Below are 456,063 nucleotides of genomic sequence, written 5' to 3'. Positions count from 1 at the left end.
GTGTTCGCCGCACTCGCAGTCACCCGACACCTGACCGAGACTTCCGGCTACTCGATCAAACGCATCATCACCGCGCTACGCCCAGTCCGGGATGTCATGATCCGGATCCGCGGCCAGCACGTCATGGCCGAAACACCGCTCGAGGGCGACGCCGCCGACATCGTCGCCAAGCTCCGAGAGTCAGCAGGGCACTAAAGTGGCACGAGTCAGGTCAGGGCGATATGCACGCTGCGAACCACAGCCACGTCCACAAGATGTATCTGCACCCGGCGGAGGACGGAGACCAGACGGCAACGAGTCTCGTGGCTTGGTCAGCGCGCAAGCTCGCCGCCGGCGCACGATGATGAGCCGCGACACCATCCGGCGCGCGGCCGCAAAGAGAATCACAGGTATCCGACGACTCCTTCCCGCAGGCGCTGCGACGACGGGATCTACTGCCGCCGGCCGCGCATCGGGGACTGTCCGGTAAGACGGCCATGCCGATCACCACCGAGGTCACGGCCACCGGGACGTGATAGGCGGCGTCGAAGATCGCCCGCAGCTTCGGCAGCGCCGAGCGGGCGGCCGGAGCCCCCAGATGCCGACGGCGACAGCCATCGCCGAGGCGATCAGCGTGGCCTGGATCGACACCGGGATGCTGCTCGACGCCGTGGTCACCACCGGTGATGCACCGGCCGGCCCCGTGCATGATCTTCCGTGCGATGGAGCGCTGCGGCACGCACGACGTCTCCGCGATGCTGGCCGCCGGCGAGACCGCGGTCGGCGTCCTCACCGGACAGACCCGGCCTCGACACGCTGACCGCGCAGCATCCGGACCATGTGCTCGCGAGTATCGCCGAGATCTCCGGCATCCTCGGTACCGCCCATAGCGGCCGATTACGCCGGGCGGCGCCCGTACCGGGACCGGGGTGGCGGCGCGCCACCAGTGTGAAGATTCGATGACTTGATTCTGGGCGGGCGGGCGAGGCAGGCTAACCAAGAAGATGGAGTGGAGTGGTGTCAGTGAATAGGTTCAACGAGGAGTACGCCAAGGGAGCGGCGCAGCGTGGTGCGGCTGCTCGCGAAGCTGACAGGCAGGATGTGCGGTTCCATCGAAGGTGCGAAGAAGTCGTTAGGGAGTTCGAGCAGGACCTTCAACATGCGGCCGAGTTCCTAAGTGTGCAGCGAGTTCCAGCCGACACCACGGTGGCCGACGTCAGCATATCGTTCGCGCGCCAGCGCGCCCGCTTCGGTTCAAGTCGACAATTTGAACTGAGAATCAGCTCAGAAAGCGAAGTGGTGCCGGCCTGGACGCTTGGATTCACGGCTAGCGCAAGTTTCGTCGGTAAGAGCGGGGTAGCCCCGTGGCGTCTGGCAAAGGACGGATCGCTTTGGCTGCCAGAATTTCTTGGTGCACTTCGTTCTTCGCGTGCCGGAGGACACGGCCTACAAGTCGACTGCCAGAACCTAGGGGAGGGGTCAATCCTGGAGCAGGAATTCCAAGGAGCAGGGCGGGTGCCTGATACTGAAGTCCGAGTCAAATCCAGTGTGTCTGAGGATGTCTTTTCCATAAATAGGGGCGGTGGGGCAACCGGCGCTAGTCCCGATCGTACATATGGCGTTGCCTATCATCAGTTCGACGTTGCTACTCTATCCAAGGCGCTGGTTCCGGTCACTTTGCGCCTTCACGACCCGTACGTTGAATGCGTCCTCGCGCGCTCCGATCATCTCCTAGCCTCGTGGAACCACCGCCGTCCTGTATACGGAGGCTCGGACGCGGTCAATTCTGGTCCGACTGCATATATGAAGCGGGGCTTGCCGGCGGTCCTATTTGAAATTTATGATCGTCCCACTCAGCGAACAAATCGCGCACCGAATTGGTTTGATCCAAAGACTGACCTATCCAGCAAGGACACTAGGGAAGTACTGCGCGATTGGGTGTTCCGCCTCGCGGCGACCACCAAGGTCTCCTACCCAGATAGCTAATTGCACTGACTCAGGAGAATCCGGAGTGCCAGCGGCCAGCTGGCGTGGGGCTGGCCCAGTGTCTCGCGTCGTTAATTATTGTTCTGTTCGGGGTTGCGAGAAATGCGTTTTGGCGAATTCTCCGGCCCCGGCACTGGAACTGCGTGAGGGCGATGATGTGGAGCTTGATCGATTGCTGCGATCGACCTGGACGCCGACTAGCTTGGCGAGGAGGGCCCCGATCGTGGCGCTGGCTGCTGACGGGCGGGCGAACTCGCATATCAGCGAAGTCGTCGGGTGTCGATCCCGACGGTCCGCAAGTGGCGAAACCGGTACCTGCACGACGGGATGGCCGGCCTGCTCGATGCTGATCGGCCCGGACGGCCCCGGCAGCACATCGATCACGCCAGCATCGTGTCGGCCAGGTTGATGCCGCCGCCGAAAAAGTACGGGGTCACGCACTTGTCCTCACGGCTGCTCGCCGGTCATCTCGGGGTCGGCAACGCCACGATCGCACGCGCGTGGCGCGAGAGCCCAACCGAAAACTAGCTAACGACACGCGACACTAGATGATTGATTGCCGGTGTCAGTGGTCGTAGGCGGGCAGTGAAAATCGGCTATGGCACCGATGTTGTCCTGATGGCAGATCGCGGCGACGAGATCAGCCGATCCCGTTGTGCCGGTGAGAATGTCGTGCAGGCTAACCGCACTCGATCTACTCGAAAATAAGTTCTACTAAACTATTGTATTCACAACATAGTGTGCGCTATCCTGAGGTAGGAGAAGAACTATCCGCCATCGGCAGGAAAGGGGCCGCGATGAGCGACGACACGTTCGACGCCCGCGGCGTCTTGGCCGGCCTGTCGCCCGCCGAGCTGGTCGCGGTGAGCGTGGCGGTCGAGGAATCGCTGGCCGGAGCGCCGTGGGGCGCGCTGTCCGAGGACGGGCTGCTGGATCTACTCGAATCGCGGGAGCGGGCCCGCCGCACTGGTGTCGGGGTGGATGCGGCGCTGCTTGTGGAGATCTCCGACCGCGGCGCCTGCCAGCGGGCGGGTTACAGCACCGTGCACCAGTTGCTCACCCAGGGCCTGCGTATCGGGGAGGGCGAGTCCCGGAGGCGCCGGGTGGTGGCGGCCTCGATCGGCCGGTTCACCGCGATGACCGGTGAGCGTCTGGATCCGAAGTTCCCGGCGACCGCGGCCGCGGTCGCCGACGGGGCGATCGGTGAGACGCACGTGTCGGTGATCGAGGAGGTGATGGACAAGATCCCGTCCGCTGTCGACCCCGCCGAGCGGGCGAAGGCCGAGGCCATGCTCGCCGACGCCGCCCGCACCCTCAACCCGGGCGGGGTGCTGATGGTCGGCAACCGGATCCTGGCACACCTCGACCCCGACGGCACCCTCACCGACGATCAGGACCGGGCCGAGCAAGCCAAATTCCGGCTCTGCGCCCAGGACCGCCAGTTGATGACCGCGGTCCAGGCCCGGATGACACCACAACTGCGCGCGGAGTTCGAGGTCGTGTTCACCGGATGGGCCGCCCCCGGCATGAACAACCCCGACGATCCCGACTCCCCCTACGGCGCCGCCGATCAGCCCGGCCTGGACCCGGCCGTGCTGGCTGCCGCGGCCGAACGCGATGACCGGCTGCTGGGCCGCCGCCAGCACGACGCTCTCCTCGCACTGTTGGCGTGGGCCAACGCCCAGTTCTCCTTCGCCAAGCCCGACAGTCTGCGGAATCAGATCGTGGTCACCGTGACCGATGAGGACCTGGCCCGCCACGCCGGGATCGCCTGGACCACCACCGGCACCCGCATCCCCGTATCGGACCTGGTGACGATCGCCGCGAACGCCGTCCCGTACCTGGCCGTGTTCGCCAAGGCCACCGGGCAGCCCCTCTACCTCGGCCGCGCCCACCGCCTCGCCTCCCGCGCACAACGACTCACCCTGTTCGCCCGCGACCGCGGCTGCACTGCCCCGGGCTGCACCCGCCCGTTCGCCCAATGCGAGATGCACCACATGCCCGACTGGCAGCACGGCGGACCCACCGACGCCGACCACCTCGGCGGCGCCTGCGGCACACATAACCGCTGGAACGGCACACAACCCGGGGACTGGGAATCCACCGTCCTCACCGACGGCCCCGACAAAGGCCGCGTCGGCTGGCGCCCCGCCGGCCGAGCCGGACCGTGGATCGTCAACCCCCTGTTCCACCCCGACAAACTCCGCACCGGACCGGACCTCCCGGCCGAAGACCGCTCCCCGCCACCGACGGTCAACCACCGCCTCGGCGACACCGACCCGCCCGGAGCCGAGCCCGACTCCGAATCCAGGGTCGAACGCCTCCTCGGCAAGCATCTGGCGGCCTGACCACCACCACGGTGGCCCGGCCGCCGGACGTGCGCGTTCACCGGCAGCGACCCGGCCGGCAAACCGCGATCCCGAGCGCCGCCTCCGCTACCTTGTTGATGGTCCTCATCGAGGACCGTGATCACCAGGCCAGGTATGATTCCTGCTCCTGTCTCGCGCATGATCCGGGGCTGCCATGTCGATCGTCGACACCGGGAAATCAATCATCTAGTCTCGTACCCGAAATATCACCCGGTAGTCCCACAGGGGGGAACATCCCATGACCGCAGATTCGTCCACCGCCGTCGCCAACCGCAATCTCGCCACCGTCGCGGCGATCCTCGGCATCGCCTCGGTCGCGCTGTTCTGGATCCCGATCGTCGCGCCGTTCGTCGGGCTGGTGGCGATCGTCCTCGGCTTCCTCAGCCGGGAGAAGATCACCCGGTCCGGCCAGAGCACGTACCTCGGCGCGGCACACATCGCGATCGTCACCGGGATCATCGGGGTGATCATCGGGGTCGTGCTGGTGGCGCTCAGCTTCGGATTCGGTCCCGCCTGACCGGCGGGCCCGGTCAGGCGACGAAGTCGTCCCAGCCGGTCGAGAGGTACTCGAGGAACGCCGGGCCGACGGATTCGTCGCACAGGCGCTGCGCCGAGACCGGCTGCGGGTCGGAGACGAACCCCGGATCGGCGAGTGCGCGGGCCGCGAAATCGTGGTGGATGATCGCCGCGGTCCCGATCAGCGCGAAGTCGGCGCACCGCGCGGTGATCGCGGCCGCGTCGGCGGCGGACAGGATCTTGCCCGCCGCGCCGAGCCGCACGTCGCCCCGCGGCAGCCGCGTGAAATGCGACAGCAGGGTGGTGCGGGCGTACTCGGGCTCGGCGGGCGCCTTGAAGGCGTCCCAGAGCGACAGGTCCAGATAGTCGATCCGGGCCGCGCCGAGCACGTCGCGGGCCAGCGCGACGGCGTCGCCGAGCGGAATCCCGTAGCGCTCGGGCGACAGCCGCAGACCGAGCTGGAAGTCGGGACCGGTGGCGCCGCGGACGGCGTCGATCACCTCGAGAATCACCCGGCGCCGGTTCTCGGCGCTTCCGCCGTAGCGATCGGTGCGCTGGTTGTTGCGCGCGTCCAGGAACTGGGCGAGCAGGTAGCCGTGCGCACCGTGGATCTCGGCACCGTCGAAACCGGCGCGTTCGGCCAGGGCGGCGGCCGCGGCGAAGTCGGCCACCACCTGCTCGACTCCGCCGGTGGTCAAGGCGGTGGCGCCCTTGGCGGGGTCATCCCACGGCGCGACGACCGGGCCGAGCGCACCGTCGGCGCGACGGCCGCCGTGCTGCAGCTGGATCGACGACACCGCGCCGGTCGCCCGGATGCCGTCGGCGAGCCGGGTCAGGCCCGCCAAATGCTGCGGGCCGGCGGCACCGAGCTGTCCGGGGAAGGTGTGGCCGTCGTCGCGGACATAGGCCGCGCAGGTCATCACCAGGCCGAAGCCGCCCTCGCCGCGACGCACCAGCCAGGCGTACTCGTCGTCGGACAGCACCCCGTCGGGTCCGCTCTGCAGATTGGTGAGCGGTGCCAGGGCGAGGCGGTCACGCCAGGCCGGTCCGTGGGCGAAGGTCAGCGGGTCGTCGAGGCTCACTCGACGCCGATGGTGACTTCGGTGGACTTGATCAGCACGGTCGCCGGCTGGCCGACGGCCAGGCCGAGGTCCTCCGCGGCGTCCTTGGTGATCGAGGAGGTGATGATCTGGTCGCCGCCGTCGAGGCGGACCTTGACGGTCGCCATCACCGCGCCGAGATTCACCTCGACGATGGTGCCGGTCAGCTGATTGCGGGTGGACAGTCGCATGGTGTTCTCCCTACGAGTCGGACTCGGTGCGCTGGTTCTCGCTGCCCAGCTTGCTGAGCAGCCCGGCGACGTCGAGACCGGTGGTGCCCCGGATCAGTTCCAGGCTGCTGGCCAGACCCGAGCCCGCGCTGCGGGTGAGCGGGCTGACATCGTCGCCGATCAGCGTGATCGACGCATCGGCGAGCGGTTCGGCTCCGGCCCGGACGATCTCCGGCAGCTTGCCGAGGACCAGTTCCAGCTGACCGACCGAGTCGAGCTTGCCGAGGGCCTCGGCGCGCTTCTCCAGGGCGTCGGCCTCGGCCTCACCGGTGATCCGGATGCCCTCGGCGCGGGCCTCGGCCTCGGCGACGATCTCCGCCTTGCGGGCGGCGGCGCGCTGCTGCGCGGCGTACAGCTCGGCCTCAGCCGGGCGGCGCACCTCGGCGTCGAGCTGGGTGTCGCGCAGGCGGGCCTGCTGCTCGGCGACCTCGTTGTCCTTCTCCACCTGGATGCGGCGGCGCTCGGCCTCGACCAGCGGGCGGACCGAATCGGCCTCGGCGGCGGCGCGGTCGGTCGCCTGGCGCGCGGCCTCGCGCTGGATGTCGAGTTCCCGCTGCTGCTCGATGATGGCCTGCTCGTTGGCGATACGGCTCTGCTCGGCGACCCGGTGCGCCTCGGCCCGCGACTGCGCGGCGACCGCCGCCTGATCCGAGCGCTCCTTCGCCGCCAGGTCGCTGAAGTACTGGCCGTCGGAGTCCTGAACGTCGTTGATGGAGAAGCTGTCGAGCAGCAGACCCTGATTGCCCAGGATCTCCTTGATGGACTGCGCCACCTGGTCCACCAGCGCCTGGCGGTCGACCAGGATGCTCTTGGCGGTCATGGTGCCGACGATCGAGCGCAGCTCACCGGACAGCTGCTCGGTGACCAGCGCCTTGACGCGGTTCAGGTCGTCGCCGAAACGCGGGCCCGCCTTGAGGATGGCCTCCGGCGTGTCGCCGACCTTCACCACGGCCACGCCGCGCACCTTGAGCTCGATGCCGTCGTTGGCCGGGGTCGAGGTGTCCAGGTCGGCCTTGATCGACGACAGCTGCACGCGGGTGGCGCGCTGCACCACCGGCAGCACGAACGTGCCGGTGCCGCGGTAGACCTTGCCCTGGTGCCCCTTGCCGGTACCGGTGACGATGAACGCCTCCTCGGCGCCCGGCACCCGGTAGCGGGAGAGCAGCAGCAGAACGATGAGGACCAGGAGAACGACCGCGACGATCATGGCGATCAGGATCGTGGACATGGTGGTGGGTGTTCCTTTCGTCAGGAAACGGTGTCGTCGCTAGTACGCGTCGAAATCGGAATAGGGGAGCTGCTCCACGAAGTAGGCGTCGCGGTCGTCCATCTTCCCGACGACGCGGACCTTCGCGTTGTGCGGGAAGTCGCCGTCGGCGGTCACCGTGACGTGCTGGGAACCGAGCGCTGTGGCGACCTCGGCGGTGCCGAAGCGGCCCCGGGTGACCGGCTCCACGATGCGCGCCGAGTTGCCGATGATGTCCACCTCGGGCAGTTCTTCGCCGGCCCGCCACAGCCACCGGGTGATCACCCCGGCCGCCACGGACAGCACCAGCCCGGCCAGCGCTCCGGTCAGGAGTGACACCCCCGTGGACGTGTCGCCGAAGACCAGGAGCCCTCCGGCCAGGAGACCGAAGCCGGTCGCGAACGGCATGGCGATCGACATGCAGCCGATCCCGGAATCGCCGAGGTCGAAGCCGACATGACCGAGGTCGGCGCCGATGAGGGAGATGAGAGTGAGGACCAGGCCGACGCCGCCGATGGTCAGCAGGATGATTCCGAGCACGTGACCTTCCCGTCGTCGTCGCCAGTGGTTCGTTGTCGCCTGCCGTCATTGTCCCATAGGCCGCGATAGCGCCCGGCACAGCGCCGGGCGGCTACGCTGTGGCGCATGAGGCGCCGCCTGACCGCCGGACGGTCGATCCTGCTCACACTGCTCGTCGTGACCGGTCTGCTGGCGAGCGCCTGCGGTTCCGGCGGCGACACCCAGGACCGGGGCAGCGGATCGGTGACGCCGATCGGCGAGTTCACCAGCCGGCAGGGTCTGCTGCGCCAGTACTTCCTGGTCTCGCCGAAGCTCACCGATCAGCAGATCGTCACCATCGCCACGCGGCTGCACGACGACCATCCGGAGGCGTGGCTCTGGCTGATGGACGACGACGCACAGATGCCGCAGCTCCTCAAGGCACTGCCGGCCACCGAACGAGGCGACCTGTCCACCTACCCGAGCCTCTGGGTGGACCAGCACACCGTCGCGCACTCGGTGATCACCGTCGGCGGCGGACCACGCCAGTGGGTGCTGTTCGCCGGGGCCGGGACCGGCACCGAGCTGGTCACCCTGCCTCGCTGAACCGCCCCGGGCCCGCTCCGGCGAGCTACCCGGGCCGCACGAAGTCCGCGCGCGCGGCGGTCACCGCCGCTCGTGTCTGGCAGCCCGCGGCGTGATCGTTCACCAGGCCCATCGCCTGCATGAACGCGAACGCCGTGGTCGGCCCCACGAAGCGCCAGCCCCGCTTCTTCAGGTCCTTGGCCATCGCGATCGACGACGGCGAAGTGCTCATCGTCTGCGGAGTCGCGACCTCACCGGCGGGCAGTTCGAAGCGCCAGAAGTACGCGGCCAGCGAGCCGGCCTCCTCGGCCAGGTCGATGGCCCGCCCGGCGTTGTTGATCACCGCCTCGATCTTCCCGCGGTGCCGGACGATGCCCGCGTCGCCGAGGAGGCGCGTGACGTCGTCGTCGGTGAACCGGGCGACCCGCTCCGGATCGAAGCCGGCGAAGGCCTCCCGGAACGCCGGCCGTTTGTTCAGGATGGTGCGCCAGCTCAGCCCGGACTGGAAGCCCTCGAGGCTGACCTTCTCGAACAGCCGGCGGTCGTCGGCGACGGGAAAGCCCCACTCGGTGTCGTGGTATTCGAGCATGCCCGGCCCGTCGGCGGCCCAGCCGCATCGGTGGTCGCCGTCCGGTGCGATGTAGAGGTCCATGATGCCTCACCCGCCTCTCCGCTATTCGTTCGTGTGTTCGACTATAGAGCGTCCCTGCGACAACCCCGGACGGCGCGCCGCATCCCTGGTACGGATGGAACCGTGACCGACATCGAGTACGACCCCCGTGACCTGATCGCCCAGACCTCCATCGGTATCCTCGCCACCCTCAAACGGAACGGATTCCCGCAGCTCTCGCCGGTGACCGCGGTCTACCACCGCGACGCGGACACCATTCTGATCTCGATGACCGACGGCCGGGCCAAGGCCCGGAATCTCCGCCGCGAACCGAAGGCGGCGATCGAGTTCACCAGCCCCGACGGCTACACCTGGGCGACCGCGGAGGGGCCCGTCGAACTGCTCGGACCGGCCACCGATCCGGACGCGCCCGAGGTCGACGCGCTCGTCGAGTACTACCGACTCGGAGCGGGGGAGCACCCGGACTGGGCCGAGTTCCGCCAGGCGATGGTCGACGACCGTCGCGTCCTCGCGGTGATCCACGTCGACCGCGTGTACGGCGAAAAGCTGCGCTGACCAAGCCCCGGATCCGGCGGCGGCACCGCCGGTCACGGCTCGAAGCGGTAGCCCATGCCCGGTTCGGTCAGCAGATGCCGGGGACGGGACGGGTCCTCCTCGAGTTTTCGCCGCAGCCCCGCGAGGTAGACGCGCAGGTAGTTCGTCTGCTCGATGTACGCCGGACCCCACACGGCGGTCAGGATCTCGCGCTGGGTCACCAGCCGGCCGGAATGCCGGACCAGCAGTTCCAGGACGCCCCATTCGGTGGGGGTCAACCGGACCGGCGCGCCGCCGCGGGTGACTCGCTTGGCCACCAGGTCGATCGAGACGTCGCCGGCCTCGACGACCGGTGACGGCGTCGGTGCGGCGACCACCGCGCTGCCCCGGCGGATCGCCGCCCGCAGCCGGGCGACGAACTCCTCCATCCCGAACGGCTTGGTCACGTAGTCGTCGGCGCCCGCGTCGAGCGCCGAGACCTTGTCCGACGCGTCGCTGCGCGCCGACAGCACGATCACCGGGACCGCCGTCCAGCCGCGGAGGCCGGCCAGGACCTCGAATCCGTCCATGTCGGGAAGGCCGAGATCGAGGACGACCGCGTCGGGCGCCGATCGCGCGGCCGCCTTCAGCGCACCGGCTCCGGTATCGGCGGTGATCACGTCGAATCCACGGGCACGCAGATTGATCCGGAGCGCCCGCAGCAACTGTGGTTCGTCGTCGACGACGAGGACGCGCCCCACGTCGGCAGGTGCGGATGTCACGTCGCCTCCTCGTCGGCCGCGTCGGCCGGTGCGTCCGATCCGACCGGCAGCTCGACGATCATCGTCGTCCCGCCGCCCGGTGTCCCGGTCGCTTCGAGGGTGCCACCGACCGCGGACACGAAGCCTGCGGCGACAGCCAGTCCGAGCCCGACCCCGGAGCCCGGGGAGCGCTGATCCCCGAACTGGTGGAACGGCTGAAAGACGCGGCCGGCGGCCGGCATTCCCGGGCCATGATCGATCACCGCCAGCCGGCAGCGGATGCCGCCGTCGCGCTCGGCCACCGTCGACGTGCGCAGTTCGACCGGGCCGGCGGTGTGTCCCAGCGCGTTCGCGACGAGATTTGCGAGGACCCGTTCCAGGAGTCCGGCGTCGGTGCGGGCCCACGCGCAGCCGAACCGCACCTGCGCGATGCGGTCGGCCCGGTCCGCCGCCGCGATGACCCGGTGCACGACCTCCGGCAGGTAGGTCCGCCGCAGCACCGGATGGACGACACCGGCCGCGAGGCGAGAGGAGTCCAGGAGATTGCCGACGAGCGCGGTGAGCTGGTCGACGGACTCCTCGGTCGTCGCGAGCAACTCCGCGGTGTCGTCCGGACCGAACGTGAGATCGGGGCTGCGCAGGCTGCTCACCGCGGCTTTCGCCGCGGCGAGCGGGGTGCGCAGGTCGTGACTCACGGCGGTCAGCAGGGCCCGCCGCAGTTCATCGGTGCGGGCGAGCTCGTCCGCGTCGGCGGCCTCCGCGGTAAGGCGGTCGCGCTCCAGCGCCGCCGCCACCTGGCTGGCGACCGCGCCGAGCACGCGGCGTTCCCGCGGACCCGTCTCCGGTCCGCGAAGCAACAGTGCGTAGGTCCCGCCGGAGGCCTCACAGACGGTGGTGGCCTCGTCGCTCGAGCGCGGTGGCGCCGTCCCGACGGACGCCTGCACCACGAGTTCACCGGCGACCGCCCGTGCGGCGGCGACCGACTCCTGCTGATAGACGTCGCGGACCCGGCCGAGCAGGTCGGTCACGCCCGCACCGTCGAGCACGGCCCCGGAGAACATCGACAGCAGTTCGGCGTCGCGGCCGGCCAGCGCGGCCTCCCGGCGCCGCACCGTCGCCGAATCGACCAGGCCCGCGACCGCGATCGCGACGACGATCATCACGATGATGGTGATCAGGTTGTCCGGGCTCGACACGGTCAGCGTGTACCGCGGCCCGGTGTAGAGGAAGTTCAGGAGCAGACCCGAGACGACGGCCGACAACGCGGCCGGGCCGATGCCGCCGAGCAGGGCGACAGCCAGCACACCGACGAGGAACAGCGACGACTTGCTCGACAAGCCGAGGTGCGCATCCAGCGGCACCAGAAACGCGGCGACCAGCGCCGGAACGACCAGGGCGAACACCCAGCTCAACGGGCGATGCAGGCGCGTGTGCCGGATGTCGAGGGGCGACCTGGACGACTCGGAGTGGGTCACCATGTGAACGTCGATGCGTCCGCTGTCGCGCACCACCCCGGCGGCGACACCCTCGTCGAGCAGCCGTCGCCAGCGGGAGCGCCGGGACGTCCCGAGGACCAGCTGGGTGGCGTTGACCGCCCGCGCGTAGTCGAGCAGCGTCACCGGAACGTCGTCTCCGACGACCGTGGTGAACCTCGCGCCGCAGTCGTGCGAGAGGCGGCGCAGCGCATCGGGATCGACGACCGGGTCGGCCAGGCCGTCGCCGCGGACCACCCGCACGACCAGCAGTTCCGCGCTGGCCCGCGAGGCGATGCGGCGGGCCCGGCGAATCAGGTCCGAGGATTCCGGCCCGCCGGTCACCGCGACCACGACACGCTCGCGGGCCTCCCACGTGTCGGTGATGGCATTGGCCGCCCGGTAGTCGGCGAGCTTCTCGTCGACCCGGTCGGCCAGCCAGAGCAGAGCCAGCTCACGCAGGGCGGTGAGATTGCCCTGCCGGAAGAAGTTCGCGAGCGCGCCCTCCGCGCGGACCGGTCCGTACACCTTCCCCTCGGCCAGCCTGCGGCGGAGGGCGGCCGGCTCGATGTCGACCAGCTCGATCTGGTCGGCGCGCCGCACCACGACGTCCGGCACGGTCTCGCGCTGCGGCGCTCCGGTGATCTCGGCGACCACATCGTTGAGGCTTTCCAGATGCTGGATGTTCACCGTCGACAGGACGTCGATCCCGGCGTCGAGAAGCACGTCGATGTCCTGCCACCGCTTGCCGTTGCGCAGGCCCGGCGCATTCGTGTGCGCGAGTTCGTCGACCAGGACGACGGCGGGCCGCCGGGCCAGGACGGCGTCGAGATCGAGTTCCTCCAGGACGGTGCCGCGGTACCGCATGCGGCGCCGCGGCACGGCCTCGAGGCCCTCGGCCATCGCGGCGGTCGCCGGGCGGCCGTGCGATTCGACGATGCCGACCACGACGTCGACGCCCTCGGCGCGCAGGGTCTGCGCGCGTTCGAGCATCTCGAAGGTCTTACCGACGCCCGGGGCGCAGCCGAGGAAGACCTCGAACTGACCCCGGGTCACCGGATCGTCGTCCATTCGCCGAGCCTATCGGGCGCCGGTCCGGCCATGCTGCGCCGCGCAGTCCGGCACGCGGTGCCCGAGCGCCAGATTGACCCCGAGCACGTCGACCCGCGCCTCCCCGAGGAAGCCCCACTGGCGCCCGCGGGTGTGCCGGTCGATGATCTCCTGGACGCGGCGCGGGTCCATCCGGAGGACACGGGCCAGACGCGGCACCTGGAGCGCGGCGTACGCCGGTGAGATGTCCGGGTCGAGTCCGGACCCGGATCCGGTCACCGCATCGGCGGGCACGCGCGACGGGTCCACACCCTCCCGGCGGGCGATCGCGGCGCGACGCTGGAGAATCGTCGTGCGCAAGCGGGTGCTGTTGGTCCCGAGGTTGCTCGGTCCCGAGGCCGACGGATCGACGGACGGGCGGCCGTGGAGATAGCCGTCCGGGACTCCGGCCGGCGGTTGCGGATCGACGCCGATGAGCGACGACCCGGCGGGACAGCCGGCGGAGTCGTGGAGGACGGAGCCCTCGGCGGTGTGGGCCGTCGCCCGGGACAGCACCCAGACCGACGCCGGATAGGCGAGCCCGAGCACCGCGGTGAACATCACGAGCACGATCGCGCCCGCACCGAGTTGCCGGACGAATCCGCGCAGGAGGTTCTTCATCGTCGATCACCCCATTCCCGGAAGCAGACGGACCACGAGGTCGATGAGCGCGATGCCGACGAACGGTGTCACGACCCCGCCGAGACCGAAGACGAGCAGATTGCGCCCCAGCAGCCGCGACGCCGACCCGGCCCGGTATCGCACACCGCGCAGCGACAGCGGGATCAGCGCCACGATGATCAGGGCGTTGAAGATCACCGCCGAGGTGATCGCGGAGGCCGCCGAATGCAGGTGCATGACGTTCAGGGCGCCGAGTTGCGGGTAGACGGCGGCGAACAGGGCGGGCAGGATTGCGAAGTACTTGGCGAGATCGTTGGCCAGCGAGAAGGTGGTCAGCGCGCCGCGGGTGATCAGCAGTTGCTTCCCGATCGCGACCACCTCGATGAGTTTGGTCGGATCCGAGTCGAGGTCGACCATGTTGCCTGCCTCTTTCGCGGCCGCGGTGCCGGTGTTCATCGCGACCCCGACGTCGGCCTGGGCCAGGGCCGGCGCGTCGTTGGTGCCGTCGCCGGTCATCGCCACCAGCCTGCCGTGGGCCTGTTCGGCGCGGATCAGCGCGAGCTTGTCCTCTGGGGTGGCCTGGGCGACGAAGTCGTCGACCCCGGCGGTCGCGGCGATCGCCCGCGCGGTGAGCGGGTTGTCGCCGGTGATCATCACCGTGCGGATGCCCATGGCGCGCAACTGCGCGAACCGCTCGGCCATCCCGGGTTTGACGACGTCGGACAGTTCGATCACGCCGAGTACCCGGGCCGGCCGTCCGGCGGGTGCCGCGCCGACGATCAGCGGGGTGCCGCCGGCCTGCGAGATCGTGGTGACCGTGGCGCCGATCTCGGGATCGATCTCACCGCCGGTGCTCTCCACCCACCGCTGCACGGCGTCGGCGGCGCCTTTCCGCAGTTCCTGCGGGTCGGTCCCGGCCACATCCATGCCGCTCATCCGGGTGGTCGCGGTGAACGGCACCACCCGGTAGCGCGGATCCGCCCCGGACCGGGCCGCGGCGAGTTCGTCGGCGGGCAGCGGGATCACCTCGTAGCGCTCCACGGCGAGGTCGAGGATGCTGCGGCCCTCGGGGGTGTCGTCGGCGAGACTGCACCGGTAGGCGAGGCGCGCGAGGTCGGCGGCCTCGACTCCGGGCGCCGGGTGCAGGGCCGTCGCTCGGCGGTTGCCGAAGGTGATGGTGCCGGTCTTGTCCATCAGGAGCGTGTCGATGTCCCCGGCGGCTTCCACGGCGCGGCCGCTCATCGCGAGCACGTTGCGCTGCACCAGCCGGTCCATGCCCGCGATGCCGATGGCCGACAGCAGGGCGCCGATCGTGGTCGGGATCAGGCAGACCAGGAGCGCGATGAGTTTCAGCGGGTCGGCCGCCGCGCCGGTGTACTGCTGCATGGCGCCGGTGGCGACCACGGCCAGGAGGAAGACGAGGGTGAGCGCGGTCAGCAGGATCTGCAGGGCGATCTCGTTCGGTGTCTTCTGCCGGGCCGAACCCTCGACCAGGGTGATCATCCGGTCGACGAACGTCTGCCCGGGCTCAGCGGTGATCCGCACGACGATCCGGTCCGACAGCACCACGGTGCCGCCGGTGACCGCCGACCGGTCGCCCCCGGATTCGCGCACGACCGGCGCCGACTCGCCGGTGATCGCCGATTCGTCGACGGTGGCGATGCCTTCGACGACATCACCGTCGCCCGCGATCACCTCGCCGGCCTCGACGACGATCCGGTCGCCGACGCGGAGCTGCGAGCCGGGAACGTCGACGAGGCCGCCGTCGTCGCCGAGCAGGCGGGCGACGGTGTCGCGTTTCACCTTGCGCAGACTGTCCGCCTGCGCGCGGCCGCGGCCTTCCGCGACGGCCTCGGCCAGCCCGGCGAAGATCACCGTGAACCAGAGCCAGGCGACCACCAGCCACGCGAAGACGCCGGGATGCCAGAGGGCGAGCGCGGTGGCGATCGTCGCCCCGAGATACACGACGAACATCACCGGGTTGCGCGCTTGCTCCCGGGGAGTCAGCTTGGTCAGCGCCTGGGGCAGCGCCGCGGCCAGTTGCCGCGTGTCGAAGGTGCCGCGCCGGACCAGACCGGTCTCGGTGGCGTCATCGAGGTGGTTCACAGCATCGCCTCCGCGATCGGGCCCAGCGTCAGCGCCGGGAAGAAGGTGAGTCCGGCGACCAGCACGGTGGTGCCGAGCAGCAGCGCCCCGAAGAGGACGCCGTGCGTGGGCAGGATCCCGCTGTCGGCGTCGGCCGGTGCGTGCGCGGTGCCGGCGAGGGCCGCCCCGCCGGAGGCGACGACCGGAGCGTCCGCGGCCCCCGATTCGCCGCCGCGCGGACGCTGGTTCGCCAGCGATCCGGCCAGGGCCAGCACCAGGATGATCGACAGGAAGCGTCCGAAGAACATGGCGAGGCCGAGGGACAGCTGGAACCAGTCGCTGGTGACCGTCAATCCACCGAAGGCGCTGCCGTTGTTGTTGGCCGCCGACGCGTACGCGTACAGGACCTGGCTGAAACCGTGGATGGCCTCGGGCGTCCCGGGCGGCCCCGGATCGATCATGGCCCCGGTGGTCGACGACAGGATGATCGCGATCGACGTGCCGGTCAGCACCAGCACCGGCATCACGAGGACGTACAGCATCGCCAGGGTGATCTCGCGCCGGGTCACCTTCTTCCCGAGGAATTCCGGGGTCCGGCCGACCAGGAGCCCGCCGATGAACACGGTGATCAGAGCGAGGACGAGGATCCCGTACAGACCGGAACCGACCCCGCCGGGAGCGACCTCGCCGAGCAGCATGTTCGCCAGTGCGGCACCACCGGTGCCGGCCGCGAGGCTGTCGTGGGCGGCGTTGACGGCGCCCGTGGAGGTGCCGGTGGTACTGACCGCGAACAGCGCCGTGCCCGGGATCCCGAAACGCAGCTCGGTGCCCTCGAGGTTCGCCCCGGCCGCCGCCGAGGCCAGTCCGGTCGGGCGCGTCTGCAGGGACCAGGCGACCGCCAGCATCGATCCCCAGATCACCGCCATGACCGCCAGCAGGGTGAGGCCCTGGCGGCGGTCGCCGACCAGTGTGCTGTAGGTGCGCGTCAGGCACACCGGGATCAGCAGCAGGGCGGCGATCTGAACGACGTTGGTCAGCGGGGTCGGATTGGAGAACGGGTGCGCCGAATTCGCGGCGAGCGTCCCGCCGCCGTTGGTACCCAGCACCTTGATCGCCTCCTGGCCGGCGAACGGGCCGATCGGACTGTGCACGGCGCGGCCGTCGAGCACCGTGTAGTCGACGCTCGAGTGCCACGACTGCACGGCGCCCTGCGCGACCAGGACCAGCGCGATCAGTACCGCGAGCGGCACGAGGACACGGAGGGTGCCGCGAACCAGGTCGACCCAGAAGTTGCCCAGCACCCCCGTCCGTGACCGCGCGATCAGGCCGCGGATCAGGGCGACCGCGACCGCCATGCCGACCGCCGCGGACAGGAAGTTCGCGACCGTCAGACCGAGCAGCTGCGTCAGATTGCCCATCGTCGTCTCCGGCGAGTACGACTGCCAGTTGGTGTTGGTGACGAACGAGATCGCGGTGTTCAGCGCCATCGCCGGCGGGATTCCGGGCTTGTGCCCGTTGCCGCCGAGCACACCCTGCCATCGCTGCAGCGCGTAGAGGAGAAGGATCGAGACAAGCGAGAACGCGAGAACGCTGCCCGCGTAGGCCCGCCAGGTCTGACCGGATGCCGGGTCGACGCGGGCGAGTCGGTAGAGGATCCGTTCGGGCGCGGAGTGCCGGCGCGAGCGGTAGACGGCGGCCATGTAGTCGCCGAGCGGCACATAGGCCACGGCGAGCACCATCAGGACCGCGGCCACTTGGAGGAGACCGGCGACGGTGTCGTTCATCGTCAGAACCGGTTCGGGCTGATGAGCGCCACCAGCAGATAGCCTGCGGTGCCCGCGGCGGCCAGCAGCAAGGCGACCGTCACGAAGCCGGCGGCGGTCACCGGCCGGACCCGTCGTCGAGTCCGCGTATCGCGAGCAGACACCCGCCCATCGCCGCCAGTGCGACGACGATCATCACCACATCCGCCATCTCGTCGTGACCTCCTGCGCGGAGGCACGGTGCCGCCGCCGATCAGTCACGCTCGTCGCCGGAGAGGCGGTGCGCCAGGGGTCTTAACGGGATCCATACGCCCGTCGACCGCTCTTTGACACACTCCTGTCACCGACGATCCTGTCACGGGCGGTTACAGTCAGACGGGGCGTGTTCTCCGCCACAGTGCGGTCACGGCCCGACCCGACAATCCCGAGAGGAACCCCATGAGGAAGCTCACCTACCGTCGCACGGCCCTCGTCGCCGGTCTCGCCGTTCTGACCCTGACGGCCGCGGGCTGCAGCAGCGACAAGAAGGACGACGCATCGGCGACCACGACCGCCTCGGTCACCGCCACCTCGGCGGCGGAGAGCCCGGCGGCGTCCGACACGAGCGCGTCGGCGGCGACGTCGACCTCCGCGGCGGCCGATTCGGTGACGCTCACCGGGGAGCGCGACGTCGAGGTGACCCTCACCGGCCCGATCGCGGTCAAGTACTCGTCGGCGACGGAGGCCCAGAAGAAGGACCTCGGCAAGCCGCTGACAGGTGACCACAACGCCGAGAAGCGCGACAGCGGCGTGGTGTTCCAGCAGTTCCAGGGCGGTGTGATCACCGCGAAGAACGACGACCCGGGCACCCCGGCGTACATCACCTGGGGCAAGATCCGGGATGCCTGGAACGTCGAGCGCGACGCCGAGGGCGTACCGGTGAAGACCGGTGGCTCCAACGGTTCGGCCGGGCCGCTCGGCATCGCCACCAGCGACGAGCAGACCGAGGGCCACCTGAAGGTCTCGACCTTCGAGCACGGCAAGGTCACCTACGACACCAAGACCGGCAAGGTCACCGTGGTGGTCAACGGCAAGGACGTGCCCAGCGGCCTGTAGCCCTACTGCCCGTAGAGGCCGGTCACGGTGTCGATGAGGGCGGCGAGACCTTTCGGTCGGGCGTCGCGCCACCAGGCCAGCCGCACAGAGATCCGCGGGCCGTCCTTCACCGGCCGGTAGACGACGCCCGGCCGCGGATGATGCTCGGCGGTCGCCTCGGCCGTCGTGCCGACCCCGCGGCCGGCGGCGATCGCGTCGAGCCAGGTGTCGACGTCCGCCGATTCGACGATGGTCGGCGCCCGCCCGTGTCCGAGCCAGAGGGCCTCTGTGGTGGTGCCGACGCGCGAGTCGGTGATGACGGTGCGCTCGGCGATCTCGGCCATGCGCAGTTGCCGTCGGCGGGTCCATTCGGGGTCGTCGGCGGCGAACGCAGCCAGGCGCCGTTCCAGGCCGACGACGACCGATTCGAAGCGGCGGTCGTCGACCTCGCGGCGCACCACGGCGACGTCGCACAGGCCTTCGGCGAGGCCGGCGGTCGGTGAGTTGTACCGGACCAGTTCGAGGGCGATGGTCGGCTGCTCCCGCGCCCACCGGCGTTGCAGGGGAGTGGTGTGCCGGCCGAGCGCGGCCCACGCGTAGCCGAGGCGGAGCACCGAGTGCCGGGTCTGCAGGAACTCGTCGAACCGGGTGGCCTCGGCGAGGACCCGCCGGGCCTGCGGAAGCATCTGCCGGCCGATGACCGTCGGCTCGCACCCGCGCGGGATGCGGCGCAGCAGCTGGGCGCCGACACCGCGCTCGAGCGCGGCGATGGTGCGCGAGACCGCGGCCTGTGAGACGTGCAGTTCGGCGGCCGCCTCGGTGAAGGATCCGAGCTCGGCGGCGGTCACGAACACGCGCAGTTCCCGCAACGTCCAATCCATAACCTAAGTGTATGGCAGCGACGATATATGCACTAGGAGAATCGCCTCGATGCTTCTAGCGTGAGCCACATGAGCCAGTCCACCGAGGTCGCCGCCGCAGACTCCACATCGTCCGGACCAGCGCCCGCGGACGCCTCCGGGCGGGCCGTCGGCATCGCGATGATGCTGACCAGCGCCGCGTCCAACCAGTCCGGAGCGGCCGTCGGCGCCCTCGCGTTTCCGGCGATCGGCCCGGTCGGTGTGGTGGCGGTGCGCCAGATGCTCACCGCACTGGTGCTGGTTCCCCTGGTCCGGCCGCGTTTCCGGACCTTGACGCGCGCTCAGTGGCGGCCGGTCCTCGGCCTCGGCCTGGTCTTCGCGGTGATGAATCTGTCTCTCTACGCGTCGATCGACCGGATCGGCCTCGGCCTCGCGGTGACCCTCGAATTCCTGGGGCCGCTGACGGTCGCCGTCGCCGGATCGCGCCGGGCCCTCGACCTCGGGTGCGCCGGCCTAGCCGCCGTCGGAGTGCTGGTGCTGACCAGCCCGGGGCCCACCACCGACGTCCTGGGCATCGCGCTGGCGCTGGTCGCGGCGGCGGCCTGGGGGTCGTACATCCTGCTGAACCGCTCGCTCGGCAGGCAGCTCCCCGGCCTGCACGGCACCGCGCTGGCCAGCGCGGTGACCGCCGGCCTGTGGCTGCCGGTCGCGGTCGTCTGGTTCGTCCACCGGCCGCCGACCCTGCATGCGGTCCTGCTCGCCGCAGCGTGCGGGGTGCTGGCCTCGATCATCCCGTACGCCGTCGACGCACTCGCTCTGCGCCGCGTCCCGACGTCGATGTTCGGCACGTTCACCTCGATCAATCCGGTGTTCGCCGCGCTCGCCGGATGGCTCGTGCTGGGGCAGGCCCTCGCGCTGCACGAATGGGTCGGGATCGTGCTCATCGTCGTCAGCAACGCGGCCGTGTCGGCCACCTCCGGAGTCACTCGCCGAGTTCCCGGATCGGCCGGGCGGGCACCCCGCCCACGATCGTCCTCGGCGGCACGTCGCGGGTGACGACGGCCCCCGCGGCGACGCCTGTAGGGCTACAGCGGCAGGTGATACGGGCGTAGCATCGGAGGCCCGAGCGGAGAGGACCAGACGATGTCCGCACACCTGCGCCACACAGCCCTGCGTACCGTGTCGATCGCCGCAGCCGTCGGCGCCGCCGCGATGTTCGGCGTCGCCGGTCCGGCGTCCGCCGACGTCAAACCCGGTACCTACACCTCCACGACGTCGTCGTCGGGCGTGATCCTGCTCCAGCGGGACGCGCGCGTCGAGGGCCACGACCTGGTGCTGATCGGGCGCTACCCGATTCATCCGACGCGCACCGGTGGCTACGTCGACCTGTTCCCGGGCCATCGGGTGATCCTGATCAGCGACGGCCACGGCGGATACCACGGCCCAGCGTATCTCGGCGGTGCGGTGATCGGCTCGATCACCCTGACCCCGCACCGCCGCTGACCGACGGCCTACACTGAGCGCCCGGCCGGGCGGGCGAGCGGCTGACCGCCCCGCGAAGGTCAGCGCCGATCCGGCGGTTCTCTCGTGGCTCTCCGGATCCGTAAGCTCACGGGCAGAATGTCGTACTCCACCTGGCTGGCTCTGTTGTCAGCGTGCCTGCTGATCAGCTTCACCCCCGGCGCCGGCGCGGTGAACACCATGAACAACGCCCTGCGCGTCGGGATCCGCCGGGCCATCTGGGGGATCCTCGGGCAACAGACCGCGTTGCTCATCCAGCTGGTGATCGTCGCGGCCGGGCTGGGCCTGGTGATCGCCGGTTCGCCGACCGCGTTCGCGGTGATCCGCTACTGCGGCGCGGCGTACCTGATGTACCTGGGTGTCCGGCAGATCCTCGACGGCCGCCGGCCGGCCGCCGAGGTCGACTTCAAGGCGGGCCCGGCCACGCCGCGGTCGATGTTCGTACGCGGGATGTGGGTCAACCTGCTCAACCCGAAGGCGATCGTCTTCCTGCTGGCGTTCATCCCCGGCTTCGTCCGGCCCGAACGCGACCTGCTGCTGCAATACACCATCATCGGCCTGACGATCGTGGTGGTCGACGTGCTGGTGATGTGGCTGTTCTTCGCCGTGGTGGGGAAGTCGTTCGCGCGCTTCGCCTCCACCGACTCCGGGCGGCGCGTCCTGGGCTGGATCTTCGGACTGCTGTTCATCGGCGTCGGCATCCTGCTGGTCGTGGTGTGACTAGGCCACCAGAGCGCGCCGTGCCGAGCGAGGCCACCAAGGCGTGATCATGCCGCCCCTTCGACCTGTACTGGCGGATCTGGACCGTGCTGGCGAATCTGGACGGTGCGGTTCAAGTAGCGCCAGTACGGTCCAGATCCGGCGGGTTCACGGAAGAACGCCAGCGGCGCCGACCTCGGCTCCACGGCACGACAGGGCACGCGCCAGCGCATCGTCACCCGAATCGCACAGACGCACAGGTCATCGCGCGATGACCTACTGCCGTCGGCGAGCCTCGGCCAGCGACTCGAACAGCCCCGACCACAGCGCCGGGGGAGTCGTAGGCTCGTGTGCATGACGACCTCGCAGCACGACGGTCTTGGCGCAGCCGACATCATCGCGTTCCTGGCGACGACCGAGCCCGAACGCGCACGGGAGTTCTACCGGGCGACACTCGGGCTACGACTGGTATCCGATGACGGTTTCGCGCTCGTCTTCGACGCCGCCGGCACCATGCTGCGGATTCAGAAGGTCGACGAGCACCGGCCGCCGCCGTTCACGGCGCTCGGCTGGCGGGTCGACGACATCGCCGAGACCGTCGCGGCACTCTCGGCCCGGGGCGTCGAAATGGCCCGCTATCCGGGCCTCGATCAGGACGGGTCCGGGATCTGGAACGCTCCCGGTGGCGCCCAGGTCGCGTGGTTTCACGACCCGGACGGCAACACCCTGAGCCTCACCGAGTTCCCCGGCCCGGACCGGTCGTGACCGCCGGGCGACGCAGCGTGTTCAGTGTGCGCGATCTCGCCTACCGCGAGCGCGAGTCATTCGCGCGGTTCCTGCGCGAGTTGCCGGCGGGGGACTGGCGGAGGCCGTCGCTCTGCGCCGGATGGACCGTCCACGACGTCGTCGCCCATGTGCTGAGTTTCGAGGAGCTGACGACGCCCGCGGTGTTGCGGCGCTTCGGGCGGCATCGGTTCCGGCTGTCGGACGTCAACGACGCCGGCGTGGCCGAGTATCGAGACTGGGAGCCGGACCGGCTGATCGCACGCATGGAGTCGCACCTGGACCCGCGGGGCCTGACCACCGGATTCGGGTGCCGCGTCGCCCTGCTGGACGCGATGATCCACCAGCAGGACATCCGGCGGGCCCTGTCACGACCCCGGGAGATCCCGGCCGATCGGCTGATTCCGGCACTCGGCTTCGCGCGCTTCGCACCCCCCGATCGGCGCCCACCGCCGGGTCCTCGGCTTGTCGTTCCGGGCCACCGACGTGGCGTGGAGCGCCGGATTCGGGCCGGAGGTCCGCGGACCCGGCGAGGCGATCGTCATGGCCGTCGCCGGCCGCACGACAGCGCTCGACGAGTTGACCGGCGCCGGCGTGGACCGGCTGCGGCGCCGGTGCTGAGCCCCCGGGGATGCCGGCACCGAGCCCCGTTACCTTCTAGGTAGCTCTTCACCGAGGAGCTGCGGTCGCCAGGTCCGGTATGACTGAGCGCCCCTGTCTCACGCATGATCCGGGGGGTGATGTCGCCGGACGTGGTGGACGTCGATGAATCGCTGATAGGGACAGGACCACTCTTCGAGCAAGGTCTCTTCGTAACGTGGGTGCCGAACATTGACGTCAGATCGGCGACCGCCCGATTCAACACCGAATCGAGGTCGATCGACATGACCGAGTACGCCGTCTATTGCGGCATTGACGTGGGAAAATCCGGGCACTACGCCATCGGGCTCGACCCGCAAGGCGCACGCATCTACGACAAGGTCCTCCCCAACGACGAAGCCCGACTCAGAGCCGTCTTCGCGGCATTGGCCAAACGCGGTGAACTGCTCGTGATCGTCGATCAGCCCAACACCATCGGGGCCCTGCCGGTCACCGTCGCCCGGGCCTGCGGGCACACCGTCGCCTACCTTCCCGGCCTGACGATGCGCCGCGCCGCCGACCTCTACCCCGGCCAAGCCAAAACCGATGCCCGCGACGCCTTCGTCATCGCTGACGTCGCACGCACGATGCCGCACACCTTGCGCCGGGTCGACCTGGGTGATGACACGTTGGCCGAGCTCGACGTGATCGTCGGCTACGACGACGACCTGGCCGCTGAAGCGACCCGCACCAGCAACCGCATCCGCGGCCTGCTCACCGGCCTTCACCCGGCCCTCGAACGCGTGCTGGGCGAGAACATCACCCACCCCGCAGTCCTGGAAATCCTCTCCCGATTCGGTGGACCAGTCGGGATTCGCACCGCCGGCCGACGCCGCGTGAGCACCGTGGCAAAGAAGCACGCACCCCGGATCGGAACCCGTCTGACCGACGAGATCTTCGCCGCCCTCGACGAACAAACGGTCGTCGTCCCCGGAACCACCGCCGCCGAAGCAGTGCTGCCCAAACTCGCCGAATCATTGAAAGTGACTCTGCGGCAACGCCATTCACTCGAAACCACGATCGAGGAGATGTTCGCCGCGCACCCTCTTGCCGCGGTCCTGACCTCGATGCCAGGCATCGGCGTCAGGACCGGCGCCCGCATCCTCCTCGAAGTCGGCGACGCCAGCGCCTTCCCCTCCGCCGGGCACCTCGCCGCCTACGCAGCGATCGCCCCCATCTCCCGAATCTCGGGTACCTCCATCAAGGGCGAGCACCCCGCACGCGCCGGGAACCGCAAGCTGAAACGAGCCCTGTTCCTCTCCGCGTTCGCCGCCCTGCACGACCCGACCAGCCGCACCTACTACGACCGCAAACGCGCCGAAGGCAAGAAACACAACGCCGCACTCATCTGCCTCGCCCGCCGCCGCTGCGACGTCCTCTACGCCATGATCAAGAACCGCGAACCCTACCGAGCACCCGTACCCGCCGCGGCTTGACAAGTGTCATAGGGACACCCCCCGGGGATCAGCGCACCGCCGCTACGCCTTGGCGGCGGTGACGGCGGCGACCAACTGCTGCACGCACTCCTCCGCGGCCGGCTCGGTGCCGAGGCCGACGAAGAACGACCCCGGCGAATTGTTGTCGCCGGGGAATCCGGTGATCGAAATGCCGGGCTCGGAATGGCCGGTGAGCTGCTGCAACCGTGAGCCCTCCGAGATCGACGCCTCGCGCAACGGGAGAGTCAGTGCGCTCACGCCGCGCTTCGCACCGGCGGTCACGATCACCAGGTCGGCGCCGCCGAGCACCATGTAGACGTCGCTCTCCGGATCCTTGTCGGCGCGGTTGCGCAGATTCACGCTGTGCGTCGCCCAGACGGGTGAGTCGACGGCGATCGTCAGCTGGTTCGCCTCACCGCACGACGTGACGGCGTTCAGGATCTCCGGCGGCAGCGCCGAGAGGCTCATGCGGGCGGTGCTGCGGCGATACATCGGCTTCATGCGCTGATCGTAAACGGCTGGATCACTCCTGGTCGGGGCCTCCGCTCCGGTCGGAACGTTCGAGTGAGTCCAGGGCGCGGAGCGGAACCCCGACCCACAGCCAGGTGAGGACCACAGAGGCGACGATCCCCGCGGCGGCGGCCGCCCACCACGACGCGGTGGCCGCGCGCACGACCAGCGTCGCCGAACCGGCGAGAGCGAGCGCGAGGGCGCCGAGACCGACCATCGTCTCCCGATGCGTCACCGCGACCACCCGCCGCAGACTGTGCCGCCGGAACAACATCCGGTGCAGGGCGATCGGGGCGAGCAGAAACGCGACGGCGAGCAGTGCGGCACCGACGGTCACCAGGTAGACGGCGACCCCGGCGTCGTCCAAGACGTCGAACCTCGATTGGAAGGGCACGATCAGGAGGAATCCGGCGAGCACCTGCACCCCGGTCTGCAGGACCCGCAATTCCTGGATCAGCACCGACCAGTTGCGGTCGAGCCGCTGCGTCGCGGTCTCGCCGCGCGCCTGCTCGTCCCATTCGCGTTCGGCGCGGTCGCCGGGATCGGGACGCGCACGGAGCCGCCGCACCGTCGAGCGCAGACCCATCGAGCACCACCGACTTCCGTACGACTACCCGTCCGAGGATAGTCACGCATTCCGCGATTCCCTCGGGGAGCGGAGCCGACCCGTGCAACCCTCCGCATCCCGCGACGCCGAGCGCACCGGTCCGTAGCGTCGGCCCCACATGTTCGGCGACCGAGGGAGAATCCGATGCGCGCAGCCCGCTACTACGACCGAAACGACATCCGCATCGAGGACATCGACGAACCGGTTCTCCAGCCGGGCAGCGTGGCGATCGACGTGGCCTGGTGCGGGATCTGCGGCACCGATCTCCACGAATATCTCGAGGGCCCGATCTTCATCCCGCCGGCCGGTCACCCGCACCCGATCTCCGGTGAGGACGCCCCGGTGACCATCGGCCACGAGTTCTCCGGCACCGTCACGGCCCTCGGCCCGGGCGTCGACGACCTCGCGGTCGGCGACAGCGTCGTGGTGGAGCCGTACATCGTCGGCGAAGACGTCGACACCGGTCCCGGCCAGAACTACCAGCTGAGCAAGGACATGAACTTCATCGGTCTCGGCGGCCGCGGTGGGGGACTATCGGAGAAGATCGTCGTCGAACGACGCTGGGTGCACCCGGTCGGCGACATTCCGCTCGATCAGGCCGCGCTCATCGAACCGCTGTCGGTCGGGCATCACGCATTCGTGCGGTCCGGGGCCGCGGCCGGCCAGACGGCGATCATCGGCGGCGCCGGGCCGATCGGGCTGCTGACGGCCGCCGTGCTCAAGGCAGAGGGCTTGACGGTCTACATCTCCGAACTCTCCGATGCGCGCAAGGCGAAGGCCCGCGAGACCGGTGTCGCCGATGAGGTGTTCGACCCGCGCGACGGCGACGTCGCCGAGAAGGTGCGGGCCCTCACCGGCGGCCGCGGCGCCGACGTCGGCTTCGAATGCAGCTCCGTGCCGGTGGTCCTCGACATGCTGATCGACGCCGTGAAGCCGGGTGGTGTGATCGTCAACGTATCCATCTGGGGCCACAAGCCGCCCGTCGACATGCCGAGTCTCGTCCTGAAGGAGATCGATCTGCGCGGCACCATCGGCTACGCGAACGACCATCCGGCGACGATCGCCCTGGTACAGAGCGGCCGGATCGACCTCGCGCCGTTCATCACCGGTCGCATCACGCTCGACGAACTGGTCTCGAAGGGTTACGACCAGCTGATCAACAACAACGAAGAGCACGTCAAGATCATCGTGGACCCGCACGCCTGACCCGGCGGCCGCCACCGGCCGGCGAACCCTTCTGATAGATTGACCTAACTGTCAATCAATTAGAATCGAGGTCCGCGATGCGAGTGATGGTTCTCGGTGGGGCGGGGGAGGTCGGCGCCGCCATCGTCGCCGCACTGGCTGACGATGCGGAGATCGACCGGATCGTCGTCGCCGATCGCGACCTCGACGGCGCACGCCGCGCGGCGGCCCCGGCACGATCGCGGGCGGTCGTCGTCGGTCTAGATCTGACCGACGACGACGCCCTGCGCGGAGCGCTCGACGGTGTCGACGTGGTGGCCAACGCCGCCGGGCCGTTCTACCGGTTCGGCCCGGCCGTGCTGCGCGCGGCGATCGCCACCGGCACGGACTACGTCGACGTCTGCGACGACCCCCATCCGACACTGGCCATGCTCGGCCTGACCGATGCGGCCCGCGACGCGGGTGTGACGGCGCTGATCGGCATGGGCGCCAGCCCCGGCGTCGCGAATCTCCTCGGACTGCTGGCCGGACGAGACCTCACCACCGTCACCGGCCTCGTCACGGGATGGAACATCGGTGCCGCGCACTCGGAGAACCACGGCGGCACCTCCGCGGCGCTGCGCCACGGCATCCACGAGATCGCCGGGTCGATCCCGTGCCTGTACGACGGCACGATCACCGAGCGGCCCGCCCTGCAACCGGTCCACCTCGACTATCCGGGCATCGGGCCGGTGCGCGGCCTGTCGTTCGGGCACCCGGAGGCGGTCACCGGCCATCTCGCGTTTCCAGCACTCCGCACCAACATCAACGTCGCGGTCTGCGACCGGCTGACCAGCGGGGGACTGCGCGCACTGCGGGCCGCCGTCCGCCGCTGCCGGATGTCTCCGGAGGCCGCCGCCAAGGTGGCGGGCCGGCTGCAACGTCTCGTCCCGACCGAACCCGCCCAGCTCCTGCGGCGCGGCACGCCGCCGCCGATCTTCGCTGTCGCCACCGGACTGCGCGACGGCCGCGCCGACACGGTCGCGGTGGGACTGGCCCAGGTGCCCGGCTTCGACATGCCGACCAACACGGCGGTTCCGCTGGCGACCGCGATCCCGCTCGTGCACGCGGCGAACAAGCCGGGCGTCCACGTGCCGGAGACACTGCTCGACCCCGAGCAGTTCTTCACTCGCTACGCCCGGCGGTGCATCGGACAGCCTTCCGCGTCGGCGGTCGCGGTGACGACACGGGCGTCCGCGTCCGCCGCGGAGAACCGCGCGGCGCTGTCGGCGTCGCTCTTGACCGCCGCGCTCGCCGGGGCCGCGCCATCGTCGTCCGGACGGGCGATCGGGTAATCTCCGCACCATGTCGGCTGCTCACCGGCCCGTGGGCCGTCCGGACAAGACCGACGAGCGGACGGCTCAGATCCTGGCCGCGATGGCGGGGGTCGTCGCCCGCGACGGACTCACCGGCGCGACGATCTCGAAAGTCGCCGAGGCCGCCGGCTTACGGCGAACGCTCGTTCTGCACTATTTCGGCAATCGGGACCGGCTGGTCGACGCCTTCCTCACCCAGACCGTCGCCGCGTACGGTACCGCGATGGTCAACATCGACCGTCTCACCACCGCACAGCTCATCGACGCGGCGTTCGAACCGGGCATCTATCACAGCGACCTGGACCTGGCGGTCTGGCTCGATCTCGTCGCGCTGGCCGCCCGCGACCCCGCGGTGCGCGACCGGCTGCACCGGCTGTGGCGGGAGAGCTGGCTCCCGGCGATCGCCGGCCGGATCGTCGCTCAGATCCCGGGTACCGATGCGGCGCGGGCACACAGTGTGGCCTACGCGCTGGTCGCCGTCTTCGAAGGGCACTGGTCCCTCGTCGCCCAGGGGGTGCCGACCGCCACCGACACGGCCGCGGCGAAGTCGGCGGCCCACGCGCTCATCGGGACGCTGGCCCGGTGAGCGGGCGGTAGCGGAGAGCGACCGCGCCCGAGCCGAACTCGCGGCGATCCACGAGTTCCAGACGAAGACGCTCGCGCAGGCCGTCCAGCAGCGTCGGCCCGTGCCCGGCGACCACCGGCTGCACCACGAACTCGTACTCGTCGATCAGTCCCAGATCCGCCAGCGCCCGGGGGAGCGTCACACCGCCCACCCACAGGCAGGCGCCCGGTTCCCGCTTGAGCTGGTGCACCGCCTGCCCGACATCGCCGCGCACCAGTTCCGCGTTCCAGTCGACGGTGTCCAGCGTGCTCGAGACGACGTACTTTCTCGCCCGGTCGATGGCCTCGGCGAACGGCACTTCCCACTCGTCCATCCAGTCGGGCCACGTCCCGGAGGCGGGTCGCCGCCACGCCGACGCCATCATCTCGTAGGTCACCCGGCCGAACAGCAGCGCATCGGCTCGCCCCATCTCGGCGGTCCAGTAGCGCATCGACTCCTCATCCGGCGGAAGTCCCGCCTCGTGGTGGCAGCAGCCGTCGAGCGTGACGTTGATCGAGTAGCGAAGCGGTCTCATCCTCCCTACTCAACACCGGTCCGCGCCGGTGAGACCGGAGATCAGGCGACGTGCTCGGCCACCGTGGTGGTCTCGCCGATGGTCGCGGGCGCCGGCGTCATGGTCGCCATGAAGCCCAGGGCGTCGCGACGACCGTGCGCGGCGAGGCGGCGGCGCCCGCCGGGAAGGACACCGATCCCGGACTTCACCAGGTTCCTCGGCACGGCGATCGCGTGGTACCAGGGCAGTGTTCTCGTCGGAAGTCCCAGCGTCGCCATCGCCGACGGCCCCAGGAAGCCCGCACTGATCGACAGATGCTGGGACCGCGCGATCCGGCGCCGCAGTTCCTGGAAGTGCGGGTACCGCCACTGCAGCGGGTCGTCCGCCATCGGCTGCGCGAGCCGCTTGCTGGTCTCGTCCGGTGTGGCCAGCGCGGCCGAGGTGTGCATGAGCAGCCGGAGGGCGTCGTGGAAGTCGGTGGGCAGCAGATCGTCGCGCACGCCGATCAGCCATCCCACATAGCGGGTGAGGTGGGCGATGGCCTGGTATTCGGACGGGCGGTTGATGAGGCCCAGGCCGATGCCGCCGACACTCGGCGCGACGAGGGCGCCCACGATGGTGGCCGCCATGTCGGTCTGATTGATGGGCAGGCCCCACTGCGCGTCGTCCCAGTCGGGCATGGCTTCGACGTGCCTGCGCACCATGGAGTGGATCAACCGCACGCGGATCGTCGACCGATAGCCGGGACCGAACTTGTCGAGGCCGCCGGGCGCGATCACGTCCATCGCCCACTGGGACGTCTCGGCGAACCGGGTGTTCGAGCCCTTCTCCAGGGCGCCGGTGCGCAGCAGCGTCTGGTTGAAGCCGGCGAACTGGTAGCCGCCCAGCAATGCGACGTCGCGCGCGATGTAGAGCCCGTCGGCACCGCCGGACCGCATGGTGGCCGCCGCGATTCGCAATCGTTCGGGCTCCACCCAGTCGGGGGTGGCTTCGAGGCCGGTGAACAGGTCGTGCAGCGGGGCGGGGGCGTCGGGCACCGAGTCGATGCCGTGCGCCAGTGCCTGCTCGAACAGCGGCCGGACGCTCTTGGAACCCTCCGCGGTCATCCAGTCGACAAAGCTGTCCATCAGCGGGTCGCCCACCATGAGCAGTTCGCCGAGCCGCTGGAACTCCGCGGCGTCGGGTCCGGAGATGCCGAGCATGCGGCCGACCACGGCGATACCGATCGGTACCGGCCGCGGCGCGGCGGGATGGCGTCGGGGAATGGGCTGCGTCATGTCTCGAAACTACCTCCGAAACCCACAGAATGGAACAGTCTTAGGTATTTGTTTCAACATGGCCGGGGGATCTGTCGGTGGCGAACGCTAGGGTGCCGTCACCGGCGCACGACGGCACCGGTGACCGTGAATACACCGAGTGGGGGATGCGATGGCCGGCAAGGGGAAAGAGTCCAACGACGGTTGCTTCGGCGTGGTCGGGATCTTCATCCTGCTCGCGATCCTCTTCGCGATCCCCAAGACGGTGTGGCTCATCATCGGAGTGGCGGCCCTGGCCGGCCTCGTCGCCTGGATAGCGGTGCGCATGCACCGAGCCTCGGTGGCGGACCGGGAGGCTCGGGCTCTCGCCGCGGAGAAGGAACGCCGAGAACGCATGCGCGACGACCGCCGCCGCCTGCTGGAGGACGTCGGCCGGAAGAACGTCGGCCGCATCGATGCGGCCGCCGCGGCGATCCAGAGGGTGAACCAGTCGGAGGCGGCCCGGGAGGGCTGGCTCGGCGACACGGACTTCTCGGCTGACCTCAGCGCCGTCACCGACGCCTTCCGGCAAGCTCGAGTCCTCCGGCGGACCGCCGACGAACTGAAGGCGCTCGACTACCAGAACGAGGACGACCGGCGACTCCTGGCCGACGCCGAATCCGGCGCCGACCGGCTCGAAAGCGGAGCGAACGAGCGCGTCGAACTGATCCGCGGATGCGCCACCGAGGCCGCGCGAATCGACGAATCACTCCGGCAGGAGCGCACGGATGCCCAGACCGCGGAGCAGCGGGCGCAACTGCACGCGCGGCTCAACGGCCTGCTCTACGGCATCGACGCGACACCGGCCACCGCGCGGACCGAATCGGCCGCGGACCGCGTGATGGCCCGAGTCCGCGGATACCAGGAGATCAGGCAGCAGATCCAGGCCGCCCGCGACCGGGAGCCCGGCTGACACCGCGGCCGGGTGCGATCAATCCGGGATAGCCGACATGTCCGGCACGACGATGCCGAAGATGTCGCCGATCATCGCCAGACCGGCAGCCTGGATCGCGCTCGAATCGACCTCGCCGGCGACGCCCGGCAGACTCCTGGTCGCCGTCGCGTTCGCCACCACCGTCGGCCGGTAGCCGAGGCTGAAGGCGCCGCGGGCGGTCGAGTTGATGCACACGTGCGTCATGAAGCCGGCGAGCACCAGATCCTCCACGCCGAGCGCTTTCAGCTGGGCGTCGAGATCGGTCGCGACGAAGGAGTTCGGGTAGTTCTTCACGATCACCGGCTCGTCACCCTGCGGCGCCACGCGGTCGACGATTTGGCCGATCTCGGCCTTGACGTCGTACGGGCTGCCCTCGCCGGCGTCGTGCATGATGTGCACCACCGGAATACCCACCGCCCGCGCCCGCCCGAGCAGTTCGGCCGCGGCGTCGATCGCCGGTTCGACCTCGTCGAGCCGCATCACGCCGCGCGTGTACGTGTTCTGCAGATCGACCATGACCAGAGCGGACTTGCCGAGCGGCGCGGGGACGTCGGGCATGCCGGTGAGAGTGCGGAGAGTGGCGAGTTCGGACACGGAGACTCCTTCTCGGAGGACGAGCGGAAATACTGCGGAAGCCCGACTGTAACCGCGGTCACGTTGCAGGCGGGTTGCACGACGACGCCACCGTCCGCCGAGTCGGGGTACGTGACCTAGCTTCTCCATGCCGATCGACGCAGCAGTCGTGCGCCGTTGAGTGCCACGATCACGGTTGAGCCCTCGTGTCCCGCGACGGCGAGTGGGAGCGGCAGGGTAGCGACAAGGTCCCAGCCCACCAGGACCGCGATCACGGCGGCCGCGATGCAGAGATTCGCCACAACGTAGCGATGCGCGCGCGTGGAGAGCCGGACCAAGCAGCTCACGGCCGACAAGTCGTCGCGCACGACGACGACGTCGGCCGTGTCGATCGCCAGATCGGAGCCGCGCCGACCCATCGCGACACCCGTGCCGGCGACCGCGAGCGCGGGAGCATCGTTGACTCCGTCTCCGACGAGCAGGACATGCTCGCCACGTCGTCCCAGATCACTGACGATCACCGCCTTGTCTTCCGGAAGAAGGCCGGCGTGCACGTCGGCGATGCCTGTTTCGTCGGCGACCGATCGCGCGGCGGACTCGTTGTCCCCGGTCAGCAGCAGCACTCCATGGGGCGCGAGGGCACGCATTTCGCGGACCACGGTGGCGGCGCCTGGACGGACCCGATCGACCAGCGTGATGGTTCCGGCCCTCTCCCCGTCGACCCGGACGACGACGACAGTTCCGGTGGTCGCGGAGCCCTCGTCGGCGCGTTCGACGGTCACCCGGCGCCCGTCGACCACGCCGGTGACGCCCCTGCCCGGCATCGCCTGGAAGTCCACGGCCGCCGGCGACCCGACACATGCCGCGACGGCGGCGTGCGCGATCGCCCGGCCCAGCGGGTGTTCGCTATAGGCTTCCACGGCGGCGGCCTTCGCGATGACCGCAGACTCGGTCCACGTGGACTCGGTCGTGACGCCGACGACCTCGGGGACGCCCTCGGTGAGCGTTCCCGTCTTGTCGAAGGCGACGACGCTCGTGCGCGCCATCGCTTCCATCGCGGCGGCAGATTTGACGAGAACCCCGTGGCGGCCGGCGTTGGCGATCGACGCGAGCAGCGGCGGCATCGTCGACAGCACGACCGCGCAGGGTGAAGCCACGATCATGAAGACGATCGCCCGCAGTAGTGCGTCCGCGAACGACTGCTCGAAGAGCACCATGGGAACCAGCAGCACCAGCAGAGTCGCGACAACGACCCCGAAAGAATAGGCTTGTTCGACCTTTTCGATGAACAGTTGAGTCTTCGCCGTCGTGCCGGATGCCTCGTCCACGAGAGCCACGATCCGGGCGACGACGGACTCGGAGGCCGGTCTGGTCACCTCGACGACGAGCGCGCCCGTGCCGTTCACGGTGCCCGAGAGCACCTCGTCGCCGGTCCGGCGAACGACCGGCGCGAACTCTCCGGTGACCGCCTGCTGGTCGACCTCGCTGACGCCGTCGATCACGGTACCGTCGGCACCGATCCGCTCACCTGGACGGATGAGGATTCGTTGACCCGGCTCGAGATCCTTGGTCTCGACGACGCGAACAGTCCCATCCGCGGCCACCAGACCCGCTTGTTCCGGTGCGAGATCGAGCAGCGAGTTCACCGAATCAGCAGTGCGTTGAGTGACGACCACCTCCAACGCGCCGGACGTCGCGAAGATCACGATGAGGAGCGCGCCGTCGAAGACTTGCCCGATCGAGGCGGCCGCGACGGCGGCCACGATCATGAGCAGATCCACGTCGAGGGTCTTGTCCTGAAACGCGGCCCGCACCCCGGAGAGCGCGGGTTTCCAGCCGCCGATGAGATAGCAGGCCAGGTAGGCCGTCCACCACACGGCCACCGGAGCGGCCACGGATTGGAAGAACCATCCGGCCAGGAAGAGCGCCAGTGCAGATGTCGCCCAGCGCACCTCCGCGAGCTGTAACCCGGCACGCCAGAAGGGAGGTGGCGGCACGGCACGAGTCATGCTCGGCCCGGCGCTCCGAAACCTCCCGGGACGGTGTCGTCTCGCTCGCCGGCGCGAGAGGACGGATCGTCGTGCTTCCGTCCCGGCGCGTCCGGACCGGCACTGCCGTGCGCCGGTTCCAGGTCGAGGGCATGCTCGGCCTGGAACACCGCTTGGGCGACCAGTTCGCGGGCGTGATCGTCGATCAGCTCATAGAACATCCGCGTTCCGTCCGGCCGGACGCCGACGATCCGGCCCCAGCGGAGCTTGGCCAAATGCTGAGAGGTAGTGGTCGGCGACTTGCCGATGAGCTCTGCCAGGTGATTGACCGACAGCTCACCGCAGTCGCGAAGTGCCAGGATGATGCGAATCCGGGTCGGGTCCGACAGCAGCCTGAAGACCTCGGCGGCCAGGTCCACATACGGACTGTCGGCATTGAACCTGCATGCCCTCTTATCTTCACGCATACGTAGATTATTAGACAGAAGACGAGCTGCGATCAAGTCTCATGGTTCACGATTCCCTGAGTTCAGAATTGAATGTACTATTGGTCTCATGGACGTAGCCGTCAGCCATGGCGCATTGACCCGGTTCGGGCATGCGCTGTCCGATCCGACTCGGACCGGGGTGTTGTTGGCGTTGCGCGAGGGCCCCGGGTATCCGGCTGTCCTCGCCGAGCGGCTCGGCGTGTCGCGACAGATCCTGTCGAATCACCTGGCGTGTCTTCGCGGCTGCGGATTGGTGGTGGCGGTTCAGGAAGGGCGACGCAGTCGTTATGAGCTCGCCGATCCGCGAATCGGGAGCGCGCTCGATGATCTGCTGGGGCTGGTCCTGGCCGTCGATCCGGCGTGCTGTGATGACGCAGAGACTCAAGGGTGTTGTTGATGCGTCCTCTCGGCGGACGCGCTGGCGCAGCGAGACACCTGCCGGCTGCCGCCGGTGCACGCGGACCGGCCGTGACGGGGAGGTTCGATGGCTGACCTCTGTTGCGGGTCGCCGGACGACCCGGCGACGACCGTCACCGACGACCTTCCGGGCCGCGACCTGAGCGCACTGTGGCACGTACGCGAATTGCGGTACGCGGCCGCGGCCGTGCTGCTGCTGGGCCTGGGATGGATGCTCGGTCACAGTGGTCTGCGAGGCGTACCGACTGCGCTGGAAGTGTCGGCCGCGGTCGTGGCCGGCGTGTCGTTCGTTCCTGGCGCGATCGCGGACTTGATTCGCCACCGTCGCATCGGTGTCGGGTTGTTGATGACGATCGCAGCGGTCGGTGCGATCGCCCTGGGACAGTTCGTTGAAGCGGCGTTGCTCGGCATCCTGTTCTCGATCGCGGAGGGACTGGAGCATTTCGCCGTCGCGAAGGCACAGAGAGCGTTGCGGTCGTTGCTGGCGCTGGTGCCACCATCGGTGACGGTTGTGCGCGGAGACCGAGAAGTCGCCGTGCCGCCGAGCGAACTGGTCCTCAGCGATGTCATGCTGCTCCGTCCGGGCGAGCGTGCGGCCACCGACGGCGTCATCCGTCGCGGGCGCACCAGCCTGGACCTCTCGGCGATCACGGGGGAGTCGGTTCCCGTCGAGGTCGGGCCCGGCGATGACGTGCATGCCGGCGCGATCAATGGCGGAGGCGCCCTCGAAGTCGAGGTCACCGCACTGGCATCGGACAGCTCCCTGGCACGGATCGTGCACATCGTCGAGCAGGCCCAGGAACGCAAAGGCGCGGCCCAGCGCATGGCGGACACGGTCGCACGCCCATTGGTTCCGGCGATCCTCGCGCTCGCTGTCGTCCTGTGCGGTGTCGGGGCGACGCTGGGGGACCCGCTGGTGTGGGTTGAACGGGCACTGGTCGTGCTCGTCGCGGCATCGCCGTGCGCGTTGGCGATCGCCGTTCCGTTGACCGTCGTCGCCGCTGTGGGTGCGGCCAGCAGGCACGGGGCGCTCGTCAAGGGCGGTGCCGCGCTCGAACGGCTCGGTCGTGTGCGGGTGATCGGGCTCGATAAGACCGGAACCTTGACTCGCAACGCTCCTCAAGTCATCGAGATCGTGACCGCCCGCGTTCGTGAGTCGGAGGTCCTGTGTGCCGCCGCCGCACTCGAAGTGCGCAGTGAACACCCGCTCGCTCGGGCGATCGTTGCCGCGGCGCCGGAAGCCATCCCGGCCGCCGACGATGTTCTCGCGATTCCAGGTCGGGGCGTCACCGGCACCGTCGGCGGCTGTCCGACGAAGCTGGGCAGGCCCGGATGGATCGAACCGGGGCGATTCGCCGACGACGTGGTCCGGCTGCAATCCGCCGGCGCGACCGTCGTGTTGATCGAACAACGGGGCGCGGTGATCGGGGCGATCGCGGTGCGTGATGAGATTCGTCCCGAGGCTGCGGAAGCGATCGCGGGCATCACCGATCTCGGGATCGATACGGTCATGCTGACCGGCGACAACGCGCGCACGGCGGCGGCCATCGGCGAACAAGCCGGAATCGTCGAGATCCATGCCGAGCTGAGTCCCGAGGACAAGGCGGCGTTGATCACCCGAATCGGGGATGGTCGTACCAGTGCGATGGTCGGCGACGGCATCAACGACGCACCCGCGCTGGCGACCGCCGACGTCGGAATAGCGATGGGCGCCATGGGCACCGACATCGCGATCGAAACGGCCGATATCGCACTCATGGGCCAGGACCTACGGCACCTTCCACAGATCCTGGCGCACGCCCGCCGCGCTCGAACCATCATGATGCAGAACCTCGTACTCGCCATGCTGATCATCGGTGTTCTGATTCCACTCGCCGCAGCAGGCATCCTCGGCTTGGCAACCGTGGTCCTGATCCATGAGGCCGCCGAAGTGCTGGTGATCGTGAACGCGCTCCGCGCAGCCCGAACCGAAACAGGCCCAGGCCTGACCAGCACTCCGGTACACAGCGGCGGTACGCAGGTCAGTTCCGCTGGACAGCAGATCCCGTAGCGACGATCCCGTGGATACGCCCGGGCACAGGGCCGAGATCATCGAGACGTGTTGCCGGCGTCAGTCGTGTTGTTCGAGGAGTTCGATGGCGAGCCTGCGTGTGCGGTCGGCGATGTCGTCTCGGATCAGGCGCATACGCTCGATTCCGTGGACTCCGCGGAGGGACGGCTCGTCGGTGTCCCAGTTCACCACGGCTGCGCCGCGATGGTCGACGACCGCTTGGCGCCCGAGCGTGACGATCAGGTCGACGCGGTCGAGGAGTTGCGGGTCGATCGGCTTGGGTGTCTGGCCGGCGATGTCGATGCCGGATTCGGCAAGCACTTGCGCGGAGAGTGCGTTGATGACTGTTCCGGGTTCGGTGCCTGCGGAGTGGACTTCGACGACGTCGCCGGTGGCGTGCTTCATGAGCGCGGCGGCCATCTGCGATTTGCCGGCGTTCTTGACACAGACGAAGAGGACGGAGGGCGTCATGACGGGCTCCTCTCGGTGCGTGTCGAGGCGGCTTGGCCGGGCGGGAATCGGCGCCGGATGGCGAGGGAGACGTAGACGAGGGCGACGAGGACCGGTACTTCGATGAGGGGGCCGACGACTCCGGCGAGGGCTTGACCGGAGGTGGCGCCGTAGGTGCCGATCGCGACGGCGATCGCCAGTTCGAAGTTGTTGCCCGCCGCGGTGAAGGCCAGCGTCGTGGTACGCGGGTATCCCAGGCACAGCGCCGCGCCGAGGAGGTACCCGCCGGCCCACATGACGGCGAAGTAGATCAGCAGCGGCAGCGCGATACGCACGACGTCGCCCGGTCGGGACGTGATCTGGTCGCCTTGCAGAGCAAAGAGCACTGCGATGGTGAACAGCAGCCCGTAGAGGGCCAAGGGGGCGATCTTAGGCAGGAAGGCGGACTCGTACCAGTGGCGACCGCGGGTCCGTTCGCCGATCCGGCGGGAGAGGTATCCCCCGAGCAGCGGGATACCGAGAAAGACGAGGACGGACTTGGCGATCTGCCATGGCGAGGCCTCGATCGTGGTCTGGTCCAGACCGAGCCAGCCGGGCAGCACTGACAGGTAGAACCAGCCGAGGGCGGCGAACATGATCACCTGGAAGAGCGAGTTGAGGGCGACCAGGACGGCGGCGGCCTCGCGGTCGCCGCAGGCCAGGTCGTTCCAGATGATGACCATGGCGATACAGCGCGCGAGTCCCACGATGATCAGTCCGGTACGGTACTCAGGCAGGTCCGGCAGGAGCAGCCAGGCCAGGGCGAACATGAGGGCCGGTCCGATGATCCAGTTGAGGGCCAGCGAGGAGGCCAGGAGCCTGCGGTCCGCGGTGACGGTGTCAAGGCGGTCGTAGCGGACCTTGGCCAGTACCGGGTACATCATGATCAGCAGGCCGAGGGCGATCGGCACCGAGATGCCGTCGACTTCGATCGCTTCGAGGCCGGTGTCCAGTCCGGGGACGAACCGGCCCAGGAGCACGCCGGCGACCATGGCTGCACCGATCCAGACCGGAAGGAATCGGTCGAGCGTGGAGAGCCTTCCACTGACCGTCGATGTCTGGGGCTCAGCGCTCATGAGGCGGCGTCGCTGGTCTGGGGGAGCAGGCTCGCGGCCACGGTGTGCAGCGCGTCGGGAACGACGCGGTAGTACACCCAGGAGGCCCGCCGCTGTGAGACCAGCAGACCCGCATCACGCAGCACTTTGAGGTGATGAGAGATCGTCGGCTGCGAGACGTCTACGGCCGGGGCGATGTCGCACACGCACGCCTCGCCACCGTCGTGGCCGGCGATCAGACTCAGCAGCTGAAGCCGAACGGGATCGGCGAGCGCCTTGAACACTGCCGCCAGATCGCGGGCTTCCTCGGGTGTCAGCGGCTCACGGATCCGTGGCGAGCAACGCACCACGTCGGCGACGTTCACCGATTGATTCGACATCCATCTATATTGATAAATATCGAATCAGCCGTCAATTCGGGATGTGCGCCGAGGTCGCGCGGATCAGCCGGCCGTCGGCGTGCAGCACGGGGCCGCGGCCGATCCGGAGTCGTTACCGCAGCAGCCTTCGTCGGCCAGGAGCGGCGGCACCTGGCCGAACTCCTCGGCGTCGGCGAGGACGGTGTAGATCTCCCAGGGTTCGCCGTCGGGAGCGGTGACCCACACCTTGTCCTGGGCGGCGAAGCAGCAGGTGGTGTTGATCTGCTCCTCGGTGAACATGCCCGCTCCGGAGAGTCTGCCGATCTCGGCATGCACGGTCTGGCTGGAGTCGACCTCGATGCCAAGATGGTTCAGGCTCCCGCCCTGGCCCGCGTTCTGGATCAGCACCAGTTTCAGCGCAGGCTCTTCGAGGGCGAAGTTGGCATAGCCGGGCTTGATCTTCGCCGGGGTTGCGTTCAGCAGGGTGCTGTAGAAGCCGATCGCCGCCTCGAGGTCATCGACGTTCAGGGCGAGTTGAATGCGGGACATGACCCATCCTCCAATAATTCGACGTATGTCGAAGTGCTTCGACGGGTCCGTTCTAGTCCATATTTCGATATATGTCAAAGTATTGGTAGGGTGTGTTCATGCCGAGGTCGTTGCCCGTGGTGGATGTGAGTGCCCCGATCTGTTGTTCGCCGATCGGGGCCGGCCCAGTGAGCGAGGTTGACGCGCTGGCGCTGGCGCTGCGGCTGAAGGCACTGGCGGATCCGGTGCGGATCCGGTTACTGTCGCTGCTGATGAGCGCCGGTAGTGACCAGATCAGTGCCGGCGCCTTGGCGGAGTCGGTGGGGGTGTCGGCGGCAACGGCGTCGCACCATCTGGCGCAGTTGCGCAACACCGGCCTGGTTGCCTCACAGCGACAGGGGGTGCACGTGTTCTATCAGGCCGAGAGGGCCAACCTCGAGGCGTTGCGGACGGTCTTGGCGACGTGCTGCTGAACAGCGGAAAGGCGTGGCGCCGGCGGACGACCCCGCGGGCGTGGCGAGCCCAGTCGAGCCCAGGTTTCGGCCGCGTCTTCGGCGCATCGGGCGGCGACTCGGTAGCTGCATCCCAGAACGTCGAGGTCCGGGCCTTCGCAGTAGGTGCATGATCGTGTCGACGAATACCCGGGTTCCGGGAAGAGTCAGACGGAGGTCGAGGTGGTACACGAGGCAACCCTAGTTGACATAATGTATCTTATCGGCATCGTTATCTATCGAGTTCGCAAACAGGTGAATACTCGAGATCATTGGTAAAACGCCAGAACCAGCGGGAACGCGGATTGTTCGCCTCCCGCGGCATGACGCAGCTGCACGGTTCCGTCCGATCTACGTGCAGACATGACAAGATAATTCATCTGATGCATGGAAAGGTCGCGGGATGAGGTGCGATGCACCGTGAGTTCGCCGGGTCTCCCGTCTGACATCACCTGGCGCGAGCGCGCAATATGTCACTGTGACGATTCTGCACGTCTGAGTGGATTCAGTTCTTCTGCAGCATGTATGGACCACTGCCTCCTTACTGGTTGCTCGATACAGCGTGGCCCCGAATCGTTGTCGGCGCCGGCGCGGGTCTGCCCCACTGATATTTGCCGAAACTCTATTCATTGGATGAATAGAGGCGTATGGTGCTGGATTATGAGTGGTGAACACCCACTGCCTGGTAGCGCCCCGTTACGACTCGTCTCGTCTGGCGCCGAGTTGCTTCGTCCCGAAGAGCAGATCTGGACAGAGATGCTCGAGGGTTGGAAATCGGCGCTGATGGCACGCACGTTGGGTACATCCACGATCTATGGCTACCTGCGAGTCCTTCAGGATTTTCAGGCAGTCTCTGGCGACTACCCGTGGCGATGGATGCCGCAGGACGTCGACGAGTACGTCACCACGCTGAACGCACGCAATGGCGGGACGGCCGCCAAGTCAACCATTCGCGCCTATCTGATGGTGGTCAGGGGCTTCTGTAGCTTTCTCTGCGAGCCGGTCTACCGGTGGCCAGACCTGTGCGCCCAGGTCTTCGGCGAATACCCGTCGCAGATCTGCTTCGCCTACAATCTTCCGGTCCATGTCTCTGACAACGAGGCGGAGCCAGAACGGAGAGCGTTCTCCCGCAATGAAGTTCAGACCCTGTTCGACTACTTCGACGACGAAGTTGAGCGTCTCTACGCGAAGAACAACAAGGCCTGGCTGACCACGCTGCGCGATTCCTGCATCGCAAAGGTTGCTTACGGCTACGGCCTTCGTCGTCAAGAACTCCTACGACTGCAGATCCATGACTTCGGACCGAATCCACATGTGCCGCAATATAAGGCCTTTGGTGCTGTCTACGTCCGGTACGGCAAAGGGTCGCGTGGCTCCGCACACAAGCGACGTACTGTCTTGACGGTTCCCCTGATGGACTGGGGTCCGGATGTGTTTGAGGCGTGGGTGGGCGCAGAAGGATGCCGACAACTCATGGGACATGCGGCGGACTCGCCCTGGCTGTGGCCGTCAGAACGCGGTGACCAGTTGACCTTGAACTCGTACGCCACTCGATTCACAGGCCATCGTCGACGTGCCGGTTTGCCAGATGGTCTGTCGCTTCACGGGTTTCGCCGGTCGTACGTCACGCACTTGATCGAGGACGGCTACGATCCGCTGTTCGTGCAACAACAGGTGGGCCACGAGCATTCATCCACCACGGCGCTCTACACCCAGGTGAGTTCGGACTACCGACAGAAGACCCTGCAGCGCATGATCCGCGAGCGACTCGCATCCGCGGCTGTCCCCTACGGCGAAAGCAACCAGGCATGAACGTTCAGAAGCGCGTCGATTTCCATTGGAACCTGCGAAAACTCATGGCCGACCGCAATCTGTGGAAGTCGACCGAACTGGTCACCCTCCTTCGGAGCCGCGGTATCACTCTCTCTCAACCTCAGGCGTACCGATTGATGACGGGCAAACCGGAACGCATCAACAGCCGGGTCTTCGCCGCGCTGTGTGACATCCTCGACTGCTCCCCCGCCGAATTGTTCGAGCCCGTCGTGGTGATGCAAGGTAGGGCAACCGGAACCGCACCCGACATTCTGCCGGCAGGAGAAGCCCGACCGAAGAAGGCTCCCGGGGTTCGTCGCGTTCGCGTGGTCGATTCCGACGACGGCCCACGAGATACCTAGGCCCGCGGTGATGATAGATGATGGCACGCCGGAAGCCCGCACCCGAACCTGACCGGTACGAGCCGTGCGAACGATGCGGTGAGGCCTATCTCACCGCCGCGTGGTGGCAGGACACCCCAATCTGCTGCTATTGCTACAACCAAGCCAAACGCGTTGTCGGGCAATGTGTTGAATGCGCACACTCAGGAATTGTCCCGGGACGCACACCGACCGGCCAATACCTGTGCCGCACCTGTAGCGGCATCCAACTCAACGTCGATTGCGTCGAATGCGGAGCCGAGGCCGAGCTCTACCGTCGCGGTCATTGCTGGCGCTGCGAGCTCGCCCATCAAGTCGACGAACTCCTCACCAACCCGCACACCGGTGTCGTCAATCCGCAACTGGCCGGCCTCGCAGCTGCGCTTAAACAGATGCCTCGCGCCAACAGCGGGGTCACGTGGCTGCGAAACCCAACTGTTCGCGCCGTGCTCCAACAGATCGCCGCCGCCGACACTGTGGACCAGCGACTGCTGGCAGCGCTACCGGTGAACCGTTCGTCCGTGCACATTCGCGCCCTCCTCGATGAGCACGGCATCGATGGCGCCCGAGTGGATTTCCGGACCAGGTTCACCGCGTGGGCCGACAGCAAGCTCGCGACGCTCACCAACCCTGACAATCAGCTCGTGATCCGCAGCTACATTCGGTGGCATGTGTCAAGACGATTCGACGACAAGTGCACCAACGGAACGTTTCTCGCCGCCAAGCAGGGAGTGACCGTTGCAATCGACTTCCTCAACTTCCTCGACATGCTGCAGATATCGGTCACCGACGTCGATCAAAGTCAGGTCGATACGTTCGTCGCGTCCGGCACCGAAACCAACCGGCTATTGAGCCGATTTCTCCCGTGGGTAGTCGCCACGTATCGATTGCCCCCGCTGACGATCGCGCCTCACCAACGCGGCACGACACGAGCCCTGACCGAAACCATGCAAGTCGAACAACTCACACGGCTCTTTGCCAACGACGCGCTGACTCCGCGCGATCGCCTGGCCGCTGCGCTGATCGTGGTGTTCGGGCAGCCCACTCACAAAGTCGCCGCATTGCGATGGGATCAGATCAACCGCGAGGAGACCTGCACCATCACCCTCGGAAAGCACCCAATCGTATTGGAGTCGCCATTGGATCGGCTCGTCGCCGAGGTCGCCGAGGCGACAACCAACCGGCAGACCGCCGCGCATAGCGAATCGGTGTGGGTCTTCCCCGGTTATCAGCCTGGGAACCATCTCAACGAAAGTCACCTGAGGCGCCGCCTCAAGGCACTCGGATTTCCCTCGCTCACAACGCGTCTCGGTACCTGGCAAACCATCACCCAGACCTCACCGCCTCCTGTCCTTGCAGACGCACTCGGCATCCACACACAGACGGCGATCAATCATGCACTCCGCGGATCGAGTCAGTTTGGCGCATACGTTGCAGCACGAAACGGCCAACGCGAGCAATGACTGTCGGTCGATCAGGCGCTGCGCAACTGCAGGATGGCGATTTCAGGCGGCGCACCCACTCGGACGGGCGGTCCCCAGGCGCCGGCCCCATAGGTGGTGAACACGGTGGTGTCCTTGTAGAAGTCGAGTCCGGTGACTGCGGTGTCGGCGGCAGCAGCGGCGGCGTAACGCAGCGGCCACATCTGCCCGCCGTGCGTGTGTCCGGATACCTGGAGATCGACGTCGTGGGCTGCTGCCTCCCGGACGTGGTTGGGTTGATGCGCCAGTAGCAGGGTGAATCGATCGTCGGGTCGACCGGCGACCGCGGCGTCAAGGTCGGGTTCGTACGGGGCGGAATTGCTGAGGTCATGCACTCCAGCGACATCGATGGTGGCTGCCCCGCGTCGGATCTCCACGCTTGAGTTGTTGATGGTGGTGATACCCAGCGAACGCCACTCGTCCATCCAGGCGCCGACGTCGTCGGAGATCTGTTCGTGGTTGCCTGAGACACCGAAGACACCCAACGGCGCTCGCAGATCAGCGAGTGGCTGCAGGTCTGATCCGACATGCTCGATGGTTTCGTCTGACAGGTCACCGACGATCGCGATGAGGTCGGGGCGCTCGGCGTTGACCATGTCGACGATCGTGCGTGTGAACGCCTCCCCGCGGGCGGGTCCCAGGTGCAAATCGCTGACGACGGCCACGCGTAGACCGTCGAACTCGGCGGGCAGCCGTTTCAACGTCACCGACTCCTGATTGACCCGCACCGACGCGGCCTCACCCACGCCGTAGAGCGTGGTGCCCACCGCCACAATCACCTTTACGTTGGAGTACGTCCGGGGCGGTCGCCTCGGACGTTCGTCCGCGGTTCGGGGCGTGGCTCGACAATCACCTGTTGTCGCTGGTGGCTTGGCGTGGAAGGTCACCCCGGACCGTGACGGGTCGTTTCGGCCGCTGATTGAGATGTGTTCGCGAACTTGTCGCTGTGTAAAGGTGTGCCGGCGAAACCACCCTGACGAGCCAACCGCACACGGAAGGACAGTATGGACGAAAAGATCTGGGTAGGAATTGATGTCGGTCGGCATGCGCATCACGCCGCCGCGGTCGATGAGGCGGGAACGGTGCTGTGGTCTCGGCGGCTTCCCAACGATCAACCGGCGATCGAAGCGCTCATGGACCGGGTCGCCGACATGAAATTCGTGGTGTGGGCGATCGACATGACCGCACCGGAATCGGCGCTGCTGAGGGGTGTGCTGGCTGCGCGGCGCCAGCAGATCCGCTACGTGCCCGGCCGGGTCGTGCACAGCATGACCGGTGCGTTCGCGGGTGAGGGCAAGACCGATGCCCGCGATGCGGTCGTGATCGCCCAGACAGCCCGCCTACGTGGCGATCTCGCCACCGTCTCGGCGCCCGACGACGTCGCGATCGAACTCGACCTGCTGACCGGACATCGCAACGACCTCGTCGCTGAACGTACGCGAGGCATCAACCGCCTGCGCGGCCTGCTGACCCGCATCTTCCCTGCACTAGAACGGTGTTTCGACTACTCGACACTGACCGGTCTAACGTTCCTCACCCGCTTCGCCACGCCATCTGCGATCGCTGCGGTCTCTGACGACGAGATCTACGACCACCTGCGCAGTCACGGCGTCCGCCGACCCACGATCCCGAAGATGATCGACAAAGCCCGTGCCGCGGCGGCCGCGCAGACCGTCACCCTGCCTGGCGAGGCGACCACAGCCCTACTGGTGCAACACGCGGCTACCTCGTTGGTCATGCTGACCCGTCAGATCGCCGACCTGGATAAGCAGATCACCGAGGTGTTCCGCCGCCACCGTCACGCACGGATTCTCGAATCCGTGCCAGGCATCGGCACCCGAAGCGGCGCTGAGCTCGTCGCGATCACCGGCGGCGACCTCACTTCGTTCGGCTCGCCCGCCAGACTCGCCGCCTACGCCGGTCTTGCTCCGGTACCGCACGACTCCGGTAACCGCCGGGGAGCCTTGCGTAGACCCCAGCGTTACCACAGAGGACTTCGCAAGGTGTTCTACATGGCCGCACTCAACAGCTCGCAACGCGACGGCCCGTCCCGCGAGTTCTACCAGCGCAAACGACGTGAGAAGCGTTCCCACGTCCACGCTCTCATCGCTCTCGCTAGACGTCTGGTTGACGTGGTCTGGGCACTGATCCGCGACGGTAGGGTGTGGTTGCCGCGGCCGACCGTCGAGCGGGTGTCAGTCGATGAGGTGGGCGCGATGGCTGGATGACTGGCGGGGCCGGTCAGATCTCGGCACGTGCGTGCGTACTAGCGGGACACTGGATGCGTGTCGGTTCGGGTACTCGGCCACCAGCTTGCTCTGCCGACAAGTGTGGCGATGGTCGGCACAACGATGGTGCGGACGATGAAGGTGTCGAGCAGCAGGCCGATGCCGATGATGAGTCCGACCTGGGTCATGATCGAGATGGATCCGGCCATGAGTCCGAACATGCTGGCAGCGAAGATGAGGCCGGCCGAGGTGATGACTGATCCGGTGTTGGTGACGGTTCTCAGGACGCCGATGCGGATGTTGTTTTGGGATTCTTCGCGTAGGCGAGAGATAAGAAGCATGTTGTAGTCGGCGCCGACCGCGACGAGGACTATGAAGGCCAGTAGTGGTACGGGCCAGGCGATATCGGTTTTGAGGATGTGTTGAAAGATCAGGACACCGATACCCAGTGCCGCGGTGTAGTTGAGTATGACGGTGCCCAGAAGGTATAGCGGCGCGATGAGTGCTCGGAGTAGGAGTATCAGGATCAGGCCGACGATGGTGAGGGTGGCCAACGCTAGGAGTCGGAAGTCTTCGGTGAGTAGACGTTGCAGATCGGCGTTGATGGCGGGGAACCCGGCTATCGCGATGTTGGAGTCCTGCAGGGTTGTGTTCGGTCTGGCGGCGAGTGCGACATCGGTGATTGTGTCGGCCAGTTGCATGGCCTCGGTGCTGTAGGGGTCGAAGCTGGTTTGTATTGCGTAGCGCACGGTATGGCCGTCGGGCGAGACGAACTGGCGAGCGACGTCGACGAAACGGCGGTCTGCGTTGGCCTGAGGTGGGAGGTAGAAGCCGGTTGCTGAGTTTGTTCCGGCGGTCTCGCGGGCGGAGGTTTGTAGTTGTGTGGCTAGCGCGGCCATCCCGGCGAGTTGTTGAAGGTTGCTGTCGATCAGCGCGGATACACCGGCGGCGAGTTGGCGTGATCCCGCCGCGAGTTGACTGATACCTGTTTGCAGTTGGGTGAGCTTGCCGGGAAGGTCTTGGCTGCTGATGCTTCCCAGCGTGGAGCCCAGTGAGTTGACGGTGGAAGTGAGTTGGTCGGTGACTGTTGAGATCGGTGTATCCAGCTGCGCGAGTTGTGTTGACAGCGTGGCGATCTGGTCGAGGGTCCCGTTGCTCAGTAGGGCGTCGAGATTGCGGGTCTGCGCGCGCAGAGCTGCGCACTGCGGGACTTGGGTGCACCAGGGCGCATTATCGAGGATGGGCAGGATCGAGGTCACTGTTGCCAGGGCTGCAGATGTTTGGCGGGTGAGCGCGGCCAGCTGTGGGGCATTCTGAGAAGCGCGATCGAGCGCTGGTGCAGATGCGGCGAGTTGGCGGAGTATCGGCTGGTACTGCTGAATTTGCTGCCCTGCTGTGCTTGCCTGATCGAGGATGCCGGCCAGGGGGGCCAAGTTGGTGCGTACCTGGGTGTCGAGCTGAGTAAGCCCGTCGGCGAGTTGGAATGCGCCGGTACGGAGCTGTTCGAGGTCACCTCGGCGGTTCTGGCCATCGTCGACCGCACCCGCCAGCCGGTCCCCGATCTGACCGTTCTGCCAGGACAGCTCGGCTTGCTCGAGCTTGTCCCCGGTGGGACGGGTAACACCGATGACTCGAGTCACTCCGGGGATCTGGGATACACGTGAGGCCATTTGCTCAAGATCGGCCAGCCCGCTGGCAGTACGGAGATCGATCGGTGCATCTACAACGAGGAACTCAGTGATAGTGACGTCTTGAGGGAAATGACGGTCGAGCAACGCGTAGCCTTCGTTGCTGTCGGTTGTCGCGGGCTGCCCCTCACGATCGTCGAAGGTGATCTGGATGCCCATCGCGAAGACGCTAAGCACGATTAGCCCGACCAGGGTTAGTGCCAGCAGAGGCACAGGACGCCGCACGACGAGCACGGCGACGCGATTCCAGTACTTTCGGGTCAGATCTCGTCTGGGTGCGCCCCAGCCGAATCGCGCCGCCCACAGCAACACCGGTGGTAGCAGGGTGACCGTGGCGAGGAATCCGATGAGGATGGCGATCGCGCATGCCGGACCCAAGGTGGAGAACACGCTCAGCTGACCAAACACCATCGCCAAAAAGGCCAGCGCCACCGTGGCAGCTGAAGCCAGGATGACCCGTCCGATAGTTGCTGTCGCGTCCACGAGCGCAACCTCAGTGGTAGCGTCCTGGCGTAGCCGTTCGTGATAGCGACTGATGAAAAAGACTGAGTAGTCGACCCCGGCTCCGAGCAGGATGACGGTCATGAACGCGACGGTGAACTGCGATACCGGCATACCGAGTTCGCCGAGTGCGGACAAGACCCCGCGGCCCACGCCGAGGCTGACACCGATCACCAACAACGGCACCAGCGCGGTGAACAGCGATCGGTAAACGATCAACAGAATGATCGCGATAAGCGCCACCGTCGCCACAGTGATCACGACTAAATCGCTTTCAGCACTGACGATCTGGTCACTGAAAGTGGCCGTCGGCCCGGTGACATGGACAGTGGTGTCCGTACCGTCAAACACGCGCTGCGCGGTTTGGCGCACGGTCTCCACAGCATGCGTGGCCGTTGGCCCTCCCAAAGTTCCGGTGACCCCGACAGGCAAGTACCAGGCTTGCCCGTCCTCACTCAAGGCCTGGCCGGCCGTCGTCGGATCGGAGAGCAAATCCCGCACTGACTGCACATCGTCGAAATTTTCGCGCAACTGCAGAACGAGCATGTCGTAGCGTTCCCGCGCCACGTCGGTGAACCCGTTCGGGTTCTCCATGGTCACGAAAACAGTGGTCTTGGCGCCCTTCTCACCGAACGCACCACCCATCTGATCGAGTGCTTGAAACGATGGAACCCCAGCAGGGATCGGATCAACAGACTGCTGCCGCACCACCGTCTCCAGCTGGGGAAACAGTATCGCCAAGACGATACCCACAGCCACCCACGCCCCGATGACGAGGAATCTGTGCGCCAAGGTGAACCGTGCCAACCGCCCCAATGTCGTGCTGTACTCGCTGCGTTCCGCCAACCGGCGCGCCGCCAAGCGCCCACCACTTGGACGTTGGACCACCATACGCAGCACCTCACCCTCGACCCAGCCCGTCTACGAAACCGACGGTATCGTTACGGTACTAGTGTCGCGTGGCGTTAATTAGTTTCCTGTTCCGGGGTTGAGAGAATGGGTTATGGCGAATTCTCCGGCCCCGGCACTGGAATTGCGTGAGGGCGATGATGTTGAGCTTGATCGGTTGCTGCGATCGACCTCGACGCCGGCTGGCGTGGTGAGGCGGGCGCGGATCGTGGCGCTGGCCGCTGAGGGGTGGGCGAACTCGCATATCAGCGACGTCGTCGGGGTGTCGATCCCGACGGTCCGCAAGTGGCGGTACCGGTACCTGCACGACGGGATGGCCGGCTTGCTCGATGCTGATCGGCCCGGCCGGCCCCGGCATATCGATCACGCCGACATCGTGTCGGCCACGTTGATGCCGCCTCCGAAGAAGTACGGGGTCACGCACTGGTCCTCACGGTTGCTCGCCGCCCATCTCGGGGTCGGGAACGCCACGATCGCACGCGCGTGGCGCGAGTACGGTGTGCAGCCGTGGCGGTCGGGAACCTTCAAGTTCTCCACCGACCCGGAGCTGGCCGGGAAGGTCACCGACGTCGTCGGCCTGTATCTGGAACCGCCGGAGAACGCGATCGTGCTGTGCGTCGACGAGAAGTCGCAGATCCAGGCCCTGGACCGGACCGCGCCGATGCTGCCGATACGGCCCGGGCAGATCGAACGCCGCACTCATGACTACAAGCGGCACGGCACGACCACGTTGTTCGCCGCCCTGGACATCGCGACCGGCCAAGTGACCGGCGCAGTCAAGCCACGGCATCGTCACCAGGAGTTCCTGTCGTTCCTGCGACAGATCGACCGCACCTACCCCGGCCAGGAACTGCACCTGGTGATGGACAACTACGCCACCCACAAGAAGGCCGAAGTCCGCGACTGGCTCGTCCAGCACCCGAACATGCACGTGCACTTCACCCCGACCTCCGGATCCTGGCTCAACCTCGTCGAGGTCTGGTTCGGCATCATCGACCGGCAAGCGATCCGCCGTGGCGTATTCACCTCAGTCAAAGACCTCAACGCGAAGATCCGGGCATTCATCAGCGGCTGGAACGACCGCAAACACCCCTTCGTCTGGACCAAGACCGCCGACGACATCCTGAAGAAAGCCCAACCGAAAACTAACTAAAGACACGCGGCACTAGCAGTACCATAGATGGGGGAGGAGGTCAGGAGGTTTGGTGTCGCCGGTGGGCCATGAGGAAATCGTCGACAAGCTGTTCGAGATCGCCAACGGTCATCGACCGAATGCCCGTGAGCTTGGCAAAGACAAGGGGGCCCGCCAGTTGAGTGACTGCCATGGTCAAATCGAGGTCGCCGAGCTCCGCCGTGGCCACGTCACTCGTCAAAACTCGATCGAATGGTTCTCGATACTGCTCGACGACTCGACGACGCAGTGGCGCGAGCGCGTTCTGATCCCCGTCGGATTGCCCGGATTGCCGGGGCTGCTCGGGAAGCATTGCCAACCATGCCAGCGTCGTCAACTGCAGCGGTGCCTGCTCAATAAGCTCAGCCTGCCGCTGCATCAGCTTCAGCAGGTCATCACGGATCGACGTCGTCGTCTCGGGGGTCTCGGCCTGAGGCAACAATCGCTCGAAGGCAGCCGCCACCAGATCTGTGGAGCTCTCGAAGTGACGATACAAGGTGGTGCGAGCAACACGAGACAGTCGAGTGACCGCCTCCACGGTAACGGCTTCGACCCCGCCACTGTTCAGCAAGGTCACCGCAGCATCCAACAAACGCTGACGCGACCGAACCCGCCTCGGGTCAACATCGTCGGAATCGATGGTTTCCACCTGGCCACTCCCTATATAGCCAAAATCACGAACCCCTGACTGCACAACAATACCGTCGGTAACAGAGCGAAACTGCCAGTGGCGGTACCGATTGAAGGCTCAGAAAGGTCACTTATGAGGGGCGACAAACCACTACCAGCACACGCACCATGGTGCATGGGATGCGGCGAAGACAACCCCAATGGCCTGCACCTCGAGGTACACCTGCACGGCGACCACGTCTACGCCGACCTGCAATTCGACGAGCGCCACTCAGGAGCCCCGGGACTCGCCCACGGCGGAGCCATCTCAGCGGCATGCGATGACATCATGGGTTTCACCCTGTGGATCGCCGAGACACCCGCAGTCACCCGAACCCTCACCGTGGAGTATCGACGCCCGGTCCCACTGCACACCCCCGTGCACATCACCGCCTCCCTCGTCGACGAAACCGACCGCGCGCTCTTCATCGAAGCCAACGGTACTGTCGGCGACACAACCTATTTCGCCGCAGAAGCGGTCTTCGTAAAGGTCGACTTGAGTCATTTTCTTCGTCACGGAGACTGGGGCGCCACAGCAGACCTCATCACCAGATTCTTTCAGGCCGACTAGCTGTACTGACCCGACAGGTTGGGTACGCGGTCGGCGGGTGAGTTGCCTCGGAGTGCGGTGTGGCCGCGTTCGTGATTGTAGATGCGAAGGAACTCGGGGAAGGCCGCGACGCGTTCGGTTTCACTGAGGTAGGGACGGGCGTAGGCCCATTCCTCCTGCAGGGTCCGGTTGAATCGTTCGACCTTGCCGTTGGTTTGCGGCCGGTACGGTCTGGTCCACTTGTGCTTGATCTTGTTGTCGTGCAACAAGTCCCGAAATATGCGGGACCGGTAACACGACCCGTTGTCGGTCATCACTCGCGCGGTGGTGACACCGATCGAGGCGAAGTGCGCCAACGCCCGAGTCATGAACGCGGTCGCGGTTTCCTTCTTCTCATCAGCGAGGATCTCGGAGTAGGCGTAGCGGGAGTGGTCGTCGACGGCGTGATGCAGATACGCGTACCCCAGGTTGGGGCGGCCAGCAACTTTGCGGGTTCGTCCAGGCTCGCGGTGGGCACTGGAGTTGCGGGTGCCCTGGGCGCGGCCGTGTACGCGATGTCCACCGCCGTCGGGGATTCTGCCGAGCTTTTTGATGTCGACGTGGATCAAGTCTCCGGGCGCTTGGTGTTCGTACCGGCGAATCTCGCGTCTGCGGGCACGTACCGGCGCCCCGGTTGCCGGGTCGATCCACGACAGTCGTAGGCAGCCGTAGCGGGTGAGGATGCGGTGCACCGTGGAGACGTTCAACCCCAGGTGGTATCCGATCCGGGCTGGCCCCCAGCGGCGGGAGACGCGTAACCCGACGACCCGGCGTTCCCGGCGCCGGCTGGTGCGATGCGGACACGATCGGGGCCGGCTGGACCGATCACCCATTCCGGCCGGCCCGTGGTCGCGGTAGCGATCCGCCCATCGCTTGGCCGTGGTGACTGACACGTTGAACCGGTCAGCTGCGCGGCGCAGTGGCCACCGGTCGTCCACAACACACCGAGCCAGACGCAACCGGCCAGTCGGGGACAGCGGTGAATTACGGTGGGACATGAAGACCTCCGGGTTGAGGAGCGGTTCTTAGACAGCTCCACACCTCACTCGGAGGTCTTCCCTATGTCACGTCGACTCGCCGAACTCTGTACCTAACGTTCCGGGTCAGTACAACTAGCGACCGCCAGGCACGCCACCAAGCAGAAGAGTCGCCCCGCATCCACCAGCTGGCCCATCCTTGCGCACCCGCATTGAGATCCATGCCCGCTGTGACGATCTGAAGGAAGCGTCGGCGCCCAGCCGGAGTCGGCCTCCCCCACGCACGGCCGGCAAGGCGCAGCGCTGCGAGGCCGATACCGATCGCCGCCAGACCCAGCAGCAGGTAGAAGACGGCCGCCAACCACGTCATCCCGACGAACCCGACCGGTCGGATTCCGGCGGGCGGTATCACGGTCCCCACCCCGACGGCGACGAGTGCCATCACCCAACCCAGTCCGAGGACGACGTCGATGGTGAGTGCCGATCGGCCATGCACCCCGGTGGCCCGGACGAGCCGACGATGAAGCAGGTAGTGAACCAGTCCGAGGACAACCGCGGCGATGGCGAGCTGCACCATCAGGGTTGACCGCTCGCCGATACCGCAACTGCCTCAGCATCGTTCGCAGGTTGGGCCAGCTTGCGGATGGCGGTGCCTTCCACGTCGACGTTCGGCAGGATCCGGTCGAGCCATGACGGCAGCTTCCATGCCCGTTCGCCGAGCAGCGTGATCACCGCTGGTACGACGATCATGCGAATGATGAAGGCGTCGAAGAAGACTGCTGCGGCCAGTGAGAAGCCCATCATTCTTGCGAAGGTGTCGGGTGCGAGCATGAATGCGACGAACACCGAGATCATGACGACCGCTGCCGAGGTAACCACTCGCGCGCCGTGCTGGTAGCCGATGATGATCGAGTCTTTCGGGGACCTGCCGTGCACGTACTCTTCGCGCATCCGCGTCACGAGGAAAACTTGATAGTCCATCGCCAACCCGAAGACGACACCGACCAGGAAGATCGGAATGAACGAGTTGAGGGGGCCGGGATGCTCGATGAGGCCGAAGTGGCCCTCCTGGAAAATGAACACGGCCGCCCCGAACGTGGCGCACACCGAGAACAAGAACCCCAGTGTTGCGATCAGCGGCACGAGTATCGAGCGGAACACGATCATCAGAATGATGAACGCCAGTCCGACGACCAGGACCAGGAACGGTATGAGCGACGAACTCAGTTTCGAGGAGATGTCGGACATGATGGCGGTCTGGCCGCCCACATGAATCTCCGCGCCGCCGGGCGCCGACGATCCGATGCCTCGGATCTGTTCCATCAGATGATGGGTGGCCTCACCACTGGGCGACTGCTCGGGAGTGACGGTGATCAGTGCCGCGGTGGCACCTTCCTGGTTTTGAGCGGGATTGGGGCCGTTGCCGATCCACTGAATCTGGTTGGGGTTGGCCACGTCGGCGAATGTGGCTATCTGGGCGACCACAGTGTCGGCCGCCGGTGCGATGTCTCCGCCGTCGGCGTCGCTGACGGTCACGAGGAGCGGACCATTGATACCTTCACCGAAGCCGCGTTTGAGTAGTTGGGTGGCGGCGTATTCGCTGTTGGTGGTGGTGTCCAGGCCGAGTTGCAGATTGGACATCGGTATCGCGGCGATAGCGAGCAGCGCCAGGCCGGCCACAGCTGTCGGCCATGGGTGGCGGGTGATGACGCGGGCCACGCGCAGGCCGTTGGACGGCTGGTCGTCGGTTTCATCGCCGTGCCGAATGCCGGGGATCCGAGGAGTGAAGGCGAAGCGGCCGAACACCCCGAGCAAGGCGGGTATCAACGTGATGGCGCCGAGGACCGCTATCAGGATAGCCACCGCGGCGGCGAGACCCATCTGTGTGACGAAGGGGATGCCGACGATCGACAGAGCGGCCACAGCGATCATCACGGTGAGCCCGGCGAACATCACCGCCGACCCAGCCGTGCCAACCGCTCTGCCCACCGCGAGTTCTCGATCATTACCTTGGTTGAGTTCGGTTCGGTACCGCGACACGATGAACAAGGCGTAGTCGATCGACACGGCGATACCGAGCATGGTGATGATCGCTGTAGCACTGGATTGGATGTCGAATACGGCCGCGCTCAGTGTGAGCAGCAGAATGCTGATGCCGACACCGACGATGGCAGTCAAGATCGGTATGAATGCCGCAACCAGAGCGCCGAACGCGACGATCATCACCACGAATGCGACTGCGAATCCGAGCAATTCGGCGGCACCGCCGGCTTCCATCACTTGCATCAGCGAGCCCGTGCCCTCAACAACGAGGCCGTCACCGCGGTGCTCGGCAAGTAGCGCTTCGAACTGATCCTTGTCGTCGGCGGTCAGATCATCGGCAGGGATGTTCTGGCGGACCTGGATCAGGCCGACCTTGCCGTCGTCGCCGAGGACGGTGGCTGCCATCTCGGGTCGAGCTTGCGCCACTGTGACCGGGTTCGCGATCGACTCGGGATCGATCACCCTGGGTAGTGTTCGGGCCTGCTCGACCAGTGCATCGATCTGTTGGGTGTGATTGGCCAGTCCGTCGTCGGCAGCGACCAGGATGCTTGTCGATGCCTTGCTCTGCTGCTCGTTGGCTGCCGGAAAGTCTTCCCGCAGAATCGTCATGGCCCGATCCGAGTCGGTTCCGGGCAGTTCGAAGCTACTGGAGAACTTGGGCTGAATGGCGCCCATGAGAGCACCTAGTGCGACCAATGCCGCCAACCAGGTGGCGACGAACCACCACTTGTTTCGGAAAGCGAAGCGGCCCAAGCGGTATAGAGCCAGTGACATGGTGATGCCTTTCGAAGATCGCTGTCAGATGCGTGGTCGCTACAGACCGGGAGCCGCGGGCGCCGACTGGCCCCGCGCCTTTCCGTGTCTCGGAAGAAACATTGCGGGAATGAAGATGACGGCGGTCAGCGCGAACGCCACCCAGAACGCGAACCCGAACGCGTCGGACAGCAGAGGGCTGACGGTCGACATCGCCTCGGGTGGCACGGAACTGATCTGGTCGGTGCCACCGCCCGACGGCGCGATGCCGTGATCGGTGAGGTTGTGGGTGAAACGCTGGGTCAGTGCTGTCACGAGCAGTGCGCTGCCCAACGATGCGCCGACCTGCTGAATGGCCGACAAGGTCGGCGCCGCCCGTGACACCACGTGCTCAGGGAGGTTGGTATAGGCCGCAGCGATCGTCGGCATCATCACCGCGCCGAGACCCATTCCGCGCACGAACAGTGCCACGCTCAGCCACACGTAGGAGGTGTCGGCGGCCACCTGGGTGAATGGCAAGGTACCGATCAACGCCAGTGTTACGCCCACGGGCACAACCCATCCGGCACCGATTCGGTCGGTGAGCCGGCCGCCGATCACCATCGCGACGATCGCGCCCAGGCCTTGGGGTGCAAGTAGCAGACCTGCGGCGAGCGCCCCCTCCCCACGTGCGGTCTGGTAGTACAGCGGCAGGAGCAGCATGCCGCCGAACATCCCGATCGCGACGAGGAAAACCGCGATCGTCCCGCTCGCGAAGAGGCGGTCCTTGAGTAGGCGGACGTCAATGATGGATGACGGACCCTTGGACAGACTGTGCCAGGTGTAGAGAGCAAGACCGGCCGCGCCGCCGGCGAGCCATGCCCACACCGTCCAGTCTCCGAATCCTCCTCGGGAACTGGCCAGGGACAGTCCGTAGAGCAGGCACACCAGGCTCCCGGACAGTAGAGCGAGGCCGCGGTAGTCGAGCCGTCCGGCATCGTCGAGGGAGCCGCCGGACGGCAGTTTCCAAACGGCGAGTGCGACAGCGAGAATGCCGACCGGAACGTTGACCAGGAAGATCCAGTGCCAACTGGTGTACTCGATGAGAGCGCCGCCGATCACCGGCCCGAATACCGGACCCAGGAGCATGGGGACGCCGATGATGCTCATGGCACGTCCGAGGCGTTGGGGGCCGGCAGCTTTGGCGATGATGGCCTGGCCGCCTGGTAGCAGCATGCCGCCGCCGAGACCCTGAATGATCCGGAAGACGATCAGTGCCTCGATCGACCACGCCGTGGCACACAGAGCCGAGCCGATCGTAAACATCGTGACGGCGGCGATCCAAGTTGCCTTCGGCCCGAAGCGGTCCATCGCCCATCCGGTGATCGGTATGACCAGGGCGACGGCAAGGAGGTAGCCGGTGACCACCCATTGCGTGGTCGACAGCGTCGCATCGAGTTCTTGACTCAATGAGTCCAGGGCGACGTTCACGATCGTGGTGTCGAGGACCACCATGATCATGCCCGCCACGATGACGAGGCCGGTGACTATGACGCTGCGGTCGAGTTTGTCGGCAGACATGGGCGACGGATTGGTCATCTGCAGGTCTCCTGAGGTTCGGTGCAATCACGCGAAAATTGCGGCGGCACCGTCGAATGCCGCGACAAAGTGGTCAGCAAGGCTGGTAGTCGGATCGTCGACGAACGCCTTGAGTGAGATGTCAAACAGCGACAGTGTTGCGGTTGCCGCTGCCCGCGCCTGGAGCTCACTGAGCTGCCCATTGCCCCTCTCCTGTAGGGCCACCGCCAGGAAGTCGGCGAAACGCGCGAACTTGTCGTGCAATGCCTTGTGAAGGCGGGCGTCTGAGGCGATCAGCCGGTGGAGTCGGTCGAGTTCGTCCGGTTTGAAGTTCTTGCTGTCGAGCAGTGCGGTGATCACGCCCTTGATGTCGGTCGACATTCGTCCGGTCGGCCCCCCGGCGCGAAATTCTTTGAGCCGCTCCGGATCTGGGGCGGTCGGAGCCCCTAGAACGGCGTCCATCTTTCCTTCAACGTAGTTGAACAACGTCCGTCGGGATACGCCCGCGCACTTGGCGAGGTCATCCATTGTGAAGCCGTCGAGACCACGCTCCTCGGCCAGATCCAGGGCGCACTGCGTAATGCGCGTAGCGGTCTGTTCGCGGTTGCTCGTCATTGCACTGTTCGACACAAGTGCAAGTCTTGCACTATAATAGTCAAAGTGCAAGCAATGTCGCGGTCACCAATTCACGTGGTGCCACGTGCGGGCGACAATCCTCGCCGGTGAGGCCGATCATCGTCGGTCCCAGTTTGCGCAGCCAGAGACATCAGTCCGATGACCTCGGACAACAGGAAAAGGAGATCGTTATGCGAATCGCAGTACTAGGCGCAACAGGCCGAACCGGAAGCGAGTTCGTCACCCAAGCCCTCGCCGCCGGACACGAGGTGGTCGCCTACGTGCGCCGGCCGGACGCGATGGACACACAATCGAATCTGACCGTCGTCGGTGGGCAACTCGACGACGCCGCCACACTGACCGAAGCCCTCCGGGGATGTGACGCAGTAGTGCTCACCTTGGGCCCGAAGGTTACCGAGTCCAGCAAACCCTTGATGCAGATCGCCGTGCCTACCGTCATCGACGCAGCAGAGAGTGCTGGTGTGCAACGGATTATCGTGATGTCTGCACTCGGCGTCGGAGACACATTCGCAAACACCCGCTACCCATACCGTCTCGGTTGCCGCACGTTCCTGGCCGGAAACTTCCGAGATCACAAGACCGGCGAGGACCAGCTCGTCGACAGCGGCCTGGACTGGACCACCGTGCATCCCGGACCACTGGCCGACGGCCCAGGGACACCGAACCCGCTCATCGTTGATGCATCTACCGGCTACCAGATGCCCCGTGCCCCGCGGACGAAACGAGCCGACGTCGCGGCCGCGATCCTGCGCATGCTCGACGATCCCACCACGGTCGGCAAACAGATGCTGATGACCTCCGCCACGCAGGTCGCGTGACCGCACGCGTACGAAACCACGCTCAACCCTCGGTCAGGCGACGACCACCCAGGTTAGCTCCGCCTCCACCCACTCGTGCAGGAGTCAACCCATGTCCCACCATCCCGATCCCCTCCCCAGTCCGGCGCCTGAGGCCCCACCCGACACCTCAGTCAGACGCACCCTCTCGATCGCGGCCGGAATGACCGCAATCATCGCGATCATCGTCCTGGCATTCTCATGGCCGGCGCTCACGGCCGACCCGCAAGGAATCTCCATCGCCGTCACCGGACCCCAACAAGCGGTATCAACCGTCGAGCAACAACTGTCCTCGAGTGGTGAGATCTACGACGTCACCGTCGTCGATGATCGAGACGCCGTGGTGGCCGGCATCGAATCTCGCGACTACATGGGCGGGATCGTCCTCGGTGCGCAGCCCGAGGTGCTCACCGCATCGGCCAATGGTGCGGTCAATGAGGTTGTCGCGCAACTGGCGACCCCATTGGAGTCGGCGCTCGCTCAACAGTCTGGGGTCCCACCGGGCGGTGAACCCACAGTGACCCTCACCGACGTTGCACCGTTCTCCGACGAAGACCCCAATGGCGCGCTGCTGAACTCGGCGTTCTTCCCGATGCTCTTCGGCGGCATCATCGGCGGCGTCCTCATCTCGACTGTCATCGTCGGAGCGAGGCGACGCATCCTCGCAGTGACGACGTACGCCATCGTCGGCGGAATCGTCCTCGCCAGCATCCTGCAACTCTGGTTCGGGTCGATCCAGGGCAACTACTTACTCAACGTCGGCGCCTTCGCCGTGGCCATCGCCGCTATCGCCGCACCGATGATCGGCTGCGTTGCGCTGATCGGCCGCGCTGGTACTGCAATCGGCCCGGTCGTGATGATGCTGTTCGCCAACCCCATCTCGGGAAGCGCGTTGCCGTCACAGTTCCTCCCCGGAGCATGGGGCGAAATCGGACAGTGGTTCCCACCCGGTGCATCGGCGACGCTGGTCCGTGAACTGTCGTACTTCCCCCAGGCCGACACGACGTCATCGTGGCTGGTACTCGCCGGGTGGATCGTCGGTGGCGTGATCCTCACCGCCGTGGGACACCGCCGATCGGTCAGCGCCCCGCCCAAACCAACTGCCAGCGATGACGGCTACACGAAACCGGTCCCTGCCCTTTCGTCCTGAGGGCAGGTTTCGGAGCCTGCCTCAGCTGGTTTGGACTCGAGACAAAGTGATACGAGTGGTTACCAGTATTCCGTGTGATCACCGCCCTCAAGGCCCAAGCGCTCAGCTGGCGAATCTCGGCACAGCCGGCATCGTCACGATGAGCAGGCCGACCAGGATCACCACCAGGCCACCTTCGACGAGCGCGACGAGAACCGTGCGGACAAATGTCCCTTCCGCGCTGATCGTCTTGTTCCGGAACGTAGGAATCAGACAGAACGGCAACACCGCGAACACCGCGATGCATACCCACACCCTCGGCCCTCCGGGCCCACTCCCTTACATTTCGTCACTGTGACGTTACGTGGGGCGGTCCCTTTTCGGCTGCGGGCAACTTCCGCACGACACCCGGGGCTCCGACTCTCCGGAGGTCGGGTGCGGCCGCCGGCCGGCTGGATCAATCGACTTCTCATACGCCACGAATAGTGTGGTAAGTCTACCCTATGCAAATCTCTCTGAAGTCGGCGCCGCATGGTCTCCTTGTCACCGGGCTCGTCGCCACGGCGCTGTCCCTCAGTGCCGGGTCGGCACACGCCGACACCGCGTTCACCGAGGACTTCAACGGTGCCGCCGGGGCCGCCCCGAACTGCGCCACCTGGAACTACGAGACCGGTGGCGGCGGCTGGGGCAACAACGAGAAGCAGACCTACACCAACTCCCGCCAGAACTCCCGCCTCGACGGCCAGGGCAACCTGCTGATCCAAGCGCGGAACGACGGCGGGAACTGGACGTCAGCGCGGCTGAACACATTCGACAAGTTCACCTTCACCTACGGCACGCTGACGGCGCGGATGAAGATGCCGATGGGCAAGGGCCTGCACACCGGATTCTGGCTGCTCGGTACCGACATCTACAGCGCGGGCTTTCCGCAGAGCGGCGAGGTCGACATCGCCGAGCACATCACCGGCAGCGACTTCGTGCACGTGGGGATCCACGGTCCGACGTCGACCGGCGGCCTGAGCACCGGCTCGCTGGACCTGAGTGCGCTCGGCGGCATCTTTGCGCCGCTCGCCGGCCGGTACCAGAACGGATCCGACGTCAAGAACATCGATCCGTCGCAGTTTCACACCTACGGCGTCACCAAGACCTCGTCGAAGATCAGCTTCCTCTTCGACGGCGCACCGTTCCACACGATCACCAAGTCGTCACTGAGCGCCGATCAGAAGTGGGTGTTCGACAAGCCCGTCTTCATGATCCTGAACCTCGCCGTCGGCGGTGACTGGCCCGGTCCGGTCGACGGTGACACCGCGAACGATGCGACCGTCACCGTCGACTGGATCAAGTACACCCCGTAGGCGAGCGGGCAGAATGTTCGTCAGCGTCGGCGGCTTCCCCGTCCGCCGGCCCGCACGGAACGAGGCAACGATGAACCGCAGCGCACCCGCTCCCTTGCTCACCGCACTGGCGACCGCCGACGGCACCCCCGCGGTGACCGTCGGCGACGACACGCTCACGCGCGCCGAGCTCGCCGGTGCCGCCGCGGCGGTGGCGGATCGGGTCCGCGGAGCAGCGGCCGTCGCCGTCGATGCCACACCGTCACTGGACACCGTCATCGCATTCACCGGCTGCCTCGCCGCCGGAGTCCCCGCGGTCCCCCTGCCGCCGGATTCCGGTCCGGCCGAGCGTCATCACATCCTCACCGATTCCGGCGCGGAGCTGCTCCTCGGCCGGCCCGCCGACGGTGAGGCGATCCCCGCGGTGCCGGTCGACCCGGCGGCCCGCTCCGACGCGTCGTGGCCCGAACCCGATCCCGGATCGACGGCGCTGATCATGTACACCTCCGGCACCACGGGCGCGCCGAAGGGTGTCGTCCTGTCCCGGTCGGCCGTCGCCGCCGGGCTGGACGGACTCGGCGAGGCGTGGCAGTGGACCGCCGACGACACGCTCGTGCACGGGCTCCCACTGTTCCACGTCCACGGCCTGGTCCTCGGCGTGTTCGGCGCGCTGCGGCACGGCTCGCCCCTGGTGCACACCGTGCGGCCGACTCCCGAGGGTTACGCGCGGGCCCGCGGCACCCTCTACTTCGGCGTGCCGACCGTCTGGTCCCGAATCACGGCCGACGAGGCCGGTGCCCGAGCGCTCGCCGGCGCCCGGCTGCTCGTCTCGGGCAGCGCCCCGCTTCCGGTCCCCGTCTTCGAGCGCCTGCGCGACCTGACCGGTCACCCGCCGGTCGAGCGCTACGGCATGAGCGAAACCCTCATCACCATCAGCACCCGGGCCGACGGCGAACGCCGCCCGGGTTGGGTCGGCCTCCCGATCCGCGGCGTGCAGACGCGGCTGGTCGACGACGCCGGTGCGCCCGCGACGCACGACGGCGACGCCCTGGGCCATCTCCAGATCCGCGGCGACACCCTGTTCGACGGGTATCTGAACAACCCCGCCAAGACCGCGGCCGAGTTCGCCGCCGACGGCTGGTTCAACACCGGCGACATGGCCGCGATCGACCCCGGCGGCTTCCATCGCATCGCCGGCCGCACCTCGGTCGACATGATCAAGTCCGGCGGGTTCCGGATCGGCGCGGGCGAGGTGGAACATGCGCTCCTCGCACATCCGGCGGTCGCCGAGGTGGCCGTGGTCGGACTGCCCGACGCCGATCTCGGGCAACGCATCGTCGCCTTCGTGGTCGGCGATCCGGTCGGCGAGCAGGTGCTGTCCGATTTCGTCGCCGCCACGCTGTCGGTCCACAAGCGTCCGCGGGAGATCCGGATGGTGCCGTCGCTCCCCCGCAACGCGATGGGGAAGGTCACCAAGAAGACGCTGATCGGTGAGGGCTGAGCCTCCCCGCCCCTCGCTTACGTCTGCGCCACCCGATCACGCGACCGGGCGGCGTGCGCGGCCACCTTGCTCCGGTTGCCGCAGAGTTCCATGCTGCACCAGCGGCGGCTCCGGCTCCGCGAGGTGTCGACGAACATCAGCACGCAGGTGACGTGATTGGCGCAGCGCCGGATCCGGCCGGCCGCGTCACCGGTGAGCAGCGCCGCCGCGGCGTCGGCCAGGAGCCACGGAAGCCACCGCGTATCCCGGGACAGGTCGATCACCGTCTCGCGGGTCAGGGCGCCGCCGGATGCCCGCCGCAGCCGCGTGCCCGGCGCAGCCACCAGCGCGTCGTTCAGCACGTCCAGTTCGGCGTTCGGCACCGGATCGCCGGCCGCCACCGCGCCGACGACCGCCTTCACCGCCGTCCGCAGCCCGATCACCTGTGCGTACACCGCCGGGCTGATCTCCACCGGAGTGCCGAATCGGGCCGCGAGTCCGGACGCGCCCACCCATGCGGCGAGTGCGCCGGGGCCGTCGAGCAGGTCGGCCGGCGCGCCGCCGATCACCATCACTGTGTTCACCAGGTCCAGCGCCGGGTCACCCGCGAGAAAGACGAATTCCGGATTCCCCTGTCGATCCATTCCTAACCCGCTATACGTTGTTAAGACGGTTAGTCGCCCGCCCGATCTCAGGAGCCATCATGCCACTGCACACCGGCCACATCGGCCTCAATGTCACCGATCTCGATCGTTCGATCGCCTTCTACACCGGCGTCCTCGGCTTCGAGGTGCTCGGCCGGTCCGACGAGGACGGCCAGAAGTTCGCCTTCCTCGGCGACCCGAACGTCGCCTCCGAGGTCTTCCTCGACAAGCTCGCGATCACGCTCTGGGAGCAGAGCGACGGCCGCTTCTCGACCGGGAATCCGGGTCTGCACCATCTGGCCCTGCACGTCGATTCGGTCGACGAGGTCGAGCGGCTGCGGGCCCGCGTGCAGGACGCGGGTGCCGAACTGCTGTACGACGGCGAGATCATTCCGCACAGTGACGCGTTCTCGTCCGGCGGCTTCTTCTTCCTCGATCCCGACGGCCTGCGGCTGGAGGTCTGCGCTCCGGACGGGGTGCCGACCGCCGATGCCGTCGCCGGTGCGACACCCTCCTGTGGCTTCTTCGACTGAGCGGGCGGCCGTCTTCCACGACGGCGAACTCGACGTTCAGCGGCGCGCGGGGCTGACGGCGGAGGCCGCCCGCCTCGCGCGGATGCTGGAGCAGGACGCGTTCAGCCCCGGCATGACGCGGTTCGCCGCGGCGCGGACCTCGGTCTTCCTCACCGCACGCGACGACGCGGGCACCCTGTGGACGACGGTCGTCGTCGGTGATCCGGGCTTCTGCCGGGCCGAGGATTCGGTACTCGCGGTCGGCGCCGCACCGCTCCCGGGCGACCCGCTGCACGCCCTCGCGGCCGGACAGCCGATCGGGGTCCTGCTCATCGATTTCGCCGCGCGCCGGCGACTCCGCGTCAACGGCACGCTCGTGAACTCCGGTGACGGCCTGCGAATCGCCGTCGCCCAGGCGTACGGCAACTGCCCGAAGTACATCCATCGCGAGCTCGCCGAACCCGGCCCGGCCGATGCGCCGCTGCGGTACACCCGGTCCGCCGCCCTCGACGGACGCCAGCGGGACGTCGTCACCGGCGCGGGCACGTTCATCCTCGGCACCACGCACCCGACCGGCGGCCTGGACACCTCGCACCGCGGCGGCGACCCCGGCTTCCTCCGGGCCGACGGCGACGGCCTCTGGTGGCCCGACTACCCGGGAAACAACGTGTTCAACAGTCTCGGCAACATCGCCGTCGACCCGGCCGCCGCGCTGCTCGTCGTCGACGGCGCCGGGTCGCGGCTGCACCTGACCGGCACCGCGTCCCTCGACTGGTCGTCGCCGGCCCTCGCCGACGACGAGACGCCCGCCGCGCGATCGGTGCGTTTCACCCCGGCAGCGTGCGTCGGCGGTGAGCCGGAACCGTCCTAGATCTGGACATTCTCCGCGGACACGTCCGCCGCACCGCGCCCGGCGCCGGACGATGATCGGACCGTCGTCTACCCGCGGAAGGAAGTCATGTCCCACTACCACAACCCCGAGGACTGGTCGCATATCAAGAAGCTCGGGGCCCACAGCCCCGAGTCCTTCGCCAGCTTCCTCGCCTTCGATGAGGCGGCCCTGCGCGGCAAGGACAACGCCATTCCACCGAAGTACCGCGAGCTCATCGCGATCGCGGTCGCGCTGACCACCCAGTGCCCGTACTGCATCGAGGCGCACAGCAAGGCCGCGCAGCAGGCCGGAGCCACCGAGAAGGAGGTCGCCGAGACCGTCATGATCGCGACGGCGCTGCGCGCCGGTGGCGGACTCACCCACGGCCTCCAGGCACTCAAATTCTTCGAGAAGGCCGCCGACAACGACTGATCCGCCACCCGGGAGCCGCGGCTCGTCCGGTTCAGGACCGGACGAGCCGGGCGATCGCCTCGTTGGCCTCTTTCAGCTTCTCCTGGGCGGCCGCGTCGCCGAGCTTGGCGGCGTCCAGCACGCAGTGGCCGAGGTGATCGGACAGCAGGCCGGTGGCCACCCCCTGCAGGGCCCGGGTCACCGCGCTGATCTGGGTGAGGATGTCGATGCAGTACTGCTCTTCCTCGATCATCCGGGTGATGCCGCGGGCCTGACCCTCGATGCGCTTCATCCGGTTGATGTACGCGGCCTTTTCGGAGATGTAGCCGTGATGGCTCTCCGGGTGGGCGCTCTGCTCGGCGGCGTCGGTCATGACGCCGATTCTTCCACGCCGCGGAAGCCGCGCAGCCGCAAACTGTTACCGACCACGAACACGCTGGAGAACGCCATCGCGGCACCGGCCAGCATCGGGTTGAGCATGCCGAACGCGGCGATCGGGATCGCGGCGACGTTGTACGCGAACGCCCAGAACAGATTGCCCTTGATGGTCCGCAGCGTCCGGCGCGACAGCCTGATCGCGTCGACCGCGCCACGCAGGTCACCGCGCACCAGAGTGATGTCCGACGCCTCGATCGCCACATCGGTTCCGGTGCCCATCGCGAGACCGAGGTCGGCCTGGGCCAGCGCGGGGGCGTCGTTCACACCGTCGCCGACCATCGCGACCACTTTGCCGTCGGCCTGCAGGCCCGCGATCACGTCCACCTTGTCGCGGGGCAGCACCTCGGCGATCACCCGCTCGATGCCGACCTCGGCGGCGATCTGCCGGGCGACGGCTTCGTTGTCGCCGGTCAGCAGGATCGGTTCCAGTCCGAGCCCGCGCAGTCCGGCGATCGCCTCGGCGCTCGTCGGCTTCACGGTGTCGGCGACCACCAGGATGCCGCCCGGCCGTCCGTCCCACCCGGCGGCGACCACCGTCTTGCCCTGGGCCTCGAACTCCGCCTTGGCCGCGGCGATCGCCGGACTCAGCGACAGGCCCCGCTCGGCCAGCAGCCGCTCCCGGCCGACCACCACGTCGTGCCCGTCGACGATGCCGCGCACACCCAGGCCCTCCACATTGGCGAAGTCCGCCACGGCGGGCAGCGCACCGGTCTTCCCGGCCGCGCCCGCCGCGATCGCCTGCGCGATCGGATGCTCGGACGCGCCCTCCAGCGCCCCGGCGATCCGCAGCAGGTCATCGCGGTTCACGCCAGGCTCGGCGACGGCGTCGACCAGGGTCATCGCGCCGGTCGTCACGGTGCCGGTCTTGTCGAGCACGACGGTGTCGATGCGGTGGGTCGATTCGAGCACCTCGGGACCCTTGATCAGGATTCCCAGCTGGGCGCCCCGGCCGGTCCCGACCAGCAGCGCCGTCGGCGTCGCCAGTCCGAGCGCGCACGGGCAGGCGATCACCAGCACGGAGACGGCCGCGGTGAACGCGGCGGCGGCCGGGAACCCGGCACCGAGCCAGGCGCCCAGGGTGATCACCGCGAGAGCGATCACGATCGGCACGAAGACCCCGGAGATCCGGTCGGCCAGGCGCTGGACGTCGGCCTTCCCGGTCTGCGCGTCCTCGACCATCTTCGCCATCTGCGCGAGCTGGGTGTCGGCGCCGACGCGGGTCGCGCGCACCACCAGGCGCCCGCTCTGATTGACCGTCGCCCCGGTGACCGGGTCGCCGGGGCCCACCTCGACCGGGACCGATTCGCCGGTCAGCATCGACTGATCGATCGCCGACCGGCCGTCGGCCACCTCGCCGTCGGTGGCGATCTTCTCCCCCGGCCGGACCACGAACTCGTCGCCGGCGCGCAGCTCATCGATCGGGATCCGCACCTCGGCGCCGTCGCGCAGCACCGCGACGTCTTTCGCGCCGAGTTCCAGCAATGCCCGTAGCGCCGCCCCGGCCCGCCGCTTGGACTTCTTCTCGAAATAGCGTCCGAGCAGCAGGAACGTCGTGACGCCCGCCGCGGCTTCCAGATAGATGTTTCCGGCGCCGTCCGACGGCGCGACGGTGAACTCGAACGGGTGCGTCATCCCGGGGGTGCCCGCGGTACCGAAGAACAGCGCGTACAGCGACCAGAGGAAGGCCGCGCCGGTGCCCATCGTGATGAGCGTGTCCATGGTCGCCGCGCCGTGCCGCAGATTGATCCACGTGGCCCGGTGGAACGGCCAGGCTCCCCAGACCACCACCGGGGCGGCGAGCGTCAGCGACAGCCACTGCCAGTACTCGAATTGCAGCGCGGGGATCATCGCCATGGCGATCACCGGCACGGTGAGCACGGTCGAGACGATCACCCGCCGGCGCAGGGAGGCCAGTTCGGCGTCCGCGGGCATCGCCTCGCCGGAGTCCTCCGGGGCCGTCGTCTTCGGTGCCGGCAGTGTCGCCGAATAGCCGGCGCTGCGAACCTCGCTGATCAGCCGGTCAGGGTCGTAGCCGTCGGGCATCTCCACCGCCGCCTTCTCGGTGGCGTAGTTGACCGTGGCGCTGATGCCGTCGAGCTTGTTGAGCTTGCGTTCGATCCGGTTCGCGCACGACGCGCAGGTCATGCCGTCGATGTCGAGTTCGAGCGTCGTCATGGTGTTCTCCTCCTCGCGTGTCGTCACGCCGCGTCGACCACGAAGGCCGCCGTGTGGACCGCGCCGTCGAGCTGGAAGTCCAGGTACAGCAGGTACCGGCCCGCGGTCGGCGCCGAGGCGCTGAACGCGATCTCGGGTCCACCGGTCGCTCCCGGTCCCGGGGTGTCGCCGTGCGGGTGCACGTGCAGGTAGGCGAGGTCGCCCTCGCGCAGCGCCACCAGGTGCCCGAAGGCGCCGAGGTACGGCTGCAGCGTGGTGACCGGTGTGCCGTCACGGGTGACGGTCGCGGTGAGGGTGCCCTGGTGGCCGACCGGCAGATCGCCGGTCAGGGTCACCGTCAGGCCGTCGACCTGGGCGATCCGGCTCGGCTCACCGCGCCACGGGGTGACCTCGCCGGCGACGGTCACCGTGCGGCTCAAGGTCAGCGGCGACGTGTCGTGCCCGCCCGGGACGAAGTCGGCGAACACCCGATAGGTGCCGGCCGCATCCCAGGTCCACGGGAGACTCCACACGCCGGTGGCCGCGTCGAGCGACGGATGTACGTGGCGGAACCGCGCGCCGTCGCTGCGCACGACGATCAGATGCAGGTCCTGCTCGTGCTCGGTGGCGTACGACGTCAGCGGCGTACCGCGGGGGTCGTCGATCCGGAAGCTCAAGGTGCCCGGCTCCCCCACGTGGCCCGGCGCCGACACCGGCCCGAGTATGTAGCCGTCGGCACTGAGCGAGGTGCCCGCGACGGGCGCCGTGGCAGGCGGCGCGCCGTGGTCGTCGTGGTCGTCATGCGTTCCGGGTGACCGGCTCGAATCGGTCCACGCCCGCACGACGCTGTCGGGCACCGCGACGCGCGCGATGCCGAAGGCCACACCGAACGCGACCAGCAGCGCGGCCCCGAAGAGCGCGAGCCGGGTCGGCGCGTTCATCGGTCACGCACCGCCGAGTACCCGGCCTCCTGGACGGCGGCCAGCACGGCGGCGTCGTCGACGTCGCCGGTCACGACCAGCTTGCCGGTCGACGCGCTCACGTCGATCCCCTGCACGCCCGGCACCTCGCCGACCTCTTCGCGGACCGAGGCCTCGCAGTGACCGCAGGTCATTCCGGCGACGGTGTACTCGCTGGTGCTCATGATCGTCCTCTCGTCGTACCCATAGGGGGTATACAAGAGTCAACGGTATACCCCCGCGTGGTATTCCACCAAGGGGCTGAAGCGGATAGCCGACCGACGCCCGGTACGAATCAGCCCATGGCGAGGCGACGCCGAATCGAATCGCGGGCCGGCGCTCAGGGCCGGCGAGTCAGCTCGCGTGGGGTGCTGCGGCCCCTGCACCCGCGCCACCGAAGCCCGACCGCACGACCAATTCGTCGTCGAGTTCTTCGATCGGCAGAACATCGACCGCGAAGCGGTCGCGCAACATCTGCGCGATCCGGTCGAGGTATCCGTGAGCGTTCGGCCCGTTGGCCGTCACCTTGACCGGGTACTCCTCGCCAAGCGGCGCCGGCCAGCCGGATCGTCGTGCGTCCGCCCACGTGAGATCGTCCGGATCATCGCCGAACTGTCCGATCGCAGCGTTCACCTCGTCGGCGGTCACTCCTTTGCCGACGTGATAGGAAACTTCGCTATACCCCACAGCGCCAGCCTACCGCGATGTCCCCACCACTGGAATCACCTACGATCGCCGCGAATTCGCACATCCGGGCCCCGAAAGCCGAGACGGACTCAGCGATCGCGCGCACCACTTGGTCCGCGGTCGCGTCGGTTTGTCGCGTATCGACAAGCCCTCGCCGGCACTTCTCCGAGAGGTCGTCGACCCGGTTAATGAACGTCTTGTGATTGAATCGCGCGACCCCGCGCCCCACACCGGGATGCAGCGTCTTGAACTCCACCGGAACCAAAGTCGGCAGAACCACTGCGTCCGGCGCGCGTCGCCTCTTGAACTCACGTACGGACAGCACGTCGATGCCCCGTGTCCGCAGCCAGCGCGCAATCTCCATCTCGTGCGCCTCGAAGTGTCGCCACCGTTCGTCGGCGGTGTCCGGTGCGATAGCGTTCCGCGCGATCAACTGCTCGGAAGCAAGGATTCGCGCCGGATCGGCCCGCATGCCGCCGCGCTGGGCGATCACCAGCAGGTCGACCGGCAACACCCATTCCTGATCCATCGCCCACGCCGGGGTCCCGTACATGTATCACCGCTGCCGCCGCCGTCAGAACGGATCCGAGATCACGGTGTCGATGATCCGCGGTGACGAGTCGCCCGGATCGCACCACGGGCGGCCGCCCTCGAAGGCCAGCCGCCCGTCGGCCACGCCGCGGCCGATCCCGAGCAACAGCTCGATCACCGGCGCGAGGTCGTCCACCTCGGGTGACGGCGCGCAGAACTCGCCGCCCAGCGGCAGCGGGAACATCCCGATGTCGGTGACGGTCGATTCCGACCAGACCGCCGGACTCCACGGCGAGTCGGCGCACAGGTACTCCGACAGCACGTGCACGATCAGCAGGTCCGGCTCGACGTCGTTCGCGTGGATCCCGTCGCCGTCGATCGCGGCCGTCCACCAGGCGAGACCGTTGACCGGCGCGCAGCCGAGCGGACCGGCGCGACCGAGCGTCGTCTCCCCGAGGGGCGCGCCGAAGATCAGCAGTCCCCGCGGCCCCAGCGCCGCGAGATCGCCCGGGGCCGCCGGCCGCGGCGCGCCGGCCCGGATCGCGACCGTGACGTCGCCGGACAGCCAGGTCGGCGCGGCGCCGACGACCGCTGCCCGCACGGCGGCGAGCATCGCGTCCACCTGCCCGGCGCCCGGCCCCCGCACCTGCGGCATCACCTGCTGGATGCGGCGGTAGCCGCCGGCCAGCTCGTCCCGGATGCGCTCGGTCTCCCTCGGTGCCCAGCGCTCTGTATCTCCCCCGTTGTGTGTCATGCGCAGGACGCTAATCCGGCCGCGACGAACCCGCCACCACGTTGTCCACAGCTGTGGACAACGTACTTGCACGCCGCGGCCGCGGGGAGTACATAGACTCGGGCGGGTGAGTGCACGCGCGGGAATCATCGTCACCGGTACCGAGGTCCTCAGCGGCCAGATCACCGACCGGAACGGACCGTGGGTCGCCGCGCGCCTGCTCGACCTGGGCGTCGACGTCGCCCACCTCGGTGTCTGCGGCGACCGGCCGCACGACATGACCGCCCAGCTGGCCTTCCTCGCCGGGCAGGGCGTCGACCTGATCATCACGACCGGCGGGCTCGGACCCACCGCCGACGACCTCACGGTGGCCACCGTCGCCGAGTTCTGCGGTCGCCCGCTGCACGTCGACGACGACCTGGAGCGCGCGATCGCCGGGATCATCCGGCGCTGGCGCCGGGTGCCCGACGACGAGGAACTCCCGTCGTCGCTGATCGCCGCCGTGATCAAACAGGCCCAGGTCCCCGACGGCGCCACGCCGATCGCCCCGACCGGTACCGCACCGGGGATCGCGATTCCGGCGACCGGCGATCTGCCGCCGGTCCTCATCCTGCCCGGGCCGCCGCGCGAGCTGCGGGCCATGTGGCCGGACGCGCTCGCCACCGCCCCGGTCGCCGGGGTGCTCGCCCGCCGGATCGACGTGGTGCACCAGAGCATCCGCGCCTACGGCCTCTCCGAACCCGACCTCGCGCAGACCCTGCGCCGTGCGGAGACCGAACTCCCCGGGCTGTCCGCCCTCGAGGTCACCACCTGCATGCGCGACGGCGAACTGGAGATCGACAGCCGTTTCGGCCGCGCCGACGCCGACCGCTACGACGCACTGAAAGCCTTACTGCGCCAAGCGCATCCGCAGGAGATCTACTCCCCCGACGGCGCCTCGCTCGACGACGTGCTCGCCGGGCTGCTCGACGGCTGGACCATCGCGACCGCCGAGTCGTGCACGGGTGGGATGGTCGCGGCGCGGCTCACCGATCGCGCCGGATCGTCGTCGTACATGCTCGGCGGCGTCGTGTCGTACGCCAACGAGGTCAAGAGCGGCGTCCTCGGCGTGCCGACGGCGCTGATCGACGAGTTCGGCGCGGTCAGCGAGCCGGTCGCCGCCGCGATGGCGGAGGGCGCCCGCCGGGTGACCGGTGCCGGGATCGCGATCTCCACCAGCGGGATCGCCGGACCGGGCGGCGCGGCTCCCGGCAAGCCGGTCGGCACCGTCTGCTTCGGCCTGGCGATCGACGGCCGCCCGACGACGACGGCGACCCGCCACTTCCACGGCGGTCGCGCGATGGTCCGCACCCTCGCCACCGTCTACGCGCTGCACCTGGTGCGCCGCGCACTCGGCTGAGCCCGGAGCCGCCGGAACAGGCGTCAGAAGCCCCCGGCGACGCGCACTCGGGTGCGGCCGGTCACCGCACCGGCCAGGATCTCCCGGATCGAACCGGGCAGCACCGACACGTCGACCTCGCTTGTCAGCAGGTCGAGGTGCCGCGGCCGCAGGTCGGTGCCGAGCCGGGCCCAGAGCGCCCGGCGGCGTTCGATCGGCTGCTGCACCGAGTCGATTCCGGCCAGCGTCACCCCGCGCAGGATGAACGGGTGCACCGTCGTCGGCAGGTCGGCGCTGCCGGCCAGCCCGGACGCGGCCACGATACCCTCGTACCGCAGCCCGGACAGCACGTACGCGAGCGTGGTGCCGCCGACGCAGTCGACGGCGGCCGCCCACCGGGTCTTGCCGAGCGGCCGGACGCGCTCGCCCTCCGCCGGGATCCGGCCGATGATCTCGGCCGCTCCGAGTTCACGCAGCAGGTCGTGCGCGCTCTCCTTACCGGTGGAGGCGACCACCTCGTACCCGGCCGCGGCCAGCAGATCGACGCTGACACTGCCGACGCCACCGCTGGCACCGGTCACCAGGATCGGGCCGTCGTCGGGCGAGATGCCGTGCGCCACCAGGCGTTCCACGCTCATCGCGGCGGTGTACCCGGCGGTCCCGATGGTCGCCGCCTCGGCCGCGGTCAGGCCGTTCAGCTTCACCACGAGGCCGGCCGGAAGTCGCGCCGCCTCCGCGTAGCCGCCGTGCCGGCCGGTGCCGATGTCATGCCCGTGCGCGACCACCACGTCGCCCACCGCGAAGTCCGGAGACGACGACGCGCGCACCGTCCCGGCCAGATCGATGCCGGGGATCAGCGGATAGTCCCGCGCCACACCGGCCTTCGGCGTCACCGCCAGCGCATCCTTGAAATTGACGCCGGAGTATTCGACGGCGATCTCCACCTCGCCCTCGCCGAGGAAGGTCTCGTCGACCACCTCCGCCGCCAGGTCGATGTTGCCGGACTCGTCCTGCCGCGCCACGAGCGCATTCACCTCACCCATGACCGGAGCCTATCGCAGGCGGCGCGGCCGGGCTCAGCCCGCGAGCGAACCCAGCCACAGCCCGAGTGCCGCCACGCCCACGGTCGCGACGAAGGTCCCGAACAGGTTGACCGACGCCGCCCGCAGGCGAGCATCCCTGGCCAGGGCGACCGTCTCGAACATCGCGGTGCTGAACGTCGTGTAGCCGCCGCAGAAGCCGACACCGATCACCGTCCGCCAGCCGGCCGGCTCCCCGCCGAACACCACCAGCCCGGTCACCAGCCCGAGCAGCAGGCTGCCCAGCACGTTGATGGAGAAGGTGCCCCACGGGAATCCGGCGGCCACCCGCGCCTTCACCACGGTGTCCTGCATGAACCGCGCCACCGCGCCCAGCCCGCCGAAGACGGCGACGCCGAGTGTCATCCAGAGCGTCATCGGGCCCCTCCCAGCGCTGCGCGGGCGACGTTCGCCGTCCACAGTCCGAATGCCATCACGGCCAGTCCGGCGGCGAGGCTCGCCGCGGCGTAGGCCGCCGCGACGCCCGCGCTGCCGCCGTGCGTCAGCATGCCGATCTCCACCGCGAAACTGCTGTAGGTGGTGAACGCTCCGGTGAAACCGGTTCCGCAGAACAGTCGTGCGCGGCGGCGCATCCCGGTGTCGGGACCGGCCAGGACGAGCGACTCGAGCAGCAGTCCGAGGATGAACGCGCCCACGATGTTCACCGTGAACGTCGCCCACGGAAACGCCCCGGATGTGGCGGGCAGTGCGAGCTCGACGCCGTAGCGGGCGAGCGCGCCGACCATGCCGCCGACGAAGACCAGACCGATCGCCGGTCCCTGACCGGCCAGCGCCGAGGCGCGCGCGCTCACCGGCCGCCACCGGAGGCCGGATGCTGCGGGACGACGACCACCGGCCGTCGCTGATCCCGGCACAGCGCCACCGCGACCGAGCCGTCGACCAGTTCACGCAGGTCCTGCCAGAATCCCCGGCGCCGCGTGCCCACGATCAGCACCGCGGCATCGACCTTGTCGGCCAGCGCGGCCAGGACCCGGTCGGGCGCTCCGACGAGATAGTGGAAGTCCCACGGGATCCCGGATTCGGAGAGGCGGCGGTCGAGGTCGTCGCGCAGCTGCCGTTCCCAGTCCTCGCGCAGCGCACTCGCCGAGTCCGGATCGATCGGCTCCTCGTGCCCGGTGCCGTCGACGCTGATCCGCGACGGATCGACGTAGACGAAGTGCACCCGGGTAGCCCGACAGACCTGCGCCCATTCCACCGCGGTGTCGACCACCGCGGGCGGCTGGCCGGGCACCACCCCCACCACCAGATCACGACCCGACATCGCCATGAGAATCTCCTTCGCCTCGATCGGTGGACAGGCTCCCGCCCACCGATGCATCGATCGGTCAGCAGGAAGCCATCAGCCGTTCCGGCGGTTCGAGCCCAGGGACTCCGGCGGGATCCATCGCCGGTTTCCAGAGTAACCGATCACACACGAAGGATTTCCTTTGCGATTCGATTACTTAGGTGCCCTAAGCACATAATGGGTCAATGACTTCCACACACCTCGACGGGCCCGCTCTCGACGAGCCCGATCCGCACTACAAGTGGATCGCCCTGTCCAACACCACCCTCGGCATGCTGATCGCGACGATCAACTCCTCCATCGTGCTGATCGCACTGCCCGACATCTTCAAGGGCATCCACCTCAATCCCCTGCTTCCGGAGAACACCAGCTACCTGCTCTGGATGATGATGGGCTTCCTGGTGGTCACCGCCGTCCTGGTGGTGAGCTTCGGCCGGCTCGGCGACATGTTCGGCCGCGCCCGCATGTACAACCTCGGTTTCGCGGTGTTCACCGTGTCGTCGATCTTCCTCGCCATCACCTGGTTCGACGGCTCCGAGGCGGCGCTGTGGCTGATCTTCTGGCGCATCGTGCAGGGCGTCGGCGGCGCGTTCCTGATGGCGAACTCGTCGGCGATCCTCACCGATGCCTTCCCGGCCAATCAGCGCGGCCTGGCGATGGGCATCAACGGTGTCGCCGCGATCGCCGGTTCGTTCCTCGGCCTGCTCATCGGCGGTGTCCTGGCCCCCATCCAGTGGCACTACATCTTCCTCGTCTCGGTGCCGTTCGGCGTGGTCGGCACCGTCTGGGCCTACCTCAAGCTCCGCGACACCGGCGTCCGCACCCGCGCGAAGATGGACTGGTGGGGCAACATCACCTTCGCCGTCGGCCTGATCGCCGTGCTCGTCGCCCTGACCTACGGCATCCAGCCCTACGGTGACTCCGACATGGGCTGGACCAACCCGTGGGTCCTCGCCGCGCTCATCGGCGGTCTCGCGGTGCTGGCGGTCTTCGTGGTGATCGAGTCCCGGGTCGAGAGCCCGCTGTTCAAACTCTCGCTGTTCAAGAACCGGTCGTTCGCGTTCGGCAACGCCGCCAACCTGATGGCGTCGATCGGCCGCGGCGGCCTGCAGTTCATCCTGATCATCTGGCTGCAGGGCATCTGGCTGCCGCAGCACGGGTACGACTACTCGCAGACCCCGCTGTGGGCCGGTATCTACATGGTGCCGATGACGATCGGCTTCCTGATCAGCGCGCCGCTCTCCGGCGCCCTGTCCGACCGGCTCGGCACCAGGTGGTTCACCACCCTGGGCATGCTGCTCACGGCGGGCACCTTCGTCGCGCTGATCGCCATTCCGGTCGACTTCACCTACTGGGTGTTCGCGGTGATCCTGCTGATCAACGGCATCGGCATGGGCCTGTTCGCGTCGCCGAACCGCGCCGAGGTGATGAACTCGCTGCCCGCCGACTCGCGCGGCTCCGGCGCCGGCATGATGACGACCTTCCAGAACGCCTCGATGGTGCTCTCGATCGGCATCTTCTTCTCACTGATGATCGCCGGCCTGGCCACGCATCTGCCCACGGCGATGTACTCCGGTCTCACCTCGAACGGCATGCCGGCCGACGCCGCGCACGCCATCGCGAATCTGCCGACCGTCGGTATCCTCTTCGCCGCGTTCCTCGGCTACAACCCGATCGAGATGGTCGGCGGCCCGGCGCTCCAGCAGCTGCCGCAGGCCTCGGTCGATCACCTCACCGGGCTCGACTTCTTCCCGCACCTGATCTCCGATCCGTTCGCCGACGGCCTGTCCGCGGCGTTCACCTTCGCGGTCGTGTGCTGCGTGCTCGGCGCGATCTTCTCGCTGTTCACCGGCGGGCGCCCGAAGGCCACGGAGTCGGCGGTTGCCCTCGGCACCGATGACGCGCCGGAGAGCATCGGCGAGGAGCTCGCCGCGGTGGCCGCGCAGGCCACCGGCGAGGCCCCCTCGGAAGTCGTGCGGCAGTAGCAGCGACAGCCGGTCAGCGCACGCGACACCCGGCACCGAAGCGACAGCTGCGACCGTCGCTTCGGCGCCGGGTGTCGCGCTCGTCGGCCGGGTGTCGCTTCCGCGCGCGGCTACGGCCCGCCGACCAGCCGCGGCACGACGCGCACCAGCACCACCATTCCGATCAGCTCGACCAGCGTCTGCAACACGGTGACGCCCGCGGCGGTGGCCGCCAGTCCGCCCGGGAGCGCCAGCGCCAGCGGCAGGACCACCAGCGAGTTCCGGGTGACACCGGAGAACAGCACCGACCGGCGCTGCGGCACCGTCAGGCCCAGCCGCCTGCCCCCGAACACACCGAGCGCGGCGCCGAGCGCCGTCATCGCCACCAGGAACAGCGCGTACACCCCGGCGACCGGGGCCAGCGTGCCCAGCCGGCCGGCCAGACGCGGCACCTGGGACGCCACCACGACGAACAGCACCGCCGCCATCAACGGCACCATCGCCGCGGTCGCCACCCGCTCCACCCGCCGCCCCGCACCGCCGGACGACGACCACCACTGCGTCAGCCAGGCGAGGAGCAGCGGCACGACGATCAGTCCGGCGAACGCTTCCAGGAACGGGCCGGCGGCGACGACGTCGCCCACGCCCCCGCCGAGGAAGAGCCACAGATACACCGGCAGCAGCGCCATCTGGACGATCAGCAGTACCGGCGTCGCCGCCAGGAGCCGCGCGGCGTCACCGCCGGCCAGCCCGGCGAACACGATCACATAGTCCACACACGGGCACAGCAACACCATCAGCACGCCGATTCGCACGGCCATCTCGTCGGGCACCAATCCGAACAGCGCGGCGACCACGAGCGGCGCCACCAGGAAGTCGGTCACCAGGACCGCGGCCAGGAAGCGTCCGCCGCGCAGCGCGTCGAGCAGCCGGGCCGCCGGGACCTGCAGAAAAGTGACGTACAGCAGCGCGCCCAGCAGCGGTGTCGCCGCCGGGCCGAGGCCCGAGAACACCTGCGGCGCAAGCAGTCCCGCGGCGAGCGCCGCGGCGATCGCGCCCAGGTACGCGACCACCTGGAATCGCTCGAGCACGGGCACGACCCACACGGTAGCCCAGTGTCGCCACGCCCGATTCGCCCGGCGTGTCAGGATAGCCGGCATGTGCTTCAGTGCGACTGCCAGCTTTGTCGGTGCGGGTGTGATCGGTGCGACGGGTGTGGCCACCTTGACGCTGGTGAAAGACAAGCGCCAGCTACCGTTCGCCGCCCTTCCCCTCCTCTTCGCCATCCACCAGGCGCTCGAAGGCTGGACCTGGCTGGAACTCGGGCACGACACCGACGCGCAGTTGTCCGGCTGGGGCGTCCACCTGTGGGTGCTCTTCGCCTGGGCCATCCTGCCGATCTTCATTCCGTGGTCGGTCTGGCTCATGGAGCCGGACCGGCGACGACGGACCTGGCTGATCGCACCGATGGTGGTCGGCGCGATCACCTTCGCGTACATGGTCTACCTGTCGGTGCAGCCGGAGGTCAGCGTCGAGGTGATCGACAGCAACCTCGACTACCACCTCGGCACCCCCTTCAGCGCCGCCTACATGGCCGTCCCGTACGTGTTCGCGACCTGTTTCGCGCCGATGATGAGTTCGTTCCGGTGGGTCATCGCCCTCGGGGTGGGCAACCTGATCGGCATGAGCGTCGCCGCCGCGCTCAAGGCCGCCGACTACTCGTCGATCTGGTGCACCATCGCCGCGTTCCTGAGCCTGATCGTCTTCGGCCACTACCTCAGCCAGTACACCGGCAAAGCCGCGGGAAAGCCTGTCGGCCACGGCCCCGCGACCGCGTCGGCATAGAAGCGCATTTCGACACGTTCCTCGGCTAGCGCCTCGTCACGGCTCAATGGGCTACGCACCGGGCCCCCGCTAGCCCGTTGAGCCGGTGAGGAACCCTTCGACAAGCTCAGGATGAACTTCGTGACGAACCGTGTCGAAACGCCCCTCTAGCAGTGGGTTCGGTCAGCCCGCCGACGACACGTACTCCGCCAGGTGCCGGCCGGTCAGGGTCGAACCATCGGCGACCAGATCCGCCGGCGCCCCGGTGAACACGACACGCCCGCCCTCGACGCCGGCGCCGGGGCCCAGGTCGACGATCCAGTCCGCGTGCGCCATCACGGCCTGGTGATGCTCGATCACGATCACCGACTTGCCGGAGTCGACGAGGCGGTCGAGCATGCGCAGCAGCTGGTCGACGTCGGCCAGGTGCAGACCGGTGGTCGGCTCGTCGAGCACGTAGACCTCGGCCTTGTCGGCCATCGCGGTCGCCAGTTTGATGCGCTGGCGTTCGCCGCCGGACAACGTGGTCAGCGGCTGGCCGAGCGTCAGATAGCCGAGGCCGACGTCGAGCAGCCGGTCCAGGATCTTCGACGCCGCCGGAGTACGCGCCCCACCGGTGGCGAAGAAGTCCCGCGCCTCGTCGACCGGCATCGCGAGCACCTCGGCGATGTTCCGCGGGCCGCCCGGCGACTCCTCGTCGCCCAGCAGGTACTCGAGGACCTCCGGCCGGAACCGCTTGCCCTCGCATTCCTCGCACGGTGAGGCCACCCCGGCCATCGTCACCAGGTCGGTGTAGATCACGCCGTTACCGCTGCACACCGGGCAGGCGCCCTCCGAGTTCGCGCTGAACAGGGCCGGTTTCACCCCGTTCGCCTTCGCGAACGCCTTGCGGATCGGGTCGAGCAGCCCGGTGTAGGTGGCCGGGTTGCTGCGGCGGGAGCCGCGGATCGCGGTCTGGTCGATCGCGATCACCTCGTCCCGCGGCGACACCGAACCGTGGATCAGTGAACTCTTCCCGGACCCGGCCACCCCGGTGATGGCCACCAGCACCCCGAGCGGGAGGTCGACGTCCACGTCGTGCAGGTTGTGCGACGACGCGCCGCGGATCTGAAGGGTCCCCGACGGCGCACGCACCGCATCCTTCAGCGCGGCGCGGTCGTGGAGATGCTGTCCGGTGAGCGTGCCGGACGCCGCGAGCCCCACGAAGTCACCCTCGTAGCAGACCTCGCCGCCGCCCGATCCGGCCCGCGGTCCCAGATCGACCACGTGGTCGGCGATCGCGATCACCTCGGGCTTGTGCTCGACGACGAGCACGGTGTTGCCCTTGTCACGGAGCCGTCGCAGCAGGTCGTTCATCCGCGAGATGTCGTGCGGGTGCAGGCCGACGGTGGGCTCGTCGAACACGTAGGTGACGTCCGTGAGCGCCGATCCGAGATGCCGGATCATCTTGACGCGCTGGCCTTCGCCGCCGGACAGGGTACCGGTCGGCCGCTCCAGCGTGAGATAGCCGAGCCCGATCTCGACGAACGAGTCGAGGGTGGCACGCAGATTCTCCAGCAGCGGCGCCACCCGGGCGTCGTCGAGCCCGGCGACCCAGTCGCGCAGGTCGACGATCGGCATCCGGCAGGCGTCGGCGATGCTGATGCCGGCCACCAGGCTGGTGCGGGCGTGTTCGGCCAGGCGGGTGCCGTCGCACTCCGGGCAGACGGTCTGCGTCACGGCACGCTCGATGAACGCCCGGATGTGCGGCGCCGCCGCGTCGATGTCCTTGCTCAGCATCGACTTCTGGATGCGCGGCAGGATGCCCTCATAGGTGATGTTGATGCCGTCGACCTTGATCCGCGTCGCCTCCTTGTGCAGGAGCGCGTCCCGTTCCTTCGCGGTGAAGTCCTTGATCGGCTTGTCCGGATCGAAGAAACCGCTGCCGCCGTACACGCGGCCGTACCAGCCGTCCGGGGTGATACCGGGCACCTTGATCGCGCCGCCGGAGAACGACAGGTTCTCGTCGTAGATCTCGGAGAGATCGATGTCGGCGACGGTCCCCATCCCCTCGCAGCGCGGGCACATGCCGCCGAGACTCTCGAAGGTCTTCTTCACCGCCTTCTTGCCCGCCACCTTGATCGCGCCGCCGCCGCTGACCGTCGGCACGTTGAACGAGAACGCGGTCGATGGCCCCACGTGCGGCGCGCCCAGCCGGCTGAACAGGATCCGCAGCATCGCGTTGGCGTCGGTGATGGTGCCGACCGTCGAGCGCGGATTTCCGCCGATCCGCTCCTGGTCGACGATGATCGCGGTGGTGATGCCGTCGAGCACGTCGACGTCGGGGCGGGCCAGTGCCGGCATGAACCCCTGGACGAAGGTGCTGTAGGTCTCGTTGATCAGGCGCTGGCTCTCCGCGGCGACGGTGCCGAACACCAGCGAACTCTTCCCCGAGCCGGACAGCCCGGTGAACACGGTGAGTCGCCGCTTGGGCAGGTCGACGTCGACGTCCTTCAGGTTGTTGACGCGCGCGCCGCGCACCCGGATCAGGTCGTGACTGTCGGCCGGTGCGGCCGGGGCGGAATCGTCGATGCGGCGGGGCGACACGGCAGAGGGCATGGCAGTCATTGTTCCCTATCGCACAGGCGCGATACTGGACCGCGTGAACAAGCTCCGGCGCACCTCGTGAAGACGACGCATGCGCGCGAACGCGTCGCCTCCGTCGTCACCGGCCTGCAGGGGACGCTCCTCTTCGCGATCGCCGCGAATCTGGGCCGCGCCAACATCACCGACCGGGCGATGACGCTGGCCGGGCAGGCGTTCACCTCGATCCTGCCGGTGATGATCGTGATGACCTCCATCCCGGTGTCCGGCCCGATCGAGCACGCGATGGACCGCATCACCATCCAGTGGCTCGAGCTCGACCCGAACCAGCCGCTGACCGCGGGCCCGGCCACCGCGTCGTTCGGTGTCCTCGGCGCATTGATGACGATCATCGGCGCCACGTCGTTCTCCCGCGCCCTCGACCGGATGTACGCCGAGGCGTGGGGCATCCCGAAGCTCGGCATCGCGGGCTGGTGGCGGTGGCCGCTGGTGATCGGCGCCATCGTCGCCGGCATCACCGTCGAGGTCTTCCTGGTGCGCAGCTGGCCGTACAGCTCGGCGATGGTGTTCGAGACGATCCTCAGCGCACTGCTGTGGGCGCCGGTGTGGGCGGCGATCACCCGCCTGCTCACCGCCGGCCGGATCCCGGGCCAGGCGGTCCTGGCGACCGGTGGTGCGATCGGCGTCGCCGTGTCGCTCTACTTCCTGGCCACCCAGATCGGGTTCTCCCGCATCCTGGCGAACGCCGAGACCCGATTCAGCACGCTCGGCGTGGTCTTCGTGGTGATCGGCTGGCTGTTCGTGTACTCGTGGATCGTCGTCGGCGCCGTGGTGGTGACGCAGACCGTGATGACCTGGCGCGATCAGCTCGCCCGGAACAGCGCCTCGTGAATCGCGTGGTCGATCTCGCCCTTGCTCTGCGCGTCGACGTTGGCGGCCACGCCGAAGACGATGGTGCGCGGACTGGTACCGGCGATCAGCACCGTGAAGTCGTCGGAGGTGATCGGGCCGCGCGTCACCGGTACCGAACCGACGAGCGTCACGGTCTTCGCGGAGCTGTTCTCGATGGATCCGTCGCGGGTGTCGTTGATGATCGGCGTCCGGGCGTTGGTGTTGGAGTAGCCGGGCGTGTCCAGTAGGCAGCCGGCGAACTTCTTGGCGATGTCGCCGAGGTCGCCGGTGAAGTCGTCCGGCAGGGTGCCGACGGTCAGCTGAGCCTGCCACTGCTGCCCCACCGGCCGGGACACCACGATGCCCTGGGCATCGGTGAAGAAGGGCAGCACACTTCCCGGATCGGGCGACCAGCCGGCCGGCAGTGCCGCCGCCGGAATCCGGATCGGGCCCGTTTCGAGATTCGCTTCGGTCGTCGACCGGGTGGTCGGCGTCCCGAGGGCGCACTGCGTCGGCACACCGTTCACGACCACCGGATCGGCCGTGGTGCTCGGCGGGGTGCTGAGCTCCGGCGACGAGGTGATCACCGGGGCGCTCGACGAGGCGGTGTCGTGACCCCCGCTTTTGCCGCCCAGCGCCACCACCAGCACCACCGCGATCACCACGATCAGCGCGACGCCGCCCAGGATCGCGGCGAGCGCACCGGCGCCGAGTCCCCCGATGACGCCCTTCTTCTTTCCGGCGGGCGGAAGCCCGCCGCCGTACGGGGCGCCGGTGACGCCGTACACCGGCGGATAGCCGCCACCGCCGGCGGCCGGATAGCCGGCCGGTCCCTGCTGCGTGTACGGCGCGGTCTGCGGCGGGATCGCACCGTAGGGGTTCGACGCCTGCGGGTTCGAGGTGTGGGGATTCGACGCCTGCGGATTCGAGGCGTACGGATTCGACGCGTAGGGGTTCGCGGCGGGTGCGGCGGGTGCCGACGGCACGGTCAGCGACGGCACCGTGATCCCGCCGGAACCGACGGTGGGCACGTCGTTGGCGGGCGGCGCGGGCGCGAACGCCTCCGGGGCCGGTTCGGTGCCGGTCAGCGCCACGTGCAGCGCGCGGGCGAAATCGACGGGCGAGTCGTACCGTTCGGCGGCCGGCCGCGCGGCCCGCGCCAGCACCTCGTCGACGGCCGCCGGGATCTCGGGCCGCATGGTGGTGACGCGCGCCCCGATCGGCTCCCCGCCGATCAGCAGGAACGCCGCGAAGTCGGCGAGGGCGCCCTGATCGGCCCGTTCAGCGAGACCGGGCACGTGGCCGGACGGCGGCAACGCCAGTCCGCCGATCGCGTAGCGCCGTCCCGCTCCACCGCCGTCGACGACGAAGACCTGGGCGGGATCGAGCGTGCTGACCACGAGCCCGCGGGCCCGCGCCTGCTCGAGCGCACCGGCGACGGCGACGACCGCGGCCGCCGCGTCGGCCGGGGCGAACGCCCCGGACTGGCGGACGAGCGCCGCGGCGGTCGGGGCGGCCAGGTATTCCGAGGCGACCCAGAGGCGGCCCTGCTCGTCGCCGTATCCGCGGATCGCCACCACCGACGGATGGCCGAGTGAAGCCGCCTTCTCCGCGGTATCGAAGAACGCGCGGCGGTAGGCGGGATCGGCGCCCCGCGACTCGGGAAGCAGCAGCAGGCTGTCTTCCGCGGCAGCCTGCGCCGCCTTGACGAGGTAGCTCTCACCGGCCTCGGATACCCCGAGCGATCCCACGACGCGCAACCCAGCAAAGTCCTGTCCGGTACGAAGCATGGGCCCACACTATCGGCCCGGCCGCCGATCCGATGTGCGCGAGTGGCCGATTCGGCTCCGCGGCCGGGCCGCCGACCCCTAGTGTTTGAACCCACGGGGCGAGCGAAAGGCGCCATGCAGACCATCAATACGGTGACGGGACCGATCGACGCGGAGGAACTCGGACGGACTCTCGCTCACGAACACGTCTTCGTCGTGAACGAGGACTACCGGCTGAACTTTCTTCCCGAGTGGGACGAAGACGCGGAGGTCGCGAACGCGATCTCCGTCCTCGGCGAACTCAAGGCGCTCGGGATCGACAGCCTCCTGGACGCGTCGGTCGCCGGGATGGGCCGCAATGTGGCGCGGGTCCGGCGGGTCGCCGAGCAGGTGGAACTGAACATCCCGGTCGCCACCGGCCTGTTCACCTACAACGACCTGCCGTTGCAGCTGCACTACACCGGTCCGGGACTCGGCTTCGACGCCGCCGAGCCGCTGGTCGAGGCCTTCGTGCGGGATCTGACCGAGGGCATCCCGCACAGCGGCGGCGCCAAGGCCGCCTTCCTGGTGTGCGTCATCGAGGCCGAGGGCCTCACCCCCGGCGTCGAGCGGATCATGCGAGCGGTGGGCCAGGCGAGCGTCGCCACCGGCGCACCGGTGGTCGTGCACACCAATCCGCACACCCGGTCCGGGCTCATCGCCCAGCGTGTCCTCGGCGAGGAGGGCGTCGATCTGCGCCGCGTGATGCTCGCGCATTCCGGCGACACCGGCGACCTCGAGTATCTCCGCAGGCTCGCATCGGCCGGCTCGATCATCGGCCTCGACCGCTTCGGCGTCGACGTGCTGCTCCCCCACGAGGTCCGGATGGCGACGCTGCTGGCGCTGGTCGGCGAGGGCTACGCCGACCGGATCGCGCTGTCGCAGAGCGCATTCTGTTTCAGCGACTGGTTCGACCCCGCCAAACAGCCGAAGGTGACGCCGAACTGGAACTACCGGCAGATCAGCGAGCGGGTGGTCCCCACCCTCATCGGTGAGGGCATCGCGCCGTCGACCATCGACACCATGCTGGTCGACGTGCCGCGCCGATTCCTCGCCGGGGATCCGGATCCGGGACTTCCGGCCCCGATTTCGCTGATTTCTGGACTTAGTACAGAAAGCTAGGCAGCATGGGGTCATGACCGATCACCGCCCCGCCACGACGACGGCGCTCACCGCGTCGATCCGCCAGGCCGGCCTGCGGGTGACGCGGCCCCGGCTCGCGGTGCTGCAAGCCGTCGACGCTCACCCGCACGCCGTCACCGAGGCGATCCTCGGTGAGGTCCGCGAGCAATTGCCCGAGGTGTCCCGGCAGGCCGTGTACGACGTGCTGCGCGCGCTGACCGACGCCGGCCTGCTCCGCCGTATCCAGCCCACCGGGCATGTGGCGCGCTACGAGACCCGCATCGGCGACAACCATCACCATCTGGTGTGCCGCGACTGCGGTGACGTCCGCGACGTCGACTGCGCGGTCGGCGACGCACCGTGCCTGGAGGCCGCGCAGACGCACGGCTACCTCATCGACGAGGCCGAGGTGGTCTATTGGGGCCTCTGCCCCGACTGCGCCCGGCGCTCGTCCACCCCCGCCGAACTCCCACAGACCCCCTGACCCGTCCAGCCCAATCCACCGCAGACAACCGAATCCTCGGTCCATCGAAAGGAAACCCCGTGTCCGACGAACAGCCCCTCGCCGAAGTCGATGACAGCAAGGCCGGATGCCCGATTCACCAGCTCAAGCCGCCGACGGAGGGCGGCGGCAACCGTGACTGGTGGCCCAATCAGCTCAACCTCAAACTCCTCGCCGAGAACCCGGCCGAGGGCGACCCGTATCCGAGTGACTTCGACTACGGCGCCGCCTTCGAGACCATCGACCTCGACGAGCTCAAGGCCGATCTGGTCGCTCTGATGCGCGACTCGAAGTCGTGGTGGCCGGCCGACTACGGCAACTACGGCCCGTTCTTCGTGCGCATGGCCTGGCACGCCGCCGGCACCTACCGGATCGCCGACGGCCGCGGCGGTGCCGGACACGGCATGCAGCGCTTCGCCCCGCTCAACAGCTGGCCGGACAACGCCAGCCTGGACAAGGCCCGCCGCCTGCTGTGGCCGCTGAAGCAGAAGTACGGCGCCAAGCTGTCCTGGGGCGACCTCATCATCTTCGCCGGCACCTTCGCCATGGAGTCGATGGGCCTGAAGGTCTTCGGCTTCGCCGGCGGCCGCACCGAGAAGTGGGAGCCCGAGGAGGTCTACTGGGGCCCGGAGACCACCTGGCTCGACGATGAGCGCTACACCGGGGACCGCGACCTCGACAACCCGCTCGCCGCGGTGCAGATGGGCCTGATCTACGTCAACCCGGAGGGCCCCAACGGGAACCCCGACCCGCTGAAGGCCGCGATCGACATCCGCGAGACCTTCGGCCGGATGGCGATGAACGACGAGGAGACCGTCGCCCTGATCGCCGGCGGACACACCTTCGGCAAGACCCACGGCAACGGCGACGCCGAGGTCCTCGGCCCCGAGCCCGAGGGCGCGCCGCTGGAGAACATGGGCCTGGGCTGGAAGAACCCGACCCGCACCGGAGTCGGCACCGACGCCGTCACCTCGGGGCTGGAGGGCGCCTGGAACAGCACCCCGACCACGTGGGACAACAACTTCTTCTGGACGCTCTTCGGCTACGAGTGGGAGCTCGGCAAGAGCCCGGCCGGCGCCCAGCAGTGGCATCCCAAGGACAACGCCGGCGCGACCAGCGTGCCCGACGCCGGTGACCCCGCCAAGAAGCACCAGCCGATGATGCTGACCACCGACCTGGCGCTGCGCTTCGACCCGATCTACGAGCCGATCTCCCGCCACTTCCTGGAGAATCCGCGCGACTTCGAGGACGCCTACGCCCGCGCCTGGTTCAAGCTCACCCACCGCGACATGGGCCCGGTCTCCCGCTACCGCGGCGCCCTGGTCCCGGACGAGACGCTGATCTGGCAGGACCCGGTGCCGCCGGTCGACTTCGACCTGATCGACGACGGCGATGCCAAGGCCCTCAAGAAGGCCATCCTGGACTCCGGGCTCACTCCCGCCCAGCTGATCAAGGCCGCGTGGGCCTCGGCGGCGTCGTACCGCAACAGCGACAAGCGCGGCGGCGCCAACGGCGGCCGCGTCCGGCTGGAGCCGCAGCGCAACTGGACGGTCAACGAGCCCGAAGAACTGGCGCACACCCTCGAGGTGCTGGAAGGCATCACCGACAAGTTCAACTCGTCGACCGAGGGTCTGATCGGCCACCTGCGCCACGGCGACAAGAAGGTCTCCTTCGCCGACGTCGTGGTCCTGGCCGGCAACGCCGCGATCGAGGAAGCGGCCCGCGCCGGCGGCTACGACCTGACCGTGCCGTTCACCCCGGGCCGCACCGACGCCACCCAGGAGCAGACCGACGTCGAGTCGTTCCACGCCATGGAGCCCCGCTGGGACGGCTTCCGCAACTGGGTGTCCGACGACGCCGTCGTACCGGCGGAGTACCTGCTGGTCGACCGTGCTCAGCTGCTCGGCCTGAACGCCCCGCAGATGACCGCGCTGATCGGCGGCCTGCGCGTGCTCGGCGCCAACCACGGCGACTCCGAGCTGGGCGTGTTCACCGACCGGCCGGGCGTCCTGTCGCAGGACTTCTTCACCAATCTCCTGGACATGGAGATCGAGTGGAAGCCCACGGACGACGGCACCTACGTCGGCTCCGACCGCGCCTCGGGCGAGAAGAAGTGGACGGCCAGCCGCGTGGATCTGGCCTTCGGCTCCAACGCGCAGTTGCGGGCCCTGGCCGAGGTCTACGGCCAGAGCGATTCGGGCCGCAAGTTCGTTGACGACTTCGCCGCCGCCTGGGCCAAGGTGATGGACAACGACCGCTTCGAGCTGCGTCGCTGACCTGGCGAAACTCCCGATGACGGGCCCGGCTCCGCACACCGCGGAGCCGGGCCCCGTCGTCTGCCGACGCCGCGATTCTCGGTTTTGCGGCAGTTGTTACATAGGGTAGCCAATGCTAATTTCTCGCCATGACTCTCGATTCGGACGTCGCCGAGGCCGGTGAACAGCCCGCCGGGGACGACGCCCCGGCCGCACGTACACGGCCGGCGTCCGCACCGAAGAGACGAACGCGCAAATCCCCGGCACGTAAGCCGGTGCGGCGGGCGCTCATCCTCGCGCACCGCTGGCTGTCGCTCGTCCTGGGGCTGGTGCTCGTCGTGATCTGCACCTCGGGTGCCCTGCTCGTGTACGAGCCGGAGATCGACCGCGCCACGTATGCCGAGCAGTTCCACGCCACCGACTCGCCGAACCCGGTCACCTTCCAGCAGGCCATCGACGCCGTCCACCGCGCCGACCCCGGCTTCGCCCCCGCGTATGTCAGCGAGAAGGGCGGCGTCTACATCCTGAACTCGTCGGACTCCTCCGGCGGCGCCTACTTCGTCGACGCCGGCACCGGGCGGGTCAACGGCCGGGCGAACCTCCAGCACGGGCCGATGGGCTTCCTCACCAATCTGCACGACTGCGGGCTCACCTGCGAGGGCTACACGGGCTACGCGGCCTGGCTCAACAGGCCGTCACCGGTCGCCGGCACCACCGCGTTCGCGGGAATGACCTGGGGCGCGGTGATCCTGGCGCTGACCGGCGCGCTGCTGGTCTTCCTGGCCGTCTCCGGCGTCGTCGTCTGGTTCCCGGGGCTGACGAAGTGGCGCCACGGCTTTCGCGTCCGCCTCGGCAAGGGCCGGTTCGCCCGCGACTACGACCTGCACAACGTCATCGGCATCGTCGCCGCCGTCCCGCTGTTGATCTGGGGCCTGACCGGGATGAACTTCGAGATCCCGACGCTGTCGCACCTGTGGTACTCGGCGACCGGCGGCGTCGATCCGGGTGACGACCAGTACTCGATGGACGGAGACGGCTCCGGGCCCGCGATCACCCTCGACGACGCGATCGGCGTGGCACAGGCGCGGTACCCGGGGGCCCGGATCACCTGGATCAGCCTGCCGTCCGAGGGATCGGAATACTATTCGGTCGACGTCCTGGACGGCGACACCGACCTCTGGCGCGGCAGCGCGACCTACCACGGAAACCGGAGCATCGGCGTCGACGCGCACGATCCGACGATCGTCAAAGTGTTCTCCGGGCCGCCGAAGACCGTGTCCAACACGATCATCGACCAGTGGGCGCAGCCGACCCTGCACTACGGGCAGTCCGTCAACGGCTGGTGGCGGGCCCTCTGGTTCCTCTTCGGTCTGACCCCGCTCGCGCTGATGATCACCGGGCTCAGCACCTGGCAGTTCCGCACCGCGACCAAACGCCGCCGCAAGCGCGCGGCCGCCCAGCGCCACGCGCAGTGAACCGCACCGCCGGCGCCCTGGTCTGCGGCGTGATCCTCGCCTGCGCGGTGTGGTCGCTGATCCGCGCGCTGCGGCGGGAACCGCCGCGCTGGCCGGACGCGGCGACGGCGCTGATCATCGTGGCCGCGCTGTCGTGGCTGGCCACCGGCTTCTTCGCCTGGGTGCGGCACACCGCCGAGCCGGCGCGCCCGGAGGTCTTCACCGGCTACGCGCTGACCGCGGCGGCCCTGGTCGCCGTCGGGGTCCCGGCCTCGGCGCGCGCCGGCGGACGTCTCGCCGACCTCGCCCGGTTCGCCGTCCTGCTCCTCACCGCCTTCACCTGCTGGCGGGCCGAACAGGTCTGGCTCTTCACCCGCACCTGATCTACTGCTAGCATTGCAGTCATCGACTGCAGAGCGTCACGGGGAGGGATCATGGCCACACTCACCATCCGGGGTTTCGATGACGACCTGCATGCCAAGCTGCGTGTACGAGCCGCACAGCACGGCCGCTCCATGGAAGCGGAAGTGCGCGCCATCCTCGAGGACGACCTGACTCGCTCACCGAAGCGCTCCGGCCTGGGCAGCCGGATCCATGCACGATTCGCCGAACTCGGCGACTTCGAGACCTCCCGAGCCACCGACGCGCCGCGGGCGGCAGACCTCGAATGATCGTCCTCGACACGAACGTCTTGTCGGAGTTGTTCCGCCCGGAACCAGATCGGCACGTCCTCGAATGGCTCGACGATCAAGACGCCGCGGATACCGCGACCACCGCGGTGACCTCGGCCGAGCTGCTCTACGGTGCCGCCCGGCTACCCGCGGGCCGCCGGCGGACGGCCCTCGCCGCCGCGATCACGGCAGTGCTCGACGAAGATCTCGCCGGACGGATCCTTCCGTTCGACTCCGTCGCCGCGGTCCACTACGCCGAGATCGTCACCGAACGCGAACGACTCGGCCTTCCGATCGGCGCCGCGGACGCCCAGATAGCGGCGATCTGCGCGGCGGAAGACGCCACTCTCGCCACCCGGAACATCAAGGATTTTCAGAACATCGGTATCGACCTCATCAATCCCTGGACCGTCTGAACTCGGTCGATATCGGACAGCGGTCCCGGCCGGCCCGGCGGCTTTGTAGATTGAGATCCATGAAACTCGGTCTGCAACTTGGGTACTGGGGTGCGCAGCCCCCGCACAATCACGCCGAACTGGTCGACGCCGCGGAAACGGCCGGCTTCGACGCGATCTTCACCGCCGAAGCCTGGGGCTCGGACGCCTACACGCCGCTCGCGTGGTGGGGCAGCCGGACGCAGCGTCTCCGGCTCGGCACATCGGTGTTGCAGATGTCGGCCCGCACCCCCACCTCGTGCGCGATGGCGGCGCTGACCCTCGACCACCTGTCCGGCGGGCGGCACATCGTCGGTCTCGGCGTCTCCGGCCCGCAGGTCGTGGAGGGCTGGTACGGCCAGTCGTTCGCACGGCCGCTGGCCCGCACCCGCGAGTACATCGACATCATGCGCCAGGTCTGGGCGCGGCAGGCGCCGGTCACGTCCGACGGCGACCACTACCCGCTTCCCTACCGTGGCGAGAAGGCGACCGGCCTGGGCAAGCCGCTCAAGCCGATCGTTCACCCGCTGCGCGCCGACATCCCGGTCTACCTCGGCGCCGAGGGACCCAAGAACATCGCCCTGGCGGCGGAGATCGCCGACGGCTGGCTGCCGCTCTTCTACACCCCGCGGATGGCCGACACCTACAACGAATGGCTCGACGAGGGCTTCGCCCGGGCCGGCGCCCGCCGGACCCGCGAGACCTTCGAGATCTGCGCGACCGCCCAGATCGTCCTCACCGACGACACGGCCGCCGCCTACGCCGGGATCAAACCCTTCCTGGCGCTCTACATGGGCGGCATGGGCAGCGAGGACACCAACTTCCACGCCGAGGTCTACCGGCGCATGGGCTACGCCGAGGTGGTCGACGAGGTGACGGCCCTGTTCCGCGCCGGCCGCAAGGACGAGGCCGCTGCGATCATCCCCGACGAGGTGGTCGACGATTCGGCGATCGTCGGCGACGAAGCGCACGTTCGTGCGCAGATCGCCCGCTGGGAGGCCGCCGGCGTGACCACCATGCTGGTCTCCCCCGGCTCGATCGCGGAGGTGGAACGCCTGGCCGCGCTCGTCGCCGAATGATCCGGGCGGCCGGGGTCGCGACCGGGTGAACCCCCGCCCGTCAAGGTGAACGAAAAGTGAACACGCGGGCAACGCAGCTTGACTTGACCTTGCCGGATGGTTACAAAAGGGAGGACAGTAAACGATCAAAGGAGGAGGACGATATGCGCAATCGCACCAGTCCCGATCTGTCGTCGAGGGTGCGTGGCATCACGCGCCGCCTGAATCAGCGTATGCACATGAGCGCCGCCGACCGGCTGAACATGCAGGTCGCGCACACGCCCGTCGCCGTTCTCGGCAGCGCGGGACGCCGTTCCTGATACGCCCCACATGTAGCGAGAGCCCCGGCCGCCGGCCGGGGCTCTCGTGCATCTAGCGGCGCCGTGACCTGGTCAGATGCCACGCACCGCACGAGCATTCGTAGCAACTCAGCGTCGGTGGGCGGCGTGCACCCGCGGAGAGGGCCAGGATCGCGCCGGTGACGGCGGCCAGCGAAGGATAGGCGATCTTCTCCGGGGTCGGACAGATCGGCGGCTCGTAGTTCACCGGGCGTTCCCGCTTGCGGCGCGGGGCGTGGCGGGCGGCCGTCGCGCGCTCGATCTCGGCGTAGAAGGCCTCGAGCTCGTCGTCGCCGAACCCGCCGTTCACGTCCCGGCGAGCCCGGTGTGATCAGTGTCATATCGCGGGATCACGCGATACACCTTCAGGTCTTTCGGGACACCCTTCGCCTTGAACCGCCGGCGCTTGACCGCGTAGTTCTCGACACCGGCGAGTTCCAGCGTCGGCCCGCTGGCGTACACCTCCCCGGCGCCGGCCGCGGCGCAGACCCGGGCCGCGATGTTGACGTCGACGCCGAGGAAATCGTCGCCGACGGCCCGCGGTGTACCGGTGTGCACCCCGGCGCGCAGCGCGGGCCGGTACGACTCGACCTGGATCGCACTGACCGCGTCGGTGGCCTCGTGGGCCGCCTCGATGGCCTCGGCGCCGTCGGCGAAGACCGCCATCATGCCGTCGCCGAGCGTCTTGACCACCTGACCGCAGTGCGCGACGACCACGCGCTCGCACACGTCGTTCACCTCTTGCATCAGCCGCAGGACCTGATCGTCGCCCGCGTTCAGTGCCCACCGCGAGAAGTCGACCAGATCGGTGAACAGGATCGTCACCTCGGTCGGCTCGGCGGGATCGGGCGCGCGCCGCCCGCTCAGCGCCTGCCAGACGCCCACCGTCGCCAGGCCGAGTTCGCGCACCGCGCTCGGCCGGTCGGCGTTGACGTCCTCCACCGCCCGCGCGAGCCGGTCCAGCGTCGTCGAGTGTCCACGCGCGACCTGCTCGGGCGGCACCAGTTTCCGGGCGAACTGCGCGGCCCGCACCATCGGGGCACTCGCGTCGGTCCGGGCCAGCAGCACCCCGGCCCGCTGCAGCGGCGTGGCGGCCGGCTCGCGGGCGGGGACCACGGCATCGCCGGGAACATTCGCATCGCGGTCCGCGGGTGGGTTCACACGACTCACTGTAGTTCAGGACCCGGCGCGATCACCGGAGACGCTCGGCCTCCCGGGCCAGCCGCACCAGCTCGGCGGACATCTGTGCGACGACGGCCGGCTCCTCGCCTTCGCGCAGCGCCGTGTCCAGGTCTTCGGCGGCGCAGCGCAGCGCGAACATCCGGTCGCCGAGCGCGGTGACCTCGTCGGGCGAGAGGATCAGCGCGTCGCCGGGAATAGCCGTGCCCTCGGTGAGCGTTCTCTGTTCGTAGGCGCGCTGCCGGCACGAGCGCTTGCAGTACTTGCGGCGTCGTCCGGTCGCGGAGTCGACCATCTCCCGTCCGCACCACGCGCACGCGTACGGACGGCGGCGGCCGGATCGCTCGGCGGTTTCGGTCACGGGTGCGACCCTACCGCGCGCCTGCCCGGATCGTTCCGGACGCGTAAGATGGTTCTGTTGACCTGAAGTAAGAAGAAACCCTGACCATGAGAGAAATGGGGCTACATGGCTGATCGAGTACTCCGCGGAAGCCGTTTGGGCGCGGTGAGCTACGAGACCGACCGCGATCACGACCTCGCACCCCGCCGCATCGTCCAGTACCGCACCGACAACGGCGAGATCTTCGACATTCCGTTCGCCGACGATGCCGAGGTGCCCGGCACCTGGCCGTGCAAGAACGGTATGGAGGGCACCATCCTCGAGGGCGCCGAGCCGGAGGAGAAGAAGGTGAAGCCCCCGCGCACGCACTGGGACATGCTGCTCGAGCGCCGCTCCGAGGAGGAGCTGGAGGTCCTGCTCACCGAGCGCCTGGATCTGCTGAAGACGCGCCGCCGCGGCGGCACCGCCTAGCTGTACTTCCCCGTGAGGTTGTGAACGCGGGCTGAGGGGACGAGGCCACCGATCCCGGTGTGGGGTCGGTGGTGATTGTAGTGGTGCAGCCAGTGCTGGTAGGCCGCTGCGCGTTCGGTGTCACTGGTGTACGGGGCGGCGTAGGCCCATTCGGCGGCCAGCGTCCGGTTGAAGCGTTCGACTTTCCCGTTGGTCTGGGGCCGGTACGGCCTGGTCCGCTTGTGCTTGATACTCGGGCCCAGGGCCGCGGCGAACACACGCGAGCGGTAGCAGGATCCGTTATCGGTCATCACCGCGGTCACGGTGACTCCGATCTCGGCGAAGAACGCGTTGGCCCGTTCCCAGAACCCTGCCGCGGTCTCCTTACGTTCGTCATCGAGGATCTCCGAATACGCCACGCGCGAGTGGTCATCGACGGCGTGGTGCAGGTACCGGTAGCCCCGCGATCCTGCTGCGCCGCCGCGGGCAGCCTGGTCACGGTGCCGCCCGGCTCTGAGGTCCTGGGCCGAGCCGCGTCCATGGACCCGCCATCCGCCGCCGTCAGGGATTCGGCCGAGTTTCTTGATGTCGACATGGACCAGCCGGCCGGGACGGTCGACTTCGTACCTCTTGGGCGTGGGCCGGCGCACCGGCAGCCCGGTGGCCTGGTCCAGGTGCGCCAGCGGCGGCATCCGGTATCGAGTCAGGACTCTGCCCACGGTCGAACGCGGAAGCCGCAGGTGGTAGGCGATGCGGTGTGGTCCCCAGCGGCGGGTGAACCGCAGGCCGATGATCCTCCGCTCGGTTCGCCGGTCCAGACGCGCCGGACAGGTCCTGGGACGGGAACTACGGTCGGTCAGCTCCTGGCCGGCGCGGTACCGGTCGGCCCACCGCTTGGCCGTGGCCGGGGAGACCTGGAACCGTTGCGCGGCCCGCCGCAGCGGCCAACCGTCCTCGACGATCAGCACCGCCAGGCGTCGTCTGCCCTCCGGCGTCAAGGGTGCGTTAGCGTGGACCATGAAGACCTCCGTGGCTTGATGTCAGTGTGGTAACCCACATCCTGCCCGGAGGTCTTCACTTCACCTCAGATGTTCACAACGTGTCGGGGAAGTACACCTAGCGCGACAGACGGCATGACGACTGGCGGCTCCGGAATGATTCCGGAGCCGCCAGTCGTGGTCGGGCGAAGGCTCGGTGTCGGCCGGCGGGGATGCGACGGCGGGCCGCTACTTCCGGAAGCGTGCGGTGCGGCCCTGCCAGCCCCAGCGGGCGACGTTGATGAATGACTCGGCGATCACGCCGCCGTCCATCTTCGACTCGCCGATCTCCCGCTCGGTGAAGGTGATCGGCACCTCCCGGACGGTGAATCCGTGTTGCAGGGCGCGCCAGGCGAGGTCGATCTGGAAGCAGTAGCCGGCGGACTCGACGTCGTCGAGCCCGATGGCCCGCAGCACCTCGGCGCGGTACGCACGGTAGCCGGCGGTGATGTCGCGGATCGAACTGCCCAGGGCGAGTCGGGCATAGGTGTTGGCGCCCTTGGACAGGATCTCGCGGCGCTTGGGCCAGTTGACCAGTTCACCACCGGGCACGTACCGCGAGCCGATCACCAGGTCGGCGCCACCGTTGATGCCGTCCAGCAGCCGCGACAGCTGTTCCGGGGCGTGGCTGCCGTCGGCGTCCATTTCGACGATCACCGGGTAGTCGCGGTCCAGACCCCAGGCGAATCCGGCCAGGTAGGCCTTGCCGAGGCCGTCCTTCACGGTCCGGTGCATGACGTGGATGCGACCGGCCGCGTCCTCGGCCGCGGCGCCGGGAGCCTGCGAGCGGGCCGCATCCTCGGCCGCGAGCTTCTCGGCGATCTCACCGGTGCCGTCCGGGCTGGAATCGTCGACCACCAGGACATGGATGTCGGGCAGGGCGCCGAGGAGCCGCCCGACGATGATCGGCAGGTTGTCCTTCTCGTTGAACGTCGGGATCACGACGAGGCCGCCGGCACCCTGTGGGCCGACGATCTGCTCCGTACTCGTCATGCTTGTCCCCTCGTCTTCCTATCCGGCAACGTATAGAACCTAGTCGGTCTGGCCAGCGCGGACAAAAATCCGGCGAGTGTGGCAAGCAGGGCAATCACCTGAGGCCAGACACCGAGACGCACCGCGAGCGTCTCCCCGGTGCGCAGCGGCAGGGCCGCCTGCAGGATCGCCGGGGTGAAGATCTCACTGTTGGTCAGCACCCGCCCGTCCGGGGCGATGAGGGCGCTGACGCCGCTGGTCGCGGCGACGGCGACGGCGCGATCGGTCTCGACCGCCCGGACCTGTGACATCGCGAGTTGCTGGTAGGTCATGTGGGTCTTGCCGAAGGTCGCGTTGTTGGTCGGCACGAACAGCAGTTGCGCGCCCTCGCGCACCGCCCGGCGCGGCGACCGGTCGAAGGCCACCTCCCAGCACGTCGATACCCCGAGGAGCACGCGGCCGTCGTTCGTCTGCACGGGCAGCACCGACCGTCCGGTGCCGGCCCGGAAGTTGCCGGCCATGTCGGCGTACGACGAGAACATCGAGAAGAAGCTCCGCCACGGCAGGTACTCCCCGAACGGCTGGACGATGTGCTTGTCGTATCGGGCCGACGGCGCCGGCGCGCCGAGACCGCCGGGTTCGACGCCCCAGACCAGCACCGAGTTGGTGGGCCGGTCATCGTCGCCGACCAGGAGCGTGCCGAAGACGATCGGCACGCCGGTGGCGCTCACGGCGGCGCGGATCTCCCGGGCGGCGTCGGGGTTGTCCAGTGGCGAGATGTCCGACGCGTTCTCCGGCCACAGCACCACCTGCGGGCGCGGGCGTCGTCCGGCGTCGACATCCTCGGCCAGCTTCAGGGTCTCGCGGAAGTGGTTGTCGAGAACGGCACGTCGTTGTTCGTTGAACTCCAGACCGAGGCGCGGCACGTTGCCCTGGATCGCCGCCACCTCGAGTGTCTTGCCGCCGGTGGGCGACGGCGCCGTGCCCAGCGCGGTCCCGGCGAGCGCGAGCGGCACGAGCGCGCAGGCCACCGCGGCGGGGGCGATACGACGACCGGCCAGGGCGATCACCACGGCCGCGACGCCCGCACCGGTCAGCGCCAGGATGAACGACAACCCGGGCACCCCGAACCAGCGCGCGAAGGGCAGGAAGAAGCCCTCGGTCTGACTGAAAGCGGCGGCGCCCCAAGGGAATCCGCCGAAGGGGAACGACGATCGCAGCCACTCCACGGCGGTCCAGCACAGCGCGAACCAGAGCGGCGCGGCGACCGACAGTTCCGAGCCGGTGCCGGCCGAACCGAAGGTCCAGCGCGGGCCGCGGCGGCGCATGGTGACCGTCGCGATCGCGCCGAACAGCGCGAGATAGCCGGCGCACACCACCGCCAGCGCGATCCACGGCAGCGCGCCGACGTAGACGCCGATCCACGGCAGCAGCGGCAGGAAGAAGCCCAGCCCGAACACGAATCCGGTGAGCGCGCCCAGCTTCGGCCCCGGGCGGCCCAGCGTCAGGCAGGCGTAGAGCAGCCCCAGGCCGACCGGTGCGAGCAGCCAGAGCCCGATCGGCGGGAACGCCAGGTACAGCAGCACTCCGGCCCCGGCGGCGACGAGTTCCCGCAGCCAGAACGACCGGTCCCTCACCGGCCGCTCACCGTCTCGGGCTCGTCCCGCGAGTAGATCACCGTGCCGGCGACCGCGGTCATCACGCACTGCGGAAGGCGAGCGCCGGGCGCGACGTCCGGCAGGGCCGGCACTCGCGACCGCGGATCGGTGGACCACCGCTGCACCCCGGCGTGTGAGGCCGCCACCACCAGCTCGTCGACCTCCCACACCGCGTAGTGGGCGGGCGCGCCGGGGACCAGCGTGCCGGTGACCCCGTCGTTCACGCCGCCCGCGCGCCAGCCGCCGCGGGTGGCCGCCGCGAAGGCGGCGCGCGGCGAGATCGCGCTGGTGGGCTGATGATGGTGTGCCGCCGCGCGCACGGTGGCCCACGGATCGATCGGACAGACCGGCGCATCGCTGGAGAGCGCCAGTGTCACACCGGCTTTCGCGATCGCGGCGAAGTCGTTGAGCCGTGTGCCACGGTCACCCAGCCGCTGCTCGTACAGCTGCCCCGGGCCACCCCAGGCGGCGTCGAACAGCGGTTGCATGCTGGCGACGACGCCGCAGCGCGCGAACAGTTCGGCCTGCTCGGGCGTCACCATCTCGGCGTGCTCCAGACGGTGCGCGCAGCGCGCGAGGGCCGGGGTGCCGAGTTCGTCGGCCAGTTCGGCCATGGCGGTGGCGACCAGCGCCGCGGCCTCGTCACCGATCACGTGGAACCCGGCCTGGATCCCGGCCTCGGTGGTGGCGCGCAGGTGGGCGCGGATCTCCTCGAGCGTGAGGTATTCGACGCCGCGGGTCGCCGGATCGTCGGTGTACGGCTCGCTCAGCAGCGCGGTGTGCGAACCGAGGGCACCGTCGACGAACAGGTCGCCGCCGATGGCGTCGGCACCGGTCTCGGCGACGAGTGCGCGGGCCTCCTCGGCGGTGCCGGTGAGCTGACCCCAGTAGCGGCGGACCAGCACGGGGTGGTCGAGGCCGGCGAGGGACCGGAAGTCGTCGAGGCCGCTGATGTCCGGGCCGCCGTTCTCGTGCACGGCCACCACCCCGTGGGCGGCGGCGTGGTCGAGGGCGCGCACTTGGGCGCGGCGACGTCCCTCGGGACTGATCAGCGCGCGGGCGGCGCGCCGCACCCGGTGGTGGGCGTCGGCGATCAGCGGGGCCTGCGGGTCGTATCCGGGCTCGCCGGCGAGGCCGTCGACCCGCTCCCGCAGGGCCGAGGACGCCGCTGCCGAGTGCTCGTCGATCCGGGCCAGATAGACCGCCCGCGGTCCGGCGACGGCATCCAGGTCGGCGGTCGACGGCGCTTGATCCTCGCCCGGTCCGGCATCGACCCAGGCCGACGCGTCCCAGCCGAAGCCCCAGATCACGTCGTCCCCGCTGACGGCCACGTACGACGCCAGTTCCCGCAGGCACTCCGATCGGCTGCGCACCGCGGACAGGTCGAGCCCGCCCAGCGCGAGACCGGTGTCGGTGAGGTGGACGTGGGAGTCGACGAATCCGGGGCTGACGAACCGTCCCCGCAGGTCCACCACCTCGGCGTCCGGGTGCAGGGCCCGTCCGACGTCGTCGCTGCCGACCCAGACGATGGTGCCGTCGGTGATCGCCATCGCGGTGGCGTCCGGCACCGCGGGCGAGGAATAGACGAGGCCGCCGAGGAGGAGCTGCGTGGTCACCCCGTCAGTCTTCCAGAGCCTCAGAACTCCTTGGCGGGCGGCAGCGCGGGTAGGTCGTGGCGGATGGTGCCGTCGGGATTGCGGACCGTCATGTCGACGATCACGCTGCCCTCGGCGCGGCCGTCGTCCACGACGGTGCCGTCGACGTAGCCGTTGGGGGTCATCCCGGCGATCGTGACGCGCTGCGCGAAGACGGTCGCGCGGCGCGTCGCGGCGGCGGCGACCACCGGCCGCAGACGCCGGCGAATCGGCGGGGCCAGCAGGATGAGACCGAGGAGGGTGCTGACCACGCCCGGGAGGATGGTCAGCAGCGCGGCGCCGGCGAAGAGCGCCGAGTCGGTCAGCGTCCGGCCGGGGCCGGCGCCTTCGGGTGCCGGGGTGCGGGCGGCAGTGATGATCTCCCGGGCGCGGCGCCCGAGCACGGCGAAACCGACGGCTCCGGCGGCGATGGTGATGACGATGGCCCAGGCCCACCCGAGGAAGTGCCCCATCGCCCAGAACGCGGCGATCTCCACCACGAGGTACCCGAGAAACATCCAGCGCTTCATACTCCGACCTTCCCACGCGAGACGCGCGTGTGCGACTGCTTACCTCTACAACGCACGACGGCCCGGATTTGCTCCCGAGACCCGGGCGAGGGCCCGCGACGGCCCGCCGGCACCGGGCGGTAGCGTCGCCACCGCGCCGTCGACGAGGGGCGCGGAACGATGGAGAGCGAACGAATGCGGGCATCGAGTGACCTGATGCGGCCGGTGTCGGCCGGCGTGGTGTCGGCGCTGGTGGCGTTCACGAGTTCGTTCGTCGTCGTCCTCGCCGGACTCACCGCGGTCGGGGCCGACCACGACCAGGCGGCGAGCGGCCTGCTCGCCGTGAGCGTCCTCATGGGCGCGGGGTCCATCGTGCTCGCCGGGTGGACCCGGACGCCGATCACCGTCGCCTGGTCGACGCCGGGGGCCGCGCTGCTGGCGGCCACCGGCGCCGTCCACGGCGGCTGGCCGGCCGCGGTCGGGGCTTTCCTGCTCACGGGCGTGCTCATCGTGCTCACCGGCGTCGTGCCGTGGCTGGGTGAACTGATCGTCCGCATTCCCACCTCGATCGCGCAGGCGATGCTCGCCGGGATCCTCTTTCAGCTCTGCCTCGGGCCGATCACCGGCCTCGCCGAGAACCCCGCCGCGGTCGCGCCGGTGATCGTCGTCTGGCTGCTGGCCCTGCGATTCTTGCCCCGGTGGGCCGCGCCACTGGCGTTTCTCGCCGCGGCCGTCGTGATCGGCGTGCACCTCGCGGTATCGGGAGACGCGGTGACAGCCGCCTCCCTGGTGCCGCGGCTGGAGATCACCGCGCCGCGGTTCACGCTCGCCGCCGCGATCGGGATCGCGCTGCCGCTCTATCTGGTGACAATGGCATCGCAGAACGTGCCCGGCGTCGCGGTGATGAAGGGATTCGGCTACGACGTGCCCTGGCGACGGTCGATGGTGATCACCGGGATCGGCACCGTCGCCGGTGCGCCGGCCGGCGGGCACGCCGTCAATCTCGCCGCGATCAGCGCCGCACTCGCGGCCGGACCGGAGGCGGGCCCCGACCGGTCGAAGCGCTGGATCGCGAGCGTGACCTCGGGCGTCGTCATGATCGCGCTCGGTGTCGGCTCGGCCGCGGTCGGCACGCTCATGGCGCTGGCACCGGCCGGTGTGGTCGCCGCCGTCGCCGGACTCGCCCTGATCGGCACGCTCGCCGCCTCGCTGCGTGCCGCACTCGCCGAGGCCGGTGAGCAGACCCCGGCGGTCGTCACCTTCGCGACCGCCGCCTCCGGTGTCACGATGCTGGGCGTCAGCGCCGCCTTCTGGGCGCTCCTCGCCGGTCTCGCCGTCCGCGCGGTCCTGCGCTCCTGCCGGCGCGACCCTCCATGACGATCGAGCCTCCATGACGATCGAGCCTCCATGACGATCGAGCCTCCATGACGATCGAGCCTCCATGACGATCGAGCCTCCATGACGATCGAGCGGAGTCGAGATCACCCCCTGACAGGCGGGTGGTCTCGACTCCGCTCGATCGTCATGACGGCGATCCGACCGGCACGACCGATGACTCGACCGACTGCCCGTCCCGCGCGACGGCTACTCCTCGCGCCGGCCCTCGATCTCACCCTCGGCGTCGAGGTAGACGCGGCGGAGCTGGTCCAGGAGCTCGGCGGGCGGGGCGTGCCACATCTCGCGCTCGGCCGCCTCCAGCAGGCGTTCGGCGATACCGTGCAGGGCCCACGGGTTGGACTGCTCCAGGAACTCCCGGTTGGTCTCGTCGAGCACGTACTGCTCGGTGAGCTTCTCGTACATCCAGTCGGCGACGACGTCGGTGGTGGCGTCGTACCCGAAGAGATAGTCGACGGTGGCGGCCATCTCGAAGGCACCCTTGTACCCGTGCTTGCGCATCGCGGAGAGCCAGCGCGGGTTCACGACGCGCGCCCGGAACACGCGCGCGGTCTCCTCGGACAGCGTGCGGGTGCGGACGGTGTCCGGCCGGGTCGAGTCGCCGATGTACGCCTCCGGTGACTCCCCGGTCAGCGATCGGACGGTGGCGACCATGCCGCCGTGGAACTGGAAGTAGTCGTCGGAGTCGGCGATGTCGTGCTCGCGGGTGTCGGTGTTCTTCGCGGCGACCGCGATCCGGCGATAGGCCGCGCGCATGTCGTCGACGGCCGGCACGCCGTCCAGGTCGCGCCCGTAGGCGTAGCCGCCCCACTCGGTGTACACCGCGGCGAGGTCGTCGTCGGTCCGCCACTGCTTCGAGTCGATGAGCTGCAACAGGCCCGCGCCGTAGGTGCCGGGTCGCGAACCGAAGACGCGGGTGGTGGCACGACGCGCATCACCGTGCTCGGCCAGCGCCGCCCGGGCGTGCGCGGCGACGTAGTTCTGCGCGTCCGGCTCGTCGGCGTCGGCCGCGAGCGCCACGGCATCGTCGAGCATGGTGACGACGTGCGCGAAGGCGTCCCGGAAGAACCCGGAGATGCGGATCGTGACGTCGATCCGCGGACGGCCCAGTTCTGCCAGCGGAATCAGTTCCAGGCCGGTGACGCGGCGCGAGGCCTCGTCCCAGACCGGCGTGACGCCGAGCAGCGCGAGCACCTCGCCGATGTCATCGCCGCTGGTCCGCATGGCGCTGGTCCCCCACACCGACAGACCGACCGACTTCGGGTACTCACCGTGATCGGCGACGTACCGCTCCACCAGCGAGTCCGCCAGGGCGCGGCCGGTCTCGGCGGCGAGCTGCGACGGCACCGCCTTCGGGTCCACCGAGTAGAAGTTGCGGCCGGTGGGCAGCACGTTGATGAGACCGCGCAGCGGCGACCCGCTCGGCCCGGCCGGGATGAAGCCGCCGTTCAGGGCGCGGCGCACCCGGTCGATCTCGCACGACGTCGCGCGCAGCCGCGGCACCACCTCCTCGCCGGCGAACCGAAGGATGTCCCCGACCGCGTCCGGATGCCCTTGCGCAGCGACGGAAATCGCCTCCGGCGCCCAGTCCCCTGCCGCGCACGTCGTCACCAGCTCGCGCGCGATCCCCTCGATCCGGTCCACCTCGCGGCGCTCGCCGGCCTCCTCGTCGAGCCCCAGCGCCTCACGCAGACCGGGCAGCGTACGGCTACCTCCCCACAGCTGCCGGGCACGCAGCATCGCGAGCACCAGGTCGATCTCCATCTCGGCGTCCGGCGCCTGGCCGAGCACGTGCAGGCCGTCGCGGATCGCGGCGTCCTTGATCTCGCAGAGCCAGCCGTCGACGTGCAGCAGCATGTCGTCGAAGACGTCCTCCTCGGGGCGCTCGGTGAGGCCGAGATCGTGATCCATCTTCGCGGCGGTGAGCAGCGTCCAGATCTGCTGGCGGATCGCCGGGAGCTTGGCCGGGTCGAGCGCGGTGATGTTGGCGTGCTCGTCGAGCAGCTGTTCCAGGCGGTTGATGTCGCCGTAGGTCTCGGCCCGGGCCATCGGCGGGATCAGGTGGTCGACCAGGACGGCGTGCGCGCGGCGCTTGGCCTGGGTGCCCTCACCCGGGTCGTTCACCAGGAACGGGTAGATCAGCGGCAGGTCGCCGAGCGCGGCGTCGGTGCCGCAGTCGGCGGACATCGCCAGATTCTTGCCGGGCAGCCATTCCAGGTTGCCGTGCTTGCCGATGTGCACGATCGCGTCGGCGCCGAAGCCCCACCCGTCGGTCTCGGCTCGTGAAGCCAGCCAGCGGTAGCTGGCCAGGTAGTGGTGGCTCGGCGGCAGATCGGGGTCGTGATAGATCGCGACGGGATTCTCGCCGAAACCGCGCGGCGGCTGCACCAGCAGGACGACGTTGCCGAAAACCATTGCGGCGATGACGATCTCGCCGTCCTTGTCGTGTGTGCGATCGACGAACAACTCCCCGGGCGGCGGGCCCCAATGCTCCACGACGTCGCCGCGCAGGCCCTCGGGCAGCCGCTGGAACCAGGCCGTGTAGTCGGCGGCACTCACCCGGATCGGGTTCGCCGCCAGGGCGTCCTCGGTGAGCCAGTCGGCGTCCTGGCCGCCCTGGTCGATGAGGGCGTGCATGAGCGCATCGGGGTCGTCGTCGGCCGGGGTGCCGCCCAGGCCGGGGATCGCGCCGTCGCCGAGGACGTACCCGGCCGCGCCGAGCGACCGGAGCAGGTGGATCAGTGAGCGCGGGGTGTCCAGACCGACCGCGTTGCCGATCCGGGCGTGCTTGGTCGGGTACGCCGACAGCAGCAGGGCGACCCGCTTGTCCGCCGCCGCGAGGTGCCGCAGCCGGGCGTGCGCCACCGCGATCCCGGCCACGCGGGCGCAGCGCTCGGCGTCGGGCGCGTAGTACGGGAGCCCGTTGTCGTCGAATTCCTTGAACGAGAACGGCACGGTGATGATGCGGCCGTCGAATTCCGGGACCGCCACCTGGCTGGCGACGTCGAGCGGCGACATGCCGTCGTCGCTGGCCGCCCAATCCTCCCGCGATGAGGTGAGGCACAGGCCCTGCAGGATCGGAATGTCAAGGGCGGCAAGACGTTCCACGTTCCATGCCTCGTCATCGCCGCCCGCGCCGGCGGTCGCCGGGGTGGTGCCGCCGGCCGCGAGCACGGTGACGACGAGCGCATCGAATGAGCCGAGACGCTCGATCAGGTCGTCCGGCGCGGCCCGCAGCGAGGCGCAGAAGATCCCCTCGGCACGCGCCCCCGCGTGCTCCAGCGCGCCGCAGAGCGCATCGATGTACTCGGTGTTGCCCGCGAGATGCTGGGCACGGTAGTAGAGCACGCCGATGCGCGGCGTCCCTTCGACAAGCTCAGGGAGCGGAACGGACGGCTCAGAGAGCGGAACGGCGGCGCGGTCCAGCGCGCCCCAGTTCGGCGTCTCGACCGGCGGCTCGAATCCCAGACCGGTGAGCAGCACCGTGTCGGACAAGAAACCCGCCACCTGTTTCAGGTTCTCCCGGCCACCGGCGACGAAGTAGCTGTGCGCCTGCGCGGCGACACCGGCCGGGACCGTGGAGAGCGACATCAGATCGGGGTCCGGGTTCAGCTCGCCGGACAGCACGACCACCGGTGCCGAGCCGGCCAGCACCGCGTCGAGTCCTTCCTCCCAGGCGCGACGGCCGCCGAGGAGGCGGACCACCACGAGATCGGCGCCCTCGATCAGGCCGGGGACCTCATCGAGCAGCAGCCGCGACGGGTTGGCCACCCGATAGTCGGCGCCGCTGGTGGCGGCGGTGCGCAGGTCGGTGTCCGAGGTGGACAGCAGCGTGATCACGGGCGTGGGCCTACTCCCTGCCGGGTGGCGCGCCCGGCGTCGACGGTTCGACGGCCGCCCGGGACGGGCGGGCCGCTGACCGGCGCGGGTCTGACTCGGCCCGGCGTCGGCGCCGGGCCACACAGTGGCGCGACCGCGCCGGACTCGCACCGGCTTCCGCGTCGATCGCTTGCCCGGTCAGCTTATCCACCGGACGTGATTGCCCGCCGATCGTGTCCCAACTGTGGAGTAGGAATCGCGTCGGAGCCTCGTGACCTGGGAGAACACCCACCGTGCGGACCCGACTCCACCGAATACGCCACGGTACGGTCAACCGTGCGCGTCGCCGGGGCGCTCCCATGCGTTCTACGCTGGTGAAGTGAGCAGACCCGCCGACCGTTGCCCCGGGGTCTTCGCGACGCACGCGGCGGCCGACGGCCACATCGCCCGGCTCCGGCTCTCCGGCGGCCGCATTCTGCCGGATCGACTCGAAGCCCTGGCCACGGCGGCCGAGCGGTTCGGCGACGGACACCTCGAACTCACCGGCCGTGCGAACGTGCAGGTCCGCGGTATCGCCGAGGCGGATGTCCCGGCCTTCGCCGAGGCGATGGTCGCCGCCGGTCTGGCCGGCAGCGCCGCCCACGACAGGGTGCGCAACATCGTCGTCTCCCCGTTCACCGGCCGTCTCGGCGGGACCGGCGAACTCTGGGCCGTGGCCGACCGCCTGTCCGCGGCGCTCGCCGACGCGGACGAGACCACCGCACTCTCCGGACGCTTCTGGTTCGGCCTCGACGACGGCCGCGGCGACGTCCTGCGCCGCACCCCGGACGTCGTCGGCGTCTGGGACGGCGCCGACGGCGCCGAGTTGGTGGTCGCCGGGCGACGAACCGGCCGCGTCGTACCGCTGGCGGGCGCCGCCGAGGCGATGCTCGACGTCGCCCGGCAGTTCCTGGCCTGCCGCGACGACGAGTGGCGGATCGCCGACCTGCCGGAACAGGCGCGGGAATCGCTGCACCGCGATCTCGCCGCCTGGGGCGCCTCGGGCGCGGCCCCGGTGTCCGGCGACTCGGTACCCGGGCCGCGCGTCGGCTGGTTCGGCCAGGACGACGGCCGGGTACTGCTCGGAACGGTGACCCCGTTCGGCCGGCTGTCGGCGCGCCAGGCCCAGTTCGCCGCGGCCATCGGTTCCACGCTCATCGTCACGCCCGACCGCGAACTGCTGATCACCGACCTCACCGAGGGAGTGGCCGAGACCGTCGTCCGGGTCCTGGCACCGATGGGTTTCGTGTTCGACGCGGCCTCACCGTGGACCCGGGCCAGTGCCTGCACCGGTTCGCCCGGCTGCGCCCGCAGCGGCGCCGACGTCCGGCGGCTCCTCGCCGACCGGATCGAGGCCGGCGCCGGGTTCGATGAGCCGGAGCACTGGGTCGGCTGCCCGCGGCGGTGCGGCAGTCCCCCGGGCGCGACGGTCCGCGTGCTCGGCGGGCAGTAGGCTGAGTCCCGCCATGAGCGACTATCTGCGAGACGGGGCGGCCATCTACCGCCAGTCCTTTGCCACCATCCGGGCCGAGTCCGACCTATCGCGGTTTCCCGCCGACCTGGAACCGGTGGTCGTGCGGATGATCCACGCCAGCGGCCAGACCGATCTCACCGATGACGTGGTCGCCTCACCGGGCGTCGTCGCCGCGGCGCGGGCCGCGCTCGCCGCGGGCGGACCGATCCTGTGCGACGCGAACATGGTGGCCTCCGGCATCACCCGGAAACGACTGCCCGCCGACAACCCGGTGCGCTGCCATCTGGGCGAGCCCGGCCTGGCCGATCTCGCCGCACGCATGGGCACGACGAGAACCGCTGCGGCGCTGGAGTTCTGGCGCGACGACCTGGCGCGCTCGGTGGTCGCGATCGGCAACGCCCCCACCGCTCTCTTCGCACTGCTCGACCTGATCGACGACGGCTGGCCGCGTCCCGCCGCGATCATCGGCGCCCCGGTCGGCTTCGTCGGCGCCGCCGAGTCGTGCGCGGCGCTGGCCGCCCGCACCGACCTGGAATTCCTCACCGTGACCGGGCGCCGCGGCGGCTCGGCGATCACCGCGGCCGCGATCAACGCGCTCGCCAGCCCGGCGGAGTGACGCCGGTGAGCACGCCCGGACGGCTGTACGGCGTCGGACTCGGCCCGGGCGACCCCGAGCTCGTCACCGTCAAGGCCGCGCGCCTCATCTCCGCGGCTCCGGTGGTCGCCTATCACTGTGCGCGCCACGGTAATTCGATCGCACGGTCGGTCGCGGACCCGTATCTGCGCGATGGGCAGATCGAAGAGCGGCTGATGTATCCGCTCACCGTGGAGACCACCGACCACCCCGGCGGCTACGCCGGCGCGATGGCCGACTTCTATACCGAGAGCGCCGAACTGCTCGCCGGGCATCTCGCCGCCGGGCGCGACGTGGTGCTGCTCGCCGAGGGCGACCCGCTGTTCTTCTCGTCGTACATGCACATGCACAAGCGGCTGGCCGACCGGTTCGACGCCGAGATCGTGCCCGGGGTGACGTCCGTCAGCGGCGCGTCGGCCGCCCTGGGGATTCCGCTGGTCGAGGGCGAAGAGACGCTGACCGTGCTCCCCGGCACCGCCGAGCACGACGAGCTGGTGACCCACATCCGCTCGGGCGAGGCGCTGGCGGTGATGAAGCTGGGGCGCACCTTCGGCAAGGTCCGCGACGCCCTCGCCCAGGCCGGGCGGCTCGACGAGGCCTGGTACGTCGAGCGCGCCTCCACCGCGCGCCAGCGCGTCGAGCGGGTGATCGACGTCGACCCGGAGTCGGTGCCGTACTTCTCGCTCGTCGTGGTCCCGGGCCGCCGGAACAATCCGCTGGCCGGTTCGGTCCTTTCGACACGCTCCTCGGCTAACGCCTCGGACCGGCTCAAGGAGCTTGGACAGCCCCCCACCCCGCCGGACCAGCCGCTAGACCAACCCGCCCCGCCGGACGAGCCGCTAGACCAGCCCGCCCCGCCGGACGAGCTGCGTGGACAGCCCGTTGAACCCGGCGAGCCGCTACAACAGCCCGCACCGCCGAAGCAGCTCCGACAACAGCCCTCACCGCCGGACCAGCTGCGTGAACAGCCCGCCCCTCCGGACCAGCCACGACAACAGCCCGCCCCGCTACAACGGCCCGCACCGCCGGACGAGTTGCCTGGACAGCCCGTTGAGCCGGACGAGCCGCTAGGCGAAGTCCGTGTCGAAACGACCCTCACGACCGGGGAACCGTCTCGCACGACCGGCCAGGTGACCGTCGTCGGTCTCGGTCCCGGCCCGTCCGACCAGACGACGCCCCAGGTCACCGCCGCACTCGCCGAGGCCACCGACCTGGTCGGCTACACGACCTACCTGAAACGCCTCACCCCGCACCCCGGGCAGCGGGTGCACGCCACCGACAACCGGGTCGAGGTCGAGCGCGCCGCGTTCGCGCTGGACCTCGCCGCGCGCGGCGCGCGGGTCGCCGTCGTCTCCTCGGGCGACCCCGGGGTCTTCGCGATGGCCACCGCCGTCGCCGAGGTCGCCGCGGAACCGGCCTGGCGGCATGTGCCCGTCCGGGTGCTGCCCGGAGTGAGCGCCGCCCAGGCCGTCGCCGCCGCGGTGGGCGCTCCCCTCGGGCACGACTTCGCCGTCTTCTCCCTCTCCGACCTGCTCAAACCCTGGTCGGTGATCGAGCAGCGGATCCGCGCGGCGATCGCCGCCGACCTCGTCTTCGCGGTCTACAACCCGGCGTCGAGCAAACGCACCGAGCAGATCCTCGCCTTCCAGGCCTTGCTCGACGCCCTCGTCCCGCCCGGCCGGGTGCTGATCCAGGGCCGCGACGTCGGCGGCCCCGGCGAGCGCCTGCGCCTGCTGACCGTCGCCGAGTTCGACCCGTCGACCGTGGACATGCGGACCCTGCTAATCGTGGGCTCGTCGCAGACCCGGATCGTCCGGCGCCCCGGCGGTGACCTGGCCTATACGCCGCGGAGCTATCCGGACCACGCCTGATCGCTCCCAGCTCTGCGTGTCGCCGAGGTGTGTCACGCGGGCCGCGGGCGCTCAGTCGGCAGTGACCAGCCAGTCCAGCACCGCGGCGACGGAATCGCGGCGCTCGAGCCCCACCGGTTCGGCCGGCCGGTCGACCATCACGACCTCGAGGCCGGCCTCGGCGGCGGCGGTCAGCTTGGCCCGGGTGAGTTCTCCCCCGCTGTTCTTGGTGACCAGGAGCGTGATCGCGTGGCCGGCGAGTAGGGCGCGCTCGTCGTCCAGGCCATAGGGGCCGCGCGCGGCCAGGATCTCATGGTGCGGGGGCAGCGGGCCGGACGGCGGGTCGACGACGCGGATCAGGAACCACGCGCCGTCGACCGCCGCGAACGCGTGAGCGTCCTGTCTGCCGGTCGTCAGGAACACGCGGCCGCCGCGGTCGGCGACGACACGGGCCGCCGCGGCGATGTCGGGGACGCGGGTCCAGCGGTCACCGGGGCCGGGCGTCCACTCCGGGCGGGCCAGCCGGAGTAGCGGCGTGCCGGTGCGCTCACCGGCTGCGACGGCGTTGGCGGTGATCCGCGCCGCGAAAGGGTGGGTGGCGTCGACGACGGCGCGGATGTGGTTGGCGCGCAACCAGTTCGCGAGACCGTCGACGCCGCCGAAGCCGCCGATCCGGACCTCGCCGAGCGGGAGTCGTGGGTTCTGGACTCGTCCGGCCAGCGAGCTGATCACCGGGATGTCTTGTGCCACCAGAGACTTCGCCAGGGCGCGCGCTTCGGCTGTGCCACCGAGAATGAGCACTCGTCTGGGGGTCGTTTCGACACGGTTCGTCACTTCGTTCCTCACCGGCTCAACGGGCTGTTTGGGATGTTTGGGCCGGCGGGGCGGACTGTTGGGGACGTTTCGACCGAGTCGTTGCTTCGTTTCTCACCGGCGACACGGCTCGTCACGCATCGCGGCGGAGTTTGCTCATGCGGGCGTGGGAGTAGAGGTAGCTGTCGGTGATGTCCGACGACGCCGGGTCGAGGACGCGGCCGACGAAGATCACCGCGGTCTTGGTGATGCCCGCGTCCGCCAGCGCCGCGGCCAGCCCCGACAGTGGCGCCCGCACCACCTGCTCGTCGTCGCGCGAGGCGAAAGCGACTGTGGCCGTTGGGCAATCAGCACCGTAGTGCGGGGTGAGCGTGTCGACGATCGCCTCGGCGCGATGGGCCGCGAGGTGCAGGGCCAGCGTGACGCCGCTGCGCGCGAGGGAGGCGAGGTCCTCCCCCGGCGGCATGTCGGTGGAGAGCGTCGACACCCGGGTGATCAGCAGGCTCTGCCCGACACCCGGCACCGTGAGTTCGGTGTCGAGAGCCGCCGCGGCGGCGGCGAACGCCGGCACGCCCGGCACCAGCTCGTACGCGATGCCGAGTTCGCGGAGCCGTCGCTGCTGCTCGGTGAGCGCGGAGTAGATCGAGAGATCCCCGGAGTGCAGTCGGGCGACGTCGTGTCCGGCGGCATCGGCGTCGGCCAGGTGCGCGACGATCTGGTCGAGCGGCATCCGCGCGGTGTCGACGGTGACCGCTCCCGCGGGCAGCAGGTCCAGGAGCTCGGCCGGAACCAGCGAGCCCGCATACAGGCAGGTCCCGCAGCGCGCGAGCAGGCGTGCGCCGCGCACGGTGATCAGATCCGCCGCGCCGGGCCCGGCGCCGATGAAGTACACGGTCACCGGGTCACCACCCACTGCACCACCGGCAGCGACGGCCGCCAGGTGGTCATCGTGCCCAGCGCGCCGGCCCGTTCCAGACTCAGCCGGATCAGCTCGCCGCCGTACTCGGCGTGCGCGGCGACCAGAAGCCGCTCGGTCTCCAGGGTCACCGCGTTCGCGACCAGGCGGCCGCCGGATTCGAGTGCCGCCCAGCAGCTTTCGAGGACATCGGCGTCGAGGCCGCCCCCGGCGAAGATCGTGTCCGGGTCGGGCGCGCCGCCGAGGGCGCCCGGTACCGAACCCGCGATCGTGAGGCGGTCGGCGACGCCGTGCTCGCGGGCGTTGAGCTCGATGCGCGCGGCCCGTACCAGGTCGGCTTCGAAGGCGGTCGCCCGCCCGGACCGGGTCTGCCGCAGCCATTCGATCGCGATGCTGCCCGAACCGGCGCCGATGTCCCAGAGCATCTGGCCCTCGGCGGGAGCGAGTGCGCACACCGTCAGGGCTCGGATCGGTTGTTTGGTCAGCTGGCCGTCGTGCGCGTAGTCGGCGTCCGGGCGCCCCGGCGCGTTCGACAGCGCGGGCCCCGCGCACTCGAGTGCCACGATGTTGAGGGCCGGTATGTCACCGACGTCCCAGCTGTGGGCGTGACCGGTGACGATCGACTCGTCCACCCCGCCCAGGTCACCGAGGACCGTCATCGACGACGACCCGAAACCCTTGCGCCGCAGCAGATCCGCGATCAGGCCGGGCGAATCCGCACCCCGCGAGAGCACCAGCAGGCGGGCCCCGTCGGTCAGCGCGGGGATCAGCACCTCCGGGTCTCCGGTGACGAGGCTGCGCACGCCCGTCCGGGCCAGATCCCAGCCGAGCCGGGCCGCCGCCAGGGACACCGATGACGACGATCCGAACACCGTGACGTTCTCCGGTCCGACGCGCCGCACCACGCTCGCCGCGAGCCCGTGAAACATCGGATCACCGCTGGCGAGGAGGTGCACGGTGTCGTCACCGTCGCCGGCGATGAGCCGGTCCAGGTGCTCCGACATCGGCGACGCCCACGGAATCGTCTGCGCCGCAAGACGATCCGGCAGCAGCGCCAGCTGGCGCCCGGATCCGTAGATCGTCTCGGCGCTCTCCAGCTCGGCCTGCGCGTGATGGCTCAAACCGTCCCAGCCGTCCGCGCCGATCCCGACCACCACGAAGTGTGTCATCGCGGCAGCCTCCGCCAGATCGCGCGCGGCAGCAGCCGCATGACGAAGAAGACCGGCCGCAGCCGCCCCGGGATCCAGACCTCGCCGCGGCCCTTGCGGTAGGCGGTGGCGACGGCGTCCGCCACCTGGCCGGCGGTGACCGACATCGGCGCGGGTTCGACGCCCGTCGCCATCAGCTCGGCGGTCATGTTCCCGATCACGAAGCCCGGGCGGGCCAGCAGGACGTGCACGTTGCTGCCGGACAACGCGTCGGCGAGGCCGCTCGCGAAGCCATCGAGCCCGGCCTTGGTGGAGCCGTAGACGTAGTTGGCGCGTCGTACCCGCACCCCGGCCACCGAGGAGAAGACGATCACCGTGGAGTCCCCGGGCTGCGCGCGCAGTGCGTTGACCAGCAGCGTGATGACGCTGATCTGCGCGTAGTAGTCGGTGTGGGCGATCGCCAGCGCGTGCTGGACGTCGGTCTCGGCGCGCCGGGCGTCGCCGAGGATCCCGAAGGCCACGATCGCGATCTCGATCGGTCCGTACGTGTCCGCCAGGGAGCGCACCAGCGCCGGGTGCGAGGCCACGTCGTCGGCGTCGAACGCGACGGTGCTCACCCCGGTCGCACCGGCGGCCCGCAGCGCCTCGCACTCGGCGGCGAGGTCGTCGGGCCGGCGCGCGGCCAGGATCACCTTCTTGCCCGCAGCGAGGCGCGCCGCGGTGGCCACCCCGATCTCACTGCGCCCGCCGAACACCACGATCGTTCCCACCCGTGCAGTATTTCAGGCTTCGGCTCGGGCTCCTACTCGCCCGGTGGTTCCTGAGCGGAGTCGAAGGGTGGTTCCTGAGCGGAGTCGAAGGGTGGTTCCTGAGCGGAGTCGAAGGGCTCAGCCGCCGAAAGGAGTCACTACAGTCGAGGCATGGCGCGCACCGTTGACGATCTGAGCCCCGAAGCCCACACCCTCCTGCACGACTACCACCTCGCCTCGCTCACCACGCTGCGCGCCGACGGCACCCCGCACGTGGTGGCGGTCGGCCTCACATTCGACGGCGCGACCGGGACGGCGCGGATCATCACGTTCGACGGCAGCCAGAAGGTGCGCAACGCCGAGCGCGGCGGGTACGCGGCACTGACGCACGTCGACGGTCCCCGGTGGCTCACCCTGGAGGGGCCGGCGCGGGTCCGGCGCGAGCCGGAGCAGGTGCGCGACGCCGAGCGCCGGTACGCGGAGCGTTACCGAGAGCCGAGGCCGAATCCGAGACGCGTGGTGATCGAGGTCGACGTGGCCCGGGTGCTCGGCTCGGCGGGGATGTTCACAGCCGGGTGAGCCCGTGCGGGCGGGTGTTCAGCGACTCGGCGCCGTCGTCGGTGATCACGACGATGTCCTCGATCCGGGCGCCCCACTGCCCCGGGAAGTAGATCCCCGGTTCCACCGAGAACGCCATACCCGGGCGAAGCACCAGGTCGTTGCCCTCGACGATGTAGGGCTCCTCGTGCACGGACAGGCCGATGCCGTGTCCGGTGCGGTGGATGAAGTTCCCGGCCAGGCCCGCTTCCGCCAGGACCGATCGCGCGGCGGCATCGATGCTCTCCGCGGTCGCGCCGGGGCGCGCGGCCGCCACCGCCGCGGCCTGTGCCCGCTCGAGCACGGCGACGGCCGCGCCGATCTGGCCGGGCGGCTCGCCGAAGCAGTAGGTCCGGGTGCTGTCGGAGTTGTAGCCCGCGCCGACCGGGCCGCCGATGTCGATCACCACGATGTCGTCGGGTCCGATCAGCCGCGGCGACTGCTCGTGGTGCGGGTCGGCGCCGTTCGGGCCGGAGCCGACGATCACGAATTCGGCCTCGTGGTGGCCCTCGGCGACGATCGCGGCGGCGATGTCGGCGGCCACCGCCGCCTCGGTCCGGCCGGGCCGCAGCCACTCGCCCATCCGGGCGTGCACCCGGTCGATGGCGGCACCGGCGGCGCGCAGCTCGGCGATCTCGGCGTCGTCCTTGATCATCCGCATCTCACGCAGCACCGGCGTCGCGAGCCGGATGGGTACGCTAGTGCGCTCGCCCAGCGGGATCACGTGCAGCGCGGGGAGGGCGTCGGAGACGGCGAGCGCGGCGTCATCGCCGAGCCCGTCGAGCGCGAGGGCGTACGGGTCGTCGCCGTCGACCCAGTCGTGCACCGCGAGTCGCAGGTCGCCGATCGCCGAATCGCGCAGCGTCGCCAGCTCCATCCGCGGTGCGATGAGCCGGGGCGGAGACGACGCCGGGATCACCAGGGCGGTGAGCCGCTCGAAGGTGTCGGCGACCGCCCCGGTCAGGTACCGCAGGTCCGGGCCGGTGCCGACGACGAGCGCGTCCAGCCCGGCGTTCACGGTCAGCTCCGCGGCGCGGGCCAGCCGTCGCGCGTAGACGTCGGAATCGAATCGGGAGGCGGGACCGTGAGCCATGGCCCCACAGTATCGGTCGCCCCGCGCCGGATATGGCCCCGCGCCGGATGTGACACAGTGTGGCCATGGGAAAGCTGATGCTGCTCGACGGTGCGAGCCTGTGGTTCCGCTCCTTCTACGCGCTCCCGGAGAAGATGACCTCCCCCGACGGACGGCCGGTCAACGCGGTGCGCGGCTTTCTCGACACCATCGCCGCACTGGTGACGGCGCACCAGCCGACGCGCCTGGTGGTGTGTCTCGACCTGGACTGGCGCCCGGCGTTCCGGACCGACCTGATCCCGTCGTACAAGGCGCACCGGGTCGCGGAGGGCGGAGACGGGCTCGCCGAGGAGGTGCCCGACACGCTGACGCCGCAGGTCGACATGATCCTCGACGTGCTGCGCTGCGCGGGTCTGGAGACCGGCGGTGCGGCCGGCTGCGAGGCCGACGACGTGATCGGCACTCTCACGTTCGGCGAGGCGGTCGACGACGTGCTGGTCGTGAGCGGCGACCGCGACCTGTTGCAGGTGGTGGCCGACGACCCGGTCGCCGTGCGTGTCCTGTACGTCGGCCGGGGCCTGGCGAAAGCCGAACTGATGGGCCCGGAGGAACTGGCCGGCAAATACGCGCTGCCGGTCGCGCGTGCCGGGGCGGCGTACGCCGAGATGGCGATTCTGCGCGGCGACCCGTCCGACGGGCTGCCCGGGGTGAAGGGCATCGGCGACAAGACCGCGGCGAAGCTCATCACCCAGTTCGGGTCACTCGACGCACTGGAATCCGCTGCGCGGCAAGGTGATATGCCGATCTCTCCGCGTATCGCCGGTGCCCTCGACGACGCCGCGGACTACCTGGGCGCGGCGCGCACCGTGGTCGCGGTGCGCACCGACGCGCCCGTCGCCTTCGGCCGCGGCGACGACCTGCTGCCCGCCGCACCCGAGGACGCCGCCGGCCTGGACGCGCTGGTCGCCGAGTTGGGCATCGACGCCAGCGTCGGGCGGCTGTCGGCGGCCCTCGGCTGGGCCTGAGCGGCCGGTCGAGGGGTGCGTTTCGACACGGACTCGCCTAACGGATCGTCCGGCTCAACGGGCTAGACGACTGCTCGTCGGGCGGGACGGCTGCTGGAGACAATCCCCGACAGCCCGCCCCGCCGACCCGAGACGAACCACCAGGCGTCGGGTCCGCGTTAGTTCGCGGGCTTGGAGACCTCGTAGGTGCCGTCGTTGTCGGTGACGCGAACGGTGACCAGTTTGTTCTGGCCGCCGACGGAGACCGAGCAGGTGAAGGTCTCGCCCTTGCGTACCTTCTTGCCGGACGGGCAGCTCACGTCCTTCACGTCGTCCAGGCCGTAGCCCGACGCCGAGTTCTTGTCGGTGAGCACCTGGTGGACGCCCCTCTGCAAGGCGTCCTGCGAGAGCGTCTTGGTCCCCCAACCGGGCCACACGAACGCCGACAGCGCCACCAGGGCCGCGACGATGACGATCACGACCGCCAGCACGATCCACAGCACCTTGCGGGACCGCCGCTTCGGGGCGGGCGCCGCCGATTCGGTGCCGGTGTCGCCGGGAGCGGCCGCCGGGTTCTCCAGCGCCTGCGTTCCGTAGTCGCCCACGGCGGCCGGCACGACCGAGGTCTGACCGTCGATCGGGCCGTACTCGTGTGCTCCGGTCGAGACGATCGCGGTCTGGCCATCGGCCGGCTCCGGCGCCCGTCGGCGGCCCGGACGCGGCTCGCCGTACTGCGGTGCCGGCCCCTGCGCGGGCGGCCCCTGTGGCGGCGGTCCCTGCGGCGGGTAACCGGGAGGGACGGGGGGACCACCGTGGCGGCCCGGCACCTGCGGCGGCGCACCGTACTGGGGCCCGGTCGGCGGACGCTGACCGGGCGCCGGTGCACCGTACGGTGCCGGCCCGGGCGCGGGCCGCTGCCCGGGCGGCGGGCCGTATGCGGGCGGACCGTATCCGGGACCCGGTCGCGGCGGGCCCGGCTGCGGCGGCGGACCGGGCTGCGGCTGTCCGTGCCGGGGAGGGCCGGGCGGCCGGCCCCAGGGGGACGGCTGCTGGGGGTCGTTCGGGGTGGTCACGGCCGTCACACTACCGCAGGCGGTCAGTCGAGATCGGCAGCCACGACGCCGCGCCGCAGACTCTTCGCGGCGCGGCGGGCCACCGCGGCCAGCGGGTCGTCCGGCCCGACGCTGCTGCGGATCTGCTCGAGCAGATCGATCACCTGCCGGTTCCAGCGAACGAAGTCGCCCGGCGACAGCAGGTTGCCGCCGGCCGCCGCGGCGGTCAGCGCCTCCTGCAGCGACCGGCCGTGCGCCCACGCGGAGACGGGCCCGCAGAATCCGGTGTCCGGCTCGCGCGTGGTCAGCGTCTCCGAACCGCCCGAGTGCCGGGCCTGCACCTCGTTGGTGGCCGCCCAGACCTCGAGGGTGGCGGTCAGCGCATCGCGCAGTTTCGGGTTGCCCGGCATCGCGTCCACACCGCCGCCGTAGGCATCGCGCCGCGATTGATAGACCATCGCCGACACCACCGCCGCCAGTTCCGGTGCGCTCAGCCCGTGCCAGATCCCGGCGCGGATGCACTCGGCGACCAGCAGGTCGGTCTCGGCGTAGATGCGGCGCAGCACATCACCGGTCGGCGTCACCCGCAGGCCGCCGCGCCCGTCGGACTCCAGGTACCCGAGCTCGCGCAGCACCGCGGTGACCACGTCGAAGTCCTCTTCCAGACGGGACTTCCGCTCGGTGATCGACCGCTCCAGGCTCTCCACGTCGCGCAGCTGCCGGTTGCGCCGCTCCCCCAGTCGCAGCAACTCGTCCACGCCGCCGCGCACCTTCCCCTTCGCTCCGGCCGCCGCGTGCAGCGGGTGCGCCCGCAGTGCGGCGCGCAGGGCCACCAGTTCCGGATCGACGCCCTTCTCCTTGGTCCGCTTCCCGGCGCGGCCGACCGGGCGTGCGATACCGCTCGCCTGCAGCGCCTGCGCCAGCCGGTGCCGGCCGCGTCCGGTCCGGGTGTCCATGTCTCGTGGGATGCGCAGGTGCCCGAGCACCTCGGGCGGGTTCACGAAGTCGTCGGCGCCGACCCGCGTGGTCCAGCCGTCGTCGACCAGCACCAGCGGCCTCGGATCGTTCCGCTGCTGCGCCGGATCGACGACGACGGCCAGTCCACGGTGGCGGCGGACACTGACCGCGATCACCTGCCCGCGTTTGAGCGCGGCGAGGTCGTCGGCCACCGCCGACTCCTCCTCGACGCGGCGCGCGAAACGCACCTCGCGCTCGCAGCGGCGGATGTCCTCGCGCAGCGTGAGGTACCCCAGGAGGCCGGCGTACCGGTCGGTGGGCGCGTCGGGATCGGGGCCGTCGAGGGCGATCCCCGGATCCAGGCCGGCCTTCTCGGCGAGAGCGACCAGTTCCTGATCGAGGCCGCGCAGGCGCCGTCGTGCGTGATCGAGTTGCCGCGCCTGCCCGACCAGGGTGCGGTCGGTCTGGAACTGCGCGAAGGAGCGGCGCAGCAGATCGCGCGAGCCGTCGACGCCGAGGCGGTCGATCAGGTTGAGCACCATGTTGTATTCCGGTGCGAACGAACTGCGCAGCGGGAAGGTGCGCGCGCCGGCGAGTCCGGCGACCCGGTCCGGGATCACCTCGGGCGACCACAGCACCACGGCGTGCCCCTCGACGTCGATGCCGCGGCGGCCGGCCCGCCCGGTGAGCTGCGTGTACTCGCCGGGAGTCAGGTCGACGTGGGCCTCGCCGTTGTACTTGACCAGCCGTTCCAGGACCACCGACCGGGCAGGCATGTTGATGCCGAGCGCCAGCGTCTCGGTCGCGAAGACGATGCGGGTGAGGCCACGAACGAAGAGTTCCTCGACCGCTTGCCGGAACATCGGGAGCATGCCGGCGTGGTGGGCGGCGAACCCGCGGCGCAGTCCGGCCCACCAGTCGTCGACGCCCAGCACCGCGGCGTCGCCCGGGGCGAGGTCGGCGAGATGCCGCTGCACGATCTCGTCGACGAGAGCGACCTCGTCGGGTTCCAGCAGGTTCAGGTCGCTGCGCAGACACTGGGTGAACGCCGTCTCGCAGCCCTTTCGGGAGAAGATGAAGTCGATCGCGGGCAGCAGGCCGTCGTCGTCGAGGAGCCGGATCAGCTTGGGCCGGGGCAGGCCCGAACCGCCGCGGCGCCGCCGGTCGACGCGTCCGCGGTAGCGGCCCACCGGGTCGTCGCCGGAATCCGGTTCGGCCAGGGCCCGCTGCTTGATGTAGCGGGTCAGCTCCGGGTTCACCTGGCGGCGGCCCCCGCCCGAATCTCCTCTGCCGGACTCGCGCGGATCGAAGAGCTCGAACATCCGGCTGCCGACCAGCATGTGCTGGTGCAGTGGCACCGGCCGGTGCTCGTCGACGATCACCTCGGTGTCGCCGCGCACGGTGGTGATCCAGTCGCCGAACTCCTCGGCGTTGCTCACCGTCGCCGACAACGACACCACCGCGACGTCGGGATCGAGGCCGAGGATCACCTCCTCCCAGACGGCGCCGCGGAAGCGATCGGCCAGGAAGTGCACCTCGTCCATCACCACGAACGACAGCCCGGTCAGCGCGGGCGAGTTCGCGTAGATCATGTTGCGCAACACCTCGGTGGTCATCACCACCACCGGGGCCGACGAATTGATCGAGTTGTCGCCGGTCAGCAGACCGACGTGTTCGGCACCGTGGACGTCGAGCAGATCGTGGTACTTCTGATTGCTCAGCGCCTTGATCGGCGTGGTGTAGAAACACTTGCCGCCGCGTGCGAGCGCGAGAAACACGGCGAACTCCCCGACCACCGTCTTACCCGCGCCCGTCGGGGCACACACCAGAACGCCGCGGTCGTCCTCGAGGGCCGCGCAGGCGTCACGCTGGAAGTCATCGAGCGGAAAAGAGAGGGTGTCGGCGAACCGCCGCAGCTGGGTGCTCATCCCCTCCAGGATGCCACGGCGTCAGAGCACCTCGTCGTACATACCGGTGCGGCGCGCGCCCCGGGCGATCGGTGCGGGCGCGGCGATCGGGGCCGGAGCCTCGATGCGGGTCGCCCGATCGCCGGAATCGGCGGGTCCGTCGATCGGGGAGGCCTCGTCGTCGCCCACCTGCAGCCATTCCGGACGCTTGCGGCCCTTCCGCTTGTCGTGGATGCGGGCGAACTGGATCGCGAACTCCAGCAGCACCGACAGCGCGAGCGCCAGCGCGGTCATGGTGAACGGGTCGCCGCTGGGGGTGGCGACGGCGGCGAACACGAACATCCCGAAGATCAGCCCGCGCCGCCACTTCTTGAGGCGCTCGTACCCCAGCACCCCGGTCAGGTTCAGCGCCACGATCAGCAGCGGCAGCTCGAAGCTGACACCGAAGATCAGCAGCAGATGCAGCATGAATCCGAAGTACTGGTCACCGGCGAGCGCCGTGACCTGCACCTCGTTGCCGACGGTGAGCAGGAACTCGAAGGCCTTGGCGACCACGAAGTAGGCCAGCACCGCCCCGGCGACGAACAGCACCGAGGCCAGCGAGACGAACCACGCGGCGTACCGGCGTTCGTGCTTGTGCAGCGCCGGGGTGATGAACCGCCACAACTCGAACAGCCAGACCGGGCAGGCCAGCACGATGCCGGCGGTCAGCGCCACCTGGAGGCGCAGCATGAACTGGTCGAACGGACCGGTGGCGAGCAGACGGCACTCGTCGCCGGGGGTGATCGACGCCCGCGACGACGCGGGCAGGTCGCAGTAGGGGCCGCGCAGGAGTTCGCCGAGGGACTCGATGCGCCAGACACCGTGCGTGTACCAGAAGAAGCCGACGATCGTGGTGACGAGGATCGCCAGGATCGAGACCACCAGGCGATAACGGAGTTCGTAAAGGTGCTCGGCCAACGGCATCGAGCCGTCGGGATTGACCTTGCTACGCCGCCGTCTCGGATCCAGACGGCGCAGCAGTGCGGGGGCGGGCACTCAGGAGTCGGCGCGTTCTTGCGCCGACCGGGACACCGGATCGGCCGCGGTCTCGGCGGGGTGCTGCTCGGACGACGGGAGTTCGCGCGGGGCCTCGGGCTTCGGCGCGGGCGCGGTCTCGGACGGCTTGTCGTCCTTCTGCATCTCGCTCATCTCGGATTTGAGGATGCGCATCGAGCGGCCCAGTCCGCGCGCGGCGTCAGGGAGCTTCTTCGAGCCGAAGATCAGTATCAGCGCGATGATGATGACGATCCAGTGCCAGGGCTGCATTGCACCCACAGGGTCTACCTCCGCATAGTCCCGGGATTCAGCGGTCGGATCCCGGATTCCTGGGTTCCATGCTACCCGAACCGGGACCGGTGCCCGGCGGCGGCGGAAACCGGCCCGGCGGGTACCCGCCGGGCGGCGGCCCCGGCGGCGGGTACTGGCCGGGCTGCGGCCACGTGGGCGGGACCGGCGGTGGGGCCGACGTGCGGTTCGATCGGACGATCACCACGACGACCGCCGCGATGATCCCGAAGAACAGCACGGCGACACCGAACAGGATGATCACGTGCCACGGCTGGATTGCGCCCATCGGAGTCCTTCTATCGCGGGTAACGGTCTCGGGCCGCCGCGGCGGAGGCGGCGACCAGTTCGCGCACCCGGCGGCTGCCCGCGTCGCCGGAGACCAGGCGCACCCGGCCGCCGAAGCTCTGCAGCAGGCGGGCGAGCCATTCGTCGGACGCGTAGGTGAGTTCGGCGAGCAGCGGCGCACCGGGATCGTCCGATGGATCACTCAGCGGGCGCGCCTGGTAGTACTCGGCCACCCAGAAGGCATCCGGATCGATCTCGATCCGGGCGACGGGCATGGTCTCGTCGTGCACCGGGAGGGCGATCGGCTGGGCCGTCTCGTCGGCGGGCGGGCGGGCCGGTTCGTCGAGCACGGCGGCCTCGCGCACCCGGTCGAACCGGAAGAGACGCCGGCCGTCCGACTCGCGGCACCACGCATCGAGGTAGCTGTGGCCGTCGATCACCTCGACGCGGATCGGGTCGACGACGCGCTCGGTCACCGTGTCGCGACTGTAGGTGTAGTACCGCAGCGCCAGCGCCCGGCGGCGGGCGACGGCCTCGCGGATGGTCGACGACGACGGCAGCTCCCCGGGCCCGGCACCGTCGTCGGCGACCACCGTCCGCGACGCCCCGGCCGCCTCCTCCACCTTGGCGATCGCCCGCCGCACCGCATCGGGGTCGAGGGCGCCCCGGGCGTCGAGCAGCATGCGCAGCGCCACCAGCAGCACGTTCGCCTCGGTACCGGTGAGCCGCAGCGGCCGGTCCATGCCGGCGGTGAAGACGACGTTGACGTAGCCGTCCCAGAACTGGATGTCGATCAGGTCGCCGCCGGCGTGCCCGGGCAGGCCGCAGACGAAGAGCTGGTTGAGATCGGATTCCAGCTGATCCTGGGTGAGTCCGAGTTCGGCGGCGGCCACCGACAGCTCGATGCCGGGGCGGGCCTGGAAGTACGGGACCATCGCCAGCAGGCGGGAGAAGCGGCTCGGGGCGGCGGTCATCGCGGATCTCCTTCGTGGGCCGGGGCGAACGCCGCGGTGAGCGCGTCCAGTTCGGCGACCACCGCCGCGCGCAGGTCGGGCGGATCGAGGACGACGACGTCGCGCCCCGCCGCCAGCACCGTCCGGATCAGCCACGACCGTGACCTGATCGCGACGGTCGCCTCCTGCCCGGGTTCACCGCCCCATTCGCGGTCGACGACGTCGGTGGCGTCGCGCCGCAGATCCCAGGCGCGACCCTCCGCGAGCCACACCCGGGCGGTCGACGGCTCGCCCGCCGAAGCGCGGTCGACGGCCGCGGCGACCAGCGCCGACAGGTCGGTGCCCTCCGGCGCCGTCACCTCGCCGGCGCCGCCGATCGCCCGCACATCGGAGATCCGGGACACCCGGAAGGTCCGGGTCGCGTCGCGGTCGCGGTCGTACCCGACCACGTACCAGCGGCCCGAGTTGGTCACCACTCCCCACGGTTCCAGCGTCCGCTCGCTCGCCGTCGGGCCCGAGCGGTGGGTGAAGGTCACGGCCCGGCCGTCGCCGACCGCGGCCAGCAGCGCGCGCACCGCGCGCTCGTCGCCCATGGACCGGCCGCCGCCGGTCTGGCCGAAGCCGAGTTCCTCGGGCGGGGTGACGTCGATGCCCGCGGCCTTCAGTTTCAGCACCGCGGTCTGCGATTCGACGGCCACGTCCGGGTCGTGCCAGAGCGCGGCGGCCGCGGCGATCACCGCGGCCTCGTCCTCGGTGAGGCTGATGTCCCGCAGGGCGTAGTGCTCGGGCAGGATCCGGTATCCCTCGTCGCCACCCATCGGCGGGTACCCGGTCTCCACCGGGATGCCGAGCGCGCGCAACTCGTTCTTGTCCCGTTCGAGCATCCGCTTGAACGACTCCGGCGACTGCTCGGTGTCCTTGTAGCCGACGATGTTGGTGCGCAGATATTCGGCGGTCACGAACGTCTTCGCCGACATCAGGCAGATGACGAGATTGAGCAGACGCTCGTTCTTGGAAGTGGCCACCCGCCGATTCTATGCGTCACATGGCGGCGATCAGGCGTTCGACGCGCTCGTCGACGTTCCGGAACGGGTCCTTGCACAGGACGGTGCGCTGCGCCTGGTCGTTCAGCTTCAGGTGCACCCAGTCGACGGTGAAATCGCGCTCGGCCGCCTGCGCGGCGGTGATGAATTCGCCGCGCAGTTTGGCCCGGGTGGTCTGCGGCGGCAGGTCGACGGCCTCGTCGATCGCCTCGTCGGTGGTGACCCGCGCCGCCAGCCCCTTGCGGGTGAGCAGGTCGAACACGCCGCGGCCGCGCCGGATGTCGTGATACGCGAGGTCGAGCTGGGCCAGCTTCGGGTGCGACAGGTCGAAGCCGTAGCGGTCCTGGTAGCGCTGAATCAGCTTGCGCTTGATCACCCAGTCGATCTCGGTGTCGACGCCGCTGAAGTCGCCGGATTCGACGGCGTCGAGTACCCGGCCCCACAGGTCGACGACCTGGTCCATCACCGGGTCGGGGGTGCGCTGGGCCAGGTGAACGACGGCCCGGGCGTGGTATTCGCGCTGAATCGACAGCGCGGTGGCGGTCCGCCCGCCGGCCAGCCGGATCTCCCGGCGCCCGGTCGTGTCGTGGCTGATGTCACGGATGGCCCGGATCGGATTGTCGAGCGCGAAGTCGCGGAAACTGATCCCCGACTCGATCATCTCCAGCACCAGCAGCGCCGAGCCGACCTTGAGCATGGTGGTGGTCTCGGACATGTTGGAGTCGCCGACGATCACGTGCAGGCGGCGGTACTTCTCGGCGTCGGCGTGCGGCTCGTCGCGGGTGTTGATGATCGGCCGCGAGCGGGTGGTCGCCGACGAGACGCCCTCCCAGACGTGATCGGCGCGCTGGGAGAGGCAGAACTTCGACTCGTGCCCGACGCTCAGGATCTTGCCCGCGCCGCAGATCAGCTGCCGGGTCACCAGGAACGGCAGCAGGACGTCGGAGACGCGGCCGAACTCGCCGGTGCGGGAGACCAGGTAGTTCTCGTGGCAGCCGTAGGAGTTGCCTGCCGAGTCGGTGTTGTTCTTGAACAGGTAGATGTCGCCGCCGATGCCCTCGTCGGCGAGCCGCTGCTCGGCGTCGATCAGCAGGTCTTCCAGGATCCGTTCCCCGGCGCGGTCGTGGGTCACCAGCTGACGCACCGAATCGCATTCGGCGGTCGCGTACTCCGGGTGCGAGCCCACATCGAGGTAGAGCCGGGATCCGTTGGGCAGGAACACGTTCGACGACCGGCCCCACGCGACGACGCGCCGGAACAGGTAGCGGGCCACCTCGTCCGGGCTCAGCCGGCGCTGCCCCTCGAAAGTGCAGGTGACCCCGAATTCGGTTTCGATTCCCATGATCCGGCGTTCCATGGCGCTCACTCCTGTTCCAACAGTTCGGTGACCCGCGCATCGGTCAGCCGTACGAAGGCGCGACGGGGCCGGGCGCGATCGAGGATCGCGACCTCGAGTTCTTGCGGCGACGGCGCGGCGGGCGCACTCTCCTTGTCGGCGGCGTCGCGCGCGGCCAAGGCCGAGACGGCGATCGACAGCGCCTGCGGCAGCGGCAGATCCGGCTCGTAGCGGTCCTTCATCGCGGCCACGATGGGCTCGGTGGTGCCGCCCATGACCAGGAAGGTACTCTCGTCGACGATCGAACCGTCGTACGCGATGCGGTATAGCTGCGACGGCGTGGCCGCGCCCGGGCGGGCCACCTCCGCCACGCACAGCTCCACCTCGTACGGCTTGGGCTGTTCGGTGAAGACGGTGCCGAGCGTCGTCGCGTAGGCGGTCGCGAGGGAGAGACCGCTGACGTCGGCGCGGTCGTAGCTGTAGCCGCGCAGGTCGGCCAGCTGGATCCCGGCGCGCCGCAGCGACTCGAATTCGTTGTACTTGCCGACCGCGGCGAAGCCGATACGGTCGTAGATCTCGCTCACCTTACGCAACGCGGACGACGGATTGTGCGCGACGAACAGGACGCCGCCGGCACAGGTCAGCGCGATCACGCTGCGGCCCCGCGCGATGCCCTTCCGGGCGAGTTCCGAACGATCGCGCATGATCTGTTCGGCGCTGGCGTAGTACGGGAAGGTCATCGCGCCTGCTCCTCGTCGGCGGCATCCGTGCGGTGATCGGCGCTGCGGCGCGCGATGACGGCCTGCGCGGCGGCGGCGATCTCGGGCTCACCGATCTCGACGGCGCCGGAGGTCTCCACCCGGACCGCGGTCGGGAAGATCCGCCGGATCAAGTCCGGTCCCCCGGTCGCGGAGTCGTCGTCGGCGGCGTCGTAGAGCGCTTCGGTGGCCAGCGCCAGCGCCTCGGACGCGGTGACTCCGGGCCGATAAAGCTTCTTGAGCGACGATCGGGCGAACACCGAACCGGAACCGATCGCGTCGTAGCCGGCGTGTTCCTCGTGCCGGGCACCGGCGACGTCGAACGTGAAGATCCGTCCAGGCGCGGCCGGATCGGCGCCCGGATCGACACCGACCAGCAGCGGCAGCGCGGCGAGGCCCTGCATGGCGGCACTCAGGTTGCTACGCACCATGGTCGCCAGCCGCGACACCTTGCCGTCGAGGGTGAGCGGTACGCCCTCGATCTTCTCGTAGTGCTCGAGTTCGACGGTGAAGAGTTTGACCAGCTCGAACGCGATGCCCGCGGTGCCGGCGATCCCGGCGGCCGAGTGGTCGTCGGTGACGAAGACCTTCTGGACGTCGCGCGTGGCGATCAGGTTGCCCATCGTCGAACGACGGTCGCCGGCCAGGACTACCCCGCCGGGGTACGCGACGGCGACGATCGTCGTGCCGTGCGGAATCGCGTCACTCACTCCCTGCGCCGGTCCGATCGCTCCCTGCGCCGGTCCGATCGCTCCCGGAGCGCCCCCGATCGCTCCCTGAGCCTGTCGAAGGGACCCCGGCAGCCGATCGGGCGCCGCGGCACGGAGGAATTCGCTGAACGACGAGATGTCGGGTCCCGCCGACGAGCCGGGACGCCCCGTCACTGGCCGCCCTTCTGGACGTAGGCGCGGACGAAGTCCTCGGCGTTCTCCTCCAGCACGTCGTCGATCTCGTCGAGCAAGTCATCGGTCTCGCCGGCGAGCTTCTCGCGGCGCTCCTGACCGGCGGCCCCACCGCCGATCGCGTCGTCGTCTCCGCCGCCTCCGCCGCGCTTGGTCTGCTCCTGCGCCATCGCCTGTCCTCCTTCGCGAGTTCCCCTGTGCGTCTACCCTACTGGCCGCACCGGACCGGCCGCGGCAATCGGTCGCCCGCGCCTCAGATGTAGCCGGTGAACGGCCGCTTCACCACGGCGCTCTGCACCCAGTCGATCATCGTCACGAAGTCGAAGACCGGGAGGCCGACGGCCCGCTGCACGGCGTACGACGTCGGCGGGAACAGCGTGCATTCGAGGAGGAACGCGCCGATGTCCGGGTCGTCGTCGACCATCTGCCGGGCGACGGCGACGATCTCCCGCTCGAGCTTCTTCGGGTTGTAGCCGCCGCTGTCGACGAGGATCTCGTCGTTCAGCTCCGGAATGTCGGAGATGCGGCCGCCGGCGATCACCAGCCGCGACAGGTCGGTGATTCCGGAGTGCGCCAGCGCCGCCGAGTCGGGCAGCACCTCGCCGTCGGCGCAGATGATCGCGACCTTCTTGCGCGGCGGCAGGCTGTTCAGGATCAGCGGGAGCTGCATCAGGCTGGACAGGAAGCAGGGCACGTCCACCGCGTCGCGGATCTGCGGCTGATAGTTGGCGAAGTATCCGCAGGCGCCGATGATGGCGCGGCAGCCCTGCGCTTCGAGTTCCCGCGCCGCCTCGATCAGCTCGGTCAGCACCGCATCGTTGGCCTGGGTGCCGACCACATTGGCGATGCTGGCGGCGCCGACCGGCCGGTAGTGCACCGGATAGGCGAAGCTGGTGGCGTTCTCGACGCTGCCCGGCGGGAAGGTGTAGCCGGCGACGCCGAACAGCAGGATCCCGATCGCGACGCCGCCGAAAGCGCGGCCCGGTCTGTTCGGCACCACCTCGTCGGCGTATTCCGAACTCGGCACATACATCGGCTCCGACAACGACAGTCCTTCCCTCACGCTCCGACCGATGCGAATGCTAGTCAGCGGTGGGCGGCTACCGGCCGGTTCGGCGTCAGCTGGTCAGCGCGGCGACCAGTTCCTCCGCGGACGACGCCGCGTCGAGCAGATCGCCCACCATCTCCTTGGTGCCGCGCAGCGGTTCGAGCGTGGGGATGCGGATCAGCGAGTCGCCGCCGAGATCGAAGATCACCGAATCCCAGCTGGCCGCGGCCACGTCGGCGCCGAAGCGGCTGACGCACTGGCCGCGGAAGTACGCGCGAGTGTCCTCCGGCGGATGAGTGATGGCGTGGCGGACCTGATCCTCGGTGATCAGCCGCCGCATCGAACCGCGGGCGACGAGGCGGTTGTAGAGGCCCTTGTCGAGCCGGACGTCGGAGTACTGCAGGTCGATCAGCTGCAGCCGCGACGCACCCCAGGTAAGGCCCTCACGCTGGCGGAAGCCCTCGAGGAGACGGAGCTTGGCCGGCCAGTCGAGGATCTCGGCGCACTCCATCGGGTCGCGTTCCAGCTTGTCGAGCACGTCCGCCCAGGTCTCGATGACGTGCCGGGCCCGCTCGTCGTCGGCATGGTGCTTGTCGTGGAAGGCGCTGACCCGCGCCAGGTATTCCCGCTGCAGGGCCAGTCCGGTGAGCTCGCGGCCGTCGGCCAGCGCGACCGTCGCGGTCAGCGTCGGGTCGTGGCTGATGGTGTGTACCGCCTGGACCGGCCAGGCCAGGGACAGGTCCGCGAGGTTGACCCCGGCCTCGATCAGGTCGAGCACCAGCGCGGTGGTGCCCACCTTGAGATAGGTGGCGGTCTCGGCGAGGTTGGCGTCGCCGATGATCACGTGCAGGCGGCGGTACTTGTCCGGCTCGGCGTGCGGCTCGTCGCGGGTGTTGATGATGCCGCGCTTGAGGGTGGTCTCCAGCCCGACCTCCACCTCGATGTAGTCGGCGCGCTGACTCAGCTGATACCCGGCCTCCTCCCCCGCCTGCCCGATCCCGACCCGGCCCGATCCGCAGATCACCTGACGCGAGGCGAAGAACGGCATCAGGCCGGTGACGATCGCATCGAACGACGTCCGCCGGTCCATCAGGTAGTTCTCGTGGGTGCCGTACGACGCACCCTTGCCGTCGATGTTGTTCTTGTACAGCTGCAGCTTCGGTGCGCCGGGCACGCTCGCGACGTACCGGGCGGCCTCCTCCATCACCCGTTCACCGGCCTTGTCCCAGATCACCGCGTCGAGCGGGTCGCGGACCTCGGGCGCGGAGTATTCGGGATGCGCGTGGTCGACGTAGAGGCGCGCACCGTTGGTGAGGATCATGTTCGCGGCGCCGATCTCGTCGGCGTCGATGATCGGCGCCGGTCCGCGGTGTCCGCCGAGGTCGTAGCCGCGGGCGTCGCGCATCGGCGACTCGACGTCGTAGTCCCAGCGGGTGCGATGTTCGCGCCGCGGCACCTTGGCCGCGGCCGCGTAGGCGAGCACCGCCTGCGTCGAGGTCATGATCGGGTTGGCGGTCCGGTCTCCGGGTGCTGAGATTCCGTACTCCACCTCGGTGCCGATGATGCGATCCATGCGTCCCAGCCTAAGCGGTGGCGTCCGCCGTCGACCATCGGCGTCGCCGAGATCCGGATGCTCGCGGTCGGCCGGCTAATGCACCTGGAATCGGGCTTCGTTTCGGCAACCTCCTCGCCCCATGGGGCTCGGAGGTGCTCAACCGGCGACATAAGAGCACTCGCACGTGCTCAACGGGCGACACGAACCCGCTCGCAGGTGCTCAACGGGCGAGACAGAAAGCACTCGGAGGTGCTCGGCCGGCTGCCCGGTCAGTGCTTCTTGAGACGCAGGCGGCTGTAGATGAACCCGAGGAGCAGGATGCTCATCAGGGCCAGCACTCCGTAGGAGATCAGCGCGTGTGCGAGCGTCGGCTCCCACATCGAGTACAGGATCGGCGCGTTCGGGTCGCCCGCGTTCTTCTCCGACGGCCTGACCTGCGGTGCGTACGCCGTCGCCGGGAGGTTCACCGCCTGCGCGCCGTTCGCGTATCCCCAATAGCTCGGGAAGATCCATGACAGCTGCTTGGCACCCTGCGCGGCGATCGGGAACAGGCCGCCGCAGAACACCAGCTGCACCATCACCACGATCACCAGCGGCGGCATCGTCTGTTCGTTGGAGCGGACCGCCGCCGAGATCGCGAGGCCGATCAGCGCGCTCACCACGGCCAGCGCCGCGACCGCGAGGAAGAGCGTCAGCGCGGGCGGGATCGACGGCGGATCCTGGCCGGGCGGAGTGATGTCCTCGGCGGTCGGCATGGCCCGCACGCCGTAGCAGAGCCCCACCATGATGGCGGCCTGCACGACGGCCAGCACGCCGAAGACCAGCACCTTCGCCGACAGGTAGGCGCCCGGGCGCAGACCGACCGCGCGTTCCCGCTCGAAGATCGCCCGCTCGCCGACCAGGTCGCGCACGGTCAGCGCCGCACCCATGAACGCCGCGCCGATGATCAGCACCACCAGGATCTGCAGCGGTTCCGTCGGGTCCTTCGGCGGCGCCCCAGGCGTACCGCCGCCCGGCATCTGCGCTCGCAGGCCGAAGCCCTCGCCACCGGGAATCACCATCGTCAGCAGACCGAGGACGATCGGCAGGAGGATCAGGAACACCAGATAGCCGCGGTCGGCGAAGATCAGCCGCCACTGCCGCCGGGACACGGTGCTGAGCTGCCGGCCCGACGACGCCTGCGATACCACGACCGGCGGCCCGGCGGGCGGTGGCGCCTGCGGCGCCGTCTGGTGCGGATGCCGCTGCCGGTAGTTCGCCCAGACCTGGTCCGGATGCGCGGTGACGGTCTCGAAGATCTCCGCCCAGTCGTCGGTGCCGAGTTCGGCCTTCTTGAGCTTGGGGTCGCCGCAGTAGGCGGTCTTGCCGCCCGGTGCCAGGAGCAGCACCTGATCGCAGATCTCCAGGTGGGCCACCGAGTGGGTCACCACCAGCACCACGCGGCCGGCGTCGGCCAGGTCGCGGAGCGTCTTCATCACCTGGCGGTCGAGCGCCGGGTCGAGTCCGGAGGTGGGCTCGTCGAGGATCAGCAGCGACGGGCCGGTCAGCAGCTCCATCGCGACCGACGCACGCTTGCGCTGGCCGCCGGACAGCTTGTCGATGCGGGTCTGCGCGTGCTCGGTGAGCGAGAGCTCGGCGAGCACGCCGTCGATCACCTGGTCGCGGTCATGCGTCGAGAGATCGGCGGGCAGCCGCAGTTCGGCGGCGTAGCGCAACGCCTGGCGGACGGTCAGTTTGCTGTGCAGGACGTCGTCCTGCGGCACCATGCCGATACGGTTGCGGAGCGCTTCGTACTCGTCGTGCACGCCGCGGCCCTCGAACGACACCCGGCCGACCGTCGGGCTGTTGAGGCCGGCGGCGATCTTCGACATCGTCGACTTGCCCGCGCCGGACGGGCCGATGATCGCGGTGAGCGTGCCCGGACCGGCCTGGAACGAGATGTCGTTGAGCAGCACCTTGCCGCCCTCGACGGTCAGGCCGATGCCGTCGACCTCCAGGCCGCCGCTGACCATCGCCTTGGCGCGGCCGCGGATCAGGTTGCCCTCGGAGACGACGAAGTCGCTGTTACCGATCGTGACGACGTCGCCCTCGCGCAGCGGCTGGCGGCGGATGCGCTGGCCGTTGACGAAGGTGCCGTTGACGCTGCCCAGATCCTCGATGAGCAGGCCCTGGCCGTTCGCCGTCAGCCGGGCGTGACGGCGTGAGGCGAGGACGTCGGAGACGACGATGTCGTTCTCCGGGGTGCGGCCGATGGACTTGACGCCGGACAGCGCGATCGACTCGCGGCCGCCGCGCAGGTCACCGGGGACCTCGAAGATCGCCGACGCGTTGTTGTGCAGGGCGGCCAGGTGCGGGGCGTCGGGCAGCTTCCCGAAGGCCGGGGCGGCCGGGCGCATGCCGCCGGCCGGTCGTACCGGAGGATGCGGCGGCTGGGGCGCCGGAGGCTGCGAAGGCTGGGGTGTGGTGGCCGGCGGCCGCTGCTGCGCCGGGACCGGACGCGACGGCGGCTGTGCGGGCATCGGCTGCGACGGCGGTTGCGCGGGCATCGGCCGGGACGGCGGCGCCTGCTGAGCCGGGGTGGGCCGCGACGGCATACCCGGCGGCTGGGCCGGCATCGGCCGGGACGCCGGCGGCTGCTGCGCGGGAACGGGCCGAGACGGGGCGGCGGCCGGCGCCGGGGTGATCTCGACGACGGGCCCGAGCGCCGCGTCGCCGACCCGGATCACGACGGGGCCGCGGATCGCGAGCCGCGTGACCTTCGCCCCGCCGGAGAAGAAGCCGTTGGTGCTGCCACGATCGGCGACGATCCAGCCGTCCGGGCCCCACTCGAAGCCGAGATGGGTCCGCGAGACCAGCGGATTGTTGAGGGTGACCGTATTGTCCGGGGTCCGGCCCAGGGTCGCCGGCGAAGCGGTGACCACCTGGACCGGCCCGGAGTCGATACGGACGTGCAGTGGCGTCGGTCCTGGGCGATTCATCACCGATCACCCTAAGGCACGAACCGCCTAAAGGTACTGACCGGTGTTCGACTCGGTGTCGATCGCCCGCGACGCACCGTTGTTCTTGCCGGTGACCAGGGTCCGGATGTACACGATCCGCTCCCCCTTCTTGCCGGAGATCCGCGCCCAGTCGTCGGGGTTGGTGGTGTTCGGCAGGTCCTCGTTCTCGGCGAACTCGTCGAGGATGGAGTCGAGGAAGTGCCCGATCCGCAGGCCGCCGCGGCCGGTCTCCAGCTGTTCCTTGATGGCGAACTTCTTGGCCCGGTCCACGACGTTCTGGATCATCGCGCCGGAGTTGAAGTCCTTGAAGTACATGACCTCCTTGTCGCCGTTGGCGTAGGTCACCTCCAGGAACCGGTTGTCGTCGGTCTCGTCGTACATCCGCTCGACGACCCGCTCGATCATCGCGGAGACGCAGGCCTTGGCGTCGCCGCCGAATTCGGCGAGATCGTCCGGGTGGATCGGCAGCTCGGTGGTCAGGTACTTGGAGAAGATGTCGATCGCCGACTCGGCGTCGGGCCGCTCGATCTTGATCTTCACGTCCAGGCGGCCGGGCCGCAGGATGGCCGGGTCGATCATGTCCTCGCGGTTCGACGCACCGATCACGATGACGTTCTCCAGGCCCTCGACGCCGTCGATCTCGCTGAGCAGCTGCGGGACGACGGTGGTCTCCACGTCCGACGACACGCCCGATCCGCGGGTACGGAAGATCGAGTCCATCTCGTCGAAGAAGACGATCACCGGGGTACCCTCGGAGGCCTTCTCCCGGGCGCGCTGGAAGATCAGCCGGATGTGCCGCTCGGTCTCGCCGACGAACTTGTTGAGCAGTTCGGGGCCCTTGATGTTGAGGAAGTAGCTCTTGGCCTCGCGGACGTCGTCGCCGCGGGCCTCGGCGATCTTCTTGGCCAGCGAGTTGGCGACCGCCTTGGCGATGAGCGTCTTACCGCAGCCGGGCGGGCCGTACAGCAGGACGCCCTTGGGCGGGCGCAGCTCGTACTCGCGGAACAGTTCGGCGTGCAGGAACGGCAGTTCCACCGCGTCGCGGATCTGCTCGATCTGCCTGCGCAGACCGCCGATGTCCTCGTAGTCGACGTCCGGAACCTCTTCCAGGACCAGGTCTTCCACCTCGGCCTTGGGGATCCGCTCGAGGGCGAAACCGGCCTTGGAGTCGATCAGGAGCGAGTCGCCGGGGCGCAGCTTGCGCGCCGACTCGCCGCCGTCATCGGTGTGCACCAGCGTCGTCGCCAGGTGCACCACGCGCTCCTCGTCGGCGTGGCCGATGACGAGCGCCCGGCTGCCGTCGCCCAGCACCTCGCGGAGCGTGCCGATCTCGCCGACGGCGTCGTATCCGACCGCCTCGACGACGGTCAGCGCCTCGTTCAGGCGCAGGCCCTGCCCGCGATGCAGCTCCTGCGTCTCGATGTTGGGCGACACCGTCAGGCGCATCTTGCGGCCGGAGGTGAACACGTCGACGGTCTCGTCGTCGCAGACCTCCAGGAGCACGCCGAAACCGCTCGGCGGCTGGCCGAGCCGCTCGACCTCCTCGCGGAGCGCGATGAGCTGCTGACGCGCTTCCTTGAGCGTCTCCTGCAACTTCTCGTTGCGGAGCGTGAGCTTCTCGACGCGCTCGTTCAGCACCGCTGCTTCCGTGCCGCGGGCGGCACCTGGACGACTGGTCGGGCGGTCTGGCGAAGTCATACCTCCACTTTATCCGCGCGTCGGCCGACGCTGCACGCGCACGGTTTGCTGGCCGTCGGCGAGTCGTCGTGCGGTGATGAGGAACGCGGTGTGTCCCTGCATGCGGTGCTCGGGGCGCACCGCGAGGCCGACGGCGCTCCACTCGCGGACCATCGACTCCCAGGCCCGCGGCTCGGTCCAGCACTGCTGCTCACGCAGCGCCTCGACGACGCGGGACAGCTGGGTGACGGTGGCGACGTAGACGATCAGCACGCCGCCGGGACGCAGCGTCGCCTTGACCGTGTCGAGGGGTTCCCACGGCGCCACCATGTCGAGGATCATCCGGTCGGCCTGCTGCGCCGGGTCGTGATCGGCGAGGTCGCCGACGCGCAGCTCCCAGTTGTCCGGCTTGCCGCCGAGGAAGGTCTCGACGTTGCGGACCGCGTGCTCGGCGTGGTCCTCGCGGATCTCGTAGCTCAGTACGCTGCCCTCGGTGCCGACCGCGCGCAGCAGCGACAGGGTGAGGGCGCCCGAGCCGGCCCCGGCCTCGATCACCTTGGCGCCCGGGAAGATGTCCCCCTCGGCGACGATCTGCGCCGAGTCCTTGGGGTAGATCACCTGCGCGCCGCGCGGCATGGAGACCACGTAGTCGGTGAGCAGCGGCCGCAGCGCCAGATACTCGGTGCCGCTGGTCGCCGCGACGACGGTGCCCTCTTCGGCACCGATGAGGTCGTCGTGCGCGATCGCGCCGCGGTGGGTGTGGAACTGCTTGCCCTCCTCCAGCAGAACGGTGAACTTCCGTCCCTTGCCGTCGGTGAGCTGTACGCGGTCGCCTACGGCGAAAGGCCCGGTCGTCGCCATCGTGGTGAGGTGTCCTCTGCATGAATGCGGCCGCCGGCGTTCGGCGGCCGTCGATCCTCCCAGCCTAGATCGAGGGATTCGCGGCGATGTGACTGGTGTCGACGGAGGTCGAGGCCGTCCGTGAAACGCTGCGGCCGGCCCGACCACGATGGTCGGGGTCGGCGGAGGCTCGTCTGCTGTTCCGTGGTCGCTCAGCGACCACGGAACAGCAGGCTATCGTCGGGCGGCCGGGTCTCGACTCCGCTCGACCGGCAGGGAACCTCGCTCGACCGGCATGGACCGTTCTCAGCCGACATGGACCGTTCTCGACCGGCATGGGGCAAGTCGGAGGGCAGGACGAGACGTGTCCTAGAGTGCGGGCATGGCCGCAGATTCCACCTCCCCGACCGACCACGGCGCCTACTACCTTCCCCTCGCCGCGCCGGACGGTGACGATCCCGCCTACGACTACTTCCAGCCCACCCCGGCCACGGTCAGCGTGTGGTCGCCGAACATCCAGCACGGCGGACCGCCGACCGGACTGCTGGTGCGCGCCATGGAAGGCGTCGCCGATCCGGCGGACGGCCAGGCCGTCACCCGGGTGACCATGGAGATCCTCGGCGCGATCGGGCTCGACGTGAACCGGGTCCGCGCCTGGATCCCGCGGCCCGGGCGGCAGATCAGCCAGGTCGCGGCCGAACTGGAGGCCCGCCAGCCGGACGGGTCGTACCGGGTGGTCGGGCGCGCCGTCGCCTGGCGCCTGAAGGTCACCGACACCGCGGCCGTCGAGCGGCTGCCGCGCGAACCGTTGTCGCCGTCACCCGCCGACGTCCCGCACGCCATCGGGTTCCCCGAGGTCGACGGCGTCGCCGTGCCGTGGGGCCGCATCGGATTCATCGGCACCATCGAGGTGGCCGGGGCGCCCGGGCGCAACGAGCCGACCCCGGCGGTGTGGCTGCGGCCGCTGCTGCCGCTCGTCGCCGGGTCGCCGACCAGCCCGCTGGCCTCGGCGTTCACCGTGGTCGACGTCGCGAACGGCGTCGGTTCGACGATGAACCCGAGCGAGTGGTCGTGGATGAACACCGACACCACCGTGCACCTGACCGGACAGCCCACCGGCGAGTGGATCGGCATCGACTCGGCGATGGCGGCCGGTCGTGAGGGCTACGGCGCGAGCTTCGCCGAGCTGTACGACGAGCGCGGCTACCTCGGCCGGTCCGCGCAGACGGTGCTGCTGACCGAGCTGGGGTGACCGGCCGGTCCGGCCGGCCCCGTCAGAAGCGGCAGGAGCGGATGTCCGAGGCGAGGATGGCGCGGGCGCCGAGCTCGGAGAGCTCGTCCATCAGCTGCTGGTGGGTCTTGCGCGGGACCATCGCGCGGACGGCGAGCCAGTTGTCGTCGGCCATCGGCGAGATGGTCGGCGACTCCAGGCCGGGCGTCAGCGCGACCGCCATCTCGAGCAGCGGCTTGGGGCAGTCGTAGTCGATCATCACGTACTGCTGACCGAAGACCACGCCCTGCACGCGGGCGATGAACCGCTGCGCGGCCTTCGACGCGTCACCGGCGGCGCCGCCGCGGATGAGTACCGCCTCGGAGTCGCAGAGCGACTTCCCGAACGCGGCCAGGTCGTGCAGGCGGAGCGTGCGGCCGGAGCCGACGACGTCGGCGATGACATCGGCCACCCCGAGCTGGATCGAGATCTCCACCGCGCCGTCGAGCCGGATGATCTCCGCCTCCAGACCGCGGGCCGCGAGGTCGGCGCGCACGATGTTCGGGTACGACGTCGCGATACGCTTGCCCGCGAGGTCGTCGACCGTCCACGACTGGTCCTTCGGCGCGGCGTAGCGGAAGGTGGACGCCCCGAAACCGAGCGACACCTCTTCGATCACCTGCACACCGGAGTCGGCGGCCAGGTCGCGGCCGGTGATGCCGAGGTCGAGTTGCCCGGCGGCCACGTAGATGGCGACGTCACGCGGGCGCAGGAAGTAGAACTCGACGTCATTCGCGACATCGAGGACGGTCAGATCCTTCGGATCCGAACGCTTGCGGTAGCCGGCCTCGGCGAGGATTCCGACGGCGGCTTCGGACAGGGCGCCCTTGTTGGGCACGGCGACGCGCAGCATGGCGAGGCTTTCTGGTGAGTGCTGGTGGGTTCAGAGGTAGCGGTAGATGTCCGCGGGCGTCAGGCCCCGCTTGATCATCATCACCTGCAGCCAGTAGACGAGCTGGCTCATCTCCTCGGCGAGGGAGTCGTCGGACTCGTGCTCGGCGGCCAGCCAGACCTCACCGGCCTCCTCGATGATCTTCTTGCCGAGGGTATGGACGCCCTTGTCGAGCGCGGCGACGGTGCCGCTCCCCTCGGGGCGGGTCGCCGCCTTCTCGGTCAGCTCGGCGAAGAGGTCGTCAAAGGTTTTCACGGTTACCCATTTTCGCACGACGCCGTCCGCCGCCACCGGCCGAGCCCGCCCGGCTCGGCCACCGACGGCCCGGGAGTCCGCGAAGGGCTCCGTATATTCGGTTAGGCTACCCTTCTCAATTGCGACATTCAGCGAATACCAAGGGAGTTCACAGGTGACACGACTGCGGGACCGCCGCACCATGCTGGCGAAGGCGATCCTCGGCGAGGACCGATACCGGCGGGCGATCACCGGCTACACGCGGAGCCGTCAGCGGCCCCGGGTGGGCGGAGTGGATTTCGGGGATCTCCGCCGCACCGAACCGGTGTGCCGCGAGTTCGGGAATCTGCGCGGCCGGCCGCTCGACCGCTACTACATCGAGAACTTCCTCGCCGGCAGCGGGCCGCTGATCACCGGCGCAGTCCTCGAGGTCGGCGAACGCACCTACACCGAACGATTCGGGCATGGCGTCACCCGGTCCGACATGTGCCATGTCGAAGACGTCCCCGGCGCCACCCACATCGCCGATCTGACCGACGCACCGGGCATCCCGGACGGCTCGTACGACTGCGTGATCATCACCCAGACCCTGCAGTTCATCTACGACGTCCAGGCCGCCGTCGCGACCCTGCACCGGATCGTCAAGCCCGGCGGGACGGTGCTGTGCACGCTGCCCGGTATCAGCCACCTCGGCGACCCCCACTGGGGGCCGTCGTGGTTCTGGAACTTCACCGTGCCGTCCGCGGACCGCCTCTTCGGCGACGAATTCGGCGCCGGGAACGTCACCACGCGGACCCACGGAAACGTCCTCACCGCGACCGCGTTCCTGCAGGGCCTGGCCGTCGGAGAACTGACGGACGCGGAGATGGACACGACCGATCCCGAGTACCCGGTGATCATCACCGTGCGCGCGAGACGGCCTCGATGATCGGGCCGCGCGCCCGGCGCCTCGGCGACCGGACTCGCCGCTACCGCCGGCGGTCGGGCATCCTGATGTACCACTGCATCACCGAGGCCTCCCACGACCCGTGGGGCATCTGCGTCTCGCCGCGGGCGTTCGATGAGCAGATGTCCGTCCTGGCCGGCCGGCGAGTCGCGGCCGACCTCGGGGTGCTGACCGACGACGCGTCGTACACCCGCGCCGGGTCGCCGATCGCCGTCACCTTCGACGACGGATACGCCGACAACCTCCTCGCCGCCCTGCCGGTGCTGGAGCGGCACGACATTCCGGTGACGGTGTTCGTGATCGGCGACGCGATCGGGCGCACTCGGGACTTCTGGTGGGACGCCCTCGATCGGGCGATCGTCTCGTCGCCGCGTCTCCCGGCCGAACTGGACTTCCCCTTCGGCGACGGCCCGCGCCGATTCGTGCTCGGCGACGCCCCGGGCACCGCCGAGGAGAACCGCGGCTGGCGCGCCGACCGTGAGCCGCCGCGGAACGCCAGGCAACTTCTGTTCCGCACCCTCTGGGACCTCATCGTCGTGCTCGAACCCGCGGCGCAGGACGACGCGGTGGATCACCTGCTCGCCTGGGCGGAATGCCGGCCCGCACGGCCGGCCGAGCGGCCCGCGCTGACCGAGGCGCAGCTGGACACGCTGCTCGCCCACCCCCTGATCACGATCGGCAGCCACACCCTCGATCACGTCTCGCTCACCGATCTGCCGCCGGAACAGCAGGGCAGACAGATCGCCCGCGGCCGGGCGCGCATGGAGGAGTACACCGGCGCGCCCGTCACCCGGTTCTCCTATCCCTACGGCCGCCTGAACGCCTCGGCCCGCCGGGCCGTCGCGGCGGCCGGGATCGAACTGGCATGCACCAGCGCGGCACTGCCGGCCGTGCGCGGCGACGACCCGCTCGCGCTGCCCCGCCTTCAGGTCACCGACTGCGACGGCGACGGCTTCGCGCGGTGGCTGCGCGAGGAGCACCGCCTGGCGGTGTGACGCGTGGTCAGCGGGCCGCGGCGAAGACCGCGGCGAGGTCGTCGAGGGTCAGCCCGGCGAGGGTCTCGCGGAAGGCCCGGCGGCTCGCCCGCGGGACCGGCACCTGCGAGGGCACGACGAGAGTCGGGATGCCCGCGGCGTGCGCGGCGGCGGCACCGGTCGGCGAGTCCTCGATCGCCAGGCACCGGTGCGGGTGGGCACCGGCCAGTTCCGCGGCGCGCAGGTACACGTCGGGCGCGGGTTTGCCGACCGCCACCTCGTCGCCGCAGACCGTCGCGAGGAAGCGGCCGGCGCCGATGGTGGTGATCGCGACGTCGGCGATCTCCCGCTGCGTGTTGGTGACCAGCAGCATCGGGATCCCGGCGGCGGCGACCAGGTCGATGGTCTCCCGCGCCCCCGGTCGCCAGGGCAGTTCCCGATCGAACAGGTCGACCACGTAGTCGATCATCCACGCCTCGTCGGCGGCGAAGTCGCGGCCCGATTCGGGCAGGTGCGCGGCGTCGTACACCTTGGTCAGCGCGTCGACGGCGTTGTTGCCGAGGGTGGCCTCGCGCAGCTGCGCCGTCATCTCGATGCCGTGTCTGCGGGCGAGGGCCTCCATCGCCTCGTCCCAGATCGGCTCGGTGTCGAGCAGGGTGCCGTCCATATCCCACAGGACCGCGTCGGGCAGAGCCGGCGACGGAGTGCGCGCGCCGGTCATGTCAGACGTTTCCGGGATCGGGTTCGGATGCCTCGCGGACGGCTTCCTCGTAGGCGGCGGCCTTGCGCGCCGCGCGTCGTTCGGCCTTCTCCTTGGCCGCCTTGGCCTCGGCGAGACGTTCCTCGGGCGTGATCGCCTTCTTGTACGCCGGCTTCGGCGGGGAGGATGCGACGGCGCCGCCGTTCTCCGGCGCCGGAGCACCGAGGCGGCCGAGCGCGAAGGTGGCCAGCCACATCACGATCAGCGAGACGACCACCGCCACGTCGCCCGCCTTCTCCACGCGCAGATGCTCCTCGTAGATGGTCAGGCCGAGCGCCATGGCGACCATCGGCTTCATCACGGTCACCGTCGGCAACGACGTCTGCACGTCACCGGCCTGGTAGCTGGACTGCTGCCAGAGGGTACCGAGGGTCGCGGTGATCGCCATCGCCCAGAACTCCCACGACGAGAGACCGCCGACGAACGCGTCACCGAGCCCGCTGAAGAAGCCGTGGCCGTTCTTGTAGCCCTCGGAGAAGGCGTCGATACCGGTCTTGGTGAACGGCGCGGTGTAGCCGAGCAGCAGACCCGCGGCGATCGCCAGCACCAGCGATCGCAGGCTGCCGTGCGGCATCCGCCGGGCGCCCAGGATGCAGACCGTCACCACCACGACGAGGAACGCGATCGGGAAGATCCAGGAGCGCAGGGCCGGCTGCTGGATGCCGCTGGACGGCTCACCGAGAACCAGGAAGACCACCAGCGAGGCGATGAGCAGCGCCGCCCACGCCCATTCGGCGGGCTTGAGTTTGCGCTTGTTGACGAAGGCGGCGAGCGGCAGGGCGAACAGCAACGAGCTGACCAGCAACGGCTGGACCAGCAGCAGGCTGCCGACGGCGAGCGCCGCGGCCTGGAAGATGAACCCGGCGATGTCGGCGGAGATACCGGCCACCCAGACCTTGCGCTTCATCAGGGTGGCGAAGAAACCCAGCCCCATCGCGTTCTCGTCGCTGACCCCCTCGGTCCCCTGCTGCTGCAGCACCGCGGCGACCGCGAACAGCAGCGAGGCGACCAGCGACAGTATGACCGCCACCACGTCCATCCAATGCAAGTGCACGTCCCGCTCTCCCCTTCTCACCTGGCGTTCTCGCCGGGCGGTCGTTCGGTAACCCTACGCAATCCGCCCATCGTTCGCGCGCATCGGCCCGATAGTCCGGACCTATTCGCGGCGGGCGAGAGCGATGGTCGCGACGACCATGGCCGCCACGGCCACGACGACCGCCACATCGCCGCCCCGGCCGCCCAGTCGCTCGTGGTAGAGCGTGAGACCGAGCGCGGTCGCGACCACCGGCTCGGCCACCGTGACCGTCGGCAGCGAGGTCTGCACGCTGCCGGCCTGATAACTGGACTGCTGCCAGAGGGCGCCGAGCGCGACGGTGACGATCATCGCCCACAGTTCCCAGGTCGTCAGCCCGGCCACGATGCCCCGGCCGAAGGCATCCATCGCCGTCTTGGTGAGCGGCGCGGCGTAGCCGAGCAGCACGCCGGCACCCAGCGCAAGCACGAACGAGCGGGCGGCGCCCCGCCGCATCCGCGCACCGCCGCCGATGCACACCGCGACGACCGCCACCAGAACCACCAGCGGCACGATCCAGGCCGTGAAGGACGGCCGCGTGATCCCGCCGCGCGGTTCACCGAGCAGCAGGAAGACCACGAGCGCCACGATCAGGACACCCGCCCACGACCACTCGGCGGCGTTCAGGCGCCGCTTGCGTGTCCAGGCCGCCAGCGGCAGCGCGAACAGCAGCGTGGTGACCAGCAGCGGCTGCACCAGCAGCAGACTGCCGACCGCGAGCGCCCCGGCCTGCGCGCCGAACCCCGCCGCATCCGCCGCCACCCCGGCGAGCCACACGCGGCGCCGGACCAGTTGCGCGACGAATCCGGCCCCGAGCGCGGCGTCGTCGTCGATGCCCTCGGTGCCGCGATGCTGCAGCACCGCCGCCACCGCGAACAGGGCCGCGGCCAGCAGCGACAGCCCGACGGCAAGCCCGGTCACGTGTTGAAGTACTTGGCCTCGGGATGGTGCAGGACGAACGCGTCGGTCGACTGCTCCGGATGCAGCTGCAACTCCTCGGACAATTCGACGCCGATGCGGCCCGGTTCCAGGAGGTCGATCATCTTGGCGCGATCCTCCAGGTCCGGGCACGCGCCGTAGCCGAAGGAGTAGCGCGCGCCGCGGTACTCCAGGTCGAAGAAGCCCTGCGCGGCGTCGGGGTCGTCGTCGGCGGCACTGCCCGCAGCGAACCGCAGTTCGCTGCGCACCCGCTGATGCCAGTACTCGGCCAGCGCCTCGGTCAGCTGCACGCCGATGCCGTGCACCTCCAGGTAGTCCCGGTAGGAGTCGCCGGCGAACAGTTCGTTCGCGAAATCGGCGATCGGGGTGCCCATGGTGACCAGCTGGAACGGCAGCACGTCGACCCGGCCGGTGGCGATCGCCTGCTCCCGCGAGGCGAGGAAGTCGGCGATGCACAGGAAGCGCGGACGCTGCTGGCGCGGGAAGGTGAAGCTGTGCCGGACGGGCGCGTCCGGGCGCGGCTCGGTGAGCACATGCACGGTGTCGCCCTCACTGACCGCCGGGAAGTAACCGTAGACGACGGCGGCGTGCGCCAGGATCCCCTCGGTGGAGAGCCGGTCCAGCCAGTACCGCAGACGCGGGCGCCCCTCGGTCTCGACGAGTTCGTCGTAGTCGGGTCCCTCGGTGCCGCGGGTGCCGCGCAGCCCCCACTGCCCGAGGAAGAGCGCGCGCTCGTCGAGCATGGTGGAGTAGTCGGCCACCGGGATGCCCTTGACGATGCGGGTACCCCAGAACGGCGGCGTCGGGATCTCGTTGTCGGCGGCGACGTCGGACCGGGCCGGCACCTCGACCGGCACCTCGGCGGCCTTGCGCTTCTCGGCGATGCGCTTGGACCGTTCACGGCGGGCCTTGCGCTCGGCGACCTTGGCCGCCGCGGCCTTGGCCTCCTCGCTGTCCGGGTCGGGTCCTTCGCCGCGCTTGATCGCCATCAGCTCGTCCATCAGGGTGAGACCCTCGAAGGCGTCGCGGGCGTAGCGGACGTCGCCGTCGTAGACGTCGGCGAGGTCGCCCTCGACATACGTCCTGGTCAGCGCGGCGCCGCCGAGGAGAACGGGGATCTCGCTCTTGCCGCGGGCGTTCATCTCCTCCAGGTTCTCCTTCATCACCACCGTCGACTTGACCAGCAGGCCGGACATGCCGATCACGTCGGCGCCGGACTCCTCGGCCGCCGACAGGATGGTGGCGATGGGCTGCTTGATGCCGATGTTGACGACGTCGTAGCCGTTGTTGCTCAGGATGATGTCGACGAGGTTCTTGCCGATGTCGTGGACGTCGCCCTTGACGGTGGCCAGCACGATGCGGCCCTTGCCGTCCTCGTCGGTGGCCTCCATGAACTGCTCCAGATGCGCGACGGAGGCCTTCATCACCTCTGCCGATTGCAGCACGAAGGGCAGCTGCATCTGGCCGGAGCCGAACAGCTCGCCGACGGTCTTCATCCCGGCCAGCAGGTGGTCGTTGATGATCGCCAGCGGCGGGACCTGGGCGCGGGCCTCGTCGAGGTCCTCGATCAGGCCGTTGCGGTCACCGTCGACGATGCGCGCCTGCAGGCGCTCGAACAGCGGCATCGCGGCCAGTTCGGCGGCCCGCGACTCGCGCGCCGAGGCCGCCGAGACGCCCTCGAACAGCTCCATCAGCCGTTGCAGCGGGTCGTAACCCTCGCGACGCCGGTCGTAGACCAGATCGAGCGCCACCTCGCGCTGCTCGTCGGGGATGCGGGCCATCGGCAGGATCTTCGACGCGTGCACGATCGCGGTGTCGAGCCCGGCCTGCACGCACTCGTGCAGGAACACCGAGTTGAGCACCTGCCGCGCCGCCGGGTTGAGGCCGAACGAGATGTTCGAGATGCCGAGCGTGAAGTGGATCTGCGGATACGTCTCGTGCAGCCGCCGGATCGCCTCGATGGTCTCGATGCCGTCGCGCCGCACCTCCTCCTGACCGGTGGAGATCGGGAAGGTGAGGGCATCGATGATGATGTCCTCCTCTTCCAGGCCCCAGTTCTCGATGAGGTCGGTGATCAGCCGCTCGGCGATCGCCACCTTGTGGTCGGCGGTGCGGGCCTGGCCCTCCTCGTCGATGGTCAGGGCGACGACGGCGGCACCGTGCTCGCTGACGTGCTCCATGATCCGGGTGAATCGGGAGTCCGGGCCGTCGCCGTCCTCGTAGTTCACCGAGTTCACCGCGCAGCGGCCGCCGAGGTGTTCCAGTCCGGCCCGGATCACGTCCGGCTCGGTGGAGTCGATCATGATCGGCAGGGTCGACGCGGTCGCCAGCCGGGACGCCAGCGCGGTCATGTCGAGGGCACCGTCGCGGCCCACGTAGTCGACGTTCAGGTCGAGCATGTGCGCACCGTCGCGCGTCTGCTCCTTGGCCGTCTCCAGGCAGGTCTGGTAGTCCTCGGCGATCATCGCCTCGCGGAACGCCTTGGAACCGTTGGAGTTGGTGCGTTCGGCGATCACCAGGAAGCTGGCGTCCTGATCGAACGGCACCGCCGAGTACAGCGACGACGTCTCCGACTCGTGTTCCACGCGGCGCGGCGCCGGGGTCACCTTCGCGACCTCCTCGGCGACCCGGCGGATGTGCTCGGGGGTGCTGCCGCAGCAGCCGCCGACGAACTGCAGACCGAACTCGGCGACGAAACCGGACAGCGCGGTGGCCATCTCGTCCGCCCCCAGCGGGTACTCGGCGCCGTTCGGGCCGAGCACCGGCAGGCCGGCGTTGGGCATCACCGAGACCGGCAGCCGGGACCGCTTGGACAGGTAGCGCAGGTGCTCGCTCATCTCGGCCGGGCCGGTCGCGCAGTTCAGCCCGACCATGTCGACGCCGAGCGGTTCGATGGCCGCCAGCGCCGCGCCGATCTCCGAGCCGACCAGCATGGTGCCGGTCGTCTCGACGGTGACGTGGGTGATGATCGGCAGGTGCCGGCCGAGCTGCTGCATCGCCCGGCGGGCCGCGACGACGGCGGCCTTGAGTTGCAGCAGGTCCTGGCAGGTCTCGATGAGGATGGCGTCGGCGCCGCCGTCGAGCATGCCGAGCACGCACTCGAGGTACGCGTCGCGGATCACGCCGTAGGTGGTGTGGCCGAGGCTGGGAAGTTTGGTGCCCGGGCCGATGGAGCCGAGCACGTACCGGTCGGTGCCGTCGGCGGACGGGCCCATCTCGTCGGCCACGCCGCGGGCGATCGACGTGCCCTTGAAGGCGAGCTCGCGGATGCGGTCAGCGATGTCGTAGTCGCCGAGGTTCGACAGGTTGCAGCCGAAGGTGTTGGTCTCCACCGCGTCGGCGCCGGCCTCGAAATAGCGCCGGTGGATGTCGGCGAGGACATCGGGCCGGGTGTCGTTCAGGATCTCGTTGCAGCCCTCGAGGCCGCAGAAGTCGCCGTCGACCGACAGGTCCGCCGCCTGGAGCATGGTTCCCATCGCGCCGTCGCCGATCAGTACCCGCCGCGACATGGCCTGCAGGAAGGTCGTGTCGTAGCGGGTGGGGTCGGGAGGAGCGATAGGCATGCCCACCAGGTTAGTTCCCGGTTGGTTCGCCCCGAAATCCGCGCGACCGTAGGCTGGTGTGCGTGAGCCCACAGATCCCCGATCACCTGCCCGAACTGCGCCGGCCGGTGCTGATCGCGGCGTTCGGCGGCTGGAACGACGCCGGCGACGCGGCGTCCGCCGCGATCGAGCATCTGTCGCTGACCTGGGATGCGACCGAGCTGTACGACATCGACCCCGACGACTACTACGACTACCAGTCCTCACGGCCGATCGTGACGCTGCGCGACGGGGTCACGCGGCGGCTGGAATGGCCGTCCACCGGGATCTCGTACTGCCGGCTCCCGCACGCCGACCGCGACCTGATCCTGGTGCTCGGTCTGGAACCGAATCTGCGCTGGCGCAGCTTCTGCCAGGAGATCGTCAACCTCGCGGTGATCATGGAGGTGGAGACGGTCGTGACGCTGGGCGCGCTGCTGGCCGACACCCCGCACACCCGGCCGGTCCCGATCAGCGGCTCGGCGCCGACCGCGGAGGCGGCCGAGCGGTACGGCCTGCAGGAATCGAAGTACGAGGGGCCGACCGGCATCACCGGGGTGCTCCAGGATGCGTTCATCCAGGCCGGGGTGCCCGCCGTCGCGCTGTGGGCGTCGGTACCGCACTACATCGGCCACCCGCCGAACCCGAAGGCGACGCTGGCCCTGCTCACCCGGCTGCAAGACCTCCTGGACCTGTCGATCCCGCTCGGTGTCCTGCCCGACCAGGCCGCGCAGTGGGAACAGACCATCTCCGAGATGACCCTCGAGGACGACGAGATGGCCGGCTACGTCCACGAGCTGGAGGAACGCGAGGACGCCGACCGCGCCGAGGCCGCCGCCGAGCTCACCGAGGTGGACGGCGACACGCTCGCCGCGGAGTTCGAGAAGTACCTGCGCCGCCGCCACCCCGGCGACTGACGGTCCGTCGTGCCGGCGTCGTTTCGACAAGGCCTCGGCTAGCGCCTCGTCCGGCTCAACGGGCTATCCAAGCACCTCGACCGGCGAGGCGGGCTGTCCAAGCACCTCGACCGGCGGGCGGCTGTCCACCGCCCCCTGAGCCGCCGGCGAACGAAGTGAGTCGGCGTGTCGAAGGGTCCGCGTACCTACCCGATGCGTTCGATCTCGATCACCGGGGTGGTGATGCGCCAGGTGCGCACGTCGGGGTCGTCGACGGCGCTGACCCAGAACTGCGCGGGTTCACCGACCCGGCAGGTACGCACTTCGAGGAGCGGGATGTCTTCGGAGTCGCGGCGCAGGGCGCTGACCTCCCACGACTCGTCGTCGTGCCGTCCGATGCCGGGAGCGCGCAGCAGGGTCATCTCGTCGAGGTCGATCACATAGGTCGAGGTGTGCGTCACCACGGTGAACACCCCGGTGGCGGCGCTGCCTGGAATCTGCTTCACCCGAGTCATGCGGCGCCTATCCGGCCTGCGGAGCCCGCAGATCCACCCCGAGCAGCGCGTCGACGACACCGGCGATCCGGTCCGGCGCCTCCGTCGACGACCCGAGACCGGCGAGCGCGTCGCCCGCCCAGGCGTCGAGGGCGTCGAGGGCCTTCGGGGTGTCGAGGTCGTTCGCGAGGTGCGCGCGAACCCGCTCGACGGTGGCCTCCGCGTCCGGACCGGTCGGCAGCGCGACCGCGCGGCGCCAGCGGTCGAGCCGCGCGACGCCCTCGTCGAGGGTGGCGGCGGTCCACATCCGGTCGGCGCGGTAGTGCCCGGAGAGCAGGCCGAGGCGGACCGCGGCGGGGTCGACGCCCTCGGCGCGCAGCACGGACACCTTGACCAGGTTGCCGAGGCTCTTGGACATCTTCTCGCCGTCGAGCCCGATCATGCCGGTGTGCACGTAGTGCCGGGCGAAGCGGCGCTGACCGGCGAGGGCCTCGCCGTGCGCCGCGGAGTACTCGTGGTGCGGGAAGATCAGGTCGCTGCCGCCGCCCTGGATGTCGAAGGCCTCGCCGAGCCGGTTCAGCGCGATCACCGAACACTCGATGTGCCAGCCGGGGCGGCCGGGCCCGAACGGCGCCTCCCACGACGGCTCCCCCGGCCGCGCGGCGCGCCAGAGCAGCGCGTCGATCGGGTCGCGCTTGCCGGGCCGGTCCGGGTCACCGCCGCGCTCGGCGAAGAAGCGTTCCATCGTCGCCCGGTCGTAGTTCGACTCGTATCCGAAGACGCCGGTCGCATCGGCGCGGAAGTACACGTCCGGGTACTCGGCGTCGTCCACGACGTAGGCCGCCCCGGACTCCAGGAGCTTGCCGACGGCGTCGATCACCTCGTCGACCGACTCCATCGCGCCGATGTAATCGCGCGGCGGGAGCACCCGCAGCGCGGTCATGTCGGCGCGGAACAATTCGATCTCGCCGCTGCCGAGATCACGCCAGTCGATGCCGTCGCGGGCGGCCCGCTCGAACAACGGATCGTCGACGTCGGTGATGTTCTGGACGTAGTGCACGTCGTGTCCCTGATCGCGCAGCACCCGGTTCACCGTGTCGAACGCGAGGTAGGTCGCGGCGTGCCCGAGATGGGTCGCGTCGTAGGGCGTGATGCCGCAGACGTACATGGTGGCGACACGGCCCGGCGCGACCGGCTTGACCTGGGCATCCGAGGTGTCGTAGAGACGCAGCGCGGGACCGCTGCCGGCGATCTCGGGGACGGTGGGCGACGGCCAGGAGTGCATAACCCAAGACTCTAGCGACCGGTCCCGGCGGCCGGCCGAAGGGTGGCCGTCAGAACGGCGGCCAGGGGATCGCCCGCTGCCCGGGCGGGCGCGGCAGCGTCTGGCCCGCGGCGAGTGCGGCGACGCGCTCGGCGAGGGCCTGATACTCCTCCCCGGTGATGAGTCCGCACAGACTCGCCGCGAAGGTCGTGTCACCGGCGAGGCGGTCGCTCAGCATCGCCAGGTCGGCGCGCAGCGGCTCGGCCGCCGGCTCGCCGGCCCAGCCCCACAGCATGGTCCGCAGTTTGGGTTCGGTGTGCAGGGTGAGGCCGTGGTCGATCCCGTAGAGGCGGCCGTCGCCATCGACCAGGATGTGCCCGCCCTTGCGGTCGGCGTTGTTCAGCACGGCGTCGAGCACGGCGAGCCGGTGCAGCTGCTCGGTGGTGGCGTGGGCCACCGCGATCACCGTGCCGTCGTCCTCGTGGGCACGCAGGACCGGCAGGTAGTCGTCGGGGACGGCGTTCGCCGGGAACACCTCGACCGGCTCCGGGTGCGGCGGCTCGTCGGGCTGGTCGATCCAGGCTTGCAGCATGCCGGGACCGAATTCGGCGCCGGGCGGCCCCTCCTCGCGCAGCACGGTCTCCGGGATCAGATCCCAGCCGAGGGCGGCGTCGATCAGCCGTGCGGCCACCTCTCGCCCGGCGAGGGTACCGTCCGGGAAGTCCCACAGCGGCGTCTCCCCACGGACCGGCTTGTAGACGCAGCGGACGACGGTGCCGCCGCGCGCGGCCTCACAGACCAGGGTGAGGTTGCTGGCCGACGGGATCTGGCCCAGGAGTGACAGCTCGCCCTCGAGGAGCTGCCGCCGCAGACCGGCCGGAGCGGGATCGGTCACGCTCAAGGCCGATCATCGTCGTCGGAGTCGTCCGCGTCGTCGTCGGCCGGGTTCTCGTCGTCGTCGACCTCGAAGGTCGCGTCAATCCCCGGCACCAGCCGGCCGAGCATGGCGAGGACGTCGGGATCGACGAACTCCAGCGACCGGCTGAACTCGGCACCGCGGTGATAGCCGTTGCTGCGGGCACAGATGTGGCCCGCGGCGTCGAGCGGCTGATGGCAGAGCGGGCAGAGCGGACGTCCGGCGGCGACCACCTTCATCGATCGCGCGGAGAACTCGCGGGCGGCCTCGGCGGTGAGGAAGACCCGGACGGTGTCCGGCCCCTCGGCGGTGTCGTCGAGGATCACCGTCTCGTCGATCGGCTCCTCGGTCACCGCCAGCAGTTCGACGACGACGGCCGACGCCTCGGCATCCCAGCCCAGCCCCATGGAACCGACGTGGAACTCGGCGTCGATCGGCATCGCCAGCGGCGAGGTATCGGCCACCGACGACGACTCCGGCGGCACCCGGGTGCCGAAGCGGCGCGCCACCTCGTCGAGCAGATAGCCGAGCCGGTCGGCGAGAATCATCACCTGCTGCTTCTCGATCTGCACGCTCACCGTCTCCGGACCGGCCGTGACCTGCAGGAAGAAGGTGCGGTCACCGGGCTGGCCGACCGTGCCGGCCACGAAGCGCTCGGGTTCGCGGAATTCGTGGATGTTGCGGGACATCGTCTCCCTCGTCCTTCAGGTACCGGTGGATCCGCCGACCGCGGCGGCCTGCGCGGGCCGCGGAAGCGGGGTCAGGACTCCATTGTTGTTCACCGTGTGCACATATGGGCGGGCGGCCGCGTAGTGGATCACACTGATCGACGCCGGGTCGACCACGATCCGCTGGAACGCGTCCAGGTGCATGCCGAGCGCATCGGCCAGGATCGCTTTGAGCACATCGCCGTGGCTGCACAGCACCCACAGGCCGTGCCCGTCCTCACCGCCGTGCCGCCGGTCGAGTTCCCGGACCGCGGCCGTCGCCCGCTGGGAGACCGCGGAGAGCCCTTCCCCGCCCGGGAAGACGGCGGCCGACGGATGGGTCTGCACCGTCTTCCAGAGCGGTTCGGCGAGCAGTTCTTTCAGCGGCCGGTTGCTCCAGTCGCCGTAGTCCACCTCGACGAAGCGGTCGTCGACCAGTTCGGGGACCTCGCCGAGCGCACCGACGAGCGGGGCGACGGTCTCGGCGCACCGCTGCAACGGTGAGCGGACCACGGCGCGGACGTCGCCGGTGACCGCGGCGAGTCGTTCGGTGAGGGCGGCGGCCTGCGCGGCCCCCTTCTCGTCGAGCCCGATCCCGGGGGTGCGGCCGGCGAGCACTCCGGACGTGTTGGCCGTCGAACGCCCGTGCCGCAGCAGGATCACCGTCATGAAGGAAAGCCTAGTCAGGTCGCCGCGACGGTACCGGTGATCAGCAGCCCGAGCACCGCGCTGCCCAGTAGCACGCGGTAGAGGGCGAACCAGTCCATCGAGTGGTGGCTGACGAACTTCAGCAGCCAGGCGATCGAGGCGTAGCCCAGGACGAAGGCGATCACCGTCGCGAGCACGATCTGCCCGCCGGAGGCCTGCAATCCGTCGCTGGACGGCGAGAACGCGTCCTTGAGGCTGTACAGGCCCGACCCGAGCACGGCCGGAATGGCGATCAGGAACGAGAACCGGAACGCGGCCTCGCGGTTGAGGCCGCAGAACAGACCGGCGCTGGCGGTCGCACCCGACCGGGAGACGCCCGGGATCAGCGCGAGACACTGCGCCACACCCATCACGATCGCGTCGCGGGTGGTCAGCTTCTCCAGGCCGCGCCGCTGGGTGGCGTACGCCTCGGCGGCGAGGAACACGAACGAGAACACGATCAGCATGATGGAGATGAGCCACAGGTTGCGGCCGGCGGTCCGGATCTGATCGGTGAACACGAAGCCGAGGATCACGATCGGGATGGTCGCGAGGATCACGTACCAGCCCACCCGATAGTCCAGGCCGCGCCGCTCCTTGTTCGTCAGCCCGGCGAACCACGCCACGATGATGCGCCAGATGTCCTTGGCGAAGTACAGCAGCACGGCCAGTTCGGTGCCCAGCTGGCTGACCGCCGTGAACGACGCGCCGGCGTCGTCGTGGAACCACAGCTGCGACACGATCCGCATGTGCGCGGACGAGGAGATCGGCAGGAATTCGGTCAGCCCCTGGACGGCGCCGAGAACGATGGACTGCATCCAGGTCATGTCGGTCACGAGGCCACACCCTACCGGGCGGCCGCGGCGGCGGCGCGGTCCAGCCTGAGCGGACGCTTAACCGCCGGCGGACCCGCTCCATCCCGTCGGCCGGGCCCCACCCGTCGAAACCCAACCCCACCGCACTGTGACCTATGTCGTTCGCGCAAGATGGATTCATGCGCGCCCGAACCCGAGTCACCGCGGCGGCCACGGCCCTGGTGATGGCCGTCACCCTGTCTGCCTGCGGCTCCAGCAAGTCCGATCTGAGCGACGACGACGGCGCCGGTGACGTGGCGACCGTCGCGCCGGCCACCCCGGCCGGTTCGCCGCCGCAGGCCGCACAGCTGCCCGGCACGGTGATCCCGGCGGCGCCGGGGACCGCACTCGCCCAGGCCGGCAGCACGCTGGCGATCCTCGGTACGGACGGCACGGTGACCCTGCACACCGCGCCCGGCGCGCAGGACACCCCGCCGCCGCGCCCCGTCGATCTGCCCGCGACCACCGCGCTGATCGGCGACGGCGACGGCTTCCTGGCCGCCGCGCCCGGACAGATCGTCCGTATCGCGCCGGGTGGCGCGGTGACGAGGGTCGCCGAGGTGAAGGGCCACGTCCTCTCCCTGGCCGTCGCGAACGACGGCCGGATCCTGGCCGGTACCGACGACGGCCGGCTGCTGGTCCTGGCGCGCGACGGGAAAGTACAGCGGGACATCCACAAGTTCGTCCGCGTGGATCAGATCCTGGTGGCGCCCAAGGGATCCGGCGTCGCCGGCCAGGTCAGCGTCATCGACCGCGCGCAGTCGTCGATCACCCCGGTCGGTATCGACGACGGCGACATCAAGGCGGCGCTGCGGGCCGGGAACGGTGTCACCGACGCCGTCGTCGACCGGTACGGCCGGGTGGTCGCGTCGAACACCCGCGACGACGAACTCCTCGGCTTCTACGGCGCCCCGATCGTGATGCGCTTCCGTTTCCCGGTCGCACCGAGCCCGTACGCGCTGGCCTACGACGAGTCCGCGAACCTGCTGTGGGTCTCGACCACCGGCAACAACGCCGCCATCGCCTACGACCTCGCGACCGGCGAGCCGCGCGAGCGGGCCCGCATCGGGACGGTCGGTCAGGTGGGCGCCCTCGCGGTCGACGCGGGCAGCGGCATGCTGTACCTGATCTCCGCACGCGGCGACGGCCTCCAGGTGGTGCCTCGGTCCGCCGTCGACACCCACGGATAGGAGCACCGCGATGCTGTCCACCCTGAATCGGTTCCTGTACCCGCCGCTGCTGCGGCTGATGTTCCTGGTGCCGCCCGAGCGGATCCACCGCCTCATCGCGCGTCTGCTGCGGTTCGCGGGTGCGGCGCCGGGTGTCCGCAACCTGGTGGCGGCGCTGTTCGCGCCGCGCGACGAGATCCTGCGCTCCACCGTCTTCGGCGTGGACTTCCCCTCCCCGATCGGCCTGGCAGCGGGCTTCGACAAGTCCGCCGAGGCGGTGAACGTCTGGGGTCAGCTGGGATTCGGCTACGCCGAGATCGGCACCATCACCGGGCAGAGTCAGCCGGGCAATCCGCAGCCGCGGCTGTTCCGGCTGCCCGCCGACAAGGCGCTGATCAACCGGATGGGCTTCAACAATCCGGGGGCGGCCGCCGCGGCGGAGAAGCTCGCCGAGCCGCGGCCCGGTCCGCGCCGCGTCCCGATCGGCGCGAACATCGGCAAGACCAAGGTGGTGCCCGTCGACGACGCGATCGGCGACTACCGGATCAGCGCCCGGCTCCTCGGCCCGCTCGCCGACTTCGTGGTGGTCAACGTCAGCTCCCCCAACACCCCCGGTCTGCGCGACCTGCAGGCCGTCGAATCGCTGCGCCCGATCCTCGCCGCGGTGCAGGAGGTCACGACGGTGCCGGTGCTGGTGAAGATCGCCCCCGACCTCTCCGACGACGACGTCGACGCGGTGGCCGACCTGGCACTGGAGCTCGGCCTGGCGGGGATCGTCGCGACCAACACCACCATCTCCCGCGCCGGCCTGCGGACCCCGGCCGGTGAGGTCGAGGCGATCGGCGCCGGCGGCCTGTCCGGCCCGCCGGTCAAGGCCCGGTCGCTGGAGGTGCTGCGCCGCCTGCACGCCCGCGTCGGCGGCCGGGTGGCCCTGATCAGCGTCGGCGGCATCGAGACCGTCGACGACGCCTGGGAGCGCATCCGCGCCGGCGCCAGTCTGTTGCAGGTCTACACCGGCTTCATCTACGGCGGCCCGGTGTGGCTGAAGGAGCTGAACGACGGTGTGGCGCAGCGCCTCCGCGCCGGCGGCTTCGGATCTCTGTCGGACGCCGTCGGCTCCGGCGTCTGAGACCGGCGTCAGATCGACCGCAGCGCGTCCGGAGCCCAGTCGGGCCACCGCGGCGGCGACAGCGGGATACCCGATCGGTATTCACCGACCAGGGACATGTGATTCGCCGAGTTGTCGTAGACATACGCCTGATCGGCCATCCCGACGGCGATCGCCACATTGTCCCACAGCCGCCGGTACCGACCGCGAATCTTGTCCTCCGGCACACTATGACCGCCAGCGGCCACCCGGCGACCAACTCGCTGCACCGCGGTGTCTTCCGGAACCATCACGACGTGCAGTACGACGCGAAAGCCGCTGTGCTGGGCTCGGGTGAGAAGTTTCAGCTTCGAGGGGTGCGAGAACACGGTCTCAGCGATGAAGGATCGCCGAGCCACCAGCAGTTCGTCCCGCACGGCCTCGGCCCGACCGGCCGCCTCGTACGAGTGGCCTTCGGGATCGTCCGGGTACACCAGCGCGGCGATCTCATCCGCGTTGACGAACGGGCTCCGCGGCAATCGCCTCGACAGGACTTCACGCACCAGACTCGATTTTCCCGCACCATTGCACCCGACTACCAGGTCGAGGCGCGGATTCACCGAGAGCGGGTTCCGTTCACGGTGGTTCCGACATAGATCCGCTCACCACTCGCGGAGGTGAGAAACACCCGATCGTCCGCATCGGTTTCGTACGTCCCGATGGTGGTCGGCGCTTGGCGCTCCGGCGCCGCGAAATCGACCGCGGCCAGGTCCTCCTCCACCCGGGCCATCAACTCGGCGTCGAAGATCCTCGAAGCGGTGTCCCCCAGGTCCTCGACGGGTCGCCTGCCTTCCAGCGCGGCCCGGGCCTCGATGAAGGACGGACTGGTCTCGGCGGCGAACCGCCGCCCGAAACGGGCCCAATGCTCCAACTGCTGCCGAACGGACCGGTTCTGGGCACGAGACTCCTGCGCGGCCTCGTCGTACAGATCGGCCGAGAATCGGGTTACTCGATCGGCGACGGACATCAGGACCTCCTCGAACCATGCGTAGCACTCTGCTACGACAGTCTACGCCTGCGCGGAGCCGGGCGCGGCTGCCGGAGAATCGCCTCCTGTCCCGACGTGGGCTACTCGTCGCCGGGCTGCTCGAAGATGCCGACCAGCGAGCCGCGGGCGATCGCGTGGGAGAACAGGTTGAAGCCCAGGAACGCCGGGGAGGCGCCTTCCGGGAGGTCGAGCGATTCGACGTCGACGGCGTGCACGACGAAGAAGTAGCGGTGCGGGCCGTGGCCGGGAGGCGGGCCGGCGCCGACGAACTGGGCCAGCCCGGCGTCGTTCCGGAGGGTGACGGCCTGATCGGGCAGCGTGTCGGCGTCCGGGCCGCCCGCCCCGACCGGGAGCGAGGTGACCGACGCCGGAATGTCGGCGACCGCCCAGTGCCAGAACCCGGAGGCGGTCGGGGCGTCGGGGTCGTAGACGGTGACGGCGAAGCTCTTGGTCTCGGCCGGGAATCCGGACCAGCTCAGCTGCGGTGAGACGTCCTCGCCGCCGGCGCCGAAGATCCCCGACACCTGCGGCATCGGCAGGGTCTGACCCTGAGTGAAGGTCTCGGAGGTGACGGTGATCTCGGGAAGGACGGGCAGGGCGGCGTACGGGTCGTAGTCGGTCATGCCTTCATCCTTACCGCACCGCGGGGCGCCGTGCCGGGCGATGGGCCGCACCTGGGTGATTCGGCGGCGATTCGGCCCCGCCCTTCCGTCGTCAGAACGGTGGCGGCCCGCCGGCTTCGGCGGCGCGCTCCCGGATCCGGCGCAGTCGGGCACGTTCGGTGGTTCCTGAGCGGAGTCGAAGGGCCCGGCGCCAGGCGTGCTTGTACTCGGTGACGACCCGAAGACCTCCCCCGGTGCGGCACCCACCGGTGCCATCGGCCCCCGCCGGACCGGGTGGCGCAGGTTCGGGTGGCGCTTGGGCCTGATGGGCACACCTCACCCCCGCCAGCTGCGGGAACAGCCATTGATTCGCCGCACGAGTCTCGAAGGTCATGCCGTGCACGGTGATCGCGGTCCAGACGGTGCCGTCGTCGTCGATCCACTGCTCATCGACCCATCCGTCTGCAGGATTCGACGCGCCGAGATGGGTTTTCAGCAGGTGATGGCGCTTACACTTGGGATTGAGGTTGCACAAGCAGGTCGGACCGCCCGAGGCCGGGCAGACGTGGTCGAACTCTTCGCAGTGATCGAGCTCGCAGTTCCAGGCCGGCCGGTTACAGCCTGGCACGGTGCATGTCCCGAAGAGTGCCCGGACCAGGACGTCGAGGGCCTCGGTCGGCCGGTACGGATCACTGCGCTGGGCGGTACCGGTGAGAAACACCGGCGGCACGGGCCCCTCCGCCCGTTGCCCCGTCGAGACACGCCCCTCAGCCCGTTGACCCATCGAGACATGCCCCTCCGCCCGTTGAGCCGTCGAGACATGCCCCTCCGCCCGTTGAGCCGTCGAGGCGTTAGCCGAGACGTGTCGAAACGCCGTTCTGGCAGTGAGCGCAGCCGCCTGTTCATCAGCGTCATGACGTGCCGGACCATCGCCGCCTCCACTGTCACCGTCACGGTCGGCCGATGCGGGCTCAGGCGCGAGGGCCGTGCAGGGCTTGAGAGTCATGCGGGGCGTGAGGAGCTTGTCCAGGTCGAGGTCCCGCACCAGAGCGTCGGGCCGCTGCGCCAGATCCCGCACATGGCTTGCGCTGATCGGGCCGTGCCCGTCGAGGAAGCCCGGATCGTCATCCGCCCCGGCGAGCGTGGACTTCTGGCAGACGGCGCGCACGATGATTCGGGCCTGCCGCTCGGAGATCTCCTCCTCACCCTGGCTCGCGGTGCACGTCTCCTTGTCGGTGCAGGCGCACGTGAACGGCAGCTTCCGCAATCGGGCGATCGCCGCCGCCGACCGCAACGCGCCCCTGGTGCGCGGATCGTTGGGGCAGACGCCGGCGATCATCACCTCGACCGCCTCGTAGGCGAGACGGGATTCTTCGGCGTCGGCGGTGATGTTGATCCCGCCCAGGCCGCCGGGGTAGTCCCGGTTGGTGACGTTCTTGCGCCGCTGTGCCTTCTCGCGGCGTTTCTTGTTCGCGTCGGCGTCACGCTTGTCGACGATGCGGTCGGCGATCCGCTCGGCCGCCTTCTCCGAGATGTGTCCCGCCCGCGCCAATGTGTCAGCGAGGTCGTCGTCGACCTGCGCGACGATCTCGTGGTCATCGATGATGTCGGTGCGGTCGACGACCTTCTCGAACATCTCCGGGCTGATCACGGTCCGCCGGAGCAGGTCCGCGGTCTTGGGGAGACGCTCGGAAGCGGCGACCGCCATCGCGACCAGGGCACGGGCGGCCCGCTGGGTTCCGGCGAAAGCTATCGCGACATAGTCCACCGCCACCGCGTACGGGTCGAGCAGGTCCTTCTGCTCCGTCCCGGCGCACACGCGGTCGTCAAGGGTGGCCAGTTCCAGATCGAGAAACTGCCCGATCGCGAACAGTTGCCGCGAGTACAGATATGCCTGACCTCGCCATGCCGCCTCCGCATAGACCATCCAGGAGTGACACTGCGACTTCGCGTCCTCCGCCTCATCGGCAGCGGCCATCCCCGCCGGACCGAAGTCCACCAGCGCCCACCGAGACGCGAACTCATCGGACATCGCGATCGTCACCTCCCTCTCCCCCAAGAAGACTTTCCATGTTCGATCTGTCTATGAACGATATTACTCTCACACCACGGTGTGTACCACGATGATTTTCCGTCGCTTCACCATGAAGATAAGGACCTGGTTAGGATATGAAAACCAGCCCGGCCCACCGGCCCGCCGTCGCCTCCGATCAGTGCCACCGGAAGCCATCGGTCAACCATCTTCCGGAGATGATGTTCGAATAGCTGCGGCCCCGGCCCGCTACTCCGCCAACTGGTATCGCAGAGCCTCGCCGAGCTGGCGGCGGGCGCGGTTCAGCCGCGACTTGACGGTCTGGACGCCGACGCCCTGGTGTTCGACGATGTCGGCGTAGGTGAAGTCGACGAACTCGCGCAGCACCACGGCCTCGCGGAGGTCTCCGGAGAGGCCGGCGAGGGCGGCGCGCAACACATCGTTCAGGGCGAGTCGTTCGTCGAAGCCGATCGCGCCGGGCGAGTCCTCCAGCAGGACCGGCCCGTCGGCGTCGGTGAAATCGGTGGACGTGGTGCCGGGTCTGCGGCGGACCACCTCGATAGCGTTGTTCGCGGCGATCCGATGCAGCCAGGTGGCGAACCGGGCCTAGCCGCGAAACCGGTCGAGATGCCGCCAGGCGGCCACCAGGGCGCCCTGGAGCGCGTCCTCCGCGTCGTGTTGATTGCCGCAGATCTGCAGGCAGACGGCCCACATCTGGCCTCACGTCCAACCGTATGTGCCTCGCACTCCCGTTTGCCGCGGGCGAAACGACCATGTTTCAACGCGGCTCTCACAGTCTGCCGGCTATCCGACTGGGGATCGTCCGAGACGGCCACGGTCGCTGGAACATCCCGCTCGGAGGGCGCGGACTCGACCTGAGTCGAGACGACGGCGCATTCGTCTCCCACGGCCTGCGCCTCGCGGATTTCGTGTTTTGCGGGTAAACCGCGGAAGATCAGCGCGACAGGCTACGAATTCAGCAGGAAGTGCTCCAGGACCCGGGTGCCGAACAGCACGGCGTCGACCGGGACGCGCTCGTCGATCCCGTGGAACAGCGCGGCGAAGTCGAGCTCGGGCGGCAGTTGCAGCGGCGCGAAACCGAAGCAGCGGATCCCGAGCTTGGCGAACGCCTTGGCATCGGTGCCGCCGGAGAGCATGTACGGGACGGTGCGGCCCTGCGGGTCGTAGGCGAGGATCGCGTCGTTCATCGCATCGACCAGGTGGCCGTCGAACGTGGTCTCCACGGCATCGAGATGGGTGATCCATTCGCGGCGGACGTCCGGACCGATCAGCTCGTCGATGGTGGCCTCGAACTCGGCCTGACGGCCCGGGAGGACGCGGCAGTCGATCACCGCCTCGGCCCGCTGCGGGATCACGTTGGCCTTGTAGCCGGCCGTCAGCATGGTCGGGTTGGCGGTGTCGCGCAGCGTGGCGCCGATGATGCGGGCCAGATTGCCGATCTTGAACAGCGCGGTCTCCAGGTCGGGGGTGTCCGGGCTGAACTCCAGCCCGGTCTCCTCCGACAGCGCGGTGAGGAATTCGGCGACCGACTCGGTCATCACGAGCGGGAAGGTGTGACTGCCGATCCGGGCGACGGCCTCGGCGATCCGGGTCACCGCGTTGTCGTCGTGCAGGAACGAGCCGTGCCCGGCCCGTGCCTCCGCGGTGAGCCGCATCCACGACAGGCCCTTCTCGGCGGTCTCCACGAGGTACAGACGGCGCACCTCGCCGTCGGGCCGGTCGACGGTGAGCGAGAAACCACCCACCTCGCCGACGGCCTCGGTGACGCCGTCGAACAGGTCGGGACGGTGCTTCACCAGCCACTGCGAGCCCCACGTACCGCCGGCCTCCTCGTCGGCCAGGAACGCGAACACCAGCTCGCGCGGCGGCACCACACCGTCGCGCTTGAGCTGCCGGGCCAGGGCGAGCACCATGCCGGCCATGTCCTTCATGTCGACGGCGCCGCGGCCCCAGATGTAGCCGTCGCGGACGGCACCGGAGAACGGATCGATGCTCCAGTCCTCGGCGGCGGCCGGGACGACGTCGAGATGCACGTGCACCAGCAGGGCGCCGCGCTCGGCATCGGGCGGTCCGGCCAGCCGCGCGAACACGTTGCCGCGCCCCGGCTGCCCCGACTCGACGTACTCGGTGACGTACCCGACCTCCTCCAGGCGCTGCGCCACCCATTTGGCGCAGTCCTCCTCGCCGCGGGTGGTCTCCAGCTCTCCGGTGTTCGAGGTGTCGAACCGGATCAGCCGGCTCACCAGATCTACTACTTCGTCGGTCGCGCGGGGAGTGCTCACCCCCTCATTCAAGCCCATTTCCACGCGATTTGGGATACCCAGGCGACGTTGGTTAGAGTTACACGGCGCACCGCGGCAACGCGGAGCGCAGCACGAGTCCGAGTGGCGGAATGGCAGACGCGCTAGCTTGAGGTGCTAGTGTCCTATTAACGGACGTGGGGGTTCAAGTCCCCCCTCGGACACACGTGCAGATGGCCCTCGTTTCTCCGAAACGAGGGCCATCTGCATTCCGTCGGCCCCGATGGGAAGCCGGCCGCCGTCTACAGCTGCGGAGGGACCGGACGCTCGACGAGGTCGCGGTAGGCGTGGACGTCGAACGCGGCACCGGTCGGCAGCGTCACCAGTACCCCGACCATCGCCAGACTGCCGGCGTAGCTGTACGCCATCTGGATCAGCAGCACCAGGATGCTGTCGGACTTCTTGGCGAACGCCAGGCGGGCCGACGCCGCCATCGCGGCCGTCGGCGACATCTTCTGCTCGATCACCATGATCGGCGCGAATTGAAAGGCGAAGGCCGCGATCAGGCCGGGCACGATCAGCAGCACGAAGCCGATCAGGGTGACCAGACCGAGCAGGATCACCGTCACGAAGTACGCGATCGGCCGCCGCAGCGTGAGGAACTCGCGGACTCCCGCGGGCTCACCGTCGGCGACCCGCAACACACCCGAATAGACCGCGCCCTGCAGGTAGGTCACCACGATCATCATCACCAGGAAAGCCACGACCAGCAGGATCAGGCCGCCGACGTGGAACTCGGTGGTCGTCGTGGTGGTGGCGTAGCCGTACTCGTCGTACGTCCGGACGGTCTTCACCGGCACCATCCAGAGCATGCCGATGATCATGACGACGAGGGCGATCGCCCAGGTGACCACGAAGAGCAGCCCGGGCACCAGCATCGGCCAGGTGTAGCGCGAGAACGTCGTCCACGACCACTTGAACGCCCCGCCCAGATCCGCCTTCCCCGGAACCTTCGGAGGCGCGACCGGCGGCATCGGCGGCGGGTACGCCCCGTACGGCGGGACCGCGGCGTACGGCGGCTGGCCTGGCCGGCCCTGCATGTACGGGTTCTGCGTGTAGGGATTCTGTGCGTACGGATTCTGTGCGTAGGGATTCTGGCCGTACCCGCCCGCCTCGTACGAACTCGCGGCCGGCGGATTCGCCGCGTCCGGGTGCTGGGCCTCCGGGTTCGGGGCCTCCGGGTTCGGGACTTCCGGGCTCGCGGCGTTCGGGACGACGGGATCGCGCTCGGCGCCGGACTCGGTGGATTCGGTCATGCGCTCACCGTATCGGGCGGCGTCAACGCGGGCGCGGCTGCTGCTCGATCAGGATCGTCGGCACACCGAGGGCGGGCTCGCGGACCGTCGTCACCCGTGTACCGGGCTTGCGGCCGGCGCGGATCTCGCTCAGGGCCAGGCCGGCGCACACGAGCCGGTCGTGTTCGGCGTCGAGGTCGTCGCTGTGCCAGGCCAGGCCCCACAGCGCGATCCCGGGATTCTCCGCGCCCGCGAGCACCTCGACCACCACGCTCGGCGTCCGGAAGAAGAGCTGAGACACCGGCCCGAACTCGCGGACCAGCCGCAGATTCAGTCCGAGCCGTCCGCCGAACAGGGCGATCCCCGTATCGACCGAGGGCGCGGTGAAGACGACGTGATCGAGCACCGGCGCACCGGATCGCGCCCCGGCAGCGGCGGTCACGCCGACCGCGCGCACCTCGTCGGGCCGCAGCCCGCGCCGGGTGAGCAGCTTCTGCGCAGCTTCCGCGTCGTGCGCCTGGAACCGCACGCGCGGGGCTTCGTCGTCCGCCGAAGCGGGTACGACGGTCAGCGAGCCGTTCCCCGCCCGCCACCGGGCGGTTCCCGGCTCCGGTTCCCCGATCATCGCGGTGTAGACGGCGGCCGCGGCGGCGGGATCCCCGGACGGGACGGTCACGGCGACGTCGGAGAGGGCGAGCGGATCGTCGAACATGCCGGCCATCGTGACATACCGGACATCGACGGTTCACGCCGGTGTCCGTCACCTCGACACTCCACGCACACCGGCCGCCGCACCCGGCCGGCACCGCTACGCTGTAGCCCTGACCGCGCACTCGGTAACAGGCCCACGCCGGCACGGGCGCGCCCGGCGAGAATGGAGAACACCCGATGTCCTCACCCGAAGCCGGCACTCCCGACAGCGAAGCCACGGAACCTCCCGCCGACGACGCGACGGCCCCCGCTGCGGAGGGCGCCACCGCGGACGACACTCCCAGCGAATCTCCCGCGCCCAGCAGGTGGCGGCGCTTCGGCGCGTGGTGGCAGCGGAACATCACCCACTTCTCCTACGCCGGCGCGCTGGTCGGGACGCTGCTGCTCTGGCTGTCGTTCACGCCGTCCCTGCTCCCCCGCGGCCCCCTGTTCCAGGGCCTGGTCAGCGGCGGTTCCGCCGCCGTCGGCTACATGATCGGCACCTTCTTCGCCTACCTGGCGCGCTACCTGATCTCGCGCAAGGAACCGTGGCGGCGGGCCGGTACCACGGCCTGGAGCGCACTCGGCGTCGCGTGCGTGATCGGCACCGCGGTGATGCTCTACTTCTACGGGCGGTGGCAGAACGAGATCCGCGACCTGATGGGCGTGGCGCACTCGTCGTGGACGGCGTACCCGATCCTGGTCGTGGTCACGGTGATCGCCTTCACCCTGCTCGTGGTGATCGGTCAGCTGTGGGGCGCCGGTGTCCGTGACCTGACACGCCGGCTCAATCGCCGTGTCCCGCCGCGGATCTCGGCGGTCACCGCGGTGGCCATCGCCGTCGTGCTGACCGTGTTCGTGGTGAACGGCATGGTCGCCGATTACGGGATGCGGGCGCTGAACTCGTCGTTCGCCGCGCTGAACAGCGAGAGCACACCGGATTCGGACCCGCCGACGTCGAGCCTCCGGTCGGGTGGCCCCGAATCGAAGGTCAGCTGGAAGAGTCTGGGCCGCATGGGCCGGGCGTTCGTGTCGTCCGGGCCGACCACCGAGCAGCTGACCGAGTTCAACGGCACCCCGGCGAAGCAGCCGATCCGCGTCTACGCCGGGCTGGAGTCGGCCGACGGCCCGCTCGCGACCGCGCAGCTCGTCGTCGACGAACTCGAGCGCACCGGTGCCTTCCAGCGCAAGCTGATCGGCATCGGCATGACGACCGGCACCGGCTGGATCAACCGCTCCATGCCCGACTCGCTCGAATACATGTACAACGGCGACACCGCGATGGCCTCGATGCAGTACTCGATGCTGCCGAGCTGGCTGTCGTTCCTGGTGGATCAGGAACGCGCACGACAGGCCGGTGTCGCGCTGTTCGAGGCCATCGACGTCCGGCTGCGGAGGATCCCGGAGGCGCAGCGGCCGAAGGTCGTCGTCTTCGGCGAGAGCCTGGGGTCGTTCGGCGGTGAGGCGCCGTTCGGCTCGATGCCGACACTGCTGGCCCGGACCAACGGCGCGCTGTTCACCGGCCCGACGTTCAGCAACACGCTCTGGAACGACGTGACGCGCAACCGCCAGCCGGGCTCGCCCGAGTGGCAGCCGGTCTATCGCTACGGCGATCAGGTGCGGTTCATCGCCGACGGCGGTGACCTGCCGCGGACCGACGCCGCACCGCACGACACCCGCATGGTCTACGTGCAGCACGCCTCTGATCCCATCTCGTGGTGGTCGCCGAAACTCCTGTTCAACAAACCGGACTGGCTCCGTGAGAAGCGCGGACCGGATGTGCTGCCCGCGACCCGCTGGATCCCGGTCGTCACCTTCCTGCAGGTCTCTGCCGACATGGCGGTCGCGGCGAACGTCCCCGACGGCCACGGGCACACCTACCTCGCGGCGATCCCGCAGGCGTGGGCGTGGATCCTGACGCCGCCGGGCTGGACCCCGGAGAAGACACAGCGGCTCATCCCCAAACTGACCCGCAGCTGAGACCGAGTAAGGTTCGGAGCCGACAGCATCCGCACCACCCAGGAGTCATCGAATGAGCTACCGCACCGTCGAGTACGAGGCCTTCGAGGTCACCGTCGCCGAGCACGTCGCCGAGGTGACCCTGATCGGTCCGGGCCGTGGCAATGCGATGGGGCCGGCGTTCTGGGCCGAGCTGGTGCCGATCTTCCGCGGTATCGACGCCGACCCCGACGTGCGCTCGGTGGTGCTGACCGGCTCGGGCAAGCACTTCTCCTACGGCCTCGACCTGCCCGCGATGGCCGGCGACTTCGGCTCCGTCCTCGCCGACGGTGCGAAGGCCAAGGCGCGCACCGACTTCCACGACCTGATCAAGCGCATGCAGGACGGCATCAACGCCGTCGCCGACTGCCGAAAGCCGGTCGTCGCCGCGATCGCCGGGTGGTGCATCGGCGGCGGCGTCGACCTGATCACGGCCGCCGACATCCGGCTGGCCAGCGCCGATGCGAAGTTTTCGGTGCGCGAGGTCAAGGTGGCCATCGTCGCCGACATGGGCTCGCTCGCCCGCCTGCCGCTGATCGTCGGCGACGGCCACACCCGCGACCTGGCCCTCACCGGCAAGGACATCGACGCCGCCCGCGCCGAGCGGATCGGACTGGTCACCGAGGTGTACGACGACCGCGACGCCGTCCTGGCGGCCGCCCGCGAGTCGGCGGCACAGATCGCCGCCAATCCCCCGCTGGTAGTCCAGGGCGTCAAGACGGTGCTCGACCACAGCCGCGCCGCCCGCGTCGACGACAGCCTCCGCTACGTCGCCGCCTGGAACGCCGCCTTCCTCCCGAGCAACGACCTCACCGAGGCCATCACCGCCGTCTTCGAGAAGCGCCCCCCGGAGTTCCGGGGCGAGTAGCCCCCGTCCGCCGCTCGGCGCCGATCCGTGCCGGCGACTTCGTTGTGGCCCACTCTCCTGAGCGGGCCACAACGAAGTCGCCGGGCGGCGCCCACTGAGTCAGTGGGCAACAACCATCTGTCGACGAGCGGCTTGGAGGGTCCTGAGCATTGTTGGCGGAGCGGAGCGACGACGCGGCCTCACTTCGTTCGCCCCGCTCAACCAGTGGCTAGGAGACTGCTGAAGAATCCGGATATCTGCCCCCCGTCAGCTGGTTGAGCCGATGACGAGCGCAGCGAGGAGCCGTGTCGAAACCCATCCTCATTTGACCGGAAGCCGTTGTGGCCCAGCATTTGTCGCGGCGTTTCGACACGGAACTTCGCTAGCGCTCCGTTCCGGCTCAACGGGCTGCTGTAGGCGATCGCGGTCATTATTCAGCAGCGTCCTAGGCCGTGTGCCCCAACGGCTGAGCATGCCGCTTCAACGATCCGCGATCTCGGGTGCCCGGACTTCACCGAACGCCAGCAACTTGTCGATGTCTGCACGTAGCTGGGCGGGATCGACGGTCGATAGCGAACGACGGCGGCGAATCAACTCATTCGCGTCGACCGGTCGATCCGGTCCCAGCTCGGTCATGCCCCGAATGTTATCCGGCCATCCGATCACTGCCAGCGAGTTCGCTGTGGCCCACTCTGCTGAGCGGGCCACAACGAACCGGCCGGGCGGTGCCCACTGACTCAGTGGGCGACCACCGGGCTGAGCCGGAAGAGGGGGATCACCCGGTCGGTGCGCTGCTCGTACAGGTCGAAGTTGGGCCAGACGCCGCGGAGGGTCTGCCAGGCCTGTGCGCGGTCGTCGCCGTCGAGTTCGCGGCGCGACATCGGCACCCGCCTGCCCTTGATCTCGACGTCGATCGTTTCGGCGGCGCGCAGGTTGTAGACCCAGGCCGGCGTCTTGGGGCCGCCGAAGTACGACCCGGCGACGATCCACTCGTCCCCCACCGGAGCGGCGAGCACCGTGGTGCTCCGCTCGATGCCGGACTTCCGCCCGGGGATCAGCATGGTGACGCTCGGCAGCCCTGCGATGGTGAGCAGGTCGACGCGGCCTCCCGACACCTTCTGGATGCCGTCGTCGACCTTGACGATCCACGGCAGATACTCCGGCAGCCAACCGAGGGCGCCGACGCGGACGGCGAGAGGTGTCAGGAGGCCCATCGGATCACTGCAGCCCGGCGACGAGGGTGTCGGACAGCAGCTTCGCGAACTCCGCCGGATCGGCCAGCTCCCCGCCCTCGGCCAGCAGCGCCATCGCGTAGACCAGCTTCGCGGTCGGCTCGAGCGCCGCGTGATCGTCGCCGCCGTCGGCGAAGGCCTTCGCCAGGCCGGTCACCAGCGGGTGGCCCGGGTTCAGCTCCAGGACCCGCTTCATGTGCGGGACCGGCTGGCCCGACGCCCGGTACAGCTTCTCCAGCTGCGGCGACATCGCGAAGGCGTCACCCACCAGGCAGGCCGCCGAGTCGGTGAGCCGCTTGCTCAGGCGGGTCTCGCTCACGTCGTCGTCGAGCACCCCGGTCAGCCAGGTCAGCAGGCCGGCGAACTCGGCGTCGCGCTCGGTGGTGTCCTCGGCGTCCTCATCATCGAGATCGGCCTCACCCTGGGCGACCGAGACGAATCGCTTGCCCTCGAATTCCGGCATCTGCGAGGTCCAGATCTCGTCGACCGGGTCGGACAGCAGCAGCACCTCGATGCCCTTGGCGCGGAAGCCCTCCAGGTGCGGCGAGTGCTCGATCTGCTGCCGGGACTCGCCGGTCATGTAGTAGATGACCTCCTGGCCGGCGGCGGCGCGGGCGAGGTAGTCGGTCAGGGTGGTGGGCTCGGAATCGGAGTTCGTCGACTCGAACACCGACGCCTTGAGCAGCGCCGGAAGGTTGTCCGGATCGTTGACCAGCCCCTCCTTGAACACCCGGCCGAAGTTGGTCCAGAAGGTCTGGTAGTCCTCGGGCCGACGGTCCTGCAGTTCCTGGACCGTGCCGATCACCTTCTTCACCAGACGGCGGCGGATCGCCCGGATCTGCCGGTCCTGCTGCAGGATCTCGCGAGAGACGTTGAGCGACAGGTCGTTCGCGTCGACCACGCCCTGCACGAACCGCAGGTACTCCGGCATCAGCTCCGGGCAGTCGTCCATGATGAAGACGCGCCGCACGTAGAGGTGCAGGCTGGACTTGCGCTCGCGCATGAACATGTCGAACGGCGCCTGGCTGGGCAGGAACAGCAGCGCCTGGTACTCGAAGGTGCCCTCGGCGTGCAGCGAGATGGTCTCCAGCGGCGAATCCCAGTTGTGGCTGATGTGCCGGTAGAACTCGGCGTACTCCTCCTCGGAGACCTCGTCCTTGCTCTTGGCCCACAACGCTTTCTGCGAGTTGAGGACGGCGTCGACGACCTCCGTTTCGCCGGTTGAGCCCGTCGAAACCTCGCCGCCCTCTTCCTCAGCGGTTGCGCCGTCCCCGCCGATTGAGCGGTCCCCGCCGGCCGCGCTCGTCAAAACCTCGGTCATCCGCACCGGCCACGCGATGAAGTCGGAGTACTTCTTCACCAGGCGGCGCAGCACCTGCGGGTCGGCGTAGTCGTGCACGGCGTTCTCGTCGTCCACCGGCTTGAGCGCGAGGGTAATCGCGGTGCCCTGCGGGGCGTCGTCGACGTCGTCGATGGTGTAGGTGCCGTCGCCGGTCGACTCCCACCGCGTGCCGACGGTCTCGCCGGCCTTGCGGGTGATCATGGTGACGGTGTCGGCGACCATGAACACCGAGTAGAAGCCGATGCCGAACTGGCCGATCAGTTCCTCCGACGACGCCGAGTCGCCGGCCTTGGAGAGGGCTTCGCGCAGCTGCGCGGTGCCCGATTTGGCGACTGTGCCGATCAGCTCGATCACCTCGTCGCGGCTCATCCCGATGCCGTTGTCGGAGACGGTGAGCGTGCGCGCCTCCGCGTCCGGAGCGAGTCGTACGTGCAGGTCGGAGGTGTCGGCGACGAGTTCCTTGTCGCGTAGGGATTCGATGCGCAGCTTGTCGAGCGCATCGGAGGAGTTCGAGATCAGCTCGCGCAGGAAGCTGTCCTTGTTCGAGTAGATCGAATGCACGACCAGATCCAGCAGTTGCCGCGCCTCGGCCTGGAACTCATGGGTTTGCGCACTCATGTCTGTTCGGTCTCCCCTTCGTCGGAGGTCAAAGTAGTCGGAATGTCGCGCGTCATGCGCGAGCACAGTTTACCGGTCGCCCACACCCCGTATCCTCGACCTTGTGCCCGGTGCCGCGAACGCTCTCTTCGTCCATGCTCATCCCGACGACGAGTCGCTGTGGACCGGCGGCACCATCGCCGAACTCGCCGCGCGCGGCGGCCAGACGTCGCTCATCACCTGTACCTGGGCGGAGGGCACCAGCCGCCACCGCGAACTGGTCGACGCGGTCGCCGCGCTCGGCATGGCGGAGCCCCCGATCATGCTCGGTTACGCCGACTGCTTCGTCCCCGAATCGGCGCCCGGCGCACCCCGGATGATCGATGTGCCGTTCGACGACGCCGTGCGCCGCGTCGTCGAGCACATCCGCCGGCTGCGGCCCGACGTGATCGTCACCTACAACGCCTACGGGATCTACGGGCATCCCGACCACATGCACGCGCACCGGCTGGCGGTGATCGCCGCCGACGCCGCCGCGATCGGCAGCTACGCCCCCGAGCTCGGCGCGCCGTGGCGCACCAAGTCGCTGTACTTCGCGACGCTGCCGAAGGCCACGGTCGAGACTCTTCGCCCGTACCTCTTCGAGGACTCCAAGATCATCATCGCCGGGACGGCACCCGACCTGGTCGACGTGACCCTCGACCTGCAGGCCCGCCTGGGCGACAAGGTCCGCGCCATCAACGCGCACAAGACCGAGGTGGCCCGCAGTGCCTCGATGCAGAACTTCATGAAGCTCCCCCGCGACATGCAGCGGCTGTTCCTGGGCTGGGAGTCGTACCGGCGGCGGGATCTGGTCCCCGGCGGCTGCGACCTGGCCTGACGGGCCGGCGACGAGCCCGGCTCACCGCGCCGAGAGCGGTGGACACCGCGCCACTCGCGCCGCTGCGGCGGCAGGTGTTCTGCGGACATCCACGCCGTCCGGCCCTGCCTACTCGCTCGACGGCGCATCCACCTCGAATTAGGGTAACCTAAGTAGATGGAACGTATCGACGGCGACCAGCTCGACGGCGTGTCGGCGACGACGCTTTGGACCCTGCGCAACCGGGCCGAGGAGGCGATGCGCGCGGACTCGTCGTTCGACGATCCGCTCGCCGTGGAGGCATATCGCGCGATCGACACCGATTTCACGCGATTCGGGAAGCCGAGCCAGACGCACCCGCTGCGGGCGCTGGCCGTCGACCAGGAGATCCGCGACTATCTGGACGCGCATCCGAGGGCGACCGTCGTCGCCCTCGCCGAGGGCTTGCAGACGTCGTACTGGCGGCTCGGGCGGCCGGTCCGGAGGTGGCTCAGCGTCGACCTGCCGCCGGTGATCGCCCTCCGCGAGCGCCTGTTCCCGCCCGAGGAGGCGATCGAGTACCGCGCGATGTCAGCGCTGGACACCTCTTGGGCCGATGACATCGAGGCGGACGACGGCGTGATCGTCACCGCCGAGGGACTGCTGATGTATCTCACCCCGGAGGAGGCGCGCGGCCTGATCGCCTTCCTCGCCGGACGATTCCCGGGCGGGGTGCTGGTCTTCGACTCGATCCCGCACTGGTTCTCCCGGAAGACGCTGGCCGGCCTGAAGCTCAGCACCGGCTACCAGGCGCCACCGATGCCGTTCGCGCTGACCGTCAGTGAGGCCGCGGCGCTCATCGACCTTCCCGGGGTCACCGAGGTGACCGACCTGGAACTCCCGCCTGGCCGCGGCCCATGGAAGACGTCACTGCTGCGGACGCTCAGCAGCCTGCCGAAGATCCGGGACATCCGGCCCTCCTTGACGCGGGTGCGTTTCTGACGGGCAGGACCGCTCAACCGGCGTCGGGGGCGCCTCCACCGGTGGAGACGGCGATCTCGTGGACCGCGGAGCGCAGTCCCGACGCCCGCTGGACGCGACGGCCGACGGCCGCCCGCAGCGCCTCGGTGGTACCCACGATGTAGACGGTATTCCGGGCGCGGGTGACCGCGGTGTACAGCAGTTCCCGCGTCAGGAGTTCGGCCCCGGCGTCGGGCAGCACGACGGTCACCGCGCCGAACTGGCTGCCCTGGCTGCGGTGGATCGTCATCGCGTACACCGGCGACGCGTCGGCCACCTGACTCGGATGCAGACGCACCACCTCGCCACCGCGGGCGAACGCCACGCGCAGGCCCCCGCCCTCCGTGTTGTCGCCGTCGTCGATCACGACACCGGAGTCGCCGTTGAAGATGCGGTGCGTGGGGTCGTTCGCGTTGACCAGCAGCGGCTCCCCCGCGTACCAGCCGTCCAGCGGCAGCGGTTCACGCAGATCCTCGGCGATCCAGCCGGTGATCCGCCGCGACCAGCCCGACACGCCGTACCGGCCGTCGCGGTGCGCGCACAGCACCCGATGGGTGACCAGCGCCCGCAGCGCCGCCTCCGCATCACCGTCGCGGGCGGCGGCCCGCAGATCCCTCGCCCACGACGACACCTGGCGCCGCACGCGGTCCAGATCCTCGGGATCGAGCAACACCACGCGGCCACCCTCCACTGCGGAATCGGCGGGCGCCGTCACCAACTCGACGACGCGATCGGCGTCCCCGGCGTTGATCGCGGCGGACACCTCGGAGATCTGCCCGTGGTAGCGGTGCCCGCGCCGCAGCGTGATCACCCCGTCGGCCAGCGCCGCCGTCTCCGCCTCGGTGAAGTGCCCCTCCGGCGCGGCGACGGCGCGGAACGACGACGGCAACGCCCCACCGGTCCGCTCACGATCGACCAGATCCGCCAGCACCGCACCGGCGTCGACCGACACGAGCTGGTGCGGGTCGCCGACCAGAATCAGCCGGGTGTCCTCGCGGAGCGATTCGAGGAGGCGGCTCATCATGGTGACCGCCATCATCGACGTCTCGTCGACGACCACGACGTCGTACGGGAGCCGGTTGCCGGGCCCGCGCCCGTAGGTGCCGTCCGGTCGCCAGCCGAGCAGCCGGTGCACGGTGACGGCGGTCGGCGCCCCGGCGAGCACACCGGCCTCGGCCCGGTAGTCGTTGATCGCGGACTGCATCTGCGCCGCCGCACGACCCGTCGGCGCGCACAGACCGATCCGGACGTCGCTGCCGAGGACCGACTCCATCACCGCCAGGATCCGCGCGACCGTGTACGTCTTGCCGGTGCCGGGGCCACCGGCGAGCACCGTGGTCCACGACGTCGCCGCGAGCGCCGCCGCGGCCCGCTGCCTGTCGTACGCGTCCGCGTCCTCCGGGCCGAAGGCGGTGTCGAGTGCCGCGGTGAGCACACGCGGGTCGACGTCGGGGTGGCCGCTGCGACGGCGCGCCAGGATCTCCCGGATGCTCTCCTCCTGCCGGAAGTACTTCCGCAGGTAGAGCAGCGGGCCGTCGGCCGAGTCGACGAGCGCCAGCGGGCGCAGCGGGCCGCTCGGGCAGCCGCGCACCAGCGGCGACTCCCGAAGCGCCGCTTCCAGCGCGTCCGGATCCGGCCAGGGCAGCTCGATCGACGGCTCGGCGGCGTCGTCGTCCCCGATCGGCTCGTCGGGAACGATCTCGGTGATGCGGCGCAGCTGCACGCAGGTGGAGCCGGTGCGCACCGCGCGCACCGCGAGCGCGAGGGCGATCAGTTCGTCGTCGCCGATCCGGGCGCCGCTCAGCGCGGCGACCCGCCGCGCGACGTGTACGTCGGCGGCGGCGAAGACCCCGGCCTCGTTGAAGACGCGGAGAACGCCGGTCTCGGCGGCGACGATCTGGGCGGTCATCGGGTCTCGACTTCGCTCGACCGGCGTGAGGCGAGCAGGTCCGACAGCGCGACGACCAGGGCGGCCGGCGGATGCCACTCGAACACGCCGCAGCCGGGCGGGGTGTCGGGGCCGGCCATGCCGCGCACGAAGTGATACTGCACCGGTCCGAGGTGGTGCTCCGGCCGGTACCCGGGCAGCCGCCATCGCAGGTAGCGGTGCAGCGCCACCGAGTAGAGCAGCGCCTGCAGCGGGTAGTGCGCGGCCATCATCTCCCCGGCCATCGCCGCGGTGCCGAAGTCCTCGACGGTCAGTTCACCCGGCCGGAGACGGTTGGTCTTGTAGTCGACGATCACGAATCTCTCCCCCGCGATCCGCAGCACCGAGTCGATGCTGCCGGTGAGGAACCCGCGGAAGCGCTGGTCGGAGACCTCCCGCACCAGGTCCGCGTAGTCGGCGAGCGGGTCGCCGCACGGCAGGTGTTCGGCGAGTAGATCCCCGACCGCGTCGAGGCCGAAACCCGGTGGTGCGAGCGGGATCTCGAAGTCGAGTTCGGCGAGCCGGTCGGCGGGTGGGACACCCGCCAGGTCGCCGAAGCCGAGCGGTGTGGTCAATACGCCCAGCAACGCCGCCGCGAGCTGATCGACGTCGATGTCGACACCGCGGTGCGCGGCACCCTCCGCGGTGCGCAGCCGTACGTGCGCGGCGAGGTCCGGTGCGGAGGTGTCGACGTGTTCCAGGACCTCGTGCACGAGCGTGCCGAAGCCCGCGCCGAACGGCAGCCCGTTCATCAGCGACGGCATCCCGTCCGACGAGGATTCGGCGGCCACCACCAGCTCGGCGGCATCGGTCTCCTCCGGTTCGTCGTCGAGGAAGCCGTCCTCGGCCGCGACGGGTGCGGCGGCCGGCTCGGCCCCGAGCACACGGGCGTGAGCATCGTGCACGATCGCCGAGTAGGACGTCCGTCGCCATTCCTGGTCGATGCGCCGGGAGAAGGTCGCGACGCCCAGTTCCGGCGCCGGTCCGCCGTCGCCCGGCCGCCGCCACGACACCGGCGCGTCCCGCACCGCCGTCTCGACGGCGATCGGCGCGGCCGACGACTCGGCGACGGATCGCAGCGTCATCACCGTCTCCATGTCCGACGGCAGCTCGACCCGCTCCGGCACGGCCTGCGGCCCGAGACCCGCGGCGACCGCGCGGGCGCGGTCGGGGGCGGTGAACAGCAGCCTGTGCAGCGGCCCGCGCTCGGTGGGAAAGCTCGGCCCCCACCACACGACGGCCTGCGACCGGGCCCGGGTCAGCGCGACATACAGCAGCCGCAGGTCTTCCCCGGCCTCCTCGGTGAGCGCGAGCGCCTCCCGCCGGCCGCGCCCGGGTGCGTCCCGGCCGCCGACGTCGAGCATCCGGACCCCGCCGTCGTGGAAGGTGAAGGTCTCCGGACTGGGGTTGGCCGCGCCGTCCCAGCCGAACGGCAGATACACGATGGGGAACTCCAGTCCCTTGCTGGCGTGCACGGTCATGATCTGGACGGCGCGGGTGTCGCGATCGAGCCGCCTGGTCTGGGCGCCGCCGTGCCGCAGCCGCGAGCTGTCGTCGATCTGCTCCCCGAGCCACGCGACGAGCGAGGCCAGCCCGGACGAGCCGGACGACGCCCGCCCGTTGCCCAGGTCGGAGAGCTGTCGCAGGTCGGTGAGCAGTCGTTCGCCGCCGCGTCCCGCGAGCAGGCGTTCCTCGGTGCCGAAGCGCTCGAACAGGCTCGCCGCCATGGCCGCGAACCCGCTCTCGGCGAAGATCCTGCCGAGTTCGGCGAAGATCGCGGCCAGTCGGCCGGTGAGTTCGTCCCCACCGGCGTCGAGCCGGTCCGCGGTCAGGCCGACCAGCGGGGTCAGCGCCGCCAGCCGCACCCGCGTGGACCGCGACGGCTGCTCGACGGCACCGAGTACGTACCACCAGTGGCGGGCGGCGGCGGTCTTGAAGATCGACGTGCCCGAGCGCACCACCGACGACACGCCGCGACCGGCGAGAGCTTCCTGCAACGGCTCGACGGTGACGTTGGTGCGCACCAGGATCGCGATGTCCCCCGGTTCCACCGGCCGCCGCCCGGAGGGCGCGGCGTCGTCGTCGATGAGCAGCCCCGACGACAGTGTGGCGGCCACATCGTCGGCGACATCGGCGATCACCCGCTTGCGTAGCACGCCGACCGATGGTGCCCCCTCGCAGTCGGGGAAGTCGCGTTCCAGGAAGGCGCGCATCCGCAGCGCGGGCACCGGCCCGGCCGACGGCTGCGCGGCGTGCAGCCGCGAGGTCTCCTGTCGTGCGGCGACCGGCTGGGCGGCGATCCGCCGGTCGCCGAACGCCGCGCCGGCGAACAGGGTGCCGAGCGCATCGACGAGCGGCTGGTCCGATCGCCAGTTGGTCGCCAGCCGCCGCACCTCGCCCGCCTCGGTCACCGCGTTCAGGTAGCTGAGCACCTCGGCGCCCCGGAACGCGTAGATGGACTGCTTCGGGTCGCCGACCAGCACCAGCGGCAGATGACCGGCGAAACACGTCCGCACGATCTCCCACTGCTCCGGATCGGTGTCCTGGAACTCGTCGATCAGCACCACCGAGAACTGCTCGCGGATGCGCGCGCAGGCGGCCGGCCCGATCCCGGGATCGGAGACGATGGCGCACAGCGTGTTCTGCAGGTCGTCGTAGGTGCGGAGGCGCGCGAGCCGTTTGCGCTCGGCGATCCGGTCACGCGCCGCGCGCGCGAGTTCGACGCGGACCCGCGCCGCCTCGTCGGCCTCATCCTCGTCCGGGACCAGGGGCACCCGTGTCTGCGCCACCGCCGCCACCGCGACCGCTTCGACCGCCTCGGGCGACGGCGCGCCGCCCGTGCCCCCGGCGAACTCCGACAGATACAGATCGCGGGCGAGTTCGGCGACCAGATCGTCGACGTTCTCCACGATCGGGTACTCCTGCGCGCGCTCGCCGAGGAACCCGAGCGCGGCGAGCATCCGGTTGCAGAAGGTATGCGTGGTGGCGACGGTCGCGACGTCGAAATCGCTGAGCGCGACGGCGAGCCGGTCGCGCCGGAGCGCGACCTCGGCCGGGCTTCCCTCCCGCAGCGCCGCGATCACCTCGTCGCCGACCGGAACGCCGGGCTGCTCCAGCGCGGCGACGGCCTCGGCGATGCGGCTGCGCGTACGGTCACGCAGTTCGTTGGACGCAGCGTTGGAGAAGGTCGCCATGAGCAGCCGCTCGACCGGTACGCCGGCGGCGAGGTAGCGCAGCGCCAGTGACACGATCGCGTAGGTCTTGCCGGTGCCGGCACTCGCCTCCAGGACCACCGTCCCGGTCGGTAGCTCGCCGCATGGATCGAAATCGCTCATCGGTTCCCCTCGTGCCGCAGCAGCGGTCCGTAGACCGCCTCGGACAACCGCAGAAAACGGTTCGCGCCGTCGATCGCGGGCAGGACCGGATCCAGGTCGCCGAACAGCGGAACCTCGTCGAGGTCCATCAACTCGTCGATCGACGGCAGCCGCGCCGGATCGTCGAACACCACCAGACCGGTGTATCGGTCGCGGTACATCCACTCCTTCAGTCCGCGCACCCGGGCCATCGCACTCGGCACGCGCTGCGCCCGGCCGTACGATCCCGCAGCCGCCTCGGCCACGCGCGGCGGCAGCCACAGCGGGCCACGCAGTCCGGCGTCACGGATGGCGACCAGCACACCGAGCAACGCTTCGGCCTCGTCCGGCCGGGTGAGCCGGCGCAGCGATGCCCCCGATTCCGACCCGAACGGCGCCCCGATCACCACCGCCTCGCGCACGGGACGCGCCGCGCCCGCGGCGATCGCCAGCAGCCGGATCCATGCCTCCAGCCGGTGTTTGGGGGCGAGTTTGGAGTAGTTGACCGCCACCAGCTTGTCGCCGAACACGTCGCCCACCGTGCCGTAGAGACGGCGGCCGCCGCGCAACCGCACCACGACGTCGACGGTGTCGGGATCGCCGGCCTGCTGCGACTGTGCCGCCACCCCGATGGCGCGCGCGTTCTCCTCGATGGGGCGCAGCGCAGCCGTGCCGAGCGCGAACGGGGGCAGCGTGCCGCGCCGCAGTTCGGCACCGCCGAGGACCCGCGGATCCTCGCCGCGCAGGAACGCCCGCAGGTAGCGGTCGCCGATCTTCCACGCCTGCAGGCCGTCGAGGGTCACGTCGAGCTGATCGGGATGCGTCTCGGCGCTCTCCGGCAGCACCGCGCCGAGCCGCTGCCGCACGAAGCGTTCCAGCGGCGAGGCGAGGAAGTCGATCAGGTCGTCCAGGTCGATGTCGCCGCCGGGTGCCGGCGGCAGGACGGCGTCCGCCAGCCGCGGGCCCGGTTCGCCCAGGTCGCCGGACGCGACGAGCCCGCTCAGCGCCCGGGCACCGGGGAGCAGGCGGGCGTCGTAGCTCGCCGGCGCCGCCCCGTCGTGCGCGGTGAAGTTCCGCTCGTCGAAGGCGTGCAGGGTGTGGCGCTGAACGATTCCCGGCGGCCCCGGCCGCACGCGGCCGGCGGTCTCGATCAGGTCCGCGACCACGGCCGGGGGCGGGACCGTCGCGCCGGTGACCGGATCGGAGCCGGTGTAGAAGATCAGCAGGTGATCGGTCGCCGCGGTGAGGGCGTCGAGGAAGATCTGCCGGTCCTCGTCGCGGCGGTTGCGCTCACCGACCAGCGGGACGCGTGCCAGCACGTCGTCGCCGTCGACCACGCTCGTGCGTGGGAAGACCTCGGCGTCGAGCCCGAGCAGGATCACCGCGCGGTGCGGCACCGAGCGCATCGGCGCCAGTGAGGTGACGGTCAGTTCGCCGGTGCCGAAGTTGGTGCGCGACGGCCGGGCGGCGAGCAGCCCGCGCATCAGATCGCGCACGTCGGTGAGATCGAGCTCGACCGCTGCGGCACCCGGTGAGGCGAGCGCGTCGGTGAGCATGCCGATCGCCTGCGCCCGCTGCCACTGGGTCTCGCGGTCGGGTTCGGTCAGCCGGTCCACCGCCCCGGTCAGCAGCTCGGCCCATTCGCGAGCCGGGTGCGATCCGTCCGCGGCGCCGAGCAGCGTGCCGAGCCGGTCGATCAACTCGGCGAACCGCCCGGCCAGATCGATCTTGGTCGAGTCGATGCCCTCCAGCGGCAGTCCGACGCCGAGCCACTGATTCTCGGCCTCCTCGGCGAGCACCCCGAGCAGGATGCGGTCCCGCCCGGCCACCGCGGTGCCCTGTGGGAAACCGGCGAGCCCGAAACGGTCGCGCTGGGTGCCGTCGATGCCCCAGCGGATGCCCGACCTCTCGATCCATCCGGCGAGGGTGTCGAGGTCGTCGTCGGTGAACGCGAAACGGCGCCGCACCGCGGGCAGGGCGATGAGGTCGAGGAGATCACCGGATCGCACGCGCCCGGCCGCCAGTGACAGAACATGATCGAGTACGTCGAGGACCTCGTTGGTCTCGGCGAGCCCGCGGTCAGCGAGGCGGACCCGCAGCGCCGACCCCGGATGGTCCTGCTCGTGCCGCCCGAACGCCCCAGCGATCAGCGGCGCGAAGGTCTCGACATCGGGGCACACGACGAGCACGTCGCGCGGCTCCAGATCGCGATGATCGTCGAACAGGCGGAGCAGCCGGTCCCGCAGCACCTCGACCTGCCGTTCCGGCCCGTGACAGGCGTGGATCTCCAGCGAGTCGTCGGCGGCGGGCAGACCCGCGGCCGGCCCGACGGCATCCTCGCGCAGCCCGGACCGCACCGCCGTGAGCAGCGTCGCCGGTGCCGCTGCCGGCGACTCCGGGTGGTAGACGTCGTCACCGATCGACGGTGCCAGCACCTCCTGCAGTTCGACGATGTCCCGCGACAGCGCCGCCAGCAGCGGATGCGCCCCGCGGTGTCTCGATCCCGATTCCCGCGGCTGCGGGACCGTGACCGGCCGCGCCGCGACCGCCTGCCACAGCGCGTCGGACGGATGCGGGAGATAGAGCGACACCTCGCGCCCGGCGGCGAGCGCGTGCAGCACCACCCGCAACGACTCCGGCAGCCGGACGGGTCCGAACAGCGCGAACCGCGGCGGCAGATCGACCGCGCCCGGGTCGGATCGCAATCGGCCGGCGACGTCGTCCAGTTGCTCGGCCAGATGCGGCTGCCCCACCTCCTCGCGCACCAGCCGCCACAGCCACGGCTGCCAGCGCAGCGGCTCCGGCAGCGGGCGGCCGGCGCCGTCGGTGTCCCGATGCGCCGACCAGTCGGCCAGCATCGCCGGCCGCTGCCAGCCGTAGTCACCGAGCAGCCGGGCGATGGTGGCGGCCGCGGCGAAGCGGCGGCCGCGCCCGCGCAGGTGACCGGCCAGCACCTCCAGTTCGGGGGCGCTCAGATGGGCGTCGAGGACCCGCAGCACCGGCCACACCAGGGCGTCGGTGTACCAGTGCTCGGCGGCCTCCGGATCGTCGGAGATCCCCACGACGACCCGCCGCAACAGCGCCGTGGGCGCGGTGAAGTCGATGTTCGCGGCGATCCCGTCCCCGCCCGTGCCCGTCCCGAGTCGCGTCGCGAGCCGCTGCTGCAACCACCGCTGCATGCCGTACGCGGGTACCGACACCACCTCGGTGGCCATCGGATCGGCGAGCGGCACCGCGAGCTGTTCGGCGAGTACGTCGGCGAGCACGCCGGCGTTCTCACCACGATGAACGGTCAGCATCGTCGATCCCCCTCTCACCTCGTCGCCGATACTATCGACGGGGTCCGACAATCCCGGCGGGCGTCATCGCCTGCGGAACGGAACCGGTTCACCGAGGTGGGCCTCGAGCACGGTGCGCATGGCCTCCGGGATCTCCCGCGACCGGCCGCTCGCCATGTCCACGACGGCGAGGGTGGTCTCGCACAGCGCGCTCACGCCGCCGTCGGCGTCGGTCAGCCGGCAGCCCAGGTCGTACGACTTGCCGCCGATCCGCGAGACCCACAACTCGCAGGTCACCGGACGGCCCGAGTAGTGCAGCACCGCCGCGAACTCGATCTCCTGCCGGGCCAGCAGCGTCACGAACTCGGCCGGGCGCTCACCGCCGAACCAGCCCGACATGGCCCGCACCCGCGCCTCCTCGAAGAGACGGGCGATCTGCACGTTGTTGACGTGCCCCAGCGCATCCATGTCGCCCCAGCGGAGGGCGATCTGGACCGTGGTGACACCGGACTCGAGGTTTCCGGATTGGGGGTTAACCCACGACGTCTCCGACACATCGGGAAACGCTATCGAACCCCCGCCCGGCGACCGCGCCCGGCCGCTACTGTGGATCAGGTGCTGCTCCACACCCGCCGGCTGCGCCTGCGGCCGGTCACCCCCGCCGATGCCGACCTGCTCACCCGCCTCGACGCCGATCCCGAGGTGATGCGCTTCGTCAGCGGCGGACCGGCCACCGGCCGCGCGACGATCGCCGACTGGGTGATTCCGCGGATGCAGGCGCAGCACCGCGAGTACGGCACCGGAATGTGGCTGCTGTCCCCTCTCGGCGACGACGAGGCCTTCGCCGGCTGGATCCAGTTGCGCACACCCCGGCACGGCGGCACCGACGGACTCGAGCTGAGTTATCGGCTGCCGCGCGACGCCTGGGGCCGGGGATACGCGGCCGAGGCGGCGAACGCGCTGATCGCGATGATGTTCACCCAGACCCCCACCACCCGGATCTTCGCCGGCACCCACGTGGTGCACACGGCCTCGGTCCGGGTCATGGAGAAGCTGGGGATGCGGCTGGCCGCGGACAGCGCCGCGGTCGACCTGACCGGCCCGGATGCCGTCGTCGAATACGAGATCCTGCGGGAGCAGTGGCAGGCCACCCGCGGCCGCGGCCGGGTGCTGATACGACGGCCTGACACGCGCGCGCTAGCGTGAGAGACTGCGATCGACAGCGATTGCCGCCGCGGCCGGCCACCCGTACCGTCCGTCATGCACCCTGAACCCACAGCCACCAGGAGTTTCGATGACCAACGCCCCCGCCACCGGTACGACTCGCCGTCAGGTCGTCATCGTCGGATCGGGGTTCGGCGGGTTGTTCGCGGCCCAGCGCCTGAAGAAGGCGAAGGACGTCGACGTCACGCTGATCGCCAAGACCACGACGCACCTCTTCCAGCCGATGCTGTACCAACTCGCGACCGGCATCGTCGCCGAGGGTGAGATCGCGCCGGCGACCCGCGTGGTGCTGGAGAAGCAGAAGAACACCCGGGTGCTGCTCGGCGAGGTCTTCGACATCGACGTCGAGCAGCAGGTGGTGCGCAGCCAGCTCCTCGAGCGCATCACCGAGACCCGGTACGACGATCTCATCATCGCCGCGGGCGCTGACCAGTCGTACTTCGGCAACGACCAGTTCGCCGAGTACGCGCCCGGCATGAAGACCATCGACCACGCCCTCGAGCTGCGCGGCCGTATCCTCGGCGCCTTCGAGCAGGCCGAACTCTCCGACGATCCGGCCGAGCAGGAGAAGCTGATGACTTTCGTGGTCGTCGGCGCCGGCCCGACCGGCGTCGAGATGGCCGGCCAGATCGCCGAGATGAGCGACAAGACCCTCAAGGGCGCCTTCCGCAACATCGACCCGACCAAGGCCCGCGTCATCCTGCTCGACGCCGCTCCGGCCGTGCTGGCGCCGTTCGGCCCCAAGCTCGGCGCCAAGGCGTCGAAGCGGCTGGAGAAGCTCGGGGTGGAGATCCAGCTCGGCGCCATGGTGGTCGACCTGGACTACGACGGTCTCGTCGTGAAGGACAAGGACGGCACCGAGCGCCGCATCGAGAGCCAGTGCAAGGTGTGGTCGGCGGGTGTGCAGGCGAGCGCCCTCGGCGAGGTGTTGCGCGACAAGACCGGCGTCGAACTCGACCGGGCCGGCCGGGTCAAGGTGGGTCCGGACCTGACCGTCGCCGACCACACGAACATCTTCGTCGTCGGCGACATGATGGCCGTCGACGGTGTGCCCGGGGTGGCGCAGGGCGCGATCCAGGGCGGCCGGTACGCCGCCGACGCGATCCTGGCCGAGCTGAAGCACGGCCAGACGCCGGATCAGCGCAAGCCGTTCAAATACTTCGACAAGGGCTCGATGGCGACCGTCTCCCGGTTCAGCGCCGTGATGCAGGTGCCGATCCCGGGCACCAAGAAGAAGTTCGAGACCGAGGGTTACTTCGCGTGGCTCGGCTGGCTCGCTCTGCACCTGGTGTATCTGGTGGGCTACCGCAACCGATTGAACACGCTGGTCAACTGGTTCTTCTCGTTCACCACGCGCGGGCGCACCCAGCTGGCGATCACCGAGCAGCAGGTCTACGCCCGCTCGGCGCTCAACGAGCTCAGCTACCTCGAGCGGCTGCGGCTCTCGCAGGCCGAGCGCGACAACGAGGACCCGATCGCCGTGGCCAAGGAACTGGAGAAGTCGGTCGCCGACGAGGCCCCGGCCAAGGAAACCGCCAAGGAAGCCTGAGCCGGGCCGCCCGGGGGCCTCAGCCCTCGGGCAGTTCGATGTTCTGCAGCCGCACCCGCGACTGAGCGAGCAGGCGGCCGTCGCCGTCGGTCATGTCGACCTGCCACAGCTGCTGGCGGCGTCCGCGGTGGATCGGCGTGGTGCTGATGTGCAGCGTGCCCTCGCTGATCGAACGCAGGAAGTCGGTGCTGTTGTTGGCGCCGACGGCCGCGCCGCCCATGCCGGTCTCCTGTAACCAGCAGTAGCCACTGATACTCGCGGTGCTCTCGGCGACCGCGCAGTACACCCCGCCGTTCACGATGCCGAACGGCTGGTGGTGGTCGGGCCTGATCTCCAAGGTGGCCCGTACCCCGTCCCCGCTCGCCTCGCTGATCTGCAGGCCGAGCAGGCCGTCGAGTCCCCTGCCACCGAATTCCGCGACTGATTCGTTTCCCATGCACCGAGCGTAGACACCCCGGCCGTGAAGCGGTGATGACCCCCGGTGCGAATGCACCGGGGGTCATCACCGTGTGAGGATCGGGGGTCTCTGCAGCCCTCAGGACACTCTCGCGATCCCTGAGAGATAATGTAGGCTAGCCTTACCTCGGTGTCAACTCCGGCGGGAACGCCGAGGTCAACGGTTCGCCGGCCGGCCGGGAACACCTGGCGGCCGTCGTCCGTTAGATGAGAGGACGACCGGAATCAGAATGTGGGAGCGGGCGTAGAATGAAGAAGATGAACGGACTCGGAGATCTTGAGCGCGCCGTGATGGACACGCTGTGGGCGTCGCCGACCCCGCAGACCGTGCGGCAGGTGCACGCCGAGCTGGCCAAGACCCGGACGCTCGCGTACACGACGGTGATGACCGTCCTGCAACGTCTGGCGAAGAAGGATCTGGTCACGCAGATCCGCGACGACCGCGCCCATCGCTACACCGCGACGCGCCCGCGTGAGGACCTGGTCGCCAGCCTCATGGTCGACGCGCTGCGCGCCGCCGATGCCCCCGATTCCCGGCATGCCGCCCTCGTCTCCTTCGTCGGCCGTGTCGGCGCCGACGAGGCCGCGGCCCTGCGCGAGGCGCTCGACGAACTCGAAGCCGCCGAGCGCGCCCTCGGCTGAGGGTAGGCTGGACCCGACCGACGTCCGCCAGACCCGCAAGGAACCTCGATGACCGCGCTGCTGTTCGGCATCCTCACCGTTGCGCTGGTCGGTCCGATCCCAGAAGCCCTCGCCCGCGCGGAGTGGCCGCTGTACGCGCCCCGCGCCGCGATGACCCTCTGGCAGTCCATCGCACTGGCCGCCGTGCTCTCCGCGTTCAGCACCGGCCTGGCGATCGCCGCCAACCTGCTCGCCCCCGGTCCCGACGGCACCCCCACCACCACGCTCGGCGCCGAACTCCACCGGCTCGGCTGGTTCACCTGGTCGGTGTACATGCTGGTCTTCGCCGCCACTCTGGTGATCGGGGTGCGCCTGACCGTCACCGTGATGCGGATCGGCGCCCGCACCCGGGCCCGCCGCCGGCGCCACCGCACCCTCATCGACCTGGTCGACCGGGTGGACCTGCATCGGCACGCCGGCGCCGACATCCGGGTGCTCGACGTCCCCGTCCCGATGGCCTACTGCCTGCCCGGGCTCCGCTCGCGGGTGGTGCTGTCCGAGGGCGTCCTCGCGCGGCTGTCCGCCGACGAACTGGCCGCGGTGATCGAGCACGAGCGCGCCCACCTGCGCGCCCGGCACGACCTGGTGCTGGAGGCCTTCATCGCCCTGCATGCGGCATTCCCCCGATTCGTGCGGTCCCGCTCGGCGCTGAGCGCCGTCGAACTGCTGGCCGAGGCGCTGGCCGACGATCAGGCCGTCCGGGTGACCGGTCGCACCACCGTGGGCCGTGCCCTCGTCGCCTGCGCCGACGCGACCGCCCCGCGCGGCGCGATGGCCGTGGGCGGTCCCACCACGATCACCCGCGTACGCCGGCTGATCGGTCCGCAGGATCGCCGCCGCCGGATCTCGGTCACCGCCTACACGCTGGCCGCGGCCCTGCTGGTGGTGCCGACGCTGGCCGTCGTCATCCCGTGGCTCACCGAGTTGCAGCGCCTCGTCTCGCACTGAACATCCACCCGACACACGCCGAAGCACCCACCGAAAGAGTTCCCTGTGCGCTTCCTCGACGGGCACCAGCCCGATCACGACCTCACCTACGACGACCTCTTCATCGTCCCGAACCGGTCCGAGCTGGCCTCGCGGTTCGACGTCGACATCGCCACCCACGACGGCACCGGCACCACCGTGCCGCTGGTGGTGGCCAACATGACCGCGATCGCCGGGAAGCGGATGGCCGAGACGGTGGCGCGCCGCGGCGGTCTCGTGGTGCTGCCGCAGGATGTACCGATCGAGGCCGCGTCGGACACCATCGCGTTCGTCAAGTCGCGGCACCTGGTCGCCGACACCCCGGTGGTCCTCGGGCCCGGTGATCTGATGGCCCACGCCCAGGCGCTGATCCCCAAGCGCGCGCACGGCTGCGCCGTGGTGGTCGACGACGACGGCCGCCCGATCGGGCTGGTGCCGCGCGCCCAGCCGGGCCCGGACGTCGACATGTTCAGCGATCTGCGGTCGGCGATGACGCCGATCGGCGTGCTGCTGCCGGACACCACCGATCCGCGCACCGTGTTCGACACGCTGACCGAGGCCAACACCGGCCTCGCCGTCCTGGTCGACGCCGACGAACGCCTCACCGGCGTACTGACCCGGGTGGGCGCGCTGCGCGCCGGCATCTACCGGCCGAACGTCGACGCCCACGACCGGCTGCGGATCGCCACCGCGGTCGGCATCAACGGCGACGTCGTCGGCAAAGCGCGGGCGCTGGTCGACGCCGGCGCCGACCTGCTGGTGGTCGACACCGCGCACGGCCACCAGGCCAAGATGCTCACCGCGCTGGCCGCGGTGGCGCAGGCCGATCTCGGCGTGCCGATCGCCGCCGGCAACGTGGTGTCCGCGCAGGGAGCGAAAGACCTGGTCGACGCGGGAGCATCGATCGTCAAGGTCGGCGTCGGACCCGGCGCGATGTGCACCACCCGGATGATGACCGGCGTCGGGCGGCCGCAGTTCTCCGCCGTCGCCGACTGCGCGGCCGCGGCCCGCCAACTCGACGCGGCGGTCTGGGCGGACGGCGGCGTACGTCATCCGCGCGACGTGGCGCTGGCGATCGCCGCCGGGGCGTCGAACGTGATGATCGGCTCCTGGTTCGCCGGCACCTACGAGTCCCCCGGCGATCTGCACACCGACGCCTCCGGCGAGTACAAGGTCAGCTTCGGCATGGCCTCCAAGCGCGCGGTGGCGGCGCGGTCGTCGGCCGACGAGGCCTACGACCGGGCCCGCAAGGCGCTGTTCGAGGAGGGCATCTCGTCCTCGCGCATCCGGATCGACCCGGAACGCCCGAGCGTCGAGGACCTGATCGACCACATCTGCGCCGGCCTGCGCAGCACCGCCACCTACACCGGCGCCCGCGACCTCGCCGAACTGCACGAGAAGGTGGTGCTCGGCGTGCAGTCCGCCGCCGGCTTCGCCGAGGGCCGCCCACTGCCCGGGGGCTGGTGACCACTGTCCGTGGAGATCGCGCTGATCCTCGCCAAACTCGTCGGCTTTCTGGCCCTCACCCTCGGCACGGCACTGTTCGTCGCCTCCGAGTTCTCCCTCACCGCGCTGGAGCGCTCGACCGTCAACGACGACGTCGCGCGCTCGGCGGACCGTCGTGCCCGGTCCGTGGCCCGCGCCCACCGCACCCTGTCGTTCCAGCTCTCCGGCGCCCAGCTCGGCATCACGATCACCACGCTGATCACCGGTTACCTCGCCGAGCCGGTACTGGCGCAGCTGCTCGACCCGCTGCTCAAACATCTGCCGCTGTCGGCCGGCGCGGCGTCGGGCGTGTCCCTGGCGCTCGCCCTGATCATCGCGACCTCACTGTCGATGGTGCTCGGTGAGCTGATCCCGAAGAATCTCGCGATCACCGCGCCGCTGCGGGTGGCCCGCGCCACCGCCGGGCTGATGACCGCCTTCTCGGCGGTGTTCAAGCCCGCGATCATCGGGCTCAACGGCTCGGCGAACGCGATCGTGCGGCGCCTCGGCGTCGAACCGACCGAGGAACTCGGGTCCGCCCGGTCGGCCGCCGAACTCGGCGCGCTGGTCCGCAACTCGGCGTTGCGCGGCGCGCTCGATCCGGAGACCGCCCACCTGGTGGACCGGTCGCTGCGCTTCGGCGGGCTCAACGCCGACGACCTGATGACCCCTCGCGTGCGGGTGCAGGCCCTGGAACCGGGCGACACCGTCCGCGACCTGGTGTCCGCGGCCTCGCAGACCGGGCACTCCCGGTTCCTCATCGCCGAGGACGGCGACCTGGACAATCTGGTCGGCGTGGTGCACATCAAACAGTCGTTCACGGTGCCGCCGCACGCACAGACCACCGTCTCGCTGCGGTCACTGGCCCGGCCGGTGACCCGCGTTCCGGACAGCCTGGACGGCGACGCCCTGATGGAACGGATCAAGGCCGACGGCCTGGAGATCTGCGTGGTGGTCGACGAATACGGCGGCACCGCGGGCATCGTGACCTCCGAGGACCTGATCGAGGAGATCCTCGGCAACGTGACCGACGAGCACGACGACGAGGAGTCGGAGGTGACGCGCGTCGGCAACGGATTCCGCTGCTCGGGTCTGCTCCGCGTCGACGAGGTGGCCGAGGCGATCGGCTACCGCGCCCCCGACGGCGCCTACGAGACGCTCGGCGGGCAGGTGATGTTCCTGCTCGGCGCGATCCCGCGGGTGGGCGACATCGTCGACCTGCCGCCGCGTCATCTCGTCGTCGACCGCGACGACGAGCCGGAGACGGCGTGGCGGGCGACCGTCGTCGCCATGGACGGACGCCGCGTGGATGCGGTGTGGCTGACCCCGATCGAAGTCGCCTCCGGTGACGCCGCCGCCGAGGAGGCCGGTCGTGGGTGATCTCTGGGGGGTGGTTCTCACCCTGGTGCTGCTGGCCGCCAACGCCTTCTTCGTCGGCGCCGAATTCGCGCTCATCGCGGCGCGGCGCGACCGCCTGGTCGCTCTCGAGGAGAGCGGCAAGAAGCGCGCCCGCACGGTGATCACGGCGTCCGAACAGCTGTCCCTGATGCTGGCCGGTTCGCAGTTGGGCATCACCATCTGCTCGATCCTGCTCGGCCGCGTCGGCGAACCGGCGATCGCCCACCTGCTGGAGAAGCCGCTGCACTGGGCGTCGGTCCCGCACGGCCTGCTGCATCCGATCTCGTTCGTCATCGCGCTGAGCCTGGTGGTGATCCTGCACATCCTGCTCGGCGAGATGGTGCCGAAGAACATCGCGCTGGCCGGCCCCGAGCGGGCCGCGATGCTGCTCATCCCGGTGCAGCTGATGTTCATCCGGCTGGTCCGGCCGATCATCTGGTTCTACAACGCCCTCGCCAACGGCACACTCCGGCTGTTCGGCGTGCAGCCGAAGGACGAGGTGTCGTCGACCGTCACCGAGACCGAACTGGCCCAGATGATCGGCGAGTCCCGCGAACTGGGACTGCTCGACGCCGAGGAGCACGCGCGGCTCACCCGCGCGCTGCAGACCGTGGAACGGACCGTCGCCGAGGTGATGATCCCGCTCAGCCGGGTCCGCGCCGTCCAGGCCGCGGTCAGCGCCACCACCGGCCGCCTCGGCCCGCGGCTGGGCGACGTGGAGCGTGCGGTCCGGGAGACCGGCTACTCGCGCTTCCCGGTGCTCGGACTCGACGGGACCTATATCGGATACCTGCACCTCAAGGATGTGCTCGACGACATCCTGGACGAGGATCTGGGCCCGGACAGCGTGCTGGGCCGGGACAAGATCCGGCCGCTGCCGCGGGTGCCGGCCACCACCCCGCTCGACGAGGCCGCGGCGGTCCTGCGCCGCCAGAGCGCGCACATGGGCGGCGTCGCCGACGAGACGGGCACCCTGATCGGAGTGATCGCCCTCGCCGACCTGGCCGAGGCCTTCGTCGGCAACCTCCGCGACGCCACCCACCGCATGGCATGACCGAGCGTGTCCCCTGCCCGCCCCGCCGTCAGCGAGTCTTTTCGAGTCGGCTCAAAGGACTGTAAACAAGTGACGAAACCCCGGATAGCCCGCCCCGCCGGTGAGGAACGAAGTGACGAACCGTGTCGAAACGACCCCCGACAGAAGGTCTTTTCGACACGCCCCTCGGCTAGCGCCTCGAGGCGGCTCAAAGGGCTGCAAACAGCCTCGGGTCGGCTCAAAGGGCTGTCAACAAGTGACGAAATCCCGGATAGCCCGCCCCGCCGGTGAGGAACGAAGTGACGAAATCCCGGATAGCCCGTTGAGCCGGTGAGGAACGAAGTGACGAACCGTGTCGAAACGACCCCCGACACGCTGCCCGAGCCCGTCTGGCGTGCCCGGGCCGCGGCCCACGCCGCCCGCGTCGACGCCCTGATCGGGCCCTACCTGGCCGGCCGGAAGCGCGGCATCAAACACCCGGTGATCGACTTCCTGTTCACCTACTACTCGGCGCGGCCGATCCAGGTGACCCGCTGGCATCCCGGGTTCGGGACGGCCCTGGAGCACGGCGACGAGTATCTGACGCTGGCCGGTTACGCCCGCCGCGACGACGGCACGGTGGCCGTGACCGGGGAGTTCCGCGACGCCCGTGCCTCGCTGATCGGCGCGATCGCCGGACTCACCGGGGCCACCGCGTCGCGGCCCGCCCGCTTCGGCTGTTTCGGCCTGCACGAGTGGGCGATGGTCTACCGGGACACCGACACGCGGCATCCGCTGCCGTTGCGGCTCGGCGCCGCGGGCACCGACGCCGTCGTCGAGTCGATGCCGCTGCGCTGTACCCACTACGACGCATTCCGCTTCTTCACCCCGGAGGCGGTGGGCCGCAACGCGACCGCCCTGTCCCGGGACACCCAGCGCGACCACGAACAGCCCGGCTGCCTGCACGCGACCATGGACCTGTACCGGCACTGCCTGAAACTGGGGCCGCTGGTCGACGGCGAACTGCTGGCCGCGTCGTTCGCACTGGCCCTGGACGCCCGCACTCTCGATATGGAGGCCAGCCCGTACGACCTGTCGTCGCTCGGCTACCGCGCGGTGCCCATCGAGACTCCCGCGGGCCGGGCGGACTACGTCCGCCGCCAGACCGCCCTCGCCCGGCGCGGCGCGGAACTGCGGGAACGGGTCCGCGGTGTCTGCCGTCACCTCCTACCGGAAAGTACCTTTCACCAGGCGCCTAGTAGGATGGCGGTGTCAAGAACACGGCCGACAGAAGGGTTGCCATGACCGAACGCGTCAACGTCCATGGATTGCAGGTCGCGAAGGTGCTGTACGACTTCGTGAACGACCAGGCGCTGCCGGGCACCGGTGTAGACCCCGATGCCTTCTGGGCCGGTGCCGCGGGCGTCATCAACGACCTCGCGCCGCGCAACCGTGAACTGCTCGCCGTCCGCGACGAGCTCCAGGCCAAGCTCGACGCGTGGCATACCGCGAACCCGGGTGCCGTCGACCAGGACACCTACCTGGCGTTCCTGAAGGAGATCGGCTACCTCGTCGAGCCGCCCGCCGACTTCCAGATCACCACCTCGAACGTCGACGTCGAGATCACCGACACCGCGGGCCCGCAGCTGGTGGTCCCGGTGCTCAACGCGCGCTTCGCGCTGAACGCGTCGAACGCCCGCTGGGGATCGCTGTACGACGCGCTGTACGGCACCGACGCCATCCCGGAGACCGACGGGGCCGAGAAGGGCTCGTCGTACAACAAGGTCCGCGGCGACAAGGTGATCGCCTTCGCCAAGGCCTTCCTCGACCAGGCGGTCCCGCTGGAGAACGGCAGCCACGCCGACGCCACCAAGTACGTCGTCGACGGCGACAAGGTCGATGTGGTTCTCGGCGACGACACCGAGGTCACCACGTTCGCCGATCCGGACGCGTTCATCGGCTACACCGGCGACGCGCTGGCGCCGTCGTCGATCCTGCTGCGCCACCACGGCCTGCACATCGACATCCTCTTCGACCCGAACTCCCCCATCGGTTCCACCGACAAGGCCGGAGTCAAGGACGTCGAACTGGAGTCCGCGGTCACCACGATCATGGACTTCGAGGACTCGGTCGCCGCGGTCGACGCCGACGACAAGGTCCTCGGCTACACCAACTGGCTCGGCCTGAACAAGGGCGACCTGGCCGAGGAGGTCACCAAGGGCGGCAAGACCTTCACCCGTGTGCTGAACCCGAACCGCGTCTACACCGGGCGCGACGGGCAGCCAGTGGAGCTGCACGGCCGCTCGCTGCTGTTCGTCCGCAACGTCGGCCACCTGATGACCAACCCGGCCATCCTCGACGCCGACGGCAACGAGGTCCCGGAGGGCATCCTGGACGCGCTGGTCACCTCGGCGATCGGTATCCACGGCATGAGCGCCGAGGGGCTGCAGAACTCGCGGACCGGCTCGATCTACATCGTGAAGCCGAAGATGCACGGTCCCGACGAGGTGGCCTTCACCTCGGAGCTGTTCGGCCGCGTCGAGGACGTCCTCGGCCTGCCCCGCAACACCCTCAAGGTCGGCATCATGGACGAGGAGCGCCGGACCACCGCCAACCTGAAGGCCGCGATCAACGCCGCCTCCGAGCGCGTGGTGTTCATCAACACCGGCTTCCTCGACCGCACCGGCGACGAGATCCACACCTCGATGAAGGCCGGGCCGATGGTCCGCAAGGCCGACATGAAGCAGCAGACCTGGATCAAGGCCTACGAGGACTGGAACGTCGACACCGGTCTGGCCGCCGGCCTCCAGCACAAGGCGCAGATCGGCAAGGGCATGTGGGCCATGCCGGATCTGATGCACGACATGCTCGAGCAGAAGATCGGTCACCCGATGGCCGGTGCCAACACCGCGTGGGTGCCGTCGCCGACCGCCGCGACCCTGCACGCGCTGCACTACCACGAGGTGGACGTCTTCGAGCGCCAGGACGAGATCGCCAAGCGCGACCCGAAGACCATCGAGGAGATCCTCACCATCCCGCTCGCCGCCGACCCGAACTGGAGCGATGAGGAGAAGCGCGAGGAGCTGGACAACAACTGCCAGTCGATCCTCGGCTACGTGGTCCGCTGGATCGACCACGGCGTCGGCTGCTCCAAGGTGCCCGACATCCACGACGTCGCCCTGATGGAGGACCGCGCCACCCTGCGGATCTCCAGCCAGCTGCTGGCCAACTGGCTGGCGCACGGCATCGTGACCGAGGACGAGATCGTCGCCGCGCTCGAGCGGATGGCCCCCGTCGTCGACCGGCAGAACGCCGGCGACCCGGACTACCGGCCGATGGCCCCGGACTTCGATTCGAACATCGCGTTCCAGGCCGCCAAGGCGCTGATCCTGCAGGGTGCGGTGCAGCCGAGCGGCTACACCGAGCCTCTGCTGCACGCCGCGCGCCGCGAGTACAAGGCCGCGAACGCCTGATCCAGGCGTAGCCGCGCGCCGAGCCCGGACCCCGCGCGGGTCCGGGCTCGGTGCGTGAGGCGGGGCCGGCCGTGTCGCGGTGAGCCGCACCGTCCGCCCGCCGCGGGTGTGATAGAGACGAGGGGGACGTCCACGACAACAAAGGGGTGACGTGTGGGTACACACGGGAGCGGGCGGACTCGCCAACTGTTCAGCCGGCCATTGCTCGCCGGGCTGCTCGGCATCATTCTCGTCGTCGCGCTGATCGTGGCGTGGAATCAATACGGCGACCGGATCGACGACGGCAGCACCAAGGCCGCATCGTGCCTGTCGGGCGACGCGCTCCTGCCGATCGCCGCCGACCCGGCCGTCGCCCCGGCGCTGCAGGAGATCGCGACGACCTTCAACGCGGCCCGGCCGGTGATCCGCGACTACTGCGTGAGCGTCGACGTCCGGCCGGTCGACGCCGGGGCGATGCTCGAAGGTCTCACCGCCCCGAAGTGGGATGCGCAGGCGCATGGTCTGTACCCGGCCGCCTGGGTGCCCGAGTCGTCCGTCTGGTCGGCCGCGCTCGCCACCGCGAACCCGTCACTCCTGGCCGGAACCCCGGACTCACTGGTCAGCTCCCCGATCCGGCTCGCGATGGAGCCCGAGCTCGCCAGGGAGGCGAAGGGCAAGATCGCGTGGGGCGACCTCCCCTCGCTGACCCGCGACAACGCCCTGCGCGCCTTCGGACACAGCAGCTGGGGGTCGTTGCGGATGGCGATGCCCACCGGCGCCGAGTCCGACGCCACCGCGCTCGCCGCTCAGGCGGTCGCCGCGGTCACCGCGGAGGCCACCGGTCCCCTGACCGCGGCGCAGGCCCGCTCCGAACCCGTGGTCGCCGCGATGCACGAGCTGATGTCCGCGCCGCCGCGCGTCGGCGACGGCACCGCCGAGGCCGCGGTGCGCGCGATCGCCGACACCCGAGATCCCGCCGACGCCAAGGTGCGGGCGGTCCCGATCAGCGAGCAGCGCCTGTACCTGCTGACCAAGGGCGATGCGAAGGCGAAGGTCGCCGTGGTGGCGCCGTCCGGCCCGACGCCGGTCGCCGACTACCCGGTGATCATGCTCGGTGGCGACGGCGTGTCCGACGCGATGGCGGCCGCAGCCGCGGAGTTCTTCACCTTCGCGCGCAAGCCGGAAGAGATGAAGATCCTGACGCAGACCGGCTTCCGTGGCGCCGGGCCGCTGCCCGCCGGCACCGCGACGGTGACGTTCGGCGAGGTCGGCACCGCGCTGCCGGTTCCGGAATCGGCCGCCACGGTGGACCTCAACCGGATCATCCTGCCGTCCGCGGTGCCTGGCCGCTGACCGTTTCGGGGTCGCTCGCCGCGGGGGCGGTCAGCCGGGCCGCCGCGAACGCCGCGGCGGCGGTCACGACGATCGCGAGGCTGGTCCACCAGCCGATCTCCCGCTGACCGGTCGCGGCCAGGACGATCGCCGCGACGACGGCCACCGCGATGCCGACGGTCACGCCCGGCGCGCCGATGCGCGGGCCCGCCAGCTGCGCGCCCGTCACGGCCGCCGCGACCAGGGCGGTGCACAGCAGCAGGACCGGTGCGCCGACGTCGATCAGGGCGAGCGCCGCCGCCACGATCGCAGCGCCGAGGACCCACTCGGCGGGCAGTGCGAGGGCGGAAGCGGGCTGGCGGTGGTCGTCCGCGGCGGGTGCGTCCGCGGGCGAGGTCACCCCCACCGCGCCCGCCGCGGCGGACAGCGTGTGCGCGATGAGCGCGGTGAACACGACGGTGAGGACCGCCAGCACCACGCCGGCCAGGCCCGGCAGCATGTCGAGGTTCGCGGGGACGGTGAAGAACTCCATCGACGGCACCAGGATCGCACCGCCGAGCAGCATCAGCAGGCCGAGGACGATCAGGATCACCACTCCGAGCGCACCGCCGAGGACGCGCGGACGCGACCAGGAGCCCAGCAGCGCGCTGGTGCGCAGCGCGCCGTCGGCCCAGCCCAGGACGACCAGCACCACCGCGAGACCGACCGCGGAGGCGGCGGAGACTCCGTCGACCAGCCGGATCGGGTCGGCGACCACACCGGGGCCGCCGAGATAGAAGCCGATCGCGAGGGACGCGACCACCGGCACGATCATGAACCACAAGGCCGTCGACCCGATGCGGTGCGTGGCGGCGAGTCCCTGGGCCACGACGAGCCAGCCCGCGACCACGGTGAGCGCGAGGACGATGATCCGCGGATCCAGCCGGCTCAGCAGGGAGAGCGTCTGCGCGGCGGCGATGAGCAGCACAGCGGTCATGCCGACCGAGACCGCGCACCGCGCGTATCGTTCGCCGGCGGTCTCCGGACGCGGGCGGCCGTCGTCGCCGATCGACCGGCGCAGCGCGACCACGCCGGCCGCGAAGGCGAGCGCGATCACGACGACCAGTACCGCGAGCCCGGCCAGCGCCAGTCCGCTCGACGCGAGGAGCGGAACGGCCAGCACGGCATACACGAGGACCACGGCCATCCCACCGCGGCGCATGGCCCCGGCGGTCGGCGCCCCGGTACTCCGGAACGCCGCCCAGGTGACGATCAGCAGACCGACGGCGACGGCCAGCGAGGCTTCCAGCGCGATGTCCCGGTTCATCAGTTCACCCCGGTCGCGGTGCCGACGGTGCCGAGCAACTGGTTGGCGCAGTTGTCCGGCGCCGGTTTCCCGGCCCAGATGTTCTTCATGTACTCGATGGCGTTCGGGTCGCGCGTCCGCGCCTGATAGTTCATCGACCCGTGGTCGTCCTCGGGATACCGCACGTAGAACGTCGTGGTGCCCAGAGCGCACTGGGTCATCACCTGTGCATGGGTGAACTGCGGAATGATCGTGGTGTCCTTCAGTCCCTGCCAGAACGCGATCGGGACACCGATCCGCTTGGTCCCCGGCATGCCCTTGCTCATGGCGCGGATCAGATTCCCCGGGACCGGCGTGTTGATCAGCTTGGTGAGCGGCACGTCGGACACGCGGTCGATCAGGTTCTGGCCGCAGTAGCCGTCGAGCAGCTTGGCCTTCTCCATGCCCTCGGGACTGAGGATCTCGTCGAGCTTGACGATGTCCGGGTAGCTCTCCGCGTACGACTTGGCGATGAGCAGGACGAACATGTTCTGCTTGCTGCTGGTCGGGTTGCTGGCGACCGCGTCGAGGATCCCGCGGATGGGCGGGGTGTAGCCGGGCGCCAGGAGCACACCGCTGCCGATCTTCAGCTCCGGCGCGTACTCGGGCGCGATCTCGAGCGCGCTGTTCGCCGCCTCGCCGCCCTGCGACTTGCCGTAGACGGCCAGCTTGTTCTTGTCGACGGGGATGTCGCCGATCATCGGCGACGGATTCTCCACCGCGCGCATCGCGTCGAGGACGCCGCGGCCTTCCAGCGGTCCGACCAGGTACGACGACGGTCCCGGGGCACCCATGCCCGAGTAGTCCGAGGCGACGACCGCCAGCCCCGCGTCGACGAGGGGCTTGATGTGCGGCATCCAGGCCGTGTACGCGGGGGTGCCGGGCTGCAACGGTGTCTGGCTGATCCCGCACGGGCGTCCGACGCCGAGCGTGCCGTGCGCGAAGGAGACCAGCGGATACCCGCTCGCCTACGGGCCGGCCGGCGCCGCGTACAACCCGGACACCGGGATCTTGCGGCCTTGCAGATCGGTGGAGACGTGGATGATCCGGTACGCCTTGACGCCGGCCGGCACACCGTCGACCGGCTCCGCCGCGACGAGCTGCCCGATCTTGGCGCCGGGCGGCAGCGGGGTGTCGTAGAAGCGGGTGAGTTCGGGCGTGACGAGGGTGTCGAACTCACCGCCCTGCTTCTGCGATTCCGCGTTGATGGGCGCGTCGACCAGCGACGACGGCGCCGCGGTACCGAACAGCACGCCGCCGCTGACGACCGCGGCGAGCAGGGCGATCACGATCTGAGTCCTGCGAGAGGCCATGCCTTCCCCTTCTGTGGAGATGCGCCCGTGGGGGTCCCAGCGGCACCGCCTCGGAGATAGACCACACCCTAGTGCGTCGCCCTCCCCGTCACTCGTCGTTCGTGCACAGCACCGTTCGGCACCGCGACCCGAACGGGTTGCGCGCACGGTGCGCGCAACCATCGATCTTTCCGGCGCCGGAGCGCAGACTCGTTTCAGACACCGCAGCGGCGCCCGAAACCACAAGGGCCGCAACCGATCCACCGATTCAAGACCTCAAGGAGGTCCACTCCGTCATGCCCGAGAACGCGTCCCGCACCGCCGAGAGCCGGCTCGAAGCCGCCCATCAGCCGCTCCAGTTCGCCTACTGGGTGCCCAATGTCAGCGGCGGGCTGGTGGTCTCGACCATCGAACAGCGCACCGACTGGAGCTACGACTACAACCGCGAGCTGGCGGTCCTCGCCGAGAACAACGGCTTCGACTACGCCCTCACCCAGGTGCGCTACATCGCGTCGTACGGCGCCGCCTACCAGCACGAGTCGACCAGCTTCTCGCTCGCGCTGCTGCTGGCGACGCAGCGACTCAAGGTGATCGCGGCGGTCCACCCCGGTCTCTGGCAGCCGGGCGTGCTGGCCAAGCTCATCGCCACCGCCGATCAGCTCTCCGGCGGCCGCGCCGCGGTCAACGTGGTCAGCGGCTGGTTCAAGGACGAATTCACCAAGCTCGGCGAGCCCTGGCTGGAGCACGACGAGCGCTACCGTCGCGCCGAGGAGTTCATCGGCTATCTGCGGGAGATCTGGACCAGCGAGCACGCCGAGTACCGCGGCGACTTCTACCGGCTGCACGACTTCGACCTCAAGCCGAAGCCGGTGGAGGTTCCGGGCCGGAGCCATCCGGAGATCTTCCAGGGTGGCAATTCGACCGCGGCCCGGGCGATGGCCGGGCGCGTCTCGGACTGGTACTTCTCCAACGGCAAGGACTTCGATGGGATCACCGAGCAGGTGATCGACGTGAATACCGAAGCGGCGCTGCACGATCGGACCGTCAAGTTCGGTCTCAACGGCTTCCTGATCGCCCGGGACACCGAGCGCGAGGCCCGCGACGTGCTTCGCGAGATCGTCGACAAGGCCGACCGCGAGGCGGTCGCCGGTTTCGGTTCGGCCGTGAAGCAGGCCGGCCGCTCGGCGTCGGACGGCAAGGGCATGTGGCAGGACTCCGAGTTCGCCGACCTGGTCCAGTACAACGACGGTTTCCGTACCGGTCTGATCGGCACGCCCGAGCAGATCGCCGAGCGGATCGTCGCCTACAAGACGCGCGGCGTGAACCTCTTCCTCCTCGGCTTCCTGCACTACCTGGAGGACGTCGCCTACTTCGGCGAGAAGATCCTGCCGCTGGTCCGCGAGATCGAGGCCGACCTCGCCGCGAGCGGCCGGCTGGAGTCCGAACTGGCCCGCCACGGGGTCCTCGCGTGAACCGCTACTCACCGAGGGCGATCCCGTACTGCGGCCGTTTCGACACGGTCTCGCCTAGCGGCTCGACCGGCGGGGCGGGCTGCTGCTGTCCCCCGGCCCGGCCGAGTCGAAACGCCCCCACCGCCCGTTGAGCCGGACGGGCCCGCCAGGGCCCGGCCGAGTCGAAACGACCATCTAGACAACTCCGAAACCCCCTGCACCGCAAAGGAACCCACCCAGCATGACCACCACCGAGCACCGTCCCGACGGCGCCCTCACCGACGACGATTCCACCCGCTTCGCCGACGCCCTGCGCCGCGCCGACCTGGTCGCCGCCGAACTGCGGGCGACGGCCGCCGAGCGCGACCGAGCCAACGCCGCGCCCCTCGCCGAGATCGATCTGCTCCGCACCCACGACCTGCTCCAGGTCGGCGAGCCCGTCGAATTCGGCGGCGACGGCCTGAACTACGCGCAGGCGCAGCAGATCACCCGCCGCATCGCCCGCGGCGACACCTCCATCGCCCACCTGCTCGGCTACCACTACGCGCAGCAGCGCATTCCGCACCTGTTCGGCACCCCCGAGCAGGCCGAGGCGCTGTCCCGCCGGAACGCCGAGGAGAAGCTCTTCTGGGGCGGCGTGCAGAATCCGCGCGGCGGCGCCGGGCTCGAGCTCACCCGGGACGGCGACGGCTTCCTCCTGAACGGGCGGCGCACCTTCGCGTCGGGCGCGAGCGTCGCCGACCAGCTGTCGGTCACCGCGGCCTTCGAGGGCGACCTGGTGTTCCTGTCGCTGCCGGCCGGTCTCGACGGATTCACGCCGCTCGGCGACTGGGACAACATCGGCCAGCGTCTCACCGACTCCGGCGGCGTCGAGTTCCGCGACACCCCGGTGACGCGCGACCAGATCCTCGGCGCCGACCCGCTGACCGGTCGTGAACTGTCGCCGTATCAGCAGCTCGTCACCCCGCACTGGCAGCTCGCCTTCGTGGACTTCTACATCGGCACCGCGCAGGGCGCGCTGGAGGAAGCGCTGGACTGGACCCGTCTGCACGCCGCCGCCTGGGAGACCTCCGGCCTGGAGTCGGCGTCGGACGATCCGTACATCCTCGAGCTGGTCGGCGAACTGCAGGCGCAGGTCACCGCCGCGGCCCTGCTCGCCGATCGTGCGGGCGACGCCCTCCAGGCGGCGCTCGACACCGGCGAAGCCCTCACCGCGGAAGGCCGCGCAGAGGCGGCGATCGCGATCGCCGAGGCCAAGTACCTGACCACCAAGGTCTCGCTGGAGGTCGCCTCGCGGCTGTTCGAGATCCAGGGCGCCCGCGCCACGACCAGCGCGTACGGCTTCGACCGGCACTGGCGCAATCTGCGCACCCATACCGTGCATGACCCGGTGGCCTACAAGGCGCGCGAGATCGGCGACTGGGTGCTCAACCGCCGCGCTCCGCAGTTCAGCCTCTACAGCTGAGCCCCGCCCCTCCGCCCGTTGTACTGCGGCGTTTCGACACGGTCGGGTCCTGAGCTGGCGCGGCGGAGCTTGCGACGACGCGGCGTCGAAGGGCGCCTAGCGGCTCGACCGGCGGGGCGGGCTGCTGCTGTGCCCCCGCCCGGCCGAGTCGAAACGCTCATCTCAGAAAGAAAGGACACCCGACGTGCCCGAGTCCATCGGTGACGCCGAACAGGCGCTGGACCGGGTCGCCAAGCTCGCCCCCGCCCTCGCAGCGGGGGCGAGTGAGCGCGACCGGGATCGTCGTCTCCCCCGCGCCGAGATCGCCGCGCTCTCCGAGTCCGGACTGCTCACGATCACCGTGCCGCGGCGATTCGGCGGTCCAGGGCTCGGCGCCACGGTGCTGGCCCGGGTGGTGGCGGCCCTCGCCGCCGCGGACGGCAGCATCGCCCAGATCCCGCAGAGCCACTTCGTCTTCCTCGAGGCGCTGGCCCGCGGCGGCAGCCCCGCCCTGGGCGAGGAGATCTTCGGCCGGGTCCTGCGCGGTGCCCGGATCGCCAACGCACAGACCGAACGCGGTGGCACCACGGTCCGCGACGACGCCACCCGGCTCACCCGCGGACCCGGCGGGCGACTCACCCTGACCGGCACAAAGTACTACTGCACCGGGGCGGCCTTCGCCGACATCCTGGCGGTCCGCGCCGTCGCCGACGACGGCACCACCGTGATCGCCTACGCCGATGCCACCGCACCCGGCATCACGATCGACGACGACTGGGCCGGCTTCGGCCAGCGCACCACCAGCAGCGGCACCGTCACCTTCGACGGCACCCCCGTCGCCGACGATCACCTCGTGGACTACACCGCCCTGCTGGCCACGCCGAGCACCTACGGCGCCCGGGCCCAGCTGGTGCACGCCGCGATCGACACCGGGATCGCGCGCGGCGCCCTCGATGCGGCGGCGAGCGTGGTGACCGGGGCCCGGCCCTGGTTCGAGGCCTACGAGGCTGGCGCGACCCGCGCCGCCGACGACCCGCTGCTCCTGGCGCAGGCCGGTGACCTCGAGCTCGCCGTCCGCGGCGCCGAGTCGCTGCTCGGCACGGCGGCCCGGCGGATCGACGACGCCGAGGCCGCGCCCGCCGACGACCCCGCGGCCCTCGCCGAGGCCTCGCTGGCGACCGCGGCGGCCAAGGTCGCCGCCGGACGCGCGGCACGTCGTGCCGGCAGCGAGCTGTTCGACTTCGGCGGCACCCGGACCGCGGCCGAAGGAGCCAACCTGTCCCGCTACTGGCGTGACGCCCGCACCCACACCTTGCACGACCCAGAACGCTGGAAACTCCATCACCTCGGCCGCTGGGCCCTCGCGCGGGAGCTCCCGCCGAGCCACGGCACCCTCTGACCGAGAGAAAGAAGACCCTCCCCATGTCACTGAAACTGCACTGGTTCCTTCCGACCTACGGCGATTCCCGCTTCATCGTCGGCGGCGGCCACGGGCTTCCGGCCGGGGCCGCCCGCGGCGACCGCGACGCGTCGATCGGCTACCTGAGCTCGATCGCCCGGGCCGCCGAGGACTTCGGCTTCACCGCCGCCCTCACCCCGGCCGGGGCCTGGTGCGAGGACGCCTGGCTGACCACCGCGATGGTGGCCCGCGAGACCGAACGGCTCGGCTTCCTGGTCGCCTTCCGGCCCGGCCTGGTGAGCCCCACGCTGGCCGCACAGATGGCCGCCACGTTCTCCCGGCACGCACCGGGCCGGATCCTGCTGAACGTCGTGACCGGAGGCGAGCCCGCCGAGCAGCGCGCCTACGGCGATCACCTGGACAAGGCCGCCCGCTACCGGCGCACCGATGAGTTCCTGACCGTCGTGCGCGGCCTCTGGCGGGGCGATACCGTCACCCACCACGGCGAATTCCTCACCGTCGACGACGCCCACCTGGCCACTCTCCCGCTGCCCACCCCGCCGGTCTACTTCGGCGGCTCGTCGCCCGAAGCCGGCCCGGTCGCCGCCCGGCACAGCGACGTCTACCTCACCTGGGGCGAGCCGCCGGAGGCGGTCGCCGCCAAGATCGCCTGGATCCGCGGGCTGGCCGCCGAGCACGGCCGCACCGTCCGCTTCGGCATCCGGCTGCACGTGATCACCCGGGACACCGCCGAGCAGGCGTGGGCCGAGGCCGGCCGGCTGCTCGGCGCTCTCGACGAGAGCGTCGTCGAGGGTGTCCAGAACGGCCTCGCGCGCAGCGAGTCGACCGGGCAGGCGGCGATGCGCGATCTGCACAGCGGACACCGCGCCAACGGGTCGTGGCGCGACCCGCACGCGCTGGAGATCGTGCCGAACCTCTGGGCCGGCGTCGGTCTGGTCCGGGGCGGCGCGGGCACCGCGCTGGTCGGCAGCCACGTCGAGGTGGCCGACCTCATCGAACGCTACGCCGAGCTGGGCATCTCCGAGTTCGTGCTGTCCGGCTACCCGCACCTGGAGGAGCTGTACTGGTTCGGCGAGGGCGTCGTCCCGCAGCTCGTCGCGCGGGGCCTGTTCGACGACCCGCGGCTCGCGTCCCCCGCACCGGCCGGGCAGCCGTTCCTGGCGGGTGCCCGGTGAGCGCGCCGGCACGCAGCCGCAGCCGCGCGGCCCTCGATCCGGCGTCGCTGCGCCGCTTGTTCGGGCACATCCCGTCGGGGCTGGTCGCCGTCGCGGCGCTCGGCACCGAGGGACCGCTCGGGGTCCTGGTCGCCACCTTCGCGCCGGTCTCGCTCGACCCACCGCTCGTCTCGGTCGCCATCGCCCGGTCGTCGACCACCCTCCCCGCGCTGCGGGACAGCAGCCACTGGGGGCTCAGTGTGCTCGGCGAGCACCAGCGGCACGTCGCCGACGGCTTCCGGCGGCCCGCCGATCAGCGGTTCAGCGACCTCGACTGGTCGGCGACGTCCGACGGGGCGATCCATCTCGACGGTGCGGCGGCCACCCTCACGGTGTGTCCGGTCGAGTTCGTGCCGGCGGGCGACCACGTGATCGCCCTCGCCGCGCTCACCGATCACGCCGCCGGGCCCACGAGCGACCCGCTGATCTTCCATCACAGCCGATTCCACCGTCTCGACAAGGAGACCCACCGATGAGCCATCCCCTCCGACTCGCCGTCGCCGACCGCGGCGCCTGGACCGAACTCACCGCACCGCGGCACGACGCCGATCGGGTGACCCGCGTCCGCGCGGGCAGCCTGTCCGAGGCCGCCCGCCTGAGCGCGGCCGCACCCCGGCCGGCCTTCATCGACGTCGACGTTCTGCTCGCCGCCTCGGTGAACGAGGCCTTCCTGGCCTTCACCGAGGAGCGTCCGGACTGGTCGCCGGGCGCCCGGACCGAGGCGATCGTGCACCCGGGCACCCCGGTCACCCTGGCCGGGCTGCTGTGGGACATCTGGGCGGCCCGGGTCGCGCCCGGCGTCACCCTGCACGCCGCCGATCCGGCCGCGCTCACCGATCGGGTGCTGACCGAGGTGGTGCCGCTGCTCGCCGCCCGCGGTCTGGTGCTCGACCTGGGCGGCGCCGCGACCTCGGCCGCGTAGCGGGCGTCAGCGCTTCCGGTTCCAGAACTGGTGCGTCAGGCCGCGGCCGGTGGTCACCGACTCGATGTCGAACCGGTCCTGGAGTTCGGCGCAGCCGTCCCAGATGGACACCCCGGACCCGATGACCACCGGGATGGTCACCAGGTGCAGGAAGTCGACGAGGTCGGCCTGCAGGAATTCGCGGACCGACGTCGGTCCGCCGCCCAGCCGGATGTCCCGGCCGCCGGCCAGTTCGTCGGCGAAGGCGAGCGCCTGCGCGGGGCCGGCGTCGACGAAGTGGAAGACGGTGCCGTTGGCGAACGCGATCGGCTCGCGTTCGTGGTGGGTCAGCACGAGCACCGGCGTCTTGAACGGCGGCTCGTCGCCCCACCAGCCGCGCCAGTCGTCGTCGCCCCACGGGCCGGTCTGCGGGCCGAACTTGCGGCGGCCCATGATCTCGGCGCCGATCCCCTGACCCCAGGCGGAGGTGAAGATGCGGTCGGCGGTGATCGGATCGTCGACGTGCTGCACGCCGTCGATCACCCGGCCGTCGAAGTAGCCGAACAGCCGGCCGGCGTCGCCGATGGGCTTCTCGTAGGTGACCGAGCCGCCGGCGCTGTAGCCGTCGAGGGAGATGTTCAGGTTGTGGACCCGGACTTTACGCATGCGCTACTGTACCGTCGCGATGCCGAGGCTCGGGAAGAAGTAGCAGGTCGCACCCGACTTCTCCACCGATCCGAAGATCGCCGAGAGGACCGTGCCCTTGTCGGTGTCGACGATGCCGCCGCGCGCACCGTTGGCCGGCAGCGTCTTGTCGAGGCCGGTCTTGAGCTGATTCAGAACCGTGTCGCCCAGAATCGGGAGGCCCGCCACGGCGATGCGTGCCTTGACCGCGTCGAGAATGACGGTGCTGAACGAATCCATCGGGTTGATGGCGCCCTTCATCGTGCTGGTGTTGAACCACGCGACCTGCATGCCCGACTTGCTCTTGCTGTCGTCGAACACCCCGGCCGGCACGAAACCGTAGAGGACCTCGCCGGACCGGACCGCGTTGAGGTCGGGCGGCAGCAGGTCGGTCACGGTCTTCGGGAGTCCGGGGGTGCCGGGCCCGGCGACGGCGCCGCCGACGGCGAGCGGGAAGGTGCCGTCCGTGCACGCGCCGATCGTCGGCGTGAACGGCGTGATGCCGAGTGCTTGCAGCGTCTGGTTGGCGGCGTCGATGCCGTCGATCACCGCGGCGGCGTCGGTCGGCGAGGACTGGATGCTCCCGATCGCCTGCTGCGCGGCGGCGCCGTCGGCGGCCGGGTCGGCGGCGGCGTGACCGCTCGCGGCGACGGCTCCGGCGGTCAGGGCGGTGCAGGCGGCGGCCGCCACGGCGGCACGGCGCAGACGGGTGAGCTTCATGTCGGACTCCTTCGGCGAAACGGCGGCGCGGCGCGGTTTGGCGTCACGCGACCCTCTCATTGCCGCACGCGCCCCCCGCGCCCGGCCAGGCCGTCCACCGAACCGTGACCGAGTCGACGGCAAGTCGTCACACTAGCCCCACTAGTTCACTCTAATCACAATCTTGCCGGCAGCTCAGGACCGAAGCGGCGGACTCGTCCTTCTGATCGCGCGAAACGTCGGCCGTCTACGCGCCGCCGAGGGAACATTCCCCTCGGCGGCGCGTAAACGGCCGGTCTTCTGCGGCTACTCGGCGAAGGCCTCGATCGGGGGGCAGCTGCACACCAGGTTGCGGTCGCCGAAGGCGTTGTCGATGCGGCGGACCGACGGCCAGATCTTGGCGCGCGCCCCGGCCGAGGGCAGCCCGGCCGGGTAGACCGCGGTGAGCCGGTCGTACGCCTGGTCCCAGTCGGCGACCAGGCACTCCGCGGTGTGCGGGGCCCCGTGCAGGGGGTTGTCGTCGACGGTCCAGGTGCCGTCGGCCACCTTGTCGATCTCACCGCGGATCGCGATCATCGCGTCGATGAAGGCGTCGAGCTCGGCGAGGTTCTCGCTCTCGGTCGGCTCCACCATCAGGGTGTTCGCGACCGGGAAGCTCATGGTCGGGGCGTGGAAGCCGTAGTCGGCGAGGCGCTTGGCGACGTCGTCGACGCTGACACCGGTGGCCTTGATCAGTTCCCGCAGGTCGAGGATGCACTCGTGCGCCACCCAGCCGCGGGCGTCGGTGTAGAGCACCGGGAAGTGGTCGGCGAGGCGGCGGGCGATGTAGTTGGCCGACGCGATCGCGGTCAGCGTGGCCCGGCGGAGGCCGTCGGCGCCCATCATCGCGATGTAGGCGTAGGTGATCGGCAGGATCGACGCCGAGCCGTAGGGCGCGGCCGAGATGGTGATTCCGGTGTCCGGCAGTTCCGGCGCGAGCGGATGACCGGGCAGGAACGGGGCCAGGTGCTCGCGCACCGCCACCGGACCGACGCCCGGACCGCCGCCGCCGTGCGGGATGCAGAAGGTCTTGTGCAGATTCAGGTGCGAGACGTCGCCGCCGAACCGGCCCGGCCGGGCGAGTCCGACCAGCGCGTTCAGGTTGGCGCCGTCGACGTACACCTGGCCGCCGGCGTCGTGCACGGCCGCACAGATGTCGGTCACCTCGTCCTCGAAGACGCCGTGCGTCGACGGGTAGGTGATCATGATCGCGGCCAGTTCGCCCGCGTGCTTCTCGATCTTGGCGCGCAGGTCGTCGGTATCGACGTCGCCGTTCTCCCGGCAGCCGACCACCACCACGCGCAGGCCGGCCATCACCGCGGAGGCCGCGTTGGTGCCGTGCGCGCTCGACGGGATCAGGCAGATGTCGCGCGCGTCGTCGCCGTTCGCCAGGTGGTACTTACGGATCGCGAGCAGGCCGGCGTACTCCCCCTGCGAGCCGGCGTTCGGCTGCAGGCTCACCCGGTCGTACCCAGTGATCGCGACCAGCCAGCTCTCCAGATCGGTGATCAGTTCCCGGCTGCCGACCGTGTCGCCGGCCGGCGCGAACGGGTGCAGACCGGCGAACTCGGGCCAGGTGATCGGCTCCATCTCGGTGGTCGCGTTGAGCTTCATGGTGCACGAGCCGAGCGGGATCATGCTGCGGTCGAGCGCGATGTCCTTGTCCGACAGCATGCGCAGGTACCGCAGCATCGCGGTCTCGGTGCGGTGCAGGTGGAATGCCGGGTGCGTCAGGTACGGCGACGTCCGATCGACGATCCCGGCGCTGAACGACGACGGTGCCGCGTCACCAGCGGAGAAGACCTCCAGCAGATCGGCGACGTCGCCCTCGGTGGTGGTCTCGTCGCACGCGATGCCGATGCGGTCGTCGTCGATCAGGCGCAGGTTGATGCCCTTGTCGGCCTTGGCCTTCGCGACCAGGCGGCCGGCCTCGCCCGGCACCTCGACCACGATCGTGTCGAAGAAGCGCGCATGCGACACCGTGCGGCCGGCACCGGCGAGGCCGTCCGCCAGCGCGGCGGCGCGGGCGTGCACACGCTCGGCGATCGCCCGCAGCCCGGCCGGACCGTGGTACGACGCGTACATCGCGGCGAGCACGGCCAGCAGCACCTGCGCGGTGCAGATGTTGCTGGTGGCCTTCTCCCGGCGGATGTGCTGTTCGCGGGTCTGCAGCGACAGCCGGTAGGCGAGATTGCCGTCGGCGTCCTTGGAGACGCCGACCAGGCGGCCCGGCATCTGCCGGGTCAGTGCGGCGCCGACCGCGAGGTATCCGGCGTGCGGTCCGCCGAAGCCCATCGGGACGCCGAAGCGCTGGGTGGTGCCGAAGACCACGTCGGCGCCCTGCTCGCCGGGCGGGGTGATCAGGGTGGCGGCCAGCAGATCGAGGCCGGCGGCGACCAGCGCGCCGCGCTCGTGGGCGGCGGCGATGATCGGCGCGAGGTCGACGATCCGCCCGCTCGCCCCGGGGACCTGCGCGATCACGCCGAAGAACTCACCGTCGGGCAGTCCGGCACCGTCGGCGGCGGGATCGAGGGAGGCCTCGACCACCTCGATGCCCAGCGGCTCGGCGCGCGTGTCGATCAGGGCGCGAGTCTGCGGGAACAGGTCGTCGTCGACGACGACGCGCGGCGACTTCGACCTGCTCGCCCGGCGCAGCAGCGTCATGGCCTCGGCGGCGGCGGTCGCCTCGTCGAGCATCGACGCGTTGGCCACCTCCATGCCGGTGAGGTCGGCGACCATGGTCTGGAAGTTGAGGAGGGCCTCGAGACGGCCCTGGCTGATCTCCGGCTGGTACGGCGTGTACGCCGTGTACCAGGCGGGGTTCTCGACGATGTTGCGGCGCAGCACCGCCGGGGTGACGGTGTCGTAGTAGCCGAGGCCGATCATGCTCTTGGCGACGGTGTTCTTCGCCGCGAGGGTCCGCAGGCGCGCGGCGACGGCGGCCTCCGAGAGCGGCGCGTCGAGCGCGGCGAGGGCACCGTCGGGAGCGGCGATCGACGCCGGCACCACCTGCGCGGCCAGCTCGTCGAGCGAGGCGACACCGAGCACGTCGAGGATGCGTGCGGTCTCGGCCTCGTCGGGACCGATGTGGCGGGCGACGAACTCGCCGCCCAGACCATCGGTGCGGGCGGAGCTGTTCGGAGTGGCAGCGGTCATGGCGGGACGGCCTCGTCTCGTCGGGTCCGGGTATCTGCCCCGGACGCGGGCCCTCCCCCTCTGTCATGCCGCGCGAACGCGACGCCTGAGAGATTCGGTGCCGTCCCTCGCGGGGACGAACGGCACCTTTCACCGTGGGCGGACGGGCGGACCCGTCTCTTTCCAGAGACGCCGACAACGGCCACGGTCCGGGTGCCTGAGAGTTTGACGGAGAGGTGTTGCTCCTTCGGCGGTCCCGGCATTTGCCGGAACTCTCTCCCGCAGCGCAGCGACGTGGCCATCAGTATACCCACCGGTAGCGCCACACCTCCCGACAGAGGCAGCCCACGATGATCGAGCGGAGCCGAGATCGCCCTCCGGGCGGGGGCTCGGCTTCGACACGGCCCACTCACTTCGTTCGCGGCCCGGCTCAGCCGGCGGGCTGCGCATGATGATCGAGCCCACATGATGATCGAGCCCACATGATGATCGAGCCCACATGATGATCGAGCGGAGTCGAGATCACCGCCCTCGACGAGGTGGGTGGTCTCGACTCCGCTCGACCAGCATGGATTCCGCTCGACCAGCATGGATTCCGCTCGACCAGCATGGAGTCCGGTCGTCCGGCGAGGGGGTCTACCCCGTACGACGCGTACGGTTCTTCCGCCGGGCGGCCAATTCGTCTTCGGGGGCGGTTTCGGAGACCCCTCCGTCGGCGCGCTCGCCGGGGAAGTCGACGATGGTGCCGGTCAGTTCGCGCATGGCGCCAGAGACGGCGATGCCGAACACGCCCTGGCCGCCCTGCAGGAGGTCGACGACCTCTTCGGCGGACGTGCACTCGTAGACGGTGGTGCCGTCCGAGAAGAGGGTGATGCGGGAGAGATCCTCGACGCCGCGCTGGCGGAGGTGGTCGACGGCGACGCGGATGTTCTGCAGGGAGATCCCGGTGTCGAGCAGGCGCTTGACGATCTTCAGGATCAGGATGTCCTTGAAGGAGTAGAGCCGCTGGCTGCCCGAGCCGACCGCGCCGCGGATGGACGGGACGACGAGCGAGGTGCGGGCCCAGTAGTCCAGCTGGCGGTAGGTGATGCCGGCGATCTGGCAGGCCGTCGGGACCCGGTAGCCGACGAGCTCGTCGGGCACGGTGTCGTTCGGGAAGAGACCCGGCGCGACCTCGTCGAGGCCGCCCTGCACGGGTGCGCTGACCCTCGCCTCGAGCGCGCCCTGCTCCTCCGGACGCAGATCAGTCGGCTGATCGCCCACGGTGTCTCCCTCACGCAACAGTCGGACCGGTGAAGCGGCCCTTGGATCAAGGGTACTCCGGCCCGGTCGTTTCGGTGTGCCGCCCGCGCGAGTCGCGTCGGCGTCGCCCTTGAAACTAGGGACTGCCGGACTCCGAGACAACGCGACGCGCGGTAAACCTCAACCTAAAGTTCAGGTGCAGACCAATGGTGACCGCGCGGAGACCTATCCGTTACCCTTCGACCCTTCGACAGGCTCAGGGGGCGACGTTGGGAGGCTCAGGGGGCGACGCTGGGAGGCTCAAGGGGCGACGCTGGGAGACTCAGGGGGGCGACGCTGGGAGGCTCAAGGGGCGGAGTCGGGGCCGAGAAAGTCCTCGGGCGACACCTGATCGAGGAACTCCCGGAACGCCTCGAGCTCCTCCTGGGACTCCACCTCGCCCGCGCCACCGGCCTCTTCGTCGGGCATCGCGAGCCCGGCGTCAGCCAGCACCTCGTCGCTCGCGACGATCGGGGCATCGACGCGCATCGCGACGGCGATCGCATCCGAGGGCCGCGCGGAGATCACGGCACCGCCGGAGAAGACCATCTCCGCGTAGAAGGTGCCCTCCTGCATGTCGACGATGCGGACCTGCGTGAGGTCCTGGTCGAACGCCGCGCAGAGATTGACGATCAGATCGTGCGTCAGGGGTCGCGGCGGTTCGATGCCGCGCTGCTGGAGAGCGATCGACGCGGCCTCGCTCTGGCCGATCCAGATCGCCAGGTAGCGCTCGCCCTCGGTCTCCCGGAGCAGCAGGACCGGCTGGTTCTGCGGCGCGTCGACCCGGATTCCGACCACACGCATCTCACCCATCGGCCCGGTCCTTTCCCGCTGACTCAGTCGAGTCGGCTGACTCAGTCGAGGACGCCGCGGACGGCGGCCTTCACCAATTGAGTATGCAGGGTCACCGAGAGCGCCGCCATCTCGCGGATCAGTTCCTCGGCGCGATCCCGCGCCCCGGTCCCCTTGCCCTTGGCGATCGGATTGGCGATCTGGGCGACGAGGCCGGCCTCGCGGTCCGCGCTCACCTTGAAGGCCCGCAGATGGCGGGTCTCCAGGCCGAAGTTGGCCAGCGCCGCCGCGGCCTCCACGAGGCGCACCGCGTCCTCGTCGAAGAAGCCGCCGGGACCGGAGGTCAGCAGACTGTTGCGCATCAGCTCGCTGATGAACGCGGCATCCACGCCGGTCCGCTCGATCAGCGCCTCCCGCGAGACCCGGCCGCCACGGGCGGCGAAGTCGGTCGCCGGGGCGACGGCGCTGCGCGCCGACGACAGCAGCCGGGTGCCCGGCGCGTCGGCGGCCTGCGCGTCGATCGCCTCGAGCTGTTCGCGGATCACCTTCAGCGGCAGATAGCGGTCGCGCTGCGCCGTCAGCACGAAGCGCAGCCGTTCGCAGTCGGCATCGCTGAATCGGCGATAGCCCGACGGCGCCCGCTCCGGGGTCACGAGACCTTCGGCCTCGAGGAAGCGGATCTTGGAGATGGAGACGTCCGGAAAGTCTTCGCGCAGGAGGGCCAGGACGGCGCCGATCGACATCGATCGGCGTCCACCCGGCTCCGGGCGCGACGAATCCGCGCGAGCAGCGTTACCCGTCACAACAGTGAGCGGCCCTTAGCCCTCGGCCCGCGGGCCGGACAGGAAGACCAGACGGAACTTGCCGATCTGCACCTCGTCACCGCTGCTGAGGGTGGCATCGTCGACCGGCTCGCGGTTCACGTAGGTGCCGTTGAGGCTGCCCACGTCGACCACCTTGAAGTCGCTGCCGGACAGCCGGAACTCGGCGTGCCGGCGGCTGACCGTCACGTCGTCGAGGAAGATGTCGCTGTCCGGGTGGCGGCCGGCCGAGGTGGTGGCCTGGTCGAGCAGGAAGCGCGAGCCGGCATTGGGGCCGCGCTTGACGACCAGCAGCGCGGTACCGGGCAGCAGGCGCTCGACACCGGTATCCGTGGGCTCGGGGCCCGTCGCCGGGGCGTCGATCTCCTTGATGAACTCCTCACGGAAGACCGAGGTGGTCTCCACCGGAGCTTCAAAACCGTCGTCGTTACCGCTCACCACAACTCCTTCGCCGACCGGCGGACCGGTCGGTGTCACCGACAATTCTCTGACGGACACACTCCTCATCGAGTGCGTTCGCGGGCAGGTTCCTTACCTTGAAGAACCTACCGGTTTCCGCCCCGGACCGTCAGCGAAGCCGCCGTCCGGGATGGATCAAATGATACTTCTCTTCCCCGACAACCGACTCAGTCGGTGATGACCTCGCGGTATCCGTCGGCGTCCAGCAGGTCGCCGAGCAGGGCGTCCAGATCGGCGTCGTCGGCCACCGTGATCTCCAGCAGCCAGCCCTCCCCGTACGGGTCGGAATTGACCAGCTCGGGGGCATCGACGACGGCGTCGTTCACCGCCGAGACCACGCCGGCGAGCGGCGCGTAGATGTCCGACACGCTCTTGTGCGACTCGATCTCCGCGAACGACTCGCCCTCGGCGGCCTCGGCCTCCAGGTCCGGCAGCTGCACGAAGACCACCTCGTTCAGCGCGTTCTGCGCGAAATCGGTGACGCCGATGCGCACGGTCGACGGTCCGACCTTGCGGATCCACTCGTGCTCGTCGGTGTAGCGCAGATCTTCGGGAACCTGGGTGGAAGTCAAGGTCGTACCTTTCTCACGGGATCCCGGCGCGCGGCCGGGGGCTTGTCACACGCGCCCGCGCCGTAGCGCGAGCCCGCCGAGAACTCTAGCGGTCGGTCGCGGCTCCCGCCGACGGAGCCCTCGGCATCCGGCGTACGACGGCGATGGTCTGGATCCAGTACAGGATCAGCGACCACACGTACAGCACGACGCCCCAGATCAGGAAGGCCCAGCCGATCGGGAAGCAGACGGTGCCGATCACCCCGTCGATCTGTCCGGCCAGCAGCCACGGGAACGAACTCATCAGCGCGAAGGTCGCCGCCTTGCCGATGTACAGCGTCGGCAGCGCGGTGACGCCGCGGGAGGACAGCAGCGGCGCGGTGGCCAGCAGCAGCACGTCGCGGGCGATGATCACCCCGATGATCCACCACGGCACGTACCCCTTGAGCCCGAAGCAGATCGGGATGATCACCACGTACAGACGGTCGGCCGCCGGGTCGAGGAGCGCACCGATCTGCGACGACTGATCGAGCCAGCGGGCCAGCTTGCCATCGAGCCAGTCCGAGGCGCCCGAGACGAACAGCACCACGAACGCCCAGCCCGGCGAGTCCTGGAACATCAGCAGCCAGATGAAGACCGGGATCAGGACCAGCCGCATCATGCTCAGCGCGTTGGGCACCGTCCAGATGCGGTCGGCGGGCACGGGGGTGTTCACCGGAAGATGCCCACGATCCCCTGCATCGCCTGCGAGCCGGAGGAGAACTGGTTCTCGTGCACCAGATAGGTCCATGTCATCGTCGAGCGGTGCAGGTCGGCGCCGTCGAGGTCCACCCCGTCGTTGGTGATGGTCACCTCGGTGAAGGTCTTCGCCGCGGCGGCCATCGCCTCGTCGACCAGCTTGGTGAACTCGGCGAAGATCAGCTTGTGGAACTGCTCCAGCGGGCTCTCCTGCCCGAGGGCACGCAGATGGATGCTGGCCTGCACGTCGGCGACGTACGCGAGATGATCCGACCACGCCCGGTCGAGGTGATAGAGCACGATCTGCCGCGCCGCCTCGGTGAGCACGTCCTCGTCGACCTTGGCGGTGTCGTCGTCGCCCTCGCTGAGCGCCGTCCAGCGCTCGGGCTCGGCCTTCTCCAGTTCGCGGGCGGCCTCGTCGGTGGTGAGGATCGTCATCCGGCGCCGCACGATGGCCTCGCGCTGCTCGTTGACCTGCTTGTTGAAGTTCCAGGTGTTCGAGTGCAGCGTCAGCATCGCGGCCTCGGCGATCCGCTGCGCCTGCTCGACGGTCTCGATGCCCTTCGGTCCGAGCAGACCGTCCGGCGAGGTGGCGACCTGTTCGCGCATGCTGGTGATGTTCTTGGTGACCAGCGGATCCTCCAGGCTGGAGAAGAACACCGAGGTGCCCGGGTCGCCCTGGCGGCCGGCGCGGCCGCGGAGCTGGTTGTCCAGGCGCTCGGTGTCGTAGCGGCCGGTGCCGACCACGCAGAGACCGCCGAGTTCCAGGACCTCCTCGCGGGCGGCGTCGTCGCCGTCGGACCCGCCGAGCCGGATGTCGGTGCCGCGGCCGGCCATCTGGGTGGAGACGGTGACCGCGCCCTTGCGGCCGGCCTCGGCGATGATCGCGGCCTCCTCGGCGTCGTTCTTGGCGTTGAGGACGACGGCGGTGACGCCGGCGCGTTCCAGGAAGTACGCGAGCTCCTCGGACTGGGCGACGTCGTGTGTGCCGATCAGAATCGGCTGCCCGGTCTCGTGGATCTCCGCGACGTACTCGACGACGGCCTCGACCTTGTTGGCCTTGGTGTCGTAGACGCGGTCCGGCTCGTCCACACGGACGTTGGGCGCGTTCGGCGGGATCTGGGAGACGGCGAGCCCGTAGAACTGGCGGAACTGCTCGCCCGCGGCGATCGCGGTGCCGGTCATGCCGGCCACCCGCGGGTAGCGGCCGATGAGCGCCTGCACGGTGATGGTGTCGATCACCTCGCCGGCCTCGGTCAGTTCCAGGCTCTCCTTGAACTCGACGGCCGCCTGCACGCCGTCGGGCCAGCGCTGCAACCGGGCGACGCGCCCGCGCGAGGCGTTGATCAGGTGCACGCCGCCGTCGCGGACGATGTAGTCCACGTCGCGTTCGAGCAGGTAGTAGGCATACAGGGCGACATTGACGTGCACCAGGGTGCTGCCGACGTGCTCGTCGCTGTACAGGTTGATGCCGCCCAGCGTGGCCTCGACCAGTTCGGCGCCCTCATCGGTCAGGGACACGTTGCGGCCGTCCGGATCGACCTCGTAGTGCTTGCTCTTGAGCCGGGCGACGACGTCGAAGATCGCGCTGTTCGGGATCGCCGCCGGCGTGGATCCGGCCAGGATGAGAGGCACCAGGGCCTCGTCCACCAGCACCGAGTCGGCCTCGTCGACGATCGCGACGTCCGGGGTCGGGGCCACCAGCTCGTCGGCGGTGAGCGCGAGATGGTCGCGCAGCACGTCGAAGCCGATCTCGTTGACCGAGCCGTAGGTGACGTCGCAGGCGTAGGCCTCCTGCCGCTCTGCGCGGGACGATTTCTCCGACACCGCACCGACGGAGATGCCGAACAGGTCGTACAGCGGCTTCATCCACTCGGCGTCGCGGCCGGCCAGGTAGTCGTTGACCGAGATGACGTGGACACTGCGCCCGTCGAGCGCGAAGCCGATCGCGGCGATCGCCCCGGTGAGCGTCTTGCCCTCACCGGTCGCCATCTCGATCACGTCGCCCTCGAGCATCCGCAACGCACCCTGCAGCTGGACGTCGAAAGGCGTCATCTCCAGGGCGCGGGTGCCGCCCTCCCGGGCCAGCGACAGGAACCGGGTCCGTCCGCCCTCGGTGTTGATGTCCAGATCGGCTGCCGCGGAAGCGAATTCGTCGTCGGCTAGGCCCTTGGCCCACTCGTCGTGCTCGGCCGATGCCTCGATGAAAGCGACCGACTTCGACTGGTTGCGGGTGGCCTGCGCACCGAGCATGCGCCACATCGCGTTCGAGAACTTACCCATCGGTGACTAACCCACTCCTCGCCGTCAGCGGCTCCCGGTGGCCGGGCGGCCACCGGGAACGAATCGTGATCTACCGTACGCGGGTCGTCGCGCCGGGCGCGCGACCTCCTCGACTAGCGTGAGAGGGGTGAGCGCATACCGCACATTCTCCCGGCTCGGTGCACTTCTGCTGCTGGCCGGAGCCGCGGCGGTGACGGGCTGTGGTTCCGGCGACGGCCAGTCACCGCCGGGCCCGTCCGCGCTGGTCGGCAAGACCTATCTCTCCACCGCGCTGACCGGCGCCCAGATTCCGGGCGGCGGACCGCTCGAGGTCGCCTTTCCCCAGGCCGGCCGCCTGACGGCCACCGCGGGCTGCAACCGTCACATGGGCGAGGTCACCGTCGACTCCGACACGATGACCGCGGGCGCGCTGGCATCCACCCTGATGGCCTGCCCGGGTCCGGCCGGCCAGGCCGACGCCTGGCTGTCGGACTTCTTCGCCGGCCCGCTGAGCTGGCAGCTGACCGGCGACACGCTGGTCCTGCGGCAGAGTCGCGGCACCGTCTCGGTGACGCTGACCCAGCGGAAGGACACGCCGCTGACCGGCACCACCTGGACCGTCACCAGCCTGGTGACCAGCCAGGCCGTCGAGTCGTCGGTCGCCCTGGAGGCCGCCAAGCCACGCCTGACCATCGCGGCCGACGGTGCCGTCGCCGGCTTCACCGGCTGCAACGACCTGTCCGGCCACGCCGCGGTGACCGGCGACAAGATCGCGTTCACCGGGATCACGACGACGCAGAAGCCGTGCGACGCCGAGGTGACCCGGATCGAGCGGACGGTGCTCGACACGCTGCACGGCTCGGCCACCTACCGCATCGACGGAAACCAGCTGGCCCTGACCAACGACGCCGATCCAGGCGTGGGCCTGCGGCTGCGCGCCGACTGACCCGGGACCCAGCTCACCGACCTCAGCCCACTGTTTCACCGACACGACAGGAATCCCCATGCCCGCCATGTCCAATCCGGCCTCCCCCGTGGTCGTCACCGTGACCGGTGCGGCCGGCACCATCGGCTACGCCGCCCTTTTCCGCGTCGCCGCGGGCGCCATGCTCGGGCACGACCAGCCCGTCGTGCTGCGGCTGCTGGAACTGCCCGCCGCGATCGCCGCCGCCGAGGGCATCGCGATGGAGCTCGACGACTGCGCCCTCCCCCAGCTGGCCTCGGTGGAGATCTACGACGACCCGCGCGCCGCCTTCGACGGCGTCCAGCACGCGCTGCTGATCGGCGCCAAGCCCCGCACCAAGGGGATGGAGCGCGCCGATCTGCTGTCCGCCAACGCGTCGATCTTCGCCGCGCAGGGCCGTGTCCTCGGCGAGGTGGCCGCCCCAGACGTGCGCATCACCGTCGTCGGCAACCCGGCCAACACCAACGCGGCGATCGCCGCCCGCCACGCCCCGGACATCCCGGCCGAACGCTTCTCCGCGCTGACCCGGCTCGACCACAACCGAGCGATCGCCCAGCTCGGGCACCGCACCGGCGCACCGGTCACCGAGATCGAGGGCGTCACGATCTGGGGCAACCACTCGGCCACCCAGTACCCGGACATCTTCCACGCCCGCGTCGGCGACACCACCGGCGCACGGCTGGCGGAGGACCGGACCTGGCTGGTCGACGACTTCATCCCGACCGTCGCCCAGCGCGGTTCGGCGATCATCGCCGCCCGCGGCGCGTCGTCGGCGGCGTCGGCGGCCAACGGCACCATCGACCACGTCCATGATTGGGCGATCGGCACCCCCGGCGACGGCTGGACGTCGGCGGCGATCGTCTCGCCCGGCGTGTACGGCGTCCCGGAGGGGCTGGTGTGCTCGTTTCCGGTCCGCTCGGACGGCACCGACTGGCAGATCGTGGAGGGTCTGGAGGTGGGAGAATTCTCCCGCGCCCGGATCGACGCCTCGGTCGCCGAGTTGCAGGCCGAGATCGCCGCGGTGGATACCCTCGGAGACTAGGATTCCGCTATGTCCAAAACGAAGAAGCCCGCGCCGGGCAAGAAGCTGACCAAGGCCGCCTACGAGTCGGAGCTGTTCCGGTTGCAGACCGAGCTCGTCGCGCTGCAGGAATGGGTCCGCGCCACCGGCACGCGCGTGGTCGTCATCTTCGAGGGCCGCGACGCCGCGGGCAAGGGCGGCGCCATCAAGCGCATCACGCAGTACCTGAGCCCCCGCGTCTGCCGCGTCGAGGCGCTGCCTGCGCCGACCGACCGGGAGAAGGGCCAGTGGTACTACCAGCGCTACGTGCAGCACCTGCCCGCGCCGGGCGAGATCGTGCTCTTCGACCGGTCCTGGTACAACCGGGCCGGCGTGGAGAAGGTGATGGGGTTCTGCACGCCCGAGGAGCACACCCGCTTCCTGCGACAGACCCCGATCTTCGAGCAGATGCTGATCGACGACGGCATCCTGCTGCGCAAGTACTGGTTCTCGGTGTCCGACGCCGAGCAACTGCGCCGGTTCCGCGCCCGCCGCGACGACCCGGTGCGCCAGTGGAAGCTGTCCCCGATGGATCTGGAGTCGATCTACCGGTGGGAGGACTACTCGCGCGCCAAGGACGAGATGATGGTGCACACCGACACCTCGGCGAGCCCCTGGTACGTCGTCGAGTCGGACAACAAGAAGGCCGCGCGCCTGAACATGATCTCGCATCTGCTGTCGACCATCGACTACCAGGCGGTGCCGCACCCGGTGGTGAAGCTGCCGAAGAAGCCGCTCACCACCGGCAACTACCACCGGCCGCCGCGCTCTCTGAGCAAGTTCGTGCCCGACCACGTCGCCACCCTGCTGGGCGACACCGAGGAGTGATCGCGCCGGGTGCACCCATGCGCTAGTGTGTTTCGCCGTATGTGGATAGGCAGTTTAGAACTCGATTTCCTTCTCGGCGATGTGCACTCTCTCAAGCAGAAGCGTTCCGTGGTGCGCCCGCTGATCGCCGAGATCCGCCGTAAGTACGACGTCTCCGTGGCCGAGGTCGATCACCGGGACCTGCACCGCCGCACCGGCATCGGGGTGGCGGTGGTGAGCGCGGACCGGGAGCACGTGGTGGACGTGCTCGCGGCCGTCGAACGTCTCGCCGCCGCCCGCCCCGAGGTGCAGTTGCTGTCGGCCCGGACCCGCTACACCTCGTCCGAGGACCTGTAGCCGCCCCTTACCGAGGGCGCCCGCACAAGCACGACTCAGGGCCGCGCGCGGCCGATTCACCGGATCGCGTGCTGATCTGTGGACAACCCCGGCGGAGTCCCCCGGCCTGTGGACACCGGGGTCGACGGCGACGCCGATCCCGGATTTCCTGGGTTCATGAGCGGACTCGCATTCCTCAGCCCGATCGCGGGCAGCCGTGATGACGCGGCCGACACTCGGCCCCCGGGAGGCGCTGTCCCGCGGACCGGTCCTGGCCGAAGCCCCCGATCCCCGAACATCAGATCGGGCAGAATCGTGCCGCCGGGGCGACCACCCGACGTAGCCACCGGCGGAGGCGCGGACGAGCAGCAGGAGCCGTTGGTTCCGGGTGAGCGGATCACCATCGAACCGGGATCTCTCGCGGACGCGTCACGCCCGGAGGTTCTGAGCCTCGAAGAACTCGCCGAGGCGAGCGCGCCGGCCGGCGATCCTGATCGATACCTTCTGCCGAAGGAGAAGCACGCAGCCGACTGGCTTCGCGACATCGGAGGTCACACGATCCGCTCGATCGACCGGATCGCGGACTCGAAAGCGCCGGACTCGGTCCTCCACGACGGATCGTGCTGGCGGACCGCCGAGATCAAAACCTTGCGATCGGACAAGGCCGCAGCGATCATCCAGAACCTCCGGCGCACGCGGAAACAGGCCCGGACGATCATCCTCGATGGCGAGCAGGTCGGCCTCTCGCGCGAGGAAGCGGTCGACGGCCTCCGTGACGCGGTCCGGAACTACGGGCGCGACCTAGATCACATCGTTATCCGCCTCGGTGATGGCGCGGCGTTAGTGTGGTTGCCATGAGCGTTTACAGCATCTACGTCGCGGCACCCCAAGATGCCGTCCGTGGCGCCGCGAACGCATCGCTGAACGACGAGGGATCGTCCTCGATGTCGAAGCCGCTCCCGAGTATGACGGCTACGAAGCCGCCGTCGACCTCTACAACCATGATGAGTCGGTCGTGCGATCGGTCGCTTCCGACCTCCGGATCGAACTGCCCGGAGTGACCGTCGACACCGAATTCGAGGTCGAAGCCAAGCTCAGCGCGACGTCGTAGCCAAGCGCCGCCGGAATCCGTCAGTGGTCGGCGGCGGAGGCGACGCAGAATTCGTTGCCGTCGGGATCGGCGAGGGTCACCCAGCTCAGGCCGGGCATCTCGCGCTCGGCGACGAGGCGGGCGCCGGACGCCAGGAGGGCGCGCACCGTTCCGGCCTTGTCGTCGGCGACCAGGTCGAGGTGGATGCGGTTCTTGCCAGGCGTGGGGTCGTCGACCTTCTGGAAGCCGAGGACCGGCTGGCCCTCGCCCAGGGCGAGCATGACGAACCAGCCGTCGTTCTCGGCGAGGATGGTGCCGTCGAAGGCATCGCGCCACCAGCTGCTCAGGGCGAGGGCGTCCTGGGTGTCGATGGTGACCATGCCGAGGCGGAGGGCGGGTGCGGTGTCAGTCATGCCCCAACGCTAATACGACGAGTCCACGGCTGCCGCCCGAAACCGGTCCGGGGGGCGTTTCGACACGACTCGCCTAGCGGCTCGTCGGCTCAACGGGCTGGGCAGCACGAACGCGCAAGGGCTGGCAGCGCGAACGCGTAACCGAGCTGACGGCGGGCCCCAGCAGCCCATTGAGCCGCCACCGAGCCCGCCAGGGCGAGGCGGCGTGTCGAAATGTCCACCAATCCAGGAGGTCGTTTCGACACGGTCTGCGCCTAGCGGCTTGACCGGCTCAACAGGCTACTGGCGGCTTGACCGGCGAGGCCGCCACGGATCAGCGGCCGAAGCCCGCCTGCCGGAGGGCGTCGGCCATCGAGCCGGTGGCCGGGCGGTCCTGCCGCTGGCCGCGCTGCTGGCCACCACGTGGCTGACCACCACGTGGCTGACCCCCGCGCTGCGGGCCGCCACGAGGCTGTCCCCCGCGCCCGCCCTTGCGTTCGGCGCCGGGCTCGTCGTTCAGCCGCAGCGACAGGCCGATGCGCTGGCGGTCGACGTCGACGTCCATCACCTTGACCTTGACCACCTGCCCGGAACGGACCACTTCGTGCGGGTCGGAGACGTACTTGTCGCTCATCGCCGACACGTGGACGAGCCCGTCCTGGTGGACGCCGACGTCGACGAACGCCCCGAACGCGGCGACGTTGGTGACGACGCCCTCCAGGACCATGCCCGGTTTCAGGTCGGCGACCTTCTCCACGCCCTGGGCGAAGGTCGCGGTGGCGAAGGCGGGGCGCGGATCGCGGCCCGGCTTCTCCAGTTCGGCGAGGATGTCGGTCACGGTGGGGACGCCGAAGCGGTCGTCGGCGAAGTCGGCCGGCTTCAGGGTCCGCAGGGTGCGGGTATCGCCGATCAGTTCGCCGAGCGCCAGACCGGTCTTGTCCAGGATCTTGCGGACCACCGGGTAGGCCTCCGGGTGCACGCCCGACGCGTCGAGCGGGTCGGCGCCGTCGCGGATACGCAGGAAGCCGGCGCACTGCTCGAAGGCCTTCGGGCCCAGGCGCGGGACGTCGAGCAGGCCCTTGCGGCTGGCGAAGGCACCGACACCGTCGCGGTGCGCCACGATCGCCTGGGCGAGGCCCGGGGTGACGCCGGAGACGCGCGACAGCAGCGGCACCGACGCGGTGTTGAGGTCTACGCCGACCGCGTTGACGGCATCCTCGACGACGGCGTCGAGGCTCTTGGCGAGGGTGCCGGGCGTCACGTCGTGCTGGTACTGGCCGACGCCGATCGACTTGGGGTCGATCTTGACGAGTTCGGCGAGCGGGTCTTGCAGGCGCCGGGCGATGGAGACCGCGCCGCGCAGCGAGACGTCCAGGTCGGGCAGTTCGTGCGAGGCGTACTCCGACGCCGAATACACCGAGGCGCCGGCCTCGGAGACGACGGCCTTCGCCGGACCCGGCTGCCCGGCCTTGCGCAGGTCGCCGAGGAGTTCGGTGGCGAGCGCATCGGTCTCGCGGGAGGCGGTGCCGTTGCCGATGGCGATGAGCTCGACGTCGTGCTTGGCGACCAGCGCGGCGAGGGCGGCCTTGGCCTGGTCCCATTTGTTGGCGGGCTGGTGCGGGTAGATCGCGCAGGTGTCGAGGACCTTGCCGGTGCCGTCGACGACGGCGACCTTGACCCCGGTGCGGAAGCCCGGGTCGAGGCCGAGCGTCGGCCGGGTGCCTGCGGGTGCGGCGAGCAGCAGGTCTTTCAGGTTGGTGGCGAAGACGGCGACGGCCTGCTCCTCGGCGCGGCTGCGGAGCCGCAGGCGGGCGTCGATGGTGGCCGAGATCATCAGCTTGGTGCGCCATGCCCAGCGCGCGGTGGTGGCGAGCCAGTCGGTGGCGGCACCGCCCGCGGCGCGGTCGATGCCGAGGGTGACGGCGACCATGGTGATGTAGTCCTCGTCCTCGCCGCCCTCGAAGGCCAGGGTGAGCGCGCCCTCCTTCTCACCGCGCAGAACGGCGAGCACGCGGTGGCTCGGCATGGTGTCGAGCGACTCGCTGAAGTCGAAGTAGTCGCGGAACTTCTGCGCGGCCGGGGTGCCGGCGACCTGCTCGGACTTGACGGCGGTGACCGCGCGGCCGGCGCCCCAGAACTTCTCGCGGACGGCGCCGACCAGTTCGGCGTCCTCCCCGGCGCGCTCGATCAGGATGTGCCGGGCACCGTCGAGGGCCGCGGCGGCATCGGCGACGTCATCGCTGAGGTAGGCCGCGGCGGCCTCCTCGGGCACGAGCGCCGGATCGCCGAGCAACGCCTCGGCGAGCGGCGCCAGCCCGGCCTCGCGGGCGATCTGCGCCTTGGTGCGGCGCTTCTTCTTGTACGGCAGGTAGATGTCCTCGACGCGGGCCTTGGTGTCCGCGGTCAGCAGCGCGTGGCGCAGCGCGTCGGTCAGCTTGCCCTGCTCGTCGATCGAGGCGAGCACGGCATCGCGTCGTTCGTCGAGTTCCCGCAGGTAGGTGAGGCGCTCGTCGAGGCGGCGCAGCTGGGCGTCGTCGAGACTGCCGGTGACTTCCTTGCGGTAGCGGGCGATGAACGGGACCGTGGAGCCCTCGTCGAGCAGCTTCACGGCGGCCGCGACACGACTCTCGCTGACACCGAGGTCCTCGGCGATGCGGGCGTTGACGGACGAGACGACGGGCAGGGCGCTGGCGGTTTTCAGATCGCTGGAAGGCACCCGCGCAAGGCTACCGGGCGCCGGCGATGCGGCTACAGTGAGGCGTGCCCGATTCCGACGACGCCCAGCGCAGGCGGGTCGCCGAGCGATTCGCCCGTGCCCTGGAGGTGACCGGCCGCGGGCTGCGGCTGCTGATCTTCGCGATCGCGGCCCTGGCGGCGCTGCTGGGAGTGATCGCGATGGCCGTCGGGATCGTCACCTGGCGGCACGCCGACCAGTGGCGACTGCCGATCGGTGTGATGATCGTCATTCTGCTGTGCCTGCCCGCGGTCGCGCTCCCGATCGTCGCCCACCGGCGGCTCGCACCGCTCACCCGGGCCATCGAGCGGCCCGACAATCTGGCCCGGCAGGCGCGCGACTACGCCGCCGACGTGCGCTCGGGCACCGAGCTGAGCGACCTCGCGTCCCTCGCCGCCGACGCGCCCACGACGCTGTGGCGGCCGGGAACGCTGTGGCGGATGGCCCGGCTGGTGGGCGCGTTCACCGCGCGGGTGACGCCGGATGCGGAACGTCAGCCGCTGCTGGCCGCCTTCATGCCGGTCTATCTCAAGACGTTGTGGCTGGTCTTGGTAGTGACCGTCTGGGCGCTCGGGGTGGCCGTCGTCGTGCTGGCCGGATCGCTGATCGCGGCACTCGCGGGCTGGACACCGTCGAGCTGAACGTCCTCGCCCACCGCTTGCCGGGCGACCACGCGCCGCACCCCGATCACCACGATCGCGATGGTCGCCAGTTGCAGCAGACCGCCGCCCACGAGCGGGGCACGCGGTCCGAACACCTCGGCCAGCCAGCCGAGCAGCGGTGCGCCGATCGGGGTGCCGCCCATGAGGACCGTCATGTAGAGCGCCATCACCCGGCCGCGGACCTGCGGATCGACGGTCGTCTGGATGTACATGTTGGCCGCGGTGAGGTTGAGCAGCACCGTCAGGCCGAGAATCGGCAGACTGATCGCGTACCAGACGTAGTTCGGGGTGAGCCCGGAGGCGATGATCACCACACCGACCACGATCGCCATCACGACCACGAAGCGCAGGCTGGGCACCTTCCCGCGGCGTGCGGCGAGCAGCGCCCCCAGCAGCGATCCAATGCCGAGGATCGAGCCGAGGACTCCGTAGACCTCGGCGCCCAGGTGGAACTCGTTGCGCACCATCAGGGCGTTGGTCATCTGGAAGTTCATGCCGAAGGTGCCGACACCGAACGCGACGCCGAGCGCGACCACCAGATCGGGCCGGTGGAAGACGTACGAGAAGCCCTCGCGGAGCTGGCCCTTCGCGCGTGGCAGCGGTTCGCTGCGGTGCAGTGCCCGCCGGTCCAGCAGGGTCAGGGCCAGCAGGAACGCGAGATAGCTGACGGCGTTGGTGAGGATCGCCCAGCCGGCACCGGCCGACGCCATGATGAAGCCCGCGATCCCGGGGCCGATCAGCCGGGCCGCGTTGAACGACGAGCTGTTCAGTCCGATCGCGTTGGTCAGCAGGTCGCGGCCGTGCTCATCGGGTCCGCCGACCAGTTCCGAGACGAACGCCTGGCGGGCGGGCGCGTCGAGCGCCGAACCGATGCCGAAGAGGAACGCGAACAGATAGACGTGCCAGGTCTGTGCCACACCGGTGACGGCGAGCAGACCGAGCGGCAGCGCCGAGACCGCCATCCACGACTGGGTGACGATGAGCATCTTCCGCTTGTCGAAACGGTCGGCCAGCAGGCCGCCCACCGGCGACAGCAGCAGCGCGGGCAGGAACTGCAGCGCCGTGGTGATGCCGACGGCCATGGCCGACCCACCGGAGAGCGACAGGACGAGCCAGTCCTGCGCGACGCGCTGGATCCAGGTACCGATGTTGGAGACGAAGGCCCCGGTGACGTATTTGCGAAAGTTCGGTACTGACAGGGCGGCGAATGTCTGAGTTCGCCGCTTCGCCATCGTTGTCGTACCTCCCGGGGTTCCGCTGATGTTCAACGACGACGGTACCCCCGGTATTCCCGGTCGATTCGAGATCGAAGGCCGCAGCTGCGGTGTGCGCTTTCTGCCCACTCTGAGCGACAACTCCTCGGCCCCGGGACCTTCTCCCGCCCAGCGCCCGCCTCCGACGTCGATTGTCGCTCAGAGTGGGCAGACCGGGGGTGCTTGCGCCGCGTCGCAGGCCGTCTGCCGGAGGACACAAGACTGTCGGAGGCTGCTGGCAACATCCCGGCATGGGCATCACACTGCGGGGAACAGATCTACGGCACTGGGTCATCGGCGAATTGCGACAGCGATCTCCGATGACGATCTCCGAATTGATCGCAACAGCGGAAGTCGAGGGGTTCTCGTTCGCCGGGCGACCCTCCAAGGCAATCTCCGACGCTCTGCGCTGGGAGTGCCGACGCGGGCGCATCATTCGGGAGCGGCGCGGCGAGTACGCCTTGGGCGTCATCCCGAGGACCAGTGGCCGGCACATCGATCGTCGGCTGGCAGGACTCAGAGCGGTGCAGGTGGCTCCCCATCGCCAAACGGGCGACCGCCCAGCATCTCGCGCCCGTGCGGCATGAGCCAGTTCGCCAGATCCGGCCCCTTCGGCACGATGCCCGAGGGGTTCACGTCGCGGTGCACCTGGTAGTAGTGGCGCTTGATGTGGTCGAAATTGGTGCAGTCGCCGAAGCCGGGTGTCTGGAACAGGTCGCGCGCGTAGGCCCAGAGGACCGGCATCTCGGACAGCTTCTGCCGGTTGCACTTGAAGTGACCGTGGTAGACGGGATCGAAGCGGGCCAGGGTGGTGAACAGCCGGATGTCGGCCTCGGTGATGGTGTCGCCGACCAGGTAGCGCTGCGTCGCGAGGCGTTCGGACAGCCAGTCCAGGCGGTTGAAGAGCCGGTCGTAGGCGGCGTCGTACGACTCCTGCGATCCGGCGAAGCCGCACCGGTACACGCCGTTGTTGACGTCCCGGTACACCAGCGCGTTGACCTCGTCGATCTCCTCGCGCAGCTCCTCCGGATACAGCAGTGGGGCGCCGGGGCGATGATAGTCGACCCACTCGGTCTCGAAGTCGAGGGTGATCCGCGGGAAGTCGTTGGTGACGACGGCCCCGCTGCGCTCGTCGACGATCGCCGGGACGGTGATGCCCTTCTCGTAACCGGGGATCCGCGCGAAATAGGCGTCTTGCAGGCGCGGGATGCCCAGGACCGGATCGACGCCGCCGGGGTCGAGGTCGAAGGTCCACGATCGCTTGTCGTGCGTAGGTCCGCAGACCCCCATCGAGATCGCCCGCTCCAGACCGAGGAGGCGGCGGACGATGATCGCCCGGTTGGCCCACGGGCAGGCGTAGGAGACGACGAGCCGGTAGCGGCCCGGTTCTACCGGGTAGCCGTCGCGGCCGTCACGGGTGATCCGGGTTTCGATGTAGCGGGTGTCCCGCTCGAACGGCCGCTCCGCCGTGACATAGCTCGCCTGCTGATCGTTGTCTGTCGAGTCCGAGTTCGTCATGAACCCAGTGTTCCATCGACTCAGGCGCCGGCGTTCGGATCGCTCACTTCCAGCGCCTCGGTGTCCTCGCGGCTCACCTCATCGATCGCGTGCTCCAGCGGTTCGCGAACCTCCGCGAGGGCGGCCGCTTCGTCGTCGACGGGGCCTTCGAGCGCCCGGGCGAGTTCGGCGGCGACGTCGATGTAGCGCGCCTTGCGCACCTCCGGCTTGTCGATCTCCTCGGCGACGGTCTTGGCTATCACCCGCCGGATCTCGGCGTCGACCTGGGCCAGGTTGCGGATGATCTCGCCGCGCATGTTGCGGGAGGCGACGTCGACGAAGACGTCGCGCGGAGCCGGCGGGTCGACCTCGATGCGCAGTTCCAGGGGCTTGGCGCAGCGGACGGTCAGCGGCAGCGTGATCAGGCCGTCGACGTCGTACCGGATGCGGTCCAGCTTGAGGTCGATCAGCAGCCCGATGGCCAGCGGCAGCCGGACGGTGAAGGTGATCAGCTCGCCGACGTCGCGGGTGATCTCCGGTGCGGCGATCCGCACGTCGGCGATCACCTTGACGACACCCGCGGGTCCGGCGGGCAGCGGCCCCACCTGAAACTCTTCGCCGGCGATCGCGGAAAAGGCGGCCCCGATACGGTCTTCGGTCACCGCGACTTCGAAGAAGTTACGGCCGAACTCTTCGTACGACACATACTCAGGCACCGATATATCCTTACCCATTCCTGGCCGATTGGCGAAACATCGCCGGAACCCGCTGGTCAGCGCCCCGAGCGGTGGGAGGCGTCCGGGATCCGCGGTGGGCACGCGGTGCCCGGGAAGGTCAGCGACTCGAAGTGCCACCATTCGTTGCCGAACGGGCGGCAGAGTCCGTAGCGGTAGCCGTTGCGCTGCAGCCAGGCGGCCCCGGCCCGCGGCGCCACGTCGACGGCCTCGCCGGTGACGTGCGTCGACTCGCCCGGCGGCAGCACCCAGCGGCGTGCCGCGCCCGGGCTGCCGTAGGTCCGCAGCCCGTCGCGCCACAGTCGTTCCTGTTCGGCGCGGCTGCGCTTGCCGGAGTTGATGTACAGGGGCACGCCCGCCGCGTGCGCGTCGTTGGCGGCCAGGGAGTAGCCGACGGCGAGCCGCGGGGTGAGGCCCGCGGTGCCGGGGGCCAGCGGGATGCCGAGCACGTTCGCACCGGCCTTCGGCGGCGCGGCCTCGGCCGCCGACGGTACCGAGACCGCTGTCCCCGCCACCGCCAGCGCCGTGAACAGCGCGAACGCCGCTCGTCGTCCATGAAGCATCGCGCGCATGTGCTGCCCTTTCACCGTCGGCCCGATCCCTCCATCTTGCCAGTGCGGCCGGTCGATACGGTGGACGGGTGAGCACCGATTCCCTTTCTTCCGCTCCGCCCGCACCGGTCCTCGAGTTCGACGCCGTCGACTTCGTGCGGAGCGGCCGGCCGATTCTCCGCGAGGTGTCGTTCACGGTGCGCGCCGGTGAGCACTGGGCGCTGATCGGCCCGAACGGCGCGGGCAAGAGCACCATCCTGAGTATCTGCGGCGCGACCGCGCACCCGACCCGCGGCACGGCGACGGTGCTCGGGCATCGGCTCGGCACCGTCGACCTCCGCGCGCTGAAGCACTCGATCGGCCACGTGAATCCGCGGCACCCGTTGTCGTCGCCGCTGACGGTGTTCGAGGTGGTACTGACCGGGGAGACGGGCAGCAACGACCTGGTCCCCCGCTGGTCGCCCGAACCTGCGGTCCTCGCCCGCGCCGAGGAACTGATCACCGCGCTCGGGCTGCGCCCGATCCGCGACGCGGTGTGGCCGAACCTCTCGCAGGGCGAGCGCGGCCGGGCGCTGATCGCCCGCGCGCTGCTCCCCGACCCGGAGATCCTGCTGCTCGACGAGCCCACCACCGGGCTCGACGTCGCCGCCCGCGAGCGTTTCCTGCGCACGGTCGACGACCTGCACCACACCCACCCGGACCTCGCGACCGTGCTGGTGACGCATCATCTGGAGGAACTGCCGGTCAGCACGACGCACGCGATGCTGATCGGCGACGGCCGGCTGCTCGCGGCCGGCGACGCCGCCGACGTCCTCACCACCGAGAACGTCAGCGCCGCCTTCGACTACCCGATCGAGATCTCCCGGCACGACGGCCGCTGGCAGGCCCGCGCGGTCTGATCCCCCGGCCCGGGATCACTCGCGCAGCAGCGCGCGGAGGGTGTCGATGGTGTCGGCGTCGGCGGCGGGTTTGGCGTCGTCGCCGATGCGGTAGCGCTTGACGCGCGCGAACCGCAGCGCCACGCCGCCCGGATAGCGCGTGGAGCGCTGCACGCCGTCGATGGCGATCTCGACCACGACGACCGGGTCGACGTGCAGCACGTAGCCGTCGTCGCCGGTGGCGATGGTCGGGAAGAACTCGGTCTGCCAGCGCAGGGTCTCGTCGGTGAGGCCCTTGAACGTCTTGCCGACCATGACGAAGCCGCCCGGCTCACCGAAGCGCCCGTCGGGGTCGCGCGCCCCGAGGTGCAGGTTCGACAGCCAGCCGGTGCGGCGGCCGGAACCGCGTTCGACGGCGAGCACCACCAGGTCGTAGGTGTAGACCGGCTTCACCTTGATCCAGTGGGCGCCGCGCCGCCCGGCCGCGTAGGGCGCATCGAGCGACTTGACCATCACCCCTTCGTGTCCGGCGGCGAGTGCCTCGTCGAGCAGGTGGCCCGCGCCCTCGCCCGGCGCGGCGAGGCCGCCGCCGATCACCTCGGGACCGGCGATCGAGGCGAGCACCTCGCGCCGGACGCGCAGCGGTTCGTCGATCAGGCTGCGCCCGTCTGCGTAGAGGACGTCGAAGAACGAGACCGAGAGGGCGGCGTCGACGGTGCCGCCGAACCGGCTCATGGTATCCTGGAACGGCCGCGCCCGGCCGTCGGCGTCGAGCGTCAGCGTCTCCCCGTCGAGGACCAGGTCACCGCCGGGGAAGCCGGCGACCAACTCGACGACCTCCGGGACGCGCTCGGTCACCTCCGCCAGACTGCGCGTGAACGCGCGCACCTCACCGCCGACGCGATGCACTTGCAGGCGGGCGCCGTCGAGCTTGTGCTCGACCGACGCGGGCCCGGTGACCGCGAGGGCCTCCGCCACATCCGGCGCCGACGCGGCCAGCATCGGTGCGACCGGGATGCCGGGTGTCAGGCCGATGGTGCTCAGGTCGTCCCCGGCGAGGGCCCGCGCGGCGGTCGTGCCGAGGTCGCCGGACAGCATGGCGGCGCGGCGCAGGAGGTCCTTGCGCTGCCCGGCGGCCACCGCCGCCGCATCGGTGAGGACCCCGGCGAGCGCGCCGGTCCGGACCTCCCCGGTGATCACCCGGACCAGGAAGTCCTGTTCGCCGGCGGTCGCCCGGCCGAGCAGTCCGCTTAGGGTCTCGCGGCGGACCGTCGTGGATCCGGCGCCGGCCGCGCCGGCGAGCCGGGTGAACGCGGCGTCGACGTCGCCGAGCGTCAGCGACGATGCGGCGGCCGGAGCGGGCCGGACGCCGGCCACGCTGCGCCATCCGACACCGAGCCGGCCCTGCACCGGGCTGCCGAGCAGCAGGCCCACGGCGACCGGGATCTCGGCCTCGGCGAGCCGCGACAACAGCCCGGCCAGCACCTCGATCTTCACCGTCCGGGACCGGGTCGCGGCGGTCCGCGCGGCGGCGTCCACGAGCTCCCCGAGCGACGTCGCCACCGGCCCCTCGATCATGACCGCCAGCCTAGTGCGCCCGCCCGGCGGGCTACGGTGAAGCGATGGCTCCCCTCGACAGCGCAGCGCCGCAGCGGGCGGCCGCCACGTCGACCATCGCCGACCTGGACCGACTCATCACGACCTGTGCCGCCTGCCCGCGGCTCGTCGCCTGGCGGGAGGAGGTGGCCCGCGTCAAGCGGGCCGCGTTCGCCGACGAAACCTATTGGGGCCGAGCGGTTCCCGGCTTCGGCTCGGCCGACGCGTCGATCCTGATCGTCGGGCTGGCGCCGGCCGCGCACGGCGCCAATCGCACCGGCCGGATGTTCACCGGCGACCGCAGCGGCGACTTCCTGTTCGCCGCCATGCACGCCGTCGGCCTGGCGAACCGGGCGACCGCGTGGGCCGCCGACGACGGTCTGGAGTTGCTCGGCGCGCGGATCTCGTCGCCCGTCCGCTGCGCCCCGCCGGAGAACAAGCCCACCCCGGCGGAGCGTCGTACCTGCGCTCCGTTCCTGGCCCGCGAACTGGAACTCCTGGCGCCGACGCTCCGGGTGGCCGTCGTGCTCGGCGCGTTCGGCTGGCACGCCCTGTTCGCGGTGCTCACCGAGGCGGGGTGGACCGTGCCGAGGCCCCGGCCCGCGTTCGGGCACGGCGCGCAGGTCACCGTGCATCACCCCGACGGCCGCACGCTGACGGTGCTCGGCTGTTTCCACGTCAGTCAGCACAACACCTTCACCGGGCGCCTCACGCCGGGCATGCTCGAGGAGGTACTGCGGCGCGCCCAGCAGCTCGCCGGACGAGACGAAGGAGAGATACCGATGACCGCGACCCCGATCGTCCGGATCCGCCGGATCTACGACGAGCCCGATCCCGATGACGGCGCGCGTGTGCTGGTCGACCGTCTGTGGCCGCGCGGCGTCAGCAAGGACCGCGCCCATCTCGACGAGTGGTGCAAGACCGTGGCGCCGTCGACCGAATTGCGCAAATGGTACGGGCACGACCCGGCGAAATTCGACGAGTTCCGGGCCCGCTACACCGCCGAGCTGGACGCCGGCGGCGAGCAGTCGGTGGCGCTCGCCCAGCTGCGCAAGTTGGCCGCGGCCGGTCCGTTGACCCTGCTGACCGCCACCAAGGAGCCCGGGATCAGCGAAGCCGCGGTGTTGCGGCGACTCCTCACCGGAGGCACCTCATCGACGGCGTGAAGACCGTGGTGGCGGCGAGCGCCGTCCTGGTCGACGACGACGGCCGCGTCCTGCTGGTCAAGCGCGGGCACGAACCAGAGAAGGGCCACTGGTCGGTGCCCGGTGGCCGTGTGGAACCCGGTGAGACGCCCGCGCAGGCCGCGGTCCGGGAGGTCCGCGAGGAGACCGGTCTGGACGTCCGGGTCGGCGACGAGCTGTGGACGGCCATCGTGCCGTTCGGCGACGACAGCCGGTACGAGGTCCACGACTTCGCCGCCACCGTGCTCGGCGGGGAACTGCGCAGCGGCGACGACGCCGACGACGCCCGCTGGGTGGCGCCGGACCAGCTCGAGACGCTGCCCCTGTCCACCGGACTGCTCGGCTACCTCCGCGGCGCCGGGATCATCCCGCCGGAGGGATGACCGTCAGAGGTCGTCGTCGAGCGTCAGCTGCTCCACGTAGGCGCCCTGCCACACCGTGTCGAACGGGGTGTTCGCGGCGACCCGGCCCTCGATGCCCGCGGTCACGAACTCCTTCGCGAACTCGACGGCGCTCGCCACCGACGCGCCCTTGGCCAGTTCCGCGGTGATCGCGGCGGCGAGAGTGCAGCCCGCACCCGCGACGCGCTCGTCGCCGATCTTCGGCGCCGCGAAGACGATCGCCTCCTCGCCGTCGTACAGCACGTCGATCGCATCGGGTCCGGGCAGATCGACGCCGCCCTTGGCGACCACGTACCGCGGTCCCAGGTCGGCGATCCGCCGCGCCGCCTCCACCAGCTGCTCCGGCGTCTCGATGACGTCCATCCCGGACAGGGTCCGGGCTTCGAACAGGTTCGGGGTGACGACCGTCGCGAGCGGCAGGATCTGCTCACGCAGGGCGGTGTCGGTGTCCAGCGCCGCGCCGGGCTCCTGGCCCTTGCAGATCAGTACCGGGTCCAGGACGACATGCCGCCACGACTGGCCGCGCAACGCCCGCGCGACGACATCGATCGTGGCCGGAGTGCCGAGCATGCCGACCTTCACCACGTCGAGGTCGTGCGCGGTGGTCGCGGCCTCGATCTGGTCGGCGATCACCTGCGGATCGACCGGCACGAAGCGGTGCCCCCACCCGTTCTTCGGGTCGAAGGAGACGATGCAGGTGATGGTGCCGACGCCGTAGACGCCGAGTTCCTGGAAGGTCTTCAGATCTGCTTGGAGACCGGCGCCGCCGGTCGCTTCGGATCCGGCGATGACATAGGCGAGCTCAACCACGGCTACGAGGGTACTTCCGCCCCGGTGCGCGATGGTGGCGGCGTCTCACGAACCCGGCCAGTAGTGGCTGTCGGGCAGCGCCCGCGCCCCGAAGATCGCCTGACCGACGCGCACACACGTGGCACCCTCGGCGACCGCGACGTCGAAGTCGCCGGACATGCCCATCGACAGTTCACCCGGGCCGATCAGGTCCGGGTCGGTGTCGCGAGCCCGGTCGCGCACCTCGCGCAGCGTGCGGAAGCACTCGCGGACGCGCTCGGTGTCGTCGGTGAACAGCGCCAGGGTCATGAAGCCGCGGACCCGCAGCGTCTCGTAGCGAGGCAGCTCGGCGAGGAACGCGGGCACCTGCGCCGGTTCGAGCCCGTACTTCTGTTCCTCCGCCGAGGTGTTGACCTGGACCAGCACGTCCAGCGCCCGGCCGTGGGCCTGCAGCCGCCGGTCGAGCGCCTGCGCGACCCGCAGGCTGTCCAGCGCCTGGAACTCGGCGGCGAACGCCGCCACGTCCTTAGCCTTGTTGGTCTGCAGGTGCCCGATCACCGACCACGCGACACCCAGATCCGCCAGTTCCTCGGACTTCCGCCGGGCCTCCTGCACCTTGTTCTCGCCCAGCTCGCGGCATCCGGCCTCGACCGCCGCTCGCAACCGCTCCGCGGGCACCGTCTTGGACACCGGCAGCAGCCTCACTTCCGCGGGATCGCGCCCGGCGCCGAGGGCCGCCGCGTCGATCCGCGCCCGGACGGCGGCGAGATTCGCGCGGAACTCCGCCACCGTCGTCGCGGCCGGGTACCTGGCGGACTGCTCGTTCACGTCACGTTCCATGCCCCCATTGTCCGGCGACGACGTAGCGTCGACAGACATGGGACCCCTGGACGAGCTGCCCCCGGACACCTGGAACGACGGCCCCACCCTCGCCGACTTCACGACGTCGGTGTCGACGGCGCTCGGCTTCGGTGACCTGGCGCCGCTCACCGTGCCGGCCGGGCACACGGTAGTCGTGCTGCTGATCGACGGGCTGGGTGAGGTTCTGCTGCAAGAGCATTCGGTGTTCGCACCGACTCTGAGCCGGCACCGGACGACGACTCTGCGGGCGGGCTTCCCGTCGACCACGGCCACCAGTCTCACCAGTCTCGGCACCGGACTGTGCGCCGGCGAGCACGGGATCATCGGCTACAGCTTCGCGCCCCGCGACCTGGAATCGGCCGCGCGGCACACCCTCAACGCACTGCGCTGGACGCTCGACACCGCCGACGGGCCCGACGCATCGCGGCTCTTTCCGCCGGCCGTCGTGCAGCCGATGCCGAGCGCGTTCGACGAACTCGCCCAGGGCGGCGCCGACGTGGTGGCGGTCCTGCCCGGGGCGTTCCGCGGCTCCGGTCTGACGCGCGCCGCGTACGGCAGTCCCGCCGACTACCGCGATGGGTCGTCGCCGGAGGCGGTGCTGGGCCACCTGCGGGATCTGCTCGCCGAGGGCGATCGGGGGCCGCGGCTGATCTACGCGTACGTACCGGAACTCGACGCCGCCGGACACAAATGGGGACCGGGCACACCGGAATGGCGGGAGCGGCTGCGACTGGTCGACTCGCTGGTGCGGGAGGTGATCGCACTGCTCCCGGCCGGGGCGACGCTGGTGGCCACCGGTGACCACGGGATGATCTCGGCGGGCCGGCGGATCGATCTCGACACCGACACCGAGTTCACCGAGGGCACGGTCGCGCTGGGTGGTGAGGCGCGCGTGCGGCACGTCTACGCGGAGCCCGGTGCCGCCCGGGACGTCCTCGCCGCCTGGGCGGCCCTGCTCGACGGCGACGCCCACATCGCCTCCCGCGAGCAGGTGATCGACGAGGGCTGGTTCGGGCCCGCGATGGCGACGCACGTGGCCGACCGGATCGGCGACGTGGTCGCGGTCGGGCGGCGGGACGTGCTGCTGACCAGGAGCCTCGCCGAACCGATCGAGACCCGGATGCCGGGTCACCACGGCGGCTGGACCGCGGCCGAGCTGCTGGTGCCGCTGATCGTCGCCGCCGGTTGACCCGTCCGTCCAGATTCGCCAGCGCCGTCCAGATTCGCTAGCGAGATCCTAGGCTGGAGACCTGCACCGACCGCCGAGGAGCCCCATGCCCGCGAAAACCGCCGTGACCGTCGACTTCACCGCCCCGGTGGAGTCGGTCAACGATCGGACGATCCTGCGCCTGCCCGCGGCGGCAAGCGCCCGGCTGCCGTCCCGCGGCCAGGTGGCGGCGACCGGCACCCTCGACGGCCACGGATTCGGCACCGTCGTCGAGCCTGACGGCAAGAAGGGCCACTGGATCCGGTTGGACCCGCCGCTGCTCGAGGCGGTGGACGCCGCGACGGGCGACACCCTCCGCGTCGAACTCACCCCGACCAAGGACTGGCCGGAACCCGAGATTCCGGACGACTTCCAGGCCGCGCTGGCCGATGCCCCGGACATCGCCGAAGTCTGGGCCGCCATCACACCGATGGCGCGCTGGGAATGGGTGCGCTGGATCGGGGCGACGAAGAATCCGGCGACCCGGGAGAAGCGCATCCGCGTCGGGATCGACAAGCTGCGCCACGGCAAACGCCGCCCCTGCTGCTTCGATCTCTCCTCATGCACCGACCCGGCGGTCGCCCGAAGCGGTGTCCTACCGAGCAGCGAGTAGCGCCGGCCGGGCGGCGATCCGCCTACTGCTGCGCGGCCCACTCGGCGACGCGGCGGGCGCTCTCTTCCTCGGAGAGGTCCTCGACGCGGGACATCACGTTCCACCGGATGCCGTACGGATCGAGCAGGGACGCGAACCGGTCGCCGGAGACGAAGTGCATCGCCGGCTCGCGCAGCGTCGCCCCGGCCGCGACCGCTCGCTCGGCCACCGCGTCGGCGTCCTCGCAGTAGAGCGCCAGCGAATAGCAGACGCCGTCGGTGGGCGGCGGCACCAGCTGGTACTCGGGTGACGGGACACCGAGCTGGAGCCGGCCGTTCCCGAAGTCGAGTTCGGCGTGCGAGATCACGCCGTCGAACTCGGTGGACGCCACCAGCCGCGCCCCGAATACGCGCTGGTAGAAGTCGAGCGCGGCCGCGGCGTCGGGAATCGCCAGGAACGGCGTCAGCGAGGTGAAGCCGTGCGGGACTCCCGCCGTGGTGTGTTCCCCGGTGACGCCGCGGGTGGGGACGGGTACTGATGCGTTCTGCGTTTCCATGCCTCGACCGTACGGCCCCTCCCGGTCACCGGGCTTGTAGATTCGCGACCGTGGCAGATCTCGACGACGGACGCGGTGTCCTCTATCCGGCGCGGTTGCCGTCGCTGCGCCGGCTGATCGCACCGGACGACCTGCGCGACCGGATCCGCTGGTTCTGGATACCCCGCTGGGACCTGCCGGCCGGCGAGGTCTCACGCCAGGAGATACTGCCGTTCCCGGCGTCGAACCTGGTGATCGAACCCGAGGGGGTGGCGCTGGTCGGTCCGGCGACGGGCGTGTCGTACCGGGATCTGACCGGGCGCGGGTGGGCGGTCGGCGCGTTGCTGCGCCCCGCCGGACTGCTCGCCCTGCGGGACGTCTCCCCCGCCGCCGATCCGGCGGCGCTCCGCGATACCCAGACCCCGTTCCCGGCGGCGGAACTGCACGCCGCCGTGGTCGCCGCGATGCACGACGAGCAGGACGGGCCGTCGCGGGCGACCGAGGTGTACGCCGACTGGGCACGCGCCGGCCTGGCGAGGCCCGACGACACCGGCCTGCTCGCGAACGCGATGGAGGACCTGATCGCCGGTGACCGCGAGATCATCCGGGTGGACCAGCTCGCCGACCGGATGGGGCTCACGGTGCGGGCCGTGCAACGGCTGGCCCGGCGCGGTTTCGGCGTGCCACCGCTCGCGGTGATCCGCCGATACCGATTGCAGGAGGCCGCGCAGCGGCTGCGCGACGAGCCCACGCTGACCATCGCCCGGATCGCCGCCGATCTCGGCTACGCCGATCACGCCCATCTGGCCGCCGACTTCCGCACCGCGGCGAACCTGACGCCCCGCGACTACCGGCGCGACGCCCGGTGACGGACTCCGGTCAGCCGCCGCGCAGCTCGCGCTTGAGCAGCTTGCCGCTCTGGTTCCGCGGCAGCGAGTCGGCGAAGCGCACGGCCTTGGGCACCTTGAACGGCGCGAGCCGCGCCTTCACGTGCGCGATCAGCTCGTCCTCGGTCGCCGCGGCGCCGTCACGCAGCACGACCACCGCGGTGATCGCTTCGATCCACTTCTCGTCCGGCGTGCCGATCACCGCGACCTCGGCGACCGCGTCGTGCGTGTACACCGCGTCCTCGACCTCGCGCGAGGCCACCAGGATGCCGCCGGTGTTGATCACGTCCTTGATCCGGTCGACCACCGTCAGGTAGCCCGCACTGTCGCGAGTCACCAGGTCGCCGGAGTGGAACCAGCCGTCGCGGAACGCCTCCCGGGTGGCGTCCGGGTTGTCCCAGTACCCCAGGCACAGCTGCGGCGACCGGTACAGCACTTCCCCCGGCTCCCCGTCCGCGACGTCCATACCGTCCGCGTCGACCACCCGGGTCTGCACGAACAGCGCCGGGCGCCCGGCCGACGACGGCCGCTCGGCGTGCTCCTCCGGGCGCAGGACGGTGGCCAGCGGGCCGATCTCGGACTGCCCGAAGCAGTTGTAGAAGCCCAGTCCCGGGAAGCGTTCGCGGAGCCGGTTCAGCACGGTGACCGGCATGATCGACGCCCCGTACTGGGCCTTGGTCAGTGATGACAGGTCGCGGGTGTCCAGATCGGGGTGACCGGCGAGCGGTACCCACACCGTCGGCGCCAGGAACAGCGAGCCGATCCGGTCACGCTCCACCACGCGCAGGATCTCCGCGATGTCCGGCACCGGGAGCAGCGTCACCGTCGCCCCCACCGACAGGTACGGAAGCATGAACACGTGCATGCCGGCCGAGTGGTAGAGCGGCATGCAGATCAGCGGGTTGTCGGCGGCGGCGAGATCGAGTCCGACGATGCACGAGGTGTACTCGTGGATGAGCGCACTGTGCGTCATCATCGCGCCCTTGGGCTTGGACGTGGTGCCCGAGGTGTAGAGCAGCTGCACGATGTCGGTGTCGGCCGCCCCCGGGTCGAGCTCGGGGACGTCGCCGCCGCTCGCCAGAGTGAGCAGCGAGTCGTCGGTGTCGCGCAGCGCGACCACCTGCTCGACGGGCGTCCGCGCCGCGATCGCGTCGAAGGTCTCTCGCAGCGCCGGGTCGACGAGCACGGCCCGCGCGCCGGACTGGACGAGCAGGTAGCTCAGTTCCTCGCCGGTCAGCGCGTAGTTGATCGGCACGTGGATCAGCCCCGCGCGGGCGGCGGCCAGATAGCCGATCACATAGGCGTCGGAGTTGGTGCCGTAGGCGGCGATGCGGTCACCGGCGGTCAGTCCCAGGGCGAGCATCCGCGCGGCGGCGCGGGAGACGGCGTCGTCGAGTGCGGCGTACGTCAGCTCCCGGTCCGCGAAGCGCAGCGCGACCCGGTCGCCGTGCCGGGCGGCGCTCCGCGCGACGATCCCGTCCACGGTGTCCGCCCGGGCCCGGGCGACATCCGGGACGTGCGCGGAAAGTGCTTCTGACATGGTCTTTCCTCCTTACGGTCGAGGACCGTCCGCCCCGGGCACCGGCGCGTCGATCGGCCGGTGAGAAGCGTCCGAAAGTGAGACGTCCACAACGTGCTATGCAACACAACACTAGGTGTCAGTGAGTTGAACCACAGCCACAGAGAGGTAAAACACATGACTGTCACCGACACCCGCCCGGACACCGAATCCGGCGAAACCACCAAGACCCTCGACGCCCTGGTGATCGGCGCCGGCGTGGCCGGCCTGTACCAGGTCTATCAGCTGAAGAAGCTCGGCCTGAACGTCCACGGCTACGAGGAGGCCTCCGACGTCGGCGGCACCTGGTACTGGAACCGGTACCCGGGCGCCCGCTTCGACTCGGAGGGTTACATCTACCAGTACATGTTCGACGAAGACCTCTACAAGGGCTGGAGCTGGAGCAAGAAGTTCCCGGACCAGTCGGAGATCGAGGACTGGTTCCACTACGCCACCGACAAGCTCGGCGTCCGCGACGACTTCGACTTCAGCACCCGGATCACCAGCGCCGAGTTCGACGAGGTGACCGGCCGCTGGACGGTCACCACCGACCGCGGCCAGATCATCGACACCCGGTTCCTGGTGTCGTGCGCGGGCATGCTGTCGGCGCCGCTGACCAGCATGTTCGAGGGCCAGGACACCTTCCTCGGCGAGATCTTCCACACCTCCCGCTGGCCGCGGGACGGCGTCCAGCTGCTCAACAAGCGCGTGGCCGTGATCGGCACCGGCGCGACCGGCATCCAGGTGATCCAGACCATCGCGCCGGACGTGGAACTGCTCAAGGTGTTCGTCCGCACCCCGCAGTTCACCCTGCCGATGAAGAATCCCGACTACACCACGGCCGATGTGCGGGCTTACCACGACAAGTTCGAGCACCTGCGCGACACCGTCAAGACCACCGTGGTCGGCTTCGAGTACGACTACACCACCAAGGAGTGGGCCGAGCGCACCGAGGAGGAGCGCCGCGAGCTGCTGGAAGAGTGCTACAACGACGGCTCGCTGAAGCTGTGGATCGCGTCGTACCTGTCGATGTTCGTCGATCCCGACGTCAGCGCGGCGGTCTCGGACTTCGTGCGCGCCAAGATCGGGGCGCGGCTGCGCGACCCGAAGCTGATCGACCTGCTGGTCCCGAAGCCCGAGGACTTCGGCTTCGGCACCCACCGCGTCCCGCTGGAGCGCGGCTACTACGAGGTGTTCCACCGCCCCAACGTCGAGGCGATCGGCGTGCGGAACAACCCGATCACGCGGATCGTGCCCGAGGGCATCGAGCTCGCGGACGGCACCCTGCACGAGGTGGACGTCATCATCATGGCGACCGGCTTCGACGCCGGCAGCGGCGCACTGTCCCGGCTCGATCCGAAGGGCCGCGGCGGCCGGTCGCTCGCCGACGACTGGAACCGGGAGATCCGGTCGACCATGGGCTTCATGGTGCACGGCTACCCGAACCTGCTGACCACCGGCATCCCGCTCGCGCCGTCGGCCGCCCTGTGCAACATGCCGACCTGCCTCCAGCAGCAGACCGAGTGGATCTCCCGTCTGATCGGTCACATGCAGGAGAACGGTCACCGCGTCGTCGAACCGACGCTGGAAGGCGAGGAGGCCTGGGTGCAGCACCACGACGAAGTGACCCAGGCGACCCTCATCGCCAAGACCGACTCCTGGTACAACGGCGCGAACGTCGAGGGCAAACCGCGCGGCCGCGTCCTGTCGTACCTGGGTGCCGCCGATTTCCGGCAGCGCACCGACGAGAACGCCGACCGGGGCTACCCCGGCTTCCGCTTCGCCTGACCGCCCGCGGCCCGCCCGCCTCACGAACGTCTCGATCCGAGACGCCGCCGGCCGCCACCGAGCCACAATGGTGAGCGGGAACACATCCGATCCGTCCGGCGGCCGGGCCCGGCGTCCGCCACGTCATCCCCGAAACATCGACCCCAAGGAGACCCCCAGCAATGGCCATCGACAACCCCTTCTACACACCCGAATTCCAGGGCGAGTACGACCTGATCAGCATCGGTGAACTGGCCCTCGAGGAAGGCGGGGTGATCCCCGACTGCGAACTGGCCGTCGCCACCTACGGCACCCTCAACGAGGCCAAGGACAACGCGATCCTGATCCCGACCTGGTTCTCCGGAACACACGTCACCTGGCGGGACGTGTACATCGGCCCGGAGCACGCGCTCAACCCGGAGAAGTACTTCATCATCGTCGTCAACCAGATCGGCAGCGGCCTGTCGACCTCGCCGCACAACGCCGACGGCGCGAACGCCGGGCTCTCGATGTCGAAGTTCCCGCACGTCCGGATCGGCGACGACGTGGTGGCGCAGGAGCGCCTGCTGCGCGAGCACTACGGCATCGACACGCTGGCCCTGGTGGTCGGCGGATCGATGGGCGCCCAGCAGACGTACGAGTGGGCGGTGCGATTCCCCGAGAAGGTACTGCGGGCGGCCCCGATCGCCGGCACCGCGCAGAACACCCCGGACGACTACCTGATCGCCCAGGTGGTCTGCGAGCAGATGACGTCCGACCCGGGCTGGAACGGCGGCGAGTACGCGTCGAACGCCGATGTCTTCGACGGCCTCAAGCGCATGTCGCACATCTGGGCCATCAAGGGCCTGTCCAGCGACTTCTGGAAGCTGGAGGTGTACAGGGCACTCGAATTCCAGAACAAGGAGGAGTTCCTGGCGGGCTTCCTGGAACCGGTCTTCACCGCGATGGACCCCAACGACCTGCTCACCCAGGCCTGGGCCTGGCAGCGCGGCGACGTCGCGCGGCACACCGGTGGCGACCTGGCGGCAGCGCTCGGCCGGATCACCGCCAAGGTCTTCGTCCTGCCGATCGACCTCGATCAGCTGTTCCCGCCGGCCGACTGCCGGGCCGAGGCCGACCTGATCCCGAACGCCGAGTTCCGCGTCATCAACGACGTCCTCGGCCACCTCGGGCTCTTCGGCGTCGCACCGACGTACATGGAGCAGGTGGACGCCCACCTGAGCGAGCTGCTGGCCGCCGAGGTCTGAGTCCGCCCCGAGTGGACGACGCCTCGTCCACTGTCCGTTCGGACAGGGGGCGAGGCGTCCGATCGGACGGGATCGGCATCCGATCGGCCATCGGCGGCGAGTGCGACCGACATAACTCCCCTTCTGCGCGAACCCTGAAACCGGAGCCGAGGAGGCATTCGACATGACCGCGACCCGTATCGATCGTCGTGAGGCGACCAGCCCGATCGGTCTGCCCAGATACATCGAGCAGTCGTGGCGGCGATCGCGGGAGGCCGGTCTCGCCCCGGACCGGACCATCACGCAGATCGAGTACGTCACCGATCTCGACTTCCAGCGGCGCCTGGTCCAGTGCGCGTCCCCGGTGCTCGATCAGTTGCACACCGACCTGTCGGGCATGCCGCTGAGCATCGCGCTGACCGACGAGCACGCCCGGGTGATGCTGCGGCGCGACGCCGACGGACGGCTCGGCGATCTGCTCGACCGCGCCTGCTTCGCCCCCGGTTTCGACTACTCCGAGGCCTCGGTCGGCACCAATGGCGTCGGCACCGCCATCGAGACGGGGATGCCCGTCTACATCGACGGCACCCAGCACTTCAACGCCGGGATCCGCGGCTTCACCTGCGCGGGCGCCCCCGTCCACGACCCGGTGACCGGTCGGCTGGAGGGCATCATCGACATCAGCTGCCAGACCGGGCACGCCAATCCGATGATGCGGCAGCTCGTGGTGTCGGCGGCCCGCGACATCGAGAGCGCCCTCAGTTCCAGCGGCTCGGCCAAGCAACTCGCCGTGCTCGACGCCTTCGTGGCCGCCTGCCGCCGCCGCACCACCGCGGTCTACTCGCTGAGCTGCGGCGTCTTCATGTCGAACACCGCCGGAACCCCGCTGCTCGACCCGATCGACGAGGCCTTCCTCCGCGAGGAGGCGCAGTCGATGCTGGTGCCGTCGCGGCTGCGCCAATTCACCCTGACCCTGCCGTCCGGGCAGGTGATCGAGGTGAAGCGCACCCTCATCGAGGAGGGCGGCGAGTCGGCCGGAGTGGTCCTCGAGGTGGAACACGCCCCCGCCGCGGTTCGCACCCCGGCGCGCGCCATGAGCGGCCGCGCCCCCGCCCTGCCCGGCTCGGTGGGCGGTTCCCCGCAGTGGTCGCGCTGCCGCGCCCGGGTGTCGCAGCTCGCCGCGGAGGGCACCAACACCCTGCTGATCGGCGAGGACGGCGCCGGTCGCGCCACCCTGGCCCGGGGTGCGCAGCTCAACAAGAATCCGCAGGCGGTCTGCGCGATGGTCGACTGCTCGTCCCCCGCCGTCGTCACCGAGGTGCGCGCGGCGATCGCCTCCAGCGCCCCCAGCGTGGTGCTCCGGCGGATCGACGCCCTCGCCCCGGACGACGACGCCGAGATCGCCGCGCTGGTCTCCGCCGACCAGCACCGCTATCCGGCACGATGGATCGTCGGCACCGCACGGCCGGGCGGTGACGCGCTCCTGGAATCCGCGCTGGTCCAGTGCTTCGCGATGACCGTCGAGCTCCCTGCGCTCCGGCATCACCCCGACGACATTCCCGAGATCGTCCGCATGCACGCCCACCAACTGGCCCCGAATCGCGCGCCGGCCTTCACCGACGGTCTGCTGCGCGCGCTCAAGAAGTACCCGTGGCCCGGCAACGTCGCCGAACTGGTGACGGTGTTGCGGCACGCGCTGCGCGTCAACCTGACCGGCCCGCTCACCGAGAACGACCTGCCGCCCTCGGTCCACTCCGCGCCCAAGCGGGTGATGACCTCCCTGGAGACCGCCGAACGGGACACCATCGTCGAGGCCCTGCGCGAATACGGCGGCAACCGGACGAAGGCCGCGCGGGCGCTGGGGATCGCCCGGTCGTCGCTGTATCGCAAGATCGACGTCTACGGCATCCACCTGTAGACGCGACGACCGGCCGCTCGCCGAGGCAGGTGCCCGGTCCACGCACCCGCGCGCCGCGGTTCGGGCACTCTGAGAAGGCATCCGTTCATCAGGGAGGACATCATGGCCGCAACGGTCAATTGGAAGAAGCTGGCGGGGCGCACCCTGGTCGAGCCGGGCAGCACGGTCGATCTCGCGCGGGACTTCGACACGGGCGACAAGCCGAAGGGCCTGAAGAAGGCCGACGGTCTCGCTCAGCTGGAGGAGGCCAAGACGCAGCTCTTCGCGCTGCAGGACAGGTTCTACGCGCAGGCCGATCGCTCGCTGCTGATCGTGCTGCAGGCGATCGACGCGGCGGGCAAGGACAGCACCATCAAGCACGTCATGTCCGGCGTGAATCCGGAGGGCGTGGACGTCCACAGCTTCAAGGCGCCGTCCGCGCAGGACCGCGCCCACGGCTACCTGTGGCGGCACCAGCTGGTGACACCCGAACTCGGCCGCATCGGCATCTTCAACCGGTCGCACTATGAGAACGTGCTGGTCACGCGCGTGCACCCGGAGATGCTGTGGCCGGAGTCGGCGACCCTGCACCGCAAGGGCCTCTGGAAGCGGCGGTACCGGGACATCAACGACTGGGAGCGGTACCTGACCGACAACGGCACCACCGTCGTCAAGCTGTTCCTCAACGTCTCCTACGAGGAGCAGGGCCGCCGGTTCCTGGAACGCATCGACCGCCCGGACAAGAACTGGAAGTTCTCGGCCACCGACATGGCCGAGCGCGCTCTGTGGCCGGAGTACCAGAAGGCGTTCAGCGAGATGCTCAGCCGTACGAGCACCGAGTACGCGCCGTGGCATGTGATCCCGGCCGACCACAAGTGGGCGAGCCACCTGTCGACGTTCGCCGTGTTGCTCGAAGCCCTGTCCGGGCTGAACCCGGCGTACCCGGCCGTCTCCGAACAAGAGAGGGCGAGCCTGTCCGGCTACCGGGCCGAGTTGCTCAGGCAGGTGCCGGCTCTCGCCGCGGACGAGGAGGGCTGAGCCGCCGATCGGGCGGGGCCGCAGTCCGGGCGGGGCCGCCGATCAGGAGAAGCGCAGGTCCAGGGTCGCCATGCCGAAGATCTTCTTGTCGTTGGCCTTGGCGGTGAGGATCATCGTGCCGCTGCGCGTCTCGGGGTCGAGCGACTTGACCTTGCCGCCGTACGCGATGTCACCGCGGCCGTCGGCCGGCACGATCGCCGGGGCGGACAGGCGCACGGCGAAGCGGCGGACCGCGCCCGGATCACCCGACCACGCGGAGATCACGCCCGCACCCAGGCCCATGGTCAGCATGCCGTGGGCGATCACATCGGGCAGGCCGGCCAGCTTCGCGATGGACTCGTCCCAGTGGATCGGATTGGCGTCGCCGGAGACGCCCGCGTAGTTCACCAGGTCGCCGCGGGAGAGCCCGGTGTGATGCTCGGGCAGCAGGTCACCCTTGGCCAGTTCGTCGAAGCTCCGCGACCCGACGGCGCGGGTGGCCCCGGCGGTCGAATCGGCGGGCGCCTCCCCCTCGCGGACGGTCTTGACGTAGTCGGCCGCCGCATCCTCCACCGAGAGGATGTCGACGTCGTGCATCATCACCTTGGCGACGGCCGCGGAGATGCCCGGATCCACCTCGTCGGCCGAGACGCCGACGACGGTGGTGTGCATGCGGTGCACGGTCTCCCCGTGCTGGTCGACGAAGGTGTTGGTGATGGTGATCATGTCCTTGCCGGCGATCCGCCGCACGGAGGAGAGCTCGACGTCGGTGCGCAGCACGTCGCCGACGACGATCGGGCGGTACTGCTCGAAGACCTGCTCGGTCTGCACGTAGGTCTCGTAGCCGACCACCACTTCTTGCATCAGCTTCTGGTTGGCGGCCATCGCCGGGATCGATGTGAACGTCAGCGGAGCCACCAGGCCCGAGTAGCCGAGGCCGGCCGCGGCCGCCTCGTCCCAGTGCACCGGGTGGTAGTCCTGCACCGCGCGGGCGTACTCGCGAACCTTCTCGCGCCCGACCTGGTACTCGTGTTCCATCACGTAGTAGTGGCCGACGCGCTCGATCAGCGCGGTGTTCTCCGACGTGGTCATCGATTCTCCCAGTTCCCGGGCCGGCCCCCGAAAGGCAGGCAACCTACGAAATCGTAGTACCGGGCGAACTCACGCTCGTCGTCGGCCGTGCCACGATGGCTTCATGACCACACGATCCGGTACCGCGCCGTCGGGCGACATCGAGCTGTATTACGACGAGTTCGGCGACCCCGCCGACCCGCCCGTGCTGCTGATCATGGGACTCGGGGCCCAGATGGTGTTCTGGCGCGAGGAGTTCTGCCGGCTGATCGCCGGCGCGGGCTACCGGGTGATCCGCTTCGACAACCGCGACATCGGCCTCAGCGGCAAACTCGACGGCGCCCGCGTCGGTGGTCCCCCGCTTCCCGTGAAGCTCGGCCGCACGTTCGCCGGTCTCCCGGTGCCCGGGGCGCCGTACCGCCTGCCGGCCATGGCCGACGACGCCCGCGCCGTGCTCGACCACCTCGGCATCGACCGCGCTCACATCGTCGGCGCCTCGATGGGCGGCATGATCACCCAGATCTTCGCGGCCAGGCACGCCGACCGGACGCGAACGGCGACCATCGTGATGTCGAGCAACAACAAGGCCTTCCTGCCGCCGCCCGGCGCCCGGCAGATGAAGGCGCTCATCACGCCCCCGCCCAAGGGGGCCGGCCGCGACGAGATCATCGAGCACACGACGCGGGTGCGCGCCGTCATCGGCAGCCCCGTCTACCCGCAGGATCCCGCGGTGGCCCGCCTGCACTCGGCCGAGTACTTCGACCGCAGTTACTACCCGGCCGGCATGCTGCGCCAGTTCGCGGCCATCCTGGGCACCGGATCGCTCGTCGGCTACAACCGGCGGATCGCCGCGCCCACCCTGGTGCTGCACGGCACGCACGACAAGCTGATGCGGCCGTCCGGCGCCCGCGCGATCACTCGCGAGGTCCCCGGAGCACGACTCGCCATGATCGACGGCATGGCCCACGATCTGCCCGAGCCGCTGTGGGACCGGATCGTCGGTGAGCTCACCGACCACTTCGACACCGCCACCACCTGATTCGTCTCACCCATTTCGCGACAGTCTCATAATTTTCTGCGACAGCCCGGGCGTGTCGTTGTTCATGCCTTGAATCACCGATATATCCGCAGTTCGCCGCGCTTCAGTCTCAGCTGTCTCACTATATTCTGCGACCCTACCCACAGATTCGCGACACTTTTGCGATAGATTCTTCTGCCATGACCATCGACCAGGAGAGCGCCTCCGCGTTCCGGCTCGGGTACGCCCGCACCGGGACCGGATCGCCCGGCCTCGAAGCGCAGATCGACGCCCTGACCGATGCCGGCATCGAGCCCGCGCGGATCTACACCGACAAGACCGAAGCGCCCGAGGCGGTGGAGCGTCCGGGCTGGACCGCGCTCCTCGACTACGCGCGTCCCGGCGACACCACCGTCATCATCGGTCTCGACCGGCTCGGGCGCACCACGCCCGAGGTGCTGGCCAGTGCCCGCGAACTCACCCGCCGCCGGATCGGGCTGCGCTCCCTGCGCGAGGGCCTGGACACCGCCGATCCCACCGGTTCGACGATCGTCGGCGTGCTGGCCTCGCTGGCCGAACTCGACGACGAGGCCGCCGCGGCCCGGCCCGGCACCGGCGGCGGGCGTGTGGACTCGGCGGTCGGGCGCCCGCGTGCCCTCGACGACACCCAGGTGGCCGCCGCCGAGCGGATGCGCGTGGCCGGGCTGCGCGTGCCGGAGATCGCCGCGCGGCTGGGCGTCAGCCGGGCGACCGTCTACCGGAGTCTCGCCGGGCGGCGGGCACAGCGATGACCGCCCACGACCCCGGCTTCGGGGAACTCGACATCGTCACCGAGTACGGCACGGTCACCCGCCTGCCCACGTCGTTCCCGCTGATCGACCCGGAACTGGACGACTGCCTGGACCCGGACCTGTTTCAGAAGGGCTTCGAGGACTCCCTCGCCGATCTCGACGCGCTGCCCGTTCCGTGGGCCCGGCATTACGCGTCGACGACGCTCGCGCAGGCCCCGGACCCGGATGCCGACGAACCCAGTCACCTGCGGGGCTACCGCGCCGGACTGTACGGCTTCCTGCGGCAGAACCGGAACTGACCGGTCAGGCGTCGGGCAGCGTGAGGATCTCGGCGCCGGTGTCGGTGACGACCAGCGTGTGCTCGAACTGCGCGGTCCATTTGCGGTCGACGGTGACGACGGTCCAGTCGTCGTCCCACTGCTCCCAGTCGAGGGCGCCGAGGTTGATCATCGGCTCGATGGTGAAGACCATGCCCGGCTCGATGACGGTGTCGACCGACGGCTCGTCGTAGTGCAGGACGATCAGGCCGTTGTGGAAGGTCTCGCCGATGCCGTGACCGGTGAAGTCGCGGACCACGTGATAGCCGAAGCGGCTCGCGTAGGCCTCGATCACGCGGCCGATCACGTTGAGCTCGCGGCCCGGCTTGACGGCCTTGATGGCGCGCTCGGTGGCGATGCGGGTGCGCTCGACCAGGTCGCGGTGCTCCTGACTCACGTCACCGGCCAGGAAGGTGGCGTTGGTGTCACCGTGCACGCCGTCGATGTAGGCGGTGACGTCGATGTTCACGATGTCGCCGTCCTGGATGACGGTGGAGTCGGGGATGCCGTGGCAGATCACTTCGTTGAGCGAGGTGCAGCACGACTTGGGGAAGCCGCGGTAGCCGAGCGTCGACGGATAGGCGCCGTGGTCGATCATGTAGTCGTGCGCGATGCGGTCGAGCTGATCGGTCGTCACACCGGGGGCGACGGCACGGCCGGCCTCGGCGAGCGCGTTCGCCGCGATCTTCCCGGCCACCCGCATCTTCTCGATGGTCTCCGGGGTCTGCACCCAGGGCTCGTGGCCCTCCTGCGCCTCGGCCTTCCAGACGTACTCCGGGCGGGCGATCGCGTCGGGAACCGGCAGGGTCGGCGAGACCACGCCGGGAGTCAGGGGTGCACGAACCGTCATGGCTCCCCAGTCTACGGACCCGGCCGGGAGGCTCCGATTCGCTCCCCGCCGCGACCGATACAGTGGAAGTGAAGTAAGCCAACCCTTAAGGACACCCTGTGCCGTTTTCCCGCCAGGCGGTGCTGACGCTGGTCGCGCTGGTCGCCCTGCTCACCGCCGGCTGCACGACGGCGCCGATCGACGTCAACGCCGGCCGCGACCCGTCGTCGGCCCACCTGCGCGACGGTGAGCGGATCGCGACGCTGCCACACGCGGATCCGGTGCCGATCGAGAACGATCCCGCGGCCGGGCCGCAGGCCGACCGGATCATCGCCCTGGACCGCAACGGCACGCTCGGCGCGATCGTCTGGGCGCTGGGCCTCGGATCGCACGCCGTGGGACGCGACCGGTCGACGACGTTCCCGGCCGCGCAGGGGCTGCCCGTGGTGACCGACGCCGGGCATTCGATCAACGTGGAGAAGGTGCTGGCACAGCACCCGACGATCGTGCTCGCGGACCGGACGTCGAGCCCGAACGGGGTGCTGGACCAGCTGCGAGAGGCGCAGATCCACGTCGTCGAGTTCACCGACGAGCGCAGCGTCGCCGGGACCGGCGCGCTGATCACGACCGTCGCCGGCGCGCTGGGCGCCCCCGAGGCCGGGCAGAAGCTCACCGAGCGGACGCAGCGGGAGATCACGCAGGCGCGCCGGTCGCTCCCCGATCCGACCGGCGACCCGATCATCGCCTTCCTCTACATCCGCGGCGACCGGTTGATCCTGCTCGCCGGGCCGGATTCCGGCGCCGACGACCTGATCGAGAACCTCGGGGCCCGCGACGCCGGGACGGCGGGCGGGCTCACCGCGGCGTTCAGCACGGTCAGCACCGAGTCGCTGCTGCGCATCGATCCCGAGGTGATCCTGGTGATGACGCAGGGCGCCGAGTCCGTCGGCGGCCTGGACAAGGTGGCGCAGCTCCCCGCGGTCGCCGGGACCCGGGCCGGGAAGGCCAAGCGCATCATCGCGATGGACGAGACGCAGATCCTCGCGTTCGGCCCGGACACCGGGCTGATCCTGCAATCCCTCGGAAAGGCGATCTATCGATGAGCGGCCTCCCCGCACCCGCCCATCGGCGCCGCGGCATCTGGGTGATCGCCGGGACACTCGTGCTGCTCGGCGTGGTGGTCGTCGTCTCCGCGGGTACCGGGCAGGTGCACGTCTCCCCCGCCGAGGTCCTAGGCTCCATCGCGCACCACTGGCATCTGGACCTGGGTCCGCTGCCGGCCGACCAGCAGGGCGAGAACGCGCTGTGGGTCTCCCGGTTCCCGCGCATCGTGCTCGGCGTGCTGGTGGGCGCGGCCCTCGGTACCGCGGGCTGCCTGCTGCAGGGCGCCCTGGCCAATCCGCTCGCCGAGCCCGGCATCATCGGTGTCTCCTCGGGGGCCGCGGTGGGCGCGTGCCTGATGTTCGTGGTCAGCGGCGCCAGCGCCAACGGCTGGGCGGTGGCCGGGGTCGCCGCGCTGTTCGGCCTGATCACCACGATCGCCGTGTACGTGCTGTCCATGCGCGACGGCGCGACCTCGGTGGTGATGATCGTGCTCACCGGCATCGCGGTGAACGCCTTCGCCCTCGGCATCATCGCCTACCTCACGACCGTGGCCTCCACCGCCAGCCGCGAACAGATCGTCTTCTGGCAGCTCGGCTCGCTGGCCGGCGCGGTCACCTGGACGCAGGTGCAGGTGGTGGCCCCGCTCGTGGTCGCCGGGGTCGCGGCGTCGGCGGTACTCGTCGACAAGCTCGATCTGCTGGCCCTCGGCGACGTCGGCGCGTCCGCACTCGGCGTCAACGTGGAACTGGTCCGCCGCCAGGTGATCGTGCTGGTGGCGATCCTCACCGCCGCCGCGGTGGCCTTCACCGGCATCGTGATGTTCGTCGGGCTGATCGTGCCGCACGCCATGCGCCTGCTGGTCGGACCGCGGCACAGGCTGCTGCTGCCGGCGTCCGTCGTCGGCGGCGCCCTGTTTGTCGCGGCGGCCGACCTCGCGGCCCGCACCCTCACCTCGGGCGAACTCCCGCTGGGCATGCTGACCTCGCTGATCGGCGGGCCGGTGTTCTTCCTCCTGCTGCGCCGCAGCGCGAAGACGGGATGGTGACGCCCCCGTGACCACCAGCGCTCCGACCGCCGGCACCCTCGTCGCCGACGACGTACACGTGGCTCTCGGCGGCCGGCCCGTCCTGCACGGGGTGAGCCTGACCGCCCGGCCGGGTGAACTGCTCGCCCTGGTCGGGCCGAACGGCTGCGGCAAGTCGACGCTGCTGTCGATCCTCGCCGGGATCCGGACGGCCGACGACGGACGGGTGCTGCTCGACGACCGGCCCCTGCACGAGTTCGCGACCCGGGAACTGGCACGCCACCGCACCCTGGTGACCCAGACCAACCGGATCGACACCCCGTTCACCGTGCGCGAGGTGGTGGAACTGGGCCGCTACCCGTGGCTGCGCACCCCCGAGGCGACGCGTTCGGCCGAGCTGATCGACGCCGCGATCGACGCCTGCGAGATCACCGATCTCGTCGACCGGCCCTTCCCGCAGCTGTCCGGCGGCCAGCAGGCCCGGGCCTCCCTGGCCCGGGCACTCGCCCAAGACACGCCGGTCCTGCTGCTCGACGAGCCGACCGCGGCCCTCGACATCGGCCACACCGAGCAGGTCCTGAAGATCCTGCGCGACCGCGCCGCGGCCGGCGTCGCCATCGTGCTGGTGGTGCACGACCTGTCGCTGGCCGCGGCCTACGCCGACCGCGTCGCGGTGATGAAGGACGGGCGGCTGCTGGCCGTCGGGCCGGTCGCCGAGACCATGACCGCGCGGCTGCTCGCCGATACCTACGACCACCCGGTGCGCGTCACCACGCACCCGGAGACCGGCGAACTGCTGATCACGCCCGACCGCGGCTGACTACTTCCCCTTCTCCACGAACTGCGCGGCGACGATCGCGCCCGCTCCGGCCAGGAGCAGCAGCACACCGCCGAACAGCGCGAGCCACAGACCGAAACCGGTCGAGATGTGCGGCATCGCCGCGCCGACGTCGATGCCGTACTTGCTGAGGTCGCCGTACTGGCTCACCGACTGCTTGGCGGCGTCCCGCGCGTCGCCGACGTCGGAGATGTCGTTGGCGGTCACGATCACCACGATGAGACCGAACAGCGCCGCCACGCCGCCGGCGATCAGCGGCAGGAACTTCTGCTTGACGGTGAGGAAGAGCGCCGCACCACCCGCGGCCGCGCCGAGCAGGCCCAGGATCAGGGTCCACACGCCGTCACTGTCGGCGTCGCCGGAGATGCCGAGGTACGACTTGTCGCCCACCGACACCCACGGCAGGAAGCTCGCGATGAACGTCAGCGCGCCGGCGCCGACCACCACCCACAAGGCGATCATGGTGAGCTTGCCGAGGCCCGCGCCCAAGGCGGGGCCGGCCGGCGGCTGCGGGTGTCCCTGCTGCGGGTGTCCCTGCTGCGGCTGCGGGTATCCCTGCGGGGCCTGCGGGTATCCCTGCGGAGCCGGACCCGGGTAGCCCTGCGGCGGCGGGCCGGGGTACGCCTGCTGCGGCGGACCGGCGTATCCCTGCGGCGGTGGGCCGTATCCGGGCGGCGGCCGGTGGCCGGGAGGCGGCCCCTGGGGCGGCTGCTGGCCGTAGCCCGGCTGGTTCGGGTTCTGGCCGTACGGATTCGGTCCACTCATGTGGGATTCCCCTTCGTCGTTCATGTCGGTGCCGGGCGCCGCGCACCCGGGCGCCGCGTGCGACGATAGGCCACCGATCCGGCCGGGGCCAGACCGCCGAGCGGATTTGAGTAGAAACCCCTATGTGCTCAGTAGCCGGGTGGCAGCAGGTTGAAGAAGTCGCGCGTCACGTTGACGGCGTTGGTGGAGTCACCGCCGAGGACGATCAGCGTCGCGAAGGCGAGGTCGCCGCGGTAACCGGCGAACCAGGCGTGCGAACCGCCGTCGACCTCCGCCTCACCGGTCTTGCCGAAGACCGGCCCCGATCCGGCGATCGAGGTCGCGGTGCCCTCGGTGACCACGGCGCGCATCATCGGCCGCAGCTGGTCGTAGACCTTCGCGTCGAGCGTGGGCCGCGGTCCGACCACCTTGGTGGGCCTGCCGTTGATGAGGATCGGCACCGGGGGCCGGCCGGTCGCCGCGGTGGCCGCGACCAGCGCCATGCCCAGCGGCGTCGCCAGGACGGTGCCCTGGCCGAAGCCGTCCTCGGAACGCCGCACCAGGTCCGGCTCGATCGGCACCGAACCCGACTTCGCGTCGATGCCCGCGATGTCGTACTGCGCGCCGAGCCCCATCGCGGCGGCCGCGTGCGGGAGGTCCGAGGGGCCCATCCGGCTCGCCAGCTCGGCGAACGAGGTGTTGCACGAGTTGGCGAAGGCCCGCAGCAGGGGCACCGGACCGAGGGAGAACCGGTCGTAGTTGGGGATCAGGCGCGGCCCGATCTGGATCTCGCCGGGGCACGGCACGATCGTGTCCGGAGCGGCCAGGCCGGACGCCATCGCCGCCGACGAGGTGACCATCTTGAACGTCGAGCCCGGCGGGTACGTGCCCATCGTCGCGAGCAGGCCGCCACGGTCGGCGGCCGGATTCTGCGCGATGGCCAGCAGTTTCCCGGTCGAGGCCTGCATCACGACCATCATGGTCTGCTTCCCGACCGCGTCCACCGCCTGCTGGGCGGCGTTCTGCGCGGTGCGCGAGAGCGTCAGGGAGACGGCCGGCGCCGGCGTCGCCGGATGGTCGGTCAACACATCGGCGACCAGACCGTTCGGATTGAGCACCGACACCCGCCAGCCGGAGGTGCCGCCGACGTCGTCGGCGACCCGCGTCTTCACCTGGTCGAGCACCGCGGTCGCGAAGTTCGGGTCCCGGGCCTGCAGGATCGCTTCTTCCTGTGTGACGACCCCGGGCACGGCCAGTCGGTCGCGCAGCCGGTCGAAGTCGGCGCCCGGGATCCGCCCGATCGGCAGCGGATCGTTCGAGGCGGTGGCCTTCTCGGCGATGCCCTGCGCGGTCAGGCCGGGGATCAGCGGTCCGAGGACCGTGGTCAGGCGGCTCGCCGAGTCGATCACCGAGCCGTGTTCGGCGGCCTGCTTCGCGTCGAACGAGATCGCGACGACGGTCCCGGTGCCCATCACCTCGCTGCCGTCGGATTCGTTCACCGCGGCGCGGGGCGGGGCGAAGGTGGCCAGCGACAGCCGCTGGTCGGCGCCCAGCTCGGGATGGATGTCGGTCGACGCCCACCGCACCGCCCAGCCGGTGTCGCTGCGGCCCATGGTGAGCGTCGCCGGATAGCTCCACTCCCGCCGCCCGGGGAGCTTCCACGTGTAGGTGACGTCGACGTCGGCGATGTCCCGGTCCAGGCGCACCCGGCCGGCGCGGGCGGACATGCTCTCCGCGTCCAGGCCGCTCCACGCGGACGCGAGCGCGCTCTCGGCGCGCGCCGGATCGGTGGTCAGCTTCGCCGCGGCCGCGTAGTCGCGCGCGGAGAAGTCGTGGAGAAAGCGGTCGGCGACGCCGCGCGGGCCGTCGTCGTCGGTGGCACAGGCGAGCAGCGTCGACAGCAGTGCGAGGGTGAGCACCCCGATCACCGCGCGCAAGAGCCTCATCGACACCCGATCCTAAACCTCGGCCGTTCTCAGCTGTACTCGACGCGCCAGCGTGAGGTACGAAGAAGGCACTCCCACCTGTGACAATTGGCGTTACGACACATCAATTTCTCTCGCAGGCGCTGAGCGGGCCGCAGCCCGCCGTGAACGTCCGATTGTCGGACACGCAGCCGGCGCCGGTCCTTCTAGCGTCTTCATACACGGGCGGCCGGTGGCGCACGCCACACCCGGATGGGCCGCACCGGATGACGTGTGGAAGGAACGACATGGGACGTGTAGCGGGCAAGGTCGCTCTGGTGACCGGCGGTGCCAAGGGACTCGGTCTGGCGACGGCCAGACGCCTCTTCGAGGAGGGCGCCACGGTGGCCATCACCGACGTCGACGACCACGGTGGTGCTGCTGCGGCGGATCTCGATCCGAGTGGTGAGAAGGTCGTGTTCTATCGCCAGGACGTCACCGATGAGGCCGAGTGGGACTCGCTGACCCGGACGATCGTCGATAGGTTCGGCAAACTCGACGTGGTCGTGAATAACGCCGGAGTGGCCGCGTCGCGCACGGTGGAAGAAGAGACCCTCGAGACCTGGCGATGGCTGATGGCCGTCAACCTCGACGCGGTGTTCCTGGGAACCAAGGCGGCGATCGCCGTGATGAAGGACAACGGCGGTGGCTCGATCGTCAATCTCTCGTCGATCGAAGGCATCATCGGTGATCCCGGACTCGCCGCGTACAACGCGAGCAAGGGCGGCGTGCGGATCTTCTCGAAGTCGGCGGCGCTGCACTGTGCGAAATCCGGCTACGGCATCCGGGTGAATACAGTGCATCCGGGGTTCGTCTGGACCCCGATGGTCGAGGAGTACGCCGCCGAGCAGGACGCGGCCCTCGACGAGGTGACCGCGGCGCTGGTGGCCGCGCATCCAATCGGGCGCATGGGCAAGCCCGAGGAGATCGCTAACGCGGTGCTCTACCTGGCGTCCGACGAGTCGTCGTTCTCGACCGGTTCGGAGATCATCGTGGACGGTGGCTACACCGCGCAGTGAGCGAGCGGACTCGGTGAGCGGCGCACGCACTCACCGAAGCGGCTCAGCGAGTGGGAAGACGTACGAGGGCGCGCCCGGTGAGACCCATCAGGCGCGCCCTCTGGCGTCGCGATAGCGCGCGGAACACCGCTCACACCGTCGCCGTCCCGACGTGCGGCGCGGATCGTCGCGGCCGTCGAGGTACAGGTTCGAGTGCGCCGGGGATCAATCGATGAGCACCGTCGCGAAGGTGCCGACCTGTTCGAAGCCGACGCGCCGATAGGTCTCGCGCGCGGCGGTGTTGTAGCCGTTCACGTACAGGCTCGCGACGCGGCCCTGGCGGGCGAGCGCCGCGACGACGGTGGCGGTACCGGCCGCACCGTATCCGCGCCCGCGGAACTCCGGATCCACCCACACGCCCTGGATCTGCCCGACACCGCGCGACATCGACCCGATCTCGGCCTTGAACACCACGCGCGGGCCGTCGAACCGGGCGTACACCCGGCGGGCCGAGATCAGCGACGCCAGGCGCCGCCGGTACGACCGGCCCTCGTCGCCGCCGCGCGGATCCACACCGACCTCGCCGATGAACATCTCCACGGCCGCCGGGAAGTAGACGTCGAGGTCGTCGAGCGTCACCAGCCGGACCTGACGGTCGATCGGGCACGACGGCGGTTCGTCGAGCGCCAGCAGCGGCTGGCAGTCGCGGATCTCGCGGGGCGTGCCCCAGTTCGCGGCGACCCGGTCCCACAGGCCGAGCGCGAGCGGCTGCGGGCCGACGACGGACGTGCACTGCCGGGGGACGGACAGCGCGCGCTCGGCGAAGGTGTCGAGCTGGGTGCCGGTGGCCGCGGTCGGCATCAGGTTGGCTCCGGAGAAGCAGAGCGAGTCCTCCGGGCGCGAGGCGGTCCACAGTTCCCCGCCCAGGAAGCGGGGCGCCAGGCCGAAGGCCTCGACGCGGGCCGCGATCATGCAGTTGACCACCGGGTCGGCCGCGAGCGCCCGGGCGACGGCCGCGGCATCGCGGGAGCCGAGCGGCCGGTCACGCAGCAGTCCGAGCATGCTCACCTCCTCGTCTCGCCGCGGTCGGCGCCTCCGGCGGCGTCAGCTGACCGTCACCACCGGGGCGCCGCTTCCAGTCTCCCCCGTCTCCTCGGCGATCCGCATCGCTTCTTCGATCAAGGTCTCCACGATCAGCGCCTCGGGCACGGTCTTGATCACCTCGCCCTTGACGAAGATCTGGCCCTTGCCGTTGCCGGAAGCCACGCCGAGGTCGGCCTCGCGGGCCTCACCGGGACCGTTGACCACGCAGCCCATCACCGCCACCCGCAGTGGCACCTCCATGCCCTCCAGGCCGGCGGTCACCTCGTTGGCCAGCTTGTAGACGTCCACCTGGGCGCGGCCGCACGACGGGCACGAGACGATCTCGAGTTTGCGGGGACGCAGGTTGAGCGACTGCAGGATCGCATCGCCGACCTTGATCTCCTCGGCCGGCGGCGCCGACAGCGAGACGCGGATGGTGTCGCCGATGCCATCCGACAGCAGCGCGCCGAATGCCACCGCCGACTTGATGGTCCCCTGGAACGACGGCCCGGCCTCGGTGACGCCGAGATGCAGCGGGTAGTCGCACTGGGCGGCCAGCTGCCGGTACGCCTCGACCATGATCACCGGGTCGTTGTGCTTGACCGAGATCTTGATGTCGCCGAAGCCGTGCTCCTCGAACAGGCTCGCCTCCCACAGCGCCGACTCGACGAGCGCCTCCGGGGTGGCCTTGCCGTACTTCTTGAGCAGGCGCGGATCCAGGGAACCCGCGTTCACGCCGATGCGGATCGGGATACCGGCCTCGCCGGCCGCCTTGGCGACCTCCTTGACGCGGCCGTCGAACTCCTTGATGTTACCGGGGTTCACGCGGACCGCGGCGCAGCCGGCGTCGATCGCGGCGAAGATGTACTTGGGCTGGAAGTGGATGTCGGCGATCACCGGGATCTGCGAATGCCGGGCGATCTCGGCGAGCGCATCGGCATCCTCCTGCCGCGGGCAGGCCACCCGGACGATGTCGCAGCCCGAGGCGGTGAGCTGCGCGATCTGCTGCAGTGTCGCGTTGACGTCGTGCGTCTTGGTGGTGCACATCGACTGCACGGAGATCGGCGAGTCGCTGCCGACGCCCACCTTGCCCACCTTCAGCTGGCGGGTCTTCCGCCGCGGCGCCAGCACCGGCGGCGGGACGGGGATGCCGAGTCCGATCGGATCACTCATGTCCGTAACTCCTAGAACACTTTGATGGGGTTGACGATGTCGGCGGTGAGGGTGAGCACCATGAACGCGCCCATCACCGCGACCACCGCGTACGTCAGCGGCAACAGCTTGTAGTAGTCGACCGGGCCGGCCGGGGCGCGGCCGAACCAGCCGCGCACGGTGTTGCGCAGCTTCTCGAACAGGGCGATGGCCATGTGGCCGCCGTCAAGCGGAAGCAGCGGAATCAGGTTGAACGCGCCGAGGAAGAAGTTGACGCTGATCAGCAGCAGGAAGAAGACGTCCCAGTAGCCGTGGTCGACGGCTTCACCGCCGATCACCGAGGCGCCGTAGACGCTGACCGGGGTGTCCGGGTCGCGCGGACCGCCGGTCACCGCGGTCCACAGCGCGCCGACCTTCGACGGCAGCCCGATCAGGGCGTCCCAGGTCTGGGTGAAGAGGTCGCCGGTGAACGACGCCGCACCGCCCCAGATGCTCGCGAGGTCGTAGTGCCGCACGTAGTCGACGTGCAGCCCGACGCCGATGGCGCCGACGGTGACCGGACGCAGCGACCCGTCCGCGTCCTTCGTCATGCGCTGGACCCGGGTCACCGGCACCGTCAGATCCTGTCGCCGGCCGTCGCGTTCGACGGTCAGCACCACGTCCCCGGACGAGGCCTGCACGCGGTGGACCAGGTCGGTGTCGTCGGCGACGGAGTGCCCGTTCACCGCGACCAGCCGATCGCCGGGCCGCAGCCCGGCCGCGTTCGCGGGCCCGTCACCGGTGCAGTCGGCCAGCTTTCCCGTCGCGTCCTGGGTGGGCGCCACACAGCCGACCGTCGTCGCGTGGACCGGCTTGTCGCCGAGGATCGGCAGACCCCAGCTGAGGCCCACGATCAGCACCAGCACGATGCCGAGGATGAAGTTCTGGGCCGGGCCGGCGAGCAGCACCACGAGCCGCTTCCACGTCGACTGCCGGTACATCGCGCGTTCCCGCTCGTCGGGCGTCATCTCCTCGTGCGGGGTCATCCCGGCGATGTCGCAGAAACCGCCGAGCGGGATCGCCTTGACACCGTACTCGGTCTCGCCGCGGCGGGTGGACCACAGCGTGGGACCGAACCCGACGAAGTAGCGGCGGACCTTCATCCCGGTCGCCTGCGCCGCCCACATGTGACCGAGTTCGTGCCAGGCGATCGAGATGAGCAGGGCCAGCGCGAACACCACGATGCCGAGGGCGAAGCTCACTGGATTCCCTGTCTTGACGATGGTCAGCTGAGTGCCGGCTGGTCAGCTGCGACGGGCCGCGACCAGCGCGGCGGCGCGTTCCCGCGCCCACCGGTCGGCGGCCAGCACGTCCTCCACAGTACCCGGCGGCGCCGTCCACCCGTCCGCCTGCGCGAGCACCTCGGCGATCACCGTCACGATGTCCCGGAATCCGAGGGCCCCGGCGAAGAAGCCCGCGGCGGCCACCTCGTTGGCGGCGTTGTAGATCGCGGTCAGGCAGCCACCGGCCTCCCCCGCCTCCCGGGCCACCCGGATGGCCGGGAACACGTCGTCGTCGACCGGCTCGAAAGTCCACTGCGACGCGGTGGAGAAGTCGCAGGCGGCCGACGACCCGGGCACCCGGTGCGGCCAGCCCAGCGCGAGGGCGATCGGCAGCTTCATCGACGGCGGCGAGGCCTTGGCGATGGTCGCGCCGTCGATGAAGGTGACCATCGAGTGCACGATCGACTGCGGGTGCACGGTGACGTCGATCCGGTCGTACGGGACGCCGAACAGCAGGTGCGCCTCGATCACCTCGAGCGCCTTGTTCACCAGGGTCGCCGAGTTGAGGGTGATCATCGGCCCCATCGACCAGGTGGGATGGCGGCCGGCCTGCTCCGGTGTGACGTCGGCGAGCTGCTCGGCGGTCCAGCCGCGGAACGGGCCGCCCGAGGCCGTCAGCACCAGCCGGTCCACCTCGTCGGCGGCACCGCCGCGCAGGCACTGCGCGATCGCCGAGTGCTCGGAGTCGACCGGCACGATCTGTCCGGGTGCGGCGGCGTCGAGCACCAGGTGTCCCCCGGCGACCAGGGATTCCTTGTTCGCCAGGGCCAGTCGTGCGCCGGTGCGCAGGGCGGCGAGCGACGGCCGCAGGCCGATCGATCCGACGACTCCGTTGAGGACGACGTCGGCCTCGACCTCCTCGATGAGCCGCACCATGGCGTCGCCGCCGCCGAGCACCCGGCCGCCGAGCCGGTCCCCGACCGCCCCGGCCGCGTCGGCGTCGGCCACCGCGATCCGCCCGGCGGGCGTCCCCGTCTCCGCCGCCTGCCGCGCCAGCAGATCCGGGTTTCCGCCCCCGGCGCCCAGGCCGGCCACCTCGAAGAGTTCGGGGTGTTCGGCGATCACCTCCAGCGCCTGGGTACCGATGGAGCCGGTCGAGCCGAGAATCAACACACGCGTGGTCACACCGGTCATTGTGGCGCACCCCGATCGGGTTATGCTTGAACCCCGACGTACTAAGCTGCGTCATACGACCGGGTCACAAGACTTGGGTCATACGACATGGCCGAAACCCGTCGAGTCATCCGTCAAGGCTGCCGATCCCGAGGAGTTTTCAAGTGGCAAGCACCGAGGTCGAAACCGTCGATACCGGCTGGGTCCGGGAGGATCCGGACGCGCCGTCCGCGCGCTTCGGCTGGTCGGGCACGGCACCGCGCACCTACGCGATCGCGTCGTTCGTCTGCGGTCTGATCTGCTTTGCGATGCTCCGCGGCAACCACGTCGGCCACGTCGAGGACATCTGGCTGATCGCGATCGGCATCGTCCTGGTCGTCTGGCCGATCTGGGCGCTGCGCCCGCGGAAGACCTGGAAGCGCGCCTAGCGTTTCTCCGCGTCATCGCTGCAGGCCGGTCCCGGGTGCATCCCGGGGCCGGCTGTTCTCGTTGCGGCCGATTTACTCCGGAGCCACCCCGGCGAGCAGCAGCGTGAGCTGGTCGTCGAACCGTTGCCCAGACGGACGGAAGCCGTGGTGACCCGCGCGGACGGTCAGCGGGTAGTCGTCCCCGACCGCCTCATCCCGATCCCGTAACGAATATCGCGCCTGGTCCTGTCGTTCCTGCTCTTCGATCACGAAGCCGACGACGAACGCCGTCACGATGTCGACGACGTCGACGATCCGCTCCAGGGTGAGGCCGCGCCGCGTCCAGTGCTCGAGCGCCGCTTCCCGGCCGCGCAGCACCCCAGGGTCCATCAGCCGGGTCCCGGAGAAGGTGCGCGCACCGTCACGATGCGCCAGATACTCCTCGCGGAGGATCATCGCGTAGCCGCGCAACGCCCCGGCGAACGAATCGCCGGATGTCGTGTCGGCGAACCGTCGCTCCACCCGCCGGGCCACCTCGGTGCCCATCTGGTCGAGCAGATCCTGCTTGGACGCCACGTGCCAGTACAGCGCGGGCGCCTTGACGCCGAGCCGCCCGGCGAGCGCGCGGACCGTCAGTCCGTCGATCCCGGCGTCGTCGAGCAGCGCGAAGGCCTCGTCGATGATCCTGTCCCGACTCAGTTTCGCGGCCACCTTGACAGCTTAACAGCGTTAGAGGACGCTGGAGACAGTCCTTAACAACGTTAAATTGGAGGTAGTCGTGAAGGCAGCCATCGTCACCGCACCCGCACACGACCCCGTCGCCGGGGAGTTCGACGAGCCGGTTCCGGCCGACGGCCGGAGCATCGTCGAGCTGGTCGGCGCCGGGATCCACAACATCGTCCGGATGCGGGCATCCGGCGATCACTACAGTTCCACCGGCAGCTGGCCGCTGGTCCCCGGGATCGACGCGGTGGCGCGCACGGCCGACGGCACGCTGGTCTACACCGGCATGGCGCCCGCGCCCTGGGGCACGATGGCCGAGCGGATCTCGGTGCCGGACGACTTCTGCGTCGCGCTCCCCGACGGCGTGGATCCGCTCGCCGTCGCCGCCGGCTGCAATCCCGGACTGGCATCGTGGATCCCGCTGAGCACGCGGCGCACCGCGGTCGCGGCGACGGGCCGGACTCTCGGCACCGTGCTGATCCTCGGCGCCACCGGCATGTCGGGCGGCCTCGCCGTCGACAACGCGCGGGCGCTCGGCGCCGAGCGCGTGGTCGCGGTCGGCCGCAACGCCGACGTCCTCGACCGGCTGGCCGGCGAACACGGCGACGCGATCGCCACCGTGGCCCTGACCGGCACCGACGAAGATTCCGATGCCATCCGGAACTCCCTCGACGGGCACGCGCCGAGCATCGTCGTCGACTTCCTGTGGGGGCCGGTCGCCGAGCGGACGTTCGTCGCCGTCGCCCCGCTCGCTGAGGCGACCGAGGTGTCGCACGTCGAGGTCGGCACGATGGCCGGCGCCGACGCCCGCGTGCCCGGCGCGCTGCTGCGCAGCCGCCGCTACACCCTGAGCGGCAGCGGCCTGGGCAGCGTCGACCACGAGGTGCTGATGGACGGCCTGGCCGGCTTCATCGAGCAGGTCGCCGCCGGCACCGTCCGCGTCCCGTATACGGTCTATCCCCTGTCCCGCATCGGCGAGGCCTGGGCCGACCGCGGTCCGGAGCGCGTCGTGGTCGTGCCGGATTGAGGCGGATCGGGTCAGAACGGCCGTTCTTCGAGAAAGCCCGGGTATCTGCCGTAGACGTCGCGGGCTTGGCGTTCGCGGCGGTTGGCCTCGCGTTCGGCACAGAGGCGCACGTACGCGACCTGAGTGCGTGCGCGGTCGGGATGGGCCCGGTGCGATGGGTCGGACCCGAGGTCGTCGCCGCGCACAGTGCGCGGCGCGAAGAGCGCAGCAGATCCCGCGCTGACCCATAGCCGTCACGCACACCCCGAAGAGCCTGATCAACTCGTCGGAGGCACGGCGGCATGCTCAGTCTAGCGTCGCAGGATACGTGGAATCAGCGGCCGGGACCGGCCGCCGATCGCACGTTGACCGGCTGCTACTTCGAGGTCGGCATGACGAACTCCGCCGCCGCCGATCCGGCCTCCGGCCAGCGCACCGTCGCCGCCTTGTATCGCGTGTAGAACCGCACCCCTTCCCTACCGTGGATGTGGTGATCGCCGAACAATGAACGCTTCCAGCCCCCGAACGAATGAAACGCCATCGGCACCGGAATGGGAACGTTGACGCCGATCATGCCTGCCTTCGCTTGGCTGATGAACATCTGTGCGGCACGCCCATCGGCAGTGAACAACGACGCGCCGTTTCCGAATTCGTGCGCGTTGACCAGCTCCAGAGCGTCGGTGAACGACGACGCTCGGACGATGCTGAGAACCGGACCGAAGATCTCTTCGCGATAGATCCGCATGTCCGGAGTGACACGGTCGAACAACGACGCGCCGAGGAAGAAGCCACGATCGGTTCGTCCGCTCCGGCCGTCGACGACGAGCTCGGCTCCTTCCGCGACGCCGGCCTCGATGTAGGACACCACTCGCTCGCGGTGCGCGGCGGTGATCAGCGGCCCCATCTCCACCCCAGGCTCGGTCCCGGGACCGACACGCAGCTCCGCGATCCGCGCGACGAGCGCATCCCGGACCGCATCGCCGATCTCGTCGCCGATCGGAACCACGACGGAGATCGCCATGCAGCGCTCGCCCGCGGAGCCGAACGCCGAACCGATGAGCGCCGAGACCACGTTGTCCACGTCCGCATCAGGCATCACCACCAGGTGGTTCTTCGCTCCGCCGAGCGCCTGGACGCGCTTTCCAGCGTCGCTCCCGGTCTTGTACACATGCTCGGCTACCGGGGTGGACCCGACGAAACTGACGGCTTCGACATCGGGATGGGTGATCAGCGTGTCCACGACTTCGCGACCGCCGTGGACGATGTTGAAGACACCGTCGGGAAGCCCGGCTTCCTTGAGCAGCTGCGCCATCTCCATGGCGAGAGTGGGCACCTTTTCGGACGGTTTGAGCACGAAGGTGTTTCCACAAGCGAGGGCGATGGGGAACATCCACAGCGGAACCATCGCCGGAAAGTTGAAAGGCACCACGCCCGCGACGACCCCGAGGGGCTGCCGCAGGGACATGCCATCGACTCCGCGTCCGATGCTATCGGTGAATTCGCCTTTCAACAGCTCCGGAATGCCGCAGGCGTATTCGACGACCTCGATTCCGCGAAGCACCTCGCCCCTTGCGTCGTCGAGCACTTTACCGTGTTCGTCGGAGATGATCGCGGCGAGGCGGTCGATGTCACCGAACAGCTTCTCCCGGAAGGAGAACATGACGCGGGCGCGAATGTGCGGGGGGATAGCCGACCAGGCGGGGAAAGCGGCAGCCGCCGCGGCGACGGCGGCCCTGGCGTCCTCGGCCGTTCCTGCCGGAACTTGCTTGGTGATCTCTCCGGTCGCGGGGCAGTACACGTCGAATCGAGCGACCGCCGCATCGGAGTATGCCGGGCGGCCGTCGATCCAATGCCCGACGAGGACCGGTTCGGCTGTTTCGAAAGTGGTAGACATAGCGAAAGCTCCTTGCTTGGGGTATCTGACGAGATCAGTAGATGGCGCGATAGATCGCACAGATTTGGTCCGCGCTGGGTACGACGGGATTGTTCTGCGGACTTCCCGAGGCGAGCGCCTGCTCGGACATGGTCGACAGGAGTCGCGTCCAATCATCCGGGGCGATGCCCAGCTCGTGCGGAGCCGGAACCGCGAGGTCTTGATTGAGGCGACGGAGTTCCTCGACGAACTTCCCGGCCGCAGCGAGATCCGAATCCGCAGCGTCGGCGGCACCGTAGGCGCGGGCGCAGTCGGCGTAGCGCGCGGTCGCGCCTCCGAGTGAGAACTCGGCGACCGCCGGGAAGAGCATCGCATTGGAGAGCCCGTGACTGATGTGGAAGTGCGCGCCGAGTGGGCGGCTCATGCCGTGCACCAACGCGACACTGGAGTTGGAGAAGGCGATTCCGGCCTGCGTCGACGCCAGCATCATGTGCTCGCGTGCTTCCGCATCGGAACCGTCCGCGTACGCGCGCCTTAAGTACCGGCCTATCGTGGCGATCGCGGCCAGCGCGAGCCCGTCGGAAAAGGAGTTGGCCTGGGCACTCACGTACGCCTCGACGGCGTGCGTCAACGCGTCGATACCGGTGTCAGCGGTCAGCCGGGCGGGCATCGTCATGGTGAGCGTGTAGTCGACCACCGCGGCGATCGGCAGGAAGGCCAGGCCGGGGCAGAGCATTTTCTCGCCGGACTGCGAATCGGTGACCACCGTGAAACGTGTCGCTTCCGAACCGCTTCCCGCCGTCGTCGGAATCGCGACAATCGGCAGCAGCGGCTCGTCGGTCTGCGCCGGGGCCTTGAAGTCCCGGAGCGGACGCTCCGTAGTCGCCAGCAGTGCGACGGCTTTCGCGGTGTCGAGCGAACTGCCGCCACCGAATCCGATCACCCCGTCGCAACCACTCGCGCGCAAACGGGCGATCGCCGGGCCGAGCGATTCGGTGGTGGGATCAGGCACCACATCGTCGAAGACGGTGCAGTCGATGCCGGCCTCGGCGAGGAGTTCGACGACCCTCGCCACGGCGCCGGTCGAGGTCAGGAACGCGTCGGTGACGATCAGCGGCCGACGACATCCGGTGTCGGTCAACACTGCGGGCAGCTCAGCGAGCGCGTTGGCACCGATCCGCAGGATTCGGGGCAGGGCGATGAGAGTGGGCATTCTGGCGGTTCCCTCGTGTCGTTGCTAAGGAGAAGTGCTCCGCCTGTCTGGGCGGTCGAATGTCACTCTTCCCGAGGCCGCCGAGTGCCGACAACGCCCAATTGCCCACATGCTTGTGCAGTCGTGCACACCGGTGAGCGTTCGGCCGCACCTACACGACGATGCCGTACTCCTTGATGTGGTGATAAAGGGTGCTCCGACTGATTCCCAGATAGTCAGCGGCGTGAGCCTTGTTTCCGTGACAGATTTCCATCGCTCGGATGAGCGCGTCGCAGCTGGCCTGCTGCCAAGGGGTCATCGCCTTCGTTGTCGCCTTCGAACGGAGCTCCGGAGGCAGGTCGGCGACGTCGATAAGGGTGCCGCGCAAGGCCGCCAATGATCGTGTGACAGCAGCCAATTGCCGATGATTCCCGGGCCACGAGTATGACTCGAGAATCCGCGTCGCCTGCGGGGTGAACCGGTACCGCACTCCCGGCCCGGCCAACTCGTTGAGCGTCGAAACGATCTCCGAGCGGCAGTCTCGGAGCGCCGGGAGATTCTGCCTGTGGTCGAACAAATCCAGAATTCGATGGAGCGGACCGTTCTCTGCCCCCGGCTTCTCGCTGGTCGCCACGATCTGCACTCCCATCGAGAGTAACCGCTCCACGTCGGCCAACGCCTGCGCCGACAATTGATCGAGGTCGTCGATCGCGATCAGATCTCGGCCACCGGCGCGCACGAGACTCCGAAGCTTCTCGCCGACCCTCGCCGGATCGTCAAGGCGACCATCGACGCGGCAATGCCGCCGCGCTCCGACCGCACTCTTCAGTGCTGTCGACCGGCCGCTACCGCCCTCGCCGACGATCGCCGCCGCCGCCGCCGACTCCTGGAACTCGTCGATCCACTGCTGCACCGGAGACCACCCGCGCAGCGGCTCCGCCGAACGCGGCACAAACGGCCGCTGCCGCGCCTGTATCCGCACAAGAACGCCGTCCGTGCCCGAAATGGCTTCCAGATTCACTGCGGCCGAGCCGCCGTTGGCGAGTTCGACGTCGGTGCTGGTCCGTCCTCGAAGACCCGCAGCCAGGTCCCGGAGCATGGTGATGTCCGATGATGTGAGCACCCGCGCCGCCGCAGCACTCTGGAGTACCGCCGACGACGACACGGCGACCACGATCGCGGCAGGGTGGGTTGCCGCGGCTTCGAAAGCACCGATCACCGCTTTTGTACGGCTTCCTGCGCTTTCCCGAATACTCCGCTCGATCTCCATGATCGCAGTGTCGATGAATGGACGCATCAGCGCGGACTCGGAACCAGCCTCGGTCATCACGTCCAGCACGCCGATCAGTCGACTCGTCAGCGGATTGAAGATCGGCCTCCCGTAGCAGCTGTAGTCGTGAAGGCCCTCGACATAGTGCTGACGCCCCTTCACGAAGAAGGGGCGGCGGGTCTCGAACGGGGTCGCGAGAGCGTTGGTCCCGGTGGTGTCTTCGCGCCAGATGGCACCGGGCCGAGCACCGATCCGCTCGACCACGGCATCGATCTCGGAACAGCCATTGACGGTCGTCAGCATCTCTGCCTGGTCGCCGACCAGCATCACGGACAGCCGTTCGCCGGCGATCTCACCGCGGATCCGCTCCAAGACCGGCTCCGCCGACCGGAACAACCGGCTCTCGATGTCGATGCCCGATCTGACCGGCGGGTCCATCGGCATGGCGGGATCGAGTCCGGCCAGCTGAGAGCGCTGCCACGACGCCTTGAGCACACCATCGGCAGGCTCCGGCCTCGTCCGCGACGAATCAGACCTGTCACTCATTCTCGAACCTCCTGCCGATTCGCCTGTCACAGCGATCCGGCCAACCGAGCCTCCACCCCGGCATCTGTGCCGGCAATCACAAGATAGGCCACCAGCGTAGGACCTCACACGGGACCCGGAGAGCTCGACCAGCGTGTAGCGATCTCGAACAGATGCCTGTGACCTGGGTCGCAACAATGAGATCTGTCGGCTTCAGCAGCCCGGTGTCGACTTTCCCGGGCCTCGCGGCATCCGCCCGACACCCATCCCTTTTCGGTGCCAATCGGCACCAGCAACAGGAGGAATCTGATGACCTCGACTCTCAGTCCGGCCCCAGCGGTCGGGTTCGACGTCGCTGCGAAGCAGTTCAAGCAACTGATCGGCGGTGACCTGGTCGACGGCGCCGCCACCGTTCCGGTCGTCGATCCCGGTTCGGGCGAACACGTCGCGTCCGCGCCCGTCGCCTCGCCGGCGCAGCTGGATCTGGCCGTCGCCGCGGCCGGGCGTGCACAGCCGGCGTGGGAAGCACTGGGGTACGCCGAGCGCGGCCGCTACCTGCACGCCGTCGCCGATGTCCTCGCCGAACACCACGAAGCACTCGCGCAGTTGACGACCCTGGAGCAGGGCAAGCCGATCACACAGGCGCGGGACGACGTGTCGTGGTCGATCGACTTCACCCGCTACTACGCCGACTACCGGCTCGATCCGGAAGTGCTTCGAGACGACGAGGGCGGGTACGTCGAGCTGCGCCGCCGGCCCGTCGGCGTCGTCGGCGCGATCACCCCGTGGAACTTCCCGTTGTTCCAGGCGGTCTACAAGCTCGCACCCGCACTGATCGTCGGCAATACGATGGTTCTCAAGCCATCGCCCACCACTCCGATCGCGACCATGTACTTCGCGGAACTCATCAAGGACGTGCTGCCCGGCGGCGTGTTCAACGTGATCGGTGACGGTGGCGATGTCGGTCCGCTGCTCACCGCCCACGCTGGCGTGAACAAGATCTCTTTCACCGGCTCGACGGTCACCGGGCGGTACGTCATGGCCGCGTGCGCGCCGACCTTGAAGCGCGTCACACTCGAACTGGGCGGCAACGATCCCGCCATCGTCCTCGAGGATGCTGACATCGAGAAGACCGCTGAAGGACTCTGCACCTGGGCGTTCGCAAATGCCGGTCAGGTGTGTGTGTCGATCAAACGCATCTATGCGCCGGCCGCGATCTACGACGACCTGATCGACGCCATGGTCAAGCGCACCGCCGAACTCACCGTCGGCCACGGTCTGGACCCCGCGAGCGACGTGGGTCCGCTGCAGAACAAGGTCCAGTTCGAGAAGGCCCGCGAGGCGCTTGCCATCGCCGCCGAACACGGCACCGTGGTGACGGGCGGTAGCGCGCTCGACCGACCCGGTTACTTCATCGAGCCCACCCTGGTCCGGGACATCGTCGAAGACAATCCGCTCATCTGCGAGGAGACGTTCGCGCCGATTCGCTCCGTGATCGCATATGACGACCTCGACGATGCGATCCGCCGCGCAAACAACTCTGAGTACGGACTCGGAGCCTCGGTGTGGGCCACCGATATCGAGCAGGCCACGGAGGTGGCGGGCCGCTTGGACTCAGGCACGACGTGGATCAACCACCACTTTCAGCTGACCCCGGATGTCCCGTTCGGCGGCGTGAAGCAGTCCGGCCTCGGCGCCGAGTTCGGCCGGACGGGCGTCGAGGAGTTCACCGACGTCCACGTCGTGAATATCAAGCACCTCTGACAGCGCCCAACTGTCACCTCCCCATCACTCGTCCCGCGAACCAGAAGCGGGCGACTACCAGAAGGAACTCAGATGAAGACACAGGCAGCAGTCGTGATCGAGCCGGGCAAGCCGATCGAAATCGAAGAACTCACCCTCGACAAGCCGGGCCCCAACGAGGTGCTGATCCAGTATCTCTACGGCGGTCTCTGCCATTCGGACGTGCACATCTCCATCGGCGACACCATCGCGCGGCTACCGATGGTACTCGGACACGAGGGGGCCGGCATCATTCAGGAAGTCGGTCCCGGCGTCACTCGAGTCAAGCCGGGCGATCACGTGATCTGCTCGTTCACCCCGACGTGTGGACGCTGCAAGTACTGCGCGACCGGCCGTCAGTCCGTCTGTGACATGAACGCGGCCATGCTCGAAGGTCACCTCGAAGGCCCACGTTGGCCGATCAGCGGCCCGCGCGGACAGTACGGCGCCATGTGCACGCTGGGCACCTTCAGCCAGTACAACGTCATCAACCAGTACTCGGTCGTCAAAGTCGACGACGACATCCCGCTGGACAAGGCCGTGCTCGTCGGCTGCGGGGTGCCCACCGGCTGGGGGTCGGCGGTCTACGCAGCCGAGACCAAGCCGGGCGACATCGTCGCGATCTTCGGCATCGGCGGCATCGGCGTCAACGCCGTGCAGGGTGCCAAGCACGCGGGGGCCGAGCACATCATCGCCATCGATCCACTCGAGAACAAGCGTGCCAAAGCGGCCGAACTCGGAGCGACGGCAACTTTCGCCGGCGCCGCCGAGGCGAAGGCCTACATCGACGATCTGACCAACGGTCAGGGAGCGGACGCCGCGATCATCACCACCGACCTGATCACGGACACGCAGGTCAGCGACGGATTCTCGATGATCGGCCGGTGCGGGATCCTGGTTCTGACCGCCCTCAACCGGATCGACGAGATCACGGTGAAACTCCCGAGCACCGAGATGAGCTACTTCCGCAAGACGGTCAAGGGCTCGCTGTTCGGTGACTGCAATCCCACGACCGACATTCCGAAACTCGTGCGGATGTATGTCGACGGAAAGCTCAAGCTCGACGAACTGATCACCAAGGAGTACAGCCTCGACCAGGTGAACGAGGGCTATGCCGACCTGCTGGCGGGCAAGAACATCCGCGGAATCATCAAGCACCAGCACTGAACCGATCACCGAACCCTCGCCGAGCCCACGGCAGCGGTGTGCCTGACAGGGACACCGCTGCCGCGGGGCTGGGCGCTATGCCCAGCACGCCAACCAAACAGAACGGATACACCAATGACGCTCACGGTGAGCGAGTTCGTCGGCGCCGCGGCCGGCGGTGCCCTCGGGGCCGCGTTAGGCGCACTCGCGGGATTCGCCCTGATGGGCACGATCGTGATCGGCGTAACACTGATTGCGGTGGCCCTGCCCAATACGGATCTCGTCACGGGGCTGGCCTTCGGCCCGGTGTTCGGCCCCCACGTACTGTTCGCCGCGGGTGCCGCCGCCGCGGCCTACGCCGCGCATCGCCGCGCACTCGAGTCCGGACGCGATATCGCGAAACCGCTGATCGGCCTCCACGACACCCGGATTCTCTGGGTCGGTGCATTGTTCGGTGTTCTCGGGCAGCTACTCGCCCGCGTCTTCGCCGAGATCCCACCGCTGCACACGTCGACCGGAGCCGAAGTATCGACCGTCGATGCGATCGCTCTGAGCGTGGTGGTTACCGGTCTGGCCAGCGGCCTGCTCTGGGGCCGAAATCCCCTCGCCGAACGGCTGCCGTGGCTCCCGTGGCAACACAGCGCCGGCGCGGTACTCACTCTCGGGGCCGCCGGCGGCGCGATCGCCGGCTCGGTCTTCCTCGCCTGGCCGCAGGACAGCCGCGCAATGTCCGGGCTGTTTCTCTACGGCGTGTCAGCGCTCTCGCTGCTCGTTCTCGTCTTCGGCGCAGCGGCACCGGTGACCCATCACATCGTTCTCCCAGCGGCGATCGGCGCTCGAGCCGCCGCATCGTGGAACGTCCCCAGCAGCGTCGTCCTCCTGGTCGCCGTCGTCTCCGGCATAGCCGCCTCCCTCGTCGCCGAGGCCTGGGCCCGCCTCGTGCTGGAACGGAGCCGGGTCCACCTGGATCCACCAGCCGCTGCGATCGCCATCATGTCCACCGTGCTCGCGGTCGTCCAAGTGGTAGGCAGTTGAGATGGCGACTCGACCACTGCACACCGGCATCGCGCCCGATGACCTGATGATTCTCCTCGCGATCACGCAGACGAGAACGATCTCCGCTGCGGCGGAGCGACTCGGAGTCGATCACTCCACGGTGAGCCGGCATGTGCGGCGCATGGAGAAGCGGATCGGCAGGCGGCTCTTCGATCGGACACCTGCCGGGTGGGATCTGACCGACGTCGGTCAGGCGCTCTATCCGGTCGCCGAGCAGCTTCAGCACTCCCTCGAAGATGCGGACCGCGTGGTCGAATGTGGATCCCGGCACGACGTCGCCGGGGCCGTCCGGCTTCTCACCCCCGAGGCGTTCGGCGCCTACCTAGCCCCGCGAGCCCTGGCGAGGCCGCTGGCCAAACACCACGCACTCCGAATCGAACTGCTCACCACCACGCGGCACCTCGACCTGGGAAGCGGGGAATACGACGTCGCAGTCTCGGTGGAGCCGCCGCCGACTCGGGCGGTGGCGTCGCGGCGCCTCTGCACGTATTCCCTGGGTCTGTTCGCATCGTCCGGCTACCTCTGCGATCACGCACCTGTCACCCAGGTGTCTGATCTGCGCGATCACCGGCTCGTCTACTACCTCGACAGCCATCTCGACATCGCCACGCTCCGTGTCCTCGACGAGCTGGTACCCGGGACGCGGCCGACCGTGCAATCCAACAGCGTCAGCGCGCAGATTCAGGCGGTTCTCAGCGGACTCGGGATCGGCCTGCTGCCGAGCTACGTGGCCCACCACCATCCCGGCCTCGTTCCAGTCCTCCGGGCCGAGGTCGAGATCGCTCAGCAGTACTGGCTCGTCATTCCGACTGCGGTGCAGCACGCCGCGCGCATCAGGGCAGTGACGGCCGCGCTGGTCGATCACGTCGTGCAAGCCCTCCAGCCGCCGTCGCGGTCTCTCGACGCACTCCTCCCGCCCCTCTCCGAATCACGAAAGAAGGCCACACATTGTCCCCCTACGAAACTCTGAATCTCACGGTCGACGACGGCGTCGCACTGGTGACCCTCGATCGCCCGGAGGCGTTGAATGCACTGAACTCGACGATGATGACCGAGTTCGCGGACGCACTCGGCCGCGTCCGAGAGGCCCGCGCCCACGTGCTCGTGCTCACCGGCCGCGGACGGGCCTTCGCGGCCGGCGCCGACATCGCCGAGATGCGCGACCAGGACTTCGGATCGATGAACGACACCGAGCATCTGGCGATGTGGGAACAACTCGCCGAACTCCCGATTCCGACGATCGGCGCGATCAACGGTTTCGCACTGGGCGGTGGCTGTGAAATCGCCATGATGTGCGACATCTTGATCGCCGCGGAGAACGCCTCCTTCGGGCAACCCGAGATTGCCCTCGGAATCATCCCCGGGATTGGGGGAACCCAGCGCCTCACCCGGGCCACGGGCAAAGCCGTCGCGATGGACCTGATCCTCACCGGCCGAAGGATCCGGGCGGACGAGGCTCACCGGATCGGCCTCGTCAGCCGCGTGGTTCCCGACGAGGCGGTCCTGGACGAGGCCATGTCCGCGGCCCGGCAACTCACGGGGTTCTCGGCGCGCGCGCTGCGCGCGGCGAAGGAGTGTGTCCTCCGATCCGAGCAGAGCTCGCTGCGGGAGGGGCTGCTGTTCGAGCGGCGGTGGTTCCATTCGCTGTTCGCATTCGACGATCAGACCGAGGGAATGTCCGCCTTCCTGGAGAAGCGGCCGGCGAAGTTCACCGATGCCTGACCGGCCCGCACTCCACTCCGCGCCGTTCTCAGACGATCGCTACCGGGCGGCAACGGCGGCCGCCGCGGATCCCGCCGCGTTCTGGATGAGCGCGGCACGCAACACCACCTGGACCGACGCACCGACCGTGGCCTGGGAGGAAAACTCCAGCGGTCTTGCCGACTGGTTCCCCGACGGGACGCTGAACACGTCGTTCAATGCTCTCGACCGGCACGTCGACGCGGGTCTAGGCGACTGCCGGGCGCTCGTCTACGTCTCACCGGTGACCGGAATCGAGCGCGTCTACTCCTACCGTGAACTGCTCGATGAAGTCCGGCGCGCGGCTGGTGCCCTCGCCGACCTCGGCGTGGAGCGCGGGGACACCGTTCTCCTTTATCTGCCGATGATCCCGGAGGCTGCGATCACCATGCTCGCATGCGCGCGTCTGGGTGCCATCCACGCGGTCGTATTCGGTGGTTTCGGCTCTGCGGAACTCGCCGCCCGGATCGACGATGCGCAGCCGAAGGTCATCCTGACGGCGACGGGCGGTCTCGAACCCGGACACGTGGTTCCCTATCTTCCCCTGCTCGATGCGGCACTCGAGGAGGCCGCAGCCACCGTCGAGCACATCGGCGTCGTCGAGAGACCAGCGGTGCCGGCGCCAGTCGGACGACGGCCGATGCCCAACGAGCACGACTGGTCGACGATCGTGGCCAATGCGGCACCCGCGGACTGCGTCACCGTGCACTCCGCCGATCCGCTCTACATCCTCTACACCTCCGGTACCACCGGACCTCCCAAAGGGATCGTGCGTGACAACGGCGGTCACGCGGTCGCCCTGCAGTGGTCCATGCAGAGTGTGTATGGAATCGGCCCCGGCGACGTGGTGTTCGCCGCGAGCGACCTCGGCTGGGTCGTCGGCCACTCGTACATCGTGTACGCCCCGTTGTTGCGCGGCGCGACCACCGTCCTGTTCGAAGGGAAGCCGGTCGGCACTCCGGACGCCGGAGCGTTCTGGGACGTGATCGGGCGCTACGGGGTGAACGTGCTCCTGACGGCCCCCACCGCGATCCGGGCCATCCGCCGCGAAGATCCACTCGCCGCGCAGCTCGCCCGCCGTGATCTGCGATCGTTACGCGGGATCTTTCTGGCCGGCGAGCGGCTGGACCCGGACACACAGCAGTGGCTCAGCGAAGTCCAGCCGGCTCCGGTCATCAACAACTGGTGGCAGACCGAGACCGGGTGGCCCACGGTGTCGAACTTCTTGGGCCTCAGCTACCTCCCACCGAAACCAGGTTCATCGACCAAACCTGTTCCGGGATTCACCGTCGACGTGCTGGACCCGGACGGCACTCCCGTCCCACCCGGACACGAAGGCGCGATCTGCCTCCGACTGCCGCTTCCGCCGGGATGCCTGATCGGGGTCTGGGGCGACGACCAGCGTGCGCGGAAGTCCTACCTGGACTTCCGCGCCGGCTACTACGCCTCCGGTGACAGCGGCTACCTCGACGCGGACGGCTACCTCTACGTGCTCGGCCGCGCGGATGACGTGATGAACGTCGCCGGTCACCGGATGTCGTCGGGCCAGATCGAGACCGCGCTTGCCGAGCATCCCGGGGTCTCCGAATGCGCGGTCGTTGGCGTTCACGATGACCTCAAAGGCCAGCGCCCCCATGCGATCGTCGTGCCGGAAATCGACCATCTGGACCGCGTCGACGAGCTGCGGTCCGAACTTCAAGCCCTCGTGCGCCAGCGCGTCGGACCGATCGCGTCTCTCGGTGGCGTAGACGTGGTCGAAACACTGCCCAAGACCAGGTCGGGCAAGATCGTCCGCCGCTGTCTTCGCCAGATACTCGACGGCGAATCACCCGACGTCCCACCGACCATCGAAAACGCCGTCGTCATCGAAGACCTCGTTCGCACCCTGTCGCCGGTCGACCGAAACCTGGTTCGTGAGTAGCTGCCGGCCGACCGGCAGCTCCACTCCGCGCGCGACCGCACGCACCGATATAGACATAGATATAGACAAGGATTCACATTCCATGGCAACCTTCAATGCACTGACCGCAGTACTCAACGGCCCGGCGATCGATGCCCTAGTCGAACGACGTGACCACGCCGATCTGGCGCCCGACGAGGTGCGGATCCGAACTCGCTATTCGAGCGTCAATTTCAAGGACGCACTCGCCTTCACACCGCGCGGCGGAGTCGTCCGCAAGTACCCGATCGTTCCGGGGATCGATGCCGTGGGCACCGTTGCGGAAAGCACATCCGATCAGTTCCGTATCGGAGATCGAGTGATCGCACATGGATACGACATCGGAACGGCCCGGGACGGCGGCTACGCAGAGGAAGTGGTCGTGCCCGCCTGCTGGACGGTCAAACTCGACGAGACGCTCAGCATGCGGGACGCGGCGGCCATCGGCACCGCCGGATTCACCGCAGCGATGAGCGTCGCTGCGATCATCGACTGTGGCATCACTCCTGACTCCGGGCCGATAATCGTTACCGGGGCCACGGGAGGGGTCGGCTCGGCGAGCATCGACCTGCTTTCGGCCAAGGGCTACGAGGTGGTCGCATCGTCCGGAAAGCAGGAGGCAGAACAGCACCTGCGTGACCTCGGTGCCTCCGAAGTGATCGGCCGGCTGCCACTGGACCCGGACACCACGCCGCGGCCGCTAGGCCGCTCGCGCTGGGCCGCCGCCGTCGACTGCGTCGGCGGCGCGGCCCTGGCCGATGTCCTCAGCACGATGAACTACGGCGGCGTCGTCACCGCCAGCGGGCTGACCGGCGGCAGCGTCCTCAACACCACCGTCATGCCGTTCATCCTCCGAGGAGTCGGTCTGCTCGGCATCGACTCGGTCCAGATGCCGATCGAAGCCCGCCGACGGCTCTGGCATCGCATTGCAACCGAACTCAAGCCCCGCAACCTAGACCGGATCGGTGTCGATCGCACGGTCGGGGACATCGTCGACGTCGTCGATTCACTCCGTCGAGGTGCCTTCACCGGACGCGCGGTGATCGACACGACTATCGGCTGGTGATCGGTGACCGTCCTCGATCAGCCCGTCTCGAGCCGGCGAATTCACGTACAACGGCTCCCCACTCACGGTAACGATGAGGAGGAGGCCATCCGATTCCAATTCTTCCCGAACGGAAATCTCGTCCTCAGCCATCGCATCTCTACGCGGGATCTGTGTGACGATCTGGTGGTCGCACTCCTTGGAAACCTCATCGATCGGGGGGTGCTGGCAGGTCAGCATGATTTCGAAGACGCTGCGGTACGACTCATCGAATCGGTCGGTACGTCAATCGACGAATCCTGGAACCTCTTCTACGACAACACCCTCGAATCACTCGAGGATGGCACCGCCGAGTTCGCCCCGATCCACCAGAGAGCTCGCGAACTGGTGCGGGGAGATTCCGTCCTCGACGTCGGCAGTTGTTTCGGCTTCTTCGCGTTGACACTCGCGCGGAGCGGTCGAACGGTCGCTGCATGCGACATCTCGCCAGGGGCAGTGCGGCTGCTTCGCCGCGCCGCCGACCGCCTCGGACTCGGCATCGACGCTCGCCCCGGCGATGCCACCGACCTACCTTACCCGGACGACGCCTTCGACACCGTGACGCTCATTCACCTGCTGGAGCACCTCGATGCCGAAGCCGCTGACACGGCGCTTCGGGAAGCGCTTCGAGTCGCCAGACGCCGGGTCGTCATTGCTGTTCCATTCGAAGTGACTCCGACCGAACATTTCGGTCATCGCACGACGATCACGGAGGCAACAGTTCGGAGGTGGGCCGACGGATTCCCTGAACAGGAAGCACGCTGCTTCACCGAGCACGGCGGCTGGCTGGTCCTGGATCATCACGCTCCCCACCCGACCTCGCGCGGGTCTGGACCCGAAAGGAAAGTCGATGGCCGACAACTGCCTGCCCACTACCGCTGACCGGCGCCGCGGCCGGGCGACGGATCCACTGATCGTCACCGTCGCGAGACGGTGGGCGCCGTTCGGGGCGGTCCCGGGTGACGAGATCCTGGTGACCTTCGGCATTGGCGAACAGGTCTTCTACGAGCGGCTACGGTCCTATCTCAAGGATGACAGCGCGACTGCCCACATTCCTGCTGACGAGCGGAAGATCCTGCAGCGGCTCCCACTCCGGCCCGTGCCTCCGCGGAGGTCTCTTCGCCGATAGCTGACAGTCGGCCGCTACGACTCTTCGGCCGCCAGCTGACCGCACGCGGCGGCGATCTCCTGGCCGCGGGTGTCGCGCACCGTGCACGACACGCCCTGCGCCTTCACGCGCCGCACGAACTCGCGCTCGACGTCCTTCGGGCTCGCATCCCACTCCGATCCGGGCGTCGGGTTCAGCGGGATCAGGTTGACATGCACCATCGAGCCGAGCGCCTTGTGCAGCTTCTTGCCGAGGAGATCGGCGCGCCACGGCTGGTCGTTCACGTCGCGGATCAGCGCGTATTCGATGGAGACGCGCCGTCCGGTGGTGTCGGCGTAGTAGCGCGCGGCGTCGAGGACCTCCTGCACCGACCACCGGTTGTTGACCGGGACCAGGGTGTTGCGGAGTTCGTCGTCCGGGGTGTGCAGTGAGACGGCGAGCGTCACCGGGATGCCCTCATCGGCCAGCCGCCGGATCGCCGGGGCCAGGCCCACCGTCGACACGGTGACCGAGCGGGCCGAGATGCCGAGCCCCTCCGGTTCGGGCGAGATGATCTTGCGGACCGCGTCGACCACGCGCTTGTAGTTGGCGAGCGGCTCCCCCATCCCCATGAACACGATGTTGCTCAGGCGGCCGGGTTCGCCGACGTCGCCGTCACGGAGTGCCCGCGCGGCGGCCCGGACCTGGTCGACGATCTCCGCCGTCGACAGGTTCCGGTTCAGGCCACCCTGACCGGTGGCGCAGAACGGGCAGGCCATACCGCAACCGGCCTGCGACGAGATGCAGAGCGTGTTGCGATCCGGATAGCGCATCAGCACCGACTCGAGGAGGGTGCCGTCGTGCAGGCGCCAGAGAGTCTTACGGGTGGTGCCGTCGTCGCAGGCGATCTGCCGGACCGGGGCCATCAACGGCGGGAAGAGGGCGGCGGCGACGTCGTCGCGCACCCCCGCGGGCAGGTCGCTCATCTCGGCGACGTCGGCGTTCAGCCGGCCGTAGTACTGCTTCGCCAGCTGATTGGCGCGGAACTTGGGCAGGCCCAGCTCTTGCACCGCCGCGACACGCCCGGCCTCGTCGAGATCGGCGAAGTGCCGCGGCGGCTTGCCGCGTGCGGGCGCGGTGAAGACGAGAGGAAGGCTGGACACGACATCCATTGTGTCATGTAACGATGGACTGATGACCACCCGAGAACCCGGCGACGACGCCCACCCCGACCTCCCCGCCACCGCCATGCCCGCCGATCCGCCGCCCGCCGCGGATCCCGACGACCTCTCGGCGCGCGAGCGCCGCGCACTCAACAAGGCCGAACACGAGGTCCGCAAGGTGGCGCACACCCGTTCGCGGGCCACCTACGCCGGCTGGTTCCTCGGCCTCCTCGCGGCGATTCTGCTGCTGGTGTTCATCCTGGAGAACCAGGCGAACCTGGAGATCAACCTGATCTTCGGCAAGGTGGACCTGCCGGTCGGCGTCGCACTGCTGATCGCGGCGATCCTCGGCGCCGTCGTGACGCTCGCGATCAGTTTCGCCCGCATCATGGAGCTGCGGCGCGCCCTGAAGAAGGTCGACCAGGCGCGCAAGGCCGCCGAAGACGGCCGCTGACACCGGTTCGGAGCTACCTACCCCTCGGGGCAGGGCAGTCCGCTGCCGTCCGTCCCGTGCCCGCGATCGGTCGGAGCGTCGAGCATCAGCGCCCCGGTACCCCCGACCAGCACCGTGAACATCACCGCACACACGGCGGTGACGGGTATCCACGGGTGGCGCGCCGCCCGGATCGCGGCGACGAAGGCGACCACGAACGCGACCAGCGCACCGAGTGCGAGGACCACGGCGATACCGCCGTAGAGCCGCGCGTCGGGCAGCGGCGGCAGCGTCCAGGCCCCGCCGTACAGGTCCGCACAGTGCCGGAGGACGTCGGCGTTCCACTCGTCCTGGCTGTGGAACAGCAGGTACAGGGTCAGCATCGACGCGGCGACGAGCACCACGCCCGCCACGAACCACGGCAGCGGTCTGCGCACGGCGCCGCGCCTATAGCAGCGCCGTCAGGATTCCCCAGGTCACCAGGGCACCCGGAAGCAGCGAGTCGATGCGGTCCATGATGCCGCCGTGGCCGGGCAGCAGCGTGCCCATGTCCTTGATGCCGAGGTCGCGTTTGATCTGCGACTCGATCAGGTCACCGCAGGTGCCGACGATCACCAGCACGGGCCCCAGGATCAGGCCGATCCACCAGTGGGTGCCGAGCAGCCAGTGCACGCAGCAGACCGCGCCGACGGTGCTGAACAGCATCGAGCCGCCGAGCCCCTCCCACGACTTCTTCGGGCTGATCGCGGGCACCATCGCGTGCTTGCCGAACAGCACACCGGCGGTGTAGCCGCCGACATCGGAGCAGACCAGCACGATCAGGAAGGTGAAGACCCGGTAGCGGCCGTCGCTCTGCTGCACCATGTCGACGGCGAAGATCGCCATCAGCGGCAACCAGACCAGGATCAGCAGCGACAGCGACACGTCGCGGGTGTACTCGTGCGGCGCCTCGGACAGCCCCTGCGCGAACAGCTTCCAGGCCAGGATCACCAGCGCGGTGATGGCGAACGAGATCAGCGCCCCGCGCAGCCCCCACGGCCACGTGGTCCAGATGATCGCCTGGCCGCCGAGGAGCAGCGGGATCAGGGCGACGTGCCGGTCCCCCTCGCGCAGCCGCTTGGCGACCTCCCAGGTCGCGACGGCGATGGCCGCGGCGACGACGCCGAACCAGACGCGCGGCACGAAGGCCAGCACGACGATGAGGCAGGCGCCCAGCGCGACGCCCACCCCGATCGCGGCCGGCAGATTGCGGCCGGCCTTGGACGTCTTCGGCGGCGTGTCGGCGCTCATACCTCGAGCAGCTCGGCTTCTTTGTGCTTCACGACCTCGTCGATCTGATCGGTGTAGACGTGGGTGGTCTTGTCGAGTTCCTTCTCGGCGCGGACCACCTCGTCCTCGCCGGCCTCGCCGTCCTTCTGGATGCGCTTGAGCTCGTCGACGGCCTTGCGGCGGATGTTGCGGACGGCGATCTTGGCGTCCTCACCCTTGCCGCGGGCCTGCTTGCCGAGGTCGCGGCGACGCTCCTCGGTGAGCTGCGGGATCGCGACGCGGATCACGTTGCCGTCGTTGGTCGGGTTGACGCCGAGGTCGGAGTTGCGGATCGCGGTCTCGACGTCGCCCATCAGGCTCTGCTCGTACGGCTTGATGACGATCAGCCGCGGCTCCGGAGCGTTGATGCTGGACACCTGGGTGATCGGGGTCAGCGCTCCGTAGTACTCGACCACGATCTTGTTGAACATCGCCGGGTTCGCGCGGCCGGTCCGGATGGAGGCCATGTCGTCACGCAGGTGGGTGACGGCCTTCTCCATCTTCTCCTCGGCGTCGAGCAGGGTTTCGTCGATCATCGTCGTCCTTAATCGGTGGGTGTGGCGGGTGCGGTGGAGACAGCTACGAGGAGACCAGCGTGCCGATGCTCTCCCCGGCCACCGCGCGGGCGATGTTCCCCTCTTCGAGAAGATTGAACACGAGGATAGGCATGTTGTTGTCCATGCACAGCGAGAACGCGGTCGCGTCGGCCACCTTGAGTTCCTTGTCCAGGACCTCGCGGTGGGTGATCTCGCGGAAGAGCTCGGCATCCGGGTTGGTGCGCGGGTCGTCGGAGTAGACGCCGTCGACGGCCTTGGCCATCAGGACGGCCTCGGCCTTGATCTCCAGCGCGCGCTGCGCGGCGGTGGTGTCGGTGGAGAAGTACGGCATGCCCATGCCGGCGCCGAAGATCACGACGCGGCCCTTCTCCAGGTGGCGGACGGCACGCAGCGGCAGGTACGGCTCGGCAACCTGTCCCATGGTGATGGCGGTCTGGACACGCGTGTCGATCCCGCGCTTCTCCAGGAAGTCTTGCAGCGCAAGGCAGTTCATCACGGTGCCGAGCATGCCCATGTAGTCCGAGCGGGACCGGTCCAGGCCGCGCTGCTGCAGTTCGGCACCGCGGAAGAAGTTACCGCCGCCGATCACGATGCCCACCTGGACTCCGCTGGCTACCACCTCGGCGATCTGATCGGCGACGGTGCCGAGCACGTCGGGATCCAGGCCCACCGACCCACCGCCGAACATCTCCCCACCCAGCTTGAGCAGCACCCTGCTGAAGCCTTCACGCTGCGGTCGTGCCTGCGAGTCGGTCATCGTTTCCCTTCGCTCGTCGCGCCGTCGGACCGGAACCGATCGCGGCCAAACTCTCCTGATCATAGTGGTGACCGGCCGGTGGAAACACTTCGGCCCCGCCCCTCGACGCCGCTCGGGGAGCGGCGCCGGATGATCAGGGGCGGGGCCGAAGGTCAGGCGGCGATCAGGCCTGGCCGACCTCGAAGCGGGTGAAGGCGACGACGGTGGCACCGGCCTCGTCCAGGATCTGCTTCACGGTCTTCTTGGAGTCGGTCACCGACGGCTGGTCCACCAGGACGACGTCCTTGTAGAAGCCGTTGACGCGGCCCTCGACGATCTTGGGCAGCGCCTGCTCCGGCTTGCCCTCGGCCTTGGCGGTCTCCTCGGCGATACGACGCTCGTCGGCGACGACATCGGCGGGCACGTCGTCCCGCGAGGCGTACTTGGCCTTGAGCGCGGCGACCTGCATGGCGGCGCCACGTGCGGCCTCGGCCGCGGCATCGCTCTCACCGGTGTACGAGACCAGCACGCCGACGCTCGGCGGCAGGTCCGACGCCCGCTTGTGCAGGTAGACCGCGACCGGGCCGTCGTACGACGCGACGCGGCGCAGGACCAGCTTCTCGCCGATCTTGGCCGAGAGGGCCTCGACGGCCGAGGCGACGGTGCCGTCGCCCAGCGGGGCGGCCAGCAGCGCGTCGACATCGTTGGTGCGCAGCGCCACGGCGGCACCAAGCACGTCGTCGGCCAGCTTCTGGAACTCGTCGTTCTTGGCGACGAAGTCGGTCTCGGCGTTCAGCTCGATCAGCACGCCGTCACGAGCGGCGACCAGGCCCTCGGCGGTGGCGCGCTCGGCGCGCTTGCCGACGTCCTTGGCGCCCTTGATGCGGAGTTCCTCGACGGCCTTGTCGAAGTCACCGTCGTTGTTGGCCAGGGCGTTCTTGCAGTCGAGCATGCCCGACCCGGTCAGTTCGCGCAGACGCTTGACGTCTGCCGCGGTGTAGTTCGCCATGTGTGGCGACTCCCTTCGGAAAGAAGTGGTGTGGGTGACGTGATCAGCCTAAAGCCCGCGAACGGGCCCGGCAGGATCACTCAGCGGCGGGCGCCTCGACGACGACGGTCTCTTCGACGACGACCTCCGGGGTGGCCAGCAGATCCTGCTCCCACTCGGCGAGCGGCTCGGCACCGGCGGCCTCCGGCTTGGCGTCGCCGCCGGCCTGGCCGGCGCGGGCCTGCACGCCCTCGGCGACGGCGGTCGCGATGACGCGGGTCAGCAGCGCGGTGCTGCGGATGGCGTCGTCGTTCGCCGGGATCGGGTAGTCGACCAGGTCGGGATCGCAGTTGGTGTCCAGGATCGCGATGACCGGGATGTTCAGCTTGCGGGCCTCGCCGACGGCGATGTGCTCCTTGTTGGTGTCGACGACCCACATGGCCGAGGGCACCTTGGCCATGTCGCGGATACCGCCGAGGGTGCGCTCCAGCTTGTTCTTCTCACGCGTCAGCATGAGGATTTCCTTCTTGGTGCGACCCTCGAAGCCACCGGTCTGCTCCATCGACTCCAGCTCCTTCATGCGCTGGAGACGCTTGTGCACGGTGTTGAAGTTGGTGAGCATGCCGCCCAGCCAGCGCTGGTTGACGTAGGGCATGCCGACGCGGGTCGCCTCCGCGGCGATCGATTCCTGCGCCTGCTTCTTGGTGCCGACGAAGAGGACGGTGCCGCCGTGGGCGACGGTCTCCTTGACGAACTCGTAGGCGCGATCGATGTAGGTCAGCGTCTGCTGCAGGTCGATGATGTAGATGCCGTTGCGGTCGGTGAAGATGAATCGCTTCATCTTCGGGTTCCAGCGACGGGTCTGGTGTCCGAAGTGGGCGCCGCTGTCGAGCAGCTGCCGCATGGTCACGACTGCCATGGGTATTCCTTTGTGTCGGTTTCACCGGTCGCCACCGCGGCGCCGGCCCTGGCGTCCGCCGCCGGAGCAGCCCGGAAGTCCCGGGACCGGTGCTCCGATCGTGGTGTCCGGCCGCAGGGACCGGACGCGCGGACGCGCGAAGTCACCCCGTCCCTGACCGGGACGAGATGCAGTCGCCGATCCTACGCCCCGACACGCCGCGTACACAAAAGGGATCCGGAACCGGCCCTCGCGCGTCTAACCGATATGAGAACGACGACGCCTCGCGCGCTGGTCCTGCTGTGGCTGGCCGTCCTGCTGTGTCCGCCGGGCGCCGCCGCGCGTCCCGCCTACGACTGGCCGCTCGTGCCGCGACCACCCGTCACTCGCGGGTTCGATCCTCCGGCCCAGCGCTGGCTCAGCGGCCATCGCGGCGTCGATCTGGCCGCCGCGCCGGATGCGGCGGTCCTGTCGGCCGGGGCGGGTGTGGTCCGGTTCGCCGGGACGGTGGCGGGCCGGCCGACCGTCTCGGTGCTCCACCCAGACGGTATCGCCACGACCTACGAGCCGGTGCGGCCGATCGTGCGCGCCGGGGACCGGGTCGGCCGCGGTCAGGTCCTCGGCTATCTGAACGCCGGGCACCCGGGCTGCGCCGCCGCCGCGTGCCTGCACTGGGGCGCGCGCCGCGGCAGCGGGCCGTCGGAGCGCTATCTCAACCCGCTCGCCCTGGTCGGCGCGGTCCGGGTTCGGCTGAAACCGCTGGTCCCGGCGTGACCAGTGCCTCGCTCAGCGCGGCGCGGTGCCGGTCGCCATCGGCAGGTCCGGATCGGCCGTCCACGCGATCAGCGAGCCGTCGTACACGCCGACCTCGTCGGCACCCGCCTGGGCGAGGGCCAGCGCCACCCCGGTCGCCGCGATCCCGGCACCGCGGTAGGTCACCACCGTCCGCCCGGCGTCGAGCAGACCGGCCGCCGCCAGCTCGGAGCGGAGTTCGGCGGCCGGACGCAGCCGGCCCGTCTCCGGATCGAGGAGCCGCGCGGCCGGGAAGTTGCTGCTGCCCGGGATGTGTCCGGGCCGCGCGTACGTCGCCGTCTCCCCGCGGTGATCCTCCTCGCCGAGCACGTTGACCAGGATCGTGTTCTCGTCGTCGAGCGCGGCGGCGACCTGTTCGGTCGAGCGGACCAGCCCGGGACGGCGCACACCGGTGAACACGCGCGGCTCCGGCACCGACGGAGCGCCGGTGACCGCGCCGCCCGCCGCCTTCCACGCGGGCAGTCCACCGTCGAGGACGGCGACGTGGTCGAAACCCTCGAGCCGCAGTTGCCACCAGAACCGGGTCGCCCAGAACGGCCAGTGCTGGCTGTAGACGACGACGCGGGCACCCTCTCCGATGCCCAGCGCGCCGGCTGCGGCGGCGAAGCGGTCGTGATCGGCCGCGGTCCACGGCGCGTCACTGGCCGGATCGGCGAAATCGGCGAGCAGGTCAGCGAACAGCGCTCCCGGGATGTGTTCGGCGCGGTAGGTGGCCGCCCCCGATTCGATGGCGAACGGGCCGTCGTCCGGAACGGTGAGATGCGACGTCGCATCGATGACCACCAATCCGGGTTCGCCGAGGTGCTCGGCGAGCCATTCGGGGTCGACGAGTGGAGTCGGCAGCGCGTCGGTCATGGGTACTCCCGGGGGTGCGTTCGGTGATGTGGTTCACCGTACGGCGTCACGCGCGCGGATGTGCCTGGTCGTGCACGGCCCGCAGTCGCTCCACGCTGACATGCGTGTACAGCTGCGTCGTCGCCAGCGACGAGTGCCCGAGCAGCTCCTGCACCACGCGCAGATCCGCGCCGCCCTCCAGCAGGTGGGTGGCCGCGCTGTGCCGCAGTCCGTGCGGGCCGATCTCGGTCCCCTGCGCGGCCGTCGCCCGGTGCACGACGGTCCGCGCCATCCGCTGATCGAGGCGCCCGCCGCGCGCACCGAGCAACAGCGCCTCACCCGAGGCGGCGGTCGCCAGCGCGTGCCGGCCCCGGCGCCGCCAGTCGTCCAGGGCGGCGGCGGCCGGGGTGCCGTAGGGCACCGTGCGCTGCTTGTCGCCCTTGCCGATCACCCGCAGCACCCGGCGATCGTCGTCGACGTCGTCCAGGTCGAGCCCGCACAGTTCGCCGACACGGATGCCGGAGGAATAGAGGAGTTCGACGATCAGCCGGTCCCGCAGGGCGATCGGATCGTCCGTGTCGGCGCCGTCGGGGGCCGCCGTCGCGACCGCGTCGGCGGCCTGCTCCGGGGCGAGCACCGCGGGCAGCACCCGGTGCGCTTTCGGTGCCTGCAGGCGGATTGCGGGATCGTCGTCCACGATGCCCTCGCGCGCGGCCCAGGCGAAGAAGGTCTTGGCCGACGACACCTGCCGCGCCACCGTGGTGCGCGCGGCGCCGCGCCGGGTCTGCTCGGCGAGCCAGGCCCGCAGCAGCGCGAGGTCGATCCCGGTCAGCGGCACCCCGCGGGCGCCCGCGAACGAGATGAGCCCGCGCAGATCGGCGGTGTAGGCGCGGACGGTGTGCGCGCTGCGCGCCTTTTCCAGGCGCAGGTGATCGGCGAATTCGGAGAGCACCTCGGCCATGACCCGAGTCTACGGCGCCACCGATTCGCCCCCGCCGCATCCGCGGCGAGCCTTCTTACATAAAATTAAGTTAGTAATCCGAAATATCCCTTTCGACCACGATGGGAGCCCTGCACCTCCGTGACCACCGCCCCTGCCGAACCGCATCCGCGGCTCGCCGTCGCCGTGCTCTGCGCGGCCGGCATCGTCGTCGCCCTGATGCAGACGATCATCGTGCCGCTGATCCCGCTGCTCCCCTCGCTGCTCTCGACCTCGGCGACCAACTCCTCCTGGACGCTCACCATCACGCTGCTGGTGGGCGCGGTGGTCACGCCGATCTCCGGACGCCTGGGCGACATGTTCGGCAAGCGCACGGTGCTCGTCGCCAGCCTGATCGCGGTGGCCGTCGGCTCCGCGGTGTGCGCGCTGTCGGCCAGCTTTCTGATCTTCCTGCTCGGCCGCGGACTGCAAGGCCTCGGAATCGGCACCATCGCCGTCGGCATCTCGCTGATGCGCGACATCGTGCCGCCCGAACGACTCGCCTCGTCGATCGGCGCGATGAGCGCCTCGCTCGGCGTCGGCGGCTCACTCGGTCTGCCGTTCTCGGCCGCCATTGCCCAGCAGGTCAGCTGGCATGCCCTGTTCTGGACCAGTTCGGCCGTCGCGGTGATCGCCGCGGCCGCGGTGGTCGCCACCGTCCCGGTGCGCGGGGTCGCGACCGGCGGCCGGTTCGACGCCCTCGGCGCGGTCGGGCTCACCGTGCTGCTCACCTGTCTTCTGCTGCCGGTGTCGAAGGGCGCCGAATGGGGATGGACCGCACCGATCACGCTGGTGATGTTCGCGGGGTTCGTCGTCTCGGCGCTGCTGTGGTGGCGCTGGGAGCAGCGCAGTCCCAATCCGCTGGTCGATCTGCGGCTGAACCTGCTGCTCCGGCCGGTGCTGCTGACCAACCTCGCGTCCATCGCCACCGGCTTCGCCTTCTACGCCATGCAGATGATCCCGATCCAGATCCTCATGGCCCCGTCCGCCGCCATGGACGCCGGCAGCCTCGGCGTGGGAATGACCATGCTGGTGGCCAGCCTCCTCCTGATGCCGGGAGGGCTGGTGATGTTCGCCTTCTCGTACGTGTCGGCGGCCATGACCGCCCGGTACGGCGCGCGGGTCTCCCTGGCCTCGGGCGTCGTGGTGATCGGTCTGGGCTACACGCTGCTGCTGACGATGATCGCCGGCCCCTGGCGTGCCGGGTGGGGATGGCTGCTCGCCATCAACATCCTGGTCGGCGCCGGCCTCGGCATCGCGTACTCGGCGATGCCGGCCCTGATCATGCAGTGGGTGCCGGTGTCGCACACCGGTGAGGCCAACGGTGTCAACGCGCTGATGCGGTCGGTCGGGACGTCGCTGGCGACCGCCGTGGTCGGCATGATCCTGGCGGCGTCGACCGTCGCCGTCGGCGCCGGATCACACGTCCAGCACGTACCGACCAGCGGCGCCTACGCCTGGGCCGCGGCGATCCCGCTCGCCGTCTGCGTGGTGTCCGCGCTCACCGCGCTCGCGATCCCGCGGCGCGCTCCGGTCGAGGAAGAGCAGATCGTCTAACCGGGCCTGCGCCTAGGCCTGCCCGGCCGCCCGCTGCTCGGCCTTCCACTGCCGGAAGCCCTCCTCGGTGCGGCCGCGCCGCCAGTAGCCGGAGATCGACGACGCTCGGCGCGCCCCGACGCCCCGCTCCTTGCGCACGTACGGGCGGAGGTTCTTCATCACCGCCTGCGCCTCGCCGTGGATGAAGACCTGCGGCTCGCCATCCAGCCACTCCGCCGCCCGGACCGCCGCGATGACCGGCGCCCGGTCGCCGGCCAGATCCTCCCCGGCGGCGAAAGACGACGCGCCCCGGTGCACCCAGGTGATCTCGGCGCCGGCCGGGGCGATCAGCTCGATCTCGTCCTCCGGGCCGCCGACCTCGATGAACGCCTTGGCGATCGCGTCGCCGGGCAGCGCCTCCAGGGCCGCGGCCAGCGCCGGAAGCCCGGCCTCGTCGGACACCAGCAGGTGCCAGGGCGCCTCGGGATCGGGCCGGTAACCGCTGCCGGGGCCGCGGAAGACGACAGTCTCGCCGGGCTGGACCCGCGCCGCCCACGGTCCGGCGATGCCTTCCTCGCCGTGCACGACGAAGTCGACCGCCAATTCGCGGGTCACCGGGTCGTACCGGCGCACCGTGTAGGTGCGCAGCACCGGCTGCTGGTCGGACGCGAACTCGGCGGCGATGCGGTCGATGTCGAACGGCTCCGGATACTCCACGCCCGCCGGCGGAAACACGAACTTGACGTACATGTCGGTGTCCGGCCGTCCCTCGGCCGCTCCCGGCCCGGCCGGGGTGAAGCCGTCGAAACCGTCACCGCCCAGCCAGATCCGGATCATGTGGTCGGTCAGCCATTCGGTGCGCAGCACCGTCATCGTGTGGAAGCTCTTCGCCATTCCCCCACCGTACCGCCTGTCATTCCGGCTAGTGAGGTCAGCCTAAGTAGCCACTAGGCTGGCGGCATGTCCTCTCCGGTGACCGTCGATCGGGTGATCGCCTTCCGTATGCAGGCCCATCATCTGAGCGGACCGGCCGACGGTCTGCCCGAGGCCGCGGGCGCGATCGGGGTGCAGGACAGTCCGCCCGGCTCCGCGCTCCTCGCCCTGGCGGCGCGACTGCCCGGGCTGACCCCGGAGGGTTTCGCCGGCGCCCTCGCCGATCGCAGCCTGCTGTCCACCTGGGGTGTCCGCGGCGCTCCGTAGGTCTTCCCGACCGCGGACCTGGACGTCTTCACCACCGGTGTCCTGCCGCCGACCGCACGCGGCCGAGAGGAACTGGTGATCGGCGTCCGGCCGGTGATACGGCGGCTCGGGATGTCGTTCGACGACGTCGTGCCCCTGGTCCGGGATCGGCTGGACGAGGTCCTGTCGCACCGGCGCCTGCCGATCGGACCACTCGGCGCCGAGATCGCCTCGCGGATCGCTCCCCATCTCGACCCCGGGCGCCGCGCGGAGTGGGACGCCGAGGGCCCGTATTCGCCGGGACAGCCGACCGGCGAGCGCGTCGTGCACTTCGCTCTGCGGATCCTCACGCTGGAACAGGCCCTCTGCTTCGCACCGAGAGACGGCGACACCGCCCCGTTCGTCCTGCTCGGCGACTGGCTGGGCCCGGACCGGACACCCGGCGACGCCCCGGCCGCGCGCGCAGAACTGCTCCGCCGGTTCCTTCGCTGCTACGGCCCGGCCCGGCCGCGGGACTTCGCGTCGTGGATGGGCGTGCGGCCCGGCGACGCGGCGGGCTGGTGGGATCTGCTCGACGAGGAACTGACACCCGTCGGCCCCGGCGACGGCATCTGGATCCTCACCGAGGACCTCGATCGGTGGCGCGGCGCCCCGGAGCCGAGCGGCCTGCGATTGCTGCCGCCCCACGATCCGTACCTGCAGCAGCGCGACCGCGCGACGATCGCCGAGCCGGCGTCTCACGCGGCGATCTGGAAGACGGTGGGCGCACCCGGCGCCGTGCTGGTCGACGGCCGGGTCCGCGGGATCTGGCGGCCCCGTAAGCAGGGCCGGACGTTGACGCTGCGGGTCACCCCGTTCACCCCGTTCGACGACGGCGTGCGTGGCGAACTGGATGCGGCGGCGCATCGGATGGCGGAGTTGCGTGGCACCCCCGTGGTCCGCGTGGTGACCGAACTCTGACGGGCGGGCTTCGCTGTCGGGGTCACGCGCTACTCTCGCGCCATGACACCGGACCTCTACGCGCGCCCCGCCGACTACGCCGTGCCCACGAGCTGGGATCTCGGCGACGACGCCGAGTACGTCGCCGAGCAGACCTGGCAACTCGCGTTGCGCGGAGAGAATCAGCTGGATCAGTACCTGGACCTGTTCGACGACGAACTCGACACCGCGAAGGTCTCCTCGGCGGAGGCGGCCGCGTGGTTCACCTCGGTGATCGAGGCCCGCCGCGACCAGCAGGCACGCTGGGGCCTCCCGCTCCCGCAGACGTCACTGGAACGCGCGTTCGCCGCACTCGCCGGGATCGGCGTCGTCGCCCGCGGCGACTTCACCTGCTGCGGCACCTGCGGCGCGGCGGAGATCGCCGACGAGCGCGACGACACCCGGACGTGGCGTGGCTACGTGTTCTTCCACATGCAGGACACCGACGGGATCTTCGCCGACCGCACCACGTATCTCAACTACGGGATCTTTCTGCCGGCCTACTTCGAGCAGGCCGAATGGGAGAGCATGACCGACGCGCAACGGGACGAGTCGTATGCGGCGCGGACCCTCGCACTGATGAACGACGAGGTGGTTCCGCTGCTGACGCAGCACGGAATCGGCGTCGAATGGAACGGAAGCCTGGACACCCGGATCAAACTGACCGGCGTCGACTCCCTGGCTCCGATGAACGCACCGGCCTGAGACCGGTTCGACGACGGGGCCGCCGACTCAGGCCGGGAGACGCCCCTCCGCCACATCGAGCACCCACCGGGGTGGCTCCTTACCTTCGAGGCGGTCGATCTTGACGACGATCTGGGCGCTCTTGCGGCGTGCGGCCGGCGTGCTGCCGAACAGCACATCCTCCGACTCAGCGCGCTGCCGTGCGCTTGCTTCAAGATCCCACATGTCAATGCCCTCTCCGCTCGCCATTCTGCCCGATCCCGGGATGCATCACCAGCACCCGGATGACTCCCCATTCGCTCCGAGTCGCCAGCGATGAATCAAGCAACTCGGTGAGCACATCGAGTCCGAGCAACTGCCGCCCACGGTCGTCAGTGGCGTACGCCTGTTCCACCGCCCACTCGTAGCGTTTCCACCATTCACTCCGGGAGTCGTACTCCGCGCGCTGGGCACGATCGCGTTCCTCGGATCGTTGCCGCTGCCAGAGCGTCGCCAGTACACCGGCGGTGGCCGACACACCGAGTATCAGGGTGACCCACACCTGCGCGTTCACGACCGGCCGCCCCGCGCCAGCCGCCAGGTCCCGGCGGCGGTCTCGACGAGTCCCCGCACTTCCAGCATCGCCAGCGCGACACGGACCTCGTCGGCGGGCCGGGCGGCGGCGACGGCGATCTCGTCGACCGTGCGGCCGGCGCGGGCGGGCAGCGCCTCGAGCACCTCGAACTGAGCGGGCGGCAGGCCGTCCGTCGGGCGTGGCGGTGCCGGAACGTGACTGTCGTGCCCGTCCACCTCGACCAGGGCCAGCACCGATGCCGCGTCGAACACCAGGGCCGCGTCGCCGTCGGCGATCATCTGGTGACAGCCGACCGAGGTCGCCGAGGTGACCGGACCGGGCACCGCCCCGAGCGGCCGGCCGAGATGCCGCGCCCATGCCGCGGTGTTCGCCGCACCCGAACGACGGCCCGCCTCGACCACCACGAGCGCCCCGGACAGTGCCGCCACCAACCGGTTCCGGGTGAGGAAGCGGTGCTTGGCGGCGGTCGTGCCGGGCGGGTACTCGGTGATCAGCAGTCCGTGCGACGCGATCTCGGCGAGCAATCTGTGGTGTCCGGCCGGATAGTCGCGGTCGATACCGCAGGCCAGCACCGCGAGCGTCGGGCCGCCCGCGCCGAGCGCGCCCCGGTGCGCGGCGCCGTCGATTCCGTAGGCCCCGCCGGAGACCACCGTCCAGCCCTGTGCGGCGAGGTCCCCGCCGAGCCGGCCCGCCACGTGATCGCCGTACGACGACGACGCCCGCGCCCCCACCACGCCGATCGCCGACTGCGTGAACGACTCCAGCGGCCGCGCGCCCCGGACCCACAGGGCCAGCGGGGTGCCGCCGCGCGCCGCCGTGCTCGCGGTGTCCAGGGCGAGCAGTGACCAGGCGGGCCACTCGTCGTCGTCGCGCGTGACGAGCCTGGCGCCGAGCCGCGCGGCGGTATCGAGGTCGGCGGCGCCGCGGTCCACCGCGGCCCGGGCGGCGGTGGCGGTCCGCACCGCCGCATGGCGCGCGGGCAGACTCTGGGCCTTCACCATCCGCGCCGTCTCGACGGCGCCGTGCCGGGCGACCAGCGCGATCAACGGCGCGCAGGGCGGTTCGGCCACCGCCGACAGGTACGCCCAGGCCCGTCGCTCGGCCTCGTCGGGCGTGCTCACCGGAACTCCCGATCGCGGTACATCAGCGCCTGGGCGACGTCGTCGGGCCCGGGCCGCTCCCCCGCGCGCAGGTCACACAGGGTCCACGCCAGCCGTAAAGCGCGGTCCGCACCGCGGGCCGTCACCCGGCCCTCGCGCAGAAAACGCTCGATCGGCGCCAGCGTCTCACGGGCCAGCGGGAAGTCCTGGCGCAGGGCACTGCCCGGTACCTCGGCGTTGGTGAGCCATCCGCGTTCACGCCATCGTTCCCGGGCCCGGGTGCGCGCCTGGGCCACCCGTTGCGCGACGGTCGCGCTCGGCTCCCCGCGCGCGCTGAGCAGCATGGTGCTGCCGGGTGGTTCCATCTGCACGCGGATGTCGATGCGGTCCATCAGTGGACCGGACAGCTTACCGAGGTAGCGGCGCCGGACGATCGACGTGCAGACGCAGTCGACGTCGTGCGCCGGCGCGCACGGACACGGGTTGGCGGCGAGCAGCAGCAGGAACCGCGACGGGTAGACGGCGTCGCCGTCGCGGCGGCTGATCTTGACGCGGCCCTCCTCCAGCGGCTGGCGCAGGCCGTCGAGCACCTTCGGCCCCATCTCGGCGCACTCGTCCAGGAACAGCACCCCGCGGTGGGCGCGAGAGACGGCCCCGGGGCGCGCCATCCCGGTGCCGCCGCCGAGCAGCGCCGTCATCGACAGGCCGTGGTGCGGGGCGACGAACGGCGGGACGGTGATCAGCGGGTGGTGCGGCGGCAGCGTCCCGGCGATCGAGTGGATCGCGGTCACCTCCAGTGCCTCGGCGGGCTCCAGCGGCGGCAGGATTCCCGGAATCCGGGAAGCGAGCATCGTCTTCCCGATACCCGGCGGCCCGGTCATCAGGACATGGTGGCCGCCGGCCGCGGCCACCTCGAGGGCGTGCCGGGCCTGCGCCTGCCCCACCACGTCGGCCATGTCGGGCACCGGCGGCGGGCACCCGGCGTCACCGGATTCGACGGCGTCGAGGGCGGCCTCGCCGGAGAGCCAGGCCACCACGTGCGAGAGCGACTGCGCCCCGCCGATGTCCAGTCCCTCGACCAGGGCCGCCTCCCGCGTGTTCGCCACCGGGACGACGGCCCGCCGGAAGCCGGCGTCGTGCGCAGCGAGCAGCAGTGGCAGTACCCCGCGGACCGGTCGCACCCGGCCGTCGAGCGCGAGCTCGCCGAGGAATACGGTCGTCTCGAGCGAGACCTCCGTGGCGAGTCCGTCGGCGATCAGCACGGCCAGCGCCATCCCGAGGTCGAAGCCCGAACCCTCCTTGCGGGTCTGCGCCGGTGCCAGCGCGATCGTGACCTTCATCTCCGGCCACTTGAACCCGGAGTTCACGACGGCCGCGCGCACCCGGTCCTTCGCCTCGCGCAGCGATCCGTCCACGCTGCCGCTGATCGTCACGCCCGGCAGTCCGGAGGCGATGTTGCCCTGGATCTCGATCGGCGCGGCGACGATCCCGGCCAGTCCCATCGAATGCACGTTGCCCACGACTCGCATGACTCCGCCTTCAGTCCACGAGCCCGGTGTGATGGGTCAGCCGCGCGAGTGACCGATCGCCGGGCCGGTCGAGATCGAGCTGGATCGAGACGACGTCGAACCGGATGATCTCCCACCACGGCGCCCCCGGCGGTTGCGCGGCGAGCCACTGCCGCGCCAGCAGCCGCATCCGCCGCAGCTTGTCGGCGGTCACCGCGGCCACCGGATCGGTGAAGGTCCGCGATGCCCGCGTCTTCACCTCGACGATCACCAGCGTGGTCCCGTCCGCGGCGATCAGATCGAGCTCGCCGTACCGCGTCCGCCAGTTCCGGTCCAGGATCCGCCACCCCAGCCCGGCGACATGGTCCGCGGCCAGATCCTCACCGAGCCGACCCACTTGTCCACGCCGGTCGCGGCGCTCTGCGATTTCCCCCATGGATCGAGGATGAGGCCGGCCACCGGCCCTGTCACCACCGATGCGTGCGGCCCTGTGGACAACGATGGTTGTCCACAGGGCCGCACCTCACCCCCTTGACGGCCCGCGAACAGTGCTATCCGTGCGTGAGCTCCAGGTAACACCCGAGCTGAATCGACGGCACGGCACAGTCCCAGTAGCCGTTCGGCTTGTCGACATCGAAGTTCACGGTCCAGCCGCCGTTCAGCGCGGCCAGCGGGATCATGCTGAACGGCGTCCGGGCGTCATCGGTCTTGCCGGTCTTCCCGTCGACCACCACCCGTTGCTTCCCCGATGCCGCGCTCTCCTCGGTCAGATAGAGGTCGTAGCCGTAGATGGAGAGTCCGTTGATGTTCAGGTTCGCCGCGTCGTCACCCTTGAGATCGACCAGAATCTTCCCGGTGGTCAGGTCGTAAGTCGCGAACTCGGGGATCTGCGTGCCGCCGCCGGCGGGCGATCGCGCGCCCCACACCGCGAGCATTTTCTCCCCCACCGTCATCGATCCCAGACTCGGCACCGTCGCCAGAACTTTCCCCGCCGGATCGATGATGTCGGCAGTTCCGCAGTTTGTCCCGTTCTCGCAGTGATGCTGGAAATATGTCGTACCGCGCAGCGGTGTGAATTCGTACGTGCCCTGCGCGATCACCTTCCCGGTGCGCAGGTCTACGAGTCCGTCGGACCCACCGGAGATGCGCGACATCGGCGCGGTGTCAGACATGTATCCGTCATCGTATGGGTGCTCGAAGTGTCCGTCGCGGCCCCGGGTGTCCCACAGCGGATGCAGGTCGGCCAGTGACAGCACGCGATCATACGTCGACTCGCCATCCCCGCCTGCTCCCGCCACCAGCACCGTCGACGGCGAGGCGTACAGGGTCATCTGGCATTGCTTGCCCGATTCGCTGTAGATGTCACGTTGCGCGACGACCTTGCCATCCGGGATCGAGATCACCGCCAGATCGCAGTGCGGGCGCTCCGAGTTCAGACCGCTGCCTGGCGTGGAATTGGATCGCAGGACGGCGATCACGGGGTGCTCGGGAGTCCCGCCGAGATCGCATGACACTTGGGTGTATGAGCTGTCGCCCGGGGCCTGCGGCGGCATTGAGATCGACGTGAAGTCCCCGGTCTTGGGCAAGAACGTCTTGATCACACCGTTCTGATCCTTGCGTTCAACGCGCGGATAGCAGCCGCTGACGAACTGCCCCCATTTCACTACCCGGTCGCCCTTCATCGGCTCCCCTGAATCGACGGCGACCGACGCAGGCACCGCCGAGGTGCTCGTTTCCCCGGTGGTCGTATGCTGGACCGCCGTGGAACCGGACTTGACCGCGGTCCCGGACTGCGCCCCGCCGCACGCCGTCACACCGACTGCGAGCACCACCGCCCCCAGCAGACTCCCGGCGACCCGGGCCTGCATTCGAACTCCAGACCGTGATCCCAACGATTTCCACACACTATTCACGGGCGAATCCTATCGCCGGAACGAGGCCGGGTATGTACACCGAACCGACGAACACAACCACCCGATTCAGAGAAACAGCACAATCCGGATCGACCGCAGCTGACCCTACGGCTCGTCGGGCAGACGCAGTTCGGCGCGCTCGAGTTCCTCGATGTTCACGTCCTTGAACGTCACCACCCGGACCTGCTTCACAAAGCGCGCCGGCCGGTACATGTCCCACACCCAGGCGTCGGTCAGGTGGATCTCGAAGTAGACCTCGCCCTCGTTGTTTCGCGGGATCAGGTTGACGCCGTTGGCCAGGTAGAACCGCCGCTCGGTCTCGACGACGTAGGAGAACTGGCCGACCAGGTCCTTGTACTCGCGGTACAGGGACAGCTCCATCTCGGCTTCGTACTTCTCAAGGTCCTCAGCGCTCATTCGACAAGCCTATCGCGGACGTTTCGGTACGACATCCGGTGCACCGGCGACGGTCCGAGCCGGTCCAGACACGCCATGTGGTGGGCCGTGCTGTAGCCCTTGTGGACGGCGAAATCGTAGCCGGTGTGCACGTCGTCGAGCCCGGCCATGATCCGGTCGCGCGTCACCTTCGCCAGGATCGACGCGCCCGCGATGCACGCCGCGCTGGCGTCGCCGCCGATGACCGGGAGCGACGGCGCGGTCAGCCCGGGTACCCCGAAGCCGTCGGACAGCACATAACCGGGCCGCACCGGCAGGCCGGCGACGGCCTGCCGCATGCCGCGGATGTTGGCGACGTGGATACCGATCCGGTCGATCTCATCCGCCTCAATCACCACGACGCTGGTGGCGACCGCGTAGCGGTGCACCGCGTCGTACAGCCGGTCCCGGGTGGCGGGACTGAGCTTCTTGGAGTCGTCCAGGTCGGCCAGCGATTTGAGCTGCGTCGGCCCCAGGATGCACGCGGCCACCACCAGCGGCCCGGCGCAGGCCCCGCGCCCGGCTTCGTCGACCCCGGCGACCGGCCCGAGACCGGACCGGTCGAGGGTGAACTCCAGGGTGCGCAGCGCCGCGGCCCGGCGGACCGTCGTGCGCGGTGGCCAGCGGGTGGCCGACACGGTCGCCACCACTCGCCTACTGCGGATCGACCGCGTCGACACCGCCGAACCGGGAGAACGGATAGATGATGAAGCGGACCTTGCCGCGGATGTCCTTGACCGGCACCGTGCCGTGGAACTCGTCGTCCATGTGGTACCGGGAGTCGGCCGAATCCGAGCGGTTGTCGCCCATCACCCAGACGTTGCCCTTCGGCACGGTGACCGGCCCGAAGTCATCGCCGTAACAGCTGCCCCCGCCGGTGCCGTCATCGGTGTACTGCGCGTTCTGCAGGTTCTTGTCGATGTACGGCTCGCGCAGCGACTTACCGTTGACCGTCACACCCTTGCCGTCCGCCGCGTGGCATTCCACGGTCTGCCCCTCGGTGGCGATCACCCGTTTGACCAGGTTGTTCTCATTCGGCGGCGACAGGGCGAACCAGGACAGCACGTCCTGGATCTTGTGGATCACCGGATTGCCCGAGCGCGGCGAATTCCAGCCGCGATCCCACGAATCGCTCGGTGCCTTGAAGACGACGACGTCGCCCGGCTTCGGATCGGAGAACCGATAGCTGATCTTGTCGACGACGATACGGTCGTTGGTGCAGCCGGTGCAGCCGTGCAGGGTCGGTTCCATCGACTCGCTCGGCACCACGTACTGCCTGAAGAAGAAGGTGTTCACCACGAACATCAGAGCCAGCACGATGCCGATGACGATGGCGATCTCGCGGAGGAGCCCGCCCTTGCGGCCGGCCTCCTTCTGGTTCTCTTCGTTGTCCCGGTCGCTGACGGTCTCGGCGGCGGCGGTCCCATCGTTGACGGCCTGGGCATCGTCCGCCCGGTCACCGGCCGGCCGCCGCTCCGCGCGCCCCGACGGTGGCACCTCATCCGGGGACCGATCACCGGGTCCGCTGTTGCCGCCCTCGAAGTCGCTCACGAGAAACCAGGTTAGCGCGGGTCCGCTCGATGCGTGTAAACGCTACGCTGCGGCCATCCGTCCGGGCCACAGACACCGGCGACCAGGATCCGCAAGGCCTCGTTCACCGTCGCAGCGAGGATCTCCTCCGGATCGCCCTCGAATTCTCGCCGTTCTGCACTGACCTCGCCGCGGTCGTAGACACCGAACCACACGATGCCCGGCGATTCCTCCTGACCTTCCGGACCCGCCTCCCCGGTCACAGCGACGACGATGTCGGCGCCCAGCAGCGCGGCCGTACGACTCGCCATCTGTCTGGCGGCGATCTGCGACACCACCGGGCCTGCGGGTACGGCGAGAAGTTCGTGCTTGACATCACGGTGATAGGCGACGATTCCGCCACGGAACCACTCGCCCGATGTGGGCGCACGACTCAAGTGAGCCGCGAGGTTGCCACCGGTGAGAGATTCGGCGACGGCGATCCGGCGCTCTCCGACGCCGTCAGCAAGTATGCGACAGAGCTCCCGGACGTCGGCGTCGGTGGGCAGTCGGCTTTCTGGCCGCGCCGCCTCGCCGGTATCAGACGAGCCAGCCGGCGTCCTCATGCGGCCACCGTCATTCCCGCCGGGCCGACGCTCCACCGATCGAGGCATACTGGCTCTTCGCCTTTCAGAGTGCGTTGATGTGTTCGGCGAGCTGACCGGAGTGCAGGAGGGATCGCAAGATGTAGTGGTCGAGGTTGCGGAAGCCCTGGGCGATTCCGCGGAGGTGTTCGAGGCGGCCGTTGATGGCTTCGACGGGTCCGTTGGAGACTCCGGTATCGAAGTAGGCCAGGATGTCGGCGCGGCGTTTCCAGAGACTTCGCCCGAGTTGGGCGAGTTCGGCTAGCCCGGCGGGGAGTCCGGTCTGGATGCGTTTGAGGACCTTCCACATCAGTTTCTTGCCCTCGCGGCGCTGCGGGTGCTGGTAGGCGGCGATCAGCTGCTGATACACCTGGTAGGTGATCTCGACCGCGACGTGCGCGTCATGGCTGGTCAGCGACTCGTACAACCGGATCTTCTGCTTGGCGGTGAGCAACCCGGTACGGGTGTGCAGGATCCGGCGGATCGTGTACAACGGGTCACCGGCGCGTCCGCGGTGCCCGCATGTCTGCTGCTGAACGCGTTGGCGGCACAGATCGAGCTTGTTTCCGGCCAGCGCGACGACGTGGAACGGGTCCATCACGACCCGGGCGGCGGGGAGTTCCTGGCTGGTGGCGGTCTTGTAGCCGGTGAATCCGTCCATGGCCACGACTGTGATCCGGTCGCGGAATCGCTGGTCACGAGTGTTCATCCAGTCTTTGAGGACCTGCGCTGACCGGCCGCCGATCATGTCCAGCAGCCGAGCCGGGCCGGTGCCCTCGACCACGGGCGTCAAGTCGATCAGAACGGTCACGAAGCTCGGGTCTCCTTGTCCGCGAACGTGTTTCCACTTGTGCTCATCGACGCCCAGGTGCCGTACACCGTCGAGGTGGCCGCCGTCGTAGACCAGGGCCCGGGCCGCACTCACGGCGATCGCGTTGACTGTCTTCCACGCCAGGCCCAGCGCTGTGGCCACCGCTTTCACGCTCATCTTGTCGATCGCGATGCGTTGCAGGATCCAGCGTGTGGTCCGGGCGGTGACCACGGCCCGGGGCGCGGCGACATGATCGATCCCGCCGCGGAAGATCGTTCGTGGGCAGTCGCTGGTACGGCACACGAACCGGGGCACCGCGACATGCAGAACAACAGGATGGCCGCTGATCGGCACATCAGTGAGCACGCGGTCGGCGTGATCACGCAGGTCGCCGGCGATCTGACAGCCCGGACAATGCCGATCGGCCTGCAGCACCCGGCACCACAAGTGCGTGCGGCCGCGGGCATCGACAGCGGCGCCGGTGATCGTCACCCCCAGCTCGACGGTTCGGCAGATCGTGTCAGCAACATCGGCAGTAAGCTCGCTCATGGGTCCTGTGGCGTGAAAATGGGTGTGTAGGAACTTCCATCTTCACACCCAGGACCCGCCTACATCTTGTGCCCACGCCCGGTCAGCCCAGATCCCACCTACGCACTCTCAGAGTTGAAGAGCCGGCATACTTCGGCTGAGACCCGCGGGAGGTTTGACGCGCCTCCGATGCGGGTACTCCTCGCGCCATGGCATCCCTGTGGACGTACGGTGAAGGCTCCGCTCCGGACACTGAAAAGCCGCCGCCCGATCTCAACGGCCGCCGGTACGACCATGTGGTCCTGGGCGGCGGCCTGACCGGCTTGACCACCGCGCTGCTGCTCGCATGCGCCGGACGCAGTGTGGCCGTGATCGAGGCACGGCACCTCGGCGCCGGCGCGACCGGGAACACCACCGGCAAGGTATCGCTGTTGCAGGGCACGAGGCTGTCGTCGATCGGTCGGCACCACGGCCCGGAGGCGGTGCGGCATTACGTCGAGGCCAACCGTCAGGGCCACGAGTGGTTGCTGCACTACTGCGAGCGGCATGACGTCACGGTACAGCGTGCGACGGCGGTGACCTATGCATGCAGCGTCACCGGCGCCGAGAAGGCCGGGCAGGAGTACCGGGCCTGCCGTGCCGCCGGCCTCGATGTGTTTCGAGCGAGTTGCCCGGCACTGCCCTTCCCGGTCCGCACGGCCGTACACCTCGCGGACCAGGCGCAGATCGATCCGCTGCCGTTGCTGCGGACCGTGGCGCAGGACATCGCCGGGCACGGCGGCACCGTCGCCGAAGGCGTCCGGGCACGACGCGTGAGCCTGCGTGGTGACGACTATCGGATAGATACCGAGGCCGGCATACTTTCCGCGGGTTCGGTCGTGCTCGCCACCGGCACGCCCGTCCTCTCCCGTGGGGGATTCTTCGCCCGGCTCTCCGCGCACCGTTCGTATGCGGCCGCGTTCACCGTCTCCGGTGTCATCCCCGGCGACATGTACCTGGGAGTCGACGATCCGACGGTGTCGCTCCGGACGGCTCCGCGCCCGGGACACCCCGACGAGACCGTTCTTCTCGTCGGTGGTTTCGGCCACGATGTGGGCCGGACACAATCGGAACGACGACACGCCGACGATCTGATCGCGTGGACGCGGCACTGGTTCCCGTCTGCGCAGCCGATCGCGCGCTGGTCCGCACAGGACTACGAATCCATCGATGAACTGCCCTACGTGGGCCCGATTCTCCCCGGCGATGAGTCCCTCCTCGTCGCGACCGGCTTCGCCAAGTGGGGCATGACGAATGGCGTCGCCGCCGCGCTCGCCCTGTCCGGGATCCTATTGGGTGATCGACGGCCGTGGGCGGACAGTCTCCGGCCGTGGCGCCACGCAGAATTGGCGTCGATCCCCTCGGCGGCCCGTGTCAACGCCAAGGCCGGCCTCAGCCTGTTGCGCGGCTACGCCCGGTTGATCGGGACGGTCGACCAACATCCGCGGGAGGGCTCGGGATCGATCGGACGTGACGGAATCGGTCCGCGTGGTGTGTGCACGGTCGCCGGGGAGACATCGTCTGTGGTCCCGGTGTGTACCCATCTGTTCGGCGCCTTGCACTGGAACGACGCCGAGCACACGTGGGACTGCCCATTGCACGGTTCTCGGTTCGATCGCCGCGGAGACGTTCTCGAGGGGCCCGCGACACGGCCGCTGCCGCCCAGGTGACGGGTGCCCCGCGCTCGCCCCCGTGAGTCAAGGCCGGAGAACGACTTTGACGTAGCCGTCGGCCTTGGCCTGGAACTTCGCATACGCGCCCGGAGCTTCGGCGAGCGGCAACTCGTGGGAAGCGAAGCCGTCGACCCCCAACGGATCCTCGTCGGTGAGCAGCGGCATGATCGCGCCGGTCCACCTCTTCACGTTCGCCTGTCCCATCCGGATCTGGACCTGCTTGTCGAAAAGCTTGAACATGGGTACCGGATCGAGCGCACCGCCGTAGACGCCGGAGACGGACACCGTCCCTCCTCGCCGGACGACGTCGAAGGCGGTGTGTAGCGCCGACATGCGATCGACTCCGAATCTCCCGTCGACCCAGCGGCCGACGGCGTCCGGGAGCATTCGGGCGGCGTGTTGCACGGATTTCGTCATTGGCGAGCCGTGCGCCTCCATGCCGACCGCGTCGATCACGGCATCCGTTCCCCTGCCTGATGTCTTGTCTCTGATCGATGCGACGACATCGTCCTGGCACGACACGGTCTACAGACCACGCGATCGCGCGCGGGCCAGACGCTCCGGCACCCGTTCGACACCGATCACCCGGACGCCGCGATGTGCAGCGATCCGCGCGGCCATATCACCGATCGGGCCGAGGCCGATGACGGCAAGCGAACCGCCTTCGGGGATATCGGCATACTCGACCGCCTGCCACGCGGTCGGCAGCACGTCGGAGAGATAGCCGAATCTGCTGTCGGGCGGCCGGGTCGTCGCGATGATCGAGTGCCGTTCATGCCCGTCGAGCAAGTACATCGTCCCCGGCGCGAGCGAATACGTGCGGTGATTGTCGTGGTCGACCAGAGCCCCGTAACCGTCGATCAGCCAGACGGCCTCGATGTAGTCGGGATAGTGCAGCGGCGTCTCGGTGTTCGGTTCGACGGTGGTCTCATGGTATGAGAAGCCGACGTCGTCGTCGGACAGGATGATGCGTTTGGACACCCAGTTCTCCCCGTTCGTCTGGCGATCGGTACCGGTGATCTCCTCTGTCGTTCGGACGATCATGGAATCTTCCTCTCGGTGGTAGCGATGAAATCGAGCAACTGGCCGACGGCCCGTCGGCCTTCCGGGATCGGCTGCATGATCCAGTTGTGGAACATTCCGGGGTACTCGTGCAGATCCACTTCGACGCCGGCCGCGTCACCGAGACTCTTGATACGGCGAGCGTCCGGCAGCAGGATGTCGCGATCGCCGATGAACACCGTCACCGGCGGCGAGCCACCGAGGTCGCCGAACGCGGGACTCACCACGGGATCGTCGAGCGCACGCTGCCCCGCGAACCATCGTCCCGCCTGCCGCAGGCCGTCGACTCCGAGTTCCGGGTCCACCGGATCGATCTCCCGTGACAGGGAGTCATCGGTGGCGAGGTCGATCCACGGTGACAACAGTGCGATCCCGGCGGGTTGTCCGAGATTCTGCTCGCGCAGATGCCGGGTCAGCAGGAGCGCGAGCGTACCGCCGGCCGAGTCGCCGATGACGAGCCGGTCCCTCGGGTCGGTTCCGGCCATCGTCCGCTGATAGGCCTGCTCGACCATCGGCACGATGGTCGAATGGTCGTGACGAGGCGCGGCAAGGTGTATCGGCAGCCGAGACGATCGACGAGGCGAGCGGCGAACCGCCAGTGGTGCGGCTCCGGCGACTCGACGAATCCCCCTCCATGCATGTGGAAGACATGCAGATCCGAGCGGATTCCGCGCCGCGGCGACACCGTGTAACAGGCGTGGCCGTGTATTGCCGAGTGCTCGATCCGGTAGCGGCGCTCCATCCAGTTCGGCGGCCGTGCTCGGCGCGGCGACTGGTGCGCGGGCGACCGTCTGCGCATGGTGACGGGGTCGGCGTAGAACCGGCTGCTGCGTTGCAGATGCAGCCGCAGGATGAACAGCTTCGCACGGGCGGAGACCATGGGATGCCTATCCGTCGGCGAATTCTTCAACGATCGTGGCACAGAAGGCGGGCAGATCGGCCGGACCTCTGCTGGACACCAACGTCCCGTCAACGACCACCTCGCCGTCGACCACGTCGCCGCCCGCATTCCGGATGTCGGTGCGAACGCTCGGGTAGCTGGTCAGGGTTCGCCCCGCGACGACGTTCGCTTCGACGAGCGTCCACGGCCCGTGGCAGATCACCCCGGTCGGTCTGTCCGCGCGCATACACCCTCGTACGAAGTCGACGGCGCGCGCGTCCTGCCGGAGCTTATCGGGGTTGGTCGTCCCGCCGGGAAGAAGCAGGGCGTCGAAGTCCGCGACCGAGACGTCCGCGACCGCCCGGTCCACGTGGAATCGGCCCGCCGGTTCCACATCGTTGTTCATGGCCTGGATCGCGCCGAGCCGCAGCGATACCAGAACGGTGCGCGCGCCCGCCCTGTCGACCGCGTCGCGCGGTTGCGTCAACTCCACCTCTTCGACGCCGTCGGTGGCGAGGATCGCGACGACTGCTCCATCGAGCGGCCGGCCTGGCGGGGTCTGGTTCGCCGAATTCCGGTACCGGGGGCCGGGGGTTGTCATGCCGTCTCCTCTCGGCGGTGGTCACTGCACTCTTCCGGAGTAGCCTGTCGCAGCACCGGTGAAACATCGACCGGCTCTGTCGGCACGCTCGCCACTCAGGCGGCGATGCGAAAAGCCCCGGAACCGTTGATTCCGGGGCTCTTCGAAGAGCTGTCAGATCAGCCCGCTCAACCTGATTCGCACTCCGGCCTTGGAGCAGGCGATCAGGTATGCAGCGTCTGCGCAGGTCAGCGCTTTTCCTTGATCTTCGCTGCCTTCCCGCGCAGGTCGCGCAGGTAGTACAGCTTGGCGCGGCGCACGTCGCCGCGGGTCAGGACGTCGATCTTGGCGATGTTGGGGCTGTGCACCGGGAAGGTGCGCTCCACGCCCACGCCGAACGACACCTTGCGCACGGTGAAGGTCTCGCGGATGCCGCCGCCCTGGCGACGGATCACAGCGCCCTTGAACACCTGGATGCGCTCCTTGGAGCCCTCGATGACCTTCACGTGGACGTCGACGGTGTCGCCGGGAGCGAACTCCGGGATGTCGTCGCGGAGGGACTGCTTGTCGAGGAAGTCGAGGGTGTTCATGGTGGATCCAATCGGTGAGTGGTGCAGAGGAACCTGGCGCCCCGATCGTGGCGAAGCCGCGCGGGGACCGACCGGTTCGTGCCCGAGTCAATGGTCGATGCCCACCGGGAGCGGGCAACAGCGCTCTATTCTGCCAGACGACGCCGCGCCGGTGAAATCGCCGTGTCAGAGGGTGAAGTCGAGATCCTGGCCGTCGCGGTCCCTGGTCGGCGTGCCCGGCGCGGGAGCGGCGTCCCCGGCGGCGACGGCCGTCTCGCCCAGCACCGCTGGTCCGGCCAGCGGTAACGGGCCGATCAGGCCGACCGCCTCGTGCACCGAGAGCAGGTAGTCCGGTGTCCGCCGCTTGTCGTCCTCCCGGGCGCCGCCGCGCCCGGCCGCCGGGGACATCGGCGACGACCCGTTCCGGCCGCCCGGTCCTCCGGTACCCGGCCCGGCCACCGGCGGTGCCGTCCGTGAGGGAGCCGCCGGCGACAACGGCGAGGTGGACGGCACCGGCCCGCCGCCGCGCGGCAGCGCCCCGGAACCGGGTGGAACGGCCGGTACCGGCGGGACGACGACGGGTACCGCACGACCCCCGCCGCCGACCGGCGCGGGACGACCCCCGGCGGGCGGCCCCGAGGTGACCGGCCGCGTGCCCGGCGGCACCGAACCGGCCGGGGGCGCGGTGGTCCGCGTGCCGCCGCGCCGGTCAGGTCCGGGCGCCCCGCCGGCCGGGGCTGGAGTGTTCTCCGATCGCGGGGACGGCGTGGGGTCTCCGCCGCCCCGGTGCACACCGGTGCCGGGCGTGACCGCGGCCTTGCGTTCCAGGTCCCCGGCGGTGGGCGCCGGGGCCGCGGGCGCCGTGCCGGCCGGGACCACGGTCGCGGGCGACGGTGCGGCGCCGCCCGCATCGGGCACCGCGGCGGCGGGCCCGAGTCCGCGTACCGGTGGCGGCGCGGCCGGGTGCAGCCCGTCCGCGTGCCCGCCGATCGGTTCGCTGTAGACCCCGGTCATCAGGGACGACACCGAGGCCTTGGTGACGAATTCGGGTTGCCCGGTGCGGTTCCCGAACGCCCAGAGAGCCACGATCTGTGCCCGCGATGCGGTCGACATCATGAGCGCCTGCGCACCGCTGGTGAGGGCACCGTGGGCGGGTTCGAGTCCCTGGGCCGCGCCCTGGACCTGATCGCCGAGGCTCAGCCCGGCCGTATCGGCACCGACTGCTCCGTCTCCCGCCAGCCCGTCGACCTGGGAGAATCTACCGGCCAGCCGGCCGGCGATCTGACCGGCGGCCGACGCGATTCTGGCGAGTTCGGCGCCGTCCGCGGCCGCGCCACCCGGATCCATCGAATCGAGGCGGCCCAGCACGGCGCCGAGTTCGACGAACCAATCGGAGCGCGGTGTCATGACGGTTAGACGCAGCGGGCGTCCGTCCGGTTCCATGACACGCGGTCTCAGAGCAGATCGGGGCGACGCTCGCGGGTTCGTTCGAGGGACTGCTCGTGCCGCCAGGCGGCGACCTTCGCGTGGTCGCCGGAGAGCAGTACCGGCGGCACCTCCAGGTCGCGCCACACCTTCGGGCGCGTATAGCTCGGGCCCTCCAGCAGGCCGTCGGAGAAGGAGTCCTCCCGGTGCGACTGCGGATTCCCGATCACGCCGGGGATCAGCCGCGTGGTGGCCTCGACCATGGCGAGCACCGCGACCTCACCGCCGATCAGCACGAAGTCGCCCAGGGACACCTCTTCGACGCGGACACGCAGCGCGGCGTCGTCGAACACCCGTTGGTCGATGCCCTCGTAGCGGCCGCACGCGAACACCAGATGTTCCTCGGTGCTCCACCGCTCCGCGGTCGCCTGGGTGAACGGCACGCCGGCCGGGGTCGGCACCACGAGCAGTGCCTCGTCGGGGCACACTGCGTCGAGCGCCGGACCCCAGACCTCGGGTTTCATCACCATGCCGGGGCCGCCGCCGTACGGCTGGTCGTCGACGCTGCGGTGGACGTCGTGCGTCCATTCCCGCAGGTCGTGAATGCCGATCTGGAGAACGCCGGCGTCGATGGCCTTACCGAGCAGCGCGACCCGCATCGGGTCCAGATATTCCGGGAAGATGGTGACGACGTCGATCCGCACGCCGCTACCCCGCGCTTCCCGAGCCTGTCGCTTCGCCCTCGGAGCCTGTCGCCTCGCCCCCTGAGCCTGTCGAAGGGTCAAGCAGTCCCTCGGGCGGATCGACCACGACGCCCTCACGGCTCACCGTCGGCACGATCTGAGTCACGAACGGGATCAGGACCTCGGCGCCCGCGGGCGTCATCACCGACAGGATCTCGCCGCCGGGCAGATGCAGGACGTCGGCGATCTCGCCGACCGCGTCACCGTCGACCGTGCTGACCGGCAGGCCGATCAGCTCGTGGTCGTAGAACTCGTCCGGGTCGTCGCCGGAGTCGACGTCGGCCGCGTCGATCAGGAACAGCGTGCCGCGCAGCGCGTCACCGGCGGTGCGATCGCCGACGCCCGCCAGGGACACGAGCAGCCGCCCGGCATGAGGCCGGGCGGCTGTCACCGTGTAGTTCTTCTCGCCGCCGCCCTTGGGGGCGCGGCCGCGCAGCACCGTGCCCACGGCGAAACGCTCGCCGGGGTCGTCGGTGCGCACATCGACGACGAGTTCACCGCGCACACCGTGGGTTTTGGCCACACGGCCGATCACCAGATCCATCGACGGTGTCCTCGCGAGCCGGTCAGCGGTCGGTGTCGACGATGTCGACGCGCATCCCGCGGCCGCCGACGCCGGCGACCAGGGTCCGCAGCGCGGTGGCGGTCCGGCCGTTGCGGCCGATCACCTTGCCGAGGTCCTCCGGGTTCACGTGCACCTCGATCATCCGGCCGCGACGGCCGGTGATGAGCTCGACGCGCACGTCGTCGGGATTGGCGACGATGCCGCGCACCAGGTGCTCGACGGCGTCGGCAATGACGGCACTCACTTGTCGTCGCCCGCCAGGGCCTCGGCGACCTTCTCGACGACCTCTTCGGCCTTCTCGACCGCGGCCTCGACGGCCTCTTCGACCTTCTCCGCGACCTCTTCGACGGCACCCTTCTTGGCGGGCTTCTTCTTGGCGGTGGTGGCCTCGGCGACCGGCTCGTTGTCGGCGGCGGCCAGCGCGGCGGCGAACAGCTCCTGCTTGGTCGGCTTCGGCTCGGCGACCTTCAGGGTGCCCTCGGCGCCCGGCAGGCCCTTGAACTTCTGCCAGTCACCGGTCACCTTGAGCAGGTTCAGGACGGCGTCGGTCGGCTGGGCGCCGACACCGAGCCAGTACTGCGCGCGCTCGGAGTCGATCACGATCAGCGAGGGCTCTTCCTTCGGGTGGTACTTGCCGATGGTCTCGATGGCACGACCGTCACGACGGGTGCGGGCATCGGCGACGACGACGCGGTACTGGGGGTTGCGGATCTTGCCGAGACGGGTGAGCTTGATCTTGACAGCCATGTGAAATCCTTCATGTCACAGCGCAATTCAGCGATCCGCACGGGAGTGGCGGATCCGGTTTTGCGATCTCTTACGGGGTGACCGCCGGTCGGCCGTGGCCGGTTCCGGCGAACCAACCGGCCATTCTGCCAGAGAGTTCATGGCGGCCCAAAATCCTCCGGCCAGCGACCGCGCAAGATCGGTAGCGACCGCTCACGCAATGGGGCGCGCAACCCATTTCCCGACCCGCGACCGCGGCCTAACGTTCGGATCCAGTCAAACAATCAACCCCAGGAGTGCCCGATGAAGACTGCCCAGAAGATCCGTATGGCGATCGCCGGAGCGACGGTGGCGGTGGCCGCCGTGGCGGGAACCGCCCAGGCCGCAGGCGACGCGTCGGCGCGAGTCCCCGAGGGCGCCTACAACTTCAGTATGACGCCGTTCTACGGCGGGCCGCCCACGAGCCGGGCGGTCATCGTGATCAAGGGCAACACGGCCACCTGGCATTACGGCAACCAGCGCACGCGCCAGCGCTTCGTCCACACCCCACGCGGCGGATACATCGACGACGGCGCCGGCTCGCGATACGTGCTCAACCGGACGGGCCGCGGTGTCTACCAGGGACCGGCGTACGGCTTCGGTATCCCGGTCGGACACGCCGTCGCCCGGCTCCGGCGTTGACCGCTCGCGTTCGGTAACCCGTCCACCTCGCTGGCAGAACCAGCGCGACCACTCGATACCGAAGGACGCCATTGATGGCTACCACTTCCGCCAATTCCATCCCGCGCTTTCTTGCCGTGGCCGGGCACGTGCTCGGTTCGTTCTCTGCACTGGATAGCTTCGTCGCCGCGCTGGATGAGGCGGGCACCGCGACCGTCGCGGCGCTGGTCGTCCCGCACGGGCGATCATTCGCGATCGAAGAGGGGCTCATCGTCGACGGGACCGTGGTGACGCCCGCGGCCGTCGCCGCCGCCACGGCGGCGGCGGATCCACAGTCCCTCCCAGCGCTCACGGCATTGGCCGCCGCAGACGGTCCGGCGCAGATCGGAGCACTCGCCCAGGCCCAGCTGTTCGGGGCCTTGCAGAATCTCCCCGTCGAACAGGCCGGGACGTTCCTCGATGCGCTCGGCGCGGTTCCCTCGCCGGGAATCGACGAGGTCGTGGCGCTGATCGCCGCGCCGGTGCACGCACCGGCGGGGCGTCGCCGAGCGATCCCGAGTCCGCTCCTCGTGGCGGCGGGCATCGCCGGTCTGCTGGCCGTCGCGCTCATCGGATTCCTGGTTCTCCACGGCGGCGGGGACCACTCCAGCGCGGCACCGGGCAGCACCACCGCGGTCGACACCGTCACCGAGACCACCACCACGACCGACGTCGCGATGACCATCCCAGAAGCAGCCGAATCCACCACTGAACCCGACTACACCGCGAGCGGAAACGTCACCATCGAAGCCGGGGACAACTACTGCGTCGTGTACTCGGACAAGCTCATGTGCGACATCGGTGGCCGTGAGCTCACCAACGAGCTTCCCGGCTGCGACGACCACACGGGACCGATCGGCGCGAACACTTCCGCAGCGACGGGAACCAGACTCATCTGGAGTTCGTCGCCGACGTGCGTGACCGCACCGTCGGACCTTCCCACCGTCAGCGACCGGATCACGCTCGATCGCCGGCAGACCGTGCTGCTGACGGTCGGCAACGACAAGGTCCGGTGCACGCGCTTCCGCGACGATCTGGTCTGCGTCAACGAGGCCTCAGAGGACGACGGCTTCGAAATCGACGAGGTGGGGTGGGTGGAAGCACCGCTCAGCTGACTGGGTATCCCGACCACTTCGCCGACCTGCACCCAACCCGACCCCCAAGGACATTGCTGTGACCGACCCACATCGCCGATTCTCATTCGCCGAGCAATACGACGCACCTCCCACCTCACCCATCCCCGACAGCGCCCAGCCCCCGTCGGGACCACCTGCCGGACCACCGCCGGACCCGTTCGCGGCGGCGCCCGCGCATTACGGGGCCGGCGATCGCGCCACCGCGGCACCGGTGCGGGTCCGCCCGGGCTACGTCACCGCTTCGGTGGTCCTTCAGCAGATCGGCAATATCACCCTGTTCGTGCTCGGCCTCCTCACCGTGGCCGCCGGGGTGATGTGGAAGAACTCGCCGTCGTTCCGCGCATCGACGCCGATTCAGAACCTGCTCCAGGAGTATCAGGACCGGCTCAGCGGCGACGACATCGAATCGATCGTCGCCATCGCCATCGCCATCGGCACGGTGCTGGCACTGCTCGGACTCGGGTTAATCGTCGTCTCCACGGCGGTGGGCCGCGGCCGCAACTGGGCCCGCATCGTCGCCACGATCATCGCAGCCCTGCTCGGGATCGTCGGAATCACCAGCGTGCTCCCCTTCGTGTGGTCGGCGCTGATCGTCGTGGGCATGTGGCTTCCGGGGACCAGCGAGTTCTTCGCCGAAACCGTGACCCGCCGGGCACCGCGATACTCCGGCTCCGCCGAACGCCCGGACGTGACTAATGGCTGGTCGTGAGCAATCGGTCGATCGCCACCAGATCCGCTGGCGTGACCACCTTGGTCGCCATCGCCCACTCGGCGAGGTCGGCGCGGCGGGTCGAGGCGGGCCGACCCCCATCGGCGAGCAGCCCCGGGACCCCGGCTTCACCGAGCTTGAGGCACAGGTAGTCAAGCTTGCGGCCGACCTTGGCAGTCGACCAGCCCAGCCGCTCCGCGATCTCGCCCGTCGACGGAATGGCCGAAAGGCTGACCCCGGCGTTGCGCAGCATCGGCTCACACAGGGCGAGGAGGAGCTGGATCTGCTCGGCGTTCAGGGCGCCGGGGCCGTCGGTGGTGGTGCCATCGAGAAGTTCGGCCACCTCCGGCTGAGGTCGCGGCGACAGGTCGACGAACAGGGCCAGTTCATAGGTGGTTTCCCCCGCATCGAAGACCAGTCGGGTCTCCTCGCGGTTCACCACCATCGTGTCACCGGGGCCGAGGATGTGACTGAGCCCCGCCGCCGGGCTCGATACCCGCACCGGTATCCACTGACCGACGTTTTCCATCCACCACATGCGGTCGTGCCAGAAGACCGTCAGCAGCCGGCGGTGCAGGCGAGGGTTGTGATCGAGCCGTAGGTCACCCAGCCGGCCGATGGTGAATACCCGGTCCCGCCCGATCGGCAGCACTGTGCCCGCCAGATCGTCGATTCGTGTCCCCTGCACGGTCATCTCTCGACCTCCCTCGCGCCAGGCTATCACCTGACGACCCAGTCGCTTTTATGCTCAACCTATCCAGCCATCCGAGGAATCCGTGAATCCGCCACCACCGTCGTCCGACGATCCACGCGCCGGCACCATCGATAAGCACGGCCGCTTCGGCAGCTGGCGGCCCCAGCGGTTGATCGGATCCGGCGGCATGGCCGACGTCTACTTCGCGACCGATCCCTCTGGCGGCCGCGCCGCCTTGAAGGTGATCCGCCCGCACGGGCTGACACCGCACCGCCGTCGACTCTTCCAACGCGAATGCGACCTACTTACCCAGCTCGATCACCCCAACATCGTGCGACTGCTCGAACACGGGCAGACCGCCGATCGGCTGTGGCTCGCCCTCCAGTATGTCGCCGGCACGTCGGCGTCCAATCTGAGCGCCTCCCGGCCGGAATTGCTGACGCCGCCGACTATCGCCACGATCGCCGTCCAGATCGCCTCGGCGCTCGACTACGCACACAGCAGGTCCGTGGTTCACCGTGATGTGAAACCCAGCAATGTCCTGGTGACGATCGCGCCCGACGGTGCTGTCGCACGCGCGGTGCTCTCCGACTTCGGTATCGCCAAGGCCGTCGGCCTCGGCGATTCGACATACACCGATGCGATCACCGGCACCCTCGGCTACGCGGCACCGGAACTACTCCGCAGCCTTCCGCCGGTTCCCGCGTCGGATCAATATTCACTCGCCTGCACTGTCTTCACCTTATTTACGGGCCGCGCGCCGTACGTCGCCGATTCGATCGCCGCCCAGGTCCGTGCGCAGCTCGTCACCGACCCGCCGCGGGCATCTCGGCTGGCCGACGTGCCGCGCGCCGTCGACGACGTCCTGGTGCAGGCCATGGCGAAGAACCCGGCCGACAGGTATCCGTCGTGCGGCGCATTCGCAGCGGCCCTAGCCGACGCGGCAGGTGTCGAGCACGAGGCCGCGCCCGACGTCGACAACCGCCCTGCCCGCGATCTTTACGACGACACCATCCCGCCCGACCACGAACACGCGTCGAGTGCCAACCTGCACAGGGCGGCGATCATCGGCGGTGGGGCGGCAGTACTTGCCGCGGTCGCCGCAGCTGTCGCGCTCATACTCTGGAACGGCGCCACCAACGGCACCAGTGGTGGTGATGACGATGCCCGGGCCGTGGCCGCGAACCAACTGTGCCAGACGGTCTGGACCGCGGCCCAGGCGGCGACAGATCCACCGTTCATCGGCGTCGCGCGCGTGAAGACCGAACCGGCTGACAACAGCCGGGTGGGGCGCGGATGCGAGTTTCCGGCGAGCGTCCCCGGTGTCGACGGCATGCAGACTCTCGTCATCGGGTACTCGGCGGAACGCCCGAACGACGTGTCGTCTGGTCCTGCGAACCGGCGACTGGACATCTACTACTCTGGAGAAGGCACGGGCTCTACGAGAACGTGCCTGGTCGGATACCGGTCAGAGGTCGGATACCTCAATCTCTTGGGGCACGATGACTCCGAGGACTGCGTCCATCTGACCACGGCGCTCGCACGGTTGGAGGAGTTGAAGTTGACCAGACCGGCGCCGTCATGACAGCGAGAGGTATTGCCGCGACGTGTTCGGTCGCCGCGTTCCTCCTCGTCTGCGCGTGTGCATCGTCGGACCCGCCGCTTCCGGACGAGCGGTGCCGCTCCGTCGCCCCTGATCTACTCACCGATCACGGCTTCGACGACTCTTCACTCACCGCGGCCGAGCCCTCGGTCCCGGGCTACCCCGCATGCCGCTGGCGAGCGACGATCGACCACGGCTCACTGACGGCTACCCTCAGCGTCCCGCACTCCAGGTTGCCGTTCTTCTCTGGAGGCGCAGGCGACTATGCCGTCTGCTTCGGTCAGGAGTGCCCCGACGACGCGTTCGTCCAGACGATCAGCATGCATACCGGATCAATCGGCACCCCTGAGGGCGAGTTCCTCATCGTCCGGCGTGACCACTGGCCCGTACCGACATCAGACGACGAGCGCCGAGAACGACAGACCGACCTGGACGGCCTCACCCGTGCACTTGCCGCGCACTTTCGCCGATGACCGCGCATAAGGGCCGCGACGAGGACCCATCTGCGGACGCTCATCACGCCGGGCCGGAGACTTCCCCTACCGGTGGAGCCCGCTTCGGGGAGTGGACAGTGGTCGGGCTGATCGGCCGCGGTGGGGTCGGCGATGTGTATTCGGCGACCCGGCCAGACGGGACAGTGGCGGCGGTAAAGGTGATCCGTGTCCGGAATACCGGGACCAGCGCACAGCGCGGCTTCGACCGAGAGTGCCTGCTGCTGAGCAGGCTTCACCATCGGAATATCGTCGAGATCCTCGACCACGGCCGAACCGGCGCCAATCGCTGGCTCGCCATGCAGTATGTGCCGGGACTGACCGCTGCCGAGGTCCGCACTCGACGACCAGCGGCACTGACGCCGGTGACCGTGTCGCACATCGTCACCGCCATAGCCGACGCGCTCGACTACGCGCACCAGAACGGTGTCATCCACCGCGACGTGAAACCCAGCAACATTCTCCTGACATTCGGTCCCGATGGTTCCCTTTCCGATGCCTTCCTGAGTGACTTCGGGATCGCCATCACCAACGATCACGATGACCGCGCCGATGACGAATCCGTGCCCGGGTCTGCCGGGTTCACCGCCCCCGAACGTCTCCAAAACCTGCCACCGACACCTGCCTCCGACCAATACTCGCTCGCCTGCACGGCGTTCACCCTCTTGACGGGCCGAACGCCATTCGCCGCAGAATCCCTCGCCGGTCAGGTGTACGCGCAGTTACACAATCTCCCGCCGCCCGCGTCGTCGCTCAACGGGGCCGTTCCTTCCGGAATAGACGCCGTGCTGGACCACGCACTGTCGCGTCACCCGACAGACCGTTACCCGTCGTGCCGCGAGTTCGCGGCACGACTCGCCGCGGCCAGCGGGGTCACTCTCCGCACGGTTGCGCCCGCCGACAACCGGCCCGACCATGGGCTGTATCAGGACACCCTCCCGCCCGACGCGACGACGCCGCCGGGGAGCAGGCGCCGTGGGAAGGTGGCCGTGGGCGTGGTCGGCGTCGCCGTGGTGGCCGGCCTCGCGCTGTCGGCCGCCTTGTTCGCCGTTCGCGACGCCCCATCGAACAAGGACGACAGGCGCGCCGCCGCCGGGGCTCGCCTGTGCGACGAGATACAGCGGGCGGCCTCGGATCCGCAGTTCAGTCAGTCACAGAATCTCGAGAACGTCCGGGACCTGGCCCCCGGCTCCGATGATCTGGCCGGCGCCGGTTGCAGGTTCCACCTCGACGCATCAATGGGGGGCATGACCGATGTGCCGGTATCGCTCGGGTACACCGCTACCCTGCCCGCCGACTCCGCGCCCCTGGCCGAACCGGCGGTCCATGGCCAGTACTACTGGTCTGCGCGCACATCGGAAGACCGCATCGACTGCGTCTACTCCGTCAAGACTGAAGTCGGCTACCTCAATCTGCGCGGCAGCATTGATCCGACTGGCCCCGGCACCACCTGCGAATACTACAAATACACGCTCGCTGAACTTCAGTTGCGCGGCGTCGGGAGCCCCGCGACGTGATGAAGAAGAGTCTTCAGGCGATCGCAGCGGGAATGGCTGGGCTACTCCTGGCGGTACTGGTCCTCGGAATCCCGGCATGGCAACTGGCCGTCACCAACACGTCGTCCCACGTCGGCCGGCCGCCCGCGCCCCCGACTGGATGGGTCGTCACCGACAGCAGTGCCGGGTTCAGCTGTGCAAAGAACCCGAGCGGGGCGGTCGCCTGCTGGCGGATCGACCGCCGCGGACCGACGCCGCCTATACCCATCCGCCTTCCCGGACCGGCAACCGATCTGCAGTCGCCACAACTGACCCAATGGTGTGCACCGGTTCGCGCGGAGGGACTCTGGTGCTGGCAGGTCTCCTCGAAAGAGACCTGGAGCACGCCGCGGCGAGTCCGGGCATACCCCGACCAGATCGACTCGTTGACCTCGGCGTTCGTCCTCGGAAACGCTGAGAACGATTCCGCGGATTTCTATTGCGCGACTTCGGGGCGGACCGTCACCTGCGGTGGCCGGCACCTGCACGCCAGCCGCGTGCATTTGTCCGGCCAGCCGACGTCGGTGGCCCTGATTCCGTCAGCGGCGGGATTGTCGGTCGACCGCACGGAGGCATGCGCCACCGTCGGCGGCCGAATCGTATGCTGGACACTGTCGGATCCGGAACGGCTGACCGACCTGGATGTACCTTTCGGGGCTCAGAGACTTTACGCCCCGCCGATGCTCGATCAGGACCACAGCTACCTCTGCGCCCTCACCGGTGGGCGAGAGCTCCGGTGCTGGGCTCCCCACATCGAGCGCGAGGCTTTCGGCAGTGACACCTTCGCCGCTGCCCTGTGGAACGGCGCCCACAACTCCCCGGAAAGTGCGGCCGTCACCGAGTTCGACCGCCCGCTCAGTGCCGTGACACTCAACGAATCCGGCGGTTGTGTCCTCACCGACCAGCAGCTGGCCTACTGCTGGGGCTCGGGTACCGAGGGACAGCTCGGCGCCGCTGCGGACGCGCCGGTGCCGTTCGCGTCACCCGAGCGGGTCGACAGCCTCGGGGTGCGCAGGATCCAGGCGATCGCGATGGGTGTGGGCTGCGTCGCCGCCGTCGTCGATGCGGGGGCCGTCGTCGCATGGGGTAATCCGTGGTGGCCGTCCACGCCGAGTGACGGCCCTGAATCCGGCAACGAATCGGTGACCGACCCGATTCGGGTCGGCGCCTTCCCCTGAGCTGCGGCGAGGTCAGCGGGCGTCACCGGCGGCAAAGGCCCCGCGCCGGACTCCAGTTCAATGGGGCCGGCGCCCCATTGAACTGTGGTCCCGCGCGGCCCTAGCGTCGAGGCCGTGAACCATCCAGAACAGTTCCCGCCCATGCGGATCCAGGGCTACGCCGGATCGCCGTTGTTCGCGCCGGCCTCGCCGGGCCGCACGCTGCTGCCCCGAGGGCTCACCCTGATCGGGGTCGGCTGCGTGCTTCATGCCGTGATCGCGCTGATCTTCGCCACGCGGCTCGTGATCGTCGCCAGCATCGGCTCGAAACTCAACGAAATCAACACCGTGCTCGGCACATTCTCCGAGACCGCCACCGAGCCGCTGGCAACGGACGCCGCGCTCATCGTCGGGGTCCTGCTCGGATTATGCGCGATCGCATTGCTGGCCGCCGGATTGCTGCGGCTGACCCGCGCGCGGATCGCACCGGCGATGCTCTACGGCGTGCTCGGTGCCGTCGGAGTGACTGCGCTCGCGATGTTCGGGTACGACGCGGCGTCGGGCGTGGCCGGCCTGGTCGGGGCGGCCATCTCTGCTGGTCTGGCCTACGCCATCTGGAACAGCGGACGACGACGGTGACCGCCGATTCGAGCCACGCGGTGACTCGCCGGTAGAGTCGATCGGCGTGTGCCCGACCAACGGCACGACGGCAGCGCGGCACCGCGGCCGGACCACGAGGAACGGAGAGCGACACCCATGCTCAACGCCCTCGCGTACGCCTTCGTGGACGCGGTCAACGTCCTGCTGATCGGCGTGCTGGTGGCGCTGGCGATGATGCTGCCGACGGGCCGCTACCGCTGGATCGCCGGGCTGCTGGTCTTCGGCGACTGGCTCGGTGTGTTCCTGCTCGCCACGATCACGCTGCTCGTGTTCGACGGTATCGGCGACTTCGTCAAACACCTCGTCACCTCACCGGTGTTCGGCATCCTGCTGATCCTGACCGGTGTGGTCACCGCGGTGCTGACCTACCGCGGCGGCGATTCCTCGGACCTGGTCGAGAAGATCCTGCGACCGCTGCGCACACCGTCGCCGCTGACGGTGCTCGTCGGGATGATTCTCGGCGGCATCCAGTCGGCCACCTCGGTCCCGTTCTTCGCCGGTCTGGCCGTGCTCTCGGCGAGCGACATCCCGGCCGCCGAACGCTACGCCGGCCTGTTCCTCTTCGCCACCGTCGCCCTCAGCCTGCCGATCCTGGCCGCACTGTTCCTGGGTGTCGTACGGCGGTTCCCGCACTCCTGGGTCGGCCGCCTCTTCGCGACGGCCCGCGCCAATCAGGGCGTCGTCGCCCGCGGCGCCGGCTGGCTGGTCTCGGCCCTGCTGATCGTGATCGGTATCGTCCGGTTGTTGTAGACGCGGCCGCTGGCAGACATCGCACCGTCGTGTAGCACTCGAACGCGCCAGGCGTTGATCGCCGCGGGCCACCGCATCCCGCCCAAGAATCCCGGTGGACTCTTGACTCTTCCACCACCACTTCCAGCGCCGTCCGGGGACGCCCTCCAACGCCGAGATCCTCGACGAGCTTCGTGAAGAACGCACGTTGATCTGTGTCGAATTGGTCCGGGCCGCGCGCCGCGGCCGAGTCCAGCACGCGGTCGACAACGCCCGGCACATCCTGAGCAGCATCGACACCGTCCCGAACGTACGACAGCCGGCTCATCGTGACCGCAGGACGACTCGGTCTCGGCGTCGAGTCACCAGACTCTGAAAGTTCCCGTCGGGAGTAGACCCGCCGCACGGATTCGAGAGGGTTCGTTTCGACACGGTCTCGCCCTGGCGGGCTCGACCGGTGGTTCCTGAGCGAAGTCGAAGGGCTCAACGGGCTATCTAGTGTCGCGTGTTGAAAATTGTTGAATGGTTGCCGTGAGTCAGATGGGCGGCTGGCAAGGCGGAGGAGGGAGGGATACCGGTAGGTATCCTGACCGACGACAACGCCGCCAGGCGTTCATCTGGCCGCGGCATACCGTCAATGAATTTTCGACACGCGACACTAGGGCCTGTCCGGCTCAACGGGCTGGCGTACTACGAGAGGCGGGCGCCGCCGCAGACGATGTGGCGCGGGGTGCGCAGCGCGGTGACGGACCCGGCGGGGTCGGAGTCCAGGACCAGGAAATCGGCGCGCGCGCCGTGATCCAGGGCGTCGACGCCCAGCCAGCGGCGCGGAGCGATGGACGACGCGGCCAGCGCCTCCAGCGGCGAGAACCCGATCCCGGTCAGCGCCTGCACCTCGTCCACGATGCGCCCGTGCGCCACGAAGCCACCCGCATCGGTGCCCGCGTAGATCGCCACTCCCGCTTCCCGGGCGGCGGCGTACACCGATCCCGCCTCGGCGTAGAGCTTGCGCATGTTCGCCTGGTACACCGGGAACCGGTCGGCGCCGTCGGCGATCCCCGGGAAGTTCTCCACCTGGATCAGCGTCGGCACCAGCGCGATCCTCCGGGCCACCAGCTCGTCGATCAGGTCCGGCGTGAGGCCGGTGCCGTGCTCGATCGAATCGAAGCCGGCGCCGATGATGTCGGGCAGGGCGTCGTAGCCGAAGACGTGCGCGGTGATCCGGGCGCCCGCCGCGTGCGCCGCGGCCACCGCCGCGTCGAGCTGGGCCCGGGTCCACAGCGGCGCGAGGTCGCCGGCCTCGCGGTCGATCCAGTCCCCGACCAGCTTCACCCAGCCGTCGCCGGCCGCGGCCTGCCTGCGCACCTCGTCGGCCAGGAGTCCGGGATCGTCGAGTTCGACGCCGTAGTCGCGCAGATAGCGCTTGGGTCGCGCGATGTGCTTGCCCGCCCGCAGGAAGCGGGGACCGTGGGCGTCGCCGTCGAGCGGGTGGGTGTCGACGGGCGAACCGACCTCGCGGATCAGCAGCGCCCCGGCGCGGGCGTCCTGCGCGGCGAAACCGCGCGCCTGCTCGATGGTCACCCCGAGGCCGGGCGCGATGCCGACGTGGTTGTGGGCGTCGACCAGTCCGGGCACGATCCACCCGCCGTCGGACACCGTCTCGGCCCCGGCGACCGGCTCGGTCGAGAGCCGTCCGCCGTCGACCCAGAGGTCCAGCGTCTCGCCGGTGAAGGGATCGATCCCCCGGTAGTGTTCGGCGCCCACGATCGCGGCCTACTTCTTCGGCAGCTTCAGGTTGTTCAGGTCGATGCCCTCCAGGCCGGGCGGGAGCTGGTCGAGCCCGGGCGGCATCTGCGACAGATCCATGCCCGGCGGCATGCCCATCGGCATCCCCGGCATCCCCATGCCCGGCATGCCGCCGCGCATCGCCTTCGGCGGCGTCGGTCCGCGGCCCTTGCCCTTGCGCCCCTTGGCGCCCTTCTTGCCCTTGCGGTTGTTCCGCCGCCCGCCGCCGGGCATGCCCATCATCCGGCCGGACATCTGCGACATCATCTTGCGGGCCGCGAAGAACCGGTCCACCAGCTGATTCACGTCGGTCACGGTGACGCCGGAGCCCTTCGCGATGCGGATGCGGCGCGAGGCGTTGATGATCTTCGGATCGGCACGCTCGGCCGGGGTCATACCGCGGATGATCGCCTGGATCTTGTCGAGTTGCTTGTCGTCGACCTGTGCGAGGGCGTCCTTCATGTCCCCCGCGCCGGGCAGCATGCCGAGCAGGTTCCCGATGGGGCCCATCTTGCGGATCATCAGCATCTGTTCGAGGAAGTCCTCCAGGGTCAGTTCGCCCTGGCTGATCTTCTCGGCGGCCTTCTCCGCCTCGGCGGCGTCCCAGTGCTGTTCGGCCTGCTCGATGAGGGAGAGCACGTCGCCCATGCCGAGGATGCGGCTGGACATGCGGTCGGGATGGAAGACGTCGAACTCGTCGAGCTTCTCACCGGTCGACGCGAACATGATCGGCCGGCCGGTCACCTCGCGCACCGACAGCGCGGCGCCGCCGCGGGCGTCGCCGTCGAGCTTGGTCAGGACCACGCCGGTGAAGTCGACGCCCTCGGCGAAGGCCTGCGCGGTGGTCACCGCGTCCTGGCCGATCATCGCGTCGAGGACGAACAGCACCTCATCCGGGTCGGTGGCATCGCGGATGTCCGACGCCTGGCGCATCAGCACCTCGTCGATGCCGAGGCGGCCGGCGGTGTCGATGATGACCACGTCGTACTGCTTCTCGCGGGCGAACTCCACACCGGCGGTCGCGACGGCGACCGGATCGCCGGAGCCGTCGACGCCGAGGGCGCCCTCGCCGCCGACCGCGGTGCCCGGGTTCGGCGCGAACACCGGCACCCCGGCCCGCTCGCCGACGATCTGCAACTGCTGGACGGCGCCCGGACGCTGCAGGTCACAGGCCACCAGCACCGGGGTGTGCCCCTGCTTGGTGAGCCAGTGCGACAGCTTGCCGGCGAGCGTCGTCTTACCGGCGCCCTGCAGACCGGCCAGCATGATGACCGTCGGCGGGTTCTTCGCCAGCTGCAGGCGACGGGTCTCGCCGCCGAGGATCCCGATCAGTTCCTCGTTGACGATCTTGACGATCTGCTGCGCCGGGTTCAGCGCGCCGGAGACCTCCTGGCCCTTGGCACGCGTCTTGATCCGCGCGATGAACGCCCGGACCACCGGCAGCGAGACGTCCGCCTCGAGCAGCGCCAGCCGGATCTCCCGCGCGGTGGCATCGATGTCGGCGTCGGTCAGCCGGCCCTTGCCGCGCAGGTCCTTGAGGGCACCGGTCAACCGGTCGGAAAGAGACTCGAACATTCCCCCATCTTTCCATGGTCGGCGCGGCCGTCACAGCACGGGGACCGCCGGGGCCGGACAGACGCGCAGCACCGCCGCGGCGAGGTCGTCGCGCACGGCCGGCGTGTCCCGGGACAGCCGGACGCAGAAGGTGTCGATCACCGTGGAACCGAGCGTGGTGACCGTCGCCCAGACGATGTCGGCCCCGGCCCGTTCCAGCACCGCCGCGATCCGGGCCAGCAGACCGGCGCGGTCGGCGGCTCGCACCTCCAGCAGCAGCGAGCCGGTGGCCGGATCGACCACCCACGACGCCCGCGGCGGTGCGAGCACCGGCGGCGCCCCCTCACCGGCGAGCGAGGCGAGCACGTCGCCGCCACTCTCCAGCGCGCTCCGCAGGCGCTGCCGCAGCACCTGCACGTCCGGCGGGTCGCCGAAGGCCGGCGTCACCACGAAGGTGTTCACCGCGTGCCCGTCGTGGCTGCGGACCTGCGCGGAATGGGTCGCCAGGCCCGACGCGGCCAGCACCCCGGCCATCCGGGACAGCAGTCCCGGCCGGTCCGGGGAGACCATCGTCGCGACGTAGGTGGTGGGCCCGTCGCCGGCTTCCAGCCGGACGTGCAGTCCACCCTCCTCGGCCAGCGCCCGCTGCTCGTCGGTCAGCGGCTCGGGGGCCGTGACCTCGCCGCCGCCGATCACCTCCAGCACCCGCGCCGTCAGGCCCGCGACGAGACCGGCCTTCCAGTCGCTCCACACCCCGGTGCCGGTGGCCTCCCCGTCGGCCTGCGCCAGCGCCCCGAGCAGTTCGACGAGCACCCGGTCGTGATCGAGGGTCTGCGCGACCGATTCGACCACCTTCGGATCGGTCGGATCGCGCCGCGTGGCCACCGAGGGCAGCACCAGGTGGTGCCGGACCACGGCGGACAGTGTGGCCACGTCCTGCGGCCACAGGCCCAGACGGCGGCCGATGTCGGCGGCCAGTTCGGCGCCGATCTCACTGTGATCGCCGCCGCGGCCCTTGCCGATGTCGTGGATCAGCGCGCCGAGCAGCAGCAGGTCCGGGCGGGACACGCTGGTGGTCAACGACGCCGCACCGATTACCGTCTCGATCAGGTGGCGGTCGACCGTCCAGGTGTGCACCGGATCGCGCGGCGCGAGGTCGCGGATCTTCGCCCACTCCGGGAACAGTCCACCCCACAGCCCGATGCGGTCGAGCGCCTCGACCGTCCGGGCCATCGGCCGGCCCGCCGACAGCAGGACCAGCAGATCGGCCAGCGGCTCGGCGCGCAGCGGCACCTCCGGCGGCGGCGCGTACCGGGCGAGTCGTTCCAGGGCAGGACCGTTGATCGGCAGGTCGTGCTGCGCCGATGCCGCGGCCACCCGGAACACCAGGCCCGCGTCCTGGCTCGGAATCACCGAGCGGGCCAGGGCCACCTCGCCGTCGTGCTCCACGACGCCCTCGTCGAGCGGTTTGCGGATGGGGAGCCGCCGGAAGCGCGAGAGTCCGCGCCGGCCGACCGCGCCGCTGGCCGTCCGGATCCCGGTGGCGACCGCGAACTCGATGGTCCGCCCCGCGTCGCTGAGCAGGCCGGCGAGCTCGAACCGGTCCTCGAGCCCCAGAGCCGCCGCCAACTGCTCGGCGTCCTGGGCCTGCAACCGGTCCCGCGCCCGGCCGGTGATGAGCTGCTGCTGCGTTCGGACGTCGAGCAGCCGCCGGTAGGCCGCGGCGACCGGCGAGTCCGGCTGATCGGCGCGCAACCGGACCAGCCCGTCGGTGAGCTGGGCCAGCGCCAGCGCACCGAGCAACTGGACGTCGCGCAGTCCGCCCCGGCCGTGTTTGAGGTCCGGGGTGGCGTGCTGGGCGATGTCACCGGCCCGCTCCCAGCGCTGCCGGGTGAGCTCGAGGACTTCCGGCAGCCGGAGTCGTGCCTCCACGCGCCACAGGTTGCGGACCGACGCGATCATCAGCGCGGCCAGATCGCTGTCGCCCGCGATGAATCGCGCGTCGAGCAGTCCCAGTGCGGCGGTCGGTTCGTCCCGCGCCACCTGCAGCGCCGCCGGGATGGTCCGCACGCTGTGGTCCAGCGCCACGCCCGAATCCCAGATCGGGTACCAGAGTCCCTCGGCGATGGTCTCCAGCCGGTCCGGATACCGGTCGTCGTGCACCAGCACCAGGTCCAGGTCCGAGCCGGGCACCGTCTCCCGACGCCCGAGCGCCCCGACCGCGACGACGGCGAATCCGCTGCCCTCCGTCAGCCCCAGCGCGGCGGCCTGCTCGACGATCCAGTCCTCATACGCGCCGGTGAGGCGCTCGCGGAGCGCCTCACCGGCCATCGTGTCGGGCGGAAAATCGGCCAGGACGCCCGCGCGGGCCTCAGAGAGCTTCGCTGCCGCGTTCACCGGTACGCACCCGGATCACTTTCTCGACCGGCGACACCCACACCTTGCCGTCGCCGATCTTGCCGGTCCGGGCCGCCTCCACGATCGCGTCGGTCACCTGGTCGGCGTCCTCGTCGTCGACGACGACCTCGACGCGCACCTTCGGGACGAAGTCGACGGCGTACTCGGCACCGCGGTAGACCTCGGTGTGTCCCTTCTGGCGGCCGTAGCCCTGCACCTCGCTGACCGTCATACCGACGATTCCGAGTTCCTCCAGGGCGGACTTGACGTCCTCCAGGGTGAACGGCTTGATGATGGCGGTGATCAGCTTCATGAGTGGTCCCTTTCTGTTCTGCGGTCGAGCGTAGTTCGCCGCGACATCACGCCGGCTCGTACGCGGTCTCGGCGTGCTCGGCGGAGTCGATGCCGGTGGCCTCGGCCTCCCGGTCGACGCGCCAGCCGAGCGGCTTCAGGGCGTAGGCGATGATCGTGGTCAGCACTCCGGTGAAGACCAGCGCGAACAGCGCGATCACCACCTGTACCGCGAGCTGCTTGGGGTTGTGGCCGTAGAACAGGCCGCTGTCCTTGGCCAGCAGGCCGATGGCGACGGTGCCCCACAGGCCGGACACCAGGTGGACGCCGACCACGTCGAGCGAGTCGTCGTAGCCGAGCTTGTTCTTCAGGCCGATGGCCAGTGCCGACAGCACACCGGCGACGACGCCGAGGCCGATCGAGCCGGACGGGGTCAGCGCCCCGCAGGCCGGGGTGATGGCGACCAGGCCGGCGACGATGCCCGACGCGGCGCCCACCGAGGTGGCGTGACCGTCGCGGAACCACTCCACCGCGAGCCAGCCGATGATCGCCGCCGCGGTGGCGACGGTGGTGTTGACCCAGACCAGGCCTGCGGTGGCGTCGGCGCCGAGCTCACTGCCGGCGTTGAAGCCGAACCAGCCGAACCACAGCAGCGCCGCACCGAGCATGACGAACGGGATGTTGTGCGGGCGGTACGCGGTGCGACCGAAGCCCATCCGCTTGCCGACCACCAGCGCCAGCACCAGGCCGGCCATACCGGCGTTGATGTGCACCACGGTGCCGCCGGCGAAGTCGATCGGCGCGACGTTCGCCTCACCGTCGGTGACGCCGAACATCCAGGCGGCGAAGCCGGTCTTGGCGTTCGACATCAGGCCGCCGCCCCACACCATGTGCGCCAGCGGCAGGTAGACGATCACGGTGAACAAGATGGTGAAGAGAACCCAGGTGGAGAACTTGGCGCGCTCGGCGATCGCGCCGCTGATCAGCGCGACGGTGATCACCGCGAAGGTCAGCTGGAAGGCCATGAAGACGATCGCCGGGATCCCGGTGCTCCCCCACATCACCACGTGGGTCGCGCCGTCGACGACCTTGGTGGCCATCAACTGGTCGGATCCCCACAGCGCGAACGGGTTCGAGAACAGACCGGCGATGTCGTTGCTGCCGGTCAGCGAGTTGCCGAACGACATCGAGAAGCCGAACAGGACGTAGATGATCGAGACGGTCGCCAACGCGGCGAACGACATCATCATCATGTTGAGCACCGACTTGCCGCGGCACAGGCCTCCGTAGAAGAAGGCCAGGGCCGGGGTCATCAGCAGCACGAGTGCCGCGCTCATGATCACCCAGGCGGTGTCACCGGTATCGAACGTTCCGAAGACGCTCTCGGGTAAAGCCGTGGTCACGGGGAAACCTCCTCATCTGCGCCGGTTCCGGCGTGTGAGGAGACCTTCCCGCGATCAGGTTTCCCGAGAGCGCGCTGATCGGTTTCCGCACTGTTACGCGGCCCGCGCCCCGGTTAACGCTGGGTTTCTCCGCAGGTCGCGAGGCCGCGCTCAGGCGCGTGCGGCGATCGCGGCCAGATCGAGGTTCTGCTCGAGCACGCCGTACAGGTGCCCGGGATCGGCGATCCGGCCGGCCACGAAGGCCTCGGTCACCGCCGGCGGCGCCTGCTGGATCAGCACCGCGCCCTGCAGCGCGATCGCCATCGATTCGGTGAGACGACGGGCCAGCGCCGGAGCACCCGCGGGATCGGCGGCGGCCTGGGCGACGAGCTTGCGGGTCCGTTCGACGTGCAGGTCGTAGTCGCGGTAGACGCCCAGTGACCGCTCGAACTCCGCGTCGACGGCCTCCACCGACTGCGGGTCGCGCATCATGGCGCGCAGCACGTCGAGGGCGATCACATTGCCCGACCCCTCCCAGACGGCCATCACCGGCTGCTCCCGGTAGCGCCGGGCGAGCGGGAAACCGGTCTCGGTGTAGCCGTTGCCGCCGAGGCATTCGAGCGCCTCGTAGGCGTGGCCGGGACCGCGCTTGCAGACCCAGTACTTGCCGACCGCGGTGGCGAGCCGGCGGAAGGCCGCCGAATCCGCCGAGTCGTCGTCGTACGCGGCGGCCAGGCGCATGCCGGTCCAGATGGCGGCCTCGGCCTCCACTTGCAGGTCGGCGATCACCGCGGTCATCGCCGGCTGGTCGATCAGGGTCGCGCCGAACGCCGACCGGTTCCGGACATGCCAGGCGGCCTCGGCGACGGACTGCCGCATCCCCGCGGCGCTGCCGAGGATGCAGTCCAGCCGGGTCTGGTTCACCATCTCGATGATCGTCCGCACACCCGCGCCCTCGTCGCCGAGCCGCCAGCCGACGGTGCCGTCGAACTCGACCTCGCTCGACGCGTTCGACTTGTTGCCCAGCTTGTCCTTGAGGCGCTGCACGTTGAACACGTTGCGCGTCCCGTCCGGCAGCACCCGCGGCACCACGAAACACGTGACCCCCGGCTCGGTGTTGGCCAGCACCAGGAACGCGTCGGATTGCGGCGCCGAGCAGAACCACTTGTGCCCGGTGATCAGGTAGGTGCCGTCGGACTGCTCGACGGCCCTGGTGGTGTTGGCGCGCACGTCCGACCCGCCCTGCTTCTCGGTCATCGCCATACCGAAGATGGCCGAGTGTTTCGGCTCCCGGAGCCCCGTCGAAGGGTCCGTGGCGCCGAGATCGTGCCGGTAGTCCGTCGAGAAGACGCGCGGCAGCCACCGTTCGGCCAGTGCCGGGTCCACCCGCAGTGACGGCACCACGGCGTGCGTCATGCTCACCGGGCACGCGTGGCCGGGTTCGATCTGCCCGAACTGCATGAACATCGCCGCGCGGGCCACATGCGCGCCCGGTCGCGGGTCCGACCAGCAGCTGGTGTGCGCGCCGTGGGCGATGGCGTCGCCGATGATGCGGTGGTAGGCGGGATGGAACTCGACGTCGTCGATGCGGTTCCCCCACCGGTCGTGGGTGTGCAGCTTCGGCAGGATCGTGTTCGCCAGTTCGGCGTCCCGCTGGAAACCGGCGGTGCCGACCAGCGCACCGGCCTCGACGAGCGCGTCGGTGGCCCAGCCGCCGCCGTAGACGTTCACCGCCTCGGTGAGCGCGGTGTGGCTGGTGTACTCGTTGACGCCGACGCGGGGCGGGGCCTGGTTGAACACGTGGTGGGTGGCTGCCATGGGATGCACCTTCTATTCGGGGAACGGGCGGGCTCCGAGAGCCCGGAAGCAGAAGCGGCGGATCGTGGCGACCAGCGCGGCCTGATCGCCACGATCGACGACGCCGGCCAGATCGGGGTTCAGCGCGCCGATGAGTGCCTCGGAGATGGCACCCATCACCGCACCGGCGACCACCGGCACGTCCTGCCGGATCAGCAGACCGGACTCGATGCCGTCGCCGATGATCCGTTCGCCGAGGTCGCGGTAGCTCTGCCGCAGCCGGAGCCGCTCCGCGTCGACCGCCGGGATCACCGGCTCGAAGAGCAGCGACCAGGCCGTGCGCCGACCGCGCAACGCCCGGTCGGCGAAGGTGTCGATCAGCGCGGCCAATTGCGCCCCGGCGTCGGGCCGGGCCGCGTCGACGGCCCGTCGCACGCAGGCGAACTCGTATTCGGCGGACTCCCGGAACACCTCGGCGAGCAGGGCGTCGCGGTTGTCGAAGTAGGAGTACACCGAGCCGACGCTGACGCCGCAGCGCGCGGCGATCGCGGCGACCGTCGCCCCGGCGAAGCCCGCTTCGCCGACCAGTTCGCGGGCGGCGGCGAGCATCGCATCGCGTTTGGCCTGCGCGCTGGCGCGGGTCGCCTCGGTCTGCCGGTAGGCCACGCGACCTCCTTGCTCGGGTCCGGTGAATGAATCCGGTTTCAATTCTTCGGTGAAACTATTGAATCACAGTTCACTTCTTCCGTCCACGACAAGCACCACGGACCCCGGCCGTGGTCGGCCGGGGTCCGTGGCGTGGTCTATGGGCGCGGGCTCTACAGCAGCGCGTCGACGAAGGCGCCGGGCTCGAACGGCGCCAGATCGTCGGCGCCCTCCCCCAGGCCCACCAGCTTCACCGGGACACCGAGTTCTTCCTGGATCCGGAAGACGATGCCGCCCTTGGCGGTGCCGTCGAGCTTGGTGAGCACCACCCCGGTCAGGTCGACCACCTCGGCGAAGACCTTCGCCTGGGTCAGGCCGTTCTGTCCGACGGTGGCGTCGAGCACCAGCAGCACCTCGTCGACCGGGGTCTTCTTCTCCACCACGCGCTTGACCTTGCCCAGCTCGTCCATCAGGCCGGTCTTGGTGTGCAGGCGCCCGGCGGTGTCGACCAGCACCACGTCCACGCCCTCGTCGATGCCCGTGCTCACGGCGTCGAAGGCGACCGACGCGGGATCGGCGCCCTCCTTGCCGCGGACGATCCCGGCACCGACGCGCTCGCCCCAGGTCTGCAGCTGGTCGGCCGCGGCGGCGCGGAAGGTGTCGGCGGCGCCCAGCAGGACGCGTCGTCCGTCGGCGACCAGCACGCGGGCCAGTTTGCCGGTGGTCGTCGTCTTGCCGACCCCGTTGACGCCCACCACCAGCACGACGGCCGGACCACCGGCGTGCGGGAGCGCGCGGACCGAGCGGTCCAGTTCGGGATGCAGCTGCTCGACGAGCACGCGGTGCAGCGCCGCGCGGGCGTCGGCGGCGGAGCGGACCTTGCCGGTCGCGAGTTCGGCGCGCAGGCCGTCGACCACCGCGGTGGTCGCCGCGGTGCCGAGGTCGGCCATCACCAGGGTGTCCTCGATCTCCTCCCAGCTGTCCTCGTCGAGGTCACCGGCGCCCAGCAGGCCCAGCATGGAGGTGCCGATGGCGCCCTGCGAGCGGGCGAGTCGTCCGCGCAGGCGGGACAGCCGGCCCTCGGTCGGGGCGATCTCGTCGCGGACCGGGGCCGCGGGAGCGGCTTCCTCGGGCTCCTCCGCGGCGGGTTCGGGCTCCGGCTCCGGCGCGACCTGCTCGTCCGGCTGTACCCCCGGCTCCACGCCGGTCTCCACGCGCGCGGCCTCGGCGGCCTCCTCGACGACCATCGCGTCGTCGAGACTCTCCACCTCGGTGCCGGGCAGCTGGGCGATCGGGTCGTCGGCGACCGGGGTGATCGGCTCGGATTCGGCGCCGGCGAGGATCCGCTCGGCCTCGTCGGCGACGCTCTCCGGCCCCTTCTTCGCGGGCTCGGGCGTCGGCTCCGGCTTCTCGGCGACGGCCGTGCCGCCCTGACTGAACGAGAACCCGGATCCGGCCTGATAGCCGCCCGACTTGTCGGCCTCGCGGGTGCCGTCGACCTCCCGGGTCTCCGGCGGCGTCAGGGTGATCCGGCGGCGCCGCTGCAGCGCGTAACCGGCGCCGCCGATCAGCGCGACCAGCAGGACGACGGCGATGACGATGCCGATGATGACTTGAGTGTTCACGTAGGGCCTTTCAGCTCGCGGGAGCGGGAGCCAGGTCGACGCCGCGCAGGCGCTGGGAGATGACCTGGGTGATGCCGTCGCCGCGCATGCTCACGCCGTACAGGGCGTCGGCGATCTCCATGGTCGGCTTCTGATGGGTGATGACGATGAGCTGGCTGCGCTCGCGCAACTGCTCGAACAGACTGATGAGACGGCGCAGGTTGGCGTCGTCGAGGGCGGCCTCCACCTCGTCCATCACATAGAACGGGGAGGGCCGGGCCCGGAAGATCGCGACCAGCATGGCGACCGCGGTGAGCGACTTCTCGCCGCCGGACAGCAGGGACAGCCGCTTGACCTTCTTGCCGGGCGGGCGGGCCTCGACCTCGACGCCGGTGGTGAGCATGTCGTTCGGCTCGGTCAGGACCAGTCGCCCCTCACCGCCCGGGAACAGGGTGGCGAACACCTGGGAGAACTCCTTCTCCACATCGGCGTAGGCCTCGGTGAAGACCTGCAGGATCCGGGCATCGACGTCGGCCACCACGTCGAGCAGGTCCGCGCGCGCCGCCTTCACGTCTTCGAGCTGCGCGGACAGGAAGTTGTAGCGCTCCTCCAGCGCCGCGAACTCCTCCAGCGCGAGCGGATTGACCTTGCCGAGGGTGTTGAGGTCCTTCTGCGCGCGCTTGGCCCGCGATTCCTGGGTCCGCCGGTCGTACGGCATCGGCGCGGGTGCGACGACCAGCTCGCCGCGCGCCTTGGCCTCCTCGTATTCGCGGACCTCCAGATCCGACGGCGGCATCGGCACGTCCGGACCGTACTCGGCGACGAGATCGTCGGGCGCGATCGCGAACTGCTCGAGGACCTGCTCCTCGAGCTGCTCGATGCGCAGCGCGGCCTGCGCCTTGGCGACCTCGTCGCGATGCCCGGCATCACGCAGGGAGGTCAGCGCAGCGGTCGCCGCGTCGACGCGGGCGCGCAGTTCCTCGGTCTCGGCGGTGCGGGCGGCGCGGACCGCTTCGAGTTCGTCGCGGCCGGCGGCGCCGGTGGCCGCGGCACGCGCGACCTCCTCGGCGAGACGCTCCGCGGCCTCGGCGACGGCGGCGGCGACACCGGCGGCGTAGCGCCGCTGCGCATCCTGACGTCGCTGCCGTTCCCGGTTGTTGCGCTCGGCGGCGGCACTGCGCCGCAGACCGTCGGCCTTACCGCGCACCGAGGCGAGTCGTTCCTCGGCGGTGCGCAGGGCCAGCCGGGTCTCCACCTCGATCGAGCGGGCCGAGGCCACCTCGGCGGCAGCGGCCTCGCGGAGCGCGCGGTCCGCGTCGTCGTCATGGCCGTCCTGCGATTCGTCCCTGGCCAGCCGCAACCGCTCGTCGACGGCGGTGAGCTCGGCCAGATTCTCCGCGCGGCCCTCCTCGGCGCGCTCACGCTGGCGGACCAGTCGCTGCGCCTCGGCCTCCGCGCCGCGGATGTCGGCGCCGAGCCGGCCGAGCAGTTCGTAGGCGGCACCGACGTTCGCGTCGGACTCCCCCAGCGCCGCCAGCGCACCCTCTGCCGCGTCGGCGGCCGCACGCTCGGCGGTCAGCGCCTCGGTCAGCTCGGCGTCCAGTCGTTCGGCTTCGCGGCGCGCGCGAGCCAGGTCTTCGGTGGCGGTGTCGATCGCCGACTGCACTTCCAGGGTCGACGGCCGGGCCGAGACCCCGCCCTCGACGGAGGCGGCGGAGATCCGGTCTCCGGCGCGCGTCACCGCCAGCACCGCGTGATCGGTCGCCACCGTCATGGCTTGCGCGGCGTCGTCGACCAGCACGACCTTCTCGAGCAGGACGTCGATGGCACCGGTGATCGAGCCGGGTGCGGTCACCACGTCACGCGCCCAGACGGCGCCGGCAGGGAGTCGTGGACGGTCGGCGCGCGCCCGGTCGGCCAGACCGCCGACGATGAGCGCGGCGCGGCCGCCGTCACCGGCCCGCAGCGCCTCGAGAGCACCCAGCGCGGCCACCTTGTCGACGGTCGCGATCGCGTCGACCGCGGGGCCGAGCGCACCGGCGAGGGCGGTCTCGTAGCCGGGCTCCACGGTGAGCAGTTCGGAGAGGGGCGCGAGGAGACCGTCGCGGCGGTTCTCCAGCAGCCAGGCGCCGCCGTCGGCGCGTTCCAGGCCGACGGCGAGGGCTTCGATCCGGGCGGTCAGCGAGGCGATCTTCTGCTCGGCTTCCCGTTCGGCCTGCCGCAGCGCGACCACCCGCTCACTCGCCTCGGTCAGCGCGGCGACGCAACGCTCGTGGTGGGAGTCCAGACCCTGCTCGCGATCCTCCAGGTCACGCATCCGCTCGGCGGCGGCATCCATTTCGGTCTGCGCGGACTCCGCGCGGGCGCGGGCGGCGTCGATCGCCTCGGTGAGCCGGGCGGTCTCCCCCTCGACTGAGTCGACCCGGCTGCGCAGCGTCGCGGCCTGTCCTTCGAGGCGGGCGAGTCCTTCCCGGCGGTCGGCGACGGCCTGCACGGCGGTCAGATGTGCGCGCTCGGCGGCGGCGGAGGCCTGTTCCGCGGCGGCCAGGGCGGCGGTCGCGTATTCCAGCCGCTCGGCGGCCTCTTCGACGACGGCGCCGAGTTCGGCTTCGGCGAGCGCGGCCTCCTCGGCGCGTCGTTCCAGTTCTTCCGGGTCGGGACCGGAGGCGGCCACGCTCGGGGTCGCGAGATGCGCGGCGCGTTCGCTGGCCACCCGGCGGGTGCCCTCGACCCGCTCGGCCAGCGCCGACAGCGTGTAGAAGACACGCCCGGCCTCGGCAGCGGCGGGCATCACCCGGGCCAGGTGTTCCTGACCGGCGGTCAGCGCCTCGGTGGCGGCATCGAGTTCGGCGGCCACCTCGTCGGAGCGGCGGCGGATCTCCTCCTCCACGGCGGAGTGCTCGGCCATCTCGGCCCGGCGGATCACCAGATCGTCGGCGGCCAGTCGCAGGCGGGCGTCGCGGAGTTCGGCCTGGACGGTGGCGGCGCGCCGGGCCACCTCGGCCTGCCGGCCCAGCGGTTTGAGCTGGCGGCGGAGTTCCCCGGTGAGGTCGGTCAGGCGGGCGAGGTTGGCCGCCATGGCGTCGAGCTTGCGGACCGCCTTCTCCTTGCGGCGGCGGTGCTTGAGGACGCCGGCCGCCTCCTCGATGAAGGCGCGTCGTTCCTCGGGGCGCGACTCCAGGATCGCGGCGAGTCGTCCCTGGCCGACGATCACGTGCATCTCGCGGCCGATGCCCGAGTCGGACAGGAGTTCCTGCACGTCCATGAGGCGGCAGGAGGTGCCGTTGATCTCGTACTCGCCGGCGCCGTCGCGGAACATCCGCCGGGTGATGGAAACCTCGGAGTAGTCGATCGGCAGCGCGCCGTCGGAGTTGTCGATGGTCAGCGTCACCTCGGCGCGGCCGAGCGGCGCCCGCCCGGACGTGCCGGCGAAGATCACGTCGGCCATCTTCCCGCCGCGCAGCGCCTTCGCGCCCTGCTCACCCATCACCCAGGTCAGGGCGTCGACGACATTGCTCTTACCGGAGCCGTTGGGGCCCACCACCGCGGTGATGCCCGGCTCGAAACGGAGAGTCGTCGCCGACGCGAAGGACTTGAAGCCCTTCAGGGTCAGGCTCTTGAGGTGCACAGCAGTCGAGGATACCGGCCTGACCCGCCGGTTCCCGCGACCGCCCGGCCGCCGGGCGGATCAGCGCTCGGAGAATCCCCGGTATTCGCCGCGGGCCGAATCGAAGCTCTCCACCACCAGATCCACGCGGCCCGCGGTCTTGCCCGACCGCAGCTGCGCGAGCAGCGAGTCCAGCGCGGGACGCGGCCCCTCGGCCACCACGAGCACCCGGCCGTCCACCAGGTTCTTCGCGTATCCGGTCAGACCGAGCTCCAGGGCTCGCGAGCGGGTCCACCAGCGGAAGCCCACGCCCTGGACCATGCCGTGCACGTAGGCGGTCAGTCGTTCCATGCATCCACTCTGTCAGACCCGCACCCGCCGCGGGGTGCCCGGCGAAGTCTGCCCCGACCGTGACGTATTCCGCGCGGATGATCGGCATCGGAGCTGTTCACGCAGGTCACGCGACCTGGAGCGGCAGGCTACGTCACGGTACGGTCAGAATCACTCGGTATCCATGGTGAGCGTGACCTCGGCGCCGGCCTTGAGGGTCCGGCCGACGGTGCAGACCCGGTCCACCGCGCGCTCGACCACGGTGAGCAGGCGCTGCGCCGCCTCGGGATCGAGTTCGGACAGGTCGAGCTCCATCACCTCGTCGATCTTCGGGTACACCTCGTTCTCGCGGTCGGCGGCGCCGGAGACCCGGATGGTGGAGTCGAAGTCGTCGCCGAGCCGGCGGGCGAGCGACACGTCGGAGGCCATTCCCGAGCAGGCGGCGACGGCGATCTTCAGCAGCTCCCCCGGGGTGAACACGCCCGCCACGTCCTCCGAGCCGATCAGCACCTGCGCCCCCCGCGAGCTGTGCCCGGTGAAGCGGCGGTTTCCGGTGCGCTGCACCCACAGGTCGGTCATGGCGGCATTCCCTCTCGATCGCGGTCGGTTCCACAGGACTCAACACCCGCCGCCCGGTGAACCTTCCCGGCGCGCGGCGCGACCAGTGTACGGTGGCACAAGCCGTGCCGACGACAGAGGAGGTGGTACCCGTGAACGCATCGATCCGGGCGCTCCCTCGCGGAGTCACGGCCGGGCGCTGAGTCGTCCGGGGAGCGCCGACACGAGCACTCCCGAAAGAGCACGACATGCATCTGACTTCTGAGCGCCGCCTCGACGGCGACCTCCTCGAACAGGACTTCACCCTCGACGGTGTCCCCGGCATCCTCTGGACTCCCGCCGAGGCCGCCGGCCCGACTCCCCTGATCCTGCTAGGCCATCCCGGTGGCACCGCTTCCATGTATCCCCGGCTTCTCGGCCGGGCCAGAAGCGCTGCCGCACTGGGCTTTTCGTCCGCCACCCTGGAACTACCGGGTTCGGGCAACCGGCCGCGCATCCCCGACATCGACGCGGCGCGCATCGATCTACAGAAGGCGGTCCGGGCGGGCGAACCGGTGACCGCCAGCATCGTCGACCGCCTCGTCCTCCCGCTCCTCGACCAGGCGATCCCGGAGCTGCAAGCGGCGATCGACGCACTCCTCGCCCTTCCCGGAATCAGCGGGCCCGTCGGCTACTCGGGCGGGGTGATCGCCATCGGCGTCCGCCTCGCCGCCGTCGATCCGCGGATCGTCGCCGCCGGATTGTTCGCCGGAAGCTTCATTCCGGGAGCGACGTACGACGACGCCCGCCGCCTCACCATCCCGATTCACGTGCTGCTCCAGTGGGACGACGAGTTCAACGACCGCCAGGCGGCACTGGATCTCTTCGACGCCTTCGGTTCCGGAGAGAAGACGCTGCAGGCGAATCTGGGCGGGCACCGCGGTGTGCCCGCGTACGCCGGCGCGGACGCCGCGCGCTTCTTCGAGCGGCACCTGCGCTGATCATTTGATCGGACCGCTCACGCGTCGTGCACGGTAACGGCGTAGCCGTCGGGATCGAGGAAGGTGAAGGTCACGCCGAACGGGCCGGGCGCGGGCTCGGCGACGACCGTGACGCCGGCCTCGACCAGCCGCGCGTGCAGGTCGGGTGCGGAGTCGCACTTGAGCCAGAGCGCGACTCCGCTCCCCGGCCGCGGACTGATCCGGTCGAGGTCGACGCCGGGCAACGGCTCGCGCACCGCGAACGGGATCGTCGCGGTCGCGAACACGACCGCCCCGGGCGGGCTGAACGGCGCACGTTCCAGGCCGAGCGCCGTTTCGTAGAACGACGCGGCGACGTCGAGGTCGCGGACCTGCAGGGCGAGGAAATCGGGGCCGGTGACGGTCATGACGAACACTCCTTATAGATGTCAATATCCTGACATAAGCCACGGTATGTCAGAATGCTGACATGACGCAACCGGGGTTCCCGTACGGCGGATCGATCGGCTACACGCTCAAGCGCGCCCAGTCGGCGCTCCGGACCCACATGGACGACGCGCTCCGCCCGCTCGGCCTGACGACGCCGCAGTACTCCTGCCTGGAAGCACTGAACCGCGCACCCGGATCGTCGAACGCCGACTTGGCCCGGGCGGTCTTCGTCACCCGCCAGTCGATGAACACCCTGCTCCGTGGTCTGGAAGAGCGCGGCCTGGTCGAACGCACGTCGAGCGCCTCCGGCGGCCGCGCCCTCCCGACGACCCTGACCGCCGACGGCCGCGATCTCCTCACCCGGGCGTCGGCCCTCGTCTACCAGGCCGAGACCGCGATGGCCGGACGCCTCGGCCTCGGCCGTACGGCCGCGCTGATCGAGGACCTGAACGCGTGTATCGACGCGCTCGACGATCAGTAGCAGCGCGCAGAATCATCAGATCGGCAGCGCGGATGGCATGGACCGGCCGACGCTCCTCAGCGAGACACCGCGACCAGCTCCCCGCCTTGGCCGCCGCCCACGCGCCGGATCACCAGGTGGCGCGACGCACTCGACGCAGTGCCCGCCGACACGGTCGAGCCACCCCGACTCGGCGCTGCGATCGAAGGCGTCGAATCGGTTCGTACCGCCTACCAGCCCCCCCGGGAGATGGACGAATCACGGTACTGCCTGTGGCGCTGGCGCCGACTGTCACAAGCCCGTGAGAGGCTACGCGGCATGACGATCCGCAACCACTATGCCCACAAACGCGGCAGCTTGTTGAGCAGAATCCATGCGCCGCTCAACGTTCAAGCACGCATGGCGCGCCGCTATGACGGCCAGGTCGGAGACCTCAACCGCTGGGTCGATGAGCTTCGGGACGGCACCGGCGAGTCGGTCCCGTACCTGGACCCGGATGCGGCGAGCGACGGCGTCCGGATTCTCATGCTCTTTCAGGACCCGTCCGGCGCCGCCGACGGCGAGTCCGGGTTCATCAGCCGGGACAACAACGACCCGACCGCCCACAACTACTGCGAGGCGACCGAAAAGGCCGGGGTACCGTACGCGTACACGCTGAATTGGAACGTCGTGCCATGGTGGTCGACGAACAACCCGGCGTTCCCCGAGAGAACTGCCAGCAAAGAAGCTCCACGCGCCGCGCCCTACCTCGCCGATTTCATCGGCCGCCTCGGTGAACCTCCGCGGGTGATCGTCCTGTCCGGTAAGAGCGCGCAGCACGCATGGGACAGACTGTCTCCCAGGCTCGACACCGATCTACTGCGCGGAATCGAGATTCTCCGCTGCCCGCACCCGAGCCCGCTCTCCTACAACGCCGTCAACCGCAGCGACGGACGGAAGAACAGCGAGCACATCGTCGAGACCTTCCGGCGCGCATATGAGTCGGCCAGGAATCACTGAGCCCGGCGCATCACCTGTCGCGGAGCACGACCACGGCTACTCCCGCGGAATCACACGCGTCGGCGCGGCGGGCGCTGGCACGACGGGCAGAAGAACGACGACCGGTTCATGAACGACTCCCGCACCATCGGCGTTCCGCACCGCGCACACGGTTCCCCCTCTCGCCCATACGCGTTCAGCGCGCGCTCGAAATACCCCGACTCCCCGTTCACGTTCACATACAGGTCGTCGAACGACGTGCCGCCGACGGAGATCGCCTCGGACATCACCTCGCGCGCGAAGAACAGGACCTCGTGCAGCTTTGCCCTGCTCAGCCCACGGGTACGACGGCGTCCGTGCACCTGTGCGCGCCAGAGCGCCTCGTCGGCGTAGATGTTGCCGATTCCGGCGACGACGGTCTGGTCGAGCAGCGCCCGTTTGATCTCGGTGTCCTTGCGGCGTAGCACGGCGACCACCGCGTCCGGGTCGTAGGCCGGCTCGAAGGGGTCGGGCGCGATGTGCGCCACCGACTCCGGGACCAGCCGAGAGCCGGCATCGACAAGATCATCCAGGTGCCAGCCGCCGAATGTCCGCTGGTCGACGAAGCGCAGCTCGTTTCCGTCGTCCAGGTCCGCCCGGATTCGCAGGTGCACGGGGTCCGGCGCACCGGACTCGGCCATCAGCATCTGCCCGCTCATCCCCAGGTGCACGACGACGGCCACCTCGTCCGCGGCGTCGGCCGCGGTCAGCCACAGATACTTGCCGCGCCGGTCGACGCTGCGGATCATCTTGCCGCGCAATCTGTTTCGCAGGTCGTCGTCACCCAGCAGATGCCTGCGCGCGGCCCGGGGATGGAGCACTGCGACGTCGCCGAAGCGTCGGCCGGTCAGATGGGTGGCCAGACCCATCCGGATGGTCTCGACCTCGGGAAGTTCAGGCACTCTTCCCGCCGGGCCCGTCGCCGGGTTCGCCCTCGCACTGCTCGTCGTTCAGCGCCTTCCAGGCGAGCGCGGCGGCCTTCTGCTCGGCCTCTTTCTTGGTCCGTCCGACCCCGGAACCGCAGGCCCGGCCGCCGACGACGGCCTCCGCGGTGAACTCCTTGTTGTGGTCCGGCCCGGTCGAGGTGATCTGGTAGTGCGGCACGCCGAGGCTGCGCGCGGCCGTCAGCTCCTGCAGCGAGGTCTTCCAGTCCAGGCCGGCACCGAGTTCACCGGACCGCGAGATCACCGGCTCGAACAGCCGCAGGATCACGTCCTTGGCGACGGCGATCCCATGATCGAGGAATACCGCACCGAACAGCGACTCCAGCCCGTCGGCCAGGATCGACGCCTTGTCACGGCCGCCGGTCAGCTCCTCGCCGCGCCCCAGATACAGGTGCGCGCCGAGCCCGCCGGGCCCCAGATCGCGGGCGACGTCGGCCAAGGCGTGCATGTTCACCACGCTGGCCCGGATCTTCGCCAGTTCACCCTCCGGCCGGTCGGGGAAACCCAGGTAGAGGCGCTCGGTCACCACCACCCCGAGCACGGCGTCGCCCAGAAACTCCAGGCGCTCGTTGGTCGGCAGGCCGCCGTGTTCGTAGGCGTACGAACGATGTGTCAGGGCCAGGGTCAGCAGCTCGTCACTCAGGGTGACGCCGAGCGCTCCGGTGAGCTCGGCCGGGTCGGCTTTGCTCACGCCTGCTCCTCCCCGTCGCTCTTCACGCCGTCGCCCTTCAGCTTGTCGGCCAGCGCGGCCCAGCGCGGATCGATGATGTCGTGCCCGTGATCGGGCTCGGCGTCGGCCAGCCGGACCCCGCACTCGACGCACAGGCCGGGGCAGTCGGCGTCGCAGACCGGCGACAGCGGCAGTTCGGTACCGACCAGGTCGATCACGAACTGCTCCAGGTCCACTTCGTCGTCGATCAGCCGGGCGACGTCCTCCTCGTCGGTCGTCTGCTCGGTCGCGCTGTCCGGGTAGGCGAACAGTTCGGTGAGGAAGACGTCGACCTCATCGCCGAGTGGTTCCAGGCAGCGCCCGCACTGACCTTCGGTGGCCGCGCTGACGGTGCCGGTCACCAGGACGCCCTCGGAGACGGACTCCAGTCGCAGGTCGAATTCGATCTCCCCGCCAGCCGGAATGCCGATCATCTCGGCCCCGATCCGCTCGGGCGCGGCGAAGGTCCGGTGGACCTCGACCATCGAACCGGGACGACGCGGCAGGCTGCGCACGTCGATCACGAACGGGCTCTCAGAAGGAAAACGACTCACGAGGAAGGATTTTACCTCCCGAAGCCGATCGGGTGGTCAGCCCGCCATCGGGGCCGGCGCCGGACGCGGTCCGCCGTACCCGGGAGCGTCGTGCGAGTACTCGACGTAGTCGTGCATGGCGGCGCCGGTCCGGAGCTGCTGGCGGCCGCGGTTCACCGACCGCAGGGTGCCGGTGAGGACCTCCTCGAAGCCGGCCAGCTTCTCGTCGACGTAGACGTCGCATTCGCCGCGCAAGCGGTCGGACTCGGCGTAGGCCGCGTCGACGATGCGCTCGGCCTCCGACTTGGCCGCCGCGACGACCTCGGTCTCGGAGACCAGGCGCTGCTGCTCGGCGATACCGTCGGAGACGGACTTCTCGTAGTTGGCGTTGCCGGCCTCGATCGCGCGGGCCGCCTCGGCGTGCGCCCGGCCGGTCACCGCGTCGTACTCGCGCTGCGCGCTGTGCTGCAGACGCTGGGCGTCGTCGGCGGCGGCCGCGCTGATCGACTGCGCGTGCGCGGTGGCTTCCTCGACCATGCGGTCCGCGCGCGACTTGGCGTCGGCGAGCATCCGGTCGGCCTCGGCGCGCGCGTGGCTGACCATGGCCTCGCTGTCACGCTCGGCGGTGGTCACCAGGTTGTCGGCGGTCTCGCGGGCGTTATGCAGCAGGGTGTCGCGGTCGTCGAGCACGTCCTGCGCGTCGTCGAGTTCCTCGGGCAGCGCGTTACGCAGATCGTCCAGCATCTCGCGGACGGCCTCACGCGGGACGACGCAGTTCGCCGACATCGGGACGCTGCGCGCCTCTTCCACGACGGCCATCAGCTCATCCAGTGCTTCGAACACGCGGTACATGGTTACCCCTTATCCGGCGCAGTACCGAGGACTGGCCTGGTTTGAAAGTACTGAGGCCATTGTGCCGAATGGTGCAAGTGTGACTAGGGAGGCTCGCGGGGTGTGTCGCGGTTTCGCCTCAGACCCGGCGGACGCCCGTGATCCGGTCCATCAGGGCGGTGTGGATCGCCGGCGACAGGTACGGCGAGGCGTCGCCGCCGAGCTTGGCGACCTCCTTGACCAGCGAACTCGACACGTGCGCGTACCGCGGGTCGGTCAGCATGAAGAAGGTCTCTGCGCCGGACAGTTCGCGGTTCATCTGCGCCATCGGCGACTCGTAGGCGAAGTCCGTCTCGGCGCGCAGGCCCTTGACGATGGTGGTCGCGTCCTCGTCGCGGACCAGGTCGACCAGCAGACCCGACCAGCTGCGGACCTCGACGTTGGCCAGGTCAGCGCAATCGGCGCGGATCAGCTCGATGCGCTCGTCGACGGTGAACATGCCCTGCTTGTTCGGATTGACGACGACGGCGACGATCACCCGCTCGAACCGCGCGGCGGTCCGCTCCACCACGAATCGGTGGCCGAGCGTGAACGGGTCGTACGAGCCGGGACAGACAGCGGTACTCATGGACGCCGAGCCTACCGGCGTCAGTACTCCGGCCGGCCCAGAGTGACCGTGGTGTCCCCGTAGGTCTTGGCCGCGACCGGTTCCAGACCGTCGGGCCAGACGACGTCGTCGCTGCGGCTCGCCCGCTCCAGCACCACCCAGGCGTCCGGCGCGAGGTGGTCCCGCAACGCGGCGAGCGCGCCGGCGACCTCGGCCGAGCTCAGCGCGTACGGCGGGTCGAGGAACACCAGGTCGTAGCGCTCGCCGGGCGCGGCGAGGAAGGCCGCCGCGGTCCGTTGCACCACGCGGGCCCGGGACTGCGCGCCGCAGACCGCGATGTTCTCCCGGGCCACGGCCGCCGCGCGGCGGTCGGCGTCGACCAGGACGGCGCTCTCGGCGCCGCGGGACAGCGCCTCGAGCGCCAGCGCACCGGTGCCCGCGTAGAGATCGAGGACGCGGACGCCCGCGATGTCCATCCGGGCGCCGAGCATCGACGCGATCGCCTCCCGGACGCGGTCGGACGTCGGGCGGGTCGAGTCGGCGGGCGCGGCGAGGCGGCGGCCACGGAATTCTCCGGCGATGATTCGGGGCATGGTCCCCCGATTCTAGTGGTCGGCCCACCACGCCGGGCCCCGGCCGCGTCGGTGCCCGCCACCGCCGGGCGTTCGCTTGTGACATATGCCACAGCCACCCTCTGAGCAGTAACGCAACCGGCCATCCGGCGATATTGACGACCGGCTCGGTTGCTTATGAAGATCTTCTCGATAACGTCGGAATGGTCATGGATCCGGCTCAACCGAAATCAAGACAGGACCGCGGCACCGATATGACCTATCGGCCGCCGACGGTCGCCGACGGAATACGACTGCACGCCATCGCCCGCGATTCGGCGGTGCTGGACGTCAATTCCGGATATGCCTACGTGCTGTGGTGCCACGATTTCTCGGGGACGTCGATCGTCGCCGAATATCAGGGCCGCGCAGTGGGATTCGTGACCGGTTATCGAAAGCCGAGCCGGCCGGATGTATTGATGATCTGGCAGGTGGCCGTCGACGCCGATCAGCGTGGCCGGGGAATCGCCGCGCGCATGCTCACCGACCTGTTCGAGCGCTGCCGCGCCGACGGCGTGACGAGTATGCAGACCACCATCAGCCCGGACAATCGCGGCTCGCAGCGCCTGTTCGCCGCGGTCGCGAAGACTTTGGGCCTGGGATTCCACCGTGAATCCCTGTTCGCCGCCCACGACTTCCCGGATGCACATCTACCAGAGGATCTGTACATCCTGGCGGCGGACGTTCACCCTGAATAAGGACAACGATGACGACAATCGAAAAGCACCTGGACGACACCACCTTCGCCACCTACGAATCCGAAGTCCGCTCGTACTGCCGCAACTGGCCGGCCGTCTTCGACACCGCCGAAGGCGCGTGGCTGACCAGCGTCGACGGCAAGCAATATCTGGATTTCTTCGCCGGTGCCGGAGCCCTGAACTACGGGCATAATCATCCCGCGCTGCGGGAACCGCTGATCGACTATCTGGTGCGCGGCGGAATCACTCACGGCCTGGACATGTCGACCCGCGCGAAGGGCGAATTCCTGCGGACCTTCGCCGACAAGATCCTCACCCCCCGCGGCTTGGACTACAAGGTCCAGTTCCCCGGACCGACCGGCACCAACGCCGTCGAATCGGCCCTCAAGCTGGCCCGCAAGGTGACCGGCCGCGAGTCGATCATCAGCTTCACCAACGCCTTCCACGGCATGACGCTCGGCTCGCTGTCGGTCACCGGCAATGCCGCCAAGCGGGCCGGTGCCGGCGTCCCACTGGTGCACACCACCCCGATGCCGTTCGACAACTACTTCGACGGGACCGTGGAGGACTTCGGCTGGTTCGAGCGCGTGCTCGACGACCAGGGCTCGGGCCTCAACCGCCCCGCCGCGGTGATCGTCGAGACCGTGCAGGGCGAGGGTGGCGTCAACGTCGCCCGCGCCGCCTGGCTCCGCGCCCTCGCCGAGCTCTGCCACGACCGGGAGATCCTGCTGATCGTCGACGACGTCCAGATGGGCTGCGGCCGCACCGGCGAGTTCTTCTCCTTCGAGTTCGCCGGCATCACCCCCGACATCGTCACCCTGTCCAAGTCGATCGGCGGCTACGGTCTGCCGCTCGCCCTCACCCTGATGAAGCCCGAACTCGACGTCTGGGCGCCCGGCGAGCACAACGGCACGTTCCGCGGCAACAACCCGGCCTTCGTCACGGCCACCGCGGCGCTGAACCAGTTCTGGTCCGACGACCTGCTGACCCGCGACGTGCACCGCAAGGGCGCCATGATCGCCGAGGTCTTCGAGGAACTGGCGACCACCCACGACGGCGTCTCGCACCGCGGCCGCGGCATGGTGCGCGGCCTGGTGTTCGACGAACCCGGGCAGGCCGGCGAGGTCTGCGCGCTCGCCTACGAGGCGGGGCTGCTGGCCGAGACCTCCGGACCGGAGGATCAGGTGGTGAAGCTGCTGCCGCCGCTCACCATCGACGAGGACGACCTCGACCACGGCCTGGGGATCCTGGCCGACGCCGTCGCCCGGGTGAACCCGGCCCGCACCTCGGGAGTGACCGCATGATCGTCCGCACCACCGCCGAGATCACCGGCACCGAGCGCGACGTCGCCGACGGCCACTGGCGCTCCAAGCGGATCGTCCTGGGCGGCGACGGGGTGGGCTTCTCGTTCCACGAGACCACCATCGAGCCGGGCTCGGTGAACAACTTCCACTACGCCAACCACGTCGAAGCCGTATGGCTGCTGGAGGGCACCGGGACACTGATCGACCGGGAGACCAACGTCGAGTACAAGCTGTGCCCCGGCACCATGTACCTGCTCGACGGCCACGAGCGCCACACCGTCGTCGTCGATCAGGCCAGCCGCCCGATGCGGATGCTGTGCGTGTTCAATCCCCCGGTCGTCGGCACCGAGGTGCACGACGAGAACGGCGTCTACCCACTGGTGACCGTCAGCGCCCCATGACGGGAGGCTCCCCCATTGCGGCCGAGCGGAGCCGGCATGGCTTTGAGCGTGGTGTCGGCGATCGTCGGCCAGGGGTGCGCAATGGGTCCGGGCTCCGGTGTCGCCGTGCCAGATGGCTGCGGTGTGGGCAGGACATGCCGGCCGAGGCCTGAGCGACAGCCGGATCGCTGCCGCGGCACCCGGGCAGGAAGCGACTACCGCCGATGTCGCGATCGTGACGGGAGTCGCGGACGCATCACGGGTATCGCGGCCGTGCGGCAACAAATGGCGCGACACTGGTGTCGCGAATCGACTTCGGTAAGGCCAGTCAGTCGGCCGGCGAGCGCAGCACCGAGCGAGGCGATCAGCTCCGGGTCGGTAGCCGGCTGCCCGGTCCGCAAGCATGGCATTCTGCCAGTCGTTGAGTTCATCACGCACCTCACCGAACGTGGCGACGCGGCATCGGCGAGTCGGCGCATGGCGAGGTCGAGATCATCGCCTCCCAACTGGTGATCGGCGGCGTTGCCGAGCACCGTGATCCGGCTCTTCGCCTTTCAGAGTGCGTTGATGTGTTCGGCGAGCTGACCGGAGTGCAGGAGGGATCGCAAGATGTAGTGGTCGAGGTTGCGGAAGCCCTGGGCGATTCCGCGGAGGTGTTCGAGGCGGCCGTTGATGGCTTCGACGGGTCCGTTGGAGACTCCGGTATCGAAGTAGGCCAGGATGTCGGCGCGGCGTTTCCAGAGACTTCGCCCGAGTTGGGCGAGTTCGGCTAGCCCGGCGGGGAGTCCGGTCTGGATGCGTTTGAGGACCTTCCACATCAGTTTCTTGCCCTCGCGGCGCTGCGGGTGCTGGTAGGCGGCGATCAGCTGCTGATACACCTGGTAGGTGATCTCGACCGCGACGTGCGCGTCATGGCTGGTCAGCGACTCGTACAACCGGATCTTCTGCTTGGCGGTGAGCAACCCGGTACGGGTGTGCAGGATCCGGCGGATCGTGTACAACGGGTCACCGGCGCGTCCGCGGTGCCCGCATGTCTGCTGCTGAACGCGTTGGCGGCACAGATCGAGCTTGTTTCCGGCCAGCGCGACGACGTGGAACGGGTCCATCACGACCCGGGCGGCGGGGAGTTCCTGGCTGGTGGCGGTCTTGTAGCCGGTGAATCCGTCCATGGCCACGACTGTGATCCGGTCGCGGAATCGCTGGTCACGAGTGTTCATCCAGTCTTTGAGGACCTGCGCTGACCGGCCGCCGATCATGTCCAGCAGCCGAGCCGGGCCGGTGCCCTCGACCACGGGCGTCAAGTCGATCAGAACGGTCACGAAGCTCGGGTCTCCTTGTCCGCGAACGTGTTTCCACTTGTGCTCATCGACGCCCAGGTGCCGTACACCGTCGAGGTGGCCGCCGTCGTAGACCAGGGCCCGGGCCGCACTCACGGCGATCGCGTTGACTGTCTTCCACGCCAGGCCCAGCGCTGTGGCCACCGCTTTCACGCTCATCTTGTCGATCGCGATGCGTTGCAGGATCCAGCGTGTGGTCCGGGCGGTGACCACGGCCCGGGGCGCGGCGACATGATCGATCCCGCCGCGGAAGATCGTTCGTGGGCAGTCGCTGGTACGGCACACGAACCGGGGCACCGCGACATGCAGAACAACAGGATGGCCGCTGATCGGCACATCAGTGAGCACGCGGTCGGCGTGATCACGCAGGTCGCCGGCGATCTGACAGCCCGGACAATGCCGATCGGCCTGCAGCACCCGGCACCACAAGTGCGTGCGGCCGCGGGCATCGACAGCGGCGCCGGTGATCGTCACCCCCAGCTCGACGGTTCGGCAGATCGTGTCAGCAACATCGGCAGTAAGCTCGCTCATGGGTCCTGTGGCGTGAAAATGGGTGTGTAGGAACTTCCATCTTCACACCCAGGACCCGCCTACATCTTGTGCCCACGCCCGGTCAGCCCAGATCCCACCTACGCACTCTCAGAGTTGAAGAGCCCGTGATCCGGTCGTGCGTCACACGCAACACGGTGGCGACGAAGCAACCACTCCCGAGGTCGTACACGAGTACCGTCCCGGTGAAACCGCCCGTCAGGCCGGCGCCGATGACCGTCGCCTCGGTCACCATCCGGACCACCTTCAGATCCGCCATTCGCGCGGCCCGCCGCATCGCCGCCCGCTGCGATTCGGGCGCATCTCCCGGCACCGTGAGCACTATGCCGGCTATCGCCTCACCCAGCGCCTCCGATACCGATTACGCAAGATCCCGCAGGATCTGCGCGCAGATCCGATCGGCGCCGTACCGATCGTGGGAGTGTTTCCGGACGAAGACGAACCCGGGATCGGCGAAGCGGCGTTTCACCTCGGTCACCACGTTCTCCGGCTGCACGGCCAGGGCGCGCTTCGCCTCCAGTCCGACCAGGATCTCGCCGTCCTTGAACAGTGCCGCCGCCGGCGTCGCCGTCGAACCGTCACGATTCCGGACGACCTCCGGCCGGCCGTTCTCCCCGACGACAGCCATCACCACGCTACGTACACCCAGGTCGATCCCGAGGATTGTCGGCTCTTCGAGCTTATCCGGGCAATCTCAGCAGTGAGTCTGGATGCTGGCCCGCTGTTTGCGGGTGCAGTGGAAGCGTATCCGGCGTCGTGAGTTTTCGAGGTTCCGGAACCCGCACGCGGCGCGTTTCACCTGTTTGACGAGCCGGTTGTAGCCTTCGGTGCGCGCGTTGGTGATCCCGGTGTCGAGGAACGCGGCGATTCCGGCCCACCAGGTCTCGATCGTGGAGGCGAGCTTGGTGACCTCGGGCATGTTCACCTCGGCACATAGGTCGTAGAACCGGTACAGCTTATGGCGCAACCGATGACGGTCGGGCTGGCAGCGGGCGAGCGCCAGCAGCACACGCAGTTCCTCTTTCACGATGTAGGCGGCCAGGACCTCGTTCCCAGGATCGTTGGCGCGCAACGCATCCCACATCTTCTTGTAGTTCTTCTCGGAGAGGCGTTCGCGGGCGGTGAGCAGGCGCCGACGGTTGGCCCACTCCGGGTCGACTGCCCGGCCCCGGCGGCCGCGCCGTTCCCAGGTGACTCGACGACGGACCGCGGTCACCATGTCATTGGCGAGTTTGATCAGGTGGAAGTGATCGACGACCACCTGCGCATCGGGCAATGCCTGGGCAACCGCGGCGGCGTAGGCGGCACACGGGTCGATCGCCACATGGGTGATCGAAGCCCGGAACGCCGCGGGTTGGGCGTTGAGCCAGTCGGCGACCGCGGCCGAGGTGCGGCCGGTGGTCTGTCCTAACAGGCCCTGGACGCCGTCGAGGTCGACGAAGCCGGTGTCCCACGGGTCGACCCGGTACCAGCGACCATCTGAACTGCGTTTCCAGCGGGGCCGGCCTCGGCGGGTCTCATCGATCCCCAGCATCCGCACCGGCTCAGGCGCGTCGAGGACCTCGTCGGCGACCTCGCAGAACGCGGTGTGCGCGGTCGGCCACGACACCTTGTGTTCGGCGGCGACCTCGGCCACCGACCGGGCGTGCTCGCCGACCGACAACCCGATCTGACGGCGCAGCCTGCTGGTGGTGCGCCGGCGGGCCGGGATCTGTTCGATGGCCTCGGTGAACGACGCGCGCTTGCACTCGGGGTTGCGGCACCGCCAGCGGATCTTGTTCCACCGCAACACGATCGGATCGGTGCCGTACCCGATATCGCGGGGTGTGGTGACCGCTCGGTCTTTCACCGACCGTGACTTGTGGCCGCAGTCCGGGCAGCACGCTGCCCGCGGATCGGCGGTCACGACATCCACGACACGAGTGCGATCGGCGAGGATGTCCACCCCGACGACCTGCACACCTTCCAGACCCAGCAACAACGACGTAAGCTCGGACACGGCCCCTGCTCCTTCGCTTCTTGAATGCTTCGCAACATCCAGAATCACGAAGGTCAGGGGCCTTTCACGTCAACGACACGGCACAGTCCCGACCAGGACTGCCCGCTCAAGCTCGAAGAGCCGGATTGTCGACACGGCACTGCGTCCTCGTCAGCCGAGCATCGCGAGAATGAGGACGACGACGAGGAGCCAGACGAACGTCGCAAAAATGAAGTGGGCGACCGGACTCTCATTGCGTCTGGCCGTGGCCCAGAGGTTTCCCGTTTGTGCCCGGGGAACAGATAGCGAAGATGTGCGATAACGCGCCCGGGAAAGCAATAGATCTGCCACGCAGTGTTGATCGCGATCAACCCCTTACTTGTCGACTTGTTGATTAGCCCACTGCCGCGAACGGCGGTCGTGCGAAATCCGCTTCCGCACGACCGCCATCCATTGCCGGGGCAACCAGATCGCTAGTTGCCGCTCCCACAGTGGGGACAGTTCACCGTCGTGCGGTTCCATGAGCGCTTTGCCCAGAACGCGCGGCCACAGCTGCGACATTTGTGCGGTTCCGTGTAGTCTCCGCTTCGCGAAGACGAGCCGGTCTCAGCCATTGTTGACAATCCTCTCGGTAATCCCGACCATTCTTCGATGAATAACATGATGCTATTCGCATATGACGATACCAAGATTCAACAGAAATCGCCGCTCATTCAGGAATTCAAAATTACGGCGACAATCACGGACACGACAATATTCCAAGATCTCGGCAGCCACGGGCAAGCGGCATTCCCTATTGCCGTTCGGGAATTTCCGGAATGCCAGAGACGCAGCCCCATCTTGATCGAAACCGAGGTGTGTGCGTTCGTTTGAGCCGTCATCGATCACCTCACCGGCGACTCCCCGCAGCCTGTTCCGCGGTAAGATTCGCCGCCCGCTCGAGCGGGAACTCCCCGAGGAAGCGATCGCGACGCACGCTCGGTGATCTTCCGCAGCTCCGCGTCACTGATGGTCACGGTCAGTCCTCGTCACCAGAGTCCGCAGACACCCACTCGGCTACCACCTCGGCCGGCCGAACGACATACCCGTCGACCATCAGACCGCGCCTGCGGCGTTCCACGATCCGCGATGTATCGGTGGCCTCGCCCTTCTCGTTGCCCATCTTGACGACGCGGTGGCGCGACCGGTCGACCTCGCTTCCCGGTTCGGCGTCGATGTCGTCGATGCCGAACTCCTCGAGGATCTCCAGGGCCTCATCGACGGCGGTCTGCGAAAGCAGCCACGGATCGCAGGGATCCTCCTCACGCCGGTCGATCGCCAGCTCGATCCGATCGACGAGCATCGCGAAACGCTGCGCGAGCGGCCGGAGCAGATCGCGCGAGACCTCCCCCCGGGCCGCCGCTTCGCGGGCGCGAAGCTCCGCGAGCGACTGCTCGAGATTCTGTTCAAGGCCGGTCACCGTTGCGGTCAGCGCCTCGTGAACCGCCCCGAACCGAGCGTCCATCTGTTGCACGAAAGCGGTGAACGCCGCCATCGAGATGGACTCGCCCGCCGCGTCAGCGGTCTCGGCGAGGTCAGCGGGCGCCTCCTCTCCGTATTCGAACGGGTATCCCGGGCCCGCACCGTCAGCGGACTGTCCGTCGAATGCAGCGTCCACGCTGTGCCGGCCTCGCGCCTCCGCCCCGGCGTAGCCCGGGTCCATGTCCGGATCGTCAGTCATCTTGCCGCTGTAGTCCGGAAACTCCGACGCAGGCTCACTCGTCTCCGCCGCCGGCCATTCGCTGTCCGCCGTCATTGGACCACCAGGTCCTTGCTCTGCGCGCGGAGCGACCGCACCTGCTCCTTCGTGAGGTTGGCGGCCCGCTCGATGGTCATCTTGCCGATCAGCTTGTTGTTCGTCGCGTCGTGCAGCTCGGCCTCGACGGTCTGATCCTCGTTGAGGACGAACACCACCTCCAGGGGCGCCCGGGCAGGCAACTCGTAGTCGAGGGTGAGCAACGACTCGCCGAGAATTTTCACGTACTTGAGGTCGACGCCGTTCTCGTCGCCCTCGGTCACCTGGAAGTTGAGCTCGCGAGTGGCGCCGACCGTGTTGAACGAACTCGCCGAGACCCGCGTGGGCACCGCCGTGTTCGGATGGACCACCAGGCTGTTGATCATCGAGTCACCGTCGCCGACCACGGCGACACCGAGGCCCTGTGCCACCACATCGGTGACCTTCGCCTTCACCGTGGGCGGCACACCGGACTCGGCGGCGCTCTTGAGTTCGGCGACGAGCGCCGCACCGAGGGCCACAGCCTCGTCCGGGTGCACCTTGAGGTCCGCGGTCAGGCCGGTCCACTGCTCGACCGATCCCCGGATGATCCGCATCCTGGTCGATCCGCCGACCAGCAGCAGCTTGTCGACGTCCCGGTAGCTCAGGCCCGACTGCTCCATGACGTCCTCGAGGATGTACCGGGTCCGGGTCACCAGGTCCGCCACCGCCCTGTCGAACTCCTCGCGCATGATGGTGATCGACGTGGTGCCGATACGGACCTTCGCCTTGTCGGCCGTGGACAGCTTGATCTTCGCCGTCTCCGCCTGGTCGCGCAGGTTCGCCGCCTGCCGGTCGTCGTCCGGATCGATGGTGCCGCCGAGTTCCTTGTAGCGCGCGACAACGAGCTTGATCAGCTCGTTGTCGAAGTCGAACCCGCCGAGGTTGCGATCACCCGCGGTGCCGATGACGGTGAAGTTGTTGTTCGCCACGTTCATCAGCGTCACATCGAAGGTGCCGCCACCCAGGTCGTAGACCAGGACCTTCCCACTGAAGCTCCCCGACATCCCGAAGCTCAGCGCGGCGGCGGTCGGCTCGTTGATCATCTGCAGCACGTTGAGACCGGCGATCTCCCCGGCCTGCCGCGTCGCCGTCCGCTCGGCATCGCCGAAGTACGCGGGCACCGTGATCACCACGTCGGTGACCTTCTCTCCCAGCACCTCCGACGCCGAATCGACCAGGTAGCGCAGGATCAGCGACGAGATCACCTCGGCCCCGTACTGGTCGTCCGAACCATCCGGCATGAACACGTAGTTCGGGTTGCCCATGTGCCGCTTGACGTACGTGACGACGTTGTTGGGCTGCTCGACGAGCGCTCGCTTCGCCGACAGTCCGACCACCACCTCGCCGTCTTCGAAGAGCACCGCCGACGGCGTGGTGTTGTTGCCGTCCCCATTTCGGATGATCTCCGGCTGACCGTCGTCGCCGAGGATGGCGACCGCCGAGTTGGTGGTACCGAGGTCGATTCCGATGACCTTCGACATTCAGTGTCCTCTCTTCATTTCAGACCGAGCCGGTCTTCCGCTGGTTCGCTTTCCATTGGGGTACCTGCGAGGTGGCCGCGATGGAGCCCGCGGCCACCAGGGACCCGAAGACGAGGATCAGGCCGAATCCGACCGACGCCCCCATCACGAGGATTCCGAGGATGAAGGCGCCGACCACGCCGCCCAGCCAGATGAAGGGCGCGTCGGAGACCATCGTCGGCAGGCTCCATACCTTGTTGTTCTGCGTGCCCAGGTACATCAGCGTCTCGTGCGCGGACTTCTGCACGTCGGGGTCGTTGCTCAGGTGCAGCGCCTCGGTCGCCAGCGCCGTCATCGGCCCGATCTCCTCGGGACGGGTGATCACGTATCTCGTCTGCGACTGCACCCGCGGGATGGTCTCAGCCTTCTCCAGCAAGGCGCGGGCGAGGTAGTCGCGCACGGGGGCCGCCTGCTGATGCTGCGCGAAGACGCGCCGGTACATGTCGATCGCCTCGTCGAGCAGGCCGTTCTGCTGCAGCACCGACCCCTGCGCGAGCGGGTACACAAAGCTGCGCGGATCGATCTGCGTCGCGACCTGATACTCCTTCAGCGCGTTGATCCAGTCCTTGACCTGCTCGTAGACGTTGCCGAGATTGAAGTGGTACATCGCATTGTTCATCTCGATCTCGACCGCATGCCGGGCCTCGAAAAGGGCGTCCTGCACCCGTCCGAGACCCAGGTTGGCGCGTGACCGCAGACTCCACGATTCGGCGTTGCCGCCGAGCAGCGTGGTGGCCTCTTTCGCCGCGTAGGCCGCGGCGTGATAGTCGTTCGCGGCGAGCGCGGCACGGGCCGTGGCCACCCAGTCGACCTGCCCGCCGGGAGTCGGCGGGGGCGGCGGGGCCGCCGCCTGCGGCTTCACCCCGCCCTGGGCCAACGCCTGGTCGTAGGCGGCGCGCGCCGCCGGACCCGACAGGAGATGGGTCCGGGCCTCCTTGAGACGCGCCATCTTGGTCTCCGCCTCATGCCGGACATCCATATCGGGCGACGAGGAGCGCTTAGACCATTGGCTCTGCATTCGACGGCAGGCCTTCTCGATCTCGTCCTCGCCGGCATTGCGCTGGACCCCGAGCAACTCGTAGTAGTCGACTTCGACCATGGGTGTGCTTGTTCTCCCGTTCAGTTCAGTCGTCTCCGGCAGCCGGCCCAGGTCGATCGATCCGCACTGGTGGCATCGGAGAGCTAGACGCACACCATAATGTGCAGTACAAGACTAGCGTCGGGGCCCGCGGTGTCTATCCTCCGTTTGGATGAATACCCGCACGGCATCCTCCACGGCCATTGCCTACATGCGATTATCCATTTCGCACACCGGAGTGTGCTTCGATGATCTGGCGGTCGCCACGATCGCCGTACCCACGAGGAGTATCAATGACCACTACTCAGGCTGCGACTGCAGTCATCGACCGGCCGTACCTCTACGACCGACGCGAGATCTTCGAGGTCACAATGGGCGGCACCACCGCGTCGAACGTGTCCTCCCAGACCGGACGTGCGTCCGAGCATGGACCCGACGATTAGAAGTGAACACACCTCGGTCGCGGCGGGTGCTGATCCTCGTTCACAGCGAGGATCCGCACCTGCCGCTTGTCACCCGGCACCTCGATGAATGGGATGTCCCGCACCTCGACCTCACGACTGATCTGATCGGGACTGAGATCCGGCCATCGATCCACGTGGATTCCACCGAATTCACGATCGATCTCGCCGATTGGGACTGGGCGTCCGTCACCACGGTATGGAATCGGCGGATCATGGTGAACCCGGGCTGGTCCACCGCTCCGACATCCGATCTCATGCTCGAGAAGCACATTCATGACCAGAACCTCGCACTGATCGACGGCCTCATGGCCTCGATTCGACCGGAGGCGAAATGGATCAACAAGCTTGACTCCCGCATCGCTCGCTCCAAGGTGGAGCAGCTCCGTCTCGCCGCCGAACTGGAAATCCCGATCCCTGCCACGCTGATCTCCAGCGTCCCGAGCCAGATCCGCAGATTCGCGCACGCACATGGGGATACCGGAATCGTGACCAAGCTGATCGCTCCGACACCATCCAGGGTGCCCAATGGCGTCGACCAATTCTCCATCTTCACGACCGAAATCGACCCCGACAACGTGGCTGACGCCGCACTCGCGGCGGCGGTTGCGATCTACCAGCCGAAGGTTCAGAAAACCCGTGAGGCACGCGCCATCGTGGTCGGGGGAGACGTCGTCTGTTGCGCTTTCGACACGCAACGATCAGACCAGACTTCGCTCGACTGGCGCCGGTACGACTTCGATGCGGTTCCGCACTACGCCGTCGACCTGCCCGCAGAATTCACACAGAAACTCGTTCAGCTGACCGCTCGACTCGGCCTTGTCTACGCGGCAATCGATCTCGCTCAGCGACCCGACGGTTCGTGGCTGATGTTCGAGGTCAACCCCGCTGGTCAATGGGCGTGGCTTGAAGAAGTCGGGAATGTTCCGGTCGGCCGGACGATCGCCAAATGGCTCGCGACGGCATAGACTCCTCGCCGCCCTCGACCATCCTGGATCTTGTCGAATCGCGCCTCGGCCGATCCACGGCAGTCCGGCCCTATGAGCGAGAGCAGCGTCACCAGAGCTGGCGCATCACGACAGCCGCCGGAGAATTCTGGCTCAAGCTCGAGGGCGGCGGGACAGCATTCGCCTGCCTGACGAATGAAGCGCAGGCCTTGCGTGACCTGGCACATACCGCGAACGTTCCCGAACTCGTACTGGACGGCACGGTGAACGACGTCGACTTCCTTGTGACGCGGCACAGGCCCGGGCTGCCGCTCGATCAGGTGCCCGATCTGTCGGCGCATCACATCGCCGCCCTCCTCGGCCAGCTGGACTTCTTGCATACCTCAACCTCGAGTACCACCCCCGTGCACCAGATCGAGCAGGCGTCGCTGTATGCACCGAATGCCGACCCGGTCAGCTGCGTCAACGCCGTCCACCGTCGGCTGCGCTCATCGGTGTCGAATCATCGGCTCGATGAGCTCGTCGATCTCGTCTCAACGATGGGGCCTCGAGGAAGCCGCCCACCTGTCCGAGTCCACGGGTCGAGTGATCCGTCGAACATCCTCGTGTCAGGTGATGGTTCCGTGAGCTTCCTCGATTGGGAGGCGTGCAGACTCGGGCCCGCCGGCATCGATAGGGCCGCAGTGACATTCGGTCTGCTGTCCATGGGACGGCCGGACCTTGCCGAGGTGGCGTTCTCCGGGTCATCGCATACCGCGGGATTCCTTGTTCTGCGGCTCCTCTACTTGCAATCCAACGGCCGCCTACAGGATCGCCTTATCAGCGCGGTCACGAGACTCCTGCACCGCGAGACGTAGGACGTCCCCGCCGTTCGGCGGAATCGAAACCACCATGTGGAACCATCGAGTCATGCGCACGGCACCGTCCTGGACCCCGGCCGAGCCCACGGTGCCCGACAGCGATCCGGCCTCGCGCGCCGCGGAGCTGGCCGGGTTCCTCGCCGGGCGGCGCACGCTCGCGCTGACCGGCGCGGGACTGTCGACGCCGTCGGGTATCCCCGACTATCGCAGTCCCGGCGCTCCCCCGCGCACGCCGATGACCATCGGGCAGTTTCTGGGGTCCGCCGATTTCCGCAGGCACTACTGGGCGCGCAATCACCTCGGCTGGCGGCACATGGACGCCACCGAGCCGAACGACGCCCATCGGGCGCTCGCCCGGCTCGAGGCCGCAGGCCTGATCAGCGGGGTGCTGACCCAGAACGTCGACATGCTGCACCTCAAGGCGGGCTCACGGACCGTCCTCGACCTGCACGGCTCGTACGGGCGGGTGATCTGCCTGGACTGCGGGCACCGCGTCTCCCGGCACGTCCTCGACGCCGCGCTGGAGGCCGCCAACCCCGGATTCCGCGAGCAGGTATCCGGGCGCGGCGCCATCGAAGTGGCACCGGACGCGGACGCGGTACTCGAGGACACCGCGAGTTTCGTCACCGTCGACTGCGCCCGGTGCGGGGGCACGCTCAAGCCCGACATCGTCTACTTCGGCGAGAACGTACCGAAACCCGCTGTCGCGCAGGCGTATTCGATGGTCGACGACGCCGACGCGCTCGTGGTGGTCGGCAGCTCGCTGACCGTGATGAGCGGCCTGCGGTTCGTGCGGTACGCGGCGCGCCGCGGCAAGCCCGTCGCGATCGTCAACCGCGGCGCCACTCGCGGTGACGAGTTCGCGACCCTCAAGATCGATCACCGCTGCGAGGTGATCCTCCCCGGCGCGGCGGCCGCACTGCTCTCGTGAGCGCCCGTCAGGCGGGCATCACGTAGGCGCCGTCGAGCGCCTCGACCCGGCCCCACACGCGGTCGAACACCGCGGCGTCGGCGACCGGCCGGGCGACGGCGTCCAGCGCCCACGCCTGCTGCTCCGCCGTGGCCGTGGGCTTGCCGTACAGGTCGACGGCGTAGCCCGAGAAGTCCCGGATCTGGAAGTCGAAGATCCGGTCCAGGACATCGTCGGAGACGCCGGTCAGCGCTGCCTGCTCCAGGATCAGCTGGCCGTAGACGACGAGGCTGAACAGGTGTCCGATGGTCAGCACGAAGTCCAGATCCTTCTGCTGCTCGGGGCTCGGCGGCGCCGTCATCAGCAGGCTCTGCAGAGCCTCGGCCTGCTCGTAGAACACCGCGACGTTCGGCACGTCGCCGCGCGCCTGGAAGGCCGGCCGCCAGTCGGCGAACCGCACCTTGCCCGCGCCGCCGACCGGTCCCTGCGCGAAGAAGAACTCCTCGTCTCCGGCATCCAGCCGAGTGCCGATCTCCGGGTACTCGGCCGGGTTGAACAGGTAGTTCGGCATGAACTTCAGGATCTGGGCGACGTTCACGTGCACCGTGCCCTCCAGCCGCGGGAGCCAGCCGATGTAGCGGTTCGCCCCGTGGAAGTAGGTGTTCTTCTCGTATCCCTTGGCCGCGACGACGTCGAGCAGCAAGGTCATCACCTTCTCGCCCTCGGACGTGACCTTCGACTTGGTGACCGGATTGAACAGCAGGTAACGACGGTCGTCCAGGCTCGCGCTCCGGAAGTAGTCGACGGCACGGTCGCTGAACAGCTTCATGGCGGTCAGGCGGGCGAAAGCGTCGACGAAGTTGCCCTGCACGTGCGAGAAGACGGTCACCGGGTTGCCGTACAGGATCCGGTTGTTGGCGTGGGTGATCGCCTCGTACAACGAGTGCTCACACATGCCGATCGAGCCGTGGCACAGGTTGAACTTGCCGACGTTCACCGTGTTCAGGGCGGCCGCGAAGGCCTCCTTACCGGTGTGCAGGATGTCGTCGGGACCGATCGGATAGTCGACCAGCTCGAAGGTGGAGACATACATCTGGCCGTGGACCACGTTGTCGATCAGGCGGTACGCCGGGTGCCGGCTGTCGACGGCGAAGAACACGTAACCGTCCGGCCCCTCGATGTCGGCGCGGCGGCCGAACACCGACACCATGCCGGCGACGTTGCCGTTGCCGATGTAGTACTTGGTGCCCGAAGCGGTGAAGCCCGCTTCCCCGCCCGTCGCTTCGCTCGCCCCGGTGTCACCTGCTCCCACCGGGGTGAGGATCATGTCGGTGCTGTACACGTCGGCGCCGTGCTCACGCTCGGACAGGCCGAAGGCCATCACCTCGCCGTCGAGCAGTTGCCGCGCGGCCTTGGTCTTCGCGATCTCGTTGTCCGACATCCAGATCGGTCCGAGTCCGAGGATGGTCACCTGCTCGGCGTACCAGTACGCGAGCCCGTAGAAACCGAAGATCTCGCTGAGCGCGGCGTTGCGAGCGGCGTCCCAGCGCCGGTTCGGATCGCCGCCGGAGTAGGCGGCCGGGGTCAGGAAGGTGGCGAACAGCTTCTCGCGCTTCTGGAACTCCAAGAAGTCGGCGACCCACTCCGCGTCCCGATCGGCCCGCAGGAGACGCTCCTTGCCGTACGACTCGAAGAAGTCGATGGTCGCCCGCAGCAGCCTGCGGGTCTCCGGGTCGAAGTGCGCGTAGTCGGCGGTCGCGGGATTCAGTAGAGCTCCGGTCATGCGTCAACACTAGGTCATGCCTACCGACGAGTCAGGAGGACCCGGCAGTGCTCACCATGTGCGGACGGCGCCCGCCTTCGGCCCGGCGACCAGCGTCCGCGGTGGCACGTCGTCGGCGACGACGGCCCCGGCGGCGATCACCGAATCCTGCCCGATCGTGACGCCGGGCAGGATGGTCGCGCCCGCCCCGACCCACACGTTCTCCTCGAGCACGATCGGCGCACCGGTCAGATACAGCTTCCGGTCGGCCGGATCGACCGGATGCCCGCTGGTGATGAACGTGACCCCGGGGCCGATCATCGTCCGGTGGCCCAGGGTGATCCCGGCGTTGTCGAGGAGCGTGCAGTTCTGGTTGAGGAACACCCGGCCGCCGAAGGTGATGTTCCGGCCGTCGTCGGTGAAGAACGGCGGATAGATCGTCACATCGCCGGGCAGCGGGCGCCCGAGGATCTGCGCGAACAGCGCCGCCTTGCCTGCCTCGTCGTCGAACGGCAGCGTGTTGAGACGCGAGGTCAGCGCGGTGACCTCCATGACCCGCTCGTGCATGGCCCGGAACTCGGGACCGTGGATCTCGATCGTGTGCGGAATCATCAGGTCCGGACCAGGTCGTTGGCGTGGATCACCGGGCGGCGCAGGTCGGAGGGGAGGTCGTCGCCCGACTTACCGGCCATCGCAGCGATGTCCTCGGCGTCGTACGACGACACGCCGCGCGCGCAGACCACCCCGTCCGGGCCGGCCAGCTCCACCACGTCGCCGCTGGAGAAACTGCCGCTGACCCCGGTGATCCCGGCGGCGAGCAGCGAACGGCGCCGGCCCACCACCGCGTCCACGGCGCCCGCGTCGATTGTCAAGCGCCCCAACGACTCCGCGGCATGGCGGACCCAGAACTTCCGCGCCGACAGGCGGCGTGGGCGAGCCGCGAAGACGGTGCCCACCGAGGCATCGGCCAGCGCACGAGAGGCGTCGGAGGCCGCGGCGAGCAGCACCGGCACCCCGGAGTCGGCGGCGAGCCGGGCGGCGGCGAGCTTGGACGCCATGCCCCCGGTGCCGAGCGCTCCCCCGGAGCCGGCGATCACCCCGTCGAGATCCTCCGGTCCGGCGACCTCCGGGATGAATCGGGCGGGCTCACCGTCCGGCCCCGGCTTCCGCGGGTCGCCGGTGTACAGCCCGTCGACGTCGGACAGCAGCACCAGCGCGTCCGCACCCGCGAGGTGCGCGACGAGGGCGCCGAGCCGGTCGTTGTCGCCGAAGCGCAGCTCATTGGTGGCGACGGTGTCGTTCTCGTTGACCACCGCGACGGCGTGCAGCGCCCGCAGCTTGTCGAGTGTGCGCTGCGCGTTCGCGTGGTGGGCGCGATTGGAGACGTCGTCGGCGGTGAGCAGCACCTGCCCGACGGTCCGGCCGTACCGCGCGAACGAGAAGTCCCACGCCTGCGCCAGCTTCAGCTGTCCGACGCTGGCGGCGGCCTGTTTGGTCGCCAGATCGGCCGGACGCTTCCGCAGGCCCAGCGGCGCGATGCCCGCGCCGACGGCACCCGAGGACACCACGACGATGTCGCTGCCCTCCCGCATCCGGGCCTCGAGGGCGTCGACCAGCGCGTCGAGCCGGGCGCGGTCGAGGCCGGTCTCCAGGTCGGTGATGGCCGACGAACCGATCTTGACGACGATGCTGCGGGCGGTGGCGAGGGCGGCGCGCACCTCACTCATCTCTCGTCTCCGTCGGCGGTCCAGCCCAGGCTCTCCTCACCCTCATCGGAGCTCTGGCGGCGCAGCTTCCGGGCGGCCTTGCGGTCGGCGGCGCCGATACGCTCGTTGCGCTCCAGCCGGATGTCGGTGCCGCGACCGGTCAGCGGCACCTCCTCGGCCATCGGCACGGACGGCTCCCAATCGAAGGTCATACCCGCGATCGTCACCGCGGCGCCGGCCCGCGCACCGCGCTTGACCAGCGCGTCTTCCACGCCGAGCCGGTTGAGTCGGTCGGCCAGATAGCCGACGGCCTCGTCGTTCTCGAACTGGGTCTGCCGGATCCAGCGCTCGGGCCGCTCGCCGCGCACGATGAACCCGCCCTCGATCTCCGGGTCGTTCTCGATGGTGAACTCGGCACGGTCGACGGCCTTGGGCCGCAGCACGGCCCGGCGCGCGACCGGCTTCTCCTGATCGCGCCGATAGTCGGCGACCAGCTTCGCGAGCGCGAACTTCAGTTCCGGCAGGCCCTGATGCGTCACCGCGGACACCCGGAACACCGGCCAGCCCCGTTCGGCGATCTCGGCCTCCACCAGGTCGGCCAGCTCGGCCGCATCGGGGATGTCGATCTTGTTCAGCACGACGATCCGGGGCCGGGTCGCGAGGTCGCCCAGCGACTGGTCCGCCGCCAGGACCGGCTGGTAGGCGGCGAGTTCGGCTTCGAGCGCATCGATGTCGGACACCGGATCGCGACCGGGCTCCAGCGTCGCGCAGTCGACGACGTGCGCCAGCACCGCGCACCGCTCTAGATGCCGCAGGAAGTCCAGGCCGAGGCCACGGCCCTGGGAAGCACCGGGGATCAGCCCGGGCACATCGGCGACCGTGAACGTCTCCTCACCGGCGGTCACCACGCCGAGGTTCGGCGCGAGCGTCGTGAACGGGTAGTCGGCGATCTTGGGCTTGGCCGCCGAGAGCACCGACACCAGGGACGACTTGCCGGCCGAGGGGAAGCCCACCAGGCCCACGTCGGCGACCGACTTGAGCTCCAGGACCAGTTCGCGGTCCTCGCCCGGCTCGCCGAGCAGCGCGAACCCGGGCGCCTTGCGGGCCTTCGAGGCGAGCGCCGCGTTGCCGAGGCCGCCCCGGCCGCCGTGGGCGGCGACGAACTCGGTCCCCTCGCCCACCAGATCGGCCAGCAGGGTGCCGTCGGTGTCGAGCACCACGGTCCCGTCGGGCACCCTGAGCACCAGCGACTCGCCGTTGGCGCCGCTGCGGTTACCGCCCTCACCGGGCTTGCCGTTGCCGGCCTTGGCGTGCGGCCGGAAGTGGAAGTCCAGGAGCGTGTGCACCTGCGGGTCCACCACGAGCGTGACGTCGCCGCCGTTGCCGCCGTTGCCGCCGTCCGGGCCGCCGAGCGGCTTGAACTTCTCGCGGTGCACGGAGGTACACCCGTGGCCGCCGTTACCGGCGTGGGCGTCGATGGTCACGCGGTCGACGAAACGCGACATGACGTGTGCCTCCTTCAGGACTTCGGGTTGAGAAAAACGACGACAGGGCGGGTCAGGGATTCTTCAAACCCTGCCCCGCCCTGTCGGCGTAGAGCGAATGTGTGACGTCCGGGTCAGACCGCAGCCGAGTCCGGGACGATGTTCACGGTCTTGCGGCCGCGCTTGACGCCGAACTGGACGGCGCCGTCGGCCAGGGCGAACAGCGTGTCGTCGCCACCGCGGCCGACGTTGACGCCCGGGTGGAACTTGGTGCCACGCTGGCGGATCAGGATCTCGCCGGCGCTGACCTGCTGGCCGCCGAAACGCTTGACGCCGAGTCGCTGGGCATTGGAGTCGCGACCGTTGCGCGAGCTGGATGCACCCTTCTTATGTGCCATGTTCTCAGTCCTCCTAGAAAGTGTGTCAGGCGTTGATGCCGGTGACCTTCAGGACCGTCAGGCGCTGACGGTGACCCTGGCGCTTGTGGTAGCCGGTCTTGTTCTTGAACTTGTGGATCCGGATCTTCGGGCCCTTGACGTGCTCGACGACCTCGGCCGAGACCGAAGCCTTGGCCAGCGCGTCGGCGTCGGTGGTCAGGGTGGCCCCGTCCACGACGAGCGCGACCGGCAGCTCGACGGACCCGCCCGGCTCGACCTCGATCTTCTCGACCTTCACAGTGTCGCCCTGAGCGACCTTGTACTGCTTACCGCCGGTCTTGACGATGGCGTACGTTGCCATTCCCGCTGTCCTCTTAACTCGTCTATCGGGCCGGGGCGCAGGTGTCTGCGTCCGGCGTACATCGGTGTTCTTGCGTCCCCGGCTCCATCCGGGGATCCTCCCGCAGCTGCGCACACCAGCGCGCTCGCCTGCGGAAGGCGACCTGTCAAGGCTACGGTACGCAGCTCGACCAGGTCAAACCAGACACGCGGCCGTGTCAGGCTTGCGCGGGCGGGCTCGCCGTAACATTCGGCCCGCTCGCGGTGTTCCCGGCGCCGGCCCGCCGCGACGTGCGACGACGCGGCTTGCGCGTCACCTCCACCACCGGCGCCTCGGTCTGCGCGGCGACGGTGGTGACCGGTGTCTCAGCTGTCACCACGAGCGGTTCGGCGGGCGCCGACGGTGCCGACGGGCGACGGGTCGCGCGGCGACGGCGCCGCACGACGGCCGGTCCGCCCTCGGCGGAGGGAGTCTCGGCCGACGGTGCCTGGGCGGCCGATTCCGCCGCGACGGCCTCGGCTTCCGGGGCCGCTGCCCCGGCGAGCACCGCTTCGACGACCTCGGTCTGGACCACCAGGCCCGCGACGACCGCGGTCTCCTCTTCGGCTCGCACCTCGGCGGCCTCGACCACCTCGGTGACGGTCTCGATCACCTCGACGGACATGCCCTCGGCCAGCGCCGCGACCGCGGTGAACGCCGACTCGGCCTCCGCGGCGAGCGCCGCGGCGGCGTCGTCGACGGCCTCGACCATCGTGCCGGTCTCGTCGTCCTCGTGGTGCGCCATCGCCTTGAACAGCGGGTGCTCAGCGGCCGGCTTGTGCGCCTTGCTCTCGACGACCGGCGCCGGAGCGTCGGCCTTCTCGCTCTTGCGCTTGTTCCGCCGCGACCGCTTGGACCCGCCCTCGCCCGGCGTCTCGCCGCCGGAGCGGACCTCGACGGGGTTCTGGTGCACGATCACACCGCGCCCGTGGCAGGTCTGGCAAGTGGTGGAGAACGCCTCCAGCAGACCGGTGCCGAGCCGCTTGCGCGTCATCTGGACCAGGCCGAGCGAGGTGACCTCGGACACCTGATGGCGGGTCCGGTCACGTGCCAGCGCCTCGGTGAGGCGGCGCAGCACCAGGTCGCGGTTGGATTCGAGGACCATGTCGATGAAGTCGACGATGATCATGCCGCCGATGTCGCGCAGCCGCATCTGGCGGACGATCTCCTCGGCCGCCTCCAGGTTGTTGCGGGTGACGGTCTCTTCGAGGTTGCCGCCCGCCCCGGTGAACTTGCCGGTGTTGACGTCGACGACGGTCATCGCCTCGGTGTGCTCGATGATCAGCGTGCCGCCGGAGGGCAGCCAGACCTTGCGGTCGAGCGCCTTGGTGAGCTGCTCGTCGATCCGGTAGACGCCGAAGACGTCGGCCGCGGTGGGCGACTCCTTCTCGAAGCGCGTCACCCGCTCGGACAGGTCCGGCGCGACACTGGTGACGTAGCCGGACACCTGGTCCCAGGCCTTCTCGCCTTCGACGACCAGCTTGGTGAAGTCCTCGTTGAACAGGTCGCGGACCACGCGGACCAGCAGGTCCGGCTCCTCGTAGAGGGCACGGGTGGTACCCGAGGCCTTCGCGGTGTGTTCGGCGGCCGCGGCCTCGATGCCCTTCCACTGGGTCTCCAGCCGGGCGATGTCGGCACCGAGTTCCTCGGCGCTGACGCCCTCGGAGGCGGTGCGGATGATCACCCCGGCCTCGTCCGGCACCAGCTTCGACAGGATCGACTTGAGCCGCTTGCGTTCGGTGTCGGGCAGCTTGCGGCTGATCCCGGTCGACGTCCCGCCCGGCACGTACACCAGGTAGCGGCCCGCGAGGGAGACCTGCGTGGTCAGCCGGGCTCCCTTGTGCCCGACCGGGTCCTTGCTGACCTGCACCAGCACGTAGTCGCCGGGCTTGAGCGCCTGCTCGATCTTGCGGGAACCGCCGTCCAGGCCGGCCGCCTCCCAGTTGACCTCGCCGGCGTACAGGACGCCGTTGCGCCCGCGGCCGATGTCGACGAAGGCGGCTTCCATCCCGGGCAGCACGTTCTGCACGCGGCCCAGGTAGATGTTGCCGACCATCGACTGGCTGGTCTCGGTGGTCACGAAGTGCTCCACCAGGACACCGTCTTCCAGGACGGCGACCTGCGTGTAGTCCTCGGTGGGTGCGTGCGGATCGGCGGCGGCCGCGGCCGGATCGACGACGCGCTCGCGCACCACCATCACCCGTTCGACGGCCTCGCGGCGCGCCAGGAACTCCGACTCGGAGAGGATCGGCGGGCGACGGCGCCCGGCATCGCGGCCGTCGCGACGGCGCTGGCGCTTCGCCTCCAGGCGCGTCGATCCGGAGATGCCCTGCACCTCGTCGCGGACCTTCTTGGCGCGCGGCTCACGCTCGTGCACCACGGTGTTCGGCGGGTCGTCCGGCGAGGCCTCCTCACCGTCACCCGCGCCGCCCTTGCGGCGCCGGCGCCGGCGGCGGCGCTTGCTGGTCGGGGTGGCGGCCTCGTCACCGTCACCGTTTTCGCCCTCGGCGTCGGCGTCGTCGGCGGACGTGTCCTCGGCGGCGGTCTCACTCGAGTCGCCCTCGGCGGGCTGCTCTTCGTCGGCGGCGGCCTTGGCCTTCTTCGACTTGCCCTTCTTGCGGTCGCCGCGCTTCTCGTCGGCACGCTGGTCGGCGGCCGGTTCCGCCTCGGCCGCCGCGCTCTCGGCGGCCTCCGCGGCCGGGGTCTCCTCGGCCGGTGCCTCGGTGTCGGCCGCGGAGTCGTCGGCGGCGCCGTCGGTCTCAGCGGCGTCACCGCGGCCACGGCCGCGGCCACGGCGGCCGCGACGGCGGCGGCGGGCACGCTGCTGACCGTCCTCGGTGTCGTCGGCGTTCTCGGCCGTGTCGGCGCCCTCCGGCTGTTCGGCCTCGTCGGCCTGCTCAGCGGCGGTCTCCACCGGCTCGGCCTCGGACTTCTCCGGCGCAGTGGACTCGGCCTTGGGGGTCTCGGTCTCGGGGGTCGCGGTCTTGCTGGTCCCGGCCGCGGCCTTCTCCGGCTCGGGCGCGGTCTTCGGCGCCGACGGCGGCAGGAACAGCGGCGACACCTCGGCGGCGACGGCCCCGGCAGCGCTCGGTTCCTCGACGGTGATCGCCGAGAACAGCGACTCGGTCACCGCCCCGGCGGATTCGGCCGCAGGCGCGGGCTCGGCCGCGAGTTCGGGTTCGGCCGCCGACTCGGCCTCGGCCGGCGCGGCCAGGCGGTCGGCGACGGACTGCGCCTGCTCGCCGCTGATCGACGAGGACGCCGAGCGGGCGACGACGCCCAGTTCATGCAGGTGCGCAAGCACGTCCCGGCTGGTTACCCCCAGCGTGCGGGCGAGTGCGTGCACACGAAGTCGTGCGGGAAATGCTTCCGCCGAATTGTCCGACGGCTGTGCGTCGGTCGGCGACCCGGTATCGGTCACGTGGTCTCCTTCAGACCCCCGGGCGCGTCGGCGAAAATCGCACCGACGCGGCCACGCGAGGGCCCTTCCCTATGTGTGCGGCCGTCTCCGGCCGGGTGTTATGTGGTCTTCGCGTCGCTGACGACGCCTTGCTTGTCGACGATCACCGCGCCGGCCGTGGGTAGACAGCCGCTGCGCTGGTAGTCGCATCGAAGTCACCAAAGTGTGATGTCTCCGACGAGGCAAGTATCCCACACGTTCACCCGTTTCCCGCACACGGCCGGGAATCAGGACCCTCCCGCGCCGCGTCGGCAGGGAGGTTGATCAGGCGATCTGTCAGGAATTCAGCGAGGGAAACCAGAGCGCGATCTCGCGCGCGGCGGACTCGGCCGAGTCGGACCCGTGCACGATGTTGAACTGGGTCTCGAGGCCGAAATCGCCGCGGATGGTGCCCGGGGTGGCCTTCTCGACGGGATCGGTGCCGCCGGCCAGCTGCCGGAAGGCCGGGATGGCCCGCTCGCCCTCGACGACCATCGCGACGACCGGACCGGAGGTGATGAACTCCAGCAGCTCCCCGAAGAAGGGCCGCTCGGCGTGCTCGGCGTAGTGCTCGGAGGCCAGCTCGGTGGTCACCTGGCGCAGTTCCAGAGCGGCCAGGCGCAGCCCCTTGCGCTCGATGCGGGAGATCACTTCGCCGATCAGCGCACGCTGGACGCCGTCGGGCTTGATGAGAACGAGAGTCTGTTCAGTCACGAGGTCACACTGTAGCGGGCGCGACGTCGCGCGGCACGGTGTGGCCGCGTCTACGGGCAGTACTGCCGGTCGACCGACCAGACGCCGTACTGGAACAGATTTCCGCCGCCGACGTTCGGATCGATGATGATCTGCACGCAGGCGCCCTTGGTCTTCACCGCGGCCGTCAGCTCGCGGTCCATCTGGGCGGCGAGTGCGTCGTTGGCCGGACGGTACGACGGCGGGACCGGCAGCGCCTTGATCCGGCCGGCCGGGTCCTGCGCGGCGAGCCACAGCGTCGCACTGCGGGTGGCGAGGTAGCCGAAGGCACCGGCCGGCACCGGCATCGGCGCGCCGGGGACCACCTCGTCGTCGGTCTGATCGAGCGGCGCGGCGGGCATGGCATTGCGCAGCCCGGGATCGGGCGTGCCGCCGCGCTGCAGGTCCGCGGTATCGAGGATGGTGTGCGGCTGCCCGCCCGCCTCGCTCGCTCCCGGCAACGCTCGCGCGGGCGCGGCCGCCAGGACCATCGCCACGACCGGCAGGACCACGGCCAGCACCATTCCCATTCGACGAGTTCTCGTCATGTCACCGCTTCCCGCATTCCACCCGACCGCCATGTGCTCGTGGCCGAGTGTAGCCCAGATCAGACCGGACGCTGTCCGGGCAGCTTGCCGCGGGCGATCCGGCGTTCCACGTCGCGCTTGATGTAGACGATGTAGATCCAGACGCACAGGAAGACCACGCCGACGATCGCGATCGACCCCTGGAAGAGGCCGCCGAGGATCACCGGCACCTGCATCGCGAGGTTGATCGCCAGGGCGTGCGGGCGGCGCTGCATTCCGGACAGCAGGATCAGCAGCAGACAGACGATGCCCAGGTAGAGGCCCGACGCCCAGGTGACGCCGTGCTGGGTCAGCTTGGCGACCACCGGGAAGGTCAGGCCGACGACGATCGCTTCCAGGATCAGCACGGCGGCCATGATGCCGCGGAATCCCTTCCACGGATCGGTGGCCGGGGCGGTGAACCGCTGCGGCTGGGCGTCGCTGCCCGGGGACTCGGTCGCGGCACTCATGCGGGCTCCTTGCCGAACAGCGTGCGCCCGGCGCCCGCGGTGACCACCGAACCGGTGATCACCACGCCCGCGCCGGACAGGGTCTCGTCGTCGCCCTCTTCGGCCAGACCGATGGCGGCGGCGACCGCGTCGGGCAGGAAGGGCTCGATCACCACGCGCTCCTCGCCGAAGACCTCGATCGCGAGGTCGGCGAGCAGCTGCGGATCGAGGGCCCGCGGCGAGCCGTTGTCGGTGATGACGACGACATCGAGCACCGGCTCCACCTCGGTGAGGAAGCCGCGGGCGTCCTTGTCGCCGAGCATGCCGATCACGCCGATGAGGCGGCGGAAGTCGAACTCCTCCTCCAGCGCGGTGGCCAGCGCCGCGCCGCCGTGCGGATTGTGCGCGGCATCCACGAACACGGTCGGCGCGCTGCGCACCCGCTCTAGGCGCCCGGGGCTGTCGACACCGGCGAAGCCGGCGCGCACCAGGTCGATGTCGAGCGCCCGCTCGGCGCCCGCGCCGAAGAACGCCTCGACCGCGGCGAGCGCGACGGCGGCGTTCTCCGCCTGGTGCGTGCCGTGCAGCGGGAGGAAGATCTCGTCGTACACGCCGCCGAGCCCCTGGATGGTGAGCAGTTGTCCGCCGACGGCGGTGCGCGTGTCGAGCACGGCGAACTCCGAATTCAGCCGCGCGACCACGGTCTCCGCCGCCACCGCCTCGCGGAGCAAGACGTCCATCGCCTCCGGCTGCTGGCGGCCGATGATCGTCACCTGGTCGTCGGGGACCAGGGCCTCGCTGTCGCCGGGCTTGATGATTCCGGCCTTCTCCCCCGCGATCGCGGTGAGCGTGTCGCCCAGGTAGTCGGCGTGGTCGAAGGCGATCGGCGTGATCACCGCGACCGAGGAGTCGATCACGTTGGTGGCGTCCCAGCGGCCGCCCATCCCGGTCTCCACGACGGCCACCTCGATCGGCGCCTCGGCGAAGGCCGCGTACGCCATGGCCGTGAGCACCTCGAACTTGCTCATCCGCGGTCCGCCCTGCGACTCCGAGGAATCATCGACCATGGTGATGTACGGCTCCAGGTCGCGGTAGGTGTCGACGTAGGTCCGCGGGCTGATCGGCGCGCCGTCGATCGCGATACGTTCGGTCACCAGCTGCAGGTGCGGGCTGGTGATGCGGCCGGTACGGCGATGGAAGGCGCGCAGCAGCGCGTCGATCATCCGGGTGGTCGAGGTCTTGCCGTTGGTGCCTGCGATGTGGATCGACGGGTACGCGCGCTGCGGATTCCCGAGCAGTTCCATGAGTGCCGTGATCCGCGTCAGCGAGGGCTCGATCTTGGTCTCCGGCCAGCGTGTATCGAGCTCGGCCTCGACGGCGGCCAGCTCGGCGAGGGCGTCCTCGTCGCTCACCGGGCGTTCAGCTCCGCCAGCTTGGCCGTCAGGCGCGCCACCTCGGCCTCGGCGAGTTCCCGGCGCGCGCTGATCTTGGCGACCACCGCGTCCGGCGCCTTGGCGAGGAACTGTTCGTTGCCGAGCTTGGCGGTGGTCCCGGCCAACTCCTTCTCGGCGGCGGCCAGGTCCTTCGCCGCACGCTTGCGCTCGGCCTCCACGTCGACCTGCCCGGACGTGTCGATGGCGACGGTCGGCGTACACGACGACAGCCGCACCTCGACCGTCGCGGTCGCGGCGAAGTCGTCGCCGGCCGGGGTGAGTCTGGCCAGCGCGTCCAGGTACGGGCGCATGCCGGCCAGATCCGGGGTGAGCCCGCTGACCTGCGCGGCGACCCGCTGGCCGGGATTGAGGCCCTGGTCGCTGCGGAAGCGGCGCACTTCGGTCACGAGTTTCTGGAGGTCGTCGATCGCGGTGGCCGCCGCCTCGTCGTACGACTCGCCGGAGACCTCCGGCCAGGACGCGACGACGACGGATTCCTCGCCGGTGAGCGCCTTCCAGAGGGTCTCCGTGACGAACGGCATGACCGGCGAGAGGGCACGGAGCAGCTTGTCGAGCACCGTGCCGAGGACCAGCGCGGTGGTCTCCTTCCGCCGCCCGTTGAGCTCGTCCGCCCGCCCGTTGAGCTCGTCGAAATGCTCGCTGTTCTGCACCTTCGCCAGCTCGAGGTACCAGTCGCAGACCTCGTCCCACGCGAAGTGGTAGAGCGCCTCGCAGGCCTTGGAGAACTCGTAGGATTCGAAGCCGGAGTCGACGTCGGACAGCACCTGGTCGAGGCGGCCGAGGATCCAGCGGTCGGCGACGGTCAGCTCCTCGCGGGGCGGCAACTCCCCCACTCGTGCACCGTTCATCAGGGCGAACTTGGTGGCGTTGAACAGCTTGGTGGCGAAGTTGCGCGAGGACTGCGCGTGGGATTCGCCGACCGAGATGTCGCTGCCCGGGTTGGCCCCGCGCGCCAGGGTGAAGCGCAGGGCGTCGGCGCCGAAGCGGTCGATCCAGTCGAGCGGGTCGATGCCGTTGCCCTTGGACTTGCTCATCTTGCGGCCGTGCTCGTCGCGCACCAGGCCGTGGAGGAAGACGTTCTCGAACGGGACGACGGCCTTGTCACCGGCCAGACCGGCGTCGTCGAGCTTGCCGACGTAGGTGCCGAACATCATCATGCGGGCGACCCAGAAGAACAGGATGTCGTACCCGGTGACCAGCACCGACGTCGGGTAGAACTTCTCGATCTCGTCGGTGCGCTCGGGCCAGCCCATGGTGGAGAAGGGCCACAGGCCGGAGCTGAACCAGGTGTCCAGGACGTCCGGGTCCTGTTCCCAGCCCTCCGGCGCCGTCTCGTCGGGGCCGAAGCAGCGGTACTCGCCCTCGGGCGAGTACCAGATCGGGATGCGGTGCCCCCACCACAGCTGGCGGGAGATGCACCAGTCGTGCATGCCGTCGACCCAGTCGAACCAGCGCGGTTCCTGGCTGGCCGGGTGGATCACGGTGTCACCGTTCCGGACGGCATCGCCGGCGGCCTTGGCCAGCGAAGAGACCTTGACCCACCACTGGAGCGACAGCCGCGGCTCGATGCTCTCGCCGGAGCGCTCGGAATGCCCGACGCTGTGCAGGTAGGGGCGGATCTCCTTGACGATGCGGCCCTGCTCCGCGAGCGCCTCGCGGACCGCCACGCGCGCCTCGAAGCGGTCGAGGCCGTCGAACCGCGTTCCGGTGCCCTCGATGCGTCCGGTCTTGTCCATGATGGTGGGCATCGGCAGGTCGTGCCGCAGGCCCATCTCGAAGTCGTTGGGGTCGTGCGCGGGGGTGATCTTGACCGCGCCGGAACCGAATTCGGGGTCGACGTAGTCGTCGGCGATCACCGGGACGGTGCGGTCGAGGAAGGGATGCGAGAGCTGCGTGCCGACGAGGTGCCGGTACCGCTCGTCGTCGGGGTGCACGGCGATCGCGGTGTCGCCGAGCATGGTCTCCATCCGGGTGGTGGCGACGACGATGTGCGGCTCGTCGTCGTTCATCGAGCCGTAGCGGAAGGAGACGAGTTCGCCTTCCACCTCCTCGAACTTGACCTCGATGTCGCTGATCGCGGTCTGCAGCACCGGCGACCAGTTGACCAGGCGCTCGGCGCGGTAGATGAGGCCGTCGTCGTACAGCTTCTTGAAGATGGACTGCACGGCGCGGGACAGGCCCTCGTCCATGGTGAAGCGGTCGCGCGACCAGTCCACGCCGTCACCGAGGCGGCGCATCTGACCCTGAATGGTGCCGCCGGACTCGCGCTTCCACTCCCAGACCTTCTCGATGAAGGCCTCGCGCCCGAGCGCCTCCTTGCTGGTGCCGGCGGCGACGAGCTGCTTCTCGACGATGCTCTGCGTCGCGATACCGGCGTGGTCCATGCCGGGCAGCCACAGCACCTCGTAGCCCTGCATCCGCTTGCGGCGGGTCAGGGTGTCCATCAGGGTGTGGTCGAGGGCGTGCCCCATATGCAGGGAGCCGGTCACGTTCGGCGGCGGCAGCACGATCGAATAGCCGGGCTTGTCGCTGGTCGCGTCGGCGGTGAAGTACCCGGCCGCTACCCAGCCCTCGTACAGGGCTTCCTCGTGCTCAGCGGGATTCCAGGCAGCGGGGAGCGCGTTGTGCGCGTCAGGGGTAGTCACGCGGACGATTCTAGTGAAGGTCGCGGAAAGACCGGCAACGCCCTCGGCCGCCCCCGCCGACATCTCTTCCCCTTTCACCATACCGCGCACATCGGGGCTTGCGGCAAGGGCCGATACGGGGCGCATAATCGCTGCTCACCACTCGTGAGGAGCCCTCTTTGCCCGCCGGATCGTCGCACTTCCGCCTGCCCGCCTCCCTCGCCCGCAAGACCGTCGCGTCGCTCATCGACGGCGACGACGCGCACTTCGCCGCCGTCGACGCCGCCGTCAGCGCGCAGGCGGGCGCCGTCTCCGACCGGCTGGACACACTGCGCGCGATTCCGGCCCGCGCCGGGCGGGAAGCCGTCGAGCGTGACGCCGAGATCCGCACACTCACCGCGCGCCTCGCGTTGCTGCGCCGCCGCGGCGCCGACCTGTGCCTGGGGCGGATGACCGGTGCGGACGGGTCGCTGGTCTACCTCGGGCGGCTCGGCGTCACCGGCCGCGACGGCCGGGAACTGCTCCTCGACTGGCGCACACCGGCCGCCGCGCCGTTCTTCGCGGCCTCCCGGGCGACGCCGTCCGGCCTCGTCGCCCGCCGCCGGTACCGCTGGTCGGGCGGGCGCGTCGTCGACTACTGGGACGAGGCGCTCACCGACGAGGGGCTGGTGCACGGCGGCGCGCTGGACGCGGAGTCGTCGTTCCTGGCCTCTCTCGCCGACGCCCGGACCACCCGGATGCGCGACGTTCTGGCCACGCTCGCCGCCGACCAGCACGCGATCATCCGGGACGACTCGCCCGGCACGCTGGTGGTCGACGGCGGCCCGGGCACCGGGAAGACGGTGGTGGCGCTGCATCGGGCGGCGTATCTGCTGTACGCCGATCCGAGGGTCGGCGCGGCGCGCGGCGGTGTGCTGTTCGTCGGCCCCACCGACCGGTATCTCGCGTACGTGGCGGACGTGCTGCCCGACCTCGGCGAGGAGGGCACCCGGTTCGCCACGATCGGCGACCTGGTTCCCGAGGGCCGCTCCGCCGGGCCGGACACCGACCGCGAGGTCGCGGCGGCGAAATCGCGGCTGACCGGCGCGATCGAGCGGGCGGTCGCGTTCTACGAGGAGCCGCCGGCCGAGCCGGTCGTCGTCGAGAGCGGCGGAACGAACGTCGAGGTGACACCGGCGGACTGGGCGCTGGCCTTCGACGGCGTCGAGCCGGGCACGCCGCACAACGAGGCGCGGCCGGCGATCCTCGACGCCCTGGTCGAGGTGCTCTCCGCCCGCCACGACACCCTGCCCCTCACCGGACTCCGCGCCGAGATCGCCCGGGCGTGGCCGCTGCTCGACGCACGCGACGTGATCGCCGATCTGTGGACCGTTCCCGCGTACCTGCGGTACTGCGCACCGGCCCTGTCCGACCGGGAGGTCCGCCTGCTGCGGCGCGCGGACGGCTACGCGTGGACGCGGGCCGATCTGCCGCTGCTCGACGCCGCCCGGCACCGACTGGGTGACGCCGATGCGCTCGCGCGGGAGCGCCGACGGGACGCGGAGACCGCCGAACAGCGGCGCGTGATGGCCGACGTCCTGGACGAGCTGGTGGCCGCCGACGACGACCGCGAGGGCCTGGTCCAGCAGTTCTCGTTCGGCGGCATGGCCGCGCTGACCACCGACTATTCGGGCCTTCCCGACGCCGAGCCCGACCGGCTCGCCGGACCGTTCGCGCACGTCGTCGTCGACGAGGCCCAGGAGCTCACGGACGCCGAGTGGGCGATGCTGCGGCGGCGCTGCCGCGCGAGCGGCTTCACCGTCGTCGGTGACCGGGCGCAGGCCCGGGGCGGGTTCGCCGAATCGTGGGAGGAGCGGTTGCGCCGCTGCGGGCTGCGGAACATCCGGGTGGCGCGGCTCGGCCTGAACTATCGCACGCCGCGCGAGGTGATGGACGTCGCCGCTCGGGAGATCATCCGGGTGCTCCCGGATGCGAACGTGCCCGACTCGGTGCGCGGCACCGGACGGCCGGTGCGCGAGTGCTCGCTGGCCGAGGTGCCCGTCGTGCTCGACGAGTGGCTCGCCGAGCACGACGGCGTGTCGTGCGTGATCGCCACGCCGGAGGTCCTGGCCTCGATTCCGGAGCGGCCGCGGGTCGTCGCGCTCGATCCGGCCGGAACGAGCGGGCTGGAGTTCGACCTGGTGATCGTGTGCGCGCCCGCGTCGTTCGGCGACGGGCTGCCGGGCGCGGTGAGTCGCTACATCGCGATGACTCGCGCGACCGGCGAGTTGGTCATCGCGTCGTGACGGATCAGCCGACGTTGAACGTCGCGGCGCCCGGGATCGACCACGGGCCGCCGCGGCTGACGATGTTGATGGAGCCGATCACGGTGCCCGCCCCCGGGGTCAGCTTGACCTTCTGCGAGCCGGACCACGGACCGGGGCAGGGGCGCACACTCCCCGATCCGGAGCGCCCGTTGCTGATGTTGGTGTAGTCGAAGCGCACGAACGAGTCCTGCACCGCCGGGCTGTGACACTGTCCGCCGGCCGGGGCGCTGAGCCACACGGCCCCCGGACCGGCGGTGTCGATGCGGATCGACGCCGAATAGGTGCCGAAGGCGGTGATCCCGTCCGCGGTGATGCCGTTCGCCGGGAACTGCTGGACGCCGACCGGCGCGGCCTCCGCGGTTCCGGCGGCCACGGTCCCCGCCATCCCGGCGACAGCGCCTCCCGCCGCTCCCGCCAATGCCATGACCCGCGCACGAGTAGTGATCTTCATTTCGGCCTCCTGACGGCAGTACAGCGTGAGTGCTGTACCGAATGTGTCATTCATCACGCTTCCGGCGTTACATTACCCACCGGTGAGCCGCGGTCGGATGTGCTCGTCGGCCGCCGCCCGGCCTACGCGGTGCGGAGCCGATGGACGTCCTCGGGGGCGTCGACGTTGGTGAGCCAGTCCGGGTTGCTGACGGTGACCCGGTGGGTGACGATCGCGTCGAGCGCCGCGGTCATCCGCTGCTCCCCCGTGGCCAGCAGTTCGGCGAGACGCGGAGCGACCCGGGTGCGGTAGATGCCCGCCATCGGATGCGCTCGCTCGCTGTCGTACGCGATCACCGCGTCGGTGGACACCGTGAGGCCCCGCAGGAGTTCGTCGATCAGTTCGGGCTCGATGAGCGGCATGTCGGTGGCGCAGACGAAGGCCGCGGGCGAGCCCGCCGCCTCGGCCGCTTCGAGCGCGACCACCAGACCGCCGAGCGGACCCGTACCGATCTCCTCGGTGGTGATCCAGGTGAGGCCGTCGGCCTGCCCGAGTTCGACGTACGCCTGCGAGGTCTGGGCCGCGGTCACCAGGACCGGGTCACAGCGCTGGGCGACGACGTCGACCACGGTGCTCAACAGGGGCCGCCCGTCCCAGTCCATCGAGGCCTTGTCCCGGCCCATCCGGCGGGAACGACCACCCGCGAGAACGATGCCGGCGAGATTGAGGTGTCTGTGCGTCATGGCCACCATTGTGTCGGTCGGCACCGACAAATATGGCCGCTTGGGGAACCGGCGCCCGGTCCGCTGGCGATCAGGCGGCCTTGCCGCCGCCGGGCGAGATCACACCGCAGGCCACGCGGCTGCCGGCGTCACCGGTCATCATCGTCTTCTCGTCGGGACCCGGCGTCCCGTCGTTCTGCTTGTACCGGTCGGCGGGGATGTTGCCGAAGTTGTCGGGGCCGGAATGAATGATGATCGCGGTCCCGGCACCGGCCAGCAGGTCGGCGCGGGTGAAGCCGTTGGTCGTCGTCTCCAGCAGCGCCGATCCGTCGTTGCGGACCTGCAGCGACGACAGGTCGCCGCTCATCGGGTGTCCCGTGTGCCCGGGCGCCTGGAAGTGGCCGCCCGCGGACAGGAAGTTCCCGGTCTCACCGCCGCCCGGCGCCTGCGAGTTCGGCTCGCACTTGCCGACCGCGTGGACGTGCAGACCGTGGAAGCCCGGCGTCAGTTTGCCCGGCTCCGTGGTCTTGACCTCGACGGTCGCGTAGCCGTGCTCGAACTCGATCTCCGCGGTGGCGATCTCGGCGCCGCTCGCGTCCTTGATCGGGACGTGCAGGGTGTCGGAGTCGCTCTTGTCCGAACTGCCGCACGCCGCGAGCGACACGGCCATCACCCCCGCGGCCAGAACTGCGGACAGGGACCGGAGAGCATTCCGAGTAGCCATGTCTCCACGGTAGTCCTCCGAACGGAGGACACAAGGGGGTCGCGGCGCGGGCCGCCCGCGATCAGGCGGGCCGAGCCCGGACGTGGGCGCGTTCCCCCTGCTTGCCGACCAGCGCCAGACACTCGACCGGGCCGGCGGACGTCGCACCGAACCAGTGCGGAGTCCGGCAGTCGAATTCGGCGACCTCGCCGGGTTTGAGCAGCAGGTCGTGCTCGCCCAGGACCAGCCGCAGGGTCCCGTTCAGCACGTACACCCAGTCGTAGCCCTCGTGCACCCGCAACTCGGGATGGTCGACGTCGTCGTCGACCGCGGGGATCACCAGCTTGTACGCCTGGATCCCGCCCGGCCGCCGGCTCAGCGGCAGCACCACGCGGCCGCACTCGTCCACGACCGGCCGGATACTCACCCGCGGATCGCCGGTGGGCGGCGCGTCGACCAGCTCGTCCAGCGTCACGCCGTATACCCGGGCCAGCGGCAACAGTTGTTCCAGCGTCGGCCGCCGCAATCCCGATTCCAGGCGCGACAGCGTGCTCGCCGAGATGCCGGTCTGCTCGGCCAGGTCGGTCAGGGTCACGTCGCGCCGACTGCGCAATTGCTTCAGCCGGGCCCCGACGGCATCGAGCGTCTCATCGTCGTTCACGACTTCCATTTTGCCGTTCGGCAACAATCTTTGCCAGTACGGCCGACGGTGCCGCACCATCGTCGGCATGACCAGACATTCAGAGCAGGACACGACCGGCACCGACCGCGACGAGGTGATCGTCATCGGCGCGGGCGCGGCCGGACTCAGCGCCGGACTGACGCTGGCGCGCGCCCGGCGGCGCGTCACCGTGATCGACGGCGGCGCCCCGCGCAACGCTCCGGCCGCCGGGATCCACGGCCTGATCGCCGCCGAGGGCATCTCCCCCGCCGAATACGTCGCGCGCGGCCGCGCCGAGGTCACCGGGTACGGCGGACGCCTCGTCGACGGCCAGGTGGACAGGATCACCCGCGACGACGACGGCTTCACCATCGCGCTCGACGACGGCACGACCCTCCGCAGCCGCACCGTCCTCGTCGCCACCGGCGTCCGCGACGACCTCCCGAGCATTCCCGGCCTGCACCGGCACTGGGGCACCGCGATCCTGCACTGCCCGTACTGCCACGGCTGGGAGGCCCGAGACAAGCGCATCGGGATCCTCGCGACCGGACCGCTGTCCTGGATGCAGGCGCTGATGTTCCACCAGTGGAGCGACGACGTCGTGCTTCTCGCCAACGGCGTCGACTTCTCCAGCGACGACCTCGCCACCCTCGACCGCGTCGGGGTCCAGGTTCGCACCGGCCTGGTCGAGGAGGTATTCGACGACCCGGACGGCGCTCTCGCCGGGGTCCGGCTCGTCGGAGGTTCCGCCGTCGACCTCGACGCGATCGCCGTGCACTCCCGGATCCACGCGAACACCGGGATCCTGGCCGGGTTCGGCGTCTCCGTCGAAGAGAACGAGTTCGGCACGTACCTCGCGGCGGACTCCGACGGCCGCACCGGCGTACCGGGCCTGTGGGCCGCGGGCAACATCCGCGACCAGATGGCTCAGGTCACCAGTTCAGCCGCCGACGGCGTCTTCGTCGCGGCCCGGCTCAACATGGACCTGATCTTCACCGATGCGGGCCGGCCGGTCGCGCCGCCGCGGGAGCCGGTGCGGCGATGAGTCACGCGCACGCCACGGACGACGCCGCCCGCTGGGAGGACATGTGGGCCGACGGCACCTGCCCGGAGGCGACCTCCGTACATCCGTACCTCGCCACCGAGACGGCGGGGCTGACACCCGGCACCGCCATCGATGCCGGCTGCGGCGGGGGCCGCGAAGCGATCGCGCTCGCCGAACGCGGCTGGCAGGTGACCGGGATCGACGTCTCGCCGAGCGCTCTCGCCCTCGCACGCCGCCGCGCCGCCGACGCGCACGTCGAGATCGACTGGCTCCACGCCGATCTCAGCACCTGGGCACCGGCCGCACCGGCCGGCCTGGTGACGACGTTCTACGCCCACCCGCCCGGCAGTCACCTCGACTTCTATCGAAGGCTGGCGGGTTGGGTGGCGCCGGGCGGCACGCTGCTCATCGTCGGCCATCTCCACCGCGGCGACCACGACCACACCGGCCACGACGACACCGAGCCACCGGAGGAGACCACGGCCACGGCCGGTCAGATCGTCGCCCTGCTCCCTCCCGACGAGTGGCGGATCGACACGGCGCTCGAGACGTCGCGGACCATCACCGACAGTGCCGGGCACGAGCGAGAGCTACACGACGTCGTCGTGCGGGCGACACGGCTCCGCTGACCTGCGAGAACGGGTGGTCTCGACTCCGCTCGACCAGCATGAGAAGTGCACGGCCAGCGGGACACGGACGGGGATGCACGAGACCGCACGGTCTTCCGGTCAGCGACCGTAAACCGTGCGGTCTCGAGACGGATCAGGCCGACTTCTCGCGGGGCTCGCGCTTCTTGCGGGGCACGATCGTCGGGAGCACGTTGTCGTTGACCGTCTCCGCGGTCACGACCACCTTGGCCACGTCGGTGCGGCTGGGGATGTCGTACATGACGGGCAGCAGCACCTCCTCCATGATCGCGCGGAGGCCGCGGGCGCCGGTGCCGCGGTGAATCGCCTGATCGGCGACCGCCTCCAGCGCGTCATCGGTGAACTCGAGTTCCACGTTGTCCATGTCGAAGAGCTTGCGGTACTGCTTCACCAGCGCGTTCTTCGGATCGGACAGGATCGAGACCAGGGCGTCCTTGTCGAGGTTGGTCACCGAGGCGATCATCGGCAGGCGGCCGATGAACTCCGGGATCAGACCGAACTTGATCAGGTCCTCCGGCATGACGTCGGCGAAGTGGTCGGTGGTGTCGACCTCGTTCTTGCTCGTCACCTCGTTGCCGAAACCGATACCGCGCTTACCGATCCGCTCGGACACGATCTTCTCCAGCCCGGCGAAGGCACCGGCCACGATGAACAGCACGTTCGTCGTGTCGATCTGGATGAACTCCTGGTGCGGATGCTTGCGGCCGCCCTGCGGCGGGACCGACGCCTGCGTGCCCTCGAGGATCTTCAGCAGCGCCTGCTGCACGCCCTCACCGGACACGTCGCGGGTGATCGACGGGTTCTCGCTCTTGCGCGCGACCTTGTCGACCTCGTCGATGTAGATGATGCCGGTCTCGGCGCGCTTGACGTCGTAGTCGGCGGCCTGGATCAGCTTCAGCAGGATGTTCTCGACGTCCTCGCCCACGTAGCCGGCCTCGGTGAGCGCGGTGGCGTCGGCGATCGCGAACGGCACGTTCAGCATCTTGGCGAGGGTCTGCGCCAGGTAGGTCTTGCCGCAGCCTGTGGGACCGAGCATCAGGATGTTGCTCTTGGCCAGCTCGACGGTCTCGCCGCCACGCGCTTCCTTCTTCTCCCCGGCCTGGATGCGCTTGTAGTGGTTGTAGACCGCGACCGCGAGCGTCCGCTTGGCGGTGTCCTGACCGACCACGTAGGTGTCCAGGAACTCGCGGATCTCGGCCGGCTTCGGGAGCTCGTCGAGCTTCACATCGCTGGTCTCGGCGAGCTCTTCCTCGATGATCTCGTTGCACAGATCGATGCACTCGTCGCAGATGTACACCCCGGGACCGGCGATGAGCTTCTTGACCTGCTTCTGGCTCTTGCCGCAGAACGAGCACTTCAACAGGTCGCCGCCGTCCCCGATACGTGCCATGTCGCCTTGCACCAACTTCCTGCTCTGCGCTACCTCAACGGTACCCGCGCACTAACTCGTCTACACGCTCTGCGCCGCGTCCTCGGCGAGGATTCGCGGACTTGTGCCGTGGCCTGTAGAGCCTACGGCGCTCCGGTCGCCGACACCCCGGGCGAAGACCCGGCGTGTCGGCGGCCGCCCGCTACGACTTGCGGGCCGACTTCTTGCGGTACTCGAAGACCTCGTCGACGATGCCGTAGTCCTTGGCCTGCTCGGCCGTCAGGATGTTGTCACGGTCGGTGTCGCGGCGGATCTTCTCTGTGTCCTGGCCGGTGTGCCGGGCCAGGATCTCGTCGAGCCGATGGCGGATCCGCTCGATCTCGTTGGCCTGGATCTCCAGGTCGGACACCTGGCCCTGGTAGGCGCCGCCGGTGCGCGGCTGGTGGATCAGGATGGTCGCGTTCGGCAGCGCGGCGCGCTTGCCGGGGGTGCCGCCAGCCAGCAGGATCGCCGCGGCCGAGGCCGCCTCACCCAGGCACACGGTGACGATGTCGCAGTGCACGTACTGCATGGTGTCGTAGATGGCGAGCATGTCGTGCACGCTGCCGCCCGGCGAGTTGATGTACATGGTGATGTCGCGGTCGGGGTCCTGGCTCTCGAGCACCAGCAGCTGCGCCATCACGTCGTTCGCCACGGTCTGGTCGATCGGCGTGCCGACGAAGACGATGCGCTCCTCGAAGAGCTTGGCGTACGGGTCGTACTGGCGCTGGCCGTTGGGGGTGTTCTCGATGAACGACGGCAGGATGTAGCGCGCTTCGATCTGCTTGAGCGCGATCGCCGAATCGGGGATGCCGGCGCGGACGTCGGCCGGAAGAGTGCTGTACATGGGGTCTCCGTGAAAGTCGTTGTGAGCGGCGGTTCCCTGGCGGTCCCTGAGCTCCGTCGAAGGGATCATGCGCCGGTGCGGGCGACGCTGGTCACCACGTGGTCGACGATGCCGTATTCCTGCGCCTCCGAGGCGGTGAACCACTTGTCGCGGTCGGCGTCGGCCTCGATCTTCTCCAGCGGCTGGCCGGTGAACTCGGAGTTGAGCCGGTTCATCTCCTTCTTGGTGGCCGCGAACTGCTCGGCCTGAATGGCGATGTCGGCCGCGGTGCCACCGATGCCGGCGGACGGCTGGTGCATCATGATACGCGCGTGCGGGAGCGCGTGGCGCTTGCCCTTGGCGCCGGCGGCGAGGAGGAACTGCCCCATCGAGGCGGCCATGCCCATCGCGTAGGTGGCGACGTCGCACGGCGCCAGCTGCATGGTGTCGAAGATGGCCATACCCGCGGTGACGCTGCCGCCCGGCGAGTTGATGTACAGGTTGATGTCCCGTTCGGGATCCTCGGCGGCGAGCAGCAGGATCTGCGCGCAGAGACGGTTGGCGATGTCGTCGTCCACCTGGGTGCCCAGGAAGATGATGCGCTCGCGCAGCAGTCGCTCGAACACCGAATCGGTCAGATTCAGGCCGGCGACACCCGAGGCCATGCTGGGCGGCGTGTACAGGTTGCTCACGGTGGAAAGTCTCCTCTGTCGTGTGGCGGCCATCGCGTGGTGGCCCCAGCCGCGGTTGAAAGCTGTCACCGACATTAATCAAATGCGGGGGTCCGGATGTTCCGCACACCCCGGTGATTCGCTGACAGCGGAACAATCCGCTGACAGCGGAACCAGACGCCCTGCCGATGCGCGCGGCCGGGACCGGAGATCCGGTCCCGGCCGCGCGGGTCTTACGGGGTGTCGACCGAGCAGGTCAGACGATCACTCGTCGTCGCCGTCCTCGTCGTCGGCCTCGGCGGCGCCGAAGAAGGTCTCGGTGTCGATCACGTCGCCGTTGGTGTCCTTCACGGTCACCTCGCCGATCACCTCGGCCAGCGCCTTGTTGCGGCGCACATCGGCGTACAGGGCGCCGATCTGGTTGGCGTTCTGCAGCTGCTGGATGAACTCCTGCGGCGGCATCCCGTAGCGCTGGGCCTGCATGATGATCTGCTGGGTCAGCTCGCTCTGGTCCACCTCGGTCTCGGCGGCGTCGGCGACGGCGTCGAGCAGCAGCTGGGTGCGCACCGACTTCTCGGCGGTCTCCTTGGCCTCGGCGTCCCACTCCTCGCGGGTCTTGCCCTGGGCCTCCAGGAAGCGGGCGATCTGCTCGTCGTCGTGACCGAGCGCGTGGATCAGCTGGTGCTGGGTGGCCTCGACCTCGTCGTCGACGACGGCCTCGGGCAGCGGGAACTCCACGGCCTCGAGGAGCGCGTCGAGGACGGCGTCACGGATGGCGCCGGCCTGGGCGTACTTCTTGGTGTCGGCGACCTGGCCGCGCAGGCTCTCGCGCAGCTCGTCGACGGTGTCGAACTCGCTGGCCATCTGCACGAAGTCCTCGTCCAGTTCCGGCAGCTCGCGGACCTTGACCGACTGCACGGTCGCGGTGACCTCGGCCTCCTTGCCCGCGTACTCGCCGGCGATGAGCGTGGTGGTGAAGGTGGTCGACTCACCCGACTTGAGGCCGGTGATGGCCTCGTCGAGGCCGTCGATCAGGTCGCCGTTGCCGACCTCGTGCGACAGGCCCTCGGTGGCGGCGTCCTCGACGTTCTCACCGTCGACGGTGGCCGACAGGTCGAGCGAGACGAAGTCGCCCTCCTGCGCACCGCGGTCGACGCCGGCCAGGGTGCCGAAGCGCTGGCGCAGATTGTCCAGTTCGGCCTCGACGTCGGCGTCGGCGACCTCGATCGGATCGACCTCGACCGACAGCGAGTCGTAGGCGGGCAGGGTGATCTCCGGGCGCACGTCGACGACGGCGGTGAAGGTGAGCGGCTCGCCGTGGACCAGGTCGCCCAGCTCGATCTCCGGCTGGCTGATCGCGTTGGTCTCGGTCTCGGCGAGCGCCTCACTGTACTTGGCGGGCAGCGCGTCGTTCACGACCTGCTCGAGGATCGCCTCGCGGCCGACCCGTGCCTCGATGATCTTGGCCGGAGCCTTGCCGGGACGGAAGCCCGGGATGCGGATCTGCTGGGCGAGCGCGGCGTAGGCGCGCTCGAAGTCGCCGGACAGCTCCTCGAACGGAACCTCGACATTCAGCTTGACTCGGGTCGGGCTCAGCTGCTCGACGGTGCTCTTCACGACGTTGGTGCTCCTTGTTAGTTACTGCGTGCTCGCACGATTGACGGTGGTCGGGATGACAGGATTTGAACCTGCGACCCTCCGCTCCCAAAGCGGATGCGCTACCAAGCTGCGCCACATCCCGGCGGTGTACGACGACGTCCGACGCGACCAGACAGCCATAGTACTGATCACCCGGCCGTCACCGTGCGGGCGGGAGGCCCTTTTGCCGAAGGCGACGGCGGTCACGTAGAGTCTGTGCTCGCACACGGTGCGCCGGAGACGGCCGCCGGCGCGCACGCGGGTGTAGCTCAATGGTAGAGCCCTAGTCTTCCAAACTAGCTACGCGGGTTCGATTCCCGTCACCCGCTCAGGTGACGATTCGGGCGCGGCTTCCATCTCGGTGGGGCCGCGCCCGAATCGCCTGCCGGACACGCCCCGATGGGTTGTGACCGGAATCCCGTTACCGGCGTACCCGCAGGACAAACCGGACACAAGGGACGTAGCAGCGCAGATGCCCGCCGTAACCGGTTGGCTCGATGGCAACGTTTATGTAACGATGCTTCCTGTACGTCTCGGGGGACGTCATCCATGACCACGAACGAAGGTTTTGACCACGTGTTTTCCGCCAAGTCTTCGGGCCGACGTAATAGCCTTACTGCCCGACTCGTCGCTGTCGCCGTGACCGGCGCAGCCCTGTCCATCGCAGTGCCGGCCGTCGCGAATGCCGAACCGGCCGGCAAGGTCACCATCTTCCCGGGCGGCCCGACCATCGACGTGCCGGAGATCCCGGGTCTGCCGACCCCTCCGTCGCACACCAAGCCGACGCCGAAGAAGTCGACGCCGCCGGCCGAGCCGGGCGTCCCGGCCATGCCGAACGTCGCGACCAAGTCCGGTTACGTCGCCCTCGCGGTCGACAGCGACCACCGCCTCTACTGGTGGAAGGACGGCAAGCTCGTCAAGAACATGCCGGTCTCCATGGGCAGCGATGCGCACCCGACGCAGCACGGAACCTTCCACACCAAGGAGAAGTACCGTGACATGTACATGGACAGCTCCACCTACGGTGTGCCGGTCGACTCGCCCGAGGGTTACCGCACCTACGTCGAGTACGCGACCCGCCTGACCAACGACGGCGTGTTCATCCACGCCGCGCCGTGGTCGGTCGAGCAGCAGGGCCACAGCAACGTGAGCCACGGCTGCCTCAACGTGAGCACCGAGAACGGCCGCTGGGTGTACGAGAACATCCCGACCGGCACCCCGGTCGTCATCCGCGGCACCAAGGGCCCGGCCGACTCCAGCTAGTCGCACCGCGCTGACCTACGAGACGAGGTCCCACCCGATCACGGGTGGGACCTCGTTTCGCATCCCGGGTTCTCATGCCGCGGTCCGGCGACCGCTCTCCCCCAGCGTGGCCTGCAACTGCAACCAGTGCGCGAGCGCCTCGCATCCGGTGGTGTCCGGATCGGTGAGCGGCGCCCGCCGGTAGGGCTCGACGTCGTACGACACGTGGCGCCCGCCGAGGCTGTTGCGCACCCGCCACCGCCGCCACTGCACCGACGACGGCAGGTAGCCGCGGACCTCGCGGGCGGCCCGCGCGACGCGGCCGACGTCCCGCCGCCACTGCGCGGGCGTGATCGCGGTCCGCGGAGCGTTCTGCAACCGCGCCGAGCGGACCCGGCCGTACGCGTCGGTGAGCCACAGCCGCACATGCCCGGCCGAGAACACGCCGGACAGGTCGGCGACGTCGCGCAGCAGCGAGTCCGGGCTCGCGTTGCAGATCATGTCGTCGGCGGCCCCGATCCAGAACGCGGGGATGTCCCCGGGCAGCGCGGGCCCCGGCCCGGCCACACCCCAGCCCTCGCAGCCGTCGACCGCTCCGGGCGGCTGATGGGGGTCGGCGACGAAGCCGACCGCCGCGATCGACGGCAGCAGGTGCCCGGACGACGGGTGCGCCAGGAGCCGCCGGATCACCACCGCACCCTGCGAGTAGCCGATCAGCATCACGGTGGCGTGCGGGTCGTCGGCGAGGGTCTGGGCGATGGCCCGCGACAGCGCCGTCACACCGCGCGACACGCTGGTCAGATAGCATTCGCCGTCCGGGCGCGGGGTGGGCCCGTAGCTGGCCGGGTACGGCACCCAGCGCGCGGTGAAGCGGTCGTCGAGCGCGCGGGTGACACCGGCGAGCATGCCGGTCACCTCGGTCCGGCGGTCGCCGGGGAATGATTCGCCGGTGCCGCCCACGGCGAGCACCGTCACCGGGCCGCGGCCCGTCGGGAAGCTGGTCATGCCTTCCAGGGTGGCCGCACCTCCTGGGAGGGACCCGGGCAGACGGCTGAACGTCCTCTGAGAATCCACTCCGGCCGATGAGAGTCCGCTCCGCCGGCTGAGCCCGTCGAAGCCTCAGCCGGCGGCAGAGGACTGGCACGAGGCGCACCAGAACAGGTTGCGTCCTTCCAGCTCCCGCCACGACACCGCTGTGCCGCACAGCCGGCAGGCCTCGCCGGCCCGCCGGTACACGTAGGTGCGGGGCCGGTCCGGGGCGTACGCCGGGGCGCCGTGGTCGTCCTCGGGGCGGACGACGTGGATCCGCCCTTTCGCCATGCCGATCGGCATCAGTTCGGCCAGGTCGGCCCAGATCGCGTCGAACTCGCCGCGGGTGATCGTGGTGCCGGGCCGCATCGGCTCGATGCCGGTGCGGAACAGCACTTCCGCGCGATAGATGTTGCCGACCCCGGCGATCACCTTCTGGTCCATCAGCAGCGAGCCGATCGGGCGCCGGGACCGGCTGATCGCCCGCCACGCCCGCTCCGGGTCGGCGTCGTCACGCAGCGGATCGGGCCCGAGCCGGGCGATCAGGGCGTCGAGGTCCTCCGGTGTGTACAGCTCGCAGGCGTTGGGCCCGCGCAGGTCGACGCCGAGGTCGTCGCCGACCATCCGCAGCCGGATCTGACCGGTCGGCTCCGGCATCGGCAACGACTCCTCGGTGAAGGCGCCGTAGATGCCCAGATGAATGTGCACCAGACGCTCACCGGCATCACCGAGCCGGTAGATCAGGTGCTTGCCCCAGGCCTGCGCGCCCTCGAAGACGAGCCCGTCGAGCAGTGCGGCCTCGGGACCGAAGCGCCCCTGCGGGCTGCTGACCCGGACCCGCTGGCCGCCGAACTGCTGCGACTGCCGCCGGGCGAGCCGGTGCAGCGCATGACCCTCGGGCATGGGTGGCGGCCGTCAGGCCTGCGGCAGGTGGTTCTCGCCGGTGCGCTCGTAGTCGGCGAGCAGGTCGATGCGGCGCTGGTGACGCGGCTCCTCCGACCAGGCGGTCGACACGAAGGCGTCGACGATGGCCAGCGCCTCCTCCTTGGAGTGCATGCGGCCGCCGATGCCGATCAGCTGGGCGTTGTTGTGCTCGCGGGCCAGCTGCGCGGTCTCGGTGCTCCAGGCCAGCGCGCAGCGGGCACCCTTGACCTTGTTGGCGGCGATCTGCTCACCGTTGCCGCTGCCGCCGAGGACGATGCCGAGGCTGCCCGGATCGGCGACGACGCGCTCGGCCGCCTCGATGCAGAACGGCGGGTAGTCGTCGAGAGCATCGTAGGTGTGCGCACCGCAGTCGATCACCTCGTGACCGGCGGCCCGCAGATGATCGGCGATCTCGTTCTTGCGCTCGAAGCCGGCGTGGTCGGCACCCAGGTAAATCCGCATGCCCGTCACTATAGATTGGTGGGGTGGACACCCACGCGCCCATCCCCTCCGTTCCCGGCGTACCCGACTCCAAGGTCGAGGCGCCGCCCACGCATCAGCCCGGCCCGGACGCCGTCTGGCGGCCGCCGGCCAAGTATTCCGGCGCCCCGCGCCGGCATCCGGGCGAGATCCCGATGCTGGTGCTGCTGATCGCACTCAGCCTGGCCGGCTACCTCGCGGTGCTGGTCCTCGTCGCGATCGGGAACATCAGCGAGTACTTCCTGCTGATCCTCGCGTTGCCGCTGCTCCTGCTGATCGGCCGCGGCGTGCTGTACGCGCAGCAGCGCGTCAACGGTGTGCAGATGTCGCCGACGCAGTTCCCCGAGGGATACCGGATGCTGATCGAGGCCGCCGCGCGCTACGGCCTGCACTACGCGCCCGACGGCTACGTGGTGAACGGCAACGGCGCGATCAACGCGTTCGCCTCGGGCCACGGGTTCCGCCGCTACATCGTCGTCTATTCGGACCTGTTCGAGGTGGGCGGCAAGGCCCGCAACCCGGAGGCGCTGGAATTCGTGATCGGGCACGAGGTGGGACATCTCGCGGCCGGTCACACGTCGTACTGGCGGCAGTTGTTCACCGGCACCCTGATGTCGGTGCCGATCCTGGGCACCACGCTGTCGCGCGCGCAGGAGTACACCGCCGACAACTACGGCTACTACACCCATCCGGCCGGGGCGCCGCCCGCGATCGGCCTGCTCGCGGCGGGCAAGTACATGCTGACCGCGGTCGACTACGACCAGTTCGCCGACCGCGCCACGCAGGAGAAGGGCTTCTTCGTGACGCTGGTCAACCTGCTGGCCAATCACCCGGTGCTCACCTGGCGGGCGTCCGCGCTGCGCGACCGGACCCGGGCCGGTTCGCTGTTCTTCCGTCCGCGCACCGCCAGGCGCGGCGTCGGCAGCGGCCACACCGTGCCGATCGCGACGCCGCCGGCGCCGCGCGAGGTCCCCGCCGGATCGCTCCCGAACGGGCTGGTCACTCCCCCGAAGTTCTGAGCCCACCCACGGTGCGGACACTCCGCTCCCCGTGGCGGCCTCGGCGGGTACCGAGATCAGGTGAAGTCGGGGTCCTCGGTGCGGGTGCGCTTGAGTTCGAAGAAGTGCGGGTAGCTCGCCAGCGCGACGACGCCGTCCCACACCCGGCCGGCCTCCTCGCCGCGCGGGATCTTCGACAGCACGGGCCCGAAGAAGGCGATGCCGTTGACGTGAATGGTCGGTGTGCCGACGTCCGGGCCCACCTTGTCCATGCCCTCGTGGTGACTCGCCCGGATGGTGTCGTCGTACGACGTCGAGGTCGCCGCCTCCGCCAGGTCGGCTTCGAGGCCGGCCGCCGCGAGCGCGTTCGTGATCACCGAGGCCGCGTCGTGGTTGCCGTTGTCGTGGCGCTCGGTGCCCATCGCGGCGTAGAGCGGTGCGAGGACCTGGTCGCCGTGCCGGTCGGCCGCGGCGGCGAGCACGCGGACCGGCCCCATCGCGTCGGCGAGCATCGCCCGGTACGACTCCGGGATGTCCCGGCCCTCGTTGAGCACGGCGAGGCTCATGATGTGGAAGTTCACATCGATGGGCCGCACCTTCTCCGCCTCCAGGATCCAGCGCGAGGTGATCCAGCACCACGGGCAGAGGGGGTCGAACCAGAAATCCACACGATCGCGTTCAGCCATGCCACCCATTCAAGCACCGCGCGGCCCGCTGCGCCGCCCGCTGCCGCCGGGGCCCGCGCGGGGATACAGTCGACGCTGTGACTCCTCCCAATCTCACGCGGTCCGCCGCCGCCGAGCGCGCCGCCGTTCTCGACATCCAGAACTATCGCATCGACCTCGACCTCACCACCGGCGAGGAGACCTTCGCCTCGCACACCGTGGTGACGTTCACCGCGACGCCGGGGGCGTCGTCGTTCATCGATCTTGTTGCGCCGCAGCTGATTTCGGCGAATCTGAATGGGGTCGACCTGGACGTGTCCGACTACGACGAGTCGGCCGGATTGGCGCTGCCGGACCTCGCGGAGGAGAACGTCCTGTCGGTGGTCGCCGACTGCGCTTACTCCAACACCGGTGAGGGTCTGCACCGCTTCGTCGATCCCGCCGACGGTGCGGTGTACCTGTACTCGCAGTTCGAGACCGCCGACGCGAAGCGGATGTTCGCCTGCTTCGACCAGCCCGATCTCAAGGCCACCTACACGTTGACGGTGACTGCGCCCGAGAGCTGGGAGGTGATCTCCAACGCGCCGGTCACCCAGACCTCCGCGGACGGCGCCGCCCGCACGCACGTGTTCGCGACCACCGAGGTGATGAGCACCTACCTCGTCGCCCTGATCGCCGGGCCGTACGCGAAGTGGACCGACGAGTACGCCGACGACCACGGCACCATCCCCCTCGGGCTGTACTGCCGTGCCTCGCTCGCCGAGCACATGGATGCCGAGCGGCTGTTCACCGAGACCAAGCAGGGTTTCGGTTTCTACCACCGCACCTTCGGCGTGCCGTACGCGTTCGGCAAGTACGACCAGCTGTTCGTCCCCGAGTTCAACGCCGGGGCGATGGAGAACGCCGGCGCGGTGACCTTCCTGGAGGACTACGTCTTCCGCTCGCGGGTCACCCGCTATCTGTACGAGCGCCGCAACGAGACCGTCCTGCACGAGATGGCGCACATGTGGTTCGGCGACCTGGTGACCATGAAGTGGTGGGACGACCTGTGGCTCAACGAGTCGTTCGCGACCTTCGCCTCGGTGTTGGCCCAGGTCGGCGCCACCGAGTACACCAACGCCTGGACCACCTTCGCGAACGTCGAGAAGTCGTGGGCGTACCGGCAGGACCAGCTGCCGTCGACCCATCCGATCGCCGCCGACATGGTCGACCTGCAGGCCGTCGAGGTGAACTTCGACGGCATCACCTACGCCAAGGGTGCGTCGGTGCTCAAGCAGCTCGTCGCCTACGTCGGTCTGGAGCCGTTCCTGACCGGTCTGCGCGAGTACTTCACCGAGCACCGCTTCGGCAACGCCACTTTCGCCGACCTGGTCGGTGCCCTGGAACGCGCCTCCGGCCGTGACCTGTCCAGCTGGGGCGACCAGTGGCTCAAGACCACCGGTATCAACGCCCTGGAGCCCGACTTCCTGCTCGACGAGCAGGGCCGCTTCACCGATTTCGCCGTCCTGCAGGGCGGCGCCGAGCCGGCCGCGGGCGGACTGGAGAAGCGCGAGCCGGGCGGCGTCCGCGTGCACCGCCTGCGCATCGGGATCTACGACGACGACGCCGACGGCAAGCTGGTCCGCACGCACAGCGTCGAGATCGACGTCGACGGCCCGCGCACCGAGGTCCCCGAGCTGGTCGGCGTCCCGCGCGGCCAGCTGATCCTGCTGAACGACGACGACCTCACCTACGCGTCGGTCCGCCTGGACCCGCGGTCCCTGGCCACCGCGACCGCCCGCATCGCCGACATCGCCGACTCGCTGCCGCGCACCCTGGTGTGGTCGGCGGCGTGGGAGATGACCCGCCAGGCCGAGATGCGGGCCCGCGACTTCGTCGCGCTCGTCAGCGCCGGGATCGGCGCCGAATCCGAGATCGGCGTCGTTCAGCGCGTGCTGCTGCAGGCCGGGACGGCGCTGGAGTCGTACGCCGATCCGCACTGGGCGATCACCGAGGGCTGGCCGTCGTTCGCGGCCCGGTTGCTCGACCTCGCCCGCGCCGCCGAGCCCGGCTCGGATCACCAGCTGGCGTTCGTGAACGCGCTGCTGGGCGGCGTGGTGAACGACGACCAGCTCCCCGCCCTGCGATCGCTGCTCGACGGCGACGACCCCGCGACCGTCGGCCTGGCCGGGCTGGTGGTCGACGCGGAACTGCGCTGGAAGCTGGTCAAGGCGCTGGCCGCGGCCGGCGCCCTGGATGCCGAGGCGTCCGGTACCCCGGCGATCGACGCCGAGGCGGCCCGCGACAACACCGCCGCCGGCGCCCGCCACGCCGAGGCGGCGCGCGCCGCCCGGCCGCTCGCCGAGGCCAAGGAGGCCGCCTGGAGCACGGCCTTCGACGACGACACGGTCGCCAACGTGACCGTGCGCGCGATGATCGAGGGCATCAACCGCGCGGGCCAGACCGAACTGCTGCTGCCGTTCACCGAACGCTACTTCGAGTCGGTCAGCGACCTCTGGGCACGACGCTCCAGCGAGGTGGCCCAGACGGTCGTCGTCGGCCTGTACCCGTCATGGGACATCAGCGCCGCCGCCCTCGACGCCGCCGACGCCTTCCTGGCATCCGGCGACGTCCCCCCGGCGCTGGAACGACTGATCCTGGAGGGTCGTGCCGGCGTGGAGCGCTCCCTGAAGGCCCGCACCCACGACGCCACCTGACCCCGGTACCGACCCCGGTACCCAGCGAAGCCCCCGGGATCTGTTGCTCGTATCGGGCAACGGATCCCGGGGTTTCGTTCTGGGTAGTGAGAGGGGGCCGCTCGGGAGGGTCACGGGGCAGGTCACGGGGGCATCTGACCGATGGTCGCGCGCGTGAAGGCCAGGGCTCGCTCGCAGACCTCGTCAGTGCCGATGCCCCGATCGATCACCGAGACGAAAGTACTTACCGCGGCCTGGCCCGATTGGACATAGGTGTCGCAGGCACGCCCATACGTGGTCGTGTGCAGGCCCACAAGGCGACCGTCGATAGTGACATCCGACCGCCATTGATCAGAGACGCTGCGCCGCTTCTGCTTGTCCGTCGCCAGGCTCGGCGAATTCCCAACGACTTGGGTTACCGACCAACCGTGATCCCTGTCGACTCCCGAGTACTTCCACGTACATCCCCGCGAGGTCTGGCCGTCTGTGCCGGCAATGTCCTTGACCGTGGTCAGGTCTACGCCCAGCCTGTCCACGTCGGCAGACCCGGCGGCTGTACACGGCTCATACGTGGTGCCACTGTTCGCAGAATTCCACCGGTGCCTGAACTTTGTCGTGAACGGTAGCTTCCTGCCCTGCGCGTCAGTCTGTCGAATCTGCATCGGTGACGAATTCGGAACCGTCCGAAGCGACGCGGCTTGCCGCCCATCCACGGACGTGCACGCCGTCACGATCGTCACCGTGACCGAGATGCCCACTACTGCTGCTGAGTGCCCGATGCGTCGGCCGACGGCGATCACCCCGATGCTCCCAGCTCGACTGCGCTCGATTCGTCGGCGGCCGTATAGACGGCGGCCGCCGTAAGACAGCGTTCCGACAACTGCCGTGCTTCCCCTGAGCGAGCCCGGAACGCATCGACCGCAGCGTTTCGGATCTGACCGAGCCGCTCGAACAGGACCTCGCCTTCGACGCAACCGATTCCGAACGCGTTCCTCGTGAGAATGGACTCCAGCTGATTGGCCAAGTCCTCCAGCTCGTCCGCCGCCTCGCTCGCGACCCGGGCACGATCGCGCCAGACGTCCTCGATCGACTCCACGTCCCCCATGGCTATCCCTCCCCCGTCCATATTTAGACGTTCCGGGAGCCCGGCCGGTTCCGTTTCACGCAAAAGCGGCCAGATGCGAGCACAGAGAAAGGCGGCCACCCCTTCCGAGGTGGCCGCCTTACGCGTGGATCTACTCCGCTGACCTTAGAGACACTGACCTCAGGGGCGGGCGACGGCGGTGGCCATCACGCGCAGGGCCGAGACCAGGCCGTCGATCAGCTGGTTGTGGCGGAACGCCGACACGGCGGCGGTCACCCCGAGCTCGGCGACACGGTCGTTGACGCGGCCGGCCACCTCGGAGCCCGAGACCACGACGACGTCGTGGGTGTTCGGCGAGACGGCGACCAGCGCGCCGTGGGCCGGCTCGGGCGCCTGCGCGAGGATAGCGCGGGCCGCGGTGGCCACGTCGCCGTCCAGGTCGCCGATGTACACCGAGAAGCGGACCTCGGCGAGGTTGCTCGCGTCGGTGAGCGCCTCGTCGAGCGCGATCAGCTCGTCGCGGGTGAACGGCGGGGTGTCGAAGCCGTCGCCGGGGAACAGCGCGGCGGAGATCCGGCCGCTCGCGGTGACGGCGGAGCCGTACGGCAGGCCCTCTTCGTTGCGGGCGCCGAGGAGGTTCAGGACCCCGGAGCTCTGCTGGGCGATCTGGTTGTGGTCACCACTTGGCACTGGCGTACCCTCCCTCGGTGTCGGCCGGCTCGAAATGGCGAGGCAGGGCCATGGGCTCGATCTCGGTCGCGCTGAACAGCGCAGGTCCGCGGGTCCATTCCTGGTCCAGGGTGTACTCGGGGACCTTCGGGCGCTTGACGCCGTGGGAGAAGAGCATCGAGATCACACATCCCGCGATGGCGATCAAGACCAGAATGATCACGGTCAACCCGATGGGTGCGACAACGCTATCCACTGTCAGCCTTTCGATGAGCGCCTCGCGTCGCGAGGCGCACGCGACCCGCGGGATGCGGACCGCCTTGGTTCGGATCTAATTTAACCCACCTGGCCCCGCCGCGTGCGCGGAGGGCCTACAGCGCGTCGTAGATGGGGAACAATGGACATCGTGAGCACCTTTTACGAGCAAGTCGGCGGCGAAGAGACCTTCCGCGCGATCACCAAGAGGTTCTACGAAGAGGTCGCCCGCGACGAGCTGCTCGCGCCGATGTATCCGGAGTATCCGGACCTGACGGGCGCCGAGGAACGCCTGCGGATGTTCCTGGAACAGTACTGGGGCGGCCCGCACACCTACTCCGATCAGCGCGGCCACCCGCGGCTGCGGATGCGGCACATCCCGTACAAGGTAGGTCCCCTCGAACGCGACGCCTGGCTGCGCTGCATGGACATCGCGGTCGCGTCGATCCCCGCCGATGTGCTCGACGACGAGCATCGCGCGCGAATGACCGAGTACTTCCACGCCGCGGCGCACTCCTTGATGAACAGCCCCGTGTGACAGAATTGCCCGCGTGACGCAAGACACCGACTCGCTCGTGAACCCCGACTGGTGGCGCAACGCTGTCGTCTACCAGGTCTATCCGCGGTCGTTCTCGGACCTGTCCGGCGACGGCGTCGGCGACCTCGCCGGGGTGATCGACAAACTCGGCTACCTCGAGCTCCTCGGTGTCGACGCGATCTGGCTCTCCCCGATCATGCGGTCGCCGATGGCCGACCACGGGTACGACGTGTCCGATCCGCGCGACATCGATCCGCTGTTCGGCGATCTGGCGACGTTCGACCAGCTCATCGCCGAGGCCCACGACCGTGACATCCGCGTCACGATGGACCTGGTCCCCAACCACACCAGCAATCAGCACGCCTGGTTCGCGGCGGCGCTGGCGGCCGGTCCGGGCAGCCCGCAGCGCGACCGGTACATCTTCCGGCCGGGCCGCGGCGAGCACGGCGAAGTGCCGCCGAACAACTGGACCAGCGTGTTCGGCGGTCCCGCGTGGAGCCGTATCCGGGAGGCCGACGGCAGTCTCGGCGAGTGGTACCTGCACCTCTTCGCGCCCGCGCAGCCGGATCTGAACTGGGAGAACCCCGAGGTGATGGCGGACCTCGAGGAGACCATGAGGTTCTGGCTCGACCGCGGCATCGACGGCTTCCGGATCGACGTGGCCCACGGCATGGCGAAGGCCCCCGGGCTGCCGGATCTGGCGGCGCCGGCGGTGATCCTCAAGCACACCGACGACGATCCGCGATTCAACAACGACGCCGTGCACGACATCCACCGCCGTATCCGCGCGGTGATGGACCGGTACCCGGGCACCGCGAACGTCGGTGAGGTCTGGGTGGAGTCGCCCGACGAGTTCGCCAAGTACGTGCGGCCCGACGAACTGCACCTCGGCTTCAACTTCGCGCTGGCCACCGCCGGGTTCGACGTCGCCGCGATCCGCGCCGCGATCGACGAATCGCTCGCCGCGGCGGGCGGCGTCGGCGCGGTGCCGACGTGGACGCTGTCGAACCACGACGTGGTCCGCGAGGTGACCCGCTACCGCCCGGAGGTGGCCGCGGACGCACCGCTCGACGAGCAGGAGAACGCGCTCGGCATCGGGATCGCCCGGGCCCGCGCGATGGCGCTGGTGGAGTTGGCGCTGCCGGGTACCGTGTTCATCTACAACGGCGCCGAACTCGGCCTGCCCAACGTCGATCTGCCGGACGAGGCGCTGGTCGACCCGGTGTGGGAACGCTCCGGGCACACCGAACGCGGCCGCGACGGCTGCCGGGTGCCGCTGCCCTGGGAGGGTGACGAGGCGCCGTACGGGTTCAGCTCTAACCCGCACACCTGGCTCCCGATGCCCGACGACTGGGGCCGCTTCACCGTCGAGCGCCAGCTCGAGGACGTCTTCTCGACGCTGTCGCTGTACCGGCAGGCGATCGAGCTGCGCTATGTGCGGCCGGAGTTCAGCGGCCCGGGCGTCGACTGGTATCAGGCGCCGGACGGCTGCCTGGCGTTCCGCCGCCCCGGCGGGCTGATCTGCGCGCTCAACACCACCAATTCTCCGGTGCCGCTCCCCCACGGCCAGATCCTGCTGGTCAGCCTCCCGCTGGTGGACGGCATGCTCGCGCCGAACTCCGCCGCCTGGCTGGTCTGACGGACCGGCGCACAGCCCCTCAGAGCACCGACACGCCCAGGGGCGCGCTGCGCTGGTAGACCGAGCCGAAGCGCGCGTCGATGCGCGTCCACGACGGCGAGGTCCGCACCCGGACGGGCTCCCCGGCCGCGATCGCGTCGAGCGGAGAGTCCCCGGTGATCTCGTGGCCCGCGGCGTCGCGGACGAAGCCCATGGCGGTCAGCGCGAACACCGCCCTCATGGTGAGGCCGGCGCTCGCCTCGGGCTGCGCGTCGGAGGTCACCGTGATCACCTCCTGGTCGAGCAGCGACGACGCCGGGCCGAGCGCGCCCGACTCGTCGCGCGCGACCCGGGTACCTTTGCGCGCCAGCGCGATCAGCTCACGTGCCGGCACATTGTCCAGATGGGTATAGCCGTCGGGCGCCGGCAGGGCGCCGCGCCACGCGGCGGGCAGCGCGAAGCCGAGCGCGACGGGCTCGTCGTCACCGGCGAGGGAGGCGGCCATCGCGGCGACGTCGGCGACCACGTCGGACGGTTCCACGGTGCCGAACACCGAGCGGGTGGCCAGGACGTCGAACCCGGTCCGCGTCCAGAGACCGGTGCGGCCGTCGCCGCGCTGTTTCAGCCGGATCACCCCGGAGTCGTCGAGGCGTGCGGCGCGGGCGACGAAGGCCGCGGCGTCCCCTCGGTCGGCGGCCGAGACGGGGTACAGGCCCCGGCCGGTCACGACTCCCTCAGAAACGAGAGCAGGTAGTCCTTCTCCGCGGCCGGCAACCGGCGGGGGCGCTGGGTGTCGATGTCGAACGACACCAGCTGGGTGCTGGCCACCACCGCGGGCTTGCTGTCGGGTGCGGCGCCGTGCGGGCGCACCTCGTAGCCGACGGTGAAGTCGACCGCGCGGACCCGCTCGACGAACATGGTCACCGAGATCGGCGACTCGTCGTGGCGGATCTGGCCCTGATACTTCACGTGCAGATCGGCGACCAGGCAGCCCTTGCGCAGCGGGTGCGTCGGCTTGTCGTCGTAGAAGAGCCACGGGATCCGCGCCTCTTCCAGCAGCGTCACCATCCGGGCGTGGTTGATGTGCGCGAACACGTCCATGTCCGACCAGCGGACCGGCACCTGCACCACGTAACCGTCCGGAGTCCGATGGCCCTCGTCCTCGAAAAGTCTTCTGGTGTCGGTGTTTTCGGTCATCACACCAGACTACGCAACGCGCGTACCGCCACCGTCAGCCCGGCGATCCCGGGTTCCGGGGTCGACTTCACACCGTCGACCGTGGCGCGGACGCGCGCCAGCGTGGTGCTGCGCGACGACTCCCAGTCGGCGATCTTGGTCTCGGCGCTCTCCCCCGGTTCGGACAGCTGCAGGATCGCCAGCGTCAGGCTGCGCACCAGCGAGTGCAGGTCGTCGCGCAGCGCCAGCCGGGCCAGCAGATGCCAGCGGTCGACGCGTTCCTGATCGTTCACCGCGTCGAGCAGTTCGTCGAGCGCGAAGTGCTCGAGCACGGCGAAGGCCAGATCGCCCACCTCGTCCAGATCCCGGTCGGCGATCTCCGCGAGGTCGGCGACGTCGAGCAGGTGGAGCCGGTACGGCGCGCGGGCCACCGCCCGCGCCAGCCCGGGTTCGGCCCCGCGGCGGACGAAGTCGGCGGCCATCGCGTCGATGGCTCCGGCGATGGTGGGCCGCGCCCACTCGTCGATGAACGGAGTGAGACCGCCGATGTCGCGATAGCGCCGCACCTCGGCGGCGATGGCGAGCGGCTGCGGCCGGTGCTCCAGGAACCAGCGCGACGACCGGTTCAGCAGCGTCCGCTCGGTCGCGGTCATGTCGTCGAGCAGTGCCGCGTCGAGTCCGGCGGCGCGCAGCCGCGCGATCTGGGCGCCCAGCCCGAAGACCTCGGCGGTCGCCGCGTACGCGCGGGCCGCCTCCTCGACGGTCGCGGTGGTGGCCTCGGTCATCCGGAACAGGTACGACATGCCGCCGTCGTCGACGATCTTGTTCACCAGGCAGGTGGCCGCGATCTCGCGACGCAGCCGGTGGGTGCCGATTCCGTCGGAGAACCGGCTGCGCAGCGGCTCCGGGAAGTAGGCGGACACCAGTTCGTCGAAGACCTCGCCGTCGAGCAGCGTGGTGGTGATCAGTTCGGCCTTGGCACCGAGCTTGACGTGCGCCATCACAGTCGCCAGTTCCGGGCTGGTCAGACCTCGGCCGAGTTCGCCCGCGCGACGTCTCCGCAGGGCCCGCGGGGTGGGCAGGGTCTCCAGCTCGAGGTCGACGCCGTCGGCGGCGAGCTGGGCCAGCAGCCGCTCGTGCAGGTCCGTTTCGGCCTCGGCGCGACCGCGGGCGAGACCGAGTTCGGCGTTCTGCGCGATGTTGTCGGCGAGCACCAGCCGGGCCACCTCGTCGGTCATCGATTCCAGCAGCCCGGTCCGCTCGGCGGGATCGAGGACGCCGGCCGAGATCTGCGAGTCGAGCAGGATCTTGATGTTCACCTCGTGGTCGGAGCAGTCGACGCCGGCCGAGTTGTCCATCGCATCGGTGTTGATCCGCACACCCGACAGATCCGCTTCCACGCGCCCGCGCTCGGTGACGCCGAGGTTGCCGCCCTCGCCGACCACCTTGACGCGCAGCGTGTCGGCGCTGATCCGGACGGCGTCGTTCGCCTTGTCACCGACGGCCGAGTCGGCTTCATCGGAGGCCCGGATGTAGGTGCCGATGCCGCCGTTGAACAGCAGATCGACCGGGGCCCGCAGGATCGCGCGGATCAGTTCGGGCGGCGCGAGTTCGGTGATCTCATCGCCGAGTCCGAGCGCCCGGCGTATCTGGGGGCTCACCGGGATCGACTTCAGCTCGCGCGACCAGACGCCGCCGCCGGCACTGATGAGGGCGGCCCGGTAGTCCGCCCACGACGACCGCGGCAGCGCGAAGAGTCGTGCACGCTCGGCGTAGGAGACGGCGGCATCGGGGTCCGGGTCGACGAAGATGTGCCGGTGGTCGAAGGCCGCCACGAGGCGGGTGCATTCCGATGCCAGCATGCCGTTGCCGAAGACGTCACCGCTCATGTCGCCTACGCCCACCGCGGTGAACTCCTCGGTCTGGGTGTCGATGCCCATCTCGCGGAAGTGCCGCTTGACCGCTTCCCACGCACCGCGCGCGGTGATGCCCATCGCCTTGTGGTCGTAGCCGACCGAGCCGCCGGAGGCGAACGCGTCGCCGAGCCAGAAGCCGTAGTGCGCGGCGATCGCGTTGGCGGTGTCGGAGAAGCTGGCGGTGCCCTTGTCCGCCGCCATCACCAGGTAGGGATCGTCGCCGTCGCGGCGGACGACGCCGGCCGGCGCCACCACGGCGCCGGTCTCGTGGTCGAGGTCGTCGGTCAGCTGGATCAGCGCGGCGACGAAAGCGCGGTAGCAGGCGACACCCTCGGCCTGGTGCGCCGCCCGGTCGGCGGCCGCGTCACCGGTCGGTGCCGGTGGACGGCGGACCACGAATCCGCCCTTGGCGCCGGCGGGCACGATCACCGCGTTCTTCACCGCCTGCGCCTTGACCAGGCCCAGGATCTCGGTGCGGAAGTCGTCCCGGCGATCCGACCAGCGGCAGCCGCCGCGGGCGACGCCGCCGAAACGCAGATGCACGCCCTCGACGCGCGGCGAGTGGACGAAGATCTCGAATTCCGGCCGCGGCGCGGGCGCCAGCGGCAGATCGCGCGTCGCGATCTTCATCGCGACGGTGGGCGCGAACTCGGCGTCGAGGGCCGCCGCCGCGGCATCGTCGCCGCGGAACCAGTTGGTGCGCAGCGTCGCCCGGATCACGCGGGCCAGCGACGAGAGCACCCGGTCGGCGTCCAGGCTGAGCACGTCCGCGAGTTCGTCGTCGAGCCGGGTCCCGGCGTCGTCGACCAGCCGTGGCCGATCCGCCGAGCGGACGGCCGGGTCGAAGCTCGCCCGGAAGAGCCCGACGAGGGCGCGCGCCACCCCGCTGTACTCGCCGAGCACGTCGGCGAAGTGCCCGATGCTGCCCGGGAAGCCGCACTGTTTGAGATACCGCGCGTACATGCGCAGCACCGAGACCTCGCGCGTGGTCAGCCCGGCCCCGAGGACCAGCTCGTTGAGCCGGTCGATCTCGGTGCGGCCGGCCCACATGCTCCCGAACGCCTCGGCGACCCGCTCCTCGTGACCGGTGCCGCCGACCGAGGTCAGATGCGACGCGGGCTGGACGGCGAACTCGTAGATGCGGACGCCGAGGCCGTCGGCGCGGTCGATGCGGTACGGGTGCTCATCGAGCACCGTCAGCCCGAGGCTGGCGAGCATCGGCAGCACATCGGTCAGCGCGGCGTCCCGGCCGGCGAGATAGAGGGTGAACGTCCACGGCAGCGCGTCGGCGCTGCGCAGGACCACGTGCACGTCGTCGGCGGCGAGTCCCGCGGCGATCGGCAGATCGAACGCCGCCCGCGCCGGATCCCGCTCCTCGCGGTAGCTGCTGGAGATTCCCGGCAGCAGTCCGGACACCACCGGCGACGCGCCGGACAGCGCCCGCACGTCGTCTTCCCAGGTCCGGACCGCACCGCGCAGCAGTTCGTCGAGACGCTCGTGGGTCTGCGTGCCGATACCGAGATCGCCGCCGACCGGCCCGCGGGTCTTCATCATGATCTGCAACTGCGCGAGCGGGCTGTCGGACAGCCGCGTCGCGAACTCCGACGCGGATCCACCGAGTTCACGTTCGGTGAACTCGATGATCGCCGAACGCACGTCGGTCGAGTATCGGTCGCGCGGCAGGAAGGCGATCGCGCTGACGGTGTGCCCGTCATGGCACAGCCGGGCGAAGAAGCGGCTGCTCCGTTCCAGATTCGCGGTCAGCAGCTCCTGGACGCGGCGCGCGGTCTCCGCCACGGTCGACCCGAAGAGTCCCACCAGCGGGTAGGTCTGCAGCAGTTCGATCACCGCCAGACCACCGTACGAATCCTGTTCCAGCCCCAGCGACCGCAGAACACCGCGCACGACGGTGCGGACCACCGGGATCTCCCGGACCGACTGGTACAGCCCGATCGAGGTGAACATGCCGACGAACTGGTGCTCCACCGCACCGTCGGAGAACCGCAGCACCAGCGGATACCGGGTACGCAGCACCCCGGTCTCCAGGTACACCCGGTCGATCACCGGCCGCGGTCCCGGATCGGCGAGCGGCTGCAGGCGGATGGTCTGCGGCTGCGCCCAGACGCCGAGCCCGGCACCGCCGTCACCGCGCGCGTACCCGACAAGATGGAAGTTGGAGTCCCCGGCGATCCACTCGATCAGGTCCCGGTACTCGTCGCGATCGGCGGCCGGGGCGATCGGCGCTTCGGCGAGCCCGGCGAGGGCCGCCCGGATCGCCTCGCCGTCGCGCGTCACGGCGGCGTGCACGCCGACCGCATCGATCACCGCGGCGCGGATCGTGTCCGGGTCGCACGCCACCGAGGCGAACGCGCGCACGCTGATCCACGACTCGTCGTGCCGGGCACCGCCCTCGGCGGGCTCGTCCCCGATCCCGGCGAGCCTGCCGTCGCCGTCGCGCCAGACCGGCATGATCGGATGATCGATGCCCGCGACGGTCAGACCGGCGCCGTCGATCACGGTGAGGACCGACTCGACCAGCAGCGGCGCGTCGGCGGCGACCACCTGAATCTCCAGCACACCGCCGTCCAGCCGGGTGACGCCGACCAGGAATCGCCCGGGTTCTCGGACGGCCGCCAGCGCCAGGTGACGGATCAACCGGTCTCGGTCGGCCTCCACCCCGCCGTAACGGAGCAACGCTCCGGACACCAGCCGACCGGGGATCCGGTCACCACCCTCGTCGATCATCATCGCCTCCTTCCAGACGACCCTAACGTCCGCGACGACGGGGCATCAGGTGATCGGCGAGGCCGCTCCGGCCGTCCATCCGGACGGCGTTCAGGACGCTTCGTGGAGCCCGGCGACGGGGCGTGACGGCCGGTCGGACAGCGCGTACGGCGAGGGCTTCTCCACCCGCGCCGCGATGTCGACCGCGCTCTGCCACTGCCGCTGGTAGTCGCGCGGCGTCATGCCGTAGCGGGCCAGGAAACGGCGGCGCATCGTGCCGGTGCAGGTGAATCCGGACGACGCCGAGATCTCCTCCATCGTCGCCTGCCCGGGCCTGCGCAGCAGCGTGCACACGTGCTCCAGACGTCGGGCCGCGATCAGCTCCGCGACGGTCTCCGAGTCCGACTCGAAGTACCGGTAGAGATGGCGGCGGCTCATCGCGAGACTGGCCGCGATCGCATCCACCGTGAGCGAGGCCTGGGCGAAGTCCCGGTCGATCATCTCGATCACCCGGGTACGGATCCGGGCGGCCTCGGCGACCTCCGAGGAACCGGCATCCAGACCGCCGACCTCGACGGCACCGCAGATCAGCCCGATCACCGTCCGCTCGGCGCCGGTCTTGATCCGCTGCGGGCAGTCCACCGCGTCCCGCGCGAACTGCTGCACGAACTCGGCGGTGGCGCGTCCGAGCGCGGACTCGGCGACTGCCATCACCCGGTGAGTGACGAGCCGGACGCCGAGTTCGGCCAGCACCACGACCGGCACGGCGACCGTGGTCAGCCGGGCCGAGGCCGGGAACGTCCAGGTGACCGGCTGGTCGGCCATGACGAGCACCAATTGACCCGCACCGCAGGCGATCTCCCGTCCGAGGCCGGTCACCCGCACCGTCGACGGCGTGTCGGCGACGGCAACCAGCACCTCCATCGCGGCGCGGCCGGTGTGCGTCGTGCGTTCGACGGTGCACGGCGTCAGATCGGTCACCTGCACGTCGAGCGTCGACAGCTGGGCGCGCTGCACCGTCGCCTCGAAGCCCAGCGGATGGTCGGCATCGATCCGGTCGAACGACGGATGCCCGACCATCCCACCGCGTCCGCGCAGAATCAGCGGAGACCGGATCGCGGGAGCGCTAGTCATCGGGGTCACCCGACTCGGGGCGGGACGGTTCCGAGTCGATCTCGCCGGCCTGCACGGCCTTGCGGTACGTGCTCGGCGTCATTCCGTACTCCGTCCGGAATCGTTTGGTGAACGTGCCGGGCGACGCGAAACCGGAATCGGCGGCCACCTCGCCGAGCGACATCCGGGGATGGCACGCGAGCAGTTCGCGGGCGTGTGCGAGACGGCGGCGCGCGATCAGGGTGGTCGGCGATTCCTCCGCCCCGGCGAAGTACCGGTACATGTGCCGACGGCTCACATACAGCATGCGGGCGATCGAATCCGGGGAGAACTCCGGATCCCGGTAGTTCTGATCGATCAGGGACCGGGTGATCTCACGCAGGTACAGGTCGCTGTCCACGGCGCGGAACGAGTCGTCACGGTGCTGACTCAGGGCCGCGCGAACCAGTTCGGCCACCGCGTGCTCGCCGTCGATGTCGATGGACGCACGACGCGCGGCGACATCGTTCGCGAACCGGGTGACGAACGCCGCGGTCGCCCGCGCCAGCGGCGAGGAATCGACCAGCGGGACCATCGACCAGTCCTGTCCGGACCGGCGTCCGAGCAGGTCCGTCGGCACCCAGATACCGGCCAGATCCGCGGTCGTGAACGACTCCTGCCGGAACGGCTCGTCGTTGTGGATCACCACGAGATGACGGGGATGGTCGTAGTGGTAGCGCCGTCCGCCCGCCTCGACCACCCCGCCGCCCGGCAGCGTCTGGGTGCCGACCAGAACGAAGTCGGACCGGTACTCGCGGACGCGTTCGGGCGTGCGGACGGTGGCGCACGGGGTCCGCAGCAGCGAGAACGTCAGCAACTGTGTCAGCGGCCGCCAGTACAGGTACTCGGCGAATCCGGAGGCCGGGTCGGCCGTGACCGTGAAGGTCCGCAGATAGTCGTCCAGGCCGCTCCGGCCGCGCCGGAGAAGGTACCGCGTGGAGTCGTCCCCAAGGTCCTCACCGGCGCCGATGCGTGCGCGCCACGCGGCTACCGTCTGCCGGTCGAGGCCCTGGGCGGGATCATCGGGGGTCAATCGTTTCCCGATCGGTCGGAGCCCGATGTGCGCCGAGACGGCCGTCGTCGACGACCGGCAGCGGCGCGGTGGTCTCGGTGGCGCCCGGCTCGGGCGCCGGCACGGGCTCGATCACTGCCGTCTCCGGCTCGGCCGGCGCCTCCGCGTCGACCGTCGCCGGCTCCGGGCTCGTCTCGGCCCCCTCCTCGTCGGCCGCTGCCTCCCCGGCGGCCGGCAGCGGCCGCCACGCGAGCACCAGCGACGCGCCGACGATGCCGAACAGCGTGCCCAGCACGTAGCCGCCGAAGTTCGCGGCGGGGAACGCGACCAGCGCGATCACCATCGCCGACAGACCCGCCAGGACACGCGTGTGCAGCCAGAACAGGGACGACACCGCGCACAGCGCCATCAGCACCGCCAGCCACACCGTCGAGACGCCGGAGATGGTCGACACGGTCAGGATCATGTCGCCGATCCGGAATCCGTTGAGTGACGGCAGCGAGATGAAGATCGCCGAGATCACCAGGCAGATGCCACCCGCCGTCGGCCGGTGCCGCGACCACTCCCGTAACCGCCGCAGTCCGTCCTTCATCGTCGCCCCCTCCCACCAAGGGCGACGATCAGCACTTCGTGGCTCCGCGAGTGACGCTGACCTTGGCGTTCGATACCGACAACGTGTCGGCGCGCATGGCCATCACGTTGGCGTCGACACCGAGGATGGACGCCGCCGGTGCAGCGATCGCGGTCGCTAGCTGCGACGACAGTGCGTCGCGGGCAGGCTGCGCCGAGCCGACGACGGCGTGCTCGAGCGTCATGTCGGCGCCGAGGCCGTCGACGTCCATCATCATGTTGGTCGCCTTGGTGCTGGCCCCGGGGGCCTTGATGATCATGGTGACGGTACCGACGAGGGGCAGGTTCGGCGCGGACATCGCCAGGCACAGATCGCTCAGCGTCGCCTGACCCATGGTGACCACGACCGTCTGGACCCGCCCGTTCTTCACTGTGCCCAGGGTGCGCGGATACACCGCGACCTGAGACCCCTCCAGCTTCGAGACGGTGGCCTGGAAGTTCTGGCCGGAGATGCCCATCTGGATCGGCACCTCGCCGCGCGCCATGCCGAGCCCCATCGCCCCGGTGATCGCGAGGCCCGCGATCAGCGAAGCCGCGAAGATCTTCGGTCGCGTCTGCCGGACCTTCTTGGGTCGGTCACTCTTCCGCTTGAACAATCCATGTCCTTCGTCGTGCCCGCTTCGGGCAGCCCAACACATCTCCGGCTGAAACCGGAGCTATTTAGGCAGGCTAGCCTTCTTCGAGGCCCTATACCGACCACAGCACCCGCGGTGGCACAGATTCACGGGAATCTGACACACATTGCACCATGCCGGACCCGATCGGTCGCCCGGATTGGCGGCACTCGGCCCGGGACGGTGGCCTCAGTCGCGCGTCAGCTTCCGGTGCGTCACCCGGTGCGGCCGGGCGGCCTCGGCGCCGAGGCGCTCCACCTTGTTGGCCTCGTAAGCCTCGAAGTTGCCCTCGAACCAGAACCACTTGCCCTCCTCCACGTTGCCTTCCCAGGCGAGGATGTGGGTGCAGGTGCGGTCCAGGAACCAGCGATCGTGCGAGATCACCACGGCGCAGCCGGGGAACTGCTCGAGCGCGTTCTCCAGCGAGCTCAGGGTCTCGACGTCGAGGTCGTTGGTCGGCTCGTCGAGGAGGATCAGGTTGCCGCCCTCCTTGAGGGTCAGCGCCAGGTTGAGCCGGTTGCGCTCACCGCCGGAGAGCACCTCCGACGGCTTCTGCTGGTCGGAACCCTTGAAGCCGAAGGCGCTCAGGTAGGCACGCGAGGGCATCTCGTTCTGGCCGACCTCGATGTAGTCCAGGCCGTCGGACACGACCTCCCACACCGACTTCTTGGGGTCGATGTTGGCGCGGTTCTGGTCGACGTAGCTGAGCTTGACCGTCTCGCCCACCTTCACGGTGCCCGAATCCGGGCTCTCCAGACCGACGATCGTCTTGAACAGCGTGGTCTTACCGACACCGTTCGGTCCGATGACGCCGACGATGCCGTTGCGCGGCAGCGTGAACGACAGGTCGTCGATCAGCACGCGCCCGTCGAAGCCCTTGTCCAGGTGCTCCACCTCGACCACCACGTTGCCCAGGCGCGGCGGCGTCGGGATCTGGATCTCCTCGAAGTCGAGCTTGCGGTGCTTCTCTGCCTCGGCCGCCATCTCGTCGTACCGGGCCAGACGCGCCTTGTTCTTGGTCTGCCGGGCCTTGGCACCGGAGCGGACCCAGGCGAGCTCCTCCTTGAGGCGCTTCTGCAGCTTCTGGTCCTTCTTGCCCTGCACCTCCAGACGCTCGGCCTTCTTCTCCAGGTAGGTGGAGTAGTTGCCCTCGTACGGGTGCAGCTTGCCGCGGTCCACCTCGCAGATCCACTGGGCGACGTGATCGAGGAAGTACCGGTCGTGGGTCACCGCCAGGACGGCGCCGGGGTAGTTCGACAGGAACTGCTCCAGCCACAGCACCGACTCGGCGTCGAGGTGGTTGGTGGGCTCGTCGAGCAGCAGCAGGTCGGGCTTGCTGAGCAGCAGCTTGCAGAGGGCGACGCGGCGCCGCTCGCCACCGGACAGGTGGGTGACCGGCGAGTCCCCCGGCGGGCAGCGCAGGGCGTCCATGGCCTGCTCGATCTGGCTGTCGAGGTCCCAGGCGTCGGCGTTGTCCAGGTCCTCCTGGAGCTTGCCCATCTCCTCCATGAGCTCGTCGGAGTAGTCGGTCGCCATCAGCTCGGCGATCTCGTTGTAGCGCGCGAGCTTCACGGCGATCTCGCCCATGCCCTCGAGCACGTTCTCCTTGACGGTCTTCTCCTCGTTGAGCGGCGGCTCCTGCAAGAGGATCCCGACGGTCGCCTCCGGATCGAGGAACGCATCGCCGTTGCTGGGCTGATCGAGCCCGGCCATGATCTTCAGGATCGACGACTTACCCGCGCCGTTCGGCCCCACCACACCGATCTTGGCGCCGGGGTAGAACGACATCGTGACGTCGTCGAGGATGACCTTGTCGCCGTGCGCCTTGCGCACCTTCTTCATGGTGTAAATGAACTCAGCCAACGCCACAACTCTCAATCTGCTCGAACTCCGGGCACAACAGCCCTCCAGTGTAGTGGGCGACGGCGACCCGGACTGTGCGCCAGTCGACGAACGCGCTAAGGATTGACTATGTACAGCGGCCGACTTCGCGATCTGTTCCGCCGCCGACCCGCGCCGCGGCACGACACCGACCCCGGGGAAAGCGACACCGCACTCGTCGGATTCGTCGCCGTCGCGGCGATCGTCGGCGCCGCGACGGGCGTCGTCGCCGCCACCTTCCGTCTGCTGCTCGACCAGGCCGAGCATCTGCGCGCCGAATTGTCCGGCTGGACACACGGGTCGTGGTGGGGAGTGGTCGTCACTATCGCCGTGTGTTCGGCGTGCGCCGCCGCCGCATGCGCCCTGGTCTATCGAGTCGAGCCGCACGCCGAGGGCAGCGGCATCCCGAGAGTCGAGGCCGTCGTCGCCGGGCGGGCGGAGCCCGGACGACTCCGGTTGCTTCCGATCAAGTACCTCGGCGGCCTGTTGTCGATCGGTTCGGGCATGGCACTGGGGCGAGAAGGTCCGTCGGTGCAGATGGGCGGGTCGATCGCCGGCGCCGTCGCCGCCCTGACCCGCAGGTGCGACGCCGACCTCCGGATCCTCACGGCGGGCGGCGCCGCCGCCGGTCTGGCCACCGCCTTCAACGCACCACTCGCCGGCGGCATCTTCGTTCTCGAAGAGTTGGTACGGCGATTCGATCCACGGACCACGGTCGCCACCCTGGTCGCCTGCGCGGCGGGCTTCGCCGCCGCGCGGCCTCTTGTGGGCGACCGGCCGGAGTTCACCGTTCCCGCCCTGCCCAGTCCGGCGATTCACGACGCGGGATGGGTACTCTGCGTCGGCGTCGTCACCGGGATCGCCGGTGTTCTCTACTCGAAGACGCTCCTGCGAACACTGCGTGCCGCCGATAGGAGTTCGGCGCCGCCCGAGGTGCGCGCCGCGGCCATCGGCGCCGTCATCGGAATCCTGGTCTGGTGCGCGCCCGACCTCGCCGGAGGCGGCGACCAGCTGACCCAGAACGCTCTAGGTGGCCATGGCGCTGTCGCCACGACACTCGGCGTGTTCGCGCTACGCTTCGGTCTGGGCGCCGTCTCGTACGCGGCAGGCACGCCGGGCGGCCTCTTCGCACCGATGCTCGTCCTGGGTGCCAATCTCGGTCTCGTCGTCGGACTGCTCGGGCACCAGGTCTGGCCGGGCGGCGACGTCTCCCCGTCGGCGATGGCCCTGATCGGTATGGCGGCGTTCTTCACAGCCGTCGTCCACGCCCCGGTCACCGGGATCGTCCTCGCCACCGAGATGACGGGCGCCACCAATCAACTGCCACCGATGCTCGGCGCGTGCGCGATCGCCTACCTGATCGCGATCACCCTGCGTTCCAGACCGGTCTACGACCTGCTGGCCGAGCGCAGCGCCGGACTCGCGCATCCGTGATTCCTTCCCGAATATTCACTCGACAGCCGCCGCGCCTCTCGCTTACCGTCGTCCAGGTTTGCCACGATCGAAGCACGGTGCCTCGATGAGAATCCGGAGGGAGGCACGACCATGACGATCTTCGTCACCAATGCGGGCCTGCAGATTCTGGCCCGGGTCACGTGGCGGCGCGCCACCGTGTTGCTGACCACCGGCGTCGCCCGGAACGTGGAGGGCACTCCCCTCGTCCGGGTGGTCCGGTCCCCGTCGCTGGTGCAGCCGGTCCACCAGGTGGTCGCCATCCGCGGTGACGCGTACCGCCCGTACGCCGGCAAGTCGATGGACTCGCACGCGTCGGCCGACACCATTCTGCGGCGCGACCAGTGGATCTGCGCGTACTGCGACGGGCCCGCCGATACTGTCGATCACATCGTGCCCAAGTCGAAGGGCGGCGCGAGCAGCTACGGCAATCTGGTCGCCGCGTGCCGGGAGTGCAACGGGTACAAGGCCGACCGGACACCCCGCCAGGCCGGGTTGCCGCTGCGGCACGCCCCGTTCGTGTACGACCCGTGGGCCGAGGACCAGAAGGAGGTCTGGGCGATGTTCACGCTGCACGCCCAGCCGGAGTGAGACCGGGGCTCCGGCCCCGCGATGACACCAGGGCCGCAGGTCCCGAACTCGCTGAGAGTTCGGGGCCTGTTCCTGAGAGTTCATTCAGGACCGCGCGTATCTCACTGGTTACTCAGGGATTCCCCGTAGATTGAGGGTCGTTGCCGGAGATTCCGGCAAACAAGAACCCATCCGGAGGGCGACCCGCATGCGACTGCGTCTCAAGATCTGGCACCGACGGCAGCGCTACATCATTCGTCAGCGCCCCGTTCTGAACCAGGTCTACCGGATCGTCGTCGGTGTGGTCGGAGCCGTGATGATGGCCGCGGGTCTGGTGATGATCCCGCTGCCGATCCCCGGGCCCGGTTGGGTGACCCTCTTCCTCGGCTTGGCCGTGCTGGCCACCGAGTTCACCTGGGCCCACCGCGTCACCAGCTTCCTCCGTCGTCAGCTGCACCGCGCGAGCCTCTTCTCCGCGCGCCTGATGGCCTGGACCCGCACCGCCGTCGCGCACCAGGTGGAATACCACAGCCAGACCATGCTGGTCCACGCGCGCAGCGCCTACACGCGCTGGCACCCGCTGCCCGCCGCCGCGTAGCACCCGGCACGACGACCGAAGCGACGTGACCGCATGATCTTCGACGCCGACCTCGGCCCCGTCAGCCATCTCGTCGCCGGTTTCCCCGGCGCCACCGTCCCCACCCGTGGGCTCGACGCGCTTCGCGCACTCGACGAGTCGGGCCGCATCGACATCCTCGACCTCGAGTTCGTCCGGAAGGACGACGTGGGCGTCGTGTCCTGGGTGCGGGCGGCCGACGTCGGAGCACCGGCCTTCGCCGCATCCGCCTCGGAACTGATCGACGGTGACGACATCGCCGCGGTCGGCGCCACCATGGCGAACGACAGCGTCGCGGTGATCGTGGTCTGGGAGGACCGCACCCTGATCGACGTCATCGCCACCTGGACCGGCGAGTCCGGATCGATCCTGTCCGAGGGACCGATCGAGGTCGCCGATCTTGTCGACACGCTGGACCGCATCGAGGAGAACTGACGATGGGACTGCTGAAGACCGCCGCCAAGGTCGCCGTCGCGAGTTCGGTGCACGGACGCGTTCAGCGCCGTCAGCAGACCCGCTGGGCCGCGCAAGACGCCGCGGCCGCCGGTGTCCCCGCGACACCGGCCGCGCCCGCGCCACCGGCCGCGCCCATGCCTCCGTCGGCACCCGCCACGGCGCCCGGCGGCGGTCCGCGCGACCTGATGGTCGCGCTGACCTCGCTGCGGTCGGCCGGCGTCCTGACCGACAGCGAATTCGCCGAGATCTCCGCGCGCATCTTCTCCTGACACCGGCGCAGACCGCTCACGGCCACGACGCGCCGGCGACGGCGGAGTCCGCCGCCGGTTCGGGCCCGGTCGGCATCACCGAGACCAGCGGCTTCTCCCCCGCGCGTTCGTCGGCCGGGGCCGACTGCGCGTCCGCGCTCGAGAGCGGACCCCGATCGTCGGGCTGGTGGTGCCCCAGGTCGAGCCCCAGGGCGACAGCGACCATCTCCAGATCCGAGCGCTTGACGCCGTCGGAGCCCACGTACTCGTTGGTGCGCAGCTGGCCGTGGGCGATGATCTGCGAACCGCGCCGCACCACGTCGGCGACCGACGCGGCCAGCCGGCGCCAGCAGACGACGGTCAGGTAGAGCGCCGCGCCGTCCGACCATTGCCCCGTCTCCCGGTCGAGCCGGCGCGAGAAGCAGGCCACCCGAAACGAGACGACCTCCCCGTTGTGACTGGTCTGGTAGCGGCGCGGGTCGCTGACCACGCGCCCGGTGATCGTGGTGTAGGTCTCGTACATCTCCGGCTCCTTCGACGATAGTGCGTGTACCCACTGACCATCACCGATGACGGCTGCCCGCCGGAAGACCTCGATCGGTGCCCTGTGGACAACCGCGCCAAGCACGCCGATTCATCCACAGATCGCGAAACGGTCTTGAAAGACGCCGCGCGGTGTGCCGAGAAGCGCTAGTCGCGCCCGGCGTCGACGGGCGCGGCGGCGTCGTCGACGGCCCGATCCGCCGGCTCCTCTGCGGCCCGGCCGACCGTGTTCATCTGCGCCAGCATGGCGTTGTAGCTCTCCAGCTCGGCGTCGTCGTTCCGGTCCTCGCGGCGGTCGAAACGTCTGGCTTGCCGCGTGTCCGAACGCTGCCACTGGATCAGCAGCGCGATCATCACGAGCATGAGCGGGAATTCGCCAGTGGCCCAGGCGATGCCGCCGCCGACCTGCTGGTCTCCGAACAGGTCGTAGTGCCAGGGCAGTTCCAGGCTCTTGTACCAGCTCTCGGCGATCACCGCGGAGGTCATCATCAGCGCCACGCCGAAGAACGCGTGGAAGGGCAACGATCCCACGACCACACCGAATTTCGCCGGCGGCGAGATCTGGCGCGGAGCCGGATCGATGCCGATCACCAGCCAATAGAAGAGATAGCCGCTGATCAGGAAGTGCAGATTCATCAGCAGGTGCGCCGAATGGTTGTCGACGATGGCCTGGAACACGCCGCCCAGGTAGAGCACGTAGAAGCTGCCCACGAAGACGGTGACGGCGATCGCCGGGTGGGTGATGAACCGCGAGTACTTGCTGTGGATTCCGGACAGGATCCATTCGCGCGGGCCCGGGGGCTGTCCGCGGCCGGCCGGCGGAATGGCCCGCAGCGCGAGTGTCACCGGCGCGCCGAGCACCATCAGCACCGGGACGAGCATCGAGAGCATCATGTGGCTCATCATGTGAACGCTGAACATCGCCGGCGCGTACTTGCCCATGCCCGACGACGTCGCGATCAGCAGCGCGGCGCACCCCAGCAGCCACGCGATGGTGCGGCCGATGGGCCAGGCGTCGCCACGCTTGCGCAGCCGCCACACGCCGCCGAGATACACCAGCGCGGCGACGATCGCGAAGGTCCCGAAGATCAGGTCGAAACGCCAGTCGAAGGCGAGCTTCTCCAGCGAGAAGGGACCATCGAGCTTGTAGCCGATCTTCAGTTCCGTCGGGCTGATGTCCGCGCTCACCAGCACGGGCGGCGGGGTCTGCGACAGTCCGGCGGCCAGCCCGAAGGCGATCGCGAAGACCACCGTCTCGACCGCGGCCAGCCGGACGAACAACGACGTCCGCGGCTGGTCGGTGGCTTCCAGCGCGGTGATGGTCCGGCTGCGGTGCACCGCACCCATTCCCCCGGCGATCAGCAGCGCCACGAACTTGGCGACCACGACGAGTCCGTAGGTGGTGGTGAACAACTGCGCGACGCTCATCCGGACGAGCGCGTTGATCACTCCGCTCGCCGCCACCACGAGGAAGCACCAGAACGCGACGCGCGAGTAGCGACGGACCGCGAGCATGCGCCAGCGGCCGCCCGCGAAGCAATACGCGAGCACCACCACGAGGCCGCCGGTCCAGAGCGCGGCGGCCACGATGTGCAGGATCAGGCTGTTGGTGCCGAGGTCGTGGTTGCCGCCGGCCGAGGAGTGCCCGAGCAGCGCCGACGGCATCAGGGACAGGAAGCCGAGCCCGATGACGAGGACCGTCCAGCCCCACCGCAGCGCCGCCCGGGCGAGCGCGGCGGCGCAGATCGCGAAGATCGCCGTCCACAGCCAGTAGCGCGTGTCGGCGACGATGCCGCACTGCCCGAGCAGTCCACCGTTACCGATGGTCGTGAGGCAGCCCCGCGTCGTCTTTCCCAGCGGAATACCGCTGGCGTTCGACGCCGACAGCGGGATCATGGCGAGGGCGGCCATGCTCCAGCAGGCGAACGCGACAGAGGACCAGCGCATCGCCCGGTACCCGCCGACGTCGAGTTCGCCGCTCGCCTGCGGCGGAACGAAGAACGCGGCGAACACGGCGCCGCCGAAACCGATGGCCGCGAACAGCTGTCCGATGACCGTCACCACGCGCACGCCGTAGGTGGTGAGCCAGCCCGGATCGGGCACCCCGAGCAGCTTCTGCGCGGTCGCGACGCTCGCGGCCGTCACCACCGCGGCCGCGATCACCCCGGCCACCATCATCAGCGAGACCAGCAGGCGGCGGACGTTCGACGGGTCGCGCATACTGTCCCGGTCGGCCTCCCGGGTGGTGGTGCGCGCGGTCGTCGTACTCATGAGTTCCACTGTAGGTCCGTCCGCCGCGGCGGCCCCGCCCGGGCGGTGTGACCTGGGCGTCACCGGCGGCTCCGCGCCGGATATACTCGCACGCGCCGGGTCGCAACCAGACCCCACCGCCTCCGTAGCTCAGATGGATAGAGCAAGGGCCTTCTAATCCCGAGGTCGCAGGTTCGAGTCCTGCCGGGGGCACTCTGTCGGCGTCCACCGGCGGCTCACCCAGCCGGGCGCGCCCGTTCCCACGCCGCACGACCGGCGACGTCCCGCAGGTGCGCCAGGAACACGCCCTCCGGCACCAGCCGACTCGCGCGCAGACCCGCGGTGACCAGCGCGGGAGCGCGGACGTTCAGCGCACGGCCGATCAGGGACGACTCCCGGACCACACGTCGCACGCGGCGCCGTCGTGCCCGGACGAACTCCGCGCCCGCGGCGGCCGGAGAATCGCTCCGATCCACCAGGATGGACAGCGTCACGGCGCCCTCGATCCCCTGGCAACCGCCCTGGCCGAGGTGCGGGCGCATCGGGTGCGCCGCGTCGCCGATCAGCACCGTGGCGCCCGACCGCCACACGCCGGCGACCTTCCGGTCGCGGATGTCGCCCCGCAGGATCTCTCCCGGCGGGGTCGCGCCGACCAGCCGCGGCAGCGGATCAGGCCACGACCGCAGAAGTTCGGTCACCTCCGCCGCTTCGGCCGCAGCGATCCCGTCCACGCTGCCGCCGGGCGGCCCGGGACGGCTGAGGAACCAGTACGTACGACCCCCGCCGATCGGCAGGTGCCCCGTCTCCAGGCCGTCGCCGAGGGTCTGCCCGGCAAGGTGATCACCGAGCGGCAGATCGGCGATACCGCGGTAGGCGACGTAACCGGCGTACCGCGCCCCGAACGGCCCGCTGAGTGCGCGGGCCACCACCGAACCCACACCGTCCGCCCCGATCAGCAGGTCCGCGTGGATCTCTTCTCCGTCGTCGAGACGAACACCGGCGGTACCGGCGTCCACCCCAGCCACCCGTGCACCGAACCGGACCGTCCCCGGTGTGAGAGCACCGGTCAGCACATCGCGCAGCGCGGCCCGCTCGATCACCGCGAGCGGTTCGCCGAGCGCCCGGGTCATCCGCTCCGGCTCGGGCCGCCGCAACCAGGTGCCGTCGCGCAGCCGCATGGCGCCACCCGCGACACGGCCACCGGCCGCGCGCACCGCATCGCCGAGCCCGATCTCGTCGAGCGCGGCGAGAGCGTTGGGCCACACCGTGATCCCCGCGCCGGGCGACGTGTCGCCGCGCTCCTCCAGCACGACGACGTCGTGCCCGGCCCGTTGCAGGCCGGCGGCCGCGGTGAGCCCGGCGATCCCGGCCCCGACGACGGTCACGCGCATCGGTTCAGCGCCCCCGGTACGACCCGTCGCGCTTCTCCAGCAGCGCCGCCACCGCCTCGTGGTGGTCCTCGGTGTGGTGCGCGATCCCCTGCATCGCCGCCGACAACTCGAGCAACTGGTCCAGGCTCTGCCGCGACGACTCGCGCAGCAGCTTCTTGGTCATCCGGACGGCGACGGGCGGGTTCACCGCCACCCGATCGGCGAGTGCCCGGGCAGCGTCGAGCAGTCGCTCCGGCTCGGTCACCTCCGAGACCATCCCCCATTCCAGCGCGGTCGCCGCGTCGATGCGGTCGCCGGTCAGGGCCATCTCCGCCGCCCGCGCCGGACCCACGATGCGCGGCAGGAACCACGCGCCGCCGTCGCCGGGAATCAGGCCGACCTTCACGAAGCTCTCCGCGAAGAAGGCGCCGGTCGAGGCGATCCGCAGGTCGCACATCAGCGCCAGATCGCAGCCGGCGCCGATGGCCGCGCCGTTCACCGCCGCGATCACCGGCACTTCGAGGGTGTACATCGCTCGCGGAATCCGCTGGATCCCCTCTCGGTAGCCGACGCGCTGGGTGTGCGACGCACCGCCGAACAGGCCCTCCCGGGATGCCATGTCTTTCACGTTGCCGCCCGCCGAGAACGCCCGGCCGGCCCCGGTCAGGATCACCACGCGCACGCTCTGGTCACGGTTCACGTCGGCGACGGCGCCGACGAGCGCATCGATCACGTCGTCGTCGGAGATCGCGTTGAGGGTGGCCGGCTGGTTCAGCGTCCAGGTGACCACGTCACCGGTCCGCTCGACGATCAGGGGTGCGTGGTTCTCGGTGCCGGTACTCATCAGATCAACTCCACAATCGTCGCGTTCGCCATGCCGCCGGCCTCGCACATCGTCTGCAAGCCGTAACGGATTCCGTTGTCCCGCATGTGATGCAGCATGCGGGTCAGCAGGATCGCGCCAGAACCACCCAGCGGGTGGCCCACCGCGATCGCCCCGCCGAGCGGGTTGAGCACGTCGTCGGGCGCACCGGTCTCGGCCTGCCACGCCAGCGGCACCGGCGCGAAGGCCTCGTTCACCTCGAAGACGCCGATGTCGCCGATCGTCAGCCCCGACCGGGTCAGCGCCTTGGCGGTCGCGGCGATCGGCGCGGTCAGCATCATCACCGGATCGTCGCCCGCCAGCACCGCGCTGTGGATGCGCGCGATCGGCGCCCAGCCGCGCGCCGCGGCGTACTCGCCGGTGGTCACCAGCACCGCGCCGGCGCCGTCGGAGATCTGCGAGGAGTTGCCCGCGGTGATCACGCCGGCGTCGTCGAAGACCGTCCGCAGACCGGACAGCTTCTCCGGAGTGGTGCCGCGGCGCAGTCCCTCGTCGCGGGAGAGTCCGGCGATCGGTGCGAGCTGCCCGTCGAACGCGCCGGCGTCGGCGGCCGCGGCGGTGCGCTCGTGCGAACGCGCCGAGTACTCGTCGACCTGCGTTCGGCTGAGCCCCCATCGGCGCGCGACCATCTCGGCGCCGATCCCCTGGTTGAACCCGTCGACGCCGTAGCGGTCGAGTACAGACGCCGGATACGGCCGGCCGTCGCCGCGCGCCGAGCCCATCGGGACACGCGACATCGACTCGACGCCGCCGGCGATCGCCACGTCGTACTGGCCGGCGATCACCCCGGCGGCGGCGAAGTGCACGGCCTGCTGTGCCGATCCGCATCGCCGGTCGACGACGGTGGCGGGTACCGACTCGGGCCAGCCCGCGGCCAGCACCCCGACGCGGCCGATACTCCCGGCCTGGTCGCCGACCTGGCTCACGCAGCCCCACACCACGTCGTCGACGGTCGACGGTTCCAGATCCGTCCGTTGCGCCAGTGCGGTGAGCACGTGCGCCGTGAGATCGCCCGGGTGTACCCCGGCCAGCGTGCCGTTCCGTTTACCGATCGGCGTCCGGACGGCGTCGACGATGACTGCATCTCTCATGGGGCCGATTGTGCCAGTCGTCACTCTCGCCCGGATCCGCGGTCGTCCACACCTGCCGGGTGCCCGTCGGCGGTCTCCGGCGCCGGGTAGGTCAGCGTGCTATCGTCATCGATCCGCAGGAACGGTGTCGGCTCGGCGGGTCTGGTCGACGTCGCCGACATGATGTGGTGCACCGCCACGCCGTCGCACAGCAGGGCGTCGGTGATGAGCCGCCGGTGACAGCGCCACGGCACGGCCTCGCTGCACATGATCGCGACCCGGCCGCGACGGGCGAGGTCCGTCAATTCGGCCAGTCCCTCGGCGAACTCATCGGTCGCCATGTAGTCCGCGTAGTGGCTGAACGCCTTCACGCGCCAGCCTCCGTTCGGGCTCGGCGTGCCCGCCGGGGTGTGCCGCCGTCCGCCGAGCCGGGGCAGCCAGTGGTAGGCGATGTCGTCCGGCAACGCGTCCCGCAAGGCCTCCTGTCCCCACTGCGGAAAGGTGCGCGACGACGGATACGAGCGCACATCGACCAGATCGGTGATGCCGTTGGCACGCAGCATCGCCACCACCTCGTCGACGCTGCGCGTCGAGTGCCCGAGGGTGAAGACCTCCACCGGCCCGCTCACGGATCGATGCGGGTGAGTGCCCGGCCCCGGTGGAGCGCGACGTGATCGGTCTTGTCGCTGGCGATCTCGTACTGCGGATCGGCCGGGCTGCAGTGATGCGTGTACCCCTTGTAGTCGACATCGGCGGTATGCACCGCCGTGATCACACCGCTGACGTACCCGGCCTCGGAGTTCCACCGGACGTGATCGCCGACTGCGAAGGCCCGGTCGCCACGGGACCGATTCTCCTGCGTCGTCATCTCCGCGCCCCGTCCTCTCCCGCGACCGTCAGAGCTGAGACGGCCCGATGAATCCGACAGTACCCATCCGGTATCGCCTCCGCGCTTCTCTCGCGGCACCGCCGTCCGCACATGGCCGGTGCACGACGTGTGCGGGCGAGTTGATCTCCGGGTAACCACCGTCCGATCACCCCGAAACACCGCGCCGACAGCCTGGAGCACATGACCACCACGGCCGCAGGCACCGGCGCGACCAGCGTCGGCACGGTGTGCGGCTACTGCGGGGTCGGCTGCGGTCTCACCCTGCAGATCGGCGGCGGCCGCATCACCGGAAGCAAGGGCACGTCGTCGCACCCGGCCAATCGCGGCCGCCTCTGCACCAAGGGCAACACCACGCATCTCATGCTCGAGGCTCCGGGGCGCCTCACCACGGCGTATCGGCGCGCTTCCCGCGACGACGACCTGCGGCCGGTCGCCGTGGACGACGAGGTGGCCCGCATCGCACAGCGTTTCCGGGAGATACACGACGAACACGGTCCCGGATCGATCGCCCTCTACGTCTCCGGGCAGATGTCGCTCGAGGCCCAGTACCTCGCCAACAAGTTCGTCAAGGGCTACCTGCGAAGCCCGCTGATCGAGTCGAACTCCCGTCTCTGCATGGCGAGCGCCGGCACCGGATACAAGCAGTCCCTCGGCGCCGACGGGCCGCCCGGCAGCTACGACGACCTCGATCACGCGAACCTCTTCTTCGTGATCGGCGCCAACATGGCCGACTGCCACCCGATCCTGCATCTGCGGATGATGGACCGGGTCAAGGCCGGCGCCAGACTGATCGTCGTCGATCCCCGCAAGACGGCGACCGCGGCGAAGGCCGACCTCCATCTCCCGGTCCGGCCCGGCACGGACATGGCGCTCCTCAACGGCCTGCTCCGGCTCCTGCTCGACGACGGCGCGGTGGACCACGACTTCATCGCCGAGCACACCGAGGGCTGGGAGCCCCTCGTCGAACTGCTCGCCGACTACCCGCCCGACATGGTCGCCGACATCACCGGGCTGTCCGAAGCGGATCTGCGCACCGCGGCGCGGTGGATCGCCGAGGCCGGTGACTGGGTGAGCCTGTGGACGATGGGCCTGAACCAGTCGACGCACGGCACCTGGCACACGAACGCCCTCTGCAACCTGCATCTGGCGACCGGTGCGATCTGCCGCACCGGAGCCGGCCCGTTCTCGCTCACCGGGCAGCCGAACGCGATGGGCGGCCGCGAAATGGGCTACATGGGCCCGGGGCTGCCCGGTCAGCGTTCGATCCTCGACCCCGGCGAACGCGCCACGACCGAGCGGATCTGGGGACTGCCCGAGGGGACCCTGCCGACGGTCGCCGGTGGCGGCACCATCGACCTCTTCGAGCAACTCGCCGCGGGACGGGTCAAGGCGGTCTGGATCATCTGCACCAATCCCGTCGTCTCCGTGGCGAATCGAGACGCGGTGATCGCCGGTCTGCAGGCCGCGGAGTTCGTGGTCGTGCAGGACGTGTTCGAGGGCGTCGAGACCACCGCGTACGCGGACTCGGTGCTGCCCGCCACGCTGTGGACCGAGTCCGCCGGGGTGCTGATCAACTCCGAACGGAACCTGACGCTGACCACACCCGCGGTGCCGCCACCCGGTGCGGCCCGCCCCGACTGGCAGCTCATCGCCGATGTCGCCCGGGCCATGGGCTTCACCGAGGGTTTCGACTTCGCCGACGCCGCCGCGGTGTTCGACGAGCTCGCCCGATTCCACAATCCGAAGACCGGCTGGGATCTGCGCGGCGTCGACCATGCGCGCCTCACCGGCGGTCCCGTCCAGTGGCCGGCGCCACCGGGGTCGTCGTCGCGCAATCCGATCCGCTACCGCAACGACGGGATCAGCCAGACGCTCCACGTCCGCGACGACGGCACCATCCCGCGCCTGGCCTTCCCCACTCCCAGCCGCCGCGCCCGATTCCTGGCCCGACCGTATCTGCCGCCCGCCGAACTCCCCGACGACCGCTACCCGCTGCTGCTCACCACCGGACGGCTCGCGCACCAGTGGCACACGATGACCAAGACCGGCCGCGTCGCCAAGCTCAACAAGCTGAACCCGGGCAGCTTCGCCGAGATCCACCCCGATGACGCCCGCGCCCTCGGCGTCGCCGACGGCGACCCGGTCGAGGTGACCTCGCGCCGCGGCTCGATCCGGGTCCCGGCCACGGTGACCGACGCGATCAGCCCCGGCCTCTGCTTCGTCCCGATGCACTGGGGCGGCGACGGACTCGCCGTCAACACGGTGACGAACGACGCCGTCGACCCCGACTCGCTCCAGCCCGAGTTCAAACTGTGCGCCGTATCGGTGACCCCGGTCCCGCGGCCCGCACCGGAAGGAACCGCCCCGATGACCGCGCCCGCACCGCCCACCGATCCGCTCGCCGCCGATCCGCTCGCCGCGAATCGGCTCGCCGCCGCGTTCGCGGTCGCCGAGGTACCGGAGCCAACGGCGGCCGAGCAGGCGTTCCTCGCCGGACTGGTGCACGGCATCCGCGCCAACCCGCCCGCGGGCGACGTCCCGACCATCCCCGCCACCGCGCCACTGCGCACCGCCACCCGGCACTGGGCCGAAGGCGTCCTCGCCGGATTCTTCTCCCGCACCGCCGGTTCCACCGCCCTCCCGCCGGCCGTGCCCGCCGAGGACGAGCCGACGACACTTCCCGTCACCGTCGTCTGGGCCTCGGTGACCGGCACCGCCGAGGAGTTCGCCGAGGGCTGCGCCGCCGCCCTCACCACCGAGGAGCGCACGGTCCGGCTCGCCGAGGCCGACCATGTCGGCATCGACGATCTCCGCGGCACGGTCCTGTTCATCGTCGCGACCACCGGCGACGGCGATCCCCCCGACGACGGTGCCAAGCTCTGGGACGCTCTGGCCGGTGCCTCCGCTCAGGACGTCGCCGAATTGCGGTACGCCGTCCTGGGATTCGGCGACTCGTCGTACGCGGACTTCTGCGGCTTCGCCCGCAAACTCGACGGCCGCCTGGAAACGCTCGGCGCCACCCGCCTGACCGGCCGCGTCTCGTGCGAACCCGACTACGAGGAGACGGCCGCCGCCTGGCTGTCGACGGTCACCGCCCTCCTCGACGATCCGTCCGCCGGGAACGGTGATCCCGACTCCACTCGATCAGCATGTGCACCGGCCCTGGGTGATCTCGACTCCGCTCGATCAGCATGTGCACCGGCCCACGAGGGTCGAGCGGAGTCGAGACCACACACCTACTCCAAGAAGAACCCCCTGACCACCCGGCTGATCGCCAACGACCTCCTCACCGCCGAGGGCTCGGCGAAAGAGGTGCGGCGGTTCGCCTTCGCGCTCCCCGACGACACCCTCACCTACGACACCGGCGACGCCCTCGGCGTCTGGCCCCGCAACTCCGCGCCGCTGGTCGACGAGTGGCTCACCCTGACCGGGCTCGACGGCGACGAACCGGTCGATCTCACCGGCGAGCCGATGACGCTGCGTGCCGCCCTGACCGATCACCTGGAGATCGCCCGGGTCACCGGTGACCTGGTGCGCTTCGTCCACGCCCGGCACGACACCGCCGATCTCGCCGCGCTGCTCGACGACCCCGCGGCGCTCGCCGACTGGGCCTGGGGCCGCCAGAGCGTCGATCTGCTGGCGCGGTACCCGGTCACCGCGACGGCCGCCGACTGGCTCGGCATTCTGCGGAAACTGCAGCCGCGCCTGTACTCGATCTCGTCGAGCCCGCTCGTCGCACCGGACCGGGTGGAGGTCACCGTCTCCGCGGTGCGGTTCGACGCTCCCGGCGGCGCGCGCCGCGGCGGCGTCTGCTCGACCTATCTCGCCGATACCGACGACGACACTCCGGTCCGGATCTTCGTCCAGCGCAATAAGAATTTCGGCCCGCCGGAGGATCCGGCCGCGCCGATGGTGATGATCGGTCCGGGCACCGGCGTCGCCCCGTTCCGCGGATTCTTGCAGCACCGCGCCCACGCGGGCGCCGACGGCCCCAACTGGCTGTTCTTCGGCGAGCAGCACCGGGACACCGACTTCTACTACCGTGACGAACTCGAACGGTTCCACCGGGAGGGCACCCTGAACGAACTGGACCTCGCGTTCTCCCGGGACCAGGAGGAGAAGGTCTACGTGCAGGACCGCATGCTGACCCGGGCCGCCGATCTCTGGTCGTGGATTCAGCGGGGTGCGCACGTCTACGTCTGCGGCGACGCCGCCCGGATGGCCCGCGACGTCGACCTCGCACTGCGGCGCATCGTCGCCGAGCAGGGCCGCCTCTCCCCTTCCGCGGCCGACGCCTACGTCACCGCGCTGGCCGCCGAACGCCGCTACGTCCGCGACGTCTACTGACCCAGAGATGGCCTAGATGAGTGATTCCCGGTGATCGGGACGCCCGGCTGGGCCGGGTAGGCACGGTGGCTGCAAATTACTCGAAAGTAAGTTCTATCCATCTGTTGCATACACATCATGGTGTGCGTTATCCTGAGGTAGGAGAAGAACCATCCACCACCGGCCGGCAAAGGGGGTCCGCGATGAGCGACGACGACGCGTTCGACGCCCACGGCCTGGTGGCCGACCTGTCACCCGCCGAGCTGGCCGCGGTGAGTGTGGCCGTCGAGGAATCGCTGGCCGGAGCGCCGTGGGGCGCCCTGCCGGAGGATGGCCTGCTGGATCTGCTCGAATCGCGGGAACAGGCCCGCCGCACAGGTGTTGGGGTGGATGCGGCGTTGCTGGTGGAGATCTCCGACCGCGGCGCCTGCCAGCGCGCCGGCTACAGCACCGTGCACCAGCTGCTGACCCAGGGGCTGCGGATCGGGGAGGGCGAGTCCCGGCGGCGGCGGGTGGTGGCGGCCTCGATCGGCCGGTTCACCGCCATGACCGGCGAGCGTCTCGATCCGAAGTTCCCGGCGACCGCGGCCGCGGTGGCCGACGGGGCGATCGGTGAGACGCACGTATCGGTGATCGAAGAAGTGATGGACAAAATCCCCACCTCGGTCGACCCGGAGGCACGGGCCAAGGCCGAGGCCATGCTCGCCGACGCCGCCCGGCGGCTCAATCCGGCCGGGCTGACGATGGTCGGCAACCGGATCCTGGCCCACCTCGACCCCGACGGCACCCTCGCCGACGACCAAGACCGCCAGCGGCAAGCGAAGTTCCGGCTGTCGGCGCAGGACCGGCAGTTGATGTCGGCGGTGCAGGCCCGGATGACGCCGCAGTTGCGGGCGGAGTTCGAGGTCGTGTTCGTCCAGTGGGCCGCCCCGGGCATGAACAACCCCGACGATCCGGACTCCCCGCACGGTGCGGCTGATCAGCCGGGCCTGGATCCCGCGGTTCTGGCTGCCGCTGCTGAACGCGATGACCGGTTGTTGGGGCGGCGCCAGCACGACGCTCTCCTCGCGCTCCTCGTCTGGGTCAATGCCCAGAACACCCATGCGCGCCCGGAGAGTCTGCGCAATCAGATCGTGGTCACCGTGACCGATGAGGATCTGGCCCGCCAGGCTGGGATCGCCTGGACCACCACCGGCACCCGGATTCCGGTGTCGGACCTGGTGACGATCGCCGCGAACGCCGTGCCGTACCTCGCGGTGTTCGCCAAGGCCACCGGGCAGCCGTTGTACCTCGGCCGCGCCCACCGGCTCGCCTCCCGGGCGCAACGGCTGGCGGTGTTCGCCCGCGACCGGGGCTGTACCGCGCCGGGGTGTACGCGCCCGTTCGCCCAGTGCGAGATGCACCACATGCCCGACTGGCAGGACGGCGGCCCCACCGACGCCGACCATCTCGGCGGGGCCTGCGGGACGCATAACCGGTGGAACGGCAAACAACCCGGAACCTGGGAATCCACCGTCCTCACCAGCGGCCCCGACAAAGGCCGCGTCGGATGGCGCCCCGCCGGACGCGCCGGGCCGTGGATCATCAACCCCCTGTTCCACCCCGACAAACTCCGCACCGGCCCAGACACCCCCGCCGAAGACCGCAGTCCGCCACCGACCGTGAACCACCGGCTCGGCGACACCGGCGCGCAGGCCGGGGGCCCTGGCGTCGAGGCTCCTCGCCCCAAAGGGCTCGTCACACCTCAACCGGCGGACGCCACAGACACCACCGGCTCCGGTGTCGAACGCCTCCTCGAACAGCACCTGGCCGCCTGACCACCACCACGGTGGCCAGGCCACCAGGGCGCGCGCCGCCTCTGCCCGCGAACGCCGCCATGTCCATCACCGACACCGGGAATCACTCATCTAGGGTCGATGCATGACATCGAGCGGGGGTTCCTTCGACGCGATCGTCCTCGCCGGGGGCCGGGCCCGGCGACTCGCCGGGGCCGACAAGCCCGCCGAACTGGTCGGCGGGCGGCGACTGCTCGACATCGCCCTCGACGCGGTGGCCGGCGCCGGCCGGATCGTCGTGGTCGGACCGGACCGCCCGCTCCCGCCCGGCGTCCTGGTGACCCGCGAGGACCCGCCGTACAGCGGGCCGGTCGCCGCCGTGGCCGCCGGGACGGCCGCCCTCGAGGCCACCGACGACGCCGGTAGCGCCTACGACCGGCCCGTCGTCCTCGTCGCCAGCGATCTGCCGGAGATCACCGCGGCGCAGATCGACGACCTGCGGGCCGAACTGGAGCGATCCCGGGTGCCGGTCGTGCTGGCCGCCGATGCGGGCGGGCATCCGCAATACCTGCTCGGCGTCTGGCGGCGCGCGGCGCTCGCACCGCTGCGGCACGCCCCGGCCGATTCGTCGATGCGCTCACTGATCCCCGGCAACGCCGTCTTCCTCCCGGTGTCCGGCACCGGCGACGTCGACACCCCCGCCGACCTCGCGACCGCCCGCCGCGCCGCGACGCCCCGCGGCCTCGAACCGGCCGCCGCCCGCGCGGTCCTCCTCGACCGGCTCGCCCCGCTGCCACCGGTGGTTCTCCCCCTCGATGACGCCGCCGGCGCGGTCCTCGCCGACCCGCTGGTCGCCGCCGCCGCGTTCCCGCCGTTCGATGCCGCCGCGATGGACGGCTACGCGGTGGCCGGCCGGTCGCCGTGGCGGCTGGTCGACGCTCCCCGCGCCGCCGGGCACCTCGACACCCCGCCCCTGCAGTCCGGCTGCGCCGCACCCATCGCGACCGGCGCGGCGCTGCCGCCCGGCGCCGAACGCGTGGTGCGGCACGAGGAGGTCACGCTGGCCGGCGGCGTGCTCACCGAGACCTCGACCGGCCGGGACGACACCCGGCGCACCGGCAGCGCCTGGCCGCGCGGTGCCACCCTCGCCGCTGCCGGCACCGCCGCCGACGCCGCCGTCCGCTCCGTCGCCCGCGCCGCCGGCGTCGAACGACTGACCGTGCGCGGCCCCCTGGCGGCTCGCCTGCACACCTCCGGCGACGAGGTGATCCCGGCCGGCGGCCGGCCGCGTGCCGGATCGATTCCGGACACCGCCTCCGGCCCGGTGGCCGACGTCCTGACCGGAGCGGGGGTCCGCGTCACCGCGGGCGGCCACCTGGACGACCGCCCCGGCGTCTTCGCGCAAGCGGTGGCCGAGCCGAATGCCGACCTCGTCGTCATCATCGGCGCCACCGGCCACGGCATCGCCGACCATCTCCGCACCGCACTAGCCACCGCGGGCGCGCGGATACTGCTCGACGGGCTGTCACTCCGGCCTGGCGGATCGCTGATCGCCGCCCAAATACCCAGTGGCACAGTGATTCTCGGACTCGGCGGCAATCCGCTCGCCGCGGTCGCGGGCATCGCGGTGCTGCTGCCCGCGCTGCTCGACGCGCTCCTCGGCCGCCGCCCCGCCCACCCCGACATCCTGGTGCTGGACGACGACACCCGGGCGCACCGCCTGCCCGGGCGCTGGCGCGTGCTGCCCGTCGAACCCGACGGTCGTGGCCGCTGGACGGTCACCACCGGTCACGGCACCGGCCACCTCGCATCGATGATCGGCCATCGCGGCCTCGCGCTGGTCCCGCCGGAGGGCTCCCCGGCCGGCGTCGAACGCCTCCGCTGAGACCTCACAGCGCCGGGTTCGCCGCTGTGCGGCCGATGTGACGGCGCGGCCATCTCCGAGGCAACGTCCGTGCAACACCCCCTTCCTACCGTGGCGTCATCGTCAGCAACAGGAAGGACCCGCGCGATGAGCAAGACCGTTGTCGTCGTCGGCCACGGGATGGTCGGCCACCGCTTCATCGAGGCCCTGCGTACCCGGGACACCGGGAACGACTGGACCGCGATCGTGCTCGGCGAGGAGACCGACGCCGCCTACGATCGCGTGGGCCTGTCGGGATACGTCGGCGCGTGGGACCGCGGCGCGCTCGCCCTGCCCGGCAACCGCTTCGACGACGATCCGGCCGTCGAGCTGCGGCTGGGCACGGCGGTCGCCGCCGTCGACCCCGCGGCCCGCACGGTGCGCACCGCGGCCGGTGAGCAGATCCGGTACGACGCCCTGGTGCTCGCGACCGGCTCGTACGCCTTCGTGCCACCCGTCCCCGGGCACGACCTGCCCGGCTGCCACGTCTACCGCACGCTCGACGACCTCGACGCGATCCGCGCCGATGCCCAGGCCGCGCTCGCGCGCGACCCGAACGCCGTCGGCATGGTGGTCGGCGGCGGCCTGCTCGGCCTCGAGGCGGCGAATGCCTTGCGCCAGTTGGGGTTGCGGCCCCACGTGGTGGAGGTGAATCCGCGGCTCATGCCGCAGCAGGTCGATCCGGGCGGCGGCGAGCACCTCGCCCGGATGATCGGTGACCTCGGCATCGACATCAGCCTCTCGTCGGGAACCCGGGCGATCGAGGCGAATCCGGGCGGCGGCCTCACGGTGACCCTGGCCGACGAGACGAGCGTCGACATCGGCCTGCTGGTCTTCGCCGCCGGAGTCCGCCCGCGCGACGAACTCGGCCGCCAGGCCGGCCTCGCGCTGGCCGAGCGCGGCGGCATCCTCACCGACGCCGCCTGCGTCACCAGTGATCCCGACGTGTACGCGATCGGTGAGGTCGCCGCGATCGACGGCCGCTGCTACGGCCTCGTCGGGCCCGGCTACGCCACCGCCGAGGTGGTGGCCGACCGCCTCGTCGGCGGCGACGCGACCTTCCCCGGCGCCGACCTGAGCACCAAACTCAAGCTCCTCGGCGTCGACGTCGCCAGCTTCGGCGACGCCCTCGGCACCACGCCGGGGGCGCTGAACGTGGTGGTGAGCGATCCGGTCGGCGGCACCTACGCCAAGCTGGTGCTGTCCGACGACGCGCAGACCCTGCTCGGCGGCGTGCTGGTCGGCGACGCATCGTCGTACGGCATGCTGCGACCGCTGGTCGGTTCCACGCTCCCCGGCGACCCGGTCGCGCTGATCTCCCCCGCCGCCGAGGGCGGCGAGACGCTGGGCCTGGGCGCGCTGCCCGATGACGCGCAGGTCTGCTCGTGCAACGACGTGTCCAAGGGAGCGCTGTGCTCGGCGATCGCCGACGGCTCGTGCACCGTCGCCGATCTGAAGAAGTGCACGGGCGCGGGCACGTCGTGCGGATCGTGCGTGCCGCTGCTGTCCAAGCTGCTCAGCGAATCGGGTGTCACGCAGTCCACCGCGCTCTGCGAGCACTTCGGGCAGTCGCGCGCCGAACTCTTCGAGCTGGTCCAGGCCAGCGGGATCCGCACCTTCTCCGGCCTGATCGAGCGGTTCGGCACCGGCACCGGCTGTGACATCTGCAAACCCACGGTGGCCTCGATCCTCGCGTCGACCGGCTCGGACCACATCCTCGGCGGTGAGCAGGCGTCGCTGCAGGACACCAACGACGCCTTCCTCGCGAACATCCAGCGCAACGGCACCTACTCGGTGGTGCCGCGCGTGCCCGGCGGGGACATCACGCCCGAGCACCTCATCCTGATCGGCGAGATCGCCCGCGACTTCGGGCTGTACACCAAGATCACCGGCGGCCAGCGCATCGACATGTTCGGCGCCCGCGTCGAGCAACTGCCGCAGATCTGGCGGCGGCTGGTCGACGGCGGCATGGAATCCGGGCAGGCCTACGGCAAGTCGCTGCGGACGGTGAAGAGCTGCGTCGGCTCGGACTGGTGCCGGTACGGCCAGCAGGACTCGGTGCAGATGGCCATCGATCTCGAACTCCGCTACCGGGGCCTGCGCTCCCCGCACAAGCTGAAGATGGGTGTCTCCGGCTGCGCCCGTGAGTGCGCCGAGGCGCGCGGCAAGGACGTCGGCGTGATCGCCACCGAGAGCGGCTGGAACCTGTACGTGTGCGGCAACGGCGGCATGACGCCGAAGCACGCGCAACTGCTCGCCGGCGACCTCGATTCGGCGACGTTGGTCCGCTACATCGACCGCTTCCTCATGTACTACATCCGCACCGCGGACCGGCTGCAACGCACCGCGCCCTGGCTGGATGAGCTCGACGGCGGTCTCGACCGGCTCCGCGCGGTGGTCGTCGACGACGCCCTGGGTCTGGCCGGCGACTTCGAGGCGGCGATGGCCCGGCACGTCGACGGCTACTCCTGCGAGTGGAAGGGCGTGCTCGACGACCCGGAGAAGCTCGCCCGATTCGTCTCCTTCGTCAACGCCCCGGAGTCACCCGATCCGACCGTCGCCTTCGGCGATCACCACGGCCGCAAGGTCCCCGTCCTGCTGGGCGAACCGGCCTTCCCCGCCTCGAGCCGCACAGGAGCCTGACATGACACTCAACTTCGATCTGCACCGCTGGACGCGGGACTGGACCGCGGCCTGCCACCTCGACCGGCTGGACCGGCTGCGCGGCGTCGCCGTGCTCCTGCCCGACGGCGCCCAGGTGGCGCTGTTCCGGCTCGCCGACGACCGTCTCAAGGCGATCGGCAACATCGACCCGATCGGGCGCGCGGCGGTCCTCTCCCGCGGGATCGTCGGCGACCGCGGCGGCTTCCCGGTGGTGCAGTCACCGCTGAAGAAGCAGGCGTTCAGCCTGATCGACGGCCGCTGCCTGGACGCTGAAGGCGTGTACGTGCCGGTCTACGGCACCCGGATCGGGCTCGACGGCACGGTCTTCGTGTCCAACTCGCCCCAGGTGCGGTTCGGCTACCGGCCGGCCCCCGCCGCCGCTCCGGAACAGGTTCCGTCGTGACCGTGGTGCTGGCCGCGCACGGCACCCGCAATCCGCACGGCGTCGCGATGATCGGCGACCTCGCCGCGGCCATGTCGCGCCGCCTCGAGGAGACGGTGCGGGTCGCCTTCGTCGACGTCCTCGGGCCCAGCCCCAGCGACGTGCTCGCCGCGCTGCCCGACGACGAGCAGGTGGTCGTGGTTCCGGCGTTCCTGGCCCGCGGCTATCACGTGCGGGCCGATCTGCCGGCGCACCTCGCCGCGGCCTGGCACCCGCGCACGGTGCTGACCACGGCACTCGGTCCGTCGCCTGCGCTCGCCGACGCGGCGTCCGGGCGCCTGCGCGAGGCCGGATACCGGCCCGGCGACACCGTGGTGTTCGCCGCCGCGGGATCGTCCGATCGCCACGCCGTCACCGACGTCCGCCGCGCCGCCACCCGGCTGGAGTCCGTCCTCGGCACAGCGGTGACCATCGGTTTCGCCGCGCCACCCGCCGGTTCGGCGTATCCCGGGATCGCCGACGCCGTCCGCCGCGCCCGCCGCCGGCCCGGCCGCGTCGCGATCGCGTCGTATCTGCTCGCCGACGGCCTCTTCCAGCGCCGCCTGGCCGACTCCGGCGCGGATCTCGTCGCGGCCCCGCTCGGCCTGCACCCCCGCGTGGTCGACCTGGCCTGCCGCCGCGTCCTCGCCGCTCAGCAACGGCACGCGGACCGACTCAGTCCGTCCAGGGGTTGATCACCCGGGCACCCGTTGCCGAGAAATCCGCGGTGTTCCGAGTGACCACCGACATGTCATGGACAAGAGCCGTCGCCGCGATCAACGCATCTCGTTCCGGGCTGGGGTCCGGAACATGACGTCTCGCCGCGCGCCGTGCGACCTCGAGGTCCACCGGCAGGATCCGGCCGCGAAAGGCGTCGAGTACCTCGTCGTCAAGCCACCGCCGGAGCCGATCAGCCTGAACTCGATCACGTCGCTCGATTCGCCCGATTCCTACTTCGATCTCGAGGACCGTGACCACGCTCAGATAGAGCTGCGCATCCACGCGTGCCGAAATCCAGGCTCGAACGGCCGGGGAGGCTGTGCGCTCGGACTTGCGTAGTTCGCTCAGGACGTTGGTATCGAGAACGAAGTTCACAGCTCGGGAATCCGCAGCCCGACTCCGATCGGCTCGGGTTCCCAATCGAGATCATCATCCATACTCAGCCGTGAGACCAGCGTCCTTTCGCCACCACGGATCCGTTCGTACTCCTCGATCGACAGAAGAACGAATGCAGCCTGTCCGCGATCCGTGATGAGCACCGGCCCCTCGGCCGCAGCGCGCTTGACCGAACTCGGGTCGCGATTGAACTCGCGCGACGTCACTGTCGTCATTCTCGTCCCCCTAGATGGTAGTTACGTAACTACCATACCCGGCGGATCAGGCTACCGCCAGGCGGTAGCCGCGCTTGACGACCGTCGCGATGATCTCGCGGGCGCCCAGGGCGGTGCGAAGCCGGCCGATGGCCACCTCGACGGCGTGCGGGTCGTCGCCGGCGGCCGGAAGCAGTTCCAGCAGGGTGTCCCGGGACAGCACCTCTCCCGGCCGGACGGCCAGCGCCTTCAGCAGGGCCAGCCCGGTCGCCGACACCTCGCACTCGGATCCGTCGACCACCACGGCATCGGCACGCACCCCGAGCCGATGCCCGGCGACATCGAGTTCGGGACGGCGCGCGGGCAGATCCTCCCCGACCAGCCGCGCGAGCGCACCGAGGCGCATCCGGTCCGGCGCCACGCTCGGGACACCGATCCGCTCCAGCGGCGCGGCCGTCACCGGGCCGACGCAGTACACCACGACCCGCTCGGTCAGCGCGTGGCGCAGCGGCCCGGACAGGCCGAGTTCGGCCGCCCGGATCAGCACCGATGCGACGGCGGGCGCCGAGGTGAAGGTCACCGCGTCGATCCGGCCACCGGCCAGATCGGTGATCAGCGCGTCGAGCGCGTCCCGGTCGTCGGGCATCTTCCACCGGTAGACGGGCACCCCGATCACCCGGCCGCCGAGCTCGACGAGTCCGTCGAGAAAGCCCGGATTGGGATCCCACTCGTCCGTCGCGCCGTGCAGCTGCACCGCCACCCGGCGGCCGTCCAGATCGTCGCGGGTGAGCATGGCGAGCAGTTCCGCGGTCGACTCGGACTCCGGCGACCACTCCTCCCGCAGCCCCGCGGCGCGCAGCGCGCCGGTCGGCTTGGGGCCGCGCGAGATCACCCGCGCGCGCCCGAGCGCCGCGAGCAGATCCTCGGCCAGACCCCAGCCGTCGGCGGCCTCGATCCAGCCGCGGAAGCCGATACCGGTGGTCGCGATGAGCACGTCCGGCGGGTCGGCGATGAGGTCTTCGGTCACCGCGCGGAGCGTGACGTCGTCGTGCAGCGGCACGATCGCGATGGCCGCGGCACTGCGCACCCGCGCGCCCCGCCGCTGCAGGAGCGTGGCGAACTCCTCGGCCCGGCGGGACGCGGTGACGGCGACCGTGAATCCGGTCAGGCTGGTCATGAGGCAATTGTCGCAGACCGGATACACCGCTCCGCACCCACGATGTTCGGCCGGCCGAACGCCGCCGGTGGCGGTCTGCGCGTCCAGTAGCATGCGCGAGCATGAGCAGTCGGGCGCCCTCGGGCGAGCGGATCACCGGCCCCGACCCGCGGATCACCGTGCTTCCCGATGCCGACCGGGTCTTCGTCGACGACCAGCCGTGGCTGCACCGGGTTCTGTATCCGCTGGCTTCCGTCGAGCTCAGCGCGTTCGATCCGGAATGGACGGGGCGGATCCACTTCGTCACGCCGGTCGACGCGCAATACGGGTACGTCGGATACCGGACGACCGAACACCACGACGACCATGTCGGACTCAACTGGATCGCGTTCCGGGTCGAGGACGACGGCCGCTATCGGTTCCTCGGCGACCCCCGCTGTTTCGAGATCGAGAACCTCGGCGCGGTCGATGATCCCGAGCAGGTCGAAGAGTTCTACGCCGAGGTCGGCCGGAACTATGAGCGTCTCAAGCGGCTGTGGCGTGACGAACGCATCCTCGAATTCGGCGAACCCTGGGATCGACCCGACCCCAACTCGGACAGTCCCCGCCCACGCGCGTCCGTCGAGTCGCTCGGCGGCCCGCTGTCGTTCGGCAACTGGTCGGAGTACCGACCGCCCGCGGCGCTCGAACTCGGGCACCGATTGACCCTCCGGGACGGGCGCCCGCTGACCTATATCGGCCGGTGCCCCATTCACGGGCTGCGCGGGTGGAGCGGTCACGACGTCATACTGTTCTTCGAGCCGGAGACCCGCATCGCGGTGCTGACCTTCGAATCGACCTGACGCCGGAGAGCGCCCTGCGGCGCCCGCAGATACATCCGCCAGGTCACCAGGGCGGCGACCGCGTAGAAGGCCGCGAACACGGCGAACGCGGTGGTCGCCGCGCCGGTCGACGCGTACGACTGCCGCAGCACCAGGTTGATCCCGACGCCGCCGAGACCGCCGAGGGCACCGGCGATCCCGATCACCGCGCCCGACATCGAGCGGGAATAGGCGGCGCGGCCGGCCTCGTCGAGCGGCAGGGTGCGCGCGGCGGCGTCGAACACCGACGGGATGATCTTGTACACCGAACCGTTGCCCATGCCGGAGAGCACGAACAGGAGCACGAAGCCCACCGCGCACAGCGCGATCGAGCCGCCGCCGGCCAGCAGCACCGCGGCGCCGGCGATCATGCCGAGGAACACCGCGAAGGTCACCCGGCTGCCGCCGAAGCGGTCGGCCAGCTTTCCTCCGTAGACGCGGCTGATCGAGCCGAGCAGCGGTCCGAGGAAGGCGATCTGCGCGGCGTGCAGGCTGGCCTGCGCCGCCGACTGCCCCTGGTCGCGAAACGAGAGCGCGAGCATCTGGCCGAAGGCGAACGAGAAGCCGATGAACGAACCGAAGGTGCCGATGTACAGCAGCGAGACGGTCCAGGTGTGCCGGTTGACCAGCGCCGCGCGCATCGCGCCGAGATCGACCCCGGGACCCTCCAGGTTGTCCATGTACAGTGCCGCACCGATTCCGGCGATCACCAGCGCCACCAGGTAGAACGCGCACACCCAGTACGGCTGCCGGTTGCCCGCCCACGCGATCACCAGCAGACCGAGCAACTGCACCGCGGGCACGCCCAGATTGCCGCCACCGGCGTTCAGCCCGAGCGCCCAGCCCTTGAGCCGCTGCGGATAGAACGCGTTGATGTTGGTCATCGACGACGCGAAGTTGCCGCCGCCGAGACCGGTCAGCGCGGCGCACACCAGGTACATCCACAGCGGCTGTCCCGGATGGGCCAGCAGCACGATGGTGGCGGTCACCGGGATCAGCAGCACGAACGCCGAGAACACCGTCCAGTTGCGGCCCCCGAAACGGGTGGTGGCCATGGTGTACGGGAAGCGCAGCAGCGCACCGGTCAGCGTGGCGACGGCGCCGATCAGGAACTTGTCGCCGAGCGAGATGCCGTAGACGTCGGACGGCATGAACAGCACCATCACCGACCAGAGCGACCACACCGAGAAGCCGACGTGCTCGGCCACCACGGACCAGATCAGATTGCGCCGGGCGATGGCCGCGCCGCCGGCGTCCCAGGCGGCGACATCCTCCGGGTCCCAGTCGGTGATCGTGTGAGGTCGCTTGCGCGGCATGGGTTCCTCCTTGCGCTCGGGCCCGGCGTGTCCGGGTAGAGCGACCGTACGAACGCCATGTTTCCGGTCCGGCGGCGCGCGAATCTCCCGGAGGTAAGCAAGTCCTCTCCGGGCGGATACGACGGCTGTGAGAAGGCGCGGCGAGTCAGTGCGGCGACGACAGCGCGGGCATCCAGCGGCCGCGCATCACGACCAGCACCAGGATGCTGAGTACCACCAGACCGACCGCCATCGCGATGGCGGCGTCGTCGTCGCGCTGCAGATCGAGGTAGATCGCCAGCGGCATGGTCTGGGTGACGCCCTGGACGTTACCCGCGAACGTGATCGTGGCGCCGAATTCCCCGAGCGCGCGGGCGAAGCACATCACCGCACCGGCGGCGATACCGCCGCGGATCTCCGGCAGGGTCACCCGCCAGAACGTGGTGAGCCGGCCGGCGCCGAGGGTGTAGGCGCATTCCTCGGCGTCGATGTTGCGGGTGCGCAGCGACGCCTCGACGCTGACCACGAGGAACGGCATCGCGACCACGAGCTGCGCGATCACCACCGCCCAGAAGGTGTACGTCGGGGTCCAGTCGAACCACGCGTCGAGATACCGGCCCAGCAGACCGCGCCGGCCCAGCAGGGTGAGCAGCGCCGTGCCGACGACGACCGGCGGCATCACCATCGGCACGATCACCAGCAGGCGCACCAGCCGGGTGGGCCGGATCGCGTCGGAGGCCAGCACCGCCGCGAGCGGCACTCCGAGCAGGATCGCCAGTGCGGTCGCCAGAATCCCGGCGCCCATCGACAGCCCGAGGGCCGCCATGGCGTCCGACGCGGTGAGGAGCGACCACATCCGGCCCCACGGTGCGGCCCAGGCGAGCGCGACCAGCGGTGCGACGATCACCACCGCACCCAGGATCCCGACACCGGCGATCGGTGCCGGGAGCCCGGTGTTCGGCCGGTGGCCACTCACGACGCGATGGCCGTGCGGCGTTCCGTCACGGGGCGCCGAAGCCGGCGTCGGCCAGGATCTTCTTGCCCTTGTCCGAGGTCAGCAGGTCGACGTAGTCCTTACCCGCATCGGTCAGCGCCGACGCCGGGTACTGCACCACCGGCGCGTTGGGGATCTCGATGGTCTCCACCTTGTCGCCCGCGGACGCCGCATCGGTGGCGTAGACGAGGGCGGCGTCGGCCTCACCGCTGGTCACCGTCCCGAGCGCGTTGCGCACGTCCACGGCCCGGCTGATCGGGTGCGGCGTGCCGCCGATCGCGGCGATCGCCCGCTCCGCGGCGCGGCCGCACGGAACCTCGCTGGCGCAGATCACCGCGCGGTTGCCTTCCTTGGTGAAGAAGTCGAGCCCGGTCACCTTGCCCGGGTTGCCCTTCGGCACCACGATCACCAGCTTGTTGGTGGCGATCACGACCGGGTCCTTGGCCAGTCCGTCCTTGACGGCCTTGTCCATCGTCTCGGTGTCGGCGGTGATCAGCACGTCCGCCTTGGCGCCGGACTTGAGCTTCTGCACCAGCGCCGACGACGCGCCGGTGTCCAGCTGCACCTTGGCACCGTCGTGCTCGTCGCCGTACGCCGAGTTCAGCGGCTTCATCACGTCGACCAGCGACGCCGCGGCCATCACCCGGATCGTCTTGGCGTCAGCGGACTTCCCGCCGTCCGAGCTGCACGCCGTCGCCGAAGCCGCCACGGCCACCGTCGCCGCCATCGCGACGGTCACTCCGACAAGCCTTCTCCACTTCATGATTCACCTTCTGCGTCGACGGGCGTGCCGCGCGGGCGGAGCGCTCGATCGCGGCGTGGGTGTTCCGAAAGGCAAACCTATCGCCTCGCGCTGTCATCCACCGGCGAAGGGCGGGAGCAGATCGACGGCGGCCCCGATCGGCGCCGCCGGGTCGCGCAGCAGTTCGTCGCCGTCGAGCACCGAACTGGCCGCGGCGAGTGCTCCGGCGTCGCGTCCGTGCCGCCGGGCGACGGCCGCACGCAGGCCGTCGACGGTGGCCTCGGCGACGTCGAGCCGTTCGCGGTGGCAGCCGGTGGCCTCGGCGAGGCCCGCGAAATAGGTGACGGTGATGGTCTCAGCCACCGATGGCCCCCATCGACCGGCGCGGATGGGTCAGCACGTCGGCCGGCAGATGACCGGGCGACTTGCGCCAGGTGACCTCCCGCCAGGCGGCGGCCAGGTCCGCGGCGTCGCCGCCCGAACGCAGGATCGCGCGCAGATCGATCTCGTCGTCGGAGAACAGGCACGGGCGCACGCGTCCCTCGGCGGTGATCCGGGTGCGGTCGCAGGCCCCGCAGAACGACCGGGTCATCGAGGCGATCACCCCGACGGTGCCGGGACCGCCGTCCACACACCAGCGTTCGGCGGGAGCACCCGGGTCCACCCGGCCGATCGGCGTCAGCGCGAAACGCGTGCCGAGGGATTCGAGGACCTGCCCGGCCGTCACGTAGGCGTCTTTGGTCCAGCCGCCGTCGGCGTCGAGCGGCATGGCCTCGATGAAGCGGAGTTCCAGGCCCCGATCGAGACACCAGGCGAGCAGGTCCGGGGCGCCCGGCAGGGTCTCGCTCAGCGCGACCGCGTTGATCTTCACCGGCGTGAGGCCGGCCGCGCGGGCGGCGTCGATCCCGGCGATCACATCGGGCAGCCGGTCCCGGCGGGTGATCCGGGCGAACAGATCGCGGTCGACGGTGTCGAGCGAGATGTTGATCCGGGACAGTCCGGCCGCGGCCAGCCCCGCCGCCCGGTGGATCAGGCCGAGCCCGTTGGTGGTGAGGGCGATCGGCAGACCGGGGTGTCGTGCGCGGATCTGCGCGATCAGGACTTCCAGATCCCGGCGCAGCAGCGGCTCGCCGCCGGTGAGCCGGAGTTCGTCGATGCCGAGCTGGTCGACCGCCACGTCGACCAGGGTCGCGACCTCGTCCGCCGACAGCAGCTCCGAACGCGGCATGATCGGCAGCCCCTCGGCCGGCATGCAGTAGCGGCACCGCAGATTGCAGGCCTGGGTCAGCGAGATGCGCAGGTCACGGGCGCGGCGGCCGAGAGCGTCGACCAGCACCGAACCGGCCCGGACCTCCGCAATCGACACACTGCCACGTTAGCAGGAATCGGCTGCTCTCAATCGGGCGTGAGCGGCGCGGGAAGCGGCGGCCGGGCGCGGTGCGCGGGATAGGCTGGGAGCCGTGAATCGCAGACCCGTCGCCGAGCATCGCGCCGCGATGGCCGACCATCTGGCCGGCCTCGCCGGCCGCACCGAGACCATCCCCGTCTCCTCGGCATTGCGGCGGGTGACGGCGCGAGATGCCAACGCGCCGTACGCACTTCCCCTGTTCGACAACTCCGCGATGGACGGCTTCGCGGTCCGGGCCGCCGAGATCACCACCGGCCGCCCGCTGCCGGTCAGCGGGCGGATCTTCGCCGGCGACACCTCCCGGCCGCAGCTGAAGCCCGGCTCCGCGATGGCGATCATGACGGGTGCACCGCTCCCGGACGGCGCCGATGCGGTGATCCCGGTGGAGCAGTCGGCCGAGGCCGACGGCCAGGTGACGTTCCGGGCCGCCCCCACCGCCGGTGACTTCGTGCGGGCGTCGGGCACCGACGTCGGCGCCGGGGACCGGGTGGTGCCGGCCGGCACCCGGCTGGGCCCCCGCCATCTCGGGGCGCTGGCGGCCAGCGGCGTGCGCACCGTGACCGTGTGGCGGCGTCCCGCGGTGGCGGTGATCTCCACCGGCAGCGAACTGATCCGGCCGGGCACCGAACCGGTCGGCGGCCAGGTCTTCGAATCCAACTCCCTCGTCCTGCAATCGCTCGCCACCGAGCACGGCGGCCAGGTGGTGTTCGTCGCCTCCGCCGGAGACGACGGCGACTTCCCCACCGTGCTCACCGCCGCCTGCCTCGACGCCGATCTGGTGCTGACCTCGGGCGGCATCTCCATGGGCGAGCGCGAGCCGGTCCGGCAGACCCTCGGCGGGCACGGCTGGTTCGGCCCGACGGCCATGCAGCCCGGCGGTCCACAGGGTCTCGCGACCTGGGAGGGCGTCCCGGTGATCTGCTTCCCGGGCAACCCGGTGAGCGTCCTGGTCTCGTTCGAGGTGCTGCTGCGCGACATCCTGCGCGACCTGGCCGGCTTGCCCGCCCTGCCGCGCGGCAAGGCACGACTGGCCCGCCAGGTCGAGTCCATTCCGGGCAAGACCCAGTTCCTGCGGGGCGTGCGCACCCCCGAAGGCACCGTCCTGCCTCTCGGCGGCCCCGGCAGCCATCTGGCGGTGACCGCCGCGCACGCCACTCATCTCATCGAGATCGACGCGGTCGAGACCCGTGTCGCGGCCGGCCGGGAGGTGACGACGTGGCCGCTGACCTGACCGGCTCCCCCGAGCCCGCCGGCCCGGGCGGACTGACACACCTGCGCGCCGACGGCACCGCCGCGATGGTCGACGTCTCGGCGAAGGCCGTCACCGTCCGCACCGCCGTCGCCGAGGGCCGCTTCCACACCACCGCCGCGGTGATCGACGCCGTGCGGGGCGGCGGCGTCGCCAAGGGGGATGTGCTCGCCACCGCACGGATCGCCGGGATCCAGGGCGCCAAACGGACCAGCGAGCTGATTCCGCTCTGCCATCCGCTGCCGCTGTCGAAGGTGGCCGTCGACTTGATGCTGGAGCCCGAGTCCGTCGCCATCACCGCGACCGCCACCACCACCGGGCGGACCGGCGTCGAGATGGAGGCGCTCACCGCCGTCACCGTCGCCGGCCTGACCCTGCACGACATGGTGAAGGCCCTCGACCCGGCCGCCGAGCTGACCTGCGTCCGGCTGCGCGAGAAGACCGGCGGCCGGCGCGGCCATTGGACGCGGGACGACACCCCGCCCGTTCCCGCTCCGGCTCCGCCGGCCGGACGGCCCCCGCTGCACCCGACCACCCGGGCCGCGGTGCTGGTCTCCTCCACCCGGATCGCGGCCGGCGAGCGCACGGACCGGACCGGACCGGTGATCGCCGGCTGGCTCGCCGCCCGCGGATTCGACGTCGACGGCGTGACGGTGGTGGCCGATGTCGACATCGACGGTGCGCTGCGCGCCGCCCTCGCCGCGTTCCCCGCGGTGATCGTCACGACCGGCGGCACCGGCCCCACCGCCGACGACCTGGTGCCCGAGGCGACCGCCGCGGTCCTGACCACCGAGGTGCCCGGTATCGCCGAGGCGATCCGGGACCGCGGCCGCGGCGCCACGCCGCTCGCCTCGCTGAGCCGCGGGCTCGCCGGTTTCGCGGGCGGCACCTTCGTGGTGAATCTGCCCGGGTCCCCCGGCGGGGTCGCCGACGGGCTCGACGTCCTCGGGCCGATCCTGGACCACCTGGTCGAGCTGGCCGCCGGACGGGGGCATCGTGAGTGACATCCTGTCCCGGCCGCTCGATCCGCGGGACTGCGAACAGCGGGTCCTGACCGACGCCGACGGCGCACTGGTGACCTTCAGCGGCGTGGTCCGCGACCATCACGGCGGCCGGGCCGTCGCCGCCCTCCGGTACGAGGCGCACCCCGAAGCCGACCGCTTTCTGCAAGCGGTCCTGGCGCGCCATCGCGCCGGCGACATCCGCGTCGCCGCGCAACATCGGGTGGGCGACCTCGCCATCGGCGAGATCGCCGTCGTCGTCGCGGTCGCCGCGCCGCACCGGGGCGACGCGTTCGCCGTCTGCGAGCGAGTGATCGACGAGATCAAGACAAACGTCCCGATCTGGAAGCACGAGGCATATGCTGACGGCGACCGCGCCTGGGTCAACGCCTGCCAGACGTGACCTGACCTGGGCCGTCGTCACTGACAGGAGAAGGCCAGGTTACCGGCAGCCCAACACCAGACTCCGCTCCTACCTTGAATCTCACCGGACAGCGAAAGCCGTTGCCGGACAGCCAGATTCATCCGCTGAGAAGGAGAGTGTCATGGCCAACCCGGCACCGCACAACAACACCCCCAACCGAGGCGACCAGCAGCGGCCGCAGCAGCACACCCCGCCGCGCCGCCGTACCCGCCGGCGCGTGTGGGACCGCCGCAACCACCGCTGGGTGTGGCAGTGGAGCTGATTCCACGCCGATAGTGCCCGCCTACCCGGGCATTCATCACTGACAGAAGACGGCCAGGTTACCGGAAGCCCAACATCAGGCTCGCCTCGTAACTTGAATCTCACCGGAGAACGAAAGCCGTTACCGGACAGCAAGAATTACTCGCTGAAAAGGAGTACCTCATGGGTCACCCGGAACCGCATCCCACCGCCCCGAACCACGGACGCGCCCCGCAGCACACCCCGCCGCGCCGCCGCCGTCGTCAGCGCGTGTGGGATCGCCGTCATCACCGCTGGATCTGGCAGTGGATCTGATTCCCGACTGATCTGATTCCCGACTGACAGCGCCCGCCGCGCGCGCCGCGCCGAGTTCCCCTCTCGGCCGGCGCGCGCGGCGGGCGTCGTCGTGTCACCGTCGCCCGCTTCCCACCTCCCAGAAGAGGACCCATGTCTCCCCTGGCCGCCATCGGCCGCTTCCGGCCCGAGATCCGGGCCGAACGCGGCCGGCTGATCTACGCGGGCATCCTGCTGCTCGCCGCCGCCGCGTCCGACGCGGTCGGCATCTTCGTCCTGTCCGACCTGGTCGACGGCGCGCTGGACGCCAGCACCTGGCAGCAGTTCGCCGGGCTCGCCGCCGTCTGGCTGGGGCTGACCGCCGCGTCGTCGCTGGCCGACTACGCCGGCGCGCTGATCGCCACCGCCGCCTCCGAGCGCACAGTCCTGCGCCTGCGCACCCGGGTGTTCGCACACCTGCAACGACTGTCGCCGGTCGCGCACCGCCGGCGCGGTCTCGGTGACCTGGTGGTCCGGCTGTCCGCCGATCTGGAAGCGCTCGAGCATCTCATCGCGTCGGGCCTGCTCGGCTTCGTCGTCGCCGTCGTCAACATCGTCGGGCTGGTGGTCACAGCCTTCCTGATGAATCCGGTCGTGGCCGGTGTCGCCCTCGGCGCAGCTCCCGCGTTGTGGCTGTTGTCCGCGCTGTTCAGCCGGGCGCAGCTCCGCGTCTCGCGGGCCGAGCGAGAGGCCAACAGCGACATCGCCGATGCCATCACCACCGCGCTCGCCGCGCACGAGACCGCCGTCGCCTACAACCAGCGGCCGCGGGAGGCCGATCGGCTGCACCGGCACGGACGACGCTGGGCGCGCGCCCGTATCGGCGAGACCCGGCTGGAGGCCGGCTTCGGCGCCGTGATGGGCGGCGCCGAGGTGGTCGTGACGCTCCTGGTCACGCTGACCGGGGTATGGCAGGTCCGGCAGGGACACCTGACCGTCGGCCAGCTGCTGGCGCTGACCGGCTACCTCGCCATGCTGTACCCGAAATTCCAGCAGCTGGCCGAACTGCGCCTCACCCTCGCCTCCACCGCGGTCAGCGCCGACCGGATCGCCGAACTGCTCGACGAGGACCCGCACCTGGCCGATCATCCCGAGGCGACCGCCGTCGAGGTGCCCGGCACCGCGCTGACGATGGAGGGCGTCACCTTCCGGCGCGGACCGCGCGTCGTGCTCGACGACGTCGACCTGACCCTGGAACCGGGGCGCCTGACCGTCCTGATCGGCCCCAGCGGCACCGGGAAGTCGTCGCTCGCCGCACTGCTGACGAAACTCGAACAGCCGTCGTCCGGCCGGGTCCTGCTCGACGGCCACGATCTCGCCGCCGTCACCGGCGACTCGGTCCGCGAGCACGTGACGCTGCTCCCGCAGACCCCGGCGATCGTTCCGGGGACCATCGCGGAGAACATCGCCTACGGGCGGCGCGACGCGTCGCCGGATCAGATCGTCGCGGCCGCCCGCGACTCCGGTGCGCACGAGTTCATCAGCGCGCTGCCCGCCGGCTACGACACCGTCCTGCACAGCGAGGGACTGGAACTGTCCGGGGGCCAGCGGCAGCGCATCTGTATCGCCCGCGCCATCCTCCGCGACACCCCGATCCTGGTGCTCGACGAGCCCTCGGCCGCGCTCGACGACGAATCGGTCGACACCCTCGTCGCCCCGTTGCGGCGGCTGACGGCGGGCAAGACCACCCTGTTGATCACCCACGACCCGCGCCTCACGGCGATCGCCGACCGGATCCTCCGGCTGGCCGACGGCCGGATCCGGGATCAGTCGAGGGTGAGCACGCCGAGCGCGTTGTCGACGATGGTGCCGAAGTAGAGCACCCCGTCGCGCTCGGCGACACTCGTGACGAAGGTGTAGTCGATGCCGTCCGGCCGGATGTCGTGCACGAGGGTCCCGTCGAAGTCGAAGGCGATCACCCAGACCACGTCCTCCGGTGACGGCCCGAGACGTTCGGGCACCCGGGCCAGGACCCGGCGGGCACGCAGCGGCAGTTTGAAGATGCCCTCCAGCATCGGATTGCGCGGCGACGCCAGGGCACACCAGATCAGCCCGTCGCTGCCGATCGACATGTTGTCCGGATAGCCCGGGAGGCCGTCGATCAGCACCTCGATCTCACCGACGGTGTCGCCGGTCAGCCACAGCTTGGTGATGCGCGAGGCACCGGTCTCGGCCACCAGCACGTACGACTCGTCGGGCGCGAGGACCAGGCCGTTCGCGAACTGGAAATCGTCGCGCAGCACCTCGACCACACCGTCCGGCGTGCGGCGGATCAGCCGGCCGCTGCCGGAGTGCTCGATGATGTCGCTGCGCCAGTGGTCGATGGTGAACCGCTGCGAGGACGCGGTGAAGTAGAGCGTGCCGTCGCGTGCCGCGACCACATTGCTCGCGAAGTGCAGCGGGCGGCCGTCGACCGTGTCGACCAGCACCTCGGGCCGCCCGCGGCCGCCCGCCAGCCGGAGGATCCCCCGGTCGTGGTCGCAGAGGACGAGGGAGCCGTCGGCCAGCGCTTCGAGTCCGAGCAGGTGGCCGGCCGTGTCGGCGAGGACCTCCACCGCGTCGGTCGCCGGATCGACGGAGACCAGCCGGCCGTCGTCCAGACCGGCGACCACCCGCCCGTCGGGCAGGCACACGACGTCTTCTGGGCCGTTCCCCGGCAGGGCGATACGTCGGAATTCACTCACAGCCACAGTCTTATCAGCATCCGGTCCGCACCGCTCGTGCCATTGGTCCCCGAGTCGCCTTCCGCCGAGCTATATTCACCTTGGTTCATAGTCACACTGTTGCATAGAGCGGTGATGCATGGATAGAGTGGCGACATGGCACTGGACCACGCGATTCTCGTGTCCCTGGCGGAACGGCCCGGGACCGGTTACGAGATCAGCCAGCAGTTCCAGCGGTCGATCGGCTACTTCTGGTCGGCCACGCACCAGCAGATCTACCGGACCCTCAAGAAGCTCCACGCCGACGGCCTGGTCAGCTACACCGACGTCGCCCAGGACGGGCGCCCGGACAAGAAGGTGTACACGCTGTCCGACGCCGGGCGCGATCTGCTCGCCGACTGGGTCGCCAGTCCGACGCCGGCCATGCCGCTGCGGAGCGACCTCGGCGTCAAACTCCGGGCCGCCGAGTTCGGCGACCTCGGCGCCGTCATCGCCGAACTCCAGGCCCACCGCGACGAGACCGCCGCGATGCTGGAGCTCTACCTCGGCTTCGAGCGCGACTACTACCCCGACCCCGACGCCCTGACCGGCCGCAAACTGCACCAATACCTGGTGCTCCGCGGCGGCATCCGGGCCTCGCAGGCCACCCTCGACTGGTGCGACGAGACCCTCGCCGCCCTCCGCCGCGAACTCGCTGGTCACCAGCCCGCCGAGCCGAACGAGCCCCACAAGACCGAGCCGAAACCCACCCCTCGCCCGTTGAGCCGATCGAGCCGCTAGGCGAGATCGAGTCGAAACGCCCCCCAGCCCGTTGAGCCGATCGAGCCGCTAGGCGAGATCGAGTCGAAACGCCCTCCTAGAAAGAAAGGCCCCGTCATGGCAGCCCCCACGACAGCCCCGAACGCCCACTACCCCAGGCTCTTCGAGCCCCTGCGGATCGGCGGCACCACGCTGCGCAACCGCATCGTCATGGGTTCGATGCACACCGGCCTGGAAGACCGGATCTGGGACACCCCGAAGCTCGCCGCGTATTACGCCGAGCGGGCGCGCGGCGGCGTCGGGCTGATCATCACCGGCGGTTTCGCGCCGACGCGCACCGGCCTGCTGCTGCCGTTCGCCGGCAAGATGACCAATCACGCCGATGTGCTGCGGCATCGCGAGTTCACCAAGGCGGTGCACGCCGAGGGCGGCAAGATCGCGCTGCAGATCATCCACGCCGGACGATACGGGTACACGCCGCTGAAGGTGGCGGCCGGCAGCGAACCGTCGCCCATCCACCCGTTCAAGCACTACAAGATGAACGACCAGATGATCCGGCATGTGATCCGCACCTTCGGCGAGGCCGCCAAGCTGGCCCGCCGCGCCGGATACGACGCCGTCGAGCTGATGGGCGGCGAGGGCTACCTGATCAACCAGTTCCTCTGCCCGCACACCAACGACCGCACCGACAAGTGGGGCGGCTCCACCGAGAACCGGCAGCGGTTCCTGGTCGAGATCGTCAAGGAGGTCCGCAACCAGGTCCCGCGCGACTTCCCGGTCATCCTGCGCCAGTCCGTCGCCGACTTCGTCAAGGGTGGGCAGACGTTCGACGAGATCGCGCTGCTGGCCCAGAAGGCGGAGGCCGAGGGCGTCGACGCCATCAACACCGACATCGGCTGGCACGAGGCGCAGGTCCCGACCATCGTCACGTCGGTGCCGCGCGGCGCGTTCGTGAAGTTCACCGAGCGGCTGCGCGATGTCGTCGACATCCCGCTGATCGCGTCGAACCGCATCAACACCCCCGACTTCGCCGAGGAGATCCTGGAACGCGGCCGGGTCGACGCCGTGTCGATGGCGCGGCCGCTGCTGGCCGACCCGGACTTCGCGAACAAGGCGGCGGCCGGTCGTGCCGACGAGATCAACACCTGCATCGGCTGCAACCAGGCGTGCCTCGACCACGCGTTCGTCGGCAAGAAGGTGAGCTGCCTGCTGAACCCGCGGGCCGGCCGGGAGACCACGCTGACGCTCGGGCAGACACGCCGGGCCGAGCGGGTCGCGGTGATCGGCGCCGGTCCGGCCGGGCTGTCGGCGGCGGTGTCGGCCGCGCAGCGCGGGCACCGCGTCGACCTGTTCGAGGCCGGTGACTCGATCGGCGGCCAGTTCTCCATCGCCGCCCGGATCCCCGGCAAGGAGGAGTTCAACGAGACCATCCGGTACTACACCCGGCAACTCGACATCAACAACGTGACCGTGCATCTCGGCACCCGGGTGAGCGCGCAGGAGATCATCGACGGCGGCTTCGACCAGGTGGTCGTCGCGACCGGTGTGACCCCGCGTGTCCCGGACATCGAGGGCATCGACCATCCGATGGTGATGAGCTACGCCGACGCCGTGCTTGGCCGCCGCGAGGTCGGCAAGCGGGTCGCCGTGATGGGCGCCGGCGGCATCGGCTTCGACGTCACCGAGTTCCTCACCGTCGACGACTCCCCCACGCTCAATCTCAAGGAGTGGGAGCAGGAGTGGGGTGTCACCGAGGACCTCGACACCCCCGGCTTCCTCACCCGGCCGCGGCCGGTCCCGGCCGTCCGGCAGGTGTACATGGTGCAGCGCAAGCCCGGCAGCCAGGGCAAGACCCTCGGCAAGACCTCCGGCTGGGTGCACCGCGCCACCGTCAAGATGAAGGGCGTCGAGCAGATCTCCGGCGCCACCTACGACAAGATCGACGACGACGGCCTGCACCTCACCCTGCACGACAAGGAGGGCAACGAGACCGGCAAGCGCGTGCTGGAGGTCGACAACGTCGTCGTCTGTGCCGGTCAGGAGTCGGTCCGCGATCTGGTGGACCCGCTGACCGAGGCCGGGATCACCACCCACGTGATCGGCGGCGCCGACCTCGCGTCGGAGCTGGACGCCAAGCGCGCGATCCGGCAGGGCACCGAGGTGGCAGCCGGACTGCCGTGATCGCGCAGGCCGCAGACCGTGCGGATCGCCGACTCGATTCCGCCGGCTGGGAGCCGTTGTAAAGGGCGTCCGGGTGTCGCATCCACTGCTGTTCGCTGCGCCCGATCGCGGCATCGGCCGCTGCGTCGCCCGCCGGCCGGGCCAGGCACCCTAGGATGTCCGCATGGCTCTTCCCGCACCGAATCCGTCCGCACGCGCCGTCGTCACCGGCGCCTCCTCCGGCATCGGCATGGCCCTGGCCTGCGTCCTGGCCGACCGTGGGCACTCGCTGATCCTCGTCGCCCGCCGGGGGCAGATCCTCGACTCACTCGCCGCGGAGTTGCGCCAACGTTGCCGCGTCCAGGTCGAGGTTCGCGCCGCCGACTTGTCCGACCCGGAAGGCACGCGCAGACTCTGTGACGAACTGGCCGGACGCGAGATCTCGATCCTGTGTAACAACGCCGGGATCGCCACCTTCGGCCCCGTCGCCGAATTGGACCCCGATTACGAGCGAGCGCAGGTACTGCTCAACGTCAACGCGGTGCACGACCTCACCCTCGCCGTGCTCCCGCAGATGGTGGAGCGCCGCGCGGGCGGAATCCTGATGGTCGGCTCGGCGGCCGGGAACATGCCGATCCCGAACAACGCCACCTACGCCGCGACGAAGGCGTTCGTGAACACCTTCAGCGAGTCCCTGCGGGGTGAGGTCAGCGGGCAGGGTGTCCACGTGACATTGCTGGCTCCCGGACCGGTGCGGACGCAGACCCCCAGCGCCGAAGAAGCATCCATCGTCGACAAGATGGTCCCCGACTTCCTCTGGCACTCCAGTCAACGCGTCGCCGAGATGAGTCTGGACGCCCTATCCCGCAACAAGATGCGCGTCGTACCGGGAACGCTGTCGAAGGCCATGTCCATCGCCGGCGGATACACTCCCCGCGCGATCGTCGCCCCGATCGTCGGCACCTTCTACGCCAAGCTCGGCGAAGGCGAGTAGCCCGACCACTCGCCCGCCGCGCATGGACCGGTGCGACGTAGGGTAGGTGTTCGTGGAAGACAAACTCGTCTGGATCGACTGCGAGATGACCGGCCTGGACACCAGTTCGGACAAACTCATCGAGATCGCCGCTCTGGTCACCGACAGCAACCTGAACATTCTCGGCGACGGGGTCGACGTGGTGATCCACGCCGACGACGCCGCGCTGGCCGCGATGCCGCCGGTCGTTGTGAAGATGCACGCCGCGTCCGGCCTCACCGAGGAAGTACGCGCCTCGACTGTCACCCTCGCCGAGGCCGAGCAACGGGTACTGACCTATCTGCGCGAGCACATTCCGGGCGGTGGCGTACCGCTGGCCGGAAATTCGATCGCCACTGATCGCGGATTCATCGCCCGGGACATGCCCGAACTCAACGCATTCCTGCACTACCGGATGATCGACGTCAGCTCGATCAAAGAGCTCTGCCGGCGCTGGTTCCCCATCATCTACTTCGGGCAGCCGGAGAAGGGGCTGGCTCACCGCGCGCTCGCCGACATCCGCGAGTCGATCCGGGAACTGCGGTACTACCGCCAGGTGGCTTTCGTCCCCGAGCCCGGCCCCGACGCCGAGACCGTCGCTGCGGCAGTGGAGCAGCTCGGACCTGCCTGAACGCCGACGCCGCTAACCGATTGGAGTTCACCCCGGATTGCGGCTAGAGTATGAATCCGGTTCGCGAACACCGCCTGCGGGCGATGTGAACGACACCGAGATGGTGAGTGTAGTTCAGTTGGTAGAGCACCAGGTTGTGATCCTGGCTGTCGCGGGTTCGAGTCCCGTCACTCACCCCGAAGAGGACTAGGCCCTGATCCGCGACCACGCGGGTCAGGGCCTAGCTGTACCCGGCCAACACGTTGGTTACAGGCGGCTGATCGGTGGGAGTCCGCCGAGCGAGCTGTGGTGACGTTGAGTGTTGTAGTGTTCGAGCCAGGGCGCAAGGGCCGCTGCCCGCTCGTCGTTGCTGGTGAAGGCCTGGCGGTAGGCCCATTCGGTCTGCAGGGTGCGGTTGAGCCTCTCGACCTTGCCGTTCTGCCACGGGCAGTGGGGCTTGATGAACTTCTGAGCGATGCCGTGCCGGGCACATACCTCGCGCAGCGAATGGCGGTAGGCCCAGGCGTTGTCGGTGATTAACCGCTCGATGCGGGTGATGCCGTGATTGGAGAAGTAGTCGATCGCGCGTTCGAGGAACGCCGCGCACGTGGTGCCCTTCTCGTCGGGCAGGACCTCGCTGTAGGCCAACCTGGAGTGGTCATCGACCAGTGAGTGCACGTAGTCGTAACCGACCCGTGTCTTGTTGATCCGCGAGCGGTGGTTCCGAGTGGTCTGCCCCTCGGCACGCCACCCGCCGCCGTCGGGGATCCGGCCGAGCTTCTTCACATCCATGTGCACCAGTTCACCGGGCCGCTCGCGCTCGTAGCGCACCGTCGTCTTCTTCGATGCGCGCAGCAGTTCGCCGGTGATCGAATCCAGCTCGCACAACCGCGGCACCCGATGACGGGCCAACACTCCCGAAACCGTCCGCGGAGCAGCGTTCAGCTCTGCTGCCACCCAGTCCCGACCGCGGCGCTCGCGGGTGCGTAGCTCGACGATCGCCACCTCGACCTGGGCACTGGTCCTACGCGGTGAGGTGTGAGGTCGCGAGGATCGATCGGTCAAACCCGGCTCTCCTTCGGTCGCAAAGCGGTTGATCCACTTCGCGACGCATCGACGGGAGATGCCCATGCCTTTGGCGATGTGGGCCTGGGGCCAACCAGCGCGGTGCCGCTCGATGATCAGCAGCCGGCCTTGATACGTAGTGCGAGCATTACGGTGGGACATGAGAGCCTCCTGGGCGGCGTGAATCTTGACAATCCACACCTCACCCGGAGGCTCTCTTCACCTCAACGGCACTGCTACCAACCTCATGGCCGGGTACACCTAGCTCATTCCGGCCCGGTCAGCGCCGACATGCGTCGGCGGCGGGCGCCGCACTCGCGGCAGGAACGCTCACAGACGGCCGAGGCGCTCGATGTCCTCAAGAAACTCGTCGATGGTCTCCGGCGGGACGGTCGGCCGGATGGACCGCAGTGCATCGAGATAGTCCGCGGTCGAGGGTCCGGGCACGGCGTCGTCGGGAGAGTCGATCGCCCTCTCCAGCGCCACCTGAGCGGCCTTGCGCGAGGCATACTCGATGTCTGCCGGCGTCAGGCCTTCACTGCTATCGATCAGCTTCTCGACATCGACCAGTTCCCTGGCTCCCTCGGGGATGTAGCTCGACCAGATTGCCTTGCGGGCCAGCGCATCGGGGAGGCCGATCGGAATGATGTAGTCGAATCGACCGTGCCGCAAGAGCGCGGAATCGAGTGCCCGGATGAAGTTCGTCGCGCAGATCAGCAGTCGCCCCTCCTGATCCCTGAACTCCGGAATGATCTTCAGCAATTCGTTGGTGACACCCTGAGTCGGCGACGGCGGGTCACCGCGGCGATGCGCGGCGATCTCCTCGACCTCGTCGATGAAGACGACGGCGCGATCCAGTTCGGCGATCTGACTGAAGGTCTCCCGAAGACCACTGGCCACACCTGCTTGATTCCCACCCAGCCGAGACGGAAAGACCTCGATGAACGGCCATTCCAAGCGCGACGCGACGGCCTTGGCAAAGGTCGTCTTTCCCGTGCCCGGGGGACCGAACAGCACCACGGCGTGCGGCGGCGCGCACCCGTACTCAGCGGCTAGATCAGGCATCGCCAAAGGCATCACCAACCGACGTTCTAAGAGCTCCTTCTCGCGTGTCATCCCGCCGACCGCATCCCAGAGTCCCCTGGGCAGCAGTCTGCCGCCCAGGCTGCGCAGCAGCGACACGTCCCGGCCCTGAACCGGTATGCGCCGCTCGGCGTAGCGCAGATGGTGCTTGACCTCGTAACCGTGTCCCGCGAAGTCATCGAGGGTGTTCTGCCGCTCAGGAATCAGGGCGGAGATGATCCCGATTCCGCGCGCAGCCAGCCGACGTTCCAGCGCCGCCAGCAGCCGCGTTCCGACCCCACGCTCCCGGAACTCGGGCCGCACCCCGAGGAAGACGATCCAGCCCTGCTTATGTGCGGCCCGACCGATCGCAGCGCCAATGATCTGGTCCCCGTCCACGGCGACAACGGCGTCGTCCTGCTGGCAGGAGGCGATCACCTCCGAGAGCCCGTACACCGGGTCGGCGGTGGCGGTCAGCTGCCAGAGATGCAGGATCTCGTCCAGATCCTCCGGACGGAAATCACGGGTGAGTTCTCGCGGCACGACGGCTACCTCCTAGTGAGTCGAGAGTTGAGACGGTCGACCTGTTCGTCCAGTGAATCGGTCAGCACTGCGGCTTCGTCGACCGTCAGTCGATCGCATGCCGATCCCCAATGCAGCGCCACCGTTTCCCCCTCCTCGATGTCCTTATCGAAGAGTGCGGTCACGGTCTGCCGCCGCACCGTCGAGAATCGGACTGCCGAGTGATCGCGGACCAGTTCACGTCCTTCGACCACCAGGCGGTCACCCTCGACCGCCAATACGTCTGCCGGTCGCACACAACACGAATTCAGCACGTGCAGGGGTTCCGGCCGGCCGGTGGACAGCAGCCGCGACCACGGGTACACGCCGAGAACGTGGAAGGCATGGCTCGGGGCGGCCTCGGAGGCGAGCGAATCGTCCAGATATTGCCAGTACGCCCCCGCACGCGGACCGATCACCGACAGCAGTTGCTTCCAGAAGACGCTCCGGTCGATCGCTGCGACCTCGGTGTTGCCGGTCCAGTATCCGCGGACCACCTCGACGTCGAGGGGGTCACGCCCCAGCATGTCGCCGATGATCTCCTGGTAGACCCACGCTCCGGAGAACTGCATCGCGAGCGGGCGGACACGGGCTCGTACCGCACGCCCCTGGGCAACCTCGGCGAGCGTTCTCGCCCCGGCAGGTCCGCAGTAGCCCAGCTCGTTGGGCGAGTACGCGTACCGGCAGAAGAGTCGCTCGCCCTCCGGGTGAGCAGCGGCTTCGTTCGCGGTCATCGGACCCCGCCGGCCATCACCTCGACGGTCTCCCGGCGCAAACGGCCGAAGCTGTAGTAGGCGGCACACGCTCCCTCGGGCGAGACCATGCACGTGCCGATCGGGGTTTCGGGGGTGCACGCGGTGCCGAGCACCTTGCATTCCCACGGCTTGATCTGCCCGGTCAGCACACTCCCGCATTCGCAGGCCGGCGGATCGGCGACGCGTTTGCCCGGCATGGCGAAACGAAGCTCCGCGTCGAATGCTGCGTAAGCCGGCGCGAGGCCGTACGCCGAATGCTCGATCCAGCCCAGCCCGCGCCATTCGAAGCTCGGCCGGACGGCAAACACCTCGGCGAGCAGGCCCAGCGCTGCCGGGTTCCCCTCCGGGCGGACAACGCGAGAATACTGGTTCTCCACCTCTGTACGGCCCTCAGCGGACTGGCGCAGCAGCATTTCGACCGACTGCAGGATGTCCAGCGGTTCAAACCCCGCAACCACCACCGGTCGCCCGAACTCGCGGGGAATGAAGTCGAACTGACCAGAGCCGGTCACGGTGGCGACGTGGCCCGGGCCAATCAGACCGTCAATGGTCATCTCGCCGGCACCGAGGAGCGTCCGCAGCGGGGGCTCGATGAGCACGTGGTTACAGAACACCGAGAAGTTCTCCACTCCCAGGGCCTGCGCGCGAGCAATGGTCACGGCCGTCGACGGCGCCGTGGTCTCGAATCCGACGGCAAAGAACACCACCTGCTTATCCGGGTTGTCCAGAGCCACCTTGAGAGCGTCGAGCGGAGAGTAGACGAAGCGCACATCGGCACCATTCGCCTGTGCCTGGAGGAGGCTGCCTTCGGTGCCAGGTACCCGCATCATGTCGCCGAAGGTCAGAAAGATGACGCCGGGCTGCTTCGCCAACTCGACGGCGTCGTCGATCCGGCCCATCGGGATCACGCAGACCGGGCAGCCGGGACCATGGATGAACTGCACCGATTCCGGCAGCAGGTGCTCGAGCCCGTGCCGGTAGATGGTATGGGTGTGACCGCCACACACTTCCATGAAGTGGTGGACCCGATCGTCGGCTTCGGTCAGCTTCTCGATCGCCGACAGCAGCGATCTGGCCGCTTGCGGATCACGGAACTCGTCAACAAATCTCATGACTGCACCTCACACGATTTCGGTTGCTCTGAAGGCGTCGAGTTCGTCGCTGTAGACGTTGCCTCCCAAGCGCTTGATCTGTTCGAGCGTGGCCGTCGCCTCATCCTCATCGATCTTGCTCATCGCAAAACCGACGTGGACCAGCACCCAGTCACCGGCTTCGAGCCCCTCGTCAGCCAACAGCCGGATCGAGATGATGCGGGTGACGCCCCCCACCTGCACCTTCGCCAGATACTCGGCCGGATCGGCGATGTCGACTACCTCGCCGGGAATTCCCAGACACATTTCCTGACTCCTCGTCTCACTCAACAGATCCGCGGCAGTGCGTCGCCGACCAGCATGTCCACTAACCGGGTGCCGCCGAACCCATTGCGCACGGCCACCAGCCCGGGAAGGTCATCGCGTACCTCGCCGACGACGGCGGCCTCCCGCGCGCCCGCTGCCTGCAGGGCCGCCACAGCCGGGCCGACCGCTTCGGCAGCCACAATCGCTGCAAAGCAGCCCTCGTTCGCGACATAGAGCGGATCGATGCCGAGCATGTCACACGCGCTACGCACGGTCGGCCGCACCGGCAGTGCTTCCTCCTTGAGCAGCACTCCCAGCCCGGATACCTGCGCGAACTCGTTGGCCACCGTGCCGAGGCCGCCGCGGGTCGCGTCACGCATCCAGCGAATCTCGTCGGTGACGGCATAGAGGGCCTCGACCAGCCCGTTCACCGGCGCCGAGTCTGATCGGATATCGGCTTCGAGCGCGAGATTCCCGCGAGCGAGCATCACCGCCATCCCGTGATCGCCCAGCGGGCCCGACAGCACCAACCGGTCGCCTGGACGCACCTGCGCCGCACCGAGCGTCCGGCCGTCCGGAATCGCACCGATCCCCGACGTGGTGATGTAGAGCTTGTCCGCGGCGCCGCGAGGAACCACTTTGGTATCTCCGGTAACGATCGTGACTCCAGCCTGACGCGCCGCGGCCGCCATATCGGCCACGACCTGTCGCAGGGTGGCGACCGACAGCCCCTCTTCGAGCACGAAGGCCGCCGACAGCCAGGCCGGCCGAGCCCCCGACACGCTCAGGTCGTTGACCGTTCCGTTGACGGCCAGATCCCCGATCGAGCCGCCGGGAAACCGGATCGGGCTCACCACATACGAATCGGTGGAGAACGCCAGCCGGCCCGCGCCCACCGCCAACGTGGCCCCGTCCGTCAGTTCTCCGGCCGCCGGTTCGCCGAAGGCCTCGACGAACACCGCGTCGACTAGGGCGGCCGATGCTTTGCCCCCGGCACCGTGGGCCATCGTGATGAACTCGTCGGTCAGCCGTGGCCGCCGTCGGCGGAATCCCTCTATCCGGGCGAGCACCTCTTCCTCGGAGGAGTTGAGCCGGTTCTTACCCCGTCCGGACAGCGCCTGCTGCTTCGTCATTGATTCTCCTCCACTGGTGGTTCCACGATCCGGGCGATCGCGCCACCGGCGTGCACAAGCACGAGGTCACCGATGGCGATGTCGCCGACGAGCATGACGTCGACCTCTTCCACGCCATCGGCCGTACGAACGACCGCCGGTAGGTAGGGGCCGCCCGACAGCGCGATAACCTCACCGAGGCGTCCCTCATCGCTGCAGGTCACGCAGACCTCATCGGTGCAGTCGACGGACGACGGCGCCATCGTCGCCTCGTCTGCACTCAGTTCCCGGGCGCCGCGTATGAGATCCGACAGCGCGGCACTCGGGTCGTCGGTCGGGATGCAGAGCGCTAGACCGGCTTCCGGCGGGTTACCCCTTCCCAACCACACCGCGCCGACGCCCCACGCCGGCGCCCGCCGCAGAACCCGATCGCGCGTCGCGGGGCGAGAGCCGAAGTCACCGCACACGATGATCGTGTCGCCCGGGCGGACCTGGTCGCGCAGGGCACGTTCGGCCGCCTCCCGCCCAACGAGGTGAACGTCGGCAAGTCCGATCGAGGGAGCGCCCGCCACATAGATGTCGGCGCCGGCCGCCATCGAGCGCGCCACCAGCTTCGCCGCCGACCGGAGGTTCTCACTCAATGTAGTTCTCACGGTGCGGGCTCCGGTGCGAGAGGGTGTTCGGCCGAGCCGTCATCGGCCGGTGCGCCGTCGGCTGTAACCAACAACCCGGCGGCGGTGATGCTCTCCATCACCATCTCGACGTTCTCCGGCGGCACCCGCGTCAGCGCAAATCCAGCGTGCACGATCACGAAGTCACCGACGGTCAGCTCGGGCAAGAAGGCGAGACTGATCTTGCGCCGCTCACCAGCAAAGTCGGCCACCGCAAACGGGGCCGCGCCCTCCTCCCATCGCTGCACTATCTCTCCCGGTATCGCTAGGCACATCGCGCTTCTCCCTTCCCCGACAGCAGCAGGTGACCGGCGACGGCCTGCCCCAGGCTCAGACCGCCGTCGTTGGCCGGGACCACCCGGTGGGTGAGCACCGGCACCTCGGGCAGACGGCGGCGCAGTTCAGACATGAGCAGGCCGACCAGAATCCGGTTCTGAAACACTCCCCCGGTCAACCCCACCGCCTGCGCACCGTCAAGATGGTCGACGACCGCGCGGACGATGAGGTGAACGAAGCCGATGTGGAACCGGCGTGCCAGACAAGCCACCGGTTCACCGGCGTTCCGACGGGCCAGCAAGTCGGAGATCAACGCCGGCACATCCAGATCGCCATCCACTCGATGATTGAGCTGCGCACAGCGGCGCGCGGCGCACTCCAGTTCCATGGCCGCCTGCGCCTCGAAGCTGACCGTATGGCGGATACCGAGCAGTGACGCCACAGCGTCGAAGAGTCGTCCTGCGCTCGTTGTAGGGACCGTAGCAATGCCGGTACGCAGTTGCCCCCGCACAACGGCGAGCTCTGCGGGGTCGGCCGCGACCGCCGATGGGCCCGCCTCGTCCGCGCACCCGCACGCTGCCAGCAACGCTACTGCCGACTTCCACGGCTTGGATACCGCGCTGTCACCGCCGGGCAGTGCGAACTCGGGCAGGTGCCAGACCCGCTCGGCGTGCGAGCCCTCAACGCGCAGCAGTTCACCGCCCCAGATGGTGCCGTCACCGCCATATCCGGTGCCGTCCAGAACCAGGCACAGGACCGACCGGCCGACGGCACCATGCTCAGCGAGCAGGCTCAGCGCATGCGCGTGGTGATGCTGAACATGCAGCACCGGGGTCCCCGACTCCGCGCCCCGACGCTGCGCCCAGGCCGTCGCGTGATAACCGGGATGCGCATCGGCCACCAGGAGGGCCGGCGCACACCGGTGGGCGGCGACCAGTTGGTCGACGCTGCGCTCGAAGGCTCCCTGTGCAGCCAGCGAGCCCATATCTCCGATATGCGCACTCACGAACGCCATCCGGTCGCGGGTCAGGGTGAAGGTGCTTTTCAGTTCCCCGCCGACGGCCAAGACGCTGGGCCCCGCCGAGGATGTCAGCGCGATCGGCAACGGCGCGAATCCGCGGCTGCGGCGGATCGGCAGCACGCAGTCGTCATCCGCGAGCAGCACCGAGTCCTCGACGGGAACGTGAATGTCACGATCATTCAGCAGGAAGGCGTCGGCGATACCACCGAGTGCCTCCAGCACCGACTCGTTGCGATAGCAGAGCGGCTCACCGCTGCGGTTTGCGCTCGTGGCCACCACGACCTCGTCATCCTTCACGAGCAAAGCGTGGACCGGTGCCGAGGGCAGCATCACGCCGATCTGGTCCAGCCCGGGGGCCACCGCCGGGGCCAGGCCACTGCCCGCGCGCAGGGGCGCCAATACGATGGGCCGCTGCGGACTGGCCAGCTCGCGCTGGTGCTCGTCGCCGAGATCCGCGAATCGGGCCGCAGCGCTCACGTCCGCAGTCATCACCGCAAAGGGTTTAGCCGGCCTGCGCTTGCGCGTTCGCAGCCGTTCGACGGCGACGTCATCGCGGGCGTTGCACATGAGCATGAAGCCGCCGAGGCCCTTCACCGCGACGACGCCGCCGTCGGCGAGGATGCGGCGCGCCTGTTCGATCGCCTCATCCCACTGCGCGACCTCACCGTCGGCCGTCTCCAACCAGAGCCGGGGCCCACACGCGAAACAGCTCGTCGGCTCCGCGTGGAATCGCCGATTGGTCGGATCGTCGTACTCCGCGGCACACTCGGCGCACATGGCGAAACGGGCGAGCGTGGTCGAGGCCCTGTCGTACGGCAGATCTACGATGATGGCGAACCGGGGGCCGCAGTTTGTGCAGTTGATCAGCGGATACCCGTAGCGGCGATCGCCCGGGTCGGCCATCTCCCGCAGGCAGTCCTCGCAGACGGCGATATCCGGCGGAACAAGGGTCAATGCCCCCGGCGCGGATCGACTGGCGACGATCCGGAAGCCCTCATCGTCGTCGATCACCGGAACTTGTTCCTCGTCGCGGGAGACGATGCGCGCAAGTGGCGGCAAGTCCGAGACCACCGCATCGAGAAAGCACTCGACCTCCCGGGCTTCGCCCTGTGCCTCGATGAAGACCGATTCGTCGTCGTTGCCGCAGAATCCGGTAACCCGGTAGCGGCTCGCGATCCGGGCTACGTGCGGACGGAATCCGACGCCCTGGACAACGCCGCGCAGCGCGGACCGACGACGAAGTCGCATTCGGCTACCCTGCTGTCCCACAGGCACACGAACCCCCACCGGAGCAGCCGCAGGCATGCCCGGCCGATTGGCGCGGCCGTAGCAACGACTCGAGTGAGAAAAATGTCCCGGCGGTGGTCGGCGCCGCGGGGTCCGCGGTCGGTGGCGTCGCTGTCGCGCTCGCAGACTGCGCGGGGTCCGGCAGTCGGATGATCCCGTGCATTCCCAGCAGGAAACGTACGCTGGGATCGTCCACGAGCTCGAACAGCAGTTCCTTTCCCCGCTCATCGGCACGCAACCGTCGGACCATGGTGGTCAGCGCCGAGCGCGAAAGCGCGTCCAATGCCAGCGCGAAGTCCTGGGCGACGGCCCGCTGCTCGTCGGGTAGCTCTGCGATATTCGCGATCGCCTGGTCAAGACGTGCGCCCCACTCGGTCAACTGGTCGCCGGTCTCCGTCCCCGCCGTCAGTGTCATTTTTCTCGTCCTCCTCGATGAAAAGCGCCTCGTCAGGAGACGAGCTCGCTCAACTGTCCGGTCATCTCCCGCACCATCTGCGCCGAGTCCTCGTCGCCCTGGGCCGCGAACAGATAGGCCGCTTCTTCCAGCCGGGCGGTGGCATCGGGCAGGAGACCGAGGTGACCAAGCGCGTTTCCCTGGTTGGCCAGTACGCGCGCCCGGCCCAACGGGTCCTTCTTGGCCGTGCGCGTCCGCAGCACCTGCTCATACAGGTCGACCGCCTCCATGATGTTGTCGCGCTGCCTGCCGCTGGGCGCGTAGACGAGCGCATTGGCGAGATTCAGTCGGGCACTCGCCCACTCTTCGGCATCGTTATCGCGGTCGAGCAGCCGCACGGCGGTGCGCAGCGATTGCACCGCGACACCGGCGCGGAGCTGATCGTCGGCGCTGAGCATCGGTTGGGCGAGTATCGCGATACCCAGGTTCATGTGAACTCGGGCGAACAGTGGACGGTCCTCACGCTCATTGATCAGGCGCAGAGCCGCGGTGTATCCGCTGATCGCCTGGCCGATCGGCCGGCGCCCGTCGATGGCGAGACCGTGCACCAGACCGGCATGCTGGTAGAGCGCCTCGGCGTACTGCGATGTCAGGTCGGTGTCCTTCAGTAGTGCGACCGCCTCTTCGGCGGCGGCCAGCGAATGCGCCCGGGCCGCCACTTCGCTGAGGATGACACCGGCGAAAGCCGGGTGCACGCCGCGCGCGTCCTCGGCTGCTCGAACCAAATGGCCGATCGCCGCCTGCGAATCTCCCTCGTCTAGGCACGCCGCCGCCTCCGCGGTGGCCAGGAGGGCCGCGATCTCGTCGACCTCGGCCGAGGGCGACGGTGGCACGCTAGTCAGACCTGCCGTGAATGCCACATAGTCGACCAGCGGTCGCCATTGTTCGCCCAGTGCGGCAGCCACCTCTTCGCGGGTGATGCGATCGGGAGCCAGCACGAAGAGATTGAAACGGCCGACAGGCGAGCGATCGGCGGCGAAAACGCCGATCGCCTCCTCGATCCGTCCGGCGTGGACAAGGCGCTGCCCCTCGAGCGACTCAGGCCAGTCCTGCGGCCGGCGGCCGGCGAGCAGGGAGCAGCGGACCGGTTCGCTGTCTTCTCCGGCGATCAGCAGCAGTCCGGCTGGCAGCGTGAACGCCCCGAGCGGCTGTGGACGAACGATGTCAAGCATGCGCGGGTCCCTCCGGGTTCGCTATCAGAAGTCGGCGACGAGCACCCTGCCATGTCGCGGGGAATTCGCCGACGGGATGATCGTCACCCCAGACCTCGCGGATCAGGATCGAGCGTTCGCCCGCCAGAGTGCGTTGTTTCATGATCAGCGCCGCAGGCGCATACACCGAGGCCGGGAACAGCATAAAGCCCTGCTCTGTCCGCAACCCCGTGCAACGGTCGTGCGGAAAGTGCGTTCGACAGAACTCCGGCGGCAAGCGTAGGTATCCGGCGGCGGTCACCTCGGTCTCCACCACCTCATCGGCATGACGAGCCATCCTCACACCCCCAGCGCCTGCGCTTGCTCGATGACCAGTTCGCTCACGCGATCGACGGCACGGTCAACCGCATCGCTCAGCGGACGCCCGAACTCATAGGACTCACCCTCGATGAGATACACATCGATCTCGTCAGGCATCTGTGCCCCGAGCAGCCATCTGCCCACGGCGACCGCGTGGTCCCATCGAAAGTCGTGGCTGCCCAGCGAGCCGACCGGCGGCAACTCGGCAATCTCGGAGGCCGGCACCCGGTAGACGGTCCCGGCCTTTGCGCCGGTCGCTGCCGCATCCACGATCAGCACCCGATCGGCGTGACGCATCTCGAACGCGACGTTCATCCCGCTCGTCCCGCCGTCGGCTAACCGGACCTGCGATCCGAGCACCTCCCGCTCCCAAAGTCTCCGCACCAGAACCGGGCCGGCGGCATCATCGCCGCGCAGGATGTTGCCGCAACCGATCACCAGCAAGCGATGCCGCGGCCATTCCATGCCGTCGTCGAGCAGCTCAATCGGGGTTCGTTGCGCCATGTCACACCATGTTGTTGACAACGAATGACGACAACTCCTTGCCCGTCTTCCCGTCGTAGGCGTGAACGGTGCACACGAGGCACGAATCAAAGCTACGCGCCACATGCCCAAGCTCGACCGGGTCGTTCACATCGTACACAGGCGACCCGATGAGCGCCTTCTCGATAGGTCCCAGCACGGCCTCGGAGTCCCGCGGCCCGATGTTCCAGGTACTCGGCGTGATCACGTTGTAGTTGGCGATCTTGCCGTCCTCGATAACGACCCAATCCTGGAGCGCCCCCCGCGCCGCTTCAGTGGCCCCATAGCCACGGGCGTTCACCGGATCCTCGGGCTTGGTGTAGAAGGATCCGTGCAGGTCCAGTTTTCCCAGCCAGTCCATCACCAACTTGAAGTACTTCGGCCCCTCGTGCATCCTGGCAAGCTGCCGAACGAACACGCTCGGCCCCTTCTTCGCCATGATGTCGGTGAATAGCGGGTCGTAGTCCTGATGCTCTCCGGTCCTCGGCTTTCCCGCGATGATCCGGCGGGCCAGCGGTCCCGCCTCCAGCGGGAGCCGACCATGTCCGGGGACGGAGTACCGGGGGGCCTTGGCGAATGAGTACTTGCCGCTCTTGGCCCCGGCCTCCGGATCGATCGCATCCTGGGTCCCGTCGAACGGATGCACATTGTCGCCGCCCCGGTAGTACGAATGCGCAACGTCCTCGGACACCCGCGACTGGTCGAACTCGTAGTGCTCGCCCTGGACGTAGACCCCCGACCGGTTGATCAGCGCATCGTTTCGACCGTCGATCGTCGGGTTCTCATACAGGGAAGGCTCGAAGTATGTGCCGGCGGCGATGTAGTCACCCCAGCCCTGTCCGTAGGTGTCCAACCCGACATCGAGCGCGTAGCGAATGAAGAAGCCGCAGTCGGAGTTGCGCTGGCTGTCGTTTTCCTCGACCCAGGCCAGAACGTCCTCCCAGGTCTCGTTCTCTAGCCATCGGTCGATCGAACATCCCAGCCACTGCTTCTCGAGCCAGTTGTCCTTCCAGTGGTTCAAGATCGCATAGGAGCGCGTCACATCGGTCAGCGTCGGGGCGCCCATCACCCCACCGGGAATCATGAACGACGAGTGCGGCCACTGACCGCCAAAGATCGCGTACACCTCGACCGGCTTCTGGCTCAGCACCACGCCGGGCTGATAGCTCGTCCCCACGTATGCGGTGAAGCGACGGCACGCCTCGTCATACAGCGGCGACGACCGATACTTCTCGTGCGTCAGATCTACCGCGAAAAGGGCGTAGAAGTATCGGGGAATGGACTGCAACGTCTCACAGGCCTGCGCAATGTTGCGCACATAGGTCGCGCTGTGCGGCACGTGAGTCCCGAATGCCGTATCAAGGGCATAGCACGCCTTATACAGGTGGCTGCCGCCGCAGATCCCGCAGATTCGCGGGGTCATGATCAACCCTGCCCGGATATCCTTTCCGCGCAGGATCGTCTCGAAACCGCGAAACATCATGGCCTGCGTCCAGGCGTTGGTCACCACGCCGTCGGTGATCGTGACGCGAACGTCCAGGTCGCCCTCAACCCGCCCCATCGGGCTGACGTTCAGGTCGATCGAGGTGGTCGCATCGCTATCGGGGGAGATATCAGTACTCATTGAATCGGTGTTCCTCGCGCTATTGTCTAGGGCCGGTTAGACGACGAACATGTCCTCTTTCGACCATTGAGGGGCCGCGATGCGGGCTGCTGCGGCCATGGCTAGGTATGTCATATGGTCCTCACCGGGCGGCAGGTCCTTAGGAATCGCACCTGCGATCATCTGTGTCTTGAACACCGATCCCGGCGCCAGATCATTGAACGGGAACTCCGGTTCGGTGCATCCTAGGCACGGCATACCGGCACGGGTCTTGGACGACTGCCGATTCCAGAGGATCCGGTTGCAGGGCGCGTGGGTCATCGGACCGCGGCACCCGAACTCATAGAACAGGCAACCGGTCCGAGTGCCTTCACCGAACGTGAGGGTGGACTGCTTGAACTCGAAAAACGTATTGCGAGTGCAGCCATTGTGCACGAATCCGGTGAAGAAGGTCTGCGGGCGATGTAGATCGTCGAGCGCGATATCGCCGGCACGCCCGGTCGCCAGAGCCACGATCACCTGGGTGATCCAGTCCGGATGCGCGGGGCAGCCGGGGATGTTGATCACCGGCAGGCCGCTCGCGGCCTTCCAATCGGCACCCAGGAATCCTCCCTTGGTGCGGCGGTGAAACTGGACTCCCGTCGAATCACTCGGGTTCGGATCCGTGGCCGGCAGACCGCCGAAGCACGCACAATCGCCGATCGCGACCACGATCGAGGCGGCCGCGGCCAGATCGGTTACCCAGTCCTTCATCGGCCGATCGGCGAACATGTCGAAGCGGCCCGTGCCGTTGGGGCCCTCGATCACGGTGCCTTCGAAGACGAAGATGTCCAGCGCCGTCGCACCGGAGATACAGTCGTTGAAGATCTTCTTCGCGTTCTCGCCCAGCTCCAGACCAAGCGAGGGATGCCAGAGGATGTTCAGTCCGAAGTCGACGATGAGGTCGACCACACTAGGTTCATCCGCGTTGAGGAAGGACATCGTGTTTCCCGAGCACGCGCCACCCTGTAACCAGAGCACGTTCGCCATTTGCCGCCTGCCTATCGTTCCTGTTCCGTGCGCCGCGGATCCAGGCCCGCGCCGAGTTCTTTGAATACGCGAAGAGCAAAATCCATACCGCGCGAGGTATCCGGGTCCTTCAGAGCACTCAGAAGTTTGAACACTCCGAGCTTGCGGTCCGGCGAAGCAGCCAGGTCGCCGGCTGCTTTGCTGACGCCGTCGACGACCGCGCCGAGAGTATTGAGCAACTCCGGGTCAGCGGCCCGCTCGATCAAGCGCGCGCGGGCGAGGCTTTCCAGGACGCCCGAGTCGGCGACTTGAGTAGCGACCGGGACAGCTTGCTGGCCGAGCTTGATCAGTTTCTGCGCCGACTCGGCCTCAGTGGTGCCCGAGACCATTTCGGTCATCTCGATCAGGGATCCACGGATGTTCTCCAGGATGTGCTCGCTATTGCTGTAGAAGCCATCGAGAAGCACCAGCGTTCCCGAGAGCGTCGGCAGAACATCAAGGAGATCGAGCAGCGCTGCAACGGTCTTCGGATCGTCCAGGCGCTCCACGAGTGCATCGACATTGCTGTGTCGAAGCTGTTGCGACACTTGCACATCGTCGTCTTGCGGCAACATTACGACCCCTTCGACCTCGGCTTCTGGGAGTCGATCGTAGGAGGCCAGCTGAATGCGGTGCTATCGGTTGCGCGCAAGGACTATCGTGAACGCGAGTATCCCGTGGGGACGACAGCCCCTTGTCCCCAGGCGTATCACACACCAGGAGGTGTGTCAGCTGTGTCTGGCATTTTCCATCTCGAGGCGATCGATACCCGGCGCCTGGAGCACCCGCCGCTGCCCCGGCTGCGCCCCCGCGGAGTACCTCCGTCGCTCGCGGGACGCGAGGTCTTCCGCTCCGGTGATCCCGACGACGCGAGGGGGTTCCTCGCCCGGTTCCTCGGAGCGAATCAGCTCACAGTACAAACACGCGACGACGAGTTCGCGGCCGTGGCGAACCTCGCCGAACTGCGCGGGGTCGCCTTCGCACACATCGAGTTCGCCAGTTCGGTGACGGTGGAGATACCCTCCGCCGGCCCGGACGTGAGCGTGCTGGTCCATACCTTCGGCGAGTCGGCGACGACGGTGGACGACCACCACTTCACCATCGACTCCACGCACGGCATGGTGACCTCTCCCGGCCGCCGCGTCCGCATTCACTTCGCAGCGCCGGGTTCGCAGATGATCGTGCGAATCGATCGCGAGCGGATGAGCCGGACGCTGTCCCGGATGCTCGGGCGGCAGGTGACCGAGCCGATCGTCTTCGACCCCGAGTTCGATCTCACCGCACCGCGTACGGTCCGGTGGAGCATCGCCATGCAGCTGTTGAGCGCGGAGCTGATGACACCGGACTCGCTGCTGCAGTCCGGCGTCGGCGACAACGAGATCGAGAGCCTTCTAGCCTCCTCTCTCCTTCTGCTGCAGCCGCACAATTACAGCGGCCGGGTCACCCCACGTCCGGGGCGTAAAAGCGTGGTGCGCGCGTGTATGGCGTATATCGAACAGCATCTAGCCGAACGAATGACCACCGCCGATGTCGCTGCTGCGGTGCACATCGGTCCTCGCAGCCTGCAGCAAGCCTTCCACGACGCGCTGGGAACCACGCCCACCGAGTACATCCGGCGTCGCCGACTGGAGCGGGTCCGCGACGAGCTACTCGGCGCGTCGGTCGGCGAAGGTGTGACGGTGACCGATACCGCAGCGGACTGGGGATTCACTCACCTCGGAGAGTTCTCCCGGGCATATAAGCAACGATACGGCGAGACCCCGTCGCAGACCCTGCGCGGCGAGTGAGGACGGCCGATGCACGAACTGTCGCTGTGCCGCTCGATCAGCGTGATCGCCGAACGCGCCGCCGCGGGACGCGAGGTGACGACCATTCATCTCGACGTCGGTGAACTACGGCAAGTGGTCCCCGAGACGCTGACCTACTGTTGGACCATTGTTCGGGAGGACACCGCGCTCGCGGACAGCGTCCTCTGCGTCAACCAGATCCCCGCCGTGATTGCGTGCGATGACTGCCAGGCGCAGACTCGGATGCGCGGCATACCAATCCTGGTGTGCGGCAGCTGCGGAAGCGGGCACGTCGCCGTTGTCACCGGCGAAGAGTTCCTGCTGCGATCACTTGATGTGAGAGGTTGATGATGGGGCGATTCCACCGGCACGATGGCACCGAGAGCGGACATACGCACGCGCACGCCGACGGCAGCGAACACAGCCATTGGCACCCCGGCGAGGGAGGGCATACTCACTCCGAGCAACTCGGCGACCATTCGGGGTACCAGACCGGCGGCGACAGGATCGACGTGCTGGAGCGGATCTTCGATGAGAACGACAATGCCGCGGCCGGGAATCGGTCACGTCTGGACGACGCGGGCGTGGTTGCGGTGAACCTGATGTCCTCGCCGGGCGCCGGGAAGACGACCGTTCTGGCCCGGACCCTGCAAGAGCTTGCCGAGACCGTCCGGGTGGGGGTCGTGGAGGGGGACATCGAGACCGCGATCGACGCCGATCGACTGCGTCCCTTCGCGGCGCAGATCTCGCTTCTCAATACCGGGGACGGCTTCGGCGGCGAGTGCCACCTCGACGCCCCGATGGTGGCGCGAGCACTCGATGCGCTCGATCTGGCCGCCCTCGATCTCCTCATGATCGAGAACGTCGGCAACCTCGTGTGCCCGGCTGAATTCGAGGTCGGTGCGCACCGGCGGGCAATGGTTTTCGCGGTCACCGAGGGTGAGGACAAGCCGCTCAAGTATCCGGTCATGTTTCGCAGCGTCGAGACCGTGCTGGTGAACAAGACCGACCTGCTACCCCATCTCGACTTCGACATCGAGCTGTTCGAGCGCAATCTGCGGGCCATCAATCCCCGAGCGCGGACGTTCTACGTCAGTGCGAAGTCCGGCGACGGATTCGACGACTGGCTGCAGTGGCTCCGCGGCGACGTCCTCGCGCCCGCCCGGTCCAACACCGCTGCCGCTTCGACTTCTCGACGGTAGCCGGTCGGCGTCCGCCATACCGGCAGGACCGACCGAGCCCCGGTGGTCGCCGTCGCGTGCCCTACGCTTCCACTCGTGGGAAACGTTCATCGTTGGAGGGGTTGATCGATGGCGACCATCACCGCCCGTCTCGACGACTTCCAGCGCCGGCACCCTAAGGCCGGGTACCCGCTGGCCGTCCTGTACAAGTTTTTCGACGATCAGGGCGGCTACCTGGCCGCCCTCATCACCTACTACGGGTTCGTCTCGCTGTTCCCGCTACTCCTGGTGTTCACGACCGTCCTCGGTATGCTCCTCGAGCACAACGAAGGCCTGCGCGATCGAATCGTCAGCTCGGTGCTGGAGCAGATCCCCGTGGTCGGTGAGCAACTGAGCGATCCGTCTGCGCTCAGCGGGGGCCCCGTCGCCGTGATCATCGGCCTGGCCGGCGCCCTCTATGGTGGGCTCGGCGTCGCCGTGGCCTCGCAGAACGCCATGAACGTGGTGTGGACGGTACCGCGCAACTGCCGCCCCAACCCGATCCTCGTCCGCGTGCGCGGCTTCGTTCTGCTCTTCACAGTCGGGCTGACCCTGGTACTGCTGGTGGGCGTGAGCATCGCCGTAACCGCGCTGCGCGTCGGCGGCGACGTCGGCTCACTGCTCACTCAGATCGGCTCCGCGCTGCTGATGCTGATCCTCTTCGTCTTCGCATTTCGATTCGGCACCGCACGCACGCTCACCGTGACCGACGTGCTACCCGGCGCCGTGGTCGCGGCGATCGGCTGGCAGGTACTGCAGCATTTCGGCGGGGTCTACATCGAACGCGTCATCGCCCGCACGCAGCAGATCAACGGGGTCTTCGCGGTGGTGCTCGGACTGCTGGCGTTCATCTACCTCGCGGCGATCCTGCTGGTGTTCTCCTTGGAGATCAACGCGGTCCGCGTGGACAAGCTGTATCCGCGCGCCGTGCTCACCGAGTTCACCGACGCCGTCGACCTGCAGCGCGGAGACATCCGCGCCTACACCCGATCGGCGCAGGCCCAACGTGCCAAGGGCTTCGAGATCATCGACGTTGCGTTCGACAACCCTCGCGAGCACCCGAGCAATGAGCCGGAGCGCGGCACCGCCGACCAGCCCACGAGCCCGCTAAGCACTCGGCCCCCGGAGCGATAGCGGCGCCGACCAGCGCCGATCGGCCCGGACGCGCGTCTCGTCACCAACGTCGTCGGACCCGGCGGCGACACGGAACAGCCAGGCTTCCCGTCCGACGACCCGCCGGTGGAGAATACTGATCGGTATGCGCACGGACTCCCCCGCCGCCGGTTCCCCCGCTGGGGAGCCGAATGCGGCGACGTGGTCCGACCTCGCACCGTGGCTGGCCAGCCGCGGCACCGACCCTGAGTTCTTCTGGATCGACGACGACCCCACCATCGCCGACGGCCAAGTCCGGCGGGCGCACAGCGACCTCATCGCTGTTCTGATCATCGAGACGCTGCCGGAGGTCGCGCTGGGCGACCTGCTGCCGTTGCTGCCCGGCGGCGTGGACCTGATCCCCGATCCCGACCTGCCGACCCGCGCGGCCAATTGGCTGCTGTCGTCATCGATCTTTACCACCGACCGGATCCGGCCGGTCACCGCCGCCGAGATTCTCGACAGCCGGGGCATGGGAACCGGTTCGGTGACACCGCTACTCAGCAAGCTGGTTGACCTGTCGGTCGAGGCCGCCGGACGGCCCTCCACCGGCCCGGACGACCCGGTCGCCGCTCTGCTCGACGACCTGGCAATCATCGCCCGCTGGCACGTGGTGGCCGGACAGCGGCGCACGCCCCTGCTGGCGAGCTTGCCCGACCACGCGCCGACCATCGTGCACGACGCCCGGCGCCGTCTCGATCAGCTGACCGGCGACGACCTCGCGCTCACCGGCGACCAACCCGAGGGCGTCGCCGCCCAGCTCGACACGCGCATCGGCGAACTCGCCGAACGCGATCGCGTGGTGTTCGCCGAGCGCCGCCTGACCCGGCCGCGCATCCGGCTGGAGTCGCTCGGCGAACGCTTCGGCGTCTCCCGGGAACGCGTGCGGCAGTACGAGGCCCGCGCCCTCGATGAGCTGTACGACTGGATGGAGAACAGCACCGAAGCGCAGTTCATGCTGGCCGCGGCGCTGCGCGCCATCGGCACCGTCCGCCCGCTCGACGAGCTCCTCGCCACCCTGCCGGCGATCGGCGAGACGGTCCCGGTCACCGGGGCGCCGCTGTGGCGGGTGCTCACCGGGATCGGTGTGCCCTTCCAGATCGACGACGGCTGGGCCGCCACCCCGACGCTCGACGCCGCGCGGGAGACGACCCGGACGATCCTCGAGGAACACGCCGATCGGTACGGCGTCGTCCGGCTCGATGCGCTCGACGCGGTGACCGGCGCGGCCGGGACCCCCACCCCGTCGTGGTACGCCGACTGGGCGGGCGCGGCCGGCTACGCGGTGTACCGCGGCCACATCCTGACGCGGACGTCGTCGGTGGAGGACTACGCCGCCGCGATCCTGCGGATCCACGCCGCGCCGATGACCCCCGAGGAACTGGTCGCCGAATTCCATGTCGAGCGGTCGGTCCGCTCGCTGGTGAACCAGATGACCGGCGACGATCGCTTCCAGCGCGTCAGCCGCACGCAGTGGGGCC

The 456,063-nt window shown here is 69.5% G+C and carries 437 protein-coding genes, 5 tRNA genes, 4 pseudogenes and 2 riboswitches (2 of these 448 running past the window's edge); of the genes and pseudogenes, 179 read left to right on the top strand and 267 right to left on the bottom strand.

Annotation, left to right across the window (positions count from 1 at the left end; translation table 11 throughout):
- On the top strand, nt 1–195 hold the 3' portion of the coding sequence (locus tag MYK68_RS10035; protein WP_502798321.1) for an IS1634 family transposase. 1,314 nt of this gene lie to the left of the window's left edge; the window shows 195 of its 1,509 coding nt (coding positions 1,315–1,509); its start codon lies beyond the left edge, outside the window; it ends in the stop codon at nt 193–195.
- 804 nt (nt 196–999) lie between these two features.
- Here the strand turns inward: MYK68_RS10035 and MYK68_RS10030 are convergent.
- Entirely contained in the window at nt 1,000–1,140 is a 141-nt protein-coding gene (locus tag MYK68_RS10030) for a hypothetical protein (RefSeq protein ID WP_247867839.1), read from the bottom strand.
- 1,101 nt (nt 1,141–2,241) lie between these two features.
- Here MYK68_RS10030 and MYK68_RS10025 point away from each other — a divergent pair.
- The 3 genes from MYK68_RS10025 (at nt 2,242) to MYK68_RS10015 (ending at nt 4,851) form a co-directional block, all read left to right on the top strand.
- Complete coding sequence (locus MYK68_RS10025; protein ID WP_247867838.1) at nt 2,242–2,493, top strand: helix-turn-helix domain-containing protein; 252 nt, start codon at nt 2,242–2,244, stop codon at nt 2,491–2,493.
- A gap of 269 nt (nt 2,494–2,762) precedes the next feature.
- Nucleotides 2,763–4,313, top strand: a complete 1,551-nt coding sequence (locus MYK68_RS10020; protein WP_247867837.1) for an HNH endonuclease signature motif containing protein — start codon at nt 2,763–2,765, stop codon at nt 4,311–4,313.
- Between the two features lie 259 nt (nt 4,314–4,572).
- Nucleotides 4,573–4,851 carry a DUF6223 family protein gene (locus MYK68_RS10015; protein WP_247867836.1) on the top strand — a complete coding sequence of 93 codons (279 nt, stop codon included), beginning with the start codon at nt 4,573–4,575 and terminating at the stop codon, nt 4,849–4,851.
- A gap of 13 nt (nt 4,852–4,864) precedes the next feature.
- On the opposite strand, the gene MYK68_RS10010 is transcribed toward MYK68_RS10015, so the two are convergent.
- Genes MYK68_RS10010 through MYK68_RS09995 form a run of 4 tightly spaced genes read right to left on the bottom strand, consistent with a single transcriptional unit; the run spans nt 4,865 to nt 7,966 of the window.
- Entirely contained in the window at nt 4,865–5,932 is a 1,068-nt protein-coding gene (locus tag MYK68_RS10010; RefSeq protein ID WP_247867835.1) for an oxidoreductase, read from the bottom strand.
- Complete coding sequence (locus MYK68_RS10005; RefSeq protein WP_247867834.1) at nt 5,929–6,141, bottom strand: TOBE domain-containing protein; 213 nt, start codon at nt 6,139–6,141, stop codon at nt 5,929–5,931. Before MYK68_RS10005 ends, MYK68_RS10010 begins: the two co-directional genes overlap by 4 nt.
- Before the next feature lie 10 nt (nt 6,142–6,151).
- Nucleotides 6,152–7,408 (bottom strand): flotillin family protein, encoded by a 1,257-nt coding sequence (locus MYK68_RS10000; RefSeq protein ID WP_247867833.1) that lies wholly within the window; start codon nt 7,406–7,408, stop codon nt 6,152–6,154.
- Nucleotides 7,409–7,447: 39 nt separating this feature from the next.
- Nucleotides 7,448–7,966 (bottom strand): hypothetical protein, encoded by a 519-nt coding sequence (locus tag MYK68_RS09995; RefSeq protein WP_247867832.1) that lies wholly within the window; start codon nt 7,964–7,966, stop codon nt 7,448–7,450.
- A gap of 105 nt (nt 7,967–8,071) precedes the next feature.
- Between MYK68_RS09995 and MYK68_RS09990 the strand changes: the two genes are divergently transcribed.
- A complete protein-coding gene (locus MYK68_RS09990; protein ID WP_247867831.1) occupies nt 8,072–8,530 on the top strand; it encodes a hypothetical protein in 459 nt (152 codons plus the stop codon).
- A gap of 25 nt (nt 8,531–8,555) precedes the next feature.
- On the opposite strand, the gene MYK68_RS09985 is transcribed toward MYK68_RS09990, so the two are convergent.
- Nucleotides 8,556–9,161 (bottom strand): DNA-3-methyladenine glycosylase I, encoded by a 606-nt coding sequence (locus tag MYK68_RS09985; protein WP_371307822.1) that lies wholly within the window; start codon nt 9,159–9,161, stop codon nt 8,556–8,558.
- A 102-nt stretch (nt 9,162–9,263) separates the two neighbouring features.
- On the opposite strand from MYK68_RS09985, the gene MYK68_RS09980 reads away from it, so the two are divergent.
- Nucleotides 9,264–9,695 (top strand): PPOX class F420-dependent oxidoreductase, encoded by a 432-nt coding sequence (locus tag MYK68_RS09980; protein ID WP_247867830.1) that lies wholly within the window; start codon nt 9,264–9,266, stop codon nt 9,693–9,695.
- Between the two features lie 32 nt (nt 9,696–9,727).
- Here the strand turns inward: MYK68_RS09980 and MYK68_RS09975 are convergent, their stop codons facing one another.
- From MYK68_RS09975 to MYK68_RS09950, 6 genes are read right to left on the bottom strand one after another with little or no spacing between them, the layout of a single operon-like run.
- Complete coding sequence (locus tag MYK68_RS09975; RefSeq protein WP_283255295.1) at nt 9,728–10,435, bottom strand: response regulator; 708 nt, start codon at nt 10,433–10,435, stop codon at nt 9,728–9,730.
- The gene (locus MYK68_RS09970; RefSeq protein WP_247867829.1) at nt 10,432–12,957 is read right to left on the bottom strand and encodes a sensor histidine kinase; all 2,526 of its coding nucleotides are present in this window, start codon (nt 12,955–12,957) and stop codon (nt 10,432–10,434) included. Before MYK68_RS09970 ends, MYK68_RS09975 begins: the two co-directional genes overlap by 4 nt.
- Nucleotides 12,958–12,966: 9 nt before the next feature.
- Nucleotides 12,967–13,596, bottom strand: a complete 630-nt coding sequence (locus tag MYK68_RS09965) for a potassium-transporting ATPase subunit C (RefSeq protein ID WP_247867828.1) — start codon at nt 13,594–13,596, stop codon at nt 12,967–12,969.
- A 6-nt stretch (nt 13,597–13,602) separates the two neighbouring features.
- Nucleotides 13,603–15,702 (bottom strand): potassium-transporting ATPase subunit KdpB, encoded by a 2,100-nt coding sequence (gene kdpB / locus MYK68_RS09960; RefSeq protein WP_247867827.1) that lies wholly within the window; start codon nt 15,700–15,702, stop codon nt 13,603–13,605.
- A complete protein-coding gene (kdpA, locus tag MYK68_RS09955; RefSeq protein ID WP_247867826.1) occupies nt 15,699–17,465 on the bottom strand; it encodes a potassium-transporting ATPase subunit KdpA in 1,767 nt (588 codons plus the stop codon). The genes kdpB and kdpA overlap by 4 nt, the downstream gene beginning before the upstream one ends.
- Nucleotides 17,466–17,467: 2 nt before the next feature.
- On the bottom strand, nt 17,468–17,566 hold the full coding sequence (locus MYK68_RS09950) for a potassium-transporting ATPase subunit F (RefSeq protein ID WP_247867825.1): 99 nt from the start codon (nt 17,564–17,566) through the stop codon (nt 17,468–17,470).
- Between the two features lie 316 nt (nt 17,567–17,882).
- On the opposite strand from MYK68_RS09950, the gene MYK68_RS09945 reads away from it, so the two are divergent.
- Nucleotides 17,883–18,539: an LGFP repeat-containing protein gene (locus MYK68_RS09945; RefSeq protein ID WP_247867824.1), complete on the top strand. Its 657-nt coding sequence runs from the start codon at nt 17,883–17,885 to the stop codon at nt 18,537–18,539.
- Between the two features lie 2 nt (nt 18,540–18,541).
- On the opposite strand, the gene MYK68_RS09940 is transcribed toward MYK68_RS09945, so the two are convergent.
- Nucleotides 18,542–19,399 (bottom strand): LysR family transcriptional regulator, encoded by an 858-nt coding sequence (locus tag MYK68_RS09940; RefSeq protein WP_247867823.1) that lies wholly within the window; start codon nt 19,397–19,399, stop codon nt 18,542–18,544.
- Nucleotides 19,400–19,468: 69 nt separating this feature from the next.
- Between MYK68_RS09940 and MYK68_RS09935 the strand changes: the two genes are divergently transcribed.
- The 7 genes and pseudogenes from MYK68_RS09935 (at nt 19,469) to MYK68_RS09910 (ending at nt 24,456) form a co-directional block, all read left to right on the top strand.
- Nucleotides 19,469–20,434 (top strand): EamA family transporter, encoded by a 966-nt coding sequence (locus tag MYK68_RS09935; protein WP_349306173.1) that lies wholly within the window; start codon nt 19,469–19,471, stop codon nt 20,432–20,434.
- An 87-nt stretch (nt 20,435–20,521) separates the two neighbouring features.
- Nucleotides 20,522–20,881 carry a hypothetical protein gene (locus MYK68_RS09930; protein ID WP_247867822.1) on the top strand — a complete coding sequence of 120 codons (360 nt, stop codon included), beginning with the start codon at nt 20,522–20,524 and terminating at the stop codon, nt 20,879–20,881.
- 117 nt (nt 20,882–20,998) lie between these two features.
- Nucleotides 20,999–21,619 (top strand): LysE family transporter, encoded by a 621-nt coding sequence (locus tag MYK68_RS09925; RefSeq protein WP_247867821.1) that lies wholly within the window; start codon nt 20,999–21,001, stop codon nt 21,617–21,619.
- A 333-nt stretch (nt 21,620–21,952) separates the two neighbouring features.
- Nucleotides 21,953–22,363 carry a VOC family protein gene (locus tag MYK68_RS09920; protein ID WP_247867820.1) on the top strand — a complete coding sequence of 137 codons (411 nt, stop codon included), beginning with the start codon at nt 21,953–21,955 and terminating at the stop codon, nt 22,361–22,363.
- Nucleotides 22,297–22,845 (top strand): annotated as a pseudogene (locus tag MYK68_RS20885) (maleylpyruvate isomerase family mycothiol-dependent enzyme); the annotation flags it as partial. The gene MYK68_RS09920 and the pseudogene MYK68_RS20885, both read left to right, overlap by 67 nt.
- A 1-nt stretch (nt 22,846) precedes the next feature.
- Nucleotides 22,847–23,002: a hypothetical protein gene (locus tag MYK68_RS09915; RefSeq protein ID WP_247867819.1), complete on the top strand. Its 156-nt coding sequence runs from the start codon at nt 22,847–22,849 to the stop codon at nt 23,000–23,002.
- A gap of 263 nt (nt 23,003–23,265) precedes the next feature.
- Nucleotides 23,266–24,456: an IS110 family RNA-guided transposase gene (locus MYK68_RS09910; protein ID WP_371307615.1), complete on the top strand. Its 1,191-nt coding sequence runs from the start codon at nt 23,266–23,268 to the stop codon at nt 24,454–24,456.
- Between the two features lie 42 nt (nt 24,457–24,498).
- Here the strand turns inward: MYK68_RS09910 and MYK68_RS09905 are convergent, their stop codons facing one another.
- Nucleotides 24,499–24,957 carry a hypothetical protein gene (locus MYK68_RS09905; RefSeq protein ID WP_247867818.1) on the bottom strand — a complete coding sequence of 153 codons (459 nt, stop codon included), beginning with the start codon at nt 24,955–24,957 and terminating at the stop codon, nt 24,499–24,501.
- Between the two features lie 22 nt (nt 24,958–24,979).
- Complete coding sequence (locus tag MYK68_RS09900; protein WP_247867817.1) at nt 24,980–25,552, bottom strand: DUF6328 family protein; 573 nt, start codon at nt 25,550–25,552, stop codon at nt 24,980–24,982.
- A gap of 165 nt (nt 25,553–25,717) precedes the next feature.
- Here MYK68_RS09900 and MYK68_RS09895 point away from each other — a divergent pair, with 165 nt between their 5' ends.
- The 3 genes from MYK68_RS09895 to MYK68_RS09885 all read left to right on the top strand — a co-directional run bounded on the left by MYK68_RS09895 (nt 25,718) and on the right by MYK68_RS09885 (nt 28,699).
- A complete protein-coding gene (locus MYK68_RS09895; protein WP_247867816.1) occupies nt 25,718–26,779 on the top strand; it encodes a 2,3-butanediol dehydrogenase in 1,062 nt (353 codons plus the stop codon).
- Between the two features lie 77 nt (nt 26,780–26,856).
- A complete protein-coding gene (locus tag MYK68_RS09890; RefSeq protein ID WP_247867815.1) occupies nt 26,857–28,092 on the top strand; it encodes a saccharopine dehydrogenase family protein in 1,236 nt (411 codons plus the stop codon).
- Nucleotides 28,093–28,102: 10 nt separating this feature from the next.
- Nucleotides 28,103–28,699 carry a TetR/AcrR family transcriptional regulator gene (locus MYK68_RS09885; RefSeq protein WP_247867814.1) on the top strand — a complete coding sequence of 199 codons (597 nt, stop codon included), beginning with the start codon at nt 28,103–28,105 and terminating at the stop codon, nt 28,697–28,699.
- On the opposite strand, the gene MYK68_RS09880 is transcribed toward MYK68_RS09885, so the two are convergent.
- Both MYK68_RS09880 and MYK68_RS09875 read right to left on the bottom strand, forming a co-directional pair.
- Nucleotides 28,677–29,252, bottom strand: coding sequence for a dihydrofolate reductase family protein (locus MYK68_RS09880; protein WP_247867813.1), 576 nt, complete (start codon nt 29,250–29,252; stop codon nt 28,677–28,679). The genes MYK68_RS09885 and MYK68_RS09880 overlap by 23 nt on opposite strands.
- A 41-nt stretch (nt 29,253–29,293) precedes the next feature.
- Nucleotides 29,294–30,508, bottom strand: a complete 1,215-nt coding sequence (locus MYK68_RS09875; RefSeq protein ID WP_247867812.1) for an oxygenase MpaB family protein — start codon at nt 30,506–30,508, stop codon at nt 29,294–29,296.
- Nucleotides 30,509–30,659: 151 nt separating this feature from the next.
- Here MYK68_RS09875 and MYK68_RS09870 point away from each other — a divergent pair, with 151 nt between their 5' ends.
- Nucleotides 30,660–31,439 (top strand): hypothetical protein, encoded by a 780-nt coding sequence (locus MYK68_RS09870; protein ID WP_247867811.1) that lies wholly within the window; start codon nt 30,660–30,662, stop codon nt 31,437–31,439.
- 18 nt (nt 31,440–31,457) lie between these two features.
- Here the strand turns inward: MYK68_RS09870 and MYK68_RS09865 are convergent, their stop codons facing one another.
- From MYK68_RS09865 to MYK68_RS09855, 3 genes are all read right to left on the bottom strand, one after another.
- On the bottom strand, nt 31,458–32,054 hold the full coding sequence (locus MYK68_RS09865; RefSeq protein WP_247867810.1) for a cysteine hydrolase family protein: 597 nt from the start codon (nt 32,052–32,054) through the stop codon (nt 31,458–31,460).
- Between the two features lie 116 nt (nt 32,055–32,170).
- On the bottom strand, nt 32,171–34,042 hold the full coding sequence (locus MYK68_RS09860) for a heavy metal translocating P-type ATPase (RefSeq protein WP_247867809.1): 1,872 nt from the start codon (nt 34,040–34,042) through the stop codon (nt 32,171–32,173).
- Entirely contained in the window at nt 34,039–34,488 is a 450-nt protein-coding gene (locus tag MYK68_RS09855; RefSeq protein ID WP_247867808.1) for an ArsR/SmtB family transcription factor, read from the bottom strand. The genes MYK68_RS09860 and MYK68_RS09855 overlap by 4 nt, the downstream gene beginning before the upstream one ends.
- A gap of 88 nt (nt 34,489–34,576) precedes the next feature.
- Here MYK68_RS09855 and MYK68_RS09850 point away from each other — a divergent pair, with 88 nt between their 5' ends.
- Complete coding sequence (locus tag MYK68_RS09850) at nt 34,577–34,906, top strand: ArsR/SmtB family transcription factor (RefSeq protein WP_247867807.1); 330 nt, start codon at nt 34,577–34,579, stop codon at nt 34,904–34,906.
- An 87-nt stretch (nt 34,907–34,993) separates the two neighbouring features.
- A complete protein-coding gene (locus MYK68_RS09845; RefSeq protein WP_247867806.1) occupies nt 34,994–36,976 on the top strand; it encodes a heavy metal translocating P-type ATPase in 1,983 nt (660 codons plus the stop codon).
- 60 nt (nt 36,977–37,036) lie between these two features.
- Here the strand turns inward: MYK68_RS09845 and MYK68_RS09840 are convergent, their stop codons facing one another.
- The 4 genes from MYK68_RS09840 to MYK68_RS09825 all read right to left on the bottom strand — a co-directional run bounded on the left by MYK68_RS09840 (nt 37,037) and on the right by MYK68_RS09825 (nt 39,428).
- Nucleotides 37,037–37,447 carry an arsenate-mycothiol transferase ArsC gene (locus tag MYK68_RS09840; protein WP_247867805.1) on the bottom strand — a complete coding sequence of 137 codons (411 nt, stop codon included), beginning with the start codon at nt 37,445–37,447 and terminating at the stop codon, nt 37,037–37,039.
- Entirely contained in the window at nt 37,444–38,541 is a 1,098-nt protein-coding gene (gene arsB, locus MYK68_RS09835) for an ACR3 family arsenite efflux transporter (protein WP_247867804.1), read from the bottom strand. Before arsB ends, MYK68_RS09840 begins: the two co-directional genes overlap by 4 nt.
- Nucleotides 38,538–38,900 (bottom strand): ArsR/SmtB family transcription factor, encoded by a 363-nt coding sequence (locus tag MYK68_RS09830; protein ID WP_247867803.1) that lies wholly within the window; start codon nt 38,898–38,900, stop codon nt 38,538–38,540. Before MYK68_RS09830 ends, arsB begins: the two co-directional genes overlap by 4 nt.
- A gap of 63 nt (nt 38,901–38,963) precedes the next feature.
- A complete protein-coding gene (locus MYK68_RS09825; protein WP_247867802.1) occupies nt 38,964–39,428 on the bottom strand; it encodes an ArsI/CadI family heavy metal resistance metalloenzyme in 465 nt (154 codons plus the stop codon).
- 98 nt (nt 39,429–39,526) lie between these two features.
- Between MYK68_RS09825 and MYK68_RS09820 the strand changes: the two genes are divergently transcribed.
- The 4 genes from MYK68_RS09820 to MYK68_RS09805 all read left to right on the top strand — a co-directional run bounded on the left by MYK68_RS09820 (nt 39,527) and on the right by MYK68_RS09805 (nt 43,553).
- Nucleotides 39,527–39,880 carry an Rv2640c family ArsR-like transcriptional regulator gene (locus MYK68_RS09820; RefSeq protein WP_247867801.1) on the top strand — a complete coding sequence of 118 codons (354 nt, stop codon included), beginning with the start codon at nt 39,527–39,529 and terminating at the stop codon, nt 39,878–39,880.
- Nucleotides 39,881–40,558: 678 nt separating this feature from the next.
- Nucleotides 40,559–41,710, top strand: coding sequence for a tyrosine-type recombinase/integrase (locus MYK68_RS09815; protein WP_247867800.1), 1,152 nt, complete (start codon nt 40,559–40,561; stop codon nt 41,708–41,710).
- Nucleotides 41,707–42,072, top strand: a complete 366-nt coding sequence (locus MYK68_RS09810; protein ID WP_062392913.1) for a helix-turn-helix domain-containing protein — start codon at nt 41,707–41,709, stop codon at nt 42,070–42,072. The genes MYK68_RS09815 and MYK68_RS09810 overlap by 4 nt, the downstream gene beginning before the upstream one ends.
- A gap of 20 nt (nt 42,073–42,092) precedes the next feature.
- Nucleotides 42,093–43,553, top strand: coding sequence for a site-specific integrase (locus MYK68_RS09805; protein ID WP_062395269.1), 1,461 nt, complete (start codon nt 42,093–42,095; stop codon nt 43,551–43,553).
- An 11-nt stretch (nt 43,554–43,564) separates the two neighbouring features.
- Here the strand turns inward: MYK68_RS09805 and MYK68_RS09800 are convergent, their stop codons facing one another.
- Nucleotides 43,565–44,338, bottom strand: a complete 774-nt coding sequence (locus MYK68_RS09800) for a metallophosphoesterase (RefSeq protein WP_066172638.1) — start codon at nt 44,336–44,338, stop codon at nt 43,565–43,567.
- A gap of 237 nt (nt 44,339–44,575) precedes the next feature.
- Here MYK68_RS09800 and MYK68_RS09795 point away from each other — a divergent pair, with 237 nt between their 5' ends.
- On the top strand, nt 44,576–45,799 hold the full coding sequence (locus MYK68_RS09795; protein ID WP_006896189.1) for an IS110 family RNA-guided transposase: 1,224 nt from the start codon (nt 44,576–44,578) through the stop codon (nt 45,797–45,799).
- 38 nt (nt 45,800–45,837) lie between these two features.
- Here the strand turns inward: MYK68_RS09795 and MYK68_RS09790 are convergent, their stop codons facing one another.
- Entirely contained in the window at nt 45,838–48,879 is a 3,042-nt protein-coding gene (locus MYK68_RS09790; RefSeq protein ID WP_006896188.1) for an MMPL/RND family transporter, read from the bottom strand.
- 112 nt (nt 48,880–48,991) lie between these two features.
- Here MYK68_RS09790 and MYK68_RS09785 point away from each other — a divergent pair, with 112 nt between their 5' ends.
- Nucleotides 48,992–50,050, top strand: a complete 1,059-nt coding sequence (locus MYK68_RS09785) for an IS630 family transposase (protein WP_247864479.1) — start codon at nt 48,992–48,994, stop codon at nt 50,048–50,050.
- Nucleotides 50,051–50,090: 40 nt separating this feature from the next.
- On the opposite strand, the gene MYK68_RS09780 is transcribed toward MYK68_RS09785, so the two are convergent.
- Nucleotides 50,091–50,717, bottom strand: a complete 627-nt coding sequence (locus MYK68_RS09780; RefSeq protein ID WP_006896187.1) for a TetR/AcrR family transcriptional regulator — start codon at nt 50,715–50,717, stop codon at nt 50,091–50,093.
- A 114-nt stretch (nt 50,718–50,831) separates the two neighbouring features.
- Here MYK68_RS09780 and MYK68_RS09775 point away from each other — a divergent pair, with 114 nt between their 5' ends.
- Nucleotides 50,832–51,308 (top strand): PaaI family thioesterase, encoded by a 477-nt coding sequence (locus tag MYK68_RS09775; protein WP_006896186.1) that lies wholly within the window; start codon nt 50,832–50,834, stop codon nt 51,306–51,308.
- On the opposite strand, the gene MYK68_RS09770 is transcribed toward MYK68_RS09775, so the two are convergent.
- Nucleotides 51,305–52,324, bottom strand: a complete 1,020-nt coding sequence (locus MYK68_RS09770) for an IS481 family transposase (protein WP_168699674.1) — start codon at nt 52,322–52,324, stop codon at nt 51,305–51,307. The genes MYK68_RS09775 and MYK68_RS09770 overlap by 4 nt on opposite strands.
- A 178-nt stretch (nt 52,325–52,502) precedes the next feature.
- Here MYK68_RS09770 and MYK68_RS09765 point away from each other — a divergent pair, with 178 nt between their 5' ends.
- Nucleotides 52,503–52,889, top strand: coding sequence for a hypothetical protein (locus MYK68_RS09765; protein WP_247867799.1), 387 nt, complete (start codon nt 52,503–52,505; stop codon nt 52,887–52,889).
- Here MYK68_RS09765 and MYK68_RS09760 read toward each other — a convergent pair.
- The 3 genes from MYK68_RS09760 to MYK68_RS09750 are packed head-to-tail and all read right to left on the bottom strand — an operon-like array spanning nt 52,880 to nt 57,271.
- Nucleotides 52,880–55,120, bottom strand: coding sequence for an MMPL family transporter (locus MYK68_RS09760; protein WP_247867798.1), 2,241 nt, complete (start codon nt 55,118–55,120; stop codon nt 52,880–52,882). The two genes, MYK68_RS09765 and MYK68_RS09760, sit on opposite strands and share 10 nt — an antisense overlap.
- A 39-nt stretch (nt 55,121–55,159) precedes the next feature.
- Nucleotides 55,160–56,677: an MDR family MFS transporter gene (locus MYK68_RS09755; RefSeq protein ID WP_247867797.1), complete on the bottom strand. Its 1,518-nt coding sequence runs from the start codon at nt 56,675–56,677 to the stop codon at nt 55,160–55,162.
- Between the two features lie 27 nt (nt 56,678–56,704).
- Nucleotides 56,705–57,271, bottom strand: coding sequence for a TetR/AcrR family transcriptional regulator (locus MYK68_RS09750; protein WP_247867796.1), 567 nt, complete (start codon nt 57,269–57,271; stop codon nt 56,705–56,707).
- A 191-nt stretch (nt 57,272–57,462) separates the two neighbouring features.
- Between MYK68_RS09750 and MYK68_RS09745 the strand changes: the two genes are divergently transcribed.
- Nucleotides 57,463–58,110 (top strand): NAD(P)-dependent oxidoreductase, encoded by a 648-nt coding sequence (locus tag MYK68_RS09745; RefSeq protein ID WP_247867795.1) that lies wholly within the window; start codon nt 57,463–57,465, stop codon nt 58,108–58,110.
- Between the two features lie 181 nt (nt 58,111–58,291).
- Nucleotides 58,292–59,278 carry a hypothetical protein gene (locus tag MYK68_RS09740; RefSeq protein WP_247867794.1) on the top strand — a complete coding sequence of 329 codons (987 nt, stop codon included), beginning with the start codon at nt 58,292–58,294 and terminating at the stop codon, nt 59,276–59,278.
- A 102-nt stretch (nt 59,279–59,380) separates the two neighbouring features.
- Here MYK68_RS09740 and MYK68_RS09735 read toward each other — a convergent pair whose 3' ends face one another.
- The gene (locus tag MYK68_RS09735; protein WP_247867793.1) at nt 59,381–59,572 is read right to left on the bottom strand and encodes a hypothetical protein; all 192 of its coding nucleotides are present in this window, start codon (nt 59,570–59,572) and stop codon (nt 59,381–59,383) included.
- 188 nt (nt 59,573–59,760) lie between these two features.
- On the opposite strand from MYK68_RS09735, the gene MYK68_RS09730 reads away from it, so the two are divergent.
- Together MYK68_RS09730 and MYK68_RS09725 are read left to right on the top strand one after the other, a co-directional pair.
- A complete protein-coding gene (locus MYK68_RS09730) occupies nt 59,761–60,612 on the top strand; it encodes a glycoside hydrolase family 16 protein (protein ID WP_247867792.1) in 852 nt (283 codons plus the stop codon).
- 70 nt (nt 60,613–60,682) lie between these two features.
- Nucleotides 60,683–62,092, top strand: a complete 1,410-nt coding sequence (locus MYK68_RS09725) for an acyl-CoA synthetase (RefSeq protein ID WP_247867791.1) — start codon at nt 60,683–60,685, stop codon at nt 62,090–62,092.
- Between the two features lie 17 nt (nt 62,093–62,109).
- On the opposite strand, the gene MYK68_RS09720 is transcribed toward MYK68_RS09725, so the two are convergent.
- A complete protein-coding gene (locus MYK68_RS09720; protein WP_247867790.1) occupies nt 62,110–62,715 on the bottom strand; it encodes a CGNR zinc finger domain-containing protein in 606 nt (201 codons plus the stop codon).
- Nucleotides 62,716–62,774: 59 nt separating this feature from the next.
- On the opposite strand from MYK68_RS09720, the gene MYK68_RS09715 reads away from it, so the two are divergent.
- From MYK68_RS09715 to MYK68_RS09705, 3 genes are all read left to right on the top strand, one after another.
- Nucleotides 62,775–63,248: a VOC family protein gene (locus MYK68_RS09715; RefSeq protein WP_247867789.1), complete on the top strand. Its 474-nt coding sequence runs from the start codon at nt 62,775–62,777 to the stop codon at nt 63,246–63,248.
- Nucleotides 63,232–64,098 carry a pyridoxamine 5'-phosphate oxidase family protein gene (locus tag MYK68_RS09710; RefSeq protein WP_247867788.1) on the top strand — a complete coding sequence of 289 codons (867 nt, stop codon included), beginning with the start codon at nt 63,232–63,234 and terminating at the stop codon, nt 64,096–64,098. Before MYK68_RS09715 ends, MYK68_RS09710 begins: the two co-directional genes overlap by 17 nt.
- An 87-nt stretch (nt 64,099–64,185) precedes the next feature.
- The gene (locus tag MYK68_RS09705) at nt 64,186–64,530 is read left to right on the top strand and encodes a carboxymuconolactone decarboxylase family protein (RefSeq protein WP_247867787.1); all 345 of its coding nucleotides are present in this window, start codon (nt 64,186–64,188) and stop codon (nt 64,528–64,530) included.
- Nucleotides 64,531–64,561: 31 nt separating this feature from the next.
- On the opposite strand, the gene MYK68_RS09700 is transcribed toward MYK68_RS09705, so the two are convergent.
- From MYK68_RS09700 to MYK68_RS09670, 7 genes are all read right to left on the bottom strand, one after another.
- Complete coding sequence (locus tag MYK68_RS09700) at nt 64,562–64,882, bottom strand: metal-sensitive transcriptional regulator (protein ID WP_283255293.1); 321 nt, start codon at nt 64,880–64,882, stop codon at nt 64,562–64,564.
- Entirely contained in the window at nt 64,879–67,122 is a 2,244-nt protein-coding gene (locus MYK68_RS09695) for a heavy metal translocating P-type ATPase (protein WP_247867786.1), read from the bottom strand. The genes MYK68_RS09700 and MYK68_RS09695 overlap by 4 nt, the downstream gene beginning before the upstream one ends.
- Nucleotides 67,123–67,145: 23 nt before the next feature.
- Nucleotides 67,146–68,042, bottom strand: coding sequence for a DUF8832 domain-containing protein (locus MYK68_RS09690; RefSeq protein ID WP_247867785.1), 897 nt, complete (start codon nt 68,040–68,042; stop codon nt 67,146–67,148).
- A complete protein-coding gene (locus tag MYK68_RS09685) occupies nt 68,039–68,245 on the bottom strand; it encodes a heavy-metal-associated domain-containing protein (protein WP_247867784.1) in 207 nt (68 codons plus the stop codon). Before MYK68_RS09685 ends, MYK68_RS09690 begins: the two co-directional genes overlap by 4 nt.
- Before the next feature lie 169 nt (nt 68,246–68,414).
- Nucleotides 68,415–68,747 carry a hypothetical protein gene (locus MYK68_RS09680; RefSeq protein ID WP_247867783.1) on the bottom strand — a complete coding sequence of 111 codons (333 nt, stop codon included), beginning with the start codon at nt 68,745–68,747 and terminating at the stop codon, nt 68,415–68,417.
- Nucleotides 68,737–69,300: a hypothetical protein gene (locus MYK68_RS09675; RefSeq protein WP_247867782.1), complete on the bottom strand. Its 564-nt coding sequence runs from the start codon at nt 69,298–69,300 to the stop codon at nt 68,737–68,739. Before MYK68_RS09675 ends, MYK68_RS09680 begins: the two co-directional genes overlap by 11 nt.
- Nucleotides 69,301–69,321: 21 nt before the next feature.
- Entirely contained in the window at nt 69,322–70,032 is a 711-nt protein-coding gene (locus MYK68_RS09670; protein ID WP_247867781.1) for a hypothetical protein, read from the bottom strand.
- 106 nt (nt 70,033–70,138) lie between these two features.
- On the opposite strand from MYK68_RS09670, the gene MYK68_RS09665 reads away from it, so the two are divergent.
- Entirely contained in the window at nt 70,139–71,410 is a 1,272-nt protein-coding gene (locus MYK68_RS09665; RefSeq protein ID WP_247867780.1) for a competence/damage-inducible protein A, read from the top strand.
- 23 nt (nt 71,411–71,433) lie between these two features.
- Here MYK68_RS09665 and MYK68_RS09660 read toward each other — a convergent pair whose 3' ends face one another.
- From MYK68_RS09660 to MYK68_RS09645, 4 genes are read right to left on the bottom strand one after another with little or no spacing between them, the layout of a single operon-like run.
- Nucleotides 71,434–72,432 carry an acrylyl-CoA reductase family protein gene (locus MYK68_RS09660; RefSeq protein ID WP_247867779.1) on the bottom strand — a complete coding sequence of 333 codons (999 nt, stop codon included), beginning with the start codon at nt 72,430–72,432 and terminating at the stop codon, nt 71,434–71,436.
- Between the two features lie 33 nt (nt 72,433–72,465).
- Nucleotides 72,466–72,846, bottom strand: coding sequence for a fluoride efflux transporter FluC (locus tag MYK68_RS09655; RefSeq protein ID WP_247867778.1), 381 nt, complete (start codon nt 72,844–72,846; stop codon nt 72,466–72,468).
- Complete coding sequence (locus tag MYK68_RS09650) at nt 72,843–73,280, bottom strand: fluoride efflux transporter FluC (protein ID WP_247867777.1); 438 nt, start codon at nt 73,278–73,280, stop codon at nt 72,843–72,845. Before MYK68_RS09650 ends, MYK68_RS09655 begins: the two co-directional genes overlap by 4 nt.
- Complete coding sequence (locus MYK68_RS09645) at nt 73,277–73,756, bottom strand: universal stress protein (RefSeq protein WP_247867776.1); 480 nt, start codon at nt 73,754–73,756, stop codon at nt 73,277–73,279. The genes MYK68_RS09650 and MYK68_RS09645 overlap by 4 nt, the downstream gene beginning before the upstream one ends.
- Nucleotides 73,757–73,811: 55 nt before the next feature.
- Nucleotides 73,812–73,887, bottom strand: a riboswitch (Fluoride riboswitch).
- A 72-nt stretch (nt 73,888–73,959) separates the two neighbouring features.
- On the opposite strand from MYK68_RS09645, the gene MYK68_RS09640 reads away from it, so the two are divergent.
- A complete protein-coding gene (locus tag MYK68_RS09640) occupies nt 73,960–75,759 on the top strand; it encodes an MFS transporter (RefSeq protein WP_247867775.1) in 1,800 nt (599 codons plus the stop codon).
- A 110-nt stretch (nt 75,760–75,869) separates the two neighbouring features.
- Here MYK68_RS09640 and MYK68_RS09635 read toward each other — a convergent pair whose 3' ends face one another.
- Nucleotides 75,870–76,835, bottom strand: coding sequence for an arsenic resistance protein (locus MYK68_RS09635; protein WP_247867774.1), 966 nt, complete (start codon nt 76,833–76,835; stop codon nt 75,870–75,872).
- A gap of 61 nt (nt 76,836–76,896) precedes the next feature.
- Here MYK68_RS09635 and MYK68_RS09630 point away from each other — a divergent pair, with 61 nt between their 5' ends.
- Nucleotides 76,897–77,583 (top strand): DUF6629 family protein, encoded by a 687-nt coding sequence (locus tag MYK68_RS09630; protein WP_247867773.1) that lies wholly within the window; start codon nt 76,897–76,899, stop codon nt 77,581–77,583.
- Between the two features lie 162 nt (nt 77,584–77,745).
- On the opposite strand, the gene MYK68_RS09625 is transcribed toward MYK68_RS09630, so the two are convergent.
- A complete protein-coding gene (locus MYK68_RS09625; RefSeq protein WP_247867772.1) occupies nt 77,746–80,160 on the bottom strand; it encodes an ATP-binding cassette domain-containing protein in 2,415 nt (804 codons plus the stop codon).
- Nucleotides 80,161–80,226: 66 nt separating this feature from the next.
- On the opposite strand from MYK68_RS09625, the gene MYK68_RS09620 reads away from it, so the two are divergent.
- The gene (locus MYK68_RS09620; protein ID WP_247867771.1) at nt 80,227–81,036 is read left to right on the top strand and encodes a hypothetical protein; all 810 of its coding nucleotides are present in this window, start codon (nt 80,227–80,229) and stop codon (nt 81,034–81,036) included.
- Here MYK68_RS09620 and MYK68_RS09615 read toward each other — a convergent pair.
- Complete coding sequence (locus MYK68_RS09615; protein WP_247867770.1) at nt 81,009–82,826, bottom strand: protein kinase family protein; 1,818 nt, start codon at nt 82,824–82,826, stop codon at nt 81,009–81,011. The genes MYK68_RS09620 and MYK68_RS09615 overlap by 28 nt on opposite strands.
- 114 nt (nt 82,827–82,940) lie before the next feature.
- Between MYK68_RS09615 and MYK68_RS09610 the strand changes: the two genes are divergently transcribed.
- The 9 genes from MYK68_RS09610 to MYK68_RS09570 all read left to right on the top strand — a co-directional run bounded on the left by MYK68_RS09610 (nt 82,941) and on the right by MYK68_RS09570 (nt 90,660).
- On the top strand, nt 82,941–83,966 hold the full coding sequence (locus MYK68_RS09610) for a phosphotriesterase family protein (protein WP_247867769.1): 1,026 nt from the start codon (nt 82,941–82,943) through the stop codon (nt 83,964–83,966).
- A gap of 13 nt (nt 83,967–83,979) precedes the next feature.
- Entirely contained in the window at nt 83,980–84,450 is a 471-nt protein-coding gene (locus MYK68_RS09605; protein WP_247867768.1) for a Fur family transcriptional regulator, read from the top strand.
- A 59-nt stretch (nt 84,451–84,509) separates the two neighbouring features.
- On the top strand, nt 84,510–86,744 hold the full coding sequence (katG, locus tag MYK68_RS09600) for a catalase/peroxidase HPI (protein WP_247867767.1): 2,235 nt from the start codon (nt 84,510–84,512) through the stop codon (nt 86,742–86,744).
- Between the two features lie 128 nt (nt 86,745–86,872).
- Nucleotides 86,873–88,198: a PepSY-associated TM helix domain-containing protein gene (locus tag MYK68_RS09595; protein WP_247867766.1), complete on the top strand. Its 1,326-nt coding sequence runs from the start codon at nt 86,873–86,875 to the stop codon at nt 88,196–88,198.
- A complete protein-coding gene (locus MYK68_RS09590; RefSeq protein ID WP_247867765.1) occupies nt 88,195–88,560 on the top strand; it encodes a hypothetical protein in 366 nt (121 codons plus the stop codon). Before MYK68_RS09595 ends, MYK68_RS09590 begins: the two co-directional genes overlap by 4 nt.
- Nucleotides 88,561–88,611: 51 nt before the next feature.
- Nucleotides 88,612–88,848 (top strand): FitA-like ribbon-helix-helix domain-containing protein, encoded by a 237-nt coding sequence (locus MYK68_RS09585; RefSeq protein WP_247867764.1) that lies wholly within the window; start codon nt 88,612–88,614, stop codon nt 88,846–88,848.
- Complete coding sequence (locus tag MYK68_RS09580; protein ID WP_247867763.1) at nt 88,845–89,264, top strand: type II toxin-antitoxin system VapC family toxin; 420 nt, start codon at nt 88,845–88,847, stop codon at nt 89,262–89,264. The genes MYK68_RS09585 and MYK68_RS09580 overlap by 4 nt, the downstream gene beginning before the upstream one ends.
- Before the next feature lie 59 nt (nt 89,265–89,323).
- Nucleotides 89,324–90,361, top strand: a complete 1,038-nt coding sequence (locus tag MYK68_RS09575) for an LLM class F420-dependent oxidoreductase (protein ID WP_247867762.1) — start codon at nt 89,324–89,326, stop codon at nt 90,359–90,361.
- Nucleotides 90,362–90,417: 56 nt separating this feature from the next.
- Complete coding sequence (locus MYK68_RS09570; RefSeq protein WP_247867761.1) at nt 90,418–90,660, top strand: hypothetical protein; 243 nt, start codon at nt 90,418–90,420, stop codon at nt 90,658–90,660.
- A 52-nt stretch (nt 90,661–90,712) separates the two neighbouring features.
- Here the strand turns inward: MYK68_RS09570 and MYK68_RS09565 are convergent, their stop codons facing one another.
- From MYK68_RS09565 to MYK68_RS09555, 3 genes are read right to left on the bottom strand one after another with little or no spacing between them, the layout of a single operon-like run.
- Nucleotides 90,713–90,988, bottom strand: coding sequence for a hypothetical protein (locus tag MYK68_RS09565; RefSeq protein WP_247867760.1), 276 nt, complete (start codon nt 90,986–90,988; stop codon nt 90,713–90,715).
- Nucleotides 90,985–91,839 (bottom strand): adenylate/guanylate cyclase domain-containing protein, encoded by an 855-nt coding sequence (locus MYK68_RS09560; protein ID WP_247867759.1) that lies wholly within the window; start codon nt 91,837–91,839, stop codon nt 90,985–90,987. Before MYK68_RS09560 ends, MYK68_RS09565 begins: the two co-directional genes overlap by 4 nt.
- Nucleotides 91,840–91,870: 31 nt before the next feature.
- Nucleotides 91,871–92,152 (bottom strand): hypothetical protein, encoded by a 282-nt coding sequence (locus MYK68_RS09555; protein ID WP_247867995.1) that lies wholly within the window; start codon nt 92,150–92,152, stop codon nt 91,871–91,873.
- A 171-nt stretch (nt 92,153–92,323) separates the two neighbouring features.
- Between MYK68_RS09555 and MYK68_RS09550 the strand changes: the two genes are divergently transcribed.
- Nucleotides 92,324–92,668 (top strand): RNA polymerase-binding protein RbpA, encoded by a 345-nt coding sequence (locus MYK68_RS09550; protein WP_247867758.1) that lies wholly within the window; start codon nt 92,324–92,326, stop codon nt 92,666–92,668.
- Here the strand turns inward: MYK68_RS09550 and MYK68_RS09545 are convergent.
- From MYK68_RS09545 to MYK68_RS09525, 5 genes are all read right to left on the bottom strand, one after another.
- A complete protein-coding gene (locus tag MYK68_RS09545) occupies nt 92,665–93,666 on the bottom strand; it encodes an IS481 family transposase (RefSeq protein ID WP_247867757.1) in 1,002 nt (333 codons plus the stop codon). The two genes, MYK68_RS09550 and MYK68_RS09545, sit on opposite strands and share 4 nt — an antisense overlap.
- 207 nt (nt 93,667–93,873) lie before the next feature.
- Nucleotides 93,874–94,677, bottom strand: a complete 804-nt coding sequence (locus MYK68_RS09540; protein ID WP_247867756.1) for a polyprenol monophosphomannose synthase — start codon at nt 94,675–94,677, stop codon at nt 93,874–93,876.
- Nucleotides 94,674–96,293 carry an apolipoprotein N-acyltransferase gene (gene lnt, locus MYK68_RS09535; RefSeq protein WP_247867755.1) on the bottom strand — a complete coding sequence of 540 codons (1,620 nt, stop codon included), beginning with the start codon at nt 96,291–96,293 and terminating at the stop codon, nt 94,674–94,676. Before lnt ends, MYK68_RS09540 begins: the two co-directional genes overlap by 4 nt.
- Nucleotides 96,290–97,930, bottom strand: coding sequence for an amidohydrolase (locus MYK68_RS09530; RefSeq protein WP_247867754.1), 1,641 nt, complete (start codon nt 97,928–97,930; stop codon nt 96,290–96,292). The genes lnt and MYK68_RS09530 overlap by 4 nt, the downstream gene beginning before the upstream one ends.
- 20 nt (nt 97,931–97,950) lie before the next feature.
- A complete protein-coding gene (locus MYK68_RS09525) occupies nt 97,951–98,478 on the bottom strand; it encodes an FxsA family protein (RefSeq protein WP_247867753.1) in 528 nt (175 codons plus the stop codon).
- Nucleotides 98,479–98,652: 174 nt separating this feature from the next.
- Between MYK68_RS09525 and MYK68_RS09520 the strand changes: the two genes are divergently transcribed.
- Nucleotides 98,653–99,834 (top strand): benzoate/H(+) symporter BenE family transporter, encoded by a 1,182-nt coding sequence (locus MYK68_RS09520; RefSeq protein WP_247867752.1) that lies wholly within the window; start codon nt 98,653–98,655, stop codon nt 99,832–99,834.
- Nucleotides 99,835–100,041: 207 nt separating this feature from the next.
- Here MYK68_RS09520 and MYK68_RS09515 read toward each other — a convergent pair whose 3' ends face one another.
- Nucleotides 100,042–103,692 carry a cobaltochelatase subunit CobN gene (locus MYK68_RS09515; protein ID WP_247867751.1) on the bottom strand — a complete coding sequence of 1,217 codons (3,651 nt, stop codon included), beginning with the start codon at nt 103,690–103,692 and terminating at the stop codon, nt 100,042–100,044.
- A gap of 358 nt (nt 103,693–104,050) precedes the next feature.
- Here MYK68_RS09515 and MYK68_RS09510 point away from each other — a divergent pair, with 358 nt between their 5' ends.
- The 3 genes from MYK68_RS09510 to MYK68_RS09500 are packed head-to-tail and all read left to right on the top strand — an operon-like array spanning nt 104,051 to nt 107,689.
- Nucleotides 104,051–105,163, top strand: a complete 1,113-nt coding sequence (locus tag MYK68_RS09510; RefSeq protein ID WP_247867750.1) for a ferredoxin-like domain-containing protein — start codon at nt 104,051–104,053, stop codon at nt 105,161–105,163.
- A gap of 13 nt (nt 105,164–105,176) precedes the next feature.
- Nucleotides 105,177–105,800, top strand: coding sequence for a precorrin-8X methylmutase (locus tag MYK68_RS09505; protein ID WP_247867749.1), 624 nt, complete (start codon nt 105,177–105,179; stop codon nt 105,798–105,800).
- A gap of 5 nt (nt 105,801–105,805) precedes the next feature.
- A complete protein-coding gene (locus tag MYK68_RS09500; RefSeq protein WP_247867748.1) occupies nt 105,806–107,689 on the top strand; it encodes a precorrin-2 C(20)-methyltransferase in 1,884 nt (627 codons plus the stop codon).
- A gap of 51 nt (nt 107,690–107,740) precedes the next feature.
- Here MYK68_RS09500 and MYK68_RS09495 read toward each other — a convergent pair whose 3' ends face one another.
- The 4 genes from MYK68_RS09495 to dprE2 form a co-directional block, all read right to left on the bottom strand.
- Complete coding sequence (locus MYK68_RS09495; RefSeq protein ID WP_247867994.1) at nt 107,741–108,421, bottom strand: cobalt-precorrin-6A reductase; 681 nt, start codon at nt 108,419–108,421, stop codon at nt 107,741–107,743.
- A gap of 193 nt (nt 108,422–108,614) precedes the next feature.
- Nucleotides 108,615–109,379, bottom strand: coding sequence for a precorrin-4 C(11)-methyltransferase (gene cobM, locus MYK68_RS09490; protein ID WP_247867747.1), 765 nt, complete (start codon nt 109,377–109,379; stop codon nt 108,615–108,617).
- On the bottom strand, nt 109,376–110,566 hold the full coding sequence (gene cbiE / locus MYK68_RS09485; protein WP_247867746.1) for a precorrin-6y C5,15-methyltransferase (decarboxylating) subunit CbiE: 1,191 nt from the start codon (nt 110,564–110,566) through the stop codon (nt 109,376–109,378). Before cbiE ends, cobM begins: the two co-directional genes overlap by 4 nt.
- Nucleotides 110,563–111,315 (bottom strand): decaprenylphospho-beta-D-erythro-pentofuranosid-2-ulose 2-reductase, encoded by a 753-nt coding sequence (gene dprE2 / locus MYK68_RS09480; RefSeq protein WP_247867745.1) that lies wholly within the window; start codon nt 111,313–111,315, stop codon nt 110,563–110,565. Before dprE2 ends, cbiE begins: the two co-directional genes overlap by 4 nt.
- A gap of 150 nt (nt 111,316–111,465) precedes the next feature.
- Here dprE2 and MYK68_RS09475 point away from each other — a divergent pair, with 150 nt between their 5' ends.
- A complete protein-coding gene (locus MYK68_RS09475) occupies nt 111,466–111,873 on the top strand; it encodes a pyridoxamine 5'-phosphate oxidase family protein (RefSeq protein ID WP_247867744.1) in 408 nt (135 codons plus the stop codon).
- Here the strand turns inward: MYK68_RS09475 and MYK68_RS09470 are convergent.
- On the bottom strand, nt 111,860–112,984 hold the full coding sequence (locus MYK68_RS09470) for a M24 family metallopeptidase (RefSeq protein WP_247867743.1): 1,125 nt from the start codon (nt 112,982–112,984) through the stop codon (nt 111,860–111,862). The genes MYK68_RS09475 and MYK68_RS09470 overlap by 14 nt on opposite strands.
- 77 nt (nt 112,985–113,061) lie before the next feature.
- Between MYK68_RS09470 and MYK68_RS09465 the strand changes: the two genes are divergently transcribed.
- Nucleotides 113,062–113,988, top strand: a complete 927-nt coding sequence (locus MYK68_RS09465; protein ID WP_247867993.1) for a 5'-3' exonuclease — start codon at nt 113,062–113,064, stop codon at nt 113,986–113,988.
- Between the two features lie 158 nt (nt 113,989–114,146).
- Here MYK68_RS09465 and MYK68_RS20785 read toward each other — a convergent pair whose 3' ends face one another.
- The 16 genes from MYK68_RS20785 to MYK68_RS09380 form a co-directional block, all read right to left on the bottom strand.
- Nucleotides 114,147–115,040 (bottom strand): DUF4333 domain-containing protein, encoded by an 894-nt coding sequence (locus tag MYK68_RS20785; protein ID WP_283255291.1) that lies wholly within the window; start codon nt 115,038–115,040, stop codon nt 114,147–114,149.
- 23 nt (nt 115,041–115,063) lie between these two features.
- Nucleotides 115,064–117,904, bottom strand: coding sequence for a DEAD/DEAH box helicase (locus MYK68_RS09450; protein ID WP_247867742.1), 2,841 nt, complete (start codon nt 117,902–117,904; stop codon nt 115,064–115,066).
- A gap of 21 nt (nt 117,905–117,925) precedes the next feature.
- Entirely contained in the window at nt 117,926–118,849 is a 924-nt protein-coding gene (gene tatC / locus MYK68_RS09445) for a twin-arginine translocase subunit TatC (RefSeq protein ID WP_247867991.1), read from the bottom strand.
- Between the two features lie 72 nt (nt 118,850–118,921).
- Nucleotides 118,922–119,200 (bottom strand): Sec-independent protein translocase subunit TatA, encoded by a 279-nt coding sequence (gene tatA, locus MYK68_RS09440; protein WP_371307873.1) that lies wholly within the window; start codon nt 119,198–119,200, stop codon nt 118,922–118,924.
- Nucleotides 119,201–119,228: 28 nt separating this feature from the next.
- Nucleotides 119,229–119,498 carry a Sec-independent protein translocase family protein gene (locus MYK68_RS09435; RefSeq protein ID WP_247867741.1) on the bottom strand — a complete coding sequence of 90 codons (270 nt, stop codon included), beginning with the start codon at nt 119,496–119,498 and terminating at the stop codon, nt 119,229–119,231.
- A 10-nt stretch (nt 119,499–119,508) separates the two neighbouring features.
- The gene (locus MYK68_RS09430; protein WP_247867740.1) at nt 119,509–120,471 is read right to left on the bottom strand and encodes a helix-turn-helix transcriptional regulator; all 963 of its coding nucleotides are present in this window, start codon (nt 120,469–120,471) and stop codon (nt 119,509–119,511) included.
- Nucleotides 120,468–121,475, bottom strand: coding sequence for a helix-turn-helix transcriptional regulator (locus tag MYK68_RS09425; protein ID WP_247867739.1), 1,008 nt, complete (start codon nt 121,473–121,475; stop codon nt 120,468–120,470). The genes MYK68_RS09430 and MYK68_RS09425 overlap by 4 nt, the downstream gene beginning before the upstream one ends.
- 16 nt (nt 121,476–121,491) lie before the next feature.
- Entirely contained in the window at nt 121,492–122,850 is a 1,359-nt protein-coding gene (gene pafA, locus MYK68_RS09420) for a Pup--protein ligase (RefSeq protein ID WP_247867738.1), read from the bottom strand.
- A gap of 5 nt (nt 122,851–122,855) precedes the next feature.
- Nucleotides 122,856–123,569: a proteasome subunit alpha gene (gene prcA / locus MYK68_RS09415; protein ID WP_247867737.1), complete on the bottom strand. Its 714-nt coding sequence runs from the start codon at nt 123,567–123,569 to the stop codon at nt 122,856–122,858.
- Complete coding sequence (gene prcB, locus MYK68_RS09410; protein ID WP_247867736.1) at nt 123,566–124,471, bottom strand: proteasome subunit beta; 906 nt, start codon at nt 124,469–124,471, stop codon at nt 123,566–123,568. Before prcB ends, prcA begins: the two co-directional genes overlap by 4 nt.
- Nucleotides 124,468–124,659 carry a ubiquitin-like protein Pup gene (locus MYK68_RS09405; RefSeq protein ID WP_247867735.1) on the bottom strand — a complete coding sequence of 64 codons (192 nt, stop codon included), beginning with the start codon at nt 124,657–124,659 and terminating at the stop codon, nt 124,468–124,470. Before MYK68_RS09405 ends, prcB begins: the two co-directional genes overlap by 4 nt.
- 83 nt (nt 124,660–124,742) lie before the next feature.
- Nucleotides 124,743–125,534, bottom strand: coding sequence for an aspartate/glutamate racemase family protein (locus tag MYK68_RS09400; RefSeq protein WP_247867734.1), 792 nt, complete (start codon nt 125,532–125,534; stop codon nt 124,743–124,745).
- 73 nt (nt 125,535–125,607) lie between these two features.
- Nucleotides 125,608–127,110, bottom strand: coding sequence for a depupylase/deamidase Dop (gene dop / locus MYK68_RS09395; RefSeq protein WP_247867733.1), 1,503 nt, complete (start codon nt 127,108–127,110; stop codon nt 125,608–125,610).
- Between the two features lie 251 nt (nt 127,111–127,361).
- Nucleotides 127,362–130,070: an ATP-binding cassette domain-containing protein gene (locus tag MYK68_RS09390; RefSeq protein ID WP_247867732.1), complete on the bottom strand. Its 2,709-nt coding sequence runs from the start codon at nt 130,068–130,070 to the stop codon at nt 127,362–127,364.
- A 27-nt stretch (nt 130,071–130,097) separates the two neighbouring features.
- Nucleotides 130,098–131,789: a proteasome ATPase gene (gene arc, locus MYK68_RS09385; protein ID WP_247867731.1), complete on the bottom strand. Its 1,692-nt coding sequence runs from the start codon at nt 131,787–131,789 to the stop codon at nt 130,098–130,100.
- A 9-nt stretch (nt 131,790–131,798) separates the two neighbouring features.
- Complete coding sequence (locus tag MYK68_RS09380; protein ID WP_247867730.1) at nt 131,799–132,629, bottom strand: tRNA (adenine-N1)-methyltransferase; 831 nt, start codon at nt 132,627–132,629, stop codon at nt 131,799–131,801.
- A 361-nt stretch (nt 132,630–132,990) separates the two neighbouring features.
- Here MYK68_RS09380 and MYK68_RS09375 point away from each other — a divergent pair, with 361 nt between their 5' ends.
- Nucleotides 132,991–133,860 (top strand): thioesterase family protein, encoded by an 870-nt coding sequence (locus tag MYK68_RS09375; protein ID WP_247867729.1) that lies wholly within the window; start codon nt 132,991–132,993, stop codon nt 133,858–133,860.
- A gap of 22 nt (nt 133,861–133,882) precedes the next feature.
- On the opposite strand, the gene hisG is transcribed toward MYK68_RS09375, so the two are convergent.
- Together hisG and MYK68_RS09365 are read right to left on the bottom strand one after the other, a co-directional pair.
- Nucleotides 133,883–134,731, bottom strand: coding sequence for an ATP phosphoribosyltransferase (gene hisG, locus MYK68_RS09370; protein WP_247867728.1), 849 nt, complete (start codon nt 134,729–134,731; stop codon nt 133,883–133,885).
- A gap of 30 nt (nt 134,732–134,761) precedes the next feature.
- Nucleotides 134,762–135,025: a phosphoribosyl-ATP diphosphatase gene (locus MYK68_RS09365; protein ID WP_247867727.1), complete on the bottom strand. Its 264-nt coding sequence runs from the start codon at nt 135,023–135,025 to the stop codon at nt 134,762–134,764.
- 154 nt (nt 135,026–135,179) lie between these two features.
- Between MYK68_RS09365 and MYK68_RS09360 the strand changes: the two genes are divergently transcribed.
- Both MYK68_RS09360 and MYK68_RS09355 read left to right on the top strand, forming a co-directional pair.
- A complete protein-coding gene (locus tag MYK68_RS09360) occupies nt 135,180–135,932 on the top strand; it encodes a methyltransferase domain-containing protein (RefSeq protein ID WP_247867726.1) in 753 nt (250 codons plus the stop codon).
- Complete coding sequence (locus tag MYK68_RS09355) at nt 135,929–136,945, top strand: polysaccharide deacetylase family protein (protein ID WP_247867725.1); 1,017 nt, start codon at nt 135,929–135,931, stop codon at nt 136,943–136,945. Before MYK68_RS09360 ends, MYK68_RS09355 begins: the two co-directional genes overlap by 4 nt.
- Nucleotides 136,946–136,952: 7 nt before the next feature.
- Here the strand turns inward: MYK68_RS09355 and MYK68_RS09350 are convergent, their stop codons facing one another.
- The 4 genes from MYK68_RS09350 to metH form a co-directional block, all read right to left on the bottom strand.
- Nucleotides 136,953–137,645, bottom strand: coding sequence for an HAD family hydrolase (locus tag MYK68_RS09350; RefSeq protein ID WP_247867724.1), 693 nt, complete (start codon nt 137,643–137,645; stop codon nt 136,953–136,955).
- A 1-nt stretch (nt 137,646) separates the two neighbouring features.
- Nucleotides 137,647–138,738, bottom strand: coding sequence for a DMT family transporter (locus MYK68_RS09345; protein WP_247867723.1), 1,092 nt, complete (start codon nt 138,736–138,738; stop codon nt 137,647–137,649).
- Nucleotides 138,739–138,840: 102 nt separating this feature from the next.
- The gene (locus MYK68_RS09340; protein WP_247867722.1) at nt 138,841–139,677 is read right to left on the bottom strand and encodes a DMT family transporter; all 837 of its coding nucleotides are present in this window, start codon (nt 139,675–139,677) and stop codon (nt 138,841–138,843) included.
- Complete coding sequence (gene metH / locus MYK68_RS09335) at nt 139,674–143,258, bottom strand: methionine synthase (protein ID WP_247867721.1); 3,585 nt, start codon at nt 143,256–143,258, stop codon at nt 139,674–139,676. Before metH ends, MYK68_RS09340 begins: the two co-directional genes overlap by 4 nt.
- Nucleotides 143,259–143,320: 62 nt before the next feature.
- Between metH and MYK68_RS09330 the strand changes: the two genes are divergently transcribed.
- Nucleotides 143,321–144,193, top strand: a complete 873-nt coding sequence (locus MYK68_RS09330; RefSeq protein ID WP_247867720.1) for a PAC2 family protein — start codon at nt 143,321–143,323, stop codon at nt 144,191–144,193.
- 185 nt (nt 144,194–144,378) lie between these two features.
- Here the strand turns inward: MYK68_RS09330 and MYK68_RS09325 are convergent, their stop codons facing one another.
- The 6 genes from MYK68_RS09325 to MYK68_RS09300 are packed head-to-tail and all read right to left on the bottom strand — an operon-like array spanning nt 144,379 to nt 149,076.
- The gene (locus tag MYK68_RS09325) at nt 144,379–144,687 is read right to left on the bottom strand and encodes a hypothetical protein (RefSeq protein ID WP_247867719.1); all 309 of its coding nucleotides are present in this window, start codon (nt 144,685–144,687) and stop codon (nt 144,379–144,381) included.
- 7 nt (nt 144,688–144,694) lie between these two features.
- On the bottom strand, nt 144,695–145,951 hold the full coding sequence (gene mshC, locus MYK68_RS09320) for a cysteine--1-D-myo-inosityl 2-amino-2-deoxy-alpha-D-glucopyranoside ligase (protein ID WP_247867718.1): 1,257 nt from the start codon (nt 145,949–145,951) through the stop codon (nt 144,695–144,697).
- 49 nt (nt 145,952–146,000) lie between these two features.
- A complete protein-coding gene (locus MYK68_RS09315) occupies nt 146,001–146,825 on the bottom strand; it encodes an SCO1664 family protein (protein ID WP_247867717.1) in 825 nt (274 codons plus the stop codon).
- A 2-nt stretch (nt 146,826–146,827) separates the two neighbouring features.
- On the bottom strand, nt 146,828–147,535 hold the full coding sequence (locus tag MYK68_RS09310; RefSeq protein ID WP_247867716.1) for a DUF3090 domain-containing protein: 708 nt from the start codon (nt 147,533–147,535) through the stop codon (nt 146,828–146,830).
- A 15-nt stretch (nt 147,536–147,550) separates the two neighbouring features.
- Complete coding sequence (locus MYK68_RS09305) at nt 147,551–148,222, bottom strand: MSMEG_4193 family putative phosphomutase (RefSeq protein ID WP_247867715.1); 672 nt, start codon at nt 148,220–148,222, stop codon at nt 147,551–147,553.
- A 14-nt stretch (nt 148,223–148,236) separates the two neighbouring features.
- Nucleotides 148,237–149,076, bottom strand: coding sequence for an undecaprenyl-diphosphate phosphatase (locus tag MYK68_RS09300; RefSeq protein WP_502798312.1), 840 nt, complete (start codon nt 149,074–149,076; stop codon nt 148,237–148,239).
- A gap of 158 nt (nt 149,077–149,234) precedes the next feature.
- On the opposite strand from MYK68_RS09300, the gene MYK68_RS09295 reads away from it, so the two are divergent.
- Entirely contained in the window at nt 149,235–150,284 is a 1,050-nt protein-coding gene (locus MYK68_RS09295; RefSeq protein WP_247867714.1) for a hypothetical protein, read from the top strand.
- A gap of 10 nt (nt 150,285–150,294) precedes the next feature.
- Complete coding sequence (locus MYK68_RS09290; RefSeq protein ID WP_247867713.1) at nt 150,295–151,392, top strand: quinone-dependent dihydroorotate dehydrogenase; 1,098 nt, start codon at nt 150,295–150,297, stop codon at nt 151,390–151,392.
- Nucleotides 151,393–151,400: 8 nt separating this feature from the next.
- On the opposite strand, the gene MYK68_RS09285 is transcribed toward MYK68_RS09290, so the two are convergent.
- From MYK68_RS09285 to MYK68_RS09260, 7 genes are all read right to left on the bottom strand, one after another.
- Nucleotides 151,401–151,970, bottom strand: a complete 570-nt coding sequence (locus MYK68_RS09285) for an ATPase (RefSeq protein WP_247867712.1) — start codon at nt 151,968–151,970, stop codon at nt 151,401–151,403.
- Nucleotides 151,967–152,377 (bottom strand): TA system antitoxin ParD family protein, encoded by a 411-nt coding sequence (locus MYK68_RS09280; RefSeq protein WP_247867711.1) that lies wholly within the window; start codon nt 152,375–152,377, stop codon nt 151,967–151,969. The genes MYK68_RS09285 and MYK68_RS09280 overlap by 4 nt, the downstream gene beginning before the upstream one ends.
- Before the next feature lie 101 nt (nt 152,378–152,478).
- The gene (locus tag MYK68_RS09275; protein WP_247867710.1) at nt 152,479–153,021 is read right to left on the bottom strand and encodes a YbhB/YbcL family Raf kinase inhibitor-like protein; all 543 of its coding nucleotides are present in this window, start codon (nt 153,019–153,021) and stop codon (nt 152,479–152,481) included.
- A gap of 91 nt (nt 153,022–153,112) precedes the next feature.
- Nucleotides 153,113–155,044: an HNH endonuclease signature motif containing protein gene (locus MYK68_RS09270; RefSeq protein WP_247867709.1), complete on the bottom strand. Its 1,932-nt coding sequence runs from the start codon at nt 155,042–155,044 to the stop codon at nt 153,113–153,115.
- A gap of 237 nt (nt 155,045–155,281) precedes the next feature.
- Nucleotides 155,282–155,587, bottom strand: a complete 306-nt coding sequence (locus tag MYK68_RS09265; protein ID WP_371307888.1) for a sigma factor-like helix-turn-helix DNA-binding protein — start codon at nt 155,585–155,587, stop codon at nt 155,282–155,284.
- A gap of 51 nt (nt 155,588–155,638) precedes the next feature.
- Nucleotides 155,639–155,746 carry an RNA polymerase sigma factor gene (locus MYK68_RS20835; protein ID WP_349306172.1) on the bottom strand — a complete coding sequence of 36 codons (108 nt, stop codon included), beginning with the start codon at nt 155,744–155,746 and terminating at the stop codon, nt 155,639–155,641.
- A 254-nt stretch (nt 155,747–156,000) separates the two neighbouring features.
- On the bottom strand, nt 156,001–157,335 hold the full coding sequence (locus tag MYK68_RS09260) for a M20/M25/M40 family metallo-hydrolase (protein WP_247867708.1): 1,335 nt from the start codon (nt 157,333–157,335) through the stop codon (nt 156,001–156,003).
- Nucleotides 157,336–157,431: 96 nt separating this feature from the next.
- Here MYK68_RS09260 and MYK68_RS09255 point away from each other — a divergent pair.
- A tRNA-Leu gene (locus tag MYK68_RS09255) sits at nt 157,432–157,517 on the top strand.
- A 78-nt stretch (nt 157,518–157,595) separates the two neighbouring features.
- On the opposite strand, the gene MYK68_RS09250 is transcribed toward MYK68_RS09255, so the two are convergent.
- Entirely contained in the window at nt 157,596–158,609 is a 1,014-nt protein-coding gene (locus MYK68_RS09250; RefSeq protein ID WP_247867707.1) for a YciC family protein, read from the bottom strand.
- A 22-nt stretch (nt 158,610–158,631) separates the two neighbouring features.
- Entirely contained in the window at nt 158,632–159,300 is a 669-nt protein-coding gene (locus MYK68_RS09245) for a VOC family protein (protein ID WP_247867706.1), read from the bottom strand.
- A gap of 176 nt (nt 159,301–159,476) precedes the next feature.
- On the opposite strand from MYK68_RS09245, the gene MYK68_RS09240 reads away from it, so the two are divergent.
- On the top strand, nt 159,477–161,258 hold the full coding sequence (locus MYK68_RS09240) for an alpha/beta hydrolase (protein ID WP_247867705.1): 1,782 nt from the start codon (nt 159,477–159,479) through the stop codon (nt 161,256–161,258).
- A 52-nt stretch (nt 161,259–161,310) separates the two neighbouring features.
- On the top strand, nt 161,311–162,144 hold the full coding sequence (locus MYK68_RS09235) for a crotonase/enoyl-CoA hydratase family protein (RefSeq protein ID WP_247867704.1): 834 nt from the start codon (nt 161,311–161,313) through the stop codon (nt 162,142–162,144).
- Nucleotides 162,145–162,603: 459 nt separating this feature from the next.
- Here MYK68_RS09235 and MYK68_RS09230 read toward each other — a convergent pair whose 3' ends face one another.
- From MYK68_RS09230 to htpG, 3 genes are all read right to left on the bottom strand, one after another.
- Nucleotides 162,604–162,759, bottom strand: coding sequence for a hypothetical protein (locus tag MYK68_RS09230; RefSeq protein ID WP_247867703.1), 156 nt, complete (start codon nt 162,757–162,759; stop codon nt 162,604–162,606).
- A 101-nt stretch (nt 162,760–162,860) separates the two neighbouring features.
- On the bottom strand, nt 162,861–163,337 hold the full coding sequence (locus MYK68_RS09225; protein ID WP_247867702.1) for a nitroreductase family deazaflavin-dependent oxidoreductase: 477 nt from the start codon (nt 163,335–163,337) through the stop codon (nt 162,861–162,863).
- Between the two features lie 4 nt (nt 163,338–163,341).
- Nucleotides 163,342–165,315, bottom strand: coding sequence for a molecular chaperone HtpG (gene htpG / locus MYK68_RS09220; RefSeq protein WP_247867701.1), 1,974 nt, complete (start codon nt 165,313–165,315; stop codon nt 163,342–163,344).
- 103 nt (nt 165,316–165,418) lie between these two features.
- On the opposite strand from htpG, the gene MYK68_RS09215 reads away from it, so the two are divergent.
- Together MYK68_RS09215 and MYK68_RS09210 are read left to right on the top strand one after the other, a co-directional pair.
- Entirely contained in the window at nt 165,419–166,174 is a 756-nt protein-coding gene (locus tag MYK68_RS09215; protein ID WP_247867700.1) for a PIG-L family deacetylase, read from the top strand.
- A gap of 156 nt (nt 166,175–166,330) precedes the next feature.
- Nucleotides 166,331–167,134, top strand: a complete 804-nt coding sequence (locus tag MYK68_RS09210; protein WP_247867699.1) for a class I SAM-dependent methyltransferase — start codon at nt 166,331–166,333, stop codon at nt 167,132–167,134.
- Nucleotides 167,135–167,147: 13 nt separating this feature from the next.
- Here MYK68_RS09210 and recD read toward each other — a convergent pair whose 3' ends face one another.
- The 4 genes from recD to MYK68_RS09190 form a co-directional block, all read right to left on the bottom strand.
- Nucleotides 167,148–169,061, bottom strand: a complete 1,914-nt coding sequence (gene recD / locus MYK68_RS09205) for an exodeoxyribonuclease V subunit alpha (protein ID WP_247867698.1) — start codon at nt 169,059–169,061, stop codon at nt 167,148–167,150.
- Nucleotides 169,058–172,414 (bottom strand): UvrD-helicase domain-containing protein, encoded by a 3,357-nt coding sequence (locus MYK68_RS09200; protein WP_247867697.1) that lies wholly within the window; start codon nt 172,412–172,414, stop codon nt 169,058–169,060. The genes recD and MYK68_RS09200 overlap by 4 nt, the downstream gene beginning before the upstream one ends.
- Nucleotides 172,411–175,731: an exodeoxyribonuclease V subunit gamma gene (recC, locus tag MYK68_RS09195; protein WP_247867696.1), complete on the bottom strand. Its 3,321-nt coding sequence runs from the start codon at nt 175,729–175,731 to the stop codon at nt 172,411–172,413. Before recC ends, MYK68_RS09200 begins: the two co-directional genes overlap by 4 nt.
- Nucleotides 175,732–175,794: 63 nt before the next feature.
- Nucleotides 175,795–176,265: an acyl-CoA thioesterase gene (locus MYK68_RS09190; RefSeq protein ID WP_247867690.1), complete on the bottom strand. Its 471-nt coding sequence runs from the start codon at nt 176,263–176,265 to the stop codon at nt 175,795–175,797.
- 60 nt (nt 176,266–176,325) lie between these two features.
- On the opposite strand from MYK68_RS09190, the gene MYK68_RS09185 reads away from it, so the two are divergent.
- A complete protein-coding gene (locus tag MYK68_RS09185; RefSeq protein WP_247867689.1) occupies nt 176,326–176,916 on the top strand; it encodes a GNAT family N-acetyltransferase in 591 nt (196 codons plus the stop codon).
- 88 nt (nt 176,917–177,004) lie between these two features.
- Entirely contained in the window at nt 177,005–178,483 is a 1,479-nt protein-coding gene (locus MYK68_RS09180; RefSeq protein ID WP_247867687.1) for an NAD(P)/FAD-dependent oxidoreductase, read from the top strand.
- Between the two features lie 19 nt (nt 178,484–178,502).
- Here MYK68_RS09180 and MYK68_RS09175 read toward each other — a convergent pair whose 3' ends face one another.
- Nucleotides 178,503–178,919, bottom strand: a complete 417-nt coding sequence (locus MYK68_RS09175; RefSeq protein ID WP_247867683.1) for a PaaI family thioesterase — start codon at nt 178,917–178,919, stop codon at nt 178,503–178,505.
- Nucleotides 178,920–179,188: 269 nt separating this feature from the next.
- Here MYK68_RS09175 and MYK68_RS09170 point away from each other — a divergent pair, with 269 nt between their 5' ends.
- The 8 genes from MYK68_RS09170 to MYK68_RS09135 all read left to right on the top strand — a co-directional run bounded on the left by MYK68_RS09170 (nt 179,189) and on the right by MYK68_RS09135 (nt 189,286).
- Nucleotides 179,189–179,581, top strand: coding sequence for a BlaI/MecI/CopY family transcriptional regulator (locus tag MYK68_RS09170; RefSeq protein ID WP_247867681.1), 393 nt, complete (start codon nt 179,189–179,191; stop codon nt 179,579–179,581).
- 48 nt (nt 179,582–179,629) lie between these two features.
- The gene (locus MYK68_RS09165) at nt 179,630–180,568 is read left to right on the top strand and encodes a M56 family metallopeptidase (RefSeq protein ID WP_247867680.1); all 939 of its coding nucleotides are present in this window, start codon (nt 179,630–179,632) and stop codon (nt 180,566–180,568) included.
- Nucleotides 180,569–180,613: 45 nt separating this feature from the next.
- Complete coding sequence (gene guaB1, locus MYK68_RS09160) at nt 180,614–182,053, top strand: GMP reductase (protein WP_247867678.1); 1,440 nt, start codon at nt 180,614–180,616, stop codon at nt 182,051–182,053.
- 9 nt (nt 182,054–182,062) lie between these two features.
- Nucleotides 182,063–183,451: a hemolysin family protein gene (locus MYK68_RS09155; RefSeq protein WP_247867677.1), complete on the top strand. Its 1,389-nt coding sequence runs from the start codon at nt 182,063–182,065 to the stop codon at nt 183,449–183,451.
- Entirely contained in the window at nt 183,444–184,523 is a 1,080-nt protein-coding gene (locus MYK68_RS09150) for a hemolysin family protein (protein ID WP_247867673.1), read from the top strand. The genes MYK68_RS09155 and MYK68_RS09150 overlap by 8 nt, the downstream gene beginning before the upstream one ends.
- A 321-nt stretch (nt 184,524–184,844) precedes the next feature.
- Nucleotides 184,845–185,786 (top strand): 3-methyladenine DNA glycosylase, encoded by a 942-nt coding sequence (locus MYK68_RS09145; protein ID WP_247867671.1) that lies wholly within the window; start codon nt 184,845–184,847, stop codon nt 185,784–185,786.
- Nucleotides 185,783–187,954: a malate synthase G gene (locus MYK68_RS09140; protein WP_247867670.1), complete on the top strand. Its 2,172-nt coding sequence runs from the start codon at nt 185,783–185,785 to the stop codon at nt 187,952–187,954. Before MYK68_RS09145 ends, MYK68_RS09140 begins: the two co-directional genes overlap by 4 nt.
- A gap of 153 nt (nt 187,955–188,107) precedes the next feature.
- Nucleotides 188,108–189,286, top strand: a complete 1,179-nt coding sequence (locus MYK68_RS09135; protein ID WP_247867668.1) for a substrate-binding domain-containing protein — start codon at nt 188,108–188,110, stop codon at nt 189,284–189,286.
- Here MYK68_RS09135 and MYK68_RS09130 read toward each other — a convergent pair.
- The 3 genes from MYK68_RS09130 to MYK68_RS09120 all read right to left on the bottom strand — a co-directional run bounded on the left by MYK68_RS09130 (nt 189,255) and on the right by MYK68_RS09120 (nt 191,902).
- Nucleotides 189,255–190,571: a hypothetical protein gene (locus tag MYK68_RS09130; protein WP_247867666.1), complete on the bottom strand. Its 1,317-nt coding sequence runs from the start codon at nt 190,569–190,571 to the stop codon at nt 189,255–189,257. The genes MYK68_RS09135 and MYK68_RS09130 overlap by 32 nt on opposite strands.
- A complete protein-coding gene (locus tag MYK68_RS09125; RefSeq protein WP_247867665.1) occupies nt 190,571–191,446 on the bottom strand; it encodes a lipase family protein in 876 nt (291 codons plus the stop codon). Before MYK68_RS09125 ends, MYK68_RS09130 begins: the two co-directional genes overlap by 1 nt.
- Before the next feature lie 111 nt (nt 191,447–191,557).
- A complete protein-coding gene (locus MYK68_RS09120) occupies nt 191,558–191,902 on the bottom strand; it encodes a hypothetical protein (RefSeq protein ID WP_247867664.1) in 345 nt (114 codons plus the stop codon).
- A 275-nt stretch (nt 191,903–192,177) separates the two neighbouring features.
- Here MYK68_RS09120 and sfnG point away from each other — a divergent pair, with 275 nt between their 5' ends.
- From sfnG to MYK68_RS09090, 6 genes are all read left to right on the top strand, one after another.
- Nucleotides 192,178–193,353, top strand: coding sequence for a dimethylsulfone monooxygenase SfnG (gene sfnG / locus MYK68_RS09115; RefSeq protein WP_247867662.1), 1,176 nt, complete (start codon nt 192,178–192,180; stop codon nt 193,351–193,353).
- Between the two features lie 220 nt (nt 193,354–193,573).
- A complete protein-coding gene (locus MYK68_RS09110; RefSeq protein ID WP_247867657.1) occupies nt 193,574–194,797 on the top strand; it encodes an acyl-CoA dehydrogenase family protein in 1,224 nt (407 codons plus the stop codon).
- Nucleotides 194,798–194,981: 184 nt separating this feature from the next.
- Nucleotides 194,982–196,175, top strand: a complete 1,194-nt coding sequence (locus MYK68_RS09105; protein WP_247867655.1) for an acyl-CoA dehydrogenase family protein — start codon at nt 194,982–194,984, stop codon at nt 196,173–196,175.
- 23 nt (nt 196,176–196,198) lie between these two features.
- The gene (locus MYK68_RS09100; RefSeq protein ID WP_247867650.1) at nt 196,199–197,371 is read left to right on the top strand and encodes an LLM class flavin-dependent oxidoreductase; all 1,173 of its coding nucleotides are present in this window, start codon (nt 196,199–196,201) and stop codon (nt 197,369–197,371) included.
- Nucleotides 197,368–197,886 (top strand): flavin reductase family protein, encoded by a 519-nt coding sequence (locus tag MYK68_RS09095; RefSeq protein WP_247867648.1) that lies wholly within the window; start codon nt 197,368–197,370, stop codon nt 197,884–197,886. The genes MYK68_RS09100 and MYK68_RS09095 overlap by 4 nt, the downstream gene beginning before the upstream one ends.
- Entirely contained in the window at nt 197,883–198,332 is a 450-nt protein-coding gene (locus MYK68_RS09090; protein ID WP_247867646.1) for a hypothetical protein, read from the top strand. Before MYK68_RS09095 ends, MYK68_RS09090 begins: the two co-directional genes overlap by 4 nt.
- Before the next feature lie 6 nt (nt 198,333–198,338).
- Here MYK68_RS09090 and MYK68_RS09085 read toward each other — a convergent pair whose 3' ends face one another.
- The 10 genes from MYK68_RS09085 to secA2 all read right to left on the bottom strand — a co-directional run bounded on the left by MYK68_RS09085 (nt 198,339) and on the right by secA2 (nt 209,793).
- The gene (locus tag MYK68_RS09085; RefSeq protein WP_247867644.1) at nt 198,339–198,977 is read right to left on the bottom strand and encodes a dihydrofolate reductase family protein; all 639 of its coding nucleotides are present in this window, start codon (nt 198,975–198,977) and stop codon (nt 198,339–198,341) included.
- A 3-nt stretch (nt 198,978–198,980) separates the two neighbouring features.
- Nucleotides 198,981–199,715: a hypothetical protein gene (locus tag MYK68_RS09080; RefSeq protein ID WP_247867642.1), complete on the bottom strand. Its 735-nt coding sequence runs from the start codon at nt 199,713–199,715 to the stop codon at nt 198,981–198,983.
- A 285-nt stretch (nt 199,716–200,000) separates the two neighbouring features.
- The gene (gene gcvP / locus MYK68_RS09075; RefSeq protein ID WP_247867640.1) at nt 200,001–202,889 is read right to left on the bottom strand and encodes an aminomethyl-transferring glycine dehydrogenase; all 2,889 of its coding nucleotides are present in this window, start codon (nt 202,887–202,889) and stop codon (nt 200,001–200,003) included.
- A gap of 174 nt (nt 202,890–203,063) precedes the next feature.
- Nucleotides 203,064–203,160, bottom strand: a riboswitch (glycine riboswitch).
- Between the two features lie 344 nt (nt 203,161–203,504).
- Nucleotides 203,505–204,131: a MerR family transcriptional regulator gene (locus MYK68_RS09070; RefSeq protein WP_502798310.1), complete on the bottom strand. Its 627-nt coding sequence runs from the start codon at nt 204,129–204,131 to the stop codon at nt 203,505–203,507.
- Between the two features lie 324 nt (nt 204,132–204,455).
- Nucleotides 204,456–204,962: a bifunctional nuclease family protein gene (locus MYK68_RS09065; RefSeq protein ID WP_247867639.1), complete on the bottom strand. Its 507-nt coding sequence runs from the start codon at nt 204,960–204,962 to the stop codon at nt 204,456–204,458.
- A gap of 41 nt (nt 204,963–205,003) precedes the next feature.
- Nucleotides 205,004–205,684: a transcriptional regulator FtsR gene (ftsR, locus tag MYK68_RS09060; RefSeq protein ID WP_247867637.1), complete on the bottom strand. Its 681-nt coding sequence runs from the start codon at nt 205,682–205,684 to the stop codon at nt 205,004–205,006.
- A gap of 75 nt (nt 205,685–205,759) precedes the next feature.
- Nucleotides 205,760–206,203, bottom strand: coding sequence for a glycogen accumulation regulator GarA (gene garA / locus MYK68_RS09055; protein ID WP_349306171.1), 444 nt, complete (start codon nt 206,201–206,203; stop codon nt 205,760–205,762).
- Nucleotides 206,204–206,388: 185 nt separating this feature from the next.
- Complete coding sequence (gene gcvH / locus MYK68_RS09050) at nt 206,389–206,793, bottom strand: glycine cleavage system protein GcvH (protein WP_247867632.1); 405 nt, start codon at nt 206,791–206,793, stop codon at nt 206,389–206,391.
- Between the two features lie 85 nt (nt 206,794–206,878).
- Nucleotides 206,879–207,433, bottom strand: a complete 555-nt coding sequence (locus tag MYK68_RS09045) for a CDP-alcohol phosphatidyltransferase family protein (RefSeq protein WP_247867987.1) — start codon at nt 207,431–207,433, stop codon at nt 206,879–206,881.
- Nucleotides 207,434–207,483: 50 nt separating this feature from the next.
- The gene (gene secA2, locus MYK68_RS09040; RefSeq protein WP_247867621.1) at nt 207,484–209,793 is read right to left on the bottom strand and encodes an accessory Sec system translocase SecA2; all 2,310 of its coding nucleotides are present in this window, start codon (nt 209,791–209,793) and stop codon (nt 207,484–207,486) included.
- 127 nt (nt 209,794–209,920) lie between these two features.
- On the opposite strand from secA2, the gene MYK68_RS09035 reads away from it, so the two are divergent.
- From MYK68_RS09035 to MYK68_RS09015, 5 genes are all read left to right on the top strand, one after another.
- The gene (locus tag MYK68_RS09035) at nt 209,921–210,718 is read left to right on the top strand and encodes an META domain-containing protein (protein WP_247867616.1); all 798 of its coding nucleotides are present in this window, start codon (nt 209,921–209,923) and stop codon (nt 210,716–210,718) included.
- A 67-nt stretch (nt 210,719–210,785) separates the two neighbouring features.
- Nucleotides 210,786–211,778 (top strand): malate dehydrogenase, encoded by a 993-nt coding sequence (locus tag MYK68_RS09030; protein WP_247867986.1) that lies wholly within the window; start codon nt 210,786–210,788, stop codon nt 211,776–211,778.
- Nucleotides 211,779–211,787: 9 nt separating this feature from the next.
- Nucleotides 211,788–212,624, top strand: coding sequence for a polyphosphate kinase 2 (ppk2, locus tag MYK68_RS09025; RefSeq protein WP_247867615.1), 837 nt, complete (start codon nt 211,788–211,790; stop codon nt 212,622–212,624).
- A 39-nt stretch (nt 212,625–212,663) separates the two neighbouring features.
- Nucleotides 212,664–212,960: a DUF503 domain-containing protein gene (locus MYK68_RS09020; protein ID WP_247867613.1), complete on the top strand. Its 297-nt coding sequence runs from the start codon at nt 212,664–212,666 to the stop codon at nt 212,958–212,960.
- A gap of 357 nt (nt 212,961–213,317) precedes the next feature.
- On the top strand, nt 213,318–213,797 hold the full coding sequence (locus MYK68_RS09015; protein WP_247867612.1) for a hypothetical protein: 480 nt from the start codon (nt 213,318–213,320) through the stop codon (nt 213,795–213,797).
- A gap of 273 nt (nt 213,798–214,070) precedes the next feature.
- Here the strand turns inward: MYK68_RS09015 and MYK68_RS09010 are convergent, their stop codons facing one another.
- A complete protein-coding gene (locus tag MYK68_RS09010) occupies nt 214,071–214,442 on the bottom strand; it encodes a VOC family protein (RefSeq protein WP_247867610.1) in 372 nt (123 codons plus the stop codon).
- A gap of 313 nt (nt 214,443–214,755) precedes the next feature.
- On the bottom strand, nt 214,756–217,137 hold the full coding sequence (locus MYK68_RS09005; RefSeq protein WP_247867609.1) for a Tex family protein: 2,382 nt from the start codon (nt 217,135–217,137) through the stop codon (nt 214,756–214,758).
- A 44-nt stretch (nt 217,138–217,181) separates the two neighbouring features.
- On the opposite strand from MYK68_RS09005, the gene MYK68_RS09000 reads away from it, so the two are divergent.
- Entirely contained in the window at nt 217,182–217,796 is a 615-nt protein-coding gene (locus tag MYK68_RS09000) for a hypothetical protein (protein WP_247867607.1), read from the top strand.
- On the opposite strand, the gene MYK68_RS08995 is transcribed toward MYK68_RS09000, so the two are convergent.
- From MYK68_RS08995 to MYK68_RS08980, 4 genes are all read right to left on the bottom strand, one after another.
- The gene (locus tag MYK68_RS08995; RefSeq protein ID WP_247867605.1) at nt 217,679–219,049 is read right to left on the bottom strand and encodes an MFS transporter; all 1,371 of its coding nucleotides are present in this window, start codon (nt 219,047–219,049) and stop codon (nt 217,679–217,681) included. The genes MYK68_RS09000 and MYK68_RS08995 overlap by 118 nt on opposite strands.
- Before the next feature lie 537 nt (nt 219,050–219,586).
- Complete coding sequence (locus tag MYK68_RS08990) at nt 219,587–220,588, bottom strand: glutathione S-transferase family protein (RefSeq protein ID WP_247867603.1); 1,002 nt, start codon at nt 220,586–220,588, stop codon at nt 219,587–219,589.
- A gap of 20 nt (nt 220,589–220,608) precedes the next feature.
- Entirely contained in the window at nt 220,609–221,283 is a 675-nt protein-coding gene (locus MYK68_RS08985; protein ID WP_349306170.1) for a hypothetical protein, read from the bottom strand.
- Nucleotides 221,284–221,339: 56 nt separating this feature from the next.
- Nucleotides 221,340–221,864, bottom strand: a complete 525-nt coding sequence (locus tag MYK68_RS08980; RefSeq protein ID WP_440713036.1) for a M15 family metallopeptidase — start codon at nt 221,862–221,864, stop codon at nt 221,340–221,342.
- A 77-nt stretch (nt 221,865–221,941) separates the two neighbouring features.
- Between MYK68_RS08980 and MYK68_RS08975 the strand changes: the two genes are divergently transcribed.
- Nucleotides 221,942–222,751 carry an ABC transporter ATP-binding protein gene (locus tag MYK68_RS08975; RefSeq protein WP_247867598.1) on the top strand — a complete coding sequence of 270 codons (810 nt, stop codon included), beginning with the start codon at nt 221,942–221,944 and terminating at the stop codon, nt 222,749–222,751.
- A gap of 15 nt (nt 222,752–222,766) precedes the next feature.
- On the opposite strand, the gene MYK68_RS08970 is transcribed toward MYK68_RS08975, so the two are convergent.
- Complete coding sequence (locus MYK68_RS08970; protein ID WP_247867587.1) at nt 222,767–224,308, bottom strand: ATP-dependent DNA ligase; 1,542 nt, start codon at nt 224,306–224,308, stop codon at nt 222,767–222,769.
- A 44-nt stretch (nt 224,309–224,352) separates the two neighbouring features.
- Between MYK68_RS08970 and MYK68_RS08965 the strand changes: the two are divergent.
- From MYK68_RS08965 to MYK68_RS08955, 3 genes and pseudogenes are all read left to right on the top strand, one after another.
- A pseudogene (locus MYK68_RS08965) lies at nt 224,353–225,087 on the top strand (uracil-DNA glycosylase); the annotation flags it as partial.
- A 21-nt stretch (nt 225,088–225,108) separates the two neighbouring features.
- Nucleotides 225,109–225,492 (top strand): DUF488 domain-containing protein, encoded by a 384-nt coding sequence (locus MYK68_RS08960; RefSeq protein ID WP_247867985.1) that lies wholly within the window; start codon nt 225,109–225,111, stop codon nt 225,490–225,492.
- Nucleotides 225,489–225,893: an NUDIX hydrolase gene (locus MYK68_RS08955; protein WP_247867582.1), complete on the top strand. Its 405-nt coding sequence runs from the start codon at nt 225,489–225,491 to the stop codon at nt 225,891–225,893. The genes MYK68_RS08960 and MYK68_RS08955 overlap by 4 nt, the downstream gene beginning before the upstream one ends.
- A 3-nt stretch (nt 225,894–225,896) precedes the next feature.
- On the opposite strand, the gene thiD is transcribed toward MYK68_RS08955, so the two are convergent.
- On the bottom strand, nt 225,897–226,721 hold the full coding sequence (gene thiD, locus MYK68_RS08950; protein ID WP_247867580.1) for a bifunctional hydroxymethylpyrimidine kinase/phosphomethylpyrimidine kinase: 825 nt from the start codon (nt 226,719–226,721) through the stop codon (nt 225,897–225,899).
- A 45-nt stretch (nt 226,722–226,766) separates the two neighbouring features.
- On the bottom strand, nt 226,767–227,540 hold the full coding sequence (locus MYK68_RS08945) for a YggS family pyridoxal phosphate-dependent enzyme (protein ID WP_247867578.1): 774 nt from the start codon (nt 227,538–227,540) through the stop codon (nt 226,767–226,769).
- Nucleotides 227,541–227,577: 37 nt separating this feature from the next.
- Between MYK68_RS08945 and MYK68_RS08940 the strand changes: the two genes are divergently transcribed.
- Complete coding sequence (locus MYK68_RS08940) at nt 227,578–228,750, top strand: alkaline phosphatase family protein (RefSeq protein WP_247867575.1); 1,173 nt, start codon at nt 227,578–227,580, stop codon at nt 228,748–228,750.
- Between the two features lie 85 nt (nt 228,751–228,835).
- A complete protein-coding gene (locus tag MYK68_RS08935; RefSeq protein ID WP_247867574.1) occupies nt 228,836–229,381 on the top strand; it encodes a YdeI/OmpD-associated family protein in 546 nt (181 codons plus the stop codon).
- A gap of 22 nt (nt 229,382–229,403) precedes the next feature.
- On the opposite strand, the gene MYK68_RS08930 is transcribed toward MYK68_RS08935, so the two are convergent.
- Nucleotides 229,404–229,916 (bottom strand): VOC family protein, encoded by a 513-nt coding sequence (locus MYK68_RS08930; RefSeq protein WP_247867573.1) that lies wholly within the window; start codon nt 229,914–229,916, stop codon nt 229,404–229,406.
- A gap of 50 nt (nt 229,917–229,966) precedes the next feature.
- Here MYK68_RS08930 and MYK68_RS08925 point away from each other — a divergent pair, with 50 nt between their 5' ends.
- Nucleotides 229,967–230,764: an AraC family transcriptional regulator gene (locus tag MYK68_RS08925; protein ID WP_247867570.1), complete on the top strand. Its 798-nt coding sequence runs from the start codon at nt 229,967–229,969 to the stop codon at nt 230,762–230,764.
- Between the two features lie 10 nt (nt 230,765–230,774).
- On the opposite strand, the gene MYK68_RS08920 is transcribed toward MYK68_RS08925, so the two are convergent.
- Nucleotides 230,775–232,322 (bottom strand): acyl-CoA synthetase, encoded by a 1,548-nt coding sequence (locus tag MYK68_RS08920; RefSeq protein ID WP_247867568.1) that lies wholly within the window; start codon nt 232,320–232,322, stop codon nt 230,775–230,777.
- 156 nt (nt 232,323–232,478) lie between these two features.
- Between MYK68_RS08920 and MYK68_RS08915 the strand changes: the two genes are divergently transcribed.
- From MYK68_RS08915 to MYK68_RS08900, 4 genes are all read left to right on the top strand, one after another.
- On the top strand, nt 232,479–234,128 hold the full coding sequence (locus tag MYK68_RS08915) for a flavin-containing monooxygenase (protein ID WP_247867567.1): 1,650 nt from the start codon (nt 232,479–232,481) through the stop codon (nt 234,126–234,128).
- 161 nt (nt 234,129–234,289) lie between these two features.
- Nucleotides 234,290–235,354, top strand: coding sequence for an alpha/beta fold hydrolase (locus MYK68_RS08910; protein WP_247867563.1), 1,065 nt, complete (start codon nt 234,290–234,292; stop codon nt 235,352–235,354).
- A gap of 163 nt (nt 235,355–235,517) precedes the next feature.
- On the top strand, nt 235,518–237,251 hold the full coding sequence (locus MYK68_RS08905) for a sigma-54-dependent Fis family transcriptional regulator (protein WP_247867561.1): 1,734 nt from the start codon (nt 235,518–235,520) through the stop codon (nt 237,249–237,251).
- Between the two features lie 102 nt (nt 237,252–237,353).
- Nucleotides 237,354–238,268, top strand: coding sequence for a PPK2 family polyphosphate kinase (locus MYK68_RS08900; protein WP_247867559.1), 915 nt, complete (start codon nt 237,354–237,356; stop codon nt 238,266–238,268).
- A gap of 42 nt (nt 238,269–238,310) precedes the next feature.
- Here the strand turns inward: MYK68_RS08900 and MYK68_RS08895 are convergent, their stop codons facing one another.
- Nucleotides 238,311–239,339, bottom strand: coding sequence for a fused (3R)-hydroxyacyl-ACP dehydratase subunits HadA/HadB (locus MYK68_RS08895; protein ID WP_247867558.1), 1,029 nt, complete (start codon nt 239,337–239,339; stop codon nt 238,311–238,313).
- Nucleotides 239,340–239,442: 103 nt separating this feature from the next.
- On the opposite strand from MYK68_RS08895, the gene MYK68_RS08890 reads away from it, so the two are divergent.
- The 3 genes from MYK68_RS08890 to MYK68_RS08880 all read left to right on the top strand — a co-directional run bounded on the left by MYK68_RS08890 (nt 239,443) and on the right by MYK68_RS08880 (nt 241,426).
- Nucleotides 239,443–240,357 (top strand): alpha/beta fold hydrolase, encoded by a 915-nt coding sequence (locus MYK68_RS08890; protein ID WP_247867557.1) that lies wholly within the window; start codon nt 239,443–239,445, stop codon nt 240,355–240,357.
- A 179-nt stretch (nt 240,358–240,536) separates the two neighbouring features.
- Nucleotides 240,537–241,127 (top strand): recombinase family protein, encoded by a 591-nt coding sequence (locus MYK68_RS08885; protein ID WP_247867556.1) that lies wholly within the window; start codon nt 240,537–240,539, stop codon nt 241,125–241,127.
- The gene (locus tag MYK68_RS08880; protein WP_247867554.1) at nt 241,124–241,426 is read left to right on the top strand and encodes a hypothetical protein; all 303 of its coding nucleotides are present in this window, start codon (nt 241,124–241,126) and stop codon (nt 241,424–241,426) included. Before MYK68_RS08885 ends, MYK68_RS08880 begins: the two co-directional genes overlap by 4 nt.
- Nucleotides 241,427–241,430: 4 nt before the next feature.
- On the opposite strand, the gene map is transcribed toward MYK68_RS08880, so the two are convergent.
- A complete protein-coding gene (map, locus tag MYK68_RS08875) occupies nt 241,431–242,294 on the bottom strand; it encodes a type I methionyl aminopeptidase (RefSeq protein ID WP_247867553.1) in 864 nt (287 codons plus the stop codon).
- Nucleotides 242,295–242,392: 98 nt separating this feature from the next.
- Here map and MYK68_RS08870 point away from each other — a divergent pair, with 98 nt between their 5' ends.
- Genes MYK68_RS08870 through MYK68_RS08860 form a run of 3 tightly spaced genes read left to right on the top strand, consistent with a single transcriptional unit; the run spans nt 242,393 to nt 245,221 of the window.
- Nucleotides 242,393–243,376, top strand: coding sequence for a heme/hemin ABC transporter substrate-binding protein (locus MYK68_RS08870; protein ID WP_247867551.1), 984 nt, complete (start codon nt 242,393–242,395; stop codon nt 243,374–243,376).
- Nucleotides 243,373–244,422, top strand: coding sequence for a FecCD family ABC transporter permease (locus MYK68_RS08865; protein ID WP_247867550.1), 1,050 nt, complete (start codon nt 243,373–243,375; stop codon nt 244,420–244,422). The genes MYK68_RS08870 and MYK68_RS08865 overlap by 4 nt, the downstream gene beginning before the upstream one ends.
- Nucleotides 244,423–244,429: 7 nt before the next feature.
- On the top strand, nt 244,430–245,221 hold the full coding sequence (locus tag MYK68_RS08860) for a heme ABC transporter ATP-binding protein (protein WP_247867549.1): 792 nt from the start codon (nt 244,430–244,432) through the stop codon (nt 245,219–245,221).
- On the opposite strand, the gene MYK68_RS08855 is transcribed toward MYK68_RS08860, so the two are convergent.
- Together MYK68_RS08855 and MYK68_RS08850 are read right to left on the bottom strand one after the other, a co-directional pair.
- Nucleotides 245,222–246,004, bottom strand: a complete 783-nt coding sequence (locus MYK68_RS08855; protein WP_247868152.1) for a hypothetical protein — start codon at nt 246,002–246,004, stop codon at nt 245,222–245,224.
- Nucleotides 246,005–246,132: 128 nt separating this feature from the next.
- Entirely contained in the window at nt 246,133–247,929 is a 1,797-nt protein-coding gene (locus tag MYK68_RS08850) for a penicillin-binding transpeptidase domain-containing protein (protein ID WP_247867548.1), read from the bottom strand.
- Between the two features lie 266 nt (nt 247,930–248,195).
- Here MYK68_RS08850 and MYK68_RS08845 point away from each other — a divergent pair, with 266 nt between their 5' ends.
- Complete coding sequence (locus tag MYK68_RS08845; protein WP_247867546.1) at nt 248,196–248,966, top strand: glucose 1-dehydrogenase; 771 nt, start codon at nt 248,196–248,198, stop codon at nt 248,964–248,966.
- 204 nt (nt 248,967–249,170) lie between these two features.
- On the opposite strand, the gene MYK68_RS08840 is transcribed toward MYK68_RS08845, so the two are convergent.
- From MYK68_RS08840 to dxr, 4 genes are read right to left on the bottom strand one after another with little or no spacing between them, the layout of a single operon-like run.
- Nucleotides 249,171–250,007 carry a GNAT family N-acetyltransferase gene (locus tag MYK68_RS08840; protein ID WP_247867545.1) on the bottom strand — a complete coding sequence of 279 codons (837 nt, stop codon included), beginning with the start codon at nt 250,005–250,007 and terminating at the stop codon, nt 249,171–249,173.
- A 42-nt stretch (nt 250,008–250,049) separates the two neighbouring features.
- Complete coding sequence (gene ispG / locus MYK68_RS08835; protein ID WP_247867544.1) at nt 250,050–251,201, bottom strand: flavodoxin-dependent (E)-4-hydroxy-3-methylbut-2-enyl-diphosphate synthase; 1,152 nt, start codon at nt 251,199–251,201, stop codon at nt 250,050–250,052.
- Between the two features lie 11 nt (nt 251,202–251,212).
- Nucleotides 251,213–252,421: a M50 family metallopeptidase gene (locus tag MYK68_RS08830; protein WP_247867543.1), complete on the bottom strand. Its 1,209-nt coding sequence runs from the start codon at nt 252,419–252,421 to the stop codon at nt 251,213–251,215.
- A gap of 42 nt (nt 252,422–252,463) precedes the next feature.
- On the bottom strand, nt 252,464–253,636 hold the full coding sequence (gene dxr, locus MYK68_RS08825; protein WP_247867542.1) for a 1-deoxy-D-xylulose-5-phosphate reductoisomerase: 1,173 nt from the start codon (nt 253,634–253,636) through the stop codon (nt 252,464–252,466).
- A 143-nt stretch (nt 253,637–253,779) separates the two neighbouring features.
- Here dxr and MYK68_RS08820 point away from each other — a divergent pair, with 143 nt between their 5' ends.
- On the top strand, nt 253,780–254,043 hold the full coding sequence (locus tag MYK68_RS08820) for a DUF2631 domain-containing protein (RefSeq protein ID WP_247867541.1): 264 nt from the start codon (nt 253,780–253,782) through the stop codon (nt 254,041–254,043).
- Between the two features lie 72 nt (nt 254,044–254,115).
- Here the strand turns inward: MYK68_RS08820 and MYK68_RS08815 are convergent, their stop codons facing one another.
- Complete coding sequence (locus tag MYK68_RS08815; protein WP_247867540.1) at nt 254,116–254,733, bottom strand: TetR/AcrR family transcriptional regulator C-terminal domain-containing protein; 618 nt, start codon at nt 254,731–254,733, stop codon at nt 254,116–254,118.
- Nucleotides 254,734–254,800: 67 nt separating this feature from the next.
- Between MYK68_RS08815 and MYK68_RS08810 the strand changes: the two genes are divergently transcribed.
- Nucleotides 254,801–255,772, top strand: a complete 972-nt coding sequence (locus tag MYK68_RS08810; protein ID WP_247867539.1) for a quinone oxidoreductase family protein — start codon at nt 254,801–254,803, stop codon at nt 255,770–255,772.
- 355 nt (nt 255,773–256,127) lie between these two features.
- Here MYK68_RS08810 and MYK68_RS08805 read toward each other — a convergent pair whose 3' ends face one another.
- The 3 genes from MYK68_RS08805 to MYK68_RS08795 all read right to left on the bottom strand — a co-directional run bounded on the left by MYK68_RS08805 (nt 256,128) and on the right by MYK68_RS08795 (nt 260,632).
- Complete coding sequence (locus MYK68_RS08805) at nt 256,128–257,645, bottom strand: CoA-acylating methylmalonate-semialdehyde dehydrogenase (protein ID WP_283255307.1); 1,518 nt, start codon at nt 257,643–257,645, stop codon at nt 256,128–256,130.
- Nucleotides 257,646–257,679: 34 nt separating this feature from the next.
- Nucleotides 257,680–258,837, bottom strand: a complete 1,158-nt coding sequence (locus tag MYK68_RS08800; protein WP_247867537.1) for an iron-containing alcohol dehydrogenase — start codon at nt 258,835–258,837, stop codon at nt 257,680–257,682.
- Between the two features lie 151 nt (nt 258,838–258,988).
- Entirely contained in the window at nt 258,989–260,632 is a 1,644-nt protein-coding gene (locus MYK68_RS08795) for a sigma-54-dependent Fis family transcriptional regulator (RefSeq protein WP_247867536.1), read from the bottom strand.
- A gap of 288 nt (nt 260,633–260,920) precedes the next feature.
- On the opposite strand from MYK68_RS08795, the gene MYK68_RS08790 reads away from it, so the two are divergent.
- The 8 genes from MYK68_RS08790 to mftM all read left to right on the top strand — a co-directional run bounded on the left by MYK68_RS08790 (nt 260,921) and on the right by mftM (nt 270,240).
- A complete protein-coding gene (locus tag MYK68_RS08790) occupies nt 260,921–262,375 on the top strand; it encodes an aldehyde dehydrogenase family protein (RefSeq protein ID WP_247867535.1) in 1,455 nt (484 codons plus the stop codon).
- 72 nt (nt 262,376–262,447) lie between these two features.
- Nucleotides 262,448–263,560: an NDMA-dependent alcohol dehydrogenase gene (locus MYK68_RS08785; protein ID WP_247867534.1), complete on the top strand. Its 1,113-nt coding sequence runs from the start codon at nt 262,448–262,450 to the stop codon at nt 263,558–263,560.
- Between the two features lie 114 nt (nt 263,561–263,674).
- Entirely contained in the window at nt 263,675–264,574 is a 900-nt protein-coding gene (locus MYK68_RS08780; RefSeq protein ID WP_247867533.1) for a DUF7973 family transport facilitator, read from the top strand.
- A 1-nt stretch (nt 264,575) separates the two neighbouring features.
- Nucleotides 264,576–265,565: a LysR family transcriptional regulator gene (locus MYK68_RS08775; protein ID WP_247867532.1), complete on the top strand. Its 990-nt coding sequence runs from the start codon at nt 264,576–264,578 to the stop codon at nt 265,563–265,565.
- Nucleotides 265,544–266,317 (top strand): enoyl-CoA hydratase-related protein, encoded by a 774-nt coding sequence (locus MYK68_RS08770; protein WP_247867531.1) that lies wholly within the window; start codon nt 265,544–265,546, stop codon nt 266,315–266,317. The genes MYK68_RS08775 and MYK68_RS08770 overlap by 22 nt, the downstream gene beginning before the upstream one ends.
- Entirely contained in the window at nt 266,310–268,256 is a 1,947-nt protein-coding gene (locus MYK68_RS08765; RefSeq protein ID WP_283255306.1) for an AMP-binding protein, read from the top strand. The genes MYK68_RS08770 and MYK68_RS08765 overlap by 8 nt, the downstream gene beginning before the upstream one ends.
- Before the next feature lie 82 nt (nt 268,257–268,338).
- Nucleotides 268,339–269,340, top strand: a complete 1,002-nt coding sequence (locus tag MYK68_RS08760; protein ID WP_247867530.1) for an acrylyl-CoA reductase family protein — start codon at nt 268,339–268,341, stop codon at nt 269,338–269,340.
- A 3-nt stretch (nt 269,341–269,343) separates the two neighbouring features.
- Nucleotides 269,344–270,240, top strand: coding sequence for a mycofactocin oligosaccharide methyltransferase MftM (gene mftM, locus MYK68_RS08755; protein ID WP_247867529.1), 897 nt, complete (start codon nt 269,344–269,346; stop codon nt 270,238–270,240).
- Between the two features lie 261 nt (nt 270,241–270,501).
- Here the strand turns inward: mftM and rlmN are convergent, their stop codons facing one another.
- On the bottom strand, nt 270,502–271,608 hold the full coding sequence (rlmN, locus tag MYK68_RS08750; RefSeq protein ID WP_247867528.1) for a dual-specificity RNA methyltransferase RlmN: 1,107 nt from the start codon (nt 271,606–271,608) through the stop codon (nt 270,502–270,504).
- Nucleotides 271,609–271,639: 31 nt separating this feature from the next.
- Between rlmN and MYK68_RS08745 the strand changes: the two genes are divergently transcribed.
- A complete protein-coding gene (locus MYK68_RS08745) occupies nt 271,640–272,062 on the top strand; it encodes a LapA family protein (protein ID WP_247867527.1) in 423 nt (140 codons plus the stop codon).
- 17 nt (nt 272,063–272,079) lie between these two features.
- On the opposite strand, the gene MYK68_RS08740 is transcribed toward MYK68_RS08745, so the two are convergent.
- From MYK68_RS08740 to rpsB, 6 genes are all read right to left on the bottom strand, one after another.
- The gene (locus MYK68_RS08740) at nt 272,080–272,478 is read right to left on the bottom strand and encodes a hypothetical protein (protein ID WP_247867526.1); all 399 of its coding nucleotides are present in this window, start codon (nt 272,476–272,478) and stop codon (nt 272,080–272,082) included.
- 10 nt (nt 272,479–272,488) lie between these two features.
- Entirely contained in the window at nt 272,489–273,331 is an 843-nt protein-coding gene (locus MYK68_RS08735; protein ID WP_247867525.1) for a phosphatidate cytidylyltransferase, read from the bottom strand.
- A complete protein-coding gene (gene frr / locus MYK68_RS08730; protein ID WP_247867524.1) occupies nt 273,328–273,885 on the bottom strand; it encodes a ribosome recycling factor in 558 nt (185 codons plus the stop codon). Before frr ends, MYK68_RS08735 begins: the two co-directional genes overlap by 4 nt.
- Nucleotides 273,886–273,928: 43 nt before the next feature.
- Complete coding sequence (pyrH, locus tag MYK68_RS08725; protein ID WP_247867523.1) at nt 273,929–274,663, bottom strand: UMP kinase; 735 nt, start codon at nt 274,661–274,663, stop codon at nt 273,929–273,931.
- 163 nt (nt 274,664–274,826) lie between these two features.
- Nucleotides 274,827–275,651, bottom strand: coding sequence for a translation elongation factor Ts (gene tsf / locus MYK68_RS08720; RefSeq protein ID WP_247867522.1), 825 nt, complete (start codon nt 275,649–275,651; stop codon nt 274,827–274,829).
- Nucleotides 275,652–275,727: 76 nt separating this feature from the next.
- Nucleotides 275,728–276,549, bottom strand: coding sequence for a 30S ribosomal protein S2 (gene rpsB / locus MYK68_RS08715; protein WP_247867521.1), 822 nt, complete (start codon nt 276,547–276,549; stop codon nt 275,728–275,730).
- Nucleotides 276,550–276,795: 246 nt separating this feature from the next.
- Here rpsB and MYK68_RS08710 point away from each other — a divergent pair, with 246 nt between their 5' ends.
- On the top strand, nt 276,796–277,302 hold the full coding sequence (locus tag MYK68_RS08710; protein WP_247867520.1) for a M23 family metallopeptidase: 507 nt from the start codon (nt 276,796–276,798) through the stop codon (nt 277,300–277,302).
- Nucleotides 277,303–277,314: 12 nt separating this feature from the next.
- Here the strand turns inward: MYK68_RS08710 and MYK68_RS08705 are convergent, their stop codons facing one another.
- A complete protein-coding gene (locus MYK68_RS08705; protein WP_247867519.1) occupies nt 277,315–278,196 on the bottom strand; it encodes a sulfurtransferase in 882 nt (293 codons plus the stop codon).
- A gap of 46 nt (nt 278,197–278,242) precedes the next feature.
- Nucleotides 278,243–279,136, bottom strand: coding sequence for a tyrosine recombinase XerC (locus MYK68_RS08700; protein WP_247867518.1), 894 nt, complete (start codon nt 279,134–279,136; stop codon nt 278,243–278,245).
- A 120-nt stretch (nt 279,137–279,256) separates the two neighbouring features.
- Between MYK68_RS08700 and MYK68_RS08695 the strand changes: the two genes are divergently transcribed.
- Complete coding sequence (locus tag MYK68_RS08695) at nt 279,257–280,711, top strand: MFS transporter (protein WP_247867517.1); 1,455 nt, start codon at nt 279,257–279,259, stop codon at nt 280,709–280,711.
- 12 nt (nt 280,712–280,723) lie between these two features.
- Here MYK68_RS08695 and MYK68_RS08690 read toward each other — a convergent pair whose 3' ends face one another.
- On the bottom strand, nt 280,724–281,584 hold the full coding sequence (locus tag MYK68_RS08690; RefSeq protein ID WP_247867516.1) for a siderophore-interacting protein: 861 nt from the start codon (nt 281,582–281,584) through the stop codon (nt 280,724–280,726).
- A 66-nt stretch (nt 281,585–281,650) separates the two neighbouring features.
- On the opposite strand from MYK68_RS08690, the pseudogene MYK68_RS08680 reads away from it, so the two are divergent.
- Nucleotides 281,651–282,829: pseudogene (locus MYK68_RS08680) on the top strand (winged helix DNA-binding domain-containing protein).
- 42 nt (nt 282,830–282,871) lie between these two features.
- Nucleotides 282,872–283,552, top strand: coding sequence for a DUF6891 domain-containing protein (locus MYK68_RS08675; protein WP_247867514.1), 681 nt, complete (start codon nt 282,872–282,874; stop codon nt 283,550–283,552).
- 27 nt (nt 283,553–283,579) lie between these two features.
- Here the strand turns inward: MYK68_RS08675 and MYK68_RS08670 are convergent, their stop codons facing one another.
- The 11 genes from MYK68_RS08670 to MYK68_RS08620 form a co-directional block, all read right to left on the bottom strand.
- The gene (locus MYK68_RS08670; RefSeq protein WP_247867513.1) at nt 283,580–283,756 is read right to left on the bottom strand and encodes a hypothetical protein; all 177 of its coding nucleotides are present in this window, start codon (nt 283,754–283,756) and stop codon (nt 283,580–283,582) included.
- A gap of 1 nt (nt 283,757) precedes the next feature.
- A complete protein-coding gene (locus tag MYK68_RS08665; protein ID WP_247867512.1) occupies nt 283,758–284,084 on the bottom strand; it encodes a hypothetical protein in 327 nt (108 codons plus the stop codon).
- Complete coding sequence (dprA, locus tag MYK68_RS08660) at nt 284,081–285,226, bottom strand: DNA-processing protein DprA (RefSeq protein ID WP_247867511.1); 1,146 nt, start codon at nt 285,224–285,226, stop codon at nt 284,081–284,083. The genes MYK68_RS08665 and dprA overlap by 4 nt, the downstream gene beginning before the upstream one ends.
- Nucleotides 285,223–286,707: a YifB family Mg chelatase-like AAA ATPase gene (locus MYK68_RS08655; protein WP_502798329.1), complete on the bottom strand. Its 1,485-nt coding sequence runs from the start codon at nt 286,705–286,707 to the stop codon at nt 285,223–285,225. The genes dprA and MYK68_RS08655 overlap by 4 nt, the downstream gene beginning before the upstream one ends.
- Nucleotides 286,708–286,744: 37 nt before the next feature.
- Nucleotides 286,745–287,149: a YraN family protein gene (locus MYK68_RS08650; protein ID WP_247867509.1), complete on the bottom strand. Its 405-nt coding sequence runs from the start codon at nt 287,147–287,149 to the stop codon at nt 286,745–286,747.
- A gap of 115 nt (nt 287,150–287,264) precedes the next feature.
- Nucleotides 287,265–288,431 carry a hypothetical protein gene (locus MYK68_RS08645; RefSeq protein WP_247867508.1) on the bottom strand — a complete coding sequence of 389 codons (1,167 nt, stop codon included), beginning with the start codon at nt 288,429–288,431 and terminating at the stop codon, nt 287,265–287,267.
- Between the two features lie 300 nt (nt 288,432–288,731).
- A complete protein-coding gene (locus tag MYK68_RS08640) occupies nt 288,732–289,043 on the bottom strand; it encodes a DUF2469 domain-containing protein (protein ID WP_247867507.1) in 312 nt (103 codons plus the stop codon).
- Nucleotides 289,040–289,699: a ribonuclease HII gene (locus MYK68_RS08635; protein WP_247867982.1), complete on the bottom strand. Its 660-nt coding sequence runs from the start codon at nt 289,697–289,699 to the stop codon at nt 289,040–289,042. Before MYK68_RS08635 ends, MYK68_RS08640 begins: the two co-directional genes overlap by 4 nt.
- Before the next feature lie 16 nt (nt 289,700–289,715).
- Nucleotides 289,716–290,558: a signal peptidase I gene (gene lepB, locus MYK68_RS08630; RefSeq protein ID WP_502798328.1), complete on the bottom strand. Its 843-nt coding sequence runs from the start codon at nt 290,556–290,558 to the stop codon at nt 289,716–289,718.
- A 65-nt stretch (nt 290,559–290,623) separates the two neighbouring features.
- Entirely contained in the window at nt 290,624–291,196 is a 573-nt protein-coding gene (locus tag MYK68_RS08625; protein WP_247867505.1) for a CinA family protein, read from the bottom strand.
- Nucleotides 291,197–291,260: 64 nt separating this feature from the next.
- The gene (locus MYK68_RS08620) at nt 291,261–292,574 is read right to left on the bottom strand and encodes an ISL3 family transposase (protein WP_247864711.1); all 1,314 of its coding nucleotides are present in this window, start codon (nt 292,572–292,574) and stop codon (nt 291,261–291,263) included.
- 188 nt (nt 292,575–292,762) lie between these two features.
- Here MYK68_RS08620 and MYK68_RS08615 point away from each other — a divergent pair, with 188 nt between their 5' ends.
- Nucleotides 292,763–294,262, top strand: coding sequence for an FAD-dependent oxidoreductase (locus tag MYK68_RS08615; RefSeq protein ID WP_247867504.1), 1,500 nt, complete (start codon nt 292,763–292,765; stop codon nt 294,260–294,262).
- A 27-nt stretch (nt 294,263–294,289) separates the two neighbouring features.
- Here the strand turns inward: MYK68_RS08615 and MYK68_RS08610 are convergent.
- From MYK68_RS08610 to rpsP, 9 genes and pseudogenes are all read right to left on the bottom strand, one after another.
- A pseudogene (locus tag MYK68_RS08610) lies at nt 294,290–295,309 on the bottom strand (ectoine synthase).
- Nucleotides 295,306–295,839 carry an alpha/beta hydrolase fold domain-containing protein gene (locus MYK68_RS08600; protein ID WP_247867503.1) on the bottom strand — a complete coding sequence of 178 codons (534 nt, stop codon included), beginning with the start codon at nt 295,837–295,839 and terminating at the stop codon, nt 295,306–295,308. Before MYK68_RS08600 ends, MYK68_RS08610 begins: the two are co-directional and overlap by 4 nt.
- A 375-nt stretch (nt 295,840–296,214) precedes the next feature.
- Nucleotides 296,215–296,808 carry a type 1 glutamine amidotransferase domain-containing protein gene (locus tag MYK68_RS08595; protein ID WP_247867502.1) on the bottom strand — a complete coding sequence of 198 codons (594 nt, stop codon included), beginning with the start codon at nt 296,806–296,808 and terminating at the stop codon, nt 296,215–296,217.
- Between the two features lie 227 nt (nt 296,809–297,035).
- A complete protein-coding gene (rplS, locus tag MYK68_RS08590) occupies nt 297,036–297,377 on the bottom strand; it encodes a 50S ribosomal protein L19 (protein WP_247867501.1) in 342 nt (113 codons plus the stop codon).
- Between the two features lie 165 nt (nt 297,378–297,542).
- A complete protein-coding gene (locus MYK68_RS08585) occupies nt 297,543–298,763 on the bottom strand; it encodes a hypothetical protein (protein ID WP_247867500.1) in 1,221 nt (406 codons plus the stop codon).
- 47 nt (nt 298,764–298,810) lie between these two features.
- A complete protein-coding gene (trmD, locus tag MYK68_RS08580; RefSeq protein WP_247867499.1) occupies nt 298,811–299,485 on the bottom strand; it encodes a tRNA (guanosine(37)-N1)-methyltransferase TrmD in 675 nt (224 codons plus the stop codon).
- A 4-nt stretch (nt 299,486–299,489) separates the two neighbouring features.
- A complete protein-coding gene (gene rimM / locus MYK68_RS08575; RefSeq protein ID WP_247867498.1) occupies nt 299,490–300,068 on the bottom strand; it encodes a ribosome maturation factor RimM in 579 nt (192 codons plus the stop codon).
- Between the two features lie 22 nt (nt 300,069–300,090).
- A complete protein-coding gene (locus MYK68_RS08570) occupies nt 300,091–300,333 on the bottom strand; it encodes an RNA-binding protein (protein WP_247867497.1) in 243 nt (80 codons plus the stop codon).
- Nucleotides 300,330–300,836, bottom strand: a complete 507-nt coding sequence (rpsP, locus tag MYK68_RS08565; protein ID WP_247867496.1) for a 30S ribosomal protein S16 — start codon at nt 300,834–300,836, stop codon at nt 300,330–300,332. The genes MYK68_RS08570 and rpsP overlap by 4 nt, the downstream gene beginning before the upstream one ends.
- Before the next feature lie 282 nt (nt 300,837–301,118).
- On the opposite strand from rpsP, the gene MYK68_RS08560 reads away from it, so the two are divergent.
- The 3 genes from MYK68_RS08560 to MYK68_RS08550 all read left to right on the top strand — a co-directional run bounded on the left by MYK68_RS08560 (nt 301,119) and on the right by MYK68_RS08550 (nt 303,359).
- Nucleotides 301,119–301,496 (top strand): hypothetical protein, encoded by a 378-nt coding sequence (locus tag MYK68_RS08560; RefSeq protein WP_247867495.1) that lies wholly within the window; start codon nt 301,119–301,121, stop codon nt 301,494–301,496.
- 74 nt (nt 301,497–301,570) lie between these two features.
- Nucleotides 301,571–302,629 carry a hypothetical protein gene (locus MYK68_RS08555; protein WP_247867494.1) on the top strand — a complete coding sequence of 353 codons (1,059 nt, stop codon included), beginning with the start codon at nt 301,571–301,573 and terminating at the stop codon, nt 302,627–302,629.
- Nucleotides 302,630–302,687: 58 nt separating this feature from the next.
- Nucleotides 302,688–303,359, top strand: coding sequence for a hypothetical protein (locus MYK68_RS08550; RefSeq protein WP_247867493.1), 672 nt, complete (start codon nt 302,688–302,690; stop codon nt 303,357–303,359).
- Here the strand turns inward: MYK68_RS08550 and MYK68_RS08545 are convergent.
- A complete protein-coding gene (locus tag MYK68_RS08545; RefSeq protein WP_247867492.1) occupies nt 303,343–304,053 on the bottom strand; it encodes a hypothetical protein in 711 nt (236 codons plus the stop codon). The genes MYK68_RS08550 and MYK68_RS08545 overlap by 17 nt on opposite strands.
- Nucleotides 304,054–304,135: 82 nt before the next feature.
- Here MYK68_RS08545 and MYK68_RS08540 point away from each other — a divergent pair, with 82 nt between their 5' ends.
- From MYK68_RS08540 to MYK68_RS08520, 5 genes are all read left to right on the top strand, one after another.
- Nucleotides 304,136–305,638 carry a serine/threonine-protein kinase gene (locus MYK68_RS08540; protein WP_247867491.1) on the top strand — a complete coding sequence of 501 codons (1,503 nt, stop codon included), beginning with the start codon at nt 304,136–304,138 and terminating at the stop codon, nt 305,636–305,638.
- 589 nt (nt 305,639–306,227) lie between these two features.
- Nucleotides 306,228–307,664: a serine/threonine-protein kinase gene (locus MYK68_RS08535; RefSeq protein WP_247867490.1), complete on the top strand. Its 1,437-nt coding sequence runs from the start codon at nt 306,228–306,230 to the stop codon at nt 307,662–307,664.
- A complete protein-coding gene (locus MYK68_RS08530; protein WP_247867981.1) occupies nt 307,664–308,860 on the top strand; it encodes an RCC1-like domain-containing protein in 1,197 nt (398 codons plus the stop codon). Before MYK68_RS08535 ends, MYK68_RS08530 begins: the two co-directional genes overlap by 1 nt.
- 114 nt (nt 308,861–308,974) lie before the next feature.
- Nucleotides 308,975–309,478 (top strand): hypothetical protein, encoded by a 504-nt coding sequence (locus MYK68_RS08525; protein ID WP_247867489.1) that lies wholly within the window; start codon nt 308,975–308,977, stop codon nt 309,476–309,478.
- 117 nt (nt 309,479–309,595) lie between these two features.
- Nucleotides 309,596–310,249 (top strand): hypothetical protein, encoded by a 654-nt coding sequence (locus tag MYK68_RS08520; protein WP_247867488.1) that lies wholly within the window; start codon nt 309,596–309,598, stop codon nt 310,247–310,249.
- Nucleotides 310,250–310,918: 669 nt separating this feature from the next.
- Here MYK68_RS08520 and MYK68_RS08515 read toward each other — a convergent pair.
- From MYK68_RS08515 to MYK68_RS08465, 11 genes are all read right to left on the bottom strand, one after another.
- Nucleotides 310,919–311,992, bottom strand: coding sequence for an amidohydrolase family protein (locus MYK68_RS08515; protein ID WP_502798309.1), 1,074 nt, complete (start codon nt 311,990–311,992; stop codon nt 310,919–310,921).
- A gap of 9 nt (nt 311,993–312,001) precedes the next feature.
- On the bottom strand, nt 312,002–313,588 hold the full coding sequence (ffh, locus tag MYK68_RS08510; RefSeq protein ID WP_247867487.1) for a signal recognition particle protein: 1,587 nt from the start codon (nt 313,586–313,588) through the stop codon (nt 312,002–312,004).
- Nucleotides 313,589–313,618: 30 nt separating this feature from the next.
- Entirely contained in the window at nt 313,619–315,964 is a 2,346-nt protein-coding gene (locus MYK68_RS08505) for a [protein-PII] uridylyltransferase (protein ID WP_247867486.1), read from the bottom strand.
- Nucleotides 315,939–316,277, bottom strand: a complete 339-nt coding sequence (locus tag MYK68_RS08500; RefSeq protein WP_247867485.1) for a P-II family nitrogen regulator — start codon at nt 316,275–316,277, stop codon at nt 315,939–315,941. The genes MYK68_RS08505 and MYK68_RS08500 overlap by 26 nt, the downstream gene beginning before the upstream one ends.
- Nucleotides 316,278–316,323: 46 nt before the next feature.
- The gene (locus MYK68_RS08495) at nt 316,324–317,658 is read right to left on the bottom strand and encodes an ammonium transporter (RefSeq protein WP_247867484.1); all 1,335 of its coding nucleotides are present in this window, start codon (nt 317,656–317,658) and stop codon (nt 316,324–316,326) included.
- 150 nt (nt 317,659–317,808) lie between these two features.
- Entirely contained in the window at nt 317,809–319,455 is a 1,647-nt protein-coding gene (locus tag MYK68_RS08490; RefSeq protein WP_247867483.1) for an acyl-CoA dehydrogenase family protein, read from the bottom strand.
- Nucleotides 319,456–319,467: 12 nt separating this feature from the next.
- Nucleotides 319,468–320,100: a TetR/AcrR family transcriptional regulator gene (locus MYK68_RS08485; RefSeq protein WP_247867482.1), complete on the bottom strand. Its 633-nt coding sequence runs from the start codon at nt 320,098–320,100 to the stop codon at nt 319,468–319,470.
- A gap of 152 nt (nt 320,101–320,252) precedes the next feature.
- Nucleotides 320,253–321,704, bottom strand: a complete 1,452-nt coding sequence (gene ftsY, locus MYK68_RS08480) for a signal recognition particle-docking protein FtsY (protein WP_247867481.1) — start codon at nt 321,702–321,704, stop codon at nt 320,253–320,255.
- 10 nt (nt 321,705–321,714) lie between these two features.
- Complete coding sequence (gene smc, locus MYK68_RS08475; RefSeq protein WP_247867480.1) at nt 321,715–325,311, bottom strand: chromosome segregation protein SMC; 3,597 nt, start codon at nt 325,309–325,311, stop codon at nt 321,715–321,717.
- Between the two features lie 60 nt (nt 325,312–325,371).
- Nucleotides 325,372–325,641: an acylphosphatase gene (locus MYK68_RS08470; protein WP_247867479.1), complete on the bottom strand. Its 270-nt coding sequence runs from the start codon at nt 325,639–325,641 to the stop codon at nt 325,372–325,374.
- A gap of 150 nt (nt 325,642–325,791) precedes the next feature.
- Nucleotides 325,792–326,199 carry an OsmC family protein gene (locus MYK68_RS08465; RefSeq protein ID WP_247867478.1) on the bottom strand — a complete coding sequence of 136 codons (408 nt, stop codon included), beginning with the start codon at nt 326,197–326,199 and terminating at the stop codon, nt 325,792–325,794.
- Between the two features lie 227 nt (nt 326,200–326,426).
- On the opposite strand from MYK68_RS08465, the gene MYK68_RS08460 reads away from it, so the two are divergent.
- Complete coding sequence (locus MYK68_RS08460; RefSeq protein ID WP_247867477.1) at nt 326,427–327,158, top strand: dienelactone hydrolase family protein; 732 nt, start codon at nt 326,427–326,429, stop codon at nt 327,156–327,158.
- A 17-nt stretch (nt 327,159–327,175) separates the two neighbouring features.
- Here the strand turns inward: MYK68_RS08460 and MYK68_RS08455 are convergent, their stop codons facing one another.
- Nucleotides 327,176–327,544 (bottom strand): VOC family protein, encoded by a 369-nt coding sequence (locus tag MYK68_RS08455; protein WP_247867476.1) that lies wholly within the window; start codon nt 327,542–327,544, stop codon nt 327,176–327,178.
- Nucleotides 327,545–327,606: 62 nt separating this feature from the next.
- Between MYK68_RS08455 and MYK68_RS08450 the strand changes: the two genes are divergently transcribed.
- On the top strand, nt 327,607–328,047 hold the full coding sequence (locus MYK68_RS08450) for a MarR family winged helix-turn-helix transcriptional regulator (protein WP_247867475.1): 441 nt from the start codon (nt 327,607–327,609) through the stop codon (nt 328,045–328,047).
- A gap of 138 nt (nt 328,048–328,185) precedes the next feature.
- Nucleotides 328,186–329,025, top strand: coding sequence for a uracil-DNA glycosylase (locus MYK68_RS08445; RefSeq protein WP_247867474.1), 840 nt, complete (start codon nt 328,186–328,188; stop codon nt 329,023–329,025).
- 50 nt (nt 329,026–329,075) lie between these two features.
- Here MYK68_RS08445 and mutM read toward each other — a convergent pair whose 3' ends face one another.
- The 6 genes from mutM to rsmD form a co-directional block, all read right to left on the bottom strand.
- On the bottom strand, nt 329,076–329,945 hold the full coding sequence (gene mutM / locus MYK68_RS08440) for a bifunctional DNA-formamidopyrimidine glycosylase/DNA-(apurinic or apyrimidinic site) lyase (RefSeq protein ID WP_247867473.1): 870 nt from the start codon (nt 329,943–329,945) through the stop codon (nt 329,076–329,078).
- Nucleotides 329,938–330,678 (bottom strand): ribonuclease III, encoded by a 741-nt coding sequence (rnc, locus tag MYK68_RS08435; RefSeq protein WP_247867472.1) that lies wholly within the window; start codon nt 330,676–330,678, stop codon nt 329,938–329,940. Before rnc ends, mutM begins: the two co-directional genes overlap by 8 nt.
- Nucleotides 330,675–331,181, bottom strand: coding sequence for a YceD family protein (locus MYK68_RS08430; RefSeq protein ID WP_247867979.1), 507 nt, complete (start codon nt 331,179–331,181; stop codon nt 330,675–330,677). Before MYK68_RS08430 ends, rnc begins: the two co-directional genes overlap by 4 nt.
- 105 nt (nt 331,182–331,286) lie before the next feature.
- A complete protein-coding gene (locus MYK68_RS08425; protein WP_247867471.1) occupies nt 331,287–332,081 on the bottom strand; it encodes a DivIVA domain-containing protein in 795 nt (264 codons plus the stop codon).
- Between the two features lie 118 nt (nt 332,082–332,199).
- Nucleotides 332,200–332,688 (bottom strand): pantetheine-phosphate adenylyltransferase, encoded by a 489-nt coding sequence (gene coaD, locus MYK68_RS08420; RefSeq protein ID WP_247867470.1) that lies wholly within the window; start codon nt 332,686–332,688, stop codon nt 332,200–332,202.
- Between the two features lie 20 nt (nt 332,689–332,708).
- On the bottom strand, nt 332,709–333,260 hold the full coding sequence (rsmD, locus tag MYK68_RS08415; RefSeq protein ID WP_247867469.1) for a 16S rRNA (guanine(966)-N(2))-methyltransferase RsmD: 552 nt from the start codon (nt 333,258–333,260) through the stop codon (nt 332,709–332,711).
- Nucleotides 333,261–333,448: 188 nt separating this feature from the next.
- Between rsmD and ectA the strand changes: the two genes are divergently transcribed.
- From ectA to MYK68_RS08400, 3 genes are read left to right on the top strand one after another with little or no spacing between them, the layout of a single operon-like run.
- Nucleotides 333,449–333,976 carry a diaminobutyrate acetyltransferase gene (gene ectA / locus MYK68_RS08410; RefSeq protein ID WP_247867978.1) on the top strand — a complete coding sequence of 176 codons (528 nt, stop codon included), beginning with the start codon at nt 333,449–333,451 and terminating at the stop codon, nt 333,974–333,976.
- Between the two features lie 8 nt (nt 333,977–333,984).
- Entirely contained in the window at nt 333,985–335,280 is a 1,296-nt protein-coding gene (ectB, locus tag MYK68_RS08405) for a diaminobutyrate--2-oxoglutarate transaminase (RefSeq protein ID WP_247867468.1), read from the top strand.
- Complete coding sequence (locus MYK68_RS08400; protein WP_247867467.1) at nt 335,277–335,681, top strand: ectoine synthase; 405 nt, start codon at nt 335,277–335,279, stop codon at nt 335,679–335,681. The genes ectB and MYK68_RS08400 overlap by 4 nt, the downstream gene beginning before the upstream one ends.
- Before the next feature lie 533 nt (nt 335,682–336,214).
- Here the strand turns inward: MYK68_RS08400 and MYK68_RS08395 are convergent.
- The 4 genes from MYK68_RS08395 to MYK68_RS08380 form a co-directional block, all read right to left on the bottom strand.
- Nucleotides 336,215–337,528 (bottom strand): ISL3 family transposase, encoded by a 1,314-nt coding sequence (locus tag MYK68_RS08395; protein ID WP_247864711.1) that lies wholly within the window; start codon nt 337,526–337,528, stop codon nt 336,215–336,217.
- Between the two features lie 82 nt (nt 337,529–337,610).
- On the bottom strand, nt 337,611–337,868 hold the full coding sequence (locus MYK68_RS08390) for an Hsp70 family protein (RefSeq protein ID WP_247867466.1): 258 nt from the start codon (nt 337,866–337,868) through the stop codon (nt 337,611–337,613).
- Between the two features lie 39 nt (nt 337,869–337,907).
- Nucleotides 337,908–338,174, bottom strand: coding sequence for an Hsp70 family protein (locus MYK68_RS08385; protein WP_247867465.1), 267 nt, complete (start codon nt 338,172–338,174; stop codon nt 337,908–337,910).
- 66 nt (nt 338,175–338,240) lie between these two features.
- Nucleotides 338,241–339,545 (bottom strand): ISL3 family transposase, encoded by a 1,305-nt coding sequence (locus MYK68_RS08380; RefSeq protein ID WP_247865749.1) that lies wholly within the window; start codon nt 339,543–339,545, stop codon nt 338,241–338,243.
- 630 nt (nt 339,546–340,175) lie between these two features.
- On the opposite strand from MYK68_RS08380, the gene MYK68_RS08375 reads away from it, so the two are divergent.
- Nucleotides 340,176–340,397: a hypothetical protein gene (locus MYK68_RS08375; RefSeq protein WP_247867464.1), complete on the top strand. Its 222-nt coding sequence runs from the start codon at nt 340,176–340,178 to the stop codon at nt 340,395–340,397.
- 145 nt (nt 340,398–340,542) lie between these two features.
- Here the strand turns inward: MYK68_RS08375 and grpE are convergent, their stop codons facing one another.
- The 3 genes from grpE to MYK68_RS08360 form a co-directional block, all read right to left on the bottom strand.
- Nucleotides 340,543–341,058 (bottom strand): nucleotide exchange factor GrpE, encoded by a 516-nt coding sequence (gene grpE, locus MYK68_RS08370; protein ID WP_247867463.1) that lies wholly within the window; start codon nt 341,056–341,058, stop codon nt 340,543–340,545.
- Between the two features lie 257 nt (nt 341,059–341,315).
- Nucleotides 341,316–342,821, bottom strand: a complete 1,506-nt coding sequence (locus MYK68_RS08365; RefSeq protein WP_247867462.1) for an Hsp70 family protein — start codon at nt 342,819–342,821, stop codon at nt 341,316–341,318.
- 19 nt (nt 342,822–342,840) lie between these two features.
- Nucleotides 342,841–343,959, bottom strand: a complete 1,119-nt coding sequence (locus tag MYK68_RS08360; protein WP_247867461.1) for a DnaJ domain-containing protein — start codon at nt 343,957–343,959, stop codon at nt 342,841–342,843.
- A 272-nt stretch (nt 343,960–344,231) separates the two neighbouring features.
- Here MYK68_RS08360 and MYK68_RS08355 point away from each other — a divergent pair, with 272 nt between their 5' ends.
- Genes MYK68_RS08355 through MYK68_RS08340 form a run of 4 tightly spaced genes read left to right on the top strand, consistent with a single transcriptional unit; the run spans nt 344,232 to nt 347,137 of the window.
- On the top strand, nt 344,232–344,381 hold the full coding sequence (locus MYK68_RS08355; protein WP_247867460.1) for a hypothetical protein: 150 nt from the start codon (nt 344,232–344,234) through the stop codon (nt 344,379–344,381).
- Nucleotides 344,382–344,407: 26 nt separating this feature from the next.
- Complete coding sequence (locus MYK68_RS08350; RefSeq protein WP_247867459.1) at nt 344,408–345,367, top strand: MvdC/MvdD family ATP grasp protein; 960 nt, start codon at nt 344,408–344,410, stop codon at nt 345,365–345,367.
- Nucleotides 345,349–346,203: a phosphotransferase gene (locus MYK68_RS08345; protein WP_247867458.1), complete on the top strand. Its 855-nt coding sequence runs from the start codon at nt 345,349–345,351 to the stop codon at nt 346,201–346,203. The genes MYK68_RS08350 and MYK68_RS08345 overlap by 19 nt, the downstream gene beginning before the upstream one ends.
- Nucleotides 346,204–346,255: 52 nt before the next feature.
- Nucleotides 346,256–347,137, top strand: coding sequence for a Sir2 family NAD-dependent protein deacetylase (locus MYK68_RS08340; RefSeq protein WP_247867457.1), 882 nt, complete (start codon nt 346,256–346,258; stop codon nt 347,135–347,137).
- A gap of 7 nt (nt 347,138–347,144) precedes the next feature.
- Here MYK68_RS08340 and MYK68_RS08335 read toward each other — a convergent pair whose 3' ends face one another.
- The 12 genes from MYK68_RS08335 to MYK68_RS08280 all read right to left on the bottom strand — a co-directional run bounded on the left by MYK68_RS08335 (nt 347,145) and on the right by MYK68_RS08280 (nt 362,109).
- Nucleotides 347,145–348,899 carry an acyl-CoA dehydrogenase family protein gene (locus tag MYK68_RS08335; protein WP_247867456.1) on the bottom strand — a complete coding sequence of 585 codons (1,755 nt, stop codon included), beginning with the start codon at nt 348,897–348,899 and terminating at the stop codon, nt 347,145–347,147.
- Nucleotides 348,900–348,950: 51 nt separating this feature from the next.
- A complete protein-coding gene (locus tag MYK68_RS08330; RefSeq protein WP_247867455.1) occupies nt 348,951–349,490 on the bottom strand; it encodes a sugar O-acetyltransferase in 540 nt (179 codons plus the stop codon).
- Nucleotides 349,490–350,605 carry a glutamate 5-kinase gene (gene proB, locus MYK68_RS08325; RefSeq protein WP_247867454.1) on the bottom strand — a complete coding sequence of 372 codons (1,116 nt, stop codon included), beginning with the start codon at nt 350,603–350,605 and terminating at the stop codon, nt 349,490–349,492. The genes MYK68_RS08330 and proB overlap by 1 nt, the downstream gene beginning before the upstream one ends.
- Nucleotides 350,602–352,089 carry a GTPase ObgE gene (gene obgE / locus MYK68_RS08320; RefSeq protein ID WP_247867453.1) on the bottom strand — a complete coding sequence of 496 codons (1,488 nt, stop codon included), beginning with the start codon at nt 352,087–352,089 and terminating at the stop codon, nt 350,602–350,604. Before obgE ends, proB begins: the two co-directional genes overlap by 4 nt.
- Before the next feature lie 113 nt (nt 352,090–352,202).
- A complete protein-coding gene (gene rpmA, locus MYK68_RS08315; RefSeq protein WP_247867452.1) occupies nt 352,203–352,466 on the bottom strand; it encodes a 50S ribosomal protein L27 in 264 nt (87 codons plus the stop codon).
- 25 nt (nt 352,467–352,491) lie between these two features.
- Complete coding sequence (rplU, locus tag MYK68_RS08310; RefSeq protein ID WP_247867451.1) at nt 352,492–352,806, bottom strand: 50S ribosomal protein L21; 315 nt, start codon at nt 352,804–352,806, stop codon at nt 352,492–352,494.
- A 196-nt stretch (nt 352,807–353,002) separates the two neighbouring features.
- On the bottom strand, nt 353,003–356,245 hold the full coding sequence (locus tag MYK68_RS08305) for a translation initiation factor IF-2 N-terminal domain-containing protein (RefSeq protein WP_247867450.1): 3,243 nt from the start codon (nt 356,243–356,245) through the stop codon (nt 353,003–353,005).
- 315 nt (nt 356,246–356,560) lie between these two features.
- A complete protein-coding gene (gene ndk / locus MYK68_RS08300) occupies nt 356,561–356,977 on the bottom strand; it encodes a nucleoside-diphosphate kinase (protein WP_247867449.1) in 417 nt (138 codons plus the stop codon).
- Between the two features lie 50 nt (nt 356,978–357,027).
- Nucleotides 357,028–357,525, bottom strand: a complete 498-nt coding sequence (locus MYK68_RS08295; protein WP_247867448.1) for a hypothetical protein — start codon at nt 357,523–357,525, stop codon at nt 357,028–357,030.
- Between the two features lie 77 nt (nt 357,526–357,602).
- Complete coding sequence (locus tag MYK68_RS08290) at nt 357,603–358,031, bottom strand: DUF4233 domain-containing protein (protein WP_247867447.1); 429 nt, start codon at nt 358,029–358,031, stop codon at nt 357,603–357,605.
- The gene (gene folC / locus MYK68_RS08285; protein WP_247867446.1) at nt 358,028–359,422 is read right to left on the bottom strand and encodes a bifunctional tetrahydrofolate synthase/dihydrofolate synthase; all 1,395 of its coding nucleotides are present in this window, start codon (nt 359,420–359,422) and stop codon (nt 358,028–358,030) included. The genes MYK68_RS08290 and folC overlap by 4 nt, the downstream gene beginning before the upstream one ends.
- Nucleotides 359,419–362,109: a valine--tRNA ligase gene (locus MYK68_RS08280; protein ID WP_247867445.1), complete on the bottom strand. Its 2,691-nt coding sequence runs from the start codon at nt 362,107–362,109 to the stop codon at nt 359,419–359,421. Before MYK68_RS08280 ends, folC begins: the two co-directional genes overlap by 4 nt.
- Nucleotides 362,110–362,267: 158 nt before the next feature.
- Between MYK68_RS08280 and helR the strand changes: the two genes are divergently transcribed.
- Entirely contained in the window at nt 362,268–364,373 is a 2,106-nt protein-coding gene (helR, locus tag MYK68_RS08275; RefSeq protein ID WP_247867444.1) for an RNA polymerase recycling motor ATPase HelR, read from the top strand.
- 4 nt (nt 364,374–364,377) lie between these two features.
- On the opposite strand, the gene MYK68_RS08270 is transcribed toward helR, so the two are convergent.
- From MYK68_RS08270 to MYK68_RS08255, 4 genes are all read right to left on the bottom strand, one after another.
- The gene (locus MYK68_RS08270) at nt 364,378–364,845 is read right to left on the bottom strand and encodes a hypothetical protein (protein WP_247867443.1); all 468 of its coding nucleotides are present in this window, start codon (nt 364,843–364,845) and stop codon (nt 364,378–364,380) included.
- 122 nt (nt 364,846–364,967) lie between these two features.
- The gene (mobA, locus tag MYK68_RS08265; protein ID WP_247867977.1) at nt 364,968–365,576 is read right to left on the bottom strand and encodes a molybdenum cofactor guanylyltransferase; all 609 of its coding nucleotides are present in this window, start codon (nt 365,574–365,576) and stop codon (nt 364,968–364,970) included.
- A gap of 61 nt (nt 365,577–365,637) precedes the next feature.
- On the bottom strand, nt 365,638–366,216 hold the full coding sequence (gene sodC / locus MYK68_RS08260) for a superoxide dismutase[Cu-Zn] (protein ID WP_247867976.1): 579 nt from the start codon (nt 366,214–366,216) through the stop codon (nt 365,638–365,640).
- Between the two features lie 115 nt (nt 366,217–366,331).
- A complete protein-coding gene (locus MYK68_RS08255; protein WP_502798307.1) occupies nt 366,332–366,910 on the bottom strand; it encodes a helix-turn-helix domain-containing protein in 579 nt (192 codons plus the stop codon).
- A 67-nt stretch (nt 366,911–366,977) separates the two neighbouring features.
- Here MYK68_RS08255 and MYK68_RS08250 point away from each other — a divergent pair, with 67 nt between their 5' ends.
- Together MYK68_RS08250 and MYK68_RS08245 are read left to right on the top strand one after the other, a co-directional pair.
- Nucleotides 366,978–367,955: an NAD(P)/FAD-dependent oxidoreductase gene (locus tag MYK68_RS08250; protein ID WP_247867441.1), complete on the top strand. Its 978-nt coding sequence runs from the start codon at nt 366,978–366,980 to the stop codon at nt 367,953–367,955.
- Nucleotides 367,952–368,584 (top strand): class I SAM-dependent methyltransferase, encoded by a 633-nt coding sequence (locus tag MYK68_RS08245; protein ID WP_247867440.1) that lies wholly within the window; start codon nt 367,952–367,954, stop codon nt 368,582–368,584. Before MYK68_RS08250 ends, MYK68_RS08245 begins: the two co-directional genes overlap by 4 nt.
- Before the next feature lie 133 nt (nt 368,585–368,717).
- On the opposite strand, the gene clpX is transcribed toward MYK68_RS08245, so the two are convergent.
- The 5 genes from clpX to MYK68_RS08220 all read right to left on the bottom strand — a co-directional run bounded on the left by clpX (nt 368,718) and on the right by MYK68_RS08220 (nt 373,248).
- Complete coding sequence (clpX, locus tag MYK68_RS08240; RefSeq protein ID WP_247867439.1) at nt 368,718–369,992, bottom strand: ATP-dependent Clp protease ATP-binding subunit ClpX; 1,275 nt, start codon at nt 369,990–369,992, stop codon at nt 368,718–368,720.
- 181 nt (nt 369,993–370,173) lie between these two features.
- Nucleotides 370,174–370,857: an ATP-dependent Clp protease proteolytic subunit gene (locus tag MYK68_RS08235; RefSeq protein ID WP_247867438.1), complete on the bottom strand. Its 684-nt coding sequence runs from the start codon at nt 370,855–370,857 to the stop codon at nt 370,174–370,176.
- 65 nt (nt 370,858–370,922) lie between these two features.
- Nucleotides 370,923–371,501: an ATP-dependent Clp protease proteolytic subunit gene (locus tag MYK68_RS08230; protein ID WP_247867975.1), complete on the bottom strand. Its 579-nt coding sequence runs from the start codon at nt 371,499–371,501 to the stop codon at nt 370,923–370,925.
- Between the two features lie 270 nt (nt 371,502–371,771).
- Nucleotides 371,772–373,124, bottom strand: coding sequence for a trigger factor (gene tig, locus MYK68_RS08225; protein WP_247867437.1), 1,353 nt, complete (start codon nt 373,122–373,124; stop codon nt 371,772–371,774).
- Between the two features lie 47 nt (nt 373,125–373,171).
- Nucleotides 373,172–373,248: transfer RNA gene (locus tag MYK68_RS08220), tRNA-Pro, on the bottom strand.
- 155 nt (nt 373,249–373,403) lie between these two features.
- Here MYK68_RS08220 and MYK68_RS08215 point away from each other — a divergent pair.
- Nucleotides 373,404–373,474 (top strand) — tRNA-Gly (locus MYK68_RS08215).
- 247 nt (nt 373,475–373,721) lie between these two features.
- Nucleotides 373,722–374,408: a L,D-transpeptidase gene (locus MYK68_RS08210; RefSeq protein ID WP_371307989.1), complete on the top strand. Its 687-nt coding sequence runs from the start codon at nt 373,722–373,724 to the stop codon at nt 374,406–374,408.
- 72 nt (nt 374,409–374,480) lie between these two features.
- Here the strand turns inward: MYK68_RS08210 and MYK68_RS08205 are convergent, their stop codons facing one another.
- The 3 genes from MYK68_RS08205 to MYK68_RS08195 form a co-directional block, all read right to left on the bottom strand.
- Complete coding sequence (locus MYK68_RS08205) at nt 374,481–375,392, bottom strand: cutinase family protein (protein ID WP_247867435.1); 912 nt, start codon at nt 375,390–375,392, stop codon at nt 374,481–374,483.
- A 114-nt stretch (nt 375,393–375,506) separates the two neighbouring features.
- A complete protein-coding gene (locus MYK68_RS08200) occupies nt 375,507–376,319 on the bottom strand; it encodes an Fpg/Nei family DNA glycosylase (protein ID WP_247867434.1) in 813 nt (270 codons plus the stop codon).
- 12 nt (nt 376,320–376,331) lie between these two features.
- Nucleotides 376,332–376,802 (bottom strand): ribose-5-phosphate isomerase, encoded by a 471-nt coding sequence (locus MYK68_RS08195; protein ID WP_247867433.1) that lies wholly within the window; start codon nt 376,800–376,802, stop codon nt 376,332–376,334.
- Nucleotides 376,803–376,825: 23 nt separating this feature from the next.
- Between MYK68_RS08195 and MYK68_RS08190 the strand changes: the two genes are divergently transcribed.
- Nucleotides 376,826–377,839, top strand: coding sequence for a M48 family metallopeptidase (locus tag MYK68_RS08190; RefSeq protein ID WP_247867432.1), 1,014 nt, complete (start codon nt 376,826–376,828; stop codon nt 377,837–377,839).
- 56 nt (nt 377,840–377,895) lie between these two features.
- On the opposite strand, the gene MYK68_RS08185 is transcribed toward MYK68_RS08190, so the two are convergent.
- Nucleotides 377,896–378,504, bottom strand: a complete 609-nt coding sequence (locus tag MYK68_RS08185; RefSeq protein WP_247867431.1) for a DsbA family oxidoreductase — start codon at nt 378,502–378,504, stop codon at nt 377,896–377,898.
- 77 nt (nt 378,505–378,581) lie between these two features.
- Here MYK68_RS08185 and pepN point away from each other — a divergent pair, with 77 nt between their 5' ends.
- Nucleotides 378,582–381,179 (top strand): aminopeptidase N, encoded by a 2,598-nt coding sequence (gene pepN, locus MYK68_RS08180; RefSeq protein ID WP_247867430.1) that lies wholly within the window; start codon nt 378,582–378,584, stop codon nt 381,177–381,179.
- Between the two features lie 122 nt (nt 381,180–381,301).
- Here the strand turns inward: pepN and MYK68_RS08175 are convergent, their stop codons facing one another.
- The 4 genes from MYK68_RS08175 to ctaJ all read right to left on the bottom strand — a co-directional run bounded on the left by MYK68_RS08175 (nt 381,302) and on the right by ctaJ (nt 383,167).
- Nucleotides 381,302–381,694 carry a DUF3558 family protein gene (locus MYK68_RS08175; RefSeq protein ID WP_349306167.1) on the bottom strand — a complete coding sequence of 131 codons (393 nt, stop codon included), beginning with the start codon at nt 381,692–381,694 and terminating at the stop codon, nt 381,302–381,304.
- Between the two features lie 260 nt (nt 381,695–381,954).
- The gene (locus MYK68_RS08170; protein WP_247867429.1) at nt 381,955–382,263 is read right to left on the bottom strand and encodes a hypothetical protein; all 309 of its coding nucleotides are present in this window, start codon (nt 382,261–382,263) and stop codon (nt 381,955–381,957) included.
- A 159-nt stretch (nt 382,264–382,422) separates the two neighbouring features.
- Complete coding sequence (locus tag MYK68_RS08165; RefSeq protein WP_371307994.1) at nt 382,423–382,932, bottom strand: DUF5130 domain-containing protein; 510 nt, start codon at nt 382,930–382,932, stop codon at nt 382,423–382,425.
- On the bottom strand, nt 382,919–383,167 hold the full coding sequence (gene ctaJ, locus MYK68_RS08160) for an aa3-type cytochrome oxidase subunit CtaJ (protein WP_247867428.1): 249 nt from the start codon (nt 383,165–383,167) through the stop codon (nt 382,919–382,921). The genes MYK68_RS08165 and ctaJ overlap by 14 nt, the downstream gene beginning before the upstream one ends.
- 141 nt (nt 383,168–383,308) lie before the next feature.
- Between ctaJ and MYK68_RS08155 the strand changes: the two genes are divergently transcribed.
- Together MYK68_RS08155 and MYK68_RS08150 are read left to right on the top strand one after the other, a co-directional pair.
- Complete coding sequence (locus tag MYK68_RS08155; protein ID WP_283255289.1) at nt 383,309–383,704, top strand: globin; 396 nt, start codon at nt 383,309–383,311, stop codon at nt 383,702–383,704.
- A 13-nt stretch (nt 383,705–383,717) separates the two neighbouring features.
- Nucleotides 383,718–385,343 (top strand): glycoside hydrolase family 13 protein, encoded by a 1,626-nt coding sequence (locus MYK68_RS08150; protein WP_247867427.1) that lies wholly within the window; start codon nt 383,718–383,720, stop codon nt 385,341–385,343.
- A 19-nt stretch (nt 385,344–385,362) separates the two neighbouring features.
- Here the strand turns inward: MYK68_RS08150 and MYK68_RS08145 are convergent, their stop codons facing one another.
- From MYK68_RS08145 to ettA, 8 genes are all read right to left on the bottom strand, one after another.
- Complete coding sequence (locus MYK68_RS08145) at nt 385,363–386,049, bottom strand: DUF8185 domain-containing protein (protein WP_247867426.1); 687 nt, start codon at nt 386,047–386,049, stop codon at nt 385,363–385,365.
- Nucleotides 386,046–386,519, bottom strand: coding sequence for an acyl-CoA thioesterase (locus tag MYK68_RS08140; RefSeq protein ID WP_247867425.1), 474 nt, complete (start codon nt 386,517–386,519; stop codon nt 386,046–386,048). Before MYK68_RS08140 ends, MYK68_RS08145 begins: the two co-directional genes overlap by 4 nt.
- On the bottom strand, nt 386,519–391,162 hold the full coding sequence (locus MYK68_RS08135) for an NAD-glutamate dehydrogenase domain-containing protein (protein ID WP_247867424.1): 4,644 nt from the start codon (nt 391,160–391,162) through the stop codon (nt 386,519–386,521). The genes MYK68_RS08140 and MYK68_RS08135 overlap by 1 nt, the downstream gene beginning before the upstream one ends.
- A gap of 87 nt (nt 391,163–391,249) precedes the next feature.
- Complete coding sequence (locus MYK68_RS08130) at nt 391,250–392,272, bottom strand: AraC family transcriptional regulator (protein WP_247867423.1); 1,023 nt, start codon at nt 392,270–392,272, stop codon at nt 391,250–391,252.
- Nucleotides 392,265–393,323 (bottom strand): AraC family transcriptional regulator, encoded by a 1,059-nt coding sequence (locus tag MYK68_RS08125; protein ID WP_247867422.1) that lies wholly within the window; start codon nt 393,321–393,323, stop codon nt 392,265–392,267. The genes MYK68_RS08130 and MYK68_RS08125 overlap by 8 nt, the downstream gene beginning before the upstream one ends.
- Nucleotides 393,310–393,894 (bottom strand): DUF6114 domain-containing protein, encoded by a 585-nt coding sequence (locus MYK68_RS08120; protein WP_247867421.1) that lies wholly within the window; start codon nt 393,892–393,894, stop codon nt 393,310–393,312. Before MYK68_RS08120 ends, MYK68_RS08125 begins: the two co-directional genes overlap by 14 nt.
- A 28-nt stretch (nt 393,895–393,922) precedes the next feature.
- On the bottom strand, nt 393,923–394,528 hold the full coding sequence (locus tag MYK68_RS08115; RefSeq protein ID WP_247867420.1) for a DUF6230 family protein: 606 nt from the start codon (nt 394,526–394,528) through the stop codon (nt 393,923–393,925).
- A 207-nt stretch (nt 394,529–394,735) separates the two neighbouring features.
- Nucleotides 394,736–396,409 carry an energy-dependent translational throttle protein EttA gene (gene ettA / locus MYK68_RS08110; protein WP_247867419.1) on the bottom strand — a complete coding sequence of 558 codons (1,674 nt, stop codon included), beginning with the start codon at nt 396,407–396,409 and terminating at the stop codon, nt 394,736–394,738.
- A gap of 108 nt (nt 396,410–396,517) precedes the next feature.
- Between ettA and MYK68_RS08105 the strand changes: the two genes are divergently transcribed.
- From MYK68_RS08105 to MYK68_RS08085, 5 genes are all read left to right on the top strand, one after another.
- The gene (locus MYK68_RS08105) at nt 396,518–397,861 is read left to right on the top strand and encodes a ClC family H(+)/Cl(-) exchange transporter (RefSeq protein WP_247867418.1); all 1,344 of its coding nucleotides are present in this window, start codon (nt 396,518–396,520) and stop codon (nt 397,859–397,861) included.
- Nucleotides 397,862–397,972: 111 nt separating this feature from the next.
- The gene (locus tag MYK68_RS08100) at nt 397,973–398,470 is read left to right on the top strand and encodes an HNH endonuclease (RefSeq protein ID WP_247867417.1); all 498 of its coding nucleotides are present in this window, start codon (nt 397,973–397,975) and stop codon (nt 398,468–398,470) included.
- A gap of 187 nt (nt 398,471–398,657) precedes the next feature.
- Nucleotides 398,658–399,047, top strand: a complete 390-nt coding sequence (locus MYK68_RS08095) for a TIGR02611 family protein (protein WP_247867416.1) — start codon at nt 398,658–398,660, stop codon at nt 399,045–399,047.
- Between the two features lie 33 nt (nt 399,048–399,080).
- Complete coding sequence (locus tag MYK68_RS08090; RefSeq protein WP_247867415.1) at nt 399,081–399,500, top strand: DUF6325 family protein; 420 nt, start codon at nt 399,081–399,083, stop codon at nt 399,498–399,500.
- 2 nt (nt 399,501–399,502) lie between these two features.
- Complete coding sequence (locus MYK68_RS08085; RefSeq protein ID WP_247867414.1) at nt 399,503–399,790, top strand: hypothetical protein; 288 nt, start codon at nt 399,503–399,505, stop codon at nt 399,788–399,790.
- Nucleotides 399,791–399,806: 16 nt separating this feature from the next.
- On the opposite strand, the gene MYK68_RS08080 is transcribed toward MYK68_RS08085, so the two are convergent.
- Nucleotides 399,807–400,292, bottom strand: coding sequence for a single-stranded DNA-binding protein (locus MYK68_RS08080; protein ID WP_247867413.1), 486 nt, complete (start codon nt 400,290–400,292; stop codon nt 399,807–399,809).
- 167 nt (nt 400,293–400,459) lie between these two features.
- Nucleotides 400,460–402,583 carry a bifunctional copper resistance protein CopD/cytochrome c oxidase assembly protein gene (locus MYK68_RS08075; RefSeq protein ID WP_247867412.1) on the bottom strand — a complete coding sequence of 708 codons (2,124 nt, stop codon included), beginning with the start codon at nt 402,581–402,583 and terminating at the stop codon, nt 400,460–400,462.
- A gap of 118 nt (nt 402,584–402,701) precedes the next feature.
- On the opposite strand from MYK68_RS08075, the gene MYK68_RS08070 reads away from it, so the two are divergent.
- Nucleotides 402,702–402,775: transfer RNA gene (locus MYK68_RS08070), tRNA-Arg, on the top strand.
- A 23-nt stretch (nt 402,776–402,798) separates the two neighbouring features.
- On the opposite strand, the gene MYK68_RS08065 is transcribed toward MYK68_RS08070, so the two are convergent.
- Genes MYK68_RS08065 through MYK68_RS08045 form a run of 5 tightly spaced genes read right to left on the bottom strand, consistent with a single transcriptional unit; the run spans nt 402,799 to nt 406,753 of the window.
- Nucleotides 402,799–403,953: an FAD-dependent monooxygenase gene (locus MYK68_RS08065; protein ID WP_247867411.1), complete on the bottom strand. Its 1,155-nt coding sequence runs from the start codon at nt 403,951–403,953 to the stop codon at nt 402,799–402,801.
- A 4-nt stretch (nt 403,954–403,957) separates the two neighbouring features.
- Nucleotides 403,958–404,776 carry a crotonase/enoyl-CoA hydratase family protein gene (locus MYK68_RS08060; protein WP_247867410.1) on the bottom strand — a complete coding sequence of 273 codons (819 nt, stop codon included), beginning with the start codon at nt 404,774–404,776 and terminating at the stop codon, nt 403,958–403,960.
- The gene (locus tag MYK68_RS08055) at nt 404,776–405,906 is read right to left on the bottom strand and encodes a thiolase family protein (RefSeq protein ID WP_247867409.1); all 1,131 of its coding nucleotides are present in this window, start codon (nt 405,904–405,906) and stop codon (nt 404,776–404,778) included. Before MYK68_RS08055 ends, MYK68_RS08060 begins: the two co-directional genes overlap by 1 nt.
- A gap of 20 nt (nt 405,907–405,926) precedes the next feature.
- The gene (locus tag MYK68_RS08050) at nt 405,927–406,514 is read right to left on the bottom strand and encodes a DUF488 domain-containing protein (RefSeq protein ID WP_247867408.1); all 588 of its coding nucleotides are present in this window, start codon (nt 406,512–406,514) and stop codon (nt 405,927–405,929) included.
- The gene (locus MYK68_RS08045; protein WP_247867407.1) at nt 406,511–406,753 is read right to left on the bottom strand and encodes a hypervirulence associated TUDOR domain-containing protein; all 243 of its coding nucleotides are present in this window, start codon (nt 406,751–406,753) and stop codon (nt 406,511–406,513) included. Before MYK68_RS08045 ends, MYK68_RS08050 begins: the two co-directional genes overlap by 4 nt.
- A gap of 201 nt (nt 406,754–406,954) precedes the next feature.
- Here MYK68_RS08045 and MYK68_RS08040 point away from each other — a divergent pair, with 201 nt between their 5' ends.
- From MYK68_RS08040 to MYK68_RS08015, 6 genes are all read left to right on the top strand, one after another.
- Nucleotides 406,955–411,121 (top strand): bifunctional nitrate reductase/sulfite reductase flavoprotein subunit alpha, encoded by a 4,167-nt coding sequence (locus tag MYK68_RS08040; protein WP_247867406.1) that lies wholly within the window; start codon nt 406,955–406,957, stop codon nt 411,119–411,121.
- Between the two features lie 182 nt (nt 411,122–411,303).
- Nucleotides 411,304–412,917 carry an HNH endonuclease signature motif containing protein gene (locus tag MYK68_RS08035; RefSeq protein ID WP_247867405.1) on the top strand — a complete coding sequence of 538 codons (1,614 nt, stop codon included), beginning with the start codon at nt 411,304–411,306 and terminating at the stop codon, nt 412,915–412,917.
- 103 nt (nt 412,918–413,020) lie between these two features.
- On the top strand, nt 413,021–414,760 hold the full coding sequence (locus MYK68_RS08030; RefSeq protein ID WP_247867404.1) for an NTP transferase domain-containing protein: 1,740 nt from the start codon (nt 413,021–413,023) through the stop codon (nt 414,758–414,760).
- 126 nt (nt 414,761–414,886) lie between these two features.
- On the top strand, nt 414,887–417,421 hold the full coding sequence (gene nirB, locus MYK68_RS08025; RefSeq protein WP_247867403.1) for a nitrite reductase large subunit NirB: 2,535 nt from the start codon (nt 414,887–414,889) through the stop codon (nt 417,419–417,421).
- A gap of 1 nt (nt 417,422) precedes the next feature.
- Nucleotides 417,423–417,845 (top strand): nitrite reductase small subunit NirD, encoded by a 423-nt coding sequence (gene nirD / locus MYK68_RS08020; protein ID WP_247867402.1) that lies wholly within the window; start codon nt 417,423–417,425, stop codon nt 417,843–417,845.
- A complete protein-coding gene (locus tag MYK68_RS08015; RefSeq protein WP_247867401.1) occupies nt 417,842–418,558 on the top strand; it encodes a sirohydrochlorin chelatase in 717 nt (238 codons plus the stop codon). Before nirD ends, MYK68_RS08015 begins: the two co-directional genes overlap by 4 nt.
- Here MYK68_RS08015 and MYK68_RS08010 read toward each other — a convergent pair.
- Genes MYK68_RS08010 through MYK68_RS08000 form a run of 3 tightly spaced genes read right to left on the bottom strand, consistent with a single transcriptional unit; the run spans nt 418,539 to nt 420,350 of the window.
- Nucleotides 418,539–418,958: a type II toxin-antitoxin system VapC family toxin gene (locus tag MYK68_RS08010; protein WP_247867400.1), complete on the bottom strand. Its 420-nt coding sequence runs from the start codon at nt 418,956–418,958 to the stop codon at nt 418,539–418,541. The two genes, MYK68_RS08015 and MYK68_RS08010, sit on opposite strands and share 20 nt — an antisense overlap.
- Complete coding sequence (locus tag MYK68_RS08005) at nt 418,955–419,194, bottom strand: type II toxin-antitoxin system Phd/YefM family antitoxin (protein WP_247867399.1); 240 nt, start codon at nt 419,192–419,194, stop codon at nt 418,955–418,957. Before MYK68_RS08005 ends, MYK68_RS08010 begins: the two co-directional genes overlap by 4 nt.
- Nucleotides 419,195–419,240: 46 nt before the next feature.
- Nucleotides 419,241–420,350 carry a uroporphyrinogen-III synthase gene (locus tag MYK68_RS08000; protein ID WP_247867398.1) on the bottom strand — a complete coding sequence of 370 codons (1,110 nt, stop codon included), beginning with the start codon at nt 420,348–420,350 and terminating at the stop codon, nt 419,241–419,243.
- Nucleotides 420,351–420,451: 101 nt separating this feature from the next.
- On the opposite strand from MYK68_RS08000, the gene MYK68_RS07995 reads away from it, so the two are divergent.
- Complete coding sequence (locus tag MYK68_RS07995; RefSeq protein ID WP_247867397.1) at nt 420,452–421,171, top strand: hypothetical protein; 720 nt, start codon at nt 420,452–420,454, stop codon at nt 421,169–421,171.
- On the opposite strand, the gene MYK68_RS07990 is transcribed toward MYK68_RS07995, so the two are convergent.
- From MYK68_RS07990 to moaA, 5 genes are all read right to left on the bottom strand, one after another.
- On the bottom strand, nt 421,105–422,505 hold the full coding sequence (locus MYK68_RS07990) for an MFS transporter (protein WP_247867396.1): 1,401 nt from the start codon (nt 422,503–422,505) through the stop codon (nt 421,105–421,107). The two genes, MYK68_RS07995 and MYK68_RS07990, sit on opposite strands and share 67 nt — an antisense overlap.
- Before the next feature lie 145 nt (nt 422,506–422,650).
- On the bottom strand, nt 422,651–423,460 hold the full coding sequence (gene modB / locus MYK68_RS07985) for a molybdate ABC transporter permease subunit (RefSeq protein WP_247867395.1): 810 nt from the start codon (nt 423,458–423,460) through the stop codon (nt 422,651–422,653).
- Nucleotides 423,461–423,485: 25 nt separating this feature from the next.
- Nucleotides 423,486–424,217: a molybdate ABC transporter substrate-binding protein gene (gene modA, locus MYK68_RS07980; RefSeq protein WP_247867394.1), complete on the bottom strand. Its 732-nt coding sequence runs from the start codon at nt 424,215–424,217 to the stop codon at nt 423,486–423,488.
- A 117-nt stretch (nt 424,218–424,334) separates the two neighbouring features.
- Complete coding sequence (locus MYK68_RS07975; RefSeq protein WP_247867393.1) at nt 424,335–424,583, bottom strand: MoaD/ThiS family protein; 249 nt, start codon at nt 424,581–424,583, stop codon at nt 424,335–424,337.
- Nucleotides 424,576–425,586 (bottom strand): GTP 3',8-cyclase MoaA, encoded by a 1,011-nt coding sequence (gene moaA / locus MYK68_RS07970; RefSeq protein ID WP_247867392.1) that lies wholly within the window; start codon nt 425,584–425,586, stop codon nt 424,576–424,578. Before moaA ends, MYK68_RS07975 begins: the two co-directional genes overlap by 8 nt.
- 94 nt (nt 425,587–425,680) lie before the next feature.
- Here moaA and MYK68_RS07965 point away from each other — a divergent pair, with 94 nt between their 5' ends.
- From MYK68_RS07965 to MYK68_RS07945, 6 genes are all read left to right on the top strand, one after another.
- A complete protein-coding gene (locus MYK68_RS07965; RefSeq protein ID WP_247867391.1) occupies nt 425,681–426,859 on the top strand; it encodes a molybdopterin molybdotransferase MoeA in 1,179 nt (392 codons plus the stop codon).
- 65 nt (nt 426,860–426,924) lie between these two features.
- A complete protein-coding gene (moaCB, locus tag MYK68_RS07960; RefSeq protein WP_247867971.1) occupies nt 426,925–427,881 on the top strand; it encodes a bifunctional molybdenum cofactor biosynthesis protein MoaC/MoaB in 957 nt (318 codons plus the stop codon).
- Entirely contained in the window at nt 427,874–428,281 is a 408-nt protein-coding gene (locus MYK68_RS07955) for a molybdenum cofactor biosynthesis protein MoaE (protein ID WP_247867390.1), read from the top strand. The genes moaCB and MYK68_RS07955 overlap by 8 nt, the downstream gene beginning before the upstream one ends.
- Nucleotides 428,282–428,423: 142 nt before the next feature.
- On the top strand, nt 428,424–428,564 hold the full coding sequence (locus MYK68_RS07950; protein WP_247867389.1) for a hypothetical protein: 141 nt from the start codon (nt 428,424–428,426) through the stop codon (nt 428,562–428,564).
- A gap of 161 nt (nt 428,565–428,725) precedes the next feature.
- Complete coding sequence (locus tag MYK68_RS20780; protein WP_283255287.1) at nt 428,726–428,857, top strand: hypothetical protein; 132 nt, start codon at nt 428,726–428,728, stop codon at nt 428,855–428,857.
- A gap of 132 nt (nt 428,858–428,989) precedes the next feature.
- On the top strand, nt 428,990–430,693 hold the full coding sequence (locus MYK68_RS07945) for an ABC transporter ATP-binding protein (protein WP_247867388.1): 1,704 nt from the start codon (nt 428,990–428,992) through the stop codon (nt 430,691–430,693).
- On the opposite strand, the gene MYK68_RS07940 is transcribed toward MYK68_RS07945, so the two are convergent.
- Nucleotides 430,642–431,559 carry an SMP-30/gluconolactonase/LRE family protein gene (locus tag MYK68_RS07940; RefSeq protein ID WP_247867387.1) on the bottom strand — a complete coding sequence of 306 codons (918 nt, stop codon included), beginning with the start codon at nt 431,557–431,559 and terminating at the stop codon, nt 430,642–430,644. The two genes, MYK68_RS07945 and MYK68_RS07940, sit on opposite strands and share 52 nt — an antisense overlap.
- 135 nt (nt 431,560–431,694) lie before the next feature.
- Between MYK68_RS07940 and MYK68_RS07935 the strand changes: the two genes are divergently transcribed.
- From MYK68_RS07935 to MYK68_RS07915, 5 genes are all read left to right on the top strand, one after another.
- On the top strand, nt 431,695–432,318 hold the full coding sequence (locus tag MYK68_RS07935) for a PadR family transcriptional regulator (protein WP_247867386.1): 624 nt from the start codon (nt 431,695–431,697) through the stop codon (nt 432,316–432,318).
- Between the two features lie 96 nt (nt 432,319–432,414).
- A complete protein-coding gene (locus MYK68_RS07930) occupies nt 432,415–434,478 on the top strand; it encodes an NADPH-dependent 2,4-dienoyl-CoA reductase (RefSeq protein WP_247867385.1) in 2,064 nt (687 codons plus the stop codon).
- A gap of 163 nt (nt 434,479–434,641) precedes the next feature.
- Entirely contained in the window at nt 434,642–435,451 is an 810-nt protein-coding gene (cmrA, locus tag MYK68_RS07925) for a mycolate reductase (RefSeq protein WP_247867384.1), read from the top strand.
- Between the two features lie 52 nt (nt 435,452–435,503).
- Entirely contained in the window at nt 435,504–436,100 is a 597-nt protein-coding gene (gene orn, locus MYK68_RS07920; protein ID WP_247867383.1) for an oligoribonuclease, read from the top strand.
- A gap of 103 nt (nt 436,101–436,203) precedes the next feature.
- Nucleotides 436,204–436,276: transfer RNA gene (locus tag MYK68_RS07915), tRNA-His, on the top strand.
- 70 nt (nt 436,277–436,346) lie between these two features.
- On the opposite strand, the gene MYK68_RS07910 is transcribed toward MYK68_RS07915, so the two are convergent.
- The 16 genes from MYK68_RS07910 to MYK68_RS07835 all read right to left on the bottom strand — a co-directional run bounded on the left by MYK68_RS07910 (nt 436,347) and on the right by MYK68_RS07835 (nt 450,998).
- The gene (locus tag MYK68_RS07910; RefSeq protein WP_247867970.1) at nt 436,347–437,306 is read right to left on the bottom strand and encodes an IS481 family transposase; all 960 of its coding nucleotides are present in this window, start codon (nt 437,304–437,306) and stop codon (nt 436,347–436,349) included.
- A gap of 168 nt (nt 437,307–437,474) precedes the next feature.
- Entirely contained in the window at nt 437,475–438,749 is a 1,275-nt protein-coding gene (locus MYK68_RS07905; RefSeq protein ID WP_247867382.1) for an ATP-binding protein, read from the bottom strand.
- A gap of 5 nt (nt 438,750–438,754) precedes the next feature.
- The gene (locus MYK68_RS07900; protein WP_247867381.1) at nt 438,755–439,501 is read right to left on the bottom strand and encodes a DUF6390 family protein; all 747 of its coding nucleotides are present in this window, start codon (nt 439,499–439,501) and stop codon (nt 438,755–438,757) included.
- Nucleotides 439,498–440,634, bottom strand: coding sequence for a hydrogenase formation protein HypD (hypD, locus tag MYK68_RS07895; RefSeq protein ID WP_247867380.1), 1,137 nt, complete (start codon nt 440,632–440,634; stop codon nt 439,498–439,500). Before hypD ends, MYK68_RS07900 begins: the two co-directional genes overlap by 4 nt.
- Before the next feature lie 9 nt (nt 440,635–440,643).
- Entirely contained in the window at nt 440,644–440,919 is a 276-nt protein-coding gene (locus MYK68_RS07890; RefSeq protein ID WP_247867379.1) for a HypC/HybG/HupF family hydrogenase formation chaperone, read from the bottom strand.
- 20 nt (nt 440,920–440,939) lie between these two features.
- Nucleotides 440,940–442,052, bottom strand: a complete 1,113-nt coding sequence (gene hypE / locus MYK68_RS07885) for a hydrogenase expression/formation protein HypE (protein ID WP_247867378.1) — start codon at nt 442,050–442,052, stop codon at nt 440,940–440,942.
- Entirely contained in the window at nt 442,049–442,639 is a 591-nt protein-coding gene (locus MYK68_RS07880; protein WP_247867377.1) for a HypC/HybG/HupF family hydrogenase formation chaperone, read from the bottom strand. The genes hypE and MYK68_RS07880 overlap by 4 nt, the downstream gene beginning before the upstream one ends.
- Before the next feature lie 41 nt (nt 442,640–442,680).
- Nucleotides 442,681–442,950 (bottom strand): HypC/HybG/HupF family hydrogenase formation chaperone, encoded by a 270-nt coding sequence (locus MYK68_RS07875; protein ID WP_247867376.1) that lies wholly within the window; start codon nt 442,948–442,950, stop codon nt 442,681–442,683.
- 17 nt (nt 442,951–442,967) lie between these two features.
- A complete protein-coding gene (hypF, locus tag MYK68_RS07870) occupies nt 442,968–445,247 on the bottom strand; it encodes a carbamoyltransferase HypF (RefSeq protein WP_247867375.1) in 2,280 nt (759 codons plus the stop codon).
- 4 nt (nt 445,248–445,251) lie between these two features.
- Nucleotides 445,252–445,701 carry a NifU-related iron-sulfur-binding protein gene (locus tag MYK68_RS07865; protein ID WP_247867371.1) on the bottom strand — a complete coding sequence of 150 codons (450 nt, stop codon included), beginning with the start codon at nt 445,699–445,701 and terminating at the stop codon, nt 445,252–445,254.
- Between the two features lie 32 nt (nt 445,702–445,733).
- The gene (locus MYK68_RS07860; RefSeq protein ID WP_247867369.1) at nt 445,734–446,912 is read right to left on the bottom strand and encodes a hypothetical protein; all 1,179 of its coding nucleotides are present in this window, start codon (nt 446,910–446,912) and stop codon (nt 445,734–445,736) included.
- Nucleotides 446,905–447,228: a hypothetical protein gene (locus MYK68_RS07855; RefSeq protein ID WP_247867367.1), complete on the bottom strand. Its 324-nt coding sequence runs from the start codon at nt 447,226–447,228 to the stop codon at nt 446,905–446,907. The genes MYK68_RS07860 and MYK68_RS07855 overlap by 8 nt, the downstream gene beginning before the upstream one ends.
- 2 nt (nt 447,229–447,230) lie before the next feature.
- Complete coding sequence (locus tag MYK68_RS07850; RefSeq protein ID WP_247867365.1) at nt 447,231–447,755, bottom strand: hydrogenase maturation protease; 525 nt, start codon at nt 447,753–447,755, stop codon at nt 447,231–447,233.
- 1 nt (nt 447,756) lies between these two features.
- Nucleotides 447,757–449,397: a nickel-dependent hydrogenase large subunit gene (locus MYK68_RS07845; RefSeq protein WP_247867363.1), complete on the bottom strand. Its 1,641-nt coding sequence runs from the start codon at nt 449,395–449,397 to the stop codon at nt 447,757–447,759.
- A gap of 36 nt (nt 449,398–449,433) precedes the next feature.
- The gene (locus MYK68_RS07840) at nt 449,434–450,405 is read right to left on the bottom strand and encodes an NADH-quinone oxidoreductase subunit B family protein (RefSeq protein ID WP_247867362.1); all 972 of its coding nucleotides are present in this window, start codon (nt 450,403–450,405) and stop codon (nt 449,434–449,436) included.
- 11 nt (nt 450,406–450,416) lie between these two features.
- A complete protein-coding gene (locus MYK68_RS07835; RefSeq protein ID WP_247867360.1) occupies nt 450,417–450,998 on the bottom strand; it encodes a DUF1641 domain-containing protein in 582 nt (193 codons plus the stop codon).
- A gap of 159 nt (nt 450,999–451,157) precedes the next feature.
- Here MYK68_RS07835 and MYK68_RS07830 point away from each other — a divergent pair, with 159 nt between their 5' ends.
- The 5 genes from MYK68_RS07830 to MYK68_RS07810 all read left to right on the top strand — a co-directional run.
- Nucleotides 451,158–452,210, top strand: a complete 1,053-nt coding sequence (locus MYK68_RS07830) for an AraC family transcriptional regulator (RefSeq protein WP_247867353.1) — start codon at nt 451,158–451,160, stop codon at nt 452,208–452,210.
- A 9-nt stretch (nt 452,211–452,219) separates the two neighbouring features.
- The gene (locus MYK68_RS07825; RefSeq protein WP_247867351.1) at nt 452,220–452,558 is read left to right on the top strand and encodes a hydrogenase maturation nickel metallochaperone HypA; all 339 of its coding nucleotides are present in this window, start codon (nt 452,220–452,222) and stop codon (nt 452,556–452,558) included.
- A 2-nt stretch (nt 452,559–452,560) separates the two neighbouring features.
- Nucleotides 452,561–453,412, top strand: a complete 852-nt coding sequence (gene hypB, locus MYK68_RS07820; protein WP_247867969.1) for a hydrogenase nickel incorporation protein HypB — start codon at nt 452,561–452,563, stop codon at nt 453,410–453,412.
- Between the two features lie 108 nt (nt 453,413–453,520).
- Entirely contained in the window at nt 453,521–454,564 is a 1,044-nt protein-coding gene (locus MYK68_RS07815; RefSeq protein WP_247867350.1) for a YihY/virulence factor BrkB family protein, read from the top strand.
- A 124-nt stretch (nt 454,565–454,688) separates the two neighbouring features.
- Nucleotides 454,689–456,063 carry the 5' portion of a sigma factor-like helix-turn-helix DNA-binding protein gene (locus MYK68_RS07810; protein WP_247867349.1) on the top strand. The gene runs 728 nt beyond the window's last position, so the window shows 1,375 of its 2,103 coding nt (coding positions 1–1,375); the start codon lies at nt 454,689–454,691; its stop codon lies off the right edge, out of view.

Source organism: Gordonia sp. PP30 (assembly GCF_023100845.1).
Lineage (GTDB): Bacteria > Actinomycetota > Actinomycetes > Mycobacteriales > Mycobacteriaceae > Gordonia.
Note: the sequence above shows the minus strand (reverse complement) of the source record. Positions and strands in the feature narration are given on the sequence as shown.

Excerpts from the sequence above, each read along its gene's own strand:
- MYK68_RS08040 (WP_247867406.1), top strand. The coding sequence starts at position 406,955 with ATGACCACCACGGCCGCAGGCACCGGCGCGACCAGCGTCGGCACGGTG.
- MYK68_RS09930 (WP_247867822.1), top strand. The coding sequence starts at position 20,522 with ATGTCCGCACACCTGCGCCACACAGCCCTGCGTACCGTGTCGATCGCC.
- arc (WP_247867731.1), bottom strand. The coding sequence starts at position 131,789 with ATGACTTCGCCAGACCGCCCGACCAGTCGTCCAGGTGCCGCCCGCGGC.
- MYK68_RS09020 (WP_247867613.1), top strand. The coding sequence starts at position 212,664 with ATGTGGATAGGCAGTTTAGAACTCGATTTCCTTCTCGGCGATGTGCAC.
- MYK68_RS07910 (WP_247867970.1), bottom strand. The coding sequence starts at position 437,306 with ATGTCCCACCGTAATGCTCGCACTACGTATCAAGGCCGGCTGCTGATC.
- MYK68_RS09645 (WP_247867776.1), bottom strand. The coding sequence starts at position 73,756 with ATGGCGATGTCGGGTCGTGATCTGGTGGTGGGGGTGGTGCCCGGCCAG.
- MYK68_RS09700 (WP_283255293.1), bottom strand. The coding sequence starts at position 64,882 with ATGACCGACGCCGCCGAGCAGAGCGCCCACCCGGAGAGCCATCACGGC.
- MYK68_RS08105 (WP_247867418.1), top strand. The coding sequence starts at position 396,518 with ATGTACAGCGGCCGACTTCGCGATCTGTTCCGCCGCCGACCCGCGCCG.
- MYK68_RS08360 (WP_247867461.1), bottom strand. The coding sequence starts at position 343,959 with ATGGTCGAAGTCGACTACTACGAGTTGCTCGGGGTCCAGCGCAATGCC.
- MYK68_RS09820 (WP_247867801.1), top strand. The coding sequence starts at position 39,527 with ATGCCGAGGTCGTTGCCCGTGGTGGATGTGAGTGCCCCGATCTGTTGT.
- MYK68_RS07825 (WP_247867351.1), top strand. The coding sequence starts at position 452,220 with ATGCACGAACTGTCGCTGTGCCGCTCGATCAGCGTGATCGCCGAACGC.
- MYK68_RS07990 (WP_247867396.1), bottom strand. The coding sequence starts at position 422,505 with ATGCCGCGCAAGCGACCTCACACGATCACCGACTGGGACCCGGAGGAT.
- MYK68_RS09350 (WP_247867724.1), bottom strand. The coding sequence starts at position 137,645 with ATGACCGGCGCGCGCACTCCGTCGCCGGCTCTGCCCGACGCGGTCCTG.
- MYK68_RS09280 (WP_247867711.1), bottom strand. The coding sequence starts at position 152,377 with ATGTCCGTCGCCGATCGAGTAACCCGATTCTCGGCCGATCTGTACGAC.
- MYK68_RS08120 (WP_247867421.1), bottom strand. The coding sequence starts at position 393,894 with ATGAAGGACGGACTGCGGCGGTTACGGGAGTGGTCGCGGCACCGGCCG.
- MYK68_RS08545 (WP_247867492.1), bottom strand. The coding sequence starts at position 304,053 with ATGACCGTGCAGGGGACACGAATCGACGATCTGGCGGGCACAGTGCTG.
- MYK68_RS08885 (WP_247867556.1), top strand. The coding sequence starts at position 240,537 with ATGACCATCGACCAGGAGAGCGCCTCCGCGTTCCGGCTCGGGTACGCC.
- MYK68_RS09970 (WP_247867829.1), bottom strand. The coding sequence starts at position 12,957 with ATGGACGACGATCCGGTGACCCGGGGTCAGTTCGAGGTCTTCCTCGGC.
- MYK68_RS08330 (WP_247867455.1), bottom strand. The coding sequence starts at position 349,490 with ATGATTCCGCACACGATCGAGATCCACGGTCCCGAGTTCCGGGCCATG.
- MYK68_RS09610 (WP_247867769.1), top strand. The coding sequence starts at position 82,941 with ATGCAGACCATCAATACGGTGACGGGACCGATCGACGCGGAGGAACTC.
- MYK68_RS09605 (WP_247867768.1), top strand. The coding sequence starts at position 83,980 with ATGACCGATCACCGCCCCGCCACGACGACGGCGCTCACCGCGTCGATC.
- MYK68_RS09830 (WP_247867803.1), bottom strand. The coding sequence starts at position 38,900 with ATGTCGAATCAATCGGTGAACGTCGCCGACGTGGTGCGTTGCTCGCCA.
- rplS (WP_247867501.1), bottom strand. The coding sequence starts at position 297,377 with ATGAACACCCTCGACTTCCTCGACAAGCAGTCCCTCCGCGACGACATC.
- nirB (WP_247867403.1), top strand. The coding sequence starts at position 414,887 with ATGAGCAAGACCGTTGTCGTCGTCGGCCACGGGATGGTCGGCCACCGC.
- rimM (WP_247867498.1), bottom strand. The coding sequence starts at position 300,068 with ATGGATCTGGTGATCGGCCGTGTGGCCAAAACCCACGGTGTGCGCGGT.
- MYK68_RS08035 (WP_247867405.1), top strand. The coding sequence starts at position 411,304 with ATGAGCGACGACGACGCGTTCGACGCCCACGGCCTGGTGGCCGACCTG.
- moaCB (WP_247867971.1), top strand. The coding sequence starts at position 426,925 with ATGGTCGACGTCTCGGCGAAGGCCGTCACCGTCCGCACCGCCGTCGCC.
- MYK68_RS08880 (WP_247867554.1), top strand. The coding sequence starts at position 241,124 with ATGACCGCCCACGACCCCGGCTTCGGGGAACTCGACATCGTCACCGAG.
- MYK68_RS08795 (WP_247867536.1), bottom strand. The coding sequence starts at position 260,632 with ATGAGTGACAGGTCTGATTCGTCGCGGACGAGGCCGGAGCCTGCCGAT.
- MYK68_RS08560 (WP_247867495.1), top strand. The coding sequence starts at position 301,119 with ATGAAGACTGCCCAGAAGATCCGTATGGCGATCGCCGGAGCGACGGTG.
- pafA (WP_247867738.1), bottom strand. The coding sequence starts at position 122,850 with ATGGAACGCCGGATCATGGGAATCGAAACCGAATTCGGGGTCACCTGC.
- MYK68_RS08060 (WP_247867410.1), bottom strand. The coding sequence starts at position 404,776 with ATGAGTACCGGCACCGAGAACCACGCACCCCTGATCGTCGAGCGGACC.
- MYK68_RS08890 (WP_247867557.1), top strand. The coding sequence starts at position 239,443 with ATGACCACACGATCCGGTACCGCGCCGTCGGGCGACATCGAGCTGTAT.
- MYK68_RS09730 (WP_247867792.1), top strand. The coding sequence starts at position 59,761 with ATGCAAATCTCTCTGAAGTCGGCGCCGCATGGTCTCCTTGTCACCGGG.
- recD (WP_247867698.1), bottom strand. The coding sequence starts at position 169,061 with ATGACCGCCCAGATCGTCGCCGCCGAGACCGGCGTTCTCCGCGTCTTC.
- MYK68_RS08135 (WP_247867424.1), bottom strand. The coding sequence starts at position 391,162 with ATGATGATCGACGAGGGTGGTGACCGGATCCCCGGTCGGCTGGTGTCC.
- MYK68_RS09045 (WP_247867987.1), bottom strand. The coding sequence starts at position 207,433 with ATGATGCGGCTGGTCCTGATCCCGGTCTTCATCTGGCTGCTGATGTTC.
- MYK68_RS09470 (WP_247867743.1), bottom strand. The coding sequence starts at position 112,984 with ATGGCTCACGGTCCCGCCTCCCGATTCGATTCCGACGTCTACGCGCGA.
- MYK68_RS08425 (WP_247867471.1), bottom strand. The coding sequence starts at position 332,081 with ATGTACCGCGTGTTCGAAGCACTGGATGAGCTGATGGCCGTCGTGGAA.
- pyrH (WP_247867523.1), bottom strand. The coding sequence starts at position 274,663 with ATGACCGACTCGCAGGCACGACCGCAGCGTGAAGGCTTCAGCAGGGTG.
- MYK68_RS08140 (WP_247867425.1), bottom strand. The coding sequence starts at position 386,519 with ATGACCGAAAACACCGACACCAGAAGACTTTTCGAGGACGAGGGCCAT.
- MYK68_RS09885 (WP_247867814.1), top strand. The coding sequence starts at position 28,103 with ATGTCGGCTGCTCACCGGCCCGTGGGCCGTCCGGACAAGACCGACGAG.
- MYK68_RS08170 (WP_247867429.1), bottom strand. The coding sequence starts at position 382,263 with ATGGGGGACGTGGAGTCGATCGAGGACGTCTGGCGCGATCGTGCCCGG.
- MYK68_RS09125 (WP_247867665.1), bottom strand. The coding sequence starts at position 191,446 with ATGCCGCACATCAAGCCCCTCGTCGACGCGGGGCTGGCGGTCGTCGCC.
- MYK68_RS08945 (WP_247867578.1), bottom strand. The coding sequence starts at position 227,540 with ATGGAACGTGACGTGAACGAGCAGTCCGCCAGGTACCCGGCCGCGACG.
- MYK68_RS08960 (WP_247867985.1), top strand. The coding sequence starts at position 225,109 with ATGACCGCGACCCCGATCGTCCGGATCCGCCGGATCTACGACGAGCCC.
- MYK68_RS09090 (WP_247867646.1), top strand. The coding sequence starts at position 197,883 with ATGAGCCATCCCCTCCGACTCGCCGTCGCCGACCGCGGCGCCTGGACC.
- MYK68_RS08785 (WP_247867534.1), top strand. The coding sequence starts at position 262,448 with ATGAAGACACAGGCAGCAGTCGTGATCGAGCCGGGCAAGCCGATCGAA.
- MYK68_RS09375 (WP_247867729.1), top strand. The coding sequence starts at position 132,991 with ATGGCCGCAGATTCCACCTCCCCGACCGACCACGGCGCCTACTACCTT.
- sfnG (WP_247867662.1), top strand. The coding sequence starts at position 192,178 with ATGCCCGAGAACGCGTCCCGCACCGCCGAGAGCCGGCTCGAAGCCGCC.
- MYK68_RS09180 (WP_247867687.1), top strand. The coding sequence starts at position 177,005 with ATGACCAACGCCCCCGCCACCGGTACGACTCGCCGTCAGGTCGTCATC.
- mshC (WP_247867718.1), bottom strand. The coding sequence starts at position 145,951 with ATGCACTCCTGGCCGTCGCCCACCGTCCCCGAGATCGCCGGCAGCGGT.
- MYK68_RS09640 (WP_247867775.1), top strand. The coding sequence starts at position 73,960 with ATGACTTCCACACACCTCGACGGGCCCGCTCTCGACGAGCCCGATCCG.
- ectB (WP_247867468.1), top strand. The coding sequence starts at position 333,985 with ATGACGACAATCGAAAAGCACCTGGACGACACCACCTTCGCCACCTAC.
- map (WP_247867553.1), bottom strand. The coding sequence starts at position 242,294 with ATGACGGTTCGTGCACCCCTGACTCCCGGCGTGGTCTCGCCGACCCTG.
- MYK68_RS09475 (WP_247867744.1), top strand. The coding sequence starts at position 111,466 with ATGGCGCGCACCGTTGACGATCTGAGCCCCGAAGCCCACACCCTCCTG.
- MYK68_RS10020 (WP_247867837.1), top strand. The coding sequence starts at position 2,763 with ATGAGCGACGACACGTTCGACGCCCGCGGCGTCTTGGCCGGCCTGTCG.
- hypE (WP_247867378.1), bottom strand. The coding sequence starts at position 442,052 with ATGACGAAGCAGCAGGCGCTGTCCGGACGGGGTAAGAACCGGCTCAAC.
- MYK68_RS08030 (WP_247867404.1), top strand. The coding sequence starts at position 413,021 with ATGACATCGAGCGGGGGTTCCTTCGACGCGATCGTCCTCGCCGGGGGC.
- MYK68_RS09545 (WP_247867757.1), bottom strand. The coding sequence starts at position 93,666 with ATGGTCCACGCTAACGCACCCTTGACGCCGGAGGGCAGACGACGCCTG.
- MYK68_RS09725 (WP_247867791.1), top strand. The coding sequence starts at position 60,683 with ATGAACCGCAGCGCACCCGCTCCCTTGCTCACCGCACTGGCGACCGCC.
- cmrA (WP_247867384.1), top strand. The coding sequence starts at position 434,642 with ATGGCTCTTCCCGCACCGAATCCGTCCGCACGCGCCGTCGTCACCGGC.
- nirD (WP_247867402.1), top strand. The coding sequence starts at position 417,423 with ATGACACTCAACTTCGATCTGCACCGCTGGACGCGGGACTGGACCGCG.
- dxr (WP_247867542.1), bottom strand. The coding sequence starts at position 253,636 with ATGACCGGTGTGACCACGCGTGTGTTGATTCTCGGCTCGACCGGCTCC.
- sodC (WP_247867976.1), bottom strand. The coding sequence starts at position 366,216 with ATGGCCGTGTCGCTCGCGGCGTGCGGCAGTTCGGACAAGAGCGACTCC.
- MYK68_RS09805 (WP_062395269.1), top strand. The coding sequence starts at position 42,093 with ATGGCACGCCGGAAGCCCGCACCCGAACCTGACCGGTACGAGCCGTGC.
- MYK68_RS07945 (WP_247867388.1), top strand. The coding sequence starts at position 428,990 with ATGTCTCCCCTGGCCGCCATCGGCCGCTTCCGGCCCGAGATCCGGGCC.
- MYK68_RS09845 (WP_247867806.1), top strand. The coding sequence starts at position 34,994 with ATGGCTGACCTCTGTTGCGGGTCGCCGGACGACCCGGCGACGACCGTC.
- ffh (WP_247867487.1), bottom strand. The coding sequence starts at position 313,588 with ATGTTCGAGTCTCTTTCCGACCGGTTGACCGGTGCCCTCAAGGACCTG.
- clpX (WP_247867439.1), bottom strand. The coding sequence starts at position 369,992 with ATGGCACGTATCGGGGACGGCGGCGACCTGTTGAAGTGCTCGTTCTGC.
- MYK68_RS09030 (WP_247867986.1), top strand. The coding sequence starts at position 210,786 with ATGTCCAATCCGGCCTCCCCCGTGGTCGTCACCGTGACCGGTGCGGCC.
- MYK68_RS08990 (WP_247867603.1), bottom strand. The coding sequence starts at position 220,588 with ATGACGAACTCGGACTCGACAGACAACGATCAGCAGGCGAGCTATGTC.
- MYK68_RS09355 (WP_247867725.1), top strand. The coding sequence starts at position 135,929 with ATGATCGGGCCGCGCGCCCGGCGCCTCGGCGACCGGACTCGCCGCTAC.
- grpE (WP_247867463.1), bottom strand. The coding sequence starts at position 341,058 with ATGGCGGCGTTCACCGCTTTCGTGCAACAGATGGACGCTCGGTTCGGG.
- MYK68_RS07850 (WP_247867365.1), bottom strand. The coding sequence starts at position 447,755 with ATGGCGCAACGAACCCCGATTGAGCTGCTCGACGACGGCATGGAATGG.
- MYK68_RS08340 (WP_247867457.1), top strand. The coding sequence starts at position 346,256 with ATGCGCACGGCACCGTCCTGGACCCCGGCCGAGCCCACGGTGCCCGAC.
- MYK68_RS08395 (WP_247864711.1), bottom strand. The coding sequence starts at position 337,528 with ATGAGCGAGCTTACTGCCGATGTTGCTGACACGATCTGCCGAACCGTC.
- MYK68_RS09615 (WP_247867770.1), bottom strand. The coding sequence starts at position 82,826 with ATGCTTCGTACCGGACAGGACTTTGCTGGGTTGCGCGTCGTGGGATCG.
- MYK68_RS09910 (WP_371307615.1), top strand. The coding sequence starts at position 23,266 with ATGACCGAGTACGCCGTCTATTGCGGCATTGACGTGGGAAAATCCGGG.
- MYK68_RS09120 (WP_247867664.1), bottom strand. The coding sequence starts at position 191,902 with ATGGCCTCTCGCAGGACTCAGATCGTGATCGCCCTGCTCGCCGCGGTC.
- MYK68_RS09755 (WP_247867797.1), bottom strand. The coding sequence starts at position 56,677 with ATGACCAATCCGTCGCCCATGTCTGCCGACAAACTCGACCGCAGCGTC.
- MYK68_RS07815 (WP_247867350.1), top strand. The coding sequence starts at position 453,521 with ATGGCGACCATCACCGCCCGTCTCGACGACTTCCAGCGCCGGCACCCT.
- MYK68_RS08045 (WP_247867407.1), bottom strand. The coding sequence starts at position 406,753 with ATGACGACGCAGGAGAATCGGTCCCGTGGCGACCGGGCCTTCGCAGTC.
- MYK68_RS09790 (WP_006896188.1), bottom strand. The coding sequence starts at position 48,879 with ATGGTGGTCCAACGTCCAAGTGGTGGGCGCTTGGCGGCGCGCCGGTTG.
- MYK68_RS08600 (WP_247867503.1), bottom strand. The coding sequence starts at position 295,839 with ATGGTCGAGCAGGCCTATCAGCGGACGATGGCCGGAACCGACCCGAGG.
- MYK68_RS08185 (WP_247867431.1), bottom strand. The coding sequence starts at position 378,504 with ATGGCTGAACGCGATCGTGTGGATTTCTGGTTCGACCCCCTCTGCCCG.
- MYK68_RS08355 (WP_247867460.1), top strand. The coding sequence starts at position 344,232 with ATGACCACTACTCAGGCTGCGACTGCAGTCATCGACCGGCCGTACCTC.
- MYK68_RS09760 (WP_247867798.1), bottom strand. The coding sequence starts at position 55,120 with ATGTCACTGGCTCTATACCGCTTGGGCCGCTTCGCTTTCCGAAACAAG.
- MYK68_RS08200 (WP_247867434.1), bottom strand. The coding sequence starts at position 376,319 with ATGCCCGAGGGTCATGCGCTGCACCGGCTCGCCCGGCGGCAGTCGCAG.
- MYK68_RS10000 (WP_247867833.1), bottom strand. The coding sequence starts at position 7,408 with ATGTCCACGATCCTGATCGCCATGATCGTCGCGGTCGTTCTCCTGGTC.
- MYK68_RS08490 (WP_247867483.1), bottom strand. The coding sequence starts at position 319,455 with ATGGCAGCCACCCACCACGTGTTCAACCAGGCCCCGCCCCGCGTCGGC.
- MYK68_RS09860 (WP_247867809.1), bottom strand. The coding sequence starts at position 34,042 with ATGACTCGTGCCGTGCCGCCACCTCCCTTCTGGCGTGCCGGGTTACAG.
- MYK68_RS08895 (WP_247867558.1), bottom strand. The coding sequence starts at position 239,339 with ATGACCACGTCGGAGAACACCGCGCTGATCGAGCGCGTCGGCCACTAC.
- MYK68_RS09540 (WP_247867756.1), bottom strand. The coding sequence starts at position 94,677 with ATGACGAGTACGGAGCAGATCGTCGGCCCACAGGGTGCCGGCGGCCTC.
- MYK68_RS07865 (WP_247867371.1), bottom strand. The coding sequence starts at position 445,701 with ATGACACTGACGGCGGGGACGGAGACCGGCGACCAGTTGACCGAGTGG.
- MYK68_RS09390 (WP_247867732.1), bottom strand. The coding sequence starts at position 130,070 with ATGAATCGCCCAGGACCGACGCCACTGCACGTCCGTATCGACTCCGGG.
- MYK68_RS09080 (WP_247867642.1), bottom strand. The coding sequence starts at position 199,715 with ATGAAGCTCACCCGTCTGCGCCGTGCCGCCGTGGCGGCCGCCGCCTGC.
- MYK68_RS08065 (WP_247867411.1), bottom strand. The coding sequence starts at position 403,953 with ATGCGCGTGACCGTCGTCGGGGCCGGGATCGCCGGGCTCACCGCGGCC.
- prcA (WP_247867737.1), bottom strand. The coding sequence starts at position 123,569 with ATGACCTTCCCGTACTACGCCAGCGCCGAACAGATCATGCGCGATCGT.
- ppk2 (WP_247867615.1), top strand. The coding sequence starts at position 211,788 with ATGTCCAAAACGAAGAAGCCCGCGCCGGGCAAGAAGCTGACCAAGGCC.
- MYK68_RS08790 (WP_247867535.1), top strand. The coding sequence starts at position 260,921 with ATGACCTCGACTCTCAGTCCGGCCCCAGCGGTCGGGTTCGACGTCGCT.
- arsB (WP_247867804.1), bottom strand. The coding sequence starts at position 38,541 with ATGAGCGCTGAGCCCCAGACATCGACGGTCAGTGGAAGGCTCTCCACG.
- MYK68_RS08385 (WP_247867465.1), bottom strand. The coding sequence starts at position 338,174 with ATGGCTGTCGTCGGGGAGAACGGCCGGCCGGAGGTCGTCCGGAATCGT.
- MYK68_RS08920 (WP_247867568.1), bottom strand. The coding sequence starts at position 232,322 with ATGTCAGAAGCACTTTCCGCGCACGTCCCGGATGTCGCCCGGGCCCGG.
- MYK68_RS09010 (WP_247867610.1), bottom strand. The coding sequence starts at position 214,442 with ATGACTGACACCGCACCCGCCCTCCGCCTCGGCATGGTCACCATCGAC.
- MYK68_RS09660 (WP_247867779.1), bottom strand. The coding sequence starts at position 72,432 with ATGGGTGAGGTGAATGCGCTCGTGGCGCGGCAGGACGAGTCCGGCAAC.
- MYK68_RS08650 (WP_247867509.1), bottom strand. The coding sequence starts at position 287,149 with ATGGGGGAAATCGCAGAGCGCCGCGACCGGCGTGGACAAGTGGGTCGG.
- MYK68_RS08900 (WP_247867559.1), top strand. The coding sequence starts at position 237,354 with ATGGCCGCAACGGTCAATTGGAAGAAGCTGGCGGGGCGCACCCTGGTC.
- MYK68_RS08100 (WP_247867417.1), top strand. The coding sequence starts at position 397,973 with ATGACGATCTTCGTCACCAATGCGGGCCTGCAGATTCTGGCCCGGGTC.
- MYK68_RS08460 (WP_247867477.1), top strand. The coding sequence starts at position 326,427 with ATGCATCTGACTTCTGAGCGCCGCCTCGACGGCGACCTCCTCGAACAG.
- MYK68_RS09210 (WP_247867699.1), top strand. The coding sequence starts at position 166,331 with ATGGAACGTATCGACGGCGACCAGCTCGACGGCGTGTCGGCGACGACG.
- MYK68_RS08080 (WP_247867413.1), bottom strand. The coding sequence starts at position 400,292 with ATGTACGAGACCTACACCACGATCACCGGGCGCGTGGTCAGCGACCCG.
- proB (WP_247867454.1), bottom strand. The coding sequence starts at position 350,605 with ATGAGTGAGGTGCGCGCCGCCCTCGCCACCGCCCGCAGCATCGTCGTC.
- MYK68_RS08095 (WP_247867416.1), top strand. The coding sequence starts at position 398,658 with ATGCGACTGCGTCTCAAGATCTGGCACCGACGGCAGCGCTACATCATT.
- MYK68_RS09275 (WP_247867710.1), bottom strand. The coding sequence starts at position 153,021 with ATGACCGACTACGACCCGTACGCCGCCCTGCCCGTCCTTCCCGAGATC.
- MYK68_RS09880 (WP_247867813.1), bottom strand. The coding sequence starts at position 29,252 with ATGAGACCGCTTCGCTACTCGATCAACGTCACGCTCGACGGCTGCTGC.
- MYK68_RS09405 (WP_247867735.1), bottom strand. The coding sequence starts at position 124,659 with ATGGCGCAGGAGCAGACCAAGCGCGGCGGAGGCGGCGGAGACGACGAC.
- MYK68_RS08585 (WP_247867500.1), bottom strand. The coding sequence starts at position 298,763 with ATGACACCGCGCTCCGATTGGTTCGTCGAACTCGGCGCCGTGCTGGGC.
- MYK68_RS09520 (WP_247867752.1), top strand. The coding sequence starts at position 98,653 with ATGCGGGCATCGAGTGACCTGATGCGGCCGGTGTCGGCCGGCGTGGTG.
- hisG (WP_247867728.1), bottom strand. The coding sequence starts at position 134,731 with ATGCTGCGCGTCGCCGTGCCCAACAAGGGCGCCCTGTCCGAAGCCGCC.
- MYK68_RS08520 (WP_247867488.1), top strand. The coding sequence starts at position 309,596 with ATGCTCAACGCCCTCGCGTACGCCTTCGTGGACGCGGTCAACGTCCTG.
- MYK68_RS08470 (WP_247867479.1), bottom strand. The coding sequence starts at position 325,641 with ATGGAACGACTGACCGCCTACGTGCACGGCATGGTCCAGGGCGTGGGC.
- MYK68_RS08640 (WP_247867507.1), bottom strand. The coding sequence starts at position 289,043 with ATGAGCGCTGAGGACCTTGAGAAGTACGAAGCCGAGATGGAGCTGTCC.
- MYK68_RS08930 (WP_247867573.1), bottom strand. The coding sequence starts at position 229,916 with ATGGAAACGCAGAACGCATCAGTACCCGTCCCCACCCGCGGCGTCACC.
- MYK68_RS08970 (WP_247867587.1), bottom strand. The coding sequence starts at position 224,308 with ATGATCGAGGGGCCGGTGGCGACGTCGCTCGGGGAGCTCGTGGACGCC.
- MYK68_RS07845 (WP_247867363.1), bottom strand. The coding sequence starts at position 449,397 with ATGAGTACTGATATCTCCCCCGATAGCGATGCGACCACCTCGATCGAC.
- MYK68_RS09430 (WP_247867740.1), bottom strand. The coding sequence starts at position 120,471 with ATGACCGCCGCCCCGAGCCGCTTCTCCCGCCTGCTGGCGATGGTCCCG.
- MYK68_RS08450 (WP_247867475.1), top strand. The coding sequence starts at position 327,607 with ATGACGCAACCGGGGTTCCCGTACGGCGGATCGATCGGCTACACGCTC.
- cbiE (WP_247867746.1), bottom strand. The coding sequence starts at position 110,566 with ATGACACACTTCGTGGTGGTCGGGATCGGCGCGGACGGCTGGGACGGT.
- MYK68_RS09855 (WP_247867808.1), bottom strand. The coding sequence starts at position 34,488 with ATGCGTGAAGATAAGAGGGCATGCAGGTTCAATGCCGACAGTCCGTAT.
- MYK68_RS09325 (WP_247867719.1), bottom strand. The coding sequence starts at position 144,687 with ATGACTCGGGTGAAGCAGATTCCAGGCAGCGCCGCCACCGGGGTGTTC.
- MYK68_RS08980 (WP_440713036.1), bottom strand. The coding sequence starts at position 221,864 with ATGCTTCATGGACGACGAGCGGCGTTCGCGCTGTTCACGGCGCTGGCG.
- recC (WP_247867696.1), bottom strand. The coding sequence starts at position 175,731 with ATGCTGACCGTTCATCGTGGTGAGAACGCCGGCGTGCTCGCCGACGTA.
- MYK68_RS08195 (WP_247867433.1), bottom strand. The coding sequence starts at position 376,802 with ATGCGGATTTACCTGGGTGCCGACCACGCCGGCTTCGAGCGCAAGAAC.
- MYK68_RS09130 (WP_247867666.1), bottom strand. The coding sequence starts at position 190,571 with ATGAACCGGGACATCGCGCTGGAAGCCTCGCTGGCCGTCGCCGTCGGT.
- MYK68_RS09580 (WP_247867763.1), top strand. The coding sequence starts at position 88,845 with ATGATCGTCCTCGACACGAACGTCTTGTCGGAGTTGTTCCGCCCGGAA.
- MYK68_RS08555 (WP_247867494.1), top strand. The coding sequence starts at position 301,571 with ATGGCTACCACTTCCGCCAATTCCATCCCGCGCTTTCTTGCCGTGGCC.
- MYK68_RS08675 (WP_247867514.1), top strand. The coding sequence starts at position 282,872 with ATGACACCGGACCTCTACGCGCGCCCCGCCGACTACGCCGTGCCCACG.
- MYK68_RS09795 (WP_006896189.1), top strand. The coding sequence starts at position 44,576 with ATGGACGAAAAGATCTGGGTAGGAATTGATGTCGGTCGGCATGCGCAT.
- MYK68_RS08615 (WP_247867504.1), top strand. The coding sequence starts at position 292,763 with ATGGCATCCCTGTGGACGTACGGTGAAGGCTCCGCTCCGGACACTGAA.
- MYK68_RS08130 (WP_247867423.1), bottom strand. The coding sequence starts at position 392,272 with ATGACTAGCGCTCCCGCGATCCGGTCTCCGCTGATTCTGCGCGGACGC.
- MYK68_RS09875 (WP_247867812.1), bottom strand. The coding sequence starts at position 30,508 with ATGACGCAGCCCATTCCCCGACGCCATCCCGCCGCGCCGCGGCCGGTA.
- dop (WP_247867733.1), bottom strand. The coding sequence starts at position 127,110 with ATGGATCGCATCATCGGCACCGAGGTGGAGTACGGAATCTCAGCACCC.
- hypD (WP_247867380.1), bottom strand. The coding sequence starts at position 440,634 with ATGAGATTTGTTGACGAGTTCCGTGATCCGCAAGCGGCCAGATCGCTG.
- gcvP (WP_247867640.1), bottom strand. The coding sequence starts at position 202,889 with ATGACCGCTGCCACTCCGAACAGCTCCGCCCGCACCGATGGTCTGGGC.
- MYK68_RS09140 (WP_247867670.1), top strand. The coding sequence starts at position 185,783 with ATGACCGAACGCGTCAACGTCCATGGATTGCAGGTCGCGAAGGTGCTG.
- MYK68_RS07935 (WP_247867386.1), top strand. The coding sequence starts at position 431,695 with ATGGCACTGGACCACGCGATTCTCGTGTCCCTGGCGGAACGGCCCGGG.
- MYK68_RS08745 (WP_247867527.1), top strand. The coding sequence starts at position 271,640 with ATGACCACCCGAGAACCCGGCGACGACGCCCACCCCGACCTCCCCGCC.
- MYK68_RS09935 (WP_349306173.1), top strand. The coding sequence starts at position 19,469 with ATGAGCCAGTCCACCGAGGTCGCCGCCGCAGACTCCACATCGTCCGGA.
- MYK68_RS09065 (WP_247867639.1), bottom strand. The coding sequence starts at position 204,962 with ATGGGTGAGATGCGTGTGGTCGGAATCCGGGTCGACGCGCCGCAGAAC.
- MYK68_RS09870 (WP_247867811.1), top strand. The coding sequence starts at position 30,660 with ATGGCCGGCAAGGGGAAAGAGTCCAACGACGGTTGCTTCGGCGTGGTC.
- MYK68_RS09250 (WP_247867707.1), bottom strand. The coding sequence starts at position 158,609 with ATGACCGAATCCACCGAGTCCGGCGCCGAGCGCGATCCCGTCGTCCCG.
- MYK68_RS08055 (WP_247867409.1), bottom strand. The coding sequence starts at position 405,906 with ATGAGAGATGCAGTCATCGTCGACGCCGTCCGGACGCCGATCGGTAAA.
- MYK68_RS10015 (WP_247867836.1), top strand. The coding sequence starts at position 4,573 with ATGACCGCAGATTCGTCCACCGCCGTCGCCAACCGCAATCTCGCCACC.
- MYK68_RS08710 (WP_247867520.1), top strand. The coding sequence starts at position 276,796 with ATGAGAACGACGACGCCTCGCGCGCTGGTCCTGCTGTGGCTGGCCGTC.
- MYK68_RS08995 (WP_247867605.1), bottom strand. The coding sequence starts at position 219,049 with ATGGCGAAGCGGCGAACTCAGACATTCGCCGCCCTGTCAGTACCGAAC.
- metH (WP_247867721.1), bottom strand. The coding sequence starts at position 143,258 with ATGCCTATCGCTCCTCCCGACCCCACCCGCTACGACACGACCTTCCTG.
- ftsR (WP_247867637.1), bottom strand. The coding sequence starts at position 205,684 with ATGTCGATCGGCGCCGTCCTGGCCCTCCTGCGCGAAGACTTTCCGGAC.
- MYK68_RS08295 (WP_247867448.1), bottom strand. The coding sequence starts at position 357,525 with ATGGGAATGGTGCTGGCCGTGGTCCTGCCGGTCGTGGCGATGGTCCTG.
- MYK68_RS08765 (WP_283255306.1), top strand. The coding sequence starts at position 266,310 with ATGCCTGACCGGCCCGCACTCCACTCCGCGCCGTTCTCAGACGATCGC.
- MYK68_RS09290 (WP_247867713.1), top strand. The coding sequence starts at position 150,295 with ATGCTGTCCACCCTGAATCGGTTCCTGTACCCGCCGCTGCTGCGGCTG.
- MYK68_RS08840 (WP_247867545.1), bottom strand. The coding sequence starts at position 250,007 with ATGCTCGGACTGCTGCGTGACCGGCCGCTCGGCTCCCGCGATGCCGCG.
- MYK68_RS08775 (WP_247867532.1), top strand. The coding sequence starts at position 264,576 with ATGGCGACTCGACCACTGCACACCGGCATCGCGCCCGATGACCTGATG.
- MYK68_RS09675 (WP_247867782.1), bottom strand. The coding sequence starts at position 69,300 with ATGTACGGGACCCCGGCGTGGGCGATGGATCAGGAATGGGTGTTGCCG.
- MYK68_RS09895 (WP_247867816.1), top strand. The coding sequence starts at position 25,718 with ATGCGCGCAGCCCGCTACTACGACCGAAACGACATCCGCATCGAGGAC.
- MYK68_RS07890 (WP_247867379.1), bottom strand. The coding sequence starts at position 440,919 with ATGTGTCTGGGAATTCCCGGCGAGGTAGTCGACATCGCCGATCCGGCC.
- MYK68_RS08865 (WP_247867550.1), top strand. The coding sequence starts at position 243,373 with ATGAGCGGCCTCCCCGCACCCGCCCATCGGCGCCGCGGCATCTGGGTG.
- MYK68_RS09305 (WP_247867715.1), bottom strand. The coding sequence starts at position 148,222 with ATGACGGTGATCCTGCTGCGGCACGGGCGTTCGACGGCCAACACGTCC.
- rpmA (WP_247867452.1), bottom strand. The coding sequence starts at position 352,466 with ATGGCACATAAGAAGGGTGCATCCAGCTCGCGCAACGGTCGCGACTCC.
- rplU (WP_247867451.1), bottom strand. The coding sequence starts at position 352,806 with ATGGCAACGTACGCCATCGTCAAGACCGGCGGTAAGCAGTACAAGGTC.
- MYK68_RS08235 (WP_247867438.1), bottom strand. The coding sequence starts at position 370,857 with ATGTACAGCACTCTTCCGGCCGACGTCCGCGCCGGCATCCCCGATTCG.
- coaD (WP_247867470.1), bottom strand. The coding sequence starts at position 332,688 with ATGAGTACCGCTGTCTGTCCCGGCTCGTACGACCCGTTCACGCTCGGC.
- MYK68_RS09240 (WP_247867705.1), top strand. The coding sequence starts at position 159,477 with ATGTCCTCACCCGAAGCCGGCACTCCCGACAGCGAAGCCACGGAACCT.
- MYK68_RS07995 (WP_247867397.1), top strand. The coding sequence starts at position 420,452 with ATGAGCAGTCGGGCGCCCTCGGGCGAGCGGATCACCGGCCCCGACCCG.
- MYK68_RS09815 (WP_247867800.1), top strand. The coding sequence starts at position 40,559 with ATGAGTGGTGAACACCCACTGCCTGGTAGCGCCCCGTTACGACTCGTC.
- frr (WP_247867524.1), bottom strand. The coding sequence starts at position 273,885 with ATGATCGACGAAACCCTGCTCGACGCCGAGGAGAAGATGGAGAAGGCC.
- MYK68_RS09985 (WP_371307822.1), bottom strand. The coding sequence starts at position 9,161 with ATGGACCTCTACATCGCACCGGACGGCGACCACCGATGCGGCTGGGCC.
- ispG (WP_247867544.1), bottom strand. The coding sequence starts at position 251,201 with ATGAGTGATCCGATCGGACTCGGCATCCCCGTCCCGCCGCCGGTGCTG.
- MYK68_RS09100 (WP_247867650.1), top strand. The coding sequence starts at position 196,199 with ATGTCACTGAAACTGCACTGGTTCCTTCCGACCTACGGCGATTCCCGC.
- MYK68_RS09550 (WP_247867758.1), top strand. The coding sequence starts at position 92,324 with ATGGCTGATCGAGTACTCCGCGGAAGCCGTTTGGGCGCGGTGAGCTAC.
- MYK68_RS09920 (WP_247867820.1), top strand. The coding sequence starts at position 21,953 with ATGACGACCTCGCAGCACGACGGTCTTGGCGCAGCCGACATCATCGCG.
- MYK68_RS10030 (WP_247867839.1), bottom strand. The coding sequence starts at position 1,140 with ATGTTGAAGGTCCTGCTCGAACTCCCTAACGACTTCTTCGCACCTTCG.
- MYK68_RS09900 (WP_247867817.1), bottom strand. The coding sequence starts at position 25,552 with ATGGGTCTGCGCTCGACGGTGCGGCGGCTCCGTGCGCGTCCCGATCCC.
- MYK68_RS07930 (WP_247867385.1), top strand. The coding sequence starts at position 432,415 with ATGGCAGCCCCCACGACAGCCCCGAACGCCCACTACCCCAGGCTCTTC.
- obgE (WP_247867453.1), bottom strand. The coding sequence starts at position 352,089 with ATGTCGCGTTTCGTCGACCGCGTGACCATCGACGCCCACGCCGGTAAC.
- MYK68_RS09745 (WP_247867795.1), top strand. The coding sequence starts at position 57,463 with ATGCGAATCGCAGTACTAGGCGCAACAGGCCGAACCGGAAGCGAGTTC.
- MYK68_RS08430 (WP_247867979.1), bottom strand. The coding sequence starts at position 331,181 with ATGGTCGAGGTCCACCGGACCTTCGCCGCGCCCGAGCGGATCGGGGCC.
- MYK68_RS09310 (WP_247867716.1), bottom strand. The coding sequence starts at position 147,535 with ATGTCCCGCAACATCCACGAATTCCGCGAACCCGAGCGCTTCGTGGCC.
- MYK68_RS09235 (WP_247867704.1), top strand. The coding sequence starts at position 161,311 with ATGAGCTACCGCACCGTCGAGTACGAGGCCTTCGAGGTCACCGTCGCC.
- MYK68_RS08855 (WP_247868152.1), bottom strand. The coding sequence starts at position 246,004 with ATGAGTGGACCGAATCCGTACGGCCAGAACCCGAACCAGCCGGGCTAC.
- MYK68_RS09230 (WP_247867703.1), bottom strand. The coding sequence starts at position 162,759 with ATGACCGAGCTGGGACCGGATCGACCGGTCGACGCGAATGAGTTGATT.
- MYK68_RS09720 (WP_247867790.1), bottom strand. The coding sequence starts at position 62,715 with ATGGATCGACAGGGGAATCCGGAATTCGTCTTTCTCGCGGGTGACCCG.
- MYK68_RS08705 (WP_247867519.1), bottom strand. The coding sequence starts at position 278,196 with ATGACCGACGCGCTGCCGACTCCACTCGTCGACCCCGAATGGCTCGCC.
- MYK68_RS08205 (WP_247867435.1), bottom strand. The coding sequence starts at position 375,392 with ATGACCAGCTTCCCGACGGGCCGCGGCCCGGTGACGGTGCTCGCCGTG.
- MYK68_RS08625 (WP_247867505.1), bottom strand. The coding sequence starts at position 291,196 with ATGAGGACGCCGGCTGGCTCGTCTGATACCGGCGAGGCGGCGCGGCCA.
- MYK68_RS07900 (WP_247867381.1), bottom strand. The coding sequence starts at position 439,501 with ATGACCGCGAACGAAGCCGCTGCTCACCCGGAGGGCGAGCGACTCTTC.
- MYK68_RS08230 (WP_247867975.1), bottom strand. The coding sequence starts at position 371,501 with ATGGCCTCGGGTGTCGCCGGCCTGAATCTGACCGATTCGGTGTTCGAG.
- MYK68_RS08670 (WP_247867513.1), bottom strand. The coding sequence starts at position 283,756 with ATGTGGGATCTTGAAGCAAGCGCACGGCAGCGCGCTGAGTCGGAGGAT.
- MYK68_RS08530 (WP_247867981.1), top strand. The coding sequence starts at position 307,664 with ATGAAGAAGAGTCTTCAGGCGATCGCAGCGGGAATGGCTGGGCTACTC.
- MYK68_RS09750 (WP_247867796.1), bottom strand. The coding sequence starts at position 57,271 with ATGACGAGCAACCGCGAACAGACCGCTACGCGCATTACGCAGTGCGCC.
- MYK68_RS07855 (WP_247867367.1), bottom strand. The coding sequence starts at position 447,228 with ATGGCTCGTCATGCCGATGAGGTGGTGGAGACCGAGGTGACCGCCGCC.
- MYK68_RS08700 (WP_247867518.1), bottom strand. The coding sequence starts at position 279,136 with ATGGCCGAGGTGCTCTCCGAATTCGCCGATCACCTGCGCCTGGAAAAG.
- MYK68_RS09770 (WP_168699674.1), bottom strand. The coding sequence starts at position 52,324 with ATGTCCCACCGTAATTCACCGCTGTCCCCGACTGGCCGGTTGCGTCTG.
- MYK68_RS20835 (WP_349306172.1), bottom strand. The coding sequence starts at position 155,746 with ATGTGGGCCGTCTGCCTGCAGATCTGCGGCAATCAACACGACGCGGAG.
- ectA (WP_247867978.1), top strand. The coding sequence starts at position 333,449 with ATGGATCCGGCTCAACCGAAATCAAGACAGGACCGCGGCACCGATATG.
- MYK68_RS09990 (WP_247867831.1), top strand. The coding sequence starts at position 8,072 with ATGAGGCGCCGCCTGACCGCCGGACGGTCGATCCTGCTCACACTGCTC.
- mobA (WP_247867977.1), bottom strand. The coding sequence starts at position 365,576 with ATGGTGGCCATGACGCACAGACACCTCAATCTCGCCGGCATCGTTCTC.
- MYK68_RS08935 (WP_247867574.1), top strand. The coding sequence starts at position 228,836 with ATGCCCGCGAAAACCGCCGTGACCGTCGACTTCACCGCCCCGGTGGAG.
- MYK68_RS08090 (WP_247867415.1), top strand. The coding sequence starts at position 399,081 with ATGATCTTCGACGCCGACCTCGGCCCCGTCAGCCATCTCGTCGCCGGT.
- MYK68_RS09200 (WP_247867697.1), bottom strand. The coding sequence starts at position 172,414 with ATGAGCGATTTCGATCCATGCGGCGAGCTACCGACCGGGACGGTGGTC.
- MYK68_RS09380 (WP_247867730.1), bottom strand. The coding sequence starts at position 132,629 with ATGGCGACGACCGGGCCTTTCGCCGTAGGCGACCGCGTACAGCTCACC.
- MYK68_RS08085 (WP_247867414.1), top strand. The coding sequence starts at position 399,503 with ATGGGACTGCTGAAGACCGCCGCCAAGGTCGCCGTCGCGAGTTCGGTG.
- MYK68_RS08805 (WP_283255307.1), bottom strand. The coding sequence starts at position 257,645 with ATGTCTACCACTTTCGAAACAGCCGAACCGGTCCTCGTCGGGCATTGG.
- rpsP (WP_247867496.1), bottom strand. The coding sequence starts at position 300,836 with ATGGCTGTCAAGATCAAGCTCACCCGTCTCGGCAAGATCCGCAACCCC.
- MYK68_RS08690 (WP_247867516.1), bottom strand. The coding sequence starts at position 281,584 with ATGGCGAAGAGCTTCCACACGATGACGGTGCTGCGCACCGAATGGCTG.
- kdpA (WP_247867826.1), bottom strand. The coding sequence starts at position 17,465 with ATGAACGACACCGTCGCCGGTCTCCTCCAAGTGGCCGCGGTCCTGATG.
- MYK68_RS08735 (WP_247867525.1), bottom strand. The coding sequence starts at position 273,331 with ATGAGCGCCGACACGCCGCCGAAGACGTCCAAGGCCGGCCGCAATCTG.
- MYK68_RS08845 (WP_247867546.1), top strand. The coding sequence starts at position 248,196 with ATGGGACGTGTAGCGGGCAAGGTCGCTCTGGTGACCGGCGGTGCCAAG.
- MYK68_RS09245 (WP_247867706.1), bottom strand. The coding sequence starts at position 159,300 with ATGTTCGACGATCCGCTCGCCCTCTCCGACGTCGCCGTGACCGTCCCG.
- MYK68_RS09695 (WP_247867786.1), bottom strand. The coding sequence starts at position 67,122 with ATGACGACGCTCGAACTCGACATCGACGGCATGACCTGCGCGTCGTGC.
- MYK68_RS09785 (WP_247864479.1), top strand. The coding sequence starts at position 48,992 with ATGGCGAATTCTCCGGCCCCGGCACTGGAATTGCGTGAGGGCGATGAT.
- MYK68_RS08290 (WP_247867447.1), bottom strand. The coding sequence starts at position 358,031 with ATGAGTGCCGCGACCGAGTCCCCGGGCAGCGACGCCCAGCCGCAGCGG.
- MYK68_RS09595 (WP_247867766.1), top strand. The coding sequence starts at position 86,873 with ATGACTCTCGATTCGGACGTCGCCGAGGCCGGTGAACAGCCCGCCGGG.
- hypB (WP_247867969.1), top strand. The coding sequence starts at position 452,561 with ATGGGGCGATTCCACCGGCACGATGGCACCGAGAGCGGACATACGCAC.
- MYK68_RS07950 (WP_247867389.1), top strand. The coding sequence starts at position 428,424 with ATGGCCAACCCGGCACCGCACAACAACACCCCCAACCGAGGCGACCAG.
- MYK68_RS20780 (WP_283255287.1), top strand. The coding sequence starts at position 428,726 with ATGGGTCACCCGGAACCGCATCCCACCGCCCCGAACCACGGACGCGCC.
- MYK68_RS09110 (WP_247867657.1), top strand. The coding sequence starts at position 193,574 with ATGACCACCACCGAGCACCGTCCCGACGGCGCCCTCACCGACGACGAT.
- MYK68_RS09905 (WP_247867818.1), bottom strand. The coding sequence starts at position 24,957 with ATGAAGCCGATGTATCGCCGCAGCACCGCCCGCATGAGCCTCTCGGCG.
- MYK68_RS08245 (WP_247867440.1), top strand. The coding sequence starts at position 367,952 with ATGAGTCACGCGCACGCCACGGACGACGCCGCCCGCTGGGAGGACATG.
- MYK68_RS08780 (WP_247867533.1), top strand. The coding sequence starts at position 263,675 with ATGACGCTCACGGTGAGCGAGTTCGTCGGCGCCGCGGCCGGCGGTGCC.
- MYK68_RS09925 (WP_247867821.1), top strand. The coding sequence starts at position 20,999 with ATGTCGTACTCCACCTGGCTGGCTCTGTTGTCAGCGTGCCTGCTGATC.
- htpG (WP_247867701.1), bottom strand. The coding sequence starts at position 165,315 with ATGAGTGCGCAAACCCATGAGTTCCAGGCCGAGGCGCGGCAACTGCTG.
- MYK68_RS09625 (WP_247867772.1), bottom strand. The coding sequence starts at position 80,160 with ATGCCCTCTGCCGTGTCGCCCCGCCGCATCGACGATTCCGCCCCGGCC.
- MYK68_RS08760 (WP_247867530.1), top strand. The coding sequence starts at position 268,339 with ATGGCAACCTTCAATGCACTGACCGCAGTACTCAACGGCCCGGCGATC.
- MYK68_RS08155 (WP_283255289.1), top strand. The coding sequence starts at position 383,309 with ATGGACATCGTGAGCACCTTTTACGAGCAAGTCGGCGGCGAAGAGACC.
- MYK68_RS08500 (WP_247867485.1), bottom strand. The coding sequence starts at position 316,277 with ATGAAGCTGATCACCGCCATCATCAAGCCGTTCACCCTGGAGGACGTC.
- MYK68_RS08000 (WP_247867398.1), bottom strand. The coding sequence starts at position 420,350 with ATGACCAGCCTGACCGGATTCACGGTCGCCGTCACCGCGTCCCGCCGG.
- MYK68_RS08365 (WP_247867462.1), bottom strand. The coding sequence starts at position 342,821 with ATGTCGAAGGTCATCGGAATCGACCTCGGTACCACCAACTCGGCGGTC.
- MYK68_RS09175 (WP_247867683.1), bottom strand. The coding sequence starts at position 178,919 with ATGGGAAACGAATCAGTCGCGGAATTCGGTGGCAGGGGACTCGACGGC.
- MYK68_RS09085 (WP_247867644.1), bottom strand. The coding sequence starts at position 198,977 with ATGCGTAAAGTCCGGGTCCACAACCTGAACATCTCCCTCGACGGCTAC.
- MYK68_RS09715 (WP_247867789.1), top strand. The coding sequence starts at position 62,775 with ATGCCACTGCACACCGGCCACATCGGCCTCAATGTCACCGATCTCGAT.
- MYK68_RS08940 (WP_247867575.1), top strand. The coding sequence starts at position 227,578 with ATGGGACCCCTGGACGAGCTGCCCCCGGACACCTGGAACGACGGCCCC.
- rsmD (WP_247867469.1), bottom strand. The coding sequence starts at position 333,260 with ATGCCCCGAATCATCGCCGGAGAATTCCGTGGCCGCCGCCTCGCCGCG.
- MYK68_RS09670 (WP_247867781.1), bottom strand. The coding sequence starts at position 70,032 with ATGACACACAACGGGGGAGATACAGAGCGCTGGGCACCGAGGGAGACC.
- secA2 (WP_247867621.1), bottom strand. The coding sequence starts at position 209,793 with ATGGGTAAGTTCTCGAACGCGATGTGGCGCATGCTCGGTGCGCAGGCC.
- MYK68_RS09890 (WP_247867815.1), top strand. The coding sequence starts at position 26,857 with ATGCGAGTGATGGTTCTCGGTGGGGCGGGGGAGGTCGGCGCCGCCATC.
- MYK68_RS08910 (WP_247867563.1), top strand. The coding sequence starts at position 234,290 with ATGGCCATCGACAACCCCTTCTACACACCCGAATTCCAGGGCGAGTAC.
- MYK68_RS08335 (WP_247867456.1), bottom strand. The coding sequence starts at position 348,899 with ATGACCGGAGCTCTACTGAATCCCGCGACCGCCGACTACGCGCACTTC.
- hypF (WP_247867375.1), bottom strand. The coding sequence starts at position 445,247 with ATGCGACTTCGTCGTCGGTCCGCGCTGCGCGGCGTTGTCCAGGGCGTC.
- MYK68_RS09850 (WP_247867807.1), top strand. The coding sequence starts at position 34,577 with ATGGACGTAGCCGTCAGCCATGGCGCATTGACCCGGTTCGGGCATGCG.
- tatC (WP_247867991.1), bottom strand. The coding sequence starts at position 118,849 with ATGCCGTTGGCCGAGCACCTTTACGAACTCCGTTATCGCCTGGTGGTC.
- rpsB (WP_247867521.1), bottom strand. The coding sequence starts at position 276,549 with ATGGCAGTCGTGACCATGCGGCAGCTGCTCGACAGCGGCGCCCACTTC.
- MYK68_RS08270 (WP_247867443.1), bottom strand. The coding sequence starts at position 364,845 with ATGAAGATCACTACTCGTGCGCGGGTCATGGCATTGGCGGGAGCGGCG.
- MYK68_RS07860 (WP_247867369.1), bottom strand. The coding sequence starts at position 446,912 with ATGCTTGACATCGTTCGTCCACAGCCGCTCGGGGCGTTCACGCTGCCA.
- MYK68_RS08250 (WP_247867441.1), top strand. The coding sequence starts at position 366,978 with ATGACCAGACATTCAGAGCAGGACACGACCGGCACCGACCGCGACGAG.
- MYK68_RS08620 (WP_247864711.1), bottom strand. The coding sequence starts at position 292,574 with ATGAGCGAGCTTACTGCCGATGTTGCTGACACGATCTGCCGAACCGTC.
- MYK68_RS08075 (WP_247867412.1), bottom strand. The coding sequence starts at position 402,583 with ATGAGTACGACGACCGCGCGCACCACCACCCGGGAGGCCGACCGGGAC.
- MYK68_RS08465 (WP_247867478.1), bottom strand. The coding sequence starts at position 326,199 with ATGACCGACCTGTGGGTGCAGCGCACCGGAAACCGCCGCTTCACCGGG.
- MYK68_RS09655 (WP_247867778.1), bottom strand. The coding sequence starts at position 72,846 with ATGACGCTCTGGATGACACTCGGCGTCGCCGTCTTCGGCGGGCTGGGC.
- MYK68_RS08455 (WP_247867476.1), bottom strand. The coding sequence starts at position 327,544 with ATGACCGTCACCGGCCCCGATTTCCTCGCCCTGCAGGTCCGCGACCTC.
- MYK68_RS09170 (WP_247867681.1), top strand. The coding sequence starts at position 179,189 with ATGAAGAAGATGAACGGACTCGGAGATCTTGAGCGCGCCGTGATGGAC.
- MYK68_RS09775 (WP_006896186.1), top strand. The coding sequence starts at position 50,832 with ATGAGGGGCGACAAACCACTACCAGCACACGCACCATGGTGCATGGGA.
- MYK68_RS09705 (WP_247867787.1), top strand. The coding sequence starts at position 64,186 with ATGTCCCACTACCACAACCCCGAGGACTGGTCGCATATCAAGAAGCTC.
- MYK68_RS08400 (WP_247867467.1), top strand. The coding sequence starts at position 335,277 with ATGATCGTCCGCACCACCGCCGAGATCACCGGCACCGAGCGCGACGTC.
- MYK68_RS08850 (WP_247867548.1), bottom strand. The coding sequence starts at position 247,929 with ATGAGGCTCTTGCGCGCGGTGATCGGGGTGCTCACCCTCGCACTGCTG.
- MYK68_RS08915 (WP_247867567.1), top strand. The coding sequence starts at position 232,479 with ATGACTGTCACCGACACCCGCCCGGACACCGAATCCGGCGAAACCACC.
- MYK68_RS08800 (WP_247867537.1), bottom strand. The coding sequence starts at position 258,837 with ATGCCCACTCTCATCGCCCTGCCCCGAATCCTGCGGATCGGTGCCAAC.
- MYK68_RS09585 (WP_247867764.1), top strand. The coding sequence starts at position 88,612 with ATGGCCACACTCACCATCCGGGGTTTCGATGACGACCTGCATGCCAAG.
- MYK68_RS07840 (WP_247867362.1), bottom strand. The coding sequence starts at position 450,405 with ATGGCGAACGTGCTCTGGTTACAGGGTGGCGCGTGCTCGGGAAACACG.
- MYK68_RS09840 (WP_247867805.1), bottom strand. The coding sequence starts at position 37,447 with ATGACGCCCTCCGTCCTCTTCGTCTGTGTCAAGAACGCCGGCAAATCG.
- MYK68_RS09465 (WP_247867993.1), top strand. The coding sequence starts at position 113,062 with ATGCTGCTCGACGGTGCGAGCCTGTGGTTCCGCTCCTTCTACGCGCTC.
- MYK68_RS08345 (WP_247867458.1), top strand. The coding sequence starts at position 345,349 with ATGGCTCGCGACGGCATAGACTCCTCGCCGCCCTCGACCATCCTGGAT.
- MYK68_RS09825 (WP_247867802.1), bottom strand. The coding sequence starts at position 39,428 with ATGTCCCGCATTCAACTCGCCCTGAACGTCGATGACCTCGAGGCGGCG.
- MYK68_RS09945 (WP_247867824.1), top strand. The coding sequence starts at position 17,883 with ATGAGGAAGCTCACCTACCGTCGCACGGCCCTCGTCGCCGGTCTCGCC.
- MYK68_RS09690 (WP_247867785.1), bottom strand. The coding sequence starts at position 68,042 with ATGAACGCGCCGACCCGGCTCGCGCTCTTCGGGGCCGCGCTGCTGGTC.
- MYK68_RS09450 (WP_247867742.1), bottom strand. The coding sequence starts at position 117,904 with ATGAGCACCCAGCTGCGGCGGTTCGCCGACACCCTCTCTTTTCCGCTC.
- MYK68_RS08595 (WP_247867502.1), bottom strand. The coding sequence starts at position 296,808 with ATGACAACCCCCGGCCCCCGGTACCGGAATTCGGCGAACCAGACCCCG.
- MYK68_RS08005 (WP_247867399.1), bottom strand. The coding sequence starts at position 419,194 with ATGACGACAGTGACGTCGCGCGAGTTCAATCGCGACCCGAGTTCGGTC.
- MYK68_RS09295 (WP_247867714.1), top strand. The coding sequence starts at position 149,235 with ATGCGCGCCCGAACCCGAGTCACCGCGGCGGCCACGGCCCTGGTGATG.
- MYK68_RS09685 (WP_247867784.1), bottom strand. The coding sequence starts at position 68,245 with ATGAGCACCAGCGAGTACACCGTCGCCGGAATGACCTGCGGTCACTGC.
- MYK68_RS09435 (WP_247867741.1), bottom strand. The coding sequence starts at position 119,498 with ATGGGCGCAATCCAGCCGTGGCACGTGATCATCCTGTTCGGTGTCGCC.
- MYK68_RS09225 (WP_247867702.1), bottom strand. The coding sequence starts at position 163,337 with ATGGGCCTCCTGACACCTCTCGCCGTCCGCGTCGGCGCCCTCGGTTGG.
- MYK68_RS09630 (WP_247867773.1), top strand. The coding sequence starts at position 76,897 with ATGTGCTTCAGTGCGACTGCCAGCTTTGTCGGTGCGGGTGTGATCGGT.
- MYK68_RS10005 (WP_247867834.1), bottom strand. The coding sequence starts at position 6,141 with ATGCGACTGTCCACCCGCAATCAGCTGACCGGCACCATCGTCGAGGTG.
- MYK68_RS08655 (WP_502798329.1), bottom strand. The coding sequence starts at position 286,707 with ATGGGACTGGCCGGGATCGTCGCCGCGCCGATCGAGATCCAGGGCAAC.
- MYK68_RS09740 (WP_247867794.1), top strand. The coding sequence starts at position 58,292 with ATGACCGCAATCATCGCGATCATCGTCCTGGCATTCTCATGGCCGGCG.
- MYK68_RS09555 (WP_247867995.1), bottom strand. The coding sequence starts at position 92,152 with ATGGTCGACTCCGCGACCGGACGACGCCGCAAGTACTGCAAGCGCTCG.
- MYK68_RS09810 (WP_062392913.1), top strand. The coding sequence starts at position 41,707 with ATGAACGTTCAGAAGCGCGTCGATTTCCATTGGAACCTGCGAAAACTC.
- MYK68_RS09940 (WP_247867823.1), bottom strand. The coding sequence starts at position 19,399 with ATGGATTGGACGTTGCGGGAACTGCGCGTGTTCGTGACCGCCGCCGAG.
- MYK68_RS07835 (WP_247867360.1), bottom strand. The coding sequence starts at position 450,998 with ATGTTGCCGCAAGACGACGATGTGCAAGTGTCGCAACAGCTTCGACAC.
- MYK68_RS09505 (WP_247867749.1), top strand. The coding sequence starts at position 105,177 with ATGAGCGACTATCTGCGAGACGGGGCGGCCATCTACCGCCAGTCCTTT.
- MYK68_RS09165 (WP_247867680.1), top strand. The coding sequence starts at position 179,630 with ATGACCGCGCTGCTGTTCGGCATCCTCACCGTTGCGCTGGTCGGTCCG.
- tsf (WP_247867522.1), bottom strand. The coding sequence starts at position 275,651 with ATGGCGAACTACACCGCGGCAGACGTCAAGCGTCTGCGCGAACTGACC.
- MYK68_RS08905 (WP_247867561.1), top strand. The coding sequence starts at position 235,518 with ATGACCGCGACCCGTATCGATCGTCGTGAGGCGACCAGCCCGATCGGT.
- MYK68_RS09525 (WP_247867753.1), bottom strand. The coding sequence starts at position 98,478 with ATGAAGCGCTGGATGTTTCTCGGGTACCTCGTGGTGGAGATCGCCGCG.
- MYK68_RS09575 (WP_247867762.1), top strand. The coding sequence starts at position 89,324 with ATGAAACTCGGTCTGCAACTTGGGTACTGGGGTGCGCAGCCCCCGCAC.
- MYK68_RS09965 (WP_247867828.1), bottom strand. The coding sequence starts at position 13,596 with ATGAAGAACCTCCTGCGCGGATTCGTCCGGCAACTCGGTGCGGGCGCG.
- MYK68_RS08375 (WP_247867464.1), top strand. The coding sequence starts at position 340,176 with ATGAATAACATGATGCTATTCGCATATGACGATACCAAGATTCAACAG.